This window comes from Rhizobium sp. BK251, assembly GCF_004345245.1.
Lineage (GTDB): Bacteria > Pseudomonadota > Alphaproteobacteria > Rhizobiales > Rhizobiaceae > Rhizobium.
This window is the reverse complement of the sequence record NZ_SLUQ01000001.1, coordinates 453,246-813,761: the sequence shown is the minus strand read 5'-3', so window position 1 is coordinate 813,761 and position 360,516 is coordinate 453,246. Positions and strand designations below refer to the sequence as shown.

Annotated in this window: 367 protein-coding genes, 2 tRNA genes, 2 pseudogenes and 1 riboswitch (1 of these 372 cut by a window edge); of the genes and pseudogenes, 194 read left to right on the top strand and 177 right to left on the bottom strand. The window is 62.7% G+C overall.

Annotated features, from left to right (window positions below):
* The first annotated feature begins 3 nt into the window (after positions 1-3).
* The 4 genes from EV286_RS03940 (at position 4) to EV286_RS03925 (ending at position 3,188) form a co-directional block, all read left to right on the top strand.
* Complete coding sequence (locus tag EV286_RS03940) at positions 4-174, top strand: dihydroxy-acid dehydratase (protein WP_245500602.1); 171 nt, start codon at positions 4-6, stop codon at positions 172-174.
* Between the two features lie 294 nt (positions 175-468).
* Positions 469-1,551 carry an exo-alpha-sialidase gene (locus EV286_RS03935; protein ID WP_132955684.1) on the top strand — a complete coding sequence of 361 codons (1,083 nt, stop codon included), beginning with the start codon at positions 469-471 and terminating at the stop codon, positions 1,549-1,551.
* 10 nt (positions 1,552-1,561) lie between these two features.
* Positions 1,562-1,861 carry a MoaD/ThiS family protein gene (locus EV286_RS03930; RefSeq protein ID WP_132955683.1) on the top strand — a complete coding sequence of 100 codons (300 nt, stop codon included), beginning with the start codon at positions 1,562-1,564 and terminating at the stop codon, positions 1,859-1,861.
* A 103-nt stretch (positions 1,862-1,964) separates the two neighbouring features.
* On the top strand, positions 1,965-3,188 hold the full coding sequence (locus EV286_RS03925; RefSeq protein ID WP_132955682.1) for an acyl-CoA dehydrogenase: 1,224 nt from the start codon (positions 1,965-1,967) through the stop codon (positions 3,186-3,188).
* Between the two features lie 65 nt (positions 3,189-3,253).
* On the opposite strand, the gene EV286_RS03920 is transcribed toward EV286_RS03925, so the two are convergent.
* Entirely contained in the window at positions 3,254-3,697 is a 444-nt protein-coding gene (locus tag EV286_RS03920; RefSeq protein ID WP_132955681.1) for a glyoxalase superfamily protein, read from the bottom strand.
* A gap of 319 nt (positions 3,698-4,016) precedes the next feature.
* On the opposite strand from EV286_RS03920, the gene EV286_RS03915 reads away from it, so the two are divergent.
* On the top strand, positions 4,017-4,367 hold the full coding sequence (locus tag EV286_RS03915; protein WP_132955680.1) for a hypothetical protein: 351 nt from the start codon (positions 4,017-4,019) through the stop codon (positions 4,365-4,367).
* Positions 4,368-4,397: 30 nt separating this feature from the next.
* On the opposite strand, the gene EV286_RS03910 is transcribed toward EV286_RS03915, so the two are convergent.
* The gene (locus EV286_RS03910; protein ID WP_132955679.1) at positions 4,398-4,844 is read right to left on the bottom strand and encodes a host attachment family protein; all 447 of its coding nucleotides are present in this window, start codon (positions 4,842-4,844) and stop codon (positions 4,398-4,400) included.
* Between the two features lie 211 nt (positions 4,845-5,055).
* Here EV286_RS03910 and EV286_RS03905 point away from each other — a divergent pair, with 211 nt between their 5' ends.
* Both EV286_RS03905 and EV286_RS03900 read left to right on the top strand, forming a co-directional pair.
* Positions 5,056-5,481, top strand: coding sequence for a PilZ domain-containing protein (locus tag EV286_RS03905; protein ID WP_132955678.1), 426 nt, complete (start codon positions 5,056-5,058; stop codon positions 5,479-5,481).
* A gap of 92 nt (positions 5,482-5,573) precedes the next feature.
* A complete protein-coding gene (locus EV286_RS03900) occupies positions 5,574-6,692 on the top strand; it encodes a pyridoxal phosphate-dependent aminotransferase (protein WP_132955677.1) in 1,119 nt (372 codons plus the stop codon).
* Positions 6,693-6,825: 133 nt separating this feature from the next.
* Here the strand turns inward: EV286_RS03900 and EV286_RS03895 are convergent, their stop codons facing one another.
* Positions 6,826-7,092, bottom strand: coding sequence for a sel1 repeat family protein (locus tag EV286_RS03895; RefSeq protein WP_132955676.1), 267 nt, complete (start codon positions 7,090-7,092; stop codon positions 6,826-6,828).
* A gap of 949 nt (positions 7,093-8,041) precedes the next feature.
* On the opposite strand from EV286_RS03895, the gene EV286_RS03890 reads away from it, so the two are divergent.
* From EV286_RS03890 to EV286_RS03860, 7 genes are all read left to right on the top strand, one after another.
* Complete coding sequence (locus EV286_RS03890; RefSeq protein WP_132955675.1) at positions 8,042-8,314, top strand: hypothetical protein; 273 nt, start codon at positions 8,042-8,044, stop codon at positions 8,312-8,314.
* 766 nt (positions 8,315-9,080) lie between these two features.
* Positions 9,081-9,413, top strand: coding sequence for a hypothetical protein (locus tag EV286_RS03885; protein ID WP_132955674.1), 333 nt, complete (start codon positions 9,081-9,083; stop codon positions 9,411-9,413).
* Positions 9,414-9,668: 255 nt separating this feature from the next.
* Positions 9,669-9,950, top strand: a complete 282-nt coding sequence (locus tag EV286_RS03880; RefSeq protein ID WP_132955673.1) for a hypothetical protein — start codon at positions 9,669-9,671, stop codon at positions 9,948-9,950.
* Between the two features lie 304 nt (positions 9,951-10,254).
* Positions 10,255-10,503 carry a hypothetical protein gene (locus tag EV286_RS03875; protein WP_132955672.1) on the top strand — a complete coding sequence of 83 codons (249 nt, stop codon included), beginning with the start codon at positions 10,255-10,257 and terminating at the stop codon, positions 10,501-10,503.
* A 50-nt stretch (positions 10,504-10,553) separates the two neighbouring features.
* The gene (locus EV286_RS03870; RefSeq protein ID WP_132955671.1) at positions 10,554-10,808 is read left to right on the top strand and encodes a hypothetical protein; all 255 of its coding nucleotides are present in this window, start codon (positions 10,554-10,556) and stop codon (positions 10,806-10,808) included.
* A 112-nt stretch (positions 10,809-10,920) separates the two neighbouring features.
* Positions 10,921-11,187: a hypothetical protein gene (locus EV286_RS03865; protein ID WP_132955670.1), complete on the top strand. Its 267-nt coding sequence runs from the start codon at positions 10,921-10,923 to the stop codon at positions 11,185-11,187.
* Between the two features lie 177 nt (positions 11,188-11,364).
* On the top strand, positions 11,365-11,718 hold the full coding sequence (locus tag EV286_RS03860; RefSeq protein WP_132955669.1) for a hypothetical protein: 354 nt from the start codon (positions 11,365-11,367) through the stop codon (positions 11,716-11,718).
* 571 nt (positions 11,719-12,289) lie between these two features.
* Here EV286_RS03860 and EV286_RS03855 read toward each other — a convergent pair.
* The gene (locus tag EV286_RS03855) at positions 12,290-12,991 is read right to left on the bottom strand and encodes a glutathione S-transferase N-terminal domain-containing protein (protein WP_132955668.1); all 702 of its coding nucleotides are present in this window, start codon (positions 12,989-12,991) and stop codon (positions 12,290-12,292) included.
* 161 nt (positions 12,992-13,152) lie between these two features.
* On the opposite strand from EV286_RS03855, the gene EV286_RS31865 reads away from it, so the two are divergent.
* Both EV286_RS31865 and EV286_RS03850 read left to right on the top strand, forming a co-directional pair.
* Positions 13,153-13,323, top strand: a complete 171-nt coding sequence (locus tag EV286_RS31865; protein ID WP_165932773.1) for a hypothetical protein — start codon at positions 13,153-13,155, stop codon at positions 13,321-13,323.
* 96 nt (positions 13,324-13,419) lie between these two features.
* Positions 13,420-14,922 carry an AMP nucleosidase gene (locus tag EV286_RS03850; RefSeq protein ID WP_132955667.1) on the top strand — a complete coding sequence of 501 codons (1,503 nt, stop codon included), beginning with the start codon at positions 13,420-13,422 and terminating at the stop codon, positions 14,920-14,922.
* Positions 14,923-14,934: 12 nt separating this feature from the next.
* On the opposite strand, the gene EV286_RS03845 is transcribed toward EV286_RS03850, so the two are convergent.
* Entirely contained in the window at positions 14,935-15,156 is a 222-nt protein-coding gene (locus EV286_RS03845; RefSeq protein WP_132955666.1) for a hypothetical protein, read from the bottom strand.
* 157 nt (positions 15,157-15,313) lie between these two features.
* Between EV286_RS03845 and EV286_RS03840 the strand changes: the two genes are divergently transcribed.
* Genes EV286_RS03840 through EV286_RS03825 form a run of 4 tightly spaced genes read left to right on the top strand, consistent with a single transcriptional unit; the run spans position 15,314 to position 17,654 of the window.
* A complete protein-coding gene (locus tag EV286_RS03840; RefSeq protein WP_132955665.1) occupies positions 15,314-15,670 on the top strand; it encodes a YciI family protein in 357 nt (118 codons plus the stop codon).
* Positions 15,671-15,680: 10 nt separating this feature from the next.
* Positions 15,681-16,034, top strand: a complete 354-nt coding sequence (locus EV286_RS03835; protein ID WP_132955664.1) for a YciI family protein — start codon at positions 15,681-15,683, stop codon at positions 16,032-16,034.
* Positions 16,035-16,043: 9 nt separating this feature from the next.
* Positions 16,044-16,403 carry a YciI family protein gene (locus EV286_RS03830; protein WP_132955663.1) on the top strand — a complete coding sequence of 120 codons (360 nt, stop codon included), beginning with the start codon at positions 16,044-16,046 and terminating at the stop codon, positions 16,401-16,403.
* A gap of 9 nt (positions 16,404-16,412) precedes the next feature.
* Entirely contained in the window at positions 16,413-17,654 is a 1,242-nt protein-coding gene (locus EV286_RS03825; protein WP_132955662.1) for an RNA polymerase sigma factor, read from the top strand.
* Positions 17,655-17,678: 24 nt separating this feature from the next.
* Here EV286_RS03825 and EV286_RS03820 read toward each other — a convergent pair whose 3' ends face one another.
* On the bottom strand, positions 17,679-18,644 hold the full coding sequence (locus EV286_RS03820; RefSeq protein WP_132955661.1) for a lysylphosphatidylglycerol synthase domain-containing protein: 966 nt from the start codon (positions 18,642-18,644) through the stop codon (positions 17,679-17,681).
* A gap of 95 nt (positions 18,645-18,739) precedes the next feature.
* Between EV286_RS03820 and EV286_RS03815 the strand changes: the two genes are divergently transcribed.
* Genes EV286_RS03815 through EV286_RS03805 form a run of 3 tightly spaced genes read left to right on the top strand, consistent with a single transcriptional unit; the run spans position 18,740 to position 22,786 of the window.
* On the top strand, positions 18,740-19,750 hold the full coding sequence (locus EV286_RS03815; protein ID WP_132955660.1) for a glycosyltransferase family 2 protein: 1,011 nt from the start codon (positions 18,740-18,742) through the stop codon (positions 19,748-19,750).
* A 1-nt stretch (position 19,751) separates the two neighbouring features.
* Positions 19,752-21,242, top strand: coding sequence for a glycosyltransferase family 39 protein (locus tag EV286_RS03810; RefSeq protein WP_132955659.1), 1,491 nt, complete (start codon positions 19,752-19,754; stop codon positions 21,240-21,242).
* Positions 21,243-21,286: 44 nt separating this feature from the next.
* On the top strand, positions 21,287-22,786 hold the full coding sequence (locus EV286_RS03805; protein WP_132955658.1) for a glycosyltransferase family 39 protein: 1,500 nt from the start codon (positions 21,287-21,289) through the stop codon (positions 22,784-22,786).
* 11 nt (positions 22,787-22,797) lie between these two features.
* Here EV286_RS03805 and EV286_RS03800 read toward each other — a convergent pair whose 3' ends face one another.
* On the bottom strand, positions 22,798-23,742 hold the full coding sequence (locus EV286_RS03800; protein WP_132955657.1) for a diacylglycerol kinase family protein: 945 nt from the start codon (positions 23,740-23,742) through the stop codon (positions 22,798-22,800).
* Between the two features lie 317 nt (positions 23,743-24,059).
* Between EV286_RS03800 and EV286_RS03795 the strand changes: the two genes are divergently transcribed.
* The 3 genes from EV286_RS03795 (at position 24,060) to mgtE (ending at position 28,048) form a co-directional block, all read left to right on the top strand.
* The gene (locus EV286_RS03795) at positions 24,060-25,283 is read left to right on the top strand and encodes an MFS transporter (RefSeq protein WP_132955656.1); all 1,224 of its coding nucleotides are present in this window, start codon (positions 24,060-24,062) and stop codon (positions 25,281-25,283) included.
* 106 nt (positions 25,284-25,389) lie between these two features.
* On the top strand, positions 25,390-26,403 hold the full coding sequence (locus EV286_RS03790) for a zinc-binding alcohol dehydrogenase family protein (protein WP_132955655.1): 1,014 nt from the start codon (positions 25,390-25,392) through the stop codon (positions 26,401-26,403).
* Between the two features lie 268 nt (positions 26,404-26,671).
* Positions 26,672-28,048, top strand: coding sequence for a magnesium transporter (gene mgtE / locus EV286_RS03785; protein ID WP_132955654.1), 1,377 nt, complete (start codon positions 26,672-26,674; stop codon positions 28,046-28,048).
* Between the two features lie 32 nt (positions 28,049-28,080).
* Here the strand turns inward: mgtE and EV286_RS03780 are convergent, their stop codons facing one another.
* Complete coding sequence (locus tag EV286_RS03780) at positions 28,081-28,554, bottom strand: Lrp/AsnC family transcriptional regulator (protein WP_132955653.1); 474 nt, start codon at positions 28,552-28,554, stop codon at positions 28,081-28,083.
* 142 nt (positions 28,555-28,696) lie between these two features.
* Here EV286_RS03780 and EV286_RS03775 point away from each other — a divergent pair, with 142 nt between their 5' ends.
* Complete coding sequence (locus EV286_RS03775; RefSeq protein WP_132955652.1) at positions 28,697-29,602, top strand: DMT family transporter; 906 nt, start codon at positions 28,697-28,699, stop codon at positions 29,600-29,602.
* Between the two features lie 35 nt (positions 29,603-29,637).
* Here EV286_RS03775 and EV286_RS03770 read toward each other — a convergent pair whose 3' ends face one another.
* Positions 29,638-30,216 carry an ABATE domain-containing protein gene (locus EV286_RS03770; RefSeq protein ID WP_132955651.1) on the bottom strand — a complete coding sequence of 193 codons (579 nt, stop codon included), beginning with the start codon at positions 30,214-30,216 and terminating at the stop codon, positions 29,638-29,640.
* A gap of 87 nt (positions 30,217-30,303) precedes the next feature.
* Between EV286_RS03770 and EV286_RS03765 the strand changes: the two genes are divergently transcribed.
* Positions 30,304-31,203: an alpha/beta hydrolase gene (locus EV286_RS03765; RefSeq protein WP_132955650.1), complete on the top strand. Its 900-nt coding sequence runs from the start codon at positions 30,304-30,306 to the stop codon at positions 31,201-31,203.
* Positions 31,204-31,264: 61 nt separating this feature from the next.
* On the opposite strand, the gene EV286_RS03760 is transcribed toward EV286_RS03765, so the two are convergent.
* Together EV286_RS03760 and EV286_RS03755 are read right to left on the bottom strand one after the other, a co-directional pair.
* On the bottom strand, positions 31,265-32,404 hold the full coding sequence (locus tag EV286_RS03760; RefSeq protein ID WP_132955649.1) for an acyltransferase: 1,140 nt from the start codon (positions 32,402-32,404) through the stop codon (positions 31,265-31,267).
* Between the two features lie 142 nt (positions 32,405-32,546).
* On the bottom strand, positions 32,547-34,211 hold the full coding sequence (locus EV286_RS03755) for an electron transfer flavoprotein-ubiquinone oxidoreductase (RefSeq protein WP_132955648.1): 1,665 nt from the start codon (positions 34,209-34,211) through the stop codon (positions 32,547-32,549).
* Positions 34,212-34,473: 262 nt separating this feature from the next.
* On the opposite strand from EV286_RS03755, the gene EV286_RS03750 reads away from it, so the two are divergent.
* From EV286_RS03750 to EV286_RS03740, 3 genes are all read left to right on the top strand, one after another.
* A complete protein-coding gene (locus EV286_RS03750) occupies positions 34,474-35,262 on the top strand; it encodes an SDR family oxidoreductase (protein WP_132955647.1) in 789 nt (262 codons plus the stop codon).
* Between the two features lie 238 nt (positions 35,263-35,500).
* Positions 35,501-36,727 (top strand): efflux RND transporter periplasmic adaptor subunit, encoded by a 1,227-nt coding sequence (locus EV286_RS03745; protein ID WP_132955646.1) that lies wholly within the window; start codon positions 35,501-35,503, stop codon positions 36,725-36,727.
* Entirely contained in the window at positions 36,724-39,840 is a 3,117-nt protein-coding gene (locus tag EV286_RS03740; RefSeq protein WP_132955645.1) for an efflux RND transporter permease subunit, read from the top strand. The genes EV286_RS03745 and EV286_RS03740 overlap by 4 nt, the downstream gene beginning before the upstream one ends.
* A 65-nt stretch (positions 39,841-39,905) precedes the next feature.
* Here the strand turns inward: EV286_RS03740 and blaOXA are convergent, their stop codons facing one another.
* On the bottom strand, positions 39,906-40,730 hold the full coding sequence (gene blaOXA / locus EV286_RS03735) for a class D beta-lactamase (RefSeq protein WP_132955644.1): 825 nt from the start codon (positions 40,728-40,730) through the stop codon (positions 39,906-39,908).
* Positions 40,731-40,834: 104 nt separating this feature from the next.
* Here blaOXA and EV286_RS03730 point away from each other — a divergent pair, with 104 nt between their 5' ends.
* The 4 genes from EV286_RS03730 to EV286_RS03715 all read left to right on the top strand — a co-directional run bounded on the left by EV286_RS03730 (position 40,835) and on the right by EV286_RS03715 (position 44,453).
* Positions 40,835-41,725, top strand: a complete 891-nt coding sequence (locus tag EV286_RS03730) for a LysR family transcriptional regulator (protein ID WP_132955643.1) — start codon at positions 40,835-40,837, stop codon at positions 41,723-41,725.
* A gap of 147 nt (positions 41,726-41,872) precedes the next feature.
* Entirely contained in the window at positions 41,873-43,165 is a 1,293-nt protein-coding gene (locus EV286_RS03725; protein WP_132955642.1) for an Hsp70 family protein, read from the top strand.
* A gap of 76 nt (positions 43,166-43,241) precedes the next feature.
* Positions 43,242-44,123 carry a uracil-DNA glycosylase gene (locus tag EV286_RS03720; RefSeq protein ID WP_132955641.1) on the top strand — a complete coding sequence of 294 codons (882 nt, stop codon included), beginning with the start codon at positions 43,242-43,244 and terminating at the stop codon, positions 44,121-44,123.
* Positions 44,124-44,261: 138 nt separating this feature from the next.
* Complete coding sequence (locus EV286_RS03715) at positions 44,262-44,453, top strand: hypothetical protein (protein WP_132955640.1); 192 nt, start codon at positions 44,262-44,264, stop codon at positions 44,451-44,453.
* Between the two features lie 417 nt (positions 44,454-44,870).
* Here the strand turns inward: EV286_RS03715 and EV286_RS03710 are convergent, their stop codons facing one another.
* Both EV286_RS03710 and EV286_RS03705 read right to left on the bottom strand, forming a co-directional pair.
* Positions 44,871-45,743, bottom strand: a complete 873-nt coding sequence (locus EV286_RS03710; RefSeq protein WP_132955639.1) for a hypothetical protein — start codon at positions 45,741-45,743, stop codon at positions 44,871-44,873.
* Between the two features lie 235 nt (positions 45,744-45,978).
* Complete coding sequence (locus EV286_RS03705) at positions 45,979-46,917, bottom strand: DMT family transporter (RefSeq protein ID WP_132955638.1); 939 nt, start codon at positions 46,915-46,917, stop codon at positions 45,979-45,981.
* A gap of 453 nt (positions 46,918-47,370) precedes the next feature.
* Here EV286_RS03705 and EV286_RS32730 point away from each other — a divergent pair, with 453 nt between their 5' ends.
* From EV286_RS32730 to EV286_RS03685, 4 genes are all read left to right on the top strand, one after another.
* Positions 47,371-48,486 carry a methyl-accepting chemotaxis protein gene (locus tag EV286_RS32730; RefSeq protein ID WP_132955637.1) on the top strand — a complete coding sequence of 372 codons (1,116 nt, stop codon included), beginning with the start codon at positions 47,371-47,373 and terminating at the stop codon, positions 48,484-48,486.
* Positions 48,487-48,749: 263 nt separating this feature from the next.
* Positions 48,750-51,398, top strand: coding sequence for an aminopeptidase N (gene pepN / locus EV286_RS03695; RefSeq protein WP_132955636.1), 2,649 nt, complete (start codon positions 48,750-48,752; stop codon positions 51,396-51,398).
* Between the two features lie 156 nt (positions 51,399-51,554).
* Positions 51,555-52,244, top strand: coding sequence for an LssY C-terminal domain-containing protein (locus tag EV286_RS03690; RefSeq protein WP_245500594.1), 690 nt, complete (start codon positions 51,555-51,557; stop codon positions 52,242-52,244).
* Between the two features lie 175 nt (positions 52,245-52,419).
* Positions 52,420-54,735, top strand: a complete 2,316-nt coding sequence (locus tag EV286_RS03685) for a PAS domain-containing sensor histidine kinase (RefSeq protein ID WP_132955634.1) — start codon at positions 52,420-52,422, stop codon at positions 54,733-54,735.
* Positions 54,736-54,741: 6 nt separating this feature from the next.
* Here EV286_RS03685 and EV286_RS03680 read toward each other — a convergent pair whose 3' ends face one another.
* The 21 genes from EV286_RS03680 to EV286_RS03580 all read right to left on the bottom strand — a co-directional run bounded on the left by EV286_RS03680 (position 54,742) and on the right by EV286_RS03580 (position 77,010).
* Entirely contained in the window at positions 54,742-57,693 is a 2,952-nt protein-coding gene (locus EV286_RS03680; RefSeq protein WP_132955633.1) for a bifunctional [glutamine synthetase] adenylyltransferase/[glutamine synthetase]-adenylyl-L-tyrosine phosphorylase, read from the bottom strand.
* 167 nt (positions 57,694-57,860) lie between these two features.
* Positions 57,861-59,270 (bottom strand): HAMP domain-containing sensor histidine kinase, encoded by a 1,410-nt coding sequence (locus EV286_RS03675; RefSeq protein WP_132955632.1) that lies wholly within the window; start codon positions 59,268-59,270, stop codon positions 57,861-57,863.
* Positions 59,267-59,944: a response regulator transcription factor gene (locus EV286_RS03670; protein ID WP_207909719.1), complete on the bottom strand. Its 678-nt coding sequence runs from the start codon at positions 59,942-59,944 to the stop codon at positions 59,267-59,269. The genes EV286_RS03675 and EV286_RS03670 overlap by 4 nt, the downstream gene beginning before the upstream one ends.
* Positions 59,945-60,113: 169 nt before the next feature.
* On the bottom strand, positions 60,114-61,688 hold the full coding sequence (locus EV286_RS03665) for a Do family serine endopeptidase (RefSeq protein WP_132955630.1): 1,575 nt from the start codon (positions 61,686-61,688) through the stop codon (positions 60,114-60,116).
* Between the two features lie 184 nt (positions 61,689-61,872).
* Positions 61,873-62,331, bottom strand: a complete 459-nt coding sequence (locus tag EV286_RS03660; protein ID WP_132955629.1) for a cytochrome c-type biogenesis protein — start codon at positions 62,329-62,331, stop codon at positions 61,873-61,875.
* The gene (locus EV286_RS03655; RefSeq protein ID WP_132955628.1) at positions 62,328-64,316 is read right to left on the bottom strand and encodes a heme lyase CcmF/NrfE family subunit; all 1,989 of its coding nucleotides are present in this window, start codon (positions 64,314-64,316) and stop codon (positions 62,328-62,330) included. The genes EV286_RS03660 and EV286_RS03655 overlap by 4 nt, the downstream gene beginning before the upstream one ends.
* A complete protein-coding gene (ccmE, locus tag EV286_RS03650; RefSeq protein WP_132955627.1) occupies positions 64,313-64,762 on the bottom strand; it encodes a cytochrome c maturation protein CcmE in 450 nt (149 codons plus the stop codon). The genes EV286_RS03655 and ccmE overlap by 4 nt, the downstream gene beginning before the upstream one ends.
* Positions 64,759-65,916 carry a c-type cytochrome biogenesis protein CcmI gene (ccmI, locus tag EV286_RS03645; protein ID WP_132955626.1) on the bottom strand — a complete coding sequence of 386 codons (1,158 nt, stop codon included), beginning with the start codon at positions 65,914-65,916 and terminating at the stop codon, positions 64,759-64,761. The genes ccmE and ccmI overlap by 4 nt, the downstream gene beginning before the upstream one ends.
* Before the next feature lie 158 nt (positions 65,917-66,074).
* The gene (locus tag EV286_RS03640) at positions 66,075-66,512 is read right to left on the bottom strand and encodes a hypothetical protein (protein WP_132955625.1); all 438 of its coding nucleotides are present in this window, start codon (positions 66,510-66,512) and stop codon (positions 66,075-66,077) included.
* 107 nt (positions 66,513-66,619) lie between these two features.
* The gene (locus tag EV286_RS03635; RefSeq protein WP_132955624.1) at positions 66,620-68,020 is read right to left on the bottom strand and encodes a HAMP domain-containing sensor histidine kinase; all 1,401 of its coding nucleotides are present in this window, start codon (positions 68,018-68,020) and stop codon (positions 66,620-66,622) included.
* Entirely contained in the window at positions 68,010-68,681 is a 672-nt protein-coding gene (locus tag EV286_RS03630; protein WP_132955623.1) for a response regulator transcription factor, read from the bottom strand. Before EV286_RS03630 ends, EV286_RS03635 begins: the two co-directional genes overlap by 11 nt.
* A 158-nt stretch (positions 68,682-68,839) precedes the next feature.
* Positions 68,840-69,088, bottom strand: a complete 249-nt coding sequence (locus EV286_RS03625) for a hypothetical protein (protein WP_132955622.1) — start codon at positions 69,086-69,088, stop codon at positions 68,840-68,842.
* 195 nt (positions 69,089-69,283) lie between these two features.
* Complete coding sequence (locus tag EV286_RS03620) at positions 69,284-69,493, bottom strand: hypothetical protein (RefSeq protein ID WP_132955621.1); 210 nt, start codon at positions 69,491-69,493, stop codon at positions 69,284-69,286.
* Positions 69,494-69,516: 23 nt separating this feature from the next.
* Complete coding sequence (locus tag EV286_RS03615) at positions 69,517-73,362, bottom strand: glycoside hydrolase/phage tail family protein (RefSeq protein ID WP_132955620.1); 3,846 nt, start codon at positions 73,360-73,362, stop codon at positions 69,517-69,519.
* A gap of 60 nt (positions 73,363-73,422) precedes the next feature.
* A complete protein-coding gene (locus tag EV286_RS03610) occupies positions 73,423-73,890 on the bottom strand; it encodes an NlpC/P60 family protein (protein WP_132955619.1) in 468 nt (155 codons plus the stop codon).
* A complete protein-coding gene (locus EV286_RS03605) occupies positions 73,887-74,777 on the bottom strand; it encodes a DUF2163 domain-containing protein (RefSeq protein WP_132955618.1) in 891 nt (296 codons plus the stop codon). The genes EV286_RS03610 and EV286_RS03605 overlap by 4 nt, the downstream gene beginning before the upstream one ends.
* Positions 74,774-75,412 (bottom strand): DUF2460 domain-containing protein, encoded by a 639-nt coding sequence (locus EV286_RS03600; RefSeq protein ID WP_132955617.1) that lies wholly within the window; start codon positions 75,410-75,412, stop codon positions 74,774-74,776. Before EV286_RS03600 ends, EV286_RS03605 begins: the two co-directional genes overlap by 4 nt.
* A gap of 7 nt (positions 75,413-75,419) precedes the next feature.
* Positions 75,420-75,962 (bottom strand): phage tail tape measure protein, encoded by a 543-nt coding sequence (locus EV286_RS03595; RefSeq protein ID WP_132955616.1) that lies wholly within the window; start codon positions 75,960-75,962, stop codon positions 75,420-75,422.
* Positions 75,963-75,992: 30 nt separating this feature from the next.
* On the bottom strand, positions 75,993-76,211 hold the full coding sequence (locus EV286_RS03590) for a rcc01693 family protein (RefSeq protein ID WP_281041073.1): 219 nt from the start codon (positions 76,209-76,211) through the stop codon (positions 75,993-75,995).
* 11 nt (positions 76,212-76,222) lie between these two features.
* Positions 76,223-76,603 (bottom strand): gene transfer agent family protein, encoded by a 381-nt coding sequence (locus tag EV286_RS03585; RefSeq protein WP_132955614.1) that lies wholly within the window; start codon positions 76,601-76,603, stop codon positions 76,223-76,225.
* Entirely contained in the window at positions 76,603-77,010 is a 408-nt protein-coding gene (locus EV286_RS03580) for a phage major tail protein, TP901-1 family (RefSeq protein WP_132955613.1), read from the bottom strand. The genes EV286_RS03585 and EV286_RS03580 overlap by 1 nt, the downstream gene beginning before the upstream one ends.
* A gap of 619 nt (positions 77,011-77,629) precedes the next feature.
* Here EV286_RS03580 and EV286_RS03575 point away from each other — a divergent pair.
* Entirely contained in the window at positions 77,630-78,859 is a 1,230-nt protein-coding gene (locus EV286_RS03575) for an MFS transporter (protein WP_132955612.1), read from the top strand.
* Between the two features lie 30 nt (positions 78,860-78,889).
* Here the strand turns inward: EV286_RS03575 and EV286_RS03570 are convergent, their stop codons facing one another.
* Positions 78,890-79,726 (bottom strand): helix-turn-helix transcriptional regulator, encoded by an 837-nt coding sequence (locus EV286_RS03570; protein ID WP_132955611.1) that lies wholly within the window; start codon positions 79,724-79,726, stop codon positions 78,890-78,892.
* 110 nt (positions 79,727-79,836) lie between these two features.
* Between EV286_RS03570 and EV286_RS03565 the strand changes: the two genes are divergently transcribed.
* The gene (locus EV286_RS03565; RefSeq protein WP_132955610.1) at positions 79,837-80,748 is read left to right on the top strand and encodes an SDR family oxidoreductase; all 912 of its coding nucleotides are present in this window, start codon (positions 79,837-79,839) and stop codon (positions 80,746-80,748) included.
* A 114-nt stretch (positions 80,749-80,862) separates the two neighbouring features.
* Complete coding sequence (locus EV286_RS03560) at positions 80,863-82,527, top strand: arylsulfatase (RefSeq protein ID WP_132955609.1); 1,665 nt, start codon at positions 80,863-80,865, stop codon at positions 82,525-82,527.
* A 98-nt stretch (positions 82,528-82,625) separates the two neighbouring features.
* Here EV286_RS03560 and EV286_RS03555 read toward each other — a convergent pair whose 3' ends face one another.
* From EV286_RS03555 to EV286_RS03530, 6 genes and pseudogenes are all read right to left on the bottom strand, one after another.
* Complete coding sequence (locus tag EV286_RS03555; protein ID WP_132955608.1) at positions 82,626-83,024, bottom strand: DUF3168 domain-containing protein; 399 nt, start codon at positions 83,022-83,024, stop codon at positions 82,626-82,628.
* Entirely contained in the window at positions 83,021-83,356 is a 336-nt protein-coding gene (locus tag EV286_RS03550; RefSeq protein ID WP_132955607.1) for a phage head closure protein, read from the bottom strand. The genes EV286_RS03555 and EV286_RS03550 overlap by 4 nt, the downstream gene beginning before the upstream one ends.
* A 2-nt stretch (positions 83,357-83,358) precedes the next feature.
* Positions 83,359-83,932: pseudogene (locus EV286_RS03545) on the bottom strand (head-tail connector protein).
* Positions 83,933-84,053: 121 nt separating this feature from the next.
* The gene (locus EV286_RS03540; protein ID WP_132955606.1) at positions 84,054-85,307 is read right to left on the bottom strand and encodes a phage major capsid protein; all 1,254 of its coding nucleotides are present in this window, start codon (positions 85,305-85,307) and stop codon (positions 84,054-84,056) included.
* A 4-nt stretch (positions 85,308-85,311) separates the two neighbouring features.
* Positions 85,312-85,908, bottom strand: coding sequence for an HK97 family phage prohead protease (locus EV286_RS03535; protein WP_132955605.1), 597 nt, complete (start codon positions 85,906-85,908; stop codon positions 85,312-85,314).
* 137 nt (positions 85,909-86,045) lie between these two features.
* A complete protein-coding gene (locus tag EV286_RS03530) occupies positions 86,046-86,366 on the bottom strand; it encodes a DUF6107 family protein (protein ID WP_132955604.1) in 321 nt (106 codons plus the stop codon).
* Between the two features lie 224 nt (positions 86,367-86,590).
* Between EV286_RS03530 and EV286_RS03525 the strand changes: the two genes are divergently transcribed.
* On the top strand, positions 86,591-86,881 hold the full coding sequence (locus tag EV286_RS03525) for a hypothetical protein (RefSeq protein ID WP_132955603.1): 291 nt from the start codon (positions 86,591-86,593) through the stop codon (positions 86,879-86,881).
* A gap of 19 nt (positions 86,882-86,900) precedes the next feature.
* On the opposite strand, the gene EV286_RS03520 is transcribed toward EV286_RS03525, so the two are convergent.
* From EV286_RS03520 to EV286_RS03490, 7 genes and pseudogenes are all read right to left on the bottom strand, one after another.
* Positions 86,901-88,073 carry a phage portal protein gene (locus tag EV286_RS03520; protein ID WP_132955602.1) on the bottom strand — a complete coding sequence of 391 codons (1,173 nt, stop codon included), beginning with the start codon at positions 88,071-88,073 and terminating at the stop codon, positions 86,901-86,903.
* A 94-nt stretch (positions 88,074-88,167) separates the two neighbouring features.
* A complete protein-coding gene (locus tag EV286_RS03515) occupies positions 88,168-88,476 on the bottom strand; it encodes a Dabb family protein (protein WP_132955723.1) in 309 nt (102 codons plus the stop codon).
* A gap of 132 nt (positions 88,477-88,608) precedes the next feature.
* The gene (locus EV286_RS03510) at positions 88,609-89,316 is read right to left on the bottom strand and encodes a hypothetical protein (RefSeq protein WP_207909718.1); all 708 of its coding nucleotides are present in this window, start codon (positions 89,314-89,316) and stop codon (positions 88,609-88,611) included.
* Between the two features lie 579 nt (positions 89,317-89,895).
* Positions 89,896-91,446: a terminase family protein gene (locus tag EV286_RS03505; RefSeq protein ID WP_245500593.1), complete on the bottom strand. Its 1,551-nt coding sequence runs from the start codon at positions 91,444-91,446 to the stop codon at positions 89,896-89,898.
* Positions 91,447-91,489: 43 nt separating this feature from the next.
* On the bottom strand, positions 91,490-92,065 hold the full coding sequence (locus EV286_RS03500) for a hypothetical protein (protein WP_132955601.1): 576 nt from the start codon (positions 92,063-92,065) through the stop codon (positions 91,490-91,492).
* A gap of 232 nt (positions 92,066-92,297) precedes the next feature.
* Positions 92,298-92,799: pseudogene (locus EV286_RS03495) on the bottom strand (nucleoside deaminase).
* Positions 92,800-92,940: 141 nt separating this feature from the next.
* The gene (locus EV286_RS03490) at positions 92,941-93,750 is read right to left on the bottom strand and encodes a transporter (RefSeq protein ID WP_132955600.1); all 810 of its coding nucleotides are present in this window, start codon (positions 93,748-93,750) and stop codon (positions 92,941-92,943) included.
* A 74-nt stretch (positions 93,751-93,824) separates the two neighbouring features.
* On the opposite strand from EV286_RS03490, the gene EV286_RS31860 reads away from it, so the two are divergent.
* From EV286_RS31860 to EV286_RS03475, 4 genes are all read left to right on the top strand, one after another.
* Positions 93,825-93,974, top strand: coding sequence for a hypothetical protein (locus EV286_RS31860; RefSeq protein ID WP_165932772.1), 150 nt, complete (start codon positions 93,825-93,827; stop codon positions 93,972-93,974).
* A 281-nt stretch (positions 93,975-94,255) separates the two neighbouring features.
* A complete protein-coding gene (locus EV286_RS03485) occupies positions 94,256-95,395 on the top strand; it encodes an acyltransferase (protein ID WP_132955599.1) in 1,140 nt (379 codons plus the stop codon).
* A 126-nt stretch (positions 95,396-95,521) separates the two neighbouring features.
* Positions 95,522-96,010, top strand: a complete 489-nt coding sequence (locus EV286_RS03480) for a c-type cytochrome (protein ID WP_245500601.1) — start codon at positions 95,522-95,524, stop codon at positions 96,008-96,010.
* 42 nt (positions 96,011-96,052) lie between these two features.
* The gene (locus EV286_RS03475) at positions 96,053-96,382 is read left to right on the top strand and encodes an MmcQ/YjbR family DNA-binding protein (protein WP_132955597.1); all 330 of its coding nucleotides are present in this window, start codon (positions 96,053-96,055) and stop codon (positions 96,380-96,382) included.
* A 19-nt stretch (positions 96,383-96,401) separates the two neighbouring features.
* On the opposite strand, the gene EV286_RS03470 is transcribed toward EV286_RS03475, so the two are convergent.
* Complete coding sequence (locus EV286_RS03470) at positions 96,402-97,316, bottom strand: SDR family oxidoreductase (protein ID WP_245500592.1); 915 nt, start codon at positions 97,314-97,316, stop codon at positions 96,402-96,404.
* Positions 97,317-97,424: 108 nt separating this feature from the next.
* On the opposite strand from EV286_RS03470, the gene EV286_RS03465 reads away from it, so the two are divergent.
* Positions 97,425-97,994 carry a helix-turn-helix domain-containing protein gene (locus EV286_RS03465; protein ID WP_132955595.1) on the top strand — a complete coding sequence of 190 codons (570 nt, stop codon included), beginning with the start codon at positions 97,425-97,427 and terminating at the stop codon, positions 97,992-97,994.
* On the opposite strand, the gene EV286_RS03460 is transcribed toward EV286_RS03465, so the two are convergent.
* Positions 97,980-98,471 (bottom strand): YcgN family cysteine cluster protein, encoded by a 492-nt coding sequence (locus EV286_RS03460; protein WP_132955594.1) that lies wholly within the window; start codon positions 98,469-98,471, stop codon positions 97,980-97,982. The two genes, EV286_RS03465 and EV286_RS03460, sit on opposite strands and share 15 nt — an antisense overlap.
* Before the next feature lie 188 nt (positions 98,472-98,659).
* Here EV286_RS03460 and EV286_RS03455 point away from each other — a divergent pair, with 188 nt between their 5' ends.
* The 6 genes from EV286_RS03455 (at position 98,660) to EV286_RS03430 (ending at position 105,051) form a co-directional block, all read left to right on the top strand.
* A complete protein-coding gene (locus tag EV286_RS03455; RefSeq protein WP_132955593.1) occupies positions 98,660-100,810 on the top strand; it encodes a transglycosylase domain-containing protein in 2,151 nt (716 codons plus the stop codon).
* Positions 100,811-100,944: 134 nt separating this feature from the next.
* The gene (locus EV286_RS03450) at positions 100,945-101,982 is read left to right on the top strand and encodes a M4 family metallopeptidase (protein ID WP_245500591.1); all 1,038 of its coding nucleotides are present in this window, start codon (positions 100,945-100,947) and stop codon (positions 101,980-101,982) included.
* A 44-nt stretch (positions 101,983-102,026) separates the two neighbouring features.
* Positions 102,027-102,287, top strand: a complete 261-nt coding sequence (locus tag EV286_RS03445; RefSeq protein ID WP_132955592.1) for a protealysin inhibitor emfourin — start codon at positions 102,027-102,029, stop codon at positions 102,285-102,287.
* A 243-nt stretch (positions 102,288-102,530) separates the two neighbouring features.
* Positions 102,531-103,754, top strand: coding sequence for an acyl-CoA dehydrogenase family protein (locus EV286_RS03440; protein ID WP_207909717.1), 1,224 nt, complete (start codon positions 102,531-102,533; stop codon positions 103,752-103,754).
* Between the two features lie 168 nt (positions 103,755-103,922).
* A complete protein-coding gene (locus EV286_RS03435) occupies positions 103,923-104,510 on the top strand; it encodes a DUF1214 domain-containing protein (protein ID WP_132955591.1) in 588 nt (195 codons plus the stop codon).
* Positions 104,503-105,051 (top strand): DUF1254 domain-containing protein, encoded by a 549-nt coding sequence (locus EV286_RS03430; protein WP_132955590.1) that lies wholly within the window; start codon positions 104,503-104,505, stop codon positions 105,049-105,051. The genes EV286_RS03435 and EV286_RS03430 overlap by 8 nt, the downstream gene beginning before the upstream one ends.
* Before the next feature lie 15 nt (positions 105,052-105,066).
* Here the strand turns inward: EV286_RS03430 and EV286_RS31855 are convergent, their stop codons facing one another.
* On the bottom strand, positions 105,067-105,237 hold the full coding sequence (locus EV286_RS31855; RefSeq protein ID WP_165932771.1) for a hypothetical protein: 171 nt from the start codon (positions 105,235-105,237) through the stop codon (positions 105,067-105,069).
* A 534-nt stretch (positions 105,238-105,771) separates the two neighbouring features.
* Between EV286_RS31855 and EV286_RS03425 the strand changes: the two genes are divergently transcribed.
* Together EV286_RS03425 and EV286_RS03420 are read left to right on the top strand one after the other, a co-directional pair.
* Entirely contained in the window at positions 105,772-105,978 is a 207-nt protein-coding gene (locus EV286_RS03425) for a hypothetical protein (protein ID WP_132955719.1), read from the top strand.
* Positions 105,979-106,430: 452 nt separating this feature from the next.
* The gene (locus EV286_RS03420) at positions 106,431-107,489 is read left to right on the top strand and encodes a DUF2336 domain-containing protein (protein WP_207909716.1); all 1,059 of its coding nucleotides are present in this window, start codon (positions 106,431-106,433) and stop codon (positions 107,487-107,489) included.
* A gap of 63 nt (positions 107,490-107,552) precedes the next feature.
* Here the strand turns inward: EV286_RS03420 and EV286_RS03415 are convergent, their stop codons facing one another.
* The gene (locus tag EV286_RS03415; RefSeq protein ID WP_132955588.1) at positions 107,553-108,338 is read right to left on the bottom strand and encodes a methyltransferase domain-containing protein; all 786 of its coding nucleotides are present in this window, start codon (positions 108,336-108,338) and stop codon (positions 107,553-107,555) included.
* 114 nt (positions 108,339-108,452) lie between these two features.
* On the opposite strand from EV286_RS03415, the gene EV286_RS03410 reads away from it, so the two are divergent.
* The 11 genes from EV286_RS03410 to EV286_RS03360 all read left to right on the top strand — a co-directional run bounded on the left by EV286_RS03410 (position 108,453) and on the right by EV286_RS03360 (position 121,397).
* A complete protein-coding gene (locus EV286_RS03410; RefSeq protein ID WP_132955587.1) occupies positions 108,453-109,589 on the top strand; it encodes an ABC transporter substrate-binding protein in 1,137 nt (378 codons plus the stop codon).
* Positions 109,590-109,595: 6 nt separating this feature from the next.
* Complete coding sequence (locus EV286_RS03405; RefSeq protein ID WP_132955586.1) at positions 109,596-110,666, top strand: iron ABC transporter permease; 1,071 nt, start codon at positions 109,596-109,598, stop codon at positions 110,664-110,666.
* Positions 110,660-111,412 carry an ABC transporter ATP-binding protein gene (locus EV286_RS03400; protein ID WP_132955585.1) on the top strand — a complete coding sequence of 251 codons (753 nt, stop codon included), beginning with the start codon at positions 110,660-110,662 and terminating at the stop codon, positions 111,410-111,412. Before EV286_RS03405 ends, EV286_RS03400 begins: the two co-directional genes overlap by 7 nt.
* A 237-nt stretch (positions 111,413-111,649) precedes the next feature.
* The gene (locus tag EV286_RS03395) at positions 111,650-111,988 is read left to right on the top strand and encodes a hypothetical protein (protein WP_132955584.1); all 339 of its coding nucleotides are present in this window, start codon (positions 111,650-111,652) and stop codon (positions 111,986-111,988) included.
* A 17-nt stretch (positions 111,989-112,005) separates the two neighbouring features.
* Positions 112,006-115,290: a sensor histidine kinase gene (locus EV286_RS03390; RefSeq protein WP_165932770.1), complete on the top strand. Its 3,285-nt coding sequence runs from the start codon at positions 112,006-112,008 to the stop codon at positions 115,288-115,290.
* Positions 115,287-115,916, top strand: a complete 630-nt coding sequence (locus EV286_RS03385) for a response regulator transcription factor (RefSeq protein WP_132955582.1) — start codon at positions 115,287-115,289, stop codon at positions 115,914-115,916. The genes EV286_RS03390 and EV286_RS03385 overlap by 4 nt, the downstream gene beginning before the upstream one ends.
* Positions 115,917-116,220: 304 nt before the next feature.
* Positions 116,221-117,750, top strand: coding sequence for an ABC transporter substrate-binding protein (locus EV286_RS03380; protein WP_132955581.1), 1,530 nt, complete (start codon positions 116,221-116,223; stop codon positions 117,748-117,750).
* An 87-nt stretch (positions 117,751-117,837) separates the two neighbouring features.
* The gene (locus EV286_RS03375) at positions 117,838-118,779 is read left to right on the top strand and encodes an ABC transporter permease (protein WP_165932769.1); all 942 of its coding nucleotides are present in this window, start codon (positions 117,838-117,840) and stop codon (positions 118,777-118,779) included.
* Positions 118,779-119,648, top strand: a complete 870-nt coding sequence (locus EV286_RS03370) for an ABC transporter permease (RefSeq protein ID WP_132955580.1) — start codon at positions 118,779-118,781, stop codon at positions 119,646-119,648. Before EV286_RS03375 ends, EV286_RS03370 begins: the two co-directional genes overlap by 1 nt.
* On the top strand, positions 119,649-120,857 hold the full coding sequence (locus EV286_RS03365; protein WP_132955579.1) for an amidohydrolase/deacetylase family metallohydrolase: 1,209 nt from the start codon (positions 119,649-119,651) through the stop codon (positions 120,855-120,857). It begins immediately after the preceding gene.
* A gap of 27 nt (positions 120,858-120,884) precedes the next feature.
* Positions 120,885-121,397, top strand: a complete 513-nt coding sequence (locus EV286_RS03360; protein WP_132955578.1) for a RidA family protein — start codon at positions 120,885-120,887, stop codon at positions 121,395-121,397.
* A gap of 11 nt (positions 121,398-121,408) precedes the next feature.
* On the opposite strand, the gene EV286_RS03355 is transcribed toward EV286_RS03360, so the two are convergent.
* Entirely contained in the window at positions 121,409-122,242 is an 834-nt protein-coding gene (locus EV286_RS03355) for an IclR family transcriptional regulator (RefSeq protein WP_132955577.1), read from the bottom strand.
* Between the two features lie 111 nt (positions 122,243-122,353).
* Between EV286_RS03355 and EV286_RS03350 the strand changes: the two genes are divergently transcribed.
* Both EV286_RS03350 and EV286_RS03345 read left to right on the top strand, forming a co-directional pair.
* Positions 122,354-123,550: an aminotransferase class V-fold PLP-dependent enzyme gene (locus EV286_RS03350; RefSeq protein ID WP_132955576.1), complete on the top strand. Its 1,197-nt coding sequence runs from the start codon at positions 122,354-122,356 to the stop codon at positions 123,548-123,550.
* A gap of 38 nt (positions 123,551-123,588) precedes the next feature.
* Positions 123,589-125,427, top strand: coding sequence for an ABC transporter ATP-binding protein (locus EV286_RS03345; protein ID WP_132955575.1), 1,839 nt, complete (start codon positions 123,589-123,591; stop codon positions 125,425-125,427).
* A 3-nt stretch (positions 125,428-125,430) separates the two neighbouring features.
* Here EV286_RS03345 and EV286_RS03340 read toward each other — a convergent pair whose 3' ends face one another.
* Entirely contained in the window at positions 125,431-127,071 is a 1,641-nt protein-coding gene (locus EV286_RS03340; protein ID WP_132955574.1) for a Na+/H+ antiporter, read from the bottom strand.
* Positions 127,072-127,508: 437 nt separating this feature from the next.
* Between EV286_RS03340 and EV286_RS03335 the strand changes: the two genes are divergently transcribed.
* The gene (locus EV286_RS03335; RefSeq protein WP_132955573.1) at positions 127,509-128,585 is read left to right on the top strand and encodes a GH25 family lysozyme; all 1,077 of its coding nucleotides are present in this window, start codon (positions 127,509-127,511) and stop codon (positions 128,583-128,585) included.
* A gap of 139 nt (positions 128,586-128,724) precedes the next feature.
* Positions 128,725-129,615 (top strand): ankyrin repeat domain-containing protein, encoded by an 891-nt coding sequence (locus EV286_RS03330; RefSeq protein ID WP_132955572.1) that lies wholly within the window; start codon positions 128,725-128,727, stop codon positions 129,613-129,615.
* Between the two features lie 37 nt (positions 129,616-129,652).
* On the opposite strand, the gene EV286_RS03325 is transcribed toward EV286_RS03330, so the two are convergent.
* The 3 genes from EV286_RS03325 to EV286_RS03315 form a co-directional block, all read right to left on the bottom strand.
* Positions 129,653-130,009, bottom strand: a complete 357-nt coding sequence (locus EV286_RS03325; RefSeq protein ID WP_132955571.1) for a DUF1491 family protein — start codon at positions 130,007-130,009, stop codon at positions 129,653-129,655.
* A gap of 79 nt (positions 130,010-130,088) precedes the next feature.
* Entirely contained in the window at positions 130,089-131,018 is a 930-nt protein-coding gene (locus EV286_RS03320; RefSeq protein ID WP_132955570.1) for a peptidoglycan-binding domain-containing protein, read from the bottom strand.
* Entirely contained in the window at positions 130,990-132,531 is a 1,542-nt protein-coding gene (locus tag EV286_RS03315) for a HAMP domain-containing sensor histidine kinase (RefSeq protein ID WP_132955569.1), read from the bottom strand. The genes EV286_RS03320 and EV286_RS03315 overlap by 29 nt, the downstream gene beginning before the upstream one ends.
* Before the next feature lie 449 nt (positions 132,532-132,980).
* Here EV286_RS03315 and EV286_RS03310 point away from each other — a divergent pair, with 449 nt between their 5' ends.
* On the top strand, positions 132,981-133,418 hold the full coding sequence (locus tag EV286_RS03310) for a DUF5330 domain-containing protein (RefSeq protein WP_132955568.1): 438 nt from the start codon (positions 132,981-132,983) through the stop codon (positions 133,416-133,418).
* A 187-nt stretch (positions 133,419-133,605) separates the two neighbouring features.
* The gene (locus tag EV286_RS03305) at positions 133,606-134,028 is read left to right on the top strand and encodes a SufE family protein (RefSeq protein ID WP_132955717.1); all 423 of its coding nucleotides are present in this window, start codon (positions 133,606-133,608) and stop codon (positions 134,026-134,028) included.
* 40 nt (positions 134,029-134,068) lie between these two features.
* Here the strand turns inward: EV286_RS03305 and EV286_RS03300 are convergent, their stop codons facing one another.
* The 10 genes from EV286_RS03300 to EV286_RS03255 form a co-directional block, all read right to left on the bottom strand.
* Positions 134,069-134,875, bottom strand: a complete 807-nt coding sequence (locus EV286_RS03300; protein WP_132955567.1) for a DUF6456 domain-containing protein — start codon at positions 134,873-134,875, stop codon at positions 134,069-134,071.
* Positions 134,868-135,311 (bottom strand): helix-turn-helix domain-containing protein, encoded by a 444-nt coding sequence (locus EV286_RS32360; protein WP_245500590.1) that lies wholly within the window; start codon positions 135,309-135,311, stop codon positions 134,868-134,870. Before EV286_RS32360 ends, EV286_RS03300 begins: the two co-directional genes overlap by 8 nt.
* Positions 135,312-135,721: 410 nt before the next feature.
* On the bottom strand, positions 135,722-136,150 hold the full coding sequence (locus tag EV286_RS03290; RefSeq protein WP_132955566.1) for a MucR family transcriptional regulator: 429 nt from the start codon (positions 136,148-136,150) through the stop codon (positions 135,722-135,724).
* A gap of 441 nt (positions 136,151-136,591) precedes the next feature.
* Positions 136,592-136,951: a monovalent cation/H(+) antiporter subunit G gene (mnhG, locus tag EV286_RS03285; protein ID WP_132955565.1), complete on the bottom strand. Its 360-nt coding sequence runs from the start codon at positions 136,949-136,951 to the stop codon at positions 136,592-136,594.
* Positions 136,948-137,355 (bottom strand): cation:proton antiporter, encoded by a 408-nt coding sequence (locus EV286_RS03280; protein ID WP_132955564.1) that lies wholly within the window; start codon positions 137,353-137,355, stop codon positions 136,948-136,950. The genes mnhG and EV286_RS03280 overlap by 4 nt, the downstream gene beginning before the upstream one ends.
* Positions 137,352-137,825, bottom strand: a complete 474-nt coding sequence (locus EV286_RS03275; protein WP_132955563.1) for a Na+/H+ antiporter subunit E — start codon at positions 137,823-137,825, stop codon at positions 137,352-137,354. The genes EV286_RS03280 and EV286_RS03275 overlap by 4 nt, the downstream gene beginning before the upstream one ends.
* Positions 137,822-139,393: a Na+/H+ antiporter subunit D gene (locus tag EV286_RS03270; protein ID WP_132955562.1), complete on the bottom strand. Its 1,572-nt coding sequence runs from the start codon at positions 139,391-139,393 to the stop codon at positions 137,822-137,824. The genes EV286_RS03275 and EV286_RS03270 overlap by 4 nt, the downstream gene beginning before the upstream one ends.
* A 17-nt stretch (positions 139,394-139,410) precedes the next feature.
* Positions 139,411-139,788, bottom strand: a complete 378-nt coding sequence (locus EV286_RS03265) for a Na+/H+ antiporter subunit C (protein WP_132955561.1) — start codon at positions 139,786-139,788, stop codon at positions 139,411-139,413.
* On the bottom strand, positions 139,788-140,207 hold the full coding sequence (locus EV286_RS03260) for a Na+/H+ antiporter subunit B (protein ID WP_132955560.1): 420 nt from the start codon (positions 140,205-140,207) through the stop codon (positions 139,788-139,790). The genes EV286_RS03265 and EV286_RS03260 overlap by 1 nt, the downstream gene beginning before the upstream one ends.
* Positions 140,204-142,582, bottom strand: a complete 2,379-nt coding sequence (locus EV286_RS03255) for a putative monovalent cation/H+ antiporter subunit A (RefSeq protein ID WP_132955559.1) — start codon at positions 142,580-142,582, stop codon at positions 140,204-140,206. Before EV286_RS03255 ends, EV286_RS03260 begins: the two co-directional genes overlap by 4 nt.
* A 232-nt stretch (positions 142,583-142,814) precedes the next feature.
* Between EV286_RS03255 and EV286_RS03250 the strand changes: the two genes are divergently transcribed.
* Positions 142,815-144,488 carry a phospholipase D-like domain-containing protein gene (locus EV286_RS03250; RefSeq protein WP_132955558.1) on the top strand — a complete coding sequence of 558 codons (1,674 nt, stop codon included), beginning with the start codon at positions 142,815-142,817 and terminating at the stop codon, positions 144,486-144,488.
* Between the two features lie 99 nt (positions 144,489-144,587).
* Positions 144,588-144,998 (top strand): peptide-methionine (R)-S-oxide reductase MsrB, encoded by a 411-nt coding sequence (gene msrB, locus EV286_RS03245; RefSeq protein ID WP_132955557.1) that lies wholly within the window; start codon positions 144,588-144,590, stop codon positions 144,996-144,998.
* A gap of 17 nt (positions 144,999-145,015) precedes the next feature.
* Here the strand turns inward: msrB and EV286_RS03240 are convergent, their stop codons facing one another.
* Positions 145,016-145,603: a TetR/AcrR family transcriptional regulator gene (locus tag EV286_RS03240; RefSeq protein WP_132955556.1), complete on the bottom strand. Its 588-nt coding sequence runs from the start codon at positions 145,601-145,603 to the stop codon at positions 145,016-145,018.
* Between the two features lie 156 nt (positions 145,604-145,759).
* Between EV286_RS03240 and EV286_RS03235 the strand changes: the two genes are divergently transcribed.
* On the top strand, positions 145,760-146,491 hold the full coding sequence (locus EV286_RS03235) for an MBL fold metallo-hydrolase (RefSeq protein WP_132955555.1): 732 nt from the start codon (positions 145,760-145,762) through the stop codon (positions 146,489-146,491).
* A gap of 19 nt (positions 146,492-146,510) precedes the next feature.
* On the opposite strand, the gene EV286_RS03230 is transcribed toward EV286_RS03235, so the two are convergent.
* The 4 genes from EV286_RS03230 to EV286_RS03215 form a co-directional block, all read right to left on the bottom strand.
* On the bottom strand, positions 146,511-147,029 hold the full coding sequence (locus EV286_RS03230) for a GNAT family N-acetyltransferase (RefSeq protein WP_132955554.1): 519 nt from the start codon (positions 147,027-147,029) through the stop codon (positions 146,511-146,513).
* 96 nt (positions 147,030-147,125) lie between these two features.
* Positions 147,126-147,794 (bottom strand): hemolysin III family protein, encoded by a 669-nt coding sequence (locus EV286_RS03225; RefSeq protein ID WP_132955553.1) that lies wholly within the window; start codon positions 147,792-147,794, stop codon positions 147,126-147,128.
* A gap of 116 nt (positions 147,795-147,910) precedes the next feature.
* On the bottom strand, positions 147,911-148,231 hold the full coding sequence (locus EV286_RS03220; RefSeq protein ID WP_132955552.1) for a TraR/DksA family transcriptional regulator: 321 nt from the start codon (positions 148,229-148,231) through the stop codon (positions 147,911-147,913).
* A 23-nt stretch (positions 148,232-148,254) separates the two neighbouring features.
* A complete protein-coding gene (locus EV286_RS03215; RefSeq protein WP_132955551.1) occupies positions 148,255-148,680 on the bottom strand; it encodes a universal stress protein in 426 nt (141 codons plus the stop codon).
* 302 nt (positions 148,681-148,982) lie between these two features.
* Here EV286_RS03215 and EV286_RS03210 point away from each other — a divergent pair, with 302 nt between their 5' ends.
* The 3 genes from EV286_RS03210 to EV286_RS03200 all read left to right on the top strand — a co-directional run bounded on the left by EV286_RS03210 (position 148,983) and on the right by EV286_RS03200 (position 152,503).
* Positions 148,983-149,846: a VOC family protein gene (locus EV286_RS03210; RefSeq protein WP_132955550.1), complete on the top strand. Its 864-nt coding sequence runs from the start codon at positions 148,983-148,985 to the stop codon at positions 149,844-149,846.
* Between the two features lie 95 nt (positions 149,847-149,941).
* The gene (locus tag EV286_RS03205) at positions 149,942-151,111 is read left to right on the top strand and encodes an AI-2E family transporter (protein WP_132955549.1); all 1,170 of its coding nucleotides are present in this window, start codon (positions 149,942-149,944) and stop codon (positions 151,109-151,111) included.
* 33 nt (positions 151,112-151,144) lie between these two features.
* Positions 151,145-152,503 (top strand): FAD-dependent oxidoreductase, encoded by a 1,359-nt coding sequence (locus EV286_RS03200; RefSeq protein WP_132955548.1) that lies wholly within the window; start codon positions 151,145-151,147, stop codon positions 152,501-152,503.
* Here EV286_RS03200 and EV286_RS03195 read toward each other — a convergent pair.
* Positions 152,446-153,213: a polysaccharide deacetylase family protein gene (locus tag EV286_RS03195; RefSeq protein WP_132955547.1), complete on the bottom strand. Its 768-nt coding sequence runs from the start codon at positions 153,211-153,213 to the stop codon at positions 152,446-152,448. The two genes, EV286_RS03200 and EV286_RS03195, sit on opposite strands and share 58 nt — an antisense overlap.
* 202 nt (positions 153,214-153,415) lie before the next feature.
* Entirely contained in the window at positions 153,416-153,805 is a 390-nt protein-coding gene (locus tag EV286_RS03190; protein WP_132955546.1) for a DUF930 domain-containing protein, read from the bottom strand.
* A gap of 282 nt (positions 153,806-154,087) precedes the next feature.
* On the opposite strand from EV286_RS03190, the gene EV286_RS03185 reads away from it, so the two are divergent.
* Entirely contained in the window at positions 154,088-156,181 is a 2,094-nt protein-coding gene (locus EV286_RS03185; protein ID WP_132955545.1) for a S9 family peptidase, read from the top strand.
* A 20-nt stretch (positions 156,182-156,201) separates the two neighbouring features.
* A complete protein-coding gene (locus EV286_RS03180) occupies positions 156,202-156,723 on the top strand; it encodes a DUF1697 domain-containing protein (protein WP_132955544.1) in 522 nt (173 codons plus the stop codon).
* Between the two features lie 30 nt (positions 156,724-156,753).
* On the opposite strand, the gene EV286_RS03175 is transcribed toward EV286_RS03180, so the two are convergent.
* Positions 156,754-157,014: a type II toxin-antitoxin system ParD family antitoxin gene (locus EV286_RS03175; protein ID WP_132955543.1), complete on the bottom strand. Its 261-nt coding sequence runs from the start codon at positions 157,012-157,014 to the stop codon at positions 156,754-156,756.
* 270 nt (positions 157,015-157,284) lie between these two features.
* On the opposite strand from EV286_RS03175, the gene EV286_RS03170 reads away from it, so the two are divergent.
* From EV286_RS03170 to EV286_RS03155, 4 genes are all read left to right on the top strand, one after another.
* On the top strand, positions 157,285-157,995 hold the full coding sequence (locus EV286_RS03170; RefSeq protein ID WP_132955542.1) for an AraC family transcriptional regulator: 711 nt from the start codon (positions 157,285-157,287) through the stop codon (positions 157,993-157,995).
* Positions 157,996-158,131: 136 nt separating this feature from the next.
* Complete coding sequence (locus EV286_RS03165) at positions 158,132-159,007, top strand: hypothetical protein (RefSeq protein WP_132955541.1); 876 nt, start codon at positions 158,132-158,134, stop codon at positions 159,005-159,007.
* A gap of 61 nt (positions 159,008-159,068) precedes the next feature.
* Positions 159,069-159,644 carry a glutamate acetyltransferase gene (locus EV286_RS03160; RefSeq protein WP_132955540.1) on the top strand — a complete coding sequence of 192 codons (576 nt, stop codon included), beginning with the start codon at positions 159,069-159,071 and terminating at the stop codon, positions 159,642-159,644.
* Positions 159,645-159,686: 42 nt separating this feature from the next.
* Positions 159,687-160,136, top strand: a complete 450-nt coding sequence (locus EV286_RS03155) for a hypothetical protein (protein ID WP_132955539.1) — start codon at positions 159,687-159,689, stop codon at positions 160,134-160,136.
* 60 nt (positions 160,137-160,196) lie between these two features.
* On the opposite strand, the gene EV286_RS03150 is transcribed toward EV286_RS03155, so the two are convergent.
* A complete protein-coding gene (locus tag EV286_RS03150) occupies positions 160,197-160,808 on the bottom strand; it encodes a TetR/AcrR family transcriptional regulator (protein WP_132955538.1) in 612 nt (203 codons plus the stop codon).
* 214 nt (positions 160,809-161,022) lie between these two features.
* On the opposite strand from EV286_RS03150, the gene EV286_RS03145 reads away from it, so the two are divergent.
* A complete protein-coding gene (locus tag EV286_RS03145; protein WP_132955537.1) occupies positions 161,023-161,976 on the top strand; it encodes a homocysteine S-methyltransferase family protein in 954 nt (317 codons plus the stop codon).
* Between the two features lie 32 nt (positions 161,977-162,008).
* Complete coding sequence (locus EV286_RS03140) at positions 162,009-162,215, top strand: hypothetical protein (RefSeq protein WP_132955536.1); 207 nt, start codon at positions 162,009-162,011, stop codon at positions 162,213-162,215.
* A 41-nt stretch (positions 162,216-162,256) separates the two neighbouring features.
* Here EV286_RS03140 and EV286_RS03135 read toward each other — a convergent pair whose 3' ends face one another.
* On the bottom strand, positions 162,257-163,708 hold the full coding sequence (locus EV286_RS03135) for a DHA2 family efflux MFS transporter permease subunit (RefSeq protein ID WP_132955535.1): 1,452 nt from the start codon (positions 163,706-163,708) through the stop codon (positions 162,257-162,259).
* Positions 163,709-163,995: 287 nt separating this feature from the next.
* Here EV286_RS03135 and EV286_RS03130 point away from each other — a divergent pair, with 287 nt between their 5' ends.
* The 3 genes from EV286_RS03130 (at position 163,996) to EV286_RS03120 (ending at position 167,848) form a co-directional block, all read left to right on the top strand.
* Positions 163,996-165,501: a protein adenylyltransferase SelO gene (locus tag EV286_RS03130; RefSeq protein WP_132955534.1), complete on the top strand. Its 1,506-nt coding sequence runs from the start codon at positions 163,996-163,998 to the stop codon at positions 165,499-165,501.
* Between the two features lie 260 nt (positions 165,502-165,761).
* Positions 165,762-167,201, top strand: coding sequence for a DUF1254 domain-containing protein (locus EV286_RS03125; protein WP_132955533.1), 1,440 nt, complete (start codon positions 165,762-165,764; stop codon positions 167,199-167,201).
* Between the two features lie 188 nt (positions 167,202-167,389).
* Positions 167,390-167,848: a hypothetical protein gene (locus EV286_RS03120; protein WP_132955532.1), complete on the top strand. Its 459-nt coding sequence runs from the start codon at positions 167,390-167,392 to the stop codon at positions 167,846-167,848.
* Positions 167,849-167,943: 95 nt separating this feature from the next.
* Here EV286_RS03120 and bla read toward each other — a convergent pair whose 3' ends face one another.
* The 3 genes from bla to dmeR form a co-directional block, all read right to left on the bottom strand.
* Positions 167,944-168,837: a class A beta-lactamase gene (gene bla / locus EV286_RS03115; protein WP_132955531.1), complete on the bottom strand. Its 894-nt coding sequence runs from the start codon at positions 168,835-168,837 to the stop codon at positions 167,944-167,946.
* Between the two features lie 76 nt (positions 168,838-168,913).
* Positions 168,914-169,885, bottom strand: a complete 972-nt coding sequence (gene dmeF / locus EV286_RS03110) for a CDF family Co(II)/Ni(II) efflux transporter DmeF (protein ID WP_132955530.1) — start codon at positions 169,883-169,885, stop codon at positions 168,914-168,916.
* 35 nt (positions 169,886-169,920) lie between these two features.
* A complete protein-coding gene (dmeR, locus tag EV286_RS03105) occupies positions 169,921-170,193 on the bottom strand; it encodes a Ni(II)/Co(II)-sensing transcriptional repressor DmeR (RefSeq protein WP_132955529.1) in 273 nt (90 codons plus the stop codon).
* 165 nt (positions 170,194-170,358) lie between these two features.
* On the opposite strand from dmeR, the gene EV286_RS03100 reads away from it, so the two are divergent.
* Both EV286_RS03100 and EV286_RS03095 read left to right on the top strand, forming a co-directional pair.
* Positions 170,359-170,772 (top strand): helix-turn-helix domain-containing protein, encoded by a 414-nt coding sequence (locus tag EV286_RS03100; RefSeq protein ID WP_132955528.1) that lies wholly within the window; start codon positions 170,359-170,361, stop codon positions 170,770-170,772.
* An 83-nt stretch (positions 170,773-170,855) separates the two neighbouring features.
* Positions 170,856-173,072, top strand: coding sequence for an adenylate/guanylate cyclase domain-containing protein (locus EV286_RS03095; protein WP_132955527.1), 2,217 nt, complete (start codon positions 170,856-170,858; stop codon positions 173,070-173,072).
* 27 nt (positions 173,073-173,099) lie between these two features.
* Here EV286_RS03095 and EV286_RS03090 read toward each other — a convergent pair whose 3' ends face one another.
* Positions 173,100-173,621, bottom strand: coding sequence for a YHS domain-containing (seleno)protein (locus EV286_RS03090; RefSeq protein WP_132955526.1), 522 nt, complete (start codon positions 173,619-173,621; stop codon positions 173,100-173,102).
* A gap of 37 nt (positions 173,622-173,658) precedes the next feature.
* Positions 173,659-174,249, bottom strand: a complete 591-nt coding sequence (locus tag EV286_RS03085) for an ankyrin repeat domain-containing protein (RefSeq protein ID WP_132955525.1) — start codon at positions 174,247-174,249, stop codon at positions 173,659-173,661.
* Between the two features lie 362 nt (positions 174,250-174,611).
* Here EV286_RS03085 and EV286_RS03080 point away from each other — a divergent pair, with 362 nt between their 5' ends.
* Positions 174,612-174,809: a hypothetical protein gene (locus EV286_RS03080; RefSeq protein WP_132955524.1), complete on the top strand. Its 198-nt coding sequence runs from the start codon at positions 174,612-174,614 to the stop codon at positions 174,807-174,809.
* A 163-nt stretch (positions 174,810-174,972) separates the two neighbouring features.
* Here the strand turns inward: EV286_RS03080 and EV286_RS03075 are convergent, their stop codons facing one another.
* Positions 174,973-175,545 (bottom strand): hypothetical protein, encoded by a 573-nt coding sequence (locus tag EV286_RS03075; RefSeq protein WP_132955523.1) that lies wholly within the window; start codon positions 175,543-175,545, stop codon positions 174,973-174,975.
* A 366-nt stretch (positions 175,546-175,911) separates the two neighbouring features.
* Between EV286_RS03075 and EV286_RS03070 the strand changes: the two genes are divergently transcribed.
* Complete coding sequence (locus EV286_RS03070; RefSeq protein ID WP_132955522.1) at positions 175,912-176,400, top strand: GNAT family N-acetyltransferase; 489 nt, start codon at positions 175,912-175,914, stop codon at positions 176,398-176,400.
* Between the two features lie 95 nt (positions 176,401-176,495).
* Entirely contained in the window at positions 176,496-177,074 is a 579-nt protein-coding gene (locus EV286_RS03065) for a type 1 glutamine amidotransferase family protein (protein ID WP_132955521.1), read from the top strand.
* 15 nt (positions 177,075-177,089) lie between these two features.
* Here EV286_RS03065 and EV286_RS03060 read toward each other — a convergent pair whose 3' ends face one another.
* The 6 genes from EV286_RS03060 to EV286_RS03035 form a co-directional block, all read right to left on the bottom strand.
* A complete protein-coding gene (locus EV286_RS03060) occupies positions 177,090-177,368 on the bottom strand; it encodes a DUF1488 family protein (RefSeq protein WP_132955520.1) in 279 nt (92 codons plus the stop codon).
* Positions 177,369-177,370: 2 nt separating this feature from the next.
* Positions 177,371-178,117, bottom strand: a complete 747-nt coding sequence (locus tag EV286_RS03055) for a CbtA family protein (protein WP_132955519.1) — start codon at positions 178,115-178,117, stop codon at positions 177,371-177,373.
* A 12-nt stretch (positions 178,118-178,129) separates the two neighbouring features.
* Complete coding sequence (locus EV286_RS03050; RefSeq protein WP_132955518.1) at positions 178,130-178,318, bottom strand: CbtB-domain containing protein; 189 nt, start codon at positions 178,316-178,318, stop codon at positions 178,130-178,132.
* A 178-nt stretch (positions 178,319-178,496) separates the two neighbouring features.
* A riboswitch (cobalamin riboswitch) is annotated at positions 178,497-178,711 on the bottom strand.
* Between the two features lie 64 nt (positions 178,712-178,775).
* Entirely contained in the window at positions 178,776-179,690 is a 915-nt protein-coding gene (locus EV286_RS03045) for a cytochrome c (RefSeq protein WP_132955517.1), read from the bottom strand.
* 101 nt (positions 179,691-179,791) lie between these two features.
* Complete coding sequence (locus tag EV286_RS03040) at positions 179,792-180,238, bottom strand: cytochrome c (RefSeq protein WP_132955516.1); 447 nt, start codon at positions 180,236-180,238, stop codon at positions 179,792-179,794.
* Positions 180,239-180,546: 308 nt separating this feature from the next.
* Positions 180,547-181,182, bottom strand: coding sequence for a LysE family translocator (locus EV286_RS03035; RefSeq protein WP_132955515.1), 636 nt, complete (start codon positions 181,180-181,182; stop codon positions 180,547-180,549).
* A gap of 133 nt (positions 181,183-181,315) precedes the next feature.
* Here EV286_RS03035 and EV286_RS03030 point away from each other — a divergent pair, with 133 nt between their 5' ends.
* Positions 181,316-182,014, top strand: coding sequence for a YafY family protein (locus tag EV286_RS03030; protein ID WP_132955514.1), 699 nt, complete (start codon positions 181,316-181,318; stop codon positions 182,012-182,014).
* Between the two features lie 76 nt (positions 182,015-182,090).
* Here EV286_RS03030 and EV286_RS03025 read toward each other — a convergent pair whose 3' ends face one another.
* The gene (locus EV286_RS03025; protein WP_132955513.1) at positions 182,091-182,693 is read right to left on the bottom strand and encodes a superoxide dismutase; all 603 of its coding nucleotides are present in this window, start codon (positions 182,691-182,693) and stop codon (positions 182,091-182,093) included.
* 233 nt (positions 182,694-182,926) lie between these two features.
* On the opposite strand from EV286_RS03025, the gene EV286_RS03020 reads away from it, so the two are divergent.
* The 3 genes from EV286_RS03020 to EV286_RS03010 all read left to right on the top strand — a co-directional run bounded on the left by EV286_RS03020 (position 182,927) and on the right by EV286_RS03010 (position 185,542).
* Positions 182,927-183,268 carry a hypothetical protein gene (locus tag EV286_RS03020; protein ID WP_132955512.1) on the top strand — a complete coding sequence of 114 codons (342 nt, stop codon included), beginning with the start codon at positions 182,927-182,929 and terminating at the stop codon, positions 183,266-183,268.
* A gap of 211 nt (positions 183,269-183,479) precedes the next feature.
* Positions 183,480-184,139 (top strand): class I SAM-dependent methyltransferase, encoded by a 660-nt coding sequence (locus EV286_RS03015; RefSeq protein WP_132955511.1) that lies wholly within the window; start codon positions 183,480-183,482, stop codon positions 184,137-184,139.
* A 170-nt stretch (positions 184,140-184,309) separates the two neighbouring features.
* The gene (locus EV286_RS03010; protein WP_132955510.1) at positions 184,310-185,542 is read left to right on the top strand and encodes a multidrug efflux MFS transporter; all 1,233 of its coding nucleotides are present in this window, start codon (positions 184,310-184,312) and stop codon (positions 185,540-185,542) included.
* Positions 185,543-185,555: 13 nt separating this feature from the next.
* On the opposite strand, the gene EV286_RS03005 is transcribed toward EV286_RS03010, so the two are convergent.
* A complete protein-coding gene (locus tag EV286_RS03005; protein WP_132955509.1) occupies positions 185,556-186,485 on the bottom strand; it encodes a bestrophin family ion channel in 930 nt (309 codons plus the stop codon).
* A 71-nt stretch (positions 186,486-186,556) separates the two neighbouring features.
* Positions 186,557-187,444 carry a branched-chain amino acid aminotransferase gene (locus EV286_RS03000; protein WP_132955508.1) on the bottom strand — a complete coding sequence of 296 codons (888 nt, stop codon included), beginning with the start codon at positions 187,442-187,444 and terminating at the stop codon, positions 186,557-186,559.
* Between the two features lie 255 nt (positions 187,445-187,699).
* Between EV286_RS03000 and EV286_RS02995 the strand changes: the two genes are divergently transcribed.
* Positions 187,700-188,740 (top strand): zinc-dependent alcohol dehydrogenase family protein, encoded by a 1,041-nt coding sequence (locus EV286_RS02995; RefSeq protein WP_132955507.1) that lies wholly within the window; start codon positions 187,700-187,702, stop codon positions 188,738-188,740.
* Positions 188,741-188,752: 12 nt separating this feature from the next.
* Here the strand turns inward: EV286_RS02995 and EV286_RS02990 are convergent, their stop codons facing one another.
* Positions 188,753-189,676, bottom strand: coding sequence for a LysR family transcriptional regulator (locus EV286_RS02990; protein WP_132955506.1), 924 nt, complete (start codon positions 189,674-189,676; stop codon positions 188,753-188,755).
* 131 nt (positions 189,677-189,807) lie between these two features.
* Between EV286_RS02990 and EV286_RS02985 the strand changes: the two genes are divergently transcribed.
* Genes EV286_RS02985 through EV286_RS02975 form a run of 3 tightly spaced genes read left to right on the top strand, consistent with a single transcriptional unit; the run spans position 189,808 to position 191,565 of the window.
* Positions 189,808-190,287, top strand: coding sequence for a carboxymuconolactone decarboxylase family protein (locus EV286_RS02985; RefSeq protein WP_132955505.1), 480 nt, complete (start codon positions 189,808-189,810; stop codon positions 190,285-190,287).
* 53 nt (positions 190,288-190,340) lie between these two features.
* Complete coding sequence (locus EV286_RS02980; RefSeq protein WP_132955504.1) at positions 190,341-191,090, top strand: SDR family oxidoreductase; 750 nt, start codon at positions 190,341-190,343, stop codon at positions 191,088-191,090.
* A gap of 49 nt (positions 191,091-191,139) precedes the next feature.
* Positions 191,140-191,565 (top strand): cupin domain-containing protein, encoded by a 426-nt coding sequence (locus EV286_RS02975; protein ID WP_132955503.1) that lies wholly within the window; start codon positions 191,140-191,142, stop codon positions 191,563-191,565.
* Between the two features lie 51 nt (positions 191,566-191,616).
* On the opposite strand, the gene EV286_RS02970 is transcribed toward EV286_RS02975, so the two are convergent.
* Positions 191,617-192,105, bottom strand: a complete 489-nt coding sequence (locus EV286_RS02970; protein ID WP_132955502.1) for an Rrf2 family transcriptional regulator — start codon at positions 192,103-192,105, stop codon at positions 191,617-191,619.
* Between the two features lie 354 nt (positions 192,106-192,459).
* Here EV286_RS02970 and EV286_RS02965 point away from each other — a divergent pair, with 354 nt between their 5' ends.
* Positions 192,460-193,362, top strand: a complete 903-nt coding sequence (locus EV286_RS02965; RefSeq protein WP_132955715.1) for an alpha/beta hydrolase — start codon at positions 192,460-192,462, stop codon at positions 193,360-193,362.
* Positions 193,363-193,447: 85 nt separating this feature from the next.
* On the opposite strand, the gene EV286_RS02960 is transcribed toward EV286_RS02965, so the two are convergent.
* The gene (locus tag EV286_RS02960; RefSeq protein ID WP_132955501.1) at positions 193,448-194,266 is read right to left on the bottom strand and encodes a sugar phosphate isomerase/epimerase family protein; all 819 of its coding nucleotides are present in this window, start codon (positions 194,264-194,266) and stop codon (positions 193,448-193,450) included.
* Between the two features lie 464 nt (positions 194,267-194,730).
* On the opposite strand from EV286_RS02960, the gene EV286_RS02955 reads away from it, so the two are divergent.
* The 4 genes from EV286_RS02955 (at position 194,731) to zwf (ending at position 199,412) form a co-directional block, all read left to right on the top strand.
* Positions 194,731-196,290 carry a TerC family protein gene (locus tag EV286_RS02955; RefSeq protein ID WP_132955500.1) on the top strand — a complete coding sequence of 520 codons (1,560 nt, stop codon included), beginning with the start codon at positions 194,731-194,733 and terminating at the stop codon, positions 196,288-196,290.
* 42 nt (positions 196,291-196,332) lie between these two features.
* A complete protein-coding gene (locus EV286_RS02950) occupies positions 196,333-196,992 on the top strand; it encodes a haloacid dehalogenase type II (protein ID WP_132955499.1) in 660 nt (219 codons plus the stop codon).
* Positions 196,993-197,014: 22 nt separating this feature from the next.
* Positions 197,015-197,785, top strand: a complete 771-nt coding sequence (tam, locus tag EV286_RS02945) for a trans-aconitate 2-methyltransferase (protein WP_132955498.1) — start codon at positions 197,015-197,017, stop codon at positions 197,783-197,785.
* 115 nt (positions 197,786-197,900) lie between these two features.
* Positions 197,901-199,412 (top strand): glucose-6-phosphate dehydrogenase, encoded by a 1,512-nt coding sequence (gene zwf / locus EV286_RS02940; protein ID WP_132955497.1) that lies wholly within the window; start codon positions 197,901-197,903, stop codon positions 199,410-199,412.
* Between the two features lie 20 nt (positions 199,413-199,432).
* Here zwf and EV286_RS02935 read toward each other — a convergent pair whose 3' ends face one another.
* The gene (locus tag EV286_RS02935) at positions 199,433-200,299 is read right to left on the bottom strand and encodes a carbon-nitrogen hydrolase family protein (RefSeq protein ID WP_165932768.1); all 867 of its coding nucleotides are present in this window, start codon (positions 200,297-200,299) and stop codon (positions 199,433-199,435) included.
* A 299-nt stretch (positions 200,300-200,598) separates the two neighbouring features.
* On the opposite strand from EV286_RS02935, the gene EV286_RS02930 reads away from it, so the two are divergent.
* Positions 200,599-201,129: a dihydrofolate reductase family protein gene (locus EV286_RS02930; RefSeq protein ID WP_132955495.1), complete on the top strand. Its 531-nt coding sequence runs from the start codon at positions 200,599-200,601 to the stop codon at positions 201,127-201,129.
* Positions 201,130-201,173: 44 nt separating this feature from the next.
* Here the strand turns inward: EV286_RS02930 and EV286_RS02925 are convergent, their stop codons facing one another.
* Positions 201,174-201,563, bottom strand: coding sequence for a DUF937 domain-containing protein (locus EV286_RS02925; RefSeq protein ID WP_132955494.1), 390 nt, complete (start codon positions 201,561-201,563; stop codon positions 201,174-201,176).
* A 334-nt stretch (positions 201,564-201,897) separates the two neighbouring features.
* On the opposite strand from EV286_RS02925, the gene EV286_RS02920 reads away from it, so the two are divergent.
* Positions 201,898-203,463, top strand: coding sequence for a helicase HerA-like C-terminal domain-containing protein (locus EV286_RS02920; protein WP_132955493.1), 1,566 nt, complete (start codon positions 201,898-201,900; stop codon positions 203,461-203,463).
* Positions 203,464-203,497: 34 nt separating this feature from the next.
* Positions 203,498-204,400, top strand: coding sequence for an AraC family transcriptional regulator (locus EV286_RS02915; protein ID WP_132955492.1), 903 nt, complete (start codon positions 203,498-203,500; stop codon positions 204,398-204,400).
* On the opposite strand, the gene EV286_RS02910 is transcribed toward EV286_RS02915, so the two are convergent.
* Complete coding sequence (locus tag EV286_RS02910; RefSeq protein ID WP_132955491.1) at positions 204,314-205,099, bottom strand: class I SAM-dependent methyltransferase; 786 nt, start codon at positions 205,097-205,099, stop codon at positions 204,314-204,316. The two genes, EV286_RS02915 and EV286_RS02910, sit on opposite strands and share 87 nt — an antisense overlap.
* A 258-nt stretch (positions 205,100-205,357) precedes the next feature.
* On the opposite strand from EV286_RS02910, the gene EV286_RS02905 reads away from it, so the two are divergent.
* The 3 genes from EV286_RS02905 (at position 205,358) to EV286_RS02895 (ending at position 208,500) form a co-directional block, all read left to right on the top strand.
* Positions 205,358-205,966, top strand: a complete 609-nt coding sequence (locus EV286_RS02905; protein ID WP_132955714.1) for a LysE family translocator — start codon at positions 205,358-205,360, stop codon at positions 205,964-205,966.
* Between the two features lie 126 nt (positions 205,967-206,092).
* On the top strand, positions 206,093-207,976 hold the full coding sequence (locus EV286_RS02900) for a CHAT domain-containing protein (protein ID WP_165932767.1): 1,884 nt from the start codon (positions 206,093-206,095) through the stop codon (positions 207,974-207,976).
* Complete coding sequence (locus EV286_RS02895) at positions 207,976-208,500, top strand: hypothetical protein (RefSeq protein WP_132955489.1); 525 nt, start codon at positions 207,976-207,978, stop codon at positions 208,498-208,500. The genes EV286_RS02900 and EV286_RS02895 overlap by 1 nt, the downstream gene beginning before the upstream one ends.
* Before the next feature lie 36 nt (positions 208,501-208,536).
* Here EV286_RS02895 and EV286_RS02890 read toward each other — a convergent pair whose 3' ends face one another.
* The 4 genes from EV286_RS02890 to EV286_RS02875 form a co-directional block, all read right to left on the bottom strand.
* Entirely contained in the window at positions 208,537-209,949 is a 1,413-nt protein-coding gene (locus EV286_RS02890; protein ID WP_132955488.1) for a DUF1254 domain-containing protein, read from the bottom strand.
* Between the two features lie 251 nt (positions 209,950-210,200).
* Complete coding sequence (locus tag EV286_RS02885) at positions 210,201-210,974, bottom strand: VOC family protein (RefSeq protein WP_132955487.1); 774 nt, start codon at positions 210,972-210,974, stop codon at positions 210,201-210,203.
* 211 nt (positions 210,975-211,185) lie between these two features.
* Entirely contained in the window at positions 211,186-212,715 is a 1,530-nt protein-coding gene (locus EV286_RS02880) for an ABC-F family ATP-binding cassette domain-containing protein (RefSeq protein WP_132955486.1), read from the bottom strand.
* Positions 212,716-213,084: 369 nt separating this feature from the next.
* A complete protein-coding gene (locus EV286_RS02875) occupies positions 213,085-213,507 on the bottom strand; it encodes an organic hydroperoxide resistance protein (protein ID WP_132955485.1) in 423 nt (140 codons plus the stop codon).
* A gap of 147 nt (positions 213,508-213,654) precedes the next feature.
* On the opposite strand from EV286_RS02875, the gene EV286_RS02870 reads away from it, so the two are divergent.
* The gene (locus EV286_RS02870; RefSeq protein ID WP_132955713.1) at positions 213,655-214,098 is read left to right on the top strand and encodes a MarR family transcriptional regulator; all 444 of its coding nucleotides are present in this window, start codon (positions 213,655-213,657) and stop codon (positions 214,096-214,098) included.
* Between the two features lie 47 nt (positions 214,099-214,145).
* On the opposite strand, the gene EV286_RS02865 is transcribed toward EV286_RS02870, so the two are convergent.
* Complete coding sequence (locus EV286_RS02865; protein WP_132955484.1) at positions 214,146-214,877, bottom strand: L,D-transpeptidase; 732 nt, start codon at positions 214,875-214,877, stop codon at positions 214,146-214,148.
* 161 nt (positions 214,878-215,038) lie between these two features.
* Positions 215,039-215,869 carry a L,D-transpeptidase gene (locus EV286_RS02860; protein ID WP_132955483.1) on the bottom strand — a complete coding sequence of 277 codons (831 nt, stop codon included), beginning with the start codon at positions 215,867-215,869 and terminating at the stop codon, positions 215,039-215,041.
* Between the two features lie 336 nt (positions 215,870-216,205).
* On the opposite strand from EV286_RS02860, the gene EV286_RS02855 reads away from it, so the two are divergent.
* The 3 genes from EV286_RS02855 to scpA all read left to right on the top strand — a co-directional run bounded on the left by EV286_RS02855 (position 216,206) and on the right by scpA (position 220,697).
* Positions 216,206-216,979, top strand: coding sequence for an adenylate/guanylate cyclase domain-containing protein (locus EV286_RS02855; RefSeq protein WP_132955482.1), 774 nt, complete (start codon positions 216,206-216,208; stop codon positions 216,977-216,979).
* A gap of 227 nt (positions 216,980-217,206) precedes the next feature.
* Positions 217,207-218,571: a methylmalonyl-CoA mutase family protein gene (locus tag EV286_RS02850; RefSeq protein WP_132955481.1), complete on the top strand. Its 1,365-nt coding sequence runs from the start codon at positions 217,207-217,209 to the stop codon at positions 218,569-218,571.
* A complete protein-coding gene (scpA, locus tag EV286_RS02845) occupies positions 218,568-220,697 on the top strand; it encodes a methylmalonyl-CoA mutase (protein ID WP_132955480.1) in 2,130 nt (709 codons plus the stop codon). Before EV286_RS02850 ends, scpA begins: the two co-directional genes overlap by 4 nt.
* A gap of 34 nt (positions 220,698-220,731) precedes the next feature.
* On the opposite strand, the gene EV286_RS02840 is transcribed toward scpA, so the two are convergent.
* From EV286_RS02840 to EV286_RS02825, 4 genes are all read right to left on the bottom strand, one after another.
* The gene (locus tag EV286_RS02840) at positions 220,732-221,652 is read right to left on the bottom strand and encodes an alpha/beta fold hydrolase (protein WP_132955479.1); all 921 of its coding nucleotides are present in this window, start codon (positions 221,650-221,652) and stop codon (positions 220,732-220,734) included.
* A gap of 89 nt (positions 221,653-221,741) precedes the next feature.
* Positions 221,742-223,379 (bottom strand): cisplatin damage response ATP-dependent DNA ligase, encoded by a 1,638-nt coding sequence (locus EV286_RS02835; RefSeq protein WP_132955478.1) that lies wholly within the window; start codon positions 223,377-223,379, stop codon positions 221,742-221,744.
* Complete coding sequence (locus EV286_RS02830; RefSeq protein WP_132955477.1) at positions 223,379-224,389, bottom strand: ligase-associated DNA damage response exonuclease; 1,011 nt, start codon at positions 224,387-224,389, stop codon at positions 223,379-223,381. Before EV286_RS02830 ends, EV286_RS02835 begins: the two co-directional genes overlap by 1 nt.
* 21 nt (positions 224,390-224,410) lie before the next feature.
* Positions 224,411-224,629: a hypothetical protein gene (locus tag EV286_RS02825; protein ID WP_132955476.1), complete on the bottom strand. Its 219-nt coding sequence runs from the start codon at positions 224,627-224,629 to the stop codon at positions 224,411-224,413.
* A gap of 183 nt (positions 224,630-224,812) precedes the next feature.
* Between EV286_RS02825 and EV286_RS02820 the strand changes: the two genes are divergently transcribed.
* Positions 224,813-225,472, top strand: coding sequence for a glutathione S-transferase family protein (locus tag EV286_RS02820; RefSeq protein WP_132955475.1), 660 nt, complete (start codon positions 224,813-224,815; stop codon positions 225,470-225,472).
* Between the two features lie 13 nt (positions 225,473-225,485).
* On the opposite strand, the gene EV286_RS02815 is transcribed toward EV286_RS02820, so the two are convergent.
* The gene (locus EV286_RS02815) at positions 225,486-226,382 is read right to left on the bottom strand and encodes a LysR substrate-binding domain-containing protein (protein WP_132955474.1); all 897 of its coding nucleotides are present in this window, start codon (positions 226,380-226,382) and stop codon (positions 225,486-225,488) included.
* Positions 226,383-226,517: 135 nt separating this feature from the next.
* On the opposite strand from EV286_RS02815, the gene EV286_RS02810 reads away from it, so the two are divergent.
* Positions 226,518-226,715, top strand: coding sequence for a hypothetical protein (locus tag EV286_RS02810; protein ID WP_245500589.1), 198 nt, complete (start codon positions 226,518-226,520; stop codon positions 226,713-226,715).
* A 70-nt stretch (positions 226,716-226,785) separates the two neighbouring features.
* Entirely contained in the window at positions 226,786-227,142 is a 357-nt protein-coding gene (locus tag EV286_RS02805; protein ID WP_132955473.1) for an MmcQ/YjbR family DNA-binding protein, read from the top strand.
* Here the strand turns inward: EV286_RS02805 and EV286_RS02800 are convergent.
* Both EV286_RS02800 and EV286_RS02795 read right to left on the bottom strand, forming a co-directional pair.
* Positions 227,131-227,766, bottom strand: a complete 636-nt coding sequence (locus tag EV286_RS02800; RefSeq protein WP_132955472.1) for a glutathione S-transferase N-terminal domain-containing protein — start codon at positions 227,764-227,766, stop codon at positions 227,131-227,133. The two genes, EV286_RS02805 and EV286_RS02800, sit on opposite strands and share 12 nt — an antisense overlap.
* A 110-nt stretch (positions 227,767-227,876) precedes the next feature.
* Positions 227,877-228,233 carry a DUF4406 domain-containing protein gene (locus EV286_RS02795; RefSeq protein ID WP_132955471.1) on the bottom strand — a complete coding sequence of 119 codons (357 nt, stop codon included), beginning with the start codon at positions 228,231-228,233 and terminating at the stop codon, positions 227,877-227,879.
* 122 nt (positions 228,234-228,355) lie between these two features.
* Here EV286_RS02795 and EV286_RS02790 point away from each other — a divergent pair, with 122 nt between their 5' ends.
* Positions 228,356-229,123 (top strand): DeoR/GlpR family DNA-binding transcription regulator, encoded by a 768-nt coding sequence (locus tag EV286_RS02790; protein WP_132955470.1) that lies wholly within the window; start codon positions 228,356-228,358, stop codon positions 229,121-229,123.
* Here EV286_RS02790 and EV286_RS02785 read toward each other — a convergent pair.
* Together EV286_RS02785 and EV286_RS02780 are read right to left on the bottom strand one after the other, a co-directional pair.
* Positions 229,086-229,901, bottom strand: coding sequence for a hypothetical protein (locus EV286_RS02785; protein WP_132955469.1), 816 nt, complete (start codon positions 229,899-229,901; stop codon positions 229,086-229,088). The genes EV286_RS02790 and EV286_RS02785 overlap by 38 nt on opposite strands.
* A 77-nt stretch (positions 229,902-229,978) precedes the next feature.
* A complete protein-coding gene (locus EV286_RS02780) occupies positions 229,979-230,986 on the bottom strand; it encodes an asparaginase (protein ID WP_132955468.1) in 1,008 nt (335 codons plus the stop codon).
* A gap of 183 nt (positions 230,987-231,169) precedes the next feature.
* On the opposite strand from EV286_RS02780, the gene EV286_RS02775 reads away from it, so the two are divergent.
* Entirely contained in the window at positions 231,170-232,378 is a 1,209-nt protein-coding gene (locus EV286_RS02775; RefSeq protein WP_132955467.1) for an MFS transporter, read from the top strand.
* On the opposite strand, the gene EV286_RS02770 is transcribed toward EV286_RS02775, so the two are convergent.
* Positions 232,375-232,995: a metalloregulator ArsR/SmtB family transcription factor gene (locus tag EV286_RS02770; RefSeq protein WP_132955466.1), complete on the bottom strand. Its 621-nt coding sequence runs from the start codon at positions 232,993-232,995 to the stop codon at positions 232,375-232,377. The genes EV286_RS02775 and EV286_RS02770 overlap by 4 nt on opposite strands.
* Before the next feature lie 106 nt (positions 232,996-233,101).
* Between EV286_RS02770 and EV286_RS02765 the strand changes: the two genes are divergently transcribed.
* Positions 233,102-234,520: an MFS transporter gene (locus EV286_RS02765; RefSeq protein ID WP_132955465.1), complete on the top strand. Its 1,419-nt coding sequence runs from the start codon at positions 233,102-233,104 to the stop codon at positions 234,518-234,520.
* Here the strand turns inward: EV286_RS02765 and EV286_RS02760 are convergent.
* From EV286_RS02760 to EV286_RS02745, 4 genes are all read right to left on the bottom strand, one after another.
* Positions 234,504-235,502 carry an NAD(P)H-quinone oxidoreductase gene (locus EV286_RS02760; protein ID WP_132955464.1) on the bottom strand — a complete coding sequence of 333 codons (999 nt, stop codon included), beginning with the start codon at positions 235,500-235,502 and terminating at the stop codon, positions 234,504-234,506. The genes EV286_RS02765 and EV286_RS02760 overlap by 17 nt on opposite strands.
* An 83-nt stretch (positions 235,503-235,585) precedes the next feature.
* Positions 235,586-237,391 carry an EAL domain-containing protein gene (locus EV286_RS02755; RefSeq protein ID WP_132955463.1) on the bottom strand — a complete coding sequence of 602 codons (1,806 nt, stop codon included), beginning with the start codon at positions 237,389-237,391 and terminating at the stop codon, positions 235,586-235,588.
* A 163-nt stretch (positions 237,392-237,554) separates the two neighbouring features.
* The gene (locus EV286_RS02750; protein ID WP_132955462.1) at positions 237,555-237,803 is read right to left on the bottom strand and encodes a type II toxin-antitoxin system ParD family antitoxin; all 249 of its coding nucleotides are present in this window, start codon (positions 237,801-237,803) and stop codon (positions 237,555-237,557) included.
* Positions 237,804-238,025: 222 nt separating this feature from the next.
* Positions 238,026-238,574: an HdeD family acid-resistance protein gene (locus tag EV286_RS02745; RefSeq protein WP_132955461.1), complete on the bottom strand. Its 549-nt coding sequence runs from the start codon at positions 238,572-238,574 to the stop codon at positions 238,026-238,028.
* A gap of 172 nt (positions 238,575-238,746) precedes the next feature.
* Between EV286_RS02745 and betI the strand changes: the two genes are divergently transcribed.
* The 4 genes from betI to betA all read left to right on the top strand — a co-directional run bounded on the left by betI (position 238,747) and on the right by betA (position 244,132).
* A complete protein-coding gene (betI, locus tag EV286_RS02740; protein WP_132955460.1) occupies positions 238,747-239,334 on the top strand; it encodes a transcriptional regulator BetI in 588 nt (195 codons plus the stop codon).
* Positions 239,335-239,428: 94 nt separating this feature from the next.
* Positions 239,429-240,958: a choline-sulfatase gene (betC, locus tag EV286_RS02735; RefSeq protein WP_132955459.1), complete on the top strand. Its 1,530-nt coding sequence runs from the start codon at positions 239,429-239,431 to the stop codon at positions 240,956-240,958.
* A 1-nt stretch (position 240,959) separates the two neighbouring features.
* Entirely contained in the window at positions 240,960-242,423 is a 1,464-nt protein-coding gene (gene betB / locus EV286_RS02730; protein WP_132955458.1) for a betaine-aldehyde dehydrogenase, read from the top strand.
* Between the two features lie 56 nt (positions 242,424-242,479).
* The gene (gene betA / locus EV286_RS02725) at positions 242,480-244,132 is read left to right on the top strand and encodes a choline dehydrogenase (RefSeq protein WP_132955457.1); all 1,653 of its coding nucleotides are present in this window, start codon (positions 242,480-242,482) and stop codon (positions 244,130-244,132) included.
* A gap of 37 nt (positions 244,133-244,169) precedes the next feature.
* Here the strand turns inward: betA and EV286_RS02720 are convergent, their stop codons facing one another.
* Genes EV286_RS02720 through EV286_RS02705 form a run of 4 tightly spaced genes read right to left on the bottom strand, consistent with a single transcriptional unit; the run spans position 244,170 to position 245,672 of the window.
* Positions 244,170-244,535, bottom strand: a complete 366-nt coding sequence (locus EV286_RS02720; RefSeq protein ID WP_132955456.1) for a type II toxin-antitoxin system VapC family toxin — start codon at positions 244,533-244,535, stop codon at positions 244,170-244,172.
* Entirely contained in the window at positions 244,529-244,744 is a 216-nt protein-coding gene (locus EV286_RS02715; RefSeq protein ID WP_132955455.1) for a CopG family transcriptional regulator, read from the bottom strand. Before EV286_RS02715 ends, EV286_RS02720 begins: the two co-directional genes overlap by 7 nt.
* A 60-nt stretch (positions 244,745-244,804) precedes the next feature.
* Positions 244,805-245,278 carry a DUF6644 family protein gene (locus tag EV286_RS02710; protein ID WP_132955711.1) on the bottom strand — a complete coding sequence of 158 codons (474 nt, stop codon included), beginning with the start codon at positions 245,276-245,278 and terminating at the stop codon, positions 244,805-244,807.
* Positions 245,279-245,285: 7 nt separating this feature from the next.
* Positions 245,286-245,672: a DUF6152 family protein gene (locus EV286_RS02705; RefSeq protein WP_132955454.1), complete on the bottom strand. Its 387-nt coding sequence runs from the start codon at positions 245,670-245,672 to the stop codon at positions 245,286-245,288.
* Positions 245,673-245,910: 238 nt separating this feature from the next.
* Here EV286_RS02705 and EV286_RS02700 point away from each other — a divergent pair, with 238 nt between their 5' ends.
* Positions 245,911-247,272: a chloride channel protein gene (locus tag EV286_RS02700; RefSeq protein ID WP_132955453.1), complete on the top strand. Its 1,362-nt coding sequence runs from the start codon at positions 245,911-245,913 to the stop codon at positions 247,270-247,272.
* Positions 247,273-247,275: 3 nt separating this feature from the next.
* On the opposite strand, the gene EV286_RS02695 is transcribed toward EV286_RS02700, so the two are convergent.
* A complete protein-coding gene (locus tag EV286_RS02695) occupies positions 247,276-247,722 on the bottom strand; it encodes an Rrf2 family transcriptional regulator (RefSeq protein WP_132955452.1) in 447 nt (148 codons plus the stop codon).
* Between the two features lie 464 nt (positions 247,723-248,186).
* Between EV286_RS02695 and EV286_RS02690 the strand changes: the two genes are divergently transcribed.
* The 5 genes from EV286_RS02690 to EV286_RS02675 all read left to right on the top strand — a co-directional run bounded on the left by EV286_RS02690 (position 248,187) and on the right by EV286_RS02675 (position 253,218).
* Positions 248,187-248,927, top strand: a complete 741-nt coding sequence (locus EV286_RS02690; RefSeq protein WP_132955451.1) for a phosphoadenylyl-sulfate reductase — start codon at positions 248,187-248,189, stop codon at positions 248,925-248,927.
* 124 nt (positions 248,928-249,051) lie between these two features.
* Positions 249,052-250,005, top strand: coding sequence for a sulfate adenylyltransferase subunit CysD (gene cysD, locus EV286_RS02685; protein WP_132955450.1), 954 nt, complete (start codon positions 249,052-249,054; stop codon positions 250,003-250,005).
* Position 250,006: 1 nt separating this feature from the next.
* The gene (gene cysN, locus EV286_RS02680; protein ID WP_132955449.1) at positions 250,007-251,503 is read left to right on the top strand and encodes a sulfate adenylyltransferase subunit CysN; all 1,497 of its coding nucleotides are present in this window, start codon (positions 250,007-250,009) and stop codon (positions 251,501-251,503) included.
* Between the two features lie 33 nt (positions 251,504-251,536).
* The gene (locus EV286_RS31850) at positions 251,537-251,698 is read left to right on the top strand and encodes a hypothetical protein (protein ID WP_165932766.1); all 162 of its coding nucleotides are present in this window, start codon (positions 251,537-251,539) and stop codon (positions 251,696-251,698) included.
* Positions 251,699-252,258: 560 nt separating this feature from the next.
* Entirely contained in the window at positions 252,259-253,218 is a 960-nt protein-coding gene (locus tag EV286_RS02675; protein ID WP_132955448.1) for a hypothetical protein, read from the top strand.
* Positions 253,219-253,248: 30 nt separating this feature from the next.
* Here EV286_RS02675 and EV286_RS02670 read toward each other — a convergent pair whose 3' ends face one another.
* Complete coding sequence (locus EV286_RS02670; protein ID WP_132955447.1) at positions 253,249-254,283, bottom strand: LacI family DNA-binding transcriptional regulator; 1,035 nt, start codon at positions 254,281-254,283, stop codon at positions 253,249-253,251.
* A 293-nt stretch (positions 254,284-254,576) separates the two neighbouring features.
* On the opposite strand from EV286_RS02670, the gene EV286_RS02665 reads away from it, so the two are divergent.
* Both EV286_RS02665 and EV286_RS02660 read left to right on the top strand, forming a co-directional pair.
* Positions 254,577-255,560 carry a DapH/DapD/GlmU-related protein gene (locus EV286_RS02665; RefSeq protein WP_132955446.1) on the top strand — a complete coding sequence of 328 codons (984 nt, stop codon included), beginning with the start codon at positions 254,577-254,579 and terminating at the stop codon, positions 255,558-255,560.
* Between the two features lie 213 nt (positions 255,561-255,773).
* Positions 255,774-255,850 (top strand) — tRNA-Pro (locus tag EV286_RS02660).
* 225 nt (positions 255,851-256,075) lie between these two features.
* Here EV286_RS02660 and EV286_RS02655 read toward each other — a convergent pair.
* The gene (locus EV286_RS02655) at positions 256,076-257,005 is read right to left on the bottom strand and encodes a helix-turn-helix domain-containing protein (protein ID WP_132955445.1); all 930 of its coding nucleotides are present in this window, start codon (positions 257,003-257,005) and stop codon (positions 256,076-256,078) included.
* A 302-nt stretch (positions 257,006-257,307) separates the two neighbouring features.
* Between EV286_RS02655 and EV286_RS02650 the strand changes: the two genes are divergently transcribed.
* Positions 257,308-258,870, top strand: coding sequence for a GMC family oxidoreductase N-terminal domain-containing protein (locus tag EV286_RS02650; protein ID WP_132955444.1), 1,563 nt, complete (start codon positions 257,308-257,310; stop codon positions 258,868-258,870).
* A gap of 183 nt (positions 258,871-259,053) precedes the next feature.
* Complete coding sequence (locus EV286_RS02645) at positions 259,054-259,464, top strand: hypothetical protein (protein WP_132955443.1); 411 nt, start codon at positions 259,054-259,056, stop codon at positions 259,462-259,464.
* Between the two features lie 130 nt (positions 259,465-259,594).
* Here EV286_RS02645 and EV286_RS02640 read toward each other — a convergent pair whose 3' ends face one another.
* The 6 genes from EV286_RS02640 to copC form a co-directional block, all read right to left on the bottom strand.
* Entirely contained in the window at positions 259,595-260,374 is a 780-nt protein-coding gene (locus tag EV286_RS02640; protein WP_132955442.1) for an anti-sigma factor, read from the bottom strand.
* The gene (locus EV286_RS02635; RefSeq protein ID WP_132955441.1) at positions 260,371-260,898 is read right to left on the bottom strand and encodes a sigma-70 family RNA polymerase sigma factor; all 528 of its coding nucleotides are present in this window, start codon (positions 260,896-260,898) and stop codon (positions 260,371-260,373) included. Before EV286_RS02635 ends, EV286_RS02640 begins: the two co-directional genes overlap by 4 nt.
* A gap of 61 nt (positions 260,899-260,959) precedes the next feature.
* Positions 260,960-262,414 carry a YncE family protein gene (locus EV286_RS02630; RefSeq protein ID WP_132955440.1) on the bottom strand — a complete coding sequence of 485 codons (1,455 nt, stop codon included), beginning with the start codon at positions 262,412-262,414 and terminating at the stop codon, positions 260,960-260,962.
* Between the two features lie 13 nt (positions 262,415-262,427).
* Positions 262,428-262,901, bottom strand: a complete 474-nt coding sequence (locus EV286_RS02625) for a DUF305 domain-containing protein (protein WP_132955439.1) — start codon at positions 262,899-262,901, stop codon at positions 262,428-262,430.
* 88 nt (positions 262,902-262,989) lie between these two features.
* Positions 262,990-263,877 carry a copper homeostasis membrane protein CopD gene (gene copD / locus EV286_RS02620; RefSeq protein WP_132955438.1) on the bottom strand — a complete coding sequence of 296 codons (888 nt, stop codon included), beginning with the start codon at positions 263,875-263,877 and terminating at the stop codon, positions 262,990-262,992.
* Complete coding sequence (gene copC, locus EV286_RS02615; RefSeq protein ID WP_132955437.1) at positions 263,874-264,245, bottom strand: copper homeostasis periplasmic binding protein CopC; 372 nt, start codon at positions 264,243-264,245, stop codon at positions 263,874-263,876. Before copC ends, copD begins: the two co-directional genes overlap by 4 nt.
* 520 nt (positions 264,246-264,765) lie before the next feature.
* Here copC and EV286_RS02610 point away from each other — a divergent pair.
* From EV286_RS02610 to EV286_RS02600, 3 genes are all read left to right on the top strand, one after another.
* Complete coding sequence (locus EV286_RS02610) at positions 264,766-265,029, top strand: hypothetical protein (protein WP_132955436.1); 264 nt, start codon at positions 264,766-264,768, stop codon at positions 265,027-265,029.
* A gap of 235 nt (positions 265,030-265,264) precedes the next feature.
* Positions 265,265-265,987: a DJ-1/PfpI family protein gene (locus tag EV286_RS02605; protein WP_132955435.1), complete on the top strand. Its 723-nt coding sequence runs from the start codon at positions 265,265-265,267 to the stop codon at positions 265,985-265,987.
* Between the two features lie 197 nt (positions 265,988-266,184).
* A complete protein-coding gene (locus EV286_RS02600) occupies positions 266,185-267,468 on the top strand; it encodes a carbohydrate porin (protein WP_207909715.1) in 1,284 nt (427 codons plus the stop codon).
* A gap of 63 nt (positions 267,469-267,531) precedes the next feature.
* On the opposite strand, the gene EV286_RS02595 is transcribed toward EV286_RS02600, so the two are convergent.
* Positions 267,532-268,287 (bottom strand): glucose 1-dehydrogenase, encoded by a 756-nt coding sequence (locus EV286_RS02595; protein ID WP_132955434.1) that lies wholly within the window; start codon positions 268,285-268,287, stop codon positions 267,532-267,534.
* 617 nt (positions 268,288-268,904) lie between these two features.
* Between EV286_RS02595 and EV286_RS02590 the strand changes: the two genes are divergently transcribed.
* The 7 genes from EV286_RS02590 to EV286_RS02560 all read left to right on the top strand — a co-directional run bounded on the left by EV286_RS02590 (position 268,905) and on the right by EV286_RS02560 (position 273,495).
* Positions 268,905-269,489, top strand: coding sequence for a L,D-transpeptidase (locus EV286_RS02590; protein ID WP_132955433.1), 585 nt, complete (start codon positions 268,905-268,907; stop codon positions 269,487-269,489).
* A 159-nt stretch (positions 269,490-269,648) separates the two neighbouring features.
* Entirely contained in the window at positions 269,649-269,780 is a 132-nt protein-coding gene (locus EV286_RS32355; protein ID WP_132955432.1) for an ABC transporter, read from the top strand.
* 155 nt (positions 269,781-269,935) lie between these two features.
* Entirely contained in the window at positions 269,936-270,520 is a 585-nt protein-coding gene (locus EV286_RS02580) for a hypothetical protein (RefSeq protein WP_132955709.1), read from the top strand.
* A 67-nt stretch (positions 270,521-270,587) separates the two neighbouring features.
* Positions 270,588-271,175, top strand: a complete 588-nt coding sequence (locus EV286_RS02575; RefSeq protein ID WP_132955431.1) for a protein-S-isoprenylcysteine O-methyltransferase — start codon at positions 270,588-270,590, stop codon at positions 271,173-271,175.
* A 13-nt stretch (positions 271,176-271,188) separates the two neighbouring features.
* The gene (locus EV286_RS02570) at positions 271,189-271,974 is read left to right on the top strand and encodes a hypothetical protein (RefSeq protein WP_132955708.1); all 786 of its coding nucleotides are present in this window, start codon (positions 271,189-271,191) and stop codon (positions 271,972-271,974) included.
* Positions 271,971-272,822: an SDR family NAD(P)-dependent oxidoreductase gene (locus tag EV286_RS02565; protein ID WP_132955430.1), complete on the top strand. Its 852-nt coding sequence runs from the start codon at positions 271,971-271,973 to the stop codon at positions 272,820-272,822. The genes EV286_RS02570 and EV286_RS02565 overlap by 4 nt, the downstream gene beginning before the upstream one ends.
* 79 nt (positions 272,823-272,901) lie before the next feature.
* On the top strand, positions 272,902-273,495 hold the full coding sequence (locus tag EV286_RS02560) for a GNAT family protein (protein WP_132955429.1): 594 nt from the start codon (positions 272,902-272,904) through the stop codon (positions 273,493-273,495).
* A gap of 111 nt (positions 273,496-273,606) precedes the next feature.
* Here EV286_RS02560 and EV286_RS02555 read toward each other — a convergent pair.
* Positions 273,607-273,681, bottom strand: a tRNA-Gln gene (locus EV286_RS02555).
* Between the two features lie 197 nt (positions 273,682-273,878).
* On the opposite strand from EV286_RS02555, the gene EV286_RS02550 reads away from it, so the two are divergent.
* On the top strand, positions 273,879-274,790 hold the full coding sequence (locus EV286_RS02550; protein ID WP_132955428.1) for an MBL fold metallo-hydrolase: 912 nt from the start codon (positions 273,879-273,881) through the stop codon (positions 274,788-274,790).
* A gap of 30 nt (positions 274,791-274,820) precedes the next feature.
* Here the strand turns inward: EV286_RS02550 and EV286_RS02545 are convergent, their stop codons facing one another.
* Positions 274,821-275,729, bottom strand: a complete 909-nt coding sequence (locus EV286_RS02545; protein WP_132955427.1) for a DUF1499 domain-containing protein — start codon at positions 275,727-275,729, stop codon at positions 274,821-274,823.
* Positions 275,730-275,933: 204 nt separating this feature from the next.
* On the bottom strand, positions 275,934-277,091 hold the full coding sequence (locus EV286_RS02540) for an acyltransferase (RefSeq protein WP_132955426.1): 1,158 nt from the start codon (positions 277,089-277,091) through the stop codon (positions 275,934-275,936).
* A 401-nt stretch (positions 277,092-277,492) separates the two neighbouring features.
* Here EV286_RS02540 and EV286_RS02535 point away from each other — a divergent pair, with 401 nt between their 5' ends.
* Both EV286_RS02535 and EV286_RS02530 read left to right on the top strand, forming a co-directional pair.
* Complete coding sequence (locus tag EV286_RS02535) at positions 277,493-277,906, top strand: hypothetical protein (protein ID WP_132955425.1); 414 nt, start codon at positions 277,493-277,495, stop codon at positions 277,904-277,906.
* 113 nt (positions 277,907-278,019) lie between these two features.
* Positions 278,020-278,289 (top strand): hypothetical protein, encoded by a 270-nt coding sequence (locus EV286_RS02530; RefSeq protein ID WP_245500588.1) that lies wholly within the window; start codon positions 278,020-278,022, stop codon positions 278,287-278,289.
* 3 nt (positions 278,290-278,292) lie between these two features.
* Here the strand turns inward: EV286_RS02530 and ppdK are convergent, their stop codons facing one another.
* Positions 278,293-280,962 (bottom strand): pyruvate, phosphate dikinase, encoded by a 2,670-nt coding sequence (ppdK, locus tag EV286_RS02525; protein WP_132955424.1) that lies wholly within the window; start codon positions 280,960-280,962, stop codon positions 278,293-278,295.
* Between the two features lie 63 nt (positions 280,963-281,025).
* Here ppdK and EV286_RS02520 point away from each other — a divergent pair, with 63 nt between their 5' ends.
* The gene (locus EV286_RS02520; RefSeq protein WP_132955423.1) at positions 281,026-281,379 is read left to right on the top strand and encodes a hypothetical protein; all 354 of its coding nucleotides are present in this window, start codon (positions 281,026-281,028) and stop codon (positions 281,377-281,379) included.
* An 18-nt stretch (positions 281,380-281,397) separates the two neighbouring features.
* On the opposite strand, the gene EV286_RS02515 is transcribed toward EV286_RS02520, so the two are convergent.
* The 3 genes from EV286_RS02515 to EV286_RS02505 form a co-directional block, all read right to left on the bottom strand.
* A complete protein-coding gene (locus EV286_RS02515; protein WP_132955422.1) occupies positions 281,398-284,859 on the bottom strand; it encodes a chromosome segregation SMC family protein in 3,462 nt (1,153 codons plus the stop codon).
* Between the two features lie 93 nt (positions 284,860-284,952).
* On the bottom strand, positions 284,953-285,711 hold the full coding sequence (locus EV286_RS02510; protein ID WP_132955421.1) for a DsbA family protein: 759 nt from the start codon (positions 285,709-285,711) through the stop codon (positions 284,953-284,955).
* Positions 285,712-285,870: 159 nt separating this feature from the next.
* Positions 285,871-286,389, bottom strand: a complete 519-nt coding sequence (locus EV286_RS02505) for a DUF721 domain-containing protein (RefSeq protein ID WP_245500587.1) — start codon at positions 286,387-286,389, stop codon at positions 285,871-285,873.
* A gap of 210 nt (positions 286,390-286,599) precedes the next feature.
* Here EV286_RS02505 and mutY point away from each other — a divergent pair, with 210 nt between their 5' ends.
* Genes mutY through EV286_RS02490 form a run of 3 tightly spaced genes read left to right on the top strand, consistent with a single transcriptional unit; the run spans position 286,600 to position 288,671 of the window.
* Positions 286,600-287,685: an A/G-specific adenine glycosylase gene (gene mutY / locus EV286_RS02500; protein WP_132955705.1), complete on the top strand. Its 1,086-nt coding sequence runs from the start codon at positions 286,600-286,602 to the stop codon at positions 287,683-287,685.
* A gap of 3 nt (positions 287,686-287,688) precedes the next feature.
* The gene (locus EV286_RS02495; RefSeq protein ID WP_132955420.1) at positions 287,689-288,303 is read left to right on the top strand and encodes an HAD family phosphatase; all 615 of its coding nucleotides are present in this window, start codon (positions 287,689-287,691) and stop codon (positions 288,301-288,303) included.
* A 2-nt stretch (positions 288,304-288,305) separates the two neighbouring features.
* The gene (locus EV286_RS02490) at positions 288,306-288,671 is read left to right on the top strand and encodes a nuclear transport factor 2 family protein (protein ID WP_132955419.1); all 366 of its coding nucleotides are present in this window, start codon (positions 288,306-288,308) and stop codon (positions 288,669-288,671) included.
* 142 nt (positions 288,672-288,813) lie between these two features.
* Here EV286_RS02490 and EV286_RS02485 read toward each other — a convergent pair whose 3' ends face one another.
* The 3 genes from EV286_RS02485 to EV286_RS02475 all read right to left on the bottom strand — a co-directional run bounded on the left by EV286_RS02485 (position 288,814) and on the right by EV286_RS02475 (position 290,842).
* Positions 288,814-289,944 carry a site-specific DNA-methyltransferase gene (locus EV286_RS02485; protein WP_132955418.1) on the bottom strand — a complete coding sequence of 377 codons (1,131 nt, stop codon included), beginning with the start codon at positions 289,942-289,944 and terminating at the stop codon, positions 288,814-288,816.
* Positions 289,945-290,162: 218 nt separating this feature from the next.
* Complete coding sequence (locus EV286_RS02480) at positions 290,163-290,516, bottom strand: antibiotic biosynthesis monooxygenase (RefSeq protein WP_132955417.1); 354 nt, start codon at positions 290,514-290,516, stop codon at positions 290,163-290,165.
* Positions 290,513-290,842 carry an NIPSNAP family protein gene (locus tag EV286_RS02475; RefSeq protein WP_132955416.1) on the bottom strand — a complete coding sequence of 110 codons (330 nt, stop codon included), beginning with the start codon at positions 290,840-290,842 and terminating at the stop codon, positions 290,513-290,515. Before EV286_RS02475 ends, EV286_RS02480 begins: the two co-directional genes overlap by 4 nt.
* Positions 290,843-290,914: 72 nt before the next feature.
* Between EV286_RS02475 and EV286_RS02470 the strand changes: the two genes are divergently transcribed.
* Positions 290,915-291,601 (top strand): helix-turn-helix transcriptional regulator, encoded by a 687-nt coding sequence (locus tag EV286_RS02470; RefSeq protein WP_132955415.1) that lies wholly within the window; start codon positions 290,915-290,917, stop codon positions 291,599-291,601.
* Here the strand turns inward: EV286_RS02470 and EV286_RS02465 are convergent.
* The 3 genes from EV286_RS02465 to EV286_RS02455 all read right to left on the bottom strand — a co-directional run bounded on the left by EV286_RS02465 (position 291,598) and on the right by EV286_RS02455 (position 293,502).
* The gene (locus EV286_RS02465; protein WP_132955414.1) at positions 291,598-292,044 is read right to left on the bottom strand and encodes a DUF1284 domain-containing protein; all 447 of its coding nucleotides are present in this window, start codon (positions 292,042-292,044) and stop codon (positions 291,598-291,600) included. The genes EV286_RS02470 and EV286_RS02465 overlap by 4 nt on opposite strands.
* Entirely contained in the window at positions 292,041-292,631 is a 591-nt protein-coding gene (locus EV286_RS02460) for a biotin transporter BioY (RefSeq protein ID WP_132955413.1), read from the bottom strand. The genes EV286_RS02465 and EV286_RS02460 overlap by 4 nt, the downstream gene beginning before the upstream one ends.
* Positions 292,632-292,845: 214 nt before the next feature.
* Entirely contained in the window at positions 292,846-293,502 is a 657-nt protein-coding gene (locus tag EV286_RS02455) for a GntR family transcriptional regulator (protein ID WP_132955412.1), read from the bottom strand.
* A 143-nt stretch (positions 293,503-293,645) separates the two neighbouring features.
* Here EV286_RS02455 and EV286_RS02450 point away from each other — a divergent pair, with 143 nt between their 5' ends.
* Complete coding sequence (locus EV286_RS02450; RefSeq protein WP_132955411.1) at positions 293,646-294,335, top strand: HAD family hydrolase; 690 nt, start codon at positions 293,646-293,648, stop codon at positions 294,333-294,335.
* 36 nt (positions 294,336-294,371) lie between these two features.
* On the opposite strand, the gene EV286_RS02445 is transcribed toward EV286_RS02450, so the two are convergent.
* Positions 294,372-294,992, bottom strand: coding sequence for a hypothetical protein (locus tag EV286_RS02445; RefSeq protein WP_207909724.1), 621 nt, complete (start codon positions 294,990-294,992; stop codon positions 294,372-294,374).
* Positions 294,993-295,305: 313 nt separating this feature from the next.
* Between EV286_RS02445 and thrC the strand changes: the two genes are divergently transcribed.
* The 5 genes from thrC to EV286_RS02420 all read left to right on the top strand — a co-directional run bounded on the left by thrC (position 295,306) and on the right by EV286_RS02420 (position 302,374).
* Positions 295,306-296,715: a threonine synthase gene (thrC, locus tag EV286_RS02440; protein WP_132955409.1), complete on the top strand. Its 1,410-nt coding sequence runs from the start codon at positions 295,306-295,308 to the stop codon at positions 296,713-296,715.
* Positions 296,716-296,732: 17 nt separating this feature from the next.
* The gene (locus EV286_RS02435) at positions 296,733-298,031 is read left to right on the top strand and encodes a pitrilysin family protein (protein WP_132955408.1); all 1,299 of its coding nucleotides are present in this window, start codon (positions 296,733-296,735) and stop codon (positions 298,029-298,031) included.
* Between the two features lie 63 nt (positions 298,032-298,094).
* Positions 298,095-298,709, top strand: coding sequence for a GNAT family protein (locus tag EV286_RS02430; RefSeq protein WP_132955407.1), 615 nt, complete (start codon positions 298,095-298,097; stop codon positions 298,707-298,709).
* The gene (locus tag EV286_RS02425; protein WP_132955406.1) at positions 298,706-301,618 is read left to right on the top strand and encodes a sensor domain-containing phosphodiesterase; all 2,913 of its coding nucleotides are present in this window, start codon (positions 298,706-298,708) and stop codon (positions 301,616-301,618) included. The genes EV286_RS02430 and EV286_RS02425 overlap by 4 nt, the downstream gene beginning before the upstream one ends.
* A 177-nt stretch (positions 301,619-301,795) precedes the next feature.
* Positions 301,796-302,374, top strand: coding sequence for a hypothetical protein (locus EV286_RS02420; RefSeq protein WP_132955405.1), 579 nt, complete (start codon positions 301,796-301,798; stop codon positions 302,372-302,374).
* A gap of 71 nt (positions 302,375-302,445) precedes the next feature.
* On the opposite strand, the gene EV286_RS02415 is transcribed toward EV286_RS02420, so the two are convergent.
* The 3 genes from EV286_RS02415 to EV286_RS02405 form a co-directional block, all read right to left on the bottom strand.
* On the bottom strand, positions 302,446-303,516 hold the full coding sequence (locus EV286_RS02415) for a putative zinc-binding metallopeptidase (protein ID WP_132955404.1): 1,071 nt from the start codon (positions 303,514-303,516) through the stop codon (positions 302,446-302,448).
* 90 nt (positions 303,517-303,606) lie between these two features.
* Entirely contained in the window at positions 303,607-303,798 is a 192-nt protein-coding gene (locus tag EV286_RS02410) for a CsbD family protein (protein ID WP_132955403.1), read from the bottom strand.
* 90 nt (positions 303,799-303,888) lie between these two features.
* Entirely contained in the window at positions 303,889-304,494 is a 606-nt protein-coding gene (locus EV286_RS02405) for a YqgE/AlgH family protein (protein WP_132955402.1), read from the bottom strand.
* A gap of 165 nt (positions 304,495-304,659) precedes the next feature.
* On the opposite strand from EV286_RS02405, the gene EV286_RS02400 reads away from it, so the two are divergent.
* The 8 genes from EV286_RS02400 to EV286_RS02370 all read left to right on the top strand — a co-directional run bounded on the left by EV286_RS02400 (position 304,660) and on the right by EV286_RS02370 (position 311,892).
* Entirely contained in the window at positions 304,660-305,502 is an 843-nt protein-coding gene (locus EV286_RS02400; RefSeq protein ID WP_132955401.1) for a protein-disulfide reductase DsbD domain-containing protein, read from the top strand.
* 66 nt (positions 305,503-305,568) lie between these two features.
* A complete protein-coding gene (locus EV286_RS02395) occupies positions 305,569-306,054 on the top strand; it encodes a peroxiredoxin (RefSeq protein WP_132955400.1) in 486 nt (161 codons plus the stop codon).
* 261 nt (positions 306,055-306,315) lie between these two features.
* Positions 306,316-307,488, top strand: a complete 1,173-nt coding sequence (locus EV286_RS02390; RefSeq protein ID WP_132955399.1) for an HlyD family secretion protein — start codon at positions 306,316-306,318, stop codon at positions 307,486-307,488.
* Positions 307,485-309,089, top strand: a complete 1,605-nt coding sequence (locus EV286_RS02385; protein WP_132955398.1) for an MFS transporter — start codon at positions 307,485-307,487, stop codon at positions 309,087-309,089. The genes EV286_RS02390 and EV286_RS02385 overlap by 4 nt, the downstream gene beginning before the upstream one ends.
* Before the next feature lie 138 nt (positions 309,090-309,227).
* On the top strand, positions 309,228-309,356 hold the full coding sequence (locus EV286_RS32725; RefSeq protein ID WP_281041072.1) for a hypothetical protein: 129 nt from the start codon (positions 309,228-309,230) through the stop codon (positions 309,354-309,356).
* Complete coding sequence (locus EV286_RS02380; protein WP_132955397.1) at positions 309,353-310,108, top strand: ABC transporter ATP-binding protein; 756 nt, start codon at positions 309,353-309,355, stop codon at positions 310,106-310,108. Before EV286_RS32725 ends, EV286_RS02380 begins: the two co-directional genes overlap by 4 nt.
* Positions 310,105-310,977 (top strand): metal ABC transporter permease, encoded by an 873-nt coding sequence (locus EV286_RS02375; RefSeq protein ID WP_132955396.1) that lies wholly within the window; start codon positions 310,105-310,107, stop codon positions 310,975-310,977. Before EV286_RS02380 ends, EV286_RS02375 begins: the two co-directional genes overlap by 4 nt.
* A 15-nt stretch (positions 310,978-310,992) precedes the next feature.
* Complete coding sequence (locus tag EV286_RS02370) at positions 310,993-311,892, top strand: zinc ABC transporter substrate-binding protein (protein ID WP_132955395.1); 900 nt, start codon at positions 310,993-310,995, stop codon at positions 311,890-311,892.
* Positions 311,893-311,942: 50 nt separating this feature from the next.
* Here the strand turns inward: EV286_RS02370 and EV286_RS02365 are convergent, their stop codons facing one another.
* The 7 genes from EV286_RS02365 to EV286_RS02335 all read right to left on the bottom strand — a co-directional run bounded on the left by EV286_RS02365 (position 311,943) and on the right by EV286_RS02335 (position 316,885).
* Entirely contained in the window at positions 311,943-312,251 is a 309-nt protein-coding gene (locus EV286_RS02365; protein ID WP_132955394.1) for a Dabb family protein, read from the bottom strand.
* 94 nt (positions 312,252-312,345) lie between these two features.
* The gene (locus EV286_RS02360; RefSeq protein WP_132955393.1) at positions 312,346-313,149 is read right to left on the bottom strand and encodes an endonuclease/exonuclease/phosphatase family protein; all 804 of its coding nucleotides are present in this window, start codon (positions 313,147-313,149) and stop codon (positions 312,346-312,348) included.
* A gap of 10 nt (positions 313,150-313,159) precedes the next feature.
* Positions 313,160-313,600: a ribonuclease HI gene (gene rnhA, locus EV286_RS02355; RefSeq protein WP_132955392.1), complete on the bottom strand. Its 441-nt coding sequence runs from the start codon at positions 313,598-313,600 to the stop codon at positions 313,160-313,162.
* Positions 313,597-314,565: a homoserine kinase gene (locus EV286_RS02350; protein ID WP_132955391.1), complete on the bottom strand. Its 969-nt coding sequence runs from the start codon at positions 314,563-314,565 to the stop codon at positions 313,597-313,599. Before EV286_RS02350 ends, rnhA begins: the two co-directional genes overlap by 4 nt.
* Before the next feature lie 120 nt (positions 314,566-314,685).
* Entirely contained in the window at positions 314,686-315,690 is a 1,005-nt protein-coding gene (ispH, locus tag EV286_RS02345; protein ID WP_132955390.1) for a 4-hydroxy-3-methylbut-2-enyl diphosphate reductase, read from the bottom strand.
* Between the two features lie 66 nt (positions 315,691-315,756).
* Entirely contained in the window at positions 315,757-316,533 is a 777-nt protein-coding gene (locus tag EV286_RS02340) for an SURF1 family protein (protein WP_207909714.1), read from the bottom strand.
* On the bottom strand, positions 316,505-316,885 hold the full coding sequence (locus EV286_RS02335) for a DUF983 domain-containing protein (RefSeq protein ID WP_132955388.1): 381 nt from the start codon (positions 316,883-316,885) through the stop codon (positions 316,505-316,507). The genes EV286_RS02340 and EV286_RS02335 overlap by 29 nt, the downstream gene beginning before the upstream one ends.
* Positions 316,886-317,010: 125 nt before the next feature.
* On the opposite strand from EV286_RS02335, the gene EV286_RS02330 reads away from it, so the two are divergent.
* Positions 317,011-317,652, top strand: coding sequence for a chloramphenicol phosphotransferase (locus EV286_RS02330; RefSeq protein WP_132955387.1), 642 nt, complete (start codon positions 317,011-317,013; stop codon positions 317,650-317,652).
* A 47-nt stretch (positions 317,653-317,699) separates the two neighbouring features.
* On the opposite strand, the gene EV286_RS02325 is transcribed toward EV286_RS02330, so the two are convergent.
* From EV286_RS02325 to coxB, 6 genes are all read right to left on the bottom strand, one after another.
* Positions 317,700-318,578 carry a cytochrome c oxidase subunit 3 gene (locus tag EV286_RS02325; RefSeq protein ID WP_132955386.1) on the bottom strand — a complete coding sequence of 293 codons (879 nt, stop codon included), beginning with the start codon at positions 318,576-318,578 and terminating at the stop codon, positions 317,700-317,702.
* Between the two features lie 58 nt (positions 318,579-318,636).
* Positions 318,637-319,245 carry a cytochrome c oxidase assembly protein gene (locus EV286_RS02320; protein ID WP_132955385.1) on the bottom strand — a complete coding sequence of 203 codons (609 nt, stop codon included), beginning with the start codon at positions 319,243-319,245 and terminating at the stop codon, positions 318,637-318,639.
* 5 nt (positions 319,246-319,250) lie between these two features.
* Positions 319,251-319,388 (bottom strand): hypothetical protein, encoded by a 138-nt coding sequence (locus tag EV286_RS31845; protein WP_165932765.1) that lies wholly within the window; start codon positions 319,386-319,388, stop codon positions 319,251-319,253.
* A complete protein-coding gene (locus EV286_RS02315; RefSeq protein ID WP_132955384.1) occupies positions 319,388-320,344 on the bottom strand; it encodes a heme o synthase in 957 nt (318 codons plus the stop codon). Before EV286_RS02315 ends, EV286_RS31845 begins: the two co-directional genes overlap by 1 nt.
* 63 nt (positions 320,345-320,407) lie before the next feature.
* A complete protein-coding gene (ctaD, locus tag EV286_RS02310) occupies positions 320,408-322,105 on the bottom strand; it encodes a cytochrome c oxidase subunit I (RefSeq protein WP_132955383.1) in 1,698 nt (565 codons plus the stop codon).
* Positions 322,106-322,123: 18 nt separating this feature from the next.
* Entirely contained in the window at positions 322,124-323,017 is an 894-nt protein-coding gene (coxB, locus tag EV286_RS02305; protein WP_132955382.1) for a cytochrome c oxidase subunit II, read from the bottom strand.
* A gap of 314 nt (positions 323,018-323,331) precedes the next feature.
* On the opposite strand from coxB, the gene EV286_RS02300 reads away from it, so the two are divergent.
* Positions 323,332-323,955 (top strand): invasion associated locus B family protein, encoded by a 624-nt coding sequence (locus tag EV286_RS02300; protein WP_207909722.1) that lies wholly within the window; start codon positions 323,332-323,334, stop codon positions 323,953-323,955.
* 213 nt (positions 323,956-324,168) lie between these two features.
* Positions 324,169-325,584, top strand: a complete 1,416-nt coding sequence (tldD, locus tag EV286_RS02295) for a metalloprotease TldD (protein WP_132955380.1) — start codon at positions 324,169-324,171, stop codon at positions 325,582-325,584.
* Positions 325,585-325,740: 156 nt separating this feature from the next.
* Here tldD and EV286_RS02290 read toward each other — a convergent pair whose 3' ends face one another.
* A complete protein-coding gene (locus tag EV286_RS02290) occupies positions 325,741-326,955 on the bottom strand; it encodes a D-alanyl-D-alanine carboxypeptidase family protein (RefSeq protein WP_245500586.1) in 1,215 nt (404 codons plus the stop codon).
* Between the two features lie 271 nt (positions 326,956-327,226).
* Between EV286_RS02290 and EV286_RS02285 the strand changes: the two genes are divergently transcribed.
* Positions 327,227-328,285: a polysaccharide deacetylase family protein gene (locus EV286_RS02285; protein ID WP_132955378.1), complete on the top strand. Its 1,059-nt coding sequence runs from the start codon at positions 327,227-327,229 to the stop codon at positions 328,283-328,285.
* A gap of 4 nt (positions 328,286-328,289) precedes the next feature.
* Here EV286_RS02285 and pdxH read toward each other — a convergent pair whose 3' ends face one another.
* Positions 328,290-328,910, bottom strand: coding sequence for a pyridoxamine 5'-phosphate oxidase (gene pdxH, locus EV286_RS02280; RefSeq protein WP_132955377.1), 621 nt, complete (start codon positions 328,908-328,910; stop codon positions 328,290-328,292).
* Between the two features lie 65 nt (positions 328,911-328,975).
* On the opposite strand from pdxH, the gene EV286_RS02275 reads away from it, so the two are divergent.
* The 4 genes from EV286_RS02275 to EV286_RS02260 all read left to right on the top strand — a co-directional run bounded on the left by EV286_RS02275 (position 328,976) and on the right by EV286_RS02260 (position 332,471).
* Positions 328,976-329,431, top strand: coding sequence for an RT0821/Lpp0805 family surface protein (locus EV286_RS02275; RefSeq protein ID WP_132955376.1), 456 nt, complete (start codon positions 328,976-328,978; stop codon positions 329,429-329,431).
* Between the two features lie 262 nt (positions 329,432-329,693).
* Positions 329,694-330,917 (top strand): DnaJ C-terminal domain-containing protein, encoded by a 1,224-nt coding sequence (locus EV286_RS02270; protein ID WP_132955375.1) that lies wholly within the window; start codon positions 329,694-329,696, stop codon positions 330,915-330,917.
* Between the two features lie 121 nt (positions 330,918-331,038).
* Positions 331,039-331,857 carry an enoyl-ACP reductase FabI gene (gene fabI, locus EV286_RS02265; protein ID WP_132955374.1) on the top strand — a complete coding sequence of 273 codons (819 nt, stop codon included), beginning with the start codon at positions 331,039-331,041 and terminating at the stop codon, positions 331,855-331,857.
* A gap of 23 nt (positions 331,858-331,880) precedes the next feature.
* Entirely contained in the window at positions 331,881-332,471 is a 591-nt protein-coding gene (locus EV286_RS02260; protein WP_132955373.1) for a histidine phosphatase family protein, read from the top strand.
* 105 nt (positions 332,472-332,576) lie between these two features.
* On the opposite strand, the gene EV286_RS02255 is transcribed toward EV286_RS02260, so the two are convergent.
* The gene (locus EV286_RS02255; RefSeq protein ID WP_132955372.1) at positions 332,577-332,837 is read right to left on the bottom strand and encodes a DUF1344 domain-containing protein; all 261 of its coding nucleotides are present in this window, start codon (positions 332,835-332,837) and stop codon (positions 332,577-332,579) included.
* A gap of 238 nt (positions 332,838-333,075) precedes the next feature.
* On the opposite strand from EV286_RS02255, the gene EV286_RS02245 reads away from it, so the two are divergent.
* The 3 genes from EV286_RS02245 to ribB all read left to right on the top strand — a co-directional run bounded on the left by EV286_RS02245 (position 333,076) and on the right by ribB (position 338,639).
* A complete protein-coding gene (locus tag EV286_RS02245; RefSeq protein WP_132955370.1) occupies positions 333,076-336,255 on the top strand; it encodes an EAL domain-containing protein in 3,180 nt (1,059 codons plus the stop codon).
* A gap of 171 nt (positions 336,256-336,426) precedes the next feature.
* Positions 336,427-337,524 carry a chorismate synthase gene (gene aroC, locus EV286_RS02240; RefSeq protein WP_132955369.1) on the top strand — a complete coding sequence of 366 codons (1,098 nt, stop codon included), beginning with the start codon at positions 336,427-336,429 and terminating at the stop codon, positions 337,522-337,524.
* A gap of 11 nt (positions 337,525-337,535) precedes the next feature.
* Positions 337,536-338,639: a 3,4-dihydroxy-2-butanone-4-phosphate synthase gene (gene ribB / locus EV286_RS02235; protein ID WP_132955368.1), complete on the top strand. Its 1,104-nt coding sequence runs from the start codon at positions 337,536-337,538 to the stop codon at positions 338,637-338,639.
* A 284-nt stretch (positions 338,640-338,923) separates the two neighbouring features.
* Here the strand turns inward: ribB and EV286_RS02230 are convergent, their stop codons facing one another.
* Positions 338,924-339,715: an aldolase gene (locus tag EV286_RS02230; RefSeq protein ID WP_132955367.1), complete on the bottom strand. Its 792-nt coding sequence runs from the start codon at positions 339,713-339,715 to the stop codon at positions 338,924-338,926.
* A gap of 25 nt (positions 339,716-339,740) precedes the next feature.
* Positions 339,741-340,442, bottom strand: a complete 702-nt coding sequence (locus EV286_RS02225) for a haloacid dehalogenase type II (protein ID WP_132955366.1) — start codon at positions 340,440-340,442, stop codon at positions 339,741-339,743.
* Positions 340,443-340,532: 90 nt separating this feature from the next.
* Here EV286_RS02225 and EV286_RS02220 point away from each other — a divergent pair, with 90 nt between their 5' ends.
* Positions 340,533-341,390: a LysR substrate-binding domain-containing protein gene (locus EV286_RS02220; RefSeq protein ID WP_132955365.1), complete on the top strand. Its 858-nt coding sequence runs from the start codon at positions 340,533-340,535 to the stop codon at positions 341,388-341,390.
* Positions 341,391-341,409: 19 nt separating this feature from the next.
* Here the strand turns inward: EV286_RS02220 and EV286_RS02215 are convergent, their stop codons facing one another.
* A complete protein-coding gene (locus tag EV286_RS02215) occupies positions 341,410-342,609 on the bottom strand; it encodes a winged helix-turn-helix domain-containing protein (RefSeq protein ID WP_132955364.1) in 1,200 nt (399 codons plus the stop codon).
* A gap of 111 nt (positions 342,610-342,720) precedes the next feature.
* Here EV286_RS02215 and EV286_RS02210 point away from each other — a divergent pair, with 111 nt between their 5' ends.
* Genes EV286_RS02210 through EV286_RS02200 form a run of 3 tightly spaced genes read left to right on the top strand, consistent with a single transcriptional unit; the run spans position 342,721 to position 344,592 of the window.
* Entirely contained in the window at positions 342,721-343,398 is a 678-nt protein-coding gene (locus EV286_RS02210; RefSeq protein ID WP_132955363.1) for an ABC transporter ATP-binding protein, read from the top strand.
* Positions 343,398-344,012, top strand: coding sequence for an energy-coupling factor transporter transmembrane protein EcfT (locus EV286_RS02205; protein WP_132955362.1), 615 nt, complete (start codon positions 343,398-343,400; stop codon positions 344,010-344,012). The genes EV286_RS02210 and EV286_RS02205 overlap by 1 nt, the downstream gene beginning before the upstream one ends.
* A gap of 16 nt (positions 344,013-344,028) precedes the next feature.
* A complete protein-coding gene (locus EV286_RS02200; RefSeq protein WP_132955361.1) occupies positions 344,029-344,592 on the top strand; it encodes a biotin transporter BioY in 564 nt (187 codons plus the stop codon).
* Between the two features lie 12 nt (positions 344,593-344,604).
* On the opposite strand, the gene EV286_RS02195 is transcribed toward EV286_RS02200, so the two are convergent.
* Entirely contained in the window at positions 344,605-345,006 is a 402-nt protein-coding gene (locus EV286_RS02195) for an acyl-CoA thioesterase (RefSeq protein WP_132955360.1), read from the bottom strand.
* 170 nt (positions 345,007-345,176) lie between these two features.
* Here EV286_RS02195 and EV286_RS02190 point away from each other — a divergent pair, with 170 nt between their 5' ends.
* The 5 genes from EV286_RS02190 (at position 345,177) to dxs (ending at position 350,248) form a co-directional block, all read left to right on the top strand.
* On the top strand, positions 345,177-346,112 hold the full coding sequence (locus tag EV286_RS02190) for a histone deacetylase family protein (RefSeq protein ID WP_132955359.1): 936 nt from the start codon (positions 345,177-345,179) through the stop codon (positions 346,110-346,112).
* Between the two features lie 2 nt (positions 346,113-346,114).
* Entirely contained in the window at positions 346,115-346,366 is a 252-nt protein-coding gene (locus EV286_RS02185; RefSeq protein WP_132955358.1) for an exodeoxyribonuclease VII small subunit, read from the top strand.
* Between the two features lie 84 nt (positions 346,367-346,450).
* Positions 346,451-347,218, top strand: coding sequence for an SDR family oxidoreductase (locus tag EV286_RS02180; protein WP_132955357.1), 768 nt, complete (start codon positions 346,451-346,453; stop codon positions 347,216-347,218).
* Positions 347,219-347,295: 77 nt separating this feature from the next.
* Positions 347,296-348,219, top strand: coding sequence for a pirin family protein (locus EV286_RS02175; protein WP_132955356.1), 924 nt, complete (start codon positions 347,296-347,298; stop codon positions 348,217-348,219).
* Between the two features lie 112 nt (positions 348,220-348,331).
* Positions 348,332-350,248 carry a 1-deoxy-D-xylulose-5-phosphate synthase gene (gene dxs, locus EV286_RS02170; protein WP_132955355.1) on the top strand — a complete coding sequence of 639 codons (1,917 nt, stop codon included), beginning with the start codon at positions 348,332-348,334 and terminating at the stop codon, positions 350,246-350,248.
* 369 nt (positions 350,249-350,617) lie between these two features.
* On the opposite strand, the gene EV286_RS02165 is transcribed toward dxs, so the two are convergent.
* Positions 350,618-352,555: a methyl-accepting chemotaxis protein gene (locus EV286_RS02165; protein ID WP_132955354.1), complete on the bottom strand. Its 1,938-nt coding sequence runs from the start codon at positions 352,553-352,555 to the stop codon at positions 350,618-350,620.
* A gap of 320 nt (positions 352,556-352,875) precedes the next feature.
* Between EV286_RS02165 and EV286_RS02160 the strand changes: the two genes are divergently transcribed.
* Both EV286_RS02160 and EV286_RS02155 read left to right on the top strand, forming a co-directional pair.
* The gene (locus tag EV286_RS02160) at positions 352,876-353,616 is read left to right on the top strand and encodes a TlyA family RNA methyltransferase (RefSeq protein WP_132955353.1); all 741 of its coding nucleotides are present in this window, start codon (positions 352,876-352,878) and stop codon (positions 353,614-353,616) included.
* Positions 353,613-354,863 carry a class I SAM-dependent RNA methyltransferase gene (locus EV286_RS02155; protein ID WP_132955352.1) on the top strand — a complete coding sequence of 417 codons (1,251 nt, stop codon included), beginning with the start codon at positions 353,613-353,615 and terminating at the stop codon, positions 354,861-354,863. The genes EV286_RS02160 and EV286_RS02155 overlap by 4 nt, the downstream gene beginning before the upstream one ends.
* A gap of 46 nt (positions 354,864-354,909) precedes the next feature.
* Here the strand turns inward: EV286_RS02155 and EV286_RS02150 are convergent, their stop codons facing one another.
* Both EV286_RS02150 and EV286_RS02145 read right to left on the bottom strand, forming a co-directional pair.
* A complete protein-coding gene (locus EV286_RS02150) occupies positions 354,910-355,401 on the bottom strand; it encodes a DUF302 domain-containing protein (RefSeq protein WP_132955351.1) in 492 nt (163 codons plus the stop codon).
* Positions 355,402-355,626: 225 nt separating this feature from the next.
* The gene (locus EV286_RS02145; protein ID WP_132955350.1) at positions 355,627-356,277 is read right to left on the bottom strand and encodes a TetR/AcrR family transcriptional regulator; all 651 of its coding nucleotides are present in this window, start codon (positions 356,275-356,277) and stop codon (positions 355,627-355,629) included.
* A 240-nt stretch (positions 356,278-356,517) separates the two neighbouring features.
* Between EV286_RS02145 and EV286_RS02140 the strand changes: the two genes are divergently transcribed.
* Together EV286_RS02140 and EV286_RS02135 are read left to right on the top strand one after the other, a co-directional pair.
* Positions 356,518-357,402, top strand: coding sequence for an alpha/beta hydrolase (locus tag EV286_RS02140; RefSeq protein ID WP_132955349.1), 885 nt, complete (start codon positions 356,518-356,520; stop codon positions 357,400-357,402).
* 16 nt (positions 357,403-357,418) lie between these two features.
* A complete protein-coding gene (locus EV286_RS02135; RefSeq protein WP_132955348.1) occupies positions 357,419-357,781 on the top strand; it encodes a VOC family protein in 363 nt (120 codons plus the stop codon).
* A gap of 96 nt (positions 357,782-357,877) precedes the next feature.
* On the opposite strand, the gene EV286_RS02130 is transcribed toward EV286_RS02135, so the two are convergent.
* The 4 genes from EV286_RS02130 to EV286_RS02115 form a co-directional block, all read right to left on the bottom strand.
* The gene (locus EV286_RS02130) at positions 357,878-358,348 is read right to left on the bottom strand and encodes an SRPBCC family protein (RefSeq protein WP_132955347.1); all 471 of its coding nucleotides are present in this window, start codon (positions 358,346-358,348) and stop codon (positions 357,878-357,880) included.
* Positions 358,341-358,712, bottom strand: coding sequence for a metalloregulator ArsR/SmtB family transcription factor (locus EV286_RS02125; protein WP_132955346.1), 372 nt, complete (start codon positions 358,710-358,712; stop codon positions 358,341-358,343). Before EV286_RS02125 ends, EV286_RS02130 begins: the two co-directional genes overlap by 8 nt.
* 66 nt (positions 358,713-358,778) lie before the next feature.
* Positions 358,779-359,531, bottom strand: coding sequence for a crotonase/enoyl-CoA hydratase family protein (locus tag EV286_RS02120; RefSeq protein WP_132955345.1), 753 nt, complete (start codon positions 359,529-359,531; stop codon positions 358,779-358,781).
* Between the two features lie 10 nt (positions 359,532-359,541).
* On the bottom strand, positions 359,542-360,516 hold the 3' portion of the coding sequence (locus EV286_RS02115; RefSeq protein WP_132955344.1) for an acyl-CoA dehydrogenase. The gene runs 804 nt beyond the window's last position; only the last 975 of its 1,779 coding nucleotides appear in the window; its start codon lies beyond the right edge, outside the window; it ends in the stop codon at positions 359,542-359,544.

The following is a 360,516-nucleotide window of genomic DNA, read 5'->3' as shown; positions in this document are numbered from 1 at the left end:
GATATGATTACCATCGACGCGCATCGCAGGCTGCTTCAGCTTGAGGTGGAAGAGGACGAAATCGTGCGGCGGCGGGCTCTTTGGAGACAACCCAAGCCCAGGTACACCAAAGGGGTGCTCGCAAAATTTGCGGCGCTCGCCAGACCGGCTAACGAAGGCGCGATTACAGGGTAATTTCTGTTGCTAGGGCACTCGTGTATTGGGCCAAAACGCTCACTGCCCTAGCGCGCAATGAGACTGGTGGGCATTCATTAGCTTGCCCCATGTTTCCGGACAGGTTGTTTAACCTAACAAGCTGGTGACCGCCTCTGGCGCATAGTTGCCGCAGCGCCTCACAACTCGCGGCATCCCAATACCCCATCCCGCAAATTTCTGCTGGGCCATGTCGACCTACGCCATTCCGGTTCGTCTTTATTCGACAGCACTTGCTGAAGTATGATGAGAACCGAGGTGGAATGGGAGGCTGGAATGGCTAAGAAAGTGCTTATACTGGTCGGCACCAAGAAGGGTGCCTTCATCCTCGAGAGCAGCGCGGAGCGTTCCGACTGGAAGCTCAAGGGTCCCTATTGTGCGACCTGGCCGATCAACCATGTCGTGGGCGATCCGAAGACCGGCAAGATCTATGCGGGCGGTGGCAATGAATGGTTCGGCGGGGCCGTCTGGCAGAGCGCGGACCTCGGCGAAAACTGGACCCACTCCAGCGAGGGTCTCAACTACGAGAGCGGCGACACGCCGATCAAAGCGGTGTGGTCGCTTGCCGTGGCCCATGACCGTGTGAACGTCGGCGTCGAGCCGGCTGGTCTTTTCCGCAGCTTCGACGGTGGTCAAACCTTCATGCATGTCGAGGGATTGCAGAAGCATCCCTCTCGCGAACACTGGACGCCTGGTGGCGGCGGGCTGATCCTCCACTCGCTGGTGCCTCATCCGGATGATCCCGACCAGCTCTGGGTCGGGATTTCGGCGGCCGGCGTCTTCTATACCGCCGATGGCGGCAAGACCTGGGAAACGAGAAACAGGGGCACGCGCGCCGACTTTCTTCCCGAGGGGCAGAACTACCCGGAATTCGGTCAATGCGTGCATTGTCTCGTGATGGGCGCCGGCCGACCGGACCGGCTCTACCAGCAGAACCATTGCGGCATGTACCGATGCGATGACGGGGCGAAGCAATGGGAGAGCATCGAGGAAGGACTGCCATCGACCTTCGGCTTTCCGGCCGCCGCCCATCCGCGCGATCCGGACGTGCTTTACCTCCTGCCGCTCAACAGCGATATCGGCGGGCGCTTCGTGCCCGAGGGCAAGACGGCGGTCTGGCGGACGCGTGACGCGGGCAAGACCTGGCAAAGCCTGAGAAACGGCCTGCCGCAACAGGACGTCTACTTCAATGTGCTGAGGCAGGCACTGGCGACGGACACGATGGATTCGGCCGGGATTTATTTTGGCACGAGTTCCGGCGAGCTTTACGCCAGCGCCGACGAAGGCGAGAATTGGCAGCGCATCGCCGAGCACCTTCCCGCCGTCTATTCGGTCGAGACCATGGTGCTCGACGGCTAGGAACGACGCCATGGAACTGCAGGAGAAGCATCATCATCTCGTAGCACCGGTGCAGGTCCGTCTGCCCGGTGTTCTTGTCGATCTCTTTCCGGGTTCGGTGCGGCGGCTCGACCTTCATGTCGCGACCGTCAACGAGATGATCGACGCGCTGGACGAGCGGTGGCCGGGCATGGCGGATCGCATCCGCGATTCCCGGCCTTCGGTGCGCAAGCATATCAACATCTTCGTGGACGGCGAGCGGGCAACGCTGAAGACGTCCCTTCCGCCGGGCGCCGAAGTCTTCGTGCTGACCGCGATCAGTGGCGGCTGACGAGCCCCGCCCCGCTGCGCCGACAGGCTCAATCTTCTCCCTTTCCGCATCGGGATTGCTGATGTAGCAATGCCGCAGGGATGGAAATACAGGGACGAAAGACATGAGCGATCACCACGCCACAACGCCGGAAGAGGCGCGCGCACGCATGGCTGACTTCGTATGGGAGGATCCGTTCCTCCTCGAGGACCAACTGACGGACGAGGAGCGGATGATCCGCGATACGGCACGGGCCTATGCGCAGGAGAAGCTTGCGACCCGTGTGCTGGAGGCCAATCGCCACGAGATCTTCCACCGCGAGATCATGACGGAGATGGGAGAACTCGGGCTCCTTGGCCCGACGATACCGGAGGAATTCGGAGGCGTCGGCGCCAACTACGTCTCCTACGGGCTCGTCGCGCGCGAGGTGGAACGGGTCGATTCCGGCTATCGTTCCGCCATGTCGGTGCAGTCGTCGCTCGTCATGCATCCGATCTTCGCCTACGGCACGGACGAACAGCGCGCCAAATACCTGCCGAAGCTTGCGAGCGGCGAATGGGTCGGCTGCTTTGGCCTGACCGAGCCGGACCATGGCTCTGACCCCTCCTCGATGATCACGCGCGCGAAGAAGGTCGATGGCGGCTACAGCGTTTCCGGCGCCAAGAACTGGATCACCAATTCGCCGATCGCGGACGTCGCCGTCGTCTGGGCGAAGTCGGATGGCCATGACGGCAAGATCAAGGGCTTCATTCTCGAACGCGGCATGAAGGGACTGGAAACGCCCAAGATCGAAGGCAAGTTCTCGCTGCGCGCCTCCGTCACCGGCATGATCCAGATGCAGGATGTCTTCGTGCCCGAAGAAAACCTCCTGCCGCATGTATCCGGTCTTGCCGGTCCCTTCGGTTGCCTCAACCGCGCCCGCTACGGCATCGCCTGGGGCGCGATGGGGGCTGCGGAATTCTGCTGGCATGCGGCGCGCCAATATACGCTCGACCGCAAGCAGTTCGGCAAACCGCTCGCCGCCAACCAGCTGATCCAGAAGAAGCTCGCCGACATGGAAACCGAGATCGCACTCGGACTGCAGGGCGCGTTGCGTCTCGGCCGCCTTTTTGACGAGCACCGTGTCGCCGCCGAGCTTATTTCACTCATGAAACGCAACAATTGCGGCAAGGCGCTCGACATCGCCCGCACGGCCCGCGACATGCACGGCGGCAACGGCGTCTCCGACGAATATGGCGTGATCCGGCACGTGATGAACCTGGAAGCCGTCAATACCTATGAGGGTACGCACGACATCCATGCGCTGATCCTGGGCCGGGCGCAGACGGGCATCCAGGCATTTCAGTAAGGCCTTATGGCCGCGAAAGGGTCGCATCCTGAGCCGGACGCGACCCTTCCTGATCTAGCGGGAGATCAAAGCTCCAGCACGAGATGCGGCAGACCGTTCGACGTCTTCCTCGGCGAGACGCCCTTCGCATCGATCTGCGCCGTGATGCGGCGCCGGAACGCGGAGAAGCTTTCGAAGGTCACCACGTCGACCGGCTCGTCGAAATGGATCACGATCTTGTACTGTTCTCCGCCGGGAAGCGCGGCCAGCGACAGCACCTTCCCTGCAAAGGGCCGGTTGAGATAGCGCCCGCGAACGCGATCGCCAACGGTAACCGGCGGGCCGGCTATCGTGGCTGGCTCGCGGGGAGCCATCGCCGAGAGCGTGTTCCAGTCGCGCGCGCCGTGTTGCTGGGCAACCAGTTCGAGGGCCGCGCCGTGCGGTATTGCCGTGCCACGCTCCGCCATGGCATGGCGCAGCCGCTTGGCATACATCTTCAGTTCGCCGACTGTCGGCAAAGATATCGTCATTGGATCAAGCCTTTCAGGGGCATGCATTTTGCGACAACGGAAGGGGCTCGCATTACCAGCAGTCAGCATGCGCTGATTGGCCTTAACTGAAAGAGGACTTCACCATAGCTTTCGCTTGCGAGCGGCAGGCGCCTCGACCGGCCGTTGATATGGGGGGCGACGGCGATGCTGTCAAGCGCGCATGAGAGCGGCCAGACTGGCCGAAAACGGGACGGTCGGGGCACGTGTGGGGCGGAATTGCTTGCAATTGACCCACCTCGTTCAGAATTTGTCAGCTTTCCGGCGCTATCTTCAGGTTGTAGGAACAATGGAGGGTAAGATGCCCTTGCAGACGCACCTCGACAAGCACGGCGACCAGCCGGAGCGCAACTACCGGGAATTCGGCATCGACCGGCCTGGCAAGATCATTTTCGTTGGCCACCACCTCAGCACCAAGACGCAGGTGCGTTGCCTGATCCGCTCGATAACGCTTGCCGGCGCCGTGCTGGAAGTGACGCCCGGCCTCGAAGTGCCCAACCATTTCTTTCTGGAGATTCTCGGCATTCGCGACGAGATCGGCTGCACGCTGGTAAAGCGCGACGGCGAACTCGTCACGATCAGCTTCAACATGCTGATCAACCAGGAATTCCTTCATCATGTGCTGCGACTGAGCTTCGAGGCCGAGCTCTAAGGTCCGAACGGACATCGGCCGAGCTGCCAGCTATGCGCTGAGATGCCGTTCGATGGCGTCCACGGGCAGGTTCGTCAGATCCTTGGGGATCTCGGCGGTGACCGCCGCCTGCACGCTGGCCCTGATATGCGGCCTCAGGAAGCCGAGAGCGGTCGGCGGCGCGACGAGGATGATCCGCTTTGCCTCCCTTTCCTCGACCAGTTGATCCATCTTGTTCGCGATCTTCTTCAGGAACTCCTCCTCGGCCTGCGATTTCCAGTCGGTCTCCTCGACGGCGCTGCCGCCCATGCCGTCCGCCTGATGCGTGCGCCCCGGCTTGCCCGTGCCGAGTTCCCGGTCGGGAATGCTCGGCTGGACCAGCGTCTCGTAGACTCTGAGGTTGATCAACTCCGCATCTCCGGCATTCTGCATAATCAAGGCCTTGCCGCCGTCACACACGACGACCCAGGCCTCCCATGGTATTTTGATATCGGTCATCTTTCCCTTCCTCGTTGTTGCACCCGTTTGACAAACGTCGCCGGCTTGAAAGAGTTCGAAAGAAATCGACCTATTGCGCCTGTGATGGAAGTTCCCGGAGCGATTGCTAAAATTGGCGATATGCCCTTGACGATTGTGCAAGACATTCGTGCCAATGTTCCAGATGTCCCAGTCCAGAATGATTCAGGGCGGTTCAAACCGGGGAATAGCAATGTCCATGCTGAATGCGACGCATCTGGCTACAGTCAAGTCCGAGGTCTACGACCGCCGGTGGGAGCGCTTCTTCGTCAGACGCCCCGCGCGGATCATTGCTGTCCGGCCCTGCCTGAACGGCCTCTCCATGCGCAGCTGCGAGATCGTGGATATTTCCCAGGGCGGCGCTGCATTCACCGTGGCGACTACGATCGGCATGCCGCTTCACTACTATCTCAACATCCTCGGCCTCGCCTACCGCATCGGCTGCGCCGAGGTTTATCGAAACGACTCGCGCGTCGGCGTCAAATTCATCAATCTCATCGATCCCGAAACATTGAGACGGATTGTGCGCGCGGATTTCATGATCGGGAATACCGAGGCGCTCGCCGCCACCCGCTCGTCCCGCGCGCCGAACCCAACTTGGCCCTCGCTTCAGAAATAGGCGCAGCCTCGTTCTCCTGACTATTGATTAAGCAGGGTCGCCGGCTATGGTGAGTGAATTCTCACCCCTCAATGCCGGAAGACGATCGGATAATGCCTGGATTTTCGCGCTTCACGCCCCTGGTCAATTCCCTGCCCTCCACGATTCCCTTTGTCGGCCCGGAGGCGATCGAGCGGCAACGCGGCCTCGCCGTCAAGGCACGCATCGGTGCCAATGAAAGCGGCTTCGGCCCTGCCCCCTCCGTCATCCAGGCAATGCGTGAAGAAGCGGGCGATATCTGGAAATACAACGATCCGGAAAACCATGCCCTTAAGGCTGCGCTCGCCGCGCATCTCGGCACGGGGCCCGCCAACATCGCCATCGGCGAAGGCATAGACGGGCTGCTCGGCATGATCGTCCGCATGGTGGTCGAGCCCGGCACGCCGGTCGTCAGTTCGTTCGGCGGCTATCCTACCTTCAACTATCATGTCGCGGGTTACGGCGGGCGGCTCGTCGCCGTGCCCTATGTCGAGGACCGGGAAGACCTGAACGGCCTTCTGGAAGCGGTCAAACGGCAAAATGCACCTCTCGTCTATTTCGCCAATCCCGATAATCCCATGGGGAGCTGGTGGGATGCGCGGGAAGTCGTGGCCTTCGCAAAGGCATTGCCCGAGACCTGCCTTCTCATCCTCGACGAAGCCTATAGCGAAACAGGACCAGCAAGCTCGCTTCCCTCCGTGGACGCTCTGATCGACATGCCGAATGTCATGCGCACCCGCACCTTCTCGAAAGCCTACGGGCTTGCGGGCGCCCGCGTCGGCTATGTCATCAGCACGCCGGAGACCGCGCAGTCCTTCGACAAGATCCGGAATCATTTCGGGATGAACCGGCTGGCGACCGTCGCGGCACTCGCGGCGCTGAAGGACCAGTCCTATCTTCGGGACGTTATCGACAAGATCCACGCTTCACGCGAGAGGATATCAGAGGTGGCGCGCAACAGCGGGCTGGCACCCCTGCCCTCGGCGACCAATTTCGTCACGATCGATTGCCGCAGGGACGGCACCCACGCCCGGGCGATCGTCGATGGCCTGATGCAGCACGGCGTGTTTATCCGCATGCCGGGCGTGGCACCTCTCAATCGCTGCATCCGGGTCAGCACCGGACTGGAAGCAGACATGGAGCTTTTTGCCGAGGCGCTGCCGAAAGTCCTCAATACGGTCGGCGGACCCTGAGGCAATAGCCAAACGCGGCGAAACCGCGTCGGTCTTGCCGGACGCGGTTTCGCATTCATGCCTTTGCGGCTCGCTGGCCTACGGCCTCGTCATGAGGCCGGCGGCCCGTCTTTCAGCACCGGCGCTACGGCCGTCAGTGCATCGTCATCCATTCGCGTGCGGCGCGAAGCGCCTCCGCAAGCTCCATCTTGCTCATCGTCGCGGCGACATCCGCCCGCAGTTCAGCGGCTCGATCGCAGCCCTTGATGGCCGCGATGTTCAGCCACTTGTGGGCTGCAATGAGGTTGATGCTGCAGCCGCGGCCGGTCGCATACATCAGACCCATCTCACAGAAGATGTCGGCGTGAGCCTCGCCACCCATGGTGGCCATTTCAGCATTCTGCATTTCGAAGCGTGCCATCGGTTTTATCCCTGTTTCAGCCTGTTGAACTTGCCCTGTTTTTCCTTCGAGATCGGTCCGTCTCTTGCGGCTTTTGATCTTTCCGGCCGGCGGGTTTGCCCCGCTCGTTTGATGGGTTCACTATGCCAAACGGCTTTCAAGAAGCGCTTAAAATGCATGATTAATTTGACACAAACAAAGTCCAAACGCTTGGTAAACTTGGGATTTCGTTAAACATGGGATCGCCTGAGAATTAAGGATTTCGCGGTTCTGTTAACGGAAAATTCAGAACTGAAACTAAACCCTTTCTTCACCACGAAATCAGCAAGCCTCGGAAAAATTCCGGCGACTCGTCACCGCGCAGGCTGCCCAAGGGCCCCTGAATCGGCGCTGACGTATTGCCGTTCGTCTCGAAAACACACGCAAACGAATGCGGATTGCCGCCCTCCGAAGACCGTCTGCGGTGATTTCAAAATTCTGAACGATATTGAAAAGCCAGGGACCGGCGCCTACGTCATATTTCTGTAACATTGTATGCTTCATGCAATCTTTCGGTGCATTAACTCGCCTCACCTCTACTAACCAACTAATCGTACTGCATATTTCCCGGTTGCAGACACAGCCGTGGCCGCCTTCCCGGCTGCCGAATGGCCTTATTGTTCACAAAATGGTTGTGAGCTGATCCCGCAGCTTCAATTGTTCGTGAATCATTGACACTCGATTCATAAATCCCGCCCTTCTGGCTTCATTACGACTGGCTCATATCAAAAGGGCGCAGGGGGCGACGCCGCCTGCAATGCTCAACAGCAGCCAAGCCAGATGAAGGGAACCTCTCCCATTTCCATCGTCAGGCTTCCTGCTCGGAGGCGAGAGGGGCCAAGCCGAAGACCAGGTGGGTCACGGCCGGCTTTGACCAGAAATCATTCCGCAGACGCAAGACGGCACTGCGGCACCCACAAGAGGAAATAAAATGAGCAAGATCGCAAACATCACCGTGGCCGGTGCGCTCCTGGCGACCACGGTCCTGGGCGCCTCGGCAGCATTCGCCGGCGGCAGCTACTACAAGGGCGCGTCTTCGACGCCGATCAACCAGGGTCACGACGCTGCCCGCGGCAATGTCGACCACAGCGCCCGTACCGGCGCCGTTGGTGGCCAGGACGTTGCCGGCCCCGCCGCCGCTCCGCGCAAGACGCCGCCGCGCCGCGGCGACTACTACAAGGGCACGAGCCGCCCGACCTACTAAACAACATACGCAGACGACGCCGCCGCGCACTGCCGGCGGCGTCGAAAAGTAAAGCTGCCTACCTCCGGGCGGCGTCCGCCATTCGGTGTCGAAACTCCGCCTCGTACCGGCAATCCCTTCCCCATCGGCATCTCCCTCATCCCAGAAGCGTCGAATCGTGCGCAAAGAGACGTGCGACTTCCGGTCGGCAATTTGCCTTATTTGCCTTATTTCGCACGCGTGGGCGTCACAAATGGCGCCATATTTTGCCTCAAAGCCCTGATGTGGGCTTCATGAAATATTTGTAATAAATCCGGTTTTGCCCTTGGGACTTCATTTTGATCCATGCGAGCGATGCGCAACCTCCGGATGCGCCTGGACATTTTTCCCCCGACCTTTGCTGCAATATCTTATAAATGCTCGATTTTCAGCCGCCGTTAAAATGCCGGCGCGCTGCACTGCACTCGCAAATCCTGTCGGCGGCGAAAATCCGGTTGCATTCGGGAATCCGGTAAAGACCGACTTCACATCTTGTTGACGGCCAGATGACACCTCGGCCCCTTTTTTCGCTCGATTGGCGGAACATATTTCTTCTGGTGAGCTACGTTTTCGGCTCATGCAAAAGACAGTTTAGGTCATTGGGAAAGCTGGGTTTTTTGTTCGCTTCTCCCGAAGGGCTTGCTGTGGCGACAGAGATGTCGAGGGCAAATGGCCCGCAATTGAAACGGCTGCCGATGCACAGGTCGCAAACTCAGGTGCAAGGCAACTAAATTGAAGGAACAGGACAATGAGCAGGATCACCAACATCACCATGGCTGCTGCCATCGCTGCCACCGCCGTCTTTGGCACTGCCGCGTCGGCCTTCGCCAACAACGACGACCGCGGTTACTACCCGGGCGCCTTCCCGACGCAGCAGCACTACAACAACACGGGTGAATTCCAGCAGTCGGGCGGAATTCTGGGCGGTCTGTTCGGACTCGACCGTAACGCGAACGTCGATACCAACTCGACCGGCAGCATCTCCAATCGGCCAGTGCGCGTTCATCGCGAACAGTCGATCTTCCCGATGGGCCAGGAAAGCCAGCCGGACGCCGGCTCCTATTCCCCGAGCCCGTTCTGAGCCGAAGCACTCGGTGTGAAACAATATTGGCCGACGCAGGACTACGGCCTGCGTCGGCCCTTCGACCGGAGGCAGGGCAATAAGCAGCATCACGAAGAGAGCGGTGGCGTTCGCCATCGGGATTGAAGGCATCTCTTCGCGGGTATGTGCCTAATCCTTTCATGAGTTCCTGCGCCACGGCGCAGGGTAGACGGGTGCCGACACGCAGGTCGCAAACGGCGTGGCGTCACAGAGCAACCAGTAGGAGTATAGATAATGGGCAATATTGTAAGGGTTCATATCGCAGCAGCAGTGCTTGCTTCCTTCGCATTGGGAGGCGCGGCCTCTGCTTTCGCAGACAGCTACTATCAGGGTGCAGATCCCAACCCCACGTATATCAACCAGGTTCGCCAACATGACGGTCAGGTCGACCACAGCAGCCGCACGGGCAGCGTGGGTAGCGACCAGACGATGAACTCCGGGGCATCCGGTTCCATCGTGCCGACCGACCGTGTTCCCGACCGCGGCGATTACTATACGGGTGCCAATCGCCCCTAAGACGGCAGCCATCGCTACACGCGAGAGCGAGATCGTCAGGAGCTTTCCCGAGGCCGCCCAGCTGTAGAAATGCAGCATGGTCCGTGCGGGCAGTTCCATCCCAAAAACCGGCTAGATCGAAACTCCCATCTCTCCCGGATGCTGGTGTTTCGCAGGTGGACTAACCTGGCGGGCAAATCTGCCGGGGAACCTTCCTGTAAGTTCTGAGCCGAAATATTCCGGCGTTCCCCCGCGCCTGGAAAACCGTGCCTGTGCGCAACCGATGTCCGCGCACCGGCACCCAACAACGAAGGAGCAATGCCACATGAGCAAGATTGCAAAAATCCAGCTCGCATCAGTAATTCTCGCATCCGTCGCGGTCGGCGGTGCAACTTCAGCATTTGCAGGCGGTGACTACTATAAAGGCGGTGAGCCGAATCCGACCTACGTCAACAAGGTCCGTCAGCTCGACGGCCACGCTGACAACATGCATACCGCCGGCATCCCCAACACGACCAAGACTGTGCCTGTTATGCACCACGCCAAGGTTCACCACGTGCCTGTGCAGGGCTGATCTCTAGCAATTCCAGCCTCAAGCACTCGCAAACGAAGGAACAAGACCAGATGGGCAAGATTGCAAAAATTCAGGTAGCAGCAGTAGTTCTCGCATCCGTCGCGGTCGGCGGTGCGGCTTCTGCCTTCGCAGACAGCTACTACCAGGGAGCTGATCCGAACCCCACATATGTCAACAAGGTTCGCCAGCTCGATGGTCACATCGACCATGCAAGGACCTCCAGCGTCGCCGTCTCCACGGCGGCTGCGCCGGCGGCACCGGTAAAGCACCACACCAAGCTTCACCGCGTGCCGGCCCAGGGCTGAAAGGCTCAAGGCCGCCTGTCCGTACGAAGGACATGGCAGCACTTTGAAACAGGATTGCCGGCAGGCAGGTCGCAAGTTCGCGTGCCGGCAATCCAACTGAAAGGACAATCACATGCCTAAGACGATGAGTATCGCCATGACGGCGGCGATCGTCGTAGCCGCCCTTGCCGGCGGGACGGCGTCCGCCTTTGCCCGCAACGACGGTGACTACTATCAGGGTGCCTTTCCTACGAACCAGACCTACAACGACGTGGGCGAGTTCCAGCAGGGACGACTTCGCACCCATCAGCCCGGCCAGAGCATGACGACTGGCAGCACCTCCAACACGACGAATGCCCCGATGATGCACCACCGGAGCGTACGCAAGCCGACTCGGTAGCAAGGGCGGTTTGCGAACTACAAAGGACGCAGTACCCTCGAATCTGCGCATTATCCTCACCGAAAATCGATCGTGGTCTTCGCGGTTGTGCGCTCTGCACAGGGCATGAATTGCGCCCGAAGCAACCGTTGCCAATGCTCATCTCCCAACGAGCATCGGCACGCAGAGGAAACTCCAATGACCAAGATGACACTCGTAAGCATCGGCGGCGCAATGATTATTGCCGCCTCCACCCTCTTCGGCTCCCAAGCAGCATTCGCCGCAAGCGCCGACCAACCCACGATGACATCGACAATGCATACAAAGCGCATCATGCACAGGCACGTCGCCCAGAACCGCCACATCGACCGGAATATCCAAACCGGCAGCATTCGCAGCGCTCCGGTGGCCGGCGTGCCCGACAGGCCGGTCATCTCAGTTCCGGGACAAGCGGTTCCCCGCCGAGGAGACTACTATACGGGACCCGACCGCATGCACGGGTTCAATTGGCCGGCATGGCCCGTCGAACCGGAAAACAACAGCATATACTGATTTGACTGATTAGAGACCCAGTCGTCTAGCGTGGACCGGCCGTTTTTGGGAGCGAAAACCAACACGCCCAGCGCGGCCGGAACCTGGCTGGGTCATCACGCATAAGTGCGAGCATCCCGCAGATATCACCATGGGCATGTGACATACTTAGGGCGGAGCGCTTCGCATAGACATAAAATAAGCCGGTACGTTCTTTCATAAGCGTATCGGCAATTTCTTACGACATTATATTGAGGCCGGCGGGTCGCAATCGCCGCCTCAATGGCTGATCGGAATAGGACCGGATCATCCAAAAAATTCCCGGATAATCCACGTTTCAGCACGAAAATCTATACCAGAGTATAATAGACGGTGTCAACGCGTATAGCCTGGCGCGGGCTGCGGTCGCGGCTCGTTGGTACGCGATAGGTACGACACAATTTGCCGACGCCCCCCCGGGAAGCCAACAGCACGAGGCGCCGGGAATCCGATGCGTTTCCCGGTATTCGCGCAAGTGGAGAACCGGCTGCCCCGTCTTCCGCATCCAGTCCACCGCCCGTCACGACAGGCGGTGGACTGATGCTGAGGGCTGTTACCGCGCCGTCTGACCGAAAAGGATCTTCTGCGCTTCCTTGTCCTCGGAGAGCGGCTTCTGCCTGGCACGGACATCCTTGCCGACTTCCAGACCACGCTGCACGGCCGGCCGAGCGCTCAGCGTCTCGAACCAGCGCTTGAGGTTCGGAAAATCATTCAGGTCCTGCCCGGCATTCTCGTACTGCCGCGCCCAGCCGAAGCTTGCCATGTCGGCGATCGAATATTCGCCCGCCAGGAATTCCCGGTCCGCCAGGCGCCGGTTCATCACGCCGTAGAGCCTGTTGACCTCGTTGGTATAGCGCTTGATGCCGTATTCGATCTTCTCGGGCGCATAGTGACGGAAGTGGTTCGCCTGCCCTGCCATCGGTCCGAGACCGCCCATCTGCCAAAAGAGCCACTGGTCCACGTCCACCCGCTTGCGCTCGTCCGGGGGATAGAACCTGCCGAACTTGCGGCCGAGATATTGCAGGATGGCGCCGGACTCGAAGACGGAGATCGGCTCTCCTCCGGGGCCGTCCGGATCGATGATGGCCGGCATGCGATTGTTGGGAGCAATCTTGAGAAATTCCGGGGCGAACTGCTCGCCCTTGCCGATGTCCACATATTTCACGTCGTAGGGAATACCCAGCTCTTCCAACATGATGGTTATCTTCCACCCGTTGGGGGTCGGCCAATAATAAAGTTCGATCGGTGCCGCCATGGCTGAATTCCTTTCTCTTTCAAATGACATAAACGAACGCCGCCGCCATTGCTTTCCTGAACGACCGATGAACCGGTAAATCAGGCGCCATTCAGCCGCCCTGTGGCAAAACAAGACCATCGGTGGGAATGAACGACGGAACGATCCTAAGGGGAACGGCAATGGCAATACTGGCACGGCGTTTCACCATTATTACACTTGTAGCAGCGGTCTTCGCGATCACTTTCTCGGCAGTGGTCGAACGTGCCGCACGCGAGAATGCGCACATCTCGTATGGCGCCATGTTCGGCTGCGTTCAGCCTGCGGGCGGCCACTGCGCGCAGACCCTCTGAAGGCAGATGGCGTTTTAGGCGCAGGACTGTCGCCAAAGGCGTGCTTTGCGCCGCACGCGTCGTTTGCTTGTTAAAAACAACCATCTATAATGCCGCATGAGCAAACGAATCTCTCCTTTGTCACCCCCCGAGATCACCTCCCCGCCGCCCTACGAGCCGCAAAGTTTCGACGATCCGGTCCAGGCAGTCGACGCGCTGACAGCGCTCTACGATCGCAATACGGCCTTCCTGATCGAGAGCTTTTCACGTCTTGCAAGGGGCGCCCCAGCAACCTCCCGTTTCCGCGCCTACTATCCGCAGGTCAGCATCGAGACCACCAGCTTCGGCCACGTGGATTCGCGCCTTTCCTATGGCCATGTCACGGCTCCCGGCGTCTATACGACGACCGTCACCCGGCCCCAGCTCTTCCGCCACTACCTGAAGCAGCAGCTCGGCCTCCTGATGCGCAACCACAATGTCTCGGTTGTCGTCTCCGAATCGGCCACGCCCATTCCGCTGCACTTCGCCTTCGGCGAGGAAGGCCATGTGGAGGCCTCGGCCGCCGCCTTCGTCGACGTTCCGCTTCGCGACCTTTTCGACGCGCCCGATCTCAACACGACCGATGACGAGATCGCCAACGGCGAATTCGAGCCGGCGCCGGGCGAACCGCTGCCGCTGGCTCCCTTTACGGCGCAGCGCATCGATTATTCGCTGGCCCGCCTTGCGCACTACACGGCGACAAGCGCCACACATTTCCAGAACTTCGTCCTGTTCACGAACTACCAGTTCTACATGGATGAATTCTGTGCCTGGGCGCGTGAGCTCATGGCACGGGGTGGCGACGGCTACACCGCCTTCGTCGAGCCCGGCAACATCATCACGCATGCGGGATCGAGCCGTCCAGAGACCGACGCCCAGTCCGTGCGCATGCCGCAGATGCCGGCCTACCACCTCAAGAAGAAGGGCCACGCCGGCATCACCATGATCAACATCGGCGTCGGTCCGTCCAACGCCAAGACGATCACCGACCATGTCGCGGTGTTGAGACCGCATGCCTGGCTGATGCTCGGCCATTGCGCAGGCCTGCGCAACAGCCAGCGCCTCGGCGACTACGTCCTGGCCCATGCCTATATGCGCGAGGACCACGTGCTCGACGACGACCTGCCCGTCTGGGTGCCCATTCCGGCGCTCGCCGAGGTGCAGGTCGCGCTCGAGGCCGCCGTCGAAGAAGTCACCGGGTACGAGGGGTTCGAGCTGAAGCGCATCATGCGCACCGGAACCGTGGGCACGATCGACAACCGCAACTGGGAACTGCGCGACCAGCGCGGACCGGTCAAGCGTCTTTCCCAGGCGCGCGCGATCGCTCTCGACATGGAATCGGCCACGATCGCCGCCAACGGCTTCCGCTTCCGAGTGCCTTACGGCACTCTGCTCTGCGTTTCCGACAAACCGCTGCATGGCGAGCTCAAGCTTCCGGGCATGGCGACCGCCTTCTACCGCACGCAGGTCAACCAGCATCTGAAGATTGGCATTCGTGCCATACAGAAGCTTGCCGCCATGCCACCCGAAGCGCTGCATTCGCGCAAGCTCAGGAGCTTCTTCGAGACGGCTTTCCAGTAAGGCAGCCGCCTCTCAATAGTCACCCCTGACGATCGGCGGGGCGGCGCCTGCCGCTTCCGTTGTCGTGTCTTGCGAGACCACCTGCAATGCGGCAACCATCGCCGCGGCGATGAGCAGCGTGGCCGCCGTCCGCACTGCGAGCCAGCCAATACTCATAGTCTCGTCCTCGACCAGCCCCTTCTCCCACCGGCTCGCCCAGAGCCGGCTTGCGACCGCAATCTCAAAAATGCTCATGACCGTCTCTCCTCAATTCATGTGACGGTCCTTGTCGAAGAGGATTCCCCCTTTTCGACATCGCGTTCATGGTCGAAGATATTTTTCATCCGCCTGTCGAATTCGGCTCCGTCGGTTCGTCAACAGGGCATCGAATGAAGTGAGGAGAGACGCAGACATGAAATATCTTTGCCAGGTCTGGTTCGAAAGCTCGATGCTGGACGGAATGTCGAAGGAGGCGAAGCAGAGGCTGGACGAGGAGGCGCTTGCCTATAACGTGCAGCTCGTCGCAAGCGGCCACATGATCGTTGCCGAAGCCCTGCAGTCTCCGAGCGCGGCCGCAACCGTGCGCGTGCGAGGTGATGACTTGTCGGTCACTGATGGCCCCTATGCCGAGACGAAGGAACAGCTCGGCGGCTTTATCCTGATCAACGCAAGCGACCTCAACGAGGCTATTCGCGTGGCAGCGAGAATTCCGCTTGCCAAGCTCGGTTCGGTCGAGGTCCGGCCGATCCATGATTGCGGTATTCGCTGAGGAGCGGACGATGAAATATCTTTGCCAGGTCTGGTTCGACACCGACAAGATCCGCGCCATCACCGCCGAGGAGGGAGCGGCGCTTACAAGGGAGTCGATCGAAAACGACGAGCGACTGCGCGAAAGTGGCCATCTGCTGGTCGCGCTCGCGCTCAGGGAGCCCGAGACCGGGGTGACCGTGCGGGTGCGCGGCGATAACATCACGGCGACTGACGGTCCCTTCGCCGAAATCAAGGAACATCTCGGCGGCTTCGTGCTGGTCGAGGCAAGCGGCATCGAGGAAGCCAAGCAGATCGCCGCCAGCTTCCCTGTCGCCAGATATGGAGCCATCGAAGTGCGGGAGGCCTACCCGATCAAGGAGTAGCACTAGGCAATGCGCTTTCTCTGCCTGATCTACAATTCCGCCGATACGGACGGCACACTTACGCCACGGGAGACCGACGAAATCGTCCGTGCGCATTTCGCCTTCGACGAAGACCTGCGCCGCGAGGGCACGATGATCCATACCCACGCGCTGGAGCCGCCCGAGAGCGCAACAGTCATTCGCGTACGCGGCGCCACCGTCTCTGCGACCGATGGCCCTTTTATCGAAACGAAGGAGCATCTTGCAGGCTTCTACGTCATCGAGGCGTCTGACCTTGCAGCCGCGACGGAGATCGCCGCAAGGATACCGTCAGCCCACGTTGGCGCCATCGAGGTGCGGCCAATCAGGATACTGACCCTTCCGGAGTGAGGAGTAGGCTTGGAACGGCTGATCGAAGACATCTATCGCTCCCATTCGCGCCGGGTGCTGGCGACGCTGATCCGACTGCTTGGGGATTTCGATCGCGCCGAGGAGGCCTTGCACGACGCCTTCGCCGCCGCAGCCGGCAAATGGCCGGAGACCGGCGTGCCGGACAATCCGGTCGCGTGGCTCGTCTCGGCCGGGCGCTACAGGGCCATCGACAATCTTCGCCGCCGCGCACGCTTCGATGCCTCGCTCGGCGACATAGCCGCAAGCCTGCATCCCGAAGACGAACCGTGGGAAATCGGAGACGCCGAACTGATCGAGGACGACATGCTGCGCCTGATCTTCACCTGCTGCCACCCTCTTCTGCCTGTTGATGCGCAGATGGCGATGGCCTTGCGGGAGGTGTGCGGGCTGACGACGGAGGAAATCGCTCACGCATTCCTCGTTCCCGCGCCCACGGTGGCACAGAGGATCGTGCGGGCGAAGAATCGCATTCGGACGGCCGTAATCCCTTATGAGGTACCCGCCAAGAACGAGCTGCCGGACCGCCTGCAGCAGGTCCTTCACGTCATCTACCTCGTGTTCAACGAGGGCTATTCCGCTTCTTCGGGTGCCGAGATCGTTCGTACCAACTTGACGGCCGAGGCGATCAGGCTTGCCCGGACGCTCGACCGCCTGCTGCCGGATCCGGACATTCGCGGATTGCTGGGGCTGATGCTCCTCCAGGATTCGCGCAAAGCCGCTCGCGCCGGCGATGCGGGCGAGATCGTCCTGCTTGCCGACCAGAATCGCGCGCAATGGGATCGGGCCAAGATCGACGAGGGTCTCGCGCTCGTTGCTGCTTCGATGCGCGAAGGCACCGTCGGCGTCTACACGCTGCAGGCGGCGATTGCCGCAGAGCATGCGCGGGCGGAGCGGGCAGAGGAAACCGATTGGCGAAGGATCGCGTGGTACTACGGCCTTCTCGCAGCCGCGCACCCCTCCCCGGTGGTCGAGCTCAACAGAGCAGTTGCCGTCGCGATGTGCGATGGCCCGGCGGCGGGACTGGCGCTCGTTGATGCGATCCTCGCGAAGGGAGAATTGAAGGCCTATCATCTGGCGCATGCGGCACGCGCCGATTTCCTGCGCCAACTCGAGCGTTTCCTTGAGGCGCGCGACGCCTACGAGGCCGCGCTGGCGCTCTGCCGGCAAGCGCCCGAACAGGCTTTCCTGCGGAAGCGGATTTCCGAACTGCCGCCGTTACCCGCGACCTGACCGAAAAGGCCGGGGCAGTCGACCTCAGGCCGGCCGTTTCTCGCGAGCAATCAGGAGAGAAAGGGCGGTTCCCGTCAACGCCGATACGATAATCAGCAGGTGGGCGTTGACGCTTGCCCGCGCGAGATCGGCAACTGCCGCCTTGCTTCCGCCGGCCCCGAAGGCCAGCGCGCCGGCCGTGATGCCCGCCGGATAGGTGCCGACGCCACCCGGCGCGTGCATCGGCAGGATCGATGACAGCTCGCCGCCGAGCGCGCCGCCAAAGCTTGCGCCAAGCGGAAGGACGCCCATCAGGCCGAGCGCCCAGGCGAGCACCAGAACCTTGACGAACCAGTTGATGATCGTCATCGCCCAGGCCCGTCCGAAGGCGCCTACATTTGACGGAAGGCCGTTTTCGATCTCATGTATGAACTTCTGTCCCACCTGCGGAACAGCTTTTGCAGCAAACCTCAGAAGCGGCCGGCGCGCGGCAAAGGCGACGACGGGAACAAGCAGGAACATCAGCCAGAGCGGCCAGGCGAGCATGGGCGACGGTGCCTCCACGGCAAGACCAAATCCGGCGGCGGCAAGAAGGGCATGCAGATCGAGGAGCCGCATCACGAGCAGCGCCGACGTTCCACGGGCGAGCGGAATGCCGAATTCGGTCTTCATCAGCACCGGGAAGCTGGTTTCGCCGGCGCGGAAGGGCAGCATGACGTTCAGAAGGTTGTGAAGCTGGGTGACGCGGAAGAGACTGAGGAAGCGGCCGGTCGTCTCTCGCGGAAAATAGTCGTAGATGCGCCACGTTCTCAGGAAATAGGTGCTGGTGAGCAGTGCCAGGGCACCGAGGATGGGAACCACTCCCACCTCCCCCCACTGGGCAATGATCACGTGCCAACCCCACAGCCATTGCACGAAGACGGCATAGGCCGCGACGACCGCGATGGTGAACAGCGTCATGCGCTGGCGCAAAAACCAGGATTGTCGGCTGGCAACAATCGGCGTCTTCATGTAGTAGGCATCCCTAGCAGCATTGTGGCTTGAGACATTGACTTAGGCGGCCGCTAGTGCGGCCGGTCTCGCCGGCCTTTTAGGAGAAAGAAGAATTGCAGACAACTGCAGAGTCAATCCGCGAGGTGGGTAGGCCAGCGCCAGCGATCGAGCTTTCGCTCGTTGTGCCCGTTTTCAACGAGGAAGAGAGCGTCGGTCCGCTGATCGACCGCATCTGTACAGCCATGGGCGACTTTACCGCACCGTGGGAACTCATCCTGATCGATGACGGCAGCACGGATGCCACGCTCGTGAACGCCCGGAAGTCGATCGAGCGTCAGGGTCTCGCGCTCAAGATCGTCGAGCTCCAGCGCAATTTCGGCCAGACCGCCGCCATGCAGGCCGGTATCGATGCCGCCAGCGGCCGCCTGATCGCCACGATGGATGGCGACCTGCAGAACGATCCCAAGGACATTCCGGCCATGGTCGCCGAGCTCGAGCGGCGTGGACTCGACCTTCTCGTCGGATGGCGCAAGAACCGCCAGGACGGCCTCTTCCTCCGCAAGATCCCTTCCTGGTGCGCCAACTACCTGATAGGCCGGATTACCGGCGTGAAGCTTCACGACTATGGCTGCAGCCTGAAGATTTATCGCAGCGCCATCATCAAGCAGGTCAAGCTGATGGGCGAGATGCACCGCTTCATCCCGGCCTGGGTTGCCGGCGTCGTGCCGAGCTCGCGCATCGGCGAAATGGTGGTCACCCACCACGCGCGCCAGCATGGGGTGTCCAAGTATGGTATTTCGCGCACGTTCCGCGTGATCCTGGACCTTCTTTCGGTCATGTTCTTCATGCGCTACAAGGCGCGGCCGGGCCATTTCTTCGGCTCGCTCGGGCTTGGCCTTGGCGCGTTGTCGGCGTTGATCCTCGCCTATCTCTTCGTCGACAAGTTCATCCTCGGCAATGACATCGGCACGCGCCCGCTGTTGTTCGTAGGCGTCATGCTGTTCCTGTCTTCGGTGCAGCTCATCACTACGGGCATACTGTCGGAAATGCTGGCAAGAACCTATTACCGAGATGACGATTCACCCAACTACATCGTCCGCTCCATTATCGAACGGGAAAGCTGAGATGCCGCAGACGGCGGCGGTGCGGCTGAAAGGCGCCGTGGCGCTGGTTGCCTGCTATTTTGTCTTGAACATCTGCCTTCGCCTCGTGCTGCCGGACTCGTTGGAACTCGACGAGGCGGAGCAGGCGTTTTCGTCTCAGTTCCTGTTGGCGGGCTACGGTCCGCAGCCGCCCTTCTATGACTGGATCCAGTATGCCCTCGTGGCCGTCACTGGCATTTCCCTCCTGTCGCTGACGGTCCTGAAGAACGCGATCCTGTTTCTCGGCTATCTGTTCTATGGCCTGGCGGCGCGCATCGTGCTGAAGGACCGATCGATGGCGGGCATTGTCATGCTCAGCCTCATCACCCTGCCTCAGGTCGCATTCATGGCGCAGCGCGACCTGACGCACACCGTCGCAGTCATCTTCGCGGCCTCGCTCTTCCTCTACGGACTGTTCAGGCTTCTGGACCGTGGCGACACCGGCTCCTACCTTATCGTCGGCATCGCAACCGGCATCGGCCTGATATCGAAGTACAATTTCGCGCTGCTTCCGCTCTCGGCGTTCCTTGCCGTCCTGCTCGATCCGGACTTTCGCAGGCGCCTGCTTGATTTCCGGCTGCTGATCGTGATCGTCATTGCAGCCATGATCGTGCTGCCGCACGCGATCTGGCTCTTGGGAAACCTCGAATTGGCGTCCGCGGGGACGCTCGAAAAGATGGTCGATGCGCGCCAGATGAGCTGGTTCGCCGTTACGGGCAAAGGCTTGCTTTCGCTCGTCGTTGCCGTCCTCGCCTTCTCGGCGCTGACCGTTGCACTGCTGTTTGCAGCCTTTCGAGGCGACTTCCTCCGCGCGATCAAGGCAGAGACCCGTTGGACGCGGCTGATCGGACGCATGATGCTGATCTCGCTGATAGCAGTCGTCATCATCATCCTCGCCACCAATGCCACTCACATTCGCGAGCGCTGGCTGACGCCGTTCCTGATGGTGCTGCCGCTTTACATCTTCCTCAAGATCGAGGCGTCGGGCATCGACATGACGGCGGGCTTGCGTCGCTTTTTCGTTGTCGTTCCCGTGCTGATGGCTGTCGTGCTGCTCAGCCTCTATGTCCGCACCGCCGGCGGCAGCTGGATCGGAGAATACACGAAGCTCAACGTGCCTTTTGCCGCCTTCGCGCGGTCGGCCACGGCGGAACGGAAACCGGGCCTCATCATCGCAGCGGATCAATACACGGCCGGCAACATGCGTATTCAGTTGCCCGATATTCCGATCATCACGCCGCGCGCGCCGAGCAAGACGGCGCCGGCCGGGCTGGCGAGCCTTGGTCCGGTCCTCGTGGTCTGGGCAGCCGACGAAGGCGCCGATCCAACAATGCCGGAAGAACTCGCCGACTTTCTGCGGACAGCCGGGATTACCCCGGAATCACTTACTCAGCACAGCCTCGCCCTGCCCTACTACTATGGACGGGCGGGTGACGTTCGTGGCTTCGGCTATTTGTGGCTTCCGGCGAGCTAACGCCCCGGAAGCTCGGAAAAACCATCAGGAACAGCAATCGACCTATGCCTGCCCTACTTCACAGACGCCCCAATCTTCTCCTCGTCGTCCTGGCGGGGTATTTTCTCCTTCAGTTCGTCGCCCGGCTGTGCATGCCGCATTCGCTGGAACTGGATGAGGCGGAACAGACGCTGCTCGCACAGTGGCTTTCTGCGGGCTACAATTCGCAGCCGCCGTTCTACAACTGGCTGCAGTACGGCGTTACGAGCCTGCTCGGCGTTTCCCTCGTATCGCTGGCTCTCCTCAAGAACCTGCTGCTGTTCGGCTCCTATCTCTTCTATTGGCTGACGGCACGGATGCTGTTGAAGAACCGCGACCTCGCCACGATCGCGACGCTTTCGCTTCTGGCCATCCCGCAGGTCTCTTTCGAAGCGCAACGCGACCTGACCCATACCGTCGCGGTGATTTTCTGCGCTTGCCTGTTTCTCTACGGAATGTTCCGGACCCTGAAGAGGCAGGACACTCTTGCCTACGTCATCACGGGGATAGCGCTCGGTGCCGGGCTGATTTCGAAGTATAACTTCGCGCTTCTGCCGGCCGCCGCCTTCGGCGCGCTCCTGCTCGACCGCGAGGACCGCAAGGTCCTGTTCAACTGGCGCCTGCTTCTGACGGCCGCCGTGTCCATCGTCATCGTCCTCCCGCACGCACTCTGGTTTGCCGAGAATTACGCTCTGGCGACAAGCCGGACCTTTACCAAAATGTACGGAACAGGAGACGACAGCGCCCTGGCGCAGATTTGGTCCGGCCTGCTCTCGCTCCTCACGGCGGTGCCGAGCTTTGCGGGTCTGGCCGTCGCGATATTCTTCCTGATGTTCGGTAAACGGCTGTTCGGAACGCTGGGGGCCACCAGCCGCTGGACCCGGGTTGTCGAGCGGCTGCTGTTGCTGGAGCTTGGCGCTCTTCTGTTTCTCATCGTCTTCGCGGGCGTGGAAAACATCAGGGACCGTTGGATGACGCCGCTCCTCATGGTGGTTCCGTTGTACATCTGCCTGAAGATCGATGCCGCCGAGATCGACCTGAAGAAGGCCCTGCGCATCAGCGTGGCGACGGCCGCGACCATCATGGTTGCCGTCATCGCCATTCTGTCCACCCGCATGCTCATCGGCCCGCTAGTGGGCGACTACCAGCGCCTCAACATCCCCTACAGGGCCCTCGCAGAGATCATTAGCCGCGAAGTCGGCGCTTCCCCGGCAGCTATCGTCAGCATCGATCCCCATCTCGCGGGAAACATGCGGCTGCAGATGCCCGACGCACCCGTGATGTCGCCGATCTACTCAGACTTCCAGCCCAGCTTTCAATGGGACGCGACGCATCCGGTCGTCTTCGTCTGGCGCGAGCGATATGGCGGACCGCCGCCTGCCCTGCCCGGTGAATTCCAGACCTGGCTCGACAGCAGGATCGGACCGGGCGTCACGCCGGAAACGCGGATCGTCAGCCTGCCCTATATCTATGGGCGCCCCGGCGATACCTACCAATTCGCCTACGCCCTGATCTATCCGCGGTAGCCTGTCTGCAGTTAGGTCGCCGAACTGCGACGGCGATCCTGATCGACCTCTTCGGCGACCCCTCGCCGGACCAGAACCTTCAGTTCGCCCGCATGCAGCTTCAGGCTTACATCGCGCTCCAGCGGCAGGAGTTCGCCGTCCATCACGCAATTGGCCTTTGCGCGCAGCGCCGGGAAATGCAGGTTCACCTCCGGCGTATGCAGCTCCATCACATCGGCATTCTCGCGGAATTTTCCGCGCAGCATGTCGATTGCGAGCAATGCGACACCGAAAGGCCGCAGGGGCTTCGCCGTGTAGAAGCCGAGTTCGCCGCCGCGCAGATCGTCGGCATAGAGAAGCGCGTTTTCGCCGAACGGGTTGTTGGAAACGGATATCGCCGAAACGTGGCGTCGCTCGCGCACGCCCGCCACATCGAATTCGACTTCGAACTCCGGCGGATTGAAGACCACGCCCAGCGCAGCCCGGGTGCTCGCGCGCATCTTGCCGAAGCGGGAGCGATATGTGTAGGCGTTGCGGTACCGCACCATGCGGGCATGCAGCCCGGCGGAAAACTGATGGATGAAGGGTTTTCCATTGGCGCTTGCGATGTCGACATTGTCGACCTCGCCGAACGCGAGCGCATCCAGCGCGTCCCAAATGTCGAGAGGCACGCGCAGCGACCGGGCGAAGAGGTTCATGGTGCCGGCAGGGATGACACCGAGCACCACCCCATTCTTCCAGGCGATCGATGCCGCCGCTGCGATCGTGCCGTCGCCACCGCCGGCGACGATGCCGTCGATGTCGTCGCGCCGTGCAGCCCGCTCCATTGCCGGCACGATCTCCTTGCCTGAAAAGACGATCGCTTCGAAATCATGTCCCGCGCCGCGGAATATTGCCTCGGCCCTCCGTTCGTAGACGTCCATGTCGGTCGTCCTGAAAGTACCGCCGTCGCGGTTGAAAAAGCCCACAAGCTTCATGGCAAATCCCTAACTGTTCCCGCCACAGCTGAAGATGAGTGCCGGAGCCCTGGAAAGAGATGGTTTGTGCGGGCGCGATTTCAAGTTCGTGAACGTGGACCGCAGGTGTCGACACCCGCTCGCTGCGACTGCGACATATGCATCAACGCCTATCCTGCACTGCAAAAAATGCACTCGACGGGCGACCGCGCTGCCGACCATAAATAAAGAATCTATTCTCGCATTTTCCTACCCGTCCGTCGTCCCTGGCCGAGATTCCGCCAGTCGGACGCCACCACATCACATTACTGGGCGACGCCCAATTCCGAGGAGTGCCCGTGAGCAACGTTGCCGCGATCGAAACCGCCGATTCCCGGAATCTGTCCGAACTGCCATCCACACTTACCGTCGCCTTGGTGCAGCTTGCGCTCGCAGTCGGTGGCTTCGGCATCGGAACAGGCGAATTCGCGATCATGGGCCTGCTGCCGAATGTCGCCGAGACCTTTTCCGTCACGACCCCGCAGGCCGGCTATGTGATCAGCGCCTACGCGCTCGGCGTCGTCATCGGCGCACCGGTGATCGCTGTGATGGCGGCCAAGATGGCGCGGCGCTCACTCCTCCTGCTGCTCATGCTCGTCTTCGCCGCAGGCAATATCCTCAGCGCGCTTGCCCCGACCTTCGAATCCTTCTGGTTGCTGCGCTTCATCACCGGCCTGCCGCATGGCGCTTATTTCGGCGTTGCGGCGCTCGTGGCCGCGTCGATGGTGCCTGTGCATCGCCGAGCCCGTGCAGTCGGCAGGGTCATGCTCGGCCTGACCGTGGCCACGCTGCTGGGAACCCCGGTGACAACCCTCTTCGGACAGTCGCTCGATTGGCAGGTCGCGTTCCTCTCGGTCGGCGTTGTCGGGCTTGTTGCCGTCCTCTTGATCTGGATCTACGTGCCGAAGGACGAGGTGGCGGAGGGCGCCAGCTTCATGCGCGAACTCGGTGCATTCCGGCGGCCGCAGGTGTGGCTCACGCTCGCCATTGCCGCCGTCGGCTATGGCGGCATGTTCGCCATGTTCAGCTATATCGCATCGACGACGACGAAGGTTGCTTTGCTTTCCGAGAGCGCGGTGCCGATCATGCTCGTCATTTTCGGAATCGGCATGAATACCGGTAATTTCGTGGGTTCCTGGCTCGCCGACAAGTCTCTGATGGGCACGATCGGCGGGTCGCTGGTCTACAATATGGTGGTACTGACGACTTTCGCGCTGACGGCTTCCAATCCCTATATGCTGGGCCTTTGCGTCTTTCTCGTCGGCTGCGGATTTGCCGCGGGACCGGCGCTGCAGACGCGGCTGATGGACGTCGCCGCCGACGCACAGACGCTGGCCGCCGCCTCAAACCATTCGGCCTTCAACATTGCCAATGCGCTCGGTGCCTGGCTCGGCGGACTTGTCATCGCCTGGGGCCTGGGCTTTGCGGCAACCGGCTATGTCGGTGCGATCCTGTCCTTCCTAGGCCTCTTCGTCTTTGCCGCATCGCTGCGGCTCGAGCGCCGGGGCCACCGGGCCGCCTGACGGGACGCCAGTCGCCTATTTGTTACCGGAGCGAGGGAAGCAATTCTTGCACGGCCTCGCGCCGAGGAGCATCTACATTCGTGCAACGAATTTCGGAGCTTTCCCCATGCGCGCTGTTGCCTACAAGACCCCCCAACCCATTTCCGCCGAAACGTCGCTGATCGATGTCGAGCTTCCGGTGCCGGAAGCCAAGGGCCGCGATCTCCTGGTCGAGATAAGGGCAGTTTCCGTCAATCCGGTGGACGCGAAGGTGCGTGCCGGCGTAGCGCCAGAACCCGGTCAACTCAGGGTGATCGGCTGGGACGCAGCCGGTATCGTCAAGGCGGTCGGCCCCGACGCCAAGCTGTTCAAGCCGGGCGATGAGGTCTTCTATTCCGGCACACTGAATCGGCAGGGTTCCAATGCCGAATTCCAGCTCGTGGACGAGCGCATCGTCGGCCCAAAGCCGAAGAGCCTCGACTTCGCGGCGGCTGCCGCCTTGCCTCTTACCTCGGTCACGGCCTACGAGACGCTTTTCGACCGCCTGAAGGTGCAGGAGCCGGTTGCCGGAGCGGCCAACGCCATCGTCATCATCGGCGGCGCTGGCGGCGTGGGTTCCATCGCGATCCAGCTTGCCCGCGTGCTGGGCGACCTGACGGTGATCGCGACCGCCTCGAGGCCCGAAACGAAGGACTGGGTCAAGGAACTCGGCGCGCATCACGTCATCGACCACTCGCAGCCGCTTGCGCCGCAGATTGCGGCGCTCGGGCTCGGCGCACCGGCCTTCATCTTCTCTACGACGAATACCACTGACCATGTCGCGGCTGTGGTCGAAGCGATTGCACCGCAGGGTCGCTTTGCGCTGATCGACGATCCAAAGACGCTCGACGCAGTTCCCTTCAAGTTCAAGTCGATCTCAATCCACTGGGAGCTGATGTTCACGCGGTCGATCTACGACACTGCCGATGTCGAGGCGCAGCACCGGATTCTCGACAGGGTTTCGCGGCTTGTCGACGATGGCAAGATCCGCACGACGCTGGCCGAAACGGTGGGCACGATCAACGCAGCAAACCTCAAAAAGGCGCATGCCATGATCGAAAGCGGCAAGACAAAAGGCAAGCTGGTCCTCGCCGGGTTCTGACCGGATCATCCGCAACGTCAATTGTGCGGCAAGGGTGCGACAATATCGCCCTAAACGCCTCTCCCGCTTGACTTTTCGGGCGCTCGACGCCATCTACACCTCACATGGACGACATAGCGCGTCCATGACGATCAACGGAGCCATCAAACCGATGTCAAGCGACAGTAGCAGTCGATTGCCTTTGCCGAACGCGGCTTTCGTGCTCTGACCGACTCTGTCGGCTCGCCACGATCTGCCGCGAACGGCGGATCGACGGAAAGGCGAGCAAATGAACATCAACCGCTTCCCCCTTCGGGCCGGTCATGCCGCCCGTTTTCTTACCAGTGACAGCCTCGGGGCAATCACGACTGCAGAACGTGTCGAGCGGCTCAATGCCCTTGGCATCGACGAGGCAGCAGGCATTCTTGCCGCGCTGCCGCAGCACAAGGCTGTCCGCGTCCTTCGCCGGCCGGAACTGAACAACGCAGCTGCCATCCTGACCAGAATGCCGCAAGAAGATGCGGCGCGGCTCCTCAACGCAACGGCAAACGACCGCGTTGCCGACATCCTGCTGGAAATGGGCGAGGATGTGCGCGGCGCGCTGGTCGCGAGGCTGGACCATACGACGCGCATCGCCATCCAGCACCTGATGGGATATCCGCCGCGCACCGCCGGCGGCATCATGACGACCGAGTTCGTCAGCGTTCCCAATACCTGGACTGTTGGGCAAGTGCTGGATCACGTGCGTCAGGTCGAGCGCTCGCGCGAGACCATTTACGCCATCTATGTCCTCGATGCCGAGACGCGCGCGCTGGTCCAGATCGTGACGCTGCGCAAGCTGATCACCGGCGATCCGAAGGACTCGATCGTCTCCGTCGCCCACTACGGCCCGCTCGTCACCGCAACGCCGCTGATGAAGCAGGAGGATGTGGCACGCCTCATCCGCAAGCACAATCTTCTTGCCCTGCCCGTCGTCAACGATGAATGCCGGATGCTCGGGATCGTCACCGTGGACGACGTGATCGACACGATGATCGCCGACACGACCGAGGACGCGCAGAAGTACGGCGGCATGGAGGCACTCGGCAAGCCCTACATGAAGATCGGCCTCGGCGGGATGATCCGCAAGCGCGCCGGCTGGCTCGCAGCGCTCTTCCTCGGCGAAATGCTGACGGCAAGCGCCATGCAGCATTTCGAGGGAGAACTGGAAAAGGCGATCGTGCTGACGCTGTTCATTCCGCTGATCATGAGCTCCGGAGGCAACTCCGGCTCGCAGGCGACGTCGCTGATCATCAGGGCCTTGGCACTCGGGGAACTGAAGCTCTCCGACTGGTGGCGGGTCATGCTTCGCGAACTGCCGACAGGTGTCGTGCTCGGCGCGATCCTGGGCATGGTCGGTTTCGTCCGTATTGCACTGTGGCAGTCACTCGGCCTCTACGACTACGGCCCGCACTGGGAACTGGTCGGCCTGACGGTCTTTGCGGCACTGATCGGCATCGTCACCTTCGGCTCGCTCAGTGGCTCGATGCTGCCCTTCCTGCTGCAGAAGCTGCGGTTCGATCCGGCAAGCGCCTCCGCACCGTTCGTCGCCACGCTCGTCGACGTCAGCGGGCTCGTGATCTACTTCTCGGTCGCGATGCTGATCCTCAGCGGTACACTGCTCTAACCAATATCGACGGGGCCCTCGTGGCCCCGTTTTCATTTCGCCTCTGGAAGCTTGAGCACGCCGCTCGTCTTCATCGTGCGGATAGCGAAATTGGAGCGGATGTCGGTGACGCCCGGCAGCGCCAACAGCGTCTCCGTCAACAGCCTCTCATAGGCCGACAGGTCCTCCACGACCACCTCCGCAAGAAAATCCGCATTGCCCGAGATCAGGAAGCACGAGACCACCTCCGGAATTGCCAGCAGCGCCTCCTGTTGCAGGCGCGCATTTTCCTGGCTGTGCTGGCCGACCTTGATCTCGACGAAGACCGTGAGACCGAGACCAACCTCCTTGCGGTCGATGTCTGCCCGATAACCGCGCAGGATGCCGGCCTTTTCCAGATTGCGAATGCGCCTGAGGCAGGGCGACGGCGAGAGATTCACCTTTTCGGCAATCTCGACATTGGTGGCGCGCGCATCCTCCTGCAGGCACCTCAGGATGGCGATATCGAATTTATCGAGACTTGGCATATTCCATAACATCTTCTGTCAGTATTGGCACGATGTTGCGCATCATAGCCATTCGGCGCCACATATAGCAAGGACATGCCCCGCGCTCCGGCGCTATCGTTTCTTATCGCGACGAACCCCGCATGATAGGAAGGATAGACCTATGACCGCCATCACCCTACCCTCGCGCAAATGCACCTCGCCTGCCGTCGGCTATGCCGGCGCGGCCGTCACGGTGCTGATCTGGGCCACCTGGATCCTCGCGACGCGTCACAGCGCTGCGACTGCACTCGGCACGATCGACATAGGCCTTATTCGCTATGGCGTTCCGGCACTCGTCCTTGCACCGGTCTGGTGGCGGACAGGCCTCCTGCCGAGAGGTGTACCGCCGCACCTCCTCCTCATCATGGTCGCGGGCGCCGGCGCGGTCTTCTTCCAGCTGACGACCTCCGCCCTTCATGCGACAGCCGCCGGCCCGGCAGCCATCCTGCTCGGCGGCTCAATGCCGCTCGCGACCGCGCTGATCGGCGTGCTGGTATTCCACGAGCGGCTGGACCGAACGCGGTGGCTTGGGCTGGCCGCGATCGTCGTCGGCATCGCCACGCTCCTCATCTGCAGCCTGTCCAACAGCGGAATTTCGTGGACCGGGGTCACCCTGCTGCCGCTCGGCGCCGTGCTCTGGGCGAGCTACACGCATGCGTTCCGCCGTTCCGGCCTTAGCGCCATCCAGGCGAGCGCCCTGATCGCGATCTGGTCCTTCCTGATCCATCTGTGGCTTGCGGCGATCTTCGGAACGTCGCTCATGACCGCACCACTGCCCGAACTCGGACTGCAGGTATTGAGCCAGGGGCTGCTTTCCGGGCTTGCGGCGACGATTGCATACGGCATCGCCGTACAGGCTCTCGGGGGCACACAGGCAGCAGCCTTCACGGCGATCACACCGGCCCTTGCCACGCTGGGCGGCGGCCTCCTGCTTGGCGAGACGGTCGGCGTCGCGGAATTTGCGGCTGCCGCGATCACGGGGCTTGGGGTCGCGCTTTCCACGGGGCTCCTGGCAAGGAAGCGCTGAGCTATATTCGGTGCGCAGGCCGGCGGGCAACCAGCTCAGCCGGCCTTGCTGCGTCTATAATAGCGGGCGACACGCATTCGGTTGCCGCACCTCGCGGCAGAACACCAGCGGCGGCGCGCATTGGTCTGGACGAAGAGCATGACGCAATCGTCTGCCTCGCACTGGTGCAGCGGGCCGGCCTGCGGACTTCCCGCGAGTTCGGCGACGGATTCGGCAAGGCAGGCCGCTAACTGGTTGCCTGGCGGCCCGCTGCGGCTGGCGCGCATGGCAACGGACGGCTCCTCCCATACCAGGCCGCCGACCGTTGGCGAGGCACGCATTGCGGCATTGAGGCCGTCCAATGCCGCCTGTGGCGGCTTCTCCGCATTCGTCAGGCACGTCATCAGAGTAGTAGCGTGTTCACGCACGGCGTGGACAGGAGCGAGGTCGGAATCGGAAAGCGTCTCTGCCGCCTGCTGCAACGCCGCGGGCAGACGATCCGCTTCGAGGCCGAGCCACGCCTTCAAACCCTCGAGATCCCCGATCAAGTCGACGCGGCCCTCCGGCGTCGCCGGGCGGGTATTGACGAGGTCGAGGCCAAGCGGCTCCCCGACGAAAGGTACCAGATCGGTCATGAACAATCCTAATGCTTGTTTTTCATGTTTACACATTATTCCTCTTCGTGCAATGTAATGCATAAATCGGCAAATGAGGAGTGTGAAATGGCTGTTCATATCCCGGCAACCATCGTCCATCGCAAGGTCCAGGTGGACGGTCTCGATATCTTCTATCGCGAGACCCGGCCACAGGCCGGAGCCGGCGAAGCGCCGGTCGTCCTGCTCCTGCACGGGTTTCCATCGGCATCCCATCAGTACCGCCGCCTGATGGAGACGCTCGGCAATGATTTCCGCATGATCGCGCCCGACCATCCGGGCTCGGGTCACAGCTCGGCACCAAAATCGGCGAACCAGGGCGGCACGTTCACCTACAGCTTCGACACGCTGTCCGAGGTCATGGAAGGCTTCGTGGACGCCCTCGGCCTGAAGCGTTTCATGCTCTACGTCTTCGATTTCGGCGCACCGGTCGGCCTGAGGCTCGCCAGCCGCAGGCCCGAGCTTGTCGCCGGGTTGATCGTCCAGAACGGCAACGCCTATGACGAGGGCCTGTCGCCCGTCATGCATGGCTTGATACCGCTTACGCCGGACACCGAGGGTGCGAAGGAGGAACTCGAGAAGCAGCTGACACTGGGAGTAACGAGAAGCCAGTACGAGGGGGGAACAACCGATCCCTCGCTCGTCGCGCCGGACGGATGGATTCTTGACCAGTACTTTCTCGACCAGCCCGCCCAGAGGCAGGCGCAGGTCGATCTCCTCTTCGACTACAAGAGCAACCCGCCACGCTATCCCGAATGGCAGAGATGGCTGCGCGAGGCGGCTCCTCCGGTGCTGATCACCTGGGGCAGGAACGATCCATTCTTCTCCGAGGCAGGGGCAAGAGCCTATCTGCGCGATGCGCCGAAGGCGGAGTTGCACCTCTTCGACACCGGCCATTTCGCACTGGAAGAATGCCTGCCGCAGATCGCGCCCCTCATCGGCGATTTCGTCAAACGCCGTTGGCGATGACGGGCGTCCGTCTCTAGAACCAGCAATCCCTGCGCTCTCCGAATTGCCCGCGGGCGTCGCATCAGGCGCCGGCGGCCGCGACAGCGGCCTTCCGCTTCGCCCGGTCGGACGAAGCGCCGACCTTGAAAAATCTCTGCAGCGAGAGATACATCGGGCGCTCCACGAACCTGAATATCGGTACGGCACAAGCGCTGCATACGATGAACGCTACCGGGATGAAGAGGAAGCCGGGATCTCCGATCAAGATCCGCCATGCCTTTGAAAGGCCGTAGAGAACGAAGACATGGGAGAGGTACAGGCTGTACGAGGAGTCGCCGAGATGCTCAAACAGCCTGACGCTTTCACATCCGTGGGCCTGCTGGCCCGGCGAGACGCTGATAAGCACAGCCAGAGAGCAGAACGACCAGAACAGCATCCGCCAGGGCAACTCCTGGAATGGCGGCTTCCAGACGACGTAGATCGTGATGGAGATCGCCAGAAGGGCAAGGATCTTCAGGAGCGTATGCTCGACACGAAGCGCATGTCCCCGAGCGGCGAACTCCCCGGCGACTATCCCGACTACGAATAGCACGAGATAGGGCGCCAGGAAGAAGGACAGCCCTGTCGCCGGATCCAATCCCTCCATCACCGGGTTCAAGGCGTTTCCGCAGGCGACGGCGAAAAGCAGGAGAGCTGCAGCCAGGGCCGTGCCGAGCCTTCTTGGAAAGAGCATGCAGAAGGCAAAGACGGCGTAGAAGGCCATTTCGTAGTTCAGCGTCCATCCCTGGCCCAGCAGCGGCCGCATGGGTCCATCGCCGTAGGGAATGAAGAACAGCGACGGCAGCAAATCAGCGATGTGGACGCTGCGCCCGCTCAACCACAGTCCCGATGCGATCAGGGATGCGGCAAGAACGGTGAAAATCCAGTAGAGCGGTATCACGCGGATCATCCGGCGGAGCAGAAATCTCGCCGCGCTCCTCGGACTGCCGAAGTCGTTCTTCGTCGTGTAGGCCATGATGAAGCCGCTGATGACGAAGAATATCGCAACCCCCTGCTCGCCCAGAAACCAGCCGAACTGCTTGAACCACGCAGGGGTGCCGGCGGTACCCATGATCTGCGCCGAGGCATGATCCGCGACCACAAGCAGGGCCGCAATGGCCCTGAGTGCCTGGAGGTAGTGAAGCTTCCGGCCGCCTGGAACCGACCCGACATCTGCCTGCATTGGCGTCCCCGTAGCAGCCTAGCCGACGCCAAGAGGCCATAGCGCGGCAAAGAATGCAACTGCATGGCTTCGATCCTGCGCCTTGCGACGCGGACGCGCCGCTATTCATCCGCAGTGCGGGCAGAACCTTGTCAGCCCCGCTTCACATGTTCGGGTAGACCGGACCTTCGCCGCCCTGCGGCGGGACCCAGTTGATGTTCTGGTTGGGATCCTTGATATCGCAGGTCTTGCAGTGCACGCAGTTCTGCGCGTTGATGACGAAGGTCGGCTTGCCGTCCTTTTCCACCCATTCGTAGACCGCGGCGGGACAGTAGCGCGACGAAGGGCCGGCATAGACATCGTGCTCGGAGTTCTTCTGCAGCGCCATATCGCCCACCTTGAGATGGACCGGCTGGTCCTCCTCGTGGTTGGTATTCGACAGGAACACCGAGGAAAGCCGGTCGAAGGTGAGCACGCCGTCCGGCTTCGGATAGTCGATCTTCTTGTGCTGGGCAGCCGGCTCCAGCGAGGCCGCATCGGTCTTCCCGTGCTTCAGCGTGCCGAAAAGCGAAAGGCCGAAGAGCTGGTTCGTCCACATGTCGAGGCCGCCAAGCGCGACGCCGAGGACCGTGCCGAGCTTCGACCAGAGCGGCTTGACGTTGCGGACCCTCTTCAGGTCGCGTCCGATATCGGAGGCGCGCCAGTCGTTCTCGATCTCGATCGGCTCGTCATGCGCCCGCCCAGCCGCGATCGCCTCGGCGATGCGGTCGGCCGCGAGCAGTCCGGAAAGAACCGCGTTGTGGCTGCCCTTGATGCGCGGCACGTTGACGAAGCCCGCCGAGCAGCCGATCAGGGCGCCGCCCGGGAAGGTGAGCTTCGGCACGGACTGATACCCGCCCTCCGTGATGGCACGAGCGCCGTAGGAAATCCGTTTGCCGCCTTCGAAGGTACCGCGGATCGCTGGATGGGTCTTGAAACGCTGAAACTCGTCGAAGGGAGACAGATAGGGGTTCTTGTAGTTCAGGTGGATGACGAAGCCGACGGCGACGAGGTTATCCTCCAGATGGTAGAGGAAGGATCCGCCGCCGGTCGACATGCCGAGCGGCCAGCCGAAGGAGTGTTGCACCAGACCTCGTCTGTGGTGCTCGGGCTTGACCTCCCAGAGCTCCTTGATGCCGATGCCGAACTTCTGCGGTTCGCGCCCGCGCTGAAGATCGAACTTGGCGATGAGCTGCTTGGCGAGCGAGCCGCGCGCACCTTCCGCGATCAGCAGATATTTGCCGAGCAATTCCATGCCGCGCGTGTAGCTCGGGCCCGGTTCGCCGTTTTTCTCGATGCCCATGTCGCCGGTCGCGACGCCGATAACGGCGCCCTCCTCGTCATAGAGCACTTCTGCCGCGGCAAACCCGGGATAGATCTCCACGCCGAGCGCTTCGGCGCGGCCGGCGAGCCAGCGACAGACATTTCCGAGCGACACGATGTAGTTGCCGTGATTGTTCATCAATGGCGGCATCATGAAGTTCGGCAGTCGCACCGAGCCCGCGGGACCCAGCAGCAGGAAGTGGTCGTCCGTCACTTCCGTCTTGAAGGGGTGATCATCCTCCTTGCGCCAGCCCGGCAACAGCCGGTCGATGCCGATCGGATCGACGACGGCGCCCGACAGAATATGCGCGCCGACTTCGGCTCCCTTCTCCAGGACGACTACGGAGAGCTCCGGATTGACCTGCTTGAGACGGATCGCGGCAGAAAGCCCGGCGGGCCCTGCTCCGACGATCACGACGTCGAATTCCATGCTTTCGCGTTCCGGAAGTTCGGTATCAGAGGTCATTCACTTTCTCCGCACGGCAGCCGTCACCGCCAAATCCCCATTTTTGCTTATGTCTTGTCAAAATGGCCGCCGGTTGTCGAGCCGGGAAACGACAGCCGATCCTCCAATTTGCACCGCATCGCATTTCTCCCCAGTCAATTGGCCCCGGTTGTTGCCCATCGATGAAATCGGTGCTTTGCACTTCTTCAAAATCGTGGGCTGAGGCAATATAAGGATCGCGGCATACCTGCCTGCCAAAGAAAAAGAATACGAGGGGTACATCATGGATCTCGGCATCAAGGGCAAGCGCGCCCTCATTCTCGCTTCGTCACGCGGTCTCGGACACGGGATAGCCGTCGCTCTCGCCCGTGAAGGCGTCGACGTGCTCCTCTGTGGGCGCAACGGTGAGCGGCTCGCGGCAAACTGCGCGGCCATCAATGCCGAAGGAAAGGGACGCGCGGATTGGATCTGGGCCGATCTTTCCGAAGACAACTTCGTGGAAATGACAACGGCAGCGGTCGAGGAGAAGCTCGGCGGCATCGACATCCTCGTCAACAATAGCGGTGGGCCGCCGCCCGGAGGCAGCGAGGACATGACGCCTGTCAGGCTGGAGACTTACTTCCAGTCGATGGTGCTCAGCATTATATCGCTGACGAATGCCCTGCTGCCGGGCATGAAGGAGCAAGGCTGGGGCCGCATATTGACCGTCGCCTCCTCCGGCGTGGTCGAGCCGCTCGCCAATCTCGCGCTTTCCAACACGCTAAGGGCCGCTCTTGCCGGATGGTCGAAGACGCTTGCGACCGAAGTCGCGGCGCGCGGGATCACCTCGAACCTGCTTCTGCCCGGCACCATCCACACCGACCGAACCGACGATCTCGACGGCGCCACCGCGAAGCGAACCGGACGAAGTCTCGAAGAGGTGCGTGCAGAAAAGCGAGCGCGAATTCCTGTAGGGCGCTATGGCAACGTCGAAGAATTCGCGGCAACGGCCGCGTTCCTCTGCAGCGCGCCTGCGAGCTTCATCACGGGCTCGATGATTCGATGCGACGGCGGGGTTGCCCGCTCCCTGTAAGAAGCGCCAACCCGCAGTTCGGTTCGCTCGACGGTCACCAGACGCAGTGCCCTGCTACTGGGGCGCTAGGCGTTGTTTTTGCTCGCTTCAGGCGAGCTCTGAAGCACTTCATTACAAAGATTTAACCCGTTGTAACTCCTTAGTGAATGCACCGGCAGGAATCTGTCTTTTTTGCGCCGCAATAGAGGCAGTTCAATCAAGCGTGAATTTGGGCGCAACCGTTTGACCGGTCTTTCATATGAAGAAATTTTGGATCCTGGCGAGCATCGTCATCGTCGCGGTCGCAGCGTGGGAGCTGCGTGATCGCCTTCCTTTCGTTTCACAATTCGTAAAACAGGCCTCTGCCGAGACAGAGGGCAACGGAAATAGCGGCCAGCGTCGGCGCGGCGGGGGTGCCCCCGTCATGGTCAAGACGGTGGAGGCCAATCGCGCTCCGCTCGCCATGGATGTCACCGCGACCGGTGCGGCGGATGCGGACGACAACACGACGATAGCCGCACAGGAACAGGGTCTGGTCATCAGCATCACGGCGACGGACGGCGCCACCGTGAAGGCCGGAGACCTCATCGCCAAGTTGGACGATCGAACGGCAAAAGCCACGGTCGACAAGGACAAGGCGATGCTCGTGCGCGACCAGGCGACGCTTGCGCAGGCGCAGACCGCCCTGCAGCGCGCCGAGGACCTCGTCCAGCGCAACGCCGGGACGCAGCAGACCGCCGATCAGGCCCAGGAGGCAAGGGATACGGCCGCGGCGACGGCCGATGGTGACAAGGCCGCCCTTGCGGCCGACCAGGTCGTCCTCGAGCATACCGAGATCCGCGCCCCGTTCGATGGGCGGCTCGGCGACATAGCCGTCAGCCCCGGCGCCTTCGTCAGCGCCGGAGCGGCAATCGTCACGATCGAGAAATACAATCCGATCTATGTGAAGTTCCACCTGCCGGAAGCCTATCTCGGCCAGCTGAAGACGGGTTTCGATGCGGGTGCAGTCGCTGTCGATGCAGTGCCCGATATCGCCCAGGCTCCCACGATCCGGGGGCAGTTGAGCTTCTTCGACAACACGGTCGATCCGGCTTCAGGCACGATTCTCGCGAAAGCCAAGTTCGACAATCCGACGGGTGCCCTCTGGCCGGGTCAGTCGGTCAATGTCACGCTCCATTTCGCAAGCAGCGGGAAGGATATCGTCGTACCCACGGTCGCGATCAGCCCCGGCGCGGATAGCCCCTTCGTCTACACTGTCGGCGGCGACAAGAAAGTCCATGTAACACCGGTGAAGGTGTCCCGCTCCAACGGTGACGACAGCGCGATCACGGAAGGGCTCGCCGAGGGCGCGCATGTGGTCGTCGAGGGCCAGGTCCAGCTGATCGACGGGCAGACCGTTACCGAGGAATTCAACGACGCATCCCCCGACAAGCAGGCGAACACGGATGCAGCACCCCAACCCGTCGTGGTGGGGGTTGCGCAATGATTCCTCAGTTCTGTATCCGCCGCCCGGTTGCCACCACCCTCCTTGCCATCGGTGCCGTCCTTGCGGGGCTGGCAGGTTACCGCTACGTCCCCGTCGCCGCCCTGCCACAGGTCGACTTTCCGACCATCAACGTCTCCGCCGCACTGACGGGTGCTTCGCCCCAGACGATGGCGACGTCAGTCTCCACGCCGCTGATCAAGCAGTTCGAGACGATCCCCGGAATCAGCGAAATCAGCGCGACGAATTCGCTGGGCAACACGAACATCGTTCTTCAGTTCGACCTCAATCGCGACATCGATGCGGCGGCGGCCGACGTCCAGGCGGCGATTTCGCATGCGACACGCCAGTTGCCGGACAACATGACGACGCCGCCGAGCTATCGCAAGTCGAACCCGGCGGATGCGCCAATCCTGCTCCTTGCGGTCAGAAGCGATACGCTGCCGCGCAGCAAGATCGATGAAATCGCCGAAGATATTCTTTCGCCTTCGCTTTCCACCCTGCCCGGCGTGGCGGAGGTTTCGGTCTTCGGTGCGCAGACCTATGCCGTCCGCGTCGAGGTCGACCCATCCAAGCTGCAGGCCCGCAATCTCGGCGTCGACAACGTGACCGATGCGATCGCGAACGCCAACAGCCAGACACCGGTCGGTTCGCTCGAAAACAGCAGCCAGCGGCTGACGATCAACGCCGACACCCAGCGCACCAATGCAGACCAGTTCAAATCGCTGGTCATCGCCTCGCCGAACGGAGCACCGATCCATCTCGGCGACGTTGCCGAAGTCCAGGACAGCGTTGAAAACCTCGACGCCGGAAGCTGGTACGACGACAAGCAGGCGATCATCCTGGCCGTGCAGCGCCAGCCCGATGCAAACACGGTGGACGTGGTCGACGCGATCAACGCCAAGCTGCCAGCGCTTTCGGCGGAGCTGCCGCCGTCCGTCTCCATCAACGTGATGAACGATTCCTCGACCGCGATCCGCGATTCGATTGCCGACGTGAAATTCACGCTGATGCTGACGATCGGCCTTGTCGTACTCGTCATCTATCTCTTCACCGGCCAGCTTGCCGCGACCGTCATTCCCGGCCTTGCCGTGCCGCTCTCGCTGATCACCACCTTCGGCGCGATGTATGTGCTCGGCTACAGTATCGACAACATCTCGCTGCTCGGATTGACGCTTTCCGTGGGCCTCGTGGTCGACGATGCGATCGTGATGCTGGAAAACATCATGCGGCATGTCGAGCACGGCATGCCGGTACGGGAGGCTGCCATCAAGGGTGCCTCGGAGGTCAGCTACACCATCGTCTCAATGTCGGTCTCGCTGGTTGCCGTCTTCATTCCCATCCTGCTCATGGGCGGCGTCGTCGGGCGCCTGTTCAACGAGTTCGGAATGGTCGTCACGCTTGCCATCGTGGCGTCGGCGATCGTCTCGCTGACCGTCACGCCGATGCTCGGTTCACGGCTATCCGGCGCCACGAACAATCCCGGGCTGATGGTGCGCGTGTTCGACGCCGGCTTTAGCCGGACGCTGACAGGATATGACCGCGCCGTCGGGTGGTGTCTGCGGCATCGCTTCACCATCCTGGCGCTCTTCTTCGCCTCGGTCGGGTCATCCATCTATCTTTTCGAGACGTTGCCTTCCAGCTTCTTCCCGACCGAGGATATCGGCCGATTGACGATCTCCACCCAGGCGCGCGAGGACATCTCCTATTCAGCGATGCGCGACCTGCAGACCCAGGTAGCAACTGCGGTCAGGGCCAATCCCGCCGTCAACCACGTGACCTCGATCATCGGCAGCAATGGCCGCAGCCCCCTCAACAACGGTACGATATGGGTAGAGCTCAAGGATCGTGACGCCCGGCCGCCGCTTGCCCAGACCCTGCGCCAATTGCGACAGAGCCTCGCGAAGATCGCCGGCATCAAGACATTTATTACACCGCAGCAAAGCCTGCGCTTCGGTGGCCGAAACACGGCAAGCCAGTATCAGCTCGTCGTGCAGGCGCTCGATGCGGCCCGTACGAACGAGTGGGCCGGCAAGATCGAAGACGCGATGCGCGGCGACCGGCAGCACTTCACCGACGTGACCTCCGACGCGCAGAACGCGGCAATCGAAGCGAACATCAAGGTCGATCCGGAAAAGGCCGCGAACTACGGCATTACCGACGACGAGCTGCGCAAGACGCTGGAGATGGCCTTTGGCGGCTACACCGCCGCGCAGATCCAGTCGACCGGCGACAGCTACGACGTCATCACAGAGTTCGACAACACCAAGCCCTGGAACGACCAGATGCTGAAAGACGTGCGCGTCCTTTCAAGCAATGGCAGCCTTGTGCCGCTGTCGAACTTCGCCCAGGTGGAGCGCAGGACGGCGCCGGTTACGATCAACCAGACGGGCCAGCTCGTTTCGACGACGATCTCGTTCAACCTGCCGTCGGGTGTCGCGCTCGGCGACGCGACTGCGGCGATCGACGGCATCAAGTCGCAACTGCAGATGCCGAACGATGTCTTCACCTCCTATGGCGGCACGGCCGCGATCTTCCAGCAGTCGCAGGGCAATGAAGGGATGCTCATCCTTGCTGCGGTCTTGACGATCTATGTGGTCCTCGGCGTCCTCTATGAGAGCTTCATCCATCCGTTGACCATCCTCTCGGGCCTGCCGGCGGCGGCGTTCGGGGCACTGCTGGCACTCAAGCTCTTCGGTTTCGACCTTTCGATCATCGCTCTCATCGGCCTGCTGATGCTGATCGGCATCGTGAAGAAGAACGCGATCATGATGATCGACGTGGCAGTCGATACAATGCGCACGACGAGTACGAGTGCTTCTGCAGCAATCCATGAGGCCTGCGTGAGGCGTTTCCGGCCGATCATGATGACGACCTTCTGCGCCCTGCTCGGCGCCCTGCCGATCGCGCTTGGCACGGGGGCAAGCTCTGAGCTTCGCCAGCCGCTCGGCGTGGCTGTCGTCGGCGGCCTTATCGTCTCGCAGGCACTGACGCTCTTCATCACACCCGTCATCTTCGTGGAGATGGATCGCCTCGGCCGCTTCCTGCATCGCCTGCTCGCCAAGCGGAAGGCGAAGCAGGAGGAGGATATCCCGACTGCGATCGCCGCCGAATAGGATGCGGCAGCAATCCCGATGAGCGACCTCCGCAGGGAGGTCGCCCAAGGCCACGAATGGGACGATCAGAACCCTTCGGCCAGTTTCGGGAAGTCGTCGATCAGGGAGTCGCGCACCACGTAGCTGATCGGGTCGTCGGGATAGCGCTTTGTATCGACCAGCAGCCTCGCGAAGATGACGCGGTGCTCGCCCTTCGTCGCCCAGCCGACGAACCAGCCGAGAGGCCGGTCGTAGTCCGTCTTGCCCGCCTTGTCGCGCAGCCAGCCTGCGCCGGTCTTGCCCTGGATGTTCCAGCCATCGCACGCCTCGAAATGCGGAATGATCGCTAGCGTCATGTCGGCCGCATGGTCGGAAATCGGCAGGCCGCCCGTCAGGAAGCGTCGGATGAACCTGACCTGCTCATCCGGCGATATCTTGAGCGAGGACATCAGCCAGGATTCAGTAAGCCCGTCCGTGTTGCCCGGGCCACCGGAAACATCGCGGTTGCCATAGCCGAAGCGCTGGACGTAGTCGGCAAAGACGCGCTTGCCGAGCTTGCGGGTAAGCTCCTGCGAATACCAGACGATGGAGTCCTTTTCCCAGATGAGCGGATCGGTGTCCTTGCGCACCCTCTCCGGCCCCTTGAACTTTGCCTGGTACTTCCAGCGCGGGTTCTCGGCGTCGACAAGGACGCCGGCGTCAAAGCCCATCATGGCCAAAGGCAGCTTGAAGGTCGATTGAGGGTAGAAGGCCTGGTCACAGCTGCCCTGGCGGTAGAGCGTCTCGCCGGTATCCTCGTCGATGATGACGGTGCAGCGGATCGGCTCGGCTGCGCTGAGCGGCGCGCTGTCAACGAGGAAAGCTGATATTGCTAGAGAAAAGGCTAAAATAAAGGGATTTTTGAAAGCCATCGATGTCCTCCGAATGGTTCGACGTGGCTTTTCTAGGTCGGCTTGTCAGCCCCAATCAAACGATGATATCTGCGGTCAGGCATAAATTAAACTAGGCCATATCAATGGTTCGACCTTATTTGCCACTGAATGCATTGCGCGCCTTCGAGGCCGCTGCACGACACCTCTCCTTCACGTGTGCGGCGATCGAACTCTGCGTTACGCAGGCTGCCGTCAGCCATCAGGTGAAGCTCCTCGAGCAGCGGCTCGGCGTAACCCTATTCCGCCGCCTGCCGCGTGGACTGATGATCACCGAAGAGGGGCTCGCTCTCCTGCCATCGCTTCAGGAGGCCTTCGACCGCATGGCGGACATGCTGGAGCGCTTCGAGGGCGGTCATGTGCGCGAGGTCCTGAAGCTCGGGGCCGTCGGCACGCTCGCGGTCGGCTGGCTCCTGCCGCGGCTTCAGGACTTTCAAGAAAGACATCCGTTCGTGGACCTCAGGCTTTCCACGAACAACAATCGCGTCGACATCGCCGCCGAGGGGCTCGACTATACGATCAAGTTCGGCAATGGCGCGTGGCACGACATCGAGGCAGACGCGCTGTTCGAAGCGCCTCTCTCCGTGCTCTGCATTCCCTCAATCGCGCGGCAGCTCAAGTCCTTGGGCGACGTTGCCCACCAGACGCTTCTGCGCTCCTATCGCGCCGACGAATGGCCGAGATGGTTCGAGACCGCGGGCGTTCTTCCGCCACCGATCCGCGGCCTCGTCTTCGATTCCTCCGTATTGATGGTCGAGGCCGCGCTGCAGGGCGCCGGCATCGCGCTTGCCCCTCCGCTGATGTTCTCCCGCCAGCTTGCGGCCGGCGCACTTGTCCAACCCTTCCCGATCCATATTTCCAAGGGAAGCTATTGGCTGACGCGGCTCAAATCCCGCTCGATCACCCCTGCCATGCAGATGTTCCGCAACTGGCTGCTCGACATGGCGGCACAGATGCCGCAACCGGCCGAAAACTAAGGGCTGCGGGGTTGCCATTCCGCCGGCCCTGTGCCATCACGCGCGCTCTCAAAAAACTCGGGGCGCGCGCGGTTGAGCGCCTTTTCGCGTTTGGGGGCGCAGCGCCCCGCGGTTCAACTACCTTCAGTGTATTCAAAGGAGCACGGCATGGCACGGGCGCTCGGGCTTGATTTTGGCACGACGAATACTGTTCTGGCGTTGGCCGACGGCGGCGCCGCCACGCATTCCATGTCTTTCACCAGCAGTGCCGGCGTGACCGACACGATGCGCACCGCGCTCTCCTTCATGAAGGATCCGGTCCTCGGCGCCTCGGCGCTGAAGGTGGAGGCCGGCCAGGCCGCGATCCGCCAGTTCATCGACAATCCCGGTGACTGCCGTTTCCTCCAATCCATCAAGACCTTTGCGGCGAGCGCCCTCTTTCAGGGAACGCTGATCTTTGCAAAGCGCCACAATTTTGAAGATCTGATGGAGATCTTCGTGCGGCGGCTGCGGACCTACGCGGGTGAAGCCTGGCCGTCCGAGACACGCCGGATCGTCGCCGGCCGCCCCGTGCATTTCGCCGGAGCCAACCCCGATCCTGCACTCGCGACCGAGCGCTACAATGCGGCACTCTCCCGCCTCGGCTTTGCGGAGATACACTATGTCTACGAGCCGGTGGCCGCCGCCTTCTATTTCGCCCAGACGCTGAAGTCCGATGCGACCGTACTCGTTGCCGACTTCGGCGGCGGCACGACCGACTATTCCCTCATCCGTTTCGAGACCAGTGCCGGCAAGCTCACCGCCACACCGATCGGCCATTCAGGTGTTGGCGTTGCCGGTGATCATTTCGACTACCGCATGATCGACAACATCGTGGCGCCTCAGATCGGCAAGGGCAGCTATTTCAAGAGCTTCGACAAAGTGCTGGAAGTGCCTTCGAGCTATTACGCGAGCTTTGGCCGCTGGAACCAGCTCTCGATCTTCAAGACCTCGCGCGAATTCACCGAACTGAAAAAGCTGGTGCGGACCAGCCTGGACCCGGACAAGCTTGAGAAATTCGTGGACCTCGTCGATCACGACGAAGGCTATCCACTCTATCAGGCGATTTCGGCGACGAAGATGGCACTATCTTCCAGCGAGGAGGCAGAGTTCAACTTTCCGCCGCTCGGAGCAGCAGGCCGGCGAACGGTTCGTCGCGCCGATTTCGAAAGCTGGATAGCCGACGACCTCGCGCGCATCGAAGGCGCGCTCGACGAGATCCTGACATCGACCGGGACTGCCCCGGGTGAAATCGACAAGATATTCCTGACAGGCGGCACGTCGTTCGTACCCGCGGTGCGTCGCATCTTCACGAGGCGTTTCGAGTCGAGCCGTATCGAAAGCGGCGGCGAACTCCTCTCGATCGCCCACGGCCTCGCGCTGATCGGGGAGCGCGACGACATAGCACAGTGGACGGCGTGAAATGATTGCGGCGCGGCGACTGCAAGGCTCGTCTCACGCCCTTCCCCCCGCCCGTGCCATTCGATAAAGTCTCGACATGATCGCCGCCAAGGACCTCTCCCCCGCAGAGCTTGCCGCCCTCCTGCACTTCCATGCAGACGCCGGCGTCGAGTGGCTGCTCGAGGAGGAGGCGGTCGACCGCTTCGCCGAATTCGAGAAGATGAAGGCGGCCCGGCGCGCTCCTTCTGCCCAGGCTGAGCCGACTGCCGGGGCATCGCTATCCACACCTGCCGCCCGGCGTCCGCAGCAGCCGGCCGCCCCGGCCGTGGAACGGCAAGCCCCGCGAGCACTGACTATCCCCGACGATCAGGCTGTCGAGCAGGCCCGTTTCGCGGCCGACAGCGCCCGTTCGCTTGCCGAACTGAAGACCGCCCTTGAAGCTTTCAACGGATGCAATCTGAAAAGCAGCGCGCGCTCGACGATATTTGCAAGCGGCGACGCCGCGTCCGGCATCCTGATCGTGGGGCCGATGCCAAGCGCAGACGACGACCGCGAAGGCGCGGCTTTTTCCGGGCGGGCGGGGCAGATGCTCGACAGGATGCTGGCCTCGATCGGACTTGAGCGTTCGCGTATCCTGCTGACCAACGTCATACCTTGGCGCCCACCGGGAAACCGCATGCCTTCGCCGGCAGAGGCGGATATTTGCCGCCCCTTTATCGAGCGGCAGATCATGCTTGCCGAACCGCGGCTGATCCTTCTTCTCGGGAATTTCACCGCGCGCTTCTTCTTCGGCGGGACGGACGCTATTCACGGCCATAGAGGCCAATGGAGAGATTTGCCGGTCGCTGGCCGCAACATCCCGGCGCTCGCGAGCCTTCACCCCCAGGAACTGCTCACAGCGCCGATCAACAAGCGCCTGGCATGGAGCGATCTGCTCACCTTCAAGCTGCGGGCTGAAGCAGACAACTCTGCACAATAATTGTTCAATGTTAAATATATGTGAAATAAGCCATGCGCCCCTCGCATGGCAGCGTAGCGGTGCGACCCATTGTAGAATCAGTGCTGCACTGCAATATAAGACATGTCTTGGGAGGAATTTGTAACAGGAACCAAGGCTATGAACGCCCCCTTTCGTCCTATCCATTGCGGATTTGAAACTCTTCGCCTCGCGAACGACCCGATCCGCATGTCACAGGGCTACTATCGTCGCGGATTTGCAGCGAACGAGCAGATGATCGCTCGTGGCACGGGTGTCTCCACCCGCAAGGCGCGCCCGGCCGACATCTTCGCCGATTTTCGCACTTACTGACCGATCCGGCTGCGCGACCTCGCTCAGAGCGCGAGGCGCATGGCAGCCTTTCGACTTTGTGCATTGCAACAGAAACGCAGCCGGGCCATGCTTGGGGGAATTTCTTGCATCTGTCGGAATTCGCGCAAATGCCCTCCAGATTTAAACCGCTTCTGTCATTCTTCGAGGCTGCCAGCCATGTCGCTTGCGCGGTAAGGGCGGCCGAAGAATTCGACCGCGCAGTCAATGCGAGGATAGATCGCTCGCCGCCGGCCTGCGATCCTGCAACATCAGGCGTTCCACTTTAGAATTTCAAGCGGGCAGATCTTGCCCGCTTTTCTTTTGAGTTTTCAGAAGACCTTTTCATGAAGATCAGCGCCGGGCACTTCCCCGGCGCTTTTTCTTTCGGGCCCGCCCTCTTCCGCCCGGCAGCACCGCTTAGCCATATTCCCGTTGCAGTTCCGCCTTGGCCCAATGAAAGGCCTCGTCGACGAGCGCGAATTTCACTGCCTGCCACCGGCAATAATCTCGAAGGAAATCGGCAGAGAGCGAGACGTACGTTCGCTTGCTGCCCTCTCGCCAGCTCAGGCAGCCGCTGTCGACTGCCTTGGCAAACAGCCGCTGCAGGTGAGTTCGCGAGATCAGCAACTCGTTCGCCATCCTGCGGACGTTTACCGGCCCGCTTTCGATGCGGCCTTCATCTTTGTTCGACAGGTCGAGCTTCGCCACAAGCTCGTCCACCACCATACCGCCCGCCTCCGTCCACATGAACAGGCCCACATGCGCCGGCGGATCGCGCCATTCTGCGCTCTCGAGGCAGTTGCGGGCAATCCGGGGCTGGGCCAATGGCATGATGCCGGGATTTGCCGCGAGCGTCGCAGCGCGGCCACCGCCGTCGAGAAGATCGAGCGCGGAAAGGTTTGCGCCAAGCCATTTGAACATCGCGGCGTGACTGACCTGCGCCGCCTCGAAGCGGCGGGGTCGCCGCCTCATGTCGCCAGAGCGTATCGTGATGAAGCGGTAGGTCAGCAGTTCGTCGAGAAAGCTCAGTACCGTATTGCGGCTGGCGATACGATGGCTAGTGATCGCATCGGTCAGCCGCGCAACCGTCAGGCCCGAGGACGGGTCCGACGGATCATAATCGAGATGAAGGGCGTAGGCGGTCTGCGTCATCAGCCAGCGCTGGTGCGAAGCGAGCAGGCGAGCCAGGCGCGGCCCGGCATCAAAAACGCCACGTAACTCGAGAGCAAGCTGACGCAAGCTCTCTATAAAATCCGGATGGCGGGCAAGTTGCTCCGCGGAAAATGTCAATTGCGGCCTCCCGAAAGCGTACACGAGCCAGCATTCGACATGAGAGCCGACAGAGTATCAGCTCTTGGCGGCGAGGCAATTCTGACAGATGTGGCGTGATAGAAGTGAGACTTGATCACTTTGCTTTCACCACATTTTTTGACACTCCGAAACCACAAGAACTCACCAATGAGTTTCTTGCATTGCGGCATTTCCACCGCGGCCGGGATGCCGGCTCGCTCGAGGCGATGGCGTGCTAACCCGGCGGGGGACTAGCCTTCCTTGCGGCCTGGCGCGCGAGCCCCAGTTGGTGCTCGCGATAGATGATGAATATGCCTGCCGCCACCACGATCGCGGTGCCGATCAGCATCGACACCGTCGGAACATCCCCAAAAAGCACGAACGCGACAATGGTTCCAAGCAGGATCGACGTGTATTCGAAAGGCGCGATCGTCGAGACGTCGGCGTGCCTGTAGCTCTCCGTCAGCAGGATCTGGGCAACGCCGCCGCAGAAGCCTGCAAGCACGAGGAGGATAAGGGACCGCGGGGGCAACTCGTTCCAGCCGAAGGGAAGCGTCACCAGCGAGAACAGCGAAGCGGTCAGGGAAAAGTAGAGGACGATCGTCGCGGTCTTCTCCTCCTCCACTAGGCGCCTGACCTGGATCATCGCCAAGGCCGCGAGGACCGAGGAAAGGAGGACGGTGGCGGCGCCAAGCGCCTGCTCCGATCCGAGGCCGCCTTCGCGAAACAGCGTCAGCTTCGGCCACGTGATAATCACGACGCCGATCATTCCCACGAAGACCGCCGACCAGCGGTAGACGCGCACCTTCTCGCCAAGGAAGATCGCGGCGCACATGACAGCCATCAGGGGCGTCGCATAGCCGATGGCGATGGCCTCCGGCAGGGGCAGGTGCACGAGTCCGTAGAAACCGAGCCCCATGGAAATGATGCCGAGCGTCCCGCGCTTCAGGTGGCCAAGCGGGTTCTTCGTGTAGAAGGCGCCGCGAAGCTGCCTGCGGTAAGCGAGGAACGCCATGATCGGAATGATGGCGAAGGCGGAACGGTAGAAGGTGACCTGGCCGGGCGCCATCTCGGTTCCGGCAAGCTTGATGCAGGTCTGCATGACCAGAAAGACGCACACCGACAAGACCTTGAGCACAATGCCCCGCATCGGGTTTTGTAGTAGCACGTCCATTCGATGAGACTCTTGCTGCGCATGCGCAGAGGGAGGGATGTTGGGCTGCCCTGTCGACTCGAAGTGGCAAGGGCGATGTCTCATCCTAACCGGACCATGACGCACGTGGCAAAGAAAACGCGTCCTTCGGCAGGCATTTCTCGAAAAGGTGCAGATTTGCGGCCAAATGGCCACAAAGTTTTGCGTTTCGGCCGCAATTTTATGTATTTCCTTGTCGAAATCACCAAAACTTGACGAATGTCGCTCCGGTTTTACAGCGCCATCATGATGCACGCTCCGGCTGCTGCAGTACTGCGAAATATAGATCGCAAGTTCTATTGTTCTTCATTCGTGGGTTAACGCTTTTAAAACCATGAATTAGTAGGCTCATTCATATTTTCAGAGGCAGATCGCGGCGTTGGCGGACACTCCGGCGCGCCGCTGGCCAGCCGTATCATTTTCAGGATGAACTTGATGTCTTCGATTAGAGCCGAGAACCAGAACCAGAACCAATCAATGCCGGCGGCAACGCCGCGGTCCATGCGGGTGATCACCGACGGCATCGGCACTGATCTTGAGCGTTTCAGCGCCGACAACACGCATATCGTCAAGCAGATCAAGCTTCTGGCCATCAACGCGCTGATCGAGGCGGCTCGCGCCGGTGAAACCGGCAAGGGCTTTGCGGTCGTCGCAAACGAGGTGCAACGGCTTGCGCAGATCGCAAGCGACATCGCCGGCAGGTTCCAGGACAACGTGCTCGGCCGCATCGGGCTCAGCCGGTCGATGGCCGAATCGCTGGTTTCCGAAATGGAGGGCGTGCGTCTCAGCGACCTCGCCCAGACGCTCGTCCAGCTCATCGTTCGCAATCTCTTCGAACGCACCGCCGACGTGCGCTGGTGGGCGACCGACACGGCGCTGTGGGAAGCGTTGCAGGATCCGCAGCCTGCGCGCATCGCATTTGCCGCCGAAAGGCTTGGCGTCATCAACCGCTTCTATACGGTCTACCTGGATCTCGTCGTGACGGACCTCTCGGGCCGCGTGATCGCCTCGGCAAATCCGCAATTCCAGCGGAAGCTTGCCGGCGCTTCTCTTTCCATGGACTCGTGGTTTAAGTCGGCCGCTGGCTGCTCGTCGGGCGACGAGTACATCGTCGACGAAGTCAAGCCGAGCCCGTTTCACAACGATCGCAACGTGCTCGTCTACGCCACCGGCATTCGCGAGGGAGGCAAGCTCGACGGCAAGCTTCTGGGCACGCTCGGCGTCTATTTCGACTGGCAAAACCAGGGTCAGGCAATCGTCGACAAAGAAGCCAACCTGCCTCCGCAAATCGCGGAAAAGACCACCATCATGCTGCTCGACGGGAAGAGCCGCGTGATCGCGGCCAGCAATCCCGCCCTGCTCTTCACCCAGTTCGCGCTCAGCAATCCCAACCACCAGATGCGGGGCAGCTACTACGACAACAACGGCTCGATCGTCGCGTTCGCCAAGACTCTGGGCTACGAGGACTATGACGGGCTCGGCTGGTATGGCGTCGTAGTCCAGCAAACGGAAAACGAAACGGCCATAAGGGCCGCGCTTAACCTCAAGTAGCAGCCTCGAAGGTCTCCTCCAATGCCAGCGTCGCCGCGCGACGGCCCATCCGCCCGCGCGGTTTTTGCACGGGTGAGGACGATCTAAGTGACTCGTTCACCGTGGCAAATGCTTCCTTCCGGAACACAAAAATGCTTTAACGTTGGTTCAGAATTTGATGCAACTATGCCGCAGCACATTCTCCGCAGATGGCGTCCCCGCAGGGATGCCGCGTCTGTACCGTCCACGCAGAACAGCCTCACAGCGCCTCATCAGGAAACACCATGCGAACAGACCAAGGCCAGGTCGTCAATCTGGCAGATTACCGCCCCACCGACTTCGTTCTGGAAAGGGTGGACCTGACCTTCGAGCTGGATCCTACGGCAACGAAAGTGGAGGCCCGCCTGATCTTCCACAGGCGCGAGGGGTCTGATCTCAAGGCCTCGCTGGTCCTCGATGGCGACGAACTGAGCCTCGCAGGCCTGTTGCTGGATCAGGTCGAGATGCCGGCCGAACAGTATACGGCAACGGCCGACAGCCTTACGGTGCGCGACCTGCCCGCTGCCGCTCCGTTCGAACTGACGATAACGACGATCATCAATCCCGAAGCCAATACGCAGTTGATGGGGCTCTACCGCACCGGCGGCGTCTACTGCACCCAATGCGAGGCCGAGGGCTTCCGCCGCATCACCTATTTCCCCGATCGACCGGACGTGCTTGCGCCCTACACGGTCAACATCATCGCCGACAAGGCTGCCAATCCGCTGCTGCTTTCCAACGGCAACTTCCTGGGCGGTGCCGGCTATGGCGAAGGCAAGCATTTCGCCGCCTGGTTCGATCCGCACCCGAAACCGAGCTATCTCTTTGCGCTCGTTGCCGGCGATCTCGGCGTCGTGGAAGACACGTTCACGACCATGTCCGGCCGCGAGGTAGCTCTCAAGATCTATGTCGAGCACGGCAAGGAGCCGCGCGCGACCTATGCCATGGACGCGCTGAAGCGCTCGATGAAGTGGGACGAGGAGGTCTTCGGCCGCGAATACGATCTCGACATCTTCATGATCGTCGCAGTGTCGGACTTCAACATGGGGGCGATGGAGAACAAGGGCCTCAACATCTTCAACGACAAGTACGTGCTTGCCGATCCCGAGACGGCCACCGATGCCGACTACGCCAATATCGAGGCGATCATCGCGCATGAATACTTCCACAACTGGACCGGCAATCGCATAACCTGCCGGGACTGGTTCCAGCTCTGCCTCAAGGAAGGCCTGACGGTCTATCGCGACCAGGAATTCTCCTCCGACCAGCGTTCACGCGCGGTACAGCGCATCGCCGATGTCCGGCACCTGAAATCGGAGCAGTTCCCCGAGGACGGCGGCCCGCTCGCTCATCCGGTTCGCCCGACAAAATATCGTGAAATCAACAACTTCTACACCCGCACCGTCTATGAGAAGGGCGCCGAGGTGACGCGCATGATCGCGACGCTCGTCGGTGCGCAGACCTTCCGGAAAGGCATGGACATCTATTTTGATCGCCATGACGGCCAGGCGGTCACGATCGAGGATTTCGTCAAGTGCTTCGAGGATGCGAGCGGCCGCGATCTCACGCAGTTCTCCCTCTGGTATCACCAGGCCGGCACGCCGCTCGTTACCGCCTCGGGGTCCTATGACGCGGCCGCATCCACCTTCAGCCTCTCGCTTGAACAGATGGTGCCGGCCACGCCCGGCCAGCCGACCAAGGAGCCGCTGCACATCCCGCTGAGGATCGCGCTGCTCGGCCACAACGGCTCGCAGTTCGCCACCAAGACGGTCACCGGTGCCGAGATAACGGGCGATGTCCTTCATCTGATCGGCCGCAGCCAGACAGCCGTCTTCCATGGAATCTCGTCGCGCCCCGTCGTTTCCATCAATCGCAGCTTTTCGGCTCCCATCAACCTGCAGTTCGATCAGAGCGAGGCCGACCTTGCTCTCATCGCGCACCACGAGACCGACAACTTCGCGCGGTGGCAGGCGCTGACCGACCTTGCCCTGCCGAACCTTCTCCAGGCGGCGCGCGATGCCCGCGTCGAAAAGCAGGTCACCTGCGATGCGACTTTCATCGATGCTCTTCTCGCTGCCGCGCAGGATGACAGCCTGGAGCCGGCTTTCCGCACCCAGGCGCTTGCACTGCCGGGCGAGGCCGACATCGCCCGCGAACTCGGCAGCAACAACGATCCGGACGCCATCCACGCCGGAAGACAGGCCGTGCTGTCGCTGATCGCAGCCGCCGGCATGGATGTCTTCGAAACGCTGCACAAGGCCATGGCGACGCCCGGCGAGTTCCGCCCCGCTGCGGCGGACGCAGGCCGGCGCGCGCTGCGCAATGCCGCGCTTACCTTCCTCTCTTACGCCGACAACGCACCGGGACGCGCGAAAGCCGCCTTCGATAACGCGACGAACATGACCGACCTCGGGCATGCATTGTCGATTCTTGCACATCGCTTCCCCGATTCGGCAGAGGCCGCCTATGCGCTCGACGCCTTCCGTGATCGTTTTGCGGACAATGCCCTTGTGATCGACAAATGGTTTGCAATCCAGGCCGGCACGCCAGGTGCGGCGACCCTCGACCGCGTGCTGAAGCTCATGGAGAACCCCTCGTTTAAGCGGAGCAATCCAAACCGCGTGCGCGCCCTGGTCGGTACCTTCGCCTTCACCAACTCCACGGGCTTCAACCGTGCCGATGGTGCGGGTTATCGCCTCCTCGCCAAGGAGATCCTGGATATCGACCCACGCAACCCGCAGCTAGCCGCCCGCCTCCTTACGGCGATGCGCTCCTGGCGGTCGCTGGAGCCTGTCCGCGCGGATCACGCGCGCTCCGCGCTCATGGAGATCGAACGGGCCAACGGCCTTTCGACGGATGTGCGCGATATCGTGGAGCGTGTTCTGAAGGGCTGATTTCGGCCCTTCCGCAGCGGATGCGGCCAACAGAAAATCGCGGTTGAACGTTCTTTCCTGAGAACTAAACGTCCAACCGCGGTTGTGATATATGGTCAGGGGAGTTCTTGGGGAGGAGCTGCGCGGACGGGGATGCGACATCGCACGAAAACACGTATGGCGATAAGCGGCGTGATCGCGCTGCTGGTAGCCTATCTGGCTGTTGCCTATTTCCTTGTCCCCGAGATCTGGATCCTTCATGACTCCAGCCGGGTCTCCGAGCTCAAGATGGTAACGACGACCGCGCAGGACATTCCCGGCGATCCTATCAATGTCGGTCTTGTCGGTTCGAAGGAACAGGTCATCCGGGCATTTGCGGCCGCCCGATGGGACCCTGCCGACAAGATTACATTGCGCACATCGGCGGAAATCGGATTGAGCGTCGTGCTCGACCGACCGGATCTCGATGCGCCGGTGAGCCCGCTGTTCTTTGAAGGCCGCAAACAGGATCTGGCATTCGAAAAGGCCGTTGGCAGAAGCGCGGATGAGCGGAACCACGTGCGGTTCTGGCTGACCGATAGGACGGGCAAGGACGGGCGCCCGCTCTGGCTTGGCTCGGCGAGCTTTGACCGCGGCGTGGGCCTGAGCCACGACACCGGCCAGATCACGCATCACATCGGGCCGGATGTAGACGCGGAACGGGATCTCATGATCGGCGATCTCCTCAAGGCCGGACAGCTCTCGTCGACATATGAAATCCCGGGCATCGGAGCGACCAAGGACGGTCGCAACGGTGGCGGCGATCCGTATTTCACCGATGGAAAGGCACTGGTCGGGGTGCTTCGCGATCCCAACCTTCCTCAATAGGTGGGGCCAGCGGCGCGGCTAATGCTGGCACCCTTGACATGAGTCGCGCGAAAAATCAGGACTCACAATTAGTTAACAAAGTTTTCCCGACCCTCTGGACAACGCGAATCACCTTTGATTCATTAAGGCAGATTCGGGCGAGCGGCGTAGCGAATCACACGAGGGACAATATCAGATGGCGAACGTGCGGCAGGCAACTGCGGCCGGTGGACGGCTGCGTGTCGATTTTGGCGGGCTCAGGGCCTGGCACGAAAGCTTTTCGGACAATTCGGGCATACGGGCCGAATTGGTATCCCGGCACTTTCCGAGGGTGGAGGCGATCCTCAAGCGCGTCATTCCCGTCCTGATCGTCGCATTTCTCTTTGTCGTGGCCGCCGCGCATGTCTTCGGGATGCTGATGGAACACAGCCGCATGTCGGCTTCGGCGCGGCATGCCACGGCACTTGCGGCTGCAGCGGCTTCCGCAGCCTTTGCCGGCGACCCGACAATCCTCGATACAGGCAATCGTGCCGCAGCCGAACAACGCATCGCCACTTACCTGCCGCAGGACCGGCTCGATTCCGAAGCCTTCGTGCTGCTGGTCCAGCCGAGCGGCAGGGTCTTCGGCGCCTCCGCAGCAGGCTTTACCTTTGTCGGCCAGAATATCTCCGACTTTTTCCCCGAGGTCTCGGCGATCCGCCGCTTCGGTGACCAGCAGGGCGTCATCGAGACGACGATCGACGGCGAGGCCGCTTACGCGGAGATCTCGCTGGTTGGCGGCAAGGGCAGCTTCATCGTAACAGCAACGTCTCAGAGACAGATCGATGCGCTGTGGCGCGACGAGCTGACGCTGAACGTCACGCTCTTTGCCGGGATATCCTCGATCCTTCTCGTCATCCTCTATGCCTACTACACGCAGGTTAATCGGGCGCGCAGCGCCGACGAGATCTTCCTTGAATCCAACCTTCGCGTTGAAACGGCTCTGTCGCGTGGTCGCTGCGGGCTCTGGGATTTCGATTTCTCAAGCCGGGAATTCTTCTGGTCACGGTCAATGTACAGCATGCTCGGACTGCCGGCCGCCGACAAGACGCTGACCTTTGCCGATGCAGCCCGCCTGATCCATCCGGACGATGGCGGCCTGCACCAGCTCGCGCGGGCGGTTGCAAGGGGCAATGCCGGCCAGGTCGACCAGGTTTTCCGCATGCGCCATGCAGCGGGCCACTATGTCTGGATGCGGGCACGCGCGCAGGTCATCCGCGCCAATTCTGGCCGCCTGCACATGATCGGCATCGCCATGGACGTTACCGAGCAGCGCCGCCTCGCGCAGCGCTACGCCGAAGCCGACCAGCGCCTTGCAGACGCCATCGAGTGCACGTCGGAAGCCTTCGTGCTGTGGGACAAGAATGACCGTCTGGTCATGTGCAACGCCCACTTCCAGCAGGCTTACGGCCTGCCAGACCGGGTGCTGGTGCCCGGCACGGAGCGCAGCGTCGTCAACGCCGCCGCCGCCCGCCCGGTCATCGAACGGCGCGTCGCCGACGTGGGCGGCTCGGGCTATTCGCGCACGACCGAGGTGCAGCTTGCCGATGAGCGCTGGCTGCAGATCAACGAGCGGCGTACGCGCGACGGCGGCATGGTCTCTGTCGGTACCGACATTAGCCTGCTCAAGCGCCACCAGGAGCGGTTGCGCGAATCCGAGCGGCGCCTGATGGCAACGATCAACGATCTCTCCGCCTCGCGCCAGACGCTCGAGCGGCAAAAGGCCGAGCTCTCGACCGCGAACTCGAACTATCTCGCCGAAAAGGAACGCGCCGAGGCCGCGAACAGGGCCAAGTCGGAATTCCTGGCCAACATGTCCCACGAACTGCGGACGCCGCTGAACGCCATCCTCGGCTTTTCCGAGATCCTGCAGGACCAGATGTTCGGTCCGCTCGGATCCTCGAAATACAACGAATACTCCAAAGACATCCATGACAGCGGCAAGCACCTGCTGAACGTCATCAACGACATCCTCGACATGTCGAAGATCGAGGCGGGCCACATGAAGCTCACCTGCGAGAAGATCGATCTGGCCCCTCTGATCGAGGAGAGCCTCCGGTTCACGGCGGTCACGGCCGCCCAGAAGGATATCGTCGTCGAGCAGCGCGTAAACGACGGCATCAGCCTTCTCGCCGACAGGCGTGCAATGAAGCAGATTCTGCTCAACCTTCTCTCCAACGCCGTGAAGTTCACGGATGAAGGCGGCCATATCGCCGTTCGCGCACGCCAGGTCAGGCACGGCGTCGTCCTCACGATCGCCGATACCGGCATCGGCATCCCGAAGGCCGCGCTCGGAAAGATCGGCCAGCCCTTCGAGCAGGTGCAGAGCCAGTATGCCAAGAGCAAGGGAGGCTCCGGCCTTGGCCTCGCCATCTCCCGCTCGCTGACCCTGCTCCATGGCGGCAGGATGAACATCCGCTCGCGTGAGGGCGTCGGAACCGTCGTGTCACTCCTCATCCCGAATAGGCGCTAACGCCCTTCAGGCATCCACGACGGTCAGGAAGACCTTGCGCACAGCCTTGGAAAGCCGCTTCACTTCTGACTCTAGCGTCTTGATGTCGGGGCAGTCGCCGGCCCTGCAGACAAGCTCGATCAGCCCGGAAGGCGCTTCCTTCGGGTCGAACTTGCCGTCTATGCAGAGACGGATGAGCTGGGAAAGCTCCGTGTAAAGTGCCAGCGCCTCAAGGCAGATATCGAGATCAGGCAGGTAGATAAGCTTCTCGCCGAGGCATTTCAGTGTCTCGCCGGTGTTGAGCCCGCGCGGCGCTTCGTGCACGCCCTCGGCGGGCGCGATCAGCGCGAGATACTGGGCGATGAATTCGATGTCGATCAGCCCGCCCGGGATCAGCTTGAGATCCCATATGTCGGCCGGTGGCTTCTCGCGCTCGATAAGCGCCCGCATTTCTGAGACATCGCTGGTGATCTTCGCGACATTGCGCTTTGCCGAGAGAACAGATGCGATGATCTGCTCCGCCTCGGTGATCAACCCGGCATCGCCGCAGAGGAGCCGGGAGCGACTGAGTGCCATGTGCTCCCACGTCCAGGCCTCCTCGCGTTGGTATTTTGCGAATGAATTGATACGCGTCGCAACCGGCCCCTTGTTGCCGGATGGACGCAGGCGCATGTCCACCTCGTAGAGCACGCCCTCGGCCGTCGGCGCCGACAGGGCCGATATCAGCCGCTGGGTCACGCGCGTGAAGTAGCGCGTCGCATCGAGCGGCTTTGCACCGTCGGACTCGCCGGCATTGCCGTCATAGTCGTACAGAAGGATGAGGTCGACGTCCGAGCCCGCCGTCAGCTCGAAGCTGCCGAGCTTGCCCATGCCTGCGACTGCGATGCGCCCGCCCGGGAAGTCGCCGTGGTTCGCCTTCATCTCCTTCATGACCGCGTCCAACGCCGCCTCGATGACGAGATCGGCCAGATAAGTGAAAGCGCGGGCGGCCATCGCCCCGCTGATCGCGCCGGTCAACAGGCGAATGCCGATGAGAAATTTCTGTTCGGATGCGAAAATCCGGAGCCGGTCCAGCACCTCCTCGTAATGCCGTGCCGCCGCCAGGAAGGCCGTGATGCGCTCGGCGAGATAGTCGCGTGTCGGCAATTGCGCCATCAGGCTGGGATCGAGCATCCCGTCGAAGACGTGGGGCTTGGCGGCAATGATGTCGGCGAGCCGCGGCGCCGATGACATGATGTTGACGATCAGGAAGAGCAGCGCCTGATTGTTGCCGAGCAGCGAGAAGAGCTGGATGCCGGACGGAAGGCCGGAGAGGAAATGGTCGAAGCGCAGCAGCGCCTCGTCCGCCCTCTTGCTCTCGCCGAAGACACGCAGCAGCTGGGGCGCGAGCTCCGTGAGCCGCTCTCGCGCCTCGACCGATTGCGTCGCCTTGTAGCGGCCGTAGTGCCAGGTCCGGATGACGCGCGAGATGTCGGAAGGACGCTCGAAGCCCAGTTTGCGCAGGGTCTCCAGCGTATCCGGGTCGTCGCCCTGACCGGTGAAGACAAGGTTTCCCGTTTCCGTCGAAAGCCTCGCCTCCTGTTCGAACAGCCGCGCATAGCGTTTCTCGACGGTCTTGAGGACGGATACCAGCGCCGCGGAAAAACTCGTCGTGTCTTCGTAGCCGAGCATGAAGGCGATCCGCTTCATGTCCGCGTCGCTCTCCGGAAGCAGGTGCGTCTGCTCGTCGCGCACCATCTGGATGCGGTGCTCGACATCGCGCAGGAACCAGTAGGCCTCCACCAGCTCGTCGCGAATCGCCTCATCGATCCATTTTGCCTTCGTCAGCTCGTTGAGTGCCGCCTCCGTCCCGCGGCAGCGCAGCGCCGGCGTTCGTCCGCCGGCGATCAACTGCTGCGTCTGGACGAAGAATTCGATCTCGCGGATGCCGCCGCGGCCGAGCTTTACGTTGTGACCCTTGACTGCGATTGCGCCATGGCCCTTGTGCGCGTGGATCTGCCGCTTGATCGAGTGGATATCCGCGATCGCCGCATAGTCGAGGTATTTGCGGAATACGAATGGCACGAGGTCGCGTATGAAGGCCGCACCTGCCTCAAGGTCACCCGCGACCGCGCGTGCCTTGATGAATGCTGCGCGCTCCCAGTTCTGTCCCCTGCCCTCATAGTAGATCATGGCAGCGTCAACAGGGATGGCGAGCGGGGTGGAACCGGGGTCCGGGCGCAGGCGCAGATCCGCACGGAAGACATAGCCGTCGGCCGTGCGCTCCTGAAGGATGCGTACCAGCCGCCGCATCAGCCGGGGGAAGATGTCGATTGCATCGCTGGGATCGGGGACGATGCCCGCCTCCGGGTCGAAGAAGATGACCAGATCGATGTCGGAGGAATAGTTCAGCTCCTCGGCGCCGAGCTTGCCCATGCCCAGTACGATGAGGCCGGAGCCTTCGCTCGGCGCAGCGGGATTGCGCAGCTGCAGCTTGCCGCTCTCGTGCGAGGAGGCGAGAAGATGATCGATCGCCGCGGAGACCGCCGCCTGCGCGAACGCGCTCAAGCACCGCGTCGTCGTGCGCGCGTCGAAGATGCGGGCGAGATCGGCCAGCGCGACGAGGAAAGCAATCCGGCGCTTTGCGACGCGAAGGCGGCTCATGACTTCGAGCTCCGATGGCGCTCCGTCATCTCCCCTCCAGGCAAACCTGGCCTCCTGGATGATCCTCTCCACCTCCTGCCCGATCGGCTTGGAAATCGCTGTCGTCACGAGTGTCCGATCGACCATCGCCAGTTCCCGCAGATAGGGGGAGAGCGTCAGGGCCGCCGTGATGAATTCCTTGAGCGGGCCGTCGCCCGCCAGCATCTCGGCGACCGGCGGTTGGTCGCTGGCAATTTCCTTCAGATCGGCGAGAGCAGACTTCAACTCGGCCTGGTTGAGCGGACGGAGAAGGCCCGGCGCCACATCTCTCAGGCTCTGGTCGAAATTCGACGTCATACGGTCCTCCCCGACCGAAACAGAATTGCGCCGATCCCGCGCAAGAATCGCAAGCCTCGGACGGGCTTAAACTAGGGCGCTTCGGCGTGAAATGGAATCGTTTACGGAGGGGGATTTTTCAAGCGACCATCCGGTCGGGACGGCTGTGGCTTGCGCGGTCACCGCCCTCACTTTTTCTGGGCGGGGAAGACCATGCTGACGGTGAGACCGGGCGGGCAACCGTCCTTTGCGTCGGTATCGGAGAGTTCCAGCTGACCGCCGTGCAGTTCCATTACGGCCTCCACGAGCGAAAGGCCTAGACCGGTTCCGGGCTTGGAGCGGCTTTCGTCCAGCCGATAGAAGCGCTTGATCACTTCCTCGCGCTTGTCGGCCGGAACGCCCGGTCCCTGGTCCGAAACGGAGAGGCAGATGCCGTCGTCGCGCCGATGGAGCTTGAGGACCACGTCCTTCGCATGCGGCGCACCGGAGGAATACTTGATGGCATTGTCGATGAGGTTGAAGATCGCCTGCCCGATAAGTTCACGGTTTCCCTGCACCTCGATGCCAGGCTCGATGTCGCCGCTCATCGTCAGCCCGGCCTCCTCGGCCACGGGCTCGTAGAGTTCGACACTGTCCGCGACGATTGCAGAGAGATCGACAGGCGACATCTCGGCGGCAACGGAACCTGCCTCGACGCGCGAGATCATCAGCAGCGCGTTGAAGGTGCGGATCAGCTGGTCGGACTCGCCGATAATGCCTTCGAGACCGAGCCGGCGTGCCTCCGCGTCCGGGCTGTCGAGCGCGTCGGTGGCCTTGTTCCTAAGGCGGGTCAGCGGCGTCTTCAGGTCATGGGCGATGTTGTCGGAAACCTGCCGCAACCCCTCGTTCAGCTTTTCTATGCGCTCCAGCATGTTATTCAGCGAAACGGACATGCGGTCGAATTCGTCACCGGATCCGCCGACGGGAAGGCGCTGCGAGAGATCGCCCGCCATGATCTTCTTGCTCGCGGCCGACATGCGGTCGATGCGCTTCAGCGCATTGCGGCCGATGCCGAACCAGATGACGATTGCGCCGAGGCCCATGATGGCCAATGCGATCATCAGCGCCTGGCGCACGAGAACGCGGAAGCGCTCCGGCTCGCCCAGGTCGCGACCGATCAGGATGCGCAATCCGTTGTCCAGCCTGAAGATATTGGCAATTGCCAGATGCCGCCGCTCGGGTCCGCTGTCGGTGTAGCGATCGTAGCTGAACGGAAGGGATGTCCAGCCGTCTTCCTCGAACACGCCGGGCTGGACGGAAGCGACGTTGCCGGCAAGTATTTCGCCAGTCGGGCCGGCAATGACGTAAAGGTTCGCACCGGGCTGGCGCGCGCGACGCTCCATGGTGCGCAGCAAGAGGTTGATGCCGCCCGCGTCATAGGCACGCTTCACCTGGTCAACTTCCTGCTGGACCGCATCGCGGATCTGGTCGGTCAACAGGCGCTCTGACATCGACGTCACGTAGAAGACGAGCGTCGCGGCGCAAAGGGCGAACAACAGGATGTAAAGGGCGGAAAGGCGGACTGCAGTCGACTTGAAGAGAACCAGAAAGCGGCTCATCCGTCGTCCTTGATCATGTAGCCCGCACCGCGAATGGTCTTCAGCAGCGGCTGGCTAAAATCCTTCTCGATCTTGGAGCGCAGGCGCGAGACATGCACGTCGATCACGTTGGTCTGCGGATCGAAATGGTAGTCCCATACGTTTTCGAGCAGCATGGTGCGCGTCACCACCTGGCCCGCATTCTTCATGAGATATTCGAGCAACCGGAATTCTCGCGGCTGCAGGGGAATTTCCTTGCCGCCCCTGCGCACCTCATGTGCCAACCGGTCGAGCTCCAGGTCCCCAACGCGATAGACCACGTCCTGGTCGGGCGTGCCCTTGCGGCGGCCAAGCACTTCCACTCGGGCCAACAATTCGCTGAAAGCATAGGGTTTCGGGAGATAGTCGTCGCCGCCGGCACGAAGCCCGGTCACGCGGTCGTCCACCTGCCCGAGTGCCGAGAGGATGAGAACCGGCGTATGGATGCCCTTGCGGCGCAGCTCGCTGATGACCGAAAGTCCGTCGCGGCGCGGCAGCATCCGGTCGATGACGATCACGTCGTAGCTGTTTTCGCTGCCCATGAAGAGACCGCTCTCACCGTCGCTCGCGTGGTCCGCCACGATCCCGGCCTCGCGAAAAGCCTTGGTCAGGTAGGCAGCGGCCTCCAGGTCGTCTTCGATGATCAGAATCTTCATGTGGGAGACATTACCGTCCGCCCACTCTTCCACACAACCGGAATCCGAAGGGTTCAAAGTCTGTTGAGCACCGTTCTTCATGTTTCAACCCACCCATGTGGCTGTCGCACGGGAGCCGCGCAAGCCGTCGGCCTGCGCGGCTCCCAATCAATTCATCCGGCGAGGACGATCAGCCTTCGTTGATGGGAAGAGCCACGAAACGGCTTCCCTGGTCGGACTGGATCTGGAAGAGCGCCCGCGTGCGGCCGTCCTTCTTCGCCTGGTTGATGATCTTCATGATGTCGTCCGCGTTGGCGACCTCGTGATTGTTGACCGAGGTGATCTTCTCGCCTTCCTTCAGCCCCTTGTCGGCGGCATCGGAGTTGGGATCGATCTGGGTGATGGCGAGCCCCTTGCCGTCTTCGGCTGGCGCCACGGTTATTCCGAGGTCGGCCAGGGCCTTTTCGGACGCAGGCTGCTGCGGCTCGGGCTGCTGGTTGCTGTCATCGGCCGAAGCTTGCTGCTCTGCCGGAAGAGTGCCGAGGTCGACGGTGACGGACTCCGCCTTGCCGTTGCGCCACAGCGAAACTTCCACCTTGGAGCCAGGCGCCATCGCGCCGATGCGGCGGGCAAGGTCGCGCGGGTCCTTTACGGTTTCTCCGTTGACTGCCGTCACGACATCACCGTTCTTGATGCCGGCCTTGGCACCCGGCGAGCCGTCCTGCGGCGAGACGACCAGGGCACCGCTTGCCTCGGACAGGCCGAGAGAGTCGGCGATGTCCTTGGTCACGGGCTGGATCTGTACGCCGAGCCAACCGCGGGAGACGTTGCCGTCCTTGATCAGGTCGGCGACGACGTCCTTCGCTGTAGAGGCGGGGATAGCAAACGCAATACCAACGCTACCGCCCGACGGCGAGAAGATCGCCGTATTGATGCCTACGACCTCACCATTCTGGTTAAAGGTCGGGCCACCCGAGTTGCCGCGGTTCACCGGCGCATCGAGCTGAATGAAGTCGTCATAAGGACCGGAGCCGATGTCGCGGCCGCGAGCCGAAACGATACCGGCCGTAACCGTACCGCCAAGGCCGAACGGGTTGCCGACTGCAACGACCCAGTCGCCGACGCGGACCTTGCTGTCATCCGCCCAGTTGACGTAGGTGAACTTGCGGCCCTTCGGATCCACCTTCAGGACTGCGAGGTCGGTGCGCGGATCCTTGCCGATCAGCTTCGCGTCAAGCTCGGTACCGTCGTCCATGACGACCACGTAGGCCGAGCCATCTGAAACGACATGGTTGTTGGTAACGATGTAGCCGTCTTCCGAAATGAAGAAGCCGGAGCCCTGAGCGACCGGACGCAGACGACCCTGTTCGTCACCGCCGCGCGGCCCCTGCCGCTGCCCCTGCTGCGGACCACCCTGCTGCGGGCCGCCCTGCTGGCCGAACTGCTTGAAGAAGCGCTTCAACGGATGGTCGTCCGGAAGGTCGTCGAAGCCGCGGCCGTTGAAGTCGAAGGAATTGGTGGCACCATCGTCGGAAACCGGCTTGATGCGCGATTCGACGCGGACGGAAACAACGGCCGGAGAAACGGCCGAAACCACGTTGGCAAAGCTCGGTACCTGCGGTCCCTGGACATTGACGGGTTCGGCAAAGGAGCGGCTGATCTCGAGGGGTATGCCGGTGGCGAGCACCGCGACCGCAATGCCTCCCACGGCCGAGATTTTCAGGGCGGTACTGCGGGACAGGCGCTCTTTCACGTTTCTGAACATTTGTGTCTACCTTCTTTTTCTTCGGGCGGCTTGGCCGACGACCGGCGTGAATCGGTGAATAACCAAGATATAGGGTGCGATAAGTTACGGCGAACTGTCCGGAGGATGAAAATTTCGTAATGTAGCGAATTGCTTCATATATGGGCGAATTATTCCAAAAAGTCCCCATTCCGGGGATTATTTGCTATTCGCCGAGGATCCGATCCAGACGTGCGCGCTCGTCGTCGGTGAGCGCGCTGCCGGTCGGTCTGCCCACCCGCCGACGGGCGAAAAGGAGCAGCGAAAGCCCCCCAGCAAGGATGAGGAGGACGGGTGTGGCCCAGAGGAGAATCGTCCTCGCACTGAACCGCGGCTTGAGGAGAACGAACTCCCCGTAGCGGGAGACGATATAGTCGAGCACCTGCCGGTCGCTGTCGCCGTCCACGAGGCGCTCGCGCACGAGCAGCCGAAGGTCTTTTGCGAGGTCCGCATTGGAATCGTCGATCGACTGGTTCTGGCAGACCATGCAGCGCAGTTGCGCCGAGAGCGTCCGGGCCCGCGCTTCCAGCGCCGGGTCGGAGAGAACCTCGTCCGGGTTGACCGCCAGCGCAGGAGCCGCAGCGGCAAGGATAAGCGCCAGGACGAGAAGCAGCCGCTTGATCACTCTGCCGGCTCCATCGCCTGCGGCGCCGGCCGCGACCTTCTGCTCGGCGCGCCGACCCGCAGCCGTCGGTCACTGAGGGAAACCAGGCCGCCGAGCATCATGACGAGAGCACCACCCCAGATGCAGATGATGAAAGGCTTCCACCAGATGCGCACGACGATCCCGCCATCGTCCATCGGGTCGCCGAGGGAGACATAGAGCTGGCTGAGGCCGAAGGAGAGAATGCCGGCCTCCGTGGTCGGCATGCGCCGGGCGGTATAGAGCCGCTTGGACGACCAGACATCCGCAACAGCGACGCCGCCACGGCTCACCGTGAAGTGCCCGCGGTCCTCGGTGTAGTTCGGGCCGAGCGCAGGCTGGAGACCATCGAAGCGCAGCGAGTAGCCGCCGGCCTCCACGCTCCCGCCCGGTTTCATCTCGACGACGTGCTCGGTCTGGAATGTGGTCACCGCCACGATGCCGAGCACTGTTATGCCGAGGCCGGCATGGGCAAGAGCCGTACCGAAGGCCGAGCGCGGCAGGCCGACCAATCTGCGCCAGGCGACCGGGGCTGCCACCTTGCCGATCCCCGCGCGATACCAAAGGTCGGCAAGAGAGCCGAAAACCATGAACAGGCCGGCCGCAAGCCCTAGGATCGCGAGCACCGGACCACCATGCTCGATATAGAAGAAGAAGACGGCCGCGGCAAAGGCGAGGCCGGCAGCCACATAGAGCCGCTGCAGGGCGCCGAGGAGATCGCCACGCTTCCACGCAAGCATCGGACCGAATGGCATCGCTACCAGCAGCGGTACCATCAGCAGTCCGAACGTCATGTTGAAGAAGGGCGGGCCGACGGAAATCTTGTCGCCGGTGAGCGTCTCGAGCACTAGCGGATAGAGCGTCCCGGTCAGGACCGTGCCGGTGGCAACGGTGAGGATGAGATTGTTCAGCACGAGTGCGCCCTCGCGCGAAATCGGCGCGAACAAACCGCCGGCGCTGAGCAGGGGTGCACGATAGGCGAAGAGCGAAAGGGCGCCGCCGATGAAGATCAGCAGGATGCAGAGAATGAAGATGCCGCGGGTCGGATCACTCGCGAAACTGTGGACGGAGGTGAGCACGCCGGAGCGAACGAGGAAGGTGCCGAGAAGCGAGAGCGAGAAGGTCAGGATCGCCAGAAGCACCGTCCAGATCTTCAGCGCCTCGCGCTTTTCCATCACAAGCGCCGAATGAAGGAGTGCCGTGCCCGCGAGCCAGGGCATGAAGGACGCATTCTCGACGGGGTCCCAGAACCACCAGCCGCCCCAGCCGAGTTCGTAGTAGGCCCAATAGGAGCCCATCGCGATGCCGGCCGTCAGGAAGGTCCAGGCTGCAAGCGTCCACGGCCGCACCCAGCGAGCCCAGGCCGCGTCGATGCGCCCCTCGATCAGCGCCGCGACGGCAAAGGAGAAGCAGACGGAAAAGCCGACATAGCCGAGATAGAGGAGCGGCGGGTGGATCGCGAGGCCGATGTCCTGCAGCACCGGATTGAGGTCCTTCCCCTCTGCAGGGGCAGGATCCAGCCGGGCGAAGGGATTCGACGTCAGGAGTATGAAGAGCGTAAAGGCGACGGAAATCCAGGCCTGGACGGAAAGAACCGTCGCGCGCAGCGTGTCCGGCAGGTTACGGCCGAAGAGGGCAACGAGCGCGCTGAACAGCGTCAGTATCAGGAGCCAGAGCAGCATTGAGCCTTCGTGGTTGCCCCATACGCCTGAATATTTGTAGATCAGCGGCACGAGTGAATGGGAGTTCTCCCAGACATTCGCCACCGAGAAGTCGGAAACGACATGGGCATAGGTTAGCACACCGAACGAGAAGGCAACCAGTCCGAACAGGACGAACGATCCGGTCGGCGCCAACTCCATCATCGCCTCGTCCAGCCGGCGCACGCCGACCAGCGGCACGACGGAGACAATGATCCCCGCGGCGAGTGCCAGCACCAGCGCGTAGTGGCCGATCTCGATGATCATTGCGTCGCCCCGCCTTCCTTCCAGAGTCCTTGGGCCTTCAGCCGGTCCGCGACCTCTTTCGGCATGTAGTTCTCATCGTGCTTGGCCAGCACCGTATCGGCCATGAAGATGTTGCTTCCAGCCGCGAACTTGCCTTCGGTCACTACGCCCTGCCCCTCGCGGAAGAGGTCCGGCAGGAGACCCGTATAGTGCACCTTCACCGCATCATTGCCATCGGTGACGGCAAATTCCACCGTCGAGCCCGCGCCCCTGACGACCGATCCCTGGCCGACAAGCCCCCCGAGACGGATGCGTGTCTCCGGCGCCACCGGTGTCTTGGCGAGGTCGGCCGGCATGTAGAAATAGGCAACCGACTGGCTGAAGGCGAACATGACGAGCAGCACGGCGGCGATGATGAAGCTCATCCCTCCGGCGATCACTGCGAGGCGCTTACCCTTGCGCGTCATTGCTGGGCGCCCTCCGTCGACAGGCCGAGTTCGCGGGCCAGAGCCACCAGCTGCTTGCCCTCCACCCCTTGCGGCGGAAACGCCGCAAGGCCGCGCCGCAGTGCGTCCGTTGCTCTGTCCTTGTCATTCAGCACGGCATAGGAGCGGACCAGCCGCATCCAGCCCTCGAAATTGTTCGGATCAGCGCTGAGCTTGGCGTCAAGACTATCGACCATGCCGCGGATCATCTCCTGCCGGCCGCCGGCATCCATGTTCTCGGCCGCGGCTACGTCGGCCTCACTCGGATTTCCAGGTGCCCCGCTATCGACCGACGCGTTCGGCGTGTCGCCGCCGTTCTTGGCGATGTGCTCGCTGACCAGCGCCAGCCAGGGAGCGCCGGCCGGCGATTTCTTCGCCAGCGCCTCGAAGGCCTCGCGCGCCTCGTCGGATTTGCCGTCCTGCTCGAGGGCGAGCGCCAGATAATACTGCGCGCGCGGATTGTTGGGATCGAACGTGAGGGATTGGAGGAGCGAGTCACGAGCCTCGGACGTCACAACGCCGTCGCTCTCCGCCATCAGTGTCTCGGCAAGCCCGTCGAGCCGGGCCGGGTTCGGGCCCAAGAGGCGGATTGCGTTACGGTAGGCAGTTTCCGCATCGTCAAGCCGCATCGTCTTGAAATATATCGGAGCCAACACGTCCCAGCCGTGCCCATCCTGCGGGTTCTGCGCAAGATGCCGCTCCGCCTTGGTGACGAGGATACCCATGTCGTTGCCCGGATTTTCGAGGCGGGCGGCCAGCGGCTGCGAAGGCAGATCGGGGCTTCCCGTCTGCAGATAAAGACAGAGGCCGATGGCTGGCGGGACCGCTAGAACGAATGCCTCGACCAGGCGACGGCGCCTCGGAGTGGCCTTCTCGCCGGACGGCTCGTTCCCGGATGGCTCCTCCTTTGCGAGGGCGAGCAGGCGGCGGCCGATCTCGGCGCGCGCATATTCCGCCTCGCCTGCGGAGATCAGCCCGCCCGCGAGATCCCGGTCGAGTTCGCCGAGCTGGTCGCGGTAGACGGCCGCCTCGCCGGCACGGACTTCCCTTATCCCCCTAGCCTCTCGCAGGAGGGGGTAGAGCAGGATGGCGGCAACGCCCGCCGTCAGAGTGGCCACGAGAATCCAGAACAGCATTAGCGCCAATTACTTCATGCAGGCCGGCATTCCAACTGCGAAACCCCAAATGACGAAGATTTGAGACATTTAGCCTCGGCACCCCAGCAAAGTCGATCCGGGCAAAGCGATGTCATGATCGGCCCCAACCGCGACGAAATCGAGGCAAGTAAAGTCCGTCAGGTAAGCGGCGACCAGCTGCCGTCGCCGTTGCGGCATGCAGCCCCGCGCGCGACGGCCTGCTTGCCGCCAGAGGTGACCGTGTGGGTGTATTGCCGGCAGTTCTGCGAACCTACCTGGTAGGGAGCGGCTGCAACCACTTGCCCGCTCACGCCGCCGCTGCCCTGCCATGTGATGGCCTGCCCGCTACGCGCACCCTCCAGGGCGCGGTATTCCGCTTCGAGCGCCCGCTGTCGATCGTTGGCGCTGAGTTCGACGCCACTGCGGCCGACGATGCCCCCCTGCAGCGCCGTGATATAGGGTGCCGAGGGCGATGACTGCCCGCCGAGATGCAGCAGGCCGCGCGTGCCGGAAGAACCGCTGTTGGTTGTACAGCCGGACAAGGCAATGGCGCATGCGAGGGAGAAGGCAAAGAGACCTGGAGTGCGAAGCTTCATTCAATCGAACCAGAATTAGCCTTGGGAATCTGATGTCAGTGTTCGGTTGTGGCCACAATACACGGCAGGAGTCGGGGACCGGCCCCTTTCTGACATCATGCAGTTCCTCACGCAACATCCTTTGTGACACCCGGCAGGATCAGGCTCGCCCTGAGCCCGCCCCAACTGCCGCGGGAAAGTTCGAGGCGACCCTGGTATTCGCTGGTGATCTCGCTGACGATCGAAAGCCCGAGCCCCGTACCCGGCTTGCTCTCGTCCAGCCTGCGGCCGCGCTTCATCGCCTCGCGGATCTCGTCCGGCTCGAGACCGGGTCCATCGTCTTCGACCACGAGCTCGACCCAGTGGCGGCGCGCTGCGTCCGTGCCCTTGACGTCGTCAGGCGCCTCTCCGGCGACCACGCGCACCTTGTGGCCGGCAAAGCGCGCCGCGTTTTCGAGAAGGTTGCCGACTGTTTCCTCCAGGTCCTGCTGCTCCATCGCAACCGCCAGGTTATTCGGCGAGACCGAAAGCTCGAATTCCTTCTCGACATTCAGGCGCCGCATGACGCGCACGAGGCGTTCAAGCGCAGGTTCCGCCTCGGTGCGGGCGAGCACCGAGTCCCTCTGGGCGGCAATGCGGGCGCGGTTGAGGTAAGACTGCACCTGTCCCTGCATGGCCTCCGCCTGCATTCGCACGAGGTCGCCATGCGAGCGCTCGAGAACCCGGGCTTCGTTGAGCAGCACGGCAATCGGCGTCTTCAGGGAATGGGCGAGGTTTCCGACTTGCATGCGCGCACGCTCTATGATGCGGCGATTGCTCTCGATGAGGGCATTGACCTCATTGGCAAGCGGCAGGATTTCGCGCGGAAATTCGCCCTGCAGCTTCTCGCTCTCGCCGGTGCGGATGCGCTCCAGCGCGGCGCGCGCCTTGTCGAGCGGTTTCAGGCCATAAAGGATCGCAAGCGCGTTGACGATCAGGCTGCCAAGCCCGAAGCCGGCAAGCGCAAGGTAGAGGCTGTGGGAGAAAGCGCGCACGTCGTCCTCGACGACGTTGATATTGCCCGTGACGCGAAAACGCGCCGCCCGGCCGTCGGTATCGAGCACGACCTCGGTCTCGGCCACCTGGACATGGTTGCCGAACTCGTCCGTCACGCCATAGTAGCGCTCGTAGCTCTTGTCGAAGGGCGCCTCCAGAACGGAAAGTACTGGCAGGCTCGAGACGCCGAGCGATGGGGAGACGAGCGGTGCGCTGGTGTAGGTGCCGAGCGGCTCGACCAGCCAGTACCAGCCGGTCTTCGGCTGGGCAAAGCGCAGGTCGCCGAGCTGCGGGCTTCCAGCGAGAGCGCCCTGGTCGCCGATCGTGACGGAGTTGATGACGTTATAGAGCTGGGCGCGCAGCAGGTCCTCGAAGCTGCGTTCCGCACTCTTGCGGTAGAGAGTCGAGATCACCAGGCCGATCACGACAAGCGCGACGGTCGACCAGATCGTGGTCAGAAGCAGAACGCGGGCTGTAAGCGACTTAATTCGCATTGGTCGGCGCTTGGATCCGGTACCCGAGCCCGCGCACGGTCTCGATCAGATCGACCCCCATCTTCTTGCGAAGGCGGCCGATGAACACCTCGATGGTGTTCGAATCGCGATCGAAATCCTGATCGTAAAGGTGCTCGACGAGTTCGGTGCGGGATACCACCTCCCCCATGTGATGCATCAGATAGGAAAGCAGACGGTACTCGTGCGAGGTCAGCTTGAGTGCCTTGCCGTTCACCATCGCCTTGGAGCTCTTTGTGTCGAGCCGGACCGGGCCGCAGGTGATCTCGGAGGAGGCATGACCCGCGGCGCGGCGAATGAGGGCGCGGATGCGGGCGAGCACTTCCTCCACATGGAATGGCTTGGCCACATAGTCGTCGGCGCCCGCGTCGATGCCGGCCACCTTGTCGCTCCAGCGGTCGCGTGCGGTCAGGATAAGCACCGGCGTGGTGCGCCCGGCACTGCGCCACTTCTCGAGAGCGGTGATGCCGTCCATCTCCGGCAGGCCGATGTCGAGGATGATCGCGTCATAGGGCTCCGTATCGCCGAGAAAATGCCCTTCCTCGCCGTCGAAGGCCTGATCGACCACATAGCCAGCCTCCTTCAGCGTCTCGGTGAGCTGCCGGTTGAGGTTGAGATCGTCTTCAACTACCAGAATGCGCATCGGTCTGTTCTGTCCCGTTCCTGCCGCGCCGTCTCTCCCTTCCGGGCTGCACGGCGACACTTCGAAATGGCGCATGCCTTCCCGCGGGAATCGCCTCCAGCCTAGGACATGCATGCGTTGGAATTCATACCCTCATGGAGGCAGGTCGAACAGTCTCTTTACATCGGCACCTTGACGGTCACTTTGCGCGGCCGCTGGCCGTTGCCCTGAACGAGGACGGTGATGATGCAGGAGTCGCCTGCCGGCTGCGCGGAGAGAAGCTGCCCGCCGGTTTGCGCCACCACCTGCGCGGCAGCGGCGCTGCAATCGCCCCCGACTCGTACGACATATGTCAACGAGCCGTCATGTGGCGGCGCCGAAACCGCCAACAGGGCGGTCAGTGCTGCGACGCTCGAAGGAAATGCCATGTGCCATGCTTTCACGATTATACTAACTTGGTCGAATAGTTACTCAATGCGACCTGAATGGCAAATGAATGGGGTGTAATTTTCACCCCTCCGGCGTACCCGCCGAGTATTGTTGCCGGTTCTACAATAGAGGCTGCGAAAGGAACATGACGATGATGGACGGGGCGCGGTTCGACTCGTCCATCATCGTGTTATTCACTGGTTAATGGCCGTTTTCGCAGTCAAACGGCCATAGACCGCAAGCAACCCGCCGATGGCGCCCGCGATCGAAACCGCCGAATCGGCGATCACCATCTGATCGCCGGGGCTCACCTCGACGCCCGTGAATTGCACAAGCGATGCACCCACCGCGAGCAGTGCACCCCAAATAGTCTTCGAACGGTACCAGTCCTTCGATTCGTCCATTGCCTTCTCCTTCTGTGGTGATTCTAGATTGAAAGTGTCGCCAGCGCCGCGATGCCGAGCGGCACCTTGCGGCCCTTTTGCCGCAACCGGACGCGCAGTTCGGACTGCGGCAGGCCGAAATCTTCGATCTCCTCGGCGGGCGGATAGATCCAGGTGCTCGCGCCGACCTCCACCTGCCGCAGGGTCGTCTCGCCATCGAGGATTTCGAGCAGGTAGCCTTCCGCGGCTTCGTCGAGCGGTATCTCCGCCGCTGTCCAGTTGTCGGCGTCGAGGCGGGATCGTCGTATCCAGGTCAGGACGGTGGCTCCCTCCATGTTTCGATGCACGCGCAGATGCACCGGCGAGAGCGGCGTTTCGGCCCGAACGCCACCCTCGAAAACGAAAGGCCCCGCCCTTGAAGGCGTGCGGCCGGTCGCTTCCGCCATCCAGTTCAGCCTTAGCCCCATCTCCTCTGCGGTCAGCCCGAGCGGCTTGACCGCCTCGTCGAGCATCACGATCGGAGCGCCGAGCTTTGCCCCGGCCGTCATGGCGTCCTCGGTTCCGGCAAGTCCGCGCAGCAGCCCGCCGAGACGCCAGCGGTTTGCCGCAATCTCCTCGGCCTCCAGGAATGCTGCAATCTCCCAGTCGCCGCTGTCGCAACGCACGGCCAGCCGATTGACCCCGTTCAGCACCGATAGCGCCGGAGCAGAGGAAACGCTGCCATAAGCAAGATCGAACTCGATTGTCTGCGACCGGTCGAAGCGGCCACTTACCCCTGCCCCAAGCGGCGCCCGCAGGGTTCCGATCCTGGCCGGGCGTTCGAACAGTGCGCGCGCCCGATATCCCTCGCCCGTCGCCGATGAGGAAAGCCCGGTCACGCGCCACGGCCGTGCCAGTAGCGCCGCCCGGGCGAAGCTTGCGGCCTCGCCCGCCTCGAAGCGCGGAAGGTCCATCAGGTGGACGACTGGGGCGAAGAGGTTCGAGGCACCCTCGCCGGTCTGCTTGCCGCCATCGTTCATCGGCTGGAAGCCGCTGGCTTCGGCGACGAATTCCCGCGCCTCGATCTTCCGGGCCGCACCGTCCTCGATCCGCGAAACGAGGAAGCGGCCCTCCGGCCCGCCCGGCAGTGAGATGACATCGCCGGCCTGGATCCTCAGTTCGCCGGGGCCGGTGGCAAATCTCACGGAGCGTCGGGCACTCCGGTTGTCGCGCAGCAGCGCTTCGGCGGCGCCAAGTGCCGCCTCCTCCGGCAGCACGGCGGCGAGATCCTGGCGCAGGACCCGGCTCGTTGCGGCCGCGACGCGGCGTGAGCGCGCGCTCGCCTGCTCATAATCATTGTCCGGATTGTAGAATGTGACGATCGCTTCGGCCGCAAAGTCGCTGTCGTGGCCGCGCGTCTCCTGCCAGAGCGGCTCGTCCTCGAGGTCGGCGAGAACCGGCAGAGGCGTGGCGGGAAGGCTCGCCCGCCCGCGTGACCGAAACCGCAGAACGCCGTCCTCGATGACATCCACCTGAAAGGTGTCGAGCAGCGGCTCGATCAGCCCGCGCGCCGAGACGACGTCTGCCTGCACATAGCCTGTCAGGTCGCCAGTCACGGCGGAAACGTCGAAATCCTCGAAGCCGTGGTCGCGCAGGATCGCTGCGATCGCCTCGGCAAGCGTCGCAGAACCGAGCCTGCCGTTCAGCCAGTGGCCGGTGCGCCAGTTTGTGCCGTCGCTCCAGAGCGATGCATTCGCGGGAAAGGCGGGAAAGGGCCGCGCATCCCAGGTCCAGATGAAGACATGGTTCGGATCGACCATGCCGGCCGGCGCAGCCGGTGAATTCCACTTGTCGTTATGGGCTTCGAGGAAGCGCCGCTGCATGCTGTCGGCCCGCGTGCGGTGGGAGAAGTATGGCGCCGCACTCTCGGAAGATTTCGGGTCGGAAAAGACGTTCGGCTGGTTGGCGCCCTTGTCGATTGCCGGGCAGCCGAGTTCGGTAAACCAGATCGGCTTCCCGCGAGGCACCCATGCGGTCGGCGCTGCATGCTCGGCACCACCTGTCCGTTCATGGTGCGGATTGGCCCACCAGCTTTCGATGTCCTTGTAGCGAAACACCCATGGCTTGCCGGCGAGCCCGTCCGTAATCGGACTGCGCTTGCGGGCCGCGCGGTCGGAAGGGCTTGCATAGTACCAGTCATAGCCCTCGCCTGCGGTGATTGCCTCCGTCATAGCGGCAACGTCGTCGGCAATGGCAAAGCCGTCGGGATTCGCTTCGGAGACATCACCGTCGCGCCAGTCGGCAAGCGGCATGTAGTTGTCGATGCCGACGGCGTCGATCGCCGGCGAAGCCCAGAGCGGATCGAGATTGTAGAAGACGTCGCCGCTGCCATCCGCCGGGTGATAGCCGAAATACTCGCTCCAGTCGGCGCCGTAGGTGAGTTTCGTTCCTGCGCCGAGGATCGCTCGAACGTCGCCGGCAAGCGTGGCTAGCGTCGCGACGAAGGGAAAGCGACCGCTCTCGTCTCGGACCTGCGTTAAACCGCGAAGCTCCGATCCGATGATGAAACCGTCGACACCGCCCGCAGCCTTTGCCAGCAGCGCATAGTGCAGCACGAGCCTGCGGTAGCCCTCGTCATTGCCGCGATAGGCGACGGACTGGTCATCGATATCGAAATCGACTGCCCGCGCCGACCCTGCAAAGGCCCCCAGTTGCGTCCTCGCGGCCGCCGTCCTGTCGACAGTGCCGCTCTGGCCGGCCGCAGGGAAGCACGTGATCCGCCCACGCCAGGGATAGGCCGCCTGCGTGGTACCGGCATGTGGATCGGGCAAGACATTGCCGTGCGGAATGTCCATCATCAGAAAGGGATAGAGATAGACCTTCAGCCCGCGCGCCTTGAGATCGGCGATCGCGGAAACGACGCTCGCATCGTCCGGCGTTCCGCCATAGGCCGGTCCGCCCTGATTGCTGCTGATGAGATGTGCCTCGCCGCGTCCCACGCCGGAGACAGACCAGGGGCTGCTCTCCTCCTCGCGCTGCAGCGTCTCGACGCCCGGCACTATCCGGCAGTTGCCGGCTCGCAGATCGGTGCCGAACCAGGACACGACGAGCGCAACGCTCGTGAGATTGGGGCAGATCGCCGTCAGCTCGTCGATCGAGACGTCCCAGTCGGTTGCGCCCTGCAGGCTGTTACGGTTCATGATGCGTCCGCTGCCCTCGCCGGTCCTTTCCGTCACGGCAACCGTCCGATAGCCATGCTCGGTCGCGCCGGGGATCAGCGTCACCGCACGGATCTGCTTTTCCAGCCGGCCGATCGGCCGCACGACCTCGAACTGCAGGAGCGGGATGCGGTTGCCGAAACTGTCGAGCGGCAACCGCTCGAAGACGACATAGGCAAGGCCGCGATAGGCCGGCGCCATACCGGCGCCCTGCTTCGCCTCGATCAGCGGATCGGGCAGCTGCGTCGCCGTGCCTATATGGACGCGCATCTGGACACCCGTCAGGTCGATCTCGCGGCCGTCGGCCCATACCCGGCGAACGGTTGCGATCTGCCCCTCGCAAAGCCCGACGGCGAAATTGGCGTAGTAGCGGAAGTTTTCGACGCGCGGACCGGAAGCGGCCTTGCTACCCGAACGCTCGACCGTCACCTCCTCCTCGAAACGCGTCGCCCAGATCAGCGTGCCGCCGATCCGCGCCGTCCCATAAAGCCGGCTGACAGCCGTGCCCTCGTCAGCGCCGGGGATACGCGCCGTCGAAAGCCTTGCGCCCGAGACCGTCGAGCCGCCGCCGATCAGCGCGCGGTCGACCATGCTGCCCGCGATCGCGCCCGCCGCGCGCCCGATGATCGCACCGACAGGCCCGAAGACGCCGCCCAGCGCCGCGCCCGCCGCCTGCAAGAGAAGAGTTGCCATGGATACCTCTATGGGAGTTTTCAGCGCCTCGCTTCATTGCTCTAGAGACGTCTTCCTTTGTCAGACGGGGCCGTCTGCGATCGTCGGAACCTCCGGACGCGCCGGAAACCGGAACACGCCAGCGATCCGCCGTCGCCAGGATGGCACCAGTGCCGAGCGGACTACGGCCGCTTGCTCATAGGCATGGATGAAATGCTCCTGCCCGCAGAGTATGCCCGCATGCTTGGCGGCATGGTCCGGCCGCCAGCGGAAGAGCAGGAGATCGCCCGCATCAGCCTCGTCGATGGCGATCGGCGGCCCGAAGTGACGAAGCGCCGCCACCATCAGCCGGTCCCGGCCGCCCCGCTCCGCCCAGTCGGGCGCATAGGGCGGCGGCAGTTCCGGTTCATGGCCGTAGATCTCACGCCAAACGCCGCGCACCAGGCCCAGGCAATCGCAGCCGACGCCCTTGGTCGAACCCTGATGCCGGTAGGGCGTTCCGATCCATCCTTCGGCAGCGGCCAGCACATCTTGGCGAATATCGTTCATGGGAAGAGCGGCCTCCCGTCATGCACGGTTTCGCCGTCGGCATAGGAATAAGCGAAGTCCGATCCGGGCATATGCGGAAAGCCCTGAAAATTGAGCCCGTTGCCGAACTTGGCCCGGCAGGTGGAAAAGGCCTTGTCGCAACCCGCCGTCAGAAGCACGCGGTCGCCTTCATCCGGTGGCCTGGCCAAGGGGAGCCATAGCGTGATCTCCGTTCGCCCGTCAGCATCGGCATGGGCGTCGATGTCCGCCCGCTCGCCTGTATTCGGGCCGGTCAGGAAAGTAAGAAAGCCATGCCGGAAGAAACCTTCGCCGAAACCCGTCGCACCTGAAAGCACCAGCCGCGTCGCGTCGACAGCTGACGCTACGTGAGCTTCCGTAAGGTACTGCCCTTGCGTCAGGTCGACACCACAACGGCCGTCGCCAAGCACGGCGTCACAGCGCCGGTTGTAGATCCGCCCCTGCGGCTGGCCGAGACGGTGCGCGAAGCTCCTGAGCTCTGCGCGGAACTGCCCGGCATCGCGCGTGACTTCTCCGATCTCCTGAACCCTGAGCAGAAGATGCTGCGCAGGATCGGCCCAGTTGACGAGAAAGACTTCCACCCTCGCCCCGTCGTAACGGCCGCGGCTCAAATCGTCTTCGGTGATCGCCTCGCTCGCAAAGCCACCCGCCACCTCGCTCGAGGCGGCCGGCAGGCCGGTCTGTTCCTCAGTCTCGCTCGCGGAAAAACCGCTTGCTGCCTGGAACTGCGTGCCCGCGAAGGAAAGATCGCGATCGTGTTCGCTAAAGCCGAGCACGCGCCCGTCGCGCCGCGTCACCCGCCAGGCATGGCATACGGTTGTCGCGTCCCCCGCAAGATGCGCCTCGAGTGCCGGATCGATCGTCCTCATGGCAATATCTCCAGAAGCGGAATGGAAGGGATGCGCCCCGCATTGAAGGACGCGAGATTGACCTCGATGCGCCCCGTCCCGAAGCGCACGGGCACGTCGAATTCGAAGCCCGCGGTCACCGCCATGCCCTCGGCGGGGATCGCGCCGGCGGCAAAGGTAACGATGCCGGTTGCAGCGTCGCAGGTGAAATCAGATGATGGAACCATCGCCCCGTTGATCGCGACGACCACCGTCCCCGCGACCGGCTTCGAGATGCGCCGCGTGCTGCCCGCGGCCGCGTCGCCATAGGTCTTGGCCAGCGCGAAGGCGGCGGCTTCGCCGTCGCCGGTGCCAATGGCCTGGTCCATCACCGTCACCGGCGCTTCCGGCCGCCCCGACTTCCAGTCGAAGGGATCGCGGAAACGGAAGCCGTAGAGTTCGCCGCGCCGCGCCTCGAAGAATTCAAGCACCTCGTAGAGATCGGCGATCGAGCGGACGCCCGATCCGGCATCGTAGCTGCGGCGTGCGTCGCGCCAGCGGCTGTTGCGGCTTTCGCGACCGTTGGAGAGATTGACGATATCCGTCCGCCTCACCGGGCCGCCGCTCGTCGCGAGCGACAGCCGCAGCGGAAAGCGTACCTCGTGAAATCCAGTCATCGCGAGCTCACAGGTTGCGCCGGCCGCGCATCGCGGTGCGTGCCAGCATGGTGGAGATCTGCGCCTCGCTCTTCTGGAAGCTCGAGGCATCGGTCGCCGTCACGTTGAAGATGATCTGCGTCGGCGCGCCGCTTGCCGCGGCAACGCCGAGCGCGCCGTCGGCACCGCGCTTCAGCGGCAGGATCGCCTCGCTGCCCGCCTCCCCCATCAGCCCCGTATTTCCGCCCATCGGGAAATAGGTTGGCGCCGATACGACGCCGCCATCGGCAAAGGCAAAGAGCTTGCCGAACCCGTCGGTCAGCCCCGAGGCGGCGTTGCCCAGCGCGTTCCCGAGCGGACGCAGGCCCGCCGTCAATGCGATGTCGGTCAGCCGGTTGCCGAGGCTCTTCAGCACGTCCTCCAGCCCCTTGCCGCCTGCCGTTGCCGAGCGCAGCGCGCCCGTGAGTGCCGAGCCGAAGGAGCGCGAGCGCCCGTCGAGATCGTCGAGCACGCGCCGCAGCGCCTCCGCCTGCACCGTCGCGGTGCCAAGGTCGTTCTCGTCCTCTTCCATGTTCCCCTCCGATGTTGCCTATGCCGCGCTTCATCTTTGAAACGAGGTCACTTGGTCGGGATGAAGCTGCATCAGGGCGTCGAGCCCTGTCCGATCGATTGCGGCTGCGCGCGGCGAGAGCCCGCCCGTCATCGCGTGGAATTCGGCTGGCGTCAGCGCCCAGAATGTCTGCGGATCGAGCCGCAGCAGACAGAGCCCGGCATGCATGACGCGGCCCCAGGGAAAGGGCTCCCGTCGGCCGGCCTTGATGCCTGCTGCGGCTAAAGGGGGCGGAGGGAGGTCTCGTCCCCCGCCCCCGGACTTACCCCAGGGCCGGCAAATGTCACGGTAAGAAGATCGCGCACGAGCGCCGCATAACCGGCGATCCCGCCCTCGACGCTCGCGCCCGCCACGTCCTCGTCGGAATAGACGTTGCCGCCGCCGCGCAGGCCGGCGCCGATAATGCGGATCATATCGACAGCCCGTAGCCTGCCCGCGGAAAAGCGTTCGGCGAGCCCGGCGAGATTGTCGGTCGCAAATGCGCTCTCCAGTTCGGCAAGCGCGCCCAGTGTGAGGCAAAGGATGCGGCGCTCGCCGTCGATCACCGCATCCACCTCGCCCCTGTGGCGGTTTGCCCTCGCCCCGGTCACGGGCCGCGCCATCACAGCGCCCCGAAGTTCAGCGCACCCGCCGATTCCAGCGCCAGCTCGAACGTCACCTCGCCGTCGTGCTGGCCGGAATATTCGAGTGCGGTTGCCTGGAAGGGACCGCTTACCGTTCCGAAGCCGGGAATGACGATCTGCCAATCGAGGATCGCCCCATTGAAGAAGGCGGCACGCACCAGCGCGTCGGTTGCCGCATCCTTGAATATGCCGGTGCCCGAAACCGACGCCCGCTGCACGCCCGCCCCGCCCAGCAGCTCGCGCCAGCGCCCGGCGCTTTCTGCATCCGTGACGTTCACCGTCTCGGCATTGAAGGCAAGCCGCTTCGAACGCAGCCCCGCCACCGTCTCGTAGGCCGTTCCGTTATGCACCTTCAGCAGGAGATCCTTACCCTTCTGCGCCACCATATGCTTACCCTTTCATTGAAAACGGCGCCATGCGGCGCCCCACGCTGCTGACAAACCTCTTGTGGCTCGGCACACCTTGATTCTCCGTCATTCCGGCCCTGAGCCGGATCCAGCGAGCCGCGTGTCTGCGCGGCGAATGAGTCTTTCGCGATCAAGGACTTGATCGCGCTGGATACCGGCACGAAGCCGGTATGACGGGGGTGGGTATCTTGCCGCTCACTAAGCAATCAATCGCGTTGACTGCTTTGTCATCAGTCTGAGGCACCGTGCGGCGCCCACAGGTTGTCTGCAAAGTCCGATATCACAGGACCGCGCTGCCTCGTCCCGTCACCCCGGACTAGATCCGGGGTCCAGCGGCGGCGCGTCGGCGGCGCACAAGACTCCCCCAGAGAGTCACCTTTCGGCTCGCAGATGTTCGCCGACTGGATTCCGGCCCAAGGCCGGAATGACGGCAGGATGGGGCACCGCGCTAGGACTTCGGCCCATGCCATCTTGCAACGGCCTGAAGGCGCCATACAGCTTCCTATCGATCGCCCATGCGAATAGTCGCAATTCCTCGTCCGCGATCGGCGTGCTATGTCCGTTCCGCCCCGCTTCTCTCGCCGCGATTCCAGCCCCGATGCCCAAGACCATTTCCATCCGCACCGCCCGGACGGTCGCCGTCCTTGCCGTCACCCAGCTCATCGGCTGGGGCACCAGCTTCGACATGCTTGGCGTCATGGGCCGCATCATCGCGCCGGATCTCGGCCTCTCGAACGAGATCGCCTTTGCGGGATTGACGGTGATGATGATCGTGAGCGCGCTCGCCGGTCCGGCGACGGGACGGTGGCTCGGACGCTTCGGCGCCGCCCGTGTCCTTGCCGCCTCCTCCGTTATCTTCGCACTCGGCCTTGTCTTGCTTTCAGCGGCAAACGGGATCGTGCTCTATGCGCTTGCCTGGTGCGTCATCGGCCTCGGCGGCGCCCTTGGCCTCTCGGCTCCGGCCTATACCGCTGTCGTCGAGCGCGAGGGCGTAAACGGCAAACGCGTCATCGCCATCCTGATGCTCTTCACCGGGCTTTCGAGCGCCATCTTCTGGCCAATCCTCAGCCTGCTGGAGGCGAGCGTCGGCTGGCGCCTCACCTTCCTCGTCTGCGCCGGCCTGCAGTTCTTCATCTGCCTGCCGCTTCATCTCTTCGCCCTGCCGAAGCCGATCGTCGTCTCCACGGTCAACGGGACCGGCGAGCCGCCGCCCATCGCGCTCAGCGCCTCGCAGCGGCGCTATGCCTTCGCGCTCATCGCGGCTGCGACGACGATCTCGACCTTCGTGACCTTCGGCCTGTCGCCCTCGCTCCTCGAGATCCTGCGCCAGTCCGGCGCGTCGCCGGCTTTCGCGCTGCAGCTCGCATCGCTGCGCGGCGTCCTCGGCATCTCGGCACGCTTCCTCGATATGCTGCTCGGCAAGCGCGGCAACCCGGTGCTGAGCGCCGTCATGGGCGTCGGCCTGATGTTGATCAGCTTCTTTCTGATGCTTGCAGTCGCTCCGTCGGCGCCGATGCTCGTCGCCTTCATCGCGCTTTACGGTTTCGGCTCCGGCGTCATGACCGTCGCGCGCGCGCTGCTCCCGCTGGCGATCTTCTCGCCCCAGGAATACGGCCTGCAGTCGGCCCGTCTTTCGCTGCCGCAGAACCTTGCCAATGCCATCGCGCCGGTCGCTTTCACCGCGATCCTCGACCGCGCGGGCACCGGCATGGCGATCGCCGCCTGCCTTGCCCTCGTCGCATGCTCGCTGGTCTTCGTGCTGATGCTGGCTTTGCTGGTACGCAAGGCGTCTGTCGAGCCGGCAACTTCTGCCGAAGCGAGCGCCTGATCCTGCCACGCTCGCGCTGCTTCTTGGTAATCAGGACGCCGAGTTCCGCGCCTTGATCAACGACCTCACCACCTCTGCATCCTCCGGCGTCGCCGGATTGTAGACGACCATGCCGAGATCGGGCCGGCCGTCGACGATGAAGGCCGAAAATTCCAGTGCGATCAGCCCGGCAACCGGGTGATGCATATGTTTCGTGCCCTCGCCATAGGCCACGACATCGTTTTCACGCCACATCGCTGCAAATTCCGGGCTCAAGCCGCAGAGCTCGTCGACGAAGGCCCGCACGTTTTCCGCAGCCCCGGCGCGGGCCACGTCCGCACGGAATGCCGCCACCACGAAGCGGGCGACGCTCTCCCAATCGACCTGCCTGGCGCGAATGCGCGGATCGCAGAAGATGAGCCGCAATATATTGCGTTGGTCGGGCGGCAAGGTCCCGTAGTCGGTCAGCACAGCCGCGGCGGCACGGTTCCAGGCCACGACATCCCAGGTCGGTGTCTTGATGAAAGCCGGGCTGAGTTCCAGCGCGTCGAGAACATGCTGCAGGCGCGGCGTTACGCCCTCTGCCGCGTGGTAGCGCACTTCGGGGGGCCGGCCGAGGCCGAGCAGGAAAAGATGCTCGCGTTCGATATCGGTCAGCATCAGCGCCCGGGCGATGCGGTCGAGCACATCGGCCGAGGGGGCGCCACCGCGCCCCTGCTCCAGCCAGGTATACCAGGTCGCGCTCACATTGGCGCGCTGCGCCACTTCCTCGCGCCGCAGCCCGGCCGTTCGCCGGCGTTTCAGGGAGAAGCCGAACGTCGCCGGATCGAGCTTCGTGCGACGATCCCTCAGGAATGTTCCAAGCAGGTTGTCGTCGGTGACCGCCATGCGCGTCCTGTTAGCAATTATACCTGTATAAGGTCACTACTTTACCCGGATAATTAGCGCCCCGATAGTGACCCTCGTCAAGTCCTTCATCTGAATTCGGGGAATTTCTCATGCGTGTTTTCGTTACCGGCGCGAGCGGCTTCGTCGGCTCCGCCATTGTCCGGGAATTGATCGAAGCGGGCCACAGCGTCCTCGGCCTTGCCCGCTCTGATGCTTCCGCCGCGTCCGTTGCCGCGGCAGGCGCCGACGTCCACCGCGCTTCGCTCGAGGATCCGGAAGGCATTGCCGAGGGCGCACGAACCTGCGACGGCGTCATCCACACCGCCTTCAACCACGACTTTTCGAAGTTCAAGCAAAACTGCGAAACCGACAGGACCGTAATCGAAACCCTCGGCTCGGCACTTGCCGGCTCCGACCGCCCCCTGATCATCACGTCAGGCACAGGTCTCCTTGCATCCGGGCAGCTTTCGTCCAGCCGCCTTGCGACCGAGGCGGATACGCCCGCGACTGCGTCCACGTCGATCCCGCGCGTTGCCTCGGAAGAGGCCGCAGCCTCTGTTGCCGCGCGGCGTGTTGCTGTCTCTCTCGTACGCCTGCCTCCCAGCGTCCATGGCGATGGCGATCACGGTTTCGTCCCCCTCCTCATCGGCATCGCGCGTGAAAAGGGTATTTCCGCCTATCCTGGCGACGGGCGCAACCTCTGGCCCTCCGTCCACCGGCTCGATGCCGCCCGTCTCTTCAGGCTGGCGCTCGAGAAGGGCACCGCTGGCGCACGCTATCACGCGGTCGCCGAAGAGGGCGTGCCGCTCCGGGATATCGCCGAGGTCATCGGCCGGCAGCTCGGCGTGCCGGTCGCCGCGAAACCTCCCGAAGACGCCGCTGACCATTTCGGCTGGTTCGCCCATTTCGCAGCGCTCCACAATCCGACGTCCAGTGCATGGACGAGAGAGAAGCTCGGCTGGCAGCCGGAGCAGCCGGACCTCATCACCGATCTCGATCGGCCCGGCTATTTCGCTTCCTGAATACCCGCGCCGATACCGTGCAGGCTCCCGCATTTACGGTTGCGTACTTCCGAAGCCTATAATTTACGCGCAGCCTTCCCCCGCAAGGTTACAAATCTCGGGAAGGAACATGCGATGACTGACGTCGAACGCGACAACCCCAAAGATGCGGGCATTCCGCTAAGCCGGCGCGATATACTTCTTGGCGGCAGTTCACTCGCCATCACTGCCCTCGCGGTTGCCTCATCAGTGGAAGGCGCGAGGGCGCAAACGCAACAAGCCGCACCGAGCGATAGCAGCGGCGCAGGCAAGCCACCGAATATCCTCGTCATCTTCGGCGACGACATCGGCATCCCGCAGATCAGCGCCTACACCATGGGGCTCATGGGCTACCGCACGCCGAACATCGACCGGATCGCGGCGGAGGGTGCAATCTTCACGGACTCCTACGGTCAGCAGAGCTGCACGGCCGGCCGCGCCTCCTTCATCCTCGGCCAGGAGCCGTTCCGCACCGGGCTGCTCACGATCGGCATGCCGGGCGACCCGCATGGCATCCAGGACTGGATGCCGACGATCGCCGACGTCATGAAGACGAAGGGTTATGCGACCGGCCAGTTCGGCAAGAACCATCTGGGCGACCATGACGAGCATCTGCCGACCAACCACGGCTTCGACGAGTTCTTCGGCAATCTATATCATTTGAACGCAGAGGAAGAACCGGAAGGCTACTTCTATCCGAAGGATCCCGAGTTCAAGAAGAAGTACGGGCCCCGTGGGGTCATTCACTCCTATGCCGACGGCAAGATCGAGGACACCGGCGCCCTCAACACCAAGCGCATGGAGACGGTCGACGAGGAGTTCCTGGGTGCGGCCAAGGACTTCATCAAGCGACAGCACGATGCCGACAAGCCATTCTTCGTCTGGTTCAACTCGACACGCATGCACGTTTTCACTCACCTGAAACCGGATTCGCTCGGCAAGACCGGCAAGGGCATCCATGCCGATGGCATGGTCGAGCATGACGGCCACGTCGGGCAACTCCTGCAGCAGCTCGACGACCTCGGCATCGCCGACAATACGATCGTGCTCTACACGACCGACAATGGCGCGGAACTCGCGCTTTGGCCGGATGGCGCCCAGACAATGTTCCACGGCGAAAAGGGCACGACCTGGGAAGGCGGCTTCCGCATCCCGATGATGGTCCGCTGGCCGGGCGTCGTGAAGCCCGGCACGCAAATCAACGAGCCCGTAACGCTCATGGACTGGATGCCGACATTTGCAACGGCGATTGGCGTTCCCGATCTGAAGGACCAGATGAAGCAGGGTTTCCAGGCGGGAAGCAAGACCTTCAAGGTTCATCTCGACGGTTACGACCTGACGGATCTCCTCAAGGGTTCGGCGGAACAGCCTCCGCGCGACGTGGTCTACTATTTCGACCAGGGCGGCAACCTCAATGCCATCCGCTGGAACGACTGGAAGCTGAGCTTCGCGACCGCCAGCCACGGAAACATCGCCACCGCAACCCGCGAGGTACCGAGCTGGGCTCTCATCGCGAACCTGCGCATGGATCCCTATGAAAGGGGGATGGAAGAAGGCGGAGGAGCAATCGACTTCCTCGCCCGCAACATCTGGCTGCTGGTTCCCATCCAGGGAAAGATCAAGGAGTTTTTCGCGGACTTCGAGCAGTATCCGTTCCAGACGGGCAGTTCGCTGAACGCAGGCGGCATCAACTATGCCTGGCTGCAACAGCAGGCGGCGCTCAAGCGCTTGAATGAGCTCGAAACTCTGACGCCGCGCTGATAGTCCCAGGATAACCTCAACCGATCCGGCGCCGCCCACCGCCGGATCGGTCGATTACTCTACGACGCTGTTCGCCTCCGCGGCATCGCCGTAACCGATCACTCCGTCACCGCCCGAAAACGCATCTCAGCCACGAAGAGCTTCGTCTTCGGCTCCCGTCGCGTCCGCGTCGAGCAGTGTTGCAGGCTGACGAGCGCGTATCCTTCAAGCTCGAGCGCCGCATCGTCGAGCAGCGTTCGCACCATCACCGCGATCTCCTGCGCCTCGCGCCGCCCGCCGCCGTCGGACCAGGCCTCCAGCGTCAGGAAATGCTCCTCCCCCGCCTCGCTCGCCGTCGAATAGTCGTTGCTCGCGACTTCGCCGATGACGACGCAGGGCATGCGCCTGTCGCTCACCAGCCGGTCGCGTACACCGTCGGGGCCGACCAGCGCAGACAAAGCGGCATCACCTGCAAGCAGCGCGTGGATCGCCTTCAGCAGTTCGTTCGCCGCGCTCATCGTCCCTCCTCCTCGCACAGGCAGACGAGGTAGCGGCCCGTCTCGTCGGGGTCGCGCCAGGCGCGGATCGCAAAACTCCTCATCCCCTTGCGCAACTGCATGCCGGCGCGGATGTCGGTGCGGAAGCGCAGCCAGATCCGGTGCGTGAGCGTGAATATCTCCGAGCCGGCCCGTTCCTCACGTATCTCGCTCACCGGTTCGATGCGCGCCCAGAGGGACGCCTTGACCTCGTAGGCGATCGCCGCGCCTCCCTGCCCGTCCGGCGTTTCGACGGGTGCCATCAGCTCCAGCCGCGCCGTCATCTGGCCGGGATCGAAAAAGACCGAGCGCATGGTCAGAGCCTCCGCATCCGGAAGGGCGCGACGAGCCCGCTCGTAGCCGGTGGGAACATCCGCCGCCGGCTGGGCATCCGCCGCCAGGACGCCGCGGAGTTCGAACATCTGCGCGACATGCATCAGCATCGCGCGCTTCAAGACGTCCGGCACCTCGGCGCCGGTCGTGCCGAAGCCGGCCCTCAGGTCGATCTCGATGCCGTTGATTGCCCGGCCCGCAACCTCTCTTTGCCTCAGGAAAAGTCGCGCCGGCCGGGTGACGCCATCCAGCACGTGGCCGTCGAGCGACAGCAGCCGTGGCGTGCCGGCCCCGTCGTAAACCGTCACGCTTTCAATGGCTTGAATCGGGCTCTTCGCAAGCTGAATCACGCCGTCTTCAGGTATCGAATCAAGATAGTGCCGCCAGCCCTGCGCGATCAGGCAGAGGTCGAGACTGCGTTCGAGATGTTCACGCGCGGTGCGGATCAGCGCGGTGAGGAGCCCATCCTCCTCGCTGCCGTCAAGCCGCAGATGCGCCTTCGCCTCGGCGAGCGTCAGCGCTTCCGCCGACGGCGCAACGATCAATGCATAGGTCATGGATTGTCCTTTGGTGGAATGGCCCTCGCCAAAGCCCTCACCGGCTCCGCGGCCGGTCAGGTCCTCGCCGCGCTGGAGAAGATGCGGGGCGGGAGGCAACCCTCACCCCGCACCCTGCGGCTCAGTTCGCGGCGAACTTGACGAGCTTGATTGCCTCGAAGTTCTGAACCCCGCCGCCGACACGCTTGGTCGTGTAGAACAGCACGTATGGCTTGGCGGAATAGGGATCGCGCAGGATGCGCACGCCGGTCCGGTCGACGACCAGATAGCCCGCCTGGAAATCGCCGAAGGCGATCGAGAGCGAGCCCGCGCCGATATCCGGCATGTCCTCGGCCTCCGCCACCGGGAAGCCCATCAGCGAGGCCGGCCGCCCTGAGCCTACCGGCGGCTGCCACAGATAGTTGCCGTCTGCGTCCTTGAACTTGCGGATCTCGCGCTGCGTGCCGCGGTTCATCACGAAATTGGCGTTCTGGCGGTGGCCGGCCTTCAGCGCATAGATCGCGTCGACCAGCGTGTCGGAAGGACCCGCCGCCTTGAAGGCCCCGGCATTGCCGGTCGCGATGTAGCCGAGATTGCCCCAGCTCCAGGCACTGTCGGCCACCGCGGTATAGGCAAGGAAACCCTTCGGCTTGTTGACGCCGTCGCCGGCGACGAAGGCCGTTCCCTCCTGCTCGGCAAAGACCGTATCCACTTCCGCGGAAATCCAGGCCTCGACATCGACCGCGGCGTCGTCGAGCAGCGCCTGCGTCGCCGCCGGCATGGCGTAGAGCTCCATCGTCGGGAAGGAAAGCTCGGCGAGCTGCGGCGTGTTCGTCTGCGGCCGTGCCGCAGTCTCGGCGACCCAGCCGGACGCCATGCCGGCAATGGCGAACGGCTTCTTCAGCACTGCGCCCGAGACCTGCCGCACCGTCGCAAGCGCACGGATCGGCGAGACCACCGAGAGCCGACGACCGATCTCGTTGTCGGTCTCCGGCGGCACGAGGTAGCCGCCGTCCGGGCTCGATCCGATAGAAAACGCCTTCGCCTCCAGCTCCCGGAGCCCGGCGTCCTCGCCGCGGCGAATATAACTCTCGAAGGCCGCCTTGTGTTCGGCGGCGTCGAGCGTCAGCCCCTGCGAACGTTCGAGCGGCGGGCGGGCCTTCTTCAGCACCAGCTGGTCGAGAAGCCGCTTCTGCTCGTCCATGGCCCGGTTGACGCGGTCCATCTTCTCGCGCGTCACCACGTCGGCTGTAAGCTTCTGCTCGATCTCCCCGAGGCGCCGGTCGTTGACGTCCTTGAAAGCCTCGAAGGCCTCCATGAAGTCCTCGAAGGCGGCGTTCATCGTCTCCGGCACGGCCTTGATCTCCGGCGCGGGCTTTGCACTTGCTTCGGTCATCGCATCATCCTTGTCTGAAGGTGGTTTTCATCATCATCCGCGCCGCCCGCCGCATGGTGCGGACAAGCTCGGTCTCCTTGTCGCGGAACCACCGCGCATTCTTCACGTTCGAAACCCGTGCCGAGGGCAGCATCGGAAAGGTCACGACGGAAATCTCCCAGAGGTCCGCCTCCAGGATGCGGCGCACGCCGGTCTTGGCGTCCGTCTTCGCCCGCACCGTGCGGAAGCCGATCGAAAGCCCGTCGAGCGCGCCGTTCTTCATCAGGTCGTGCACTTCGCGAGCCCGGGCTACGCCCGGTGCCAGTAGTCCCTCGACATAGAGCCCGCGACTGTCCTCGCGGATCGCCTTCCAGGCGCCGATCGGCTCGGATGGGTCATGCTGGAAAAGCATGCGCACACCCGTCGCGCCACGCTCGGCGAGCGATTTCTGGAAGGCGCCGCGTTCTATCGTGTCCTTGCCGAGATCGACCTCGCCGAAGAGGCTCGCATAGCCGGAAAAGCTTCCGTCGCTCCTCAGCCCCCTCAGTTCCAGATTGGCGAATTTGCGCGTGTCGGCGCCCGCAAAGACGGGTCGCCGCGCCAGCGTGCCGGCTGCGGTCATGGTCCTGTTCTCCTGATTGTCGGGAATGATCGGTGCTAGAGCAGTTCCAGGAAAAGTGGGAACCGGTTTTCCGTCCGGAACTGCGTGAAAACAAGGAGATAGAGCACTTCCGTGACTCGAAGAAAAACGGAAACGCTCTAGCGTCCCGGCCGGGTGCCATAGCGGTTGGCGAGCCGGGAGAGGATGCCGAGCACCCACCAGGCGCCGAGGCTTGCCGCGGCAGAGCCGGACAGCATCACCTCGGAAACCGAGAGCGTGTCGGCGAGCCCCAGCCGCTCGGCCATCCATATTCCGGTCGGGCTGCCGAAGATGATCCCGCAGGAGAGCCCGGTCAGAAAGCGGCTTGCCGCCTCCCGCCTGCTCTTCGGCAGGAGATAGATCAGCGACACGGCCGCGCCCGCAGACGCCCCGATCGCCCTGGTCACCCAGAAGCCGGCATCGTTCGTGAAATCAGCCATTGTTGACGCCTCCCTTCCCTTGCCGCTGGCGCTGCTCGCCCGAGGGCCTTGTTCCGTGAGTCAAATGAATCGCTTGCACCGGTTTCCCGCGAAAACAGGTCCAGCCTCTCGGAGATTGAATCCGGCCGCCACCACAGGCATTTGAAATCCTTGGGACTACCCGCATGGCGCGGGCAGCGGCCCGATGCTATATTCCAAAGAACTCATAGGCAGGAGGAGCCGGCATGAAGGAGCGCTGGCCGCAGGCCCTGATCATGATGACCGGCCTCATGCTGGTCGTCCTCGGCGTCCTCGCGATCGGCGCGCAACTGCTGAACGAGTTCTACTATCCGCTCGACTATGCACCCCAGCGGCAGGAGATGATCGTCTCCCCCGACGAGTTGCAGGCTGGAACGCGCTTCGTCGGCATCGAGCTCATCCTCGTCGGCGCTCTCCTCGAAATCGTCGGCTATCTCGCGACCTCTCCCTGGAGGGGTATGAAGGCGGTCAAGGGCCGCGACGTCCGGGAAACCTGAGCGTCCCATTCGCTCGCCCTCAGTAGCCCACGGCCTGCCGCTTCTCCTCGTCGGTCAGGAAGTCGGCGTTCCCGACCCGCGTCCAGAGCTCGCTTCGTTCGGCCGCGAGCCCCGCCGCCTTGTCGAGATCCGGCTCCAGCCGCAGACCTTCGCCGAGCCCCGCGGAAAGCCAGCCCGTCAGCGCCGCAGCGGTGCGCGAGAGGAGTGGCAGCACCGTCAGGCGATAGAAGGCGCGGTTGGCCTCGAGATAGTTGGCATAGGTATTGTCGCCGGGAATGCCGAGCAGCATCGGTGGCACGCCAAAGGCGAGCGCGATGTCGCGCGCCGCGCCGTTCCTCGCCTCGACGAAATCCATGTCCTTCGGCGAAAGCCCCATCGATTTCCAGTCGAGCCCGCCTTCGAGCAGCAGCGGCCGTCCCGCGCGCATCGGCCCGGAATAGCCCTCGTCGAGCTCGTGCTTCAGCCGCTCGTACTGGTCGGCGGAAAGATTGCCGCCCTCCTTCGGCTGGTAGACCAGCGCGCCTGATGGCCTGGCAGAATTGTCGAGGAGCGCTTTGTTCCAGGTCGCCGCCGCATTGTGCAGGTCGAGTGCGACCTGGGCCGCGGCAAGCGGCGGGAAGCCGAGGTGATCGTCGAGCGGATGGAAGAGCTTCAGGTGAAGCAGCGTCATTCCTTCGGCTTCCACCGCGAAACGCCGCACCATCCCGCCGACGCGATATTCATAGGCTTCCGGCCAGCCGTCACGGCCCTCGATGACGCTCACCCGGTCCGGGCGCAGCAGGTGCAGCTCGCGCAGCTCCCCGCCGATCGCGAGCGGCTCGACATAGGCATTGCCCGAGAGCAGCAGATGGCCATAGAGCGCCTCGAAGAAATCTGGCCCACCCATCCGCCCGTTCGGCTGGCGCATCAGCCCGGCCAGCGGGTGCCCGGCCAGTTCGCGGTCGCCCTCGTAGATCAGCCAGGGCACGCAGGCCGCCGCCTCGGCGACCAGCCGCACGCAGCGATGCCCCACGGGATTGCGCATGAAGCCCTCGCGGGCAAGCGCGGCATAGGAGCGCCCGGTCCACCGGGCCTGCCCGTCCGCGGTCAGGCTCACGAAACCGCCGGCCGCCTTGCGTTCGGGCATGTTACCTTCGGGCACGGGTCTGCGCTCCGCCGGGCCGCGCCACGGCAGACGAAAAGGGATTTTCATCCTCTTGTGTCCTCTGTTGTTCAGTTCGAGATCAATGCCCGCGACGGGCAGCTCGGCCCGTCACGCTCCGGCGCCTCGGCACGGTCATCGGGATCTAGATCGGATCCCGCGCGGCGGTCGTCGTGTCATAGTCGGCGGCGATGCGCATCTCGCGCAGCGGCCGCACCAGTTCGATGGACTTCTGGTAGTTCGGATGCGCCTTGTAGGCGGCAAGTGCGGCCTCGTCGTCGAACTCGCCGTAGACCACCAGGTCCACCTCGGTGCCGAGCTGGTCGGTCTTGACGTTGGTGCCGATTTCCAGGAGCCGCGAATGCGGAATTTCGGTCAGGATCGAAAGCCCGGCGCGCACCCGTTCTAGGTTTTCACGGTCCGGCACGGTGAAGAAGACGATATGGCGGATCACGCGGCAACTCCCTGCTGCGCCCGCGCGCTCGGCGGCGCGGAAGGAACGCAGTGACATTTCCTGCCGCGCGATATCATGCCGCCGGGAAGAGTTCAACGCGACAAGGCCGCCCAGGGGGCCGCTGCCGCGTCGTTACGGCCCGCCCACCCCTGCCGTCTGTTGCGCGACCACCGCGTGGACCTGCACCGGCACAGTCGTCGTATAGCTCAGCGCCGCATAATAGGCCTTGGCGTAGCGCGCTATATCCTCGGCCCGGTCGAGCCGGTTGATGATCCTCCGGGCGTTCACCCAGTCGGCTTCCTCGCCGTGGAAATAGTCCTCAAGCTTCTTGCCGGTGAATCGCCCATGCGTCATGCCGTCGAAGAGGATATGCGTGGCCTTTGCCGGGTCGAGGGCCGCCCCCGGATCGTTCTCGATCCCGTATTTCCTGTAGTTCGTCCGGCCGGTGATCTGCACGAAGCCACGCCCCCTGAACTTCCAGCCATCGCCGCTGGACTCGTCGCCGTTGCCCAGGCGATTGGCATAGGCACGGTTGGCAATCCTTTCGGGCTGGCGCGCGTAGGCGACCGCCTGTGTCGGCGTGAAATAATCGCGAAACGTGTTCAGCAGCCCCTGTGCGCTGTAGTTCAGGTTCTCCTCGATCGGCTGAATCTTCCTATCCGTCTCGTGATAGACCGTCGCCAGCATGTAGGCGAGCCAGCGGTCGTCCTCGTCGGCCATGGTTCGCTCCCACTCGTCGAGGATCGCGTTATGCCCGCTCACCTGGGAAGGCTTGAGGCCGTTCTTGTAGAGCGTGTCGTCGAGATGCGACAAGAAGAATGTGCGATTGATTTTTGCCATAGATTTTCTCCCTCGGGCCCCCACTTCAGGCACGGCGGATCGATCCGTTCGCGCGGATCATCCGCCCGCGCGAACGGCCACCGATGAACGAAAAGTCGCATCGGCCCCCGGCCCCTTCAAAGCCCTTGCAGAGTTAAGCACACTATATCAATGATTGCATCATTATAAAAATACAACCAAAATCAACTGGACGTTTGCTCTCTTCCGCATACTCGGCGCATCTGAGTCGCCAGGTTTTCCACAGCCCGATTTCCCCGCCCCTGCCCATCTGGGGGCTTTTGCCGCTGCCGTGAAAAAACCTCGGGAAGTTAATCGTTTTAAACGAATTTAATCGTTTAAAGTGTTTAACCCGATGATTTACAATTCATTTACGGTGTGGAAGCATCCCCTCGCTAGCAAGTCGCCAAGTTAGCCACCAAGCAAAGAGAGGACCGTATGCAGACCCCAACGATCCCCCAGCCTGTTTTGGATCGCCTCGAAAATGAATGGCGCCAGGTGCGCCCCACCCCCCAGGGCGCCCCTCGCCCGCAGACGCCGCAGCCCAAGCAGCAATAAGGCCCCAGGCAGGGCGGGGCGGCCTCATACGCCCCTCACTCTTGGTTCCGAATTCACGTCCAGCATCAATGCCGTCAACGCCCAGACCAGCGCATCCAGCCGGTCGGGCGAACGGCCTGATGTCAGCCCTTCGGGGCCGAAATCGCACATCTGGTCCTCGAGCGCGGCGAAGCGGCCCGCATGGGCCACCCGTCCCTGCTCGTAGAGTGCCGCCACGGGTTCCGCCCGCAGGAATTTCCCCCTCGTCGCCCTCACCGTCGTTACCGGAAGGTCGGCGTCGATGCTTCGCAGCATCGCGCTCACCATGTCGCCGCCCTGGTTGATCTCGGCGACGATCCGGTCGGCGGCGAAGCGCCGGTAGGCCTTGGCGACAGCGCCCGCCCAGCCGGCAGGGCTTGCCCCCTCGACCGAGCAGTCCGCCAGCACCACGCCGCGGCCCGAGGCCTCGATCCCCGCCACGACGATGCCGCAGCAGGATTTCGGACCGGCCGTTGCCGGCGGATCGACCGCCACCACGACGCGCCGCAGCGCGCCGGTGAAGCGGATCGTCGCCGCCTCGATTGCCTCGCGCTTCCAGAGCCCGTCCTCGCGGTCCTCGATCAGCTCGCCGTCGAGTTCCTGTCGCCCCAGCCGCGTGCCGCCGTAGCGGGTCGAGAGCGCATCGAAGAAGCCGGGCGCCAGGTTCTTCCTGTTCTCCAGCGTACTGATCCGCGTCAGCGCCGTCGCCGGGTCAACCATCAGCCTCTTCAGCAGCGGCACCGGCCTCGGCGTCGTCGTCACCAGCTGGCGCGGCGCGGCTCCGAGCCGCAGGCCGAACTGCAGCATGTCGAAGGTCTCCTCGCCGTGTTTCCATTTGGCGAGCTCGTCGCACCAGGCATAGTGGAATTGCGGTCCGCGCAGGCTCTCCGGGTCCTCGGAGGAAAAGATCTGCGCCACCGCGCCGTTCGGCCAGATCAGCCTGCGCCGCGATATCTCGAATTCCGGTCGCCTGTTTCGCGCGATCCGGCAGATGCCGGAAACGCCGTCGATCATCACCTCACGGGCATCGCCCAAGGTTTCGGCGACGAGCGCGATGCGCAGCTCGGAGCGTTCGCTGCTGCTTGCGAGCCCATGCACCCATTCGGCGCCGGCCCGCGTCTTGCCGGAGCCGCGTCCGCCGATCAGCAGCCAGGTCCGCCAGTCGCCTGCCGGCGGCTTCTGCTCGTCGCGTCCGCGAATGTCCCAGCTCGCGAGGAGATCGGGCCAGAGGCCGTGGGCGTCCGCCCTCTCCTCGATGCTCGTCGCACCCGCCGGCATTGCCGGCATCGGCGGTTGACCGAGCGCCGATTGCCCGAGCGCCGATTGCCTCGGCTCCGGCCGATCCCGCGCCGGCGGTTCGCCTGCCTCAGCGTCAGGCGCCAGCGGCTCGGCCTCATCGCCCTCACCACTGCCCGTTCCTTCCGCCGCCCGCGCCGCTGCCCCGGCCGCAATCGCGCCGCCCAGGCGCATGCAGTTCGTGCGCGCTTGCTCGAGTGCGGCGCGCGTCTGGGAGTGCCGGTCCACGATCGCCTCCATCCCCGCCGCGTGCTTCTTCATTTCTTTGGCCGCGCTCCTTGACGTTGACTTGGCGAGGCGCCGCTCAGCCCGGGTCTGCGTCCTCTCCGGCACTTTCCAATCGGCCCGCAGTGCCGGGAGGAGCGCCATCGCGCTTCCATGTCTCAAAGAGCGTTCGCGCGCGCTCATCGGCCCTCTCCTCGATCAGCTGCAGGAAATGCGCCTTGATCTCGTCGTAGCCTGCGGCCACGCCGCGGCTCTCGACCTCCAGCTCTCGGTCGCGGGCGAGCTGGCGCTGCAGCCCATCCACCTTCTCGAGCGTCCGCACGATCAGCGACATGGCATCGGTCGCAGCCTTGACGTCGGCGCGGGCAAGCTTGCCTGCCGCCTCGTCGCCATCGTCCACGAGACTTGCGGCCGCCGCCCTCAGGTCACGGAAATAGTCGAACTGGCCGCGCATCTCGCGCGTCATGTCGTTGAGCAGCACGCGCAGCTCTTCCTGCGGCGCGACCTCCCCGGATTTCGTCTCGAGGAAGAAAGCGTCCACCGCCTCCTGCGTCTGCGCCTCGCTCCAACCCTCGCGGGCAGGCGCCGCCCCATAGACGGCCTCCTTCGGCCAGAGCCCGAAGAGCCCCGGATCGAACATCTCGAAATCATCCATGGAAAACCCCGGCAATAAAAAAGCCGCCCCGCCCAAAGGACAGCAACGGCCACACCGATCAAAAAAGCCCGCAAGCCGGACAACCCGAAAAGCCCACCAAGCCACCGCCCGGCCGCAACTTTCCGACCATGCCAGAACCCTACCAAACCACCGTCACGCCGTCAAGGATTATTTTCCTATTTTTTTGAATGCAGGCACTATTGGCCACCGCTGCCATATCGCCCAAGGGCCATTAACGTCGAGACCAGTATTCCTCGTGGAGTTTTGCCGCCTCGTCGGCAAGCATGGGGCCGACGACTTCCGTTGGGCGCTGGCCGGCGGCGAACACGATGTGGCAGGGCAGATCAAGCGTCGGATTTTCCTGGCTAGCGCCGATCTGCTGCTTCATCTCTTTCTCGGAGAGGCCAAAGACGACGCGCCCTATGCCTGCCCAATAGATCGCGCCCGAGCACATGGCGCATGGCGCATGGCTCCGCGGATGTGTACATCGTGCATTCGGCAAGAAAATCCAAGCCGTAGGCCTTGCCGGCGCGCGTGGCGAGAAGCCGCTCCGCGTGGGCCGTGCGGTCGCCACCTTCCGAACTGTAGCCATTGCGCTGTTCCAGCAAGACATTGCCATCACGATCGGCGAGGAGTGAACCAAACGGGTGGTCCCCGCCTTCCCGCGAACGCCGCGCCACATCGAAGGCCTTCCGCAGGAGTGCCTCGTCATAGGACCGTTTGCTGCCTGCCATTTTGTGAGCCCTCAGAATTGTCGTGGTTTTTCTACATCTTTGATGCGTATTTTCTTCCCGTCTTGTGCAGTGCCGAATGAATTCCTCACTTGCCCGTCAAGCGCATTCGGACGGCCTCCGCCACGAAAGCCACCCGAGCAATCACTTCGGGAAGAGGAATGTCAAGACGAGGCGAAATCCAAGGCCGTCCGGACCGCTCTCGGGCGACGCCGCCCAGTAGCGAACGCCCGCGGTGAGGCTGATGTGCTGCTTGTCGACCTCGAAGAGCTTGGCGACCGTGAAGTCGATCGGCACGGACCAGTCGTTGTTCTCCCAGTCGTATGTCGATTCGGTATTCAGCGTGAATGTCCAGGCGTCATGCGTCGTATAGGCGACGAACGGCTGCAGGAACGTGGCGTTGACATCCTCCCTGTTGCTTTGGCCCGCGAACGACCAGATGTGGTTTGCAAGAATGCCGTAGGTCCAGGGGCCCTCCTGCTTGAGCGCGACAGCTGTCGGCCCGGCCCCCCATTTGCCGCTTCCAAGAAAACTGTCCGTCCCGGTCGGCAGGAGAAAGGCGGGACCCACACCCCAGATGATGCCGCTCGCGGTCAGTTTTGCGGGCGAGAGGAAAAAGCTCTGAGTCGTATCGCCCAGTCCGAACTGCTCTCCCGACGGTCCCGCGATGTCGTTCTGCCATGTTACCGGAAGGATCGTTCGGGAAATGAGGTTCCATTGCTCGTTCAGCGAAAACGGGATGACGGGCTGGATGTTGAGCGTGGCGTTGTCGCCGTCCTCGCTTCCGTATCCGCGGTCGTAGTTGAACTGCAGGGGAACGCTGATCAGCGAGGCGACCGGATTCGAGAGTTGCTTGGCAAGGTCCTCGCTGGACGCCTCCTGAGCCGTAGCTGCGCCGCCGCCACCAGCCGCCAGGGCGGCAACAAGAATAAACCGACCGTAACCCCATGTCATTGCTGCACTCCCCCCATTTTCGAAGAAGCCGTCCGAAACTTGAGTCGTCGAAAAGTTGCGCCGGATCGGCTCGCGTGGAAAGTGCATTTAAGCAACACCTAATTGAAATCGGGCCTGCATCGAAAGATGCGTTTTCGGCCCTGAAACAGTCACTCGCGCCGGAAGCCGCGTGTGAGATCGATCGCCGCGGCAATGCAGAAAAAGGCGCGCCGCTACATCTGTGACGTGTATTTTCTTTCAATTTTGTGCACTGCCACATAAATTTCCCTTTTGCCCGTCAAGGGCATTCGGGTCCGCATTCGCGGGCGCCGGGATCGGGGAGAAACGTGCCTGCCGAAGGACGCCGCCGTTGGTTGTCCGGGCGACAGGTTCCGGGGCTCCCCGCGAAAGCTCGACATGAGCTGGCCTGCCCGCAACGGGCAGAAGCCAGTGCCGCCCGGCGAACAAGCCGTTTATTTGCCACTCGCCCGGGACCGGTTGAGGCGAGCCAAGCAGGGGGATGCCGATGCGTTATGTGAAGGAGTTCGAGGGGCTTCGCGGCCTGCTTGCCCTTTGGGTGCTGTTCGGCCATGCGGCCTCGGCCGTCGATATTCACAACCGCCTGTTCGAGGCGAAGTTCTACAATGTCCAGGCCGTCACCGTCTTCGTGATCCTCAGCGGCTTTGCGATCACGGCGCTCATCGACAAGCGGCCGGAGAGCTATTCCTACTACATTGCGCGCCGCGCGCTGCGCATCTTCCCGGTCTACCTGCTCTATTTCGTGCTCTCGGTTCTTGCGGCGCGCTTCGCGCTCGAAACCTGGCTTGCCGCGCCCGAAGGCTCGATGCGCGCGGCCCGCATTGCGCTTGCCGAGGACAGCCTCGCCTATTTCCCCTGGCACATTCTCGCCCATCTGCCGGCGCTGCACGGGCTCGTGCCGCCGCGCATCCTGCCCTCGACCGATTTCGCCTTCCTCGGCCAGGGCTGGAGCATATCGCTCGAATGGCAGTTCTATCTCGTGGCACCCCTCCTGATCGCCTTCCTGACGGGCCGCATGACGGCGGGCAGGATCGCGATCGTCGCCATTCTCGCGCTCGTCGCCGCTGCCATCCTCCCCAAGATGCCGGTCGGCTTCCTCGGCCGCTGGCTTCTCGATTTCGGCATCGGCATCGGCAGCTTCTACCTCATGAAGGCTTCGGACCATGCCCTGTTCAGCCGCGACAATATCGTGCGCGTATTCATCGTCGCCTTCTGCCTGCTGGTGCTGACCCGCAGCATCGGCGTGCTCCCCTATGTCGTCTGGCTGACGGTCATCGCCCTCGTCCTGCTCTCCCAGAAGCAGGCCGGGCCGATCTCCGCCGCCTTCAGCCGCTTCTTCTGCTCGCCGCCGATGCTGTGGGTCGGCAACATGGCCTATTCGGTCTATCTCTCGCACATGCTGGTGCTGATCGTCGTGCTGCGCGCGCTCCAGTCGGCGGGCGTGACGGCGCCCTATACGCAGTTCGCGCTGCTGAGCGTCTTCACGCTGGCCATCACGCTCGTCGTCTCGCGGCTTTCCTACCGCTTCGTCGAACTTCCATTCCACAATTACGGACGGCGCCTCGGTTCGGGCAGCGCAAGCGGCGAGCCGCGCCGCCAGGCCGCTTCCGCCTCGCAGGGCAGCTAGCCAGACCCGCTCCTCCGCCCGCACGGGCGGGGAGCGTTCTAATTCGTTTGCTGTAATTGTTCACCGGTTTTGCGCCTGTTACCTTCCCGCGTCTTGTTCCAAGGGGGGCCACACATGCATACCGCGATGAAGTACGCAGCCTTTGTTTCGTTTCTCTGTCCTCTGCTCCATTCCATCCCGTCCGCCGCCGCGGACGAGGCCGTGGAAAGGGGCAAATATCTCGCCACGATCGGCGGCTGCAACGATTGCCACACGCCCGGCTATTTCTTCGGCAAGCCCGACATGGGGCGCGTGCTCGGCGGCTCGGATGTCGGCTTCCAGACACCGGCCGGGACCTTCGTCGGGCCGAACCTGACGCCGGACGATGAAACCGGGCTCGGCAAGTGGACGAACGAGGAGATCGTCACGGCGATCCGCACCGGCGTGAAGCCCGACGGGCGCATGCTCGCCGACATCATGCCCTGGCGCGGCCTCTCGCATCTGACCGACCAGGATGCAGCGGCGATCGCCGCCTATCTGAAGAGCCTGCCGCCGGTCAAGAACAAGGTGCCGGGTCCGCTCGGCGCGGGCGAGAAGCCGCAATTCCCGGTCCTGACCATGGTAATGCCGCAATAGAGGGCATGCGGGCGCCGGACCGGATATCTCGGGAGACGTGCCATGACCGAAGACGAACTGGTGGCTTTCGCGCTCGGCCTGCCCGAAGCCGCGGAGGCCTCGCATTTCGGCACGCGGGATTTTCGCGTGCGTGGGAAAATATTCCTGGCCTTGCCGTCGCGGGAATTCGGCGTCATCAAGCTGACGCCAGACCAGCAGCGGCTCACGCTCGAGACTGCCGCCGGCACGGTCACGGCCGTGCCCGGCGGCTGGGGCCTGCGCGGCTGGACACGGGTTCACTTCCTCGAAGCGGGAGACGATGTGGTGCGCCATCTCGTTCGCCGCGCCTGGACGAACGTCGCGCCGAAGGCATTGAGGGAGAAGGAGCCCTGACCATCTCAGGCGCTTGCGCTCAGCGATATCCGCTGGCGTCCGCCGGCTTGCCGGGCTCCTGGATCTCCGCCATGTAGCGCCAGCAGTCCGGCCGGGAACCGTCGACGTCGTCGAAACCGTAGATCTTGGCGAGACCGCCGCTCGAGAGCGATTGGCCGTTCCATCGTCCCCGCTCCGGATCGGCGGCGAGCGCTGCGACAGCACGGCCCGTGAAGCGCGGCGTCTCGGATATCACGAAATGCGGCTGGACCTTCGTCGCATCGTGCCAGTTCTCCTCCCTGACCCCATAATGCTCCAGCATCATTTCCGAGCGCATCCAGCCCGGCGAGATCGAGACCGCTGTTGCCCCGTACGGCGCCAGGTCCTGGGCGTGCGCCCATGCCATGCGGGTCGTGCCGGTCTTCACGAGGTCGTAGTACGGGTTCAGCCGATAGTGGACGGCGTTGTATTCCGCCGTGCCGTCGGTCATCTCCACAAGCAGGCCGCCCGGATTTTCGATCATCAGCGCCAGCGCGTAGCGGGCGGTGATCAGGTGAGTGTCGAGCGCCAGCCGCAGGATGCGTAGGCCCTTGTCCAGCGAGTGCTGCCAGACCGGCTTGTCCCATTCGGTCAGGTTCTCGCCGCCCCATATGTCGTTGACGAGAATGTCGAGCCGCCCCTCCTCGGCGCGGACGCGGGCGACCAGGGCTTCCACCTGTTCCGGCTGCAGATGGTCCACCTGCACGGCGATGCCTGTGCCGCCGGCCTCCGTCACCATTTCCGCCGTTTCCTCGATCGTCTCCGGCCGCTGGTATTCGGATTGATGTTGCCGCGTCGTCCTGCCGGTCACATAGACCGTCGCGCCCGCCGCGCCGAGTTCGACCGCGATGCCGCGTCCGGCACCGCGCGTGGCACCCGCTACCAGCGCCACTCGCCCATTCAGCTTGCCTGTCACTTCGCTCTCCCTAGCGTTAGGACTGTCGCCCCTATCGCGGAATCGATGCCGCAATGGTAGAATTATAAACGAACGTTTGTTCATATAAAAGTCTTCGCTGGAGAATCCATGCCCCGCGCACGTACGCTATCCGACGAACAGGTGCTGGACCTGGCGCTCGCCCTCATCCATCGCGAAGGACCGGATGCCGCGACGTTTGCCGCGGTCGCCAAGGTGAGCGGTCTTTCCGCCTCGACGCTGGTGCAGCGCTTCGGCAGCAAGGCGGCGATGCTGCGGGCTGCTCTTCTTCGTGCCTGGGACAGGCTGGACGCCGAAACTGTGCGTCTTGCCGAAGAGTGCCCGAAAACGCCTGGGGGAGCAGTGATGCTGCTTGCCGGCCTCTCCAAGGACTACGGCAGCGACCCGGCGGCCTATGCCGAGGGCCTGCTTCTCCTGCGGGAGGACCTGCGCGATCCGGCGCTGCGCGCGCGTGGCGCGGAATGGGGAAAGCTGCTTGCAGCCGCCGTCGCGGAGAGGCTGAAGGGCATCGACGGAGCGTCCGCCGATATCGGCTTGCTCGCCATCTCGCAATGGCAGGGCGCACTCATCTGGTGGGGTTTCGATCCGCGGGGCAGCCTCGTGGATCATGTCTCGAACCATCTCCACCGCTTCCTGGAAGCCGTGTCAAACCCGCGCTGAGCGCTCCTTCTCGTCCGCTTCCTCGTCGCCGACCGTCAGCGGCCAGTCGACCACGTATTCCTCGAAATCGTCGAGATCGATGCCCTCCTCGCTGACTGTGCGTCCGCGTGCGGAAATGCCGGCGGCATGCACGGTCTCCCTATCGCCGGAGACCAGCGGATGCCACCAGTAGAGGTCGCGGCCCTCGCCCACCAGCCGGTAAGCGCAGGTCGGCGGCAGCCATTCGATCTCGGGCACCGTCTCCGGCGTCAGCTGCACGCAGTCCGGCACGAAGTCCCAGCGGTTCTCGTAGCTCGAGCAGCGACAGCTCTCGCCGTCGAGCAGCTTGCAGCGGATCGAGGTGAAATAGACATCGCCGGTGTCCCATTCCTCGATCTTGTTGAGGCAACAGAGTCCGCAGCCGTCACAGAGGCTTTCCCACTCGGTGGGGCTCATCTCGACCAGGGTCTTGCGCTTCCAGAACGGTGTCTCGTCCATGGCCGGTTATCCTTGCAACATGTCGCCAAAATCGCCGTCGGCGACGCTCATCGCTCTTATTCTTCCCTCGTAAATCAACCAATTATTTATCATAGTACGGTTATCAGATCTGCTTGGGGCGGGTACAAACCATTGCTCTGGCCCCTGGCGGTCGCCGCGTCAAGCATAGCCGGACGGGAAAACGAAACGTGCAGGAACCGTCACCTCCAGAACAGCGGCCCCACAGGAAACGCCACCTGCTGCTGCGGATCGATTCCTGGATCGATTCCACCGTCTGGAACCTCGGCTTCCGCGCCGGCGAACTCTGGGAAGACATCACCATCTTCTTCCGCCGCTTCCGCGCCCGCGGCTGGAAGCGCATCCTGTTCGAGCTTCTGGGCGAAGGTTTGACGCTCGGCGCCTTCGGCTCGGTCCTGATGCTGATGCTCGCCCTTCCCGCCTTCGAGGAAACGAAGGGCGACTGGCGCAACCGGGGCGATTTCGCCGTCACCTTCCTCGACCGCTACGGCAATGTCATCGGCCATCGCGGCATCATCCACGAGAACTCGGTGCCGATCGACCAGCTGCCGGACTATTTCGTCAAGGCGGTGCTGGCGACCGAGGACCGCCGCTTCTTCGACCATTTCGGCATCGATGTCGTCGGGCTCTTCCGCGCCATGACGGTCAACGCCCAGGCCGGCAGCGTCGTGCAGGGCGGTTCGACGCTGACCCAGCAGCTCGCGAAGAACCTTTTCCTGTCGAACGAGCGCTCCATCGACCGCAAGATCAAGGAAGCCTTCCTCGCGCTCTGGCTCGAGGCGAACCTCTCCAAGAAGGAGATCCTGAGGCTTTATCTCGACCGCACCTACATGGGTGGCGGCACCTTCGGCGCGGCCGCTGCCGCACAGTTCTACTTCGGCAAGAACGTCACCGACGTGAACCTCGCCGAATCCGCCATGCTCGCCGGCCTCTTCAAGGCACCGGCCAAGTATGCCCCGCACGTCAACCTGCCGGCGGCACGCGCCCGCGCCAACGAGGTCCTGACCAACCTCGTCCAGAGCGGTCTCATGACCGAGGGACAGGTCATCGCCGCGCGGCGCAACCCCGCGACGGTCATCGACCGGGCACAGACGGATTCGCCCGATTTCTTCCTCGACTGGGCCTTCGACGAGGTCCAGAGGCTTGCAACGCGCTTTCCCGAACATTCGCTGATCGTGCGCACCACCATCGACATGGGCATCCAGAAGGCGGCGGAAGAATCCGTCGAAGCTTCGCTGCGCGAATATGGCGATGCCTACAAGGTCAAGCAGGGCGCCCTCGTGATGGTCGAAAACGGCGGCTCCGTGCGCGCCATGGTCGGCGGCCGCGACTACGGCGAAAGCCAGTTCAACCGCGCGACGAAGGCGCTGAGGCAGCCGGGCTCCTCCTTCAAGGTCTATACCTATTCTGTTGCGATGGAGAGCGGCATGACCCCGCAGACGACCATCGTCGACGCGCCGATCTATTGGGGCAACTGGAGCCCGCACAATTACGAGAACCGCTATGCCGGCCGCGTGACGCTGGCGACAGCGATCGCCAAGTCGATCAACACCGTGCCGGTGCGCCTCGCCAAGGAGAAGCTCGGCATCGACCCGATCATCGCCAAGGCGAAGGAAATGGGCATCGAGACCCCGATCCGAAAGGACGTGACGATCCCGATCGGCACCTCGGAAGTCACGGTGCTCGACCAGGCGACTGCTTATGCGGTCTTCCCGGCCGGCGGCCTTCAGTCGCGACGCCACGGCATCAGCCAGATCCTGACCTATGGCGGCAAGGTGCTCTATGATTTCGAGCACGATGAACCGGCCCCGAAGCGCGTGCTGACCGAGCAGGCCGATACCTACATGAACCAGATGCTGACGCAGATCCCCTATATCGGCACCGCGCGCAAGGCAGCACTCGACAACGGCATCCTTACCGGCGGCAAGACCGGCACGACGCAGGCCTATCGCGATGCATGGTTCATCGGCTTTACCGGCAACTACACCTGCGCCGTCTGGTTCGGTAACGACGACTACACGTCCAGCAACAAGATGACCGGCGGTTCGCTGCCCGCCATGACCTTCAAGCGGGTTATGGACTATGCCCACCAGGGCGTCGTGCTGCGGGCGATCCCGGGCGTAGACAACCCCTTCCCCGAGAAGCCGGCGGCCGCCCAGGTCGCGGCGAAGAAACCGGCCGAGTCGACCGAGACCGGCCTGCCGCCGCTCGTCCGTCCGCGTTCGCTTTCGGTCGAGTCGACGCAGATCCTCCGCGATATCGGAGAGAAGCTGCGGGATGCCGCACCGCTCAACGCCGAAAAGGTGGCAAGCGCCAACTAGGCCACGTTTCAATCCCGCGCCCCGCAGCGTCGCTCGCGGGCCTCCGCCTCGATATTGACGCGCCTGATCAAAAGGCGCACAACGATTGCGAGAAGTAAGCCATGCCTGCAATTTGACACTTCATGGAGGTCGTCATGATGGCATCGAGATGCGGTTGCTTCATTATCCCAAGGTCAGTGATCGATCGATTTGCCGAGGACGAAACGCTGCCCGAGTCGACCCGGCAGGCGTTTGTCGACACCGCGGCAATCGAGCCGAACTGGCGGCACATACGGCAGGCTCACAACACGACGCCGATATCGGGTGCCCAGCTTGCCGTCAGCGCGGCCACGACACTTACGCCATCGCTGCTGGTCTTCGACTGCAAGGGCACGACGTCGCTGCCGGGCAACCCTGTCAGCAATCCCAAGTCATCGGCCGACCAGACAGCCAGGCGGGCCTTCGAAGTCACGAAGGATGTCGCCCGCTTCTACGCCAAGTGTTTCGGGCGCAACTCGGTCGACGGAAAGGGCATGAGCCTGCTGTCGTCAATCCACTACGGCGTCAAGTACAACAACGCCTTCTGGGACGGCTCGCAGATGACCTACGGCGATGGCGACGGCCGTATCTTCATCGACTTCACCGGATCCGACGATGTCATCGCGCATGAACTGACCCATGGGGTCACGCAGTTCACCGCCGCCCTGAAATATACGAACGAACCCGGAGGGCTGAACGAGAGCATTTCCGACGTCTTCGGCACGATCTTCCGGCAATGGCGGGCAAAACAGGAAGTCGACGCCGCCGACTGGCTGATCGGTGCGGAAATCCTCGGCCCGGCCGCCAGGACGAAGGGCTTTCGCTGCCTTAGAGACCTTTCCGACCCCGGCGGAAAGCACTGCCTGAGCCCGCAGCCCGCGCACTACAGCCAATACAAGCCGGGAAGCGATCCGCACGACAGCAGCGGCATACCCAACCATGCCTTCTACCTCGCTGCGAAAGGCATCGGCGGGCGGTCGTGGACCACCGCCGGCAAGATCTGGTACGCGGCGCTCACCAGCCCGAAGGCAACGAAGGGCATGTCGTTTTCCAAGTTCGCGACTTTGACGCGGCAGGCCGCCAAAACGTTGTCCTCCGGCTCCTCCGATGTCTATAATGCCGTCGATGACGCCTGGACGCAGGTCGGGCTCTAGCAAATGAGCAGCGACGGCAAGTGCCGTCCTGAAAGGAGCCGCCCATGGCGACGCTGCAAATCATTCGTCGTGGCGGTTTCGCGGGACTGAAGGCCGAAGGAACGGTCGACATCGACAGCCTGGCCGAGACTGACCGGGCACAGATCCTCTCGCTTTTCGCAAAGAAGCAGCATCGCCCGGCACCGGGAAACGACCGCTATATCTACCAGCTCACTCTCGAGGACGGCGGGGTCCTGAAGCAGACCGAGGTGCCGGAAACCGCGGTGCCGAGCAGCGTGGCAAACGCCGTCGAATTCAAGCTCTAGGGTCCTTGCCCTTCGTGGCGAGACGCGTTCCCGCCAGTTCTCCGATAGTCGAGAAAATCGACGACGCCCCGTCTTGAATTGATCGCCGGTGGCATGCCCCGTTACGATCGTAAGAAAAGCGGCCTCTCCTGAAACTGCCGCGTAGCGGGAGAACTGCTCACTTGTCCTGCAATACAACCTCTCGACAGGGCCGTCCGGCTCATCGCGGATCCGGCTGCCCCTAACAGATTGCAGGAGCCATCCATGAACGTCACTCCAAGCATGCCGGGGCTGCAAGGCCGCAGCGAGGCCGACAAGAACCTCGTTGCAACCGCCTCCTCACTCATTCCGGTCCTGCGTTCGCGCAGTGCCGAGACGGAGAAGCTGGGCAGGCTTCCCGATTCGACGATCGCCAACATGCAGGCCGCGCGCTTCTTCGACATGGTCGTGCCGAAGGCCTATGGCGGCCTGCAGAGTTCGTTCCACACGATGATGGACGTGGTGGTGGAGATCGCCCGCGGCGATGGCTCCGCTGCCTGGACGCTGATGTTGCTTTCCGGCGCGGCCTGGATGACCGCCGCGGTCTATCCCCGGCACGTGGTCGACAGCGTGTTCGGCACGGGCCAGCCGGCGCGTGCGGCCATGGTCATGACGCCGCGCAAGTCGAAGACCCGTCGCGTCAAGGGCGGCATCATCATCGAGGAAGGCCTCTGGAGCTTCAACAGCGGCATCTACCACTCCCAATGGGATCTGCTGGGCATCCCCTATCCCGATGACAGCGGCACGGTGGTCGACAGCGCGGCGGCACTGATCCCCGTATCGGAGATAACGACCCTCAACGATTGGGAAACGATGGGCCTGCGCGGCACCGGCAGCACCAGTGTCGCGGTGAGGGACGTCTTTGTCCCGGACGAGCGACTTGCAATGTACAGCCGCCTGATAAAGGGCGACTATGCCGCGACCCACAAGAACGACGAGGCCCTCTACCGTCTCGACGCCATGCCCTACATGGCGACCAAGCTCGTCTTCCCGACCCTCGGCATAGCAAAGGGGGCGCTGGATTATTTCATCGACAAATCTTCGCAGAAGCCCATCGCCTTCCTGTTCTACGAAAAGCAGGACGAAGCCGCCGTCACCCACCTCCAGATCTCGGAAGCCTCCGCCAAGATCGACGCAGCCGAGTTGCTCCTGCGGCGCTCCGTCGACCACCTCGATGCCTATGCGGCGGCGGGTACGCGCATGAGCGTTCCCGAACGGGCACGCATCTGGCGTGATGCCGGCTTTGCAAACCAAATGATCCGCGAGGCGATCGACCTGCTTGCCGGCGCTTCCGGCGGCTCGCTCGCATTCTCCGAGAATATCATGAACCGCTACTGGCGGGATGCGCGGGTCTGCAGCATGCATGGCGGCGTCGTGCCCGAGACGACCTTCGAGATATACGGCCGGGTCGCATGCGGAAAAGACCCGAAGACCCCGCTCGTCAACTGAGCCTCGCTCCGACACCGACCTTGCGGCGCGCACCGGACGCGCCGCAATGGTTCTGCCGGAACACCACGTTGAAATCCTGACCGGACGTGCAGGCGCGCCACCCACCTCTTTGCCGCCGACCAGAATCAGTGTTACCCCTTTGGTCCGATTTGTTACAAGGTTGGCCAAGTGTTCCGGGTTCCGCTTCTTGTCGCGCTCTGCCTGACGATCGCCTTTGGAGGCGGCATCCTTTTCACGCTGTCCGCGCTCGACGCGACGGCGGGTTTCGGTGCGATCAAGCTCGGCGCATGGGAGGCCTTTCCCGCTCTGCAGACGGCCGATGCCGACCCCTATGCGAAGTCTCACCGCGCCCGCGCCGGCAAGCTGCTCTATGGCACCGCAGAGGGCCTCACCTTCTCCGCCACGGTCGACGATGCGGGCGAAAGGCTCTCGGCCGCGTGCAGCTATCGGCTGACCGGCCAGACGCCACCGGCGCGACTCTGGACCTTGTTCACGGCCGATGCGCGGGGCGAGCCGCTCGAGGCGGGCACCGGCCTTCCCTCGGCGCTCAATTCCTGGACGGTGCTACGCAATCCCGACAGCAGCTTTACCGTGATGCTGTCTCGGCAGGCGCGGTCGGGAAACTGGCTGGCGCTGCCGAGCTCAGACAGTTTCCGGCTGGTGCTGACGCTCTTCGACACGCCGACGGCCGGCAGCTCCGGCCTGATCGACCTCACCATGCCGCAGCTCGAAAAGACCGGGTGCGGCAATGCTTAGGGTCGTTTTCGCCGTCCTCGCCGGCATTTTCGGCGCCGCACTTCTGCATCTCGTGATCATCCTGGCGCTGCCGCACTTCACCGGTCGCGACGCCTATACGCGCGTCGAGGCGGAGGGCGACCTCAACGAGTTTCACCTGCTCGACGGAAAACCGGATTCGAGCGGCCTCTCAAATGGTGATCCCTACGTGAAGACCGCGGTCTGCGCCTTCGATCTCGAGGAGACGCCGATGCGCTTCAGCGCCAAGGGCAACGTGCCCTTCTGGTCGCTGGCGATCTACGACAGCGCTTCGAACGAGGTTTTCAGCATGAACGACCGGACGTCGGTCGGCGGTATCGTCGACGTGCTGGTCGGCTCGCCGGTGCAACTGACGACGCTTCGAAAAGCCCTGCCGCAATCACTACAGCAGACGATCCTCGTGGAGATGGCACGGCCGGATGGCTATGCCGTGCTGCGGACGCTTGCGCCGCAGGCTAGTTTTGACGACGCGGCCAAAGCATTTCTCGCTGAAGCGGGATGCAGCGAATTCGGCGGGGAGTAGTCGCGTCGCCGCCTTTCAATGCTTCTTCTTCGCCTGGAAAGCGGAGTTGGCACTGCGAGTTGTCGGCTCGTCGAGGCGTTCATAGCGAACGCCGGTGAAAAGAAGGATCTTGGCCTCGACAGGGCCCTTCATGGGGCGGCGCGGCATTTGAGACTGCCTGTCCGCCAGTTCTACAACAATTGCCATTCTCGTCTCCATCTAGGCCCGAGACGGATGAAGTTGCGATTAATCTCATCCTGCCCGCCTTCTGCGGGCCGGTGCGTCTTCCTTGAGGGGCTCGTCCCCCGGGAAGCATTCGCACCTTTCTCACGGCTCTCACATTGCGTTAGATACCGTGGCGCGGATTCTATTTCTTGTATCCGCGTGAACTTTCGACAATAGAAGCGTACAAATCGCACCTTCCTCCGCATAGAGACACAGCATAGTTAACACATTGCTAATCCAACGCGATGTCGGCAGTCATCACGCCGTAACGAGACATAAACGCGGCAGGAAGCACTTTGGTTTCGCGATGCCGATTTCGTGAACGGCGTGGAATCCAGGGGCGCAACTGCGCGAGATGCGCGGCTAGCCAGGCGTCAGGCCGGCGGCCGGACCAATGCGCCGCAGATAAACAAATTGCGCGCCGGTCAAACAAGCGTATGGTGTCCTTGGCTGTAGGGTTTTCATGGCGATGAGCGCCGGAGGGATCATACGGGCTCTTTCTTCGGAGGGCTGATGATGTCTTTGCTTTTTCCTTCTCCTTTCGCACCTGAGGACGTGGACATCCTGCGTGGAGTCCTTGCGTCGTGGTGCGTCGAAAGGCGGATCGACCCGAACAGCACGGAAGCGAATTTCGCCGCCTCCACCGCGATCGATCTCTATCAGTCCGGCTTCAATACGAGCGAGAAACTGCTGGGCGCATTGCGGTCTCACAAGGCGCTCTGAGCGCGTTATCCAGCCTCCCGAATTCCTCATCCTAGCCATCCGCCGGTGACTTTTGCCGCCGTGCCCTCGGCGTTCGTCGGCCCCAACGCGGACCCGCAGGATTTTGCTGGGCGATACACGTCAAGATTGCTTTCCACAGACCCTCACAATGCCACGCACTGGCCGCCCATGCCTGCGAGGCGGCGGAACTGCCGCGCGGCCATCGCACGCAGAACGGGCAAGTTTTATTTGGATTTTAATAAAATCTAAACGAAGCATTAACCCTCCCCGCCTTACGCTTCCAGCCAGCCAGATTGGACGAATATTTCCGCATGAACGCGGATTCGAGCGGGACAGTTTCGGAGACCAAAGTTCGGGGACCTGTCTTTGCATCACTGCCGGGGTGTCTGACCGTCAGTACATCTTCCTGAGGTTGGTTTGCCGTCTTTGTTTCGCGTTTGATGGGTGTTCACGTGACTGACCAATTTCGAGAGCTTGAGGGACCTGCGGCTGTCCGGAAGAAGGATGTGGTGTTGATGGCGACGGTGAGTAGTTTTGAGGGGATCGCCTATCCTTCAAAATCGCAGCTGCGCCAGTTCGCCGAACTCTTCACGCCGCTCTTCCAGGCCTCCACCGACGAGGCCAAGCGCCAGGCAGTGGCCGCCCTTTCGCAGTGCCCGCATGTGCCGCCGGCAGTCGCGCTTTTCATCGGCAGCCAGCCGATCGAAATCGCGGCCCCCTTCCTTGCTGGTCCCCAGGCAATCGACGACGAGGTGCTCATCACCATCGCCCGCACCCAGGGTGCTGCCCATGCCCGCGCGATCGTCAGCCGGGATTCGCTTTCGCCGAAGGTCATCGATGCGCTCGTCGGCATCAACCAGGCGGAACTGCGCCGGGTGGCAGCCGGAGAGCCGGAAATGGAGTCGCCTGCCATGACACCCGCGCCATCGCCGGCCCGCGACGAGGCCGAAGCCCTGCGGCTTGCAAACGAAGAGACGCTGCGGCGCAGGATCAAGCAGATCGCGCACCAGCTTGCCGAGCACGACGACGATCGGCTGGGGCTGCGCAGCCTCTCCGACGTGCAGTCGGCGCTTCTCGTGCGCTTCGCGCGCCTGCGCGACGCGACCCAGTTTTCCGTAGCACTTGCCGATGCGCTTTCCACGAGCCGCTGGCTTGCCGATCGCGTCATGCTGGACCTTTCCGGCCAGCAGCTCGCCGCCACCCTGACGAGCCTCGGCATGGATTTCCTCGATGCCGTCTTCGTGCTGGAACGCTTCTATCCGCACCTGGTGGAACTGCAGGGCGAAGTGAGCCGGGCCTGGCTGCTCATGGAAGCAGCCGATCCCGCCGAATGCGAAGCGCGGGTCGAGGCCTGGCGCCGCGCCGACAACTATACCTACCGGCCGGCAGAGCCTGCCGAACAGCCGTCGCCGTCCACCATTGCCGCAACTCCCGAGCAGCAGAACCTTTCGAGGCAGGCGTCCGTCGTGCGCCGGATGCGGGCGAATTCCCGGCTCTTCGGCCGCCGATAACTCCTCCGCCAGCGCTCCGGTCCACGCATCGGCGGACGATGTTCGATGGTGCCGAAGTGCGTCCTACTTCGGCTTGACGGCACAGATCGCATAGCGATCCTGCACCAGTCGCTCGAGGCCGCGAAGGAACGGCATCTTGCGCGCTTGCGCCCAGTGGATGTCGGAAAGCTTGCGATCGACCGTGACCTTCTCGAAGCCGGCCTTGTGCAGCAGGTCGACGACGGCCTGCGCCGGCATCTGGTCGGAGAAATAGACGCGCGAGCGAATATTCTGGTGCCGCGCCATCATTGCCGGCGTCATGTGGCTTGCCGGCTGATTGCCGCTTACCTTCGTCCAGAGCTTCTGCGGGCCCTTGACCCAGGTCTCCTTGCCCATGTTGCCGTCGACGATCAGCACCTTGCCGCCGGGCTTCAATACCGAAAACCACTCCGCAAATGCCTTCGGCGGATCGACCAGCGTCCAGACCAGGTGGCGGTTGGTGATCACGTCGTAGCTTTCCTTCGGCTCCATGGTGTTTTCGGCGTCACCGGAAACAAAGCGGATGTCCGTGCCGCGCTTCTTCGCCTTGGCGCGCGCCTGCGAGAGCATGGCGTCCGACCAGTCGAGCCCCGTCACCTTGAAGCCGGTGTCGTGCATCAGGTGCGAGATCACCGCAGTGCCGCAGGCAAGATCGAGTGCGTCGCGCCCCTGCCCCTCGCCGAGGTGCTTGCGGATCAGCCGGCGCCAACCATTCCGCTCTGCCTCGGAAAAGATTTCGTGGCCGACGCTCTCGTCGAACGTCGCCGCGCGATCCGACCAGAAGTCCCGGATTTCATCGCGAATGGAATAGTTGGAGTTCATCGAATTCATACTGGTGCCCCGGCAATCCGAATAGTTTGGAAAGTCTCTAAAACATAAAACTTGATTCACAAAGTCATATTTCTTATGCCTGCGGACATTATCAGGCACCGGGGGAGTTTCCAGATGAATCTTGTAAAACGGCTTGCAACTTCAGCATTCCTGCTCGCGACGCTTCTGTCCGCACCGGTCATGGCGCAGTCCTTCACCATTACCGACGTCGCCGGCCGCGAGGTCACCTTCGACAAGCCTGTCGAGCGCGTCATCCTGGGTGAAGGCCGGATGCTCTATGCCGTCGCACCGATCGAGAAGGAGGATCCCTTCGCCAAGATCGTCGGCTGGCGCAATGACCTCTGGACGACCGACAAGGACGGCTTCGAGACCTATGTTGCGAAGTTCCCGAAAGGCAAGGAGCTGCCCTTCCTCGGCAACCTGACCGACGGCACGCTGCAGACGGAGACGGTTGTCACGCTGCATCCGGACGTCATGCTCCTGCCCATCGGTAACAAGGCGGCTGCCGACGAGGTCAAGCTCGAGGACATGCTGAGCGGCATCGGCGTCAAGATCGTCTACATCGATTTCCGGGAGCACATTCTCGCCAACACCGAGCCGAGCCTGAAGATCCTCGGCAAGATCTTCGGCCATGAGGATCGCGCCGAAGCCGTCGCCGCCTACTGGAAGGAGCAGATGGCGCGCGTGACCGACAAGCTGAAGGAAGCCAATCCGCCGAAGCCGAATGTCTTCATGTACCGCGCGGCCGGCCTCGTCGAGTGCTGTGGCACCTTCGGCCCCGACAATTTCGGCCTGATGGTGGACTGGGCCGGCGGCCACAATCTCGGCTCCGATTTCCTTCCCGGCTACACCGGTTCGATCAATGCCGAGCAGGTCGTCGCCTCCAACCCGGATATCATCGTCGCCACCGGCTCCAACTGGAGCCAGACCAAGGACGCCAAGAACTACGTCAATGTCGGCCCGGCCGCGGCTGCGACCGCCGACGACAGCCGCAAGGCGCTGAACGCGCTGGTCGAGGCGCCGGCCTTCACCGGCTCCAAGGCAGTCGCGAACGGCAACGTGCACGCGATCTGGCACCAGTTCTATACGAGCCCCTACCAGTTCGTCGCCGTGCAGCAGATGGCGAAGTGGTTCCACCCCGAGCTGTTTGCCGATCTCGATCCTGATGCGACCTTCAAGGAGTTCCACGAGAAGTTCCTGCCGGTCGCCTACCAGCCAGGCTACTGGGTCGACGCCCAGGTCGGCGAGTAAGGGCAGATGGCCGAAGTGGCCGCGACACCGATCGACGCCGAGGCCGGGCGGGAGCGCTATCGCGCCCTTGCCCGGCGCAAGCTCGTCATCCTCGCCGCCATGGCGGCTGCGCTCTGTCTGTCCTTTGCGGTAGACCTTGCCTGGGGACCGGCGCGATACGGCCTCGGGGAAGTGGTCTCGGCGCTCCTCGACCCCTCCTCCGTCTCTCCGCAGGTGCAGGCGGTCGTCTGGAACATCCGCATGCCGGTCGCCGTGATGGCGATCGTCGTGGGTGCGGCCCTTTCGGTCGCCGGCGCGCAGATGCAGACCATCCTCGCCAATCCGCTTGCGAGCCCCTTCACGCTCGGCATCTCGGCGGCGGCGAGCTTCGGCGCGGCGCTCGCGATCGTCACCAGCGTACCGCTGCTGCCGGTCGCCGCCGGCATGCTCGTGCCCGTCAATGCCTTCATCATGGCGCTGGTCGCGACGCTCTTCATCCATTTCATCTCGCAGGCGCGCGGCGTCTCGGTCCAGACCGTCATCCTGCTCGGCATCGCGCTGGTCTTCACCTTCAACGCGTTGCTTGCCTTCGTGCAGTACCTCGCTTCCGAGCAGGCGCTGTCGGCCGTCGTCTTCTGGACGATGGGCAGCCTTACCAAGGCCACCTGGCCGAAGATCGGGGTGACGCTTGCGGTGCTCCTGATCGCGCTGCCGCTCTTTGCCCGCCATGCCTGGGCGCTGACCGCAATCCGTCTCGGCGAGGACAAGGCGGCAAGCTTCGGCGTCAATGTCCGGCGCATCCGGCTGGAAACCATGCTGATCATCTCGCTGCTCGCTGCCGTGCCGGTGAGCTTCGTCGGCACCATCGGCTTCGTCGGCCTCGTCGGCCCGCATATCGCCCGGATGATCCTCGGGGAGGACCAGCGCTTCTTCCTGCCCGGCTCGATCCTGTCAGGTGCGCTGCTGCTCTCGCTCACTTCGATCGTGTCGAAGTCGATCATTCCGGGCGTCGTCTTCCCGATCGGCATCATCACGGCACTTGTCGGCGTACCCTTCTTCTTCTCGCTGATCCTCTCGAACCGGAGCCGCTCATGGTAGCGCTGCAACTGCAATCGGTCGGCGCCTATCACGGCCGCAAGCTCTTCGTAGAGGACGTGACGACCCCGGTGATGACGTCGGGCGAACTGATTGCCGTCATCGGTCCGAATGCTGCCGGCAAGTCGACGCTCTTCAAGCGCATCACCGGCCTGCTGCGCGGCCCCGGGGAAGTGGTCGTCGAGGGCACGAGCGCGAAAAACGCCATCAGCTACATGCCGCAGGACACCTCCGCCAACGCCGTTCTGACCGTCTACGAATCCATCCTGCTTGCCCGCAAGCAGGGGCAGTCCTGGGCCGTCAGCGACGGCGACCTGCGCCTGATCGACGAGATCATGAAAGCGCTCAACATCACTTCGATCGCCTTTCGCGATCTCGGCGCGCTGTCCGGTGGCCAGCGCCAGCTGGTCTCTATCGCCCAGGCACTGGTGCGCGAGCCGGAAATCATGCTGATGGACGAGCCGACAAGCGCGCTCGACCTTCACCGGCAGGTCGAGGTGCTCGACTTCATGCGGCGGCAGGCGCGTACCAGAGGCATGATCGTGCTGATCGCCATCCACGACATCAACCAGGCGCTCCGCTTCGCCGACAAGGTGCTGGTGATCGCCAACGGCCGGATGCGGGCCTGCGGCGAGCCGCGCGAGGTGGTGACCGTCGAGATGCTGCGCGAGGTCTACAAGGTCCATGCCCGCATCGAAAAATGCTCGATGGACCACGACCACGTCATCGTGGACGGCACGGCGCACTAACCGGGTGCCCGCGCCCTCTGGCGGCAAACCCCTCGAAAGAGGGGTAAACTGGAACTCTCGAAACGGATCTCGCATCCCCCCTCTTTCGAGGGTGGACTAGCGCATATTAGATTTTACTATGGAAGCTTAAGAAAAGGCACCGAGGCAACATCACTCGGCCAGGTATTGTCGCCTGAAGACACTACCAAAGAGCCAAGTCTTGCCGCGAATCCTCGTTCTGCCAGAAGGTGACGCAAGATGAGTTCCATCAAGCCAGACATGCTTTGCGACTTGCTCGACGCCGAGGTCTATGACGGCTCGCGCGACCTGTTCGGAGCACTGGGCCAGATCGAAGGCAACCAGAGCGGCGCCGATGCCATTCGCTTGCACGGCATCCAGCTGTCTACGGAAGATTTGCAGGACATAAGCCGCCTCGTCGGCATCATCTGCATCGGCGTGCATGCAAATTTCAATTGGCTCAATGCCAGGGAACCAGATGCGGAAGCCGCGAAGCTGACGGCCACCAGATTGATTGCACAGACCCGAGCCTTGCGCGAACTGGTGGGCAAGCTCGGCCCCAGTCCATCTGACCGATAGCATTCCCTATGTCGCCAATGCCCTCAGACCGAGTTTCGGAGCCGCGCATCGAAGGGTGGCGCGGCGTCCTGCCTGACCTGCCGTCGACGGTCAGGGCGCTCTCGGGGGGCGCCAAGGCATTGCTCCGGACTGCTTTCTGCGCGGTGCTCCTCGTCATCCCCGTCATGCTTTCCAGCCCGACCATGGCGCAGGAGAAGCCTGCCGTCATTGTGGCCGCGGTCGATCCGGAGATCGTCGACATTCCGGTGCAGGACGGAAACGACATCAGGTTCCGCAAGCTCAGCCTTTCCCAGGGACTGTCGCAGACGCGCGTCTCGCACATCGTCCAGGACAATGACGGCTATCTCTGGTTCGGCACGCAGCACGGCGTGAACCGCTACGACGGCTACGGCTTTCGCGTCTTCAAGCACGAGCAAGGACAGCCCGACAGCCTGAGCGGCATCTTCATCTATTCGCTGTTCAAGGACCGGTCGGGGACGATCTGGGTCGGCAGCGACCAGTTCCTCGATGCCTTCGACAAGGCGACCGAAACCTTCCGGCATTACTCCTTCGATCCGGCAAACCCGACCGTCATCCATATCAGCGAGGACCGGCAGGGAAACCTCTGGCTTTCGACCGGACGCGGGCTCTACCGCCTCGATCCGAAAAGCGGAAAGGCCGTGCGGTTCGGCCATGATCCCAAGGATCCGGCGAGCCTTTCGAGCGACGACGTGAAGTCCTCCGGTGAGGACCGCGAAGGGACATTCTGGGTCGCCACCAGCGCGGGGCTCGAGGCATTCGACCGGGCGACCGGCAAGGTGACCAGGCGCATAACGCTGCGCGAGGAGGTGCGGGAATTTTCCTTCCACGAGGACAGGCACGGCACTTTCTGGGTGATCTACGGCTCCGGAAACGGCCTTGCCGTCTACGACCGCAAGGAAAACAAGCTCATACGCTATGCCTTCGCGGGGCAGGACGGCGGCAAGAGCCTGACCGGCGTCTACGCTATCCTCGAGGCCAGCGACGGCAACATCTGGCTGGCGACGATGGGCGCGGGCCTTCTTCGCTTCGATCGCGACAACATGCGGTTCATTCGCTACAAGAATGATCCGAACGATCCTCAGAGCCTTTCCGAGAACCGCGTGATCGCGCTGTTCGAGGATGCCGAGGGCAATATCTGGACCGGCCTGCACGCAACGCCGCCCAACAGCTTCCCCACGGACGCCGCCCCATTTCGCACGCTCTGGCCCTCGCCCGGCCACGTCGACAAGCTCGGCGAGGCGCTCGTCAACACGATCTACGAGGACCGCTCGGGCGCGATCTGGCTCGGTGCCGGCGGCGCGCTGAACCGGCTCGACCCCCAGACCCGGACCGTGGAGGTCTTCACGCCCGCCGGGCCGAATGCATCGATCGAAGTCCTCGCCATCGCCGAAGACTCCAATGGCACGCTGTGGATCGGCAGCCTCGGCGGCGGCCTTTATGCCTTCGACCCGGCAACGCGGCAATTCAAGGCATATCGCTACGATGCCGCAAATCCGCAGGGTATCAGCAGCGACATCGTTACTCGGATCCTCGTCGACAGGTCAGGCGAGCTCTGGCTTGCGACCTGGAACGGCATCAACCGTTTTGACCCCGCGACGGGGGATTTCACGACCTACAAGCAGGATCCCTCGGCAAGTGCCGAAGCGTATTTTTCGATCGTCGAGGACGAGAACGGCCGGTTCTGGCTCGGAACAACCGCCGGACTGGTGAGCTTCAATCCGCGCGACGCGACGTTCACCGCCTACAAGCACGATGCCAACGACCCGCAAAGCCTGAGCAACAACGTCGTCAATTCGGTCTACGCACCCGGCGGCGGAGTCATATGGCTCGGCACGCAGAACGGCCTCAACCGGCTGAACGTGGAGAGCGGAAAATTCGACGTGTTCTACGAACGCGACGGGCTTGCCGGGAACGCCGTCAGCTGCCTGCTCGGCGGCAATGACGGCCAGCTCTGGATGAGCACCAACCGCGGCATTTCCAGGATGAACGTCAACCAGCGGAGCTTCGACAGCTACACCACGGCGGACGGGCTCCCCGGCAACGACCTCACCGGGTGGAACGCTTGCAATTCCGGGCGATCGGGCAAGATGTACTTCGGCGGCTTTGCGGGAGCGACCGTCAACAATGCAGGCGCCCTGGGCCATGACGAATTCGTGCCTCCCGTCGTCTTCACCGACCTGCAAGTGGGGACACCGCCGAATGCGGTGCCGCCCAAGTTCACGCATGCGAGTGGCGATCAGCCTGCGGCGGTTACGGTTCCCTATGACGAGAGGGACATGACCGTATCCTTCTCGGCGCTCAGCTATCGCAGCCCGGAAACGACGCGCTACCGCTACAAGCTCATGGGCTACGACAGCGAATGGCATGCGGCGACCAGTGACCAGCGCACGATCAGCTATGCGGCACTCCCCGCCGGCAGCTTCACGCTGCGCGTCCAGGCTGCCACCACGCGCGGCAACTGGAACATGCCGGGCGCCAGCATGCAGATCGTCGTGCTGCCTCCGTGGTGGCAGAGCTGGTGGGCGCGGCTGACGGTCATCGGCATTCTCCTGGCCGGCCTCGTCTCGCTTTACCGCTACCGCGTGGCCAAGGTTGCCGCCCAATACAACATCCTCCTCCAGGAGAGGATAAGCGAACGCAACCGGCTGGCGCGGGACCTGCACGATACCTTGTTGCAAAGCTTCCAGGGCCTCATCTACAGACTTCAGGCGGTGCGCCATTCCCTCCCCCACCAGCCCGCGGCGGCCGCAGCGATGCTCGATGTCGTTCTCGACAAGAGCGACGAGGCCATCATCGAAGGAAGAAACGCAGTCCAGGCGCTCCGCGATTCCACGCACGCGGATTTCGACATCGTCGCAGCGGTCAGAAGCGAGGCCGACGAACTGGCAAAACTGAATCCCGGCAATGCGGCGAGCTTCAAGCTCGATGTCCACGGCCAGCCCTTCGACCTCGACCCCAAGGTCAGGGACGACGTCTATCGCATCGTCCTCGAGGCCTTGAGGAATGCGTTCAGGCATGCGGGCGCATCTTCCATCGACTGCGAGTTCATCTTCACCGATACGGACCTGCGCATCCAGGTGCAGGACAATGGCAGCGGCATCCGCACCGGCGCCGGAGAAGACGGCGCGTCCGGCAAACGGTGGGGCCTAGCGGGCATGAAGGAGAGGGCCGAGAAGATCGGCGCGCATCTGCTGATCGAAAGCCACTCCGGCAAGGGAACGAAGATCGAGCTTGTGGTAAAGGGCTCCCGCGGGGGCTGGGGACGGAATCTCAGGGCATGACGGCGCGCGAACCGATCAAAGTGCTTGTGGTCGACGATCACCACCTGATCAGGGAGGGCATCGCCGCGCTTCTGGCAAGCCAGGACGATATCCTCATCGTCGGCGAGGCGGCGGACGGGCACGAAGCGATCAGCCAGTTCGAGGCATTGATGCCGGATGTAATGCTTCTCGACCTGCAGATGCCCGGTCTCGGCGGACTGGAGGCGCTTGCGGTGATCAAGAGCCGCCATCCTTCCGCACGGATCATCGTGCTGACGACCTATGACGGCGACCAGTTGGCAAGCCGGGCCATCAACGCCGGAGCGCAGGCCTATATCCTCAAGAGCTCGGTTCGGCGCGAACTGCTGGACACGATCAGGGCGGTGCAGCGAGGCCAGAAATATGTCGGGGCCACGGTTGCGGCAAAGCTCTCCGACCATGCGGGCGAGGACACGCTGACAGCCCGCGAGATGTCCGTTCTTTCGCTGATCGCCGGCGGAAACTCGAACCGGGTGATCGGCGAGAAGCTGTCGATAAGCGAGGAGACGGTCAAGGGACACGTCAAGAGCATCCTTGCGAAGCTGCATGCCAAGGATCGAACGCACGCCGTCGCACTCGGGATAAAGCGCGGAATCATCGACCTCTAGGTCGCGAAAGCCGCAACCGGCTGCAGCGCATTGCGCGTCTGCAAAGGTTCTTCCTCAATCGAGGATTTCACATAAACTATTATAATTGCTTGCTATTTTATGCGCTTTCGCTCTGCCGCTGCACGCGCGAGACGACGCTTGGCTGTTCCAAGCCTCACCTCCCTCTCCTCGATTTCCATGCACGCGCGCGCCCATAGCCGTGCATGGGCAACATTTCCCTGTTGACAGCGGGAGATGAGGCGATAGTCTATTATAAAGACTTATATAACACAATAGTGGAACAAATAGAAACCGGGAGTACCTTATGAAGAAGACCCTTGTCGCATTCCTTCTCGGCACCGCTCTCATTGCCCTGCCATCCACCATGATGGCCCAGGAAAAGGGCGGCGTCATCAATGTCGCGACGATCGGCGAGCCGCCGACGCTCGACCCGATGTCGTCCACTGCCGATCTCGTCGGCATCGTCACCCAGCACATCTTCGAGACGCTCTACACCTTCGACAAGGGCTGGAAGGTAACGCCCCTTCTCGCTGAAAACCTGCCCGAGATCAGCGCCGACGGCAAAACCTATACCATCAAGCTGCGCACCGGCATCAAGTTCCACGACAATAGCGACATGACCTCCGAGGACGTGGTCGCCTCGCTGACGCGCTGGACGAAGCTCGCCTCGCGCGGCAAGCAGGCCGGAGGCTTCATCGAATCCATCGCCGCTGTCGATCCGGCCACCGTGAAGATCACGCTGAAGCAGCCATACGCGCCGCTGACCTCGCTACTCGCCTTCAACAATTCGGCCGCGATCATCATTCCCTCCGAGAAGCAGGACGAGCCGATGAAGGAGTTCATCGGCACCGGCCCGTACATGCTGAAGGAGCGCAAGGCCGACCAGTATATCCAGCTCGTACGCTTCGACGGCTACAAGTCCCGCGACGGCGAGAGCGATGGCTACGGCGGCGCGCGCCACCAGTATCTCGACGAGATCCGTTTCGTGCCGGTTCCCGATCCCAACACCCGCGTCGAGGCCGCGGTCTCCGGCCAGTACGACTATGTCGATTCCATCCCTGTCGAATCCTTCGACAAGCTGAAGGGATCGACGGCGTCGCAGCCGGTGATGCTGAAGCCCTTCGGCTATCCGGTCTTCGTCTTCAACACCAAGGAAGGCGTGGCCCAGAACGTCGAGGTCCGCAAGGCGATCCGCCAGGCGCTGAGCATGGAAGACATGATGGCAGCCGCCTTCGGCAGCACGGATTTCTACGCGCTCGACGGCGACATCTATCCGGAGCCCTATGCCTGGCACACGGATGCGGGCGTCGAGGGCGCATACAACCTCGCCGACCCGGAAGGGGCTGCCGAGGCCCTGAAGAAGGCTGGCTACAACGGCGAGCCACTGCGCATCCTGACGAGCCGCCAGTACGAGTTCCACTACAAGATGGCGCAGGTGGCGGCCGAATACCTGAAGCTCGCCGGCTTCAACGTCGACATGCAGGTGGTCGACTGGGCGACACTGACCCAGCGCCGCACCGACCCCAAGCTCTGGGACATCTACATCACCCACAGCCCCTTCCTGCCGGAACCGGCGCTGATCGGCTCGCTTTCGCCGAGTTCGCCCGGCTGGTGGGATACGCCGGCACGAAAGAGCGTCGTCGATGCGTTCACGTCCGAGGTGGATCCGGCCAAGCGCGCGGAGCTCTGGGCCAATGTCCAGAAGACGGTCTATGACGAAGCCCCCTTCATGAAGATCGGCGACTTCAATGCCGTCGCGGCGAAGTCGACCAAGCTTGAAGGCGTTGATCCGGCTCCGTGGCCGTACTTCTGGAACGCTTCGATCAAGAAGTAACCATCCGCCAGGCTGGATACCGGCCCTGACCGGCCGGTATCCTTCATTTTTCATGCGCGCCGCCTCAGGCAATCGGATCGGGCACTCATGATACGCTACATTCTCCAGCGCCTCTTCGGCATGATCGTCGTGATGTTCCTCGTCGTCACGATCGTCTTCATCATCGTGCGCGTGACGCCGGGCGACCCGGCCGCCGTCATGCTCGGACCCGATGCGACACCGCAGGACATCGCGGAGCTGCGCACCCGTCTCGGCCTCGACCAGTCGCTCGGCCTGCAATATGCCTATTACATCGGGTCGTTGCTGAAGGGCGATCTCGGCCAGTCGATCTTCCTCAACATGCCGGTGACCTCGGCGCTGCTTGACCGCGCCGAGCCGACCTTCTTCCTCACTCTGTTCTCGCTGCTCATCGCAAGCGCGATCGCGCTGCCGATCGGCATCTATGCCGCCCATCGACGTGGCTCCCTCGTCGACCAGGCGGCAACGACGCTCGCCATGCTGGCGGCGAGCATTCCAAGCTTCTGGCTCGGCCTCATCCTGATGCAGGTCTTCGCGGTGCGCTTCAACCTCTTCCCGGTCTCGGGCTATGGCGGCCCCGGCTCGACGTTCCTGGAGCGGATGTATCATCTCAGCCTGCCGGCCATCGCGCTCGGCATCGTCTCCTCGGCGCTCATCCTGCGCTTCACGCGTGCCTCGATGCTCGACGTGCTCGGCGACGACTATATCCGTACGGCGCGGGCCAAGGGTCTCGTCGAGCGCCGCGTGGTGCTGAAGCACGCGCTGAAGAACGCGCTCATCCCGATCCTGACCGTGCTCGGGCTGACGGCGGCGGTGCTGATCTCCGGGGCGGTCGTCACCGAGACCGTCTTCGGCCTTCCGGGCGTCGGCAGCCTCGTCGTCTCGGCCGTGCTGCGCCGCGACTACCCGGTCATCCAGGGCGCGCTTCTGGTGATCGCCGCGCTCTACGTGCTGATCAATTTTGCGATCGACATGCTCTATCTGCTCGTGGATCCGAGGGTGCGCTACTGATGACAGCCATCGTTTCCAAACCCGTCCAAAGCGACCGCAGCAAGTTCCTCCGCCGTCTCCTGAAGCGCAAGACGGTCGCCCTCGGCCTGCTGATCCTGACGATCTTCGTGCTGCTTGCCGTCTTCGCGCCGCTGGTGGCGCCCTATTCGCCGTCGAAGCTTTCGATCGTCAACCGGCTGAAGCCGCCGAGCGGCACGTTCTTCTTCGGCACCGACGAGTTCGGCCGCGACGTCTTCTCGCGTACCATCTATGCAGGGCGGCTGTCGCTCATGGTCGGCATTGCGGTCGTGACGCTCTCAGCAGTGATCGGCGTCACGCTCGGCCTTCTCGCCGGCTTCTTCCAGCGGCTCGACACGCCGATCGCGCGCCTGATCGACGCGATGATGGCATTCCCGGACATCCTTCTAGCGATTGCGCTGGTCGCCGCCCTTGGCCCATCGCTCGCGACGGTCATCATCGCGCTTTCGATCGTCTATGCGCCGCGCCTTGCCCGCGTCGTGCGCGCCTCGACGCTGGTGATCCGCGAACTGCCCTATGTGGAGGCGGCGCGCGCGCTCGGCATATCGACGCCGCACATCCTCACGCGACACGTGCTGCGCAACCTGCTTTCGCCGATCCTGGTGCAGGGCACCTTCCTCTTCGCCAATGCGATGCTCGCCGAAGCGGGTCTCTCGTTCCTCGGCCTCGGCGTCAGCCCCGAAATTCCGACCTGGGGAACGATGATCGCCGCCGGCCGGCAATATGTCGGCCAGGCCGACTGGATGACGCTGTTTCCCGGCTTCGCCATCATTCTTTCCGTGCTCTCGCTCCAGATGGTGGGCGACGGGCTCAGGGACATTCTCGACCCAAGACTTCGAAAGGACCTTTAAATGACCGGTGAAAAAGCGGGCAAGCCGCTCCTGCTCACCAATGTGAAGCCCATGGCGTTCGGCGCAGCGGCCCCCACCGCCCCGATCGACATTCTCGTCGACGCGGACGGCCGCATTGCGGACTTCGGCCCTGCGCTTGCCGTTTCGACCGACGTCACCCGCATCGACGGCAAGGGCGCATGGATCTCGCCAGGCTGGACCGACCTCCACGTCCACATCTGGCACGGCGGCACCGACATCTCGATCCGCCCGTCCGAATGCGGCGCCGAGCGCGGCGTGACGACGCTGGTCGACGCGGGCTCTGCCGGCGAGGCCAATTTCCACGGCTTCCGCGAATACATCATCGAGCCGTCGCGCGAGCGCATCAAGGCGTTCCTGAACCTCGGTTCGATCGGCCTCGTCGCCTGCAACCGGGTCACCGAGCTGCGCGACATCCGTGATATCGACCTCGACCGCATCCTCGAATGCTATGCCGAAAACAGCGAGCACATCGTCGGCCTGAAGGTGCGCGCCAGCCACGTCATCACCGGCTCCTGGGGTGTGACCCCGGTCAAGCTCGGCAAGAAGATCGCCAAGATCCTCAAGGTGCCGATGATGGTGCATGTCGGCGAGCCGCCGGCGCTCTACGACGAGGTGCTGGAAATCCTCGGCCCTGGCGACGTCGTTACCCATTGCTTCAACGGCAAGGCCGGTTCGAGCATCCTGGAGGACGAGGACCTCTTCAACCTCGCTGAACGCTGCGCCGGCGAAGGCATCCGCCTCGACATCGGCCATGGCGGGGCATCCTTCTCCTTCAAGGTGGCGGAAGCCGCGATCCAGCGGGGCCTCCTGCCCTTCTCGATCTCGACGGACCTGCACGGCCACTCGATGAACTTCCCGGTCTGGGATCTTGCGACCACCATGTCGAAGCTGCTGTCGGTCGGCATGCCTTTCGACGCGGTCGTCAATGCCGTCACCCATGCGCCGGCCTCGGTCATCAAGCTTTCGATGGAAGACCGGCTGTCGAAGGGCGCGCGCGCGGACTTCACGATCTTCGACGTCGTCGATTCCGACCTGGAGGCAACGGATTCCAACGGCGATGTTTTGGTGCTGAAGCGTCTTTTCGAACCGCGCTACGCGGTGATCGGCCATGAGGCTATCGCGGCAAGCCGGTACGTGCCCCGCGCCCGCAAGCTCGTTCGCCACAGCCACGGTTATTCCTACCGGTAGCACCCTGCCGGTCGCCAACAATTTCGCATGACAGGAGTTTGCGTGAACACGTCTTCAGCAACAACGGGAAGGGCGCCGAATTCGCCCTATGAGAGGCTCGCGGAGCTCGGCATCGAGCTTCCCGCCTCGCCGCCGCCGATCGCCAATTTCGTGACGCATGTGCGCGAGGGCAATATCCTCTATCTTTCCGGCCAGGGACCGAGGGAAGCCGACGGGTTCATGCACTCGGGCAAGGTCGGCGCCGAAGTTGCCGTCGAGGAGGCCTACCGGCATGCGAGGCTTACCGGCATCAACCTGCTTGCCGTCATGCACGAGGCGCTCGGCGACCTTTCAAGGGTCAAGCGCGTCGTCAAGCTGCTCGGCATGGTGAACGCGACGCCGACCTTCGGCGACCATCCGAGCGTCATCAACGGCTGCTCGGACCTGATGGTCGCGGTCTTCGGCGAGGCGGGAAAACACGCCCGCTCGGCCGTCGGCTTCGGCTCCCTGCCCGGCAACATCACCGTCGAGATCGAAGCGATCGTGGCGCTGCAGGATTGACGAAGGGGATTTCAGTGGTTGCGCCAGCCCATCAGGCTCTCGATCTTTTCCGCGGAGGCCATCACACGCTTCGTGTAGCCGCCTTCGTCGGCGAAGGCCTTCTGCTCCGGCAGGACGATGGAAATGGTCGCAATGCACTTGCCTTCGCTGTCGCAGATCGGGGATGCGATGCAGGCGACCGCATAGTCGGACTCCCCTGCCTGGATCGACAGACGCGCCTCGAAGGCACGCGCGGCGGCAGAAGAAAGGGTGTCCGGATCGACATCCGCCCGACCCGTCGGCGAGGAACGGGCGCAGCGCTTGAAAAGATCGATGCGGTCACCTTCCGACAGGTGCCCGACCAGCAGCCGGCCGGAGGCGGTCCAATTGAGCGGGACGCGCGTCCCGACACGGGAGGTGACCTGGAAATGGCTGGGACCATCCGCCATGGCGAGCACCAGCATGTGGTCGCCGTCGCGTCCGCAGAGCTGGACGGTCTCCCCGGACTGGCGGCAGAGATCGTGCATTTCGTGGGTGGCGACGCTCATGAAATCCAGCGAGCGGGCATAGGCGAGGCCATAGTGGTAAAGCCTCGAGCCGAGCCAGATCGTGCCGTCGCTGTTGCGGGTCAGCATGTTCTTCTCGACGAGGTCGTCGACGATGACATAGATGGTCGACAGCGGCGCCTTCACGGCCTTGGCGATGGCATAGCCACCGGCCGGCGCGCCAGTCTCGTAGAGATAATCGATGATCTGCAGGGCACGATCGATGCCGCTGACGCGGGAACGGCGCGCACCCTTGACCTCGATCCCCTCGCTGGCGTCCTCTCCATCGGAGTAACCGGTCGATGATGTCTTCGCTTCCAATTCAACGCTCCCGTTTCGAACTTGCGAGCCTATTACATTACTATGGCATAGCGATGGACGAGGCAAAACTCAACCATTCTCTTTGCAGAACAAAATATCCTGGAGATTACAATGGCAGATGACATTCGCACCACGATCGGCCTTCGTCCGGTCATCAATGTTTCGGGCACGATGACGAGCCTTGGCGCGTCGATCGTCGTTCCCGAGGCGATCGCCGCAATGTCGGCGATCCTGCCGCAGTTCGTGGAGATCAACGACCTGCAGCGCAAGGCAAGTGCCGTGATCGCCCGGCTGACGGGCGGCGAGGCAGGCTTCGTCACGGCCTCCTGCTCGGCCGGCATCAGCCTTGCGGTCGCGGGTGCGATCACCGGCAACAACCTGCTCGCGATCGAAAAGCTGCCGGACGCAACACCGGAGAAGAACGAGGTCATCGTTCAGATGGGCCATGTCGTGAGCTACGGCGCGCCCGTCGACCAGGCGATCCGGCTTGCCGGCGGCAAGGTCGTCCTCGTCGGCCAGGCGACCTCGACACACCGCTTCCATATGGAGAACGCCATTACCGAGAAGACGGCCGCCGCGGTCTATGTCGTGTCGCATCATGTCGTCGACTACGGCCTGCTGAACCTCATCGAGTTCGTCGAGATCGCGCATGCCAAGGGCGTTCCTGTTATCGTCGACGCGGCTTCCGAATATGATCTCAAGCTCTTCCTGGCGCAGGGGGCGGACATCGCGCTTTACTCGGGCCACAAGTTCCTGGGCGGCCCGACCTCCGGCATCGTCGCCGGAAACAAGGAACTGGTGCGCAGCGCCTTCCTGCAGAACATGGGCATCGGCCGCGGCATGAAGGTCGGCAAGGAAAGCGTCTACGGCGTCATGGCGGCACTGGAAGCCTGGGAAAAGCGCGACCACGCCGGCATCCGCGAGCGCGAGACCGGCTACCTGAACCTCTGGAAGCGGACGCTCGACGGCCGGCCGGGCGTGACTGCGCTGATCGAGCCCGATCCGACCAACAATCCGCTCGACCGCATGCGCGTAATCATCTCGGCCGCGGAAGCCCACATCACCGCATGGGATCTTGCCACCGCCCTCGCCCGCGGCGAACAGCCGGTGATCGTGCGCGACCACGAGGTGGAGCACCACTACTTCTACCTCGATCCCTGCAACCTGCATCCGGGCCAGGAGACCATCGTGGCACGCCGCCTTGCCGAGGAACTGGACAGGGCGCGGGCATCCAACGAGATCATCGCGACCCCCTTCGAAAACCGCAGCAAGCATCGCTTCGACAGCGTCCTGCGCTGGCCGGACTGAGCCCCGGCCGCAACAACGACAAGAAGAAGGGAACGATCATGAGCGCCACAGAGGCAAGAGCCATCCAGACCGCCGAGCCGGTTCTGTCCGTTCAGAACCTCACCACCTCCTTCCTGGTGGACGGGGAATGGAAACCGGTGGTGCGTGACGTTTCCTTCTCGGTTGCGCCGGGGGAAACGGTTGCGATCGTCGGTGAGAGCGGCTCCGGCAAGAGCGTCACCTCGCTGTCGATCATGCGGCTGCTCGCTGCCGATTCCAGCCGCATCGATGGGCGCGTGATGCTGGGCGGCCGCGATCTGCTGCAGCTTCCCGAAGCGGAAATGCGCAAGGTCCGCGGCAATGATGTCGCCATGATCTTCCAGGAGCCGATGACGAGCCTCAACCCGCTCTTCACCATCGGCGACCAGATTTCGGAAGCACTGCTCTGCCATTCGCCGATGAGCAAGGCGGAGGCGCGCGCCGAGACGATCCGGCTGCTGGAAAAGGTCCGCATTCCGTCGGCCGCCTCGCGCTTCGACGAATACCCTCACCGCTTCTCGGGCGGCATGCGCCAGCGCGTGATGATTGCCATGGCGCTCGCCTCCAGGCCGAAGCTGCTGATCGCCGACGAGCCGACGACGGCGCTCGACGTCACCATCCAGGGCCAGATCCTCGACCTCATCAAGACGCTGCAGGACGAGGAAGGCACCTCCGTTCTCTTCATCACCCACGACATGGGTGTCGTCGCCGAAATCGCCGACCGCACCGTCGTGATGTATCGCGGCGAGCAGGTGGAAACCGGGGAGACCAGCGACATCTTCTTCCGGGCAAAGCATCCCTATACGCGGGCGCTGCTCTCGGCCGTGCCGGTGCTGGGCTCGATGGCGGGGCGCAAGCGGCCGCTTCGCTTCCCCGTCGTGGATACGGCGACCGGCAAGTCCGACGTGCCGGTAGAGGTCGCCGACACGGTGGCTGTCAACAAGCGCCCGGTGCTGGAAGTCAGGAACCTGACCAAGCGCTTCGACATCCATTCCGGCCTGTTCGGCCGGCTGACCGGCCGGGTGCATGCGGTGGAGAACGTGTCCTTCGATCTTCATGCCGGCGAGACGCTGTCGCTTGTCGGCGAGAGCGGTTGCGGCAAGTCGACGACGGGACGCGCGATCATGCGATTGATCGACGCCCAGAGCGGCTCGGTGCGCGTCGACGGCGAGGAAGTCCTCTCCCTCGACAAGAAGGGATTGCGCGAGATGCGCAAGACCGTGCAGATGATCTTCCAGGATCCGTTTGCGAGCCTCAATCCGCGCATCCGCATCGGGGCGGCGATTGCCGAACCCTATCTCGAGCACAAGATGGGAACGGCCCAGCAGGCCCGCGTAAAGGTTGCCGACCTCCTGGAGAAGGTCGGGCTTTCGCCGGACATGGCATCCCGCTTCCCGCATGAATTCTCAGGCGGCCAGCGCCAGCGCATCTGCATCGCCCGCGCGCTTGCCCTCGACCCCAAGGTGATCGTCGCCGACGAGAGCGTCTCGGCGCTCGACGTTTCGATCAAGGCGCAGGTGATCAACCTGCTGCTCGACCTGCAGCAGAGCATGAACCTCGCCTTCCTGTTCATCTCCCATGACATGGCGGTTGTCGAGCGTGTCAGCCACCGCGTCGCCGTCATGTATCTCGGCGAGATCGTCGAGATCGGGCCGCGCGAAGCCGTCTTCAGCAACCCGAAGCACGACTACACGAAGAAGCTGATATCGGCCGTGCCTGTTCCCGATCCGGACCGCCGGCGCACAAGGGGCGGATCTGCGAACGAGGAGATCAAGAGCCCGATCCGGCCCGTAGACTACCGGATCCAGCCGCTCGACTATCGCGAGGTCTCGCCGGGACATCTGGTGGCGATCAACTAGCTCTCACGGCGTACTGAACCTCGACTCCAGCAGGTCTACCTCGCGGACTAGCTTGCGGGTGGTCTCCTCCGGCAGCTTTCCTGAGCGGGCAATGCGATAGAGTTCGGCGCGTTCGGCGTGAAGCGCCACGAGCCGCAGACTGCGCTCGATTTCCTCGTCCTTTCGGGACGCATCGGCCTCCTCGCCGGTTTTCGAGCGCGCCTCGATACGCTGGCGGTAAAGCACCATGATCCGCGAAGCGACGCCCATGTAGAGATCGGCATCCTGGCGGCCGGCTCCCATCTCCCGGAGGCGGCGGTCGATCGCTTCGATCGCAGCCTGGGCAGCGGCAACGCGCGCGGCGTCCTCCTCCTTCTGGCTCGAGGCCTCGGGCGGGAGCTTTGCGTGGCGGATCAGATACGGCAAGCCGACATTTGCCGCGACGAGCGAGACGACGATGACGCCAGCGGCCAGGAAGATGGCAAGATCGCGGGCCGGAAAGGGCGAACCGTCCTGGAGGGTAAAGGGTAGCGTCAGGACACCAGCCAGGGTGATCGCGCCGCGTACGCCCGCGAGCGAGGTGGCCGCGATCAAGCTCCAGCCCGGCGCCTGGACCGTCTGGCGTTTGCGGGCCGCGCGGAAGAGGATGAGGGCAAGCGAGGCCCATACCCACAGAAAGCGCAAGGCGGCCAGCGCGCAGGCGATACCCAGCACATAGGCAAGCAGCCACAACACTTCCTGTTGACCAGCCTCGCGCGCGACCCGCGCGGCACCGGCGACTATGCTCGGCAGTTGCTCCCCCAGCAGCACGAAGATCATCCCGTTGCCGGCAAAGGCGACCGCATCCCACACGGCGGCGCGGCGCACGCGCGTTGTGGCGAGCGCCCGGCCGGACTTCTCTTCGTAGCCCATAACGATGCCGGCGGCGACGGCGGCAAGAATGCCGGAGGCCTGAATGGATTCGGCCGCGACATAGGCGCCGAAGGGAATGAGCAGACTGATCAGGATCTGGGAGCCTGTCTCCTCGCCGAAGCGCTGCGACACCCAGTCCTTAGCCCTTGCGGCCGACCAGGTGATGAGGACGCCGACCCCGATGCCGCCGGCAGCCAGCCAGAGGAACACCCCGGAAGCTTCGACGAGGGAGAAGCCTCCGGTGAGCGCCGCCACGACGGCAAAGCGCATGCAGACAAGGCCCGAGGCATCGTTCAGCAGCGACTCGCCTTCGAGGATATGCATCAGCCGCTTCGGGAACGGCGTTCGGGCGGCGATCGCGGACACACCCACCGCATCGGTCGGCGAGAGCGTGGCGGCAAGTGCAAAGGCAACGGCAAGCGGCATGGCCGGGATCATCCAATGGATGAAATAGCCGGCACCGATCACCGTGAAGACGACGAGGCCGAGCGCCAGCGCAATGATGGTGCCCTTGTCGCGGAGCAGGCCTTCCTTCGGGATGCGCCAGCCATCGAGGAAGAGCAGCGGCGGCAGGAACGCCAGGAAAAAGATATCGGGCTGCAAGACAACGTGGAAATCGAAGGTCCAGGCAACAAGGGCGCCGAGTGCGATCTGCACGAGGGGCAGCGGCACGGGCATTGGCGACATGCGCGCAAGGGCGCTGCTCGCCACGACGGCAAGCATGAGAAGCAGGGTTATGCTGATGGCCTCCACGGCGCACTCCGGAAAAAGGTTGATCCCAGCGGGATGGCGGCGGGGCGGAGCGGTGTTCGGGGCAACCGGCAGCCGACGCCGGGAATATCCTGTCAGCAATGCGACGACAGGCAAGAGTGCACGCTGTCGCCCCGCAATGAATTGGGCGCGATTCAAAAAATCGCCGGGCAATCCGCCAAACAAGCATCACGATTGCGTAAACGGAACTCGCCACGCCCAGGTTTTGCGGACGCATTTTGCCGGGAGAGACAGGATTCGCCGCCGCACTGCCGCTTTGGCGACGTTGCCGGTTTCGAGGCGTCAGTGCTGCTCGATGGCTGCCGGCAGCAAGTTGCTGCGGCGTAAAGATAGGATTCAGCTTTTTCTAGTAATTCTCCGTTAGCAATTCCGATCAATGGTTTCCGGCGGCAAGCATTCCGCCAGTGAGGTGTTTCCGGGTGCGGGTTACGAAGCGTCTATCGGCTGTGCCGGCAATCTTTCTCGCCTGTCTTTCATTGTCGGGCTGCACGTCCAGTTCCGGGCCGGATAGCCTTCTGACCGGGCTGCCGTCACGAGAGACCACGAGCTCCGTAGCTCAGCCTGCCCGCCCCGTGCCGGCCGCCGCCGTGCCCGCCGCGCCGGTGCCCGTTGCGGACATGGGCGGAGCGGCCCCGCAACCCGCCCCGCCGCAGGAAGTTCTCGCCTGGGCAGGAGCGGTTCCGACGCCGCAGGCCTTTACGCCGGCCGCCGGAGCAACGACCACGCCACTTCCGGCCGAAAGACCCGTCGCGCTGCAGATGCCCGCCGCTCCCCAGCCCCGGACGAAGGCTCCCTCGCGCTCCCAGATCTACGCGCATCGCTTCCGCGACGCCAAACCCATCAATTTCGGTTCCGTCTCGCCGAGAAAGCTTGCCGTGCACGGCGTCGACGTATCCCGCTGGCAGGGTGACATCGACTGGGAAAAGCTGCGCACGCAGGGGGCGAACTTCGCCTACATCAAGGCGACGGACGGCGGCGACCATCTCGACCCGATGTTCCGCACGAACTGGCGCGCGGCCAAGCAGGCCGGCATGAAACGTGGCGCCTATCATTTCTTCTATTGGTGCCGGACGGCCGGCGAACAGGCAGACTGGTTCATCCGCAACGTTCCGAAGGAGGCCGATGCGCTTCCGCCGGTCATCGACGTCGAATACAATGGCGAGTCCGCCTGCAAGCGGCGCATTTCGCGTGCGAAGGTTCTGGAAAAAATCCAGGTCTTTGCGGACAAGCTGGAACGGCATTACGGGCAGCGCCCGATCATCTATACCGCTCCCGACTTCTATCGCGACAACCTCAAGGGCGAGTTCCTGGACTATCCTTTCTGGCTGCGTTCGGTCGCCGCCCATCCCTCCAAGATCTATGCCGGAAGAAAGTGGCTGTTCTGGCAATATTCGGGCTCAGGGCTTTCCCACGGCGTCGAGGGCAAGATCGATCTCAACGCTTTCCATGGCAGCGAGGACGACTGGCACGACTGGGTCGCGGGCCGCTCGACCTGAGACCGGACGGGCACGCCCCGGGCCACCGCGACACGGCGGCCCGGGGGCGGCGACCGGGCTAGCCGCGAGACAATTTCCGCATAATTTGCTATGATAAGTGCCGTGTTCATCCTTCGGCCCGTCGTGAGGGGGGAAGCCGATGCGTTCGAACCTGCTTCTCCTGTTGACGTGTCTCTGTCTCATCCCGCTGACATCCCGCGCCGCGCCCATTCACGACGCAGCGAAGAAGGGCGACGTCGCGGCAATCACGGCAGCGCTTGATGCAGGCGCCGATGTAAACGAGACGGACGGGTCCGCACCGCCGCTCTTCTTCGCGGTCAGGAGGATGCACCTTGCGGCGGCCAAGCTCCTCATCGACCGCGGTGCCGATGTCAATGCCCAGACGCAGTGGGGTCCTGCGCTGATGCCGGCGGTGACAAAGGGCAAGATCGACCTGATCAACCTGCTGCTGGCGAATGGCGCAAATCCAAATTCGAACTGGGATGGCGAAGCCGTCCTTCACATCGCCGCCAAGCAGGGTTGCCTTACCTGCGTGAAGGCATTGGTCGAGGCGGGCGCGGACGTGAACGCGCAAACCAAGGACAAGAAGACGCCTCTTCATCTGGCAAAGCTGCGTGGGCATGGCGACGTCGCCGACTATCTCGTTGCGCACGGCGTGGTCTTCCCGAAACCGGGCCCGATATCACCCCGGCTGGCGGCCGCAGATGTCGAGAAGGGCAAGACCTACTTCACCGGTATCTGTGCCGGTTGCCACAGCATCGAACCGCAGGGGCGCGTCAAAATCGGACCGACCCTTTGGGCCGTCGTCGGGCGCGACAAGGCATCCCTGACGCAGATGAGTTACTCGGAGACCTTGCGAGCCTGGGGTGGTGAGTGGACCTATGAGGACCTGAACATCTATCTTTACGGTCCCATGCTTACGACGCCAGGGGTCTACATGGAGACACCCGGCGTTCCGAACGACAGCGAACGGGCCAATCTGATCGCCTACCTGCGCACCCTCAGTGACAAGCCGATACCGCTACCCTGAGCATCACACCTTGGCACCAGCCCGAGGCGACAGGGCGTCAAAGCGGGTTCTTCCGCTCCTCGGCCAATGGCACGATGCCGTCGAGGTCGTCCGCCTCCAGTTCCACAATCCACAGGTCGGGATCGAACTTCGCCTCCCGCGACAGCATCTCGCGGATTTTTTCCGAGTCGGCGCGACCGAGACGGATTTCGAAGAGGCGCTCGCCGCTCTGCTCGTCGTCGAAGAAGCTCTGGGGCGCCGGAGCGTAAAGCGTTTCCTGCCCGTCGCGGTGGCGCTGGCGCAGGAAGATCGCGCCTGCCTCCTCCGCGCCCCTGCGCTCGACCGCCGCAAAATCGCCCCGTGCAAAGAGGCGGCGAACAATGGCCGAGACGAAGATATCGGTTCGCAATCTCATGGAATGGCTATAGAGGGTTTCATCGCCAAAAGGAAACACCGCGGCCTGACCAAAGGGCGGCGCAAGGCGGGCACGGCGCTCAAAGCGCGCCGATCTCGCGCAGCTTCTTCAAGACTGCCTGGTCCGGCTCGCCGGTCTCAGGCAGGCGGTAGTGTTTCTGGAAGTGGCGGATCGCGGCCCGGGTCTGCTCGCCGGCCACGCCATCGATGCCGACATTGGCGTAGGCGATATTGCTCAGCCCCTTCTGGATCTGCATCACGAGATCGTTGCTGGCCACCTTGCCCGTCACCTCGGCCTTGCGGGTTGTCGCGGTCTTGACGGGCCTTTCCGCTTCGAGGATCGCCGCGGCAACGGGATCGACTGCGGCAGCCGGCGAATGTAGGTCTTCCGCGGGCCGTTCGGCGGGCACCGTCGACGGCCCCATGCCATCGGTCCTCAGCGCCGCAAGCAACTCCGGCGTTGCCTCGCCGGTCTGGCTCATGCCGACCGTTTCCTCGAAGAAGAGGATGGCGGCACTGGTGCGCGGGCCGATGACGCCATCGGCAGCGCCGTTGTAGAGGCCTCGGCGGGCGAGCTCCTTCTGGACGTCCATGACGACAGGTGATGGCTGGACCGCCGCCGCGGCGGGGACGGTCGCCGTCCCGGTCACCGCCGTTTCGTCGTCCGAGCGCTCGATCTTGAAGGTCGTGACATTGCCGGCCTGCTCTCCCGGCAGCTTGTAGAACTTGCGTCCGGTCAGCGTCTCGGGCGACTGCGGATCACGGGTACGGAAGATCGGCGACGGATGCTCGCCGCGCTGGTACCAGAGGGCGTTGGCGGCGACGAAGCTGAAGACGACGACGAAGACGGCAGTGCCGCCGGCAATCGAAGGATGGCGCGCGACCATGGTGCCCAGCGCCCCAAGGCCATTCACGCAGAGGCCACCCAGAGCCACCGCGCTGCGGGCGGCAAGGCTCGGCTTGCGGCGCGAGCCTCTTTTCTCAGGCGATTTTCGCTTGCGCGCGGCCATGGGCAACTCCCTCCTTGCGCTCGGCGACCGGCTCGGCCGGTGCCTTCAGGCGCGGTGGAAACTCGACCGCCTCCTTCCAGACGGCTCCCTCTTCGACGGGTACGGCACCCGACCCGTCGGCCGGCACGGAGATGGTGATGACAGTACCCTCGCCGGGGACGCTTGCAATGGCGAAGCTGCCGCCGTGCAGCGCGACCAATCCCTTGACCAGCGAAAGACCGAGGCCGGTGCCTTCGTATCGGCGGGTGTAATCGTTCTGGACCTGCACGAAGGGCTGGCCGAGCATGGCAAGCTTGTCGGTTTCTATGCCGATGCCGGTATCGCTGACGCTGAGCGTGAGGATGCCGTCGCAGGCCGACGCATCGATGGAGACGACGCCGCCTTTCTCGGTGAACTTGACGGCGTTGCCGACGAGATTGATCAGGACCTGCTGGACGGCGCGCTGATCGGCGACGATTTCCGTCAGGCCGCGCTGGATGCGCGTCGTCAGCGTCACGCCTTTCTCCTTGGCCTGCAGGCCGAGCATGGCTTCGCAGGCACGGACAGAATCGGCAATGGAGAATGGCTCAAGGACCAGCTCGTAGCGGCCTGCCTCGATCTTGCTCACGTCGAGCATGGTGTTGACGACGGAAAGGAGATGGGCGCCGGACTGGCGGATCAACTGGACATATTCGCGCTGGCGATCGTTTTCGAGCCTGCCGAAATATTCGCCGCCTAGGATATCGGAAAAGCCGAGAATGGCATTGAGCGGCGTGCGCAGTTCGTGGCTGACGGCGGCGAGGAACCGCGACTTGGCGTCGTTTGCCTGCTCGGCCTCGGTGGTGCGCCGCACGGCCTCGGCCCGCAACTGATGCTCGTGCGAGATGTCACGCAGCTGGGCGACGACGGCTCCAAGCTCGCCGTCGGCATCCCGGCGCGCGATCATGTCGATGCGGACATGTGCGAACTGGCGCATATCCTGCGCGCCCGCGGGGCGCTCGAGGCGCAAGTCGACGGTGAGACCAGGCCTGCCCTGACGCAGCATATCCACGGCCTGCAGGAAGAGGATGCGGTCCGAGACGTGGACCTGCTCGATGAAGCCGCGCCCACGCGGGCTGCGCATCCAGGAAAGAAACTCGCCCTGGTCGCGGCCGCCGACCGTGGTGACGTTGCCCTGCGGATCGAGAAAGAGGACAAGACCGCTTGCGGACAGGAACGCATCCTCTACCGGCTGGGCGGGAAGCGCGGGCTGCACCTTCTGGCGCGAGAGCGCGATGCTGCCGACGGCGGAAAACAGGAAGCCGGCGCAGACGACGGCTGCACCCGCGGGAAGAGCCACGGCGGGGCTCGTGATGGCGGAAAGCGCGGCTGGAACGGCAAAGAGAGCAGCCGACGACAGAAGCACGAGGCGGCGCAGAATCCGCAGCTCTTCGGCACGGACGTGCTCACTGCCCCCGGTTCCGGCAAGCCAGCTTCCTGCTGCCCGGTCCACGAGGGCTATCGCCCTGTTGCCAATGTCACTCAATACTCGCACGCCAACACTCGCACAAACGGCTTTTACGGCTCTTAGAATAGGCCCCCGCGGCTTAAGGAAAGGATAAGGGATAAATCGCCCAAAGCGCCCTAAAGCGGGAAAATTCCCATTTTGAAGCACCGCCAAACGGCATTGTATTTTGTGGTTAACGGCGGGTAAGCGGCGGATTTTCCTTGCTTTTCAGAAATTCGTTAACCTCTGTGGCAAGGCTTCAAAGCGCAAGTGCCCGCTTTTGCAGGCGAAGGCCGAAGACATGCTTAACGGCGATCGCTACAATTTGACGGAAATGCGTTTCAAATGCGGAAAGATCAAATTTGAATCGAATTTGACGCAAATGCGCGCGAGTTTCGAAAAGCGCTATTCGCATCCCGGGCGTAGGCTTCGAGCATACCGGACAAACCGGACCGATTCGGCATCAAGACCGGACCTGGAACAGGATGGGCAGAACAATGTACTTTCTTATCAGAACGGCCTTCTGGTTTTCGCTGGTGCTCGTGGCGCTGCCGCTCTTCAGCACGCAGAGCACGGAAAGGCTAGAAAACGACCCGAAGGTGGAATTCTCCGATGCCTTCTCCGCCGCTTCCGGCGCCTATGACTATCTGAGCGGCATGTGCAGCGAGAAGCCTGACGTCTGCATCAAGGGCGCGGAAACCTTCACCGCACTCGGCTACCGTGCCCGCGAAGGTGCGCGGCTTGCCTATGAATTCCTCGACAGCCAGTTCGGCGACAAGCTCGACGACGGGCAGCCGGCAAAGAAGGCGGCAGCGCTGCAGCAGCCGATGCCGCCCATGCCCGCAGAGCCCATTGCCGGCCAGCATGCCGACAATGTCGTGACCGGCACGGTCGCCACCGGCGTTCCTGTGCCGCTGCCGAAGCCCGCCATCTGACCCTGATCTTGCCGGGGCGCCGCGAGCGGCGTCCGGCCTGACGTGCCTGCCCTGTAACTTCCAGCAGACCTAACGTTCCGCTGCGCCGCGAGAGAGCCCATCTCTGGCGGCGTTCTTTTTTAGAATGGGTTCAAATCCGGCCCCATTTGACCTATATGCGCAGTATAGGAACATAACGGACTGCATGATGAGCGCTCTCGACCAGATCATTGACGATTTTGCCTTCCTCGACGACTGGGAGGATCGCTACCGCTACGTCATCGAACTCGGCAAGGCACTGCCCGACCTGCCCGAGGAGAAGCGCACGTCCGCCAACAAAGTTCAGGGCTGCGCCAGCCAGGTCTGGCTCGTAACTCATATTTCCGGCAGCCCCGAAGATCCGGTCATGACCTTCGAGGGCGATTCCGATGCGCATATCGTGCGCGGGCTGGTGGCGATCGTTCTCGCCACCTATTCCGGCAAGCATGCGTCTGAAATCGCCTTGCTCGACGCGATCGACGTCTTCAACAAGATCGGGCTGGTGGAACACCTGTCCACGCAGCGGGCCAACGGCCTTCGCTCGATGATCCGCCGTATCCGCGAAGAGGCGAAGATTCGGGTCGCCGCCTAGAGTTATCAGGGCATCTCTAAGGCAACAGGCGTCCGGCCTTTCAAAGCTCGGGACGGAAGCCTTCCGCGCCCCAATGACGCGTCGGCGTCGATGAAGGGCTGCGCGGCGGATCATAATGCCGCGAGAGCGCAAGAAGTGCCGTACGCAGCATGAGCTTGGCCGAACGCGCCGGCCATTGCCTTTCGCGCTCCACCGTTTCCAGCCCCTTCATGAAGCAGCATATGTCGAGCGCCACGCCGGCAAGTTCCGGCCCCATGGCCTCGATCGCGCGATTGACCGAGAGCCGGGCCGCAACGGCGCTGTCTGTCAGTTCGGCCATTCCGCCACGCTGGCCTTGCGCACGGCTTGCCAGGCGCGGCTCCCAGGATGAGGTGACGCGCGGCTGCAGCTGGCCGCGCGTGAAATCGGCAAGCAGCCGTTCGCCGGCGGCGAGCGCCCGTTCCGGCAGGAAGGGGTCGCCCTTGCGGTCCTTGATGCGCGCCAGCGCGCCGAGCGGCGATTCCGCCAGGTTGAGGCGTGCCATGCTCTTCTCGTCGCCGACCTCGATGGCCGCAGCGGCAATTTCGCCATGCTGGACAAGATATTCCTCCTCGCGCTCGGCCATCGCCCGGCGCAGGAAGGATCGGGCGGCCGGCTCGGGCATCAGCCGCGCGCCGTTTCGCCCGAGAAGCCCGAGGGAGACGGAGACTTCGACGACCGCCGCGGGAAAGGATTGCATGCTGCCTTCCGTCGTCTCGACCTCGACCGTCAGCCCATCGCCGCGGGGCGCAGCCGTCGCACCCGCCGGCGGAACGAAGCGGAGCAGCCTGACCAGGACCTTGCCTGCCTTGACCTGTGCTTCATTCATGGCTGCCGAGCTCCACCGCGGAGAAGGCGGAAGTCGCTATGCGCTCGACCGCAGACACGAAATCGTCGAAGGCGGGATCGTCGCGCCGGTCCTCCACGACGTGACATGCATGGCCGACGGACGTGCGATCACGCCCGAAGGCCCTGCCGATTTCGGCAAAGGGGATGCGCAGCGCCACATGGCAGACATACATGGCAATCTGGCGGACATGACACAGTTCGCGGCGGCGATCCCGCCGTTGCAGCACGCGATGCGCATTCAGCGCCACCATCTCGCCCGTCATCTGGGCGACAGCGCGGCAGACCGTGCGGATGGGAAGGGCGGCCGGCGGCGGGACATAGCCGAAGGTCGGGTCGACCCCGGCGACCGGTGCGCCGGCAGGGCGCGGAAGCGAGGCGTGCGTCGGGGGCAATGAGGGATCTTTGGCAACAGGCATATGAATACTCCTATGATATAGGAAATAATTCATACACCCTAGAGCAAGAGCGGGGATGAAGAAAAGAGCCTTGTTGCACGTTCGCATTGTTTTTGCTCTTATATCCTGAAACCCCATCAGAAGTTATGGGATTATTTTCCTCGCGCCTTCCCCGGATTGGTCGAAGGAAGAGGGATGGCGACGGGGCAATGCAGGGTCATGGGAAGCTCGGAAGGCGTCGCAGGCGCACGCGCCCTACGGAGCACGGACGCCAAGGGCGGACACCAACGCAGGGGCATTGCAGTTACGGGACTGTCCGTCGCCAAAGGCGAAACGAAAAACCCCGCCCTCCGCCGGTGCGGAAAGACGGGGATTTGCGAATACAAAACCGAACACCAGGGTCCGGCCTGCCGATACCGATCGGAGCCGAGTTAGCGGCCGCGCTTGCGGCGCTGGCCGAGACCCATTTCCTTCGCGAGACGCGAACGCGCCTCTGCATAGGCCGGAGCGACCATCGGATAGTCGCTGGGCAGGTCCCATTTCTCGCGATATTCTTCCGGTGCCAGATTGTGATGGGTCATCAGGTGCCGCTTCAGCGACTTGAAATTACCACCGCATTCCAGACAGGTGATCTGGTCATCCTGGACCGACTTGCGCACGGAAACGGCCGGCTTCTGCTTTTCGACGACCGTAACGGCCGGCGCAGGAGCAGACGTGTGGCTGAGCGCCGAATGCACGTCGGAAATGAGGTTCGCAAGGTCGCTGACGGGAACCACGTGATTGCTGACATAGGCTGCAACAATATCGGCCGTGAGTTCCACAAGTAGGTCGGGGCCGTTACCAAGCGCCGAGTCTGTCATCTTATTTCTCCTGTTCATATGCTTGCCTGGGATAGTCGTTACTGGAACGAACCGCCCTATTCGTAGGAGCCAACAGCATAAAAACAGGCATTCTCAGCCTTGTTGCGTACAACGCGAAATCCACCCCTAGATTCCGAGCGGCGAAACCTGCTCTTATACCGCCCAACGCCTTGTCGGAAATCATCGCCCGCTAGCTTCGAACTGAAGCGAAGAAGCAACCTCTGCTCGTATTATTAGAAAATTCAAAGCATCTGGCGCTTCACAGCCGGACGAGTCTAACTCAGCGTCAGAACTCTACTTGAATCTGCATTAGCATTCTTTTGCCAAAAGTCCAATTATTAATTCTGCTATTTCTTGGCAAAAAATCTCACATATGAAAAATAAGTAATTAAGCGAAGTTTGCACTACCAAACATCATGATCACAAAACCGTCACACGAAACTATACACGCCCGGGCGGCCGCCTTCGACCAGGATTTTCAAGTTCATCGCGCACCGAAAGGCCGGATAGACGATGGCCGGTCTGATGCGCTGCTTTAGCCAGAAGATGGGCGGAAATTGGCGCAGTCAAGATGAAGAAGGCAAAGCCTGCCAGCGCGCGCAATAATATTGGTGTGTCCTGCGCATGCAACCCCAAAGCTAAAAGAAGTAGACCCGAACCCACAGTTCCCGCCTTCGACGCCGCATGCATGCGCGTGTAGAGGTCCGGAAGACGAACGACGCCGATGGCCGCCGCGAGCGTGAAGAAGGCACCCATGAGAAGAAGAGCGGCAACAACGAGAGCGAGGACATAGTCGATCATTTCTCGCCGCGCCCCTTCGCCTGCTTGCCGGACTGCTTCTTCTTGCCGCCTTTACCAGCCTTCGCTGCCTTGCCCGACGCGGCGCCGGCACCGGCAAGTGCCGCCTCGCCCGCGCCAGGCGCCGGCGTGCCGCGCGACAGGATGAAGCGGGCGAACGCGACTGTCGCCAGGAAGCCGACGAGCCCGAGCGATATGGCGATGTCGACATAGAGCGTGAAGCCGGTCTTGACCGCGATCACGGCGATGAAGCCGATTGCGATCGCCACCAGCATGTCGAGCGCAAGCACCCTGTCGGCGAGCGTCGGGCCTGCGAGGACGCGCCAGGTGACGACGAGGAAAGCGAGTGCGAGGACGACGAGCGCCAGGTTTGCCGCGGCCGAAACGATGACAAGCGGACCCATCAGCGGAAGGCCTCCATGATCCTGCGTTCGAAGCCCGCGGCGATGTTGCGCTTGGCCGCCTCCGGATCGGAGCAGTCGAGTGCATGCACATAGAGCGTCTTGCGATCCTCTGAGACGTCGACGGAGAGCGTGCCCGGCGTCAGGGTGATGAGATTGGCGAGCAGCGTGATCTCGAAATCACGATCCACCGTCAGCGGAAAGGCGAAGATGCCGGGCTTCAGGTCCATGTGCGGTCTCAGCACCATCAGCGCCACGCGCCAGGCGGATATGGCGAGCTCGCGCAGGAAAAGGCCGGCGAGAAGGAGCAGGCGCCGTGTTCGGTCGAGATAGACCGCGCTTCCGAAGGGTTCGCGAACAATGGTGAGCGCCAGCGCGGCGAGCACGAAGCCGAGGATCAAATTGGGGAAGGACGCGTTGCCGGTGATCGCGATCCAGACGACGGCAAGAAGCAGGTTGAATGCAAAGAGCGTCATTCCCCTCCCCCCGGGAAAACGGACTGCAGATAGGCTTGCGGATCCTGAAGCCCGGCGGCGGCCGATCCGGTCAGGCGCAGCAGGCCTTCGGGAAACAGGCCGAAGCCAACGACGATCGCCGCGAGGATAGCAAGGGGCAATGCCGCGCTCAAACGAATCGCCGGCGCTTCCCCAGAATCTGCACCCGCGGCGGCAAGCGGTCGTGGCCGCCAGTAAGCGAGTAGGAAGACCCGGGCAAAGGCGATCGTGGTCAGGAAGCCGGCGAGCAGGATCGCGCCCGCCAGCCACCAGGCGCCGACATCGAGCGATGCCTTGACGAGCACGACTTTCGGCCAGAAGCCGGAAAAGGGCGGAAGGCCGGAGACGGCGAAGAAGAGAACGAGCGAGAGGCCTGCGAACGCACCATTCTGCCGGTAGAGCCCGCCGAGGGCGCGCAGCGAAAAACTGCCGGCGAGTTTCGCCGCCTCGCCGGCGACGAAATAGAGCGCGGTCATGACCACCATCGAATGCAATGCGTAGAAGATCGCGCCGCTGATGCCGGCGGGGCTGCCGAGCGCGAGGCCGGCCAGCATGGCGCCGACACCGGAAATGACTGCATAGCCGAGCAGGCGGCGGATATCGGACTGCGCCAGCGCCCCGAGCGCGGCGATGATCATGGTCAGCGCCCCCAGGAGCGCGATCAGAAGGCTGAGTTCCTCGCGCTCGACCGGCAGCATCATGCCCATGACACGGATCATGGCATAGACGCCGACCTTGGTGAGGAGGCCGGCAAAGAGGGCGGAAACGACGACGCGCGGCGTATGGTAGGAGGCCGGCAGCCAGAAATTCACGGGGAACGCCGCCGCCTTCATGCCGAAGGCGAGCAGGAAGAGGGCCGAGATCGTGATCAGCGGCGCCGACGCGCCGAGGCCCGCCGACTTGCCGGCGATATCGGCCATGTTGAGCGTGCCGAAGACGGCGTAGGCATAGCCGACCGCGACGAGGAACAGCGTCGTGGCGACGAGATTAAGGACGGCATATTTCAGCGCTCCGTCGATCTGCTCGCTCTCGGAGCCGAGCACGAGGAGACCGAAGGAGGAAATGAGGAGCACCTCGAACCAGACATAGAGGTTGAAGAGGTCGCCGGTGAGGAATGCGCCGCTGACGCCTGCCATCAGCAGCAGGAGAAAGGGGAAGAAGCCGTATCGCCTGCCGACCAATGGCACGTCGCCGAGCGCATAGAGGCCGGCCGCGAGCGCCACGATGCCGGCCGCAAGGGTCATCATCGCGCCGAGCAGATCGACGGTGAAGGCAATGCCGAATGGCGGCAGCCAGCGCCCCATGACCATCGTAACCGGCCCGTCGGTAGCCACCTTCCACAGGAGAAGCGCATCGACAAGCACGAGCAGGGCCAGGCCGGGAATTGCGACATAGGCGTGGAGCGAAACGCGGCCGCGCAGCATGAGAAGAACCGCGCCAAGCGCGATGCAGAGGGCAACGGGCAGCACGACCAGCCAATTACCGGCGGGCACGGGCGTCATCACCAATGCGGAAGCAAGATCGACGATCTTATCGGTCGGCACAGCCATTCCTCAACGGCCCCCGCTCAATAGCCGAGCGGCGGCAACGGCCGCTCCACGGGCTCCGCCACGCGCATCTCGTCAGTGTTGTCGGTCTTCAGGTCCTGGTAGGCGCGGTAGGTGAGCACGAGGAGAAAGGCCAGAAGCGAGAAGGAAATCACGATTGCGGTCAGGATAAGCGCCTGCGGCAGCGGATTGGCGGTGCCGGCCGGAAGCGCATCGAGATTGGCCGGGATGATCGGCGGCACGTCGCGCGTCAGCCGCCCGGCCGTGAAGATGAGCAGGTTCACCGCATTTCCGAGGATCGCGATGCCGAGCATGATGCGGATCGAGAACTTCGACAACATCAGATAGATGGCGGCCGCGAAGAACAGGCCGACGAGGACGGCGAAAAGAGGCTCCATCACTCGACCTCCCTTTCCTCGAGCGCCAGCGCTATCGAGCCAATGGCGCCGACGACGACGAGATAGACCCCGATGTCGAAGAACGTCACCGTCGAGAGAGGAACCTCGACGCCGAAGATATGCGGGTAAACCCAGAGGCCCGTCATGAAGGGAACGGCGAAAAAGACGGAGAGCAGACCCGCGCCGCAGGAGAGCAGCAGGCCGGCTCCAGCAATCGCCACCGGATGAAACCGTATGGCCCGACGCACCGCCTCGACGCCGCGGGCAATGCCATAGATGGCAAGCGCGGAAGCCGCGATGAGGCCGCCGGTGAAGCCGCCGCCCGGCTCGTTATGGCCGCGCAGCAGCACGAAGATCGAGAAGAGCAGCATGAGCGCGGTCAGGAAGGGAGCGGCGGTGCGGAAGATGACGGTATTCATGGGCGCTCCACCCCGAGGTTTTCCGGATGGTCGGGGTCATTGGGCGCAAGGTTGCGCACGGTTCCCGAGCGCATGCGGATAAGCGCAAGGATTGCAAGTCCGGCAACGGCAACAACCGCGATCTCGCCAAGCGTGTCCGTGCCGCGGAAGTCGACGATGATGACGTTCACGACGTTGGCGCCGTGGGCGATCGTCTTTGAATAGAGGTTGAAGAATTCCGTCAGCCGGCCGTCGAAGGGAACTTCGGTCGCCCGCATCAGGAGAAGGCCGAAGCCGAGGCCGGAGGCGATCGCGATCATGGCATCGAAGAGCACCTGCCCGATCGGGCGACGATCGGAGGGGGTCAGCCGCAGCCGGGTCATCACGAGCGCGAGGATGACGACCGACAGCGTCTCCACCATGAACTGCGTGAAGGCGAGGTCCGGGGCGCCGAAAAGCAGGAAGATGAGTGCTACCGCGAAGCCCTGGAGCCCGAGCGAGACGATGGCGGTCAGCCGGTCGCGGGCAATGAGCACGGCAAGAAGGCCGATGATCGCAAGCGCGAAGACGGCCCATTCGTGCAATTGCACATCCCGCGGCCATGCGGGCGCCGACGGCAGCTCGCCATAGAGGAATGCGGGAACGAGCAGGATTGCCGCGACGCAGAGGAAGGTAACGGTCAGGTAGAGCTCCAGCCGGCCCGGCTGCAGGATGCCCGTGACGCGATGGGAAAACCGCACGAGGCCGGCGACAAACTGATCGAAGAGCTGGTCCGGCCCCGACCCGATGGCACGCAGCAGCACGGCCATGAGGAAACGGGCACGCTCGAGCTGCCAATAAACGCCGATGCCGAGCAGGATCGTCAGCGCCGAGAGCATCAGCGGCGCGCCGAAATGCGGCACGAGCGAGATGGAGATCACGGACGGCGAGCCAGCGACAGCGGTCGCGGCCGGCGAGGAGAAAAGGCCGTGGGTGGCACCTGAAAAGAGCGCGGCAAGCAGGCCGAGCGCGGAAAGCACCGCCGGGCCGAGCCAGAGGAGTGCGGGCGCCTCATGCGGATCCTTCGGCGTCGCGGCCGGTGTGCCGATGAAGGGTTTCAGGCCGACCGCAAAGGCGATCGCGAACATCAGCGCATTGCCGATGACGGCAACCGCGGTGAAGACGATGGCGCGCAGGTCGGCGCCGGCGAGCGCGGTATAGATCTCCTCCTTGGCGAGGAAGCCGAAGAAGGGCGGCAGGCCAGCCATGGAGAAGGCGGCGGCAAGTGCGATCGCAAATGTCAGCGGCATGCCGGAGCGCAGGCCGCGCAGCCGGGTGATGTCGCGCGTGCCGGTTTCGTGGTCGACGATGCCGGCGACCATGAAGAGCGCACCCTTGAAGAGCGAATGGGCGATGAGATAGAGCACCGCCGCCTCGACCGCATAAGGCGAACCGAAACCGGTCAGCATGACAAGGAGGCCGAGCGAAGAGACTGTCGTATAGGCGAGCTTCAGCTTCAGGTCGGTCTGCCGCACGGCAAGCGCCGTACCGGCGAGGAGCGTCACCCCGCCAAAGAGGGGCAGCAGGGTTTGCCAGGCGGGCGTTGCGCCGAGGACGGGATTGAGCCGCATCAGCAGGTACACGCCGGCCTTCACCATGGTTGCCGAATGCAGGTAGGCGGAAACCGGCGTCGGCGCCTCCATGGCGTTCGGCAGCCAGAAGTGAAACGGAAACTGCGCCGACTTGGTGAAGGCGCCGCCGAGCACCAGGACGAGCACGGCGAGATAGAAGGGGCTGGCGCGCAGATCGTCGCCGAACGGCATGAGCAGCGACATCTGCGTGACGCCGGTCACGTTCCAGATCATCAGGAGGCCGGCGAGCAGGGCAAGACCACCCCCACCGGTAACGACCAACGCCTGCAAGGCGGCGCGGCGGGCCGGCTCGCGTTCGTGATCGAAGCCGATCAGCAGGAAGGAGGTGATCGAGGTCAACTCCCAGAAGACGAAGAGCATCAGGAAGCTGTCGGAGACGACGAGGCCGAGCATTGCTCCCATGAAGAGGAACATGAACGAAAGGAAGCGTCCCTGGTCGCGGTGGCCCTTCAGGTAGCCGCCCGAATAGAGAATGATCAGGATGCCAATGCCGGTGATGAGAAGGGCGAAGGTGAGCGACAGGCCGTCGAGGAACCAGGAGAAGCTGAGATCGTAGCTCGGCACCCATGAATAGCCGGCGGTGACGACTTCGCCGCGCGCGATTTCGGGCACGAAGCCTAGGAAATGCAGGAAGGCGATTGCGGGTGCGAGGGCGAGCAGCCAGGCGGAATTTGCACCGAGGATCCGAACAGCCATCGGTGCCAGGATTGCACCCAGAAAAGGCATACACAGGGCCAGGAATGTAAGACCCGCGGCGCCGGCCATCTTTTCTCCTGCGGGCGATTGGAACGGGAAAAATGACTAAGTCGAAAAGCCCATCCCAAATAGGCCAAACGGATAGGCGCCTCAAGGGTAAAAGAATTCAAGTCACAGTTTAAGATCAGCGCACAAACATAAAGAGGCCGCTAAGCCCGTGTAACCATGAGTCGCCGCCGTAATACATCACCTGTCATACTGATTGTATAAACTCATACACTCACGCAGGAGCGGATTCACCATGCGGGACGCACAAGCAGATGGGGCCATGAAGGCCCTGGCGGTAGCAGGTAATTACGTGGTGCTCCTCGGCTGGGACCTGCCCCAGGATCAGATAAGATCGGAGAAAATCCTCGGCTTTGCGATCCAGCGCAAGCGCAAGCGCGATGGCGAGGTCATCTGGCTCGGCGGCATGAAGACCTTCGAGGCAATAGAGCCGCATCCGGCGCAGGGCGTGATGTTCTCCTCGTTCGATCACCCCTTCCAGACCTTTCAATGGGCGGACTATTCCGTCTCTCCCGACCAGAAATATACTTTTCGCATCGTCGCCATGGGAGGTGAGCCGGGCGACCTTGAGCCGAAGTTCGAGGTGACTCTGAAGGTCAAGACCGAGCGTGTGACGAAGGGCAAGCACGCCGTCTTCTTCAATCGCGGCGCAATCGCCTCGCAGGAATATGCCCGCCGCTTCCAGAACAAGAAGCCGAGCGAGATAGGCCCGGCCGCCTATGAATGGCTTTCACGCGGTCTCATCGAGGGGCTCGAGAGCTACATCGACCAGACCAAGGCGGGCGACAGGCTGCGCGGCGCTTTCTACGAGTTCCAGAACACGCGGATCTTCGATCGCCTGGAGGCGGCGCGCGGGCGCGGCGTCGACGTGAAGATCCTCTATGACGGCGACAGCGCCGGCGAGCAGAATACCGAAGCGCTGGAAAACCAGGCGATCGCGCCGGTCACCAAGCCGCGCGAGCATTCGGGCGGCTTCGCCCACAACAAGTTTCTCGTCTTCATCCGCGACGAGGAGGCAAAGCAGGTCTGGACCGGCTCGACCAACCTTACGGAGAACGGAATCTTCGGCCATTCCAACAATGCCCACATCGTGCGCGACGAGACGCTTGCGGGCCAATATCTCGCCTATTGGAACCTCCTTGACCGGGACCTCACACTTTCGCCCACGGCAACGCAGGTGGAACTGCAGAACCTGCTGCCCGTGTTGCCCGAGAATACCGATACGGAGACGGTGTTTTCGCCGCGCTCCTCCCTAACGGCGCTCGACTGGTATGCAGACCTTGCGGCAAGCGCGGAGCGCGGGCTCTTCATGACCTTCGCCTTCGGCATGAACGGCCGTTTCGTGAAGACCTACGACCAGATCGACAACGTGTTGCGCTTCGCACTGATGGAAAAGAAGGGCAACGGACGGCAATACAAGAAACAGGCAGCCGAGATCGACCGGATCAGGCGTCACCCGAACATTGTCGTTTCCGTCGGCGCGCGCGTGGCCCTGAACAACTTCGACCGGTGGCTGGCGGAAACGGCGCAGGTGAGCGACGATGCACATGTGCTCTACGTGCACACGAAGTACATGCTGGTCGACCCGCTCGGCCCCTCGCCCACCCTCGTCGTCGGATCGGCCAACTTCTCCGAAGGATCGACGAACAAGAACGACGAGAACATGCTGATCATCCGCGGCAACGGGCCGGTCGCCGACATCTATCTCGGAGAGTTCATGCGGCTCTTCACCCACTATTCCTTTCGCGAGGCACTGGCGCGACAAACCGCCGGAACACCCCCGCAAACCTGGAAGCCGAATTTCCTCGTCCCCTCGCCGGCCTGGATCGACGGCTTCGGCCCGGGCTCGAGCTACTACAACCCGGGCACGGACCGCTTTCTGAGGCGGCTCTATTTTTCCGGCCAGTAGCGCTGCTGCGGCGCACCCGGCCCGCGCGCCGATAGTTGTCTCCGCCCCGGATCGATCTTATTTTATTAGCTGACCCGACCGGCGCAGGAGGGAAGCCCCATGGCTGAAACGACCAAGACGCGGGTGCGCAAGAGCGAGGCCGATTGGCGCAGGCAGCTGACGCCAGAGCAATTCCGCGTCACCCGCCAGCACGAAACGGAGCGCGCGTTCACCGGTCCCTACTGGGATTCCTTCGAGACCGGGCTCTACCGCTGCGTCTGCTGCGCCGCGCCGCTCTTTCGCTCCGACACGAAATTCGACGCCGGCTGCGGCTGGCCGAGCTATTTCGAGCCGGTCTCTCCCTACGCCGTCACCGAACATCGCGATACGTCCTACGGCATGGTGCGCACGGAGATCCGCTGCGGCACCTGCGAGGCTCATCTGGGCCATGTCTTCCCCGACGGTCCGCCGCCTACCGGCCTGCGCTACTGCATCAACGGTCATGCGATGCTGTTCGAACCGGACAGATAATAAGCGTCGCGCGGGCGTCAGCGGGCGCGCGTCCCGCCTGCGGGATAGACGGCCTCCACCATTGCTTCGACTGCCGCCGCCCGCTCCAGGCGGGCGTCCTGCGTCAGGGTGCGCCATGTGGAGTAGCTCAGCGCGACGAGCAGCATGGCGTGCGGCGTGGCCGCCAGGCCCTCGCCAAGCACCTGCCTGTGGGCCGAAAAATACGGCCCGAACCTCATGCCGGCAATTTCCCTTGTGAGGTCGTGGAATTCGGCATCGCGCAGCACGCAGGACGCCAATTCGGCGTTGCGCTCGTACCAGCCATAGAGCGCATTCAACCCGACGCGGAGGCGCTCATGCCGATCCTCGATTGCCCGCCACGGGTCGGCGTCCGGCAGCGGATCGCGCTCCATATGGAGACCCGAGCAGGCGAGCAGCAGGCTGCGCTCATCCGGGAAATGCGCATAGAGGGTATGGCGTTGAACACCTGCGTGCTCCGCGACCATGCTGAACGTCGTCTGCGCCGGACCGACCGTGCTGTGCAGGCCGATCGCCGTATCGACGATTCGCAACCTTGTCTGCGCCTGCTGCTCAGCGCGGCGCCTGAGTGTGTAGGTTCGGCTCATCTCGATTTAACTACACAAATATGTGCATCCATTATTGACAAGTCCGCCAATTCGAATTTCAATACACGCTAATGTACCATGAAAACATAGCAGAGGTCCACTGCCGGAGAGGCGACGGTGGCGCGGCATTCAGCCCTCGAACGGATGGAGGAATTCATGGAAACGAAGATCAGCGAAATCGCCGACGGCATCTACCGGCTTTCCACCTATGTGCCCGATATCGTGCCGCCCGCCGGTTTCACCTTCAACCAGTTCCTCGTCCTCGGCGACGAGCCGCTGATGTTCCACACCGGCCTCAGGAAGATGTTCGCGCTCAACCATGAAGCCCTGAGCCGCATCATCTCCCCGGCGCAGCTGCGCTGGATCGCCTTCGGTCATTTCGAGGCCGACGAATGCGGGGCGATGAACGAATGGCTGGCGGCAGCGCCTCAGGCCACGCCCGCGCAGGGCCAGACCTGTTGCATGGTCTCGCTCAGCGATTTTTCCGACCGCGAGCCGCGCCAATTGAAGGACGGAGAGGTGGTCGAACTCGGCGGCGGCAAGAGGGTGCGCTTCATCGACACGCCCCATACCCCGCACGGGTGGGACGCCGGCGTGCTCTACGAGGAATCGACCGGCACGCTGATGTGCGGCGACCTCTTCACGCAGCTCGGCAACGACCGAGCGCTGACCGAGGGCGATATCGTCGGCCCAGCGGTCATGGCCGAGGACATCTTCAAATATTCCTGCCTGAACCCAGCCATGGGCACGACGATCCGCAGTCTCGCAGGACTCGCCCCGCGCACGCTGGCGCTGATGCACGGGCCGTCTTTTACGGGCGACGGAGCGGCTGCCCTGCGCGACCTCGCAGACGATTATGACCGGCGAATTTCAGAGGCGACACATTGACGGTGGATGGGTGGGCGGATCAGGCCGCCCCGTTTTCCGGCACCCTGAGCTCCATGCAGGTCAGGTCCAGCCAGCGGCCGAACTTGGTGCCGACCTCGCGAAAGGTGCCGGCGACGCGGAAGCCGAGCTTTTCGTGAAGGCGGATGGAGGCGGTGTTCTCCGCCTCGATGCCGGCGATCATGACATGGATGCCGCCGGTGGAGGCGCGCACGATCAGCGCGCGCATCAGGAGTTCTCCGATGCCGTGGCCGCGGCAATCCTTGTCGACATAGACCGAATGCTCGACCGTGTGGCGATAGCCATCGAAGGCGCGCCAATCGCCATAGGAAGCGTAGCCGGCGACTTTGCCGTCCTTCTCCGCCACGATCACGGGAAAGCCCCTGCCCTTGCGCATCCGGAACCATTCGATCCGGTTGTCGAGATCGACCAGCGTCTCGTTCCAGATCGCGGTCGTATGCTCGACGGCGTGGTTGTAGATCTCGCGGATGGCGGGAAGATCGGCTTCGGTGGCGTCACGCACCAGCACGGCTTGGTCCATTGAAAAAGGTCCGGTTGGGATTCATCGTCGGCGAGCGGCATAGCGCCGGCACATGGCGATGTAAACTGCGACGCTACGAAGCTGGACGGAATTCTCTCAAAGCGCTGCAGGCGGCAGGCTGAAGCAGGTCATGACCGCGGAATAGTGCACCGCTGCGGCGGCGATGACGAAGCCGTGCCAGATCGCATTCTGGAAGCGCAGCTTTTCCCACACGTGGAAGACCACGCCGGCCGAATAGATGACGCCGCCGATGACGATCAGGAGCATGGAGGCGGAAGGAATGTGCAGCGAGACGGGTCCGGCAACGAAGATGCCGCTCCAGCCCATGCCGAGGTAGAGGAGGATCGTCAGCCGGTCATAACGGCCCGGAAAGAAGCATTTCAGGCCGATACCGAGTGCCGCGACCACCCAGATGGCGATCAGCATTGCGAAGAGCACCGGATCGTCGGCGCCACGCTCCAGAAAGGGCGTGTAGGTGGCGGCGATCAGAATGAAGATCGAGGAATGGTCGAAGCGGCGCAGGATCCATTTGGTGCGCGAGACCGGCCAGAGATTGTAGGAGAAGGACACCGCCAGTGCCAGGACAAGGCCGACGCCGTAGATCCAGGCGGCGGCGAGCTCGCCATGGGTGCTCCAGACCGTTGCGTAGAAGATCAGCACGGTTGCGCCGATCAGAGCGAAAACGAGGCCCACACCCTGCACGATGCCGTCCGCGATCAACTCGTATCTGTCATAAGCCCAGCGTATGCCGTTGAACTCGCCCATGTACAAACCGCCTCAATACCGGCCCTGATGGTCGCATCTCCGCAGCCGCAGCGCAACCTGCCTAAAGGTGGGTAGCGGTAATTCGCCACGCATGGCGTTAAAGGCGGATGGAGGAACTACCTTCCGCGGATGCAATCCTCGCAGAGGGGCGCATAGGGCACGGCGGCAAGGCGCTCGGCAGAAATCGGCTGGCCGCAGCGAACGCAGGTTCCGAACGTGCCCTTGGCGATACGCTCGAGAGCCGCGTTAATCGCCCGCAGCTCGTCCTGCCCGACCTGGCCCAATTCCTCGAGCACCTCGTCGTTTTCGCCTTCCGTGACGCGCTCGGCGCTATCGGCATTCTTCGTGCGGCCGAGATCCGCATCGATCTTGTAAAGGCGCGAGTTGATCTCGCTTTGACGCAGCCGCAGGATCTCCTCGTATTTATGCACGTCCATGACGACCTCCCCTTTCTCCCTTTTCACTTCTTTTCAGGCCAGCGGTCGACCAGCACCGAGCATTTTGCGTGGCGTACCACCCGGTCGGCGGTCGCGCCGATGAAGTAGTTCGAGTAGTCCGGGACGTGCGACGCAACGATGATGAGATCCGCCTCATGTTCCTGCGCGGTGGCGATGATGTTGCTTGCCGGCGGACCACGGCGAATCTCGACGCTGGCGGTCACGCCCACTCGCACGCACATCGCCTCGAGCTTGGCGCGGCCGTCCAGGATCGCATTCTCGATCAGGTCCGGCGGCAGGTCTATGGTCATGTAGCCGGGCACGTCCTCCACGACATTGAGCAAGACGATCTTCCCTCCGTCATCAAGCAGCGTCATGGCCTTGCGCAGGCTGCGCTCTCCCCTTTCCAAGGCGCCGATTTCGATAGGAACGATGATCTTCTTATACATGTCGCTCTCCCGCCTGATTTCGACCTGTGCGGCCGATCAATTATGGCCGGACAATGAAGCGGAGACAATCACCACGCTTTGATCCAAATCAACAGCTCCAGGGCATTGTCAATCTATGGCGAACGCTGAATTGTCAAAATGCGGTCTTCTGTGAACAATCGAAATCCGGCATATAGTGAGGCAAGTACAGCGGCCAGGAAAATCAGGAAGGCGCAGAACCGGCGCGTAAGACCTGGCATCGCTTCAAGGCGGCTCGAATGCCGCCAGCGCCGGTGCCTTTGATGCGGAGGGAGGACCACAAGATGAGCAAGACCCCGATCTCTTACGCGCTGACCCGGCCTGCCTATGTCGACCGTTCGCATCTGGTCGTGGAAGACCTGCCCCTCGTTTCCGGATTCTACCAGAAAATGCTGGGCCTCAAGGTCATCGAGAAAAGCCCGAGCGGCGAAGTGCTCGGCGTCGACGGCGTCCCGTTGCTGACGCTGACGACGGATGGCGAGGCTCGCCGTGCGCCGCGCAATGCTGCCGGTCTCTTCCACACGGCATTCCTGATGCCGAACCGCACGGAACTCTCCCGCTGGCTGCGGCATGCCGCGCAGAACAATGTGATGCTGGACGGCGCCTCCGACCATCTCGTCAGCGAAGCGATCTATCTTTCCGACCCCGAAGGCAACGGCATCGAGGTCTACGCCGACAGGCCGCACGAGGAATGGAAGTTCCATCCCGACGGCATGGTCCAGATAGCGACGCTGCAGCTCGACCTCCAGGGGCTCTATGACAGCGCGCCGAACGATCGCTGGGACGGCCTGACGACGGGTTCGGCAATCGGCCATATCCATCTCCAGGTCGGTGACATACCGCAGGCCGACACCTTTTATCGCGACGTGCTGGGCCTGAAGCTGATGGCGAAATATCCTGGCGCCAGCTTCTTTGGCTCGGGCAGCTATCACCACCATCTCGCCGCCAATATCTGGAACAGTCGCGGCGCCGGAACCCGCGACGAGCGCATGACCGGTCTTTCCGACTACACGCTGCGCTTCAACGACACGGCCGCACTCGACAAAGCCGTTTCCAAGCTCGACGAACTCGAGATCAAGACCGAGAAGCGCGACGGCGGCATCTTCCTCAGGGATCCCTGGGGCATCGGCCTGACACTTACCACCTGATATTCAGACCACTCCTCCCAAGGACGCAAGCCCCGACCGGAACTCCGGCGGGGTATTGCGCGTTGTTGAGCGACGCAATCGGGGACATTTCAGCCATGGGCATCGCCAACGGGATTCGCAAGCAAGCAAGGAAGATCTCAAGCGTGTCGGAGCCGAGGATCGGCAGTTGGGCTGAGACATTGAGGAAATCCACCGAGGAAATGGATCCAGCGCCTGTGAGACGGCTGGAAAAGGACGGGCTGGACATCTCGATGGCCTGGGCAGTGATCGGCATCTTCACGATACTCGGTCTCTACGCGGTCTACCTGATGTCGATGATCCTCATCCCGATCACGCTCGCCGTTGTCGTCGGCATGATCCTAGGCCTGGTTGCAGAGAAACTCTCCAGCCTGGGTGTGCCGCGCATCACCAATGCGGTGCTGCTTTCGAGCTCGGTCACGCTCATCATCGTGCTCCTCGTCAATACGCTTGCCGGACCGCTTACAACGCTGGCCCAGGAAGGGCCTGACTTCGTCGAACGATCGATCAATCGCTTCATGCCGTTCCTCGAGCGCATCGAATGGCTGCACATTACGCCCGCCACCTTCCAGAGTGGTCCGATGTCGATGGACAAGCTTCTCGAAAACACAGGTAACGTGCTGCATGTGGTCACGACCAACCTGACGCCGGCGATCGTCCAGGGCATGATCTTCTTTGCCGCGCTGCTGCTCTTCCTTGCCGGGCGCGTCAACCTGCGCAAGACGATCATCATGACCTTCCGCAGGCGGCCGCAACGCCTGGCGGCGATCCGCGTCATCAATGCGGTGGAACAGGTGCTCGGCTTCTATTTCGCCACCGCTTCGCTGATCTATGCCGGGCTTGGCGTGATCATGACGATCATCGCCTATTTCGGCGGACTCAGCATGCCGGCCCTCTGGGGGGTGTTCGCATTCCTCTCGAGTTTCGTCCCGTTCCTCGGCATTACCCTGATGACGGCCGCGGTCGCGATCGCCGGCATCCTCACCCATGACGGTCTGATCCTCGGTCTTGCGCCGGCCGTCGCCTTCTTCACCGTCCACCTGCTGATGGAGAACCTCATCTTTCCGGCCGTCATGGGAAGACGCCTGGAAATCAACCCTTTCGTCGTCTTCGTCGCAATCATTTTCTGGACCTGGATGTGGGGTGCCGTGGGCGCCATGCTGGCGCTTCCGCTCTCCCTGATCGCGATGGCGATCATCAATGAACTCTTCGTGGAAGAAAAAGTGCTTCCGCAACTGCCGAAATAAAGGCAAGATTCGTTTCGGGGACGGAGATTCGGGATGGCATCCGATCTGACGCTGAATGAATCAGACCACGACCAGCTCGTAAGCGGCCGTTCGCCGTGGGGCGGGACATCAATTCGGCCGCCCTACAAATCCCTTTCCGACAGCTTTCATATCGATGTCGCGGTGATCGGCGGTGGCATCACCGGCGCGCTCGCGGCGGAGGTCCTGACTGCGCGGGGCCTTTCCGTCTGCATCATCGATCGGGAGCAACCCGGCCTCGGCAGCACGGCGGCAAGCACGGCCATGCTGCAATGGGAGATCGACCGGCAGCTCTCCGAGCTCGAGGAGTTCTACGGCTTCGAGCGGGCCTCCGCCACCTATCGGCGCAGCGTCATCGCTGTGCATGGCCTTGCTGACCTCATTACCACCCATGGCATCGCGTGCCAGTTCCAGCCGCGTTCCTCGCTCTATATCACCAGCGGGCCGACCGGCGCCCATGAACTCGCCTATGAATATGACTTGCGGCGGCGCGCCGGCCTGCAGGGACGTCTCCTGGAACACCCCGACCTGATGGCGGAATTCGATATCGACCGCGACGGCGCGATCCTTTCGCCGGGCTCGGCCGAGGTCGATCCGCTTCTCCTCACCTGGGGGCTGCTTGATATCGGCATCAAGCGCGGCGCGAGGCTGGTCAATGCCTCGGCGGTGCGGCTGCATGCCGGAGGCGCGCATGTGACGATCGAGACCGACGGCCCCTACGAGATCGAAGCCGACAACGTCGTGCTTGCGACCGGCTACTCCATGCCGGGCATCGACATGCCGAAGCTCCACCGCACGTTATCGAGCTACGCGATCGCGACCGCGCCGCAAGCGCCCGAAACGCTCTGGCGGGACGGCCTGCTTCTGTGGGAGGACACGCACCCCTATCTTTACGCCCGCACCACTGCGGATCACCGGATCGTCGCAGGCGGCGAGGACGACGAGACGATCGATCCGCAAGAAAGAGACAGCAAGCTTCCCGCCAAGATCGCCGCGATCCGCGAGAAGCTGCGGCTCATCTGGCCGGAGGCGGACATGCGCGTCGACTACGCCTGGTGCGGCACTTTCGGGGAGACCGTCGACGGCCTGCCGCTGATCGGGCCGGTGCCCGGGGTGCCGCGCGTCTACGCCGCGTACGGCTACGGCGGCAACGGCATCACCTTTTCCTACATGGCGGCGCAGATGATCGGCGCGATGATCTCCGGTGTCCGCCGCGACTGGTTCGACGACTTTGCCCTCGACCGCGATGGGCCGCCTTCGAAATTCACATGGGAAGCGGAGGAGAGGATCGTCACCCCGCCTCCCCTCGACGTCACTCAGGACGGCGACATCGAAAGCGTCGTGCCGTCATCGCCGGTGTCTTCCACATCCTGAAGCCGGACGAACTGCGCGCCACGCGCCTTGAGATCGAGGATGCCACGGGCCACGCCTTCGCCGGCAGCGTGCGTCGGCTGGTTGATGTGGGCGATGATGACATCGCCATCCCTGGCGGCGGCGAAATGCTTTTCCGTGACGGCGGCGCCAAACAGCGATCCGCCATCGCCATTCACCGAATAGCCGGCGATGCGGTAGCCCATCGACCTTATCTGCTCTATGGCGGACAGGCTGTACTTTGCCGTCGCGCCGCGGAACCAGTGCGGTTGCGGAATGTGGTCGGCAATCATGGCATCGGCACCGCCCTGCACCTCCTGGCGAACCGCCTCCGGCGAACCGGCAGCGGCAATGCCATAGACCGCGACGGGCCGGTCGACGGCCGGAATGTGGTTCAGGCCGTGGTTTTCGAGCTCGAAGAGATCGGGATGGGCAAGCAGCGTCGCCGTTGCCTGCGGATTATGCTTCAGCCAGCGGGCCGTGACGAAGATCGTGGCCGGGATCTTTTCCTGGACGAGGACCGAAAGGATGCGCTCGTCGGCCTTGCCCATGCAGGCATCGAAGGTGAGCGCCACGCGGGGCTGCGCGGCGCCGGAGCGCGTCACGTGCAGATGCGGCTCGACGAGCCGGCCGTCCGCGGGGGCCGCAGGCGATGCGACAGCGGTGGAGGTGATCGCAAGGAGACCGGCGGACGCCAACAGGAAACGCTTCATCAAACAGGTACCAGGGAAACTCGGGAAGAACCGGAATGGATGTTGGGCGAAAGGCCGACAAGAGGAATGCGCCCGATTGTCGCTGCGCGAGGGATCGGCGATCAAGGCGCCCGAAATGTGGCATCCCCCTTCACAACTTGCTGATCGGCCGCCGCCGGCTTCGGGCGGGGAAAGCGGCAATGGCGACGAGGCACCGGTGTGATCAATCGTAGAGATAGTACTCGCCCCACTGATTGCGCGGCACCTTTTCGCCGATGCGGTAGCTGAGCGAGCGGACATTGACGTGCTGCGGGCCGGTGGTGCACTCGTAGGACAGGCGGTACCACTCGCCCTTGCTGCGGAAGACCGCGCCGGGCGCCCTTATCGAATCTTCCTTCACGATGGGATCACCGAAGGTGTAGGCGATGACCTTGTCGGCGCTGAACTTGTCCTTGTCCTTACTGATTCGCGACATGGCCTCGGTATCGCAGGTCTGTTCCATGCGCTCGGCCGGATCGAGCGCCAGCAACTGCTTCTTGATCCTCGCATCCACCGCAAGTGCCGGAAAAGCCAGGCAAACGGCCGAAACGAGCACGGCAAAAATCCTCAGCATTACGAATAAATCCTCTGCATTCACATCCCGGAGCTCCATGAAAACCCGAGCTCCCGGCAGGCCGCTCACGGCGGACGTACCCATCGCAACGCTAGCGGTCATTCGGAAACAATGTGGTGACTTCAAGGCAACGCGCCGGCGGGTTCTGCTCGTGCACAGCAGCGGCCGCGCCGCCCGGCGCAATGGCGAATGCGGTTCGCTATCGCGTCTTCACCGCTTGATCCCTTCCGGCATGCTCTCTATCTCTGACAGACCTTCAGCCTCACCGGAGAGCAACCGCCCGTGCCCGTCTTCAAAGATCTTCCCGCCGCCCCCATCGCCTCCAAGAAGCCTGCGACCGACACGCGTCACGGCATCACCCGCACCGACGACTATGCCTGGCTGAGGGCCGACAACTGGCAGGCGATGTTCAAGGATCCGTCGATCCTCGATCCGGCGATCCGCCAGCATCTGGAGGCCGAGAACACCTACATGAATGCGGCCATGGAAGACACCAAGGCGGTGCAGAAGACCCTCTTTGCCGAGATGCGCGGCCGCATCAAGGAAGACGACATCTCCGTGCCGGTGAAGGACGGGCCTTATGCTTACGGCACCTTCTTCGTGACCGGCGGCGAGCAGCCGCACTATTTCCGCACGCCGCGCGACGGCGGCGAACGCCACGTGCTGCTCGACGGCGACAAGGAGAACGAGGGCAAGTCCTATTTCCGGCTCGCCGGCATCGACCATTCCTCCGACCACAAGCGCGGCATCTGGGGCTATGACGACAAGGGATCGGAATATTTCACGCTGAAGGTGCGCGACCTGGAGACCGGCGAGGATCTTTCCGACGTCATCGACAACACGGGAGGCGGCGGCGTCTGGGCGCCGGACGGCAAGAGCTTCTTCTACACGCTGCAGGACGAGAACCACCGGCCCTCGAAGATCTACCACCACATCATCGGTACGCCGCAATCTTCCGACCGGCTCGTCTACGAGGAGGAGGATGCCGGCTTCTTCATGGGCGTCGGCGGATCGCTGCTCGACGACTTCGTCTACATCGACATCCACGACCACGAGACCAGCGAATACCGGCTGCTTTCGACCAAGGACCTGACCGCGGAGCCGAAGATCGTGGCGGTCCGCGAGACCGGCATCGAATATTCCATGACGGAAGGCGGCGAGGTCTTCTACATCCTCACCAACGACGGCGGCGCCAAGGATTTCAAGATCATGGAGACGCCGGTCGACAAGCCGGAGAAGGAAAACTGGCGCGAGGTGGTTGCCCACAAGCCGGGTACGCTGATCCTTTCCCACATGGCTTATGCCCGCCACCTGCTCTGGCTGGAGCGCAAGGAAGGCCTGCCGCAGATCATGATCCGCGACCGCAGGACCGGCGAGGAACACGCGATCGCATTCGAGGAGGAGGCCTATTCGCTGGGGCTTTCGGGCGCGGCGGAATACGACACCGACGTCATCCGCTTCTCCTATTCATCGATGACCACGCCGTCGCAGCTCTACGACTACAACATGGTCACGCGCGAGCGCACGCTGCTCAAGACCCAGGAAGTGCCCTCGGGCCACAATCCGGACGACTACGTGACCCGCCGCGTCTTTGCGCCCGCTTGGGATGGCGAAACGGTGCCGGTTACCCTGCTCTATCGCAAGGATACGCCGCTCGACGGCACGGCGCCCTGCCTGCTCTACGGCTACGGCGCCTACGGCATCACCATTCCGGCAGGCTTCAATACCAACTGCCTGTCTCTCGCCGACCGCGGCTTCGTCTATGCCATCGCCCATATCCGCGGCGGCAAGGACAAGGGCTTTGCCTGGTACGAAAACGGCAAGATGGGAAAGAAGACAAATACCTTCAAGGACTTCGTCGCCGCCGCTGACTATTTGAATCAGGAGAAGTTCACCTCCTACGACAGGATCGTCGCCGAAGGCGGATCGGCCGGCGGCATGCTGATGGGCGCGGTCGCCAACATGGCGCCGGAGAAATTTGCGGGCATCATCGCCGCCGTTCCCTTCGTCGATGTCTTGAACACCATGCTCGACGACACGCTGCCGCTGACGCCGCCCGAATGGCCGGAATGGGGCAACCCGATCGAGAGCAAGGAAGACTACGACCACATTGCCGGCTACAGCCCCTATGACAATGTCGGCGCGAAGCCCTATCCGCCGATCCTCGCGCTCGGTGGCCTGACCGACCCGCGCGTGACCTATTGGGAGCCGGCCAAGTGGGTGGCGAGGCTGCGCGAAAAGACCACGGGTTCGGCGCCGATCCTGCTGCGCACCAACATGGACGCCGGCCACGGCGGAGCCTCGGGACGCTTCCAGCGCCTCGAGGAGATTGCCTTCGAATATGCGTTTGCGCTCAAGGTCGTCGGCAAGATGTAACCAAGGATCGGGGGGAGCCGATGCCGGTCTATGTCGCCCTGCTCAGGGCCGTCAATGTCGGGGGCAACAGTTCGCTGCCGATGGTGGAGCTGAAGGCGATCTGCGAAGGCATCGGCTTCAGCGAGGTCAAGACCTATATCCAGAGCGGCAACGTGCTCTTCCGCTCGGACGAGAAGGAAGAGCGTGTCGCGGAGATGCTCGACGTGGCGCTTGAAGGAAGGTTCGGAAGGATGCCGGGGGTGATGGTGCGTGGCCGCAGGGAACTCGACGAGATCGTCGAGCGGGCGCCCTTCCCCGACGCGAAGCCGAATTTCCTGCTCGTCCACTTCCTGCCTGAGGCGGCGCCGAAGGACGCGCTCGATAAGATGATCGCGCCCGACGGCGAGGAAGCCCAGGTCGGCGCGCGAGAAATCTACGTCCACTATCCGAACGGTTCGGGCAAATCGCGCCTGAAGCTTCCGGCGCTCAAAAGCGGCACGTCGCGTAACCTCAACACGGTTCGCAAGCTTGCCGAGATGGCAGCAGAAATCGAGGCCGGCTAGCCTCCACCTGCCTTTTGGCGGGATCGTTGCTCAGGCGTCGCGGAAGTGACGGCGGGCGCTTTTAAGCAGTTCCGCAGGATCGACCGGGCAGGTCTCGCCATTGGTCGCACCCTCCTTGAGAAACCGCCGCAGCGCCGCGATATCGCCCGACATCGTCTCGCGCTTCGCAAGCCAATCGTCCAGCGCCTCGCCGAGTATGTCGCTTGCGCCTCCGTACCGCCCGGAGGCGGCGACGCGGCGCAGGGCGTCGGCCTGTCTTCCGTCCAGTTCAATGTTCAGCTTCTCGCTCATGGGCTTTCATCCTCCCTGAAGCAGAGCTTGTAGATTTTAACATCTCAGCCTGCCGCCAACAAGGAAAGCGGCGTCACTTCGGCTTGAACGGGGGCTTGGGGAAGCGGCGGAAGACGAGGGTCCGCACCGCCCGGCCGATGAGCCGTTCCGGCGGCTTGAGCATGGCGATACTGCCCGCGAGCACGGACGAGAAGTAAGCTCGGAAAAGTTGTGGAATTGCAACTTTTCGGGGCGAAAAGAGACCTCGAGCAAAAGTCGAGGTGGTTCACGGTGCCCTCTCCTGTCCTGGCTGCCTATCTGGGCCCCGATCCGTCCGTTGCCAGATATCTGGCGCGAATGGCAAGGTCGCTGAGACAGGTCGACATCGTCGACCAGCGGGCGCTCAAGCCCGGGCACGGCGCGGAAATCGTCATCGTCGATTGCCGTTTGTCGAGGCATCATGAGGCGAAACTGGCCGAGGCCGTCTCACCTGGCCTCATGCAACTCGCCCTCGTCCCGGAGGGCGATCTTTACCGCGCCGGTATATTTGCAGCCGGCTACTTCGACTACCTCTTATGGCCGTTGATCGAGCAGGAGGTGCTGAGCCGCCTCAGGGCCTGCGTGGCGGAAGTCGAGCGCCGCTCCGCCGCATCGTTCTTTTCCGTCGATCCTATCGTGCAGCGATCCTGCGACTTGCTGGCACACCGGATCGAGCACCAGGTCAGCCTCAGCGAACTGGCTCGCCTCGTCGGAACGAACAGGACGACGCTGGTCGATCGCTTCGAGGCCTCGTTCGGCTGCGGGCCGATGACGTGGCTGAGGCACTATCGAATGGTCGAGGCCGCGATGCGGCTGCGCGGCAGCCATCAGAGCATCGCCGAGATTGCTCGGACGGTGGGCTACGAGAACAGCAACAACTTCGCGACGTCCTTCAAGGCGATCCACGGCCTCTCCCCGCTGCGTTACCGCAAGATGGCCGTGCGCAGAGAAAAGCCTGTCTAAGTCAAAGGTCTTACGCAAATCGATCTGATATACATCTAATGGGGGCGGAAATTAGTAAACGCTCCCAGAAGTTTCACAACCTTTAGCTTCATGACATTTCCAACCTGTTTGAGCTTTCAACACTGGAGGACAATCCATGTCGACCGCATCCGCAGTGAACATGCAGCAGTACGAGGCGCAGCAATCGACCAAGAATTACGACGCCGCCAACAACTTCTTTCTTGCCAAGCCGCTCACCCTGGCGCAGCCGAATGCCGCGCCGCCGAGCGACGACACCATCGCCAACAGCGAAGGAACGGTGCAGTTCCATCTCATAGGCCAGAAGACCACCGACCCTGCCTACAGCGACATCATGAACGAGAACCAGGACAATCTTCTGGGCATCGGCGGTCTCGTGCACGACTACATGCACACCCACTACCCGACGATCGACTCGACGAAGCTCGACATCAACACCTGGACCAACGTCGTCGGCAACATTCCCGACCTCGCGGTCGGGGGCCAGAAGCAGAAAAGCTACTCGAACAAGATTGTCGGCACGTCCGTCTCCGGCACCTTCCTGTCGCTGATCGCCAAGGCCATAATCACCGACGGAGCGTCGCTGCTGACCGACTTCCAATCCTTCCTCAACGAAATGGGGAACCTGACGTTCAGCGCCAACAGCAAGGCCGAGACCTACAAGGCCTTGACCTGCACCTACCAGAGCTATCTCGTCGAGAACGGTGCGGGTGGATATTACGACTATGGCGCGATTGTGCTCAGGCAGATCCAGTTCAAGCAGTATTTCCTTGAGATGAAGTCGTCCTGCGCATCGGCGCAATACGTCAACATCGACATGGATTACACCGAGGTCACCAACCTGATCCAGACGCGCCGCATCCGCAAGGGCGGCACCGACTACACCGCCTTCCAGAGCCTCCTGAACAAGAATTCGACGCAGCAATTCGCCAACGCGAAGAACTTCTTCAACGGCGGCTCGACACCCCAGCAGGACATCAAGCCGCAGGTCTGATCGCCGCCCCACGGAGGCGGCATGCACCATGCCGCCTCCATAAATCCCGAAAGGAACGAACATGAATCCATTCGCGAAAACGGCATCTGGTCTCTTTGTGGTCATCGGTCCGAAGACCACAAGCCCGCTTCAGGCGGAGCAAGTATGCGCGGCAATCATCGACAAGCTCAACAGCGATCCGGCAACCAATCTCGCCGCCCAGAATTGGCAGAATGCCGTGGAGATGATCCCCAACCAGGTGGAAAACCTCATCAGCAACCGGACGCAGCAATACGCCGCGCCTGATGAGCTGTCCGCGACGCTAGCAAAGATCTGTTCCGTCTCAGCAAAAGACGGGCAGGCACCGGCCGACCTAGCGACGCCGCTCGTGGCCTACCTGAACCGCTACGGCGAACCAACGTCGTTCAACTGCCTGATTCTCGATCAGTCCAATCCGGTTCAGATCGACCTTCGCCTGACATGCCTGAACGTCACTGATGCGCCGGGCAATGGCAAAAACAACTTCGCCATCGCCTCCACCATGCTGTTGGCATCGCTGAACCTGTCGAACAAGCCGACGGCAACCAACCTGCAGCAGATCTTCGGCGGTTATGCCCCGCCAGCGGACGCCCCCTACTACCTGCGCATCGTTCGCTGATCTGCTTCCCTGACCCACCCAGCCAAGAGAGGAGAAGTTTCGATGATTATTGCTGCCTGCACAGACGATCCGATGGTCGAAGACATCGCCCGCACGGCCTCCGAGGGCAATCACGCAACGTTCGGAGATTGGTACAAGGTGTTCGACAAGCACATTCCCGATCTGGGAGTGAGGGAAAACCTGTTCATCGTCGCCCACGGCGCGGCCTTCGGCGACGAGAACCAGCCGGTCATCGGTAGCAAGTCCAATGACTTCTACCTGACCGCGCGCGACCTGAACGCCAACCTGAAGATCTTTCCGAAGGACTATTCCGGCGGCGTCTTTGTCTATGCCTGCCTTTCGGCCGTTCCGGGCGCCGGCGGCCTGAGCTTCGTCCAGGCCTACAAGAAGATCATCGGGCCGAGCTTTCCGCACCTGACGGCATGGGGCCAGACGGGCAAGCCCAAGGGGCCGCTGCCCGGGCCTTCCGACAAGTCGTGGACCCGCGCCTGAGGAACGGGCGGCAACGCGTACATCGACCCTGCCGGCATCCGGCAGGGTCTTTTGCCGTGCTCATTTCGGCTTGAACAGCATCTTCACGAAGCTGCGGAAGACGAGGATCTGTTCGGCGAGGCCAGTCGGCTCCCGCAGCGCCTTGGATATGACGATGCCGCCCTCGATGACGGTCGAGACCATATCGGCAAGCTGGTCGACATCGAGATCCACGCGCGGCTCGTAGACGGCCATGATCTCCTCGAACATGCCGCGGAAACGGCGGCGCCACGTCAGGGCCGCCTCGCGGTTTATCTCCTGGATCTCGCGATCGAAGGCGCGCTCGTGGACGCAGATGACCGCGACGAGGCAGCCCGGATGGCCGTTCGGAAGATCGGCCAGCAATTCCGACAACAGCTTCAGGCCGAGCAGGAAGGATTGCAGCGGATCATCCATGAGCTCGCGGGCGCGGCCGAAGATCTCGTCGTAGATCCTGTTGTCGTTTTCGATGTAGCGCTCGAGGAGCGCCTTCGCGAGCTCGTTCTTGTCATGGAAGTGATAGAAGAAGCCGCTCTTCGTAATGCCTGTTTCCGCGATCAGCTCGTCGATCGAGGTGCCGCCGAACCCCTTGGAGAGCACCGCCGCCTCGGCGACATCGAGTATCCTGACGCGGGTCTCTTCGCCCTTTCGCATTGTCCCTCCTGTACCGGCAGTACAGTTTTCGGAGCCGCCTGGAACGCCCGTCTTATCCGCAAGCCCAGACAACTGACTGATTTAAAAGGAAAAAGCTCACTTTCAGCCAAGTATACCGCAAACCACCTATATTAGAAGGCGCGAATGCGTCAAAAATCCACCTGCGCCGCATCGATTGGGAGATGCGGACCGCATCAAAAGGGTGGAGACCAGAATGCTCAAGTACAGACACAATCTGCCGCAGCTGAATGGCGGGACCTTTCTGAGCGACGGCGGGATGGAAACGACGCTCATCTTCCATCACGGACTGGAATTGCCGCATTTCGCTTCGTTCGTGCTTCTTGCGACGCAGGAAGGGCGCGAGCAGATCAAGAACTACTATCGCGACTACCTGAATGTCGCCCGCCGGCATGGCACGGGCTTCGTGCTCGACACGGCGACCTGGCGCGCAAATCCGGACTGGGGCGAAAAGCTCGGATACAGCCCGCAGGCGCTGAAGGCGGCAAACGAGGAGGCCGTGGATGTCGTGGCCGAGTTGCGCGAGGAATACGAGCAGCCAGGACGACCGATCGTCATCGGCGGCGCAATCGGACCGCGCGGCGACGGCTACAAGGCCGGCAGCATGGATGCCTGGGAGGCGGAAGACTATCACGCCCCGCAGATCGCCACCTTCGCGGGCACGGCTGCCGACATGGTCGCGGCCTACACGCTGACCAACATCGACGAGGCAATCGGGATCGCCCGCGCGGCGCAGCGGCTCGGAATGCCGACCGCCATCGCGTTCACGGTCGAGACGGATGGCAAGATCGTCACCGGTCGGAGTATCCAGGAGGCAATCGAAGGCGTCGATGCGGCGACGGGAGGCTATCCCGCCTACTACATCGTCAACTGCGCGCACCCGAGCCACTTCGAAGGCGCGTTCGACCACAACAGCGGATGGATCAAGCGGATTGCCGGCCTCAAGGCCAATGCCTCGATGATGAGCCATCAGGAACTCGACAACAGCGAGACGCTGGACGCCGGCGACCCCGTCGATCTCGGGCTGCGCTACAGGGCGCTGACCCGCCAGATGCCTCAGGTACGCGTGCTCGGTGGCTGCTGCGGAACGGATCATCGCCACATCGCGGCGATCTGCGAAGCCTGCCTGCCGACACAGAGTGCCGCCTGAGCCATCGGGATTATCAGGATAGGAACACGACGATGACACGGATCGAGGAAGGACGCGCGAGAAGGCGGAACCTTCTGGCGTACATACGCAAAGCCTTCGGGCGCAAGCTCAGGGAGGACGAAAGTGGGCTTACCGATTTCGACCTTCTTCCAATCGAAGGCCTGAACGATCATCTGGAGTGGGGCATCGGCTATCGCCGGCCCAGATATCGGGAAGAGGTCCCGAACTACAGATTCTGAACCAGGTTCGGGCCGGGAAACCGGCCCGAAGCCATTCTAGCCTAGGCCGCTTCCTTGCGTGGCGCACCGGCTTCCTTGTGGCCGCTGATGTCGGAACCGGCCGTGCGCGAAAAGCTGGCGTTCCAGATGGTCGCCATGATCGAGATGGCGGTAACGACGAGGAAGGCGACCGAGAAATCACCGAGCTGCGGCGTCGTATTGCCTTCCAATAGCATTGAGCCATGCAGCGCCAACGCCCCGACGCAGATGCCGAGCGAAAGCGTCAACTGCTGGAAGGTCGTATAGAAGCTCGTCGCCGAGCTCATGCGGGCGGGATCGATCTTGTCGTAGGCCACCGTGTTGTAGGCGGTGAACTGGAACGACATGAAGAAGCCGCAGAGCATGAGGATCACGAAGATAAGCGCCAGCGGCCAGTCCGGCCGGAAGGCGGCGCACAGCACATAGCCGAAGGTCGCGATGATGCCGTTGACGAGCAGGCTCGTGCGGAAGCCGAAGCGGCGCAGGATGCGCGGCGCGAATGCCTTCATCGCCATGGATCCGAGTGCCACGCCGATCACCAGCTGGCCCGCCTTCGCGGCCGAAAGCCCGAAGCCGAGCTGGAAGAGAAGCGGCAGCAGGAAGGGCTGTGCGCCCTGGGTGATGCGCGTCAGCGAACCTGCGATGACAGACGTGCCGAAGCTCGGAACCTTCATCAGCGAGAAGTCCATGATCGGCGACGGATGATGGCGGGCGTGGCGCAGGTAGGCGATGCCGAAGAGCAGGCCGACGGCAATGAGCATGATCGCAAAGGAGCCCTCGCCCTCGCGGCTCGACATCTCGAAGCCGAAGAGCAGCGAGCCTAGCGAGATGCCGGACAGGACGAAGCCCACCGTATCGAAGGGGCCGCTCGCCTTGCCCTTGATGTTCTCGATGAAGATCGAGACGAGGATGAAGCCGATGATGCCGATGGGCACGTTGATGTAGAAGATCCAGCGCCAGTCGAGGTAGGTCACGATGAAGCCGCCGACGGGCGGACCGAGGATCGGACCGACGAGCGCCGGCACCAGCAGCCACGACATCGCATTGACCATGTCCTTGCGGGCGACGCTGCGCAGGAGCACGAGGCGGCCCACCGGCATCATCATCGCCCCACCCATGCCCTGCAGGAGGCGCGACAGCACCAGACAGAGAAGGTTGGGTGAAAGCGCACAGAAGACCGAGCCCGCCAGGAAGACGAGGATCGCCGAGCGGAAGACGGTGCGCGAGCCGAAGCGGTCGGCCACAAGGCCGCTTGCCGGAATGAAGATCGCAAGGCTGAGCAGGTAGGACGTGAGCGCGATCGACATCGACGGGGCGTTGACGCCGAAGTCCCGGGCCATCGTGGGCAGCGCCGTCGCAAGCACGGTTGCGTCCAGCTGCTCCATGAACATGGCGCTAGCAACAATCATCGCGATCACGCGAAAATTGGGAGCGGCGCGCCGGACCTGGGCCGCCTGATAGATCTGATCCGACATCGACAGGGATCGCTCGACAATGGAACGGCCGGGCGCAGGGGACCCGGCCGCAATTCTGAATGGCTAACGCCATAGTGGAGGTCTTTTCTTTATACGCCTGCCGTGACGTCGGCGTTATGCTTTTATGGCACGGCTGACCTGAGCAATCCGAATACCTAACGTTATGTTTGCACTGCACAAAATCTCGAGAGATGCCTCACCTAGCGTCATGCTGATCGCGATCCTTTAAAAAGCCGGGCTTCGGCAAGCTGCTTGCGCCACGAGACGGGCCGCCCTACCTATGAGGAATGACATCGGTTTCTCAAGACAAGTCGCGGCCTGCTGCACCCTTTGCCTTCGACAACAGCTATGCGCGGTTGCCGCAGCAGTTCCATGCGCCGCAGACGCCCTCGACCGCCAGCGAGCCCTGGCTCATCAAGCTGAACGAACCGCTTGCGGAAGAGCTGGGCCTCGATGTCGAGACACTCCGGCGCGACGGCGCTGCCATCTTTTCGGGGAACCTCGTGCCCGAGGGTGCGGAGCCGCTGGCGATGGCCTATGCGGGCCATCAGTTCGGCAGTTTCGTGCCGACGCTCGGTGACGGCAGGGCTATCCTTCTTGGCGAAGTGATCGACAGCCACGGACGCCGGCGCGATATCCAGCTCAAGGGCGCGGGGCAGACACCCTTCTCGCGCCGAGGCGACGGCCGGGCGGCTCTCGGGCCGGTGCTGCGCGAATATATCGTCAGCGAGGCGATGCAAGCGCTCGGCATTCCGACGACACGGGCGCTTGCGGCCGTGACCACGGGACTGCCTGTTTATCGCGAGGATGTCCTGCCAGGTGCCGTTTTCGCGCGTGTTGCGGCAAGCCATATCCGCGTCGGGACCTTCCAGTACTTCACGGCCCGCGGCGACGCAGACGCGGTTCGCCAACTGGCCGACTATGTGATCGACCGGCACTATCCGGAATTGAAGGACGCCGGGAACCCCTATCTCGCGCTCTATGAGGCAATTTGCGAGCGGCAGGCGGCCCTGATCGCCCGATGGCTGCATGTCGGATTCATCCACGGCGTGATGAACACCGACAACATGACGATCTCCGGCGAGACGATCGACTTCGGCCCGTGTGCCTTCATGGATACCTACGACCCCGGCACGGTCTTCAGCTCCATCGACCAGCACGGCCGCTATGCCTATGCCAACCAGCCCGGCATCGGCCAATGGAACCTCGCGCGGCTCGGCGAGACATTGCTGCCGCTGATCGATGCCGACAGCGAGAAGGCAGTGGAGTTGGCGAATACGGTGATCACCGGCTATGGCGAACGCTTCCAGGGGCATTGGCTTGCCGGCATGCGCGCCAAGATCGGACTGGCGACGGAAGAGGGAGGCGACCTTGCCCTCGTCCAATCCCTGCTGGCGCTGATGCAGGAGGGCAAGGCGGATTTCACGCTCACCTTCCGGCGGCTTTCCGATCTTGCCGGAGACGACGGCCTCGAAGGCGCTTTCGCCGCGAGCTTCGAGAACCCGGAAGCCCCTGCCGCATGGCTTGCCGACTGGCGCGCCCGGCTCACCCGCGAGGACCGGTCGCCGCAGGAGCGGGCCGACGCGATGCGCCGGGTCAATCCGGCCTTCATCCCGCGCAACCACCGTATCGAGCAGGCGATCACCGCCGCCGTCGAGGACGCGGATTTCTCCCTGTTCGCGGCCCTGCTCGCCGTGCTTTCGAAACCCTACGAAGACCAGCCGGCATACGCCCCCTATGCCGATCCGCCACAGCCGAGCGAGCGGGTGCTGCAGACCTTCTGCGGCACGTAGCCTGCGGCGCAAGGAGCCTGCATCGGGCGACGTTGCTCAAGCGGCAGCGCAGCGCAAACGGTGACATTTCCCGGTGCGCCGGAGCCGCCGGAGGGAATCTCGCGCACCGCGCGAATTACTCCTAAATTAGTGATTTCTTAATTATATCTTCGTGCTATCTTCCCGCGCGGGCAGTCGCTGGGACGTTGCCCTGGCATTGAAAACCTTCAACCGTCGTCGGTGCCAAGCGCACCATGACGGCCATCGTTCAGGGGATATGTATGGTTTCTCGTCGTAACTTTACCATTGCCGGATTGAGTATTCTTGCAGCGAGCGGTCTCGGCTCGAAGGCAGTCGCCTTCGACAGGTTGGCGGCCGACCTGATCGAGGGTACCGATCAGTTTGCACTCGCCGTCGACGCCTATGTCTACGGATACCCTCTCGTGACGATGGAGATGACCCGTCGCGTCGTTACCAACGTCGTGGAGCCGGTAGGCACCAAGGCCCCGATGGGCCAGCTTATCAAACTGCGCGAGTATCCGAACGCCAAGTTCCGCGACGTGACGGCTCCCAATGCCGATACGCTCTATACGACCGCATTCTTCGACGTCGGCGAAGAGCCCTGGGTGGTCAGCCTGCCGGCCATGGGCGACCGCTATGCGCTCTTCCCGTTCCTCGACGGCTGGACGACCGTGTTCCAGGTGCCCGGCAAGCGCACGACGGGAACCGGCGCGCAGAAATATGCGATCACCGGCCCCGGATGGGAGGGAGAGCTTCCGGAGGGCGTGGTCCAATACAAGTCGCCGACGAGCATGGTCTGGCTTCTCGGCCGCATCTACTGCACCGGCACGCCGGAGGACTACAAGGCCGTGCACGCCCTACAGGATGAGGTCAAGCTCGTGCCGCTGAGCGCCTACGGGAAGGAATGGAAGCCGCCGAAGGGCAAGGTGGATCCTGCAATCGACACCAAGACCGCCGTGCGCGACCAGGTGAACCGCATGGACGCGGTCGAGTATTTCACGCTTCTCAGCGAACTGCTCAAGACCAATCCTCCCAGCCAGGCAGACATGCCGACGGTCGAACGGTTCGCCGACATCGGCATCGTTCCGGGCAACGCCTTCGACAAGAGCCGCTTCGACCCCTCGTTCGTGAAGCGTGTGCCGCAGGTCGCATTCGACCGCATCATGCTGCACTACAAGCGCAGCGACGGCGACATGAAGGACGTCAACGGCTGGGGCTTCACCACCAAGACCGGCATCTACGGTACAGACTACCTGCAGCGTGCGCTCGTCACCGCAATCGGCCTCGGCGCCAACCGGCCGCAGGACGCCGTCTACCCGGTCTCCACCCAATATGAGGGCGAGATGATCAAGCGAGCCTATGATGGCTCCGAAAAATATGTCCTCAAGTTCGACAAGGGCATGCTGCCGCCGGTCGGCGGGTTCTGGTCGCTCACCATGTATGACGAGCACTATTTCTTCGTCGACAACCCGATCAACCGCTACTCCATCAGCGAACGGCAGGATCTCAAGACGAATGCCGACGGCTCCGTCGACCTCCTGATCCAGAACGAATCGCCCGGGAAGGACAAGGAATCAAACTGGCTTCCCGCCCCCAAGGGCAAGTTCGTCCTCATGATGCGACTATACTGGCCGAACGAGAGCGATCCGTCGCTGCTCGACGGCACATGGAGCATACCGCCGGTGCAGAAGGCAAGCTGAGCGGCAACGGTCGCCGGCGCCCGGGCCGCATGGCACGGGACCGTGCCAGGGACACAGTGGCGCGTGGATGGCAAGGTCCATCCCGCGCCATTTCTTCGGGAGCGTTTTCCGATCGTGACAATCATGAAAGCGCAAGCCACGCGCAGGTTCCGCTGAGCATTCTCCCGCCACCATAACGGGAGAAAATCATGAAAATCGGTGACAGCATATCCAGCTACTACGGGCTCACCGGCCGTTTCGGCCAGCAATCCGGACGCGGGCAGAGCGGATCGATCAACGACACCGCCGGCGTGGCGCGCCAGAGCGGCCCTTCGCTCCAAAGCAGCGGCATCCCCTCTTCGATCTCCAGCGCCATGTGGCTTTCCCAGGCAGAAGACGAGACGACGGTCAGCGGCAAGCCGGCAACGGACGCCAACGACGCCCTGTACGAGGAATTCTCCAAGTGGGCGAAGATGACGCCCGCGGAAAAGATCCGCGCTCAGGTCCTCGAAAGCATGGGGCTGACGGAAGAGTCGCTGCAGGCGATGCAGCCGGAAGAGCGCGCCGCCGTCGAAAAGCAGATCGCCGAAGAGATCAAGCGCCAGCTCGGCGGCAATGACGGCAAGAGCGATGACGAGACGCCGCCCGTCGATTCCTTGCCGGTCTAGAAGGCTGCGAAACCGCTTTAGCGCGATGCGGCGGAGATTCACGTTCCCGCCGCAAGCGCTTGATTTCCGATTCTTTCCCCGGCGGGCGGGTTCGCCTACACGACCATTCCCGCAACGATCCGGCCGACTTCGGCAAAGACCGGATTGACCTGATCGATCGGCACCGTTGCCTCGGCGACATAGGTCGTCACCAGGATCGGGCCTCGTCCCGGCGGCCAGACGACGGCGATATCGGCGGCAGCGCCGTTCCTTCCCGTTCCAGTCTTGTCGCCCACCTTCCACTCCTTCGGAATGCCGGCGCGCAGGCGGGCATCGCCGGTTCTGTTGGAGACCAGCCAGCCGGTCAGACGCTCGCGCGAGGCTTCGGACAGAACAGTGCCGATCGCCAGATTGCCGAGGGTATCGAGCATGGCGTCCGGCGTCGTCGTGTCGCGCGGATCGTCCTTCTTCGCCTCGTTAAGGGCCGTCTCGGTGCGATCGAGGCGGGTCGAGGCGTCGCCGATCGTCCGCAGGCGCTTCGTGAAGCCTTGCGGACCGTCGAGACTTTCGAGCAGCAGATTGCCGGCGGTGTTGTCGGAAAGCGTGACGGCTGCCTCGCAGACTTCCGCAAGCGTCATGCCCTCACCGCCGGTCTGCTTCTCGGTGATCGGGGAATAGGTGACGAGCGCCTCCTTGTCGAAAACGATGCGGCGCTCGAGCGATTCCTCGCCCTTGTCCACCTTCTGGAGGATCAGGGCTGCGGCCAATGCCTTGTAGGTGCTGCAGATCGCGAAGCGTTCGGTTTCGCGGTAGCCGAGCGTGATGTTGGTTTCCGTGTCGAAGACGGACACGCCGAGGCGCCCGCCGGTGCGTTTCTCCAGTTCGGCAAGCTGCTGATCCACGTCGCGCTCCGCCTGCTGCGCGGCGGCCGGCATCGGCGCAAGCGCGAGCGAGGGCAGAAGCAGCGCCGACCCGGCAAGAAGCCGGCGGCGGGTAAAGGCAAAGCGCATGTCTACCTCCAGCAGAATCACGAAAGAAAAGAGCTAGAGGCAGATTGTGGCGTGGCTCTGACCGCTTCGACCGCGGCTAGGCGGCCCTCAGCGGCGTTACCTCGATGGTAACGTGCGAGAGGTCGACCAGCGCGCTGAGCTTCTGCTTGTAGAAGGCGGGCTCATGCGGCTCCGGCGTGACGAGGGCGACGATTGCAGCGTGATGGCCGGGGCCGACCTGCCACACATGCAGATCCGTGATCCGGTCCGTCCCGGTCTCGATGGCGGCGCGGATCTCTTCCGGCAGTTCCTCATCGGACGGGACGACGTCGAGCAGCACCGTGCCGGTCGCCTTCAGCAAACCCCAGGACCAGCGCGCGATGACGATCCCGCCGACGATGCCCATGAGCGGATCGAGCCAGATCCAGCCGTAGAGGCTGCCGAGCGCAAGCGCGGCAATCGCAAGCACCGAGGTCAGCGCATCGGCAAGGACGTGCACATAGGCGGCGCGCAGATTGTTGTCGGTATGCCTCTGCCCGGGCGAAGCGTGGTCGTGGGGATGACCGTGATCGTGGTCGTGGTCATGATGGTCGTGATGGCCATGGTGATGGTGGTGGTCATCCTTCAGCAGCCAGGCGCTCACGAGGTTGACGGCCAGGCCGACGACGGCGACCAGGATCGCCTGCGAGAAATCGATCGAGACCGGTCGCGCGAGCCGGAAGGCGCTCTCGGCGGCCACCAGAATGGCGATCAGCGCTAGAATGATCGCGCTTGCGAAACCGGCAAGATCGCCAAGTTTTCCCGTGCCGAAGGTGAAGCGCGGATTGCGCGCCTGCCGGCGGGCAAAGACATAAGCGAGGGCGGCAACGAGAAGCGCGCTCGCATGGGTCGACATGTGCCAGCCATCAGCGACGAGGGCCATGGAGCCATAGATGCTGCCGGCGCCGATCTCGGCAACCATCATGACGGCCGTCAACGCGACGACGAGCCAGATTCGGCGCTCGTTGCGCGCATGCCTGTCGCCCAGAAAGACATGCTCGTGGGACATTGAATCGGGACGCGACTTCATTGCGCTCTCCTTCTGGCGTCGGGCTTCCGGCAGCTTCAGCGAATATAGGTTCTCAGCACTTCGGCGATTTCGGCGACCGCTTCGCTGCGGGCGGCCTCGCTTTCGGCCTGCAGCACATGCTCGTGCAGGTGATCTTCCAGGACTTCGCCGGTCAGCCCGTTCAGCGCGCCGCGGATGGAGGCAAGGAGCTGGAGCACTTCCCCGCACGGGCGCTCGGCCTCGAGCGCGCGCTCCACGGCCTCGATCTGGCCCTTCAGGCGGCGGACGCGCGACAGAAGCTTCTTCTGGTCCCGGAGTGTGTGCGACATGCTTTGGCTTCCTGCGATATAGTATAGGGGGGTATACTATATTGATGTCGTGATTGAAAGCGACGCGGTGACGCAGGTTTCAATCGCCGAACCGCTGACCAACTTGCGCTACCGGCGAGCGACCCCATATAATTCCTCCAGTGACTATAGATTTATGAGGCAACGATGCTTTCGATCGGAGATCTTTCCAAGCGGACCGGCGTGAAGGTGCCGACCATCCGCTATTACGAGCAGATGGGGCTCATTTCCTCACCGGAGCGCACCGACGGCAACCAGCGGCGTTATGGCCGGGGCGACCTGGAGCGGCTGGCCTTCATTCGCCACGGACGCGACCTCGGGCTGACGATCGAGGCGATCAAGGAACTGATTTCGCTCAGCCAGCATCCGGAGCGCCCCTGCGTCGGCGCCGACCGCATCGCACGCGAGCATCTGGACGACGTGCGCGGCAAGATCGCCCGGCTGAAGAAGCTTGAGCACGAGCTGGAGCGCATCGTTTCTCACTGCGACGGTCACAGCATCGAGGACTGCTATGTGATCAGGTCGCTTTCCGACCACGGACTGTGCGAAGAAGAACACTGAACGGCTACCCGGGTGCAATGGCATCCGCGAGGGACCTGCGGTAATATAAGACCTTCAGCATATTACCCCCGGATCGAACGGGCATGGAACGTCGTCTTGCAGCAGTCATGATTGCGGATGTCGTCGGTTACAGCCGCCTGAGCGAAATCGACGAAGAGGGTACGCGCGTCCGCTTCCAGGCGGACCTGACCGACGTGTTCCAGCCGCGGATCGCCGAACATCACGGCCGCCTGGTGAAGACCATGGGCGACGGCATCCTCATGGAATTCCAGAGCGTCGTCGACGCGCTGAACTGTGCCGTCGCGCTGCAGAAGGAAAAGGCAGAGCGCAACGCGTCCGTGCCGCTCTACCAGCGCATCATCTTCCGGATCGGCGTCAATCTCGGCGACATCATCGTCGAAGGCAGCGACATCCATGGCGAGGGCGTCAACATCGCCGACCGGATGCAGGCCCTTGCCGAGCCGGGCGGGATCGCGATTTCCGGCACCACCTACGATCAGGTGAAATCGAAGCTCCAGGTGGGCTACGTTTCGCTCGGCAAGCAGAAGGTCAAGAGCATAGCCGAGCCGATCCGTGTCTACCGCATCGCGCTCGATCCCGGTGCCGCAGGCAGGACGGTTGCCGGCATCAAGGACAGGCGCCGGTGGCGCCGCATTGCTGCGCTTGCCGCCGTCGTTGCGATGCTTGTGCTCGGCCCGCTCGCCTGGTGGCAGCCATGGACCCATTTTGACGGGTCCAACGAGAAAGCGCGCTTTGCCTATCCCCTGCCCGAGCGCCCTTCGGTTGCCGTGCTGCCTTTCATCAATGTCGGAGGCGATACCGAGCACGACCATCTTGCCGAGGGCCTGACGGATGACCTCATCACCGAGCTTTCGAAGGTATCGGGGCTCTTCGTCATCGCACGCCATTCCGTCTTCGCAATCAAGGACACCGCCGGCAAGATACAGGACGTCGCCTCCGAACTCGGCGTTCACTACGTGCTCGAGGGTTCCCTGCAACGGGCCGGGCCGCGGCTCAGGATCAATGTCAAGCTGATCGACGCCCTGAGCGGCCTCTCGCTGTGGGCGGAGCGCTATGACAGGCAATATGCGGATCTCTTCGCGGTCCAGGACGACGTCATCGGCAAGATCATCTCGGCGCTCTCCATCAAGCTCAGCGAGGGGGAGCGAACGCAGCTCGCCCGTATCCCGACGGAGAGCCTGGAGGCCTACGACTATTACATGCGCGCCGAGCAGGAAGGGCACCTCTACGGCGATGTGGACACCTATCGCCGGACGCTTTCCTATTACCAGAAGGCGATCGATCTCGATCCCAATTTTGCCGACGCGCATGCCGGCATCGCGCGGGTGGCGGTCGACGTCTGGCGCAACGACTACAACTATCTCTGGTCGGGAGCGGTGGCCCGCAAGATCGCCTATGACGCAGCCGGACAGGCGCTGAAGCTCGATCCGAACAACGCCCGCGCCCACACCGTGCTCGCCCTGCTGCAATTCGTCGACGGGCGCGAAACGGAGGCAAGGGTTTCAGCCAACCGCGCCGTGACGGCGCAGCCGAACGACGCGGAGGCCGCCGCCAACCTGGCGCTGATCCTCGTCCATACTGGCGACCACGACGGAGCGATCACGGAGATCGGGAAGGCGCTGCGGCTCGACCCCTCGCCCTCCCCCAGCCTGCAATTGCTTGCCGGCATCGTCTACTACACGGCGCACGACAACGAGCGGGCGATACCGCTGATCGAGGCGGCGCGCGGTGCGCTGCCCAATGCGGAAGCGGTCCGCGAATATCTCGCGGCGGCCTATGCCCAGCAGGGTAGCGAAGACGAGGCGGCGATGGAGAAGGCAAGGCTGCTCGCGCTCTTTCCCGACAGCAACCTGACCTACTACACCTATCTCTACGACTACTGGCGTTCAGACGACCTGAGCTATCACCTCGTCGGCCTCAAGGAAGCAGGCATTCCGCGATGGCCGTTCGGATTTGAAGGCGACGAGGCCGATCGTCTCGGGCAGCAGGCGCTGACCGACATCACCAACGACAAGACCTGGGCGGGAAAACACCGGAACGGCACGGATTTCATGCAGTTCTTCGACGCCGCCGGCAATACCGCCTATCGCAGCGCGAACACCAACATCACCGGCAAGGTGGAGGTACGCGGCAACCAGCTCTGCGAGAAATTCGGCGGCTACTTCCTCGACCGCATGGTGTGCGGCTACGTCTACCGCAACACGACAGCCGTGCAGCCGGACGCGGACTATGTCCACGTCACGCCGCAGGCATTGAAATTCTTCTCAATCGCCCAGTGAAGGGGCCGCAAGGCAGGCCGCCGCAGATCAATCGGCGGAGGCCTGGTGCCAGTCCTTGCTGATCTTGTCGGTGATCAGCGTGTGCTGCACCTCGGACCAATGCTTCTGCGAATCCACAACCTTCGTCGGATTTTTCTCGAAGCCTTCGGCCGCGCCCGGATCGTAGCTGATATAGAGCTTTCCATCGATGATGCGCCAGGCCTTCGGGTCCACATTGGTCGTCACCGTGCCGAAGGAGACGCCGTCGGCGCAGTAGCCGCCATATTGCGGAGCGTATTTCGACGGATCGGCCTTGAAGAGGTCGCGGTTCTTGGCGCTGGCGAACTGCCAGGTGGCGCCCAGCCAGCGATAGGAGTAATCGGACTTGCCCTCGACCGCGTCGTTCTGGGTGAAATAGGCGACCGGGTCATAGCCCTTGATAGCGACGTCGCCGAAGTAGCCGGTATTGACCGTATCCTCGGCGGCGGCTTCCGCAGCCAGGAGCACGATGGCGGCTGCAGCCACAGCGGCCGCAATCCCGATCCCGCGATTTCGTCCATGCACAGACATAGGTATTCCTCCGTTTGCGGCTGCGCCCGAGAGCGCATCATTTCCGCTTGGTGCATTCCTCGAAGAGCCACGGGCCGACGAGAGCGGCATCCTGGCAGACGGCGCCGGCCTTCAGCAGCAGTTCGGCCGAATCCCAATGGGAGCGCCATCCCGCCTGTGTCAGAGGCGTGTAGCCGTTACGCTCCTTCGCTTCGATGTTGGCGTCATGGGCGATTAGGAAAGCCACGACATCCGCATGTCCCTCCTCGGCGGCCGCATGCAGCGGCGACATGTGATAAAAATTCTTGTCGTCGTTTACGACCGCGCCCTTCTCGACGAGCAGTTCGATCACATCGAGATGACCGCCATAGGCTGCCGCATGAAGCGGCGTCAGCCCGCCCTTGTTGCGAATCTCGATGTCGGCGCCCCGGTCAAGAAGAAGTGCAACGACCTCCTTCTTTCCCGCCAGGGACGCGATGACGAGGGCCGGCTCTCCGGAAGCATCGGGCTCCGCAATGTCCGAACCGTTGTCGAGAAGCGTTTTGGTCTGTCCGACATCTCCCTGCCGCACGGCATCGTGCAACGGCCCCGCCAATACTGACGAGAAACCGAATATAAAGCTAAGGACAACGACACCAGAAAAGTTCATCGCATGCCTCTTGCCACCGGCTTGGCTCTGCAGGTGCGGAACAAATTTAAGCTATCACGAATATGCAACCGAGATCAACAACGCGTGACCCGGGAGGAATTCATCGTGGCCTTCGCGATAGAACTGTGCCAGCATCGCCATGAAAGTCGTCGATCTGCAGACCGACTGTGCCGCCGATAGCGGCAAGGGCGAACGTTCAAAAAAACTACAAGAAACAAAGCCAAGATGACGGGCCGCGATCCGGGACGCCCGAAAGCCAACGGACGCAATCGTCTTGATCCGGCAACTTCGCCTGAACTTTGGCGAAGGCAGCGCATTATCCAACCGAAACAGTGCCCCAAGGCATCACAGAGGAATGGAAGATGAGCAAGATCAAGTACATCACGGTGGCAGCGGCCATTCTTCTTTCAACCGGGCTCGGCGGGGTGATTTCCGGTTGCGTCGGCGACAACGACCCGAGAAGCAGCATGAACATGGACCGCTCGATAGACCCCAACAATAGCAGGAACTATCCGCCCCGCCGCGGCGACTACTACCCGGGCGCCATGCGCAAGTGGTGAGCCCGGCCCTGATCGTCGGGTGACGGAGATATGCGCGGAATTAGGTAGCAAATGCCACTAAGATTTCCGGCGCAAAAATTGTTACCTCCAGCTCGCTCCCGTAACCATCCCGCCCTCACACCAGGTGGCATGGCGGGAGTCGATCGGAGTGAACAGATATGGTTTATGCGCTAGATGCAGGCCCCATTGAGGTTTTGATCGCAACATCATCTTCATTGTTGGCAGGTGGATATGACCCGCCCGTTAGTTTAACCTCGTTGAGGTCCAGTTGCATTGGCACCCAGCTATCGGAGAACGGATCGTACGCCTCTCCGGATACGATCATGCCCGCGCAATCGATGTTTCGTATCCAGTCCCACGAAACCCGTGGGCTACGCCAAAGTGTTCGGTCACCATCGAAACACTCGAAACCCAAACCATCCGAAAAAACTACGGCGTGCAGCTCGGGTTGATACCAGCATTGATCAATGTGTCCATCGATCTCGCGAAGAAGTCTGCGCTCCTCGCAGTCAATGACATACCCCGCGCCACCGGCAACAACGACCACTGTTTTGGGACCAAACTCCTGGTAGACCGCACAAAAACCGTCCGAACGTGGCATTGCAAAGTTGGCAACCCATGCCTCTCCATCGCCGTTGGTGAACTCCAACACAAAACCTTCCCGATGGGCATGCATCTTCGGGAAAGAGAGAGCGGGAGGCCCATAGGGTGGGAGACCAGAAAGAACGCGGATCATCAACATCCTCAGAGGCTACTTTCGGATTGACTTAAGCGTCAAGGTCAACTTCTCACAGCTATCGCGAGGCTCTCCGCGACTTGTCGCAGGCCATCTAGATTGAAGGTTCAGATTTAGTGGCATTTGCTACCTAAATTCCGGATATGCGCCCACGTCGGACGCCGCGACTTTGACCATTGACAAGACGCGGCGTTTCAAGGCATCTAGCCGGCATGATCAAGAACGTGCACCACACCAGCTCGTATTTTTGGCTGTACCTGTAAGGGGCGGCCGGACAGATCATATTGTCAACAAGCCGCCGTCAGGCGGCTTTGTTGTATCAGCAGCGTCCTGACGGCATCTATCTCCAGAAGGGACGCGAAGACCGTGATTGAAGATACCGATATTTCACTGACAAGACCGCCCGTCGTGACGATCCGGGCTGCGAAGCCGCGCGACCTGCCGGAACTCAACGAAATGATCCTGCTGCTTGCCGCGCACCACGGCGATGCTGCGGGCATCACGCCCGAGCAGCTGGAGCGAGATCTCTTCGGTCCCCTGCCGTGGATCACCGCACTGGTGGCGGAATCCGATGACGGCCTGCTCGGCTACGCGATTCTGGTACCGCTCTACAGGGCGCAGGAGGGAACGCGCGGCATGGACCTGCACCATCTCTTCGTGCGCGACGGCCACCGCGGCCACGGCATAGGCCAGCATCTCGTCGACCGCGCGCGAGACACCGCCCGCAAGGCCGGTTGCGGCTACCTCTCGGTCAGCGCCGCCACCGGCAATTTCCAGGCACACCGTTTCTACGAGAACATGAATTTCGTTCCGCGTCCGGTCACCGGCATGCGCTATCTGCAGGCGCTCGCCTGAGGACGGCGTCGATTTCCCTGCTCTGGCATGGCCGGCAATGGTTCCTGTCGGCAGGGCGTTGCGCTATCCTCGGCACGCAACAGGGAGGCGAGGAGATGACAAGACTGGCGGTGGTTTTGACGGAAGGGTTCGCGGACTGGGAGGTCTCGCAACTGACGGCCTCGGCCCGCACCCATTTCGGCTTCGGGCTGGTGATCGCCACGCCGGGCGGCACTGCCGTAACATCCATGGGCGGCATGACCGTTGCCGCCAACGCCTCCGTCGAGGCGTTGCAGCCTGCCGATTTCGACGGTCTTATTCTCTGCGGCGGAACGATTTGGGAGACGGACGATGCGCCTGATCTGCGGGCGCTCGTCGAGGGCTTCATCGCAGCCGACAAGCTCGTCGCGGCAATCTGCGGCGCGACCCTGGCGCTTGCGCGCGCCGGAACTCTGAACAACGTAGCGCATACCAGCAACGCACCGGACTTCCTTAACAATGCGGCGGGCTACACCGGGCGCGCGCACTATCGGGACGTGCCGCAGGCGGTGAGCGAGGGCAAGATCGTCACTGCGCCTGGTTCGGCACCGATCACCTTTACAGCCGAGGTCTATCGCGCGCTCGGCTTCGGCGGCGAGGAACTGGACCAGTACGTCGCTCTCTTCGGCGCGGAGCATCTGTCGCGCGCCGCATAGAACCGCTCACGGCAATCAGCGGGCAATTGCGGGAAGCTGCCGGGAAACGTCGCGGCTGTTGAGGTGGAAATTGCGGCCGCGCGGCAGGTTCTGCGCCTCGATCTTGGCGCTTGCCGCCGCCTCGAAGGCGGCTGCGTGATCGGCGAAATAGCTGAGACAGTCGTCCGGCCGGGGGGCAAAGCCGAGCAGTCGGCGGAAGGCCAGGCGGTGGATCATGCAAACGCCGCCGTTACCGGCGGCGTTGAATTGCAGGGCGTCGATATCCTCGCGCCATTCGGCGGCAAGGTCCGCCAAGATCAGGCCTCGAAGCGCCGCAGGAACGTGCCGCTCAGCGAGCCAAGCAGAGCCCAGAACAGCAGGCTGGTCAGGACCGCCGCGATGACGAACTGATGCTCCAGCGCTTCCGGCGCCAGCGCCTGCTCGCCTTCCGGGGCTGCCGGCGCACCGATCAGATGCGGAGCAGCGATCAGAACGATCGCCAGCGCCGCCGCCCAGGGCTTGCGCTGGAAGGCAATGAGCGCGATGCCGGCGGCCGTCGCGACGGCAGTGCCGATCCACCAGACCTGACGTTCGCCGAGCGGTGCTGCGGGCGTGCCCGGAAGTTCCGGCGGCAGGCCGAGCATCGGCGCGATCATGACGCAGGCAAAGCCGGCGAGACCCCACAGGAGCCCCTCACGCCAGGTGACGGGCTTGCTGCGAAACGCGATCAACCCGGTCAGCACCAGCGAATAGCCGATGGCGGTCAGGATGTTGGCGGCAACGGTGAAGGCATTGCGCTCGAGACCGTCAGCAGGCTCCCAGCCGCCCTCCTCATGCTCATGGGCGGCCATGGCGGAATGATCGTCGGTGGCCGGCGCTGCCGCATCATGGCTGTGACCAGCGGGCGCGACGGCGTCGGGAGCGGTGGCCTCACCTGCCTTCTCGAAGACTTCCGCCTTGAGAATGAGCTGGCTCGTCCCGACAAACTGGACGGCGCTCACGGCGACGCCGACGATCAACCCGGCGAGAACCGAGGTGAAGACGATCGAACGGAAAAGCGACATGTCTCTATCCGATCAATGGCAGGGGAAGGCGTTCGCGTGGCGCGTGTCGTGCGCGGCGTTGTGAACGACCTCAAGATGAGAAAAGCCGACAAAGCCGACGATGATGAGGCCAAAGCAGACGGCCATTGCCGATTGCAAAAGCTTGCCGGCCTTGACGTCGGTGGAAGTGGTGGAAGTCGAAGCGACTTGCGGTGCAGCCATGAAATTATTCCCTCTCTCGATGCAGACTGGAGACGAGAAGCCGGCCGTCTGCGCGCAGCGACAGCTCCCGATCCGAAACATCCATGCCTTTTTTGGGGGGAACGAAGCGCCCGATCAACGAACTTCCGCAGGCGCGGGATCTCGCTCGATCGGTTTCGCATCCGGAACACCCCGTCCGGCCTGAACGTCGCGTGATGGCAGGTCTCCTGGCTCGCGGGTCATCATCCCGGACCTCGCCTTCCCGGTAAACACCAGTGGCATGATCGGTCCTCGGACTCGCCGCTTACAGTTGCGGGGGCAGCCACGAATCGGGCCCCTTATGGGTCGTCCCTATCGTGTTCCCTTTTCATCCCCGAAGCTTGGCTACGGGGAACCATCGACATGCGGACTATCGCCCGCGGGCGCGTGCCTTGTCAATAGAATGCGACGGTTATGCCCATTGGCCGAGCCGGCCCGCCTACTTCGGCGGGATGGCCTTCAGATAGGCGGCGATCGCCTCGATGTCGGGGGCCGGCAGGTGGGCAATGTTCTGCTGGACATCGACCATCGAGCCCCCGACGGAATCGAAATCCGGGGTGAAGCCGGTCTGCAGATAAGTGGTGATGTCGCCTGCGCTCCAGGCGCCGACGGCCTGGGACCCCGGCGTGATATCAGGGATGCGGCCGCGCCCTTCCGGATTGGGCGCGCCGGCAAGCCACTCATCTTTCAGGAAGCCGCCGAGCGAATCGCGCGGGGTATGGCATTCGCCGCAATGTCCGAGACCCTCGACGAGGTACTGGCCGCGCTTGACCGTGTCGTCGGGATTGGCAAGCGCAACGCGAGGCTGGTCGTTGAAATAGAGGAACTTCCAGCCCCCGAGCGCGAGACGGATATTATAGGGGAACCGAAGCTCGTGCGGCGGGACGATGTTACTGCTTGTCGGCAGGGTCTTCAGGAAGCCCCAGAGATCGTTGATGTCCTTGTCGCTGACGCGCGAATAGGAGCCGTAGGGGAAGGAAGGGTAGAGGTGCTCGCCATTGCGGCCGACGCCGCGCTTCATGGCATTGCCGAACTCGGCGAGCGTCCAGGACCCGAGGCCCGCCTTCTCGTCCGGCGAGATGTTGGGGACATGAAAGGTGCCGAAGGGGCTCGTCAGCGCGAGGCCGCCGGCAAGAACGAGCTTGGCATCGCCCTGGGCGCCCGGTGCGGCATGGCAACTGTCGCAGCCGCCCGCCCAGAAGACCATTTCACCATTCTTCAGGTCCGGTGCGCCGAGATTGGCCCAATGGGACTCCGGCAACGGATCGGGTGCGGTTATGAAATAGAAGCCGGCCGCGCCCAGGACCACGAGGCCGACAAGACAAAGCAGGATTCGGATCAATCTGGCCATCATGCGGCACTCCCGGCGGCTTGACGAATATGCCACTCACATAAAGCCTCCGCGCCGGAAGCAAAGGCCGGCGCGGTGACAAAAGGATTTTTGTGGGAAACGGCCTACTGCTTCACATTGATGCGGTAGGCCTGATGACAGGCTCCGCAATCCGCGCCAAGCGTCTTCAGGGCATTGCCGACACCCGCGGCATCAGTTGGAAGCTGGGCAATCAAGGTATTGGCGTTGGATTCCAGCTTGGCGGCCTTGGCCTTGAAGTCATCCATGTTCTCCCAGATCTTCGGGCTCGCTGCCGGATCGCCGGTCTCTGTGCCCGGGCCGAACTGGGCGGGGAAGACCTTGGCAGTTTCCGACATGGTCGTCAGCGCCGCCTTGACCGCGTCGGCATCATAGGGCTTCTCGCCCTTGGCGATGGCCGTCAGCGCTCCTGCCGCACCGCCCATCTTTTTCATCAGCGCAGAGCGCGAATCGTGGGTCCCGTCCGCTGCAATTGCCAAGCCCGCCCCCAAGCCGGCAACAAGCACCGCGGCCATGATCGCTTTCACCTTCATCTTCTCTCTCCATGTTGTGTTCGAGATCGCGGGAGCGGCCCGGCGCCCGCCGACGCGGGCATGATTGCAAATTTCGGTCGGCACTGTGGTAACAAGATGGTGATAGTTGAACTAAATCAGTGCCATATGAAATCGGCCTTACATGCCCGCGTCAACTATAGCTTACTAAAGTAATGATTTGACGGCGGAAAGGTGCTCCGCCGCCGGCCTGGCACGCCCCGCAGCGCCATCACCACTTCCGCATCCTCGCAAACCGATTCCTGAAACGCCTCTTCGGCCTTGAAAGGAAAGGCTTTTCCAATCCTCGTTCAGGCGCTTTTCCAGCCATGCCAGACGCTGAGGGTGGAAACGAGGATGAGCAAGAGACCGGCGACCCGCCCTGCCATTGCCGTTGCAGCCGGGTTGGCTACGAGAAGGTCCCGGCTTCGCCCTGCCGTCAGCGCGAGCGCACCGTAGACGGCGAACTGCGTCGCGACCGTCATCAGGCCCATCACCAATCCCTGCAGCCAGATCGGTCCGTAGGCCGGCTTCAGGAACTGCGGATAGACGGCCAGCATGAAGAGGTAGGCCTTGGGATTGATGAGGCAGGTGAGCGCGCCCTGCCGGAAGGCGCGCCATACGGTGCGTGCGCTGCCCGGCCCGACCGAGCCGACGGCAATCGAGCTCCTTACCAGGCCAAAACCGATCCAGGCCATGTAGGCCGCGCCGGCAAAAAGCAGCGGGTTGAAGAGCGCCGGCAGCAGGCTGGCGAGCAGGCCGACGCCAATCGCGCCATAGAGCGAGTGCACGGCGCCGCCTGCCATGATGCCGGCTGTTGCCGCAAGCCCCGTGCGCCGCCCGCCGGTCAGCGCGTTGGCGAGCACGAAAAGCATATCCATGCCCGGCACGATGATGATGCCGAACAGAAGGGTGAAGAAAAGCCAGAGATTTTCGCTGTAGGTCATGTCAGTTACTTTGTGCCCCATGAGACGTCTCACCATGAGACGTCGTTGTTTTTCAATTTGATGCGGGGCATGATACGAAAACCCAACTGACAGGGTTCTGTCAGGAGCGTTGCTGGCCAAGAGCGGAATTACTATGCGCAAGGCGTCCCGCCTGTTCGAGATCATCCAGATCCTGCGGCTTGCCACGCGGCCGGTGACGGCAGCCTCCATGGCGGCGACCCTCGAGGTGACGGTCCGCTCGGTCTATCGCGATATCGCGGCACTGCAGGCCATGCGCGTGCCGATCGAAGGCGGACGCGGCATCGGCTATATCCTGCGGCCGGGCTTCGACCTGCCGCCGCTGATGTTCTCGATCGAGGAGATGGAGGCGATCGTGCTGGCGCTGGCGCTGCTCGAGCGGACCGGGGACGGCGAGCTGAAGCAGGCGGCGAAGCGCGTGAACCAGAAGATCGCCGGAGCCGTGCCGCAACCGCTGCGGCAGGCGCTTGACACGAAGGCGCTGCATGCCTGGGGTTCGGCAATCCAGCCGCCGACGGCCGTCGACCTCGCCCTCGTGCGCCGCGCCATCCGCGACGAACGCAAGCTCCTCCTCGACTATCGCGACGAGCTCGGCCGGGCGACCGAGCGCACGGTGCGCCCGATCGCACTGATCTACTATTCGCGGACCGCCAATATCGTTGCATGGTGCGAACTGAGGCAAGCGATCCGGAATTTCCGCAGCGACCGCGTCGAGAATTGCGAAGCCGTGGACGCCTCCTTCAAGGGCGAAGGCGACACGCTGCGACAGCTGTGGATCGAAGGTTGGGAGACCGCGGCGGCTCAGAGCGCGTGAACCGGCCGGCAGCCCGACGACAAAAGAAAACCCCGGCGCAAGGCCGGGGTTCGTGTGTCAATTCGAAAGCGATGGCTTACTTCGTGGCGGCTTCGTAGCGCTCCAGGACGTAGTCCCAGTTTACCAGGCTGTCGATGAAGGCCTCGAGGTACTTCGGCCGGGCGTTGCGATAGTCGATGTAGTAGGAGTGTTCCCACACGTCGACGCCGAGGATCGGCGTTGCGCCATGGACCAGCGGGTTTTCGCCGTTCGGGGTCTTGGAGATTTCGAGCTTGCCATTCTTGACGGAAACCCAGGCCCAGCCGGAGCCGAACTGGGTGGCGCCGGCATTGGCGAAATCGGCCTTGAACTTGTCATAGCCGCCGAGATCGGACTTGAAGGCCGCTTCCAGCTTGGCCGGCAGCTTGTTGCCGCCGCCGCCCTTCTTCATCCACTTCCAGAAATGGATGTGGTTGTAGTGCTGGGCAGCGTTGTTGAAGAGGCCGGGATTGGTGCCAAAGGACTTCTTGACGACTTCCTCGACGGAGAGGTCGCCGAGCCCTGCCTCGGCCGCAAGCTTGTTGCCGTTGTCGACATACGCTTTGTGGTGCTTGTCGTGGTGAAATTCGAGCGTCTCCTTCGACATGAAGGGGGAAAGCGCTTCGTAATCATAGGGAAGTGCAGGCAATTCGAAAGCCATGGTCAGATCTCCTCTTGGCAATAGATTGCGTATTTGGCAGGTGAGCGGAACATAGGAGCGGAAGCAGGTCGAGGCAACCTGGGAAATGTCAAAAAATGGCGCCTCCAAGGAAAATTTGCCTCCATTTCGCCACCGGACATCATTTAGGAAATACAAGGGCTTTTCGCCATTTCCAACAGCGCGCCGACGTCGCTCACGCCGCTTCCGGCGAGCCGAAACGAACAGGATTTCCGATGCACAGGAAAAAAATCCGCGTTGCCGCAACTGTCGCTTTCTTACTCTTCGGAGCCGCCGCACACGCCTCTTCCGACGACGCATGGAAGCAGTTTGCCGCCGATGTCGAATCCAAGTGCAGGAAGGCGGCCGCCGGCCCGCTGGAGAATGCCCGCGCCGTCGTCGACCCCTTTGGCAGCGAGCATTACGGACTGGCTCTCCTGACCGGAAAGCCGAAGGGCGCCAAGGGCACGATCTCCTTCCTCTGCGTCTACGACAAGAAGACGAAGGTGGCCGAAATCGGCAGCGAACTCGGCAAGGACCTGGTGGACGTCCGCCTGCCACGGAAGACCGGCAAGTAGCCCAACGAGGGACGCGCCGCGGATCGAAGATCGTGGCTGGAAACGGGCCAAAGACGCCCTACTCTCTCAACCAGGGAGAAGGTAACGCCATTCGCCGCGCGTTCGCCGCCAGGGGGTAGCCGGCGCGAAGCAACTTTCTCCGTCGATTGCAGGAACCGGACGCCGCCCTTGGGAGTTGAGAGGCGGCGCCGAGCCTTCGAGGGGGGGAACCATGCCTTTCACGCGCCTGAACGACACAGCCGAGCACCAGCGCGCGGTCTATCGGCGCTGGGCGCCGATCTACGACCATGTCTATCGTGGCCTCCTGCGCGACACTCATCGCAGGGTGGCGGAGGCGGCTTCCCGTACCGGACGACGCATTCTCGAAGTGGGCGTCGGCACGGGCCTCGTGCTGCCTCACTATCCCAGCAATTGCCGTGTGACCGGCATCGACATTTCCGAACACATGATCGCGCGGGCGCACCTCAAGGTCGCCCGCGAGGGCCTGCGCCATGTCGAAGCGCTGCGCGTCATGGATGCGCGCCGCCTCGCCTTTGCCGACCGCACCTTCGATGCCGTGTGCCTGCCCTTCGTCATCACGCTGATCCCCGAGCCGGAACGGGCGCTCGACGAGTGTGCACGGGTGCTGCGCAACGGCGGGGAGATCATCCTTGCCAGCAAGATCAGCGAAGGAACCGGGCTGCAGACGGCAATCGAGGAGGCGATCGCGCCCCTCGTCCACCGCGTCGGATGGAGTTCCGCCTTCCGCATGGAGCAGATCACCGGCTGGGCACGGACGCGCGGCGATTTCCAGGTCGTCGACATCCAGCCGCTCTTTCCCGGCGGCTTCTTCAAGATCGTCCGGCTGCGGCAACGCGGCTACTCGTCCTAGGCGGTACAACGCGCCGGCGTCGGGAAAGCAGGGCGGCTGACCGCGCCATCAACGGTAGAAAAGCAGGACTGCGCCGACACCGAACGCTTTTGCCCCGAACCGTCCTTGGCAGCCTCTTTTGTGGGGCGTAGATTTGCGCCTCCTCAAACAGGCTGCATCGAGACCCCGACATGACCGAGACACAGATGGACGCGACGGATGTTGCGGCCGGGTCAGTTCATTGGAAACGCAACCTGGTGATCGCGCTTGTCGGCTCGTTCACCACCATCGTCGCCATGACGCTGCTCCTGCCCTTCCTGCCGCTCTATGTCGAGGAGCTCGGTGTGAGCGACCATGCGGCGATCGTGCAATGGTCGGGGATCGCCTATGGCGCAACCTTCTTTGCGGCGGCGATCGTCGCCCCGCTCTGGGGGCGGCTCGGAGACATCTACGGCCGCAAGCTGATGCTGGTGCGGGCAAGCCTCGGCATGACGGTCGCCATCTCGCTGATGGGCATGGCGGGAAGCGTCTGGCAGCTCGTCGCGCTCAGGCTCTTCGTCGGCCTTGCGGGCGGTTATGCCTCCGGTTCGATGGTGCTGGTCGCGACGCAGACGCCGAAGGATCGATCGGCCTGGGCGCTCGGCATGCTTTCCTCCGGCATCATGGCGGGCAACCTCGTCGGACCGCTGATTGGCGGCGCGCTGCCGCCCATCATCGGCATCCGCAATACCTTCCTTGCGGCGGGCGGGGTCATCTTCCTGACCTTCCTTGCGACCACCTTCCTCATACGCGAGGAAAAGTCGCCGGCGCGCAAGCAGGCGGCGAAGGCGTCCGGCGGCTGGAAGTCCATCCCGGACAAGCGCCCGGTCGTCGCGATGCTTGCGACGGGATTGCTGCTGATGCTCGCCAACATGTCGATCGAGCCGATCATTACCGTCTACGTCGCCCAGATCGTCGCCGACCTCGGCCATGTGACGATGGTCGCCGGCATCGTGATGTCGGCAGCGGCACTCGGCAGCATCCTGTCAGCCTCCTATCTCGGCAAGCTTGCCGACCGCATCGGCCACTGGCCCGTCATCGCCGGGGCGCTTGCTGCGGCTGCACTGCTGCTCATCCCACAGGCTTTCGTCACGGCTTCCTGGCAGCTTATCGTGCTGCGCTTCCTGATGGGCGTTGCGCTTGGCGGTCTCCTGCCCTGCATCTCGGCCGTCATCCGCCACAGCGTGCCCGACAGCGCGGCGGGCAGCATTCTCGGCCTTTCCATTTCCTCGCAGTATGTGGGACAAGTCGCGGGGCCGGTGCTCGGCGGCTTCGTCGGCGGCCATATCGGCATGCGGGCGGTCTTCCTCGGCACGTGCATCCTGCTTCTCGCGGGGGCCGCCTATTCCTGGCTGGTCCGCCCGAGGGAAGATCAGGAGCGCTGAACGGTCTCCGCAATCACATGAGCAGGTAGTCCACCGGCATGGGCAGTGGAGGCAGGTCGGTCTCGCCCATCGCCTCGCGCAGGTTGATCTCGATCGTGTCGGCCAGAGCGCCGATCGGCAGCGCATTCGACCGCGTTCCGAACGGTTCTTCAAGCTCGTCGCCAAGCGCGTCGAGCCCGAAGAAGGTGTAGGCGACCAGAGACACGGTGATCGGCGTGAACCAGTCCAGCACGTCAGCGAAGCCGAAGGGCAGCAGCAGACAGAACAAATGAGCGGTGCGGTGCAGCAGCAGCGTGTAGCCGAAAGGCACCGGCGTGGAGCGGATCCGCTCGCAACCGGCCTGCGCGAAGGTCATTTCGCCCAGCGTGCGGTCCAGCGACTGGAAGTCAATGTCGCTGAGGAGGCCGCGTGCGCGCAAAGCCGCGAGATCATGGCCGATTGCCTGTATTATCGCATTCGACGGATTGCGGCTGGCGTGGAACCGTTCCGCGAGATCAGGCGGTAGCCGCTCGACGACCTTGCCGCGATGGGCCTCCGACGGGCGAAGGTGGAACACCAGCGATTGGGCAAAAGCAATGAGCAAACTGAGCAGCCGCAGCCGTGCAATCCGGCCCTCTTCTCCAGCGCCGCACTCAAGGATGAGCGTCTGGCGGGCAAAACTGCGCGAAGACGAGATCAACTGGCCCCAGAGCCGCCGCGCCTCCCACCAGCGGTCATAACAGGCATTGTTGCGGAAACCGAGGAAGATGGAGATTGCAAGCCCAAGGACGGCGAAGGGCGCACCGCTGAAGTCCGGCAGCATCCCGGGGGCGACGTTATGGGCCAGGACGACGAGCGCCGAGAGAACGCCGGTAAACAGGATCTGCGGGAAGACCTGTTTGATGACCGAACCGCGCATCGTGTAGAACAATTGAAGCGCGGTGGGCCGAGGACGAACGATCATGGGGCGACTTCAAAGCTAGCGGGCCAGAAACATTGAGGATCTAGGCGTCCCGCTGCAATAGTCCAGCGCGCTTACTCTGCGCTGGCAAGACGGCCGTGGGCCCAGTCCATGTAAAGTTCCAGCGCCTTGCGCGTGACGGGTCCCTGCTGGAATTCGCGGTCGTCGAGCCGCGCGACGGCAACGACCTTCGAATAGTTGCCGCTCGTGAAGACTTCGTCGGCATCCATGAAGTCCTCAACGCCGAGCGTCGCCTCGCGGACGTCGAAGCCCGCATGCTGCAGGAGCTTGATGACGCGCCCGCGGGTGATGCCCGCCAGGAAGGTGCGGTTGGCGGCCGGCGTCTTGACGACGCCATCCTTGACCATGAAGACGTTGGAGGATGCGGTCTCCACGACGTTTCCGTTCAGGTCGCGCACCAGGGCATTGTCGAAACCGCGGCTCTTCGCCTCCATGATCATGCGGGCGCTGTTCGGGTAGAGGGCGCCGGCCTTCGCGTCGGTATTGGCGCATTCCGGCGTCGGCCGGCGATAGGGAGAAAGGGTAAGCGACGTACCGCCGTGGCCACCCATCGGCGCCTCGAAGAGGCAAAGGGCAAAACGGGTGCTCGCACCATCGACCATGACGACGCTGCCGGGCGAGCCATGCTCGCCCCAATACATCGGCTTGATATAGATCGGCGTCTTGCCATCGAACTTCTTGATGCCTTCCCAGGTCAGTTGCTCGATTTCCTCGGCGGTCTTCAGGGGCTTCAGTCCCATGGCGACCGCCGAGCGGTTGACGCGCTGGCAATGCAGATCGAGATCGGGAGCGATGCCATCGAACCAGCGGGCGCCGTCGAACACCGAGGAGCCGAGCCACATTGCGTGGGAGGTCGGGCCGATCAGCGGCGGGTTCCCCTGGAGCCATTCTCCCTCGACATAGGTCCAGGTTGCTGTGCGAGGCGACGTATCGACGGCCATGTTCCCTATCCTTTTGTTCTTGAAGGCAAGTAGCAAAATCCCCCCGGTTCGGGCCGGTCAAGGGCAAACTCGCTGCGGGAATGCGTAAGCAAGAATATGCCGGAGAGCGCGTTTCAATTGTAATAATCCTGCGCGCGACCCCTCTCCGCATCGATGGGTGCATAAGCGAAAATGATGCATCCGGCCATTGGAGCAATCGCCCCGCGGTGCCATCATGGAGCGGGAATCGAAGCGGCACGCTCAAGAGACAATCCGATGAAAGCCATGTTCTACGACGCCTTCGAGAAGGAACCGGAGATCCGGACCCTTCCCGATCCGACACCTTCGGAGGACGGCGTCGTCATCAAGGTGGGCGCCACTGGTCTTTGCCGCAGCGACTGGCACGGCTGGATGGGCCATGACTCGGACATCCACCTGCCGCATGTGCCGGGGCATGAGCTGGCGGGCAAGGTGATTGCGATCGGCAAGGGCGTGATGCGTTTCAGGATCGGCGACCGCGTGACCGTGCCTTTCGTTTCCGGCTGCGGGCATTGCGCCGAGTGCCATTCCGGCAACCAGCAGGTCTGTCCCAACCAGTTCCAGCCGGGCTTCACCCATTGGGGCTCGTTTGCCGAATATGTTGCGATCGACTATGCCGACACCAATCTCGTGCACCTGCCTGACACCATCGACGATGCGACCGCGGCGAGCCTCGGCTGCCGTTTCGCCACCTCCTTCCGGGCCGTTTCGGACCAGGCGCGCACGCGCCCCGGCGAGTGGATCGCCGTGCATGGCTGCGGCGGTGTCGGCCTCTCCGCCATCATGATCGCAACGGCGCTCGGTGCAAATGCAATCGCGATCGACATATCCGACGAGAAGCTCGCCTTCGCCCGCGAGTGCGGGGCTGTCGCTACCATCAACGCGTCGAAGGTCACGGATGTGGCAGAGGCGGTGCGCGAGATCACCAAGGGCGGAGCGCACGTCTCGATCGACGCGCTGGGGCACCCCGCCACATGCTTCAACTCCATCAAGAACCTTCGCCGCCGCGGACGGCACGTGCAGGTGGGGCTGATGACCGGCAGCCACGCGACGCCGCAGATCCCGATGGCGCAGGTAATCTCCCACGAACTCGAGATCTATGGCAGCCACGGAATGCAGGCGTGGCGCTACGACGCGATGCTATCGATGCTCGCAGCCGGCAAGATCGCGCCGCAGAAGCTGATCGGCCGCAGGATCAGCCTCGAAGAGGCTGTCCCTGCCCTGATGGCGCTCGACAAGGCGGAAGGAACTGGCATCAGCGTGATTACCCGGTTCTGAGGCCGGGGCGCTCTACTGGGCCTCGTCGGTATCGCCGACAGCGCACATGCGCGGATCCGCCCGGACCGCGTCCACGAGAAAATCGAGGACGGCCTTGACCCGCGAAGGCACGTTTTTCCTGGACGGGTAGACGACATTGATAGGCAGGGGCGACGGCGGATAGTCCGGCATCAGCTTCACCAGCCGCCCCGCCTCGATCTCGGGATCCGCCACAATATGCGACAACACCGAGAGACCGGCACCCGCGAGCGTTGCGCGGTGAACGGCGACGACGTTGTTCGAGGTCAGCCGAGGCGCGACGCGGACGCTCTCGTCACGCGATCCGCTGGAGAAGGTCCAGGTGCGCGCCATGCCGGCGCGGGCGTAGCATATGCAATCGTGTTCCTTCAGATCCTCGGGCCTCAGCGGTTGCTCCCGGCGGGCAAGATAGGAGGGCGAGCCGACGAGATGGGCCGTCGTCCAGCCGATGCGCCGGCAGATCAGCGTGCTGTCGGCCACAGGGCCCAGTCTGACTTCCAGGTCGATGCCCTCCTCGACGAGATCGGAGGCTGTCTCGCGCAGGATCAGCTCGACGGCCAACCGCGGATTGGCGTCAAGAAACGCACCCAGCCTGTCGCTGAGATAAAGTCCGAGCGGAACCGGCACGCTGAGGCGGACCTTGCCGGAAGGGGACGCCGCGTCTGCGCAGACCGTGTCCCCCAGTTCCTCCACCGCCTCCAGCACCTTCAGGGCAAGCGGCAGCATCCGCTCCCCCTCCGCCGTCAGTGCCAGACCGTTCGTCGTCCTGTGAAGCAGCCGCGCGTTCAGCTTCACCTCGAGGGATGACACCTGGCGCGAAACGGCCGGCTGGGTGAGTTCGAGATCGAGCGCGGCAGCAGAAAACGAACCCGTCTCCGCAACCCGCATGAAGGTTTTGAGTGCCGCCACGATGTCCATCGTCTGCCCCTCATACTTTTCGTCATAGCGATTATTCCCAAAACGTAGCGCAGTTTCGCTTTACAGTCCAGCAATCACGGATATTTTATATCCATAAGGATATTTAATATCCTCAATTAAAGGAGAGCAAAATGAATCAACGACTTAACTACGCAAAGCTGTCGCCCGAGATGTTCCAGAAGCTCGCGGAGCTTTCCGGTCTCCTCCGGCACGGCGTCATCGAGGACCGGATGATCGATCTGGTCCAGATCCGCGCCTCCCAGCTGAACGGCTGCGCCTTTTGCCTGGACATGCATGTGAAGGAGGCGAAGATTCACGGTGAGCGCGAGCTCAGGCTGTATCATGTGGCCATCTGGAAGGAATCGCCGCTGTTCGAGCCGCGCGAGCGCGCTGCACTGGCATGGACCGAGGCCCTTACGGCTTCCCTGAGCGAAGGCGTCTCGGACGAACTATACGAGCGTGTCAGGGGCCAGTTCTCGGAAAAGGAACTCGCCGACCTGACCTTCGTAATCATGACGATCAATGCCTGGAACCGTGCAGGTGTTGCATTCCAGGCGACCCCGGGCTCCGCCGACAAGATGTACGGCCTCGACAAGGCAGGGCTCGCCTAAACCGCAGGCGTCAAATCAGCAGAAACCAAGACAAGACCTGAAGGAGAGCAACCATGAAAATGGTCATCATCGGAGGCAGCGGCCTCATCGGATCGAAAGTCGCGGAAACCCTGAAGCTGAAGGGCCACGAGGTCATTGCCGCATCCCGGCGCAACGGCATCGACGCCGTTACTGGAGAAGGCATCGCCGAGGCCCTCAAGAACGCGGACGTCCTCGTCGACGTCTCGAACTCGCCGTCCTTCGAGGACCAGGCCGTGCTGGAATTCTTCCAGAAGTCCACCACGAACCTGGTAAAGGCCGGCAAGGAAGCAGGCATCCACCACTTCGTCGCGCTTTCCGTCGTCGGCACGGACCGGCTGCCGGGGAATGGTTATTTCCGGGCGAAGCTGGCGCAGGAAACAATCATCAGGAACTCCGGGATTCCCTACACCATCGTCAGGGCAACCCAGTTCCTCGAATTCCTCGATGCCATCGCCTACACCGCGACGACAGGCGACGAGGTCAGGGTATCGACCGGCTTCCTGCAGCCGATCGCCGCGAGCGACGTCGCGGGCTTCGTGGCAGAGGCAGCCCTCGCGAAGCCTCTGACCGGCATCCTCGAGATCGCAGGTCCGGAACGGTTCCCGATGAACGAGGTCGTCAAGGACTACCTTGCCCTGAAGGGCGACAGCCGCACCGTCGTCGGCGATCCCGAGGCGGAATATTTCGGCTCCAAGCTCCAGCCGGGCTCGCTCGTCTCGGACGAAAATCCGAAGCTTGGCGCCACGACACTCAAGAAATGGCTCGCAGAAAAGGCAGCCTGAAGAGCTCTGCTCGCACGCCTCATGCGAAGCAAATGAAAGGAGAATTCCAATGATCAAGTCCGTTCTTGCCGCAACAGTCGCGGCACTCGCGTTGACGGCAGCCGTTGCCAATGCCCACGACCTGAAGACCACCAACAAGGACGCGAAGGTCACGCAGGTCTATGACCACGAACTACCGAACGTTCCCGGAAAGAGCATCCGCGGCGTGCTCGTCGAATACGGACCCGGCGGTTTCAGTGCGGCACACACCCATGCCACCTCGGCGTTCATCTACGCGACGGTGCTCGAGGGTGAAATCACCAGCCAGGTCAACGACGGACCCGTCAAGACCTACAAGGCCGGCGAGAGCTTCAGCGAACTGCCGGGCGACCATCACGGCGTCAGCGCCAACGGTAGCAAGACCAAGCCGGCGAAACTGCTTGCCGTCTTCGTTGTCGATACCAAAGAGCACGAGCTTACGTTCCCGCAGAAGTGACGACGACCGGCCGCCCGTGCCTTCTCCGCTGGCACGGGCGGTCGCATCTCGTTATCCCGCGCGCCGGGCTATCCACGCACCGGTGCTTTTCCATACGTCCTGCGGCACATCATCCGCGACAGTCGCGACGAGGTCGGAAAGGCGGACATTTCTCAGCGAAGAACGCCACGCCTCATCCGCCGCCCACATGACCCTCGCGACCGCACAAGGCCCAGCGTCGCAAAACCCGGCCGGGCGGCAAGGATTGGCAGCACGGATATTCGTGCATTCGAAGGTTCTCGCCTTACCCTCCACCGCTTCCACGATATCAAGCACAGTGATGTCGGAGGTGGGCTTCGCAAGGCGGTAACCGCCGGTCGGACCGAGGGTCGTATCCACGAGATCGGCCTGCGAGAGTGCCTGGAGCGCCTTGGAGAGATATTCCTTCGGCAGCCCATGGAATTCGGCGAGCGCCTTGGTTGAGAGATACTTGCCCTCGGGAAGCCCCGCGAGAATTGCACAGCAATGGAGCGCCCACTCGACATGGCTACGCAATATCATGGCTTCGACTCCAATTCATACGGATATAAATTATCCTTAATATACAATCCGAATTGCCCATCGCGCAAGATGCTTCGAAAATTCAACTGATCCATGATGTCACAGGGCTTGCCGGGGAATGGCGATGGCCGACTGCGCCTCGAGGCTGTCGAGATCGCTTCTTGCAACCACGACACGCCAATTCTATCCTGCTTGCCGAGCCCGGCACGGCCGCCTCGCATATTGCCGGTCGGAGGGTTCCGCGGGCGGGCGGAGAGGAAGCGGCGCAACTGCATCCGCTCCCGGTAGCTAATGCATATGATCGACGAGGATACGGCAGCAACCTGCCGCGCGCTCAGGGGTGGATCAGAGATGGTGGGCCAAAGCGAAATCGATGCCATACGAACCCTGCTGGCCTCCAAGCCGCGCCCCGTGGGCTGGGCCGAGCGGCGCAAGAGGATCGAGGAAGTGGGCGCGACCTGGCCCATTGCGGACGATATCACGCTTCAGCGGGTGGAACTCGGACGCTTTTCCGCGGAATGGTCCATCGCGCCCGGAAGCGACCCGTCGCGGGTCCTGATGTTCTTTCACGGTGGCGGCTATTGCTCGGGCTCGATCGTCAGCCATCGCCGCCTGGTGACGGAGGCCGGCCGGGCGGCAGGCGTGCGAACGCTTGCCGTCGGCTATAGCCTGGCGCCGGAGAAGCCGTTTCCCGCTGCACTCGACGATGCATTGGCGGCCTGGCGCTTCCTGCGCGAACAGGGCATCCCGGCAGAAAACATCGCCGTGGGCGGAGACAGCGCCGGAGGCGGTCTCACCATCGCGCTGATGAACATGCTCCGCGATGCAGGAGAAGCTCTGCCCGCCTGCGGCTGGCTGATCTCGCCCTGGACCGACCTCACGCTCTCCGGCGCGACGCTCGCGACGAAGGAGACGATCGACCCGCTGATCCACGAGGCCTACCTGCAGGAACTCGTCGATGCCTATCTGCCATCGACGATCGATCGCAGGGATCCGAGGGCCTCTCCCCTCTTCGCCGATCCGAAGGGCCTGCCGCCGCTCCTCATCCAGGTAGGCTCGGCCGAGACATTGCTTGCGGACGCGACGCGATTTGCGGCCGCCGCCGGAGAAGCGGATGTCGAGGTCACGCTGGAGATCTGGCCCCACATGATCCACGCCTGGCCGATGTGGAATGCGCATCTGGAGCGCGGGCGCAAGGCTCTCGCGCATGCCGGAAGGTTCATGGACGGCCGTTTCCATCCGGACAAGCAGCGGTAGGCGCGTCGCCTCGTTAAGGGCGCTGCTTCCAAAGTGACCGGCATGGCACGCGGCTCGCCACCGCATGCCATGCCGGAAATCATGCTTAGACGGCGACGCCGATCGATGCCAGGTAGGCGGCAGAAGCCGGAACCTTCGACTTGTCCTTGATCTCGATGATCAGGCGCGGATTGCTCTGCAGCCTGGAAAGCGCCTTGAAGACGGAGCGCCACTGGATGGTGCCCTCACCGAGGCTCCAGTGCCGGTCGGCATAGCCATCGGCATCCTGCAGGTGGACGTGCTGCAAGAGGTTGCCGGCGGCACCGACATAGTAATCCACCGGCGGGGCACCCGTGGAACCATGGGCATAGTAGGCGTGGCCGGTATCGATCGACACCGCGACGGCTGATGAGTTGAAGCTCTCGGCAAGCGCAACGCGGATATGGGGGTCCTTGTCCTCGATATTCTCGATGACCATCGTGCAGCCGATGTCCTCGGCGCGGCGTACGGCTTCGCGCATCGTCAGATGGCAGAATTCGACGACACGTTCGCGCTCGCCGGGATTGGCGTCGAGATTGTTGTAGGACCACGTCGTATAGGGGCTGTGGACCACCATCTGGGTTGCCCCGATCGCGGCGCAGACTTCGAGCCCCTGCAGGAGGCGCTTGGAGACGACGGCGCGGATCTCAGCGTCCTGCGAAGCGATCGCAAAGCCCCAGAACGGGCCGTGGATCCCGAGGCGGCCACGGTAGCCGTCAAGCAGCTTTCGCGCGCGGGCCGCAAGCGGCGCCCAATCGCCGTTCAACACGTCGGCATCGACGAAGCTCTGCAGCTCGAGGTCGCGATGCTTTTCGAGAATCCAGGCGCGGTGGATTTCTACATCGTCAAGAGGCATGGCGGCGCCGACGACGGGCAAGGTGGTCATGGGAATTCTCCAATCGGAAGGGATATGTGGTGGGGAACGGAGACGCGGATGCGGGTGGTTCGATGCGCTGTATGCTCGCCCTTTGTGTCGTGGATATTACACCCGCAGCCAATCGCCCCCTGCCTGCCACGCGTTCGTCATGGAACGCGGATAGGATAATCTCGCGCAAAACCCCTTGCGCGATCGATCATTCATCTGCAAATTGCGCGCATGCCCGACAGCGACCCTTCCAGTACCAGTTCGCCTCATCCCGGCCGGCAAGAGCCCGGCGAGGAAGACGGCGGCCACTGTAGACCCTCCCATAACGCCCATATCGGATGGCTTGCTTCGACAGCTCGGCTCTCACGCTTTCAGCATAGGCGGCGCAAAGGCCTTGGGCTTGCACCTGCTCTTGGGCAAACCAACCCGGATTTTCACAAAGGGAGCGGCAGGTCTGCGACGACCGTAGCCGCATGTACTGACTAATGTTCTTCGAATGGATATCCGACCCTTCCGCCTGGGTCGGGCTTGCGACGCTCGTTGTGCTCGAGATCGTTCTCGGCATCGACAACCTTGTCTTCATCGCCATCCTGGCGGACAAGCTGCCACCGCACCAGCGCGACGCGGCACGCGTCACCGGCCTTGCACTCGCACTCATCATCCGCATGGCGCTGCTCGCCTCGATCGCCTGGGTGGTGACGCTGACGGAACCGCTCCTCACCGTCTACGGCTTTGCCTTTTCGGGCCGCGACATCATCCTCGTCGTCGGCGGACTGTTCCTGCTCTTCAAGGGGACGATGGAGCTGCACGAGCGGCTGGAGGGCGAGGATCACAACGGCGAGCGCAAGGTGGTGCACGCCGTCTTCTGGCAGGTGATCGTGCAGATCGTCGTGCTCGACGCGATCTTCTCGCTAGACAGCGTGATCACCGCCGTCGGCATGGTGCAACACCTGCCGGTCATGATGATTGCGGTCACCATCGCCGTCGGCGTCATGCTGATGCTTTCGAAGCCGCTGACGCTCTTCGTCGGCAAGCATCCCACTGTCGTCATTCTCTGCCTGGGCTTCCTGATGATGATCGGTTTCTCGCTGATCATCGAGGGCTTCGGCTTCCACATTCCGAAGGGCTATCTCTACGCCGCAATCGGCTTCTCGATCATCATCGAGTCGCTGAACCAGGTCGCCCGCCACAATCGCGAACGGCTGATCACGCCGAGCAATATCCGTGAAAGGACGGCGGATGCCGTGCTCAACCTGCTCGGCGGCAAGCGGCCGCAGGTGACGCTCGGCTCGACGGCAGACCTGATCGCGGAGCAGACGGCGGAGGACGAGGTCTTTTCCGAAGAGGAGAAGGACATGATCCAGGGCGTGCTGACGCTTGCCGACCGATCCGCGAAATCGATCATGACGCCACGTACCGACATCGTCTGGCTCGACCTCGAGGAGCCGCCCGAGCAACTGCAGCAGGCGATCCTCGAACTCGGCCATTCGCGCTTTCCGGTCGCGCGGGGAAGCCTCGACCACTTCATCGGCGTCGCCAGCGCCCGCGACCTTCTCCGTGACATCATGCAGGAGGGCAGGATCAATCCCGAGCGCTCGCTCCGCCAGCCCCTCGTCGTGCATGAAAGCATCAGCGCGCTGAAGCTGATGGAGCAGCTTCGCCAGTCGAACCAGAACATCGCGGTCGTCCTCGACGAGTATGGCGAACTCGAAGGCATCGTTACGCCGACCGACCTTCTCGAAGCGATCGCCGGTGAATTCCCGGACGAGGACGACGAGAAGCTGACGATCGAAAAGGCCGAGGACGGATCGCTCACTGTCGACGGCTGGATCGACATCCGCCACGCCTCGAAGCTGGTAGAGGCGGACCTCGTCGACGATGCCGACCGCTACTCGACGCTCGCGGGCTTCATTCTCTGGCGGCTGGGCCATCTGCCTCACGAGGGGGAGACGCTCACTTCCGGCGATCTTCACTTCGAGATCGTCAAGCTCGACGGGCGCAATATCGACAAGGTACGCATCAGGCGGCTAGAAGAGGTGGCCTGACGGAAACGGCGTCATTGCCCGGCACATGCCGAAGGAGGAACGATGACCTGCGCAGCCTATGTCTTCGATGCCTACGGCACGCTGTTCGACGTTCATGCCGCCGTCCGGCGCCATGCTGGACGAGCCGGTCCTGACGGCCAGGCGCTTTCCGATATCTGGCGTGCCAAGCAGCTCGAATATACCTGGGTGCGCTCGCTGATGGGCGCCTACGCGGATTTCGAGGTGCTGACCGCCGAGGCGCTCGACTATGCCTTCGACCGCATCCCGAGCGTCGACCGCAGTCTCAGGGCCGATCTTCTTGCCGCCTACCGGACACTCGACTGCTTTCCGGAGGTGCCGGCAGCATTGAGGGCTTTGAAGCAGCGCGGCGTGAAGATCGCGATCCTTTCCAACGGCACGCCTTCGATGCTCTCGGCAGTCGTCGGCCACTCTGGGCTCGACACGCTGATCGACGATATTTTCTCCGTGGACGGTCTAGGCATCTACAAGACCGCGCCGGCCGCCTATGAACTGGTGACCAAGGCCTATGGGCTTTGGCCTTCCGAAGTCTCGTTCCAGTCCTCCAATCGCTGGGACGTGGCCGGGGCGGTTCGCTTCGGCTTCCGCGCGGCGTGGATCAACCGGCAGCAGGCGCCGAACGAATATCACGACCTTTCCCCGCACATCACCCTCCCGTCATTGGACGGCCTTATAAATCATTGATTTTATACAAGGAGTTAGTTTCATGGCATGGTCCGCCAGCCAATATGTCAAGTTCGAGGACGAGCGCACGCGCCCTGCACGCGACCTTCTGGCCCAGGTGCCGCTTGCAAGCGTCAACCATGCGGTCGATCTCGGCTGCGGGCCCGGCAACTCGACCGAGCTTATCGTCGAGCGCTTCGGAACGGCGGGCGTCTCGGGGCTCGACAGCGACCAGAACATGCTGGAGGCAGCGCGCAAGCGCCTGCCGGGCACGCACTTCGTCGAAGCCGACCTTGGTAGCTGGCGGCCCTCCGAGCCGGCGGACCTGCTCTTCGCCAACGCCGTCTTCCAGTGGCTGCCGAACCATCTCGACATCTTCGACCGACTGATGGACAGCCTGGTTCCGGGCGGCGTGCTCGCGATCCAGATGCCCGACAACCTCGGCGAGCCGAGCCACCTGATGATGGAGGAGACGGCGCATGCCGGCCCCTGGAAGGCCGCCTTCGAGAAGAAGAGCGTGCGCCGCAATCCCCTACCCCCGCCTTCGACCTATTACAGCCGCCTCATCGGCAAGTCCTCGCGCATCGACATCTGGCACACGGTCTACAATCACCCGATGGCCGACGCGGCCGCGATCGTCGAGTGGGTGAAGGGAACCGGGTTGATGCCCTATCTCGCCAATGCTGGTGCGGAGCATCGCGAGGCGTTCCTGGCCGACTACCTCCAGCGTCTGGAAACGGTCTATCCGAAGATGGCGGACGGGCGCGTGCTGTTGAGGTTCCCGCGATTGTTCATGATCGCCGTAAAGCGCTGAAACGGAAGACTGTCGCCGGCGGGTCGGTCCGGCCACTTGCTGGCCCAACCGACCCCGGTCCTTGCCGGAAGAGCAACGCGCGTTATAGTCGTTGGAAAATCGTGAGGAGACCGCCATGGATGCCGCCCCTACACCTCCGGCCACGCTCGTCATCTTCGGCGCGACCGGCGATTTGACACGCCGGCTGCTGGTCCCGGCAATCATAAACCTGACGCGCAGTGGACTGGTCGGCGACGATCTCGACATATTGGGGGTCGGCATCGAGCCAGGTGACGATGCCATGCTGGTCTCGAGGCTCGACAATTTCCTTGCCGGCCTCGGCGACCCCGACGCGCCGGAAAGGGACGAAGCCTGGCGCAGCCTGCGCGAGCGCGTTTCCTATATCTCCGGCGACTTCAACAAGGACGATATCTTCCACGAGATCGAAAGGCGCCTGCTGCGGGCACCCAGCGGAAATGCCGCTTTCTATCTCGCCGTTCCGCCGCAGTTTTTTGGCCTGATCATCGAAAAGCTCGCCGATCACGGCCTGATGCGCGAGAGCGACGGCGCCTTCCGCCGCATCGCCATCGAGAAGCCATTCGGCACCGACCTTGCGTCCGCGCAGGCGCTGAACGCCTGCATCCTGGGCAAGGTCCACGAGAGCCAGGTCTATCGGCTCGACCACTTCCTTGGAAAGGAGACGGTGCAGAACATCCTGACGGCGCGTTTCGCCAACATGATGATCGAGGCACTGTGGAACAACAACTACATCGACCATGTCCAGATCACGGCGGCGGAGACCGTCGATGTCGGCAGCCGCGGCAAATTCTATGACGCAACCGGCGCGCTGCGCGACATGATCCCCAACCATCTTTTCCAGCTCCTCGCCATGATCGCCATGGAGCCGCCGAACGGCTTCGGCGCCGAGGCGATCCGGACCGAAAAGAGCAAGGTGCTCAGCGCGCTGCGCATCTACACGGCGGAAGAAGCGGCCAACCACTCGGTGCGCGGCGTCTACACGGCCGGTACGCTGGACGGCAGCAGCATCACCGCCTTCCGGCAGACGAAGGACGTGGCGCCCGACAGCAAGACCGAAACCTTCGTGGCACTGAAGCTTTATGCCGATACCTGGCGTTGGGCGGGCGTGCCTTTCTACCTGAGGACCGGAAAGGCGATGACGGCGCGCGATACCGAAATCGTCGTGACCTTCCGGCAGGTGCCTTTCGCACAATTCCGCGAGACGGAGGTCAAGCGCCACCTGCCGCCCAACAAGCTGGTCATCCAGGTGCAACCCGACGAGGGCCTGAGCATGGAAATCTCCATCAAGTCTCCCGGGCTTTCCGTCGATACCGTGCCGGTCTCCCTCGACTTCCGCTATGCCGACAAGTTCGATATCGGCAAGATGACGGGCTATGAATCCTTGCTCTATGACCTCTTCATCGGCGACCAGACACTGTTCCAGCGCGCCGACGGCATCGAGGCCGGGTGGGCGGCGGTGCAGCCTTTCCTCGATGTGTGGGCAAGAGAGGGCGACGATCCCGATTCCTATGCTCCCGGCACCATGGGACCGGCCTCGGCCGACCTGCTGATCGAGCGCGACGGGCGGCTATGGCACGAGCTCGGCGTGCTCCTGCACAAGGCCAAGTAGGCACAAAGTCGCCTTTCCCGTCAGGCGGCGGGAACGCGCGCCTTCTCGCGCAGCGATTTGCGATAGGCGATGACCGAATTGAAGAAGCGATCCTGCTCCGGATCGTCTGACAGCGCATTGATGGTCAACCCGGCCTCATGGCGGGTGGCTTGGCCGCCGATATGGCCACTCCGCTCGATCCAGAGGCTCGAGAAATCCTGGCCCGGCCGGCAGGAGTTGGAGAGGCTGATCGCATAGACGTGCAGCCAGGCATAGGACTGCATCAGCGATGGAATGACGAGGGTGGCGTTCTTGTCCCGGAAGTGGCTGTCACTGACGGCGGAATGGAAGAGCAGCTCCACCTCGCCAAAGTAGCCCTGCCAAAGTTCGGGGAAAGACCAATCGAGGCAGATGAGGAAGCCGCAGCGCACTCCGTCGATCTCGACCACCAGCGGTCGCTCGCCGGCGGTGAAGGCGCGCAGGTCGTTGTCGCTGCAGCGCTGCTTGTCGTAGCGTCCGACGATTTCGCCCTTGCGATCGATCACATAGAGCGAGTTGAACGGCTTGCGGCCTTCGGCTTCGCGGTGGGCGCAGCCGGCAACCACCCAAATACCCTTGGCCCGGGCAGCCGCACGCACCTCCCCGACAACAGCATCGAGTGCCTCCCAGTCAAAACCGGTCCAGTCCGGCCAGTTCGACGGACCATAGCCTGAGATCGCGCATTCGGGAAAATGCACGACATCGGCGCCTGCCTCGGCCGCCCTGCCGATCAGATCGAGGATATGCGCGAGGTTGGCGCCCAAATCGGGGGCCACCGGGAACTGGCAGGTCGCCACTTTCAGCCGGGCCGGCGCTCCGGTCTTCGACGGCGGCCGGTCCCAGGTGTACGTTCCGTCCCACTTCGGCATGCGCGTCCCTCGCGAAGGAATCAGTATGATTGCTTCGCCATGGGAGCGGAGTTTGTCGTCACTGTCCATCGGCGAAAGCTGAAAGCGTCAGCCCACCTATTCCGCCTTGACCCCGCCCCGGTCATGGAGGGCGTTCCGATCCTGCACGGAAACAGAAATTCCTATGTCGCACGAGGCTGATTAGCGGTCCTTTGGTTAGTCGTCACTCCGACAAGGCCGGGCGCAGTTTGTGCCCAACTCAATTTTGCGTAATATCGCCTCCAGCTATTCTGAATACCCTGAGGTGGAGATTTTGCAGCATGGCGAAGCTCGTCTTTGGAATGAACCAGTCGCTGGACGGCTACGTCGACCACCTGGAAATGTCGACAGGGCCCGTGCTCTTTCGCCACTGGACAGAGCACGTGCGCGACCTGACGGGCAGTGTGTACGGTCGCCGCGTCTACGAGCTCATGCGTTATTGGGACGAAGACCGTCCTGAGTGGAGTGCCGAGCAACGCGAGTTCGCGGTGGCGTGGCGGCGCCAGCCGAAGTGGGTCGTGTCGCGCTCTTTGAAGTCGGTCGGCCCCAACGCCACGCTTGTCGGGGATGACGTCGAGGCGGTGGTACGTGGCCTGAGGGCCCGGCTCGCGGGGGAGATTGCGGTTTCCGGACCAGAACTGGCACGAAGCCTGACTGACCTTGGTCTTATTGATGAGTATCGGCTCTACTTCCACCCCGTCGTGCTTGGCCGCGGCAAGCCATTCTTCGCCGGCCCGCGACCACCACTCCGTCTTGTCTCGACCGATCACGTTGGCGAGGACGTGATCAGGTTGACATACGTCCCTGCTTGATCGCGCGCCTCGCCGGACGGACTGCGCCGACAGCCTTCTTGAACTCAGACGAACTGGCCGAGCCCCGGCACCGAGGCGACGACCTGGTCGACGACTTCGTCACCGGCATATTGCCGGGCGACGGCAATGGTTTCCTTGGCGAGCGCGGTGATCTCGCCCATGCCGAGGCCCTGCGACATCAGCTGCTGGCCGAGGCCCATGATACCGCCGCCGCCGAGCGCACCCATGATACCGCCGAGCAGGCCGCCACCCGAACCGGTGCCGCTGAACTGGGCCACGAGATCGGGAGCGCCTGGAATGGCCTCGATCATTCGAGCCACCGCGCCGTCATCGGCCTCGCGCTGAAGGAAGCCGAGCATCATGCCGACAGCCTTTTCGGCGACGTCCGGAGAAATGCCGACCTTGTCGGCGATCTGGGATACGATTTCGTTCATGAGTAGTCTCCTGCCTCCAATTATTGACGTTAACGTCAACGTAATTTCGTTTGCGGCGACGCGTCAAGGCATCTTTCCCGTCGAGGGCGTGTCTTCCGCTTCACCGGAGCATTTCCGTTTTCTCCAGAGTCGCGGGAATGCTCCATCTTTCTGCTGCACACAACTCCGAACGGAAAGCCGGCTCCCACCTTTGCCTGAAATTGCTCTCGCGAATACGGGCAGTTGTCCGCGCACAAGAGCCTGCTTATAACAGACAGGTAATCGTTGAATGAAGGGATGCGGCTGCACCCGGTTTTCACCGCGCGCGGCATGGTCCGAGAGGAGAGGACACAAAATGCTCGAAGAAGGCAAGCTTTTCATCGGCGCCAGTCGCAACCCGGACGACAGCATCAACAAGCCGGAATATCTGGATCTCAAGTTCGGAAACCGCCACGGCCTGGTGACGGGAGCGACAGGCACCGGCAAGACGGTGACGCTTCAGGTGCTCGCCGAAGGTTTTGCCGCCGCGGGCGTGCCAGTCTTTGCCGCTGACATCAAGGGCGACCTTTCCGGCATCGCGGCCAAGGGCGAACCGAAGGATTTCCTGACGAAGCGGGCCAACGAGATCGGCTTCACGGACTACGAATTCGACCAGTTCCCGGTCATCTTCTGGGATCTTTTCGGCGAGAAGGGCCACCGGGTTCGCACCACGGTCGCCGAGATGGGCCCGTTACTGCTCGCCCGGCTGATGGATGCCTCCGAGCCGCAGGAAGGTGTCCTCAACATCGCCTTCAAGATCGCCGACCAAGGCGGGCTGCCGCTGCTCGACCTCAAGGACCTGACTGCGCTTCTAAACTACATGGCGGACAACGCAACGGAGCTTTCGAGCCAGTTCGGCCTGATCTCAAAGGCGTCGGTCTCCTCGATACAACGTGCGCTGCTCGTGATGGAGCAGCAGGGTGCCGAGCATTTCTTCGGCGAGCCGGCTCTCAAGATCTCCGACATCATGCGCACGGACAATCGCGGCCGCGGCACGATCTCCGTGCTTGCCGCCGACAAGCTGATGATGAATCCGAGGCTCTACGCGACCTTCCTGCTCTGGCTGCTCTCCGAGCTCTTCGAGGAGATGCCGGAAGTGGGCGATCCCGACAAGCCGAAGCTCGTCTTCTTCTTCGACGAGGCGCACCTGCTCTTCAACGATGCACCGAAGGTGCTGCTCGAGCGCGTCGAGCAGGTGGTCCGACTCATCCGATCCAAGGGCGTGGGGGTCTATTTCGTCACGCAGAACCCGCTCGACGTGCCGGAAACCGTGCTGGCGCAGCTCGGCAACCGGCTGCAGCATGCGCTGCGCGCCTACACGCCGCGCGAGCAGAAGGCCGTGAAGACCGCCGCAGACACCTTCCGGCCCAATCCGGCCTTCGACTGCGCGACGGCGATCACCAATCTCGGCACCGGCGAGGCGCTGGTCTCGACGCTCGAAGGCAAGGGCGCGCCGTCCATCGTCGAACGCACACTCGTCCGCCCGCCCTCCGGCCGCGTCGGTCCGCTGACCGATGCCGAGCGGCAGCAGGTCATGGATAGGAGCCCCGTGCTTGGCGTCTACGACGAGGACATCGATCGCGAATCCGCCTTCGAGATCCTGATCGCCCGCGCCAGGAAGGCGTCCGACGCGGATGCGGCCAAACGGGCACAGGAACAGGCGGAGCAGCAGCAACCCTCCGGCGGCACGTCCGGCTGGAGCCTGCCCGGCTTCGGCGGCGCTGACGACGACCAGCCGGCGGCAAAGGGGCAGGCGCGCGCGCGCGTCGGCTACCAGCGCGAGACGGTGGTCGAGGCGGCGATGAAGAGCGTGGCACGAACGGTCGCCACCCAGGTCGGCCGGGCCTTGGTCCGCGGCATATTGGGCAGCCTCAAGCGGTAGGAAAAGGCGCGGGCGCGGATTGCGGGCGCTGAACATGGCAACGAGCGAGTTCAGACTGCTGAAAAGTGCCATGGCGGGTGTCGAGGCCGTGGCAGCCGACACGCGCCGCTCCTTTCCCCGGCACACGCATGAACAATTCGGCATCGGCGTCATCGATCGCGGAGCGCACAGGTCCTTGAGCGGCCGCGGCGTCGTGGAGGCGGAGGCGGGCGATACGATCACGGTCAATCCCGGTGAGGTGCATGACGGCATGCCGGTCGGCGATGCGGCTCGCTCCTGGCGAATGCTCTATCTTTCCCCATCGCTGATATTCCACGCGCTCGGCGACATTGAAGAGGGCCGTGCGGGCGGGCGGGAGTTTCATCATCCGGTCATGCGCAGCCAGGTGATTGCCGGCGGCGTCCGCCAACTCATCGATCTCGTCGCGACCGAAACGGACGACCTTGCCGCGCTCCGGCAGGAGGAAGTCCTCCTGGCGCTGCTGGCCGGGGCGATGAGCGAGGCCCGCGCGCCAGAGAGCCTGCATGCACCGAGTACGATCTCGAGGGCGCGCGAGCTGATCGACGACGATCCGACATCGACCATCTCGCTTGCCGATCTGGCGTTAGAAAGCGGCCTCAGCCGCTTCCAGGTGCTGCGCGGCTTCGCCCGGGCGACGGGCCTGACGCCACATGCCTATATCATCCAGCGGCGGATACAGCTTGCAAAGCGCCTGATCGCGGACCGTATGCCGCTCGCCGAAGTGGCGATCGCAAGCGGCTTTGCCGACCAAAGCCACATGACGCGTATATTCGTGCGCAATTTCGGCCTGCCACCCGGCGCCTACGCCGCCGTAGAAATCCTTGATGCCTCACGCCTTGCGCGACCTGATGTGCAGGAAAATCGGCGCCACGCGCGTATCGGCGACCACCGGTTCGGCGAGAGCCAGCTCCCGTGAGGCGGTCGGCTCGCCGAATGCCTCGATCGCCAGCCCGGCTTCGACGATCATGGAGATCCAGCTTGTAAGCGTGCGGTGGAATCGCGGTATCGCAAACGGCGTCAGGCTTGCACGTTCCTCGGCAGGAATCCCGGAAAACAGCCAGCGCTCGATACGACCTTCGGTCTCATCGAAATAATCTGCGACCTGAACGGCAACGGCTTCACCGTTCGCATCACGGACGTTCCTGCGCGTCGGTGGTACGAAACATGGATGCAGGATCGAAAACTGCAGGAAGCCGCTGGGCTTGAGGATGCGGTGCACGCCCCTGAGCACCTGGCGCTGATCGGCCATATCCATCATCGACATGAACGCGGTGACGAAGTCGAAACTCGCTGTCGGGAAATCGATGTCTTGCCCGTCACCGAGCACGTAGCTGATACCGAGTGGGTCCTGCGCCTCAGTCTCGCGGGCATAGCGAATGAAGGTCGGAGCAATATCGATCCCCGTCATGCGGGCTCCGAGACGAGCGACAGCTCGGGTGTTGGTGCCCTCGCCGCAGCCGAGGTCGAGTCCGGCTAGGCCGGCGACGGGTGGCAGCATGCGCAGAAAGGCCGGCGTGTTCAGCGCATCGCGATACTTGTCGTAACCCGCGCGGCTGTAGATCGTCCAGGTCTCCGCATTGCTCTCCCAGTGGGCGGCGACGTCATTCGCGTTCATGCTTATCCTCCCTGCTCGATCGAATGGGCGGCGAGCTATAGGCCCAACCGATTACAATGAGAAGACGGACCGGCAGAAAGAGGCCGGGCCACTTCCGGGGCAGGCGCCACAGAATAACCGCTGATGGGAGGCTCGATACCCTACGACAGCATCTGCCCGCATGAGACCGCTCTTTTCCCCGGCCTGCAATTTCGTTCAAGACGCTTCGAGGGCGCGACGCTTTTCTGGTGCCTTCCTCTTTCAGCGAAGGGCGCACGCATGACACTCGATTACCTGCTGACATCCATCGTCGTCATCCTCCTGCCCGGCACCGGCGTGCTTTACACGCTGGCGCACGGGCTGAGCCGTGGCTGGCATGCGAGCATCCTTGCAGCTTTCGGCTGTACTCTCGGCATCCTGCCGCACATGGCGGCAAGTCTTGTCGGGCTCGCAGCGCTGCTGCACACAAGCGCACTCGCCTTCGAGATCCTCAAATATCTCGGCGTTGTCTACATGCTCTACATGGCCTGGAGCGTCTGGAGGGATGGCGGGCAGCTCGAGGTCAGTGCGCAGGCCGGCCATGTCCCGGCGACGAGAATCGTGCTCGACGGTCTGCTGCTGAACGTCCTCAATCCGAAGCTGTCGATCTTCTTCCTGGCTTTCCTGCCGCAATTCGTGCCGCAGGACGGCGGCGAGAGCAGCCATATGCTGGAGCTTGCGGGGATCTTCATGCTCCTGACATTCGTGATCTTCCTTGGCTACGGGGCCTTCGCGTCCGCCACGCGTCGCTATGTCATCGCCCGGCCCGGAGTGATCCTCTGGGCGAGGCGTGGTTTTGCCGCCGCCTTCGGACTGCTCGGCGCCAAGCTTGCGCTCTCAACGCAATAGGGCGCCGTGCATGCGGGTCGCCGTCTGCCGGACGCATGATCCTTTGGGGCGAGCCCGGTATTATTTCCAATGCACGGGGTTTGCCGTACTCTTCCTGCCGGGTCAGGTGAGAAGGATGGCAGGCGAATGTCCAGATCCCTACTCGGCGAGGCAAGATCACGATACGCAACGGGCGACTACCAGGCGGGTTTGGATCTCACCGAGCAAGCCATCGCGCTCTTGCTGCAGGACGAGACACCTTCCGATGAAGACCTTGCCCTTGCACTGAACATCAAGGGCGAGTGCCAGAGGTATCTGGGGCAGCTTCCCGAGGCGATAGCGAGCTACGACGCGGCCTGGAAACACGCCCGCCGCACGAAGGAACTGGCGATCCAGTCGATGATCGCCAGCAATCGCGGCATAGGCTATCTCAGCCAGGGCCGTATCGAGGAAGGCATCGCCTCCCAGAAGATCGCGCTCGAGCTCGACCTCAAGAAGGGCGATCCGGAGGATATTGCCTACTCGCGTCACAATCTCGGCGCGGCGCTTTCCGAGGCGAAACAGACCGACGAGGCGCTTTCCGAACTCGCGCAGGCGATCGCGATACGAAAGGAGATCGGCGACTGGGATCAGCTGCTTTCCTCGTTGTCCCTGCAGGCGGACATCCTCGTCGCCCTCCACCGACCGGAGGAGGCTAAGGCCGCGATCATCGAGGCGCTCGAGCTGGAAGAGCTCATTTCGAACAAGACGGCCATGCGGCATCCGCTGTTGGTGCTCGCCGACATCCATACGGCGGAGGGCGACCACAAGGCCGCGCTCGGGCCGCTGTTTGCAGCCACGGCTCTTGTCGAGCAGATGAGGGCAAGGGCCAGCAACCGCGCGGCCTTCGACCTTCGGTATCATGAATATTACGCCCGCTGCATCGAGGCACTGTTCCGAACCGACAATTTCGAGGAGGCGATGCAGCTCATCGACCAGACGCGGGCACGCGTCTTCAGCGATCACGAGCAGGCGAGGCTCGCGGGTGGCGAGGCTCTGGCGGGAATGGCCCTGCGCGCCGAGATCACGAAATCGCTGCAGCCGGACGAAGCCCTCATCGAGATGTGGCTCTACAGGGGATCGCTGAAGACACTGGTGACGGAGCCATCCGGCTTCGGCTTGTACCAGCTGCCGGACGTGGTGGCGATCGACACGCAACAGGCACTTTCCGATCTCCTGTCCGAAGGCGAGCTCCGGACGGATTCCGGCCGCGCCTTCAACGATTCGTTTCTCGGCGCCATTGCGGCTCGCGCTGCGACGCTGCGGCGCGTGTATCTGGTTCCGCACGGAATCCAGTTCCAGTTTCCGGTGTCCTGCCTGAGAGGCGGAGATGGCCGCTACCTTTGCCAGGACATCGAAGTCGCGATCATTCCGTCTGCGAGATCCTATCTCTATCTTCGTGCGAGGGGCCACCACCCCTCCCGCCGCAGCCTCGTCGTCGGGGACCCGGACGGAACGCTTCCGTTCGCCCTTGAGGAAGCCCGGATGGTGAGCACGGCATTGAACTGCCCGGCCCTTCTGGGCAGGGAGGCGACGACCGAGCGCGTGCTCGGCACCTTGCGCGGCGAGGTCTTCGACGTCGTCCATTTCGCCTGCCACTATGTCAGCGCCGAAGGCCCGGAAATGTCCGGCCTGCTGATGGCCGATGGCGCGACGATTACCGCGCAGCAGATCGCCCAAAGCGCGCTTCAGGCCAATCTGGTCTGCACCGCGTCCTGCTCGTCCGGGCTGGTTCCCTATTCGCCCACCAACGACCTGGTCGGCTTCAACGGCGCGCTTCTGCTCGGCGGCACGAATTCCATCATCTCGTCGATCGCGCCGCTGCACGACAGGGCGGCGCTGTCCTTCTTCAAAGAGTTCTATCGAAGATACCGCGACGAGGACGAGAGCGGGGCTTCCGCCTTTTCGGCCAGCCAGCGGGACATGATCCAGTCAGGGGAGTTCTCAGCACCGAAATACTGGGCTCCCCTCTATCTCACGGGAGTATCGTGATGCCCGGCCAGCAGGACACTCAATCGGAATTCGACGACATCGAACTGTCGCTGCTGGAGGCGCGGGTCCAATCGCTGCGCGTGAAGGGCACGGATTCGGCCTACAGCCTGCTCGGAAGCGAATTGCGACCCTACATACGAAACCCCGAGGTCGCACCCCTGCCTGTGCCGCTCAAGGAAGTCCTCGAAGAAAGCGTGGCGGCCGGGAACGGGGCAAGCGAGGAATTTCGCGCGGGCAGCGCGCCCGACGACCGGATCGGCAAGCAGTTCTGGGAAATATACCGATCACAACTGCGCACCAGCCTCTGCGATCCCAAGGGCGATCTCTACAAACTGCTGGTGTCGGAAGGCAAGACATCGACAAAGGCGATCATCACGGCGCTCGTCGTGACTCTCGGTGTAGGAACCGCCTTCGCCGGCGTGATATGCGGCCTCGCGGCGATCATTCTCGAAATCGGCCTTCGTTCCTTCTGCGAATGGACGGAAAGCCCGGCGGGCGAGCCATCCGGTGCCGGCTCCAAATAGCCGGGGAAACTCGGCAGCAATTGACGTTTCCGCGGCTCACGCTGCCTTCGTCATTGGCGGCTGCTTCCACTTGCCATCGAGCGCTTCCGACTTCGGCCAATAGAGGCGCATCGCTATGACAAAGGGGCCCTCGGGCGCGGGCAGCCAGTTGGCCTCCTTCTCCTTGCCGGGAGATTCGTTCTGTATGTAGAAGGTCAACCCGCCATCGGCATCCTTCACGAACAGCGGCAGCATCGGCGAATTCAGCAGGTAGCGGTCGATCGGGTTGGCGACAAGCAGGCTCTGGGGAAGGCGATACATAGTCAGCGACCAGAAGGCGTTCACGGGCGGCATCCCGTCGGGTGCGAAGCGCACGGTGTACTTATTGGCGCCATCGAGTGCGTTGCCGTCGGAATCGATGGCATAGACCGGGTACATCGCCTCCTGCTTGGAATTACCATAGATACCGAGCACAGCGGCCCCCATCCGGTAGAGATAGTTGTTTTTCAGAAAGGCGCGTGTGCCAAACATGTCGCCGGACGTCACCTCGCCCGCATCGACCCGTTTCTTCAACGCCGCGATCTCGACCCAGGCATCGGCCATTCCGCCTTCGATCGCGGTCCTCATCTCGGATGAAAGCTTGTCGGGATTGAAGGTCTTACCGCCTGCGACCCCGATCTTGGCGAAACGCTCCATCAGATCGATTTCGGTTGGATCGGTCGGGCAATATTGCAGCACGAAGTTGAGGATATTGAAGAAATCGGGCGACATCTTCTCCTCCTCCGGGGTCAGAGGCTCGACGAACTCAACCTCGGGCGCAGCCGCGGGCGCCGGCTGGCCCAGGAACTTGGACAGCGGTTCTGCCTTATACTCGGCCTGGATTTTCTTCACATTATCCAGGTCGGCCGGGTTGAAGAGCTGCGTTCGGTAGACGGCGAGCACGAACTCGGTTTCCGACCGCATCACCTTCTCCACGCCCTTCGGCGTCTCGCCCTTCCAGCCAGGCCCCGCGATCAGGAAGCTCCCACCACCGTTCCCCGTCGCGCGACTGCCGATGTAGTCGAAGTTGAAGGTATATGCGTCTATCAACTGGATGCTGAAGTAGCGGTCCTTCTCGATCGGCGGCACGGTCAGAACCATCGGCTCCGCGCGCAGGTCCAAGCCGAGCATCGAATATGGCGTATCCGAGTTGGGCGTCTGGATCGCCGTGTCGGCCGGCGTGTAGACACGCGGGATGTTGACGAGGTGGTTCCAGGGGCCCTTGTATTCCGGGTCCTTGGTGGCGACGAAATAGGCGTATTGGATGCGGTAGCTGTCGACCATCGGAAAGCCGTAGATATAGGCTTCCTTGGCGATGGCCCGTGCTTCCCTCGCCGTGACGTCCGCCGCCCGAACGGTCGCGGGACGCAACGCTGCAAGGCCCGCAGCGACAGCCAGGCCCTTGGTGAACTCGCGCTTCGTAATGCCCATGGAACGTCTCCCTCAACACCCGTCGTAAGGCCTGATTGTGTGCCCGGCCCTAGAAAGCGCAAGTACGCAACGGTAACGGCAGATCGACGGGCGCCCTGTTTGCATCGCAAGGCAGAGCGGGCGGGGGCAGGATGCCCTCCGGCCACGAGTAGTCGCGACGAACCACCATCGAACCTTGGCTGGAACCCTAGGTCATTGGTCCATGCGAATGCCTGAGGCAGCAGCGCGCCCTGCCCCGCCGAGTACGGGTGTCAGCGCGCCGGTGCCGCAAGCGCGAACAAGGCGCCCTGCGGGTCCGTACATTGTATGATCCAGCTTCCGCCGGGCACTTCCATCGGGCCGTTCAGAACCTTGCCGCCTGACAGCTTGACCCGTTCGACAGCGGCATCGATCGAGGGCACGTTGAAGTAGAAGGCCCAGCCGGGCATCGGCATTTCAGGCGGCTTCGTCATCATACCGCCGATCGCCTGGCCATTGTGGGCGAAGAGCTGGTAGATGCCGGCCGGACCCATGTCCAACGCCTGGTCCTTGGTCCAGCCAAAGAGATCCGAATAGAAGGCAAAGGCGGCAGCGCCGTTGCCGGCATAGAGTTCGTGCCAGCCGACATGGGCCGGCGTATCCATGGCGACGGGCGGCGGTGGCTCGGTCATGGAACTCTTGAAGATCGAGAAGACGGCGCCGTGGGGATCAGCAACGATGGAGAAACGGCCGACGCCGGGAATATCTTCCGCGGGCCGGTGGACGACGCCGCCGGCGGAGACGAGATCGGCCGCGGTCGTGTCCACGTCATCGACATGAATGTAGCCGATCCAGGCGGGCGGCATGCCCATCGCCTTGGCCGCATCCGGAAGCAGCATCAGGCCGGCAACAGGCAAATCGCCCGCCGTGAACATGAGATATTTCATGTCCGTCATGCCTGCATCCTTGGCATTCCAGCCGACTACTTCGCGGTAGAAAACCTCTGCCGCAACCATGTCGGTCGTCATCAGCTCGTACCAGACGAATTTTCCATGAGAATCGGACATAGCAACCTCCCCGTGCAACCGTCTCTGGCTATATAGCGCCCGCATGTGCGTTTTCCATGTACCATTTTTTGTGCGCTGGCGCGAGGCTTCGGCGCACCGGAGGCCATCAGGCGGGGCAATCCACGTCGCCTAGTGAGCGCCCGGCCAGCGGCATCTCCGCCACTGGCCGGACCGTGTTCGGGCGTGATAGCTCACAACCTCTCCCCGCAGTTCAGGCGCCCGCAATCCGTGCGGCGGCGAAGAAGTCTTCCGGGCTATCCACCTCCACGAGCCTTCGCTTCTCGACGAGCCAGAAACGATTGGCGACCGCGCGCACGAAGCTGCGGTCGTGCGAGACGAAGACGCAGCTTGCCTGATGGGCCATCAGCTCCGTCTCCAGCGCCTCCTGGCCATCGATGTCGAGATGGTTGGTCGGCTCGTCGAGGAGGTAGAAGTTCGGGTTGGTAAGCCGCAGCACCAGCATGGCGAGCCGGGCCTTCTGGCCGCCGGACAGGCGGACGATCGGGCGCTCCTGCATTTCCATGGCAAAGCCGGCACCGGCCAACAGTGCGCGGGCGCGCTGCTCCCCAAGTTCGAAGTGACGCGTGACCGTGGCAAGCGGGCCGTCGCCGTCGGCGAGCGTGGCGAGCGCCTGATCGCTGTAGCCGAGCACGAGCGATGGCGTGGCCTTGATCGCCTCCGTCGAAGCGTCCGGTTCCAGGATCGCCTTGCGGATCAGCGTGACAAGACGGGACTTGCCGACGCCGTTTGCCCCGAGAACCACGATGCGGTCGCCCTGGCATATGAAATGCCTGCCCGTCCTGAAGAGCGGCGTACCATCCGGCGTTTCCACCGCGGCGTCCTCCAGCGTCACGAGCACCTTGGCGTGGGTGCCCCGATTGGAGAGGCGGATTGCCCCCGCCGACCGCTCGAGATGGGCGGGCCGGGCCGAATCCTCGATCCGCTCGGCGCGCTGCTTCAACTGCTTGGTCTTGACTGTCAGCAGGTCGCTGCCGGAGTTGATGCCGATGTTGTTGAGCTTTGCCGCCTGCCTGCGCAGCTGCTCGGCCGTCTTCATATCCTTCTCGTAGCGGCGCGCATCCGAAGCGTCCGCCTCGTCCAGTGCCTCGCGCGCAGTCCCGTAAGGCAGGGAAAACGGGCGTGACTGCTCCGGCCGCAGGAAGAGCGTGCGGTTGGTGCAGGCATCGAGGAAGGCGCGGTCATGGCTCGAGACAAGGACCGCGACTTCGCGCGGGATATTGTCCAGCCACTCCTCGAGCTGGGCGATGCGCGTCAGGTCGAGATGGTTGGTCGGCTCATCCAGAAGCAGGACGTCCGGGTCGGTGACCCAGACGCGGGCGATAAGCGCGAAGCGCTGCCAGCCGCCACTGAGCTGGGAGAGCGGCCGCGCGCGCATCGCCTGCGGCACGTCAAGGGAATCGAGGACGAGATCGACCCGCCAGTCTTCGCTCGCCGCCTGCTCGGCCGGCAAGGCCTGGCTTACGGCCTCGCGGAAGGCGAGAGCCGACAGGGAGGACGGCACGTTCTGCTCGACGTAGCCGACCTGAAGACCGCGCGAGCGGGTTATCTCGCCGGTGGTCGGCTCGAGGCGCCCGGCGATGCAATTGAGGAGGGTCGATTTTCCCCGGCCGTTGGCCGCGACGACGCCGATGCGATCGCCGGCGCCGACGGTAAGGTTGAGGTTCGAAAAAAGGGGCGCACGGATGGTGACACCGAGATTACGCAAGCTGATCAATGCCATGTCTGTTCTCTGGTCTGCCCGGTTCATGGAATCTGCCGCCGGCGCACGCCGTTGCGGGACCATGGTCACGGTAGTTCATGACTATAGGCGACGGCTCCAAGCATGAGCATGCGGCGTCGCGCTATGACGAAGGGCAAACCAGGAAGAGATGGAAGATGCTTCGGTCTCTGGTCAGCCCTGCAAACGCATCTGCAGGGCATGGAGAGGGCCAAACTGGCGATTGCGCCAGACGAACGTAGTCATTTGTGGCCCTCCTTTCCGAATTTGAGTAGGCCGCCTTGATACCACCGATTGCGACGGCATTCAATAATGCGCAACCGCCCTCCTCCGGCTGGAAGAGAGCGGGCGAAAAATCAGTCGTGCGACCAATCAGACGACGGTTACAGGCACTTCCGTCGAGGTGCGCATCGCATGGCTGTAGGGGCAGACGATGTGGGCAGCAGCAGCGAGCTTCTCCGCCTCGGCCTTTTCGATCCCGGGAATATGAACGGAGAGCGCCACCTCGATGCCGAATCCCTTGCCGTCCTCACGCGGGCCAACGCCGACGGTCGCGGTCACCTTGGCGTCTTCGGGGATTTTGACCTTCTGCTGGCCGGCGACAAACTTCAGTGCACCGAGGAAGCAAGCCGAGTAACCGGCCGCAAAGAGCTGTTCGGGGTTGGTGCCCGTGGCGCCGTCGCCACCGAGTTCCTTCGGAATGGTGAGCGTTACGTCGAGAACGCCGTTTTCGGAAACGGCGTGACCTGCGCGGCCGCCGGTGGCGGAGGCCTTGGTCGTGTAGAGGATGGGCATGGCTAACTCCTTTTCGGTTAGGGTTGATTTCATATAAAACGCAATTTGATTGCGCGCAACATAATTTTGCAATTTGCATTTTGAGCATGAAACTGGGACAATATCCCTTTCGGGCAGCCCAGAACTGCGAAGGTGAAGAACATGGAAATGCGCATACCGGACGAGGAGAAGAAGCTGGAACGCCAGCTCTGCTTTGCGGTCTATGCGACCGCGCACGCCTTCACGCGGACCTACAAGCCGATACTCGACCGCCTCGGCCTGACCTATCCGCAATATCTCGTGATGCTGGTTTTGTGGGAGAGATCGGAGCTTTCGGTAAAGGCGATCGGCGAACAGCTCGACCTTGATTCCGGCACCCTGTCACCGCTCTTGAAGCGGCTGGAGCAGAACGGACTTATAAACCGCCGCCGCGACGTGGAAGACGAGCGGCAGGTGATCGTCTCGCTGACTGCCAAGGGCGAAGATTTGAAAGGCGAGCTGGACAGCGTGATGATGGCGATCGGCGAAGCGATCGGCTGCAGCCTGGAAGACATGGCCAGCCTGCGTGACAGGCTGCATGCGCTAAGGGCGAACCTTTCGGCCGCAGCGTAAAGCGAGGCGCCCCTTGCAGGGCGCCCTCGGCGACGGATCTCCAGCGATCATTGCCAGACGACGATCGGCGTCCTGTTTGGCACGCGGTCGTAGAGGTCGATGATATCCTGGTTCAGCAGGCGCACGCAGCCCGATGACACGGCCCGGCCGATCGACGTCCAGTCCGGATTGCCGTGCAGGCGATAAAGCGTGTCTTCCCCGTTCGAGAAGATATAGAGCGCGCGCGCGCCGAGCGGATTCTTGAGGCCTGGCTCCATGCCGCCGTTCTCGATCGAGTATTTTGCAAGCTCAGGCTGGCGCGCGACCATTTCGTTCGGCGGCTTCCAGCGTGGCCATTTCTGCTTCCACTGGATAACGCCGGCGCCTTGCCAGGCAAAGCCCTCACGCCCGATGCCGACGCCGTAGCGCATGGCCGTGCCGCCGGGCTCGACGAGATAGAGAAAGCGCGAGGGCGTGTCGACGACGATCGTGCCGGGAGGCTGGCCCGTCGGGTCCACGACGCGCTGGCGATAAAAACGCGAATCGATCTGCTGGTAGGGCACCGCCGGAATCAGGAAGCCACTGTCTTCGACCGGGCCGTAGATGATGTCGAGGTCAGGTGTGTCGGCATAGGCCGCGCCCGACCACGGCGCGAATGCCGGCTGGCGATATTCGATGACCTGCCCGCCATACACCTGCCGGGAGGAACCCGAGGAGGCGCACGAGGCAAGCGTCGACGTGGCGCCGATACCTGCGAGAGCGAGAAAGCGACGGCGGGACAAAGAGGTCGAAAAACTCATGATTGGCGCATCGATCCATGATGGACGACGAGCAGGACCGCGACCGCGGGCAAGCCGTCGATTTTCTCCAAGTAAACGCAAGACTTACCTGAAACCTAGAGAGCGCTTGCCGTTGCGGCTATCGCGCAGATGCAACATCACGAAAAATTGTTGCTAAGCCACTAAAGAACCACGATCTCTGCGCGCGCAGGAACGCGGTTATAGAGGTCGATGACGTCCTGATTCAACAGGCGGACGCAACCGGACGAGGTTTCCTTGCCGATCGACTGCCAGTCAGGCGTGCCGTGGACGCGATAGAGCGTGTCCTTGCCGTTCTGATAGATGTAGAGCGCACGGGCGCCGAGCGGATTGTTCGGCCCGGGGTTCATGCCGCCATTCTCGGCCGCGAACGGCTTGATGGCCGGGTCGCGCGAGACCATCTCGGCCGGCGGCGTCCAGCGCGGCCACTTCTGCTTCCACTGGATCACGCCCCTGCCCGACCACGCAAAGCCTTCGCGACCAATGCCCACGCCATAGCGCATGGCCTTGCCCTTCGGCTGGACGAGATAGAGGTAGCGGGCCTTGGTGTCGACGACGATCGTGCCCGGACGCTCGGCGCTTGGATAGTCGACTTCCTGGCGCAGGAGCCGCGAATCGATCTGGTTGTAGGGGATGGAGGGAACCGTGAAATCGTCGTCGGCGAGCTGGCCGTACATGGAGCCGTGCACAGGGTTCGAAACCGGCAGGCCGAAGGTCTGATTGTACAGCGTGTTCTCGTAGATATCGCGCACCTGCGGAATCGGCTGGACCGCGTTGGGCCCGGCGACGACGGGCCGGACCTGGATCATCTCGCCCGTGGCCGGATCGTAGTAGACCGGGGCGGTCTGCGCGCGAAAACGGTCGACGTCCATGCTGCCGGTATCGGGAATGATGCTGCAGGAGCCGAGCGCGGAGGCCAGGACCAGGCCGGCGGCAACGCGCAGGCGGCAGGAAGAAGCGACAAGTTCAGCCATCAGTTAAGAACCGCTCGATACCGTGAGTTTGCCCCATCGTGTCAGGCCCGGCTGGCGCGAAGCTGGCGTTCGACATCAATTTATCATTGCGGGGGAAGGTCTTTAAGCGCCATGCGGCGAATGCCCCGGGAAGCAGATCATGATGCCATGCGAATTTCCTGGCCGGGGCCTGTCCGCCTTCTTCCGAAGTGAATGGTTCGGGTAGGTGAATCCTGGCCTATTTTCCGCCCTCGGCACCAAGATTGGCCTACTCCACGAGTTGCCAAAGATGGCTGAATGTCAGAAGCTTGGTTGGCACAAGGCCATCGGCCTTTGATCCGAAACGGATTACGGAACATGGCGACAGCCGCTTCGACGGAGCTTACAAATCACGGCAGCGCCGCTATCTGCCGCGGCTGCTGGGACCAGATGCGCGTGCCCATCCCCATCCGTGGACCCCTCTCGCTTCCGTTCCGCGCATTCGGCATCACGCAGAGCAAGATGAATCCGAATATCTGCACGATTTGCGAGCGCTCGTTTCGCTACGTCAAGAAACAGCGCCATATAACGGCCAGCGCAACCATCCTGTTTGCGGACATAAGGGGATTCACCGCCCTGTCCGAGCGGATTGAAGCGGTCCGATTGAGCGAGATCGTCAGCCTATTCCAGGATCAGTGTGCGCAGGCGATCTGGGCCCACGACGGGATCGTCAACAAGCAGATGGGCGACGGCCTGATGGCGATCTTCAATTTTCCGATCGCAACAAAGGATCACGCCAGCGCAGCGGTCATGGCGGCGCTGGACATACAGCGACACTGCGCGGAAGCGCTTGCCGGTCTGGATGCGACTCTCGGCGGAATGCCGGGTCGCACGCTCGGCGTCGGTGTCGGCATCCATAGCGGCGATGTAGAGATCGGTGAGTTTTCAAGCTTTCGCAGCGATTTCACCGCGATCGGCGGCGCAGTCAATCTTGCCGCGAGGCTTGAGTCCCAGGCCGCTGCGGGCGAAATCCTCGTGTCGCCCGAGACAGCGGCCCAGGCTTCCGGCCTTACGATCGGGGCCGAAACACGCCTACTTGTCCTCAAGGGCATAGAACAGCCCGTACAGGCGAGAGTGCTGGCGAAGATTTGATATGACCCGAAGGTCTATAGGGCGTTCATAGGAAATCTAGTCACGCCCGCTCCGACGCGGGAGCCGCGGGGCGACCGACCACCGCCGGCGCTGAGCCGCCACCATCACTCTCTACGAATGACGCGGGCGGCATGGCTTTACGACTCCGGATTTTTTGGTAATCGACCAAAGTCCTGTTTTCGCAGCCGGCCGGGCGGGATAAGAAGACGGCAAGGAGGATCTTGACGATGGATGCTGGCGTTCTTGACGCTGCCGCTTTTCCGGCGACCGACCGCGACCTCTGGCTGAAGCTGGTCGCCCGCGCGCTGAAGGGTGCCTCCTTTGACGAGGCGCTTGTCTCCCATACCGATGACGGGATCGCCATCGAACCGCTTTACGAGCGGCTCGGCGAAGCAAGCCCGCTTCTGCGACGGCAGCCAGGCAGGCCCTGGACAATCACCCAGCGCATGGACGACCCGAACACGGTCCGCGCGACCGCGCAGATGACCGACGACCTTTCCAACGGGGCGACCGGGATAGCGCTCGTCCCGGCGGACAGCCCCTCCGCTTTCGGCCTCGGCATCGAAAGCGGCCATGCAGACGCTTTCCTCTCAGCGATTGCAGCGAAGATCGGCGAACGCGGCAGTATCCGCCTCGAATCCGGTGATGTTTCCCTGGGCGAGCGGCTTTCCCGGCTTTCGGCAACGCCGAATGCGCGGCCGATCCACTTCGGTATCGACCCGCTGAGCGCTGCGGCACTATCCGGCAGCAGCGCAGGGCTCGAGGATCTGCCGCAGCACTTTTCCGTCCTGGCCGACAAGGCAAATGGCGGTACGGTCTTCAACTCGGACGGGCGTCTGATCCACAATGCCGGAGGCACGGAGGCGCAGGAGCTTGCCTTCGTCGCGGCGTCGCTGGTCGAATACCTGCGCGCCCTCGACGCAGCGGGCTCAGCGCCGGAGCAGGTGCTGCCGGCCATCAGCCTCTGCCTCTGCGCGGACCAAGACCAGTTCTTGACCATCGCCAAGGCCCGCGCGGCGCGACTGGTCCACGCCCGGATCGCCGAGGCTTGTGGCATTGCCGAGCCGGTCGCGGCGCACCTCTTCATGGAGACGAGCTATCGGATGCTGACGCGGCGCGACCCGGAAACCAACATTCTGCGCAACACGATCGCAGTGTTTGCAGCGGGCACCGGTGGCGCCGACGAGATTGCCGTGCTGCCGCATACGATCACACACGGAATTCCCGACCCGCTTGCGCGGCGGCTTGCCCGCAACACGCAAACGATCCTGATCGCCGAAAGCCATCTCGACCATGTGGGAGACCCTGCCGCCGGTGCAGGTGGCATCGAGGCACTGACCGATGCACTGGCGGAACGAGCCTGGGAGATCTTCAAGGGCATCGAGCGCGAGGGCGGCCTTTCGAAGACAATCGAAAGCGGCCGGCTTGCGACAATGATCGCCGAGGCACGGGCACGCCGAACGCCTCGACCGATCGTCGGAACGAGCCTCTTCGCGATGAAGCAAGAGCGGCCCGTGACGGTGCTTGGCCCGCTCCGCCCTGCCACGAACAATGGACTCAAGCCGGTGCGGCTGGACGAGGTGGTCGCATGAGCAGAATTCCGAACTTCGCCGAGATACATTGGACGCGGCAGCAGATGGCCGCGGATGTCGAAGCCGATATCTGGCAGACGCCGGAGGGCATCGACGTCAAACGCGCCTATGGCGAGGCCGATCTGCAGGGGCTGAACTTTCTCGACAGCTTTCCGGGCGCCGCTCCGTTCATCCGCGGCCCTTATCCGACCATGTATGTCCAGCAGCCATGGACGATCCGGCAATATGCGGGCTTTTCCACCGCCGAGGAATCGAACGCCTTCTACCGGCGCAACCTTGCCGCCGGCCAGAAGGGGCTTTCCGTCGCCTTCGACCTTGCAACGCATCGCGGCTATGACAGCGACCATCCGCGCGTTGCCGGCGATGTCGGCATGGCCGGGGTGGCGATCGATTCCATCCTCGACATGCGCCAACTCTTCGACGGCATCCCGCTCGACGAGATGAGCGTCTCCATGACCATGAACGGCGCCGTCCTGCCGATCATGGCCCTCTATATCGTTGCGGCGGAGGAACAGGGCGTCTCAGAGGACAAGCTTTCCGGAACCATCCAGAACGACATCCTCAAGGAGTTCATGGTCCGCAACACCTACATCTACCCGCCGCAGCCCTCGATGCGCATCGTTTCCGACATATTCAGCTACACCAGCCAGCGGATGCCGAAATTCAACTCGATATCGATCTCCGGCTATCACATGCAGGAAGCCGGTGCGACGGCGGACCTGGAGCTGGCCTATACGATCGCCGATGGCATCGAGTATGCGCGCGCCGGCGTCGCTGCCGGGCTGGACATCGACAGCTTCGCCCCTCGCCTCTCATTCTTCTGGGCAGTCGGCATGAACTTCTTCATGGAAGTGGCCAAGATGCGCGCCGCGCGCCTCCTCTGGGCGGCGTTGATGAAGGCGAACTTCGCGCCGAAGGACCAGAAATCGCTGGCGCTGCGCACGCATAGCCAGACTTCCGGCTGGTCGCTGACGGCACAGGACCCGATGAACAACATCATCCGCACCATGGTGGAAGCCATGGCGGCGACACAAGGGCACACGCAGTCACTCCACACCAATTCCTTCGACGAGGCGCTCGCCCTGCCGACCGATCATTCGGCTCGGATCGCCCGCAACACGCAAATCCTGCTGCAGAAGGAATCCGGCACGACGCGGATCATCGATCCATGGGGCGGCTCGGCCTATGTCGAGCGCCTGACGCATGATCTCGCAGCACGGGCGCTGACCCACATCGAGGAGGTCGAGGCGCTGGGCGGCATGGCGAAGGCTATCGAGAAGGGCATCCCCAAGCTCAGGATCGAAGAGGCCGCGGCACGGACGCAGGCTCGCATCGACAGCGGCCACCAGACGGTCGTGGGCGTCAACTTCTCACGACCGGAACGGGACATAGAGGTCGACGTGCTCAAGGTCGACAATTCCGAGGTCCGCGCCCGGCAGCTCTCCAAGCTTCAGCAGTTGAAGGGCACCCGCGACACGGCCACCGTCGAGGGCGCGTTGGACGCGCTGGCGGAGGCGGCCGGCAGCGGCACCGGGAACCTGCTCGACTTCGCCGTCAAGGCGGCGCGCGCGCGGGCGACGGTCGGCGAAATCTCGATGGCGCTCGAGAAGGCATTCGGCCGGCATGTGGCGGAGATACGCACCATTTCCGGCGTCTACCGCAAGGAGGTCGGCAATACCGACGAGCCCTTCAACCGGGCGGTCGGCAAGGTCGAGGAATTCCGCAGGAAGCGGGGCGAGAAGCCGCGCATACTTGTCGCCAAGATGGGCCAGGACGGCCATGACCGCGGCCAGAAGGTCATCGCGACAGCCTTTGCCGATCTCGGCTTCGATGTCGTCGTCGGTTCCATGTTCCAGACACCGGAGGAAGTGGCCGATCTTGCCGTGCGCGAGGGCGTGGACATCGTCGGCGCCTCGTCGCTCGCGGCCGGCCATCTGACGCTGGTGCCCGAGCTGAAAGAGGCGCTCACCCGCCGTGGCGGCAGAGACATTCTCATCGCCGTCGGCGGCGTCATCCCGCCACAGGACTTTCCCGCGCTTGAAGCAGCGGGCGCCGACGCGATCTTCCCGCCCGGCACGGTGATCGCCGAAGCGGCGCGCTCGCTGGTCGAGAGGCTGATGGCCTGAGGCATCGGCCGGCTGGGTCGGCAGCTAGCTGCGCTTACGCCGCAACGGAGCCGAAGAAGTGGATGCTCTGTTCGATCTCCGCCGGCAGAGCGGAGGTGTGCCCGCCGGGCAACGTCGAGGCTTCGATCTTGACGCCGGCAACGCGGGCGCGCTTGGCGAGCAGCCCTGCACGATCGTTGAAGTGATCCTCTTCCTTGCCGTGCATGACATAGACCGGGCACTTGAAGCTTTCGGCATAGCAGAGCGCCGAGCGCATCTGGAATTCGCGCGGATCCTTCTCGTCGAAGCGGATATCCTGCGGATAGCGATCGAAGAAGCGGAACGCATCCGGATTGCCGGAAATCGGCGTAGCAGCCCGGAAGCGCTTGCTCGACATTGCGGTCAGCATCGTCAGCGTGCCGCCGATGCTGTGACCGGCGATAAAGACGCGGCTGCCGTCAACGCCCGGCAGATGTGCGAGGCGATGGGCGGCGGCCAAGGCATCCGAGACCTCGTCGTAAAAGCCGGAGAAATTGCCCAGCTGCCCGTTTTCGCCGCGCACGGAAGGCATCATCACGACATAGCCGGCGTCGATATAGGGCTTCATCAGCTCCCAGTGACCGATGCCCATGGCATTGCCGCCGTGAAGGAACAGCACCGCCGGCTTCAGCTTCGGCGTGCGCTTGTATTTCGAAACCCAGGCGACGAGTTCCAGCTCGCCACCATAGCCGGACCGATAGAAGATCTGATCGGCATCGGCGGGCGTTTTCAGCGGTTCGTACTTGTCCGGAGCAGGCCCCTTGCGCAGCAGGCGGGTGCGGAAATGCTGCCGCTCCTTCTCATAGTCGCCGGTCAAAAGCGGTGGCTGCGGAGGCACCTCGACGGCGGAGGCGGCACGCGGCACCAAAGCGGCGGCGAGGCCGGCGAGAACAACACGTCTGGGCAGGGAAAATTTGTCTTCTTTGCGCGAGGTCATCTAGGTACTCGTTGTTACCAGGCTGCAAGATTCTCGCATGAGAAAACCGACACGGCCCAATCAAAATGCGGTGAAAAAGCGACGTTGCTTCACTCTTGTCCAGCAGGGGCACCCGCGTCAATCATCGCCACCAGTGTAGTGAGCCGATCAGCCTCGTAGGGCGGCTTGTCCGGCCGCAGTCGCGCTATGCGCGGAAAGCGCATTGCAACCCCGGATTTGTGGCGCGTTGAGCGGCTGATGCCCTCGAAGGCGACCTCGACGACAAAGCCGAAATCACGCTCGGCGCGGACGGCGCGAACCGGGCCGAAACGCTCTACCGTGTTGTTGCGCACGAACCTGTCGAGTACTTCGAGTTCCGCATCGGTGAAGCCGAAATAAGCCTTACCGACCGGGACGAGCTGCTCTCCATCCGGCATTTCGGACCAGACACCGAAAGTGAAATCCGAATAATAGCTCGAGCGCTTGCCATGACCGCGCTGCGCATACATCAAGACGGCATCGACGTTATAGGGATTGCGCTTCCACTTGAACCACGGTCCCTTGGCGCGGCCAGCCTGGTAGACGCTGTCGCGGCGCTTGATCATCACGCCCTCGATCACCGGGTCGGGCGGCGACGAGCGCAGGCGGTCGAGCTCATCCCAGGATGCAAAATCGACGAGCGGCGACAGATCGAAGCGGTCATGTGGCGAGAGATCGACTAGAGCGGACAGCCGTTCGCGCCGTTGCAGATAGGTCTCGCCGCGAACATCCTCCTCGCCCGAAAACAGAAGGTCGTAGGCTCGGATGAAGGCCGGATATTCCCCGAGCATCTTCGCCGTCACCGTCTTGCGGTTCAGGCGCTGCTGGAGATCGGAGAAGGTGCGCGTCGGGCTGTTGGAACGCGACGTGCCACCGATCAGAAGCTCGCCGTCCATGACGCCATCGAAGCTGATCGCGTCAACGATATCCGGAAAGGCGGTGGAAATGTCGTCACCCGAGCGGGAATAGATGCGCCGCGTGCCGCCCGAACGCGACAGCTGCACGCGGATGCCGTCCCATTTCCACTCGGCGGCGAAATCGGCGGGGTCGAGATTGGCGAGATCGCCATCCTCGACGGGGGTCGCAAGCATGACGGCATGGAAGATCGCCGGCGTCGCGAGCACCGGCTTGTCGGCCCCGCCTTCCAGCCAGGCGAAAAGACTTTCATATGGCGGCTCCAGGCCATGCCATAGCGTTTCGATCTCGCCGATTTCCTTGCCGCCGAGTTCCGCAAGCGCCTGCTTGGCGAGGCGGGCCGAAACGCCGATGCGCAGCGCGCCGGTCGCGAGCTTCAGGAAGGCGAAGCGCCCGGATGGATCGAGCCTGTCGAGAAGATCGCGCACGAAGCTGCGCACCTCCGTGCGCCCGAGCGCATTCATGCGTTCCACGACCTCGCCCAGCCGTGGCTGCGAGAGGGGCGAGCGTTCGATATCACTCTCACGATCCCAGACCAGCGAAATGGTCTCGGCAAGGTCGCCGACATAGTCGTAGGAATAACGGAAGAGGATTTCGTCCATGCGCTCCAGCACGAGGTCGCGCAGCATCGCGGGCTTGACGTTTCGGACTTCCAGCGTGCCGGCAATCGCGGCAAGACCATAGCCGCGGTCCGGGTCGGGCGTGTCGCGGAAATAGTCGGTCAGGAGCTTCAGCTTGCCATTGCGGCTCGGCGTCAGCACCAGGCGGTCGAGAAGGTCGGCGAAAGCCTTCATCAGTCCCCCTCGTCCTCGTAGCCGATCAGATGCAGGGGCCGGGCCGGAATGCCCGCAAGTTCGCACCAGCGCACCAGCGCCTCCTCGCGGCCATGCGTGACCCAGACCTCAGCCGGATGCAGCTCCGTGATGGTCTCGGTCAGTTCCGGCCAATCGCAATGATCGGAAATGACGAGTGGCAATTCGACGCCGAGCTGCTTGGCGCGTTGGCGCACCAGCATCCAGCCGGAGGCAAAGGCGGCGAGCGGCTCTTGGAAGCGCCGCGCCCAGCGATCGGAGAAGGCGGAGGGCGGCCCGACCACGACAGCGCCACGGAAGGCTGCCGCATCCGAGACTTCGACCGTTGCCGGACGCAGTTCCCCGAGATCGATGCCCTGGCCGACATAATAGTCGCAGAGCCTCTCCATCGCGCCATGGATATAGATCGGCTGGTCGTATCCGGCATCCCGCAACAGGCGGATCACCCGCTGGGCCTTGCCGAGCGCGTAGGCGCCGATGAGATGCGTGCGTTCCGGAAACTGCCGGAGCGAGCCTAGAAGCTTCGCCATCTCGGTCAACGGGTCGGGGTGGTGGAATACGGGAAGGCCGAACGTCGCCTCCGTTATGAAGATATCGCAGGCGACCGGCTCGTAGGCCGCGCAGGTCGGGTCCGGGCGGCGCTTGTAGTCGCCGGAGACGACGATGCGCGTGCCACCCTTCCCAATCGCGATCTGCGCAGAGCCGAGCACATGGCCGGCGGGATGGAAGCTGACATTGACGCCGTTTACGGAAAGCGCTTCGCCATAGCCCACGGCCTGTTCGCTGCCGGCAAAGTCTTCCCCGTAGCGCAGCCGCATGATGTCGAGCGTCTGGCGGGTCGCAAGCACATGGGCGTGCCCCGCGCGCGCATGGTCGGAATGGCCATGCGTGATCAGCGCCCGTTCGACCGGCCGCACGGGATCGACGTAAAAGCCTCCATCGGGACAAAACAGCCCTTCGGGAGCGGGATAGAGAAGAGTTTCGGGCCTCATGGAAGGCAAGATAGCGGGAAATCAGCGGGAAACCAGAGCAGCGAGCCCTGCGCCGATGCAAGCGCCCCGGCGGACCGGGGAAAGCCGCCCGGCCTGCGTCTTTGCAAGGTGCCCCAGAGGCCGAGCGGCGATCGCGAAGGCCATCGTATCGATCACCGGCTCCCCTGACCAGTCATCGCCGCCCCCGCAGGTGAGCGCATATTGCCCGAATGCCCCCGCACTTTCTTTGATATGGCTCAATCCTTCGCAAATTCCTGTGCGGCCAAATGCTGAAATTGCATCTTTTCCACAGCCGCTGACCGCCCCCGGACAAGAGGCCAAGCAAAATCATCAAAACTCTTCATCGAGCTATCACGGGCCGGGCCTTCCGTTTGTGCCGGGCAGCGCCTAGTTTTCCGCAACGAATCAAGGGGGACTATCGAGATGCTGACGATCTATGGCGTTTACCGCTCGCGCGCGTCGCGCAACTATTGGATGGCGGAGGAGCTGGGCCTCGAATACAAGTCCGTGCCGGTCATCCAGGCAGGCGAACTGGAAAACCCGCTGGCGAGCGGCGCACGACTCAACACGCTCTCGCCCGAATTCCGGGCGGTGAACCCAATGGGCCTTATCCCCAGCATCGACGACGACGGGTTCCTCATGAACGAGTCGCTTGCGATCAACCTCTACCTGGCGCGCAAGCATGGCGGCCCTCTTTCCGGCCAGACTGCAATCGAGGACGGGCAGATCGCCATGTGGACATTGTGGGCCGCGACAGAGGTCGAGCCCCACACGGTGCAGGTCGTTCGGGTTTACGACAGGAAGCAGGAAAACACCGATGCCGGCAAGGCGACGATCGACGTCTCGTGCCGATCGTTGAAGTGGTCTTTCGCAATGCTCGAGAATCATCTCGCCGGATCGAGCCACCTCGTCGGCGACCGCTTTACCGTTGCGGACATCAACATATGCGAAGTGCTGCGCTACGTGCAGACCGAGAAGGCTGTTTTCGACAGCCATCCCAATATCAAGAGCTGGATGGCCCGGTGCCAGTCGCGACCGGGATTCAGGCGGATGTGGGAAACCCGAGCGAAGGAGGCCGCCTAAGCGGTCCGGCACTTCAGGCGAAGGGCCGCATGCTCTCTTCCATCTCGTCACGGATCCATGCCTTGAAGGCGGTGACCTTCTTCGACTCCCGGACGCCCTCGGCCGTGATGAAATAGTGGCCGTCGCCGGTCCTGGCGCGGATACCGAAGGGATCGACAAGCCGACCCTGCTGCAAGGCGTAGGCGGCAAGGGTCTGCCAGGCGAGCATGACGCCCTGCCCTGCGATGACGGCATCGAGGCAAAGCGATGCATCGTTGAAGCTGTGGCGCGTTTCCAGCTGCGCGCCTGAAAGACCCGCAGCCCGCAGCCAGACCTCCCAGGTGAAAAGCGCGTGGGCATCGATCACTGCCGGCAGCTTCAGAAGATCGGCCGGCGTCTTCAAATCTCGGGCGAGTTCGGGCGTGCAGACCGGAAAGACCTCCTGCTGCAACAGGAGCTCGGCCCTGACGCCGGGCCATGTGCCGTTGCCGACCCGGATGCCGATATCGACATCCGATGTTGCCGGATCGATGAGCCGCATGGTGGCATCGATCCGCAGCCTTATCTCCGGGTGGCGGGCAGCGAAGCGATCCAGCCGATGGACGAGCCAGCGCGCGGCAAAGACGGGCGCCACCGAAATGGTGAGGATCGTCTCGTCGCGCTTGCGGGCGGTCTCCACCGCACCGGCTAGGTTTCTGAAACCTTCGCTCAATTGCGCCAGCACCGGTCTGGCGTGCTCGGTCGGCAGCATGCCCTTCGGTGCGCGCTCGAAAAGTGTGAGACCGAGCTGGGCCTCCGCCCGGATGACATGCTGGCTGACGGCGCCGATCGTCACGCCCAGTTCCTCGGCAGCTGACTGCAGCGAGCCGAGGCGGCTCACCGCCTCCACCGCACGCAGGCCATTCAGGTGCACGAGGTTCAGGTTTTTCATATAGTTTTTCTAAAGCACCATATCGCCATTCTCAATTGAAAGTTTGGCCGGAAAGTCCGATTCTGCGGATGTGATCTTATTGCGAATGACATCCATGGCTCGGATCAAGCATTCGTGGAAAGGATGAGACACGCCATGTTCACGCTGCAGATTTTCTTGAACAAACTGTTTGGCTTCACGCCACTGCCTCCCAAGCCGGGTAATGCTAATCACGACCCGCTTCGACACCCGGACATAGAGACGATGTCCCAGCGGGAACTCGCCGACCTGCCGCTCTCGCCGTGGCCGGCAACCGCGCCGCAGAGGGAGATGCCGAGGACCCGCTGCGCCTGAAACGAGAACCGCTCGATTTACGTGACCGCCACGGTTATCTTCCACTGGGGGAACCGGGAGGCGGGAAACGATGAGCAGCGATATCGATGCGATCTTCCGGCGGCTGCAGGGTCTTGTCGCCGAGGCCGGGCTGCCGGGCGTCGAGGAAGGCACATCCTATGGCACGCCGGCCCTGAAGGTCGGCGGCAAGGCTTTTGTCTCGGTGAAGAACGCCGACACGATCGTGCTTTCCATTCCGATCGACGACAAGGAACGCCTGATCGAGATGGCGCCGGAAATCTACTTCCAGACGGACCACTATCGGGGCTGGCCCTCGCTTCCGGTGCGGGTTACGGCGGTCGGCGACGACGAGCTCAGGGTACGGCTCATCGACGCCTGGCGATTCCGGGCGCCGCGGAAGCTCGCCGCCTCGTTCTCAGGCGGCTGAAAGCGTCATCTTTTCCGTGGCAAGCGCCCGCTGCACCGCAGGGCGCTCCAGCATCCGCGCGCGATGGTCGCTTATGTGGACGAACTGGTCGATATCGACGCCGTCGCCCTTCAGCCAGCCGGAGACGGTGAAGAGATAGGGATCGGCGACACTGAAGTTCTCGCCCATCACCCACGGACCCCGGAACATGTTTGCCTCGATCAGCCGGAAGCAATCGGTCATGTTCTGCGTGACCTTGGCGCGCATCGCCTCATGGGCAGCAGTATCATCAGCCCATCGGTAGCCGCGCCTGCTGTGCGCATGGTTCACATGGACGGTGGAGCAGAGATAGCTGTTGATCGCCTGCATATGGGCGAACTCGAACGGATCGTCCAACGGAGCGAGCCGTGCCTCGGGTGCCAACTGCGCGACATAGGCAAGGATTGCCGGCGTTTCGGTTATCACGCCCTGATCGGTGACGAGCGCGGGAACACGCCCCTTGGGATTGATCGCCAGATATTCGGGCGACTGTTGTTCGGTCCGGCTGAAATCCAGCGGTCGCGCTTGGTGATCGAGCCCCGACTCCTCGAGCGCTATCATGCTTGCCAGCGCGCAACTGCCCCGGCTGAAATAAAGCGTCAACATTCCACTCTCTCCCTACCCGCAAACTCATTATAACCGATTGCAAAAGAAAGAGAAATCGTGACGGAAACGAGGCAGAGCGGTGCGCTGTGGCCCGCTCTGCACGGAAAAGATCATGCGCAGCCCGGCACATCCTCGAGACGGTGCCAGACAGGGATGCCGCGCTCTCGCGCGATGCGCACATCGTTGTCGGCGCCCTTGGAATCACCCGGCAGGCGCAGCACGCCTTCACAGAGCTGAAGCAGCCGGCCGGCGACCGGGTGGAAGATCTCCTCATAGAGATCGTCACCGACACTTCGGCCACCAGCGGCGTTCCAGACCGGCAGCGCCACCCATTCGCCGATCATCGGCACGTGCCCGGCCTTGAACAAGGCGTGCGACGGCGCTTCCAGCCGCTTCAGGTTTTCCGCCATCTTCTTCGGGTCATCGCCCGTGCCTGAGCGATATGGCCCGGCAATCAGTATCAGCATCGTCATTCTCCCTGTAAGACCTGCCTCATGCAGGAGACTGCACGAATATGCGCAATTTTTCTTGAATGTCGAGTCTTTTCGTGCAATTCTGCGCATTATCGTAATGTTTCATGCAGGTTGAAATGCTCACAAGCCAACGCAAGGCAATCATCCTCGACGTGCTCCGCCGCGACGGACAGGTCGTCGCAAAACGGGTCGCAGAGGATCTGGGACTATCGGAGGACACGATCCGCCGTGATCTGCGCGACATGGCTGCAGAGGGCCTGCTGCAGCGCGTGCATGGCGGCGCAATGCCGCTCTCGCCGGAACTGCCAGACTTCACGGCACGGAGAAGCGTCTCATCGCAGGTGAAGGCCAGCCTCGGTGCGCGCGCTGCTGAAATGGTGCGGCACGGGCAGATGATCTTTCTCGACGGCGGCACGACGACCGCCGAGATCGCACGACACCTGCCGCGGGATTTCCCCTTCACCGTCGTGACGCATAGCCCGACGATCGCCGCGGAGCTCGAGCATCACCCGACGGCCGAGGTCGTGCTCATCGGCGGGCGGCTTTACAAGCACTCGATGGTATCGACGGGGGCCTCGGCGATGGCGGCCATTTCGCTCATCAGGCCGGAGATCTTCTTTCTCGGCGTTACCGCGATCCATCCGGCGCGCGGCCTTTCGACCGGCGACTTCGAAGAGGCGGCGATCAAGCGGCATATCGCGCAATGCTCGGCCGAGACCTACTTGCTCGTGACCGAGGAAAAGATGGACGCGGTTTCGCCCTGCCGGGTCATGGCGCTTTCGGAACTGTCAGGCATGATCGTGCCGGCGGAGCTGCCGGAAGAAAGGCTTGCCCCCTATCGCGACATCAATCTCGCGATTCTCGAGGCGCAGCCAGCCCGATGAAACGGCCAAACGCTTCGAGGCTGCACGCCGGGATACGGCTTGCAACGAGGGCGCAGACGAAGATCGCGAAGGCGATATAGGACGGCGCGGTTCCTTCAGTGCCGAAGCTCAGCAGGAAGGCGGCCGGCGGCTGGATGACAGCGAGGAGCCCCGCAACCCACGAAATACCGAAGAACCTCGCCACAGCCGGCCCGAGATCAGGCGCCGTCGCGAGCGCGACCAACGCGCTATAGACAGCGCAGACCCAGATCACCAGCCTGACCGGAGGCGACCCGCCAGGCGACTGGCTCTCATCCTCCTCGAACGCGATGAAGAGGTAGGCGATGAAGGCCGCCAGGAACAGGAACGGTGCAGGTGCGGTCTCGGCAAGCAGGAAAGCTGTCATTCGCTGGACGGAGCCAAGATTGCCGAGAAGCAGCGAAAACGGCGCCGATGCGAGAAGCCAGACCAGCACGACCGGGATCCAGGCATGGCTCATCGACAGGTGACGGATGCGCGCCACGGTCAGCAGGAACACCACGATGCCCGCGGCCCAGAGACCGAGCGGCTTGATGGTGCCGGACATCAGCACGATGATCGGGCTGCAGGCACCTGCCGTCAGCGTGCAGCCGGAAAAGGCCACCGTCAGCCAGGTGAAATAATCGAAGCACATCGCAAAGAACAGGAACTGCGCGACGCACATCAGCATCCAGTAGAGATAGCGGCCTGCGAACATCTTGCCCTCATGGCAACAGGTGACGATGCGGCCGCAGTCTACGCGATTGCGGAACCGAAGCATCCGCTGTCGCCTGACTTGGTTTATCAAATATTAGAACAGACTTATTTTAAGTCGGCGGGTGGATTGTTCCGGTGCGATCACGCGAAAACCGCATCCGAGACGCGCACTTCGCCGACCCGAATACCGTTCCAGTTGCTGAGCGGGTGATTGGCCATCGCGAGCAGCGCGGCCTGCACGGGCTCGTCCTTGCGGAAAAAGCGGGCAAGCGTGGCAATGACCATGGCTTCTGCGGCACGCGTCGTTCCGTCGTCGCATTTGACGGCGATTGCGATGCCCTGCTCCGGGACCGCTGCACAGAAGACACCCTCGGCACCCGTCTTTGCGAAGATGCGGCCGGGCGCGATTTCCATGAGCTTTGTGCAGATGCGGCCCGTGCCGGCGACATAGAACGGCTCGGCCATGCAGGCCTGCATCAGCCGGCGCGAGGCGTTGGCGCGGACGGGATCAAGACCGGTGCCGGTCGCCATCCGGGCGAAGCCGTGGGCAAGGCCTCTCAAGGGCGTCGCATAGGTCGGGATCGAACAGCCGTCGGTGCCGCAGTTGTCGCGCCCGAGCACCGCACCCGTAAGGCTTTCCATCGTGCCGCGGATTTCTTTCTGCAGTGGATGGTCGTAGCCGACATAGCCCTTGTGCTCGATACCCTGGTGGCAGCAGGCGCAGACGAAGCCCGAATGCTTGCCCGAGCAATTATTGTGAAGCGCCGTCGGCTCGTCGATGGTGCGGGCCTGGTGGATCAGCGTCTTCTGGTTCGACGACCAGTGGGCACCGCATTCGAGAGCGTTGACGTCGCGGCCGGCGCGAGCAAGCATCGAGGCGGCAAGCGCCACATGCGCGTCCTCGCCGCTGTGGGAGGCGCAGGCAAGCGCCAGTTCCTTGTCGCCGAAGCCATAGGCATCCGCCGCACCACTTTCGACGAGGGGCAGCGCCTGCATCGCCTTGCAGGCGGAGCGCGGAAAGACGCCGGCCTCGATATCGCCCACGGAAAGGACCAGCTCGCCGTCGCCATCGACGACCGCGATAGAGCCCCGATGGCGGCTCTCCACCAGCTGACCACGGGTAACTTCAACGGTGACGGGATTGGACATGGACGGGATTCCGGATGATTAGAGGTGTCGCCAGCCATAGCGCGGAGCGACCGCGATGCCAACAGCATCGAGCGTCGATCACCGCATCTAACCTTGCATCACATGATGTGACGTTGCCCAATCAAAACAAGGTTTTCGACCGGCGGCCGAAGCAGATAAAGGTGGCATATCAGGATTGATTTCATGCCCTCCTCTTTTTCTTCCGTCATCAGCGACAGCCGCATTCGCGTTCCGACGCTGACCCTTGTGGCGCTTGCCTTCACCTATGCGTCGACGGTGCCTTACCAGTCGATCATCGGCATCAACGAGCTTGGCCTCAGCGACGCCGGTTATTCGGCGCTGATCTTCGCCGCCGCCGTGGTCAATGTCGCGAGCAGCCTGACGCTCGGCATCTGGTCGGACAAGCTGAAGGAGCGGCGTCCACTGGTGCTGGCGCTTTCGGTGGCCGGCATGCTCGGTTTCGGGTCGATCGCCATCCTGCACAATGCGCCCGTCTTCATCCTTTCGGTCCTTTTCCTGATCCCGCTCAGCAACAGCACCTATTCGCTGCTCTTTGCCAGCGTGCGGGCACGCACCAACCAGATGGACCGCGGCCAGGCGGCAGCCATCACCTCGACCGTCCGGGCTCTCTATTCCGGTTCCTGGGCGCTTGCGCCCGGCATCATCGGCCTCTGCCTGGTCGGTTCTCCGTCCATGACGCCGGCCTATGGGATCGCGGCGCTCGCAAGTGTCACCTGCTTCTGCCTCTATTTCTTCTTTGCGCCGCGGAACGGGCCGGCGCCGACATCGCTCGACACGACGAGCTTCCTTTCGTCGCTCGGCCGCGTGTTCGCGCCCCATGTTCTGTTGCGCGTCATCGTCATGTCGCTGCTGCTCGGCCTGCAGCGCCTGAGCGGGATGGTCTCCCCGCTCATCGTCACCCATGCAGCCGGCGGCACCGTGGTCGATGTCGGCTTCTTGGCAGGCTTGACCGCATTTCTGGAAATGCCCTTCATGATGATGTGGGGGCTGGCCCAGAAGCGCTTCCAGACCGTGCATGTGCTGGCCTTCGGCTCCCTGCTCTACTGCATCCACCTGGTATTGCTCGGCTTCGCCTCGGCCCGCTGGCAGGTCTATGCGCTGCTTCCCATCAACGCCTGCGGAGCGGCGGCGATCCTCAGCGTGCCGATCACCTACCTGCAGGATCTCATAGCCGATCGGCCGGGCCTTGGCAGCTCGCTGATCTCGCTCAACACCTTCATCGGCATCGGGGTCGGCGCGGGGCTCTTCGCGTTCGGGACCGCCGTCTCCGACTATTCCGGCACGGTGCAGATCGCGGCTGTCGCAGGCGTGATCTCGGTCGGCCTCCTCATGCTGCTGGAAAGCGGAAAACGGCAGGCACGCACTGCCTAGAGCGAACTGATACGGTAGGCGCAACGGCGCGCACCAAGCAGGATGTGCTCGGAGCGCTCTACCCGGGCCCCGAGCACGCTGCGGAAGGTTTCGAGCTCCGAGCGGCAGAAACCGGCGCAAGCGGCCGCAGCCGTGCAGATCGGGCAGTGGTTTTCCACGAGGAGGATCGACCCGTCATCCTCGCTCCAGCTGTCGGCCATGTAGCCCTCGCGCGTGCGGATCGCCGCAAGCTGGCCAACCCTGCCCGCAAGATCCGGCGCGGTCACCTCCCGTTGGTAGCGGCCGATCGTTTCCGCCTCGCGGGCCGAGATGATCGCGTCCAGTGCGTCGCTGCCAAGAGTATCGACCAGCGCCGAAAGCAGGCTGGCGGTCAGCTCCGCATGGCCATCCGGAAAGGTCTGATTGCCGGCGGCGGTCAGATGCCAGAGCTGCCGCGGACGGCCGCGCCCGACCGCTGCCTCGGTCACCGGCGCCACGAGCCCATCCTCCGCAAGCTTGGCGAGCTGCTGTCGCGCCGCCTCCCCTGTTATGCCCAGCGAAGTACCGATCGCGGCGGCGAGTTGCGGCCCTTCGGTTTTCAGCAGGAGCAGGATACGGTTGGACGGCGATTGGCGCATATAATTTTCCAAGTTCAGGCTTGCTTTAATCGCAAAGCCATGCAATTTTCCAATTTATAACTTGGAAAATAAGAATCCGCTAGGGAAGACATCGGGGCAGACAGTGATGAGCAGCATCGACAGGGCGTTCGCTCCGTCCACGTCCGTCTTCCAGCTCTTCGCGCCCGCGCTTCTTCCGGCGACGCTGATGCTCGGCGGCGGTGTGACGCTCTATGCCGTGGAGAGCTACATCATGGCCACCATCGCGCCGTCCATCGTGCGCGATATCGGCGGCCTGCCGCTTCTTTCCTGGGTGACGACGCTCTATGTCGCCTGCGCCGTCCTCGGGTCCGTCTTTGTCGCCATGCGTCCGCGCGGCATGGGGCTGCGGATCGCCTACCTTATCGGGGCGGTGATCTTTGGCATGGGTAGCCTCGTCTGCGCGGGCGCGCCGGTCATGGAAGTGATACTTGCCGGGCGCGCCATCCAGGGGTTCGGTGCGGGCGTGCTTGCGGCACTTGCCTATGCCTTCGTGCGGTTCGCCTACCCGGAGCCGCTCTGGCCGAAGGCCTCGACGCTCTACGCCGCCATATGGGGCATTGCGACGCTGCTCGGCCCGAGCGCGGGCGGCCTCTTTGCCGAGGGCAGCAACTGGCGCTACGCCTTTATCGTCCTGGTTCCGCTTGGCCTACTGATGGCCGCGCTTGCGCCGATCCTGCTGCCGAAGGCCACGGACGATCGCGCGCCTGGCGGGACGCCGATCCTGCAGATCGGGCTGCTGCTTGCCGCCGTGCTGCTCGTCAGCATTGCCGGGACAGCGGAACAGACGGGCCTGAAGGCGTTGTTGATCGCGCTATCCGTCATCGCGATTTCCCTGATGCTGGCGACCGAGCGTCGCGGCGGCACCCGACTGCTGCCGACGGGTGCGGTGATACTGTCGAAGCCGGTCGCGCGGGTCTACCTCACGATGTTCGCGCTGCTGCTCGTTCTGACCAGCGACATCTATATTCCCTACTTCCTGCAGGCGCTGCACGGCGTGAGCCCGCTCGTTTCGGGCTATCTGACGGCGCTGGTGGCACTCGGCTGGACCTTCGCAGCCTTCTTCAGCGGCAGCCTCACCGATCGTCGCGCAGCCAACGCCATCATCGCCGGCTGTATTATCGAGGCGCTGTCGACCGCTGCTCTCGCAGTCTTTCTCGCACGCGAAAACCAGTCTGGAAGCCTTCTCGTCCTTGCGCCGGCCGCGCTTGCCATGTTGATGATGGGGTTCGGCGTCGGCCTGGGCTGGGCGCATCTGGTGACGAAAGTCCTGCGTCTGGTCAACAAATCCGAACAGGACAAGGCCTCGGCCGCGATCTCGACGGTCCAGTCGCTTGGCAGCGCCTTCGGCGCGGCGGTTGCCGGCGTGATTGCAAACAGCACCGGGCTGATTGCGCCTGGTGGCGTCGAGGGCGACATTTCGGCCGCCCATTGGCTCTATGCCGTCATGGCGCTGCCCGGTCTCGTCACCATTGCAGCGGCATTGACGCTCAGAGAGAAAGAATGATCTTGCCGACGTGGCTGCCGCTTTCCATCAGCCGATGGGCCTCTGCCGCCCGCTCGAACGGAAAGACCTTGTGGATGATCGGGGCGGCTTCACCCTTGTCGAGAAGCGGCCAGACCTGAGAAAGCAGGTCGTCGCGGATGGCCCTCTTCTCCTCGCCCGTACGGCGGCGCATGGCGGATCCCGTGATCGTCAGCCGGTTCCGCCTGATCGGCAGCAGGTCAAGCTCTTCCGCGACCGTGCCGCCGTGAAAGGCGATCATCGAAAGGCAGCCGTCCTTGGCGAGGATCGCAAGATTCTTCTGGAGATAGGGAGCGCCGATGATATCGAGGACGGCGTCGACACCCCGGCCATCCGTCTCGCCCTTGATGACCGCAGCAAAGTCTTCCTCCTTGTAGTTGATCGCCCGCTTCGCACCGAGCTCGACGCAGATCGCGCACTTCTGCGCCGAACCCGCGGTCACGTAGATCTCGATGCCGAAGGCTTTGGCCAGCGCTATCGCGGCCGTGCCGATGCCGCCGGTGCCGCCATGGACCAGCACGCTTTCGCCTCCGGTAAGGCCAGCCATCTGGAACAGGTTGGCCCAGACGGTGAAGAAGGTTTCCGGCAGTGCTGCTGCCTTCACTGCATCGTATCCCTTCGGGAAGCGCAGCGCCTGGCCGGCCGACACGGCACAATATTCCGCGTAGCCGCCGCCGTCGACGAGCGCACAGACCCTGTCGCCGACCGCAAAGCCCGACACGCCGGGCGCAAGCGCGACCACCTCGCCCGCCACGTCATGGCCGAGAACGGGGTTGGCATTTTTTTGCGGCGGGTATTCGCCCTTTCGCTGCAGGATATCGGGGTAGTTTATCCCGGCAGCCTCGACCCGGATGAGGATCTCTCCGTTCTTGAGGGATGGCAACGGCGCCTTGGCCAGAACCATGGCTTCAGGCGGGCCAAAGGATGGAAGGTCGATGAAACGCATCTCGTCCGGCAGGCGCATCGCGCTAATCTCCTTGCTTGCGGGGGATGCCAATCAATTAAATGAGAGGGACCGCATTGGGAAGGAGGAGCCTTGCCACGGCGTCAATTCGTCTCGCCCAGCCGATGAAAAACGAGGCCGCTGTCGCTGTTCTTCGCCTCCGCCTTGATGTCGGCAATAGCCGCACTCACACGGCTGATATCGTCGACGACGAGGCCCTTCGGCAACTCGAGAACGCCAATCGAGCAGCGCATCAGCGGGAAGAAGGTTTCGGTGCCGCTGCGGTCGTGGCCGCGAATATAACCAGCAAGGCGGTCGTCTTCCGAATAGAGGCCGAGGACATCGTCGTGAAAATCGCCGATCAGGCGGTCGAGGATTTCCGTGAGTTCCTCGACGGTCCAGCCGGTGACTCCGATGAAGAAGTCATCACCACCCACATGGCCGAGGAAATGCCGCTCGGCAAAGAAGTAGCGGCGCATCAGCGCGGCAAACAGCGAGATCGCGTGGTCGCCCAGATGGAAGCCGTAGGCATCGTTGAAGGGCTTGAAATTATCGAAGTCGCAATAGCAGAAGTGCCGCGCCTCGTCGTCATCGCGGCCTGACTGGCGCATGAAGTCGCGAATGGCGCGGTTGCCGGGAAGCCCGGTGAGCGGGTTCTGGTCCTGGGCGATCTTCAACTGCTTTTCGTTGATGACCTTGATGAGGGCCGCGGCCGAAACCACGCCCGCGTAGCGCATGTTGTCCGTCAGGATCAGGCAGTCGCTGCCGTCCATGTTGGCGAAGATGGACATCAGCTGCTCGGCGTCGCTGTCGAGGCCGACGATCGGCGCCACCTCGACGAAATGCGAGATCGTGCGCTCGTAGACCTTGTTCTTCAGAAGGTCGCGGCCGAACGGCTGATAGATGTATTCCTTGAGGTGCTGCTCGTGGATGATGCCACGGGGCTCGCCATTGGCGTTGAGCACCGGAAAGAAGGCCTGTCGCGGATTGCGCCGGAAGAGTTCGAAGACGCTGTCGATACCGTCGTTCTCGTAGACCGCCGGCAGGCGTTCTATCTGCTTGCGGATGAGGATCTCGTCGAGCGACTGGTTGTTGCGCTTGAGCTTGCCGAGATCCTGCAGGTGGGCAAAGGAGGACTTCAGCTCCGTGGTGAACGTAGTCGGGCGGGCGATGAACCAGCCCTGCACGAGATCGACGCCGTATTCGCGGCAGGCAAGAAACTCCGCTTCCGTCTCGATGCCTTCGGCAATGACGCGCGTCCCGAGCACGTGGGCGATGTTGACGATGTTCTTCAGCAGGTGGCGCTTGCGCGGGCTCCGGTCGACATCGGCCACGAAATGGCGGTCGATCTTGAGATAGTCGACGGGATGGTCGCATAGCAGCTTCATCTCGCCGTGGCCGACACCGAAATCATCGATCGCGAGCTTGAAACCGGTCTTGCGCAGCTTCGACACGAGCGCGGCGAATTCCGGAACGCTGGTATTGTCGAAGCGCTCCGAGAATTCGAAGCATACCGAGGAAGGCGGTATGTTGGCCGTCTTCAGGTGCTGCAGCAGGTTTTCGACCATGCGCTCGCCCTGGGGTATGAGCCGCACGTCGAGGTTCAGGAAGAGCGTAGCTGTCGAGAAATCGGCAAGCGTGGCGAACTTCGCAAGCGCCCGGCTCGCCACCATCTGTTCAAGAGCCAAGAGCTGGCCGCCGGCATAGGCTTCATCGAGAATTTCGACCGGCGTGTCGAAGCCGATCCTCTCCTGCCCGCGCATCAGGGACTCGTAGCCGAACACGCTTCCGGTGCCTGCCTCTACGATCGGCTGGAACGCGTTTTCAATCACGAGCTTGGCGAGAGTGACAATCTGGTCGCTGGCGTACCGGCGCAAAACACCCGGTTCGACGGTGGCAGTCAACGACATGCCGATCTCCACTGCAGAATTATGTTATTTTTTTCTGCATGAAGATGCCGCACAACAGTCAACGAAGTCTTTCCGGAAGATGAAAGTTTTGTGACACGGCTCACCGCCCGCGCGGGACGATTCCCCCTGCGTTCAACTCCACAATGGCAGTGATTCCAGCAGCTTACGCGCTCCTGCGCCTTTCGGCCTCATAGTCGGCGAACATGTCCGCAACGCACCTTCCGCCGCCTCGCGGATGATCGCTGCCCGCGACCTGTGTGCCATTGCAGAACTCGCCCAGCTTGCGAGCGGCATCCCAAAGCCTCAGCGCTTCGCGCACGACCTCGCTGCTCGAAGCATAGGTGCCAGTATCGACTGCTGAACGGATGCCTGCGGCCTGCTGCGGGGAAATGGAAACAGTTACCATCGGCATGAAATTGCTCCCTGTTCATTCGGTGGGCAGTGCCTGCCCAAGGGGACGCATTACAATTCCTGGCCTTGACCGGCGTTCGTGCGCCGGCACCTTCTTATTGTTCTTTTGACGTACTCAACGTCCCGCCGTGCTCACGACGGATAAAAATTGTAACGCTATGTGATTATATTGTCAAAAAGGAAACTGGGGGCGAAAGCGGCCGTTTTCGACCGCCTTCGCCATTCAGGCACGGATGCCAAAACCGAACGCGATCAGGGCCCAGCCCTGGAAAACCAGGTCGATCGCAAGGAAGAGGCCGAGGATCCAGAGGCTGTTGACGGGCCAGCCGAGCGCAATGACGAAACCCGCAAGCACGGTCACGACGCCACCGGTCACGATCCAGCCCCAGCCCTTGTGCGGTCGCAGGCGCAGGCCGACCCAGACGCGGAAAAGGCCCGCCGCCAACAGGGCGATGGCAAGGAAGAGCGTTAGTGCCGCCGACGCCAGAATGGGATTCATGAAGGTGAATAAGCCGGCAAGCAGGTAGAGCAGCGCGCTCAGCGACCAGAAGAGAACGTGCTCCCATCCCCTAACCTGGAATGCCTGGATGAGATGGATGATGCCGCCAACGAGCATCAGCGCACCGACATAATATACAGAGACCACAGTCGCGACCAGCAGGTTGCCGAAAGCGATGCCGCCGCAAATCAACAACAACACGCCAAGTATGACAAACCAGATCCACTTGGACTGCAAGCCGGTGGATGGAACCTGATCATAAACATTTGCCATGACATTCACCCCATTTTCCCAGCGAATATTAGAAGGATAGCAGAGAATGTGGTGCAGCAACAAGCTTTGGAAAGCCCGTCCCATCCTCAACCAGCAATCGCATAACTCTGTCGATTTTTTTATTGATTGACGGATCAATCAAAAATAAACTGACCCAAGGGAAGGGTCGGACATGCCGAAGGTTGGAATGGAGCCGGTGCGCCGCAAGGCGCTTGTAGATGCGGCGTTGCGCGTGATCGGCGATCACGGCTCGCTGACCGTCACCATGTCCGAGATCGCCCGGCAGGCAGGTGTTTCTGCCGCGCTCGCCCACCACTATTTCGGCAGCAAGGAGCAGTTGCTGATCGAGACCGTCCGCAGTCTTCTAAGGCAGTTACGCGACGATGCCGTGACAGCACTGAAGGCGGTGGACACGCCGCGCGAAAAGCTGTCGGCAATCATCCGGGTCAGCTTCCAGGCAAACCAGTTCATGCCGGAAACAATCGCGGCCTGGCTTGCCTTCTACGCCGAGGCGCAGCGCTCGGAGGAGACGCGGCGCTATCTCGTGGTCTATGCGCGGCGGCTGCGTTCCAACCTGATAGCGAACCTGAAGCGCCTGTGCGCGAGCGATGACGCGGAACGCATCGCCGAAGGCGCGGCCGCGATGATCGACGGGCTCTACATCCGGCAAAGTCTGAAATCGGCCCCCGTCAGCATCGAGGCATCTGTCGCGCTCACGGAGGACTATCTGACCAGGCAATTGGAGGCGGTGAGGAGATGATAGATCGCATCCGTCCCCACGCCGGAAATCGCCGGCTCATCCGGAACGGCGATTTCGAGAAAGACCCGAACACGATCGCAGAGGGACCAACCCGTTGAGCCAGTCGAAACCCAACATACTGATCATCATGGTGGATCAGCTCAACGGAAAGTTCTTTCCGGACGGGCCGGCAGAATTCCTGCATGCGCCGCACCTGAAGGCGCTCGCCGCACGATCGGCCCGTTTCCGCAACAATTATACATCCTCGCCGCTCTGCGCGCCGGCGCGCGCCTCCTTCATGGCCGGGCAGTTGCCGAGCCGCACCGCCGTCTACGACAACGCCGCCGAATATGCCTCCTCGATCCCGACCTATGCGCACCATCTGCGCCGGGCCGGCTATTACACCGCTCTCTCAGGCAAGATGCATTTCGTCGGCCCCGACCAGCTGCACGGCTTCGAGGAGCGGCTGACGACCGACATCTATCCCGCCGACTTCGGCTGGACGCCGGACTATCGCAAGCCCGGCGAGCGGATCGACTGGTGGTATCACAATCTCGGCTCGGTGACCGGGGCGGGTGTGGCCGAGATCACCAACCAGATGGAATATGACGACGAGGTCGCGTTCCTCGCCAGCCAGAAGCTCTACCATCTTTCCCGCGAGAATGACGACGCAGGACGCCGGCCCTGGTGCCTGACGGTCTCCTTCACCCATCCGCACGACCCCTATGTGGCTCGCAAGAAATTCTGGGATCTATACGAAGATTGCGAGCACCTGCTGCCGGAAGTGGGCGTGCTTGCCGATGACCAGCAGGATCCGCACTCAAAGCGCATCATCCACTCCTGCGACTATCAGAACTTCGATGTCACGGAGGAAGATATCCGCCGCTCGCGCAGGGCCTATTTCGCAAACATCTCCTACCTCGACGAGAAGATCGGCGAACTGGTCGACACGCTGACGCGGACGCGGATGCTCGACGACACGCTGATCCTCTTCTGCTCCGACCACGGTGACATGCTGGGCGAGCGCGGGTTGTGGTTCAAGATGAACTTCTTCGAAGGCTCCGCGCGCGTGCCGCTGATGATTGCCGGCCCCGGGATTGCACCCGGCCTGCATCTGACGCCGACCTCGAATGTCGACGTGACGCCGACGCTGGCCGACCTTGCCGGAATTTCGATGGACGAGGTCAAGCCCTGGACGGACGGCGTGAGCCTTGTGCCGATGATGAACGGAGTAGAGCGTACCGAGCCGGTCCTGATGGAATATGCGGCGGAAGGTTCCTACGCGCCACTCGTCTGCATCCGCGAGGGCCGCTGGAAATACGTCCACTGCATGCTCGATCCCGACCAGCTCTTCGATCTCGAGAGCGATCCGCTGGAACTGGCGAACCTCGCCCACGATCCGGATTTTGCCGACGTCGTGGCACTGTTTCGAAGGAAACGCGAAGAGCGCTGGGACATGGGCGCATTCGACGCTTCCGTGCGCGAAAGCCAGGCGCGCCGCTGGGTGGTCTACGAGGCGCTGCGCAACGGCTCCTATTTCCCGTGGGACCACCAGCCTCTGCAGAAAGCCTCCGAGCGCTACATGCGCAACCACATGGACCTGAACATCCTCGAAGAATCCAAACGCTATCCGCGGGGAGAGTGAGATGAAAGCCCAACCGAAAGCCTCCCACTTCATCGACGGAGAATATGTCGAGGACGCGAGCGGCACCGTTATCGAAAGCATCTATCCGGCAACCGGCGAGGTAATCGCCAGGCTGCACGCGGCAACGCCCGCGATTGTCGAAAGGGCGATCGCTGCGGCCAAGCGCGCCCAGCCGGAATGGGCGGCGATGAGCCCGACGGCGCGCGGCCGCATCCTGAAGCGGGCAGCCGATATCATGCGCGAGCGCAACCGCGAACTTTCCGAGCTCGAGACGCTCGACACCGGCAAGCCGATCCAGGAGACGATCGTCGCCGATCCCACCTCTGGGGCCGATTCCTTCGAGTTCTTCGGGGGCGTCGCCGCGGCAGGCCTTAACGGCAGTTACATTCCGTTGGGGCAGGATTTCGCCTATACGAAGCGCGTCCCGCTCGGCGTCTGCGTCGGCATCGGCGCCTGGAACTACCCGCAGCAGATCGCCTGCTGGAAAGGCGCCCCTGCCCTCATCGCCGGCAATGCCATGGTCTTCAAGCCATCGGAGAGCACACCGCTCGGTGCGCTGAAGATCGCCGAAATCCTGCACGAGGCGGGTCTGCCGAAGGGCCTCTACAACGTCATCCAGGGTGACCGGGAGACAGGCCCCCTGCTCGTCAACCATCCGGACGTGGCGAAGGTGTCGCTGACCGGTTCGGTGCCGACGGGCAGGAAGGTGGCCGCCGCCGCCGCAGGCAGCCTGAAGCAGGTGACGATGGAGCTCGGCGGCAAGTCGCCGCTTATCGTCTTCGACGACGCGGACCTCGACTCGGCGATCGGCGGCGCGATGCTCGGCAACTTCTATTCGACCGGCCAAGTCTGCTCGAACGGCACCCGCGTCTTCGTGCAGAAGAAGATCAAGGGCGAATTCCTCGAGCGGCTGAAAGCGCGCACGGAGGCGATCCTGATCGGCGACCCGATGGACGAGGCGACGCAGCTGGGCCCGATGGTTTCCCGCGCCCAGCGCGACAAGGTGCTTTCCTACATCGACAAAGGCAAGGCGGAGGGCGCGAGGCTGCTGACCGGCGGCGGTATCCCCAACCATGTATCCGGCGAAGGCTATTATGTGCAGCCGACAGTGTTCGCCGACGTGACGGACAAGATGACGATCGCGCGGGAGGAGATTTTCGGCCCGGTCATGTGCGTGCTCGACTTCGATGACGAGGCGGAGGTGATCGGCCGCGCCAACGGGACGGAATTCGGCCTGTCGGGCGGTGTCTTCACCGCCGACCTGACCCGCGCCCACCGCGTCGTCGACCGGCTGGAAGCCGGCACGCTCTGGATCAACACCTACAATCTGTGCCCGGTCGAGATCCCCTTCGGCGGCTCGAAGCAATCCGGCTTCGGACGCGAGAATTCGCTCGCCGCGCTGGAACACTACTCGGAACTGAAGACGGTTTATGTGGGCATGGGGCCTGTGCAGGCGCCATACTGACCATCGAAGTGCGGCGAGGCGACGCGAAACAGCAGGCAGACGCGCAAGGGAAAGATATGCGGCAGGCAGACTACATCATCGTCGGATCGGGTTCGGCGGGCTCGGCGCTCGCCTACCGGCTTTCGGAGGACGGCAAGCATTCCGTGCTCGTGCTGGAGTTCGGCGGTAGCGACATCGGACCTTTCATCCAGATGCCGGCGGCGCTCGCCTGGCCGATGAGCATGAAGCGCTACAACTGGGGTTATCTTTCCGAGCCGGAGCCGAACCTCAACAATCGCCGCATTACCGCGCCCCGCGGCAAGGTCATCGGCGGATCGTCGTCCATCAACGGCCTCGTCTACGTGCGCGGCCACGCTGAGGACTTCAACCGCTGGGAGGACCTCGGCGCGCGCGGCTGGGCCTATGCCGACGTGCTTCCCTACTTCAAGCGGATGGAACACAGCCATGGCGGCGAGGAAGGCTGGCGCGGCACGAATGGGCCGCTGCATGTCCAGCGCGGCCCGGTGAGGAACCCCCTCTTCCACGCATTCCTCAACGCCGGGAAGCAGGCGGGATTCGAGACGACGGAAGACTATAACGGCAGCAAGCAGGAAGGCTTCGGCCTGATGGAGCAGACGATCTGGCAAGGTCGTCGCTGGTCGGCCGCCAACGCCTATCTGAAACCCGCGCTCAAGCGGCCGAACGTCGAGCTCATCCGCTGCTTTGCCCGCAGGACCGTGCTGGAAAACGGGCGTGCGACCGGCGTCGAAATCGAGCGCGACGGCAAGATCGAGATCGTCAGGGCGAACCGCGAGGTGGTCGTTTCCGCGTCGTCGTTCAACTCGCCGAAGCTGCTGATGCTCTCCGGCATCGGCCCGGCCGCGCATCTGAAGGAGATGGGGATCGAGGTGAAGGTGGACCGGCCGGGCGTCGGCGCCAATCTTCAGGACCACATGGAGTTCTATTTCCAGCAGGTCAGCACCAAGCCGGTCTCGCTCTATTCCTGGCTGCCGTGGTTCTGGCAAGGCGTGGCGGGCGCGCAGTGGCTGCTTTCCAAGCGAGGCCTCGGCGCCTCCAACCAGTTCGAGGCTTGCGCCTTCCTGCGATCGGCGCCCGGCGTCAAGCAGCCCGACATCCAGTACCACTTCCTGCCGGTCGCGGTGAGCTACGACGGCAAGGCGGCCGCTAATACGCACGGCTTCCAGGTGCACGTTGGCTACAATCTTTCGAAGTCACGCGGCAATGTCACGCTACGGTCCGCGGATCCGCAGGACGACCCGATCATCCGCTTCAACTACATGAGCCATCCGGAGGACTGGGAGAAGTTCCGCCACTGCGTGCGGCTCACCCGCGAAATCTTCAGCCAGACGACATTCGACGAATTCCGCGGTCCCGAAATCCAGCCCGGCCAGCATGTCCAGACGGACGACGAGATCGACGAATTCCTGCGCGAACACCTGGAGAGCGCCTATCACCCCTGCGGCACCTGCAAGATGGGCGACAGGAACGACCCGATGGCGGTCGTCGACCCCGAGGCGCGTGTCATCGGCGTTGACGGGCTGCGCGTTGCCGATTCATCGGTCTTCCCGCACGTGACCTACGGCAACCTGAACGGCCCATCGATCATGACCGGGGAGAAGGCCGCCGATCACATCCTCGGCCAGCAACCGCTGCCGCGCTCCAACCAGGAGCCCTGGATCAATCCGAGATGGCAGGTGAGCGACAGGTAGGGGGAGCTGACTGCCCGCTCACACTCGCCGTGATCGGTCAAAGCTGATACGGAATGCGTATGCCGGGCAGGTCGGGCTGGAAGTCCTTCGTGTTCCTTGTGACCAGAAGCAACGACTGAGTATCCGCGGTTGCCCAGATGATAGCGTCCGGCAGTTTCAGACGGTGGGCCTGCCTGATGGCGACGGTTCGCTCGGCAATGGTGCCGTCGAGCGGCACGACACGAAAACCATTCAGAAAACCGCGGGTTGCCTCCAGAACCTCGGCACGTGCGCCAATCATCACCTCCATCCAGGTTATGATGCTTATCGCGCGTGTTTCGTAGCGCTGGAACTCGTCGCGAGCCTGCGGAATCATGTTCAGATAGTCGATGAGGATATTCGTATCGAAGAGTGCATTCACCATTCGCTTCGAATCTTCTCTTGATAGGCCAATCCGTCGACCACCCTGTTCCCCCAAAGTCCGAAGGCCTCGGCGGTATGCTCGGCACTGCTTCGCCCAAGAAAATCGTCGACGGCTTCACGTATGACGGCGGCCCTGGAGACCCTCTTTGCCTTCGCAATTCGATCCAAGGCCTTGAGTTCGGCCTCGCCTATGTCAATGAGGGTACGCATCGCCGTCTCCAATATCTGATATCGTCAATATATATCATCTCTATTACCGCTTCCAGTTCCTTAGAGAAATCCTATCCAGCGGCCGGCGACGATTGCGGCGATCCAGGTCATCATCGACAGGGCGGCGGAAATACGCAGCGCCGGACTGACGACGCCATCCGAGACTGCGATGCGCCAGTCCTGCCCCGCATGGACAACCAGCACGTTGACCGCACCGAGGGCAAGCAGGCCCACTTTTGCGAGGAAGGCCGGATTCTGCACATATTCGAACGGCCGCACGGCGAAGAGGCAGAGCCCGGTCGCGACGGCGGCACATAAGCCAAAGCCCGCCGCTCGCGACAGGAACGGCCCGACGGCTTCCAGCGGAACCGTGCGGAAGAGGCCGACAAGACGGAGATCGAGCGGCAGGATCGCGCCGACCAGCAGCCCGATCGAGAGGATATGGGCAGCGTTGGCGAACATGTAGAGGATCGCCGATCTCTTCAGCGAGACCGCGACCGGCGTCAATGCCAGCCATTCCAGAATGTCCGCCACCATCCGGTCAGTTCGTCTCGATGCGTTCCGGATAGATGTTGTAGACCTTGCCGGAGACGGTGATGCGGACAGCCTTCATGCGCTTCTCGTCCCGGTCGAGCGAACGGTTGCCGAGCGCGACGATCTGGTCGCCCACCTTGGCAACGCCTTCGACGAAGCCGGAGCGCTCGGTCTGGCGCGGGTTGCCGAGTTCAATGCGCCAGATGCCGTCATTTGCGGTTGCGACTTCGAGCGTCGGATGCGGCGGCTCCATGGAAATCGTGTGGATCGTGCCGGAAAGCTCGATCTGATCCGCCTCGGCCCAGGACCAGCCGTGATGAGCGGTCGCGGCAGTCGCAAGCAGAAGTGAAACACCCGCAGCCACAAGAAGCTTCTTCGATGACGGAATGAACATGCTGACCTCCCTCAGTTCGCATGCATTGCCTGCGAAATGGTGCCCGAGCATGGGAGTGACAGGCCAATCAACAATTGTTGAAGGGCTGACGCCTGCGATTCCTGGCCCGGCAACGCGTTGAAAACACGCGGCTACGCGAGTTGGCAAAGGCCTGAAGAGCGTTTCCGATTTTGCAGCTTATGAGCTAGAGAGAAGATGGGCTTGCGCCGCCACCGTCTTCCTCGCCAAGGAATTGTGCATGTTCCTACCTAATCGAAGATCACGGCTTCTTCGCCGAGCGAGCGTTTTTCGCGCATCTTTCGATACCTGGCGGCCAAGGTTGATCTTCTGGCTCGGCGCCTTGGCGATCGGCGTGATGAGCGTCGCCTTTGCCAAGCTCGCCGACATTACCCAGCTTCTCTTTACCCGCATGACGGGAGCTGGCGAATGGACCTACCTCTTGCCGCTCGTTATCACTCCGCTGGGCTTCGTGCTTTCGACCTATCTGGCGGTTACGCACTTTCCTAATGCGCAGGGAAGCGGCATTCCGCAGGCGATGGCCGCCCGGCATCTACAGAGCGACAAGGAGCGCCTGAGCCTGCTCTCGCTGAAACTCGCATTCGGCAAGATCCTGCTGACGCTGATCGGCCTGCTCTCAGGCGCTTCGATCGGTAGAGAAGGACCAACGGTGCAGGTTGGCGCCGCCTTCATGCTGGCCGTTGCCCGCTTCGGCGGCATGGCGCAGGCCCGCGGCCTCATTCTAGCCGGCTCGGCCGCCGGCATTGCGGCTGCGTTCAACACTCCCCTTGCAGGCGTTGTCTTTGCGATAGAGGAAATGAGCCGGAGCTATGAATCGCGAGCAAATGGGCTCGTACTGACCACCGTCATCCTTTCGGGCCTTGCCGCGCTCGCGATCGCCGGCGACTACAACTACTTCGGCGTGGCATCCGCTGCGCCGACGCGGCTTGCCGACTGGGGGCTCATGCTGATCTGTGGGATCGGCGGCGGCGCGCTCGGCGCCGCCTTCAGCGGCTTTTCGCTCTATTTCATGCGGCGGATTCGCCGCTGGGCCCAGCCGCATCCCCTGGGGCGTATGGTCGTGGTTGCGGGCGGCTGCGGCCTCGCCGTCGCCATCATCGGCGTGCTTTCGGGCGGCGATACCTTCGGCACCGGCTACGAGGTTGCGAAGGCTGCGGTCGAGGGCAGCGCCCCTTCCGTCTTCTTCTTCATCCCGAAGCTGCTCGCGAGCTTCCTGTCGATGATTTCGAGCATCCCGGGCGGCATTTTCGCGCCGGCACTTTCGGTGGGCGCCGGCTTCGGCAGCGCGGTCGGCACATTCATGGGAAGCAGCATCGCGCTTGCGGCGATCCTGGGAATGGCCGGTTATTTCTCGGGCGTCGTACAGGCGCCTATGACGGCTTTCGTCATCATCCTGGAAATGACCGGTGACCACCAAGCCGTGCTGCCCATCATGGCGGTCTCGATGATCGGTTTCGTCACCTCGCGCCTGCTGGTGCGCGAACCGCTCTATCACAGTCTGTCGAGAGATTTCATCGCCTCGGCGATCCGCGCGCGGCGTCACGAGGCAAGAAAGAAAGCGCCGGCAGAAAATGCCGGCTGACCATCAGGCCAGGAGCCGGGCAACCTCGGCCCCTTGGGGCGCGACAACCGCGTCCGCGATCGTGGTGGAGAACAGCACCTTGCGGGTGGCATCGGCGACCTTCGCAAAAACGTGGCGGATCTCGCAGTTCTGCTCGCCGTCGCAATCCTCGCACTTGCGGTAAGCCGTGATTGAAAGGCATGGAAGCGGCGCGATCGGTCCGTCGATAATGCGCAGGATTTCACCAAAGGTGATCTCGTCCGCGGGCTTCAGCAGGAGGTAGCCACCCTGCTTGCCGCGGCGGCTCGCAACAATCCCTTGGTGCTTGAGGTCAAGCAGGATCTGCTCCAGGAACTTCTTGGGGATGTTTTGCTGCACGGCAATGTCGGAGATCATCACTGGCTCGCCGGGATCGGCCTGTGCCAAAGCCGCCAGCGCACGCAACGCATATTTTGCCTTCTGGGTGATCATTTCGAACCGTCTACACACACATGCGACGCGCGCCCGCGCATCGGCTTAAAGGCAACCTGTATCTCTTTTGCACATTCCACATGAACATAATTTGAACGCTGTGGAAGGGATTGGAAATACAGGCAATTAAGCTCTGCTTTTCACAGTCTCATTTCTGAATTCACTTTAGAGCAAAATTCCCCAAGACGCATCTTTTACGGCATCAAATCAGATTTCCGTTTGACAAGCGGCGTGTAACACTACTATTTCTATAGACATTGAAGCACGTACATAGCGGCGGCGCCAGCTTTTGGCCCGGGTCCGCAGATGTTTGCTTATAGTTTCCGCCCCAAGGCGGCTGCTTTTTTACGTCCGGGAGCGTTCAGAGAGATATTTGCTCTCCTCCGCGGCGTTTCGAAACGTCTTTTTCTGTCCGTTGGCCTTTCAAGCTGCAATACTCCGGCCAACTTCAGGACAGGATCCCCATGACTGCCAATAATCGAACAGAAGACGCAGTGCTGCTGAACGAGCAGCTTGCAGCGCTCGATCTCGCCGGGCGGCTGTCGCTCGTGGCCGGGCTCGGCGGACGCGCGGTCTTCACTACCTCGCTCGGCATCGAAGACCAGCTGATCACGGCCGAGATCGGTACCCACAGACTGCCGATCGATGTCGCGACGCTCCAGACCGGTCGGCTCTTCCCCGAGACGCTGGCACTGATCGACGAGACCGAAAGCCAGTACGACATCCATATCGCCCGCTACGAGCCAGCGAAGGCCGACATCGACGCCTATGCAGCGAAGTACGGTCTCAACGGTTTCTACGAGAGCGTCGAAGCAAGACATGCCTGTTGTGGCGTGCGCAAGCTGAAGCCGCTTGCGCGGGCGCTGGAAGGCGCCACCGTGTGGATCACGGGCCTTCGCCGCGGCCAGTCTGCCAACCGTCTGGAGACGCCCTTTGCCGAGTACGATGCAGAGCGGCACCTCCTGAAGGTCAATCCTCTGGCGGACTGGGACATCGAGGCGATCAAGGCCTATGTCGCGGAAAACAGCGTGCCGGTGAACCCGCTGCATGCGCGCGGCTATCCATCCATCGGCTGCGAGCCCTGCACCCGGGCCATCAAGCCGGGCGAGCCCGAGCGTGCCGGCCGCTGGTGGTGGGAAAACGACGAAAAGCGCGAATGTGGCCTCCACGTCGCCGAAGAAGCCGCGGCGGTCGCCGCACAATAATCATCCGCCGGATTGCGGGCCAAGGCAGCAAGGGCGCGGTCCACCGCCGCCAGCCTTCCGAAAATCCAGGCACTGAGTTCATCGCGGATTTCATGATCCGCAGACGAGACGTTCGGAGTAAGAAATGGCCGAAAGCCGCACCGATACGGAATTGCACAATCCCCAGAGTGCAAAGCCGCCGCTGGACCCGCATCTGAAAGCGCTGGAAAACGAGGCGATCCACATCTTCCGCGAGGTCGCGGCAGAATTCGAGCGTCCGGTGATGCTCTATTCGATCGGCAAGGACAGTTCCGTACTGCTTCATCTGGCGCGCAAGGCCTTCTATCCCGGCCGCGTCCCCTTCCCGCTGTTGCATGTGAACACCGGCTGGAAATTCCGGGAGATGATCGCGTTTCGCGATGAGACGGCGAAGAAGTACGATCTCGACCTGATCGAGCACATCAACCCGCGTGGAGCTGCCGAGGGTGTCACGCCCTTTACCCATGGCTCGGCCGCCTTCACCGACATCATGAAGACGCAGAGCCTGCGGCAGGCACTCGATGCAGGACAGTTCGACGCCGCCTTCGGAGGCGCACGGCGCGACGAGGAAGCGAGCCGCGCCAAGGAGCGCATCTATTCCTTCCGCACGCCGGATCACCGCTGGGATCCGCGCAACCAGCGGCCGGAGCTGTGGGATATCTACAACGGCATGATCCGCAAGGGCGAAAGCGTGCGCGCCTTCCCCCTGTCCAACTGGACGGAAGTCGATATCTGGCGCTACATCCAGGCCGAAGACATTCCGCTGGTGCCTCTATATTTCGCCAAGAAGCGGCCGTTCATCGAGCGTGACGGCATGATGATCCTTGCCGAAGATCCGCGGCTCGAGCTTTTGCCGGGCGAGGTTCGGCAGGAAGGCATGATCCGGTTCCGCACGCTTGGCGACTTCCCGCTGACGGGCGCGATCCGCTCCAACGCAACGAGCCTCGAAGACATTATTGCGGAGCTGGAAATCGCGACGGTTTCCGAGCGCCAGGGCCGCGCCATCGACCGCGACCAGTCGGGCTCCATGGAAAAGAAAAAGCGTGAAGGATATTTCTGAGATGACGGCAGCGCAGAACACGGCCTCGGCCGCAAACATCATCGCCCTGCCGGCCACCGAGTCCGCCAAGGCCCTTCGCGATTCGCGCCCGCTGCGTCTTCTTACCTGCGGCAGCGTCGACGACGGCAAGTCCACGCTGATCGGCCGGCTGCTGTGGGACACCAAGGCGGTAAAGGAAGATCAGGCAGCGACACTCCAGCGCGATTCGACCGGCAAGCAGAACGATCTCGGTCTACCCGACTTCGCGCTGTTGCTAGACGGACTGCAGGCCGAGCGTGAACAGGGCATCACGATCGATGTCGCCTATCGCTATTTCTCGACCGACAAGCGCTCGTTCATCGTCGCGGACACTCCCGGCCACGAGCAATACACCCGCAACATGGCGACGGGCGCCTCGACGGCCGACCTCGCCATACTGCTTGTCGATGCCCGCGCTGGCATCCTCGAGCAGACGCGCCGCCACGCGACGATCGCATCGCTCCTCGGCATCAAGCAATTCGTGCTCGCAGTCAACAAGATCGACCTGACGAACTACGACCGCGCCGGCTTCGAGAAGATCAGCCATGACTTCAAGGAATTCGCGCTGTCGCTTGGCGTCAAGCAGATCACCGCGATCCCGATGTCGGCCCTGAAGGGCGAGAATGTCGTTTATTCCGGCAAGGCGACGATGCCCTGGTACAGCGGCCAGACGCTGGTCGAGACGCTGGAGCAGGCAACCGTCCGCTCCGGCCAGGCGACCGGCTTCCGCCTTTCCGTCCAGCGCGTCTCCCGCCCCGGCGAAAGCTTCCGCGGCTACCAGGGAACGGTGGCCGGCGGTTCGGTAAAACCCGGTGACAGCGTGATGATCCTGCCGTCCGGCATGGTCGCCAACGTTTCCAAGATCGTCACCTTCGACCTCGTGCGCAATGCCGCCGTCGCCGGTGACGCGATCACGCTCGTGCTCGACCGTCAGGTGGACGTGTCGCGTGGCGACATGATCGTTTCGATCGACAGCCAGCCGCAGGTCGGGCTTTCCTTCGACGCGCAAATCGTCGCCCTGCAGCCGGAAGGCATCCTTCCGGGCAAGCGCTACTGGCTCAAGAGCGGCAGCCGCCGGCAGCGCGTCCAGGTTCAGCCGTTGAGCCAGCTTGAGTTGAAGAGCGGCGCCTGGAACCACGCCGAACGGCTCTACATGAACGCCATCGGCAAGGTGCGCCTCTCCTTCGACGAGGCCGCGGTCTTCGATCCCTACGACCAGAATCGCGCAACCGGCGCCTTCATCCTGATCGACCCGGAGACGAACAACACGGTCGCCGGCGGCATGGTGACGGGCAAGCGCACGGACATCAGCGGTCTGCGCAGCAGCGACGCGCGCGTTGTCCTGTCGCTGCCGGCCGATCTTGCTGACCAGATCATGGCAAGCGAGCTTTTTGCCAGCCGCCGCCACGAGGCCGAGGTTCGCCGCATGACGGCAGCCGAGGCGGCTGATCTCTGGTCGGACGCCTCCGGCGATATCTGAGCACCCGTCGATAAGGCAAGTGACAGGGCCCTCGTGGCCCTCAAACTGCCGATGAACCGCTTGTGGTTCGACACCTTGATTTCTCGTCATTCCGGCCTTGAGCCGGAATCCAGTCAGCCGCGCCTCTGCGCGGCGAAAGAGTCTTTCGCGATCAAGGACTTGATCACACTGGATATCGGCACGAGGCCGGTATGACGGCGGTGGGTATTTTGCCGCTCTCGAAGCAATCAATCGGATTGACGGTTATGTCAGCGGTCTGAGGGCCTGCGCGGCCATCAAACGGCTGACGAACCGCTTGCGGTTCGACACACGTTGATTCCCGTCATTCCGGCCTTGAGCCGGAATCCAGCCAGCCGCGCGTCTGCGCGGCGAAAGAGTCTTTCGCGATCAAGGACTTAATCGCGCTGGATACCGGCTCAACGCCGGTATGACGGCGGTGGGTATTTTGCCGCTTTCTAAGCAATCAATCGAGTTGACGGTTTTGTCAGCGATCTGAGGGCGGCCCTCGTGGCCTTTTTTCTTTGCGACAATCTGGAGGGGTAGCCTTTGGCGCCGGCCCTGCACCATGTATCGATGCGATTTTTCTTGGTACCCTTTAATTTTAGCGGAGTAAAACAACCAATCTCGTGAGAAATTCACCCGCCAACGCCGGTAACACAGAAGTATTAAATAGCTATATTTCTATTTTCAATTGAGATTTCCGGCCTTTCGCTTTATGCTGCCGAATGAGGGGCGGCTGTCGAGTAGAGATACCGATGACGTGGGAAAGCTTCAGAACCGCAGTCATAAAGCTGATACCGGCTCTGGGCGGGGTAATCTCGCTTGCCTGGCTCTTTATCGCATTGGTTCCGCGCGGCACGCCCGTTGTCGAATGGTGGACAATTGCCAAGCTTGGCGCGGCCGTCATCATCAGCTTCGCTATCGTCGCGATGCTGCGCTATGCGCTCGGGCCATTCATGGAAAAACCTGCTCAGGCACCGATCACGGTCACGAGCAGCGACGCGGTCCGTGACCGCATCGCCCCCATCGTGCTTGCAGTGGGCGGCGCGGCGATCGCGATCCTGGCCTTCGGCCTGATCATAGCCTTCTCCGTGCTGGCCAGCGACCCCAGCAACGATGTACTGAAAGGCAAGGTCGATTCACTGCTGATGGGCGTCTTCACCGCGGTCCTGCCGGTCTTTGCCACGTGGGTGGGGACGGTGATCGCCTTCTACTTCACGAACGAAAGCTTCCGGCAGGCAGCCCAGACCGCTCGCGAGGCGGCGCAGGGGTTCGGCTCCGCCGAGCGAGTGACGGATCGCATGATCCCATATGCCAAGATCGCCAAGATCGAGGAGGAGCGCGCGCAGGCGCGGGCAATAACGATGGATCGCGTCATGAAGCTCTTCAACGACAACACCACGCGCATCATCGTCTTCGACAAGAGCAAGCAGCCGGTCTTCATCCTCAGGCGCAAGAGCCCGCCGATGCCCAAGGAGTGGGTCCCGGAAAGTCCCGCCACGTTCGCGGACAAGACGATCGATGATTATGTGAAGGCGAACGACGGAAAGAACGCCGCCGATGCAACGTCGTTCGGCTTCATCGCGGAAAACGCGACACTGGATGTGGCCCGCGCCGAGATGATCAAATCCGGCAGCGAAGACATCTTCGTGACCGCGAGCGGGCAGAAGACGGAAGAGGTGCTCGGCTGGCTGCCGAAGGACAAGCTCAAATAGCCTCCCCTTCCCCTCGCCGGTCCAACCGGATCAGTCGACGTGGCGCGTCGTGCCTCTCTCGATGATAGTAAAGCCGAGATCGACCTTGCCCTCCGGCAGGCTTTCCTGACGGACGGCCCGGATGAGCATGTCCGCCGCCCGGTAGCCGATCTCGTAGCGCGGCACGTGGACCGTCGTCAGCCCCGGCTCCGTGAAGGCCGCGAAATCGAGATTGTTGAAGCCGCAGATGCCGAATTCGTCCGGCACGCCTATGCCGCGGCGGCGACATTCGAACAGCGCACCGAGCGCCAGATCGTCGTTCTGGCAGAGCACGGCATCGAGATCCGGCGCACGTTTCAGAAGCTCGCCGAAGAGACGGCAGCCGAGCGCCACGTCCGTCGACAGCTCCTCGCTGACGATCAGCGCCGGATCGAGCAGTCCGGCCTCGTGCATCGCCTCGATATATCCGTCTCGCCTACGCTTGGAGCGGACGTCCATGCGTCCGCCGAGAAGACCCACGCGGCGATAGCCCTTCGACAGCAGGAAGCGGGTCGCCACCGCGCTTGCCTCGTGATGGCGCAGTCCGATGGCGAGCCGCGACGGGCTCTGACCAAGGTCGACGATATGAGCGATTGGACAGCGGGCGCCAGCAAGGATCGGAGCCAGATCGTCATAGCGCTCGGCGCCGGCGAGGATCAGGCCCGCTGGCTTCTGTGCCAGGAAAGACTTCAACTGATGGATTTCCTCCACCGGATCATAGAGCGTGTTGGCATATTGGATATGCAGGTCGGTCGGGCGCACGCGCTCCTCGATGCCGCGCATCACCGCCATGAACACCTGCTGGTTCAACGTAGGGACGAGCACGCCGATGATGCCGCTGTCGCGGCTAGCGAGTGCCCTTGCCGCCAGATCAGGCACATAGCCCATCTCTTCGACAAGATCGAGGATCAGCTCCCGCAGATCCTCCGAGACGATCTCGGGGTTGCGCAGCGCCCTCGATACGGTGATCGGGCTGACGCCGGCCCTCTTTGCGACGTCACTGAGCCTTACCCGCCCCCCGCGGTTCCTCTTCTGCCCCCGCGCCAAATGTATCCCCGCCCCAGAAATGCAAATGCTCGAAAGACGGCGCCGCAGACTCTTGCTGCGCTGCCGCTCCCCGCCCCCTTTAACCGGAGACGGCTATTTAGGTATTCCTAACATTCTATTGGCATCGACGCAACCATTGCGCGAATACGCTCGCGCCGAAGCAGGCACCGAACGAAACGCCACCCAATATTGCAGACGTAATTCCCTCAAATCGTTTCCGAAACGGCGTCGTAACCGGCGCCGCCTACCGCAACATACCTCGAAAAGGATAGCGGAAGGAAAGGGAAGAGGCCATGGATTCTGACAGACGGACCACAGGCGCAACGGGTATCGGTCTGGCGACAATCGCCGACACCGGCCAAGTTCTCGACACCTGGTTTCACAGACTGTCCCTGAGCTCCGAGATTTCCTCGTCCGGCACAACCGGTCTGTCGGCCGAAGAAGTTGCAAGGGAGTTCGGCCCCCAAGGCGGACAGGCGGTGCGCCGCGACCTGCGCCGGGACGTCAACATCGTCGCCGTGCGGACCCGAATCAAGCATCTGGACGATGCTGTCCTCGATGTTCATGACGCCTATCTGCGGCTGCATCTCCTCAGCCACCGTCTTATCCGTCCGCGCGAGGCGAGCTTCGAAGGCCTTGTGCCGCTATTGCCCATGGTTGCCTGGACGTCGATCGGTCCCTGCCTGCCCGAGCGGGCAGACGCCGCTCATTGGGCCTCGCGCCGGACAGGCTTCGAATTCAGCGTCAAGGGTACCTTCAAGGTGCCGAAGATGCTCGACTACGTGGTGCCCAGGGGCGTTGCCATTTCCAATGCCGATCGCGTCATGCTTGGCGCCTATCTGGCGCCCGGAACGACGATGGCGCCGGAAGGCTTCTGCTCGATCAATGCCGGCACCCTCGGCCCGACGATGGTGGAAGGACGCATCAGTGCCGGAGTAGTGGTCGGCGAAGGCACCGACATCGGCGGCGGCGCCTCGATCATGGGAACCTATTCCGGCGGCGGCAAGCAGGTCATCACCATCGGCCGCAACTGCCTTCTCGGCGCCAATTCCGGCGTAGGCATCTCACTCGGCGACAATTGCGTGGTCGAGGCCGGTTGCTACATCACGGCCGGCGCAGTCGTAACGCTGAACTCCGGCGACGCTGTAAAGGCTGTCGAGCTTTCCGGTCGGCCCAACTTCCTCTTCCGCCGCAACAGCCGCACGGGCCAACTCGAGGCGCTTGAGGGCAAGGCACGCTGGCCCGGCCTCAACCCGATGCTACACCACAACGAATAGGCCGATTGAGGCCGCCGTTGGCTCAAACTTCAGGCGGATTCGCGCCGTCTTCGGAGCAGACCGCACATGCCATCGCGCCCCTTGCCCGCTGCACCGAAGGGAGCATGCGGCCCATCCGGAGGGGCGTATTCTTTTCGTCACGAAAGCAATACCTTTTTCGATTTTGGTGCTTGTGCAAGCAATAGGGCTGGTCTATAGAGGCGCCGCTGGTCACGGAGTGTAGCGCAGTCTGGTAGCGCACCACGTTCGGGACGTGGGGGTCGAGTGTTCGAATCACTCCACTCCGACCAGTCTAAGTTTTTGTCTTCCCGAGACAAAACAGGTAGCGATCCCCCATCTCCAGAATCTACCGGCGCCGATACGGTGTGGTCTTGCTCAGCCTCCGGACTCGAGGGCTCAATCTTCCCCTGCCCGGGGTCCCGGAATCTGTCACGTACACGCCCGCCTGCCAGGAAATGCAATTTGCCGACCGGCTAGCATTTTGCGCGACCAACCAGCCAAGCCAAAACCCGCCCCTAGCTCAGCGTCAGATTGCGGAGATCACGCGGCGAGATGTCGTAGGTCGCTTTGAATGCGTGGCTGAAGCTGGCGCCGTCGGAGAAGCCGTTTCTGAGTGCGATTTCGGTGATGCTGGCGTTGGGAAGGCGCAAAATTTCGGCTCGGGCGCGCTCCAGGCGCTGCATTCTGATAAAGCGCGCCGGCGTCAGTCCGGCCCGGCCGAAGGCATTGTACAGAGATCGCCTGGAGAGACCCATGTCACGCGCCAGTTGATCCGGACCGTAATTCTCGTCGCCGATATTCTGCGTAACCATCAGGCGCGCCCGAAGCAGCACCGCCGGCAGCGGCCGATCCAGTGAAGGTGCGTCGCGAGCGCCCAGTGAAAGAAGCGCGATATCGACCAGGGATTCGACGGTTGGCGCATCTGCCGCGGAACGGCGCCGATGCCGCAGCAGCGCGTGCATTCCTCCCGCGGCAGCGGCAAGTGGGCCGCTGGCGGCGAGCGGCTTTCCCATGACGCAGTGCACGGTGTCCTGCCATGCGCGCTTCGACATTGGGTCGAAGATCAATACAAGCCCTTCATAATCCTCATTCATTTCGAGACGGTAGTTCCAGGCCATCGCCGCAATCAGCATCTCGCCCGGCCTCAATGCGCAGGATTGGTGTGCATCCTCGTACTGCATGGTGCCTTCGAGTTGCCAGATGAACTTGAAGCACGCGCCAAAACCAGCTTGCGTCGCTTTCGGACCGGACGCCTCGACGATCGTCTGGGGTGTCCGAAGATGCGAGATGGCATGGCCTTCGATCCGTTGAGACAGGATCGAGCGACGGACGCTGTCGTTGCGAAGCACGACCGACACGTTCGGGAAGGCTTGCGCGGCCTGCTCGACCGCTGCCGCGTCCGAGCGACGGCGGGAGGGAATGCCTGCGGGATTGGAGGAGAACATTGGACGCACAATCTACTCTGTTGGCATCAAGCGTTAAACTGAACTTATACCTAGCTAGTTCAAGTATTGCGGCCATCCAAGCGGCACTGCGTTGCGATTGTAACGGGCGATGACGGGGTTTCAGCCCACATCCAGTCGCCAACACGAACGAATACGCCGCCGACCTCGCAAAATGCACTGCGCATCAAAAGCTTGCATCCCGCGACAAGCGCAGTCCACCCGCGTCCCGCTAGATGCTCCGGCGGGTGTGGTGTCAGACCGACCGTCGCGATCCTCCTCCTGACCAGGTTATGGGTGCAAACATGAAAACCGATTTCGACTACATCATCATCGGCGCAGGTTCCGCAGGCTGCGTACTCGCGGCCCGACTGTCGGAAGACCCGGATGTTACCGTGGCTCTGGTTGAAGCCGGAGACCGCGACAGTGCTCCGGAAATCAATATCCCCCTGCTGTTCCCGCAGCTCTTCAAGACACAGTTCGACTGGGATTTCAGCAGCGAGCCGGAGCCTGCATTGGGGCAGCGGCGTATCTATCTGCCGCGCGGGAAGGTGCTCGGAGGCTCATCGTCGACGAATGCGATGGTCTATATTCGAGGCAATCCCAAGGATTTCGACGATTGGGCCAGGCAAGGGGCGACCGGCTGGTCCCACAAGGATCTCCTGCCCTACTTCGTCAAGTCGGAAGCGAATGAATCCAAGCGGGGCGACCTCCACGGACTGGATGGTCCGCTCCATGTCAGCGACAGCCGCTCGATGCACCCCCTGGTTGATCGCTTCCTCCAGGCTGCGTTGGAAACAGGCTATGCCAGAAACGACGATTTCAATGGACCCACCCAGTTCGGCGTAGGGCGCTATCAGGTAACGCAACATGATGGCGAGCGCTGGAGTGCCGCACGCGGCTATCTCTGGCCCGCCATCGATCGTCCCAATCTGCACCTCTTTACGGGAGCGCTAGTTCAAAGGATCGAATTCGACGGCCGGCGCGCACGGCGTGTGGTTGTCCGCCACAACGACGAAGAACTGATGTTGCGAACGCACCGAGAGATCATCCTCTCGGCCGGCACCTACGGCTCGCCGCATATCCTGATGCTTTCCGGCATAGGTCCCGCCGATGCGCTCAATTCCTTCAATATCTCTCCGATCGTCGATTTGCCTGTCGGCGAGGATCTCCAGGATCACCCCTTCGTGCTGCTGAACTACCTCACCGATCAGGAGACGCTGATTGCGGCGGCCAGCCAGGAAAGCCTGCGGCAATTCGAAGAAGAGCGCCGCGGTCCGTTGACCTCCAATGTGGCCGAGGGCGGAGGATTCATTTCCACATCACCCCGCCTAGCCGCGCCTGACATCCAGATCACCATGGGCGCAGTAATGTTCGTCGAGGAGGCACTGACCGCACCTTACGATCATGGCTTTGGCCTGGGTCCCACGCTGATAAAGCCGACCAGCAGGGGCAAGGTCACACTTCGATCGGCGCGTCCGGACGCCAAGCCCCGCATATTCTGCAATCTGCTTGCGACGCCCAAGGACAGGTCTTCCATGATTGCCGGTGTCAGGGCTTGCATGGAAATCGCCGGGCAACCGAGCCTGAAAGCCGTCCGACGCCAGACCCAGAATGCGCCGCTTACGGAAAGCGACGACGATATATGGTCCTTCATCCAGCAGCGCGTCCAGGTCTTCTACCATCCGACCAGCACATGCAGCATTGGCAAGGTTGTCGATTCCCAATTGAATGTTGCCGGCGTTGAAGGCCTGCGCGTGGTCGATGCATCGGTGATGCCCACAATAGTCAGGGGCAACACCAACGCAGCCACCATTGCCATCGCCGAAAGGGCCTCCGATCTCATCGCCGGCCGGCCGCTCAGATGAGCGGCCGCGGCCCCCAGAAAGTGCACGAAAAGCAACACCTTCCGCAAAAACGATTCGAGCGTGCGGATCGCAATTTTCTTTTGCCGGCTTACACGCTAAAGCGCTCGGCGGGACACGCGGGAAGTCGTTGATTTGGGCTTTCGCGGCGGTCGAAAGCGCGACGCTAAGCTCAGGGACGACAGAATGAATATCCGCATGATCACTGCGGCAGGGCTCACCATGCTCCTCGCCGGATGCACGACGATTTCCACGCCGAAGAATCCGATCGAGGCACGATGGGTCGGCCAGTCGGCCGGCGGCTTCTTCGCCGCCTATGGCCCGCCGATCAGCGACCGCGAGGAAGGCAGCAACACGACCTATACCTGGCGCGGCGGCTACAAGAACATGCGCATACCGGCGAAATATGCCCAGAACGCCGATGGCACGCGCGGCAAGCAGATCTCGCCCGCCCGCACGGCCTATCTGCGCTGCCAGGCGGAAGTGACGACCTCCGAAGACTACAAGATCCGCGCCATCCGCACCGTCGCCGACGTGCCGGGCGTCAACGGTCCGTCCTATTGCGCCGAATTGCTCGCTCCGGAACAGCCGGAGTAAGCCTCAAGTATCCCGAGGACTCGCGCCGGACCTCTTCGGCCCCTCCCCGAGCCTCGGCAATCTCTCGGGATTCCGCAGCGGTTCTGATCGCCGCGGAATGCTTTGAGCAATCATATTTTGACGCGGCGCTTCATGCTGCTCCATCCACCTGCCGCCTTATATCGTCGGCCAGTGGATGCAGCGTGTCGGCCGGCACGGCTCCGACGAGACTGTAGCCCATCCCATCGGCCGCCCAGCTCCAGGCATCGAGATCGCCTTGCGAATGCGGCGTCATCGCCTTGTCCTGGTCCACGACCATCGGCCGCGTCAGCATGACGAGGCGTGTGCCGCGATCATTGTCGAACATCAGCATCAGGCCGGCGCCATGCGGGGTGGAAACCACCCGGCCACCCATCAGGCGGTAGCCGGCACCGGAAAGATCGGGGAGGACCGGCTTGCGGCCCATGCTCTCAGCCGCCCAGGCGACGAGTTCGGCGGCGTTATCGGCGCGCAGCTCCACTGGTCGCATCGTGTCGGAAGCATAGGTGCTGTAGCTCTCCGATGCCTCGCGGGCGAGCGCCACGACCCCCTCGCCCCTGGGCTGTGAGAGGCCGTGCAGCATCCAGCCACTGGAGCCGCCAACCACAAGCAGCACGGCTGCGGCGGCAGCCATGCGCCACGAAAAGAATGGCCTTCGTCTTTCCGGAGCACCGACCATATGTGTGAGCGTCAGCCGGCTGGGCACCGGCTCCTCGAAGACGGGGCCGAGGGCTGCGCGCAGATCGAACCGCTGGGATCGATAGCTTGCAACGCGCGCAGCGACATCCGGATGTGCCTCCAGATAGGCGGAAACCTCGGTGTCGCGGGCATCGTCGAGCGCGCCGTCGACAAAGGCCTGGAGATCGTCTTCGGTAATCGGCTTCACGCTCATTTCACTCTCCGCAGATGGCTGCCCGGCCTGCCGGAAGCCTGTTCCGGACCTTCCAATATCACGCGCAGCCGCTCGCGCGCCCGCGACAGCCGCGACATGACCGTGCCGATCGGGATGGCGAGCACTTCGGCAGCCTGCGCATAGGACAGATCCTCGACGGAAACCAGCAGGAGGACGCTGCGCTGCTCTTCCGGCAGCCGGTCGAGCGCATCGAGGATGTCCCTGCGCAGAAGCCCGTCCTCCTGGGTCGGCCGACCTGATAACACCACCTCATCCACCTTCTCGAAGGGAAGATGCTCGCCACGCCTCGCAGTCTGCCGCAGGCGATTGACGGCGAGGTTGTGAAGAATGGCGAAGACCCAGGTGCGCGGATCGTCGTTACGGCGCCGGCCCCAGTGGGCGACCACTCGCTCCAGGCAATCCTGGACGAGATCGTCGGCCGCTACCGCATCCCTCAGAAGGCCGCGGGCATAGCGCCTCAGGGCCGGGATCATCGGTTCGACAAGCTGCAGAAGATCGCTCATGAACTCTTCGCCTTTCGGGGCTCCGCCTGCCACCTTACCGGAGTGACAGGCGGAAGCTGTTTCAATCGACCTGCACCTGCACGACCTCGCCGGGGCCGTTCTCGCCGGCCGCCGCAATGACTATATACCGGCGCTCGGCCTTGGCATTGCTCTGGACGATCTGGCGTATCGGGCCGACGGCATTGACGATGGCCGAGCCTGCCGGATTGGTCATGAACGAAGAGAGAGGCTGCAGTACGCCGCTGCCGTCACGCTTCTCGGAAAGGGCCAGAATATAGGGTTTCTTCGGCTGCAAGCCGGTGACGGATGCCTGCAGCACCTGTGACAGCCCCTGATCGAAGAGCGAAACGCTGGTCGGTATCGTTGCTCCCTTTGACCTGGCAGTCTTGAGCACAAGATGCGCGGCCTGGCCAGCAACGCCGAGCGGCTGCAGGTTCTGCATGCCGTCGCCCTCCGGCACGGCGTTCGGCACGTAGTTCACCGCCTGCGGCGCCTGGCCGATCGGGATGGTGGCGATCAGCTTGTTGCTCAGCGTGTCGATGGCCGCGAGGGCATCTGCGTTCTCGAGCCCGACATAGACGCGCGTGCCGTCGCCCGATGGCCAGACGCCGTGCGGCAGGTTGCCGACGGGAATCGTCGCCACCTGCTCGAAGTTGTCGGTGCGGAAGACCTTCACCTGGTTGAGCCCGCCGACGGTGACATAGGAGAAGGTGCCGTTAGCGTTTTGGACGATGTTGACGTGGTTGGTGATCGGGCCGGTATCGATCGTCCTGATAAGGTCGAACGGCGCCTGCGCATTGAAGACCTGCGTCCTGCCCGTGTCCTTCAGGGTGAACCAGACCTGCTTGCCGTCCGGCGTCGCGGCGATGTTCGGGCAGAAGGGGCTTTCCTGCTTGACGTGGCCGACGATCTGATGATCGGCGACCGAGACGACGACGGTATCGGGATTGAACGAGGAGCAGATGTAGCCGTACTTGCCGTCCGGCGAGAAGATCTGCATCCCCGGGCCTGACGGCACCTTGATCTGCAGCTTCTCTTCATAGGTGTGGGCATCGATGACCGAAATGTAGTCCTCTCCGCGCACCGTCACCCAGACCTCGTTGCCGTCGGGCGTGAAGAAGGCCTCATGCGGAGACCGGCCGACATAGGTCGTGTGCTTGACGGCATTCGTCGCAGTATCGATGAAGGTCACCGAGTTGGAGCCGATCGAGACGACGGCGATCGTCTTGTGGTCCGGCGAGAAGCCCATGCCGTGAACGAGGACCTGGCCCTTGTAGAGCGGACTGAGATTGCCCGGCTGCGGATCACCCAGCTTGATCACGCCAAGCAGCTTGTTGGTGGCCGGATCGGTGACGGAAACGGTGTTCGAGAACTGTTCGGCCGCATAGACGCGGTCCTTGCTGCTCAGGGGAATGTCGGGAGCGGAGGCGGCGGCGGGCGCCTGGCCGGCAAAGCTTGCGACGGGTGCCAGCATCGTGCCGGCAAGCAGGCCAAGGGCAAGAAGGGTAGGCTTCATGACAGGTTCCTTTTCAGTTTCCCATTTTCATGCTGGAGCCCATGCCGGGCATGGCCGACATGCCGGCACCGGAGGGCGTTGAGGCCGGCTGCGTTGGCGCCGGGACGGACGGCGGCAACGGATCGCCGAGCGCCAGCCTCATGGCGGCGATTTCCTGCTGCTGGTCGACGATGATTTCCTGGGCGATGCGCTTTAGCTGCTCGTTGCTGCCATAGCGGAGATAGGCCTGCGCCATGTCGATCGCGCCCTGATGGTGCGGGACCATCATCTCCACGAAATCACGGTCCACATTGCCCGTCGGCTTCACCGCCATGTCGTTCATCATCGTCGTCATCGCCGCGTCATTGTCGGCGAGATAGGGCGCCTCGGCGCTGATCGCCGCCGCATCGTGGACGCGAACGACCGGATCGTGCGCGAGGGCCGGCACGGCAAGAGCGGCGGCCACCGCGGTCGCGGCGATCCATGTCCATCGATTTTGTGCAATCATGATTTGGCTCCTGGGGTTGGAGAGCGGTTTCACCTGCGTAGACAGCCAGGCGGGCGGTTTATTCCCTCCGACGAAGCTTTTCCGATGATCAGACCGGATCCTTCGTGCCGAAGGCGGCAACGAGGGCGATTGCTGCAAGTCCAAGTCCGATCTCGACGAGGGCCGAAAGCTTCAGCGCCCGTGCCATCGGTTGTCGATGCGCCGCCATCCGCGGCACAAGGAGGTAACGGTTAAGGATCGCAACGGAGGTCATGACCATGACAATGGCGATCTTGAGCATGAGCTTTGCCTGATAGGGCGAGCGCCAGTCGGTCGGCAGCCGGCCGAGAACGAGGGCAACGTTCAGCACGCCCGAGACGAGCACGAGTGCCACCGCCACGTGGCCCACGGACGAGAAGCGCCGGAGCGCGAGCATCGCCGCGGCGCGGTCGCAGAGTATGTCGCAGCGGTGGAGGAGATAGAGGAAGGGCACGAGCGCGCCGACCCAGGCGCCGCCGGCGAGCACATGGAGGATATCGTTCAGCCGGTGAAGCGTGCCGATCGTGCCGCCCTTCATTGCCGCATGTCCGTTGAGCGCAAGGCCTGCCAACATCAGCCCGGAGACGACGGCCAGAAACGAGGGTCGCACCGCCTTTGAAAATCTGGCTGCTCCGACGAGCAGCGCGCATCCCGCGGCCTCGACGAGCCATTCCCGTCCCGCGCTCGTCAGCCTCAGCACGGACCAGAGCATGGGACCGTCGAGCGCGTCGACCCAGCCGTTTCCTATCAGCGCCGTCTGCACGGGGAGAGCCACGGCCGATGTCGCGACGAGAACGCCGGTCGCCGTGACCGATGCCGAGCGAAGCCGCTCGGCGAGTTCAGCGCTCAGTGGCTCAGGCACGCACCAAGCGAGATAGGCGAACGCTCCCCATAGGAAGACAAGCGCGCTGTCGTGGAGAAATCGGCAGACGACCCAGACGCTGTCCGAGCCGATCATGGCTTCACGGTGAAGCTATAATTTCCTTCGGTCTTGTGTCCGTCGTTCGAGAGCACGTGCCAGTGAACCTTGTAGGAGCCGGCAGTGAGCGACGTGTCGAGCGGCACCGTCAGCACCGTGCCATCCGCGCCGGACAGGCTGGCCTTTCCGGTCTCGACGGCGGCCCCCTTGGCATCCGTCAGATCTACGCCGGAAAACGGGAGGTTGAGACCCTCGCTGAAGGTGAGGGACAACGAGCCCGGCGCCGAGGCAACGCTCGTGTCTGCGGCTGGCTCGGCCGATTGAAGGTGGGCATGCGCCATTGCCGGACCGGCCACCCCGACAAGCACGGCGGTCAGAAGCATGGAAAAGGACGGGACGATCCTCATGTATGTGTTCTCCTGTTCGCTCTGCCGGCTGAGGCTCCGGAAAGCTTGCGCATGCAGGAAAACCGGATTGATTTTCGGGCATGTCCGGACGCGAGCTCCGCCGCATCCGTTGCGCAGCTGAACGATCGCCGTGCCGGACTATGTAGGTGGACAACGAAGGGCGGCAATTATTCCGGTCGCATCACAGTTTCGCGACCAGGAAAGACCCGCGGGCAGTTCAACCAGCACGTGAACCAGGCGAGAGTTCCCATGCAGGCTATTGATTTAGAGTCTCAAATTCGACGCCGCTGGGCAGCGCCTGGTCTCTGTGCGCAAGATTTCCCATGCAAAATGCTCTCGGGTTAAGGCGATCGAACTGGTGGAGGATCATAGTATTTTTGAAGTAATCATAAATGCATTCGCTCGACGTTCGGCCTAAATGGGCCGAATACCGCATCACGTGGTAATATCGCCGTAACAAAGGAGAACGACGCGTAGCGTTTTGCGCGAATTTATCTTGGGGCAACAGGAGGAGGAACCAATGCCTACCATCATGGCCTATCACGACGTCAAAGACGTAAAGCACTGGCTCGCTTCACCGGTCCGCAAACAGGTTTTCGAACCCATCGGCGTCACCAATATTCGCACCTTTGTCGACCCTCAGTCGTCCAATCGAGTCGGCCTGGTCATGGACGTTGCCGACATGGACCGCTTGGTGTCCTTCATGCAAACCAAGGCAGCAGCGGATGCGATGGCGCATGACGGAGTGTTGCCTGAGACCCTGGTAATCCTCGTCAAATCGTAACGGTCAAGGCTGTCGCACTTTACGCTCCGCATCACGTGCGCGAATGCGGGGTCTTTGCGGAGATGCTTCAGGCTCGGTCAGGCTCGACGCGGAATGACATCTGTGCCTTCTTGTCGGAAGCTGCGAATTGTCGGGCAGATCGTGGGCCTGTGAAAGCGGGGACAATGAAGCACTGCGTCCGCAAAGCCTTGTCGGAGAAGGCGCGACGTCAGGGGCAGACAGGGGAGAACGCTGCATGTCGGATTTCAATATTGGTTTCGTGATCTTTCCCGGTATCACACAGCTCGACTTCACCGGCCCGTTTGAAGTCTTGAGTAGACTTGGAACGCCTCCTTCGATCTCAGCTCCCAGCAAGTTCTCTCAGTCGAGAACTCATGTTGTCGCAAAATCGATGCAACCGGTTGTGAGCGACCGGGGTCTAGGCATCATGCCGACATGCACCTTCCAAAACTGCCCGCCGCTCGACCTGATTTGCGTGCCCGGCGGCCCCGGCGTTGTGGAAGCGCTCGCCGACGACGAGACGATTGACTTCATTCGTCGCGAAGGCGAACGCGCAGAATATCGAACCTCCGTATGCGTCGGTGCCTTTCTTCTTGGCGCGGCGGGGTTTCTCAAGGGGCGCCGCGCCGCAACGCACTGGGCTTATGTGGGCCTGTTACCCTTGGTCGGCGCTCGTCATGAGAAGGGGCGCGTCGTCCGCGATGGCAATGTCTTCACCGCGGGCGGCGTCAGCTCTGGAATTGACTTCGCGTTTAGTATCGTCGCGGAACTTGCCGGACCGGAGGTCGCGCAAGCTATCCAGCTCGCCATCGAGTACGACCCCTCGCCTCCCTTCGATGCCGGCCACCCTGACAGGGCACCGGAGCCCGCCACGGCGCTCATGGTTCAGCGCAATGAAGTGGCCCACTCAAAGATCCGATTGGCGCTCGAGCGATTGGCCATTCCCGGCCAAGTTTAACTGGCGCGGGCGATGCTGTAGCGCGGAGGCGGCTGGGGCGGTCGTGCGTTCGGCTTCGACCCCGCTTTCGTTGCAGGCGAGCCTCCCTTGGTAAGTTTCAAGTGCAGAACCTCCAGACCGACCGCGCAACAGCATTTACAAGCTTCGATCGAAGCATAATGTCGGTCGAATCGGGGTGCGATTCGAAGGAAACCAAAATGCCGCGTGCAGACCTGGTCGGAGCCGCCGCCATGCTCATCGCCCTCGCTGGAGCTGGCAGCGTTCACGCCGATGACGCAACCGTCCCCCTCGAGGACTCCACAGCCGCTGCTACCAAACCGGCTGAGTGGCTGTTTGGCGACTGGGGCGGCGCTCGCACGCGTCTCAAGGACCGCGGCCTCGATTTCCAGTTCGGCTATACCGGCGAGTTCGCCTACAACCCGATGGGCGGAACCGAGAGCAAGGCTGGTTATGCCGACCAGTTTACAGGCGGGATAACCTTCGACCTCGACCGGCTTCTCGACATCCCTGACGCCAAGTTCCAGATCACTTTTACCCAACGCGACGGCGACAACCTGAGCGACACGGCCGATCTCGGTACGCTGCAGCAGGTGCAGGAGGTGTTCGGCCGCGGGCAGACCATACGCCTCACGGATTTCTGGTTTCAGCAGACCTATGCGAATGGCCTGATCGACTGGAAGGTCGGCCGCATGCCGTTTGGCGAGGATTTCGCCGCGTTTTCCTGCGATTTCCAGAACCTGACGTTCTGCGGCGCAAACCCCGGCAACCTTGTCGGCAACTACATCTTCAATTGGCCCATAAGCCAATGGGCGACCCGTGCCAAAGTCAACCTGAGCGGCTTCGGCTACATCCAGGCGGGCGTCTATGACGTGAACCCCAAATATCTCGGCGTTGACGATCAGGTCCTGCCGGTGTTCTTCAGCGACTCGACGGGAGCCATGTTTCCGATAGAACTGGGGTGGCTTCCCAACTTCGATGGCGGCACGTTGCCCGGCAGCTACAAGTTCGGTGGATGGTACGACACATCGGAAGCTGACGACGTCGTCTCGGATATCAACGGCGACCCCATGGCTCTGACAGGACTGCCGGCGCAACGGCACCGTGGACGATATGGCGCCTACCTGAACTTCCAGCAGCAGGTAACCAGCAATCTCAGTCTCTTCTTCAACTTTGTGACGGCTGACAAGCAGACATCGACGACCGATCGCCAGATCGCCGCCGGCCTGACCTTCACCGGTTTTTGGGATGCGCGTCCCAAAGACGACATCGGCTTCGCTGTCGGCACGACGCACGTCAACAGCCGCGTTTCCACCTCGGAGGACCCGTTGGGCTCGGAATACGCCTTCGAACTATACTATACTTTTCGCCCGAGGCCCGGCCTGCTGATCCGCCCCAATCTGCAATATATCCACCATCCGGGCGGCACCAGCGAGAACGAAGACGTCATTGCACTTGGGCTGAAGACGTCTGCCAGCTTCTGATCGTCGACCAGGGCTGGTCCTCGAGATCGTTTTCAGGGCTGGAGGGGATTCCGCGCCAGGGACCTAGTGGGCGGAGTAGGCCCCGTCCACCAGATGGCAGCTTCCGGTTATGAATGCTGCCTGTTCGGACAACAGGAAGCACACCAGAGATGCGACCTCTTCCGGAGTCCCGCGCCGTCCCATCGGCTGGAGTGCTGCCATGCGCCGGCTGCCCGACGCTTCCGAGTGCTCGGACAGCAGCGTTGTCTCGATCCAGCCCGGTCCAACCGCATTGATGCGGATCCCCATCCGCGCATATTCGATTGCGGCAACCTTCGTCAGTCCGAGAACCCCGTGCTTGGCGGCCGTATAGGCCGCGGAAAACGGCAATCCGACGGAACCGAGAACCGACGACATGTTGACAATGGCGCCTCCCCCACCCGCCAGCATGGCCGGGATCTCGTATTTCATGCAGTAGAAAACGCCGTTGAGATTGACGTTCATCGACTTGTGCCAGATGTCGAGCGGATAGTCTGCCGTCGGCTTTCGGGCGCCATCTATGCCCGCATTGTTTACCGCCATGTCCAGGCCGCCGCATTGCTGAACGGTAAAGTCGATCAGCCTCTCCACAGCGGCAGCGTCAGTAACATCGACCGTAAAGTTGCGCGCCCTGCCCCCATTCGAACGAATCACCGCGACGGTTTCTTCCGCAGCTTCAGCGTTGATGTCAGCGATAACGACCTCGGCCCCCTCTTCCGCCAGCTGCCGCGAAACAGCAGCGCCTATTCCCGAACCTGCGCCGGTTACAAGCGCAACCTTTCCCTCGAAACCAAGCCTCATTCTTGCCCCCCATGCAATCCAACCGACCAGTACCCGATTGTCGGCGCACCATACTTCACCATCACCAGTAGCATGGCGTCTGTTTCGACGAGCGGCAAGCCCCTGTGCCCTGTCCTCCCCTGCCAAGCCAACAGCGGGATCCGCCCATTTCCAAGAGCGATCAGCACGACTTACCGATCGATGTACTTGTATGATAATGAACGCTTACATTTGCCTTCAGCGCCGGCGCCTTCGCCGGGATGGCGCGGAAGACACATGATCTGGTCACGAAACCAGCCATCAGCCGCCGTCATCATCGCTTCGTCGCGCGGCATCGCAAGTCGGCCAAGACGAGGCCGACCGACCCACCAAGCAACGGCGTTGGTTGGCCCGAGGGGCAATCCAACACCCTTCCATTCTCCGCCGAATCGCGGATACCGCAAGGACGAAGGTGGCCTCCTTTCCAGTCAGTTGCAGTTGCTGCACCTGTTCGTTGCGCCGAGGACGGAATTGCTCGTTTTCCACACTGATCCAGAATTTTGCTTTTCCCGTTATTCCCAGCAAGCTCCGGGACTTGGCCAGCGAGCGATGCGATGGTAAAGACGAAACTTTAGGGGGAAATTAATTAGAAGGGAAAAATGGACAACCACCACTTGACGCGCCGGATGCTCGTTCTGGGTAGTCTGGTTTCGACTGTTTCCGGATGCGCCTCTTCGGGCTGGCCGACAGGATCCCGGCTGATATCCCAAGTCTACCAGGACCCTCGCTTTCGGCGCAAGGAGGTGGCCTATGACGGCGGCCAGCCGCCTGGAACCATCGTCGTCAATACATCGCAGCGGTACCTCTACTATGTGCAGGGGGACGGTCGAGCGATACGCTACGGCGTGGCCGTCGGCGAAGAAGGTCTGGCGTTCAAGGGCAATGCCACTATCGGACGCAAGGCGGAGTGGCCTTCATGGACACCTACTGCGAGCATGATCGAGCGCAAGCCGCGTCTGGCGCAGTATGCAGCCGGCGTTTCGGGCGGGCCGCACAATCCGCTTGGAGCGTCTGCGCTCTATCTCTACCGCGGTGGCCACGACACCATGTTCCGCGTCCACGGCACAAACGAGCCATGGTCGATTGGTCATGCAGTTTCAAACGGTTGCATCCGAATGACAAACGACGACATCGTCGATCTCTACAAACGGGCACCCGTGGGCACGGCGGTCGTGGTCATCTGATCGTGCGCCACGAAAACCATGCATTTGAACAGCGTAAATGAGTAATTTAGTCAACTCGAATGGGTTGTGTGTCTTTTCTGCACTAGCCCCGAATCAAATATCGGTTATCGTAAGTTGATGCCTTCGATACCTATTCCGAGGAGAGGAGAGGACTACTTGATGAGCAGAATTCTAATCGTGTCACTCGTTGCATTGTTTTCGGTTGCCAGCCTTAGCGCCTGCGGGACGGTTGGCAAAGGTAAGGGGAAAGCTCCGCCACCGGCCGCCGAACCGGCGCCGGTGTATAAGTAACATCTAGGCATTTATTGGTGGAGAAGGGTAAAACCTTCTCCACCAATGCTATTTATGGGGCTCGACCGGCTTTGCAGCTTATGGCGCGACCAGGAGTCGCTGATAAGCGATTTTTCGGTGTGTGCCCGCTGAAGCTGTGGAGATGAAGCGTGGTGGTGAAGCTTGCAAAAGGCCATCTCTCACTTTTGGTCCTGTTCGCTTTCGCGATAACATCATGCCAATCGGAAGATAAGCCTCCCCAGCCGCGCTTTGTCTCGGACACGCGCGGCAATGCGATTCCAGCAAAATCCCCCCAACAAGACGGCCGATACTTTATTGAATTCCGCTCCCGCTATGCGCTGAGCTATGGCCATACCTATGTGGTATTCGGGCGCTTGGGGAAGAACGGGCAGATGATCAACCCGGAGGTCTCGGGTCTTGCTCCGGCATCGACCGATGAGGGACCCTACATACTCGGGCATTTCGTGCCCGTGCCGGCCGAAACCGGGGCCAGCGACGGGGATCTCGAAGAGCAGTATCGGTCGGCAAGCTGGCGGGTTATACTCACCGAGGCAGAATACAACAAGACCGTCGCCTTTATCCGCAAGCTGCAGGCCAAATCGAAGTTTTGGCAAGCTTCGGTGTACAACTGCAATGCTTTCACCGGAGAGATCGCGCGTTCCATGGGGTATGAGACGCCAAGCATCTGGCTTCGTCCGCAAGAATTCGTTACGAAGCTTCGTGAGATGAATGTCGGGTGACGAAACTCGGGCATACCGGTCGCCCAAGCGGGCGATCGCGGGCACAGAAGGGCTGCGGTGAACTAAATTGAGCATGGCTGGTGCGGGCGAAGTTGCCTGGGTTCTGGGTATCGTCGCCTGGTATATTATTCGCTATCCTTTTGAGCGACGCGCCAAGCGGGTGCGGGTCGTCAGCGATAGACGCTCGACCGCCGAGGCAATTGGCCTTGGGGCCGCTTTGCTGGGCATGTCGGTCGTACCGGCGATCTACATCGCCACCGGAATCCCGCAGGCCGCCGACTATCCGGCCCATCTATGGGCAATCATCGTGGGATGCGCGCTTTTCTTCTCGGCCATGTGGTTCTTTCGAAGAACCCACAAGGAGCTCGGCAAGAATTGGTCCATTTCGCTCCAGATCCGCGAGAAACACGAGCTGATTTCCGGCGGCCCCTACACTCTCGTGCGCCACCCGATGTATACGTCTTTCCTGCTCATGGCCCTTGGCCAGGCCTTTCTGCTTTCGAATTGGGTGGTGGGATTGGCCGGTTTGATCGGCTTCGCCGTGCTTTTCTTTCTGCGGGTGGACAAGGAGGAACGCATGATGCTGGAGATCTTCGGTCCCCGCTACCAAGCCTACATGGATAGGACCAAGCGACTTATCCCTTATCTCTATTAGTAGAGGTGGCATGATGCGAGGCCGCGCCCTCAAGCTTTCGGCGTCACGGCGCCTTGTAGGGGACCTGATGAGGTTCTCCATCCGCGTGCCTCGCGTCACCGTGCAGCGGCAGATGAACCTCGGCCCGCTTCAGCAGGCCAGAACGACGTGGCTGCGCAAGCCGTCCTGGACCGTATTGTTCCTGAAGGGATACGCGCTTCTTTCGCAGGAGGTGCCGGAGCTACGGCGCGCCTATGTCAAGCTGCCTCGGCCGCAGCTCTACGAATACCCGCTGAGCGTCGCCTCGGTCGCGCATGAGCGCGAGCACGAGGGCGAGCGGATCGTCTTGCTGAGCACCATCAAGGATCCCGAACACCGGCCCATCCAGGAGCTGGAGGCCTTGATCCTTACGGCCCGGTCAAGCCCGGTCCTCGAGATAAAGGAATTTCGGCGGGCATTGAAGTTCGCCAAGGCGCCCGGGCCGCTCAGGTGGCTGCTGATGTGGCTTGGCCTCAATCTTCCGCGGCAGCGCGCCCGCCGCTTTGGCACCTTCCAGTTGTCGGTCTATTCGGGTCTCGGGGCCGAATCGCTGAACCCCCTCACGCCCCTGACGACGATCTTCAATTACGGGCCGATCGCCGAGGACGGGACCGTGACTGTCCGCATCCACTATGACCACAGGGTCATGGACGGGGCCAACGTGGCGCGCGCGCTCGTCCAGTTCGAGCGCATCCTGAACGGTGAAATCGCTGACGAACTGCGCAGCCGCGACCAGGGCGAGGCCACTATCGGCAAGGCGGCGTCAGGAATGGCGACATGAATCAACTCAAGCAGTTGCGGCCGGCCGTTGTAGTGGTGGGTGCGTCGCGTGGCATCGGGCGGTCGATTGCCAAGGTCGCGGCGCGGGAGCGCGGCGCCGTCGTTCTGGTCGCGCGTTCGACCGAGGGGCTGGCAGCAGCGGCCATGGATGTGCGGAGTGCAGGTGGCGAGGCGTTCACCCTGGCACTGGATCTCCTCGCCGAGGACGCGTCGAGCAGCCTGCAAGAGTTCCTCTCTGCCAACGATCTGGTCTGCGACGTCTTGGTCAACAGCGCCGGATATGGGCTGCGCGGAGCCGCGACGACGCTTCCTCTCGGCGATCAGCTTGGCATGATCGATGTCAACATACGCGCCCTCAGCGAAATGACCCTCCGCTTCCTGCCGGGCATGGTGGCGCGTCGCAGTGGTGGCGTGCTCAATCTCAGCTCCATCGCCGGCTTCACGGCCGGACCCAACATGGCGTTGTATTACGCGAGCAAGGGCTTCGTTCGCTCCTTTTCGGAAGCGCTGCATCAGGAACTGCGCCACACGGGTGTGACCGTTACCTGCGTTGCTCCCGGACCGGTGTCGACAGAGTTCCTCGAAACATCGGGCGCGGGTCAGGCGCGGCTCTTCAAGGTCTTGCCGAAGGTGGATGCCGAATATGTGGCCGAGCACGCGTGGCGCGGGTTCAAGTCCGGTCGCCGTCTTGTCGTGCCGGGCATCTCGGCCAAGCTGACGGCCTTTGCCGCCACGTTCCTGCCTGCCGTTGTCAGGCTTCCCCTGATCGGCCGGCTGCAGCGCCGCAGTAGCGATCTATGCGCCTGCGGTTCAGGCAAGAAATTCAGGGAATGCTGCGGCGCGCGCTAGACATCGCCGGCGGCATCGATACCGCTCGGCCGCCTCTCAGCGAACGTGCTGCGATGATACGGGAAAGGAGGACCGTCCAGTGACCGCTTTGGAAGCAATTACTCTATCGGGTCAGCACGTTGATCTGGTTCCCTTGGCGCATGAGCATCATGATGGGCTTGTTGAAGCTGCAAGGGACGGCAACCTGTGGCAATTGTGGTACACGAGCGTTCCAGCACCTGATGCCATGGCAGCGCATATAGACCGCTGTCTCGAGCGACGAGCTTCAGGGGTCTTGTTACCCTTTACCGTGTTCGACAAGCGCAGTGAGCGTGTCGCGGGGATGACAACATACCTGAATATTGACCTTGCAGGCCCCCGGCTCGAAATAGGAGGCACCTGGTATGCCAATAGCTCTCAGAGAACTCCCTTAAACACGGAAGCAAAGCTGCTTTTGCTATCGCATGCGTTCGATAGCCTCGGTTGCCTGGCTGTCGAGTTCCGGACCCATTTTATGAACCATCAAAGTCGTCGCGCCATCGAACGCCTCGGAGCGAAGCTCGACGGTGTGTTACGCCAGCATATGCGTATGCCCGACGGCACCCTTCGCGATACCTGCGTTTACAGCATTATTCCCTCTGAGTGGCCCGCGGTCCGCTCCAATCTCAAGTGGCAGCTTGAAAAGCCTCGCTGATAGTCCTGACGCTCCACCGTTACTTCAAACGCAATCCCGGCAAAGTGCCGCTCAGGCGCGTTTTGTTCAACTTCAGTGGCGAATGCTCAGAAGAATGCGCGAACAGAGACTTGGCTGGGGCGCCTGGATTCGAACCAGGGGATGGCGGTACCAAAAACCGCTGCCTTACCGCTTGGCTACGCCCCACCAGCGCGGGAAGCGGCGATCCGCTTCGCAAACCGCCGCCTGATTAGCAAAGCTCGCACCCGCCCACAATCACTAAATAGGCAGAGCCGTAGATTTCTGTGTGCATTCGGCGATGACATGATAGGCATTGCGGCATGCAAGCGTTCGGCCGTGTGTCATCGCAAGCAGATAAGCATTACGAGGCAACCATCACCTCCATGAAAAGAAGTCCCGATTTCGACCTTTCCTTCGAGCCTGCCTATGGGCAGGCGGTGCCTGTCGCCGAAGGGGTTCAGCGCATCACCGTAAACAATCCCGGTCCATTCACCTTCCACGGCACGAACACCTATATCGTCGGCGGCTCCTCGGTCGCGGTCATCGATCCGGGGCCGGAGGACGAGCAGCATTTCGCGGCGCTGATGGCAGCCCTCCAGGGCCGCGAGGTCACGCATATCGCCGTCAGCCATACGCATCGCGACCACTCCCCCCTTGCCGCGCGGCTGAAACGGGAAACGGGCGCGATCACCGTCGGCGAAGGGCCGCACCGTGCGGCGCGTCCTCTCTACCAGGGCGAGATCAACCCTTTCGCCGAAAGCTCCGACACCGGCTTCATGCCCGACATCACCCTTGCCGACGGTGGGGCCGTTTCCGGAGACGGGTGGGAACTCACGGCTCTTCACACGCCCGGCCACACCGCCAATCATTCGGCCTTCGCGCTCGGCGATACCGGCATCGTCTTTTCCGCAGACCATGTCATGGCCTGGGCGACGACGATCGTGGCACCGCCAGACGGCTCCATGATGGATTACATGACCTCTCTCGACCGGCTGCTTCAGCGCGACGATCGCATCTTCTTCCCCGGCCATGGCGGGCCGGTGAAGGAACCCGCCGCTTTCATGCGCGGGCTCAAGGCACACCGGCGCATGCGCGAGCGGGCCGTGCTGGAGCGCATCCGGGCCGGCGACCGGTCGATCCCGGAGATGGTCAAGACGATCTATCGCGATACCGACCCACGACTGCACGGCGCGGCTGCGCTCTCGGTGCTGGCGCATCTGGAAGATCTCGTCGAAAGAGGTCGTGTCGAAACGGACGGGCCTCCGCGGCTGATGGGGGAATACAGGCCGAAATGAACGGCCGCCTGGCCGCCTTCCCCCGCCCGGTCAGCCGCCGGCAATCCCCAGCAGTTCAGCGTCAAGCGCGCGCAGATATTCCTCCGCGATCATGGCGCTGAAGCCGAGGTCGTGCTGGCCGTAGCGGGAAGCGACGCGCATATCGACCAGCGTCGTTTCCGCCTCCTCCCGCAGCCTGATCATGATATCGAAGTGTAGGCCGAGGACGAGTGTGCGCGTCTCACCCTGCAGCAGCCCGCCCTTCGTGCTGCGGCGAATGAGTTCGGCAATGGCGTCGTTGTAGGGCCGCGGCGACGGGACCGGGACGGTTTCCGGAGCATCCGACACCGCACCCTCGCTTGGCTGCGGCGTGACAGGCTCCTCTGCTTCCGGTTCAGCGCCCTCGAGCCCCTCCGTTCCGATGATGGTGATGCGGTTTTCGGCGGCGACCTTGCGCACCGCATGCAGAACGCGGTCGATGGCGCCCTCGTAGCGCCGGCCCGTGAGAGCCGGGTAGGCCTCGAGCTGCATCTCCCGATCCTGCGCGCTCGTGTCGGGATTCCGCGGCAGCCATATCTGGTTGGCGTCAGGCGCCTTGAGCCAGGCCGGCACGTCGGTCGTGTCGGTCGAAACATCGTAGATCGCCGGGCGCGTGATGTAGTGCTCCAGAGCGAAGCCGATGATCACCAGCGGCAGCGCGGCATAGACAATCGCCTTCAGCGCGTGCCTTCCGCCCTCCGCGCCGAATACCCAGAGGCTGCGCAGCCCGATTGCGGCGAACCCCACGGCAAGGGCGGCAAAGACACCGGCTGCCATCATCAGGAGCACGAAATAGGGTGTCTCCAGTGGGCCGAACCGGTGCGCGAGCAGCACGGCCAGGCAGAGCACAAGCGCAAATGCGCCCATCCGGCGCGCAATGCGGGAAGCAAGCGAAACAGGACGGTCGAAGCGGATTGTCATGCGCGCACTCACCGGATCACGAGCAGCCCGCCCGGCGCGGACCCTCATCCATGTTTAGTGCAAGATTCGGCTAAATTGAAACTGTTGTCTCGTTCTTCCAACGCCAACTGCGATATGCGGAAGGCAACCGGCAACCAACCGTCAGGTCCGGCTCGTTGCGTTCTGCTGCGGCATAACCGGATTGGTCTGCGGTTCCCGGAAAACTCAGGGAACCGGCGACGAGACCACCATTCCCGTCGCGCCGATAGCTGTCGAATCAGGGGACGAATGACGCACGCGGCGGTGCCGCATCTTCTCTATCGGCCTTTCGACCAGCACGATCACGGCATAGGACAGGAGGAAAACGACCAAACAGCAAATGATTGTTCTGACGGTACCGCCGTAGATATTCTGCGCCGCCCCGAAGCACGCATTGTAGATGAGAAGAACCGGCCAATGCAGCAGATATACCGGGTACGAGAAGGATCCGAGCCGACTGTCGAGCTTCGAACCTTTGGCGCGGTAGAAGAGACCGGGCAGCGCAACGAACAGGAAGCAGTAGAACCCCAGGTAGATCACCTCCTCGGGCAGATGCACCCGATCCGCGGCGAGCACGGCGAGATGAAGCGCCACTCCGCCCGCGAGCGAGATGGGGAATATCCACCGGAGAAATCTCGGCCCTAGCGCGGCGACGATCGACGCTCCGCAGCGGTAGGAGAGCATTCCAGCCCCAAAGAGGAGGATCTCGAACGGAAAGAAGCGGTAGGTCCAGGGATCGTAGTCCAGCCCGATCGACCATCCCCCCACCCGCAGCGCGAAGGAAAAGATCAGCACGAGCACCAGCCATCGCGTCGTGAGACGCGCCAGGAATGGAGCCAGGAGATAGAATGTCAGTTCCAGGGAAATAGACCAAGCCGGCGGGTCGATAATATAGGTCTCAGCGGCATTGCCGACACCGCCCGCCGTAAACTGCAGCCCGGCCGCGCTCACCCTCTCGTAGACGTAAGCATCCTCGCCGAAGATGAAGAGGGATGTCAGGACAAACCTGATCCATTCCAGGGGATTTATCCCGGATAGAACCTCATGGAGATTGTACAGGAAGCCCATTGAATACGGATAGACGAATACGGCAACGACGATGGCAACGAACATCGCCAGGAAATAGATCGGATAGATGCGGAGGGCCCGGTTGGAATAGAAAAGCATAAGCTCGCTGCGCGGGTCGTATTTTTCCGTCAACACGAGTTGCATGAGGAACCCGGACAGCATGAAGAACCCCTGCACCGCAGCACGCGCAGTGGTGAAGTCATAGCCGAGTATGCCGCCGCCATGGGCACAGATGACTGAAGCGGCAAACAAAAGCCGAAGGAAGCCCAGACCCATCGTTCGTCCTCACGCTGTCAACAGGATTGATGGAAATTGAAAGCAGCGACGGGCTTTCGCAGGACCAGACTGTTGCGCCGCTGGCGTTCCTTCCAACTTCACGTCGTCACAGGCGCAGGATCACCGCAACCGGCGTGAACGTCGACGGATCAAGCCGGGTATGCCGCTCAACACTTCGAAGGGTTTGCCTGCCCGAAAGGGGTAGGATCGATTCGTCGGCGACGAAGTGAAACCGTCAAACATGGCGCTCGCCCAAGGAGTAGCCCGTTTGTGCGATTGCGGGAAGTCATTGCTTTCACGCTATTATCTCTAGACACGCATATAAGACTACGCTTAAATGCCACAAAATGGCCACGCATGAGACGTCTTATCCGCCCCGAAGGGACTTCAGGAGATATACGATGCTTTCACCGGACACCGCCTCCAAGGCAAAGCCCGCATCTGCCGGCGCCTCGGGAGCAAGCGAATCCTTCCTGCCTCTCGAAATGCTCGAACTCGAACTTTCCCTGGAGGGATATGAAGGCGGCGAGCCCGGTTTCCGGGAAACAGTACGCAAGGCGGCGGAAGCAGCTGGCGGAGAACTGCTGTTCGACCTGCCTGCGGCGGGACTGATGGAAGATTGCATCAGGCTCGGCGTCCTGCGGGTTCCCCAGGATGCGGACAAGACACGCATCGTGCTGGCCGCCCTTGATGAAAATGGCGGCGAGATCCGTGTCCAGCTGCCCAACGACAACACGGCCCATCTCGTTCGTTTCGCCGACGCCTTCGTCGCCGTCATCAGGCAGATGCCGCAGGCCGCACCGGGCGTGATGTAGCATCCTCCCTAGCATCGTGCTGGATGCCGGCGGCCGCCTCGGGCCGGCAGAGCAAGCGTGTGTTGACGAATCCGGAAAAATGCAATCTTCTCCGCCTCATGGCCGAGAGTAATATGATGACGCGCATCCACCGTCTTTTTCCGCTTGTCGCGCTTGGCGCGGCCCTTGCCGGCTGCCAGACACTTACTCCCGAGCAGCAACGCGCGGCCGATGAATCGAAATGCCTGGGCTACGGCTTCAAGCGGGGGACTGACGGCCTCGCCCGCTGCCTGCAGAACATAGAGCTCAACCGCGATGCGGATGCGCGTGCTTTCCAAGCGCAGGCCTGGTCGAACTATCCGTTCTACTACGGCGATTCCTATTACGGCCGCCGCTTCTACTGATCGTCAGTTTCGGGCTTCCCTGATGGCGGCCTGCGCGGCGGCGAGCCGGGCGATGGGCACGCGAAACGGCGAACACGAGACATAGTCAAGGCCGATCGCCTCGCAGAAGTGGATCGAGGTCGGGTCGCCACCATGCTCCCCGCAGATGCCGAGCTTCATGTCGTTGCGCGTTCGCCTGCCGCGCTCGGCTGCGATGCGGATCAATTCCCCCACGCCGTCGAGATCGAGCGAGATGAAGGGGTCGTGCTCGATGATGCCCTTGCGCTGATAGGTGGTCAGGAAGGCGGAGGCATCGTCGCGCGAGATGCCGAAGGTCGTCTGGGTCAGGTCGTTCGTGCCGAAGGAAAAGAACTCCGCCACCTCCGCGATGATATGGGCCCTGAGTGCGGCGCGCGGCAGCTCGATCATGGTACCGACAAGGTAGTCGATGCGCATCACCGCCTCCGCCATCACCTCCCTGGCAATCTCGTCGATGCGCGCCTTCACGTAGTCCAGTTCGGAGCGCAGGCTGACCAGCGGCACCATGATTTCGGGCACGACGGCCGCGCCGGTCTGCTTGGCTGCCGCAACGGCTGCCTCGAAAATCGCACGGGCCTGCATCTCGGCGATCTCAGGATAGGAAATCGCCAGCCTGCAGCCACGATGGCCGAGCATTGGGTTGAACTCGTGCAGCGCATCGACGCGCTGGCGCAGCACGATGGGCTCCATACCCATGGCGGAGGCGACTTCGGCGATCTCGTCATCGGTCTTCGGAAGGAATTCATGCAGCGGCGGATCGAGCAGGCGGATAGTCACCGGCAGACCGTGCATGATGGTGAAGAGGCCGGTAAAATCAGACCGCTGCATCGGCAGCAGGCGGGAAAGCGCCGCCTTGCGACCAGCCTCGTCCTCGGCGAGGATCATCTCGCGCATCACATGGATGCGGTCGCCCTCGAAGAACATGTGCTCCGTGCGACAAAGGCCTATGCCCTCCGCGCCGAAGGAACGCGCGGCCAGCGCATCGGCGGGCGTATCGGCGTTGGTACGCACCGTCATCCGGCGGGCGCGATCGGCCCAGCCCATGATGCGGCCGAAATCGCCGGAAAGCTCGGGCTGGGTCATTGGCACCTCGCCCTTCAGCACCTGGCCGGCCGAACCATCGATGGTGATGACGTCGCCCCTCTTCAGCGACACGCCAACGCCGATCAGCCGCTCATTGCGCGTGTCGATGCGCATCGTACCCGCACCGACGACGCAGGGGATGCCCATGCCGCGGGCAACGACGGCAGCATGGCTCGTCATGCCGCCGCGCGTCGTCAGGATGCCTTCGGCGGCGTGCATGCCGTGAATATCCTCGGGACTTGTCTCGACGCGCACGAGAATGACCTTGCGCCCTTCCTCCTCCGCTATGACGGCTTCCTCGGCCGTGAAGACAATCTCTCCGGTCGCGGCACCCGGCGAAGCCGGCAGGCCGGAGCCGATGACCTCCCGGTGTACGGAAGGATCGATCGTCGGGTGAAGAAGTTGGTCGAGCGAGGCCGGATCGATGCGTAGCACCGCCTCTTCCTCGGTGATCATCCCTTCGTCCACCATGTCGACCGCAATCTTCATGGCCGCCCGCGTCGTGCGCTTTCCCGCCCGCGTCTGCAGCATCCAGAGCTTGCCGCGCTCGATGGTGAATTCGAGGTCTTGCATGTCCTGGTAATGGCCCTCCAGCGCGCCGCAAATCCGGCGGAACTCGGCAAAGGCCTCCGGCATCAGCTTTTCCATGGACGGCCGGTCGGAGCCGGAAGAGATCCTGCCGGCCTCGGTGATGCTCTGCGGCGTGCGGATGCCGGCAACGACGTCCTCTCCCTGCGCATTGACCAGGAATTCGCCGTAGAGCTCCTTCTCCCCGGTCGAGGGATTGCGCGTGAAGGCAACGCCCGTCGCGGAGGCATTGCCGAGATTTCCGAAGACCATGGCCTGTATGTTGACCGCCGTTCCCCACCCTTCCGGGATATTGTGAAGGTGACGGTAGGTTACGGCGCGCGGGTTCATCCAGCTCGCAAAGACAGCGCCGACCGCGCCCCAGAGCTGTTCCTGCGGGTCCTGCGGAAAGGCTTCCCCGAGTTCTTCCTCGATCGTGCCCTTGTAGAGCGTGACGATATGCTGCCATTCGACGGCGGAAAGATCGGTATCGAACTCGTGTCCAAGACGGCCCTTCTCGTCCTCGAGGATCTCCTCGAAGACTTCATTGTCGACGCCCATGACGACATCGGCATACATCTGGATGAATCGCCGGTAGCTGTCCCAGGCAAAGCGGGCATCGGCGGCATCGTGGCCAAGTGCCTGCACGGTGTCGTCATTGAGGCCCAGATTGAGAACCGTATCCATCATGCCGGGCATCGAGGCGCGCGCGCCGGAGCGCACGGAGAGAAGCAGCGGGCGTTCCGTACCGCCAAAATTGCGGCCTGTGATCTTCTCCATGTTGCCGAGACCGCGCATCACCTGCGCCTTGAGTTCCTCAGGCACGGTGCGGCCGCTTTTGTAATAGCGGGCGCAGGCTTCACTGATGATGGTAAGGCCGGGAGGAACAGGAAGGCCGAGATGGCACATCTCCGCCAGGTTGGCACCCTTTCCGCCAAGGAACTCGTGGTCGCTTGCGCGCCCCTCTGCACTACCTTTGCCGAAAGTGTAGACCCATTTGGTCATTTTTCCCCCACACCAGGATCGGGATTCAACTTAATCCATTGGTGTGGAAATGAAAATCGACAAATGCGGCAAAATGTTGCGATGCACAATGAATCGTCGCAGCAATGTAAAAACGGCGTTTTTTTAGGGCTGAAAATGCAGATAAAAAAAGGCTTTGCGGGACCGCAACAATTGTCCCGCAAAGCCTTCGATCCGGCCAAGCGACCGGATACGCGGTGGGAACATGCCTTAGCCGTAACAGATCTTGCCGCCAATACCTGTACGGAAACAGCTATACCCAGCACGCCAGGCGGCCTTCGCTATCCATTCCCCAACGTATTACGAATGCAGCCTGATTCTCAGCCTAATGCCGAAGCCTGGGAGAGAACATCACCCAATTGGGGGATTTGTCCGAAAACAGCGGACCATTTTTGGTGAAAAGCGTTTTCGGGCCGTTTATGCGGTTTCCCGGAGCTGTTCGGCGGTCTGGAGGTCCACGGAAACAAGCTGCGAGACCCCCTGCTCGGCCATGGTGACGCCAAAGAGGCGATCCATGCGTGCCATGGTGATCGGGTTATGCGTGATCACGACGAAGCGTGTTTCGGTGGATGCCGCCATCTCGTCCATCAGGTTGCAATAGCGCTCGACATTGTGGTCGTCGAGCGGCGCATCCACCTCGTCCAGGACGCAGATCGGGGCCGGATTGGTGAGGAACACCGCGAAGATCAGGGCCATCGCGGTCAGCGCCTGCTCGCCGCCCGAAAGCAGGGTCATCGTCTGCGGCTTCTTGCCGGGCGGACGCGCGAGGATTTCGAGGCCCGCCTCCAGCGGGTCGTCGGACTCGATCAGTTGCAGCTCGGCCGTGCCGCCACCGAAAAGATGGGTGAACAGCCTCTGGAACTGAGCGTTGACGATGTCGAAGGCGGCGATGAGCCGCTCCCTGCCCTCGCGGTTGAGGCTCTGGATCGCACCGCGCAGCTTGCGAATGGCATCGATGATGTCGTCGCGTTCCTTGACGAGCGCTTCGAGCTTGTCGCTCAGCTCCTTCTGCTCCTCTTCGGCGCGAAGGTTGACCGCGCCGAGCCTCTCACGCTCGATCCGCAGCCGCTCCACTTCGCGCTCGACTTCGCGCAGGTCGGGTACGTTCTGCAAGTTCGGCACCCCGGCAAGACGCAGGGCCTCGTGGGGAGGGACGTTGAGGACCTCGCGGATACGACCCTCGCTTTCCTGCCGCTTCTCACGCGCCGAAACCAGCCGTTCCTCGGCGCGGCCGCGCTTTTCCCGGGTCTCGGCGAGTTCCGACAGCGCAGTGGCCGCCTTCTGGTCGGCTCCGCGCTGGATCGCCTCGGCCTCGACGAGCATGTCGGCCGCCTGGCGTCGCGCCTCCTCCGCCTTCTGCAGTTCGGTCATCAGCGCACGACGCCTGTCGTCGAATTCATCCGGCGCCAGTTCGAGCTCGGCGGCCTCCTCGCGACCTTCTTCTTCGCGCGCCCTCAGGGTAGCGATGTGATCTTCTGCGCTTGCAGCGCGCTGGCGCCAGGTTTCGCGTTCCTGACGGATCGCCAGGATGCGACGCCTGCGGCCTTCATTTTCGCGATCGAGGCCCTCATGGCGCGCGCGTACCTCGGCAAGGCTGCCGCGATCGGTCGCCACCTCGGCCTGCTGGTCGCGCAGCCGCAGATCCAGAACGGCGAGGTCGGGAGCATCCTCCAGCTCGATGCGCGCGTTTTCTTCCTGGAAGGCGCCTTCCTCCATCTGCGCCTGCAGCTGGCTCGCGGCCTCCGAGACCACGTCACGTCGCCGCAGGAGATCGCCCGACGCACGTTCTGCGGCCACAAGCGCCTCGCGTGCTTCGGCGAGATGCCGGGCGGCAAGCCTCGCAAAATCGCGGGCTTCCGCAAGGCGCTGCTCCCTGCTGCGGATCTCATCCGTCGCCGCGGCGAGCCGCTCCTCGGCCTCGGTCAGCACATCGCGCGCGGTCTCCACCTCGGCTTCCAGCTCGACCAGGCGGTTCTTCTGGGCAAGGCGAAGTGCGGCAGCGCTCGGCGCATCCGCACCGGCAACATGGCCATCCCAGCGGAACACAGCCCCTTCCCGCGTCACCAGGCGCTGGCCCGGATGCAGCAACTTCATCAACCGCGGCGCGTCTTCGGTGCGCACGATGCCGATCTGCCGCAGGCTCCGCGTCAGCTCCGCGGGCGCTCGAACGTGATCGATGAGCGGCACGGCGCCCGCCGGAAGCTCCGCGTCGGCGGCGCCATCGCCATTGCCGGTCCAGTAGGCCGGCGCCTCGGCATTCAGCGGAGAGTCCAGATCATCTCCGAGGGCGGCACCGAGAGCTGTCTCGAAACCGCGATCGACGCGCAGGTCCTCGGCGACAGGCGAAAATTCGCCGGATGCCGCACCACCCGCAAGGATCTTTGCGATCGTGCGTGCTTCCGTCTCCAGTTCGTTCAGCCGTGCGCGGGCCTGCTCGACCGGCGAGCGCGACATCGTCTCGAGGCGACGGGCATCGGAGAGCGCTGCCTCCACCTCCTGGGTCGCCGTCTCGGCATCGTCCACGGCTGCCTCTGCCGCCTCGACCACGGCGCGCTTTTCTTCCGGGTCAGGGAGGCTCGCGACTTTCTCGTCGATGGCGGCGAGTTCGCGATTGGCTTCCTCGATCTGGCGCGCCAGGCGCATCTTGCGATCGGCGAGATCGCGGATCGTGCGTTCCAGCTGGTTGCGGCCAGCGGCGGCTTCGGCGCGCTCGGCCGTCAGTTGGGCGAAGACGCGCTCGCTCTCGGCAAGCTTGGCGGCCGCGGCTTCAAAGGCCTCGCCGGTTTCCTCGGCCTGGCGGCCGGAATCCGCCAAGGCTTCCTCGATCTCGGCCTCTTCCGCATCGAGCCGTGCGAGAATCGCGGCGTTGTCGGTGACAAGGGCCTCCTCGCGAGCAATGTCCTCGGCAAGCTGCAGCAGACGCCGTGAAAGTTCGTCGCGACGGCGGAGGATGCGGCTCATGTCCTCCTCGAGCTGGGTGCGGGCGATCTGCAGCCGTTGCAGCGCGGCGGCGGCTCGTGCCTCGCCTTCGCGCAATTCCGGCAGCTTCAGGCTGGCAATCGCCTGGGCCTTGGCGGCTTCCATCTGGATCGCGGCCTTTTCGGCAACGACCACCGTCGCCTGATTCAGCGCGCTCTCGGCCTCTGCCTCCGCCTCCTTGGCCTGGACCCAGCGTATGTGCAGGAGCAGTGCCTCGCGGGCGCGGATATCGGCCGAGAGCGCCTTGAAGCGGTTTGCCTGTCGCGCCTGGCGCTTGAGGCTTTCGATCTGGGCCTCAAGCTGCGTAGTCACGTCGTCGAGGCGTTCGAGATTGGTCTCGGCCGCGCGAAGGCGAAGCTCCGCCTCGTGGCGGCGCGAGTGCAGGCCGGAGATGCCCGCAGCCTCTTCCAGCAGCTGCCGGCGCGCTTGGGGCTTTGCCTGGATGAGTTCGCCAATGCGGCCCTGCCCGACCATGGAGGGCGAGCGGGCGCCGGTCGAGGCGTCCGCAAAGAGAAGCTGCACATCTTTGGCGCGCGATTCCTTGCCATTGATGCGGTAGATCGAGCCCTGCTCACGCTCGATGCGGCGCGTGACCTGTATCTCGTCGCTGTCGTTGAACGCAGCCGGCGCAGTGCGGTCGGCATTGTCGAGATAGAGCGCGACTTCGGCCGTGTTGCGCGCGGGGCGGTTTCCAGAGCCGGAGAAGATCACATCGTCCATGCCGGACGCACGCATGTTCTTGTAGGAGTTTTCCCCCATCACCCAGCGCAGCGCCTCGACAAGGTTCGACTTGCCGCAGCCGTTCGGCCCCACGACGCCTGTCAGGCCACGCTCGATAATGAATTCCGAAGGCTCGACGAAGGATTTGAAGCCGACAACGCGAAGCTTGTTGAACTTCATGCGAAGACCTCACCGGCCCCATCGCGCGAAGCGTGGAAACAAAAAGCGGGCGCACGGCTTTCGCCGCCGCCCGCCATCGTGAAACGGTTCGGATCAGAGAAGGCTGTCGATGAGCGCCGACATGGTCTCAACCGTCATGTCTCCAGAATAGCGCTTCCCGTTGATCAGGAATGTTGGGGTCGCGTTGACGCCAAATTCCTTGGCGCCTCTTTCCCGTGTTGCATTCACATCATCCAGAAGTTTCTGGTTCGTCAAGCAGGCCTCGAAGCTCTCCTGTGTAAAACCGGCGAGTTTCGACATTTGCAGCAGGGCAGCGCGACCATCATCGGCTGCAGCCCAGGTCTGCTGCTGCTTGAAGAGCATGGAGACCATCGGGAAATAGGTGTCGGCGGTGCTGAGTTCAGACGGCTTTGCCGGGTTGCAGCGGGCGAGCATGAAGGCGGCGGCAGCGCGCGGATCAAACGGGAACTCGCGGATGATGAACTGCACCTTGCCCGTGTCGACGTATTTCTTCTTGATCTCGTCGAAGGTCGTGTTGTGGAAATGAGCGCAATGCGGGCAGGTCATCGACATGTACTCGATGATCTTGACCGGAGCGTCGGCCTTGCCGAGCGCCATATCGGGCAGCGGACCAGGCTTCAGCGCCTCGGCCATGTTCACGTCACCATCCGACTGGGGAATCTCGACGTTCGACGTCGCACCGGTCTTGATGCTCGTGTCCACGCCGTTCGCCGGAGCGGCGTCCGCGGCATCCTTGCTGTCATTGCAGGCAGCAAGTACTGCGGAGACGGCTACGACGGCAATACCGCCAAGCAAGCGACGTTTGGTGAGGTGCATTTCGGCCATCGGCATTTAATCCCCATATCGAGAAGAGAAGCGTCAAATTTTTCCATGCGATATAACGGCGCGTTGCCGCTAACAAGGCACGCTTTGCCAAGTTCCTTCAAAGAATTGTGACCAACCGACGACAACTGCATTAAATTACTGTCAGAATGGCGTCCGGTTGCTTGTTTAGCGGGGCCTCTGCTTTCCGAGAACGGCGGTACCAAGCCGGCGAACGGCGTCCCTCAGCTTATCGCCCTCGATGCCTTCCATCATGGCTTCGAGCCTGTTTGCCGCCTCGCCTTTCAATGGCACCGGCTTCCTGCTACGGCCGGGGCCGAGCGAAACCGGCTTCTGGACGATGCGAATCTGATGGACGGCGGGAAAGCCGAAGAAGCCGTTGATGCGCTGGATGAGTTCGCCCTGGGCATGCGTCAGGAAGAGCGCTCGCGCCCCTTCGCAGGCGATCGTCAGCACGCCGGGCTGAAACGCCTGGTCCTCGCCCGGACCGCCACGCCTCGACCAGGCGATCTTTTCCGGCCGGGTGCAGTCGGCAAAATCCTCGCCGGCGATCTCGCTCCAGGAGGCGAGCAAGGCCGTGTTTATGCCGGCGCGGCGCGCAAGCATGGGATCGATGAGGCCGTTTGCCACTTCGGAAATCTGGGCCGCGCCGCGCTTTGCGGCCTTCCAGCCACCAGTCGTCTTCAATGCACGCACTCTTTCTTATGCGGGATCAGGCTTCTGCGGGATCGGGAAGCTATTAACGAAAATCCCGGGCTGCAAATCACAGGAAGGAATCTACCACAAGTCTCACGGCGAAAAATCCGTTTCCTTTGGGGGCTGTCTTTCGTTGACGACAGGTAGCGCTAAAACCTATCTAACGTGCGCAGTCCCGATATTCGCAAGGTCCTATCAGCCATTTCCGAAGCGCCGCAAAACCTGTCCAGCCTGTTGCTCGCGTGGTACGACCGTCACCACCGCGACCTGCCCTGGCGCATCACGCCCGGCCGGGCCGCACGTGGCGCGAGGCCCGATCCCTATGACGTCTGGCTCTCCGAGGTCATGCTGCAGCAGACCACAGTGCAGGCGGTGAAGCCCTATTTCGAGAACTTCCTTAGGCGCTGGCCGAGCGTCACGGACCTTGCCGCCGCGCCGAGCGAGGACGTGATGGCCGCATGGGCCGGCCTCGGCTACTACGCCCGTGCCCGCAACCTGAAGAAGTGCGCGGAGGCTGTGGCCCATGACCATGGCGGCCGCTTTCCGGACACGGAGGACGGCCTGAAATCCCTTCCCGGCATCGGCGACTATACCGCCGCTGCTGTCGCGGCAATCGCCTTTGACAGGCCTGCAGCAGTGATGGACGGCAATGTGGAGCGGGTGATCTCGCGGCTCTATGCGATCTCACAGCCCCTGCCTGGTGCAAAGCCGCTGATGAAGGAGAAGGTGGCTGCCCTCACGCCGCAGGGGCGTCCGGGCGATTTCGCCCAGGGCATGATGGACCTCGGCGCTACGATTTGCACGCCGAAGCGACCGGCCTGTTCGCTCTGTCCCTTCCGCGACTATTGCCAGGCCCTCCGGCAGGCCGACCCCGAGAGCTTTCCGGTCAAGGCTGCGAAAAAGGAAAGGCCGGTCCGTGTCGGTGCCGCCTTCGTCGCGGTGACGGCCGCCGGCGATATCCTCCTACGTCGCCGGATCGAAACCGGATTGCTCGGCGGCATGACCGAGATTCCGACCACGGCGTGGACGGCGCGCATCGACGGCGAGACATCGCCCGATGCTGCGCCCTTTGCCGCGGACTGGCAGGCCTGCGGATCGGTGGCGCACGTCTTCACCCATTTCGAACTAAGGCTTTCGATCTACCGGACCGTGGTAACTGCGGCGCCCCATATTGACGGCGCGTGGTGGGAGCCGGTCACGAATCTTGAAAACCAGGCCTTGCCGACCGTGATGAAAAAAGCGATCACACAGGCCATTCCCCGCGCATTCAGGAACACCAAGGGATAATTCATGGCCGCGAAAATTGAGCATATCGTCTTCGACATCGGCAAGGTTCTGATCCACTACGACCCGCATCTTCCCTTCAGCCGCATCATTCCCGACGAGGCGGAGCGCAACTGGTTCTTCGCCAATGTCTGCACCCATGAGTGGAACCTGGAGCAGGACCGCGGCCGCACATGGGCGGACGCCGAAGCGTTGCTGATCGCGATGCATCCCGATCGCGAAGCACATATCCGCGCCTTCCGCGAGAACTGGCACGAAATGGTGCCGCACGCCTACGAGGACAGCGTCGCGATCATGGAAGGGCTCATCGCCGAGGGCCGCGACGTCACCATGTTGACGAACTTCGCCTCCGACACCTTCCGCGAGGCGCAGGGCCGCTTTCCATTCCTCACCAAGCCACGCGGCGTGACGGTTTCGGGCGATATCGGCCTCATCAAGCCTGACGTCGCGATCTACGACCATCATGCCAAGACCTTCGGGCTCGATCCCGAAGCCACGATCTTCATCGACGACGCGCCGGCCAATGTCGTGGGCGCGAAGGCGGCGGGCTGGAACGCCGTCCATTTCAGCGGCGCGGACAAGCTGCGCGCCGATCTTGCCACCTACGGCGTGAGGATCTGATCATGAGTTTCGATCCGGTCAAGGCGGTCGAGGCCTTCCATGGCGCCATAAATGCGCTGGACTTCGAGACGATCGAGAAGTCGCTTTCGGCCAATGCCACCTATGTCTCCAACGGTGTGGGTAGCCTGGCCGGGCGCGACGAGATCATGGAGGCCTTCCGCGGCTACTTCGAAACCTATCCGGACCAGACCGCCGTCGACAGCCTCGTCGAAAAGGTGGGCCCACGCTCCGGCCGGGCCGTCTGGTCGGTGCGTGCGACGAACAGCAAGACGGGAAAGCCGCTGATCCGCGAAGGCGAGGAAACCATCAGCTTCGACGAGGATGGCCTGATCACCCACGTCGAGGTGACCGACTACCAGGAATTCTAAGCGTTGGCGCTACGGCTGTCCGGCATGGGCATCCGGAAAGCAGGACGCCCGGAGTGTTGATCCCCGGGCGTCGTCACCTTCTTCCGTAACTGGAGGTACAAAAACCGGAAGAAGATTGTTCTTTGATCCGACGGAGCTCGGCTTACTCCGCTTTCGCCAGATCACTGCGGATGACGGATCTGAGTTCGTCGATCGGGCGCAGGGACTGCCCGTCTTCGAAATGCCAGAACGTCCATCCGTTGCATGCATCAAGGCCCTGGACCTTCGCGCCAAGACGATGAATGGAACCGGCCTCGCCGCCGGAGGCGACCGTGCCATCGGCGCGCACGATGGCGCTGTAGCGCCGTCTCGCATCGGTCAACACCTGGCCGGGCTTGATCATTCCGCTCTCGACGAGCACGTTGAAGGCGACGCGAACCTCCGCCTTCTTGCCCGTCATCACAGTGAGTTCCGCCTTGCCGAGCGGCTCGACGGCATCGATCCGCGCAACGGCTGCGTCTATGTATTCCTCCTCACGCTCTATGCCGACAAAATGGCGGCCGAGGCGCTTGGCGACGGCGCCGGTCGTGCCGGAGCCGAAGAAGGGATCGAGGACGATGTCACCCGGCTTCGAAGACGCCATGATGACGCGGGCAAGCAGTGCCTCGGGCTTCTGGGTCGGGTGGACCTTCTTGCCGTCCTCCCCCTTCAGCCGCTCGGAGCCGCCGCAGATCGGAAAGAGCCAGTCGGAGCGCATCTGCACGTCGTCATTGGCGGCCTTCATGGCGTCGTAGTTGAAGGTGTAGCCCTTTGCCTTCGCGTTCGGGCTCGCCCAGATCATCGTCTCATGGGCGTTCTGAAAGCGACGGCCCTTGAAGTTCGGCATCGGATTGGTCTTGCGCCAGATGATGTCGTTGAGGAGCCAGAAGTTCAGGTCCTGAAGCGCGGTGCCGACGCGGAAGATGTTGTGATAGGAGCCGATGACCCAGATCGTACCGGTCGGCTTCAGGACGCGGCGGCAGGCAAGCAGCCAGGCGCGCGTGAAGGCATCATAGGCCTCGAAGGAAGCGAACTGGTCCCATTCGTCATCGACGGCGTCGACGAGAGACTGGTCCGGCCGATGCAGCGTGCCGCCAAGCTGAAGATTGTACGGCGGATCGGCAAAGATGACGTCTACGGAATGGGTGGGCAGGGCCTCCAGCGCGGCCACGCAATCGCCCTTGATGATCGTGTCGAGCCAGGAAGCCTGATTTTCGGACTTTCTGAACTCGGCAAGCGGGAAAACTGACGCCATATGATACTCGCTCTGTACGCTTACTCGTTACCCTTAACTGACCGTTATGGTTACCCAAGTTGGTTACCAAAGGCTGAAGCGCGACGCGATTTCCCGGAAATTGTTCTCGAAGTGGAAGCGGCGTCCCTCGTTCCCCGACATCCTCAGGCTCGATCCGGGGATTCTCAGGTGGTCCCGGGATCGAGTTTCGTTCGACAGATCTTCATGCGTTGACGGGTTCAGGCAGCACTATCATGCACCTCCCTGCTGTCGGCCGGCGCCTCGTCGCGTTCGAACATGCCGTAGTCGCGTACGACATGGGCAATGCGCAGGCGATAGTCGGCGAAGATGCCTCCCCGGCCGGCCTTCTGGGCGGCGCGGTGGACTTCAAGGTTGCGCCAGGCCTTGACTGCCTCCTCGTCCCTCCAGAAGGAAAGCGAGAGGAGCTTGCCGCGCACAGTCAGGCTCTCGAAGCGCTCGATCGAGATGAACCCGTCGATCTTCTCGAGCTCGGAGCGCAGGTCGCCGGCGAGATCGAGATATTTGTGGCGTTCGCCCATGTAGGGCACGACTTCGAATATGACGGCGATCATGGCTCGATGAAAACTCCGTGGGGTAGCGACAGGTTTTTCAGGAAGATGCGATCCTCCTTCAGAATGAAACGCTCGCGCCTGGCGAACTGGTAGTTTTCCTGCCCCAGCGGATCGGCGGCGAGGCGGGCGCGATAGGCCTCGTATGCCGCGAGGCTCTCGATGTTGTAGACGCCGTAGGCCGTGGTCGCGGACCCCTCATGCGGACCGAAATAGCCGATCAGGTCGGCGCCGTTGCGCGGAATGGCCTGTCCCCAGGCCTGCGCATATTCGGCGAACCTGTCCTTTTTGAACGGATCGATCTCATAACGGATGAAGCAGGTGATCATTGAATTCTCCTTGGTCTGACAACACCCTTTTCGCACGTTGCACGACGACGATGCTTCGGCTACGGTCGAAGTATGAAGGAAGGACCTGACATCGCGCAAATCGCCGCTTTGATCGGCGACCCGGCACGGGCGAACATGCTGACCTCGCTGATGGGTGGCAGGGCGCTGACCGCGACGGAACTCGCGGCCGCCGGCGGCATCACGCTGCAGACGGCAAGTGCGCATCTCGCCAAGCTCGAAGCCGGGGGCCTGCTTTCCCAGAGGAAGCAGGGCCGGCATCGCTATTTCACGCTCGCCGACGACGGGGTCGGAAAGCTGCTTGAAAGCATGATGGGATTTGCCGCGAGCCGCGGCCATCTTCGTCACCAGCCCGGGCCAAAGGAGCCGGCGCTGCGCAAGGCGCGTATCTGCTACGACCACCTTGCCGGAGACTACGGCGTGCGCATGCTCGACAGCCTCGTCAGCCAGGGGGCAATCGCAGCGATCGATGAGGCACTCAGCCTGACGAACAAGGGAGAGGCGCAACTGAAATCGATCGGCATCGATGTCGGGGGCTTGAGATCGTCCCGGCGCCCCCTCTGCCGCTCGTGCCTCGACTGGAGCGAAAGGCGCGCCCATCTTGCCGGCAGCCTCGGCAAGGCCCTGCTTTTCAATTTCCTGGAGGCTGGATGGGCGCGGCGAACCGCAAACAGCCGATCGATCCAGTTCACGCCGGAGGGCGAGCGTCGCTTCATGGCGCTGTTTCCAATCGAACGCTAGGTTCTTCCTCCGCCAAGCGGCGGTCTCCCGACCCTCACGCCGGCAAAGCCGCCTTCAGCGACGCGGGTGCAGAGGCCGAACCACTCGCAGCCTGCGCAGGCTGCCCGGCTTTCGCCCGCTAGAAAGGCAGCGCGGGCATCGTCCAGAAAAGTATCGTCCGGCACGATGCGCTCCCCCGGCACGAGCTTTCGCCCAAACAGTTCGCCAACCGCAAGCGCCGCATGCATGTCGCGATCCTCGACGCTGGCGCGCAGACAGTGCGGCTCGGTCTCGGAGATGAGCGGTGCGCAGATGTCGTCCGGTCCGGAGATGAGTTCGATATCCTCGCCGGCGGAAAGCCTTTCCGCTATCCGCCGGTAGTTGCGTGAAAAGGCAGGCGTGTAGCCCTCACCTATGAAGGTCAGCATGCAGAGCAGGTGATGGGCGCGCAGCCTGACGGTCAATTGAGGCGAACTCTATCGCCATATTGCTGGGCAGCCTTGAGAACAGCCGCAGCCAACGCCGATTTCAGGAAGGCGCCAAGAATGAAGGGCGCGACGCCAAGCAACCAGCCCTTTTCCGCTCCGATCAGCACCGCAAGCCAGCCGCCTCCAATAGCGAGGCAGAGAATATTACCGGCAAGATGGGCCGTGAAGCTGCGGATGACGTTTGCTCCGGTCCAGCCACGCTCGGCAAGCCAGCCGACAAGGGCGCCGATAATCGGGAAGGAAACCAGATAGCCCGCCGTGGGACCGACGAAGGGCGCGACGCCCCCTGCTCCGCCGGCCAAAACCGGCAGGCCAGCCATCGCCTCGACCAGCCACGCAAGAATCGTGACGCCGGCGAGACGCCACCCATAGAGGGCACCGATCATCGTGATGGCGAAAGTCTGCATGGTGATCGGCACCGGCACCATCGGTACGGCGATCTGGGAGGCAAGCGCGAGGACGAGCGTGCCCGCGAGAACGAAGACCGCCTTGATGGCGAGACTACGTTCGCCGAGGCGCAGTGGATCGAAAACCGGCCCTTGCTGAGTCTGAAATACCGACATGAACTCTCCTTTCAAATTATAGATAATTTTCGATTCCCATCTATTTTATGAAAGAGTTTTTAGCGCTCCGCAAGCCGCGGCAACGCAATTCACAACAGGCAGGAGGCGTCGCCCGGCCATTTCGACGGACAACGCGCGCGACAAACACTTGCAAAGCCGGCGCCCACGCTCCGCCGAAAGCATGAAAGAAAATTATAGATAATTTTTGGATCAGTTACCCGACGATGGCAAAGGCCTGGCGCGCCGTGCCGGCTGTCGGCCGGCCGATCCACTGCACATGCTTCTGCAGGATCGCAGCGGCCTCTTCGTTTCGGCCCTGACGAAGGGCCGCGAGGATTGCGCGATGGTCATGATCAGTCCTCTTCTCCCAACCCGACTGCCACGCAGAAAACAGGAAGCGCGCGCTCGCCGCATGGAGATCGTCAATGGAGGCGAGAAGGCGCGGCATGTCGCAGGGCGCGAGAATCAACCGATGGAAGCGCCGGTTGGCCGCTTCCCAGGCATGGACGTCGGCGGCCATGTCGCCCTGCCTCGTCGCCTCCTCGGCCTGCTCAAGAATGGCGGCCGTCAGATGCGGTGCAGCGTGCCTAAGCGCAAGCACCTCGAGTGCCGCGCGCATTTCCGCCACCTCGCGGACCTCCTTGAGGTCGAACGAGGCGACACGCACGCCGCGCCGCGGCTCGCTGATCGCAAGCCCCTGCGCTTCCAGCCGGCGAAAGGCTTCACGCACCGGCACATGGCTGGTGCCGAACTCCTCGGCCACATGGTCCTGGCGCAGGCGTGCATCCGGAGCAAGCTCGCCGCGTATGATACGCTCGGCAAGCACGCGGCTGATGCGGCTGGCAATCGTGTCGTCGTTGTCCCTGGCCATATCCGTTCCTTAACCAGAGCGCCCGCGCTTGTCGAGGCGCGCAACCCTCTCGCACAGCGCAGCCCTGCCATGTGGCCCGCCCGGTTGAGCTTTACCGGACCATCGTGTAAAGCCCCACGGTCAGTTTTCAGGGCAGAGATGATATGAGTGGATTCGACCTTATTATTTTCGATTGCGACGGCGTATTGGTCGATTCCGAAATCATAGCAGCCGAGGTGGAGTCCACGCTCCTGACGGAAGCCGGATATCCGATCACCGTCGAGGAGATGGGCGAGCGCTTCGCCGGCATGACCTGGCAGAACATTCTCTTCCAGGTCGAACGAGAAGCCGATATCCCGCTCTCGGCCTCGTTGCTCGAGAAGTCCGAGCAGCTTCTCGACAAGCGGCTTGCACGCGACGTCAAGGGGATCCCGGGCGTCGACTTCGCGCTGGCGCGGCTGCCGATGCCACGTTGCATCTGTTCAAATTCCAGCTCCGCGCGGCTCGACATGATGCTTACCAAGGTAGAGCTCAAGCAGTTCTTTGCGCCGCACATCTTCTCCGCCAAGGATCTCGGCCCCGATCGCGTCAAGCCGAAGCCGGATATCTTCCTGCACGGCGCAAAGGAACTCGGCTTCTCCCCGTCGAAGACCGTCGTCGTCGAGGATTCGGTTCACGGCGTGCATGCTGCACGCGCGGCCGGCATGCGCGTCATCGGCTTCACCGGCGCATCCCACACCTATCCGGCGCACGCCGACAAGCTGACGGATGCCGGTGCCGAAACGGTCATTTCCCGCATGAACGACCTGCCCGGCGTCGCCGCTGCGCTTGCCCAGTGGTCGGGCATCCTCTGAGGTCGTCTTGTCTGAAGGGCTAGCGATTCCCGTAGCTTAGGCGCCGGGCTTCTTTTTCTTAGCGAGGTTCTTCTCGTTCGCAGTATCGAAGCCGAGATTGACGCGAGCAAGCGCGCCGCCGGCCGGAACGGCGATGTTGTCCTTGCGGAAGAGGAATTGCGCCGTCGCCTGGCCCGGCGGGATTTCCGCCTGGAAATTGCTCACTTCGGAATAAAGCACATTCTCACCGTCGACGATGGTGATGCGAATGGGCAGCGTCACCTTGCCGGGGCCGCCTACCGGCCCAGCGACGAGGCGGCCCTGCGCAACCACAGTGATATTCAGGTTGGTATCGTTGAGCGTGCACTGGCGCGTCACGTTGGCGATCGAAGCCTGGTAGATGACCTGCTGGGGATCGTCCTTCGCACCCTTCGCATAGGTGCGGTAGAAGACCGAATCGTCATGCATGTAGATGCGCGGGCAAGTCGCCTGCACCACCTGCGCTCCAGTGGTGGGATCGATGACGGACGGCCCGGTGCTCACCATGGGACGGTTGGTGGATTCCGGCGCCGGCGGGGCTTCAGCCTTGTTTCCCTTGATGCCCAAGGAGCTGCAGCCTGCCAGCAAGATGAGAAGCGATGCGGACAAGAGACGACGTGACAGCCTGCAAGACACGATTATTCCACCCTCTGCACTGATCCGTATTGCGGCCCAATTGCGTTGCCCACAGGGCCTTTCATGACAATTGGCGATGGTCTATATCAGCGGCGCAACAAAAAATCGATTGGGTGCGCACGGATTTGTTCCATTTTTCAACCTTCATCCAAAGTGCCGGTTTCTTTGCTTCCATCGCCGGAAAGAGCGCCGGTAGCGCAGGCGCGAATACGCCGCCGCCGTTTTGGCGCAAAAAGACGGTTTCCGCCGGAACTCCCGATCTAAGCTGCGCCGCAACCCAATCCGGGCAACCCCCGTTCCAATTCTGAAATCAAGGATGAAAGCCGTGGAATATATCTCGACGCGGGGAGAGGCCCCTTCTCTTGGCTTCTGCGACGTCCTCCTGGCAGGCCTGGCCCGCGACGGCGGCCTCTACGTTCCCCGCAAATGGCCGACCTTCACGAAAAAGGAAATCCGCGGCCTGCGCGGCAAGAGCTACCAGGAAATCGCCTACACGGTGCTACATCCCTTCGTGGACGGGGAAATACCCGCCGATACCTTTCGCGGCATGATCGACGAGGCCTATTCTACCTTCCGCCATCCGGCGATCGCGCCGCTCGTGCAGGTCGGCCCGAACTCGTTCGTCATGGAGCTTTTCCACGGCACGACGCTCGCCTTCAAGGATGTCGCCATGCAGCTCCTTGCCCGGCTGATGGACTATGCGCTGGCGGAGCGCGGCCAGCGCGCGACGATCGTCGGGGCGACCTCTGGGGATACTGGCGGAGCGGCGATCGACGCCTTTGCCGGACGCGAGCGCACCGACATCTTCATCCTCTTCCCGCACGGGAAGGTCTCGCCGGTGCAGCAGCGCCAGATGACGACGTCGACGACCGCGAACGTGCATGCGCTGGCGATCAAGGGCAATTTCGACGACTGCCAGAACCTCGTGAAGGCGATGTTCAACGATACGGCCTTCCGCGACGGCGTGAAGCTCTCGGGGGTCAATTCGATCAACTGGGCGCGGATCATGGCGCAGGTGGTCTATTATTTCACCGCCGCGGTTACGCTCGGCGGGCCTGATCGGAAGATCTCGTTCACGGTGCCGACCGGCAATTTCGGCGATATCTTCGCCGGCTATGTCGCCAAGCGCATGGGCCTGCCGATCGACAAGCTGGTGATTGCCACCAACGAAAACGACATCCTGGCGCGGATGCTCAAGACCGGCCGCTACGAGATGCGCGACGTCAGGGCGACGACCTCGCCCTCCATGGATATCCAGATCTCCTCGAACTTCGAACGGCTGCTCTTCGAGGCAAACGACCGCGATGCTTCCAAGGTTCGCGCCGCCATGGAAAGCCTCAAGCAATCCAATGGTTTCGAGATCGAACATAAAGCGCTGAAGACAATCAGGCGCGACTTCCGCGCCGGCCGGGCGAGCGAGAAGGACGTTTCGAACACGATCCGCGAAACGCTTGCCGAAACCGGCTACCTGCTCGATCCGCACAGCGCCGTCGGCGTCTTCGTTGCGGCGAAATACGGCAAGCCCGGCAGCCCCATGGTAACGCTCGCCACGGCCCATCCGGCGAAATTCCCCGCAGCGGTAAATTCCGCCTGCGGTATTGACCCGGCGCTTCCGGCGTGGCTTGCTGGACTGATGGACAGGGAGGAGCGTTTCGACATCCTCGAACCCGAACTCAAGGCCGTCGAGTCATTTATCGGCGGCCGCGCACGGGCGACGGACCGGTAAGCGCAGAAAGACGAAACATGACAGTTGAGTGCACCCGGCTCAAATCCGGGCTGACAGTAGTGACCCAGACGATGCCACATCTGGAAAGCGTGGCCCTCGGCGTCTGGATCAAGTCGGGCTCGCGCAACGAGACCGAAGCCGAACACGGCATTGCCCACCTTCTCGAGCACATGGCCTTCAAGGGCACCGGCCGGCGCTCGGCGCGGCAGATCGCCGAAGAGATCGAGAATGTCGGCGGCGAAGTGAACGCCGCGACCTCGACGGAAACGACCTCCTACTATGCGCGGGTGCTGAAGGATCACGTGCCCCTGGCGGTCGATATCCTCGCCGATATCCTGACGGAATCGGCCTTCGACGAAGAGGAGCTCTACCGCGAGAAGCAGGTGATCCTGCAGGAAATCAACGCGGCCAACGACACGCCTGATGACGTCGTCTTCGACAATTTCTCCACGGTCGCCTATCGCGACCAGACGCTCGGCCGACCGATCCTCGGCACACCAGAGACCGTTCTCTCCTTCACGCCGGACCAGATCCGCGGCTATCTCGGCCGCAACTACACGACGGACCGGATGTTCGTGGTGGCTGCCGGCGCGATCGAGCACGAGAGCTTCGTGCGCGAGGTCGAGCAGCGTTTCGCAGCATTGCCGTCGACGCCTTCGGCACGCCCCGTGATCGAGGAAGCGCGCTATATCGGCGGCAACATCCGCGAGCCGCGCGACCTCATGGACGCGCAGGTCCTGCTTGGCTTCGAGGGACGCGCCTATCACGCCCGCGACTTCTACTGTTCGCAGATCCTTGCCAATATCCTCGGTGGCGGGATGTCCTCGCGGCTCTTCCAGGAGGTGCGCGAGCACCGCGGCCTCTGTTATTCGGTCTATGCCTTCCATTGGGGCTTTTCCGATACGGGGATCTTCGGCATCCACGCAGCGACTGGCGGCGAGAACCTGCCGGAGCTGGTGCCCGTCATCATCAACGAATTGCGCAAGTCGTCCGAACAGATCGACCAGCAGGAGATCGAGCGCGCAAGGGCGCAGATCCGCGCGCAGCTGCTGATGGGTCAGGAAAGCCCGGCCGCACGCGCCGGCCAGATCGCTCGCCAGATGATGCTCTATGGCCGGCCGATCTCGAACCCGGAGATGATGGAGCGCCTCGAGGGGATCACGATCGACAGGCTCACCGACCTTTCCGGCCGCCTGTTCTTCGACACGGTCCCGACCCTTTCGGCCATCGGACCGCTTGAACAATTGGCTCCCATGGAAGATATCACTGCTTCGCTGTCGATGCCGGCGGTTGGCGCACAGAAGGCAAGCGGCTGAAAACGCAACGCTAAATTCCTCCGGACACGGCGAGGGCTGGGCCGGACCTTCCGGGAGTGATGGATGGCAAAATCGGTTTTTCGGTTCCTTTCACGGCAGCCGGACACCACGGAGCTTGAAGACGCGTCCTACCTGCTCCGCCTTCCTCGCTATGCGGATTTCAATCAATGGCACCGGCTGCGGGCCGAAAGCCGGACCTTCCTCGAACCCTGGGAGCCGGCCTGGCGGCGCGACGAGCTGACCGAAGGCGCCTTCCGCGCCCGCGTCATTCGTGCACGGCAGGAATATGCCTCCGGCCAGGCCGTGCCGCTTTTCCTCTTCATGAAAACCAACATGACGTTGCTCGGCGGCCTCACGATCGGCTACATCCGCCGCGGCGTCGCCCAGAGCTGCATGATCGGCTACTGGATGGGCGAGCCTTATGCGGGCCAAGGCCATATGTTCGCCGCACTTCAGTTGGTTATACCCTATATCTTTACAGGTCTCGAATTGCACCGTATCGAAGCAGCCTGTATTCCTGACAATGAACGGAGTATCCGGCTGCTCGAGAAAGCTGGCTTCCAGCGGGAAGGCTACCTGCGGGGATATTTGAGAATTAACGGCCAGTGGCGTGATCACGTGATGTTTTCCCGATTGGCTACGGATGCGCAAAAGAGCAGGACGACCAACGACAGATGATCACAGACCGCATGCTGCTCATGGCGCCGGCCGGACGGTTGATGGGTGCGATTGCAGCCGTCCTCATCTTTGTGCTGATGCTCCTGGGCGGTGCGGCACGGGCGGCCGAACCGGTCAAGATTTCCCGTGACGACACTGCGCTGGACCTGACCGCCACCACCGAAATCTACGCCAATCAGGGCGAAGCCTTCCAGGTTTCGACGGCAGCAGGCGCCGACGGCATCCGCCGCCGCATCGAGGTGCGCGCAAGCTCGGAAGACCACCAGGGCGACTGGGCAGTCTTCGCGCTCGCCAACGTTTCGGAGGAACAGCTGGAGCGCGTGATCGTCGCCCCCCACTTCCGTCTCGTGAACTCCAAGCTCTTCTGGCCGGATCTCGGCTCCCAGCGCGTCATCGCGATTACGCCAAGCGAAGGCTTCGCGCTCGACCGGTTGCCGAGCGAAGAAGCCGACGTCTTCCGCATCACGCTCAACCCCGGCTCGGTCATCACCTTCGTAGCGGAGCTTTCCACGCCCGAACTGCCGCAGATCTATCTTTGGGAACCCGATGCCTACAAGGATACGGTCAACGCCTTCACGCTGTATCGCGGCATCGTGCTCGGCATTGCCGGCCTGCTGGCCGTGTTCCTTACCATCCTCTTCGTGGTGAAGGGCACCTCCATGCTGCCGGCGACGGCGGCGCTCGCCTGGGCGGTGCTTGGCTATATCTGCGTCGATTTCGGTTTCCTCGAAAAGCTGATCAGCATCACCTCGGGCGACCAGAGGGTATGGCGCGCCTGTACGGAGGTGGCGCTCGCATCGAGCTTCGTCATCTTCCTCTTCACCTATCTCAACCTCAACCGATGGCACGCACATCTCGGCTATGTGACGCTTGCCTGGATTCTTGGTCTCGCGCTGCTCTTCGGCGTCGCGATCTACGACCCGTCGATCGCGGCAGGCATTGCGCGTCTTTCCTTCGCTCTGACTGCGACGGCCGGCATCTTCCTCATCATCTATCTCGGCTTCAACCGCTATGACCGCGCCATCCTGCTGGTGCCTGCCTGGGCGCTGATCCTCGTCTGGCTGTTCGGCGCCTGGCTGACCGTCACTGGCCAACTCGACAACGACATCATCCAGCCGGCACTCGGCGGCGGCCTCGTTCTCATCGTCCTGCTCATCGGCTTCACGGTGATGCAGCATGCCTTTGCGGGCGGCGCCTTCCAGCAGGGACTGTTCTCCGATCTCGAACGGCAGTCGCTGGCGCTGACCGGTTCCGGCGATACGGTCTGGGACTGGGACGTGGCGCGCGACCGCGTCGTCACCATTCCGGACATATCGATGCGGCTCGGCCTTTCGCCGGGTACCATGCATGGGCCTGCGCGAAACTGGCTGCCACGGCTCCATCCCGACGACCGCGACCGCTTCCGGGCCACGCTCGACGTGCTGCTCGAACATCGTCGCGGGCGGCTGAACCACGAATTCCGCATCCGTGCCGAGGACGGCCATTTCCATTGGCTGTCCATCCGGGCGCGGCCGGTGCTCGGCTCCAACGGCGAGATCATCCGCTGCGTCGGCACTGTCGTAGACGTCACCGAACAGAAGAACTCCGTCGAACGGCTGCTCCATGATGCGCTGCACGACAACCTGACGGGCCTTCCCAACAGGCAGGTATTCCTCGACCGCCTGCATGCCGTGCTGACGCTCGCGCCAGGTGGCGACCTGGTGCGCCCGACGGTGCTCGTCATCGACATCGATCGCTACAAGCTCGTCAACGACTCCCTCGGAGTGGCCGCGGGCGACAACATCCTGATCGCGCTGACGCGGCGCCTGCGCAGGCTCCTGAAGCCCCAGGACACGCTGGCCCGGCTTTCGGGCGACCAGTTCGGCCTGATCCTCGTTTCCGAGCGTGACCCTGCAAAGGTTGCGGATTTCGCCGATGCGATCAGCAAGGCGATCATGGTGCCGCTCAACTTCGCAAACCGGGAGATCATTCTCACCGCCTCGATCGGCCTTGCCTCGTGGGTCGACCAGCAGGAGAGTGCGGCGGGGCTGCTCAGCGACGCGGAACTTGCGATGTACCGGGCAAAACGCGCCGGCGGCAATCGCGTCGAGCCTTTCCAGCCTGCCTTCCGCAGCTTCGGCACCGACCGCCTGCAACTCGAGACGGACCTGCGTCGCGCGATCGAGCGCAAGGAACTCTCGATGGTCTACCAGCCGATCGCGCGGCTGGAGGATGCCGAGATCGCCGGCTTCGAGGCGCTGATGCGCTGGGAGCACCCAAAGCGCGGCAATATCCCGCCGTCGGAATTCATCCCGATCGCCGAAGCATCGGACATCATCAGTTCACTGGGGATGTTCGCCCTGGAGCAGGCAACGAGCGATCTGATGTCCTGGCAGCGCCAGACCGGAGAAGTGCCGATCTTCGTGTCGATCAACCTGTCGAGCGTCCAGCTTCTCAACAACGAGCTTTATGACGACATCCGCTCGCTGCTCGCCAAGACCCATTGCAACCCCGGCGATCTGAAGCTCGAGCTGACGGAATCCATGGTGATGGAGAATCCGGAACAGGCACGCCTCGTTCTCGGCAAGCTCAAGGAAGCCGGGCTCGGCCTTGCGCTCGACGATTTCGGCACCGGCTATTCCTCGCTTGCCTATCTCACGCGCTTCCCCTTCGATACGATCAAGCTCGACAAGGCGCTGGTGCGCGACACGAGCGACAAGAAGGCGACCGTTCTTCGCTCCGTCATCAGTATGGCGCGGGATCTGGAAATGCAGGTGGTCGCCGAAGGCATCGAATCGGACGAGGACGCGATCGAGCTTGCCAAAACGGGCTGCAACTACGGGCAGAGCTACCTTTTCGGCCCCCCGATGGGGACGGATTCGGTGCTGCGGCTCCTCAAGGAGCGCTTTCCCCTGACCAAGCGAGCCTGACACAGCGAGCCGCAAGCCCGGGCTGAGGGGCACTCAAGAAAAAAATGGCGTTAATACATGGGCTCGAGCCCATGATCTCGCTTTTGCGAGAGGCCCAAGGTTTGTATGCGTATCGGCACGCTATTGACGGGATTTTTTCTCATGCCGTATTTATTTGGATTTGTAGACGCCTCCAGGATGCAATCCATCTTTCAGCTCGGCGTCGCCATCTGTCTTGCATACCTGGTGGCCGGCCCTGAAATTTTGAAGATCGTCGCCCTGCGCCTAAGGCGCCTGCAGAAACTGAACGGCATACTCGATGTCCTGATCAGTGAAGGCGGCAACAGCGAGGACATCGCCGCACGCAAGTTCCTGGTGCATACGACCGAGGGTCATCTCAAGGCTGCTGCCGATGCCGTGGTGCCGACCAATGCCTCCACCAGCCTCTTCTACGCTTGCCTTGCGAGCCTTTTCTTTGCCGGACTTGTCTACTCCTCGTTCTTCAGCGAGATGCCGATGGCCGTTGCCGTCCTCTCGCTGCTGCTCGTGGCGGTCGCGCTCTTCATGGATCCCTACCGGGTCTGGCGCAGTGCAAAGAAGTTCGAGGCTTTCGCCGACCGCATCCAGCGCGTGCTGAATACGATGCCCTCGCATGAGGGCAGCCAGACCGCCACGCTGAGGGTGAAGGCCGCTTCCGCAATCGTCTCCAAGCTGCGACGCGACCAGCAGACGATCGACGAGGCGATCCGCAACCTCGACCAGCTTTTCAGCGCATAGGCTCTCAACCGCCGCCTCGTTCGGGCGGCCCGCTACGGAGCCTGCGCCTCCGTGCCTTGGTGAAACCCGGCTCAGGGTTGATATGGCCCTTGCTGGACAAGGCCATGCATATACTCGAGCTTTGTGACGACAGCCGGGGAAAGCACGAAGGGATAGGAATCCGGCTGCCCCATGCTGTGCTGTATGCTGTTGATTGCGACGCTGAGCGGTATCCACGCTTCGACAAGCTGCGCTGCATTCGTTGCACGATAGGGATCGAAATCGACTTCCGCCGCCATTCCCTCGTGACCACGGACGTCGATGGCAATGCCGAATGCGCGCGCCATTTCCAGGGTATCCACGATGTGGAGGTAGTGCGCGAAACATTCCGCAAAATCCTCCCAGGGGTGGGCGCTGGCATAGGCGCTGATGAAATTCAGCTGCCAGCCCTGTGCAGGGCCGTTGTCATAGTAGAACTGCAGGGCGGAGCCATAATCCAGCCGCTCGTCGCCGAAGACGACACGAAACGCATCGAAGGCGTTCCGGTCGCGCACCAGCTTGTTCCAGACGAAGTGACCCGTCTCGTGGCGGAAATGCCCGAGCAGAGTGCGGTACGGCTCGTTCATCGAGGTGCGCGCCTGCTCTCGCGTCAGGTCGTCGGCCTCCGCGGCGCGGATCGCGATGAGGCCCTCCTCATGGCCGGTCATGGCGGGCATGATGCTGCCGTCACTGCCGATCTCATCCTCGAGGAAGTCGAAAACGAGGCCGCCCTGCGGATCCTGCTCGCGGTTGGGAATCGGGATGCGCAGGCGCAGCAGCGAATAGAAGAGATGCCTTTGCGCCTGACCGATGCGGCGCCAGCGAGAGAGACCTTCGTCGGTGCCGGTGTTGGGCACCAGCCGATTGTGTCGGCAAGCGACGCAGAACTCGTGGGGATCGTCCGTCGCTACCAGCCAGTTGCAGATATCGAGCGCGGCATTGGCGCAGAAGCGTACGGTGCTTTGCGGCGCACCAACGATACGCCACTGGTTGTCGCTGTCGATCTCCACCGCATGCATGGCAAGCTGTTCCGTCACGAAGCCCAGCCGATGGCCGCAGCGAACGCATTGCCGGTTGTCGAAGTGCAGCACTTGGCCACAGTGATCACAGGCGAATAGCCGCATGACCTGTCATCCCAAAACAACGTTGAAAATCAAAAAGCCTGCCGCGCAAGATCGCGCGACAGGCCGAATCCCAGACCCCGAATTATAGGGTTAGAGGCGGTCAACCGCACCCTTCAACTTGTCCTTGGCTTTTCCCTGCGCCACCTGAACCTTGCCCTTGGCCTCCTGAACGGCACCCTTTGCGCGAAGTTCGTTATTGTCGGTAGCCTTGCCGGCGGCCTTCTTGGCCTTGCCTGCCACCTGGTTTGCTGCTCCGGAAATCTTGTCGCTTGTGCTTCCCACTGTCACGTCTCCTATTCATCCAGGCGAACCCGATTGTCCGGCCTTTCAGGGAGGAAACGATACTTGCGGAATTTCGTTCCCGAGCAGGGCTCAGGCGTGACCGGCCTGCGGCGACAGCATCGCCGGCGTCACGCCCATCGAGGCGAGGACGCGGTCATACTTGGCCTCGAGGCATCGGTCGAAGATGAGGTCCTCGCTCGCGGCGCAATTCAGCCAGCCATTGTTGGAGACCTCGCCCTCCAGCTGCCCCGAGCCCCAGCCGGCATAGCCGAGCAGCATGGTCGCCCGCTTCGGACCGCCGCCCTTGGAGATGGCGCGCACGATATCCAGCGTGGCTGTCAGGCAGATATCGTCGCTGACCGGAATGCTGGAGTCGCTGAGGTAGTCGTCGGAATGCAGCACGAAGCCGCGGCCACTTTCGACGGGGCCACCGGTCTGAATCGGAAAATCGCGCGCCCCCTTCGGCAGAAGGATCGCATCGTCGTTCTTGATCATATCGAGATGGAGCAGGACGTCCGTAAAGGTCAGGTTCTGCGGACGATTGATGACGAAGCCCATCGCACCTGCATCCGAATGGGCGCAGATATAGACGACCGTGCGTGCGAAGTTGATGTCGGCCATGCCCGGCATGGCGATCAGGAACTGGCCATCCAGAAAACCGCGTTCCTGCCTATTTTTCAGAGCAGATAAAGACATCGCGCCTCCTCGCTGCCGGATCACGGTCAACTGTGCCAGGAAGAAAAATTCTCGCCTTCACACGTTAAAGATGGGGCAATGTCCGAGATCAATCAACTGAAAATGATCAATTATATGACATCACCTTCTGGCTGTTGAACAAGTGATTGTTTAAACCCTTGTTCCATGATCATATTTTCTTCCACAACCCGCCTCTGGATATGCCTTGCCGCCGCCTTCGCCGGCCTCTTCGTGCTGGCTGGAAGCGCCGCGGCTGCGACCAGCGAATGGGCCGTGAACGAGGGTGGCCGCATGCGCCTCGTCGCCCTCCCCCCGGACGCTGCCGGAAAGGTTCGCGCCGGCTTGCAGATAGAGCCGCTCCCCGGCTGGATCACCTATTGGCGCGAACCGGGAAACAACGGCATTCCCCCACAGATCACCGTGGCTCCCGACAGCGGAGTTTCGCTTACGAACATATCCTATCCCGTGCCGAAGCATATCTCGCAGGACGGCATAAGCGATATCGGATACGACGGAGCGGTCACGCTGCCGCTCGAGTTCACCGAGGCTCGACCGGGCGGTGCGGCGGCACTGAAGGTCACCGCCTTCATCGGTCTCTGCAAGCAAATCTGCATTCCTTTCCAGGCGGAGCTTTCCCTGAAGCTGCCCGAGGCCGCCCAATCCATGCCGGAGGAAGAGGCCATTCTCCAGGCGGCGACGGCGGCACTGCCCGCCAACCCGGCGCCTGATTTCAAGGTACTCGCCCATTCGCTTTCGCCCGACGGCAAGCATCTGTCGCTGAAGCTCGCCCTGCCGCAACAAGGTGCGGCGAAACCGGATGTCTTCGTCACCGGGCCGAGTGGCTATCTCTTCTGGGCACAGAAGGATACCAAGCTCGATGCCGGCGTCTACGAGACGGATATCACGATCGGCAAGCTGCCGAAGAACTACGACCCGAAAGGCAAGACATGGGGTCTGCTCGTCGTCGACGGCAGCCGCTCCATGGAGACTACCCTTGCCTTTGACTAGCGGGATTTTATAGTCGCCACAGCGGCCGGCTTTCCGCCGTCCATCAGCATACAAAAGGAGATCCCCATGACCATCGCGATCGGCGACAAGCTGCCTGCTGCCACCTTCAAGGAAAAGACGGCCGACGGCCCGACCGAGATCGGTACCGAGCAGCTGTTCAAGGGCAAGCGCGTCGTGCTCTTTGCGGTTCCCGGCGCGTTCACGCCCACCTGTTCGCTCAACCATTTGCCCGGCTATCTTGAGAACCGGGACGCGATCCTTTCCAAGGGCGTCGACGACATTGCCGTGCTGGCCGTCAACGACTGGCATGTCATGGGCGCCTGGGCGCAATCGTCCGGCGGCATGGGCAAGATCCATTTCCTGGCTGACTTTGACGGTGCCTTCACAAAGGCCCTTGGCCTTGACGTCGACCTTTCTGCCGGCGGCCTCGGCGTGCGCTCGAAGCGGTATTCGATGCTCATCGAGGACGGCGTGGTGAAGTCGCTGAACATCGAGGAGAGCCCCGGACAGGCGACCGTCTCCGGCGCGGCCGCGATGCTGGAACAGCTCTGAGCAAAGAGCGATCACACTGACGAGCGCCCCAGGTTGACCTTGGGGCCTTGTCTTTCAATCCGGTCGGCCCTCGCGCGGCACGCGCCGGGACCTGCGGCAAAGGCCGCAACTCAGGCTTTATAAGCTCGAACAGTTTCTCACGTTATTTCACAAGCCGCTCGCGGAGACTTGTGCGAGCCTGCGTTCATGGGCCGTTGCGCGCGCCGCTGTCGCGCGAACATGAGTGGTTTTGAAATCGGCCGTGAAGAATTGAGGCAGGCCATGAGAGCTTCGGGGGTTCCCAACAACGTCGAACCGGCGGTCCGCACCGACAAGGTCGTTCCGGAACATGTGCCAGCACCGCCGTCGAACGCGCAGGACGCCCCCCCTCCTGCCCAAGGCTCCCTGAGGCGCGCGCTCATTCCGGTCATTGCAACGACGCTCGTCGTCGGCCTGGCGGTTGCTGCCCTGCTGAATTGGGACGAGTGGCTGGCAAGCTGGCCAACACAAACCACTGATGACGCGCAGGTAGCGGCAGACGTGTCCACGCTCAGCGCGCGGGTCAGCGGCAATATTCGCGTGCTTGGCGTCGATGACTATGCTGCCGTCAAGAAAGGACAGCTGATCGCGGAGATCGACCCCGACCAGTACGATGCCGCCGTCAGACTCGCTTCCGCAAATGTCGATGCCGCCAAAGCAAGCCTCGACAATCTGCATAACCAGGAGCTGCTGCAGTCCGCCGTGATCGACTCTGCCAATGCTCAGCATGATGCCGCGATCGCCCAGGAAATCCAGGCGCGCGAGGAGGCGGAGCGCCAGGAGAGACTGGGCGGCGCGACCTCGATACAGAATCTGCAGCAGGCGGAGGCCGCGCACCTGGAAGCGCAGGCGTCGGTAACCTCCACGGCAGCGAACATCGAGCAGCAGAAGGCACAGCTCAAGGTGCTGCAGGGGCAGGAAGGCACGCTCAAGGCGGCGCTCGACGCGGCGCGGGCGAACCTGGACAATGCGTTGCTGCTGCAGGGCTATTCGCGTATCTACGCGCCCTTCGACGGTGTCGTAGGCCTCAATCTCGTGCATGTGGGAGATTATGTCGGCGTCGGCACCAGCGTGATCTCCGTCGTGCCCATTTCCAGCCTCTACGTGGCGGCGAATTTCAAGGAAACCCAACTTGAACGCATGAAGCCAGGCAGCATTGCCGAGATACACATCGACACCTATCCCGGGCAGACGCTCACCGGCAAGATCGTCGGCCTCTCACCGGCAAGCGGCGCCGTCTTCGCCCTCCTGCCGCCCGACAACGCTACCGGCAACTTCACGAAGGTCGTGCAGCGACTGCCGATCAAGGTTGTATTCGACCCCGGCCAACCGCTTGTATCCAGGCTGCGCGCCGGGCTCTCCGCCGAGGTAACGGTGCGCACGCCCGCCGACGTAGAAGGCGGAGGGCTGAAATGAGCAAGATCGCGTCCGTCGGCCCGCTTACCAACGGCGTCAACACCAACCATCCGCTTCTGGTCGTCGGCGCCATGCTGCTTGCTGCCTTCACGGTCGGCTTCGATACCCGGGTCTTCCTTGTCGGACTCGCCGATCTCAGGGGCATGTTCGGCCTCAGCTTCGACCAGGGCGCATGGCTCGCGAGCTTCGCGTCGGCACCGCAGATCCTGATCGCCCCGGCGGTTGCCTGGCTTGTTACCGTCTTCGGCATTCGGCGGATAATGGTCATACCCTGCTTCGTCTATGCGGTCATATCGCTGCTCATTCCCTTCGTGCACGGCCTCGGACCGCTGATTGTGCTGCATGTCATGCGCGCGCTGCTGCTCGGCACCTTCATTCCCGCGACGATCATGATCACCTTCCGCAACCTCGAACCGCGCTACTGGCTGATCGGCCTGGCGATCTATTCCCTGCGCCTGCCGCTCTCCCAGAGCGTCGGTGTTTTCCTGGTGGGCGTGTATACGGAATATTTCGGGTTGCAGTGGCTCTACTGGCAGGATGTCTTCATAGCTCCGCTGATCGGATTGCTCATCTTCCTTGGTGCGCCGCGTGAGCCGATCGACCACACGCTGCTGGCGCGCGCCGACTGGGGCGGCATGCTGCTCCTCGGGGCTTCGATGGGACTGATCTACATCGGGCTGGATCAGGGGAAGCGCCTCAACTGGTTCCAGTCAGGTACCGTGACCGCGCTGATTGCCGCCGGTCTCCTGCTCGCCGTGGGCTTCTTCATCAACGAGTCCCTTGTGCGCTACCCCTGGGCGCATATCAGTGTCCTTCTGTCGAGAAACGTCGCCCTCGGCTATGGCGCGATCGTTGCCTTCATCCTTGCGAGCATCACCTCCTCGAGCCTCGTGCCAGGCTATCTGGAGACCGTCGTCGGGCTGCGACCGATACAGATCGGCACGTTCTATATCCCGGTTGCCATTCTGCCCCTCTTTCTCTTCGCTGCGCTCGCCACGCTGACGCTTCGTTTCTTCGATGTGCGGGTCGGCCTTATGATCGGCTTCACCGCACTCGCCGTTTCGTCCTTCATGGCTATCCGCATAACGGGCCTCTGGGCGCTCCAAAACTTCCCGATCATCATGATGCTGCAGATGCTTGGCCAGGCGTTCGCTCTCCTGTCCGCAATCGTGATGATCGTTGCGAATTCCGATCCCAAGCGATCCACTGCCAACTCGGCCTACATCCAGGTGGTCCGATTGGGCAGCGCCGAACTCGCCGTAAGCCTCATCAATACCCTGGTGAACAAGCGGGAACAGTTTCATTCCAATGTCATAGGCAGCTACGTCACCCAATCGGCGCCCCCGACGCAGGATGTATTGTCGAAACTGGCGGAGACCTTTCACCCCTTCTCCCTGATGGCCGATGCTGCTGCGACCGCAACGCTTTCCGGCCTGGTTCGCGCGCAGGCCACCATTCTCGCCTATTCAGATTGCTTCCTCATCTCCTTCTGGGCAGGCGTTGCCGGCCTTGTGCTCGTCGCCCTTATGGTCAGCACGCCGCAAGGTCCGTTGAGTCCGTCCGGGCATCCCGTTGCCAAGGCCGTTCCGCAGCCCAACTGAAACCGACAAACCGGCTTCCCAGCAATCAAACGCGCCTCCCGATCATCGGCGGAAGGCCGTCTCCGCCTTCTTTTCGCCATAATCGATCAGCTAATTGTGAGTGCGTTATGTTATTACATTAATTTTTCGAGAGATTCGATGCCGCCGTCCAGCGACCGCTTTTCTACCTCCGTCATGGGCAGTTCTGCGTTCTATCGCATCGCGCTTGCTGCGATCGTCATTGGTCTTCTCTGGATGGCCATCCACTGGGCCGTCCTGCTGCCATGAGCGCTCCCGCCCTCAGACTCAGAAACGTCACTGTCGCCTATGACCGGCACCCGGCCGTCCACCACATATCCGGGACCTTCCTGCCGGGCAGCCTCACAGCGATCGCGGGACCGAACGGGGCAGGAAAATCGACCCTGCTGAAAGCCATCACGGGGGAACTGCGTCCGGTGGAAGGCACGATCGACCGCAACCGGTTGTCGCGCACGGATTTCGGCTATCTGCCGCAGGCCGCGGACATCAACCGGCGCTTTCCGATCTCTGTCGCGGATACGATCCTTCTCGGGGCATGGAAGAATTCCGGGGCATTCGGCGGCGTCTCCCGGGCCGAATACCTGAAGGCTCAGGACGCGCTTTCGGCCGTCGGGCTGGAAGGTTTCGAGAAAAGGCATGTAGGCTCGCTCTCCGCAGGGCAGTTCCAGCGCGTGCTTTTCGCCCGCCTGCTGCTGCAGGACGCGAAGGTGATCCTGCTCGACGAGCCTTTCACCGCCATCGATGCCCGCACCACCCGGGATCTTCTCGACATCATCGCCCGCTGGCACGGTGACGGCCGGACGGTGATCGCGGTGCTGCACGACTTCGAGCAGGTGCGCTCGCACTTTCCCGAAACCCTTCTTCTTGCCCGCGAACTCGTCGCCTGGGGCCGCACCGGCGAAGTGCTTTCACCCGCCAACCTGCTGCGCGCACGCGCCATGGCTGAAAGCTGGGACCGGGATGCCACGGTCTGCGAGCCGAAAGCGGAGCCGGCGGCATGATGGTCTACGACATCCTCGTCGCGCCGTTCGTGGAATACGGCTTCATGCGCCGCGCGCTCGTCGCCTGCCTCTGCCTCGGCCTCGGTTCCGGTCCCATCGGCGTATTCCTCATGCTTCGCCGCATGAGCCTCGTCGGCGATGCCATGAGCCATGCCGTGCTTCCCGGCGCCGCCATCGGCTACCTCATCGCGGGCTCGCTGTCACTGACGGCGATGGGCCTCGGCGGCCTCGTCGCAGGTCTCTCGGTCGCCCTCCTTTCCGGCATCGTGAGCCGCGCGACCGTGCTGCAGGAGGATGCGAGCTTCGCCAGCTTCTATCTGACCTCACTGGCGCTCGGCGTATTGATCGTCTCCCTGCGCGGGTCGAACATCGACCTCCTGCATGTGCTGTTCGGCACGATCCTCGCGATCGATGCGCCCGCGCTCTATCTCATCGGCGCGATCACCTCGCTGACGCTCGCAGCACTCGCCCTCATCTACCGGCCGCTGGTTGCCGAATGCTTCGATCCCGGCTTCCTGCGCGCCGTGGGTGGCCGGGGTCCCGCCTATCATTTCCTCTTCCTGCTGCTCGTCGTGCTCACTCTCGTCGCGAGCTTCCAGGCACTCGGCACGCTGATGGCAGTCGGGCTGATGATGCTGCCGGCGGCGATCTCCCATCTCTGGTCGCGCAGCCTGCCGGCGATGATGCTGATCGCCGCCGGGAGCGCTGGCTTCTCCGGCTATGTCGGGCTCGTCGCCTCCTATCACCTCGAATTCGCGTCAGGCCCGACGATCATCATGACGGCGAGCCTGCTCTACTGCCTCTCCATTCTCTTCGCACCCGCCGGTGTCGTCTGGCGCCTCTTTCCCCGCTCGCACCTTGCGGGCTAACCCAAGGAGATTCCCATGCCTTACCGCAAACTGCTCTTTTCGGTCGCACTCCCTGCCCTGCTCGTCGTTGCCGCGGGACCGGCCTCGGCCGAGACGCTGAAGGTCGTCGCGTCGTTTACCGTGCTTGCCGACGTCGTCAAGCAGGTGGGTGGCGACCATGTCGAGGTCGCGAGCCTCGTCGGCCCCAATGGCGACCCGCATGAATTCGAGCCCTCACCGACCGACGCCAAGAACCTGAATGCGGCCCGTGTCACCTTCGTCAGCGGCGAGGGCCTGGAAGGCTGGATGGATCGGCTGATCAACGCCTCCGGTTACAAGGGAACCCCGGTAACCGTCTCCGAAGGCATCAAGACGCGCACGATGGAAGAGGATGGCAAGACCGTCACCGACCCGCATGTCTGGAACAGCCCGGTCAACGTGAAGGTCTGGGTCGCCAATATCGAGAAGGCCCTCTCCGCCGCCGATCCCGCGGACGCCGCAGCCTTCAAGGCCAATGCCCAACGCTACACCAAGACGCTTACTGACCTCGACGAATATGCACACCAGAAATTCGACAGGATTCCCGACGACCGGCGCAAGGTGCTGACCAGCCACGACGCCTTCGGTTACTTCGGCCGCGAATACAACGTCGCCTTCCTGTCGCCGGTCGGCTTCTCCACGGAGACGGAGGCTTCAGCGGCAGACGTCGCCAAGCTGATCGACCAGATCAAGTCGGAGCATGTAAGGACCTACTTCTTCGAGAACTCGAACGATCCGCGCCTCGTGAAGCAGATCGCGCAGGCGACCAGTGCCGAGCCCGGCGGCGAACTCTACGTCGAATCGCTTTCGGAAGCCGGCGGACCGGCGCCGAGCTATGCGAAGATGTTCAAATACAATGTCGATCAGCTTGCAGCCGCGATGGCGAAATCAAGCTGAGGCATGAGGGGCGGGCCGCATTTCTGCATGCGGTCCGCTGCCCCCGGCCCTCACATCGCGAGATCGAAGACAAGAAGTCCTGCAAGCCCGCCATCGGACAGCGAAATCAGCCGCTCGCCGGCAGCGACATGCTCCGGGTGGACGAGATAGGCATCTCGCGCCTCGGCGTTTTCGAAGGTCACGGCAAAGCCGTCGACGAAACCGCCGTGCAGACCCTCGGGCGAAACGTTGGGCCCGTATTTGACATCCAGAATGCCGGGAACCACCTGTTGCAAGGCAACTATGGCCGCAAAGGCGGCCTGTTTCTCGACCTGTGTGACCGCCGCCTTGAAGCGCAGGAACACGCAATGCAGGATCATTCGTCACCTCCCTGTTTTTCGGGCAGCATAGTGGGAATGCGTCGCGGGACAAGGCCGATGCGCGACTTATGCGCAGTCCGTTGTGTTCGAAGCTCTAGCCGATTTCCAGCAGCAGCGGCCGATGATCCGAGACCTCCGGCTGCTCAACGACCTCGAAACGTGACACCGTGACATCCGCTGTTGCCAGCATGTAGTCCGCAAATCGGCCCGGCTTGCTGTAGTGGGAGGTCCGGGTGTCCGTATGGCCGCGAGAGGTTATGAGATCGATGAGGCCGAGCTTTCCCAAGGCCTCGAAGGTCACGCTGTCGGGCAGGACATTCAGATCGCCGCAGACGACCAGTCTTTCGCCGGGGCGCCAGAGGCGCTCGACGAGATCGACCAGGGCGTCCGCCTGTGCGCGCCGCGCCGGCGTGTCGGCCTTGCCGTCGATGTCCCGCAGGCCGTGCAGCTGGGCGACGGTGACGGGAAACCCATGCTCGTAACTGAAGAGACGCAGGCAATGGGCATTGCGCGAGCGGGGATGCGCGCCCCACCCATCCGGCGAAAACCCGCCATGCACGAAATCCTGCGCCTGGCCGATCACCGGCAGTGACCGACGAACGAATGTCGCAAGGCCGAATTCGGACGAAACCACCCGCTCTCCGTCGTAGAGGTCGCCGCGCGCAGTCGGCGCGAAATACGCATCATGCGCCGGAAGCAGCGCTCGAACCTCCTCGAAGAGATTGGCGCGTTGCGGCAGTTCGAGCCCGCGGTCGCGATAGACGAGCCAGCCGGTCTCCCCGGCATCGGAGCGCGTTACCTCCTGCAGACAGAGCACGTCGGCATCGAGGGCCGCAAGATAGGGCATCAACGTTTCATGCAGCCTGCCGCCCCAGGCATTCAACGATACGATGCGCAACACTGCCTCCCTACCGCTTCTTGAACGGTTCCATTCCCTTGCGCGCCAGCTCGTCGGCGCGCTCATTCTCCGGATGGCCGGCGTGACCCTTGACCCAGTGCAGCGTCACTTCATGCTTGTTGCGGGCCTCCTCGAGAGCCTGCCAGAGCTCGGCATTCTTCACGGGCTTCTTGTCGGCGGTCTTCCAGCCGTTTCGTTTCCAGCCGTGGATCCACTTGGAAATGCCGTCCTTCACATAGACGCTGTCGGTGTAGAGATCGATCTTGCAGGGCTCCTTCAGCGCGCCGAGGGCAGAAATCGCCGCCATGAGCTCCATGCGGTTGTTGGTAGTAAGCGCCTCGCCGCCGAACAGTTCCTTTTCGACGTCGCCGTAGCGCAGAACGGCTCCCCATCCGCCAGGTCCGGGATTGCCGGAGCAGGCGCCATCGGTGAAAATATCGACATGCTTCATCGGCGGCGCAGCCCGTATTCGGCGCTCGAGGTCACCTGGCGGTGGAAGCGCAGCTTGCGGAGATATTCGAGCGGATCCTTCTTGGTGACGAGCGCCCCTTCCGGCGTCATCAGCCAGTCGTAGAGACGGGTCAGGAAGAAGCGCAGCGCCGAGCCGCGCGCAAGGATCGGCAGGGCAGCGATCTCTTCCTCGCTCAGCGGACGCACGCTCTGGTATCCTTCCAGCATGGTGATGCCTTTGGTGATGTTGTAGGCGCCATCCTTCTCGAAACACCAGGCATTGAGGCAGACCGAGACGTCATAGGCAAGCTGGTCGTTGCAGGCGAAATAGAAGTCGATGAGCCCCGAAAGCTCGTCGCCCAGGAAGAAGACATTGTCCGGGAAGAGGTCCGCATGGATGACGCCTGCCGGCAGATGCCGCGGCCAATGCGCCGTCAGGAACTCGAGCTCTCCGCCGATCTCGTCCTGCAGGCCGGGCTCCACCTCGTCGGCTCGCGCCGCGGACTTTTCCCAGAGCGGTCCCCAGCCTTCCAGCGAAAGCGCGTTCGGCCGCTGCAGCGAAAAATCCTGGCCCGCAAGATGCATGTGCGCCAGGGCCTTGCCCACCTCGCGGCAATGCTTTGCCTCAGGCTTTCTCAGCCACATGCCCTCCAGGAAGGAGATGAGTGCTGCGGGTCGGCCGGAAAGCGTGCCGAGCAGCGCGCCATCACGCCGCGCGAGCGGCAGCGGGCAGGACAGCCCGCGCGAGGCGAGATGCTGCATCAGCCCTAGGAAGAACGGCAGGTCGCCCTTCTCCACGCGCTTCTCATAGAGTGTCAGGATCAGCGGGTCCTTGCTGGTATGCAGCAGGAAGTTCGAGTTTTCGACGCCCTCGGCGATGCCCTTGTAGGAAAGCAGGGTGCCAACGTCGTACTCCGTCAGGAACCACTTCAAATCGTCTTCTGAAATATCCGTATAGACCGCCACGAATCCGTTCCGCCAATGCCATGTTGAATCAGGCGCAACGCCCGGACATCCGCTATAGCCTCGGGAGCCTGACGCCGCAATTGCCTCGCTGGATCGGCCGTTCGGATGCCGACCCGCGTTTTATCCGTTGACGAATGCCATGTCGGCCGCCGTCAGCTCGATTTGGCGCAGTTCGCGGTTGACGAGGAAGTTTTCGGTCTCCTGAACCGTCTCGGCAAGCTCGACGCTGGCATCGAAACGCGCGCGGAAAGCCTCGATGATTTCGTTCACGATGACCTCCGGAGCCGATGCGCCGGCGGACAGGCCGAGCGTCGATATCTCGCCGATCTCGTTCCAGTCGATCTCCGAGGCGCGCTGCACGAGAATGGATCTCTTCGCACCGGCCCTCGAGGCCACCTCGACGAGGCGCTTGGAATTCGAGGAATTCGGTGCACCCACAATGATGAAGAGGTCGCAGCCGGGAGCTGCCTGCTTCACCACTTCCTGGCGGTTCGTCGTGGCATAGCAGATCGAATCCGCAGCCGGAGCGGTAAGATTGGGAAAGCGTTCCTGAAGGCGCGCGATCACGCCAGCCGTGTCGTCCACTGAAAGCGTCGTCTGCGTGACATAGCCGAGGTTATCCGGGTCGAGCGGAACATAGGCATCGACGTCCTCGACGGTCTCGATCAGCGAAACGGACCCCTCAGGCAACTGGCCCATGGTGCCGATCACCTCCGGATGGCCGGCGTGCCCGATCAGGACGACGTGACGGCCAAGGCGATTGTGACGCATCGCCTGCTTGTGGACTTTTGAGACCAGTGGGCAGGTCGCGTCGAGGTAGAAGAGGTTGCGCGTCTGCGCATCTGCCGGCACCGACTTCGGCACGCCATGGGCGGAAAAGACGACCGGCTGGGCGCGATGCTCCGCCGGGATCTCGTCCAGTTCCTCGACGAAGACGGCACCCTTGGCTTCCAGCCCCTCGACGACGTAGCGGTTGTGCACGATCTCGTGGCGCACATAAACCGGAGCGCCATACGCCTTCAGCGCCAGGACGACGATCTGGATCGCGCGGTCGACGCCGGCGCAGAAGCCGCGTGGCCCGCAGAGCCGGATTGTCAGGGGTGGTTTCGAAACCGCAATATTCATGTCTTGTCCGCGAAGAGGAAGCGATGCCGTTGCTCTAGCCCAATATGGTGAGGAATTGAAGCAATTCTATTCCTCCGGCCATCGGCGTCTGCGCATCATGGAAAGGACGACGATGACGACGAGCACCGCCGCCAGCCCATACCATGTGAAAGCATATTGAAGGTGATTGTTGGGCAGGTCGATCTGGGTGACGCCTCCGACCGGCAATCCCCCTGGATTGGCTCGATTGTCGGCATCGACGAAGAAAGGCAGGACGCGGGCCTTCTCGAGGCCGACGCTCTGCGCCATCACATCTAGGTCCTTCCAGTAGAAGATATTCTTGGCGACGTCATTGTCGGGCACCAGCCAGGAAGGCTTTGCCGGAAGCCGTGCCCGGGCGAGCCCGGTCACGGCCTGTTCGCCGGTCAGCTGGCCGTCGCTGCGCGTACCCGCCTCCTTCCTTTCGAAGGGAACGAAGCCACGGTTGACGAACAGGAAACGCCCGTCGGGAAGCTCGAGCGGCGTATAGACATAATAGCCGGTCTCGCCGTTCCACGTTGCGAAGAAGTGCCGCTCCCTGTCGTTGTCGTAGCGGCCCGTCGCGGAGACGATACGGTATTCGATGTCTCCACCATCCGCCGACAGCTTCTCGATCTCCGCAAACGGAACCGGCGCAGCCGCGAGGCGCTCGCCGATATTGGCGAGCAACGCTTCCTTCCAGTGAAGGCGCTCCACCTGCCACGTGCCGAGCGAAAGGAGGATGGCAAGTGCGGCGAGGACGGCAATACCGGTGACGATACGCCGGCCGCCGGACCTCGAAGCCGGCTTCGACAAGTCAGTCACTGAGGCGTCCTTCGCTGGCATTGTGGCGATACTGGAGTGCGATGAAGATGCCCTTGCACCAGCGGAGGGACAGTAACGAGAGCACGATCGTCAGCGGCGCGAACAGCAGGAGATGCACCCAGATCGGCGGCCCATAGCTTGCCTGCAGCCAAAGCACGAGCCCGATGACGATGAAACCGACGATGAGAATGACAAAGACCGCCGGCCCGTCGCCTGCGTCGGCAAAGGAATAATCAAGACCGCAGCTTGCGCAGGAGGGCTTCACCGACAGCACGCCGCTGAAGAGCTGACCGACCCCACAACGCGGGCAGCAGCCTTTCAATCCGGTCTTCACCGGATCGACGGGTGGAAAAACAGCTGTGTCATTTCTCATGCAAAATCCCGATGGAGGCGATTTCACGCAGGGCCGCCCTAACTCTCCCATAAAGTATCCGCAGGGCGAAAGGAAATACCTGCGCGATTTCGTCTCGGCGATTCGCGCCAAACAGAAAAAGAAACATGATGAATAATGACAATGCCGGACAGATCGTGATCCTGAACGGTGCGCCGCGCAGCGGCAAGACAACGGTCGCGAGGGCGATCCAGCAGCAGCTTGAAGGCCCGTGGATAAATCTTGGTGTGGACAGCTACAACGCCATGCTGCCCGCGCAGTATCTGCCAGGCATCGGCCTGCGTCCTGGCGGTGAACGGCCGGATCTCGAAGAGTTGGTGCTCTTTCTCTATGCCGCGCTCTACGAATCGATCGCGATCCATGCGGGCCTCGGCCTCAACGTCGTTGCCGACCTTGGCCACCATGACAACTACTCCCAGCCCTACGGCATCCTCGCCGATTGTGCCCGACGGTTGGAAGGCCTTCCCGTGCTCTTCGTTGGCGTGCGCTGTCCACTCGATGTCATTATGGCGCGGCGGGAGAATGCCGAGCCGGGGCGCGAGGAACTCTATGTCAAGGCGAGCCCAGAGACGCCGGTGCCCGAGGCCGTGAGACGCTGGCAGGAAGAAGTACATAAGCCGGGTATCTATGACCTCGAGGTGGACACCTCGATCTTGACACCCTCCGAATGCGTTGAAGCTATCCGCCGTAAGCTCGACGGCGAGATCTCCAGACCCACAGCCTTCGAACGGATATTGAACCTACGATGAAAAACGGGCGCCGTCGGCGCCCGTTTTTTATTCGATCCCAGGCAAACTCAGCCCGCGGCGATCGGCGCTCCCCAGCCGCCCCACACGTAGATGGAGAAGAAGAGGAACAGCCAGACGACGTCGACGAAATGCCAGTACCAGGCGGCGGCCTCGAAGCCGAAATGCTGCTTCGGCGTGAAATCACCGGCGATGGCGCGCAGGAGGCAGACCAGCAGGAAGATCGTTCCGATCAGCACGTGGAAACCGTGGAAGCCGGTCGCCATGAAGAAGGTGGCGCCGTAGATCGAATTCCTGAACTCGAACGGGGCGTGGGCATATTCGTAGGCCTGTACGCTGGAAAACAGGATGCCGAGCAGCACTGTCAGAACCAGACCCTGGATCAGCCCCTTGCGATCATTGTGCAGCAGGGCATGGTGGGCCCAGGTAACCGTCGTGCCGGAAAGCAGCAGGATCACGGTGTTGTAGATCGGCAGGTGCCACGGATCGAGCACCTCGATGCCCTTCGGCGGCCATTGGCCACCGGTGAAGGCAACTCGCGATGCCTGGATGGCTTCGTGCGGATAAAGGCTCGCGTCGAAATAGGCCCAGAACCACGCCACGAAGAACATCACCTCGGAGGCGATGAACATGATCATGCCGTAGCGCAGGTGAAGGGAGACGACCGGCGTGTGGGCGCCCTCGTGGGCCTCCTTCACCGTGTCCGACCACCAGCCGTACATGACGTAGAGGATCAGGGCGAGACCGATGAAGAACAGCCAGGGATGCGCCCACTCTATGCCCAGCAGATGCAGCGATCCGCCGTTGATGTAGCGCATGAAGCCGACGCCACCGAACGTGATGATGAACGCGCCGATGGAAGCGAGCAGCGGCCACGGGCTGGGGTCGATGATGTGGTAGTCGTGATTTTTCTGATGAGCATCGGCCATATGGAAATCCCCGGTGTCTTCCTTCTCCGTCTCCGGCGCGGCCGGAAACGATCCTCAATCAAAGTTTCTTTTCAATTTCTGCCGTTCCGTCCGCTTTCGAAGCCACCGGCTTCGGTCCCTCTTTCGGATAGAACGTATATGACAGCGTGACCGTATGGATATCCTTTGATTCCACGGCCTTGACTATATCCGGATCGATGTAGAAGACGACCGGCATTTCAAGTTTCTCGCCCGGCTTCAGGTCGGTTTCGTTGAAGCAGAAGCACTGGACCTTGTTGAAATAGGCTCCCGCCTCGCCCGGCGTCACGTTGAAGATGGCCTGGCCGCGCTGGACTTCGTTCGAGCGGTTCTCGGCAACGAAATTGACCTGGATGGTTTCGCCGATGCGCGGATTGACCTCGCGCTCGACCGGCTTGAATTCCCATTGCAGGCCTGATGCGACATTGGCGTCGAAGGTTACGCGCATCGTGCGATCGAGCACGACCGAGGATACCTGGTCGACGCGCTGCGTCGTGCCGTTGTAGCCGGTCAGCTGGCAGAACATGCGATAGAGCGGGACGGCCGCATAGCTCATCGCGCCCATGCCGAAAACGAAACTCAGGCACATGGCGACAACCGCGCCGTTGTTCCTTCCCGTCCTCTTCGATGCCTCCCCCATCTCGGTCATCTCGATCACCCGTGCCCGACGCCGAGCTTGATGATCGTGATCGCGTAGAACAGGGCGACCAGGGCGGCGAGAACCAGGCCGAGGGCGATATTGCGGCCGCGGCGGGACTTCTTCTGCTTTTCGGTAAGGGTGACAAGATCCATCAGAACAGGCCTCCCGTGCCAGTCATCAGCAAGTATGCCAGGCGATCCAGCATCAGCGCCGAGAAGACGGCAAAGAGATAGAAAATCGAAAATGCAAACAGCTTCTTTGCCGGAACCATCTTCGGATCGCCATCCGGCATCCGCCGGACGGCGATGGAACAGTATATGAAGACCGCTCCGAGCAGCGCCGCAAGAATCCCGTAGCCGACGCTCGCAAAGCCGAGGATGGCCGGAACGACGGCGACCACTGCCGTCAGCACGGCATAGAGCACGATCTGGTTCTTGGTGGTGCGCTCGCCGGAGACATTCGGCAGCATCGGCACGCCGACGGCTTCGTAGTCCTTCATCTTGAAGAGCGCGAGGGCCCAGAAATGCGCGGGCGTCCACAGGAAAATGATGAGGAAGAGCACGATGCTCTCGATCGTGACCGTTCCCGTCACGCAGGCCCAGCCGATCATCGGCGGGAAGGCGCCCGCCGCACCGCCGATCACGATGTTCTGCGGCGTCGAACGCTTCAGCCACATCGTGTAGATGACGACGTAGAAGAAGATCGTGAAGGCCAGCAGGAAGGCGGTGAACCAGCTGATTGCAAGGCCGAGGATGACGACGGAAAAGCAGGAGAGCACGAGACCAAAGGCCAGCGCTTCCTTCGCCAGGATGCGCCCGGCTGGAATGGGACGGCGCGCCGTGCGGGTCATGACGGCATCGATATCGGCATCGTACCACATGTTCAGCGCGCCGGAGGCGCCCGCACCGATCGCGATGCAGAGGATGGCTATGAAGCCGAGCACCGGATTGATGTGGCCGGGAGCGAGTACGAGCCCCGCGAAGGCGGTGAAGACGACCAGCGACATCACGCGCGGCTTCAGGAGCTCGAAATAATCACGCGCGCTCGCTTCCGAAAGGCGCATCTCGCCCTCGTCCGGAAGTGCTTCGTGATTGCCTATGACCGTCATTAACCTGTCCTGTCTTATTGCCGGGCGCCGCATCGATGTGCGGCGCCCGAACTGCAATGCATCTTACCGGATGCGGGGAAGCTGTTCCCACTGATGGTAAGGCGGCGGCGAAGGCAGCTGCCATTCGAGCGTCGTCGCACCCGGGCCCCAAGGATTGTCGCCAGCAACACGCTTCCTTGCGAAGGCTTCCCATACGCCGAAGAGGAAGATGATGACGCCGAAGAACGAAATGTAGGAGCCGATCGACGACACGTAGTTCCAGCCCGCAAACGCGTCCGGATAGTCGATGTAGCGACGCGGCATGCCGGCAAGGCCGAGGAAATGCTGCGGGAAGAACACGAGGTTCACGCCGATGAACATGACCCAGAAATGCAGGTTGCCGATCGTCTCGTTGTACATGTAGCCGCTCATCTTCGGGAACCAGTAGTACCAGGCCGCGAAGATGGCGAAGACCGCGCCGAGCGAGAGAACGTAGTGGAAGTGAGCCACGACGTAGTAGGTGTCATGCAGCGAGCGGTCGAGGCCGGCATTGGCGAGCTGAACACCCGTGACGCCGCCGACCGTGAACAGGAAGATGAAGCCGATCGCCCAGATCATCGGCGTGCGGAACGTGATCGAGCCGCCCCACATCGTCGCGATCCAGGAGAAGATCTTCACGCCCGTCGGAACGGCGATGACCATCGTGGCGAAGACGAAGTAGCGCTGCGCATCGAGCGACAGACCGACCGTGTACATGTGGTGCGCCCACACGACGAAGCCGACTGCACCGATCGCCACCATCGCATAGGCCATGCCGAGATATCCGAAGATCGGCTTGAGCGAGAAGGTGGAGACGATGTGGCTGACGATGCCGAAGCCCGGCAGGATCAGGATGTAGACTTCCGGATGACCGAAGAACCAGAACAGGTGCTGGTAGAGGATCGGGTCGCCGCCGCCCTCAGGCGCGAAGAAGGTCGTGCCGAAATTGCGGTCGGTGAGCAGCATGGTGATGCCGCCTGCCAGGACCGGCAGCGAGAGCAGCAGCAGGAAGGCGGTGATCAGGACGGCCCAGGCGAAGAGCGGCATCTTGTGCAGCGTCATGCCCGGAGCGCGCATGTTCAGGATCGTCGTGATGAAGTTGATCGCGCCGAGGATCGACGAGGCACCGGCAATGTGGAGCGCGAAGATCGCGAGATCCACCGCCGGGCCGGGCGTGCCCGATGTCGATAGCGGCGGATACAGCGTCCAGCCGCCGCCGGCGCCGTAAGCCCCTGCCGGGCCTTCGACGAACATCGAGAGGATGAGCAGCAGGAAGGCCGGAACGATCAGCCAGAAAGAGATGTTGTTCAGGCGCGGAAAGGCCATGTCCGGCGCACCGATCATGATCGGCACCATCCAGTTGGCGAAGCCGCCGATCATCGCCGGCATCACCATGAAGAAGATCATGATAAGCGCATGCGCGGTCGTGAACATGTTGAACATCTGCTTGGCGCCGTCGATGGCGGCATCGCCCTCATAGCCGTAGACCATGGCAGCCAGACCGTGGAAGATCTGGATACCCGGCTCCTGCAGCTCCATGCGCATGGCGACGGAAAGCAGGCCGCCGATGATGCCGGCGATGATCGCAAAGATCAGGTATAGGGTGCCGATGTCCTTGTGGTTGGTCGAGAAGAACCAACGGTTGACGAAGCTCGGCTTGTGGTCGTGATGGTCGTCATGCGCATGCGCGTCATGAGCGTGGTGATCATGAGAATGATCGTCGTGAGCGGAAGGTCCAGCCATTGTCCCGATCCCCTAATCTTACTTTGCGACGTTGTCAGCGACGTCGACGGTCTTTGCCGGACCATCGGCAGCGGCGATGAGAGCCTTGTAGGCGCCGGGCAGATCGGAAGCGGCGCTTGTCAGCCACTGCTTATACTTATCCTCGGAAACCACACGGATGGCAATCGGCATGAACGCGTGATCCTTGCCGCAGAGCTCGGAACACTGGCCATAGAAAAGGCCCTCGCGCTCGGCACGGAACCAGGTCTCGTTGAGGCGTCCCGGCACGGCGTCGATCTTCACGCCGAAGGACGGCATGGCGAAGGCATGGATGACATCCGTCGGAGCGGAAGTCACGAGCACGCGCACCGTCTTGTTCACAGGCAGGACGAGCTCGTTGTCGACCGCAAGCAGGCGCGGATAGACCGAACGGTCCTCCTTGCCGGCGGCAGCACGGTCGGCATCCTTCAGCAGGTAGGAATCGAAGGCGAGCGGGCTATCGCCGGTGCCTTCATACTCATAGTTCCACTGCCACTGGGTGGCGGTGGCCTTGATGGTCACATCAGGATTTTCGGGAAGGGTGAGCTGTGCGGTGAGGAGATTAAAGGAGGGCACAGCGAGAAAGAGAAGCACGAGAACCGGGCCGACCGTCCACATGACCTCGATCACCGTGTTGTGGCTCGTCTTCGAGGGCACAGGGTTTGCGCTGGCGCGGAAACGGTAACAGACGACAAGCAGAAGGACGAGAACGAGCAGCGTGATCGGAACGATGAACCAGAGCGTATACTGCTCGAACCAACGGATTTCACGCATGATCGGCGTGGCCGCCGGCTGCAACGTCGCCTGCCACGGCATCGGCTGATCAGCCAAGCTGCCGGAAGCAGAAAGCAGACAGACCAGCGCGGCCAGAGCTGCAAAAGCCTTCTTAAACACTATTAATCTCCCTCAAGCGCCGGACATGCATCATATCAAAGCGCAGAATCCCGACTATTCCCAGCGCTTCAAACCACAGATCGGTGTCCATCGCAACAGGCCAAAGCAATTGTCTATGCGGCATTTTTGCACAAATACATGCACCTCGCCCGCAGCAAACATATCAAGTTTTTCATCATCATACGAAAATTGCCTCGTGCGTCGACGAACACCCGCCCTGCAATGGCCGGTGGAAGGTCCTATTTCTGCCGCACTCAATTGGAATTAGCCTCAGGGCTTTTCATTTTCGCGCGCGGGCATCAAAAATAGCGGCACTGATTCGAATTCTAGAGGTTTCCATGGGTTTTCGTTCCCTTGCGCGCTCCAGTTTGCTTGCTGCCAGCCTGGTAGCGGCCGCGGCGTCGCCGGTATTCTCCCAGCAGCCAGCGCCTGCGCCCGCACCGACACCGGCTCCCGCGCCAGCCCCAGCGCAGACACAGCAGGCCCGCCCCACCCAGCCGCAGCAGGCGCCCGGAACTGTTCGTTCCAGCCACGGCGCATGGTCGGTCGTCTGCGACAAGCCGGCCGGCGCCTCGGCGGAACAATGCGCCCTGATGCAGAACGTCATCGCCGAGGATCGGCCGGAGGTCGGGCTTTCGGTCGTGGTCCTCAAGACGGCCGACCGTAAGTCGAAGATCCTGCGCGTGCTCGCGCCGCTCGGCGTTCTCCTGCCGAACGGCCTCGGCCTCAATGTCGACGGCAAGGATATCGGCCGTGCCTACTTCGTGCGCTGCTTCTCGGACGGCTGCTACGCCGAGGTGGTGCTCGAGGACGAGCTCCTGAAGACGCTCCGCAGCGGCGCGCAGGCGACCTTCATCGTCTTCCAGACGCCGGAGGAAGGCATCGGCATCCCGGTCGACCTCAAGGGCTTCGCGGACGGGTACGACGCACTGCCGTAATGCCGCGTGGGGCTTGCTCCCGTGCGGCAAGAGACCTACATGCGCTTTCAGGCATTTTGCTTCGGCGCAAGCGCCTGCCCCTGAGCCCGGCCATTCACTGGCCTGGCGGCCTGTCTCGCCCTCTCTTCAACGAGGCAGGGCGACGGCCGGATGAAAAACAGGGCAAGGCGAAGGTACCGACGGCTCATGATGCGCCCACCGGAGCCCAAACCAATGAACACCGATCTCCTGACGCTTTTCGATGCCGATGAAGCCACGATGCAGCGCCTCGTTGCCGAGGCGCTTTCCGGGGCCGATGACGGCGAGCTCTACATGGAGCACGCGCAGGCGGAATCACTGAGCTTCGACAACGGACGGCTGAAGGGCGGCAGCTTCAACACCGAGCAGGGCTTCGGGCTTCGCGCCGTAGCCGGCGAAGCAGTCGGCTATGCCCATGCGGGCGACCTTTCCGTGGCTGCCTTGAAGCGCGCCTCCGATGCGGTCGGTGCGGTCACCAAGGGCTACTCCGGCAGCTATGCCGCCGCGCCGCAGCGGACCAACAAGAAATTCTATTCCGACGAGAATCCGATCGGCTCGCCTACCTTCGAGGAGAAGGTCAAATTGCTGACGGACGTCGACGCCTATCTGCGTGGCAAGGATGCCAAGGTGCGCCAGGTCACGGCCTCGGTTGCCGCCAGCTGGCAGGTCGTCGAAATCCTCAGGGCCGATGGCCACCGCGTGCGAGACATCCGTCCGATGACCCGGCTCAACATCTCGGTCGTCGTCGGTGACGGCGACCGGCAGGAGTCCGGTTCCTTCGGCACCGGCGGGCGCATCGGCTTCGGCGACTTCCTCACGGAGGGAAGCTGGCAGAACGGCGCCGACGAGGCGTTGCGCCAGGCACTCGTCAATCTGGAAGCCATCGACACGCCGGCGGGCACGATGGATGTCGTGCTCGGTTCGGGCTGGCCCGGAGTGATGCTGCACGAAGCCGTCGGCCACGGCCTCGAAGGCGACTTCAACCGCAAGAAGACCTCCGCCTTCGCGGGGCTCCTCGGCCAGATGGTCGCCTCCCCCGGCGTCACCGTCGTGGACGACGGCACCATCGACAACCGCCGCGGCTCGATCACCATCGACGACGAGGGCACACCCTCCGGCTACAACGTCCTCATCGAGAACGGCAAGCTCGTCGGCTACATGCAGGACCGGCAGAACGCACGGCTGATGGGCATGAAGCCCACCGGCAACGGCCGTCGCCAGGGCTATGCCCATGTGCCGATGCCGCGCATGACCAACACCTACATGCTCGGCGGCGACAAGACGCCGGAAGAGATCATTGCCTCGGTGAAGAAGGGCATCTATGCGGTCTCCTTCGGCGGCGGTCAGGTCGACATCACCTCCGGCAAGTTCGTCTTCGGATGCACGGAAGCCTACCTGATCGAGAACGGCAAGATCGGCGCACCGGTCAAGGGCGCGATGCTTATCGGCAACGGGCCGGATGCGATGAAACGCGTTTCGATGATCGGCAACGACATGAAGCTCGACACCGGCATCGGCAATTGCGGAAAAGGTGGGCAATGGGTGCCGGTCGGCGTCGGCCAGCCTCATCTCAGGATGGATCAGGTAACGGTCGGCGGTACGCAGACCTGACGCCGGAAGGCGAACCCCTCATATCGGCCGCGGAGCCTGCTTGGCTCTGCGCCGACTTTCGGGCGATGACGCAAGGCATTGAAATCAAAACATATTATTCATGAACTTCAGATTCCGATTCATCTGAAGCTCATGTTTTGATTCAAAAGTGTCAGGTTAACCCTGCCCCGGCAGCAACACGCAGTCGTAGGAGCGCTTCCTCAGCGCGTCGCAGGCGGAGACGGCAGCCTCCCGGCTCTTGAAGCCGGTGAAGCGGGCCCGGTAGATCATGTTCTGCCCCTCCCCGACCGGCTCGGTGTAAGGCGAGGCCTTGCGCAGGGGCTTGCCAGCCTCGGCCTGCGCCTGAGCGAGGATCGCCATGGCCGCCTCGGCGGTCGGGGCAGCCGATATCTGTACCGCCCACCCGGTATTCGCGGCCGGTTGGGGCGTACGCGGCTCGATCAACATTGTCGGGCGGTCACCCGGCTGGATCGCATTGCCGGGGCTCATTGCGATGATGGCGGCGACGGAATTGGCATTGTCACGCTGTGGGGTGGCAAAGGGGATAGGAGCGTCGCTAGCCTGCGAGGCGGAGGCGACCTCGACGGTCTTCTGCGTGCTCGGGCGCGCCGCGAGCTGGGTGCCTGCGCTTTCGCCGCCGAGATAGCGGTCCATCAGCGCGGCCATCTGGGCATCACGGCTCTTTGCAGTCCTTCCGCCCATAACGACGCCAATGAGGCGCCGGTTGCCCTGCCTCACCGCACTGACCAGATTGAAGCCGGAGGCATTGGTATAGCCGGTCTTGATGCCGTCCATTCCCTCGTAGCGATACATGAGATTGTTGTGGCCGCGGATCGTCCGGCCCCGGAAAACGAAGCTCGAGGCCGAGAAGAGCTTATATTCGCCAGGATAGTCTCTGAGTAGAGCCATGCCGAGGATCGACATGTCGCGCGCCGTGGTGACTTGGCGGGCATCCGGAAGACCGGATGCATTGGTGAACACGGTCTGTCTCATGCCGAGCCGACGCGCTTTGGCGGTCATCATCGCGGCGAATGCTTCTTCCGATCCACCAAGCTTCTCGGCCATGGCCGCCGCTGCGTCATTTGCCGACTGGACGATCATCCCGAGCACGGCTTCCTTCACCGAGACCGCCTGTCCGGCCTTGACGCCGAGCTTCGTCGGAGGCTTGGCCGCTGCAGTCCTGGAAAAGGGAACTTGTGAATCCCAGCGCAGCTTGCCGCGATGAAGCGCCTCGAAGGTCATATAGAGCGTCATCATCTTGGTGAGGGACGCCGGATGGTTCAGCGTATCGGCGTTGTCGGCGCCAAGGACGGCGCCGGTGCGCGCATCCACCACCAGGTAGGCGCTGCCGGCACTCGCCATAGCAGGCATGGATATCAGTCCGATTATTGCCAAAAGGACAGCCAGCAGCTTCATCCAAATCCCCGTTCTATTGCGATCGTCCTTGCCGGAGCGAACTGTCCCGCGTCGAGACGGGTCAAGCGCTTCTGCGCCACTTTAAGACAACGTCGGCTTGGAATTTTCTCTTTTTGGTTCGTTGGTTAACCGACGCCTAACCTCGGCTCCAATATCGACGTTCAGTAAGACTTAACAAGCCTCCCCCTAGACTTGGCCACAACTATTCGAATGCTGGGCGAACCTCATGAAAGACGGCATAAAGCCACTTTTGCGAAGCTATGGCAAGCAGGCGGCGATTTCCGGCGCGCTGGAAGTCTCCTCGCTGCTTGGCGCGGCGGGCCTTTTGCCCGGCGCGCGCGGCCGCGGCGCCGTCTTCACGCTGCACCATGTGCGACCTCACCTGCCCCGTCCATTCGAGCCAAACCGCCATCTCGAGATTGCGCCTGAATTCCTGGATCTGGCGATCCGGCAATTGAAACGCGACGGCTATGTCTTTGTGGCGCTTGATGAATTGCCGGCACTTCTCGACGGACCGGGCAATTTGCCTCCCTTTGCCGCCTTCACGCTCGACGACGGCAATCGCAACAACGCCGAGCACGCGCTGCCCGTTTTCGAGCGCCACCAGGTTCCGTTCACGGTCTTCGTCTGCCGGGGCCTTTCGGAGAGAACGCACGGCATGTGGTGGGAGACGCTCGCTGCACTTCTCGGCGCTCTCGACCGGGTGACGTTCGACTTCGGTCAAGGCGAAGAGACGCTGGAGCTTCGCACGCCGACCCAGAAGCAGTCCGCGTTCGACGCCTTCGCTGCCTATGTCCACAGCACGGATGAAGCCGAGGCAGTCGCGGCGATCGGTCGGCTGGCACAGAGCCATGGCGTCGATCCGCTCGGGATCGTCGAGCGGCTGATCATGGATGGCGACGAGTTGAAGAGACTTGTGGAAAACCCGCTCGCTTCGCTTGGCGCCCACACCCTGAGCCACAGGGCTCTCGCGCGGCTCTGCGAAGCGGAGGCTGCGGCCGAAATGGTCCTCTCGGCCGACTATGTCGCTACCCTCACCGACCGGCGGCCGTCGACGCTGGCCTATCCTTATGGAACGCCCGGCGCCGTCTCCAAGCGCGAGGCGCGCCTCGCCTCGGAACTCGGTTTCAAGGTGGCGGTCACCACCCAACCCGGCACGATCAGTCCGGAGCCGGGCATGCCGCTCACACATCTGCCGCGCCTATCGCTCAACGGACATTTCCAGAAACCGCGCTACGTTTCGGCGCTCGCCTCAGGCATCCCCTTTCGCCTTAAGGCGCGATAGAGGATCAAGGATACATCCGGACCTTCTGCCAGGGCGCGTCCAGCGTCTGACGGCGAAACTCGACGCGGTCATGCAGGCGGAACTTGCCGTCGTGCCAGAACTCGATCGAGACCGGCCTGATACGGAAGCCGGACCAATGTTCGGGCCTCGGGATGTCACCGATCGCGTAACGAGCGGTGTATTCGGCCACTGCCCTTTCCAGCGCAAAGCGACTTTCGAGCGGGCGCGACTGCTTGGAAGCCCATGCGCCGATACGGCTGCCGCGCGCCCGCGTCTTGAAATAGGCGTCGGCCTCCGCGTCGGTCACGATCTCCACCGGCCCACGCAGCCTCACCTGGCGGCGCAGCGATTTCCAGTGGAAGCACATGGCCGCTTTCTTTTGGCCGAGTATTTCGTGGCCTTTCTGGCTCTCGAAATTTGTGTAGAATACGAATCCTTCGCTGTCGAAACCCTTCAGGAGAACCATGCGGACATTCGGCAACCCGTTTTCATCGACAGTCGCGAGTGCAACCGCATTTGGGTCATTGATCTCTGAAGTCTCCGCCTCCTTCAGCCACGAAGCGAAAAGGGCGAAGGGCTCGTCCTGCTGTGTGAAGTCACCGCTTGTTAACTCATTCTCAGACATATTAGTTCAAATGCCCCAAGTTTCTTCGAAATTGCCCAGCTGCTCGTGACTGGACAGGACGTACGGTGGAAGACATAGCAAAGTCAAAGCTTGAGACAAAGGGCATGGTTAGACGGAACGCAAAGTCCCTCGCGGTTTGCGTTGCGCTGCTTTCCCTTTCCGGCTGCATGGGTAGCGGCATGGATTTCCTTGGAAGCGCCAAGGTCGACCGTTCGGTTGCAACCGGCACAGTGCCCCAGATTCCGAGCACGGATACGCTCTCGGACGAAATGACCGTGCGCAATGCCGTGAGTTCGGCCGACCTCCAGAAACTCGAAGGCCAGCCGCTGCCTTGGGCAAACGCGTCGACGGGCAGCGCCGGGGTGATCGAAACCATCGTCGAAAACAGCGATTCCGGTCATGTCTGCAGGCAGTTCCGTACCACGCGGCATTCCTATGGCGGCATCGCGAAGTTCCTCGGCCGGACCTGCCTGGTCGGCGAAGGAAACTGGGCGTTGCTGAGCTTCCAGCAAGACGGCTAAGAACGGTCTATCGATAGCTGCGGCCCCTGGCGGCCGCGCGCTTTGTCCATCAACGGTTAACCATGACGCCGCAAACGGGCCGACCGCCCGGTTGCCGACGCTTGCCCGTAACAACTGGTTAGCAACTTTCGCTGAAAATCCCGCTATCTGCGCGTTCCCTCGGTCGAGCCTATGCATGGCGCGGGCGGGGACGCGCTGTTGGTCAGGTCAGATGATGCGGTGGGCGGACAGGCCTGCAGCGTCGCAAATCGGCGGTTTTGGCATGCGTGATCCTTACAAGATACTCGGCGTCAGACGGGATGCGGGCGTTGACGAGATCAAATCCGCCTGGCGGAACATGGCAAAGGCCATCCATCCGGACCGGAACCAGGACGACCCCACGGCGGCCGCGCGCTTTGCCGAGGTTGGCCGAGCCTATGAAACCCTGAAGGATCCGGAAAAGCGCAATCGCTTCGACGACGTGCTGCGCATGGCGGAAGCCAAGCAGCGGGGGCAGACGATCATCCAGCAACGGCAGGCGGCGCGTGACGCGGCCGAGCGCGCAAAGGTAGCGCGGGCGAATGCTGAGCGGGTGATGGAAGAACTCGAGCGTGCAAACGCCCAGAAGGCCAAGCAGGCACAGAGCCCAGGCCAAAGCCAATCCCAGGCCGCCGGTCCACAGAAGCCGACCGAAGCAAATCCCCAGCAGCAGGCGAACGCCGCTGCTGCGCAGAACAGAGCCAACCCGGCAGAATCCGCCGAGGACATGGTCGAACGCATCTTCGGTGCGCAGGCCCGCGCTGCTTCCCAGGCGACCCCGGAAAGGGCTCCCGCCGGCGAGCGAATCGAGGAGAATCGCGAAGAACAGACGGAAGCCAGCGCGAGCGGCGAGGCAAATGCCGCGGCGCCCAGTGGCCTTGCATCCCTGATCCCGCTTCAGCCGCTGAGCATCATCTCTTCCCTGGTGCGTCGCATCACCGGCAGCACGCCCGCTTTGGAAAAGGCGCCAGATGTCATCATCGAGGCGACCGTCACGATCGACGATATCCTGAAGGCGAGCTCCGTCACCCTCGAACTGCCGGAGGGCCGGGAAATCCGCTTCAACGCCGCGCCGGGCACTACCCATGGCCATAGCGCTCGGCTGAAGGGCCAGGGGCTCAGGCTGCAGGGTCTTCAACGCGGCGACGTCGTCGTCAATGTCCGCGTCGCCGAGCACGAGCGCTTCGCCGTCAAGGGATTCGATATCCACACGAGTTTTCCCATTACGATCGAGAATGCCGTCCTCGGCTGCGAGACCATGGTCGAGGGGCCAACGGGATTCGTGAAGCTGACGGTTCCGGCCTGGTCCGGCTCCGACCATCAGGTCAGGATCGAGGGCCAGGGCCTGCCGGACGGCAACGGCGGAAAGGGCGATCTCGTCGTCGAACTGCGACTAATGCTGTGGGAAAAGCCGGACGACAAAGTCACCGACCTGATGCGCAGCATGCGCGAAGGGCTGTTTTTGTGAAATTTCGGTGACATACGCACCCTTTGTTACGCTACCTTACAGTTGATGATCTTCGCGATGCTTGAACCGTAGAACGGCCTATGCCATAGGCAGGATCAATCAAGTGTCCAAGGAGCAAGATATGGCCCAGGCAACAGGCCTCATGACAGGAAAGCGCGGCGTCGTTCTTGGCGTCGCAAACAACCGGTCCATCGCATGGGGGATTGCCAAGGCCATACATGCCCACGGCGGCGAAGTCGCCCTGACGTATCAAGGCGATGCCCTCAAGAAGCGCGTCGAGCCGCTCGCTGCCGAAATCGACGGAATCATGGTCGGCCACTGCGACGTCAGCGACGAATCGACAATCGATGCCGTTTTCGATGAGGTCGAGAAGCGCTGGGGCAAGATCGACTTTGTCGTTCATGCCATCGGTTTCTCCGACAAGGATGAGCTGACCGGGCGCTATGTCGACACTTCGCCGGACAATTTCACGAAGACGATGCAGATCTCCGTTTATTCCTTCACCTCGATCGCCCGGCGCGCCGAGAGGCTGATGACGGATGGCGGCTCCATGCTGACCCTCACCTATTACGGTGCCGAGAAGGTCATGCCGAACTACAACGTCATGGGCGTCGCCAAGGCTGCCCTGGAAGCGAGCGTCAAGTACCTCGCCGTCGACCTCGGGCCCAAGAACATCCGCGTCAACGCCATTTCCGCCGGCCCGATCAAGACGCTCGCGGCCTCGGGCATCGGTGACTTCCGCTACATCCTGAAGTGGAACGAGTACAACGCGCCGCTCCGCCGCACGGTGAGCATCGAGGAAGTCGGCGATGTCGGTCTCTATTTGCTCTCCGACCTTTCCCGCTCGGTCACCGGCGAGATCCACCACGCCGACAGCGGCTACCATGTCGTCGGCATGAAGGCTGTCGACGCACCGGACATTTCCGTCATCAAGGACTGATGGCGACCCAGCGGAGCTGAACCGTGCTCATCTACGTGATCCGTCACGGTCAGACAGACTGGAATGCCGAGCGTCGCCTGCAGGGCCAGAAGGACATCGCGCTCAACGCGATCGGCCGCGAACAGGCCAGGGAAAACGGCGTCGCGCTTGCGGCTCTGCTGGCGGAAGAAGTCGGCGAATACGACTTCGTGTCGAGCCCGCTCCTGCGCACGCGCGATACGATGGAGATCGCACGTGCGGCCATGGGTCTTCCCCCCAAGGACTACCGTATGGACGATCGGCTGGTGGAGGTTTCATTCGGCGATTGGGAAGGCCTCACCATCAAGCAAGTCAAGGCAGTGCAACCCGACCGCGTGCGCGAGCGCAATGCCGCGAAATGGGATTTCATACCGCCCGGCCAGGATGCGGAAAGCTACGAGATTCTTTCCTGGCGCGTTGGCGCATGGCTGCAGTCGGTCGAGCGCCGTACGGTCTGCGTGACCCATGGCGGCGTCATCCGTTCGCTCTTCAGGCTGATTGCGGATGTTTCGAAGGCCGAAGCCGCTGAAATCGAAATTCCCCAGGATCGCATTCTGAAAATCGACCTCGCCGGCAGGCTGATCGATTGGCTGTAAAGCCCGGTTTCGTATCAACTCAAATTTTCAGACTGGTTGATGCCGCGCTTCAGAGCGTGCGGCATCGCTTGCGCGCCAACGGCCGCGGGCGGCGCAACGCTACGGTCAGTGCACGACGTCGAGGTCGTTGATGACGCGCTTGCCGTCTACTTCCGTGTAGAAGACGATGACCTTCACGCCCGCCTTGAGGCCGTCGAAGTTGAATTCGTCGGGAACCTGGTAGGTCTTGCCGTCGTCGAGCGTCAGGCTGAGATTGTTCATGTCAACCTTCTCGATCGTCGCCTCGACGTCCGCACTTTCTGCGAAAGCACCAATCGGCGAAAGGAAGCTCGCCGTAGCCATGAGCGTGGCAACGAAGAAGCGCATTGGAATGTTCCCTCTGACTTTTTGCACCAATGTGTCGCGTGGCACAGATAGCTCCTCGAATATGGCGAAAATTGCCCGGAAGGATGACGTTTCCGGTCCAATTGATGAACGGATTTTTAAGCATAATCAAGAGCCAACGGCCATTTCCCCCCAGCGTTCCACTGGTCTGGCATCCTTCATGCAATCGTAAATTAACCCGCCGGCACGTAAGGTCCGCTCCAGATCAAGGAGTAGGATTTTGGCATTCTGGAATGGCGACAGCAGGCGGCTTCACGGGGCATTCAAAGACACCCGCCTGTCCTTTGGCATCTGCATCCTCGTCGCCCTCGCCGTCACAGCGATCGGGATCGCGCTCGACAGAGCGAACACCGCTTCGCACGTACGGGAACTCCATATCCGCACCGAAAACGAGACGAGCCTCATTCGTACCCGCGTGGTCGCGCGGATAAGCAACGACGTGACCATCATGCGCGACCTTGCCAACCTGGTTGCGCTCGGCCCCTCTCTCGAAGAGGGTGAACTCGAGCGACAGATCAACTGGCTGCTGATCCAGAACCCGCATCTCCTCAAGATAACACTTGCGCCGGACTTCAAGGTGAGCGCCGTCCTTCCGCCGCAGGGAAGCGAGGATCGAATCGGCAGCGACGTGCGCGAGCCGCTCCTTGCCCACCAGGCCTTGGCACGCAACGCCGGCCAACAGGCTGCGCGCTTCTACGGCCCGATTGCCGGAAACAATCGCCAGAATGCCTTCGCAATCCTCTTTCCGGTCTTCGTCAAGCAGGACGGCAAGCGCAGGCTCTGGGGCGCCATCGAGGCCGCTATCGACCAGAACATGTTCTACGAGTCGACAGGTCTGAAGCCCGCCCGCAACGGCGAGAACCAGCAGAAATATCCACACCTGGACCACCTCTCGATCGCGCTACGTGACATGAGCTCGCCGGCCGGCGTCGCCATGCAGCCGTTTCTCGGCGAACGCTCGGTCTTCGGCGATCAGCCGGTGCGAAAAGTGATCGATTTCGCCGGCGGCCGCTGGGAGCTGGCTGCGCTGCCGAACACCGGCTGGGATTCAGCACCCGAAAACCAGGCGGTGCTTCGAGCCGTCATCATTTCGGCCGGCGGCATCATCATAGCCTCCGTGTTCTTCGTCACCCTCCTGATCGGCGAGCGCAACCGCAACATCTTCGAGCTTGAAGCGCGCGAGGCGAAGCTCCTCGAACTTTCCCAGCGGCTGGACCTCGCGCTGGAATCGTCCAACATCGGCGTTTGGGAGCAGCGCGACGACGACGACAATCTCTTCTGGGACGTGCGCTCTTCCGCCTTGCATGAGCGGCCGGCCAAGGAGGGGCGCCAAAAGCTGGAAGAGTGGCTCGCCGCCGTCGTGCCCGAAGACCGCCCGGCGGTCGAGGCGCATTTCTTCAGTTGCAGCATCGCCCGCGCTTCCAGCAACGTTCAGTACCGGATCAGGTGCGCGGACGGCTCGATCCGGCACCTCCGTTCCGTCGGGTCGCACGATGTTGACGCCGCCGGCGCCGGCAAGACGATCGGCATCGTCTGGGATGTGACAAGCGATGCGGAGATGGCTGACACGCTGCGCCAGGCAAAACACACGAGCGATATCAAGAATGCCGAACTCGAGCTTGCGCTGGAGGAGCTTTCGAGCCGCGAGCAGCAGCTCGACGAGCTTTCGCGCAAGCTGGATTTCGCTCTGGATTCCTACCGCTGCGGCATATGGGAGGCCGTCGCCGGCAGATCCGGCGCCCTGTGGGACGAGCGCATGAGGGAGCTTTACAGCCTCGACACCGACAGCAGCCACGTGACCGAAGAGCAATGGCTGAGCAATATTCATCCCGAAGACCGGCCCATCGCTCTTGCAACGGCGAGCAAGTATCTGCGTCCCGGCGATGCCCAGAGCTTCGTCTGCCGCATCCTGTGCAAGGATGACGAGGTCCGCTACGTCCGCTCCGTCGGCAAGGTGCACGCGACCAGGGACGGCGGGCTCAAGATCATCGGCATCGCCTTCGATGTCACCGATGACGCCGTGATGACCGCTCAGCTGAAGGCAGCGAAGGACGAAGCGGTTGCCAAGAACATCGAGCTCGAACTCGCCAAGGACCGCATCGAGCACAATGCGCTTCACGATCCGCTCACCGGGCTCGCCAACCGGCGCAAGCTCGACATCGCCCTCGAGGGGCTGACGGCCGACGGGCGGGCGCAGCGCCAGCGCTTCGCGATCCTGCATATCGACCTCGACCGGTTCAAGGAAATCAACGACACGCTCGGCCACGCCGCCGGCGACGCGATGCTCGTCCATGCTTCGCGCGTGCTTGCCAAGAACGTGCGCGGCAGCGACATCGTCGCCCGCATCGGCGGGGACGAATTCGTCATCGTCGCGACTGACACCGGCGAGCCGAAGGAGATGGCCGCCCTTGCCGGCCGCATCATCGAGGAAATGCGCCAGCCGGTCGATTTCCAGGGCTTTTCCTGCCGCTGCGGCGTCTCGATCGGCATCGCGCAGGCGGGCGGCACGCATATCGACGCGCGCAAGGTGCTGATCAATGCCGACATTGCGCTCTATCGCGCAAAGAGCCTCGGACGGAACCGTTTCGAATTCTTCAACCAGAACCTCCAGGCCGAAATCATCAACAGCAAGCGCACGGCTGATGAGATTCTCGCCGGCCTCGACAATGGCGAGTTCACCGCCTGGTACCAGCCGCAGTTCGATGCGAAGACGATGCAGTTGACCGGCGTCGAAGCGCTGGTGCGCTGGAACCACCCCGTGAAGGGCGTGTTGGCGCCGGACAAATTCCTTCGCATCGCCGACGAACTCAACGTTGTCCACTCGCTTGACAGGATCGTCCTGGAGACGGCGCTCAAGGACAAGATGCTCTGGGCCGCGCGCGGCATCTCGGTGCCGAAGGTCTCCGTCAACGTCTCGTCGCGGCGCCTGCATGACGGCAGCCTCATCGATACGCTGACGGGCCTGCAGATCAGGCCGGGCGAGATCTCTTTTGAACTGGTGGAATCGATCTTCCTGGACGAGAGCGAGGACGTCGCCTCGCAAAACCTCGAACGCATCAAAGGGCTCGGCATCGACATCGAGATTGACGATTTCGGCACCGGCCATACCTCGATCGTCAGCCTGCTGAAATTGCGACCCAAGCGGCTCAAGATCGACCGCCAGCTCGTCAAGCCCATCCTCGTTTCGACGCAGGAGCGTTCGCTGGTGCGATCCATCATCGAGATCGCCCGTTCGCTGGGTGTCGAGACGGTCGCCGAGGGCGTGGAGACGTGGGATCATGCAGTGTTGCTGAGAGAGCTCGGCTGCGACCTGCTCCAGGGCTTTGCCTTTGCCCGCCCCCTTTCCTTCGAGGACTTCACGGCCGCCGCCCTCGGGTCGGCCTGGCGGATGGCATCGTAAGGGGCCCGCTGTCGCCGATTGCGGAATTTCATTCCTGGCAACCCCATCCGCGGCGGAAAGAAAAGGCTTTTGCCTTTGCTTCTTTTTGGCCTATGAGTGTGCCGCATTTTGAAGAATGGAATGGCCCGACCGGCACGCCGCCGCCCGGCCATGCCCGATCGGTAGAAATCCATGTCGCACAACACATTCGGCCATCTTTTCCGCGTCACAACATGGGGCGAGAGCCACGGGCCGGCACTCGGCTGCATCGTCGACGGCTGCCCTCCCGGCATCCGCTTCACGCTGCAGGACATCCAGGTGTGGCTCGACAGGCGCAAGCCCGGCCAGTCGCGTTTCGTCACCCAGCGGCGCGAGGACGACCTGGTACAGGTCCTCTCTGGCGTCATGCTGGACGATGACGGGCAGACGATGATCACGACGGGCACGCCCATCTCGATGAAGATCGAGAATACCGACCAGCGCTCCAAGGACTACGGCGAGATCGCCCGGCAATACCGGCCCGGTCATGCCGACTTTACCTATGACGCGAAATACGGCATCCGGGACTATCGCGGCGGCGGCCGTTCTTCGGCCCGTGAAACCGCCGCAAGAGTGGCCGCCGGCGCTCTCGCGCGGAAGGTCGTGCCCGGCCTCACGGTTCGCGCCGCGCTTACCCAGATCGGCAAGCACAAGATCAACCGCGCCAACTGGGACTGGGATCAGGTCGACCGCAACCCGTTCTTCGCACCCGATGCGGCAATCGTGCCCGTCTGGGAAGAATATCTCGACGGCATCCGCAAGGCTGGCTCGTCGATCGGCGCCGTCGTGGAGGTCGTCGCAGAAGGCGTTCCGGCCGGGCTCGGCGCGCCGATCTACGGCAAGCTCGACCAGGACATTGCCGGGCTCCTCATGTCGATCAACGCCGTCAAGGGCGTCGAGATCGGCGAAGGATTCGCCTCAGCCGAACTGACCGGCGAGGAAAATGCCGACGAGATGCGCATGGGCAACGACGGCAAGCCGATCTTCCTCTCCAATCATGCCGGTGGCATCCTGGGCGGCATATCGACCGGCCAGCCGGTCGTCGCCCGCTTCGCGATCAAGCCGACTTCGTCTATCCTGACGGAGCGCCGCTCGATCGACGCGGACGGCAACAATGTCGACATTCGCACCAAGGGCCGGCACGACCCCTGCGTCGGGATTCGCGCGGTACCGATCGGCGAGGCCATGATCGCCTGCGCCGTTGCCGACCACTATCTCCGGGACCGCGGCCAGACCGGCCGGCTGAAATAAGGACCAGCTGCATGCCCTACGACCAGAAGCGCGTCGTCGATGCCATCCGGGCCTTCGAGGCCGGCGAGATCGTCGTCGTCATGGACGACAACGACCGCGAGAACGAAGGCGACCTGATCGTCGCCGCCGTCCACTGCACATCCGAGAAGATGGCCTTCATCGTCCGCCATACCTCCGGCATCGTCTGCGCGCCGATGCCGCGCGAGGAGGCAAAGCGGCTCAATCTCAACGCCATGGTGGCGGAAAACGATTCGGCCCACACGACCGCTTTCACGGTGTCGGTGGACTTCAAGCATGGCACCACGACCGGTATTTCCGCCGACGACCGCACGCTGACGGTGCGCAATCTTGCCAATCCGAATGCCGGTGCCGCGGATTTCGTCCGGCCCGGGCACATCTTTCCGCTGGTCTCGCGCGAGGGCGGGGTGCTGATGCGCTCCGGCCACACCGAGGCTGCCGTCGACCTCTGCAAGCTAGCCGGCCTGCCGCCGATCGGCGTCATCTCGGAGCTCGTCAACGACGACGGCACCGTGACGCGCGGCGAGCAGGTGGTGGATTTTGCGGAGAAACACGGGCTGAAGCTTCTCTCGGTCGCCGATCTCATCGCCTACCGCCAGCGCAAGGAAACGCTGATCGAGCTGGTTTCCAGCTTCGACGTCGAGACAAGTTTCGGCAAGGCACGCGCCCACACCTATTCCCTGCCCTGGGATCCGATGCAGCATATGGCCGTGATCTTCGGCGACATCCGCGACGGCATCGACATCCCGGTGCGCCTGCATCCGGAAAACGTGGCGGAGGACATCTTCGGCAAACGCCGGCCGGTCGACCACTATATGCAGAGGATTGCCAAGGAAGGCCGCGGCATCATCGTCTATCTTCGCGAGGGTTCCGTCGGCGTCGGCCACCATGACAACGGCCGCAAGGCGCGCCAGCAGGATCGCGAAGCCCATGCGGAAGCCCGCAGCCGCGAAAACGAATGGCTGGAGATCGGCCTCGGCGCACAGATCCTGAAGGATCTCGGCGTGACTTCGATCAAGCTCCTGACGACCCGCGAACGCCACTATGTCGGCCTGGAAGGATTCGGCATCCGCATCTCGCAGACCGATATCTGCTGAACGAAAGGGAGCGCCCCGCGGCGCTCCCTGGACTGCTGACAGACCTCTTGTGGTTCGACGCACCCTGATTTTCCGTCATTCCGGCCTTGAGCCGGAATCCAGGCAGCCGCGCGTCCGCGCGGCGAAAGAGTCTTTCGCGATCAAGGACTTGATCGCGCTGGATACCGGCTCAAGGCCGGTATGACGGCGGTGGGTATTTTGCCGCTTTCTAAGCAGTCAATCGAGTTGAGGGCTTTGTCGACAGTCTGACGAGCGCCCCGAGGCGCTCCCTCTTTCTCTCGTGATCAGGTGCGGTAGTCGGGATCCTGTCGATCGAGAACACGACGTACACTTTCGAGGTGCATGCGCGCGCTTTCCGGGTCGCCTTCCCGCATCTGCCTCGCAGCCTCGGCGGCGACATCGGCGGCAACGGGGACCAGGCGACGGCCCGTGCTCATGGCCTTGAGCTGAACTTCGGCAGCGCGCTCGAGATAGTAGAGATCGTCCCAGGCTTCCGCGATATTCGGCGCACAGACCATGACCCCGTGATTCTTCATGAACAGGATGTCCTTGTCGCCGAGCACGGCGGCGATGCGGTCGCCCTCGCGCTCGTCGAGTGCAAGGCCGTTATAGTCTTCGTCGACGGCAACGCGCCCGTAGAACTTCAACGCCGTCTGGCCGGCCCAGATGAAGGGCTCCCCTTCGACCATGCTGAGCGCGGTGGCGTTCGGCATATGCGTGTGGAATGCGGCTCCAACGCGCGGCGCCATCTTGTGCAGGCGGGCATGGATGAAGAAGGCGGTCGCTTCCGGCACGCCGTCGCCGGCCACGACATTCCCGCCAAAATCGCAGATCAGCAGCGACGAGGCCGTCGCCTCCTGAAAGGCCCAGCCCAGCCGGTTGACGAGAAAGAGGTCGGGATGTCCGGGCACCAGGGCAGAAAAATGATTGCAGATCCCCTCTTCCAGCCCGAGTCTGGCGGCGGTTCTCAGGCAGGCAGCAAGATCGACGCGCGCCTGCCAGATCTCTTCCGTCTCGAGCGAAGCGTTACGCAGGGTCGCCGGTTGCCCCTGGAGCACGTTCATTTGGTGAGCCATCTTGTCTCCTCCTTCTGCCTCTTGCTTACATCCAACCGGCGGCGGCGAAAATCCCCGGCACCTTGTCGAGCGTCGGTACGATCCTGTTGGGCCGGTAATCGCTGAGCTGCTTTCTGCCGGTTCCGCGATCGACCCATATCGTGCGAAATCCAAGCTCGCGGGCTGCCGCATGGTCGAGATGGGGGCTCGCGCAGATATGAACGAGTTGATCCGAATCGATGCCGAGCATTTCCCACGCGTGCAGGAAGATCTGCGGCGACGGCTTGTAGGCCTGGGCCTGTTCGGCGGTGATGACCCGGTCGACGAAGCCGCCGAGCTGCGCGACATTGCCGGCGATGATGGCATTGTCCGTGTTGGAGATGATCGCAAGCCGGAAGCCCGCGGCACTGAGCATGCCTAGCGTCTCGACGACCTCCGGGAACGGCGGCATGCTGCCGATCGACGAGGTGAGCATTTCAGCATCGGCTGGATCGAAAGGCAGGCCGAATTCATCCATTGCAAGCGCCAGTGCCTGCGCCGTCACATCCTTGAAGGAGCGGTGCGGCCGCTGTTTCTCAAGCTCGTGCTCATGCCAGTCATAGACCTTGATGAAGGCATCCTGGTCGATATCGCCTTCCTTGGCCGAGAGTATCCGGTCCATCGCGGCGAGCAGGCCCTCGTCCCACTGGATCAGCGTGCCGTAGCAATCGAAGGTCAACCATGTCGGCCGGTCTCCTGGAATGGTCATCAACTTATCCTCACTGACTTTGGCGCATGTTGACAAAACGCCCGCTCATTGAGAAATTAAATGTCTCGATATTGTGTATTGGAAAATCAAATGAGCTTCGCCTTCGATCTCGATCTGCTCCGCACCTTCGCCGCAGTGGTCGATTCGGGCGGTTTTACACGCGCGGCCGAGCGTGTTCATCTGACGCAATCGACCGTCAGCCAGCAGGTGAAGAAGTTGGAGGCCAATATCGGCCGGGTCCTTCTCCTGCGGGACAAATCCACTGGTGGCGTGCAGACGACCGAGGAAGGCGAAGTCCTTCTGAGCTATGCCCGCCGGCTCCTGGCAACTGCCGAAGAGGCGATGGAGACCATACGCAAGCCGGCGGCCCCGAAGACCGTGCGCCTCGGCGTGCCGGAGGATTTCGCTGGGCGACGGCTGATCGACCTGCTCTCCGGCTTCTCTCTGGCCTCCCCTCATATCCGCCTCGATACCGTGAGTGGATGGAGCACGGAATTGCGCCGCCTCCTCGAGGCCGGCGAGATCGACCTTGCCCTCGTCAAGCGCGAACCTGGCGACGGCGCATCCCTGGCAAGCTGGAACGAGGAACTCGTCTGGGTCGAAAGCGCCAGCCGCCCGGCGCGGGAAGATCCGGTCCCGCTTGCGGTGTTCCCTGTCGGCTGTATCTACCGCGAGCGCGCCATTCGCGCGGTGGAACGCAGTGGACGGCGCTGGCGCATCGCCTATACGAGCCAAGGGCTGATGGGCGTCCAGGCCGCCGTCGCCTCCGGCCTCGGCATCAGCCTCCTGCCCTCGGATGCCGTCTTGCCTGAGCATCGCAAGCTCGGCCCCTCGGAGGGCTTCGACGACCAGCCGGATTCCGAGCTTGCCCTGATCAAGGGAAGGTCGCGCCTATCCTCCGAGACGAAGTTCCTCGCAGACTTTCTCGCAGAGAACCTGCACCCGTGACCTCCGCGATCTTGGCCCGCTAGCTCTCGCCTCCGCGCCACCCTTCGAGGAAGACGACCTTGTCGACGCCCGTGAACTTCGCCAGGCGCTCCAGTTCCGCCTCCAGCTTTTCGAGCCGTCCGGCTGACGCCCTCACACGCGACTCCAGCCAAAGCCGCTTCACTTCCAGCGTCCCTGCCTTGCGGTCGGCCTTCATGTCGATGCGCCCAATGAGCCGATCGCCCTCGAGCAGCGGGAAGACGTAATAGCCATATTCACGCTTCGGCTCCGGCACGAAGATCTCGATGCGATAGAAGAAACCGAAGAGCCTCTCCGCGCGGTTGCGATCGCGCAGGATCGGATCGAACGGTGAGAGCACACGAATGCGTGCCGGCGCCTCCGCATGGTCGTCGATCGTCATTGGAAAATCTGGGAGCGCGAAGGACAGGCGCGGCTTGCCGCCATCCGCAGGGTCGATCAGCACCGCGCAGAGTTCGTCGCGATGCGTCTCCACCCAGGTTTTCGCCTCCTGCGGGCTGATGATGTCCCAGAAGGCTGCGATTTCGCCCGAGGTCGCAAAGCCAAGGCGGTCAAGCGCGCTGCGGCAGGCCCAGTCGACGAAGGCATCGTGATCGACCTCCGGCGCATGAAATTCGGCGGGCAGGACACGCTCGACCAGATCATAAACCTTCTGGAAGTTCGTGCGGCCGGCAATCGCGAACTTCCCGGTCCGCCAGTAATATTCAAGCGCGGTCTTGTTCGGATGCCAGTTCCACCAGCCGCCGGAGACGTGGCCATCGGCCTTTACCTCGCGCGCCATGATCGCGCCATCGCGCAGCACGCGTTCATAAGTTTCCTCGAAGGCGGACTCGAAGCCTTCGCCCCGCCACTTGCGCCATCTTTCGACGATTTCCTGCTCCTCGCGGCGGAACTTGTGCTTCCAGTAGACGAAGAAGGCGCTCGGCAGGATCGAAGCGTCGTGCGTCCAGTTCTCGAAGAGCGCGCCGTCCTTTTCCAAGAGCTCGGTCAGGTGTTCGCGCCGGTAGGTCTGGTTGCGCGAGAAGAGGATCTGGTGGTGCGCCCGCTCCACCGTCTGGATGCTGTCGACCTGCACGAAGCCGATATCCTGGATGAGCTGCAGGAGCCCGGCCTTGTTCAAGGCCCGGTTGGGAGGATTTGCAAGCCCTTGCCTGGCAAGGAAAATACGGCGGGCATCCCGGTTCGAAAGGAGAATCGTCATTGTCTCACTATAGGCTTTTATTCCCATTCATTCAAACCGCATGGATGCAGTTTCAATCGAGCGCCGTTCCGGTCTATAGAGCGACGGATTGATTTTGAACGGGGACATCCATTGGAAATCCGCTTCGAGGAGGCTGCGGTCAGTTTCGGTGATCGCATCGCGCTTCACTCCCTGAATCTCACGCTCGCGGAGCGGCGGATCGGCGTCATCGGCCTCAATGGTTCCGGCAAGACGACCTTTGCGCGATTGATCAATGGTCTCCTGAAGCCGACGAGCGGACGGGTGATCGTCAATGGCCGTGACACGGCGGCCGACGACCGGGCCGTTCTTGCCGATGTCGGCTTCGTCTTCCAGTCGCCGCAGAACCAGATCATCCTGCCGATAGTCAAGGACGACATCGCCTTCGGGCTCAAGGGACGCGGCCGCAAGCCGGCCGAGATCGAGGCCGCAGTCGACGCGATCCTCGCCCGCTTCGACGCGGCGCCGCTGGCCGAGCGGCGGGCGCACGAGCTTTCCGGCGGCGAACTGCAGCTTGCCGCACTCTGCGCCGTCCTCGTGACCGGCCCTCAGATCGTTATCCTCGACGAGCCGACGAACCAGCTCGACATGCGCAACAGGGCGCGCGTGGAGGCGATCATCGCCGGGCTTCCCGAGCATGTCCTCGTCATCACCCATGACCTGCCGTTGATCGAGGATTTCGAGCGCGTGCTCGTGTTCCACGAGGGCCGGCTCATCGCCGACGCCCCGCCCGCCGAGGCGATCGCGCGATATCGCGAGGTCGCCGTCTGATGCGGAGCCTCTATATCGAAACGGATACATGGCTGCATCGCCTTTCGCCCCGCATCAAACTCGTTTTCCTTGCCGTGCTCGGCATTGCGCTGTTTCTCACCAACTCCATCTCCCTGTTGGCGCCTGCCGCACTTTGCGGGGTACTCATCTATTTTCGCCTCGGCCTTTCGGTGGCCGAAGCCCTGAGGCGGCTCAGGCCCGTCCTGCTGACGATCCTTGTCGTTGCGCTTTTCAGCCTGCTCTTCAACCCGTTTCATGATGCCGTCGTCGGTCTCCTGCGGCTGACGGCACTTGTGTTCTTTGCTGCATCCGTCACGGCGACGACGACGATCGCCGCCTTCATCCACGAGGTCACCGCGCTCGCCTCCCCGCTCGAAAGGGCGGGACTGGCAAGGGCTTCCGATATCGGCCTCGCAATCGGGCTCGTCATCCGATTCGTTCCGGAAATCCTGGCGCGGTACGAGGCGATACGAGATGCCCATCGCGCCCGCGGCTTGAATGTCCGCCCGACCACAGTGCTCGTGCCGCTCATCATCCTGACGCTACGCGATGCGGATAACATTGCCGCGGCGATTGACGCGCGGGGCATTCGGCGGCATTTGAATCAAAACTGAAGATTCCGGAGGCACCATGACTACGCGCGACCTCGTCCTTGCCGCCCTCTTTGCCGCCATCATCGTGGCGCTCGGGCTGCTGCCGCCGATCTCGCTCGGCATCATTCCGGTGCCGGTCACCGCCCAGTCGCTGGGCGTGATGCTCGCCGGCGTCGTGCTCGGCGCGCGCCGCGGCGCCGTCGCCGTCCTGATCGTCGTCCTGCTGGTCGCGATCGGATTGCCCGTGCTTTCCGGCGGACGCGGCGGCCTTGCCGTATTTGTCGGCCCGACCGCGGGCTTCTTCATCGGCTGGATCTTCGCGGCCTACACCACCGGCTATCTCAGCGAGCGGCTGGTGGATTCCCGGCAGTCCGGCCTTGTGCAGACCGTCGGCTTCTTCCTCGCGTCGCTGATCGGCGGCATCGTGGTGCTTTACGCCTTCGGCATCACCTATCTGGCGCTTGCCGGCGGCACCGGTTTTTCCACCGCCTTCCTCGGCTCGCTCGCCTTCGTTCCGGGCGATGTCATCAAGGCTGTCGTGGCAGCGCTTGCCGGGCGGGCGGTGATGGTCGGCTATCCGCTGCTGCCGGCTCGCACCTGAGCCTGGCGAGCCTTAGTCAAGGATCTGATAAAGCCAGTCGCGGGTGGCCTCCGGCAGGGGGACGGGTTCGCCATCCTCGGATTCGTGGGCGACCCACAATATTTCCGCCTCGGCCACCGGCTCCCCCTCGGCCGTGACCATGACGTCGAAGCCGACCGATTTCACGCCGATCTTGTCGATGCTGACGATGAAGCGCGCAAACTCGTCATAGCGCAGGCCGCGATGGATCGTACAGGAGACCTTGGTGGCGATATAGACCGGCTCGACCGCCTGTTCCGGCCGGGTTTTCCAGAAATTCAGCACAGCCGTTTCCGCGTGGCGCAGATAGGACGTCGTGAACATCTGCCCATGCATGCCAACGTCGGAGAAGGGAACCCGGATTTCGATCACCTTGGATCGATCGACGCCGTCCATTCAGTATGCCTTCCGCAGCGTGAGTCTGTTTCTGAGGAAAAGCTTATGCACAGGCAGGCAGGAAGTAAACGCGCATGTTCCATGTCGGCGCCTGCGGCATTTGTTGAAATCCACCATGCGGACACCATGTCCTGTGGATCGTGACAGCGTTCATCGATAGGCTGGGAGCCATGACGACACGCCTCTATGAACACCCGATCTTCCTCGAGCACGTTACACCGCCGGGGCATCCAGAGCGCGCCGACAGGCTGCGCTCGCTCAACATCGCGCTCGAGCATCCGAATTTCGCCCGGCTCGACCGCAAGCAGGCGCCGCAGGCAAGCGAGGACGCCGTCCTTCTCGCCCATCCCGAGGAGCATCTGCTGGCGGTCATGCGGCAGATTCCCGAGGAGGAAGACCGCATCAACCAGCTGGAAGCCGACACCTACGCCAGCAGCAAGAGCCTGCAGGCGGCGCTGACCGGCGTGGGTGCGGCCATGGCCGCCGTCGACGACGTGTTCTCCGGTGCTGCGGACAACGTCTTCGTCGCAGCCCGGCCGCCGGGACACCATGCGGAAAAAACCACCGCGATGGGTTTCTGTTTCTTCAACAATGCCGCGATTGCCGCCCGCCACGCCCAGAAGGCCCATGGCGCCGAGCGCATCGCCATCGTCGACTGGGACGTGCATCACGGCAACGGCACCCAGGACATCTTCTGGGACGACCCTTCCGTGCTCTTCTGCTCGACCCACCAGATGCCGCTCTATCCCGGCACCGGCGCCCTTCAGGAAACCGGCACCCACAATACGATCGTCAATGCCCCCCTCTCGCCGAACACCGGCAGCGATCATTTCCGCGAGGCCTTCAAGTCTCGCGTGCTGCCCGCGCTTCACGATTTCCGCCCGGATCTGATCATCATCTCGGCGGGCTTCGACGCGCATCACCGCGATCCGCTGGCACAGATCAACCTCGTCGGCGAGGATTTCGACTGGGCAACGGGGCGGCTTCTCGAGGTGGCCGACCGGAGCGCGAGGAACCGGGTCGTCAGCCTGCTGGAAGGCGGCTATGATCTGGAAGGCCTCGCCGAATCGGCCGGCCTCCACATACTGAGAATGATAAAGGGTTGACGATGACTGACAGCGCCAGACCGGACGTTTCCGGCTATTCCTTCGAAAAGGCGGTGGCCGAACTCGAAAGCATCGTGGCGCGGCTGGAACGCGGCGACGTGGCGCTCGACGAATCCATCGAGATCTATGAGCGCGGCGAGGCGCTGAAGAAGCATTGCGAAGCGCTTCTGACGGCCGCGGAAAACCGTATCGAGAAGATCAGGCTCGACCGTGCCGGCAAGCCGCAGGGTGTCGAGCCGCTCGACGGGGCCTGAGGCACCTATCCTCGAGGACGCTGGCTCCCGGCGAATGACCGGGATATCATCCCCGAAGGCCGATATCCGAGGGGGCGAATACGAATGACGGACAGGTTGATAGGCAAGGTCGCCATCATTTCAGGTGGCGCGACGGGCATGGGCGGCGCGGCCTCGAGGCTGTTTGCGGCAGAAGGCGCGCGCGTAGCGATCATCGACCGCAACGGCGATGCTGCGGCGCAGACGGTCGAGGCCATCCGCGATGCCGGCGGCGAGGCCGACTACTGGGCCGCAGACGTCTCGGACGAAAAGGCGGTGAACACAGCCGTCGCCGGCGTCGAGGAGCGCTACGGCGCCGTGACCGTGCTTTTCAACCATGCCGGCACCATCGTCATCAAGCCGTTCCTGGAAACCACGCTGCAGGAGTGGGACTGGCTGCACGCCGTCAACGTGCGCTCGATGTTCCTGATGACGAAGGCCGTCCTGCCGAAGATGATTGCGGCTGGCGGCGGATCGATCGTCTGCACCTCGTCGATTTCGGCGGTTGCCGCCACGCCGATGGAAGTGCTTTACGACACCACCAAGGGCGCGGTGCACATGTTTGCGCGCGCCATTGCCGTTGAGTTCCGCGACCGCAACATTCGCTGCAATGCCGTCTGCCCCGGCTTCATCCGCACGCCGCACGGGTTGCGTGAGGTCAGCGAGCTGCAGGCGCTCGGCGTCGATGTTTCCGATGCCGCGATCGCTGCCCAGCAGGGGCGGATCGGCGAGCCGGAAGATGTCGCGCGTGCCGCACTTTATCTGGCCAGCGACGAGTCCAGTTTCGTCAACGGCGCCCACCTCTTCGTCGACAACGGCTTCACGGCGATCTGAGCCGGGCCATCAGACCTTTCCCAATCCACCGCCGGGCGCTATGTCTGGTCGGAGCATTCGCCACTGGAGAAACGCCCATGTCCTTCTTCCCCGGTAAGGATCCCCTGCCCGGCGACGCATTTGCCTGCAACGCCATCGAGAACCTGATCATCCCGCGGACCACAGATCTTGGCGGTTTTTCCGTGCGCCGCGCGCTTCCTACGCGGGAGCGCCGGCTCGTCGGACCGTTCATCTTCTTCGACCGCATGGGACCTGCCATCCTGAAGGCCGGCGAAGCTCTCGACGTCCGGCCGCATCCGCATATCGGCCTTTCGACTGTTACCTATCTCTTCGACGGCGAGATTCGCCATCGCGACAGCCTGGGAACCGAAAAGGTCATTCAGCCCGGCGACATCAACCTGATGACGGCGGGCCGCGGCATCGTGCACTCGGAGCGCACACCCGACAAACTGCGCGGCCATCCGCTGTCGATTTCCGGGCTGCAGACGTGGCTCGCCCTTCCCGACGACAAGGAAGAGATCGACCCGGCATTCGCCCACACGGAAAAGAGCGACCTGCCGCTGATCGACGCCGACGGCGCGCGCGGACGCCTCGTGATCGGCAGTTTCGAGGGACTGACCTCGCCGGTCGGGGTCTACTCGGACACGCTCTATGCGGATCTCGAACTGCAGCCGAATGTCCGCTTCCCGTTCGGCGCGGCACACGAAGAGCGCGCGATCTACATCCTCGCAGGCTCCCTGATCGTCGCCGGCGACCGTTTCGAGGCCGACCAACTCCTCGTATTCCGCCCGGGTGACGAGATCACCCTGCAGGGCGGCGAGCAAGGCTGTCACATGATGCTTTTCGGTGGTGCGACGCTGAATTCCAAGCGCTACATCTGGTGGAATTTCGTTTCTTCCTCCAAGGAGCGCATCGAGAAAGCCAAGGAAGAGTGGCGAACAGGTCACTTCGACATTGTTCCGGGGGATGAAGAGGAGTTCATCCCTTTGCCGGAGGGTTGATCTCCTCTAGAATGGGAACCTTGCGGTCCATGAAATAGACGTCTTTTGCCGCAAAGGACGATGGAGTAAAGGCGAGCCCCCGCCCAATAACAGCAAGAAAGAGCATCAGCCCGTGACAGAATTGCCCGTGACGCCCCTGCTGGATCAGGTCGAGTTTCCTGCAGACCTGCGAAAGCTGGACGATCGAGACTTGCCGCAGCTCGCCCGCGAAGTGCGCGACGAGATGATCGATGCGGTATCGCGCACCGGCGGACATCTGGGTGCGGGCCTAGGCGTGGTCGAGCTCACCATCGCGATTCACAAGGTTTTCGAGACGCCCAGCGACCGGCTGATCTTCGACGTTGGGCATCAGTGCTATCCGCACAAGATCCTGACCGGCCGGCGCGAACGCATCCGCACGCTACGGCAGGAAGACGGCCTCTCCGGCTTCACCCGGCGCGCCGAAAGCGAATATGATCCCTTCGGCGCGGCGCATTCCTCCACCTCGATCTCGGCCGGGCTCGGCATGGCGGTTGCCGCCGACCTCGAAAAGACCGATCGCAAGGTGATCGCCGTCATCGGTGACGGCGCCATGTCGGCAGGCATGGCCTATGAGGCGCTGAACAATGCCGGGGCCCTCGATGCCCGGCTGATCGTCATCCTCAACGACAACGACATGTCGATCGCCCCGCCTACGGGCGCGATGAGCGCCTATCTGGCGCGACTTGCCTCGGGACGCACCTACATGGGCTTCCGCGAATTCGGCAAGAAGCTGACGGCCTATCTCGGCAAGAATGTCGACCGGGCACTCACCCGCGCGGTCGAGCATGCGCGCGGCTACGTGACCGGCGGGACGATGTTCGAGGAGATGGGCTTCTACCATATCGGCCCGATCGACGGACATTCCTTCGAACACCTGCTGCCGGTGCTCCGCAACGTGCGTGACAATGCCCGCGGCCCGGTTCTTATCCATGTCGTGACCCAGAAGGGCAAGGGCTACGCGCCGGCCGAAGCGGCCGCAGACAAGTATCACGGCGTCAACAGGTTCGACGTCATCACCGGTGCTCAGGCCAAGGTGAAGCCGAACGCGCCGAGCTACACCAGCGTGTTTGCCGAGGCGCTCGTTCAGGAGGCCGGCTATGACGACAAGATCGTCGGCATCACAGCCGCCATGCCGAACGGTACCGGCATCGACAAGCTTGCCGAGGCCTTTCCGTCGCGCACCTTCGACGTTGGCATCGCCGAACAGCATGCAGTGACCTTCGCGGCCGGGCTTGCGGCCGAGGGCTTCAAGCCGTTCTGCGCCCTCTATTCCACCTTCCTGCAGCGCGGCTACGACCAAGTTGTCCACGACGTGGCGATCCAGGGTCTGCCGGTTCGCTTCCCGATCGATCGCGCCGGCTTCGTCGGCGCAGACGGACCGACCCATGCCGGCTCCTTCGACACGACCTTCCTCGCGACGCTGCCGGGCTTCGTCGTGATGGCCGCGGCGGATGAGGCGGAACTGAAGCACATGGTGCGCACGGCCGCCGCCTATGATGCCGGTCCGATTTCCTTCCGCTATCCGCGTGGCGAGGGCGTCGGCGTCGACCTGCCCGCGCGCGGTGAGATCCTGCAGATCGGCAAGGGTCGTGTCGTCAAGCAAGGCACCAAGGTGGCGCTTCTTTCGTTCGGCACGCGCCTCGCCGATTGTCTGCTTGCCGCCGAAGACCTCGATGCGGCGGGGCTTTCCACCACCGTCGCCGATGCGCGCTTCGCCAAGCCGCTCGACCTCGATCTCATCCGCCAGCTTGCCACCAACCATGAGGTAATGATCACCGTCGAGGAAGGTGCCGTCGGCGGCTTCGGCAGCCATGTGATGCAATACCTCGCCACGGAGGGCCTGCTCGACCACGGCCTGAAGATCCGCTCGCTGGTGATGCCCGACATCTGGATGGAGCAGGCCAAGCCGGAGGTGATGAACGCCCGTGCCGGTCTCGACCGCGCCGGCATCGTCTCCACCGTCTTCAAGACGCTGGGACGTAGCCTGATCGTCGGCGCGGCGGGATAACGCTGCGCCTGACAAGCAGCGGCATACCAACATATCCAATGGAAAAGGGCAGCCTTGTGGGCTGCCGGCAAAGACCGTATCGGCCGCAGCTTTGGACAGCACGCCGGATATTGCCGTCATTCCGGCCTTGAGCCGGAATCCAACTGGCGAACGTCTGTGAGCCGAGAGGACCCGTATACTGAGGGTCTTTCGCGCCGCCGACGCGGCGCTGCTGGACCCCGGATCAAGTCCGGGGTGACGGGTGGGCGAGGTTACGCGCCTCCACAGTAAAAAACGAAGGGCAGCCGTTGCGGGCTGCCCTTTTCAGTTTTCAAAGCACAATCAGGCGCCACTCTCCCGACAAGCAGGAGAGAGCGATCGCTGCGGTTCTCAGAACTCTTCCCACTCGTCCTGGGCGACGGCAGCAGCAGTTGCAGCCTTGCCGCCGAAGGCCTTTGCGACCGTGCGGCCAAGGACGCGCGCCGGTGACGGAGCGGGACGAGACTGCGGTGTCGCGGCAACCGGGCGGGGTTGCTCGGACGTCGCAGCGAGCTTGAACTGGCGCAGGAGGTCGTTCAGCGCGCCGGCTTCGCGGGCGAGCGTATGGCTTGCGGCCGTCTGCTCTTCCACCATCGCGGCGTTCTGCTGCGTGCCCTGGTCCATGTTGTTGACTGCCGTGTTGATCTCCTGGAGGCCGACCGACTGTTCGCGCGTCGCCGTGACGATCGCGCCGACATGCTGGTTGATCTCCTGCACTTCGCCGACGATCGCCTGCAGTGCCTTGCCGGTGTCGCCGACGAGCGAGACGCCGGTATTGACCTGGGTGCTGGAGGTGTTGATCAGCGCCTTGATTTCCTTGGCGGCGTTCGCAGAGCGCTGCGCCAACTCACGGACTTCCTGGGCGACGACAGCGAAGCCCTTGCCGGCATCACCGGCACGGGCTGCCTCGACACCGGCGTTCAGGGCAAGCAGGTTCGTCTGGAACGCGATGTCGTCGATCACGCTGATGATGTTGCTGATCTCGCCGGAAGACTTTTCGATCTGCTGCATGGCGTCGACCGCCTTGCGGACGACCTCGCCGGACTTCTCCGCGCCGAGGCGCGCGCGCTCAACGAGATGGCCGACGTCTTCCGCCCGCTTGGCGGAGTCGCGGACGGTCGTGGTGACCTCTTCCAGGGCTGCGGCGGTTTCTTCGACGGCGGCCGCCTGCTGTTCCGTGCGGCGTGCGAGATCGTCGGCAGCCGAGCGGATTTCGGCAGCGCCAGCATGGATCGCCGAAGCGTTCTGGCCGACGGCCTGAAGTGCGGCCTCCAGCTTGACGAGCGCGTTGTTGAAGTCGGTGCGCAGGCCATCGAACTGCGGGGCAAAACCCGTCTGGATGCGGTATGCGACATCGCCTTCGGCAAGGCTAGCGAGACCATTGGCAAGCGCCTCGATGGCAAAGCGGATATCGCCTTCCTCGCGAGCCTTCTGCTCGTCGGTCATCTGGCGCTGGCGCTCGGCGTCGCCGCGCATGCGCTCGGTCTCGCCGGCGAGGCGCTGCTTCTCGATTGCTGCCTCCTTGAAGACGACCACGGCCTGCGCCATCCGGCCAACTTCGTCGTGACGGTTCAGCGCCGGCACGTCGATGTTGTTTTCGCCGCTTGCAAGCCGGTCCATGGCGGCGGTCATGCCGACGATCGGACGAACGATGGTGCGCGAGAGCAGCCATGCGAGAGCCGCGGCAGCCAGTGCGGCGAAGACGCCGCCGAAGACGAGCGTCGCGATGAGGACGCTGTTGGCAGCGGCCTGGGTTGCCGCGAGCTCATCCGAATTTGCGCGAGCGGCAGCCTTGATCTTGGCCGAGGCCTGGCGGAAGCCATCGAGCTGGCCCTTGGTCTCGTTGACGCCGATCTTGACGACCTGGTCGATCGGCATGTCGGTTTCCTTGCGGGCCTTCGACTGCGGCTCGGCAAGTTCGTGGAAATAAAGGTCTGCGGCCTTCTGCATGGCGTCGATCTGCTGGGTGAAATCGGCATTGCCGGCTGCCGTTTCCTTGGCGGCGGCGATCGCCTTCAGCATGCGCTCGCGATTGGTGAAGATATCGCCATAGGTGCTGTCGCTGCGGAAGAGGATGAAACCGCGAAGGTTGACGGCCTGCTCCAGCATGGCCTGCAGGGCATCATCGATCTGGTTGACGAGTTGGCCGGAGCGGGCCTGCTCGATCGCGGCGCGTGCGGAAATCTGCGCCTTCGAATAGACGAAGGCGGAAACGGATACGAAGATCAGAATAAGCGCGGCAAAAGTGAGCCCGAGCTTGCCGTTGAGAGACATGTTCTTCACGGACATCAGAGGTAACGCCTCCTGTGCGTTGTCCAAAATGAATAGCAAACCTGCCGGACGGGGCGGCGCCGCCGGTCACGTTCTTATTCGGGGAAAGGGCATGATTGGCATGAAAATCGGAGATGCCATCATGGCAAACGCGGCGCGGGAATCACGGGCCTTGCAATCGAAGACGAAATTAAGGCCACATCTTTAAAATAAATTGAATCGCGTGGATCCGATCCCGACACGCCTTCTGTGCCATTTTCACGGGCCAGACGAGCCGCAAACGGGCTCCGCGCAACAAAAAGCTTGCAAGCGGGCGTCTTGGCCGTCATGCACAGCCGATGTCCGAACCGCAACGCCTCGACCAGCTCCTCGTCTCCCTTGGCATCTTCCCGAGCCGCTCCCGGGCGCGGGATGCCGTCCAGCGCGGGACGGTGAAGATCGGGGGCAAGGTCGTCACCAAGCCCAGCGCCGTCTTCGCGAGCACTGTCGAGGTCGCGGTCGACGACCCGGCCCAGGACTACGTCTCGCGCGCGGCACTGAAGCTCGTCGCGGCCCTCGACCATTTCGGTCTCGATCCAAGGGACCGGCACTGTCTCGACGTAGGCGCATCGACCGGCGGCTTCACCGAAGTCCTGCTGCAGCGCGGCGCGGCCCATGTCACCGCAATCGATGTCGGTCACGGCCAGATACATCCGCGCGTCGAGGACGATCCGCGCGTGACCAGTATCGAGGGCCTGAACGCCCGCAACCTGACCGCGGAGGACGTTGGCCATCCAGTCTCCTTCATCGTCTCCGATGTCTCCTTCATCTCGCTGAAGCTGGCGCTCGCCCCTGCCCTTTCGCTCGCTGAGCCGGGGGCCGGGTGCGTCCTGCTGGTGAAACCGCAATTCGAGGCAGGGCGGGATGCGATCGCGAAATCCGGTCTTCTCAAGGACCCTTCCTCGGCACCGGCGGTTGCGGCGGAGCTGGAGCGGTGGCTCGAGCAGGACATGGGCTGGACAAGCCTCGGCCTGATTGCCTCGCCGATTGCCGGCGGCGACGGCAACAAGGAATTTCTTCTCGCAGGACGCAAGCCATGAGCACCGAAACAGTAACGATCGAGAAGCTGGGCGCTCAGGGCGACGGCATTGCCCAGGGGCAGGACGGCCCGCTCTACGTGCCGTTTGCATTGCCGGGCGAAACCGTCGCGATCGCGCGGGTCAAGAACCATGGCACGCTGATGTCGATTGCCGCCCCCTCGCCCGATCGCCGCGATCCGGTCTGTCGCCACTTCGGCCCGGACGGCGTCAATGGCACCTGCGGCGGCTGCACGCTGCAGAACTATGCCGATGCGCCCTACCGCGCCTTCAAGCGGCAGCTGGTTGTCGATGCGCTCAAGTCACGCGGCCTGACGCATCCCGTCGACGACGTCATCCCGGCGCATCCGGGTGAGCGCCGGCGCCTCGTTCTTGCTGCCCGCAAGACCGAGAAGGACCTGCTGCTCGGCTTCAACCAGGCCGAGACGCACCACATCGTCGCGATCGAGGAATGTCCCATCTCCTCGCCGGCGATCATCTCGCGGCTGGCGGCGATCAAGGCAATCGGCAAGGCGCTTGCCGTCAATTCCGAAGCTTTCCGCATCACGGTGCTCGAGACACTGTCGGGTCTCGACCTCGACGTCGAAGGCATCCGCAAGCTCTCCGACCAGCAGCGGCGCCGCGCCGTCGAGACGATCCTCGGCCTGCGTGGCATCGCACGTGTCTCGCTCGATGGGGAGATTGTCGTCGAACCTTCGAAGCCCAGGATCGATTTCGGCGGTGTTCAGGTGACCCCGCCCGCCGGCGGCTTTACGCAGGCGACAAAGCCGGCCGAAGAAGCGATGGCGGAACTTGTGCTTGCCCACGCGGGCAAGGCAAAGCGCATCGCCGATCTCTTTGCCGGCTCGGGCACGTTTTCTCTGCGGCTCGCCCGTCTTGGCCGGGTGCATGCGGTTGAGGGAGAAGAAAAGGCGCTGGCTGCGCTCGATCATGCGGCGCGGAACACGCAGGGGCTGAAGCCGGTCACAGTTGAGCGGCGCGACCTCTACCGCCGGCCGTTGATGACGCAGGAGCTCAAGGCCTATGACCTCGTGGTCTTCGATCCGCCACGCGCCGGGGCAGAGTTCCAGTCCAAGGAACTTGCCCGCTCCGCCGTTGGCCGCGTCGTGGCCGTCAGCTGCAATCCGGTGACGCTTGCTCGCGACCTCGCGATCCTCGTGGAAGGCGGCTATCGCATTAAGCGCATCACGCCGATCGACCAGTTCCTCTGGACGTCGCATGTGGAGATCGTGGCAACGCTGGAAAAATAGGCCGGCCTTGCCATGATATTGAAGGATGGATCGAGGCGCCGCGCCTTCATGCGGCGGCGCGAAGCAGGATGTCCTCGAGTTCGTTGTCGAGCTCGCGCGCAACTTCCGTCACCCGCTCGTCACGGAACTGGCCGAAGAGCGACGAAGGCTTGTCATATTCTATGATCGCGTGGCCCTGGTCGTCCTCGTAGAGGATGATGCGCAATGGCGCGTAGAGAGCTGCACGCGTGTCGTGACGCGTCATCAGCGATGCGGTGATGGGATTGCCGATCTCGTACTGGAAGGCCTTGCGAACCTCACCGCTCGCCTTGAGCAGGCTGCCATGATCGCGCGTGACGAACAGCGAGAGTTTCGGACCATGCTCGCGTTGCCAGTCGACATGCTCCCGATCCCCCTTGCGAAGGAAAACAGTAACGGCGGGATCGAGCTGCGGGACGATGCGTTCGAGGGCGGCTTTGACATTCTCGAGCGACGCTTCGGATTCGATCCGCATATGCTCGATGGAGACCGTCGTGTGTGAGGGTACTGGCTGGCTCATGGATGCTCCTGAACGGTTCGGCTGGATCGGCATCTGCCCTGCGGGCTAGTGCATTCCTGCCCGCACGCTCATGAGCGGTGACGGGCCGGCTTTCCACCGATTTGCTGAAGGCCCTAAGGTTGCCTTCCCGGGTTTATGCGGCGGATAATGCGACCTCGCGGCCGGCGGGTCTTGAAGATTGCAATGGCGAGTATGACAGGAATGCTGTCTTGTCCGCCGGCCGGATCACGCCTTGCCGTAGGCCGCGAGGAACACGCGCACTCCCGCCGCAGCATGCCGCTTTAGCTCTTCAGGACCGGGGATTGCCTCGTCTCCCAGAAGCATGGCCTGGTTCAGGGGCGCGGACATGATCAACCAGTTGAAATGGGATGCCGCGAGGAGCGGATCGTCGATCGTGAGCAGCCCGCGCGCGGCGAGACGCTCGAAAACTGAAGCGAGGATGGACAGTGCGCGCATGGGTCCGCGTTCGTAAAGAACCTTCGCCAGTTCCGGGAAGCGACCCACCTCGCCGATGACCAGGCGGCGAAGCTGCATGATGCGCGGCGTCAATACGATCGTGAGCTGCCAGGCCGCATAGTTGCAAAGGTATTCGGCGAGATCCCCACCTTCCTCGAATTCAGACATCTCGTTGTGGACGGTGTCGCCAGCCGCGTTGGTCATGCTGGTCACGATCTCGACAAAGAGCGTCTCCTTCGTTTCGAAATGCTTGTAGACGGTCTGCTTCGACACGGCCGCGCGAGCGGCAATTTCGTCCATGTTCGTGCCGAGATATCCGCCGGCGAGGAACACGTCGGTCGCCGCTGCCAGGATAGCCCTTCGCTTCCGATCGGAGCGCCTGCCCTCTTCCGACACCGCTTCGTCACGAGGAGCCACCATTTTCACGCACCTTCACGAAAGAAACACACTCACTCACAGAACAGTACTGGACAGTCCAGTTTTTATCAATGTATCATACTGGACGGTCTAGTTCTGCTTTTGTCGGTCATTTCGATCTGAGAACAAAGGGGGCGGACAGGACCACGGTTCAGTAAACGCATCGCCTGCCAGCGGCCGACCGGCTCGTTCGGCGGCGAGGACCGATGGGAAATCTGCCGCATTCAAGAGGAGGAGAACGCAATGCATCAGGAAGTCCAATCGTCCCGGCTGAAAGTGCCGGGAGCTACAATCTACCATGAGGCGCGGGGTGAAGGGCCGCTGTTGCTGATCATTCCGGGTGGGCCGCAGGATGCCGGCGTCTTCGCCGGGCTCGCCCAGTTGCTCGCTGATCGCTACAAGGTCGTCGCTTACGATCCGCGCGGAAATTCGCGCAGCGCCTTTGACGGAGAGCCGACCGAGCTGAACGTGGACATGCAGGCCGACGATGCCGCGCGGCTGATCGAAGAGCTCGGCGCGGGGCCTGCCCATGTGTTCGGCACGAGCGGTGGTGCTCAGATCGGGCTGAGCCTCGCGGCGCGCCATCCCGAGCGGGTAGCAGTCCTCGTCGCCCATGAGCCGCCCGCGATCAACATGCTCGATGATCCTTCCGCGGAACTGGCAGCCGCGAAGGAGATCCACGATGTGTATCGCAGCCAGGGCGTGGACGCTGCGATGGCTCGTTTCTTCGCGATCAACGGGCTCGAAGGCGGGCCGGGCGGCGAGGATGGGCCGCCGGAATTCGAGCCCTCCCCCGAGGACGCCGAGACCTTTGCCCGGGTCAGCGGAAATTTCGATTATTGGCTCGCCCACGGCATCATGCCGCTTTCGCTCTATCGCCCGGATGTCGAGACGTTGCGCAAGGGGCGTCCCCGCGTCATCGTGGGCATCGGCGAGCAATCGGAGGGGCAGCCCATCTACGACATGGGGCTTGCGGTAGCAAAGGGCCTCGGCAGCGAGCCGCAGATGTTCCCCGGAGATCACATGGGCTTCGAGCTCCACGCCGAACTCTTTGCCGAGACATTGCATCAGGCTTTCAGCGCCGACGATCTGAAAAAGAATGACGCGCGGCGAGCGGGCACCGCCTGAGAAAGGAGAACCGACAATGCACATACAGTTTGCCGAGCTTCCGGTCTTCAACCAGGATCGAGCCAAGCAATTCTACGCCGACCATTTCGGCTGCGAGACCATCGCCGATGCGCCCATGGGCGAGGACGGATGGCGTTGGATCGAGCTGAAATTTCCCGGCGCCGAGACCGCGCTGCACTTCAACAGGCGCAAGGACGAGACGCCCTCGGCGGAACCCGTGATGGTACTGGTCGACGGCAATGTCGAGGCAACGGTGAAAAAGCTGAAGTCCCGCGGTGTGGAAATCATCACGGAACCGCAGCAGGCGCCTTGGCAACCCGGCCGCACCATAGCGGAGTTTCGCGACAGCGAGGGAAACCGCATGGTACTGGGCAGCTGACGGCCGACTGACACATTCCGCCGGCCACAAGCGACGCGGTCTACTCACGTCGCGTGGCCGGCGCATTTTCGTTTGGCGATACCGGCCAAATGCGTCCTATGAGTGCGCCACCTGCTGCGTCAGAAAATCGCCAAGCTGGTCGAGTTGCGCGGAGATGCCCTGTTGCCGGTATTCCGGCTTGTCGCCGCCGTCGAGTATCGTCATCTGCTCGGTCAGCACCAGCCTCGTCTGCTTGCCCGCCGGCATAAGTTCCACGGTGGTCAGCGAGACCGAGATTCGCTTCTCGTTGTGCGTCATGCTGTAGCTGTAGACGATCCTCTCATTGGCAACGATGTCCTCGTAGTGCGCATAGGCGGCAAGCCTTGCGTCATCGAAGCGGAAGTGGGTCACGTCGCGGCCGCCAACCCGGAAATCGTTCTCCTGCGAGGTCGTCTCGAAGCCCTCGCCGATCGCCTCCCATTGCGCCCTCGCCTGCGGATCTGCCCAGGCGGCAAAGACCCGGGAAGCCGAGGCGTCATAGGTGCGCTCTATGGAGAAGGTGGAATGTGTCGCGCTGCGCTCAATCATGATCTTCCTCCGTCAGTTGGGTTGGTGCGTCCGGTTCGCCCGGATTTGCCTTCAGATATTCCGCAAGCCGGTCGAGACTCCGCTCCCAATGGGTGCACCGTTCGCTGATCCAACGCTCGGCCACAGTCAAAGCGGCCGGCTCGATACGGCAGGTTCTCACGCGCCCCGTCTTCTCCGAGCGGACTAGACCGCTGGTCTCCAGCACCCTCAAATGCTGCATGACTGACGGCAGCGACATCGCAAGTGGCTCAGCCAACTCACTGACCGAGGCCGGCCCCTTGCACAGTCGGTCCACCATGCTGCGCCGGGCTGGATCGGCGAGCGCCTGGAACATGAGGTCGAGCTCGAATGATTGGTTAAGCATTTGCCTAAGTATAACGGCAAGCGGCATCGCGTCAAGCGATAGTTAGTCAATTAATTAAGTATTCACTCAGCGCTTCAGGAAGGTCTCGAAGGCGGCGCGTGCTTCGGCGCTCTTCAGCCGGTTGGAGAAGTGACGTGCCTCCTCATCGATCCGGGCCAGAACCTCGTCGGGCGTTCCGCGGATCAGCTCGCGCGTGATCCGCAACGCTTCCGGCGGCCTTGCCGCGAGCTTTGCTGCAACCGCCAGCGTCTCGGCCTCCAGCCTGGCCGGTTCCGTCACCTTCCATATTAGGCCGGCTTCCTTGGCCTCCGCGGCCGAAAAGCCTTCGCCGGCAGCGAGAAGCGCGAAGGCGCGCTGGTGACCCATCAGCCGCGGCGCGATCAGGCTTGAGGCTGCCTCCGGCACGAGCCCCAGGTCCACAAAGGGCGTCTTGAACAAGCTGCGATCCGAAGCGACGGTCATGTCGCAGTGAAGATGCATGGTGGTGCCGATCCCGATTGCTAGGCCGTCGACGCCGGAGACGAGAGGTTTCCTTGCGGTGGCCAGCGCCTGCAGAAATTCGAGGAGCTCGCTTCCCAACCCGTCGCCCATCGAGACCGCAAGGAAATCGGCGAGGTCGTTGCCGGCGGAAAAGCAGCCGTCGGTGCCCAGGAACACGGTTACGCGCGTCGCCGGATCGGCATCGGCAGCCTTCAGCGCCTGCGTCATGCGGGCATACATGGCGCGCGTGATGGCGTTCTTCTTTTCCGGCCGGTTGAAGCGGATCACCTGCGCGCCGGGAACGGCCTCGGGACGTTCAACGAGAATATAATCCGACATTTTCGCTTCCTCAGTTCAGTGCGGCGCGCGCCGCTTCAAGGCTTGCAGCGCCGCTGATTACACAGTCGCTGAGAGCCTGCGTCTCCGCGAGCATGTTCTCCGCCGCGAAGCGGCAGAGCGCAATGCGACCCTCTCCCGCACCGTCCTCGACCTTTGCAAGGCCGCCCTTGGCGAGATAGGCGCCGGTCAGGACAAGTCCGAACAGCCGCTGGTAAGGCGTGGCACCCGAAAGCGCTTCGGCAACCTTGCCCTCCGCCTGCCGCGCAAGCAGCCATTCGGTGGCTCTCTCCAGCGCATCCAGGGCCGCCACCAGGCGATCGGCCGTTTCCCCGAAACCATCGAGATTGGAGGCGCGCACCTCGGCCGCGAGATCCCGCAGTTCCGCAATGAAGCCACGGACATGCGCGCCGCCGGAAAGGGGAAGCTTGCGGGTCACGAGGTCGATCGCCTGGATGCCGTTCGTACCCTCGTAGATCGGCGCGATGCGCGCATCGCGCAGGTAGCGGGCCGCACCTGTCTCCTCGATGAAACCCATGCCACCATGCACCTGGATGCCGAGGGAGGCCACGTCGACGCCGACGTCGGTGGAGAAGGCCTTTGCGATCGGCGTCAGAAGCGCCGCCCGCTCCTGCCAGTATTGAGCGCGCTCCCCGGCCCGGCCCGCCATGTCCACGGCGTGGGCGCAGGCATAGCAGATGGCGCGCGAGCCCTGCGTAAGTGACTTCATGGTCAGGAGCATGCGGGCGACATCGGGATGATCGATGATCGGGCTCATGCCCGTTCCGGTCCAGCCCGGCGCGCGGCCCTGTACACGCTCCCTCGCGTAATGCAGCGCCTTCTGCGTGGCCGCCTCGGCTATCGCGACACCCTCCAGGCCGACGGCCAGGCGCGCATTGTTCATCATCGTGAACATGCAGACCATGCCCTTGTTCTCCTCACCGACAAGCCAGGCGACTGCGCCCTTTTCCTCACCGAACTTTCCGTC

Bases quoted from the DNA above. Each gene is read 5' to 3' on its own strand.
- betB (WP_132955458.1), top strand. From the start codon at position 240,960: ATGAAAGCCCAACCGAAAGCCTCCCACTTCATCGACGGAGAATATGTC.
- EV286_RS02200 (WP_132955361.1), top strand. From the start codon at position 344,029: ATGACTACGCGCGACCTCGTCCTTGCCGCCCTCTTTGCCGCCATCATC.
- EV286_RS02930 (WP_132955495.1), top strand. From the start codon at position 200,599: ATGGCGAAGCTCGTCTTTGGAATGAACCAGTCGCTGGACGGCTACGTC.
- EV286_RS03415 (WP_132955588.1), bottom strand. From the start codon at position 108,338: ATGAATTCGATGAACTCCAACTATTCCATTCGCGATGAAATCCGGGAC.
- tam (WP_132955498.1), top strand. From the start codon at position 197,015: ATGGCATGGTCCGCCAGCCAATATGTCAAGTTCGAGGACGAGCGCACG.
- EV286_RS02155 (WP_132955352.1), top strand. From the start codon at position 353,613: ATGAGCACCGAAACAGTAACGATCGAGAAGCTGGGCGCTCAGGGCGAC.
- EV286_RS02935 (WP_165932768.1), bottom strand. From the start codon at position 200,299: ATGCCGAAGTGGGACGGAACGTACACCTGGGACCGGCCGCCGTCGAAG.
- EV286_RS03920 (WP_132955681.1), bottom strand. From the start codon at position 3,697: ATGACGATATCTTTGCCGACAGTCGGCGAACTGAAGATGTATGCCAAG.
- EV286_RS02255 (WP_132955372.1), bottom strand. From the start codon at position 332,837: ATGCGCTTCTTCGTTGCCACGCTCATGGCTACGGCGAGCTTCCTTTCG.
- betA (WP_132955457.1), top strand. From the start codon at position 242,480: ATGCGGCAGGCAGACTACATCATCGTCGGATCGGGTTCGGCGGGCTCG.
- EV286_RS02175 (WP_132955356.1), top strand. From the start codon at position 347,296: ATGTCCTTCTTCCCCGGTAAGGATCCCCTGCCCGGCGACGCATTTGCC.
- EV286_RS02510 (WP_132955421.1), bottom strand. From the start codon at position 285,711: ATGCCGATGGCCGAAATGCACCTCACCAAACGTCGCTTGCTTGGCGGT.
- EV286_RS02330 (WP_132955387.1), top strand. From the start codon at position 317,011: ATGATGAATAATGACAATGCCGGACAGATCGTGATCCTGAACGGTGCG.
- EV286_RS02370 (WP_132955395.1), top strand. From the start codon at position 310,993: ATGCCTTACCGCAAACTGCTCTTTTCGGTCGCACTCCCTGCCCTGCTC.
- thrC (WP_132955409.1), top strand. From the start codon at position 295,306: ATGAAAGCCGTGGAATATATCTCGACGCGGGGAGAGGCCCCTTCTCTT.
- EV286_RS02135 (WP_132955348.1), top strand. From the start codon at position 357,419: ATGCACATACAGTTTGCCGAGCTTCCGGTCTTCAACCAGGATCGAGCC.
- EV286_RS02860 (WP_132955483.1), bottom strand. From the start codon at position 215,869: ATGGCTGAACTTGTCGCTTCTTCCTGCCGCCTGCGCGTTGCCGCCGGC.
- EV286_RS02485 (WP_132955418.1), bottom strand. From the start codon at position 289,944: ATGGCGTCAGTTTTCCCGCTTGCCGAGTTCAGAAAGTCCGAAAATCAG.
- pdxH (WP_132955377.1), bottom strand. From the start codon at position 328,910: ATGTCTGAGAATGAGTTAACAAGCGGTGACTTCACACAGCAGGACGAG.
- EV286_RS02770 (WP_132955466.1), bottom strand. From the start codon at position 232,995: ATGCGCCAATCGCCGTCCAACCGTATCCTGCTCCTGCTGAAAACCGAA.
- EV286_RS31845 (WP_165932765.1), bottom strand. From the start codon at position 319,388: ATGGATCTTGTCACCCTTACCGAAAAGCAGAAGAAGTCCCGCCGCGGC.
- EV286_RS03035 (WP_132955515.1), bottom strand. From the start codon at position 181,182: ATGACCTACAGCGAAAATCTCTGGCTTTTCTTCACCCTTCTGTTCGGC.
- EV286_RS03445 (WP_132955592.1), top strand. From the start codon at position 102,027: ATGGCGACGCTGCAAATCATTCGTCGTGGCGGTTTCGCGGGACTGAAG.
- EV286_RS03705 (WP_132955638.1), bottom strand. From the start codon at position 46,917: ATGGACGTGCTACTACAAAACCCGATGCGGGGCATTGTGCTCAAGGTC.
- EV286_RS03140 (WP_132955536.1), top strand. From the start codon at position 162,009: ATGACACGGATCGAGGAAGGACGCGCGAGAAGGCGGAACCTTCTGGCG.
- EV286_RS03605 (WP_132955618.1), bottom strand. From the start codon at position 74,777: ATGAGGACGATCGATCCGGCACTCGAGGCGCATCTTGCGGGGGACGCG.
- EV286_RS02715 (WP_132955455.1), bottom strand. From the start codon at position 244,744: ATGCGTACCCTCATTGACATAGGCGAGGCCGAACTCAAGGCCTTGGAT.
- EV286_RS02470 (WP_132955415.1), top strand. From the start codon at position 290,915: ATGAAGGAAGGACCTGACATCGCGCAAATCGCCGCTTTGATCGGCGAC.
- EV286_RS03485 (WP_132955599.1), top strand. From the start codon at position 94,256: ATGCGTTATGTGAAGGAGTTCGAGGGGCTTCGCGGCCTGCTTGCCCTT.
- EV286_RS02215 (WP_132955364.1), bottom strand. From the start codon at position 342,609: ATGACGATTCTCCTTTCGAACCGGGATGCCCGCCGTATTTTCCTTGCC.
- EV286_RS03250 (WP_132955558.1), top strand. From the start codon at position 142,815: ATGCGGGACGCACAAGCAGATGGGGCCATGAAGGCCCTGGCGGTAGCA.
- EV286_RS02520 (WP_132955423.1), top strand. From the start codon at position 281,026: ATGCGGCAAAATGTTGCGATGCACAATGAATCGTCGCAGCAATGTAAA.
- EV286_RS03740 (WP_132955645.1), top strand. From the start codon at position 36,724: ATGATTCCTCAGTTCTGTATCCGCCGCCCGGTTGCCACCACCCTCCTT.
- EV286_RS03090 (WP_132955526.1), bottom strand. From the start codon at position 173,621: ATGTCTGTGCATGGACGAAATCGCGGGATCGGGATTGCGGCCGCTGTG.
- EV286_RS03125 (WP_132955533.1), top strand. From the start codon at position 165,762: ATGGTTTCTCGTCGTAACTTTACCATTGCCGGATTGAGTATTCTTGCA.
- EV286_RS02960 (WP_132955501.1), bottom strand. From the start codon at position 194,266: ATGACCACCTTGCCCGTCGTCGGCGCCGCCATGCCTCTTGACGATGTA.
- EV286_RS03370 (WP_132955580.1), top strand. From the start codon at position 118,779: ATGACAGCCATCGTTTCCAAACCCGTCCAAAGCGACCGCAGCAAGTTC.
- EV286_RS02885 (WP_132955487.1), bottom strand. From the start codon at position 210,974: ATGTCCGATTCTCATGGAAAATTCGTCTGGTACGAGCTGATGACGACC.
- EV286_RS03865 (WP_132955670.1), top strand. From the start codon at position 10,921: ATGCCTAAGACGATGAGTATCGCCATGACGGCGGCGATCGTCGTAGCC.
- EV286_RS03160 (WP_132955540.1), top strand. From the start codon at position 159,069: ATGAATCCATTCGCGAAAACGGCATCTGGTCTCTTTGTGGTCATCGGT.
- EV286_RS03475 (WP_132955597.1), top strand. From the start codon at position 96,053: ATGACCGAAGACGAACTGGTGGCTTTCGCGCTCGGCCTGCCCGAAGCC.
- EV286_RS02700 (WP_132955453.1), top strand. From the start codon at position 245,911: ATGTTCCTACCTAATCGAAGATCACGGCTTCTTCGCCGAGCGAGCGTT.
- EV286_RS02530 (WP_245500588.1), top strand. From the start codon at position 278,020: ATGATGACGCGCATCCACCGTCTTTTTCCGCTTGTCGCGCTTGGCGCG.
- EV286_RS03240 (WP_132955556.1), bottom strand. From the start codon at position 145,603: ATGAGCCGAACCTACACACTCAGGCGCCGCGCTGAGCAGCAGGCGCAG.
- zwf (WP_132955497.1), top strand. From the start codon at position 197,901: ATGGATGCCGCCCCTACACCTCCGGCCACGCTCGTCATCTTCGGCGCG.
- EV286_RS03005 (WP_132955509.1), bottom strand. From the start codon at position 186,485: ATGATCGTTCGTCCTCGGCCCACCGCGCTTCAATTGTTCTACACGATG.
- EV286_RS03880 (WP_132955673.1), top strand. From the start codon at position 9,669: ATGGGCAATATTGTAAGGGTTCATATCGCAGCAGCAGTGCTTGCTTCC.
- EV286_RS02160 (WP_132955353.1), top strand. From the start codon at position 352,876: ATGTCCGAACCGCAACGCCTCGACCAGCTCCTCGTCTCCCTTGGCATC.
- EV286_RS02955 (WP_132955500.1), top strand. From the start codon at position 194,731: ATGTTCTTCGAATGGATATCCGACCCTTCCGCCTGGGTCGGGCTTGCG.
- EV286_RS02120 (WP_132955345.1), bottom strand. From the start codon at position 359,531: ATGTCGGATTATATTCTCGTTGAACGTCCCGAGGCCGTTCCCGGCGCG.
- EV286_RS02840 (WP_132955479.1), bottom strand. From the start codon at position 221,652: ATGACCTCGCGCAAAGAAGACAAATTTTCCCTGCCCAGACGTGTTGTT.
- EV286_RS02695 (WP_132955452.1), bottom strand. From the start codon at position 247,722: ATGATCACCCAGAAGGCAAAATATGCGTTGCGTGCGCTGGCGGCTTTG.
- EV286_RS03190 (WP_132955546.1), bottom strand. From the start codon at position 153,805: ATGCTGAGGATTTTTGCCGTGCTCGTTTCGGCCGTTTGCCTGGCTTTT.
- dmeF (WP_132955530.1), bottom strand. From the start codon at position 169,885: ATGAAGTCGCGTCCCGATTCAATGTCCCACGAGCATGTCTTTCTGGGC.
- EV286_RS03385 (WP_132955582.1), top strand. From the start codon at position 115,287: ATGACGGCGCGCGAACCGATCAAAGTGCTTGTGGTCGACGATCACCAC.
- EV286_RS03855 (WP_132955668.1), bottom strand. From the start codon at position 12,991: ATGGCGGCACCGATCGAACTTTATTATTGGCCGACCCCCAACGGGTGG.
- EV286_RS03440 (WP_207909717.1), top strand. From the start codon at position 102,531: ATGAACGTCACTCCAAGCATGCCGGGGCTGCAAGGCCGCAGCGAGGCC.
- EV286_RS03610 (WP_132955619.1), bottom strand. From the start codon at position 73,890: ATGAACGATATTCGCCAAGATGTGCTGGCCGCTGCCGAAGGATGGATC.
- EV286_RS02650 (WP_132955444.1), top strand. From the start codon at position 257,308: ATGAAAACCGATTTCGACTACATCATCATCGGCGCAGGTTCCGCAGGC.
- EV286_RS03540 (WP_132955606.1), bottom strand. From the start codon at position 85,307: ATGACCGAAGCAAGTGCAAAGCCCGCGCCGGAGATCAAGGCCGTGCCG.
- EV286_RS02795 (WP_132955471.1), bottom strand. From the start codon at position 228,233: ATGCTGATACTGATTGCCGGGCCATATCGCTCAGGCACGGGCGATGAC.
- EV286_RS03045 (WP_132955517.1), bottom strand. From the start codon at position 179,690: ATGATGGCCAGATTGATCCGAATCCTGCTTTGTCTTGTCGGCCTCGTG.
- EV286_RS03450 (WP_245500591.1), top strand. From the start codon at position 100,945: ATGATGGCATCGAGATGCGGTTGCTTCATTATCCCAAGGTCAGTGATC.
- EV286_RS03200 (WP_132955548.1), top strand. From the start codon at position 151,145: ATGGCATCCGATCTGACGCTGAATGAATCAGACCACGACCAGCTCGTA.
- EV286_RS03400 (WP_132955585.1), top strand. From the start codon at position 110,660: ATGGTAGCGCTGCAACTGCAATCGGTCGGCGCCTATCACGGCCGCAAG.
- EV286_RS02475 (WP_132955416.1), bottom strand. From the start codon at position 290,842: ATGATCACCTGCTTCATCCGTTATGAGATCGATCCGTTCAAAAAGGAC.
- EV286_RS02920 (WP_132955493.1), top strand. From the start codon at position 201,898: ATGCTCGAAGAAGGCAAGCTTTTCATCGGCGCCAGTCGCAACCCGGAC.
- EV286_RS02655 (WP_132955445.1), bottom strand. From the start codon at position 257,005: ATGTTCTCCTCCAATCCCGCAGGCATTCCCTCCCGCCGTCGCTCGGAC.
- EV286_RS03640 (WP_132955625.1), bottom strand. From the start codon at position 66,512: ATGAAGCTTCGCACTCCAGGTCTCTTTGCCTTCTCCCTCGCATGCGCC.
- dmeR (WP_132955529.1), bottom strand. From the start codon at position 170,193: ATGTCGCACACACTCCGGGACCAGAAGAAGCTTCTGTCGCGCGTCCGC.
- EV286_RS03570 (WP_132955611.1), bottom strand. From the start codon at position 79,726: ATGGCGGTCACCGACGACAACCTGCTTGGAACATTCCTGAGGGATCGT.
- EV286_RS03565 (WP_132955610.1), top strand. From the start codon at position 79,837: ATGCGTGTTTTCGTTACCGGCGCGAGCGGCTTCGTCGGCTCCGCCATT.
- EV286_RS02915 (WP_132955492.1), top strand. From the start codon at position 203,498: ATGGCAACGAGCGAGTTCAGACTGCTGAAAAGTGCCATGGCGGGTGTC.
- EV286_RS02495 (WP_132955420.1), top strand. From the start codon at position 287,689: ATGGCCGCGAAAATTGAGCATATCGTCTTCGACATCGGCAAGGTTCTG.
- EV286_RS03745 (WP_132955646.1), top strand. From the start codon at position 35,501: ATGAAGAAATTTTGGATCCTGGCGAGCATCGTCATCGTCGCGGTCGCA.
- EV286_RS02515 (WP_132955422.1), bottom strand. From the start codon at position 284,859: ATGAAGTTCAACAAGCTTCGCGTTGTCGGCTTCAAATCCTTCGTCGAG.
- EV286_RS02145 (WP_132955350.1), bottom strand. From the start codon at position 356,277: ATGGTGGCTCCTCGTGACGAAGCGGTGTCGGAAGAGGGCAGGCGCTCC.
- EV286_RS03630 (WP_132955623.1), bottom strand. From the start codon at position 68,681: ATGCGCATTCTGGTAGTTGAAGACGATCTCAACCTCAACCGGCAGCTC.
- EV286_RS03730 (WP_132955643.1), top strand. From the start codon at position 40,835: ATGGTTCGACCTTATTTGCCACTGAATGCATTGCGCGCCTTCGAGGCC.
- EV286_RS03065 (WP_132955521.1), top strand. From the start codon at position 176,496: ATGACAAGACTGGCGGTGGTTTTGACGGAAGGGTTCGCGGACTGGGAG.
- EV286_RS03760 (WP_132955649.1), bottom strand. From the start codon at position 32,404: ATGCAGGCAGATGTCGGGTCGGTTCCAGGCGGCCGGAAGCTTCACTAC.
- EV286_RS02405 (WP_132955402.1), bottom strand. From the start codon at position 304,494: ATGTCTTTATCTGCTCTGAAAAATAGGCAGGAACGCGGTTTTCTGGAT.
- EV286_RS03525 (WP_132955603.1), top strand. From the start codon at position 86,591: ATGAAGGAGCGCTGGCCGCAGGCCCTGATCATGATGACCGGCCTCATG.
- EV286_RS02815 (WP_132955474.1), bottom strand. From the start codon at position 226,382: ATGAAAAACCTGAACCTCGTGCACCTGAATGGCCTGCGTGCGGTGGAG.
- EV286_RS03320 (WP_132955570.1), bottom strand. From the start codon at position 131,018: ATGGCCGCGCGCAAGCGAAAATCGCCTGAGAAAAGAGGCTCGCGCCGC.
- EV286_RS03305 (WP_132955717.1), top strand. From the start codon at position 133,606: ATGAGCGCTCTCGACCAGATCATTGACGATTTTGCCTTCCTCGACGAC.
- EV286_RS02675 (WP_132955448.1), top strand. From the start codon at position 252,259: ATGACGTGGGAAAGCTTCAGAACCGCAGTCATAAAGCTGATACCGGCT.
- EV286_RS02865 (WP_132955484.1), bottom strand. From the start codon at position 214,877: ATGAGTTTTTCGACCTCTTTGTCCCGCCGTCGCTTTCTCGCTCTCGCA.
- EV286_RS02720 (WP_132955456.1), bottom strand. From the start codon at position 244,535: ATGGTGAATGCACTCTTCGATACGAATATCCTCATCGACTATCTGAAC.
- EV286_RS02420 (WP_132955405.1), top strand. From the start codon at position 301,796: ATGCAATCCATCTTTCAGCTCGGCGTCGCCATCTGTCTTGCATACCTG.
- EV286_RS03380 (WP_132955581.1), top strand. From the start codon at position 116,221: ATGAAGAAGACCCTTGTCGCATTCCTTCTCGGCACCGCTCTCATTGCC.
- EV286_RS03655 (WP_132955628.1), bottom strand. From the start codon at position 64,316: ATGATCATCGAGATCGGCCACTACGCGCTGGTGCTGGCACTCGCCGCG.
- EV286_RS02900 (WP_165932767.1), top strand. From the start codon at position 206,093: ATGTCCAGATCCCTACTCGGCGAGGCAAGATCACGATACGCAACGGGC.
- EV286_RS03210 (WP_132955550.1), top strand. From the start codon at position 148,983: ATGAGCAAGACCCCGATCTCTTACGCGCTGACCCGGCCTGCCTATGTC.
- EV286_RS03555 (WP_132955608.1), bottom strand. From the start codon at position 83,024: ATGAGCGCGGCGAACGAACTGCTGAAGGCGATCCACGCGCTGCTTGCA.
- EV286_RS02750 (WP_132955462.1), bottom strand. From the start codon at position 237,803: ATGCCGATGGTAACTGTTTCCATTTCCCCGCAGCAGGCCGCAGGCATC.
- EV286_RS03750 (WP_132955647.1), top strand. From the start codon at position 34,474: ATGGATCTCGGCATCAAGGGCAAGCGCGCCCTCATTCTCGCTTCGTCA.
- EV286_RS03550 (WP_132955607.1), bottom strand. From the start codon at position 83,356: ATGCGCTCGGTCTTTTTCGATCCCGGCCAGATGACGGCGCGGCTGGAG.
- EV286_RS03810 (WP_132955659.1), top strand. From the start codon at position 19,752: ATGCCGCAGACGGCGGCGGTGCGGCTGAAAGGCGCCGTGGCGCTGGTT.
- EV286_RS02850 (WP_132955481.1), top strand. From the start codon at position 217,207: ATGGATGCTGGCGTTCTTGACGCTGCCGCTTTTCCGGCGACCGACCGC.
- EV286_RS03915 (WP_132955680.1), top strand. From the start codon at position 4,017: ATGCCCTTGCAGACGCACCTCGACAAGCACGGCGACCAGCCGGAGCGC.
- EV286_RS02325 (WP_132955386.1), bottom strand. From the start codon at position 318,578: ATGGCCGATGCTCATCAGAAAAATCACGACTACCACATCATCGACCCC.
- EV286_RS03430 (WP_132955590.1), top strand. From the start codon at position 104,503: ATGCTTAGGGTCGTTTTCGCCGTCCTCGCCGGCATTTTCGGCGCCGCA.
- EV286_RS02790 (WP_132955470.1), top strand. From the start codon at position 228,356: ATGCTCACAAGCCAACGCAAGGCAATCATCCTCGACGTGCTCCGCCGC.
- EV286_RS02140 (WP_132955349.1), top strand. From the start codon at position 356,518: ATGCATCAGGAAGTCCAATCGTCCCGGCTGAAAGTGCCGGGAGCTACA.
- mnhG (WP_132955565.1), bottom strand. From the start codon at position 136,951: ATGATCGACTATGTCCTCGCTCTCGTTGTTGCCGCTCTTCTTCTCATG.
- EV286_RS03195 (WP_132955547.1), bottom strand. From the start codon at position 153,213: ATGAAGCGTTTCCTGTTGGCGTCCGCCGGTCTCCTTGCGATCACCTCC.
- EV286_RS02910 (WP_132955491.1), bottom strand. From the start codon at position 205,099: ATGAACGCGAATGACGTCGCCGCCCACTGGGAGAGCAATGCGGAGACC.
- EV286_RS03145 (WP_132955537.1), top strand. From the start codon at position 161,023: ATGCTCAAGTACAGACACAATCTGCCGCAGCTGAATGGCGGGACCTTT.
- tldD (WP_132955380.1), top strand. From the start codon at position 324,169: ATGAACACCGATCTCCTGACGCTTTTCGATGCCGATGAAGCCACGATG.
- EV286_RS03940 (WP_245500602.1), top strand. From the start codon at position 4: ATGATTACCATCGACGCGCATCGCAGGCTGCTTCAGCTTGAGGTGGAA.
- EV286_RS02185 (WP_132955358.1), top strand. From the start codon at position 346,115: ATGACTGACAGCGCCAGACCGGACGTTTCCGGCTATTCCTTCGAAAAG.
- bla (WP_132955531.1), bottom strand. From the start codon at position 168,837: ATGCGCTTTGCCTTTACCCGCCGCCGGCTTCTTGCCGGGTCGGCGCTG.
- EV286_RS02950 (WP_132955499.1), top strand. From the start codon at position 196,333: ATGACCTGCGCAGCCTATGTCTTCGATGCCTACGGCACGCTGTTCGAC.
- EV286_RS02220 (WP_132955365.1), top strand. From the start codon at position 340,533: ATGAGCTTCGCCTTCGATCTCGATCTGCTCCGCACCTTCGCCGCAGTG.
- EV286_RS02890 (WP_132955488.1), bottom strand. From the start codon at position 209,949: ATGGGCATTACGAAGCGCGAGTTCACCAAGGGCCTGGCTGTCGCTGCG.
- EV286_RS03505 (WP_245500593.1), bottom strand. From the start codon at position 91,446: ATGAAGAAGCACGCGGCGGGGATGGAGGCGATCGTGGACCGGCACTCC.
- EV286_RS02130 (WP_132955347.1), bottom strand. From the start codon at position 358,348: ATGATTGAGCGCAGCGCGACACATTCCACCTTCTCCATAGAGCGCACC.
- EV286_RS03080 (WP_132955524.1), top strand. From the start codon at position 174,612: ATGAGCAAGATCAAGTACATCACGGTGGCAGCGGCCATTCTTCTTTCA.
- EV286_RS03870 (WP_132955671.1), top strand. From the start codon at position 10,554: ATGGGCAAGATTGCAAAAATTCAGGTAGCAGCAGTAGTTCTCGCATCC.
- EV286_RS03120 (WP_132955532.1), top strand. From the start codon at position 167,390: ATGAAAATCGGTGACAGCATATCCAGCTACTACGGGCTCACCGGCCGT.
- EV286_RS02785 (WP_132955469.1), bottom strand. From the start codon at position 229,901: ATGCTTCGGTTCCGCAATCGCGTAGACTGCGGCCGCATCGTCACCTGT.
- EV286_RS03720 (WP_132955641.1), top strand. From the start codon at position 43,242: ATGATCGCCGCCAAGGACCTCTCCCCCGCAGAGCTTGCCGCCCTCCTG.
- EV286_RS02415 (WP_132955404.1), bottom strand. From the start codon at position 303,516: ATGCGGCTATTCGCCTGTGATCACTGTGGCCAAGTGCTGCACTTCGAC.
- EV286_RS02340 (WP_207909714.1), bottom strand. From the start codon at position 316,533: ATGCCAGCGAAGGACGCCTCAGTGACTGACTTGTCGAAGCCGGCTTCG.
- aroC (WP_132955369.1), top strand. From the start codon at position 336,427: ATGTCGCACAACACATTCGGCCATCTTTTCCGCGTCACAACATGGGGC.
- EV286_RS03050 (WP_132955518.1), bottom strand. From the start codon at position 178,318: ATGGCTGCACCGCAAGTCGCTTCGACTTCCACCACTTCCACCGACGTC.
- EV286_RS02480 (WP_132955417.1), bottom strand. From the start codon at position 290,516: ATGATCGCCGTCATATTCGAAGTCGTGCCCTACATGGGCGAACGCCAC.
- EV286_RS03520 (WP_132955602.1), bottom strand. From the start codon at position 88,073: ATGAAAATCCCTTTTCGTCTGCCGTGGCGCGGCCCGGCGGAGCGCAGA.
- EV286_RS03625 (WP_132955622.1), bottom strand. From the start codon at position 69,088: ATGGCATTTCCTTCGAGCGTCGCAGCACTGACCGCCCTGTTGGCGGTT.
- EV286_RS02990 (WP_132955506.1), bottom strand. From the start codon at position 189,676: ATGGACATCGTGGCGGCACTCAAAACCTTCATGCGGGTTGCGGAGACG.
- ccmE (WP_132955627.1), bottom strand. From the start codon at position 64,762: ATGACGCGCAAGGGTAAGCGCCTCGCAGTGATCGCCGGAGGGATGAGC.
- ppdK (WP_132955424.1), bottom strand. From the start codon at position 280,962: ATGACCAAATGGGTCTACACTTTCGGCAAAGGTAGTGCAGAGGGGCGC.
- EV286_RS02745 (WP_132955461.1), bottom strand. From the start codon at position 238,574: ATGGCAAATGTTTATGATCAGGTTCCATCCACCGGCTTGCAGTCCAAG.
- EV286_RS02835 (WP_132955478.1), bottom strand. From the start codon at position 223,379: ATGAAGGCTTTCGCCGACCTTCTCGACCGCCTGGTGCTGACGCCGAGC.
- EV286_RS02180 (WP_132955357.1), top strand. From the start codon at position 346,451: ATGACGGACAGGTTGATAGGCAAGGTCGCCATCATTTCAGGTGGCGCG.
- EV286_RS02760 (WP_132955464.1), bottom strand. From the start codon at position 235,502: ATGCGCCTGCCGGACGAGATGCGTTTCATCGACCTTCCATCCTTTGGC.
- EV286_RS03410 (WP_132955587.1), top strand. From the start codon at position 108,453: ATGAATCTTGTAAAACGGCTTGCAACTTCAGCATTCCTGCTCGCGACG.
- EV286_RS03055 (WP_132955519.1), bottom strand. From the start codon at position 178,117: ATGTCGCTTTTCCGTTCGATCGTCTTCACCTCGGTTCTCGCCGGGTTG.
- EV286_RS03225 (WP_132955553.1), bottom strand. From the start codon at position 147,794: ATGGGCGAGTTCAACGGCATACGCTGGGCTTATGACAGATACGAGTTG.
- EV286_RS03775 (WP_132955652.1), top strand. From the start codon at position 28,697: ATGACCGCCATCACCCTACCCTCGCGCAAATGCACCTCGCCTGCCGTC.
- EV286_RS03890 (WP_132955675.1), top strand. From the start codon at position 8,042: ATGAGCAAGATCGCAAACATCACCGTGGCCGGTGCGCTCCTGGCGACC.
- EV286_RS03560 (WP_132955609.1), top strand. From the start codon at position 80,863: ATGACTGACGTCGAACGCGACAACCCCAAAGATGCGGGCATTCCGCTA.
- EV286_RS03360 (WP_132955578.1), top strand. From the start codon at position 120,885: ATGACAGGAGTTTGCGTGAACACGTCTTCAGCAACAACGGGAAGGGCG.
- EV286_RS03500 (WP_132955601.1), bottom strand. From the start codon at position 92,065: ATGGATGATTTCGAGATGTTCGATCCGGGGCTCTTCGGGCTCTGGCCG.
- EV286_RS03375 (WP_165932769.1), top strand. From the start codon at position 117,838: ATGATACGCTACATTCTCCAGCGCCTCTTCGGCATGATCGTCGTGATG.
- EV286_RS02335 (WP_132955388.1), bottom strand. From the start codon at position 316,885: ATGAGAAATGACACAGCTGTTTTTCCACCCGTCGATCCGGTGAAGACC.
- EV286_RS02570 (WP_132955708.1), top strand. From the start codon at position 271,189: ATGCGAGGCCGCGCCCTCAAGCTTTCGGCGTCACGGCGCCTTGTAGGG.
- EV286_RS02460 (WP_132955413.1), bottom strand. From the start codon at position 292,631: ATGTCGGTATTTCAGACTCAGCAAGGGCCGGTTTTCGATCCACTGCGC.
- EV286_RS02365 (WP_132955394.1), bottom strand. From the start codon at position 312,251: ATGATCCTGCATTGCGTGTTCCTGCGCTTCAAGGCGGCGGTCACACAG.
- EV286_RS02205 (WP_132955362.1), top strand. From the start codon at position 343,398: ATGCGGAGCCTCTATATCGAAACGGATACATGGCTGCATCGCCTTTCG.
- EV286_RS03895 (WP_132955676.1), bottom strand. From the start codon at position 7,092: ATGGCACGCTTCGAAATGCAGAATGCTGAAATGGCCACCATGGGTGGC.
- EV286_RS02545 (WP_132955427.1), bottom strand. From the start codon at position 275,729: ATGACAATCCGCTTCGACCGTCCTGTTTCGCTTGCTTCCCGCATTGCG.
- EV286_RS03600 (WP_132955617.1), bottom strand. From the start codon at position 75,412: ATGACTGGATTTCACGAGGTACGCTTTCCGCTGCGGCTGTCGCTCGCG.
- EV286_RS03365 (WP_132955579.1), top strand. From the start codon at position 119,649: ATGACCGGTGAAAAAGCGGGCAAGCCGCTCCTGCTCACCAATGTGAAG.
- EV286_RS02425 (WP_132955406.1), top strand. From the start codon at position 298,706: ATGATCACAGACCGCATGCTGCTCATGGCGCCGGCCGGACGGTTGATG.
- EV286_RS02430 (WP_132955407.1), top strand. From the start codon at position 298,095: ATGGCAAAATCGGTTTTTCGGTTCCTTTCACGGCAGCCGGACACCACG.
- EV286_RS02315 (WP_132955384.1), bottom strand. From the start codon at position 320,344: ATGACGGTCATAGGCAATCACGAAGCACTTCCGGACGAGGGCGAGATG.
- EV286_RS03150 (WP_132955538.1), bottom strand. From the start codon at position 160,808: ATGCGAAAGGGCGAAGAGACCCGCGTCAGGATACTCGATGTCGCCGAG.
- ctaD (WP_132955383.1), bottom strand. From the start codon at position 322,105: ATGGCTGGACCTTCCGCTCACGACGATCATTCTCATGATCACCACGCT.
- blaOXA (WP_132955644.1), bottom strand. From the start codon at position 40,730: ATGGCTTTCAAAAATCCCTTTATTTTAGCCTTTTCTCTAGCAATATCA.
- EV286_RS02380 (WP_132955397.1), top strand. From the start codon at position 309,353: ATGAGCGCTCCCGCCCTCAGACTCAGAAACGTCACTGTCGCCTATGAC.
- EV286_RS02830 (WP_132955477.1), bottom strand. From the start codon at position 224,389: ATGAGGCCCGAAACTCTTCTCTATCCCGCTCCCGAAGGGCTGTTTTGT.
- EV286_RS32725 (WP_281041072.1), top strand. From the start codon at position 309,228: ATGCCGCCGTCCAGCGACCGCTTTTCTACCTCCGTCATGGGCAGTTCT.
- EV286_RS03615 (WP_132955620.1), bottom strand. From the start codon at position 73,362: ATGGCAACTCTTCTCTTGCAGGCGGCGGGCGCGGCGCTGGGCGGCGTC.
- EV286_RS03595 (WP_132955616.1), bottom strand. From the start codon at position 75,962: ATGGAAGAGGACGAGAACGACCTTGGCACCGCGACGGTGCAGGCGGAG.
- EV286_RS02195 (WP_132955360.1), bottom strand. From the start codon at position 345,006: ATGGACGGCGTCGATCGATCCAAGGTGATCGAAATCCGGGTTCCCTTC.
- EV286_RS03805 (WP_132955658.1), top strand. From the start codon at position 21,287: ATGCCTGCCCTACTTCACAGACGCCCCAATCTTCTCCTCGTCGTCCTG.
- EV286_RS03480 (WP_245500601.1), top strand. From the start codon at position 95,522: ATGAAGTACGCAGCCTTTGTTTCGTTTCTCTGTCCTCTGCTCCATTCC.
- EV286_RS03180 (WP_132955544.1), top strand. From the start codon at position 156,202: ATGCCGGTCTATGTCGCCCTGCTCAGGGCCGTCAATGTCGGGGGCAAC.
- cysD (WP_132955450.1), top strand. From the start codon at position 249,052: ATGGCCGAAAGCCGCACCGATACGGAATTGCACAATCCCCAGAGTGCA.
- EV286_RS03575 (WP_132955612.1), top strand. From the start codon at position 77,630: ATGCCCAAGACCATTTCCATCCGCACCGCCCGGACGGTCGCCGTCCTT.
- EV286_RS02290 (WP_245500586.1), bottom strand. From the start codon at position 326,955: ATGCCTGCTATGGCGAGTGCCGGCAGCGCCTACCTGGTGGTGGATGCG.
- EV286_RS03580 (WP_132955613.1), bottom strand. From the start codon at position 77,010: ATGGTGGCGCAGAAGGGTAAGGATCTCCTGCTGAAGGTGCATAACGGA.
- EV286_RS03780 (WP_132955653.1), bottom strand. From the start codon at position 28,554: ATGCCAAGTCTCGATAAATTCGATATCGCCATCCTGAGGTGCCTGCAG.
- betI (WP_132955460.1), top strand. From the start codon at position 238,747: ATGCCGAAGGTTGGAATGGAGCCGGTGCGCCGCAAGGCGCTTGTAGAT.
- EV286_RS03040 (WP_132955516.1), bottom strand. From the start codon at position 180,238: ATGAAGGTGAAAGCGATCATGGCCGCGGTGCTTGTTGCCGGCTTGGGG.
- EV286_RS02880 (WP_132955486.1), bottom strand. From the start codon at position 212,715: ATGGCATTGATCAGCTTGCGTAATCTCGGTGTCACCATCCGTGCGCCC.
- EV286_RS03425 (WP_132955719.1), top strand. From the start codon at position 105,772: ATGTCTTTGCTTTTTCCTTCTCCTTTCGCACCTGAGGACGTGGACATC.
- EV286_RS03460 (WP_132955594.1), bottom strand. From the start codon at position 98,471: ATGGACGAGACACCGTTCTGGAAGCGCAAGACCCTGGTCGAGATGAGC.
- EV286_RS02320 (WP_132955385.1), bottom strand. From the start codon at position 319,245: ATGACCGAGATGGGGGAGGCATCGAAGAGGACGGGAAGGAACAACGGC.
- EV286_RS02225 (WP_132955366.1), bottom strand. From the start codon at position 340,442: ATGACCATTCCAGGAGACCGGCCGACATGGTTGACCTTCGATTGCTAC.
- EV286_RS03900 (WP_132955677.1), top strand. From the start codon at position 5,574: ATGCCTGGATTTTCGCGCTTCACGCCCCTGGTCAATTCCCTGCCCTCC.
- EV286_RS02995 (WP_132955507.1), top strand. From the start codon at position 187,700: ATGAAAGCCATGTTCTACGACGCCTTCGAGAAGGAACCGGAGATCCGG.
- EV286_RS02610 (WP_132955436.1), top strand. From the start codon at position 264,766: ATGCCTACCATCATGGCCTATCACGACGTCAAAGACGTAAAGCACTGG.
- EV286_RS03635 (WP_132955624.1), bottom strand. From the start codon at position 68,020: ATGCGAATTAAGTCGCTTACAGCCCGCGTTCTGCTTCTGACCACGATC.
- EV286_RS03875 (WP_132955672.1), top strand. From the start codon at position 10,255: ATGAGCAAGATTGCAAAAATCCAGCTCGCATCAGTAATTCTCGCATCC.
- mgtE (WP_132955654.1), top strand. From the start codon at position 26,672: ATGAACATCAACCGCTTCCCCCTTCGGGCCGGTCATGCCGCCCGTTTT.
- EV286_RS02895 (WP_132955489.1), top strand. From the start codon at position 207,976: ATGCCCGGCCAGCAGGACACTCAATCGGAATTCGACGACATCGAACTG.
- EV286_RS02800 (WP_132955472.1), bottom strand. From the start codon at position 227,766: ATGTTGACGCTTTATTTCAGCCGGGGCAGTTGCGCGCTGGCAAGCATG.
- EV286_RS02595 (WP_132955434.1), bottom strand. From the start codon at position 268,287: ATGAGGCTTGGTTTCGAGGGAAAGGTTGCGCTTGTAACCGGCGCAGGT.
- EV286_RS02605 (WP_132955435.1), top strand. From the start codon at position 265,265: ATGTCGGATTTCAATATTGGTTTCGTGATCTTTCCCGGTATCACACAG.
- EV286_RS03770 (WP_132955651.1), bottom strand. From the start codon at position 30,216: ATGACCGATCTGGTACCTTTCGTCGGGGAGCCGCTTGGCCTCGACCTC.
- EV286_RS03010 (WP_132955510.1), top strand. From the start codon at position 184,310: ATGACCGAGACACAGATGGACGCGACGGATGTTGCGGCCGGGTCAGTT.
- EV286_RS03510 (WP_207909718.1), bottom strand. From the start codon at position 89,316: ATGGCAAAAATCAATCGCACATTCTTCTTGTCGCATCTCGACGACACG.
- EV286_RS02705 (WP_132955454.1), bottom strand. From the start codon at position 245,672: ATGTTCATTCCGTCATCGAAGAAGCTTCTTGTGGCTGCGGGTGTTTCA.
- EV286_RS03850 (WP_132955667.1), top strand. From the start codon at position 13,420: ATGAGCAAACGAATCTCTCCTTTGTCACCCCCCGAGATCACCTCCCCG.
- EV286_RS03800 (WP_132955657.1), bottom strand. From the start codon at position 23,742: ATGAAGCTTGTGGGCTTTTTCAACCGCGACGGCGGTACTTTCAGGACG.
- EV286_RS03000 (WP_132955508.1), bottom strand. From the start codon at position 187,444: ATGGCCGTCGATACGTCGCCTCGCACAGCAACCTGGACCTATGTCGAG.
- pepN (WP_132955636.1), top strand. From the start codon at position 48,750: ATGCGAACAGACCAAGGCCAGGTCGTCAATCTGGCAGATTACCGCCCC.
- EV286_RS02640 (WP_132955442.1), bottom strand. From the start codon at position 260,374: ATGAGCGTGAAGCCGATTACCGAAGACGATCTCCAGGCCTTTGTCGAC.
- EV286_RS03350 (WP_132955576.1), top strand. From the start codon at position 122,354: ATGGCAGATGACATTCGCACCACGATCGGCCTTCGTCCGGTCATCAAT.
- EV286_RS31855 (WP_165932771.1), bottom strand. From the start codon at position 105,237: ATGGCAATTGTTGTAGAACTGGCGGACAGGCAGTCTCAAATGCCGCGC.
- EV286_RS32355 (WP_132955432.1), top strand. From the start codon at position 269,649: ATGAGCAGAATTCTAATCGTGTCACTCGTTGCATTGTTTTCGGTTGCC.
- EV286_RS03345 (WP_132955575.1), top strand. From the start codon at position 123,589: ATGAGCGCCACAGAGGCAAGAGCCATCCAGACCGCCGAGCCGGTTCTG.
- EV286_RS03030 (WP_132955514.1), top strand. From the start codon at position 181,316: ATGCGCAAGGCGTCCCGCCTGTTCGAGATCATCCAGATCCTGCGGCTT.
- EV286_RS02390 (WP_132955399.1), top strand. From the start codon at position 306,316: ATGAGAGCTTCGGGGGTTCCCAACAACGTCGAACCGGCGGTCCGCACC.
- EV286_RS03100 (WP_132955528.1), top strand. From the start codon at position 170,359: ATGCTTTCGATCGGAGATCTTTCCAAGCGGACCGGCGTGAAGGTGCCG.
- EV286_RS03230 (WP_132955554.1), bottom strand. From the start codon at position 147,029: ATGGACCAAGCCGTGCTGGTGCGTGACGCCACCGAAGCCGATCTTCCC.
- EV286_RS02590 (WP_132955433.1), top strand. From the start codon at position 268,905: ATGGACAACCACCACTTGACGCGCCGGATGCTCGTTCTGGGTAGTCTG.
- EV286_RS03390 (WP_165932770.1), top strand. From the start codon at position 112,006: ATGCCCTCAGACCGAGTTTCGGAGCCGCGCATCGAAGGGTGGCGCGGC.
- EV286_RS02925 (WP_132955494.1), bottom strand. From the start codon at position 201,563: ATGAACGAAATCGTATCCCAGATCGCCGACAAGGTCGGCATTTCTCCG.
- EV286_RS02550 (WP_132955428.1), top strand. From the start codon at position 273,879: ATGAAAAGAAGTCCCGATTTCGACCTTTCCTTCGAGCCTGCCTATGGG.
- EV286_RS02755 (WP_132955463.1), bottom strand. From the start codon at position 237,391: ATGTCGTTGACTGCCACCGTCGAACCGGGTGTTTTGCGCCGGTACGCC.
- EV286_RS02905 (WP_132955714.1), top strand. From the start codon at position 205,358: ATGACACTCGATTACCTGCTGACATCCATCGTCGTCATCCTCCTGCCC.
- EV286_RS02385 (WP_132955398.1), top strand. From the start codon at position 307,485: ATGAGCAAGATCGCGTCCGTCGGCCCGCTTACCAACGGCGTCAACACC.
- EV286_RS02435 (WP_132955408.1), top strand. From the start codon at position 296,733: ATGACAGTTGAGTGCACCCGGCTCAAATCCGGGCTGACAGTAGTGACC.
- EV286_RS03165 (WP_132955541.1), top strand. From the start codon at position 158,132: ATGTCGACCGCATCCGCAGTGAACATGCAGCAGTACGAGGCGCAGCAA.
- EV286_RS03255 (WP_132955559.1), bottom strand. From the start codon at position 142,582: ATGGCCGGCGCCGCGGGTCTTACATTCCTGGCCCTGTGTATGCCTTTT.
- EV286_RS03535 (WP_132955605.1), bottom strand. From the start codon at position 85,908: ATGACCGCAGCCGGCACGCTGGCGCGGCGACCCGTCTTTGCGGGCGCC.
- EV286_RS02540 (WP_132955426.1), bottom strand. From the start codon at position 277,091: ATGGGTCTGGGCTTCCTTCGGCTTTTGTTTGCCGCTTCAGTCATCTGT.
- EV286_RS02125 (WP_132955346.1), bottom strand. From the start codon at position 358,712: ATGCTTAACCAATCATTCGAGCTCGACCTCATGTTCCAGGCGCTCGCC.
- EV286_RS03465 (WP_132955595.1), top strand. From the start codon at position 97,425: ATGCCCCGCGCACGTACGCTATCCGACGAACAGGTGCTGGACCTGGCG.
- EV286_RS03790 (WP_132955655.1), top strand. From the start codon at position 25,390: ATGCGCGCTGTTGCCTACAAGACCCCCCAACCCATTTCCGCCGAAACG.
- EV286_RS02600 (WP_207909715.1), top strand. From the start codon at position 266,185: ATGCCGCGTGCAGACCTGGTCGGAGCCGCCGCCATGCTCATCGCCCTC.
- EV286_RS02565 (WP_132955430.1), top strand. From the start codon at position 271,971: ATGAATCAACTCAAGCAGTTGCGGCCGGCCGTTGTAGTGGTGGGTGCG.
- EV286_RS03830 (WP_132955663.1), top strand. From the start codon at position 16,044: ATGCGCTTTCTCTGCCTGATCTACAATTCCGCCGATACGGACGGCACA.
- EV286_RS02450 (WP_132955411.1), top strand. From the start codon at position 293,646: ATGAGTGGATTCGACCTTATTATTTTCGATTGCGACGGCGTATTGGTC.
- EV286_RS02665 (WP_132955446.1), top strand. From the start codon at position 254,577: ATGGATTCTGACAGACGGACCACAGGCGCAACGGGTATCGGTCTGGCG.
- ispH (WP_132955390.1), bottom strand. From the start codon at position 315,690: ATGAATATTGCGGTTTCGAAACCACCCCTGACAATCCGGCTCTGCGGG.
- EV286_RS02765 (WP_132955465.1), top strand. From the start codon at position 233,102: ATGAGCAGCATCGACAGGGCGTTCGCTCCGTCCACGTCCGTCTTCCAG.
- copD (WP_132955438.1), bottom strand. From the start codon at position 263,877: ATGATCGGCTCGGACAGCGTCTGGGTCGTCTGCCGATTTCTCCACGAC.
- EV286_RS03300 (WP_132955567.1), bottom strand. From the start codon at position 134,875: ATGAATGAAGCACAGGTCAAGGCAGGCAAGGTCCTGGTCAGGCTGCTC.
- scpA (WP_132955480.1), top strand. From the start codon at position 218,568: ATGAGCAGAATTCCGAACTTCGCCGAGATACATTGGACGCGGCAGCAG.
- EV286_RS02855 (WP_132955482.1), top strand. From the start codon at position 216,206: ATGGCGACAGCCGCTTCGACGGAGCTTACAAATCACGGCAGCGCCGCT.
- EV286_RS03270 (WP_132955562.1), bottom strand. From the start codon at position 139,393: ATGGCTGTGCCGACCGATAAGATCGTCGATCTTGCTTCCGCATTGGTG.
- msrB (WP_132955557.1), top strand. From the start codon at position 144,588: ATGGCTGAAACGACCAAGACGCGGGTGCGCAAGAGCGAGGCCGATTGG.
- EV286_RS03935 (WP_132955684.1), top strand. From the start codon at position 469: ATGGCTAAGAAAGTGCTTATACTGGTCGGCACCAAGAAGGGTGCCTTC.
- EV286_RS31865 (WP_165932773.1), top strand. From the start codon at position 13,153: ATGGCAATACTGGCACGGCGTTTCACCATTATTACACTTGTAGCAGCG.
- EV286_RS03395 (WP_132955584.1), top strand. From the start codon at position 111,650: ATGAGTTCCATCAAGCCAGACATGCTTTGCGACTTGCTCGACGCCGAG.
- EV286_RS32730 (WP_132955637.1), top strand. From the start codon at position 47,371: ATGTCTTCGATTAGAGCCGAGAACCAGAACCAGAACCAATCAATGCCG.
- EV286_RS02820 (WP_132955475.1), top strand. From the start codon at position 224,813: ATGCTGACGATCTATGGCGTTTACCGCTCGCGCGCGTCGCGCAACTAT.
- EV286_RS03175 (WP_132955543.1), bottom strand. From the start codon at position 157,014: ATGAGCGAGAAGCTGAACATTGAACTGGACGGAAGACAGGCCGACGCC.
- EV286_RS02645 (WP_132955443.1), top strand. From the start codon at position 259,054: ATGAATATCCGCATGATCACTGCGGCAGGGCTCACCATGCTCCTCGCC.
- EV286_RS03905 (WP_132955678.1), top strand. From the start codon at position 5,056: ATGTCCATGCTGAATGCGACGCATCTGGCTACAGTCAAGTCCGAGGTC.
- EV286_RS03155 (WP_132955539.1), top strand. From the start codon at position 159,687: ATGATTATTGCTGCCTGCACAGACGATCCGATGGTCGAAGACATCGCC.
- EV286_RS03020 (WP_132955512.1), top strand. From the start codon at position 182,927: ATGCACAGGAAAAAAATCCGCGTTGCCGCAACTGTCGCTTTCTTACTC.
- EV286_RS03860 (WP_132955669.1), top strand. From the start codon at position 11,365: ATGACCAAGATGACACTCGTAAGCATCGGCGGCGCAATGATTATTGCC.
- EV286_RS03620 (WP_132955621.1), bottom strand. From the start codon at position 69,493: ATGGACGAATCGAAGGACTGGTACCGTTCGAAGACTATTTGGGGTGCA.
- EV286_RS02875 (WP_132955485.1), bottom strand. From the start codon at position 213,507: ATGCCCATCCTCTACACGACCAAGGCCTCCGCCACCGGCGGCCGCGCA.
- EV286_RS03015 (WP_132955511.1), top strand. From the start codon at position 183,480: ATGCCTTTCACGCGCCTGAACGACACAGCCGAGCACCAGCGCGCGGTC.
- EV286_RS32360 (WP_245500590.1), bottom strand. From the start codon at position 135,311: ATGCCTGTTGCCAAAGATCCCTCATTGCCCCCGACGCACGCCTCGCTT.
- EV286_RS02805 (WP_132955473.1), top strand. From the start codon at position 226,786: ATGAGCAGCGATATCGATGCGATCTTCCGGCGGCTGCAGGGTCTTGTC.
- EV286_RS03275 (WP_132955563.1), bottom strand. From the start codon at position 137,825: ATGACGCTCTTTGCATTCAACCTGCTTCTTGCCGTCGTCTGGATCGCG.
- EV286_RS03835 (WP_132955664.1), top strand. From the start codon at position 15,681: ATGAAATATCTTTGCCAGGTCTGGTTCGACACCGACAAGATCCGCGCC.
- EV286_RS03205 (WP_132955549.1), top strand. From the start codon at position 149,942: ATGGGCATCGCCAACGGGATTCGCAAGCAAGCAAGGAAGATCTCAAGC.
- ccmI (WP_132955626.1), bottom strand. From the start codon at position 65,916: ATGCTGTTCTGGATTCTCGTGGCCACTCTGACGGCGGGCGTTGCCGCC.
- EV286_RS03075 (WP_132955523.1), bottom strand. From the start codon at position 175,545: ATGATCCGCGTTCTTTCTGGTCTCCCACCCTATGGGCCTCCCGCTCTC.
- EV286_RS02985 (WP_132955505.1), top strand. From the start codon at position 189,808: ATGAATCAACGACTTAACTACGCAAAGCTGTCGCCCGAGATGTTCCAG.
- EV286_RS03675 (WP_132955632.1), bottom strand. From the start codon at position 59,270: ATGAGCCGCTTTCTGGTTCTCTTCAAGTCGACTGCAGTCCGCCTTTCC.
- EV286_RS02165 (WP_132955354.1), bottom strand. From the start codon at position 352,555: ATGTCCGTGAAGAACATGTCTCTCAACGGCAAGCTCGGGCTCACTTTT.
- ribB (WP_132955368.1), top strand. From the start codon at position 337,536: ATGCCCTACGACCAGAAGCGCGTCGTCGATGCCATCCGGGCCTTCGAG.
- fabI (WP_132955374.1), top strand. From the start codon at position 331,039: ATGGCCCAGGCAACAGGCCTCATGACAGGAAAGCGCGGCGTCGTTCTT.
- EV286_RS03405 (WP_132955586.1), top strand. From the start codon at position 109,596: ATGGCCGAAGTGGCCGCGACACCGATCGACGCCGAGGCCGGGCGGGAG.
- EV286_RS03135 (WP_132955535.1), bottom strand. From the start codon at position 163,708: ATGTCGGATCAGATCTATCAGGCGGCCCAGGTCCGGCGCGCCGCTCCC.
- EV286_RS02630 (WP_132955440.1), bottom strand. From the start codon at position 262,414: ATGAAGCCTACCCTTCTTGCCCTTGGCCTGCTTGCCGGCACGATGCTG.
- EV286_RS03220 (WP_132955552.1), bottom strand. From the start codon at position 148,231: ATGGACGTGCATAAATACGAGGAGATCCTGCGGCTGCGTCAAAGCGAG.
- EV286_RS03765 (WP_132955650.1), top strand. From the start codon at position 30,304: ATGGCTGTTCATATCCCGGCAACCATCGTCCATCGCAAGGTCCAGGTG.
- EV286_RS03725 (WP_132955642.1), top strand. From the start codon at position 41,873: ATGGCACGGGCGCTCGGGCTTGATTTTGGCACGACGAATACTGTTCTG.
- EV286_RS02455 (WP_132955412.1), bottom strand. From the start codon at position 293,502: ATGGCCAGGGACAACGACGACACGATTGCCAGCCGCATCAGCCGCGTG.
- EV286_RS03025 (WP_132955513.1), bottom strand. From the start codon at position 182,693: ATGGCTTTCGAATTGCCTGCACTTCCCTATGATTACGAAGCGCTTTCC.
- EV286_RS02775 (WP_132955467.1), top strand. From the start codon at position 231,170: ATGCCCTCCTCTTTTTCTTCCGTCATCAGCGACAGCCGCATTCGCGTT.
- copC (WP_132955437.1), bottom strand. From the start codon at position 264,245: ATGAGGATCGTCCCGTCCTTTTCCATGCTTCTGACCGCCGTGCTTGTC.
- EV286_RS02490 (WP_132955419.1), top strand. From the start codon at position 288,306: ATGAGTTTCGATCCGGTCAAGGCGGTCGAGGCCTTCCATGGCGCCATA.
- EV286_RS03690 (WP_245500594.1), top strand. From the start codon at position 51,555: ATGGCGATAAGCGGCGTGATCGCGCTGCTGGTAGCCTATCTGGCTGTT.
- EV286_RS03670 (WP_207909719.1), bottom strand. From the start codon at position 59,944: ATGAAGATTCTGATCATCGAAGACGACCTGGAGGCCGCTGCCTACCTG.
- EV286_RS03215 (WP_132955551.1), bottom strand. From the start codon at position 148,680: ATGTATAAGAAGATCATCGTTCCTATCGAAATCGGCGCCTTGGAAAGG.
- EV286_RS03680 (WP_132955633.1), bottom strand. From the start codon at position 57,693: ATGACGTCGAATTTCGACCAGAGCCTGAGAGATGTGGCGCCGGGCCTT.
- EV286_RS02395 (WP_132955400.1), top strand. From the start codon at position 305,569: ATGACCATCGCGATCGGCGACAAGCTGCCTGCTGCCACCTTCAAGGAA.
- EV286_RS03310 (WP_132955568.1), top strand. From the start codon at position 132,981: ATGTACTTTCTTATCAGAACGGCCTTCTGGTTTTCGCTGGTGCTCGTG.
- EV286_RS02635 (WP_132955441.1), bottom strand. From the start codon at position 260,898: ATGAGCGATCTTCTGCAGCTTGTCGAACCGATGATCCCGGCCCTGAGG.
- EV286_RS02980 (WP_132955504.1), top strand. From the start codon at position 190,341: ATGAAAATGGTCATCATCGGAGGCAGCGGCCTCATCGGATCGAAAGTC.
- EV286_RS02190 (WP_132955359.1), top strand. From the start codon at position 345,177: ATGACGACACGCCTCTATGAACACCCGATCTTCCTCGAGCACGTTACA.
- EV286_RS03715 (WP_132955640.1), top strand. From the start codon at position 44,262: ATGAACGCCCCCTTTCGTCCTATCCATTGCGGATTTGAAACTCTTCGC.
- EV286_RS03260 (WP_132955560.1), bottom strand. From the start codon at position 140,207: ATGAATACCGTCATCTTCCGCACCGCCGCTCCCTTCCTGACCGCGCTC.
- EV286_RS03910 (WP_132955679.1), bottom strand. From the start codon at position 4,844: ATGACCGATATCAAAATACCATGGGAGGCCTGGGTCGTCGTGTGTGAC.
- EV286_RS02780 (WP_132955468.1), bottom strand. From the start codon at position 230,986: ATGTCCAATCCCGTCACCGTTGAAGTTACCCGTGGTCAGCTGGTGGAG.
- EV286_RS02625 (WP_132955439.1), bottom strand. From the start codon at position 262,901: ATGATTGCACAAAATCGATGGACATGGATCGCCGCGACCGCGGTGGCC.
- rnhA (WP_132955392.1), bottom strand. From the start codon at position 313,600: ATGAAGCATGTCGATATTTTCACCGATGGCGCCTGCTCCGGCAATCCC.
- EV286_RS02535 (WP_132955425.1), top strand. From the start codon at position 277,493: ATGCTTTCACCGGACACCGCCTCCAAGGCAAAGCCCGCATCTGCCGGC.
- EV286_RS03235 (WP_132955555.1), top strand. From the start codon at position 145,760: ATGGAAACGAAGATCAGCGAAATCGCCGACGGCATCTACCGGCTTTCC.
- EV286_RS03925 (WP_132955682.1), top strand. From the start codon at position 1,965: ATGAGCGATCACCACGCCACAACGCCGGAAGAGGCGCGCGCACGCATG.
- EV286_RS03085 (WP_132955525.1), bottom strand. From the start codon at position 174,249: ATGAACTTTTCTGGTGTCGTTGTCCTTAGCTTTATATTCGGTTTCTCG.
- EV286_RS02810 (WP_245500589.1), top strand. From the start codon at position 226,518: ATGTTCACGCTGCAGATTTTCTTGAACAAACTGTTTGGCTTCACGCCA.
- EV286_RS02150 (WP_132955351.1), bottom strand. From the start codon at position 355,401: ATGAGCCAGCCAGTACCCTCACACACGACGGTCTCCATCGAGCATATG.
- EV286_RS03265 (WP_132955561.1), bottom strand. From the start codon at position 139,788: ATGGAGCCTCTTTTCGCCGTCCTCGTCGGCCTGTTCTTCGCGGCCGCC.
- EV286_RS03330 (WP_132955572.1), top strand. From the start codon at position 128,725: ATGCGTTCGAACCTGCTTCTCCTGTTGACGTGTCTCTGTCTCATCCCG.
- EV286_RS03840 (WP_132955665.1), top strand. From the start codon at position 15,314: ATGAAATATCTTTGCCAGGTCTGGTTCGAAAGCTCGATGCTGGACGGA.
- EV286_RS03490 (WP_132955600.1), bottom strand. From the start codon at position 93,750: ATGACATGGGGTTACGGTCGGTTTATTCTTGTTGCCGCCCTGGCGGCT.
- EV286_RS03585 (WP_132955614.1), bottom strand. From the start codon at position 76,603: ATGGCGCGGCCCGTGACCGGGGCGAGGGCAAACCGCCACAGGGGCGAG.
- EV286_RS02230 (WP_132955367.1), bottom strand. From the start codon at position 339,715: ATGGCTCACCAAATGAACGTGCTCCAGGGGCAACCGGCGACCCTGCGT.
- EV286_RS03845 (WP_132955666.1), bottom strand. From the start codon at position 15,156: ATGAGCATTTTTGAGATTGCGGTCGCAAGCCGGCTCTGGGCGAGCCGG.
- EV286_RS02975 (WP_132955503.1), top strand. From the start codon at position 191,140: ATGATCAAGTCCGTTCTTGCCGCAACAGTCGCGGCACTCGCGTTGACG.
- EV286_RS03930 (WP_132955683.1), top strand. From the start codon at position 1,562: ATGGAACTGCAGGAGAAGCATCATCATCTCGTAGCACCGGTGCAGGTC.
- EV286_RS03820 (WP_132955661.1), bottom strand. From the start codon at position 18,644: ATGAAGACGCCGATTGTTGCCAGCCGACAATCCTGGTTTTTGCGCCAG.
- EV286_RS03885 (WP_132955674.1), top strand. From the start codon at position 9,081: ATGAGCAGGATCACCAACATCACCATGGCTGCTGCCATCGCTGCCACC.
- EV286_RS02270 (WP_132955375.1), top strand. From the start codon at position 329,694: ATGCGTGATCCTTACAAGATACTCGGCGTCAGACGGGATGCGGGCGTT.
- EV286_RS03290 (WP_132955566.1), bottom strand. From the start codon at position 136,150: ATGACAGACTCGGCGCTTGGTAACGGCCCCGACCTACTTGTGGAACTC.
- EV286_RS03530 (WP_132955604.1), bottom strand. From the start codon at position 86,366: ATGGCTGATTTCACGAACGATGCCGGCTTCTGGGTGACCAGGGCGATC.
- EV286_RS02970 (WP_132955502.1), bottom strand. From the start codon at position 192,105: ATGATATTGCGTAGCCATGTCGAGTGGGCGCTCCATTGCTGTGCAATT.
- EV286_RS03095 (WP_132955527.1), top strand. From the start codon at position 170,856: ATGGAACGTCGTCTTGCAGCAGTCATGATTGCGGATGTCGTCGGTTAC.
- EV286_RS02375 (WP_132955396.1), top strand. From the start codon at position 310,105: ATGATGGTCTACGACATCCTCGTCGCGCCGTTCGTGGAATACGGCTTC.
- EV286_RS03325 (WP_132955571.1), bottom strand. From the start codon at position 130,009: ATGAGATTGCGAACCGATATCTTCGTCTCGGCCATTGTTCGCCGCCTC.
- EV286_RS02400 (WP_132955401.1), top strand. From the start codon at position 304,660: ATGATCATATTTTCTTCCACAACCCGCCTCTGGATATGCCTTGCCGCC.
- EV286_RS02285 (WP_132955378.1), top strand. From the start codon at position 327,227: ATGAAAGACGGCATAAAGCCACTTTTGCGAAGCTATGGCAAGCAGGCG.
- EV286_RS03665 (WP_132955630.1), bottom strand. From the start codon at position 61,688: ATGTTCAGAAACGTGAAAGAGCGCCTGTCCCGCAGTACCGCCCTGAAA.
- EV286_RS02870 (WP_132955713.1), top strand. From the start codon at position 213,655: ATGCGCATACCGGACGAGGAGAAGAAGCTGGAACGCCAGCTCTGCTTT.
- EV286_RS02690 (WP_132955451.1), top strand. From the start codon at position 248,187: ATGACTGCCAATAATCGAACAGAAGACGCAGTGCTGCTGAACGAGCAG.
- cysN (WP_132955449.1), top strand. From the start codon at position 250,007: ATGACGGCAGCGCAGAACACGGCCTCGGCCGCAAACATCATCGCCCTG.
- EV286_RS03685 (WP_132955634.1), top strand. From the start codon at position 52,420: ATGGCGAACGTGCGGCAGGCAACTGCGGCCGGTGGACGGCTGCGTGTC.
- EV286_RS03130 (WP_132955534.1), top strand. From the start codon at position 163,996: ATGACATCGGTTTCTCAAGACAAGTCGCGGCCTGCTGCACCCTTTGCC.
- EV286_RS03755 (WP_132955648.1), bottom strand. From the start codon at position 34,211: ATGACCTCTGATACCGAACTTCCGGAACGCGAAAGCATGGAATTCGAC.